This is a genomic window from Bradyrhizobium sp. BEA-2-5 (assembly GCF_032918025.1).
Taxonomy (GTDB): domain Bacteria; phylum Pseudomonadota; class Alphaproteobacteria; order Rhizobiales; family Xanthobacteraceae; genus Bradyrhizobium; species Bradyrhizobium pachyrhizi.
The window spans coordinates 115,221-575,012 of record NZ_CP136629.1 but is presented as its reverse complement, the minus strand read 5'-3'; the positions used below and the strand labels follow the sequence as shown (position 1 = coordinate 575,012).

The window sequence follows — 459,792 nt, the reverse complement described above, 5'->3', positions numbered from 1 at the left end:
AGCCGGAACGCCAGCCATCGCGGCATGGCCCGGATGCCCTCACGACCCGCGCGGGTTCAACCGCCCGCGCCAAGAAAAGCAAAAAATTCTGGTCAGGGAGAGCGCCTTTGGCGAAGCAGAACGGTAGCACCGCCGACAGCATTGTCGTGGTGCAGGCGAAGACCGACGGGCCGCGGGAAGCAGCCGCCGAGATCGCGCGCCAATTGGCGGGGGCTGATCTCGCGATGCTCGTGGTGTTCGTGTCGCCGGTCTACGAGCCGCAGACATTCATTGCCGAACTGTCCAACCGCATGCCCGCCGTTCCGATCTTCGGCTGCACCACGGCAGGCGAATTGTCGCCCGGCGGTTGGGACGAGGACAGCGTCGTCGCGATGGGCTTCAATGCGGCCGATTTCGTCATCGCGGCCCGGCCGCTGTTCGAGCTTTCGACATTTCGGGTCGACCACGGCCGCTCGATCTGCACCGAATTGCAGAACGAATTCGCGCAACGCACCGAGCATTGCGATCACACCCATGATTCCTTCGGGCTGCTCTTCATCGACGGCATGTGCCAGCGTGAGGAGACCATCATGTCGGCGATCTATGCATCGCTCGGCGATATCCCGGTGGTCGGCGGCTCCGCCGGCGACGGCCTGCGCTTCGAGAAGTCCTGGGTGTTTCATGGCGGCGAGGCTTTTACCGATGCCGCCGTCCTGATCCTGATCCGGACCCGGCTGCCGTTCCGCCTGTTCAAGTGCGATCACTTCGAACCGACCTCGACCAAGATGGTGGTGACCGAGGCCGACATCGAGCACCGCATCGTCAAGGAGTTGAATGCCGAGCCGGCCGCGATGGAATATTCCCGTGCCGTCGGCCTCAGCGACAGCAAGCTCGAATTGTTCTCGTTCGCCGCGCATCCTGTGCTGGTTCGTGTCGGCGGCGCCTATTACGCGCGGTCGATCCAGCGCACCAACTCGGACGGATCGCTGCAATTCTTCTGCGCCATCGACGAGGGCATGGTGCTGACGGTGGCGCGCGAGCGTGACCCGATCGATGTGACGAGCCGCCTGCTCAAGGAGCTGACCGAGGATCTCGGCGAGGTCGCGATGTTCATCGGCTTCGAATGCGTGCTGCGGCGGCTCGACGTCGAGCAGCGCCAGCTGTCGCGGGAGATGTCGGAGCTCTATCGCCGCAACAAAGTGATTGGCTTTCAAACCTATGGCGAGCAGTATCGCTCCATGCATGTCAACCAGACGCTGACCGGCATCGCCATCGGCAAGCGGGCACTCGCGCCGCAATGACGGATACCAAGACCACGCGAATTGCGGCGCTCGAACGCGAGGCCGAGAAGCTGCGCAAGATCAACGCGGCGCTGATGTCGCGCGTCGAGCGATCGACCGATCAGCAGCTCAACGCCTTCTCGCTGTTCGAGACCGCGATCGCGCTGGATCAGCAGGTGCGCGACCGCACCCAGCAGCTCAAGCAGGCGCTGCAATCACTGGAGAAAACCAATGGTCGCCTGCTGCAGGCCAAGCAGCAGGCCGAGGCGGCGAGCTCTTTGAAATCATCCGTGCTGGTGTCGGTGACGCACGATCTGTTGCAGCCGCTGAATGCGGCGCGGCTGACGCTGTCCGCGCTGACCGAGATGGCAACCGAGTCGAAGAGCGTCGCGCTGACCGATCAGATCGACCGTTCGCTGGCGACGCTCGAGGACATGCTGCGGACGCTGCTCGACATCTCCAAGCTCGAAGCGGGCGTGCTCAGGCCCGAATTCGGACCGGTCGCGATCGCCTCGCTGTTCGAGCCGCTGGAGCAGGAATTTGTCGCGACCGCCGCCAAGCGCAATCTCGGCTTCCGGATCATGCCGTCGTCTGCGGTGGTTCGCTCCGATCCGCTGATGCTGCGGCGGATCCTGCAAAACCTTGTCGCCAATGCGCTGCGCTACACCCAGCGCGGCAGCGTGCTGATGGGATGCCGGGCCAGGGGCGATGACATCTGCATCGAGGTGCACGACACCGGGCCGGGCATTCCGGAAGCGCAGCGCGAAGCCATCTTCGTCGAGTTTCAGCGCGGCGAGACCAGCGCCGGCGACAAGGCCGGCATCGGGCTAGGTCTTTCGATCGTGCGCCGGTTTGCCGACCTGCTCGGCCATGACATCAGGCTGAGCTCGCGCGCCGGCAAAGGCTCGGTGTTCTCGGTCACCGTGCCCCGCACGCAGGATCCGGTTGCGATCCCGGTGCGCGAGCAGGCCAGTGTCGACTATCGCTATGGCGGCATGGAGGGCGCCAAGATCCTGCTGATCGAGAACGACCTCTCGAGCGCCGAGGGGCTCGCCCATCTGCTGGAGAAATGGGGCTGCGACGTCGCGGTGACGATCTCCAAGACCGAGGCGCTCGAGCGCATCCACGCGCTGGACGGCATTCCCGACGCCATCATCGCCGATCTGCATCTCGACAATGGCGAAACCGGAATTCAGGCCGTCGATGTCATCCGCGGCGCGATCAACGCCAAGGTGCCGGCGATCATCGTGACCGCCGACTACTCGGCCAAGGCTGCCTCCGACGTATCGGCCTTCGGCCATGAGCTGTTGAAGAAGCCGATCAAGCCCGCCGAGATGCGCTCACTGCTGTCGTTCCTGCTGGCGGCGGAGCAGTCAGGTGCGCGGTTATGATTCCGCGCCATGCGACGACGGCGAGGCCGTCACCGGCGAGTGGTCGTGCTTGCCGAAGTCCAGCTTCGACAGTGCGATGATGGCCTCGGTCCGGCTGCGCACCCCGAGCTTGCGCAGGATCTCCGAGACATGCACCTTCACGGTGGTGACCGAGATATCGAGCTCATAGGCGATGTGCTTGTTCTGCAGGCCGCGGCAGATCATGTCGAGCACGCGAAGCTGCTGCGCGGTGAACTGGCCGAGCTGCTGCACCAGCTCGCGCGTCTCGGCCTGGGCCTTCCGCGCGGCGGCGGTATCGCGGAAGCGCGGCGGCAGGCACATCGCGCCTTCGAGGATGCCGCGCAACAGCCGCGCCAGCTCGAGCTTCGGCGTCGACTTCGGGATGTAGCCGGAGATGCCGAGCGAGATCGCGCCGCCGACGATCCGGGGATCGTCATGCGCCGACACGATCACGAGTGCGCTACGCGGCGCGGCGGCGCGCACCCGATAGGCGCCGAGCAGGCCGGTGGTCCCGGGCATCGACAGATCGAGCAGGATCAAATCAAGGCCGTCGCGCGCCGCGATCACATCCAGCGCACCGTCGATCGAGGTCGCCTGCAGCACCTCGGCATCGGGAAACTCGGCCCCGATCACGCCGATCAGGGCGGCACGGAACAGCGGGTGATCCTCGACGATCAGCAATCGAGGCGTACCCGCCTTGCCGAGTGGCGGCTCGTCCGCCAAAGGCGCGGTCGTGGTCAATGCTGCGCCGCCCTCTCTCGGATGCTCATGACAGCCATTGTGCGCACGACGTTATCTCAAAGCTCGGTGGCAGCCTATAGGCGGGATTTCCAATGCGCCCGCCTCGCAGTGCAGCACGGCTAGGGCGCCTTCTCCGCGTGCAGCACGGCTAGGGCGCCTTCTCCGCCTTTGCGCCCGAGCAGGCCTCCGGGACCGGAAGCGGAATCTTGCCGAGCTCGATGATCGCCTTGTTGCGGCTGAACAGCTTCAGCTTGCGCAGGATCTCGGTGACATGCGCCTTCACGGTGGATTCCGCAAGCTTGAGCTCGGCGGCGATCTCGCGGTTCTGCAGGCCGCGGATGATCAGATGGAGCACCCGAATTTGCTGCGGCGTCAGCTTCTGAATGCGTTCGCGCAGCGTCCGCGCCGTCTCGGACTGTTCCAGCGCACCGACCGCGACGAAATCCCGCGGCGCCGAGACCGACCCGCTCAGCACGCGCGCGATCGCCTGCGAGAGCTCGCCGAGCGAGGTCGACTTCGGCAGATAGCCGACCGCGCCCATCTCGAGCGCCTCGCGGATGGTATGCTTGTCCTCTTCGCTCGAGACGATGGCGATCGGCAGCCGCGGATAGCGATCCCTGATCTTCTGAAAGCCGGAGAAGCCGACCACGTCGGGCAGCAGCAGATCGAGCAGCGCCAGGTCGATATTCGGCTCGCTGGCGAGGATGCCAAGCGCCCCCTTGATCGAGGTGGCCTCATAGATCCGGGCATCGGGATGCGAGATGCGAATGGCGTTGCCAAGCGCCTCCCCGAACAGGGGGTGATCGTCGATGATCAGGAACCCCATCATGAGGACCCTCGCACTGCAATTTGCGAATCGCAGCTTCTAGTTCGATCCGCCGGTATCCTGCACGCTCTGCAGATAGACATATACGTTTCTGAGCTCGTCGTCGTTGAAGACGTCCTTCCAGGCCGGCATGCCCTTGGCTGGCCGCCCGTCATGGACCGTCTTCCAGAAAGTCGATTCCATATCGTCAGCATAGCGCTTCTTGAGCAGCCTGAGATCGATCTTTCGCTCGGCCTGCACCGCGTCCGGGCCGTGGCAATGCGCGCAGGTTCCATTAAAGACTTCGCGCCCGGCGGTGGCATCCCCTTTGGCATCGCCGGCGGTCGCGGCGGTCTGAACCGGTTTCTCGGCCGCGGCCGCCTGCCCGACCGTGACGGGCTCGCTGGCGCCGACGGATGACGTCGTCGCCCGGTCCGCCTCGCCGAACTTCACCGGTGCGCCGTTCGGCACGCCATATTTGGCAAACAGGGCGGAAATCTCCGGCTGCAGCGCCGGCAGCACGCCGTCGACTTCATCGCGCAGCGCGCCGGACGCCTTGGCGAAACCGATCGCGGTCGCCCAGAGCAGGCCGTCGCCCTCGGTCGACACGATCTGGTATTTGTCGCCGTAGCTGGTCTTGTTGAGCCAGCCGGCCACCGGTGCCCAGATGAAGGCGATGTCGACCTTGCCCTGTTCGAGCGCCGCCATGCCCTCCTCCGGGCTGAGCACGGTCACCTTCCGGATATCGTCGCGCAGCGCGAGCAGGTTCTGCGGCGTCGATTGATACTGCACCGCAACCCGCAATCCCCTGAGGTCGTCGATGCCGGCAAGCTTGCGGTCCTTGCTGCCGACCAGTGCGTAGCCCTCATGGGCGATCGGCTTCGAGAAGATCACCGCCGGGCCCATGAAATCGTCGATCAAGGGCAGGCCGACCATGGCGTCGCACTGCTTGCTGAGCAGCGTCTCCCGCACGGTGCGCTTGCCGAAATAGGACTTGTACCAATTGGTGCTCACCGTACGGCCGAGCTTCTGCGCCACCGCCTGGCCGATCTCGAGATAGAGGCCGGGCCTGCCCGGGTCGTCGCTCGAGAACGGCAGGTTGGTCGGGTCGGCGCAGAGCCGCAGCGGCGGTTTTGTCTCGTCGGCACCGGCCGCCAGGGCCGGCACCATGAGCAGGGCGGAGAGCAGCACGGTCCGGATTGCATGTTCCAACCGCGTGTTGCGCGAGGGGGTGCGCAGTTCGTTTCGGGCGATGCAAGACACGGACAATGCTGCCTCCTTGACGATCGTTACTGCAGGGCGAACACGAACAGCGAGCCACCTTCGGGCGCCGCGGCGACCATCTTCTTGCCGATGTCACCGAGGAAGGCCGGCAGCGCCGCGGTGCGTCCGACCACGATCGCGACATACTGCTTGCCGTCGACCGAATAGGTCACCGGACCTGCACCGATGCCGCTGCCGAGGTTCTTGCTCCACAGCACCTTGCCGTTCTTGGCATCGATGGCGCGGAAGTCGCCGTGCAGATTGCCGGAGAACACCAAATTGCCGCCGGTCGTCAGCGTGCCGCCGTTGAAGGGCAGGTCTTCCTTGATGCTCCACACCTTCTTGTTGGCGATCGGATCCCAGGCCACGAGTTCGCCGAGGAAGCCGCCGGGGCCCGGCTTGGTCGGGAATTCGGCGCCGAGATAGAACACGCCGCGCTTGTAGTTCACGTCAGAGACCGACCAGTCCATGCAGACATTGTTGCTCGGGATGTAGACGAGGCCGGTCTGCGGGTTGAACGACATCGGCTGCCAGTTCTTGCCGCCGATCAGGTTCGGGCAGATGTCCTTGGCGGGATGGCCCGGGCCCGGACGCTTGTCCGGATCCTCTTCCGCCCGCATCGTGTTGATGTCCCACTTCCTGGCCCAGTTGGCGAAGACGTATTTCTCCGCGGAGATCATCTTGCCGGTCTCGCGGTTGGCCACGAAGAAGAAGCCGTTGCGGTCCGCCTTCATCAGCACGGGCGTCTCGGTGCCCTTGATCTTGAGGTCGGCGAGCAGCAGCTCGTTGACGCCGTCATAGTCCCAGGCGTCGGCCGGCGTGCCCTGGATGTGCCACTTGATCTTGCCGGTGTTGGGATCGATCGCCAGCGTCGAGGCCGTGTAGAGGTTGGTCAGCTTGCCGAAATTGCCGTCGCCGGTGGAGCGCACCGCGGTATTCCACGGCCCAGGATTGCTGGTACCCCAGTAGACCGTATCGGACTTGGCATCGTAGGAGCCGACCAGCCAGGCGGCGCCGCCGCCGTGCAGCCCGGTGTCGCCCTTCCAGGTCTCGCTGCCGGGCTCGCCCGGCGCCGGCACCGTGTAGGTCTGCCAGAGCAGCTTGCCGTCCTTGAGCGAGAACGCCTGCAACGCGCCGCGGACGCCATATTCGCCGCCGCCGAAGCCGGTGATGACCTTGTCGCGGACGACGAGCGGCGGCGAGGTGATGACCGAGCCCTGCTTGTAGTCGACGACCGTCGAGGTCCAGAGTTCCTTGCCGGTCTCGGCGTCGAGCGCGGTCAGCTTGCCGTCGAGCCGGCCGACGAAGATCTTGCCGTCGGCATAGGACACGCCGCGATTGTTGACGTCGCAGCAGGCGTATTGGAGCACGTCATCCGGAATGTCCGGCTGCCAGGTCCATTTGCGCGCGCCGGTCGCGGCATCGATCGCATAGACGTATTTCGGACCCCACGAGGTCGACACATACAGGTTCTTGCCGATCACGACCGGCGACGACTCGTTGGAGCGAAGCGAAGCCAGCGACAGCGAATAGACCAGCTGCAGCTTGCCGGCGTTCTCGGAGTTGATCTGCTTCAACGGGCTGAAGCGCGTATTGCCGTAGTCGTGGCCGGCGATCGCCCATCCATTTGGATCGGACGCCGCCTTGACGACGGAATCATTCGCTTTCGACGCACCAATGCCTGCCAGCACCATGGCGACCAGCGACACGCCGGCAAAGAAAATCCCGCTCCTCAGCTTCATTGGCTTCCTCCAATATGGTTTTGTTGCCGCGATGGATGCATCGCGCGCGCGGATCGCTACCGAATTTCATGAACCAGCGATCTTCTGCCGCTGCGTCGGCGATGAAAATGACAGCAACGCCTTTGCGTCGTTATAGGCGGAAGGTAGTAGCGATCGCGGCGACGATTTTGGCGTGCGGCGAGCACCGTCAGCTTGCCGAAAACCGCTTGCGCTGCCGGGCAATTTCGTCGCGCCGGAGTGCGCCGCCGGCAGCTTGCAAATTGCCCATTGAACGGCTGCCTGCTAGGATCGCAGGCACTGCCCGGCGCCTTCATGACAGGGCCGCGACTACGACTTTGATCGCGGTTACGACCCACATGAAGCGTGGTCTACTGGGACCATAACGAAGCTATTGGGAGAAACGCGTGTCTAAAGTCAACCTGACAGTGAACGGCAAGGCCGTTGCTGTCGACGTCGAGGACCGCACGCTGCTGGTCCAGCTCCTGCGCGATCACCTCAACCTCACCGGGACCCATGTCGGCTGCGATACCAGCCAGTGCGGCGCCTGCGTCGTGCACATGGATGGCCGTGCTGTGAAATCCTGCACGATGCTGGCAGGGCAGGCCGATGGCGCCAGCATCACCACGATCGAGGGCATCGCCAAGGGCGACGAGCTGCACCCGATGCAGGCTGCCTTCCGCGACAATCACGGCCTCCAATGCGGCTATTGCACGCCGGGCATGATCATGTCCGCGATCGACATCGTGCAACGCCATGGTGGCCAGCTCGACGAGGCGACCGTCCGCCAGGAGCTCGAAGGCAACATCTGCCGCTGCACCGGCTACCACAACATCGTGAAAGCCGTGCTGGATGCGGCCGGACGCATGAAGGTCGCGCAGGCGGCCGAGTAGAGCGCCACGCACCGCGTACGATCAAGCTCACCACCGCCGGTCTCGATGGAAACGGCGGCAAATCGAATCTCCGGTCGGGAGGACTAGACAATGGGTGTTGAAGGAATTGGCGCACGTGTCGTGCGCAAGGAAGATCGCCGGTTCATCACCGGACAGGGACGTTACGTCGACGACGTCAAAATGGTCGGCATGAGCTACGCTCACTTCATCCGCAGCCCGCATGCGCATGCCAAGGTCAAGGGCATCGATTCAGCCGAGGCCATGAAGATGCCGGGCGTGGTCGCGGTGCTCACCGGCAAGGAGCTCGTCGACGACAAGGTCGGCAACCTCATCTGCGGCTGGGCCATCACCTCCAAGGACGGCAGCCCGATGAAGATGGGCGCATGGCCGGCAATGGCGCCCGAGACGGTGCGCTTCGTCGGCCAGGCCGTTGCCGTCGTGATCGCCGAGAGCAAGAACCAGGCCAGGGACGCCGCCGAAGCGGTCGTCGTCAACTACGAAGAGCTTCCCGCGGTACCCGACATCAAGGCCGCGATCAAGCCGGGCGCCGCGCAGCTTCATCCCGAAGCTCCCGGCAACATCGTGTATGACTGGCATCTCGGCGACGAAGCCGCGGTCAAGGATGCCTTCAGCAAGGCTGCCAATGTGGTGAAGCTCGACGTCACCAACAATCGTCTCGCTCCGAACGCGATGGAGCCGCGCGCGGCGATCGCCGATTACGACGCGGCGGAGGAGCACTTCACTCTATATACGACCTCGCAGAACCCGCACGTCGCCCGCCTCGTGCTGTCGGCGTTCTACAACATCGCGCCCGAGCACAAGCTGCGCGTGATCGCCCCCGACGTCGGCGGCGGCTTCGGCTCCAAGATCTTCATCTATCCCGAGGAGATGGTGGCGCTGTGGGCATCCAAGAAGGTCGAGCGTCCCGTGAAATGGACGGGTGATCGCACCGAAGCCTTCCTCACCGACGCGCATGGCCGCGACCATGTCTCGAAGGCGGAGTTGGCGTTCGACAAGGACAACAAGATTCTTGGCCTGCGGGTGAAGACCTACGCCAATTTCGGCGCCTACATGTCGCTGTTCTCGTCCTCGGTGCCGACCTACCTCTACGCGACGCTGCTGTCGGGCCAGTACAACATCCCGGCGATCCATGCCGAGGTGATCGGCGTCTACACCAACACCACGCCGGTCGACGCCTATCGCGGCGCGGGCCGCCCCGAGGCGAGCTATCTGATCGAGCGGCTGATGGAAACGGCGGCGCGGCAGTTGAAGGTGGACCCGGCGGAGCTGCGCCGGAGCAACTTCATCACCCAGTTCCCGCACCAGACGCCGGTGATCATGGCTTACGACACCGGCGACTTCAACGCTTCGCTCGATGCCGCGATGAAGGCGATCGACTATGCCGGCTTCCCCACCCGCAAGGCCAAGGCGAAGGCCGACGGCAAGCTGCGCGGCATCGGCGTGTCCTGCTACATCGAGGCGTGTGGCATCGCGCCGTCGAAGGCGGTCGGCAGCCTGGGCGCCGGCGTCGGTCTGTGGGAATCGGCCGAGGTGCGCGTCAACCCGGTCGGCACCATCGAGATCCTCACGGGATCGCACAGCCACGGCCAGGGTCACGAGACCACCTTCTGCCAGCTCGTCGCGGAACGGCTGGGCATTCCGATCAGCCAGGTCTCGATCGTCCATGGCGACACCGACAAGGTGCAGTTCGGCATGGGCACCTACGGCTCGCGCTCCCTCGCGGTCGGCGGTCTTACCGCGATCCTGAAGGCCATGGAGAAGATGGAGTCCAAGGCCAAGAAGATCGCGGCGCATGCGCTGGAAGCCTCGGAAGCCGACATCGTCATCGAGAACGGCGAGTTCAAGGTGACCGGCACCGACAAGGCGATCGCCCTGCCGATGGTCGCGCTCGCGGCCTACACCGCACACAATCTGCCTGACGGGATGGAGCCGGGCCTGAAGGAAAGCGCCTTCTACGACCCGACCAACTTCACCTTCCCGGCCGGCGCCTATATCTGCGAGCTCGAGGTCGATCCCGGCACCGGCAAGACCTCCTTCGTCAACTTCGTCGCGGCCGACGATTTCGGCCGGCTGATCAATCCGATGATCGTCGAGGGCCAGGTCCATGGCGGCCTGGCGCAAGGGATCGGTCAGGCGCTGCTCGAGGGCGTGGTCTATGACGGCACTGGTCAGCTCGTGACCGCGTCCTTCATGGACTATGCCATGCCGCGCGCCGACGATTTGCCCTCGTTCAACCTTTCCCACACCACGACGCTGTGTCCGGGCAATCCGCTCGGCATCAAGGGCTGCGGTGAGGCCGGCGCGATCGGGGCGTCAGCGGCCGTGATCAACGCGATCACGGATGCGATCGGCAAGAACACTCTGGAAATGCCGGCGACGCCCGATCGCGTCTGGCACGCCATTCACGGTTGAGGGAGGAAGAGCCATGTACGAGACAAATTATCACCGCGCTTCCTCGGTCGCTGACGCCGCCGCAACCTTCGCCAAAGGCGCGGAATCAAAATTCCTCGCCGGCGGCCAGACGCTGCTGCCGGTGATGAAGCAGCGTCTTGCCGCACCTACCGACGTGATCGACCTCTCCAAGGTGCAGGAGATGATCGGCATCGAGGTTTCGGGGGATACGGTCACCATCAAGGGCGCGACGCCGCATTACGATGTGGCGCAAAGTGATGCGGTTCAGAAGGCGATCCCGGCGCTCGCCAATCTGGCGTCGATGATGGGCGACCCCGCCGTGCGCTACCGCGGCACGATCGGCGGCTCGATCGCCAACAACGATCCTGCCGCGGATTTCCCGGCCGCGCTGCTCGCGCTCAGCGCCACCGTGAAGACCAACAAGCGGTCGATCTCGGCGGATGACTTCTTCAAGGGCCTGTTCACCACGGCGCTCGAAGACGGCGAGATCATCACCGCCGTGTCATTCCCGGTGCCGGCGAAGGCAGGCTACGAAAAGATGCGGCACCCGGCCTCGCGCTTTGCGCTGACCGGCGTGTTCGTCGCCAGGACCAAAGCCGGTGACGTCCGCGTCGCCGCGACCGGTGCTTCGCAGAGCGGCGTCATGCGGGTCGCGCCGATCGAGCAGGCGCTGAAGGCAAACTGGGCGGCCTCGGCGCTCGACAGCGTGACGATCCCGGCGAGCGGCCTGCTCGCCGACATCCACGGGTCGGCGGATTACCGCGCCAACCTCGTGAAGGTGATGGGACAGCGGGCGGTGACCGCGGCCGGTTAATCAAGCATGATCCGGAAAAGTGCGAGGCGGTTTTCCGGAAAGATCATGCTCAAACAAAGCGCTAAAGCGTGATGACGATTCTCATCGCGCTTTAGCGCCTAAACACAAGTCTGCGAACGGCGCGCCGCAATGCGCGCCGTTCGCGTTTTTACCGGCGGCACAGGACAAAAGGTGCTTGCCACATCCGGCTTTAGGCGAGACAATTTAGCTAATCAGCTAATTAAAAATACCGTCCCACGGACGGCTGGGAGAACGCATGAAGTTCGGCAACCAAGCCAGCCGCGACATCTCAGCCGCCTAGCGCCCCGCAACCAACGGAAGAACAACGTGCTCGATAAACCCGCCTCCCAGACCGCCGCTCGTACCTCCGGTCCGCTCTCGGGCTTCCGCATCGTCGAATTCGCCGGCATCGGTCCTGGTCCGTTCGCCTGCATGATGCTGGCCGACATGGGCGCCGACGTCGTCACGCTCGACCGGATCGGCGCCGGCAAGAATTTGAAGGCGGTTGCAACCCGCGGCCGCAAGGTCATTGAGCTCGATCTCAAGAACAAGGCGGCGGTTGCCGAAGTGCTCGACCTGCTCGGCCATGCCGACGCCCTGGTCGAGGGCTTCCGTCCCGGCGTGATGGAGCGGCTCGGCCTCGGGCCCGACGTGGTGCTCGCGCGCAATCCAAAGCTGGTCTATGGCCGCATGACCGGCTGGGGCCAGGAAGGCCCGCTCGCGAATGCCGCCGGCCACGACATCAACTACATCTCCATCACCGGCGCACTCGCCGCGATCGGTACCGCGGAAGCACCGGTGCCACCGCTCAACCTGGTCGGCGATTTCGGGGGCGGCGCGCTCTATCTCGTGGTTGGGGTGCTCGCAGCGCTCCTGGAGGCGCAGAAATCCGGCAAAGGCCAGGTCGTCGATGCCGCCATGTGCGACGGCGCGGCATCGCTGATGTCGTTCTTCTTCGACATGGCCGCGCAGGGCCGCTGGAGCGGCGGCCGCAACCAGAACTTCCTCGATGGCGGTGCGCATTTCTATGGCGTCTATGAATGCGCCTGTGGCCATTTCGTCTCGATCGGCTCGATCGAGCCGCAATTCTACGCGCTGCTGCGCGAGCATGCCGGGCTCACCGACGCCGATTTCGACGCGCAGATGGATCCCAAGGCCTGGCCCGCGCTGAAGGAAAAGCTCAAGACGGTGTTCAAGAGCAAGACGCGCGAGGACTGGTGCAAGATCATGGAAGGCACCGACATCTGCTTCGCGCCGGTGCTGACCATGGAGGAAGCGCCCAAGCATCCGCACATGGCCGCACGCCAGGTGTTCGTCGAACGCCACGGCGTGACCCAGCCCGCCCCCGCGCCGCGCTTCTCGCGCACACCGTCCGCGATCCGCGAGCCGGAGTTGGCGAATATTGGCGACGTGACCAGCGCGTGGAAGGCGGGGAAGTAAATCTCGCTGTCGTCCCGGCGAAGGCCGGGACCCATAACCACTGAACGGAGTTGTTGCGCACGCCCCTACCGAGGGACTACCACCCGACACACCCGATGGATTCCGCGGTATGGGTCCCGGCGTCCGCCGGGACGACAGCTATGGCTGAGCGCTGGCGTGGCGCACTATGCTGTGCTTACGCCGCATCCACCTTCAACACGCCGCGCCGGATCTGATCCTCCTCGATCGATTCGAACAGGGCCTTGAAATTGCCCTCGCCAAAGCCGTCGTCGCCCTTGCGCTGGATGAACTCGAAGAAGATCGGGCCGATCGCGTTGGCCGAGAAGATCTGCAGCAGCACCTTGGTCTGGCCGCCCTCGACCACGCCCTCGCCGTCGATCAGGATGCCGTTCTTCTTGAGCCGTGCGACGTCTTCCCCATGCTTGGGCAGGCGCGCATCGATCTTCTCGAAATAAGTGTCGGGCGGCGACGGCATGAACGGCAGGCCATCGGCGCGCAACCTCTCGACCGTCGCGTGGATGTCGCGCGCGCCGCAGGCGATGTGCTGGATGCCCTCGCCGCGATAGGTCTTCAGATATTCCTCGATCTGGCCAGAATCGCCGGCATCCTCGTTGATCGGAATCCTGATCTTGCCGTCCGGGCTCGTCAGCGCGCGCGAGAACAGGCCGGAGGCGCGGCCCTCGATGTCGAAGAAGCGAATCTGGCGGAAGTTGAACAGCTTCTCATAGAAGCCCGCCCAGACGTCCATGCGGCCGCGATGAACATTGTGGGTGAGATGGTCGACGTAATACAGGCCTGAGCCCGGGGGGCGCGGGTTGGCCGCGCCGAGCCATTCGAACTCGGCATCATAGGCCGAGCCATTGGCTCCGTAGCGGTCGACGAGATAAAGCAGGCTGCCGCCGATCCCCTTGATCGCGGGAACGTCGAGCGCCTTCGCTGCGGGCGCGACATCCGCCGGCTCGGCGCCGAGCGAAATCGCGCGGTCATAGGCCGCCTTCGCGTCGACGACGCGAAAGGCCATCGACGGCGCACAGGGGCCATGCGCGGCGACGAACTCATAGCCGTGGGTGCCGGGCTGCTCGTTGACGAGATAGTTGATGTCGCCCTGGCGATAGACCGTGATCTTCTTGGTCCTGTGGCGCGCGACGGGCGCATAGCCCATCAGCTTGAACAGTGCATGCAACTCTGCCGGATTGGGATGCGCATATTCGACGAACTCGAACCCGTCGGTGCCCATCGGATTGTCGGCGCTGATCGTGGCCGGCGGTGCATCGTGCGGAAACGGACCCATGGCGGCAACTCCCTGATTTGTCTGGAGATCAGTTTCCGTCACTTGCTGCGCAACGTGCGTGCAAAATGGATCCCATTTTGCTATCGTCGCGCACGATCCGTGCATGAAATGGATATTCCACGCATGCCTGAAGTGGACGCTTTCGACCTGAAAATGCTCGCCGCGCTCCAGGACGACGGCCGCCTCACCAACCAGGAGCTCGCCGACCTCGCGGGCCTCTCCGCCTCGCAATGCTCACGCCGGCGGATGCGGCTGGAGGAGGAGAAGGTGATCGCGGGCTATCATGCCGACCTCTCCAGCGAGGCGCTCGGCTTCGGCGTGATCGCCTTCATCCAGGTGGGGCTCGCGACCCACTCCCCGGACAATTCCAAGCGTTTTCGCGCGCTGGTGAACCGGATCGACGAGATCCAAGAGGCGTATTCGCTGACGGGCGATGCCGACTACGTGCTGAAAGCCGTGCTGCGCGACCTCAAGGGCCTCTCCAACCTCGTCAACGACGTCTTGATGCCGCACCAGAGCGTGGCGCATGTGCGCTCCTCGATCGTGCTCGACAGCCTGAAGGAGAGCACCAGGCTGCCGCTGAAGTCGCTACAGGCGTGATGGCTCGAATCGAGGGAAATCCGCCATTCGCTTTTGTGGCTTGGCTTGCGATCATTCCGGCAACGGCAAGAGAGACGAACCATGGCGCTCCAGCTTCGGCCGAACTGCGAATTTTGCGACCGCGACCTGCCGCCGAGCGCAACGGACGCGCGGATCTGTTCCTATGAATGCACGTTCTGCGCGGATTGCGTTGAGACCAAGCTGTTCAACGTCTGCCCGAATTGCGGCGGCGGCTTTGCCCCGCGCCCGATCCGCCCGGCCAAGCCGTGGCGGCCGGGTGTCTGCACGGTCAACCAGCCGCCGTCGGACAAGCGGGTGCATTTGAAGTACAGCCTCGAGGACGTCGCGGCGAATACGGCGCGGCTGAGGGATGTCAGGCCCGAGGAACGGTGAGGTTTGCACGCCTGTCGGGCACTCTCCCCCTGAAAGGGGGAAGGTGGGATGGGGGTCAGCCGCGAGCGCTGGCGTCTACGGAGAGACCAGATCCCCACCCGGTTTGCTGCGCAAACCGACCTCCCCTTTTCAAGGAGAGGTGAAGCCGCGGAATGCGCGGAGACTTACTTCGCCGCGATGATCGTCCCCTCGACCTCGCCGAAGCCGACGCGATAGCCGCTGCCCTCGCACCAGCCGCGCATCACGAGGCTGTCGCCGTCTTCCAGGAACGAGCGCTTGACGCCGCCGGGCAGCTCGACCGGCTCTGTGCCGTTCCAGCTGATCTCGAGCAAGCTGCCACGCTGGTCCTTCTCAGGACCGGAGATGGTGCCGCTGCCGAGGAGATCGCCGACATTCATGGCGCAGCCGCTGGAAGCGTGGTGCATGAGCTGCTGCACCGAAGACCAGTACATGTACTTGAAGTTGGTGCGGCAGATCGTCTTCGCCTCGTTCATCGCACCGGCGCGCAGCGCGACGTCGAGCTGCATGTCGTAATTGTTCGGCTGGGTCTGCTTGAGGTACGCCAGCGGCTCCGGCTGCTGCACCGGGCCCTGCATGCGGAACGGCTCCAGCGCCTCGCGCGTCACCACCCAGGGGCTGATCGAGGTCGCAAACGCCTTGGCAAGGAACGGCCCGAGCGGCACATATTCCCATTGCTGGATGTCGCGCGCGCTCCAGTCGTTGAGCAGCACGAAACCGAAGATCATGTCTTCGGCCTGCTTCTCCGTCAGCATCTCGCCCATCGGCGAGGCCTGGCCAACGACCACGCCCATCTCCAGCTCGAAATCGAGCCGCTTGCACGGCCCGAAGCTCGGCACATCTTCGGTGGCTTCAGTTGCCCGCGCGGCCGCTTCACCTTCGTGCCGGAGACCACGACGGTCGATGCGCGGCCGTTATAGGCGATGGGCATATGCAGCCAGTTCGGCTGCAGCGCATTGTCCTTGCCGCGGAACATCACGCCGACATTGGTGGCGTGCTCTTTCGAGGAGTAGAAGTCGGTGTAGCCGGAGACGGCAAACGGCATGTGCAGCCTGACGTCGGCCATCGGCACCAGCGCCCGCGCCCGCAATTCCCTGTTGTCGCGTAGCTCCGGATGATCCGAGCGGAGCAGCTCGCTGATCCGTGCCCGCGTCGCCGACCACACTTTCGGCCCGAGCGCCATGAAGGCGTTGAGCGACGGCTGCGAGAACACGCCGAGCGGACCGACATCGAGCCGGGAATCCTGCTCGAGCTCCCAGAGATCGAGCACGTAATTGCCGATCGCGACGCCGACGCGCGGGGTCGGATTGACCGCAGTCGAGAACACGCCGTAGGGCAGGTTCTGGATCGGGAAGTCGGAAGAAGGATCGACCTCGATGAAGGAGCGCAGGCTGGGGTCGTTGGGGTGGGGCATGGTGATCCCGGTGCAATCAGATGCGATGGCTGATGTTTATTCACCCTCCCCTGGAGGGGGGCGAGACGAGCGAAGCTCGCTCTTAGGTCGACGCGAATGAAATGAGCGGCGGGGTGGGGTGACGGTCTATCCGCGAAGCACACTGCCCGTGTTGAGAGATCACCCCACCCCGGTACGCATGTCGCGTTGCTCCATGCGTACCGAACCTCCCCCTCAAGGGGAGGGTGAAGACCTACGGCTTGCTCGGATCGAACTTCTTCTCCAGGCCCTTCCAGCAATCCGCATAGTCGTCCTGGAGCGTCGAGGCATTCGCCGCATGCGCGGTGACGCGCTGCGGGTAGCGGGTCTCGAACATGAAGGCCATGGTGCCCGTCAGCTTCACCGGCTTCAATTCGCCATTGCTGGCATGCTCGAAGGCATCGCGGTCCGGACCGTGCGGCAGCATGCAATTGTGCAAGCTCATGCCGCCCGGCACGAAGCCTTGCGGCTTGGCGTCGTAGACGCCGTAGATCAGGCCCATGAACTCGCTCATGATGTTCATGTGGTACCAGGGCGGACGGAAGGTGTTGTCTGCGACCATCCAGCGCTCGGGGAAGATCACGAAGTCGATGTTCGCGGTGCCCGCGGTCTCTGACGGTGAAGTCAGCACCGTGAAGATCGATGGATCGGGATGGTCGAAGCCGATCGCGCCGACGGGAGAGAAGGTGCGCAGATCATATTTGTACGGCGCGTAATTGCCGTGCCAGGCGACGACGTCGATCGGCGAATGGGGCAGCGTGGTCTTGAACAGCGAACCGCCCCACTTCACGAACAGTTCGGTCGGCGTGTCCTTGTCCTCGTAGTTCGCGACCGGGGTGAGGAAGTCGCGCGCGTTGGCGAGGCAGTTGGCGCCGATCGGCCCGCGCTCCGGCAGCGTGAAGGCGCCGCCGTAGTTTTCGCAGAGATAGCCGCGCGCCGGGCCATTCGGAATCTCGACGCGGAACTTGACGCCGCGCGGGATCACCACGATCTCGCCGGGCTCGGCGTCGATGCGGCCGAACTCCGTGACGAGGCGCAAGACGCCCTGCTGGAGCACGAACATCAGCTCGCCGTCGGCATTGTAGAAATGCTGGTCCACCATCGATTTGGTGATGAGGTAGACATGCGCGGCCATGCCGGCCTGGGTGTTCACGTCACCCGCCGTCGTCATGGTCTGCACGCCCTGAACGAAGGTGACATCCTCCTTGGGGAGCGGCGTCGGATCCCAGCGCAGCTGCGCGATCGGCAGCTCGTATTCATGGCACGGCGCCGAGCGCCACAGGCCGGCATCGACCTTCTCGAAGCGGCCGGAATGCTTCACCGAGGGCCGGATGCGGTACAGCCAGGAGCGCTCATTGGCGCCGCGCGGCGCGGTGAAAGGCGAGCCCGAGAGCTGCTCGGCATAGAGCCCGTAGGCGCAGCGCTGCGGCGAGTTGCGCCCGATCGGCAGCGCGCCCGGCAGTGCCTCGGTCTCGAAGCTATTGCCGAAGCCGGACATGTAACCCGGCGTCACCTGGGCCGAGCTGCGGATGATCTGGTCAGGCGAGGTATTGATGTTCATGACTATCCTCCTCCTTGCAAGGCAGCCCACATCTCCTGGTCGCGCTTGTCGGTCCAGATCACGGGGTCGTCGATCCCCGACGCCTCGTCATAGGCGCGCGACACGTTGAACGGCAGGCAGTGCTCGTAGATGGCGAAGCTGGAAAATTTCGGATCCATCACCTCACGGGTCGCCGCCATCGATTCCTTCAGCCTGCGGCCCTTGGCGACCGACGATTCGGCCGCGCCATAGAGCGAGGTGACGAAGTCGCGCGTCATCGCGATAGCCTCGCGCACCGTGGCTGTGCCCTTCAGCGCATCGCCGCGGCCCGGCGCGATCGCCTTGGGATTGAAGTTGCGGATCTCGTTCAACGTCATCGGCCATTCGCGCAAATGCGCATCGCCGCAATAGCAGGCCGAGTGATATTCGATCAGGTCGCCGGAGAACATCACCTCGGCGTCCGGCACCCAGGCGACGATGTCGCCCGAGGTGTGGCCGGCGCCAAGCTGCATCAGGCGAACCTCGCGCTTGCCGAGGTAGATCGTCATCTCGCCTTCGAAGGTCAGCGTCGGCCAGGTCAGGCCGGGGATGCTCTGCGCATCCTGGAACAGCCGCGGGAAGCGGCCGTATTCGGAATCCCAATCCTGCTTGCCGCGCTCCTCGATCAGCCGATAAGTCTCCTGCGAGGCGACGATGCCCTGCGCCTTGTAGGCAGAGGCGCCAAGCACGCGCACGGCGTGATAGTGCGACAGCACGACATATTTGATCGGCTTGTCGGTGACGGCACGCACGCGCTCGATCACCTTGTTCGCCATCGCGGGCGTCGCCTGCGCGTCGAACACGAGGCAGCCGTCGTCGCCGACGATGACGGCGGTGTTGGGATCGCCCTCGGCGGTGAAGGCATAGAGATCCGTACCGATCTCGGAGAAGGTGATCTTCTTCTCGGAGAGATCCGTGGTCGATGCGAAACCTTTGGCCATCAGTTCAATCCTGTCCGTTTGCTCAGTGCTATTGTTGTTGCTGCTGTTGCTGCTGGCTTGCATCAAGCATGCGGCGCTTCGCAAGCCCGATCGCCTCGCGCAGCACGTCGATATCGCCGATATGGTTGGCAAGGATCAGCACCAGCGCCGTGTCGAAATCGGCGCTCTGCTCATCAGTGAGACCGCGATGCGCCTCGACGATGGCGCGGAAGGCGTCGTCGGGCTTTGCGAAATTCGAACTGGTCGACAGCACCATGACTGCTCCTCAGTTCAGGCCGGCCGCGCGTGCCAGCGCCGCATCGAGCTCCGGCCGTGCCGCATTGCGGAAGCGTGCGGCGACATAACCGTCCGGCCGCAGCAGATAGGCGGTGCCGGGCTCGGCATCATAGCGTTTGCCGGCAAGGCCCTGCGCGTCGACCAGCCCACCCTCGCCGCCGACCCGGATGCTGCCGACGCCGTCCGGCACATCGACAGCAGCGCCATTGCCAAACTCCAGCAGCGTGAAGCGCGTTCCCTGCCTGATGAAAACGTCGGTCAGATAGGTGGAACCGCCGCCCTGCTGCGTCACCGGCGCATCTGGCATCGAGGCGCCGGGCCGCGGGCCGCCGCGCCAATCGTCGCGATCGCTGCTCGACAGCGGCGTGTCGTAGACCGACGGCACCGAAAGCCGGCCGCCATTGACCATGCGCTTGCCGAACTCGGTCTCCTTCGCCAGCGACAGCACCGCCTTCCGCAGCCGCGCCTCCTGATGTGAGTTCGGCGCCATGAAATCGGTCGAGCGGGTCGATTCGCGGATGTTCTCGTCGGCGGCGGCGCTACGCTCAATGTGATAGCTCTCCAGCAAGCCCTCCGGCGACAGCCGGCGCAGCACGCGATTGAGCTTCCAGGACAGGTTTTCGGCGTCTTCCAGCCCGGAATTGGCGCCGCGCGCGCCGAAAGGCGAGACCTGATGCGCGGAATCGCCGGCGAAGACCACGCGGCCATGGATGAAGCGGTCCATCCGCCGGCACTGGAATTTGTAGAGCGAGATCCACTCGAACGCGAACTTGTCGTGGCCGAGCATACGCGCGATCCGCGGCCGCACATTTTCGGGCTGCTTCTCGGCCACCGGATCGGCATCCGGGTTGAGCTGGAGATCGATGCGCCAGACATCGTCGGGCTGCCGGTGCAGCAGCGCCGAACGCCCGGCATGAAACGGCGGATCGAACCAGAACCAGCGCTCGGTCGGGAATTCCGCCGTCATCTTGACGTCGGCAATGAGGAACTGATCCTCGAACACCTGCCCGGCGAACTCGGCGCCGACCATCTGCCGCAACGAGGAGCGCGCGCCGTCGCAGGCGACGACGTAGGTCGCGTGCACCTGGTAGGGGCCGTCGGGAGTTGCGATGGTCAGCGCAACGCCATCGTTACGGCTCTCCAGCGCCGTCACCTTGTTGCGCCAGCGCAGGTCGATCTCAGGCAGATCGTCGATGCGATCGACCAGATAGGCCTCGGCGTAATATTGCTGGAGATTGATGAAGGCCGGCCGCTTGTGGCCGTTCTCCGGCAGGAGATTGAACTGGTAGAGTTGGGATTCGCCGTGGAAGATGCGGCCGACGCTCCACACCACGCCCTTGTCGACCATGCGGTCGCCGACGCCGAGCCGGTCCCAATATTCCAGCGAGCGCTTCGAGAAGCAGATCGCGCGGGAGCCCTCGCCGATACGATCGGCATCATCCAGAAGGACGACACGCTGGCCGCGCTGAGCAAGATCGATCGCCAGCGACAGTCCCACCGGCCCGCCGCCGACCACGACGACGGGATGCTCCGCGACATTGGCGCCCGAGCGCTCCTGGTCGGGGTGACGGCGATAGCCGAACTGGGTTTTGGCCTGTGCCGTGTTGGCGTGTGCCATTGCGTGACCCTGGATGTTTCCCTTGCGCCGCGGCCTCTGGCTGCGGTTCTGTGTGACCGGCTTGCGACCGGGACCTTGCGAGCCGGCCGCGACCTTGCTAAATTAGTCTCACTTGCAACTATCTTAAACCCCCAGTCGGGGCTGCCGTCAACTCAAATTGGAGAGATTTTTGGCACGGACCTCTGCAAGCCAGCCTCCAGCCCGCCCGCGCAGTGCCGTGGAAGCGGAGGTGCGCGACACTATCGCGCCGACCAAGAAGCGCCTCGATCTCTTCCATTTCATGCCGTTCCGCCTGAACCGGCTGGCGGCCGAGGTGTCCTCGGCGCTGTCGAGCGAATATCAGGCGCGCTACGGGCTCGACATTCCGGAGTGGCGCGTGCTCGCAACGCTCGGCTTCCGCAGCGATCCCTGCAGCGCGCAGTATATCGCGCACTGCACGCGCACCCATAAATCCACCATCAGTCGCGCGGTGTCGGCGCTGATGGAGCGCGAGATCGTCGAGCGCGTCGAGAACGCCGACGACCGCCGCGAATTCCGCCTGCGACTGACCAAAAATGGCCAGACGCTATACGAGGAGCTGATCCCGCGCCTGCTGCGCAAGGAGCAGGAGATATTGTCCTGTCTCTCCGCACAGGAGCGCCGCGACCTCGGCCGCCTGCTCGGCAAGGTCGAGAGCAGCCTTGAACTGGTGCAGACCAGCGAAGAGGCCGACGCGAAGGACGTGTATTAGGCCACAGCCATACCTCCGCTGTCGTCCTGGCGAAAGCCAGGACCCATACGCCGCGGCCTGTGTTGTGAACGGGACTCGTCATTCCAGCGAGCCCAACAAAGGACATTTGTGGTTATGGGTCCTGGCCTTCGCCAGGACGACGCCGGGGTTGGCATCGCGCCCAACTCAACCTAAGACCATGCGCGGCGACGCGCAGTCTCGAAGCCGGGATGACGTGGAGTGTGCCCTACGCCCGCTCGATATGCTTGGCGATCACCGGGAAGTAATTGTCCTTCGATCCCTTGTCGATCGCTTCCTGCAGCACCATGCCGATCAGCTCCGCGCCGCGGATCTTGATGCCCGCATCGGTAGCGAGCTCCAGCGCGTAGGACAGATCCTTCAGCGCATATTCGGTCGAGAATGCGCGCTCGGGAAACACGCCGGGCACGATCGCCTTCATGCCATGGTTGCGCAGCGCAAAGCTGTCGGCCGAGCCCTTCGACAGTGTCTCAAGCAAGAGCTTCGGATCGACGCCATTGTGCTTCGCCACCGCGACCGCCTCCGCCAGCGCATTGACGGTCTCGAACAGCACCATGTTGTTGAGGATCTTCGTGACCTGCCCGGCGCCGACGTCACCGCAATTGGTGACATCGGTGGCGAAGCAGCGGATCAAGGGCTCGATCGCGGCATACAGCGCGGGCGCCGCGCCGACCATGACGCTGAGCGTGCCGTCCTGCGCAGCCTGACGCGTACGCGCGATCGGCGCGTCGGCCCACGCCGCGCCCTTGGCCTGCAACTGCGCGGCGAAATCGCGGGTCTGGCTGACTGACGACGTGCCGAGATCGACCACGATCTGGCCGCTTCTCGCGTTCTTCAAAATGCCGTCGCCTTCGAACACCGCGCGCACGTGCCTGGCGCTCGGCAAGCAGAGGAACAGCACATCGCTCTGCTTGATGACGTCGGCGACCGACGCCGCAACCTCGGCACCGTCGGCGCGCAACCGCTGCAGCGGTTCGGCCGAGAGGTCGAACGCGACAACGCGTTTGCCGCTCTTCCTGACCAGGTTGCGGCAAATCGGCTCACCCATCACGCCGAGGCCGATGAACCCGAGAGTCCTGGTGTCAGTCGTCTTGGTGTCAGTCATATAGCTTCTTCTTTGACGTTTCTTGACGTGTTGCAGACGTGCCTCGCCGATCGGCGAGGCTATTCCGCGAACGATCGCGTCGGCGGCATATGCAGCGCCCAGGCGTCGACCTTCTCGCTGGCGCGCGGATAGATCTCCGTCACGATCGGATCATGTCCGGGAATGAAGCGATCCGGATGACCGGCAAGACGCTCGATCGTCTCCCAACCCTGCGCCATGTCGCCGACATTGTAGACGATCGGAAACGGGCTCCTGCGCTGCAGATTGGCGTAGTAGTGCGCGGCATCGGATGCCAGAACCACCGGACCGCGCGCAGTTTCGACCCTGACCACCTGCAAGCCGTCGGAATGGCCGCCGACGCGATGCACGGTCACGCCTGGAGCAACCTCGCCGTCACCCGAATAGAAGCTGACGCGCTCGCGATAGACGTGGCGCACCATCTGCGTGACGTGCTCGACCGAGAACGGATGTCGCAACAGTCCATTGCACATGCAGCGGCCGGTCGCGTAAGCCATCTCGCTCTCCTGGAGATGGAAGCGCGCATTCGGGAAGCGGTCGAGATTGCCGGCATGGTCGTAATGCAGATGCGTCACGATGACGTCCTTGATGCTGTCGGCGCTGACGCCGAAGCCGGCCAGCGCATCGACCGGGTTGAGCGTCAGCTTGCGCGCCCGCGCGCTCGCCTCCTCGGCATTGAAACCGGTGTCGACCAGAATGTCGCGGCCGTGCCCTCGGATCAGCCAGACGAAATAATCGAGGTCCTGCGCCGCACTGTCATGTGGATCGGGCGCCAGGAAGTTCATGCTGGGGGTGCGCGGCGACATCGTCGCGTAGCGCAGGGCGTAGATTTCGTAGACATTTCCCATGGGTTTCGCTCTTGTTTGCAAGGCCTGTTTTGACGGCTTGTTTTTGAATGGCCTGCCGTCCCGAACACAAAGCCATCGCCTCGCGCAAAGGTCAAACCGCGCAGAGTGCGACGAGCGCATGACAGGGTGGCGAGAGTGAGTGCGATCACATGATCGGCTCGTGGGAACCAGCACCGTGCCGTGATGGCGATGGCCGCCGTGACCGCATGCTGCTGCACTGCGGTCTGGCTGGTATCACCGCGATAAACGATGCTGCCGCAAGCCGTTGACGGGGATTTGGCCGTGGTTTGATAATGGATTTTCGCTAGAGTAAGGTTCCCGAGGCGCAGGCTGGAAGCGGCGCCATTTCACTGGAATGCCGCGATCTGGATTTGCTGCGATTATGAAAATCCGCCTTGCCTTGCTCGCCACGCTGATTTTTTCAATCGCGGCGCCCGCTTTGTCCTTTGCGGCCGGCGACCGTTTTGCGCTTGTCATCGGCAACGCCAAATATCCGGACGCGGATGCTCCGCTGAAGGAACCGATCAACGATGCGCGCGACGTCGCCGATGAGCTCAAGCGGGACGGCTTCTCGGTCGAGATCGGCGAGAACCTGACCGGCGACGCGATGCGCCGCGCCTTCGACAAACTCTACGGCAAGATCAAGCCGGGATCGGTGGCGCTGGTGTTCTTCAGCGGCTTCGGCATCCAGTCGGCGCGCCAGAGCTACTTGCTGCCGGTCGATGCGCAGATCTGGACGGAGTCCGACGTGCGCCGCGATGGTTTCAGCCTCGAGACCGTGCTCGGCGAGCTCAACAGCCGCGGCGCCGGCGTCAAGATCGCGCTGATCGATGCGTCCAGGCGCAATCCGTTCGAGCGCCGGTTCCGCAGCTTCTCGGCCGGCCTGACCCCGGTGATCGCCCCGAACGGTACATTGGTGATGTATTCGGCCGCGCTGTCGTCCGTCGTCTCCGACAATGGCAACGACCACAGCCTGTTCGTCCAGGAGTTGCTGAAGGAGATCCGCGTCCCCGACCTGATGGCCGAAGAGACGCTGAACCGCACCAAGATGGGCGTCACCCGCGCCTCGCGCGGCGAGCAGGTGCCATGGATTTCCTCGTCATTGGCCGAAGATTTCTCGTTCATTCCGGCCGGCACGGGCGGGCCGTCGAACGCCGCGCCGGCACCCGCCGCGTCGCCGTCACCCGAGGTGGCAGCGGCACCGCCGGTCGCACCTCCGCCGGCTCCGCCCGCAGCAACGCCGACACCGCCCGCGGCAACCCCGACGCCACTAGCGGCAACAGCGCCGACACCATCACCGGCGCCGCCGAAGCCTCCGGTCGCGGCAGCGCCGACCGCACCGTCACCCCAGCCCAAGGCGCCCGAGATCGCCCTGCCACCGCCCGCGGCTCCGCCGCCAGTGGTGATCCAGCCCACGCCGGCGCCGAGCAATTCGCCTGTGCTCGCCGATGATCCGACGATCAAGAGCCTGAGCGAAAAGCTGGACAAGAATCCCGATGACGCAGCCGCGCTGTACCGGCGCGGCCAGGTCTATGCCAGCAAGGGCGCCTACAACCTCGCGATCAAGGATTTCACCAATTCGCTGCGGCTGAACCCGAAGGATGTCGAGGCCTATAACAACCGCTGCTGGGTCCGTACCGTGGTCGGTGACCTCCAGGGCGCGCTGAAGGATTGCAACGAGGCATTGCGGCTTCGGCCGAACTTCGTCGATGCGCTGGACAGCCGGGGGCTGATGAACCTGAAGGGCGGGCAGAACAAGAACGCGATCGCCGATTTCGACGCCGCGCTGAAGATCAACCCGCGGCTGACCTCGTCGTTGTACGGACGCGGGCTCGCAAAGCAACGCAACGGCGCAGTCGCGGAGGGCGATCTCGACATCGCCAACGCCAAGGCGATGGACCCGAACATCGTCAAGGAATTCGCCGACTACGGCGTGCAGTGACAACGGACGAAGGTCTGCCCGCGGCTCGAACCGCTGACGGAATTGAGCGACTAATCAGAGGGTGCGTGCCGGGCCGCAATGCCGGCAATCAATCTGGATAGTCGTTGGAACCGCGCCAGCCTGCGCAGGAGGGACCGCAATGTTCAAGCCGTCGGCAAAGGCCGCCATCGTTTCAATCATGACCGTTGGCGCCGCGCTGTCGTTTTGCCTGGCGGCCGCCCGCGCCGGTGACGATGTCACCGAGGACCAGATCATCAGGGCGCTGACGCCCGACAAGAAGCCGCTGACCCGCGGCCTTTCGGCCGGCCCGCAGACCACCTCGCCGGAGCTGAACGCAGACCAGGCCAAATTCGTGCAGAGTGTCCGCGGCCGCTCGACGCGCTCGCTGTCGTCGACCGAACGCGAGGAAATCGCTTCAGTCGTCAAGGACAAGCCGAACATCGATCTCGAAATCACGTTCGACTACAACTCCGCCAATATCAGCGCCAAGTCGATGCCGTCGGTGCAGGCGCTCGGCCGGGCGCTGACCAGTCCCGACCTGAAGGGCTCGACCTTCGTGGTCGCCGGCCACACCGACGCCGCCGGCGGCGAAGCCTACAACCAGGACCTGTCGGAGCGTCGCGCCGATTCGATAAAGCGCTACCTCGTCGAGAAATACGGCCTCAACGGCACCGATCTCGTCACCGTCGGCTATGGCAAGAGCAAGCTGAAGGATCCGAGCCAGCCGCTGGCAGAGGTCAACCGCCGCGTGCAGGTCGTCAACATGGAAAACAAGACCACCGCCGCCAAGTGATGGGCGGTGGCGTGGCTCCTTTTTGAGGCTACAATGCGTCCCGCACCCCGGCGGGGCGCATTTGCTTTAGGGCCAATGCTGTTGGGCCGAGCCCCGACGCAGCCCACAGGTGACCCGCCTCACATGACGTCAGGGCATGATCCGGAACAATGGCACCGGTCTTCCGAATACCCAGGCAATACGATAGCGAGCGTGATGAGACTTCGACCAACACCCATGACGCGCCAAGCTCTGGATTGATCAGGCGATGAATTTTTCCCAATACCTCAAGCCTGCGCTCGGCACGGTGTTTTTCCTCGCCCTCGCGATCGCCTATTACGCGTTCGAGCACCGCTCGCATCCGGAGGAGAAGGAGACGCCGGGCGAGGCGCTCGTCATCGTGACGAAGTCGACCAACGCCTGCTTCTCCGACCTGGTGCGGGTGACCGGCTTCTTCGTGCCGCGCCGCGAGGCGCAGGTGAATGTCGACCAGGATGGCTCCAAGGTCACCGACGTGCTGGTCCGCGAGGGCGATACCGTGACCGAGAACCAGGAACTGGCGCGGCTGACCCCGCCGCCGCAGCAGGCCGCACAGGCCAATGCCAAGCCGCTTGTGCTGCGGGCGCCGGCCGCCGGCCTCGTCACCGAGGTGCGCACCGCGCCCGGCGCGCCGGCTTCGCCGCAGGCTCCCCCGATGTTCAAGATCTCGATCAACAACGAGATCGAGCTCGACGCCCAGGTGCCGGGCTTCCAGCTGCTGAAACTCAATCCCGGCGCCAATGTGCGGATCAGCCGCGACGATGCGCCCGACATGGTCGGCAAGGTCCGCCAGATCTCGCCGCAGATCGACCGCACCACCCAGCTCGGGCATGTCCGCATCACCATCAACAACAATCCGACGCTGAAGGTCGGCATGTTCGCGCGCGCCAATATCGACGCCAAGCGCTCCTGCGGCGTCGCGGTGCCGCGCACCGCGATCGACCGCCTGACCCTGCAGGTCGTCAAAGGCAACGTCGTCGAGACGCGCAAGGTGCGGGTCGGACTGTCATCCGACACCTCGACGGAAATCCTGGAAGGCCTCGAGGTCGGCGAAATCGTCGTGGCCGACGCCGGCTCTTCGCTCCATGATGGCGACCAGATCAAGACCATGTTCGCCGATGAACTCGATCGCACGCGATCACGGTAATTCGGGCACGCTAATGGCTTTGAACATCTCGGCATGGTCGATCCGGAACCCGCTTCCCTCGATCGTCTTCTCGATCATCCTGCTCGTGCTGGGCTGGGTCTCCTTCACCAAGCTCGCGGTGACACGGCTGCCGAGCGCCGACATCCCCGTGATCTCGGTTGCGGTCTCGCAGTTTGGCGCGGCGCCAGCCGAGCTCGAATCCCAGGTCACCAAGACGGTTGAAGACGCGGTCTCCGGCGTCGAGGGCGTCAGGCACATCACCTCCTCGATCACCGACGGCCTGTCGGTCACCACGATCCAGTTCGCGCTCGAGACCAACACCGACCGCGCGCTCAACGACGTCAAGGACGCGGTGACGCGCGTGCGCTCCAACCTGCCGCAGAACGTCACCGAGCCGCTGATCCAGCGCGTCGACGTCATCGGCCTGCCGATCGTCACCTATGCCGCGATCTCGCCCGGCAAGACGCCGGAGCAGCTCTCCTATTTCGTCGACGACGTGGTCAAGCGCGCGCTGCAGGGCGTGCGCGGCGTCGCGCAGGTCGAGCGCATCGGCGGTGTCGAGCGCGAGATCCTGGTCTCGCTCGATCCCGATCGCTTGCAGGCCATGGGCCTGACTGCCGTCAATGTCAGCCAGAGCCTGCGCGGCACCAATGTCGACGTCGCCGGCGGGCGCGCCGAGATCGGCAAGAACGACCAGGCGATCCGCACGCTCGCGGGCGCCAAGACGCTGGGCGATCTCGCCGGCACCATGATCCCGCTGTTCGGCGGCGGCGAGGTCCGGCTCGACGATCTCGGCACCGTCACCGACACCATCGCCGACCGCCGCACCTTCGCCCGCTTCAATGGCGAGCCGGTGGTCGCGCTCGGCATCAAGCGTTCCAAGGGCGCCAGCGACGTGAAGGTCGCCGAAGCCGTGCAGAAACGCATCGACGCGCTCAAGGCGGCCTATCCCGACGTCGATCTGAAGGTGATCGACACCTCGGTCGAATACACCAACGGCAATTACCACGCGGCGATCTCGACCCTGTTCGAAGGCGCCATCCTCGCCGTCGTCATCGTGCTGCTGTTCCTGCGCGACCTGCGCGCCACCATCATCGCCGCGATCTCGCTGCCGCTGTCGATCTTCCCGGCGTTCTGGGCGATGGACCTGCTCGGCTTCTCGCTGAACCTCGTCAGCTTTCTCGCCATCACGCTGTCGACCGGCATTCTCGTCGACGATGCCATCGTCGAGATCGAGAACATCGTCCGGCACATGAACATGGGCAAATCGCCCTACCGTGCCGCGTTGGAGGCCGCCGACGAGATCGGCCTCGCCGTCATCGCGATCTCGCTGACCATCATCGCGATCTTCGCACCGGCGAGCTTCATGTCGGGCATTGCCGGACAGTTCTTCAAGCAGTTCGGCATCACCGTCTCGGTGCAGGTGTTCTTCTCGCTGCTCGCGGCCCGCTTCGTCACCCCGGTTCTGGCGGCCTACTTCCTCAAGCACCATGACCACGACGATCCGCCGCCCGGCCCGATCCTGCGCGGCTATCACAGCCTCGTCACCTGGTCAGTGAAGCACTATTTCATCACGGTGCTGATCGGCCTCGGCGTCTTCGCCGCCTCGATCTGGAGCATCACGCTGCTGCCGCAGGGCTTCCTGCCGGCGCAGGACAGCGCCCGCTCGCTGCTGGCCCTCGAGCTGCCGCCGGGCACCCAGCTCGCCTACACCGAAAAGGTCACCGAGGACATCGTCGCGCGCCTGCGCAAGCGGCCCGAGGTACGAAGCGTGTTCGTCGACGGCGGCCGGGTGCCGCCGGGCCTCCAGGAGGTCCGCCGCGCCGCGCTGATCATCAACTACACGCCGAAGGCCGACCGCAAGATCACCCAGCGTGAGCTCGAGCTCTCGATCAGCCAGGAGCTGGAGAACGTTCCCGATATCCGCTTCTGGTTCCTGGACGAGAACGGCCTGCGCGCGATCTCGCTGGTGGTGACCGGTGTCGACCCCAACATCGTCAACAACGTCGCGAGCGAGCTTGCGACGCAGATGAAACGCATTCCCACCATCGCCAATGTGATCTCGGAGACCTCGCTGGAGCGTCCCGAGCTGCGTATCGAACCGCGCGCCGATCTCGCCGCACGGCTTGGCGTGTCCACCGAGAGCCTGTCGCAGACCATCCGCGTCGCCACCATCGGCGACGTCGGTCCAGCGCTGGCGAAGTTCGACGCCGGCGACCGCCAGGTGCCGATCCGCGTCCAGCTCGAGGACAATGCGCGCAGCGACCTGCAGATGCTTGAGCAGCTGCGGGTGCCGCTCGGCGAACGCGGCGAGAAGGGCGGCGTGCCGCTCTCGGTCATAGCCGATGTCAAGCTCGACCAGGGTCCGACCAGCATCAACCGCTACGACCGTGAGCGGCAGGCAACCGTCGCGGCCGACCTCGTCGGCTCCGCCGCGCTCGGCGATGCCACCAAGAAGATCTACGACCTGCCGGTCATGAAGACCCTGCCGAAGGGCGTGAAGGTCTCGCCCTCCGGCGACGCGGAAAGCCTGAACGAATTGTCGGACGGCTTCGCGACCGCGATCACGGCGGGACTGATGATGGTCTACGCGGTGCTGGTGCTGCTGTTCGGCACCTTCCTGCAGCCGATCACCATCCTGTTCTCGCTGCCGCTCTCGATCGGCGGCGCCATCGCGGCGCTGCTCGTCACCGGCAAGCAGCTCACCACGCCGGTGTGGATCGGCATCCTGATGCTGATGGGCATCGTCACCAAGAACGCGATCATGCTGGTGGAATTCGCGATCGAAGCCATTCGCGCCGGCAAGCCGCGCGAGGAAGCCATGATCGACGCCGGCATGAAGCGCGCCCGGCCGATCGTGATGACCACGATCGCGATGGCCGCCGGCATGATACCGAGCGCTCTCGCGGTCGGCGCCGGCGGCGAATTCCGCTCGCCGATGGCGCTCGCGGTGATCGGCGGCCTGATCTTCTCGACCATCCTGTCGCTGGTGTTCGTGCCCGCGATGTTCATGGTGATGGACGATTTCGGCGCCCTGATCTGGCGCTTCGCCAAGCGGCTCGTGGTCTCGCATGCCGACCACGAGCTGACCCCGAACGAGCACCAGTCCGACGACACCAAGCGGCCGCCCGGCCCGCCGAACATGATCTCGCCCGCCGCGGAATGAGCTGAGCTCGCGCCTCGCCCACGGCGCGATCCGCGCAAGATGACGTACTTAAAATATCGAAAACAACCCCATGCAAAGGAGCTGGCGGGCCGGCATTCGGCACGGCAACTTAACTCGTCGGGCAAATCAGCAGTATTCTTCCATTATACAGAAATCGTGCAGACGCCCCGCGGCTATGGCATATGGGAAAGCCCTGGGGCGTCGCTTCCCTGCGGCCATCCGTCGTGCCGTCCGCCGTTAACTCCGCGGCCCCTCCAACACGTCGTCCCTGCCCAATGCGCACGGGAGCAGGGACCCATACGCCGCGGCGGACCTTGTTGCAGGGACTCGTCGTTCCAGCATCGCCCAACGATTGGCAGTTGTGGTTATGGGTCCCTGCTTTCGCAGGGACGACGGTGAGGATGGTTCCCGATTGGTTTCAGCAGGTTCTAGTAGAGCCGCGTCCGATAGGCCTCTTCCATCGCCTTCTCAGCGACTTCGGGCTCGATGGCAGCGGTCTGCTCGGCGATGATCCGACCGAGTGTCGGGAAGTTGTTGCGCTCGACCTGTGTTGCCGGACTCCACAGCTTCGAGCGCATCAGCGCCTTGCCGCAGTGGAAGTAGGTCTCCTCGACAAGGACTTTGAGCCCAATGATCGGGACGACGTTCTGCACCGCGAGCGGCGCCAACAGCTTGGCGTCCTGCGAGATCTCCGCGCGACCGTTGACCCGCAGGGTCTCATTTATTCCGGGCACCATGAAGAGCAGGCCGATCCCCGGCGAGGCAATGATGTTGCCGAAAGTGTCCACGCGGTTATTGCCGCGCCGGTCGGGTATCAGCAGCGTCTTGTCGTCGAGCACCGCGACGAAGCCCGGCGCATCTCCGCGAGGGCTTGCATCGGCGTGGCCGTTGCAGTCGCTCGTCGCTAGGACGAGGAAGGGCGACAACGCGATGAAATCACGGCAGAATTTGTCGAGATGATGGAGAACCTTCTTCTCCGCGAGCGGGCTCACTTGCCCGAAATGGCTACGAAGATCCTCCTGCGATTTGACTGCTGGTTTGCCGACCGCGCCCTGGTTGTCCATGAGGAGCCTCTCTTTTCATTCCAGCATCGAAGTAGAGTGCTGGAACAGCATAGTCCAGACCGCGGAAGGCCGCATCCATCGGCGCCTTGGCCGCGATGTTCAAGCGCGAGCCCGGCGCCGGTCCAATCCCGAAATGATGTTGAAGTCGACAGATTCGCCTCGCGCCGCCGCCGAAATGCAAAACCCCTGCGGTCAACGGGAGAGACCGCAGGGGTTTGCAGGTGGATGGCGTGAGGCCAGCAAGGCTGGGTGTCACCCCAAGGACCGGCGGCCGGATCAAAGCGGTACCGGCCTCATCATGCAAGCACGTCTTTTAGGCAGGAGTGCGTCAACATCCGCAAGCGGCGCGCGCGAGAAAATCTCACCTTCGCGCGCGCGTTGTATGCGGTCCGGTTCAGTCGTTGCGGGCGACCGCCGTCAGCTTGGTCATGTTGTGCAGCATGATCCGGCCGCGTTGCAGGTCGACGATGCCGTCCCTGCGCCAGGTCTGCAGCTGCCGGTTGACGCTTTCGCGCGCGGCACCGACGAAGATGCCGAGCTGTTCCTGCGAGATGTGCACCTCGGAACCGAAATCCTCGGCGAGCGCGCAGAGCCGCCGCGCCAGGCGAACCGGCAGCGGCTGCAGCACGGACTCCTCCATGCGCTCGCTCTGCCAGCGGATGCGCTGGCACAGCAGTGCGATGATCTTGATCGCGACCTTTGGCTCGCGCTCGAGGAAGCCGAGGAAATCTTCGCGCCGCAGCACGAACAATTCGCTGGTCTCGCCCGCAGTGGCGTCCGCCGTGCGGCTCTGGCCATCCAGCACCGCGACCTCGCCGAACAGGTCGCCCGATCCCATGAAGTTGAGTGTGAGCCGGCTGCCGTCGGAAGCACCGGTCTCGATCCGAATCTGGCCGCGGCGGACCCCAAACAGGGCGTCCCCGGGATCGCCCTTCTGGAACAGCACCTCGCCGTTCCCCAGATGCTGGGTGTGACAGAGATTGGACAGTCGCTGGAGCTCGTCTGCGCCGAGATCGGCGAACATCGGGTTCATCTTCAGGATGACCGCAAATTCGGCCTGCTTGCTCATTGTACTGCCTTCCAAATCCAATCCGAGCAGTCCCCTGACGCCCGGTTAGCAAAAATCACCCTCATAAGAGTGTGGGAGAGGTCACATAAGTTCATGCGGTAACGGATTATTTTTCCGGTCATTGGAGCCAGCTCCCGCTTGCGGGATAAACTCGTGTGATCGGCCGTGACTTTCTGCAACGGAACCCCGCTTGCCCGGCCTGGAACAACGACATGAGAGCACTGAAATTCGCCGGGGCCGCCATTGCTGCCGTGATCGTGATCATCGCGTTGGTGGCTGTGATCGGGATCCCGTCCTCGTTCCTCACATCGACCATCACCGACCGGGTCGAGCGCGAGACCGGCTACAAGCTCACCATCAATGGCGGTGCCAAGATTGGCCTCTGGCCGAAGGTCAATCTGACGCTGCGCGACGTCGTGTTGCAGGACCCGCGCGGGCGCGACGTCAACAACCGGTTCGCGGCAAGCAGCGTCGAAGCCGAGATGACGCTGTCGAGCCTGTGGTCGGGCCGGACCGACATCACCGACCTCGCGATCGTCAAGCCGGTGATCAACCTGCCGCTGCAGCGCGAGCGCACCCGCGACCACAATCCGCCGGCGAAATCCTCCGCGCCCGATGGCGGCGGCATCACGATCCGGCATGTCAGCGTCAGCAGCGGCACCATCGTCTTCGCCAATGTGCGCGACCGGATCGAGAGCCGGATCGACACGCTCAACGCGGACGCGACCATCGGCGACGACCGCAAGATCATCGTGACCGGTGACGCACACGCCGGCGACAAGCCGCTGAAGTTCGAGATCCGCGCGACCGCGCCGCAAGCATCGCTGGAGCGCCAAAGCGTGCCGGCCGAATTCAGCATCGATGCGCCCGGCCTGTTGCCCGCCGCGATCAAGGCGAATGCGGACGCGCGGCTGAACGGCACGGTGGTGATGTTCAACGGCGTGTCCGGCACGCTCGGCGATGGCGGCTTCACCGGCTGGGCGTCGGTCGATTTCGCCAGCAACAAGCCGCTGGTGAAGCTCGATCTCGACTTCCAGCGCATTGCGATCGCGATGCCGCCGGGCCAGTCCGGCACCACGCAGCCGCCCGGCACCAATACCTGGAGCAACGCGTCGATCGATCTTGCCGGGCTCAACTATGTCGACGCGCAGGCGCGCATTTCGGCGGCGGAGCTCGTGATCGGCGACGGCCGCTTCGCGCAGGCGGCAATCGATGCGTCGATCGACAGCGGCGTGCTGAAGGGCCGGCTCGCCCATCTCGGCGCCTATGAGGGCACCGCCGATGGCGATGTCACCATCGACGCGCGAGCTACGAATCCAACCTACGCGCTGCGGCTCGACCTCGCCGGGGTGCGCGCGCTGCCGGTGCTGAAGAGCCTCGCCGAATTCGACAAGCTCGACGGCAGGATGCAGGCCAAGATCGCGCTGACCTCGCAAGGCGGCAGCGAGCGCGTCATCGTCGGCAATCTCGCGGGCACTGCCTTCGTCGTATTCCAGGATGGCAAGATCCTCGGCCTCAACGTGGCTCAGATGATCCGCAACCTCACCACCAGCACCCTGTCGGGGTGGCAGGAGAGCCAGGAATTGTCGACCGATCTCAGCCAGCTCTCGGCCTCGTTCAAGGTCGACAAGGGCCAGGCCGTCACCACGGATCTCAACCTGATCGGCCCGCTGGTGAAGATGACCGGGGTCGGCACGATCGACCTCAACACCCGCCAGATCGGATTCCGCGTCGAGCCGCAGCTCGTGATGACCACCGAAGGCCAGGGCCGCGCCGGCAATCCGGTCGGCCTCGGCATCCCCGTGATGCTCGAGGGACCCTGGGTGTAGCCGCGGATCTATCCTGATATGGCCGGCATGCTGGACAATCCGGATGCCGCCTATGCCAAGCTGCGCGAGATGGGCAAGGGCCTGTTCGGGGCGAACGGCCAAGGGCTGAGCGAGGGCCTCAACGGGCTGACCAATCTGCTCAACGGCGCGCAGGGCGGCACAGGCCAGCCACCGGACGGCGGCGCCGGCCAGGGCAATCCGCTCGGCGGGCAGCTTGGCGACACCATCGGCAATTTGCTGCAGCAGGGCCTCTCCACCCTCAACCGGAGCAACGCGTCGCGCTCGAGCCGCGACCTGAGCCGGCCGGCGCCGCCGGCCGCCGATCAGGCCCCGCCACCGCCCCCTCCGCCGGGCGAGACCGCCGAGCAGCACGACAGTCCCGCGATGAAGGACGTGCTGCGTCAGCTGTTCAATCGCTGATATTCCCGGATATCCCCCGCCGATATGAAGGGATAACCATGCGGCCCGAGGAGCCGCCCCGCCCAGCCGATCCGTGCTAAACAGCGGCGGATCATGCGGCGCACCCGATCAGGGGCCGGACGAGGCTGGATGAGCGCGGCTACGGACAAGGGCAAGAACTGGTTCCTGCGCGGGGGCCTGTTCGCCAAATACGTCGTCTCCCTCGTCGGCCTCGTCGTGTTCGTCCTCGCCGTCAACGGAGCGATGGAGACCTGGATCAGCTACCGCGGCATCAAGGGCACGCTGACGGACGCGATGAGCGAGAAGGCGGACGCCACCGCCAAGCGCATCGAGCAGGCGATTTCCGATCTCGAACGGCAGATCTCCTGGGTGACCCGCGCCTCCTCCAACACGATCGAGCTGCGCCGTGCCGACTACGCGCAGTTGCTCGGCCAGGTGCCGGCGGTGAGCCAGCTCACCCTGATCAGCGGCCAAGGCCGCGAAATGCTGCGGCTGTCGCGCCAGACCACCACGGTCAACTCCAACGCCGATTTCTCCCGCGATGTCAGATTCACCGAGACCATCGCCCGCGGCACTGCCTACGCGCCGGCGTATTTTCGCGACGGGCGGCCGTTCATGTCGATCGGCGAGCAGCATTCCGGCTTCAATGCCGGCGTCACCATGGCAGAGATCGACCTGCGCTTCCTCAATGACTATTTCGGCGATTCCCAGGTCGGCCGGCTCGCGCATGCGTATGTCGTCGATGCCAAGGGCCGGGTGCTCGCGAGTTCGTCGAAGGGGCCGGAGGTCGGCAAGGACCTCGCCGCGCTGCCCCAGGTCACCGCGGTGCTGTCGCAGAGTGGCAGGCCGATCGCCTCCGGCAAGGATGTCGACGGCAACGCGGTGCTGACGACAGCGACGGCCGCGCCGAACCTCGGCTGGCACGTGTTCTATGAGCAGCCGACCACGCAGGCCCTGATGCCGATCCGCGACCAGCTGGTGCGCATCGCGCTGCTGATCGGCATGGGCCTGATGGTCGCGATCCTCGCCGGCACGCTGCTGGCGCGCCGCATGATCATCCCGATCACGGCGCTGCGCACCGGCGCGCGGCGGCTCGGCGCCGGCGATTTCGGTCATCGCATCGAGGTGAAAACATCCGATGAGCTGGAAGAGCTCGCCGGTCAGTTCAACAGCATGGCCACCCAGCTTGCCGAGACCTATTCCGACCTCGAAGCCAAGGTCGAGGAGCGCACCCGCGACCTCGCGCAGTCGATCCACGAGCTCAAGGTGCTGGAGGAGGTCGGCCGCGCGGTGGCCTCCTCGCTCGATCTCAACGCTGTGCTTGCGACGATCGCGGCCCGTGCGATCGAGATCACCCACGCCGACGCGGTGCTGATCTACGGCTTTGACGTCGCGCAGCGCAGCTTCACCCTGACGCAATCGATCGGCATCGACAGCGGAGCCGAAGGCCATCATCGCGCGATCGATGCGGCAAACAGCCCGCTCGGCGAGGCCGCCGCGAAGGGCGAGCCGCTGGCGTTTCCCGATCTCGCGGCAAGTCCCGATTATCCGCCCGATCATCCGCTGCGCGATGTCGTGGTCGGCGCCGGCTTCCGCTCCGTGCTCGTGGTGCCGCTGGTCGACCAGCAGGGCGTGCTCGGCGCGCTGGTGGTGCTGCGCAAGGCGGCCGGCGATTTCCCCTCGAGCCTGATCGGCCTGGTGAAGACCTTCGCGCACCAGGCCGTGCTGGCGATGCGCAATGCGCGGCTGTTCAGCGAGGTCGACCACAACAGCCACGCGCTGGAGGCCGCGAACAAGACCGTGCGCGCCCAGGCGGACAAGCTGCGCGAGCAGACCGAGCAGCTCAAGGACTGGAACAAGTCGCTGGAGGCGCGCGTCAAGACCCAGCTCGGCGAGATCGAGCGCATCCGCAAGCTCGAGCGCTTCCTGGCGCCGCAGGTGGCGCAGCTGATCGCCTCCTCCGACAGCCCCGAGGGGCTGCTCACCAGCCAGCGCCGCGAGGTGACCGTGGTGTTCTGCGACCTGCGCGGCTTCACCGCGTTCACGGAAGCGACCGAGCCGGAAGAGGCGATGAACGTGCTGCGCGAATATCACGCCGCGCTCGGCCAGCTGATCTTCAAGTACGAGGGCACGCTCGACAAATATGCCGGCGACGGCGTGATGATCCTGTTCAACGCGCCGATCCAGTTCGAGGACCACACCAGGCGCGCGGTGAAGATGGCGGTGGAGATGCGCGACACCATCGGCCCGCTGACCGAGCGCTGGCGCAACCGCGGGCATAGCCTGGGGTTCGGCATCGGCATCGCGCTCGGCTATGCCACACTCGGCCAGGTCGGCTTCGAGCAGCGGCTGGAATATGCCGCGATCGGCAGCGTCACCAACCTCGCCTCCCGCCTCTGCGGCGAAGCCAAGCCCAACCAGATCGTGGTGAGCCGCCGCGTCTACGGCATGGTCGAGCCCTGGGTCGAGGCCCGCGCCCTCGACGATCTCGTGCTGAAGGGATTCAACCATCCGATTTTGGCTGCGGAGATCCTGCGCTGGAAGGGCGAGCCGTCAGCGGAGGCGGCGGCGGAGTAAGCGGCACACTCTCCCCTACGTCGTCCCGGCGAAGGCCGGGACCCATTACCACCGCTGTCATTTGTTAGAGTACGCTGCGGCCCCACCCTACCTCACAACCACCATGTGTGGTTATGGGTCCCGGCCTTCGCCGGGACGACACCAAATGTGGGCCCCGTTCCCGATTCAACTATCAAACAGCCAAGGGAGAAACACACGCCGGCAACCTCGCGATGCCGCCGCGCGCGAGTCATGCGATTAACCACCCTCACACAGGAGAGGGCGCAGGGAAGGCCGGGCGCCGACTGCCACGAACCTCAAAATCACCATCCAGTGAATCTGACTGCGCGCGCAATCACGATCACGGCCCCACCCACCCCCTCCCAGGAATAACCCCTCCCCCTCCTCGCTCGCGTCATGACGGGCGCGTGCGAACGCGCGGCCGGCGACAACAAGAACAAGCAGGATGGGTTTGATGACGGGTTTGGATGGGACGCACGCGGCGGCGTCGGTGGTGGCGTTGCATTGCTCGCTGGGGTCGGGACGGCAATGGACCAAGCTTGCGGCGGCGCTCGGCGGCGACCGGTTCATGGCACCGGATATTTCCGGCTATGGCGTTGCCGCCTGCGGGCGCGACTGGCCGCGGACGCTGGATGGCGAGATCGCGCGGCTTGAGCCCTGGCTCGCCAAGGCCGACGGGCCGATCCATCTGATCGGGCATTCCTATGGCGGGGCGATCGCGTTTCGGCTGGCGACCACCTCGCCTTATGCGCAGCACATTCGCAGCCTGACGCTGATCGAGCCGGTGTTACCCACGCTGCTTCGTGACACGCCCGCCGACGCGCGGCTGTACGATCGCTTCGCGCGGATCGCGCAGATCGTCTCAAAGGATATTCTCGACGGCGCCGTGATGGAGGCGGTCGAGGCGTTCACCGCGTTCTGGGCCGGCTCCGGGCCGCGCGAGCAGTTCTCGCCGAGCGGACGGCTGCGGATGATCGAGCAGGCTGACAAGCTGGCTTGCGATTTCGCCGCCGCGCTCGACCTCGACGGGGTGGCGGAAGCCGCGCGCGCGTTGCAGGTGCCGACACTGCTGCTGTCGGGCGGGCTGTCGCCCTATGTGACGCAGCGCATTGTCACCAAACTCGCCGCGCTGATCGATGGCGCCGAGCTGCGGCATCTGCCGGGTGCCGGCCACATGCTGCCGGCGACGCATGCCGATCGGGTCAACCCGGAAATCTTGCGGCATATCTGGCGCGCCCAGGAGCTGGCGAATTTGGAGCTGGCCAAGCTGGAGCTGGCGGCGGATGCGGGACCGGCCGACACAGCGCAGCCGGCTGGCTCGGCCAGGCGGCATCTGGTATTCAGGAGGCCCTCATTTTGGGAATAATTTGCCGATGATCTCGCGTGTGAATCGATTGATGGGTTTCGCGGAGTTTATCATCGGGCCGCGCGTTGCGCGGACCCGTTGGCTCTCCCCATCCTACGGACCGTCGATTGTCGTCGCGCTGCTTCTGCTCGCCGGCTCTCCCGCGCTCGCCGCAGGAGAGGCCGACGCGGTGCCGAAGGGCGCGGCGGTGACGGTGCTGAAGGCCTCGAAATTCTGCTTCGGCAATATCGTCGAGGTTTCAGGCATCGTGCTGCCGCGCGACGAGCAGCAGATCCGGCCCGATCGTTTCGGCTTGAAGGTGGCGGAGGTGATGGCCGATCCCGGCGACACCGTCACCGCAGGGCAAGTGCTGGCGAAGCTGACCGACGGCGCCAACCCGGTCAACGTCACGGCGCCAGTGGCGGGCACGATCTCGGGCTCGTCGGCGATCGTCGGCGCGCCGGCCTCGGGCAAGGACGCGCTGTTCTCGATCATCGCCAAGAGCGAGTACGATCTGGTCGGCATGGTGCCGACCCGCGACATCGCCAAGCTGAAGACCGAGCAGACGGCCCAGCTCAAAGTCCTCGGCGCCGGCGATCTCGACGGCAAGGTGCGGCGGATCGCGCCGACGGTCGAGCCGAACAGCCAGCTCGGCCAGGTGTTCATCGGCATTGGCGCCAACAAGCGGCTGCTGGTGAATTCGTCCGGGCGCGCGCTGATCAAGACCGGACAGAGCTGCAACGTCGCGGTGCCGCTGACCGCGATCCTCTATTCCACCGCCGGCACCGTGGTGCAGGTGGTGCGCGGCGGCCGCGTCGAGACGCGGCGGGTCGAGACCGGATTGATGTCGGCCGGACAGGTCGAGGTCCGCGACGGCCTCAATGAAGGCGATGTCGTCGTCGCCCGCGCCGGCGCATTGCTGCGCGAAGGCGATCCGGTGCGCCCGGTGATGGCGAGCGCGGAAGCGAAATAGGCGAAGCAGGCGCCGCCACATTCACAGTGTCGTCCCGGGCAAGCGAAGCGCGACCCGGGACCCACAACCACGAATGCGCGAATAGGATCGCGCTGGGGCCACAGCGCGCTTCAGCAACGCAGCCCTGTGGTTATGGGTCCCGGCTTTCGCCGGGACGACTTAGGGAAAGAGCTAGACTCTCAGCCGCCGAGCTTGATGTCTTCCAGCAGCGAGGACGACACGCTCGGCACCTGCTCGCCTTCCGACGCGCGCGAGATCGCGACGCGGGTCTTGTTGAAGGCGCTTTCGGCGCCGGCCTGGGCGTTGAGGTTGTTGAGCAGCTCGGAGACCAGCACGCTGTTCGGCGCCTTAGAGTCGTCGGCGACCTTGCCCGGCGTCGCCGAGCTCAGCACGATGGTGTTCTCCGGCGGGCTGATCGGGGCGAGACCGTGCGAGAACGCGCGGAAGCGGCGCTCGTAAGGATTACGGCGGGAGGCATCGACCACGACGAGCTTGGCCTTGGCACCCTGCTCCTTCATCATCTCGAGCACGGACTCGACGCTGACGCCGGTGCGCTTGACGTCGCTTTCCTTCCAGATCACGGCATCGACCGGCAGCATGTAGCTCTCGCGGCCGGCCTGCACGCCGAAGCCGCCAAAGAACAGCATGACGACGCTGTCGTGCTTGATCCGGGACTTCAGGCGGTTGACGGCGCGGACCATGTCGTCCTTGGTCGCGTCTTCCACCATGTCGACGTCAAAGCCCTCGCGGCGCAGCGCCGACGACAGGGTGCGGGCATCGTTGATCGGCTGGGCCAGCGGCGCCGCGGCGTCCGGGTAGTGGCCGTTGCCGATGATCAGCGCGAGGCGGGAAGTGCCTGCCGGAATGCTGCCGGTCAGCTCGGTCGGGGCGACCTTGTCGCCACCAGCAATGGTCTCCTTGGCGACATCGAGGGTGCGCTTGTTGAGCGCGGCATGGGCGCCAATCGCCAGCGACACCGTGCCGGCCACTGCCACGCAGACGGCGATGGTGCGGCGGGAAATGCGAAGCTGCCCAAGGTCCATAGCGTTCCTAAGTCCCAATTCTTATCCCGATGGCGCTCAAGCGAAGATCGCGCCAGTTAGTCGCGTCAAAGACGTTCAGGTTTAATGGGGTTGAGGTGTGTGTGCCGTTGAATTGAACTCAATTTGCGGCGCCGCAACAAACGCTCCTTTAACCCGGACGGCCGCCCGGGGCAACCCGAATTGCCGCATGCCGCCGCCCGGCAGAGGCCATTGACGCCGTTAAAATCCCGTTACGTGACCTCAGTCACATTTGTGTTTTGTAGCGATTCATGTAGCTTTCCAAAGGCTTGCGGGTTTGGGGCAGAGCGACAGGAAACACCGTCGGGCGGCGGCGTTAACCGGTCCTCGGGAAAGGGGATTCTTTGAGCTTCTTGGGCCTTCACGAGATCGCAGGCGCGGTGTGCCGGTCGCTGACCGCCCGAAAGGACGGCCCATCGCTGTACGACGTCTGCGACCCCGTGCTGCAGGCCTATCGCGGCGGCGATGCCCATCTCGGAAAATTCTACCGGACCGCGCTCGGCAATCCGCCGCTGCGCGCGCTGCTCCGCCGCACCGGCCTGCCCGCGCTCGACGATCCCGACCGCCTTGCCGGCCTGCGCGCGGCGCTCACCGCGGCGCGCGACGTCGCGACGCCGGACTGGGCCGCGATCGGCACGCCCGTCGCGGCATTGATGGACGGTATCGGCGTGCACCACCCGGCCCCGCCCGCCGCGACCGCACCTAGCCGCCCGCCGGAGGTCGCCGAGATCGACCGCGTGATCCGCCTGACCGGCGCGCATCTGTTGCGCTCGTTCGGCAGAAACGGCTTCCTGCCGACCTATGCCGCCTTCAACCTGATCGGCGATCCCGATTTCCGCGGACGCGAGCTGATCATGGCCCTGACGGGCCTCAACGCGCGCGGCTACAAGAACTCCTCGCTGCTGTTCAATCTCGCCCGCGTCTTCATCGCGCATTCGCCGGCGCGCGCGCTGATCAACCCGGCCTGGCGCGGCATTGCCGAACCGATGTGGGAGCCGGTGCAGATCCGCCACCGCTCGGCCTATTACGATGCGTTCTTCATCGAGGCGCTGCTGAGCTACGTCGAGACCGGGCTCGCCTCGCCGGATGAAGCTGCTACCGCGCGGCGCGCGATCGCCGACATGGTGGATTTCTGCGTCAACATCAGCGCCGAGGAGGTGCCGTCGCATGACGGCTCGACGGTGAAGGTCGTCACCGCGCTCGCGCCGGCGCCGCATCCACGCTTTTCCCGCTACTTCGCGCAGATCAAGCAGGATCTCGGCTTCGGCATCTACGTGCCGGATTGCGACACCACGGCGTGCTCGATCTCCGCGGCAACGCAGGCCGGCTGCGACGATCCGATCCTGCAGCAGCCGCTGCTCGACTTCTACCGCGGCTACCAGGTGCGCGCCGGCGTCAACGCGCCGCGCGTGACCGTGCCGCTCAACGACAATATCGACTATGAGGGCGGGGTTGCGACCTGGATCGACAATCTCGACGGCGAGCGCCCATACGGCAACGATCTCGATCCGACGCTCAATCTCGACATTCTCGAGGTCTCGTTCCGCAACCTTACCGGCTGGCAGATCATCGAGACGCCGCAGCGGCTGGAGACCGTGCATCGCATCATCGCCTTCCAGAAGAATCTGGTCGAAAGCGGCGCGTTCAAAAATCCGCGCTCGCACATCTATTACCTGCCGGAGCTCTACAGCGCCTATTTCGGCCGCTGCTATGCCGCTTTCCTGGCACTGCCGCTGGCGGCGCAGCGCATCATCGATCCCGGCAACGTGTTCGCGCTGATCCGCGCCCGCGTGCTCGACTATGTCACGCACGAGCTGATCGTCCATGAGATGAACCCGTTCGACGCCGCGCTGGCGCTGATGGCGCTGGCGCATCTCGGCGCCGAGGTCTCGACCTTCACGCCGGCGCTGCACTGCATCGTGCAGGGCCTCGGCGAGGGCGGCCGCAAGGGGCCCTACAGGGCCTATGAATGGAACAAGATGAAGACACCGACGCGGATTCTGGTCGGCGGTCCCGAGGTGACGTCGGCCTTCGTGCTGATGGCGCTGGCGCTGGCGAAGCGACGAATGGCCGCGGTGTTGTAGCCCGGACGGAGCGCAGCGAAATCCGGGGGCTGCCGACGCAGACGCACCTCCCCGGATTGCGCTTCGCTTCATCCGGGCTACGGATAAAGACCAACGCCTCGTTGATACCCGATGACGCTGCGCCCTACTTATCCGGGCTGCGAGACTTCACCCTCCCCTGGAGGGGGAGGGTCGTATCGCATCGCGCGAAGCAAGATGCGATATGGGGTGGGGTGATCTCTCAACACCGGCACTGCTCAAGTGGACAGACCTTCACCCCACCTCGGCTCGCATTGCGCTGCGCTTCATGCGACCCGATCCTCCCCCTCCAGGGGAGGATGGCGGACATCGGGATGACGCGAAGTTGAAACTGGCGGAAACGCAACAGCACTGGCACGGTTGCCCAATTGCCCGCACAATCGTTGGGCACTGACCACTGCACGCTAAAAGCCATTTGAACGATAAGAACCTGGCCGGGAACGCCGATGTTCAAGACGCTGCTCACCGCGGGCCTGCTGCTCTCGCTGCCGACGCTGGCTGTCGCCGCCGACATCACCGGCGTGCCGAAGATCCGCGACGGCGACCAGCTCATGATCGGCAGCGTCCGCATCCGGCTCGCAGGCATCGACGCGCCGTCGACGGACCAGCTCTGCCTCAACACCAAGACCGAGCGCTGGACCTGCGGCGTCGCCGCCCGCGACGAGCTGATCAAGCATGCCGGCAGCAAGACCTGGACCTGCCACGCCCGCTCGGTCGATCGTCGCGGCCGCACCATGGCGCGCTGCGAGGTCGGCGGCGAGGACATCCAGAAATGGCTGGTGCGCAACGGCTGGGCACTGGCCCACACCCGCATGTCCCACGACTATGAGGCGGATGAGAAGGCCGCGCGCGAGGCCAGGGCCGGGATGTGGCAGGGCGCCTTCATCGCACCCTGGGACTGGCGCGTGCGCAACAAGAAGACCACCGTGCTCGGCGCGGTGAAGCCGCCGGATGGCGCCAACGCGATCCTGCTCGCCTCGGCCTCGGGGCCGGTCGCGCCCTCGCCGGACTGCACCATCAAGGGCAATGTGAACAGCGCCGGCGAGTGCATCTATCACCAGCAGACCAGCCGCTGGTACACCCAGATCAAGATGAAGATCAGCAAGGGCACTCGCTGGTTCTGCTCGGTGGAGGAAGCCGAAGCGGCCGGGTGCCGGGAGACGCGGCGCTAGTCGGAAGTGCGATTGGGTTGTAGCCTCATCGGCACCGCTTGCGACGCTCTTTATGAGGAGTAAGTCCCCACCCGGATTGCATCTTCGATGCAATCCGGCCTCTCCCCGCAAGCGGGTGAGGACCACGGCATGACCGATGTCGAGATCAAGCCGCCTTCCGCGCGCCGGCGCAGCCGCCTCCGGCAAGCGCAGATACTATTGCTGCTCGTTCTGGCGATCTACCTGATCGCGGCCTATCTGCTGCTGCCGGCGTTGTGGACGCATTACGAGCACCAGAAGGGCCTCGCCAATCTGCCGATGGTGACGCGCACCGCGCAGGGCATTCCCGGCGATCCGATGAATGTCGGGCTGATCGGCGACAAGAGGGACGTGGTCTGCGCGATGCACGAGGCCGGCTGGTATCCGGCCGATCCGGTCACGCTGAAATCCTCGATCGAGATCGTCGGCAGCGTGCTGCTCGATCGTCCCTACAAGGATGCGCCGGTGAGCAACCTGTTCTATCTCGACCGCCGCGAGGATCTCGCCTTCGAGCGGCCGGTCGGATCGAGCGCGGACCGCCGCAACCATGTCCGGTTCTGGAAGGTGCTCGATCAGGGCGAGGAGAAGCGTCCGGTGTGGCTGGGTGCCGCGACGCTCGACCGCAGCGTCGGCGTCAGCCACTACACCGGCGCGGTAACCCATCACATCGCGGCCGACCTCGATGCCGAACGTGCGCTGCTCGCCACCGACCTCGAGTCGGCCGGCATGGCCACCGCGAAATATCAGGTGACCGGCATCGGCCCGACCTTCAACGGTCGCAATGGCGGCGGCGATCCCTATTACACCGACGGCGAAATCTGGGTACTGCGGCTGGTCGAGGCCTGCCGCAAGAACCACGGCACCGTCGAGCAGCTCCCGAGCCCCGCCGCGACCGAGTTCAAGGACCAGATCTGGCGCGCGGTCGTCGAATCGATCGGCAAATAGCATCGTGTCCCGCGGTTTTGGAAACGCTGGATTGCTTCGTCCTGCTCGCAATCGTAGCCGCGATGGAATAGTCTCCGCGCTTGACCCCTCACACGCATGATTTGCGCGCTTTATCCAAAAGGAACAGGACAATGACCGTTCGCGCGGGCCGGGAATTTCTGGCCATCCCCGGGCCCACCACGATGCCCGACGAGGTGCTGCGGGCGATGCATCGTCCGGCGATCGACATCTACTCCAAGGAGATGCTCGACCTGACCGAGAGCCTGCTCGGCGACATCTCGAAGCTGTTCGCGACCAAGGGCAAGTCCTACATCTACATCGCCAACGGTCACGGCGCCTGGGAAGCGGCGCTGAGCAACGTGCTGTCGCGCGGCGACAAGGTGCTGGTGCTGGAGAGCGGACGCTTTGCGATCGGCTGGGGCAATGCGGCGGCGCTGATGGGCGCCGAGGTCGAGGTGCTCAAGGGCGATTGGCGCCGCGCGGTGCGGCCGCACGAGGTCGAGGAGCGCCTGCGCCGCGACAAGGAGCACACGATCAAGGCGGTCGTCGTGGTCCAGGTCGACACCGCCTCGGGCGTGCAGAACGACATCGAGGCGATCGGCAAGGCGATCAAGGCCAGCGGCCATCCCGCGCTGTATATGGTCGACACCGTCGCCTCGCTCGGCTGCATGCCGTTCGAGATGGACAAATGGGGCATCGACGTCGCAATGTCCGGCTCGCAGAAGGGCCTGATGACGCCGCCCGGCCTTGGCTTCGTCGCTGCCAATGCGCGCCTGGGACGCCCACAAGAAGGCCGATCTGCGGACGCCCTATTGGAGCTGGAGCGAGCGCGAGGGCACCGAGAATTATCGTAAATATGCCGGCACCGCGCCGGTGCATCTGTTGTTCGCGCTGCGCCGGGCGATCGACCTGTTGCACGAGGAAGGCCTGGAGAATGCGCATCTGCGGCATCGGCTGCTCGGCGAAGCCGTGCGCCGCGCGGTCGCGGTCTGGGGTGAGGGACAGGTGCTCGGCTTCAACATCGCTGAGCCCGCCGAACGTTCCAACACCGTGACGACGGTGACCGTGAAGGGCGCCGATCCCGCCGCGATCCAGCGCTATGCCAAGGAGAAGTGCGGCGTCGTGCTCGGCACCGGCATCGGCGATTTGCAGGGTCAGGCCTTCCGCATCGCGCATATGGGCCACGTCAACGCCCCGATGATCCTCGGCACCCTCGGCGTCGTCGAGGTCGCGCTGACGGCGCTGAACATCCCCCACGGCAAGGCCGGCGCCGACGCCGCCATCCAGTGGCTCGGCGAGAACGTGAAGGCGTAGGCCGAGCGCAGGCAGCGACCCGTCATCCTGAGGTACGAACGAGGCCGCACGCTCCGCTGTCGTCCCGGCGAAAGCCGGGACCTATAATCGGCGGCGAATATTGTGGCAGCCTCGTCGTTCCGCCGGCGCACAACAATGACCATCGGTGGCTATGGGTCCCAGGCCCCCGTGCGCAATTGCGCACCAGGCCGGGACGACACTGAATGTTTGGCGTCGCTTGCGAATACGCCCACAAGGGTGACGGGAGGCAATGCATGCAACGCATTGCTAAGGCACGAGCACTTTTCGTCGTCATCATTTTCCGCTTTACTGCCGGCAACAGCCGGGCACGGATCCCTGCGACACAACAAAATGGAGGGACCGCTTGGCATCGGTGGAATTGCGCGGCCTGGTCAAGCGGTTTGGATCGTTTGTCGCGGTTGATGATGTTTCGCTCACGATCGATCATGGCCAGCTGGTCTGTCTGCTCGGGCCGTCCGGCTGCGGCAAGACCACGACGCTGCGGCTGATCGCCGGGTTCCTTGAACCATCCGACGGCGAGATCCGCGTCGGTGACCGCGTGGTGTCTTCGAAGACGCGCACGCTGCCGCCCGAGCAGCGCAACATGTCCATGATCTTCCAGAGCTACGCGCTGTGGCCGCATATGACGGTGGCGGAGAACATCGTCTACGGCCTGCGTTTGCGCAAAATGGATCGCGACACCATCGCCAAGAAGCTCGCCGCGATCCTGGCGACCACCAAGCTGGAACCACTGGCACAGCGTTATCCGGGAGAGCTCTCCGGCGGCCAGCAGCAGCGCGTCGCGCTGGCGCGCGCGCTGATCGTCGGTCCCGAGACGCTGCTGCTCGACGAGCCGCTGTCGAATCTGGACGCCAAGCTCCGTGAGGAGATGCAGTTCGAGATCCGCCGCCTACACGACGAATATCGCTACACCACGGTCTATGTCACCCACGACCAGTCCGAGGCGATGACGACCGCCGACCTGATCGCGGTGATGAATGCCGGCAAGATCGACCAGCTCGGCGCGCCTGAGGACATCTATGCGCGGCCGGAATCCGAATTCGTCGCGCGCTTCATCGGCGCCGCCAATGTGATCAAGGGCACCGCGCGCGATGCGAACCACGTGGAGTTCGCCGGCGCTACGCTCGAGGTGGTCGGCGCCACGCTGACGGCCGGCCAGAGTGCGCCGGTCGCGATCCGCCAGCATGAGATCCAGCTCGCGACGCGAGCCCCCGCCGCGCAGCAAAATACGCTCAAGGCCATCGTGACGCGTCAGGTCTATCTCGGCATGAATCGCGACTACATGGTGGAGACCGCTGACGGCACGGCGCTGCGGGTGACCACGCCGACCGATACCGCAGTCGAGAAGGGCAGCGAGGTCTGGCTGACCTTGCCGCCCGCGCGCTGCCGGGCGCTGAGCCGATAACAACAAGAAACGGAGCGACGCGATGCGGAAGCCGATTTCCAGACGCGATGTCCTGAAAGGCTCTGCGGCGCTTGCGGTCGGCACGGTGTTCGCGTCACCGGCACGCGCCGCCGCACCCGAGCCGGTCGCGATCACGCCCGATCTCGTCGCGGCCGCGACCAAGGAAGGCAAGCTCGTGTTCTATTCGTCGATGGACCTGCCGGTCGGCGAAAAGCTCGGCAAGGCGTTCGAGGCCGCCTATCCCGGCATCACCGTGCAGATCGAACGTTCCGGCTCGGAGCGGCTGTTCCAGCGCGTGGCGCAGGAATTCGATTCCAACATTCACGCCGCCGACGTCGTCAACAGCGCCGATGCCTCGCATTTCATCCCCTGGAAGAAGAGCGGCTGGCTGATGCCGTTCGTGCCCGAAGACGTCGCGAAACATTTTCCCGACAACTATCGCGACCCCGACGGCATGGCCGTGACCACTCGGCTGTGGCTGTCGTCGATTGCCTACAACACCAACCTGGTGAAGGCGGAGGACGCGCCGAAGAGCTTTGCCGATCTGCTCGACCCGAAATGGGTGGGCAAGATGGTGAAGGGCCATCCCGCCTATAGCGGCACGATCATGACCACGACGTTCCAGATCGTGCGCGAGCTCGGTTGGCCGTATCTGGAGAAACTCGCGAAACAGCGCGTGATGCAGGTGCAGTCCTCGACGGATCCACCCAAAAAGCTCTCGCTCGGCGAGCGCGCCGTGATGGCCGACGGCAATGAATATGGCATCGTGCTCTTGAAGGAAGCCGGACAACCGGTCGAGCCGGTCTATCCGACCGAAGGCACGCCGACGATCTCGGGTCCCACAGGCATCTTCGCCGGCGCGCCACATCCGAACGCCGCAAAGCTGTTCCAGGCCTGGCTGCACACCCGCGAGACCCAGCAATTCTTCGTCGACTTCACCGGCCAATATTCGCTGCACGCCCAGGTGCAGCCGAAGGCCGGCCGGCGCAAGCTTTCCGACATCAGGCTGATGAAAGAGGATCCGGCGGGCGTGGAAGCGATGACAGAAGAGATCAAGACGCGCTATGCGCGGCTGTTTCGGGTGTGAGCGATGGAGGTCGCCGTCACGCTTTCTTGCCTTGCCCCGCTCGCGGGGGGAGGCCGACGCGCATCGCAAGATGCGCGGCGGGTGAGGGGGACTCTCCGCACGCTGTGCTCGCCGAAGCAGCCCCTCACCCCAACCCTCCAAGAGCAAGCTTCGCTTGTCTCGACCCCGCAAGAGCGGGGCGAGGGAGCTGAGACAGTTCACCGCGGGTCAACATGACAACAACAACCACCTCCCCGGCCTCCCGCCCGCGCATCGACTGGACCCGACCCGTACTGTGGCTGTTCGCGGCGGTCCTCATCCTGCTGATCCTGCTGCCGCTGTCGTGGCTCGCGGTGTTTGCCTTCACCGACAAGGGCCGGCATCCGACGCTGCAAAACTTCGTCACGCTGTTCAGCAATCCCGATTTCCTCGATCCGCTGCTGACGACCGCGATCATCGCGACCACGTCGGCGCTGATCTGCTGCATCGTCGCGGCGCCGATCAGCTGGCTGGTGTCGCGCACCGACATGCCGGGGCGGCAGACCATCCGCGCGCTGGTGACGGCCTCGTTCGTGACGCCGCCGTTTCTCGGCGCGGTCGCCTGGGAATTGCTGGCGGCGCCGAATTCGGGACTGTTGAACCAGCTCTACCGGCTGTTCGCCGGCGAGGATGCCGACCCGCTGTTCAACATCTATTCGATGACCGGGATCATCTTCGTGATCTCCTGCTACACGTTCCCGTTCGTGTTCGTGCTGGTGGCCAATGCGCTCGACACCATGCCGGGCGAGTTGGAAGACGCCTCCGCGATCCTCGGCGGCAATGCCTGGACCACCGCGCGGCGGGTGACGATCCCGCTCGCACTGCCCGCGCTAGTCGCAGGCGCCCTGATCGCGTTCCTGCAGGCGATGACGCTGTTCGGCTCGCCGGCGATCCTGGCGCTACCGGCCGGCTTCCACACCATGACAACCAAGATCTGGAGCCTGTTCCAGTATCCCCCGAAGCTCGAGCTCGCGGCCGCCGCCGCGGTGCCGCTGCTGGTGCTGACCGTCCTGCTGCTGCAGGGCCAGAAGGCGCTGCTCGGCCGCCGCGGCTATTCGGTGATCGGCGGCAAATATGGCGCGCCGCGCCGGGTCGAGTTGCGCGGCTGGCGCTGGGCGGCGCTCGGCTTCTGCCTCCTGGTGCTGCTCAACCCGGTATTCCTGCCTTACCTCGCGCTGCTCAATGCCGCGTTCTCGCCGAACGCGACCACGCTGGTGACGCCGTCGACGGCGACGCTGCACAACATCGTCTTCGTGTTCACCGAGCTGTCTTCGACCCAGCTCGCGCTCAAGAACACCGTGATCCTGGGCACCGCGACCGCGACGATCGGCACCATCCTCGCGCTCGTCATCGCCTATGTCACGACGCGCAAGGTGATCGCGGGCCACCGCGTGCTCGGCTTCCTCGCCACTGCGCCGGTCGCGGTGCCCGGCATCGTGCTCGGCGTCGGCCTGTTCCTGAGCTACACGCGGCCGCCCTTCGTACTCTATGGCACGCTATGGATCCTGCTGCTGGCGTTCCTCACCATCAATTTGCCCTCGGCCTACCAGCAATTGCAGGCGGCGTTCGCGACGATCCATCCCGAGCTCGAGGAGGCGAGCCGCATCCTCGGCGCGACCCGGCTGCAGGCGCTGTGCCAGATCACCGCCCCCTTGCTGCGCACCGGCGTGATCGCGACCTGGTGCTTCATCTTCATCGGCGTGATGCGGGAACTGTCGGCGGCGATCGTGCTGTTCACCTCGCAGACCAAGGTGCTCTCGGTCCTGATCTACGACCTCAACGAAGGCGGCGACCTCGCCGCGATCGCGGTGCTCGGCATCGCGATGCTGGTGATCACCTTCGCCGTGGTGCTGGCGGTGAACCGGATTCCGATGTCCGGCGGGAATGCGGGGGCGAGGCTGCGGAACGGGTAGCTCGCTCTGTCCCCACGGTCGTTGCGAGCGAAGCGAAGCAATCCATCGGTCCGCATACGCGGAGCCACGGATTGCATCGTCGCTTCGCTGCTCGCAATGACGAGGATAGTGAGGACGTCCAATCACCCGCCCATCTGGCAATCGCCACATTCATCCCGATATAGAGCGGAACCCCGCACCATGAGGATCGTGTGACCCAATCCACCAAGACATCGCCCCCCGTCGCCCCGCGCCGGCCGCATTCCTTCACGCGCCACGGCATCACGGTGACCGATGACTATGCCTGGCTGAAGGACGCGAAATGGCAGGAGGTGCTGCGCGATCCCTCGATCCTCGATCCCGACATCCGGACCTATCTCGAAGCCGAGAACGGCTACACCGAGAGCCTGCTCGGCCATACCGACGCGTTGCAGAAGCGGCTGGTCAAGGAGATGCGCGGGCGGATCAAGGAGGACGATTCGAGCGTGCCGTCGCCCGACGGCCCCTTCGCCTATTTCCGCCGGTTTCGCGAAGGCGGGCAGCACGAGCTGTTCGGCCGCATGCCGCGCGATGGCGGCGAGGGCCATATCGTGCTCGACGGCGACGCGCTCGCCAAGGACCACAAATATTTCAAGTTCGGCGGCAGCCGGCACTCCCACGATCACAGGCTGCAGGCCTGGAGCGCGGACACCAAGGGCTCCGAGTATTTTTCCGTCCGCGTGCGCGACTGGGCGACCGGGGCGGATCTCGACGACCTCGTCGAGGAGACCGATGGCGGCGTGGTCTGGGCCGCGGACTGCAAGAGCTTCTTCTATGTGAAGCTCGACGACAATCACCGGCCGATGCAGGTGTGGCGACACAGGCTCGGCACCAGGCAGGCCGACGACACGCTGGTCTATGAAGAGCAGGATGCCGGCTGGTTCACGCATCTGCACGAGAGCACCAGTGGCCGCTTCTGCGTGATCGCGGGCGGCGACCACGAGACGAGCGAGCAGCGGCTGATCGATCTCGCCAATCCCGAGGCACCGCCGCGCCTGGTCGCCGCGCGCGAGGAAGGCGTGCAATATTCGCTGGCCGACCGCGGGGACGAGCTCTTCATTCTCACCAATGCCGACGACGCCATCGACTTCAAGATCGTCACGGCGCGGCTCACCGCGTCGGAACGCAGCAACTGGCGCGATCTGATCCCGTATCGCGAAGGCGTCTATGTGCTCGACCTCGATCTCTATGCCGGCCATCTGGTCCGGCTGGAGCGCGCCAACGCGCTGCCGTCGATCGTGATCCGCGATCTCAACAGCGGCGAGGAACACGCGATCGCGTTTGACGAAGCGGCCTATTCGCTGGACACGATGGGCTCCTACGAGTTCGAGACGACGAATCTGCGCTTTGCCTATTCGTCGATGACGACGCCGTCGGAGGTCTACGACTACGACATGGCGAAGCGCACACGCATCCTGCGCAAGCGCCAGGAGATTCCGTCCGGCCACAACGCGGCCGATTACGTCACCACGCGCATCATGGCGAAGGCGCATGACGGCGCCGAGGTGCCGGTCTCAATCCTGCATCGCCGCGGGCTCAAGCTCGACGGCGCGGCGCCGCTCCTGCTCTACGGCTACGGCTCCTACGGCATGGCGATGCCGGCTTCGTTCAGCGCCAATCGCCTGTCGCTGGTCGACCGCGGCTTCGTCTACGCCATCGCCCATATCCGCGGCGGCGCCGACAAGGGCTGGGGCTGGTATCTCGACGGCAAGCGCGAGAAGAAGACGAATTCGTTCGACGATTTCGCCGCCAGCGCCCGGGCGCTGATTGATGCGAAATACACCAGCGCCAAGCGCATCATCGGCCATGGCGGCTCAGCCGGCGGCATGCTGATGGGCGCGGTCGCCAATCGCGCCGGCGAATTGTTCGCCGGCATCGTCGCCGAAGTGCCGTTCGTCGACGTGCTCAACACCATGCTCGACGACACGCTGCCGCTGACGCCGCCGGAATGGCCGGAATGGGGCAATCCGATCGAGAGCGAGCAGGATTTCCGCACCATCCTGTCCTACTCGCCCTATGACAATGTCGCGGCAAAGGACTATCCGGCGATCCTGGCGATGGGCGGCCTGACCGATCCGCGCGTCACCTATTGGGAGCCCGCCAAATGGATCGCGCGCCTGCGCGCCACCATGACGGGCGGCGGCCCGGTCCTGCTCCGCACCAACATGGGCGCCGGCCACGGCGGCGCGTCGGGACGTTTCGACCGGCTCGACGAGGTCGCGATCGTGTATGCCTTCGCGCTGTGGGCGGCAGGGATGGCGGAGAAAGCGGAGATATAGGGCACCGTAGCCCGGATGAAGCGTAGCGAAATCCGGGAACGATCGCGCCGGCTGCGAGAACCCCGGATTGCGCTTCGCTCCATCCGGGCTACGGACCGGTTGGCTTGCGCTGTCCTTCCCCACCGTCGTCCCGGCGAAAGCCGGGACCCATACCGCGTGATCCATCGAGCAAGGAAGTCGCAGTCCCACGGCATTGCCGGTCTTCGCCAAACTCCTCCCTGTGGCTATGGGTCCCGGCCTTCGCCGGGACGACGGTGGAATGTATGGCGATCGCTTATCAAGCGGACGACGGCGGTGGTTGTGGTGGCTACCGCCCCTTCGCCTTCCGCCATTCCGCGAAATCGATCAGCGTCTGCGGGTCGGTGGCGGGATAGAGGCCGAAGATGCCGTGGCCCTTGCCGACTTCCTCGGTGACGAAGTCCTCGAACGCGGTCATCTCGAAGGTCTCGCTCGCGATCTCGTCCGCGAGGTTCGCCGGGATCACGATGACGCCGTCGGCATCGCCCAGGATGACGTCGCCGGGGAACACCGGAGCGTCACCGCAGCCGATGGGAACGTTGATCTCGATCGCCTGGTGCAGCGTGAGATTGGTCGGCGCGCTCGGACGATGATGAAAGGCCGGGAAGCCGAGCCGCGCGATCTCGGCGGAATCGCGAAAGCCGCCGTCGGTGACGACGCCGGCGACGCCGCGCTTCATCAATCGCGTGACCAGGATCGCACCTGCCGATGCCGCGCGCGCGTCCTTGCGGCTGTCCATCACCAGCACAGCGCCCGGAGGGCAATCTTCCACGGCCTTGCGCTGCGGATGCGAACGGTCCTTGAAGACGTCGATCGTGTTGAGATCCTCGCGCGCAGGCATGTAGCGCAGCGTAAAGGCTTCGCCGACCATGGTCGGCTGATCGGGACTTAAGGGATGCACATCCTGGATCATCTGGATGCGCAGGCCGCGCTTGAACAGGGCGGTGGCGACCGTGGCGGTGGAGACGGATTTGAGCTTGTTGCGGGTGGCGTCACTGAGTTTTGACATGATGCTTTGTCCCCGGCTGTCATTCCGGGCACGCGTAGCGTGAACCCGGAATCTCGAGGTTCCGGGTTCGCTTCGCGCCCCGGAACGACGTCAGTAAATCGACGGTTCGCCGATCGGCGCGCCGAAATCGGTCTCGAGGAAATCGAAGTCGCAACCGTCATTAGCTTGCTTGATGTGCCTGGTGAACATCCAGCCATAGCCGCGCTCGAAGCGGGGCTCGGGCTGCTTCCAGGCGGCGCGGCGCCTGTCGAGCTCGGCCTCGCTCACGTCGAGATTGATGGTGCGCGCGGCAACGTCCAGCGTGATGCGGTCGCCGTTCTGCACCAGCGCGAGCGGGCCGCCGACATAGGATTCCGGCGAAACGTGAAGGATGCAGGCGCCGTAGCTGGTGCCACTCATGCGCGCATCCGAGATGCGCACCATGTCGCGCACGCCCTGCTTCACGAGCTTGGTCGGGATCGGCAGCATGCCCCATTCCGGCATGCCCGGCCCGCCTTGCGGCCCCGCATTGCGCAGGATCAGGATGTGGTCCTCGGTGACGTCGAGGTTGAGATCGTCGACCGCCTTCTTCATCGAGGCATAGTCGTCGAACACCAGCGCCGGCCCCGTATGCTTGAGGAAGCGCGGCGCGCAGGCGCTCGGCTTGATGACGCAGCCGTCGGGGGCGAGATTGCCCTTGAGCACGGCGAGCGCGCCCTCCCTGTAGATGGGATTGTGGATGGAGCGGATCACGTCGGCATCGTGGACCTCGGCGCCCTCGATGTTCTCGCCCAGCGTCTTTCCGGTGACGGTGATGCAACCGAGATGCAGATGCGGCTTGATCTGGCCCATCAACGCTGGCAGCCCGCCGGCATAGAAGAAGTCCTCCATCAGATAGGTATCGCCGCTTGGACGGACATTGGCGATGACGGGCACCTTGCGGCTCGCGGTCTCGAAATCGTCCAGGCCAATGTCCTGGCCGGCGCGGCGGGCCTGAGCGATGAGGTGGATGATCGCATTGGTGGAGCAGCCCATTGCCATCGCCACCGCGATCGCGTTCTCGAACGCCTCGCGGGTCTGGATCACCTTCGGCGTCAGGTCCTCCCACACCATTTCGACGATGCGGCGGCCGCATTCGGAGGCCATGCGGATGTGGTTGGCGTCCGCTGCGGGAATCGAGGACGCGCCGGGCAACGCCATGCCGATCGCTTCCGCGATCGCCGTCATGGTCGAGGCCGTGCCCATAGTCATGCAGGTGCCGTAGCTGCGGGCGATGCCGGCTTCGATATCGAGCCAGTCCTTGTCGGAGATTTTCCCGGCGCGGCGCTCGTCCCAATATTTCCAGCCGTCGGAGCCGGAGCCGAGCGTCTTGCCCTTCCAGTTGCCGCGCAGCATCGGGCCCGCCGGCAAATAGATCGCCGGGATGTTCATCGAGGTCGCCCCCAGCAGCAGCGCCGGCGTGGTCTTGTCGCAACCGCCCATCAGCACCACGCCGTCGACAGGATGGCTGCGCAGCAATTCCTCGGCGTCCATCGCCAGCAGATTGCGATAGAGCATCGTGGTGGGCTTGAGCAGCGATTCCGACAGCGACAGCGCCGGCAGCTCCAGCGGCAGGCCACCGGCCATCAGAATACCGCGCTTGACGTCGTCGACACGCGACTTGAAGTGCATGTGACAGGGCTGCGCGTCCGACCAGGTGTTGAGGATCGCGATGACCGGCCGGTCGCGCCACTCTTCCGGCGCGTAACCCATCTGCATCGCCCGCGATCTGTGGCCGAAGGCGCGCAAATCGTCGGGCGCAAACCAGCGCGCGCTGCGCAATTGATCCGGGGTCTTGTTCTTCTTCGTCATCGCCATTGTCTCGATGTCATGGGTCTCGACATTGCTCGCACGCGCGCGGTTCGGGCGCGCCTGCCCTGCGTCAGGCATATACTCGATTTTCTGACGTGTCGTCCCGCGCCCGGCGCAGACGTGCCGTTCGCTCAACGTGCGCCGCACAGGCTCCGCAATGTGGCGATCGGAACGTAAACCGGCCGTGGCCTACTTTTGCTGCGCAGTCATCACGATGCGGATCAGATCGGCGGCATTGCGTGCGCCGAGCTTCTTCATGATGTTGGCGCGATGGTCCTCGATCGTGCGCGGGCTGATGCCGAGCGTGCGGCCGGCTTCCTTGTTGGATGCACCGGAGGCGAACTGCTCCAGCACCTCGCGCTCCCTGCGCGTCAACGGCTCGCGTCCGGGGAAATGCAGCGAGGCGATCCGCGACGCCGAGGTCTCGGCCTGGCGCCTGGTGTAGGCGTCGATCGCCTCGTTAAGACGGCCGACGATCTCGCTGCCGCGGAACGGCTTCTCGATGAAGTCGAGGGCGCCGCTCTTGATCGCGCCGACCGCCATCGCGATGTCGCCCTGACCGGAGATCATGAAGATCGGCGCCGGATAGTCCTCGCCTTGCAACTCCTTCAGGATGTCGAGACCCGACTTTCCGGGAATATGCACGTCGAGCAGAATCGCAGCCGGTGTGCGGCTTCGCGCGACCGAGAGCAGTGCTGCTCCGTCCGCAAAACAGATCACGTTGTAACCAGCGGTCGACAGGACCACTGAAAGCGTCTCGCGAACGGCGGGATCGTCGTCGACTACAAAAATTTCCCCGCGCGGAGCGCCATTCTCAACCATATGCATCGTCCATTAGTGGTGAAACGTGCTGCCCTGACCGCACAAGAACTAACTCGACCATCTCGATCAATGGACCCGTATTTGTACGGGACGTCCGCTTAACGCACAAGTAGCACCGCGTTCCCTAAAAGTGGGGGGCAGTGGAGAAACATGCATGGAAAATGCAGCGTCGGACCGCGTTGCGGCGCGCTTGGACGAGGGCAATGATCCCTGCGGTCTGATCGTGACGGACCTGGTCGCGCTGATTGGCCATGTCCAGGCGAGCCTGCGGCTGATCGAAGCGGCGATTGCGCGAGAGGCCTTGCTGGCCGCGCGGCAGGCCGACGCCGACCCCGTCGTTCTCGACGACGTTACCCCGCGCTACCTCACAGCATCCACCGCCCTGAAGGCATGCGATGCCGGCCTCGGCACGGCGCTCGACCGCCTGCGCGATTCCGGGGCAGCAGCGCGTCTGCTGAACTGACCCGCCGCCACGACAGGTTCGGCCCAACCACCTCGATTGTCCCGACGACGCCCAACCCATCAGGCGACGATCTGTTCCACGCATCGTCCGGATTGGCCGCGGGCCTTGCCCGCTTGGTCGGATCAGGTCGTCCTGACGTCAGGCCCTGGCCCGCTCTTCGTCCGCGGACGATCGCCGTTTGCTCGGCTTGCCCTTGAGAAAGCTGACGTCCATTTCGGTGCCGTTGACGCGGACCAGTTCGCAACGGCGATAGGCAAGTCCGGTCGAGGACAGCAGGAGGAAAAACTCCTTCAGGTTGAGCCCCTGAATGGAACCTTCGACGGTCAGCGAGGCATCAGTGTCGGAGATTGCGTTGAGCTTGCAGTCCCGCCGCCAGGTGCCGTCGATGGCCATGATGCAGACGTCGACACCCCGGCTGAAGGTGACCCGCTCAATGGATTTGCCGTCCTCGGTCATTGCTCAATATCCGACCGCCATGGCAGGCTTCGGCATGGCGAGCACGCCCCGCACCCCGCTCGGCCGGTAGAGGCCGCGCCGCTCCGGAATCGGTCTGAACGTATCGGTCAGTCCGACCACGGTCTCGGCGGCGCCCAGCACCAGGAAGCCGTCCGGCTCGATCTGGCGCGCCAGCCGGTTGAAGATGTTGATCTTGGTGTCCTGATCGAAATAGATCAGCACGTTGCGGCAGAAGATGACGTCGAACGTGCCGAGCTGGGCAAAGTCGTGCAGCAGGTTGAGCTGGCGATGCTGGATCATCGCCCGCAATTCGGGATTGATCTGCCAGGTCTCGCCGGTCTGCTTGAAATATTTGACCAGCATCTGGATCGGCAGGCCGCGCTGCACCTCGAACTGGCTGTAGATGCCGGCCTTCGACTTCTCCAGCACCTCCTGCGACAGGTCGGTCGCGATGATCTCGATGCGCCAGCCGGTGAGGGCCGCGCCCATCTCCTTCAGGCACATCGCCAGCGAATAGGGCTCCTGCCCGGTCGAGCCGGCGGCGCACCAGATCCGCACGCTGCGGCGGTTGGCCCGCGCCTTGATGATCTCGGGCATGATGTGGTCGCGAAAATGATCGAACGGGACCTTGTCGCGGAAGAAGAAGGTCTCGTTGGTGGTCATCGCCTCGACCACCTGGACGGTGTGCGCGGACGAGCCCGCCTTGATCTTGGCGACCAGTTCGGCGATGCCGGAGAGCCCGGTCTTGCGGGCGAGCGGCAGCAGGCGGCTCTCGATCAGATATTGCTTGTCTGCGGACAGGTCGAGACCGGAATGGTCCTTCAGGAGCTTACGCAGATACTCGTAGTCGGGGGGCGTCACGGGAGCCTCACAAGGGACTGAATGGTGAAACTGGGTGTCAGGCTTCGGCCGAAGCGTCGAGCGCCAGCAGACCGACTTCCTGGAATTTCGCCGTCACGATGTCCTTGTCGAACGGCTTCATAATGTACTCGTTGGCGCCGGCATGCAGGGCGCGCGCGATATGAGCGACGTCGTTCTCGGTGGTGCAGAACACCACCTTGGGCTGGTCGCCGCCGGGCATGCGGCGGAGATGGCCGAGGAACTCGAAGCCGTCCATGACGGGCATGTTCCAGTCGAGCAGCACGGCATCCGGCAGCGCGCGCTTGCAGGCGTCGAGCGCGACCGCGCCGTCCTCGGCCTCGATGACGGTGAACTCCATTCCTTCCAGGATGCGGCGCGCGATCTTTCGCACCACGCCGGAATCGTCGACGACGAGACATGTCTTCATGGGTTGGCCTCCTTGTGGAATCCACCGTCTCCGCGGTGGAGTGTTACGCTGCAGCAGCTGTTTTGGGCACCAGCTCGAGGACGCGATCGACGTCGAGGACGACCATGAGCTGGCCGTCGAGGCGGTGGACGCCGCCGGCGAGCTTGGCCATGCGGGGGTCGAGGTTGACGGGGTTCTCCTCCATGCCGGCCTCGGGCAGGCGCAGCACCTCGCCGATCTGGTCGATCAGCAGGCCATAGGATTCGCCGCGCAGGTCGACGCCGACCGCCATCGGCACCTTGCCGTCCTCGGCCTTGGGCAGGCCGAGACGGGCGCGCATGTCGACCACGGTGACGATGCGGCCGCGCAGGTTCAACACGCCCGCGATCTCGCGCGAGGACAGCGGAACGCGGGTGACGCGCTCGGGCATGAACACGTCCTGGACGCGGGAGATCGGCAGGCCGAACAGCTGGCCGCCGATCATCGCGGTGACGTATTCGACCATGGCGCCTTCGCTGGTGTCGGTCTTGCTGGTCATCGCTCTGTTTCCCTCCCGTCCCGTCACGCCGCTTTCCGGATCTCGGCGGTCTGCTCTTTCAGCGCCGCGATCAGCCCGGGACGATCGAACTTGGCGACATAGTCGTGGAAGCCGGCCTGACGGCCGCGCTCGATCGCCGCCGGCGACACCAGCGCCGACAGGCCGATGATCGGCAGTCCGATCAGATTGTGGTCGCTTCGGATGTTCTCGGCGAACTCGAACCCGTTCATGTCGGGCATCTCGATGTCGGTCAGCACCACGTCGAAGGCCTGTCCCGAACGCAGCGCGGCGAGCCCTTCCTGCGCGCCGCCCGCGGTCCTGACCTTGTAGCCGGCGGCCTTGAGCACCGGAGCCAGCATGTTGCGGAAGAAGGCACTGTCGTCGACCAGCAGCACCGACTGCGAGTGCATCGACGGCTTCATCTCCTTGCGGGTGAACCAGTCGGAGAACGCCATCGGCAGGAAGTGGCCGACGTCGATCACCTCGGTGGCCTGGCCCTTGATCACGGCCGAGCCCAGGATGCCCGAACTTGAACCGCCGACCTCGATGTTGAGCCGTTCCTCGACGATGTCGATGATCTCGTCGACGACGAGGCCCATGGAGCGGCCGTCGTCGGCGAACACCAGGATCGGCTGGACGCCCTGGCTGGCAATGGTGACGCCTTCCATGGCCACCAGCGGCATCAGCTGCTCGCGGTACTGCACCATGTAGCGGCCGTTGCTGAACTCGATCTTGTCGGTTGCGAGCTCTTCCAGGCGGGTGACGAGCCCGAGCGGGACCGCCTTGGGCTGGGACGAGCCGGCGCGGAACACCAGCAGCGAGGTCAGCTGCTCGCCGCTTGCCGCATGGGCGTTCGCATTGTCCTCGCCCATGTCATGGGCCGAGGAGCCGGCGGCGCCGAGCGCCTTCGCAATGCCGTTGGGATCGATGATCATGATCACCGCGCCATCGCCCAGAATGGTGTTGCCGGAGAACATGTCGATGTGGCGCAGCTTGGTCGACATCGGCTTGACCACGATCTCCTCGGTGTGGAACACGCCGTCGACCACGATGCCGAAGGTCTGGCTGCCGACCTGGGTCACCACGATGAAGCCGTTCTCGGGATCCGAGGCCGCGCCGTCGTCGATCTTCAAGAGCTTCTTCAGGTGGATCAGCGGCAGCAGCTTGTTGCGCAGGCGCAAGACCGCGGTGTCCTTGATGCGCTCGATGCGGTGCTCGGAGTTGGCGCGGGCACGCACCAGCTCGACCACCGAGAGCTGCGGGATGGCGAAGCGGTCGCCGGCGGCTTCCACGATCAGGGCGGAGACGATGGCGAGCGTCAGCGGGATCTTGATGGTGACCGAGGAGCCTTCGCCGGCCACGCTCTTGATGTCGATGGTGCCGCCGATCTGGTCGATATTGGTGCGCACCACGTCCATGCCGACGCCGCGCCCCGACACCGAGGTGATGGCGGCCGCGGTCGAGAAGCCCGGCGCGAAGATGAACTTGTGGATCTGGGCTTCGCTCATCTTCTCGAGCTCGGCCTCGGTGACGAGACCCGAGGAGATCGCCTTGGCCTTGATCTTCTCGGTGTTGAGGCCGCGCCCGTTGTCGGCGATGCAGATGATGATGTGGCCGCCCTCGTGATAGGCGGACAGGCGAATGGTGCCCTGCTCGCCCTTGCCGGCAGCCAGCCGCTCGGCGGGGGTCTCGAGGCCATGATCGGCGGAGTTGCGCACCATGTGCGTCAACGGATCCTTGATCAGATCGAGCACCTGGCGGTCGAGCTCGGTGTCGGCGCCGTGCATCTCCAGCTCGATCTGCTTGCCGAGTTCGCTCGACAGATCGCGGACGATGCGGGGCAGCTTCTGCCAGGCATTGCCGATCGGCTGCATGCGCGTCTTCATGACGCCTTCCTGCAGCTCGGCGGTGACGTTGGAGAGGCGCTGCAGCGGCACCTTGAACTCGGTGTCCTCGTTGCGCCTTGAGATCTCCAGCAGCTGGTTGCGGGTCAAGACCAGCTCGGAGACCATGGTCATCAGGTGCTCCAGCGTATCCACGTTGACGCGGATCGACTGGTTGGCGATCTTGTCGCCTTCCTGGACATCCTCACCGGCGGCCTTGCGGGCCGGCTTCTTCGCAGGCTCAGCCGGCTCGGCGGCGGGAGCCGCAGCGGCAGGCTTGGCGGCCGGCGCGGGCGCGGCGACTTCGGTCTCGGTCTCGCGGAAGGCGCGCTCGAGCTCGTCGAGCGAGACCTCGCCCGGACGCAACGGGCGCTCCAGCGTCTGCTCCACCAGCGTGCCTTCGGCCGCCTGCACGGACGGGGCTTCGACGACCGGCACGTCTTCTTCAGCAGCAACCGCCATCGCCGCCATGCCCTGCTCGACCATCGCTTCCAGCTTGTCGATGAGGTCGCGGTCGTTGCCCTCCGGCTCGGCTTCGGTCGCCTCCAGCCCGGCCAGGATCTCCTTGATGCGGTCGATCGAGGACAGGATCACCGTCACCGCCTGCCCGGTCACCGGCATGCCGTCACGGAACTTGCCCATCAAGGTCTCGCCGGCATGCGCCAGCGCTTCCAGCCGCGGCAGCCCGAGGAAGCCGCAGGTGCCCTTGATGGTGTGGACCAGGCGGAAGATGTTATCCAGGATCTTGGCGTTGTTCGGCTCCTGCTCGAACTTCACCAGCTGATTGTCGACCGTATCCAGGCTCTCGCTGCTCTCCGTCAGGAACTCGCGCAACAGATCGTCCATGGATAGGTCCCCTCAAGGTGCTACGGAACGCTCGCCTTGCATCGTTAACTTGGCCGGCTTCACGGCGACGTTAATTTTGCCGTCCGTGCAAATACGGACGATGAAGCCCTTCTGCAGTTCGACGACGCATCACGACAACACGGCCGGTCTCACAGGGACAGGCCTTACCACCCGGACGGGAAAGAGCCCGTTCCATCGGTCATCGCAATTTGAACTAATTGGAATTGAGGACCGCTAAGCCTTGCGAAACGTTCGCGACATGACGACCGCCAGCATCCGAACGCGATCGCTCATTGGTTGAACCCGGCGGGATGGCTAAGCGCAGCCAAAGAAAAGGCGGCGGAGTTTCCTCCGCCGCCTCGATAGTCGATGTCTGTCGCGGCTACGCTTAGCGGAGCAGCTGGAGCACGCTCTGCTGCGACTGGTTGGCCAGCGACAGCGCGGAGACCGCGATCGACTGGCGGGTCGACAGCGCCTGGCTGTTGGCCGCCTCGACGTTGGTGTCGGCCAGCGTCAGGTTGGACGAGCCGGTCTGCAGCACGTTGATCAGGTTCTTGTTGAAGTCCTGACGGATCTGCACCACCGAGAGGTTCGAACCGAGGCTCGAAGCCTGGGTGCGCAGCAGGCCGCTCGCGTTGTTCAGCGTCTTCAGCGTGGCGTTGGCCGAAGCGTTGTCCACGAAGTCCGTGCCGGCAGTCAGCTTGGTGAGGTTGAGGCCGGTAGCGTCGAAGGTCACGCCCTGGATCTTCAGCGTCGAGGAGCCCGTCTCGTTGAAGGCCAGCTTGAGCTGATCGCCGTTGAGCAGGTTGACACCGTTGAACGAGGAGTCCTGCGCGGTCGTGTCGATCTGGTTCAGGATGTTGTTGTACTGGTTGACCAGATTGGCACGGTTCGCCAGCGCAGTCGGGTCCTGCACCGGAGCGCTGCCCGTGAGGCCGTTGAACAGCTTGCCGGCGCCGGCCGCCGTGCCGCCGATCGTGCCGATGGTCGCCGAAGCGGCATCGTTGGTGGTGCTGATGGTGAGCGCACCGGCCGCACTGAGCGAGGCCTGCAGGTTGTTGGCCGCCAGCGCGGCGTTCAGGTCGTTGAGGGACTTCACCTTGCCGGCACCGGTGCCGAAGGTGATGTTGGTCGCAGTGCCGTTGCCGGTCGCGCCGATGGTCAGCGTGAGGGTGTCCAGCGGGCTCGCGCCGGCCGTGCCGTTTGCGGTCGCCGTCGCACCGGCCGGGAGGCCGAGCTGTGTCGCGTCGCCCGAGCTGAACGTACCGACCGTGAGCGAGTCCGCGGCGCCGGCGGTGTTGGTGCTGGTCAGGACCAGCTTGCCGGTGCCGTCGATCGAGGCGGCGACCTTGGCGCTGGCGCCGACCTGCGTGTTGATGGCGTCGCGAACCTGGGTGGCGGAGTAGTTCGTGCCCGAGTTCAAGGTCACAGTCTGGCTGTTGATCTGGAACGTCAGGTTCGCGCCGGCCGCGGTGAGGTCAATGCCGGTATAGGCGGCGGTGCTGGTGAGGGTCGCATTGGTCGGGGTCGCGGTGCCGAGAAGGTTGTCGGCGGTCGCGCCGGGGATCGCGGCGGTCGTCACCGACGACTTCGCGGAATAGCCGACGGTGGTCTGCAGCGCCTGGTTGGCGATCGACTTGGCGCTGTCGATCAGCTTCTGCAGCGAGGTGATGCCGGTGTTGGCAGCCTGCAGCACCTGCACGCCGTTGGCGATGCCGTCGAGCAGGTTGTTGATGTCGCTGGCGCGGTTGTCGAGCGACTGGGCGGTGAAGAAGTTGGTGGGATTGTCCAGAGCCGAGTTGACGCTCTTGCCGGTCGACAGACGGTTCTGCGTGGTGGCGAGAAGGTCAGCGGTGGACTGGAGGGAGAGCAGATTTTGACGGACCGATGCCGAAAGAACGATGCCGGACATACTGGATACCCTTCTGGATGAACACGATTGACGCGACGCCGTAAATTTCGCACGGCGACCCACGCCACACTGGTCCGTCGGCGCTACCCGTTCGTTAAAGGGCTGGTCCGTACAAATACCCAGGACGGCCTCGCCGGTGATTCGACGGGCGGCCGGCGCGATGGCTGGCCCCGGCAGCGCGCGGTCGGCGCCGGACCGACGTCATGGCCCTGGATTTCCTGCGCATGTGCAGGACTTGCGACATCCCGGCGCGGCCGGCCCGGCGCGTCGATAGCCGGCGTTGCAAGCCACCACGATGCCAAGTCCGGCGAGGAACAGAGTTAATGGAAATCAACAAATGAGAGACAAAGTCGCGCGCGTATCTCGCGCCGCGCGGATCGACGTCGATCACCGGTGCCGGCGGCGGCCACGCCGTCTGCCCTCTAGAGGGTATAGTTTCGACACCACAACCCTTGTGCAATTGGACAGGCAAGCTATGTTCGCAGTCCTTCCACACGCCAAGAGTAGGTGATGCGAGACCGTAGTGCTCCCGCCCTCGGCAGGAGCAGCAATGTCCGCGGTATCGCGTCCGCCCAATCGTCTGTTGCAAGCACTTCCCCCCACGGAGTACGCGCAACTCCATCCCCTTCTGGAAACCGTCGACCTGACCAAGGAAACGGCGCTCGCCGATGCCGGCGCGCCGGTGCAGCGGGTTTATTTTCCGCATAGCGGCGTGGTCTCGATGATGATCAATCTGTCCGACGGGCAATCTGTCGAGATCGCAACCGTCGGTCGCGACGGCGTCGTGGGCGCGTCTGCCGCCCTGCACGAGCGGCCGCTGCTTGCCGACGCGATTGTCGTGGTGCCAGGCTCAGCCTCGATGATGCGGGCGGAGGATTTCCGCGAGGCAGCAAATCGCAGCGCGGATTTCCGGACCCTGGTTGCGCTCTATGAGCAGGCGTTGATGGCGCAGACGCAACAATCCGTCGCCTGCAACGTTTCGCATCCGGTGGAGGCACGGCTGTCACGATGGCTGCTGCGCGCACGCGATCTGTGCGGCAGCGAGGCGTTGCCGCTAACCCAGGAAATGCTGGCGCAGATGATCGGCGTCCGGCGCAATGCGGTTTCGATTGTCGCACATGGGTTTCAGCAGGCCGGCATCCTGCGTTACAGCCGCGGTCATATCGAGATCACCGATATCGACGGGCTGCGGAAGGCGGCGTGTGAATGCTATACGACGGTCAAGGCGCACGCCGAACAATTGATCGGGCCGGAAGACTGACCGGCGCGCCGCCCAGCCCCAACTGTGACCGACCACACAACTTGAATGTGCGGCGATAGGTCTATTCCTATTGGAACCAAGACATGTTTCCATTGGAACCCTGACGTGCCAGAATAGGTTGCAAGGACGTCCAGCCGCACGTCAGCCCTGGGCCCAGAGACAAGCTTTGCCGGCAGGCTGGAGGTTGCTTTGGAAACGGTTCCTCGATCACCCAACGGATTCCTGGCGTCGCTCTCGGCGAGCGATTTCGAATTGATTCGGCCGCATCTGCGGACGGTCGACCTCGCGGCCGACTCGGTCCTGGTCGAGACCGACGAGATGCTCAAGCGGACATACATGCCGCACAAGGGCGTGATCTCGCTGGTGGTCAAGCTGGCAAGAGGCGAGCGCGTGCAGGTCGCGATGGTCGGCCGCGACAGCATCTATGGCGCATTCGCCCCGCTCGTCGAAGGGCCTGTCCTCAACAACGCCACGGTGCTGGTGCCCGGCACCGCCTCGACCGTGGAACTCGAGCCGTTGCGCGCAGCTGCCGGCCAGAGCCCGACGCTTCGGGCGAGATTGATGCGCCACGGGCTTGCGGTCTACGTCCAGGTGCAGCAGACCGCCGGCTGCAACGCCGCCCATCCCGTGGAGTCGCGGCTGTCGCGGTGCCTGTTGCACACGCGCGATCTCTCCGGCAGCAACAAGATCGTCCTGACGCAGGAGGCGATGGCACAGATGATCGGGGCGCGGCGCAACAGCGTGTCGCTGGTCGCCCACTCCTTGCAACAGGCCAATTTCATCCACTACAGCCGTGGACACATCCAGATCACCAACGCGGATGGGCTGATCAAGACCGCGTGCGAATGCTACGCCGCGGTCAAGGCGCAATATGCGGGACTGCTGAGTTGTCAGGAAGTCGGCCGTTAGAGCTGGTTTGTTTTGCCGCGTCTTCTTCGCGCGAGCCGGCACCCGCTTCGCTCAAAAGCGCTCTGACCGCTGTGCAAGCCGTACTTCTACGGCGTGCGATTTTCATCGTCGGATAACGCTGCATCGCCACAGTTGCGTGGACGCACGGGGGAGCCGATGTTCACGTACCAGACGACCGACCGGAAGGAAGCCCGGCGCTTCCGCATGGCCCAGTTCAACGGCCGGACCGCCACCGTACGGTCGGCCGGCGCGACCGTCACGGGACGCGTGCGCGCGATCGTCGAAAGCAGGTCTGGTGCGACGGCGGCGTGGCTGGTCACGATCGTTCCGGATGAACCGAAGGCATCCGCGCCGGCCGCGCGGCTCGCGCCGCGCCTGTGCTTCGCCGCGGAAGACGATTTCTGAGAACCGGGTTCTTACGAACCGAACACCGCTCAGAGCGTTCCGATGGAATGCTCTGGATTTCAGTTTTGACGCGTCTTCTTTACGCGAACCAGTTCGCTTGAAAACGCTCTATGCGGAATGCAACAGCGCCGCACGGACGAGATCCGCGGTGTTGCGCGCACCGAGCTTGCGCATCGCCTCGGCGCGATGGCTCTCGAAGGTGCGCGGACTGATCTGCATGCGAAGCGCGCCCTGCTTGTTCGAATAGCCTTCGCTGATCAGCCTCAGCACCTCGCGCTCGCGCTTGGTCAACGGCTTGCGGCCGGCTTCCGGCGCGAACATGACATCCGGCGACCGGGAGCCTGCCGGCTTGTCGTCGCCCGGCGGCTTGAGATCGGCGGCCGGGACCGCATTGGGATAGAGGTCGGAAATCTGCTTCAGCATCGCGGACACGCGCTCGGTCTGCTCGAGCGCGTTCTCGATCACCTGCCGCAGATAGACGCCATTGCCGGGCGCGTGCGCGAATTGCTGACTGTGCTGTTTCAGCTCGTTCATATAGAGCAGCAGCGCCGTCACCGGCCCATTGAACTGCCGGACGATCGCGGCACCGGCGTCCGCCTGCGGCCGCGGCGCTGCGGGTTCCTGAGTCTCAAGCGGCTGCGGCTCGAGCGTCGCGGTTCCACCCATCCATGCCGGAAGGCGCGCCTCGGCTCGGTTGTCATGTTGCGTCATAAGTATGGTTTACCAAAGGTGAACTTGTGGCCGCGTTAACACGGGACTCCGTAAAACTACGGGTGACGCAACTGTGACCTTGGGCCCCGACTTGCCAAGCAGGCGCAGATTACCGCTGATTTGGCAACGAATCTCGCATATTTGAGTCGAATTACAGTATTCTTACGGGACGGGTGGGCGAGGTCGTCGCCGACGGGATTCGCGGCCCGACGTTGACCTAAACGGTTCGGCCGGCGTTTCCCGGCTCGTTGGTTCCGGGTTGAACATGGCAGGGCTTCACGGCCCGGCATCGCCTCAGGGGCGCCGGAGCCGAAGGAATTTCTGCAGGAACCGCCCCGAAAGAACGAACCTGAACCACCAATACGCCATTCGCCGGGTCGTCATCGATCATCCCTTTCGGCATCGGGATGGCGTCGGCATACCGCACGCGGGCGCCCGCACATATGAGACGGTTCACATCAACCGAAGCATCGGGTGCGCATTGGGCAGGGATCGGATCAGGCGAATGTCAATTTACAGCCCCGACGGGCGTCGCGATGATCGCCGCCTCTCGATCAGCAATAAGGGCGCGGCCATGAAGCGAGGGCGGAACGGATCCTGGATTTCCATGATGACGATTGCGGCGCTCGCCGCAGCACTGCTGCTTGGCGGAGGCGCGCATGCGCAGACCGAGCCGACCAGCAGTGCCGCGCCGACGCCCGACACCGCGGTCATGCTCACCATCTTCTTCAAGCATGATCAGTCGCGACCGCTCGGCGAGCTCAACGCCCAGCTTGAGCGGCAGGGCTTCTACAAGGCGTTTCCGCCCGAGGGTGTCGAGGTCGTCAGCTGGTACGTGATGATGGGAATCGGCCAGGTGGTGACGCTGCGGCTGCCGGCATCGCGGCTGCGCGAGGTCAACCGCGTCATCGAGAACAGTGCCTGGGGCGCCTACCACACCGAGTTCTACCCGACCTACGACTACAAGGCGGTCGGGATCGGCAATCACGAAAAAGCAAAGCAGTAGCTGATCGCATCGAGACCGCTGCCGGGAGTCACGCCCGCGCGCCGGAATTGCCGGTTTGGTGGAAGACCGGGCTAGCGATTGGATCCGATCCACCGCCTATGCGTGGGCCCGCGAGCGCTGGCTCAATCGCTTTGCCAGCGTCCGCAGATCCTCGGCGCGCCCGCTGCAAAGCAGGCGGCTGAATTCGTCAGGATCTATGGAGGCAGGCGGAAAATCGGCTGGGTTGCGTGCGACACGGCGTAGCCAGATCAATCGGAAGAGACGCTTGAGCATCTTCATGGTTGTCAGCCCCGATGAGCGTCATTGTTAAATCGCGGCAATGAAATTTGGTTCCACACCTTGTGGTCGCCCGGCGCAAAATTTGGTTCAACGCCGTCAGGCGAACAGCGCCTTGCGCTTTTGCACGCGCGCAATGGATCGCCGCACCGCGGCCTGATCGAGTGATCCATCCTGCACCGCACTCGCGACCGCCGCGGCGATGCCGGCCATCTCCTGCTCCTGGTCGAACAGATTGTTGCCGATGCAGATCATGTCCATGCCGGCGGCGATCGACTGCAGGCTGGCCGCGCTTGTGCCGAGCGCCTTCTGCAGCCCCTGCATTTGCATGTCGTCGGTGATCAGCAGCGTCTCGGGCAGGCGACGGCGAAGCCGGCCGAGCCCGGCCAATGACAATGTCATCGGATGCTGCGCGTCCCACTGCCGGACAATGGCGTGGCTGACCAGTACCGCATCGCCATAGGTGCGCGGCGCCAACGCGTAGAACAGTTCCTCCTGCTCGGGACGCAGCGCATCGGAAATGTCCATGAACTCCAGATGCGAATCGACGCTTGCACCGCCGATGCCCGGAAAATGCTTCAGGCAGAGGCCTACTCCCGCCTGCCGCGCCGCAGCGTCGACCAGCCGGGCATTGGCCTCGACCTCACCGATATCGGGCGAATAGGACCGCTTGATCCTGCCGATGTTGGGATTGTCGGGATTGTAGTCGACGTCGATGACAGGCGCGAAATTGTAGCGGATGCCGAGCCGGTGCAACTCGCCGTAGCTTGCGGCCAGCACCGTCTGCTTTTCCGCGCGCGCGAGCAGATTGAACTCCTTCGCGCTCGGCAGCGGCTGAAAACCGCAGGTGTCCTTGAGCCGGCGCACCAGGCCGCCCTCCTGGTCGATGAAGACCAGCGGCCGCGACGGCAGCGCTGCGATCTCGGCGCAGAGCGACTGCACCTGCGCGGGCGAGGCGATGTTGTTGTCGTATTGCCGGGTCTGGCAGGAATAGTCGAACAGGATCACCCCGCCGAGCCCGAACTGCGCGGCAAATTCCTTCAGCCAAGGCGGAACGACCTTGCCGTAGAAGCCGAGAATGAAGAGTTCGCCGACGGACATGGCCGCTCGATTCGGTTGCCGCATGGAATCAGCCGCGCCCGATGGAATAGCACGCTGGGGCGGCGGTAAGAATATGACGCAGCTTGCTGCTCGACTGCGTTCCCCGCGCTTGCATCACTATGTTAAGACACGCCGGCGGGCCTCGATCGCCTGCCACGACACAAGGACTTTCGGAAACCGCCCATGACAGCAGCTTACGTCCCGCAAATGGCCCTTTACCGCCAATGGCTGAAGCAGACGCGCGGCCTTGAGTTTGCGGATTTCGAGGCGATGCGGCGCTGGTCGGTCACCGATATCGACGGCTTCTGGCAGAGCGTGTGGGATTATTTCGACCTGCGCTCGCCGACGCCGCATTCGGCGGTGCTGGCCGAGCGCAAGATGCCGGGCGCGGTGTGGTTTCCCGGCGCTTCGGTGAACTACGCGCGCCAGGTCTTCCGCCATGTCGCGCCGGCGCATGCCGCAGGCCTGCCGGCCCTGATCTCGAGCGGCGAGGACGGCAAGCTCTCGGAGACGAGCTGGCCCGAGCTGCAGCGCAAATCGGCCGCGCTGGCGCTGCATCTGAAGGACAAGGGCGTGCGCCCCGGCGACCGCGTCGCAGCCTATCTGCCGAACATCCCCGAGACCATCGTTGCGTTCCTGGCGACAGCCAGCATCGGTGCAATCTGGAGCGTCTGTGCGCCCGACATGGCGGCGCCCGCGGTGATCGACCGCTTCAAGCAGATCGAACCGAAGGTGCTGATCGCCTGCGACGCCGTGACTTATGCCGGACGCCGCCACGATCGGCAAGGTGTGATCGAGGAATTGCGGCGCGCGCTGCCGACCGTGCAGCATGTCATCCTGCACAGCGACGCCGCGCCGTCCGAGACGCGATTGTCATCGATCCTCGCGGGCCGGAGCGCGGCAATCGATGCCTTCGAGCCGATCTGGCTGCCGTTCGATCATCCGCTCTGGATCGTCTATTCCAGCGGCACGACCGGCCTGCCGAAGCCGATCGTACACGGCCATGGCGGCATCATCATGGTGGCGCTGCCGCTCTCGACGCTGCACAACGATATCGGCTGCAGCTATCAGCCAAACTCGTTCGGCGAACGCTTCCACTGGTACAGCTCGACCGGCTGGATCATGTGGAACAGCCAGGTCGGCGGCCTGCTCAGCGGGACCACGTGCTGCATCTTCGACGGCAGCCCGGCCGGCGCGAAGGACAAGCCGGACTGGACCACGCTGTGGCGCTTCGTCGCGCAATCGAAGTCGACCTTCTTCGGGGCAGGCGCGGCGTTCTTCGCGAACTGCGCCAAGGCCGAGATCGACCTTGCTGCCGCCGGCGATCTTTCGCAACTGCGTTGCCTCGGCTCGACCGGCTCGCCCCTCAGCGCCGACACGCAGGCCTGGTTCAACGCGCGCTTCGCTGCGTTGTCGAAGACGAACGGCAGCAAGGCGCAGGCCGACATCTGGTGGGCGAACATTTCCGGCGGGACCGATTTCGCCGGCGCCTTCATCGGCGGCAACCGCGAGCTGCCGCAGACGCCGGGCGCCATGCAGTGCCGGCTGCTGGGCGCGGCCGTGGAAGCCTTCAACGAACAGGGGCACGCCGTCATCGACGAGGTCGGCGAGCTCGTCTGTACTGAGCCGATGCCGTCGATGCCGCTGCGCTTCTGGAACGATCCCGGCAACGCGCGCTACCTTTCCAGCTATTTCGAGACCTACCCCGACAATTTCGACGGAAGTGGCCGCGGCCCGGTGTGGCGGCATGGCGACTGGCTCAAGATCAACCCCGACGGCTCCTGCGTGATCTACGGCCGCAGCGACGCCACCATCAACCGCCATGGCCTGCGGATGGGCACCAGCGAGCTCTATTCCGCGATCGAGGCGCTGCCGGAGGTGCTGGATTCGATGGTGGTCGACCTCGAATATCTTGGCCGCGACAGCTACATGCCGCTGTTCGTTGTGTTGCGCGACGGCATTGCGCTCGATGCGGCGATGCAGGCGAAGATCAACAAGGCGATCGAGTCCAGCCTGTCACGGCGCTTTCTGCCGAACGAGATTTTCGCCGTCGCCGAGATTCCGCGGACGCTGTCCGGCAAGAAGCAGGAGCTGCCGATCAAGAAGCTGCTGCTCGGCCAGTCCGTGGAGAAGGTCATCAACAGGGAGGCGATGGCCAATCCCGGCTGTCTGGATTGGTATCTCGATTTCGCAAAGAGCTATCTGAGCAAGCAGGCCGGCGCGGCGTAACGGCCGCCGAATGCCACTCGCGTTTGGGATCTCACGACATGTCTTCACCCAGCTACATCGACCCGCTCAACGGAAAGCTCTATCCGCTGGATATCCCGCGCTGGTGCTCCGACGAAGGCAAGCCGCTCCTGATAACGCCGCTGCCGGGAATCTCCCGCGACGACATCGATCGCGGGACGCGGTCGCTGTGGCGCTATCGGGCGGCGCTGCCGGTCGAGATCAGGCAGCCGATCACGATGGGCGAAGGCTACACGCCTGCCGTCGAGAAGGCGTGGGATGACCTGCGGCCGCATTTCAAGCTCGAATGGTTCAATCCGACGGCGAGCTTCAAGGATCGCGGCACCACGGTGATGCTGTCGTTCCTGCGCCAGCTCGGCGTCGATGCGGTGCTGGAGGACAGCTCCGGCAATGGCGGCGCGTCGGTTTCAGCCTATGGCGCGGCGGGCGGGATGCGGGTCAGGATCCTTGCGCCGGCCACGACGTCGCCGATGAAGGTGGCGCAGATGCACGCCTTCGGCGCCGAGGTGCAACTCGTCGAAGGCCCGCGCGAGGAGTCCGAGGCCGAGGCCATCCGCCAGTCGAGTCAGACGTTTTACGCCAGCCACAATTGGCAGCCGTTCTTCCTCGAAGGCACCAAGTCGCTCGCCTACGAGATCTGGGAGGATCTCGGCTTTCGGGCACCCGACAACGTCATCGTTCCCGTGGGCGCCGGCAGCAGCCTGCTCGGCTGCGCCTTCGGCTTCCGCGAGCTCTTGAAGGCCGGGCAGATATCGAAGCTGCCGCGCCTGTTCGCGGCGCAGCCGCTAAACTGCTCGCCGATCGATGCGAGCTTCGCCGCCGGCGTCGACACGCCGGTCGATCGCGCGGTCCGCAAGACCATCGCCGAGGGCACCGCGATCAAGCACCCGCTGCGGCTGAAGCAGATGATCGCGGCACTGAAGGAGAGCGGCGGCGGCACCGTCGCAATTCCCGAAGTCGGCATCGTCGCCGCGTTGAAGCGATTGGCGCAGACCGGCCTGTTCGTCGAGCCGACCTCGGCCTCGGCCGCCGCCGCGCTCGACGTCCTCAAGGCGCGCGGCGCGATCCGGCCGGCGGAGCGCACCGTCGTCATCATCAGCGGCACCGGGATCAAGGCGGCGGGGCTGATCACGGAGCTGCTCGGAGCGAGCTAGCTTTGGCGCGCTCCGATGAGCTGCGCCTAAAGCGCGATGCGATTAGGATGAATCGTCATCGCGCTTTAGGTTGTTGTTTAAGCATGATCTCCGCGCAAACGCGTCCCGCGTTTGTCGCGAGGGAAAACCGCTGCGCACTTTTCCGGATCATGCTTTAACCCGCCTTGCGCAGCCTCAGGGATTCGTAGAACGCCGTCTCGAAGCTCATGTAGCCGATGAACGACGTCGGATCGCCAAACGGGAGAATTTGGGTGGCCCAAAATCCGCCGAAGCCATTCTGCCGGTCGATCCAATAGAACAGGTTCGCAAGACCCGCCCAGCCCAGCGCGCCGGCCGGACGCCCGGTGGGAGCCTCCTCGTCGTTGATCATGAAGCTTAGCGCCCAGGACTTCGACTGACCGGGGAAGAACTCGGCGTCGTTGGCGAGCGATGTAATCACGCCGGTGATCGCCGTAACCTTCTTGTCGCCCAGATGGTTTTTTTCCGCCATCTGCACCGTCTCCGCCTTCAGTACGCGGCCGTACTCACCCGCTCCGTCGTTCAGCCACATCCGGATGAAGCGCATGTAATCGCCGACCGTGCCGTACAGGCCGTGACCGCCCATATGCACCTCGGGCTGGGCCGGAAGCTCGAAATCCATCGGCGTCAGCGAACCGTCGGCGCCGCGCGCGTGAATCCCGGCCAGTCTGCCGCGCATCGCTTCAGTGAGCTCGAATGTCATGTCCTTGATTCCAAGCGGCTCGAAAATCCGCGTCCTGAAGACCTCGCCGAGCCGCCGGCCGGTGACGGCCTCGACGATCTGACCGCACCAATCGAGGTTGGTCCCGTAGTCCCATCGTTCGCCCGGGTCGAACAGCAGCGGCGTCATCAGGCAGGCCTTACTTGCCGTGATCACGCTGGGCTGGCCCTGCTCCTGCGCGAGGCGGTTGTAAGTTTGGTTGATGAAGTCGTAGCTAAGCCCCGCCGTATGCGTCATCAGCATCCGCGTGGTGATGTCGCGCTTCGGGGCGCGCAGGATCGGATCGCCTGCAGCGTCGAAGCCCTCGATCACCTGGAGCTTGCCGATGTCAGGCGCGTAGCGCTTGGCCGGCGCGTCGAGATCGAGCTTGCCCTGCTCGACGAGCTGGAGCACGGCCGTACCGGTGATGGCCTTTGTGGTGGAGAAGATCGCGAACACACTGTCGGCCGTCATGTCGGCGGGCTGGTCGAGCCGGCGCTTGCCGGCGGCGCCTTCATAGATGTTACGATGACGATCGGTCACCATCGCAACGACGCCGGGAACGCGCGGGTTTGACGTCACGACGCCGTCTAGGATTGCATCCGCGGCCGCACTGAAATTCGCGCTCATTGTCGTCCTCCCATATTTGCTTTGTGACGTGATCTGCCTCGGGCGGGACGCCTGCATTCCACCGGCTGCTTCCCGCCCGATCTTCGCTTGCGTGACACTGCGTAGCCCGGATGAAGCGAAGCGAAATCCGGGACCAGTGTCACCGTTGCGACATATGTCCCGGATTGCGCTTCGCTCCATCCGGGCTACGAAATCAGCTCTACTGCGTGGCAAAACCGCTATAGCCGCTCGCCGCGACCTCATCGCATTTCTGGCGATAGGCACCGACGCCGCCGCAATAGGACAGAACGCGGCGCGGCTTGCCCGCGACGTTGGATCCCAAGTACCAGGAGTTGGTCTTCGCGATCAGCGTCGCATTGGCGATCTCGTCGTGGTGCGCCACCCACTGATCTTCGGTATCCCTGGTCGGCTCGATGACGTTCAGGTTCTTGCCGCGCAAATATCTGATGCAATCGGCGATCCATTCGACCTGCTGTTGGAGACAAGTCGTCATGTTGCAGAGCGCCGCCGATGGTGCAAGCGGCACGGCCGTCGTGAAGAGATTGGGATAACCATGGACCTGCAAGCCCATCATGGTGCGGATGTCCTTGCTCCACTCTTCCTTCAGCGATCGTCCATTGCAGCCCCTGATGTCGATGCGCGTCAAGGCGCCCGTGCCGGCGTCGAAGCCGGTCGCCAGGATGATGACGTCGAGTTCGTGTCGCGTGCCGTCAGCAGTCTGAATGCCTGTGGGCGTCACGCTTTCGATCGGATCGTTCTTGACGCTGACGATCTCGACATTGGGCCGATGGAAGGTCTCGAGGAAATTGCTCTCCAGCGGCACCCGGTGCGTGCCAAAACCGTAATCGGCGGGAATCAGCAGTTCGCACAGCTTGGGGTCCTTGAGCCGATCGCGCATCTTCTCGCGCACGAATTCGGATATCTCGGCATTGACGACCGGATCGAAGAAGAGTTCGCCGAAAGAAGAGATCCAGAGCTTCAGCGAGCCGTCGTTCCAGCAATCCTCGATCACCTGGCGACGCTGCTGTGGCGTCAGGTCGGCCCAGGCGTGCTCGAAGTCGAATTCGAATCCGGTGAACGTCTTCGGCAGCCGTTCGGTGAGGAACTTGAACTTCGACTTGTAGGCTTCGGCGTCCGCTGCATCCCATTTGGGATTCTTCATCGGGATGATGTATTGCGGCGTGCGGACGAACACCTTGAGATGACCGACCTCGCCGGCGATGGTCTGGATGACCTGGATGCCGGTCGCGCCGTTCCCGATGACGCCGACACGTTTGCCGGCAAGCTCGATCGGCCCCTTGGGCCAGCGCGCGGTGTGGAACAGCTTGCCCTTGAACGCCTCCTGTCCGGGGAAGGACACATACGGCGCCGATAGCATGCCGCAGCACGTCACCAGGAACTGGGCATCGATCGTTTCGCCTTGGTCGGTCATGACCAGCCAGCGCTGCGTCGCCTCATCGAAATGAGCGCTCTTGACGGCGGTGTCGAACTGGATGTCCCGGTGAAGCTCGAGGCGGTCGGCGACGTAGTTCAGCCAGCGTTCGATTTCCGGCTGGCCCGGGAATTTCTCGCTCCAGCTCCATCCCTTATAGAGCTCCTCTGAGAACAGGTATTGATAGATGTAGGCTTCCGAATCGAACCGCGCGCCGGGATAGCGATTCCAATACCAAGTGCCGCCGACGCTCGACCCGGCGTCGATCGCCTTCACACTCAGTCCCTGCTCACGCAGGCGGAACAATTGATAGAGACCGGCGACGCCGGCGCCGACGACCACGGCGTCGAGCTTGGTCGTTGCATGCGCACCATTGCTTCCATTCGACCTTGTGACGGCCTCAGTCATGATTTCCTCCTGTGTCTGGCTTCTCGCGCGCACCTTCCCACCCGCGGTGTCGCCGGATGATGGTGCGTTGCGTCAATTTGGGTCTCGGCCGCTCGCGCTATCGCCGAAACGCAGAGCAGGCTACGGGCCGTTCGGCCGCGCGGCTTGGATGAAACCGACAATCTCTGGAACGCTGCCGCTCAATTGCCCGACCGGCCAATGGTCTCCTTGGCAAATGGCGAAAGCGGCCTATTCTGCGCTCAGCCGTCCGGCCAAGAACAAGCGGTCAACCGCGCCACCAATCCCAGGGAGGAGGCTCGCGCGATGGGCCAGTTGATCACGGTCGAGGAGCTGCCGCGCTACGCTCCCGGCGAGATGAAGCTGGATAGTTTGTCAGTCGGGAGAAGCGATTTCCGGCTGCGAATTTTCCGCTATGCGCCGTCAGACATCTGGGTCCCGCCGTCCGCAAACTTCCTCCTGGTGCTCTATCGCGACGGCGTGACGTCGATGAACCGCCGCGTCACCGGCGCATGGAAGCAGGATCACGTCGGTCGCGGCGTCACGTCGCTCATGACGCGCGCGGAGCCGTCAAGCTGGCATTGGAACAACGACATTGAGGTCAGCCATTTCTACATCTCGCCTGCCCTCATGACGAAGACCGCGAGCGATGCCTTCGACCGCGACGCCGAAACGATCGAGATTCACGACCTGCTCAAGGTCGAAGACCCGATGCTGACCTGGATCAACGATCAAATGGTCCAGGAAGTCGCCGCGGGCGGTCCCGGTGGACGGCTCTGCTATGATGCGCTGGCGCTGCAGGCGAGCGTGCACATCCTGCGGAAATATGCGGCGATTGAGTTCAAGATGCCCTGCGCGCAAGGACGCTTTCGTCCGGCGCATGCACGGCTAATCGAAGAGTACATCGAGCAGAACATTTCCAGGAACATCACGCTCGAGGAGTTGGCGAATATCTGTAACTGCACGTCGGTTCAGTTCGCGCGCAAGTTCCACATGCATTACGGCATGAGGCCGCATGCCTATGTCCTGCGGCGCAAGGTGGAGCATGCGTGCCAGCATCTGCGCAAGGACCGCGTCGCGCTGAAGGAGATCGCGCTGCTCGCCGGCTTTGCCGATCAAAGCCACCTCAATCGCGTGTTCCGGCAGCACATGAACGTCACGCCGGCGGAATACCGCCGGCAGGTCTGCGAGCACACCGTCCAGGCGTGAGACAGGGTCTGCGACGGACTCACACGGGCGTCGGATTGAGGCGCGCAAAGCCTTCCTGGATTCGGTAGGGATAGTACGGATAGGCCGGCATCACCGCGCTCGCGCGATCGAGACGCGCGATCTGGTCCGGCGAGAGCGACCACCCGACCGCGCCGAGATTGTCGCGCAGCTGCGCCTCGTCACGCGCACCGATGATCACGGACGACACGCTCGGCCGCGTCAGCAACCAGGCAATCGCGATCTGCGGCACGCTGCGGCCGGCCTCTGTGGCGACCGCGTCCAGTGCGTCGACGATCGCGTAAAGCTTCTCGTCGTCGACTGGCGGACCGAACTGTGCGGTCGCGTGCAGGCGGCTGTTCGGCGGCAGCGGCTGGCCGCGCCGGATCTTTCCGGTAAGGCGGCCCCAGCCGAGCGGACTCCAGACCAGCGCCCCCACCCCCTGGTCGCGCGCGAGCGGCATCAGCTCCCACTCGTAGTCGCGGCCGAGCAGCGAATAGTAGACCTGATGCGCGACATAGCGCGGCCAGCCATGCCGGTCCGCGATGGCGAGCGACTTCATCAACTGCCAGCCGGCGAAATTGGAGACGCCGACATAGCGCAGCTTGCCCGCGCGCACGAGCATGTCGAGCGTCGACAGCACCTCCTCGATCGGGGTGAAGGCATCGAAAGCGTGAAGCTGGAGCAGGTCGATGTGGTCGGTGCCAAGCCGGCGCAGCGCCGCATCGACCGAGGCGACGAGGCGATATCGCGACGTGCCGGCATCGAGCGGACCATCGCCCATCGGCAGGCCGATCTTGGTCGAGATCAGAACCTTGTCGCGGCGGCCCTTGATCGCAGCGCCGAGAATCTCCTCGGACGCGCCGTTCGAGTAGACGTCGGCGCTGTCGAACAGATTGACGCCGGCATCGAGGCAGATGTCGATCAGCCTGCGCGCCTCGTCCGCATCGCTGCGGCCCCAGGCCGAGAACAGGGGGCCCTGACCGCCGAAGGTGCCGGTGCCGAAGCTGAGCACAGGGACCCTGAGTCCGGAGGCCCCGAGATTGCGGTATTCCATGATCATGCTCCCTTGATCCGGTTCATTCCGCCGGGCACTGCGCGGCGAGCGCGATCGGCCGATCGAGCCGAAGGCTCCACAGTGCCAGCGCGAGGCCGATCGCTGTGATGCCGGCCGCGACCAGCGGCAGCGCGGGAAGCCCGAATCCGCGGTCGATAGTGACGCCGCCGGCCCAGGCGCCGAGCGCGTTGCCGAGATTGAACGCGGCTATGTTGAGGCTGGAGGCGAGCGTGCGGCCTTCGACGCCGGCGGCTTCGAGCACGCGGAGCTGCAGCGGCGCGACGGTCGCGAACGCGGCGATGCCGAGAATGAACAGCAGCACGACGGCCAATGCCTTGATCGAGACGACCGCCGTCAGCGCGACGAGCACGGCGGCGAGGCCGCCGAGCGATACCAGCAGCGCCCGCGCAAGTCCCTTGTCGGCGAGCCGGCCGCCCGCGACATTGCCGATCGCAAGGCCGGCACCGAACACGAGCAGGATCGGCGACACCGCGGCGTCGGAGAAGCCGGTGAGCCGCGTCAGGATCGGCTGCACATAGGTGAAGACCGCGAACAGCCCGCCGAAGCCGAACACCGTCATGGCAAGTCCCAGCAGCACCTGCGGGCGGCTGAGCACGGCGAGCTCCTCGCGCAGCGGCGCAGGCCTGTCGTTGGCGCCGACATGGCCGGGGACCAGCACCGCCAGCACGATGAACGCGATCACGCCGATGACCGTCACGGCCCAGAACGCGGCGCGCCAGCCGAGCATCAGACCGAACCACGCGCCGAAAGGCACGCCCAGGAGCGTGGCGACCGTCAGACCGATGAACATGGTGGAGATCGCGGAGGCACGCTTGTCCTCAGCGACGAGGCTTGTCGCCACCACGGAGCCAACGCCGAAGAAGGTGCCGTGCGCCAGCGAGGTGAGAATGCGCGCCGCCATCAAAAGCCCGTAGCTCGGGGCCAGCGCGCAAGCCGCATTGCCCAGCGTGAAGATCGCCATCAGCGCGAGCAGCACTGTCTTCCGTGGCATCCGCCGCGTCGCCAGCGTCAGCACCGGCGCGCCGACGAACACACCGAGCGCATAGCCCGATATCAGCAGGCCGGCGACCGGCACGGAAACATGCATGTCGGCGGCGACCTGGAGCAAGAGGCCCATGATGATGAATTCGGTGGTGCCGATGCCGAAGGCACCGGCGGTCAAGGCAAGGACTGCAGCAGGCATGTGTCGCTCCGGACAGAAGGATTCCGCAAAGCGAGATAGCGGTCCGGGCGGGGAAGGATTAGAATGTCGGCAATCCAATCATTTATGACGTGAATTCAACATGGCCCGTTTCGACACCAACCGTTCCGCCGAGATGGAGGTTTTCGTCCGCGTGGTCGATCTCGGCGGCTTCACCCAGGCCGCGCGAAAGCTGCGCCTGACGCCGTCGGGCGTCAGCAAGCTGATGTCGCGCCTGGAGGCGCGGCTCGGCGCGCGACTCGTCAACCGCACCACGCGCAAGCTGACGCTGACCGAAGAGGGCCGGGCCTTCTACGAGCGGGCGGTGCGCATCCTCGCCGAAATGGAGGAGGCCGAGCGCGAGGCCGCCTCATGCGTGACGCGCGGCCATCTCACCGTGAACAGCAACATTCCCTTCGGCATGCTGCATGTGGTGCCGTTGATCCCGCGCTTCCTGGAACGGCATCCCGACGTCACGCTCGATCTCGTGCTGACCGACACGCTGATTGACCTGATGCAGGAGCGCGCCGACGTCGCCATCCGCGTCGGCCCGCTGCGGGCCTCGCGTCTCGTCGCGCGAAAGCTCGGCAGCAGCCGCATGGTCGTGGTCGGCGCGCCGGACTACCTCGCCCGTTGCGGCACGCCGAAGGCGCCGGCGGACCTCGCCGACCACCGCGGCATCGGCTGGACTTTTCCGCGCAGCATCCGCGGTTGGCCGTTTCGCCGCGCCGAGAAGATCGAGGAAGCGCTGCCGCCGCCGGTCGCCCGCGTCAGCGACGGCGAAGCCGCGCGTCAGCTCACGCTCGGCGGTATCGGGCTGGGCCGGCTGGCGCTGTTCCACATCGGCCCCGATATCGAGGCCGGGCGTCTGGTGCCGGTGCTGCAAAACCTCAATCCCGGCGACCGCGAGGACATCCACGCGGTCTATGTCGGTCACGCCGGCCCGCTGCCGGCGCGGGTCCGCGCTTTCATCGATTTTCTTGCGCAACACATCCGCGTCGGCGATCCCTCGCTGCAGCGCGGCGCTGATGGAAGATGGAAGGTCGTAGGCGACAAGTGAGTGTTCAATGACGCACGAGCCCCCGGCCTTCCAGTCCGTCACCGAGACGATCCGCATCGCCGCAGAGCCAGCGCATGTGTGGGACGCGATCATGGACCCCAAAGCGGGCGAGAGATGGCGCAACGCGCATTTCAGGACCGATTGGAGGATCGGCGCGCCGATCGAGATCGAGGCGGAGATCGGCGCAAAGCGCTATCGCGACAAGGGCCGCGTCCTCCAAATCGACCCGCCGATGCGGCTCGAATACTCCTATTGGTCGCAGGTCTCCGGCCTGCCGGATGTTCCGCAATCCTATGCGACGATCACGATGAAGCTCGTGTCCGACGGCGGCGAAACGGTACTGACCGTCACCCAGCAGGTGCCGCCTTCGCCGACCCGCCGCGGAAGCGGCTGGGAGATCGGGCCCGACTCAGGCGCCAAACATGTTGCCTTCTACTGGCGAATGACGCTGCCGCGCCTGAAGCAGGCGGTTGAACAAGGACGCGCCGCGCAATAGCGCGGTCTATGCCCGCTTCAGCAGGAAGAGCTGCGTGACATAAGGGAACACCACTTCGTCGGCGTCGCCGAGACCGGCCTCACGCAGGATGCTGCCGGTCTTGTCGCGCAGGATCGCCTTCTCCGCATCAGGCAAATTGGCGACATAGCTCGTCGATGCGATGCGCTCGAAGACGTCCTGTCGCTTCATCCGGTGCGGATGGTCCTGCACGATTTCCCTCTCAAGCACGAAGCGCGGGTCCTTCAGGATCCAGCGCCAGCGTCCGGTCCGCTGCCGGGGCGTGTCGCCCGCATAGCCCTCGATCATGACGGACAACGCCTCGACCCACGGCGTGCGATCGTCCCGGTTGTTCCAAACCAGCGCAAGCGTCCCGCCGCGATGCAGCAGTCGCGCGATCTCGGCGACCGACGCCTCGTTGTCGAACCAGTGAAACGCCTGGGCGCAGGTGACGAGGTCGACGCTGCCGGTTTCGAGATTGATCGCATCGGCGCGCGTGTTGATGACCTCCACCCCGGCTTCCCTGGACAGCCTGGCCGACATCTCGGCGACGGGCTCGACCGCGACCAGGCGCGCAGTCGCGGGCAAATGTTGCAGCAGCAGGCGGGTGAACTTGCCGGTTCCGGCACCGAGGTCGACGACGCAGCGCGCGGCCGCAAGCGGCAGCGCGGCGACAATCTCCGCAGGGTAGCTCGGTCGGCCCGCCTCATAGGCGGCGACCGCGACACGATAATTCTCGGCAGTGGGGTTCAGTGTCATTGTTGCTTCTCCTGCGTGCCAACCATCCGCGGAACGGTATAGAGCAGCGCCTGCACAGGACTGGAAGAGCGCGCCGATTCAAAATCCGCTGAAGACCTCTCACCTTTGCGTCAGCCCCGCAGCTCCACTGCCCCCTGTTGAAGGTGCGCGCATTTTGAATAATTTGCTTCGGCGGGTTTAGCATAGCAACCTTACGCGCTTGTGGTGCATCAACATCGCAGTTCCAAGGTTGCAAGTTGCGGTTGGCTGAACGACAGTCCGCGACGGCGGACGCGGTCTGTCGCGCTTGTGCGGGACAAGCCCGATCCCGCCCCGCACCGGAGCGACCATGCAGCGATCCAGGGCAGTCTTCATCACGGCTATCGTCTACGCCCTGATCGGCCTGGCCCTCGCCGGCGGCGGCATTTGGCTCGCCTCACTGGGTGGATCGCCCTTCTACATTGTCCTCGGCGTCGGCATTCTCGCCACGGCTGCGTTGTTGCTGGCGCGGCGCCATCAGGCGCTATGGCTGTTTGCGATCGTGCTGCTCGGCACGCTGGCGTGGGCCGTCTATGAGGTGCGGTTCGACTGGTGGCCGCTCGCGGCGCGTGGCGACATCATCTTCCCCATGGCACTCTGGTTGCTCACGCCGGTGATCGTTCGCGCCCTGAGACGAAGCGGGCCGGTGTCTTACATGCGCGCGACGGCGCCACTCTGGATCGGCGTCGTCGCTGGTGCGGCGGTGCTCATCGCCGGGCTGCTGTCCAGCTATCACGACATCAACGGCACGATCGCCGAGTCCGGCTCCGCCGTGCCGCAAAGCGAAGCCGACCCGCAGCCGGACGGCGACTGGCGCGCCTATGGACGCACACAATTCGGACAGCGCTATTCGCCGCTGAAGCAGATCACGCCTGACAATGTCGGCAACCTCAAGGTCGCCTGGACCTTCCGTACCGGCGACGTGAAGACACCAGACGATTCCGGGGAGACGACCTTCGAGGTCACCCCGATCAAGGTGCGCAATACGCTCTATCTCTGCTCGCAGCACCAGGTGCTGTTCGCGCTCGACGCCAAGACCGGCACGGAGCGCTGGCGCTACGACCCCAAGCTTGTGCACAACAAGACGTTCCAGCACATGACCTGCCGCGGGGTCTCCTACCATGAAACCGCGCAGGGCGCCGTCGACAGCAGCGGCAATCCGGCGCCGGCCGAATGCCCGCGGCGGATCTTCCTGCCGGTCAATGACGGACGCATGATCGCGCTCGATGCCGACAGCGGCAAGCTCTGCGATGGTTTCGCCGATCACGGCATCCTGGACCTGCAGCAGGGCATGGGGATCAAGACCGCCGGCTTCTTCGAGCCGACGTCGCCGCCGGTCGTCAGCGACAAGATCCTGGTCGTGGCCGCCGCGGTGATCGACAATTATGCGGTCGACGTGCCGTCGGGCGTGATCCGCGGCTTCGATGTCTATACCGGCAAGCTGGTCTGGGCCTGGGATTCCGGCGCGGCGGACGAGAACGCACTGCCGTCGCCGACGCGTCATTACACCAACGGGTCACCGAATTCCTGGATCACGGCCTCGTTCGATCCGAAACTGAATCTGGTCTACATCCCGACTGGCAACAACGGACCCGACATCTGGGGCGGCAATCGCGATGCGCTGGTCGAGCGCTATTCCAGCGCCATCGTCGCGCTTGACGTCGACACCGGCAAGCGCGCCTGGTCGTACCAGACCGTGCATCATGATCTCTGGGACATGGACGTTCCCTCGCAACCGAGCCTGGTCGATGTGACGACGGCCAAGGGCGTCGTTCCCGCGCTGATCCAACCGACCAAGGTGGGTAACATCTTCGTGCTCGATCGCAGGACCGGCGAGCTGATCGTGCCGGCGCCGGAACGCGCGGTGCCGCAAGGGCCCGCGCCCGGCGACCGCTCCGCACCGACGCAGCCGTTTTCCGAACTGACCTTCCGCCCGGAGGCGAAGCTGACCGGCGCCGACATGTGGGGCGGCACGATCTTCGATCAGCTGCTGTGCCGGATCATGTTTCACCGCTTGCGCTACGAAGGCACCTTCACGCCGCCGTCGTTGCAGGGCACGCTGGTCTTCCCGGGCAATCTCGGCATGTTCGAATGGGGCGGCATCGCGGTCGATCCTGTCAGGCAGATCGCCATCGCCAATCCGATGTCGTTGCCGTTCGCCTCCAGGCTCATTCCGCGCGGCCCGCTCGATCCTCCGGCGCCGACCGCCGAGAAACCGGTCGGCAGCGAGGTCGGGGTGCAGCCGATGTATGGCACGCCGTTCGGCGTCGGTATCTCGAGCTTCCTCTCGCCGTTCTCCGTGCCGTGCTACCGGCCGCCATGGGGCTCGATGGCCGCGATCGATCTGAAGACGATGAAGATCGTCTGGCAGCATCCCAACGGCACAATCCGCGACACCACGCCGCTGCCGCTTCCATTCAAGATGGGTGTGCCGATGCTGGGCGGGCCGATCACCACGGCCGGCGGCGTTGCGTTCTACACCGGGACCTATGAGTACACGATCCGCGCCTACGATGTGCGCAACGGCAAGGTGCTCTGGGAGGATCGCCTGCCGGCCGGCGCCCAATCGACGCCGATGAGCTACGAGGCTGGCGGCAAGCAATACGTCGTCACCGCGGCCGGCGGCCACGGCTCGTTCGGCACCAAACGCGGCGACTACGTCATCGCCTATGCATTGAAGGATTGAGCCGCGTCATCGAGGCCGTCATCTTCCTTCTCCTTCCCCCTGAAAGGGGAAGGTCGGGTTGGGGGCGGCCGCAGGCGATGCTCTCTGCGGAGGGCGCGGATTCCCACCCGCTTTGCTCTGGCGAGCAAAGCGACCGCCCCTTTCCAAGGGAAGGTGGAACTGGCCCAACTGACTAGCGCCCAGACGGGTTGGCAAACGCGGCCAAAGCCGCTAAAGGTCCGCCCCCTTTCACAGACAATCCGAGCATGACATGTCGAGCGCTTCGCCCGCCGTCTCGATTGGCGTCGATTTTGGCACCAGCAACACCGTGGTCGCGCTGTCCGACGGCGCCGGCCGCGTCGAGGCGATCCGTTTCGACCATGGCGGCCGCACGCATAGCGTCTATGTGTCCGCGCTGTGCTTCTGGGAGGAACGGCCCGGCGCCGGCCTGCATCCGCGCGCCGAGGGCGGCCCCTGGGCGATCGAGCAGTTCCTCGAGGGACGCACGATCCATCGCTTCATCCAGTCGTTCAAGACCTTTGCGGCAAGCGCGGCCTTCAACACCACCCAGATCTTCCGGCAACGCTACAAGTTCGAGGACCTGCTCGCGGCGTTCCTGCGCACGCTGACGCGCCATGCCGGCGAAGGATTCGACTTGGGCGCGCCGACCATCATGGTCGGTCGTCCGGTGAAATTTGCCGGCGGCAATCCCGACGAGGCGCTGGCGATGCAGCGCTACCGGGCCGCGTTCGAGCGGCTCGGCGCCGGTCACGCGCGCTATGTCTACGAGCCCGTCGGCGCGGCGTTCTCCTTCGCGCGCCGGCTGGAGCGGGATGCCACCGTGCTGGTTGCCGATTTCGGCGGCGGCACCAGCGATTTCTCCGTGATGCGTTTCTCGCGCGCGGGCGGCAGCCTTCGCGCCGAGCCGCTCGGCCATGCCGGCATCGGCATTGCCGGCGACACCTTCGACTATCGCATCGTCGACCACGTCGTCTCGCCGCGGCTCGGCAAAGGCTCCAGCTTTCGCTCGTTCGACAAGGTGCTGCCGGTTCCGAATCACTATTATTCGAGCCTTGCCCGCTGGCACCAGCTCGCGATGATGCGGGGCAATGGCGATTTGCGCGAGTTGCAGCAGCTCGCGCGCACCGCGCTCGATCCGGCGCCGCTGCACGATTTCATCACCATTGTCGATCTCGACCTCGGCTTTTCGCTCTACCGCGCCGTGTCCGACGCCAAGGTCGCGCTGTCGAGCCGCGACCGCGTCGAGTTCCGCTTCGCCCGCGAAGGCATCGATATCGGCGCGACCGTCACGCGCGACGATTTCGAATCCTGGATCGCCGACGACATCGAACGGCTGGGTACAACGGTGGACGAGGCGCTGGCAAAGTCGGGCATCACCGCGCGCGACGTCGAGAAGGTGTTCTTGACCGGCGGCACCTCGTTCGTGCCGGCCGTGCAGCGCCTGTTCGCCGAGCGCTTTGGCGCGGCGCGGCTGACCTCGGCGGATCAATTCGAATCGATCGCCTACGGCCTCGCTTTGATCGGCCACACGCCCGATCCCGACCGCTGGACCTTCGCCGAAGCGGCGTGACGATACGCTTCGCGCCTTGATCCGGGCTCAATAGACGACTACATCACGCCAATCATCAATCCCTGAGGATGCCGACGACCATGGATTTCACCCTGACAGCAACGCCCATCAGCCTTGCCCTCGGGGATATCCATGCTTGCATCGATCACGCTCTCTCATCTGACCCTGTCTGCGCCTGACGGCCGGGTTCTCCTTTCCAACATCGATCTGAACTTCGGACCCGAACGCACCGGCCTTGTCGGCAGGAACGGCGTCGGCAAGACGACGCTGCTCGGCCTGATCGCGAGGGTACGCACGCCGCAATCCGGCACGGTCTCGGTTCAGGGACGCGTCGGGATGCTGCATCAGACGGTTCAGCTGAAGCCGGATGAACGCGTCATCGACCTGTTCGACGCGCGCCGCGCACTGGCCGCGTTACGCCGCGCCGAACAGGGCGTTGCGAGCACTGAAGAGCTTGCGGATATCGACTGGACGCTCGACACCCGTATTGCGGCCGCGCTCGAACGCGTCGGACTGAGCGACTTGCTGGACGCGCCGCTGGCAGCGCTGTCCGGCGGACAGGCCACCCGGGCGCGCCTCGCCGCGCTGACCTTCGCGCAGCCCGACTTTCTGCTGCTGGACGAACCCACCAACAATCTCGACCGCGTGGGGCGCAAGGCGGTGATCGACCTGCTCGCCGACTGGCGGCATGGCGCCATCATCGTCAGCCACGACCGCGAATTGCTGGAGACGATGGATGCGATCGTCGAATTGACCTCGCTGGAAGCCAGGCGGTACGGCGGCAATTGGCGCCAGTACCGCGCACGCAAGGCCATCGAACTGTCGGCGGCACGACACGATCTGGCCGATGCCGAGAAGCGCGTCGCCGAGATCGACCGTAACGCCAGAGAAGCCAACGAACGGAAGGCGCGCAAGGACGGCGCAGGTGCAAGGAAGCGCGCCAAGGGCGATCTGCCGCGCATCGCCGCCGGGCTGCGCAAGGACCGCAGCGAAGACACCGGCGGCGAGAACGCCCGTCTCGCCGAACGACGGCGGACGCAAGCGCTCGAACTTGCCAGCGCGACGCGGCAACGCATCGAGGTGCTGCAACCGTTCTCGGTGCAGCTGCCCTCGACGCATCTGCCGGCGAGCAGGATGGTGCTGCGAATCGACGCGGCCGACGTCGGCTACGGCGCGGAAGCGCCGATCCTGCGCGATCTCACCTTCTCCATGTCAGGTCCGGAGCGCGTCGCGATCATCGGCCCCAACGGCGCCGGCAAGACGACGCTGCTCAAGCTCGTCAGCGGCGACCTGACCGCGGCGCGGGGCAGCGTCGAGGTGATGACCCGGTTCGCCATGTTCGATCAGGCGGTCAGCCTGCTCGATGCGTCGGCCTCCATCCTGGAGAATTTCCGGCGCATCAATCCGGATGCCGGCGAGAACGCCTGCCGCGCGGCGCTGGCGCGATTCATGTTCCGCGCCGATGCCGCGCTGCGGCCCGTTGCGAGCCTCTCCGGCGGCCAGTTGCTTCGCGCTGGACTTGCCTGTGTGCTGGGCGGCGCGAGGCCTCCGCCTTTCCTGATCCTCGACGAGCCGACCAATCACCTCGATATCGAATCCTTGGAAGCGGTCGAGGCCGGCTTGCGCGCCTATGACGGCGCGCTGCTGGTCGTGAGCCACGACGAGGCCTTCCTCGAGGCCATCGCGATCACGCGCAGACTGGATCTCGCGTCGTGGAGGTGACGCGGAGAGCGGAGCAGTTGCTTTTGCGCAATTGATGTTTCGAACGACGAAGATTGGTCGGGAATTGAACAGCCGAGCACGCGTCGCCTCGGGGTAGGTCGTAAGGCGCGGTGCTCGGCTGTCAGGCCGCGCGGCGGTGCGGCCATTCCGCCAGCCTCGCTTGTCCCCAAGCGCGAGGCCGTCGGAGCTGAATCTGGTCTGTTGCTAAATCCGCGCCGTCGAATGGAGCGCGTTTCTCCAAAGGGCAAATGCGACGAAGCCAGCGAGCAACAAAAAGCCGCCACCGGCCGCGATCAGGAAATGCGCGAGCGTCATCTTGGAACATCCCAATTGAAAGGCTTCATGCGGAGCGATATGCGCCGCAACCTGGCAATCAAAAGCACTTCAAAATTGATTTGCCCCGCCGGCCGCCGCCGGACAGCCCGAAAGGTGGCTGGCACTGCGCTCTGCCCACCCTTCGATTTCAGAGAGGTCGTCCAGCCACTCGGCTGTTGCCGCTCATCGTGCAGTTCGTCACACCGCTCAATGGCCACGAGGATAATCGATAAAACCTTATCGACAATCGAAAGGGAAAATTAAGGTTACCGGCGCGACCGCTCGAGGTTCGACCCCGGTGCCTATACCCGGTGACGATGGATGGGATTGTCGAGATCATCCTTCGGCAAGGGTCGATCGCGCCCGGTGGCCGCGGCTCCCACCAAAATATGGAAAACAACCCCATGCAAAGGAGCCGGCGGCCGCCGCTTCGGCCTGAGTGGCGGTCAATTGGAGTAATTTCCTCCGGACGAAAGTTCGCAGGGCATGTCACGGTTCGACGCGCTGCCTCGCTTGCGGCCATACGCGGCGTGAAGCGGAGGCCGTTCCTGATACGGCGAACCAGTCTCCAGCAAACAGATGGTGGAAACGGGATGGCGAGGGAGATTCACGCTTTCGTCAGAGCCACCCGCGGCGGAGAGCTGGATTTCGCTACCGCGTCGGCATGGAGCACCGTGAGTTCGTCAGGATCGAAGTCGGCGAAGGCCTCGCGCACAAAGCGCAAGAATGCCGCCACGCGCGGAATGCCGGTGCTGCCGCGACGGTACATCAGGTGGATGCCGAAGCTCGGCGGGCAAGACCATTCCGGCAGCAGTCGTGTGAGCCGGCCCGACGTCAGGATGGTCGGATCGAAGCAGGCCATGTAGATGACGCCCGCGCCAGCACAGGCCGCTACGATCAGGCCTTCGCGATCCGGCGTGACGAACGAAGGACGCACCCGTATCGTCTCGAGCTTCCCCTTGCGCTCGAATTTCCAATGGTCGAAGGGACCGGTCGACCAGGCTGGACGAAACAGCAGGCAGCGATGATTGACGAGATCGGCAGGGTGCTCCGGTGCACCGAAGCGACGCACATAGTCCGGCGAGGCATACGCTGCCGGCTTGCCCTGACCTAGCCGTTGCGCGACGAGCCGAGACGGAGGAGGTTCGCCGACGTACAGCAGAACGTCGAGGTTCTCAGACTGCATGTCGCGAGGGTCCTGCGTCAGACGCGTTTCAACGAGCAACTCGGGGTGCCGATCATTCAGACTGGCCAGCCTCGGCATCAGGACATAGCGGCTGAGCGGCGCCTGCACGCCTACTCGCACGATACCGCTGACTCGCCCGCGCCTGTTCGTGAAGCCATCGGTCAGCTCGGCAATTCGGGCGACGATGTCGACAGCCCTGCGATAGACGTCGGCCCCTTCCTGGGTGAGCTTGAGCTGGCGCGTCGTCCGGTTAAACAAGGGGACCTTGAGCTCGCGCTCCAGTTCGGCAATGCCGCGGCTGACCGCCGAGGGCGTCAAGTCCATGATCCGCGCCGCCGCAGCGAAGCTGCCGCTGTCGGCCGCGCTGATCAGCATCTCAAGGCGATGACCGCGATTCAAGACGAAATCCCCCATGTGCTAGCCGGCGCCCTATTCGTGATATTAACTCACGACTGAAATTCAGCCAAGCTGCTCGACGCGACGCGGCCTCCGTGCCTACGCTGCATCCGGAATTTGCTTGTCGGGGAAGCGTGATGCAGAAGCCTGCGTTTGCTGCGATCGCCGCATTGGCTGGCACGATGGTGACGTCGGCCAGCTTTGCCCAGACCACTGCAATGTGCGCAGGCCCGGCCGGCGCAGCGTCGTGGGCAGAAGACCGCGAAGCGGTGACCGCTGCACCAGGGAATCACAGGGTGATCTACGAAACGGCAGACCTGCGCGTGCTGGAGGTGACTGTTCTTCCGGGCGAGCGCGAAGCCTCGCATCATCATCGCTGGCCCAGCGTGATGGTGGTGGACTCGCGCCCACCCTACGTCAACTACGACAAGGATGGCAAAGTATTCCAATCGGTCGTGCAAGGGCAGCAATCGGTCGAGCTCCCGCTGATGGTCCGGCTGCCGGCTCAAGCCGAGCACGCGATCGAGAACACCGGCAACAAGCCTTTTCACGCCATCCGCATCGAATACAAGCGGCTATGTGAGCAGTGAATGCGAGCGAATTCTCACCCCGACCGCGCAAAGCGTCGCGTGCCATGCTCGGATACCCGCTGTTCGCCGCGTCATTCCTCGCTCTCGGTTTGTACATCCTTTGCATTTCCGGCCCCGCAATGCATGCAGCGGCGAGGGAGCGCCTTGCGCAGACCATCGCGGAGGAGGATCGCGGCTTCTGCGAGCAATTCGGTACACAGTCCGGAACAGCCGGGTTCGCTGCCTGTCGCCGAGAACTGGCAATGGTTCGGCAACGTCAGGCCGAGCGCGATAGCGCCGCAGCTCTGGCTCCTTAAGGGTTCATCTCAAAATCAAGGCAGATCGAACACAGGAGAGGGATGTGATCAAGCAGTCTGCGATAGCGTTTGCTTTTCTTGTGGCAATCGTTGGGTCGGCCACCGCCCAGGTGACACGCGTGGAGGTCTACCCCATTGCGTCGGTCACGCTCGCTGATTCCGATTTCCTGGCGGGGCGCAGCAACGGCCAACCGGTGACGATCGCGGGCGAGCTGCACATCCCGAAGGCCGGCGCTGACAGGTTGCCCGCCGTTATCCTGCTCCATGGCGCGGGAGGTATGGGCGGCGTGGGCGGCTCGATCGACGAGTGGTCGAGAGCCCTCAACCAACTCGGTATCGCGACATTTGCCATCGACAGCTTTTCAGGACGAGGAATTATTTCGACCATCCTCGACCAGGCGCGGCTTGGTCGTCTGAACATGGTTGCCGATGCCTATCGGGCCCTCGACCTGCTGGCCAAGCATCCGCGAATCGACCCGCATCGTATAGCCGTGATGGGCTTCTCCAGAGGTGGACAATCGGCATTGTACTCGGCGATGAACCGATTGTATGCGACACTCGGTCCGACCAACAAGCTGCGTTTCGCGGCGCACGTCGCCTTCTATCCCGATTGCACGACGACGTACCGGGATGACAGCGACGTCAGCGACAAGCCCATCCGCATCCTCCACGGCACCCCGGACAATTACAACCCCGTGGCACCCTGCCGCGCCTACGTGGAGCGACTGACGAGCGCGCACAAGGACGTCAAGCTGATCGAGTTTCCCGACGCCTATCACGTCTTCGACGCCCCGTCTCTCCGCACCCCGCTGACCTTGAAGGGAGCCGCGACGACGCGGCATTGCCGGCTCGTAGAAGCGGACGATCATCAGATCGTCAACCACGAGACGCAGAAGCCCTTCAGCTACGCCGATGCCTGCGTCGAAAAGGATCCGATGCTCGCCTACAACGAAGCTGCGAGCAATCAGGCTCACCTAATCGTTCGGGATTTCCTGACTGAGATTTTCCAGCTTAAGCCGTAGGAGCCCGCCGAAAGGCAATCGCAGCGACCCGATCTGCTTCAGTCCGAATCGTGTTGCCGCGCTCGCAATCGGGTTGAGCGCTCCTTCAACAGGATCAAACAGTATCGTCGGGTGGCGACGCGCGGCGAAAGCTTTGCCACCAACTCCCTTGCCTTCGTTCAACTTGCGTCAGTCGGGCTAGGGCTGCGCCTTGATTGGTCCGCGCCCCAGCATGCCGAAGCGGATCGCGGAAGCTGAATCCAAGGAAGCAGCCCGCAAAAGCCGGGCGTGTTTTTGAAGGATTCGCGCGTCCACGAACGGCTCAATGATGGCAAATTCACCGGTCGCGCGACCCACCGGGTCTGCACCGAGGTTCTCCACCGTCCGAAATCCGGTGGACCGAGAAACGCCCGGCTATATTGGGTTTTCGCACGTCGCGATCAAATGGCGGAGAGGGAGGGATTCGAACCCCCGATAGGCTTGCACCTATGCCGCATTTCGAGTGCGGTGCATTCAACCACTCTGCCACCTCTCCGATGGCCCGGGTGATTTGCGCCACCCGCGGTCGGGGCGTGTTCTAGGCGAGGATGGCGGGACAGACAAGGCGCTGCAATAATATTTCCGTCACCCGTGCCTCGCGCCACCGAAGCACCGGGATACGCCAAGAAAGCGCGCGGAAACAAAGCGCTAGCAGAACGGTTCTGGCTCGATCGGCGCGCGAGCGAACCAGCCGGAGCAGGAGCGGGCCATGGAGCATGTGACGATTCGAGCCAATGGCGCGGCGTTCCACGTCGCGCGGACCGGGAGCGGCAGGCCGCTGCTGCTGTTGCACGGCTGGCCGGAATTCTGGCTGACCTGGAAGCCGGTCATGGCGCGGCTCGCCGGCCGCTACACCCTGATCGCCCCCGACCTGCGCGGCTTCGGCGACAGCGACAAGCCGCACGGCGCGTATGGCCCCGATCAGCATACCGACGACATGCTGGCGCTGCTGGACGCGCTCGGCGTCGACAAGGCCGGCGTGGTCGGCCACGACGTCGGCGGTGCCGTGATGCAGCCCCTCGCCCGCAAGGTGCCCGAGCGCATCGCCGGACTATTTTTCTTCGATTTCGTCTATCCCGGCATCGGGCCGCGGATGGCCGCGCCCGACCGGCTGAACCACATCTGGTACCAGTCGTTCCACCAGATGGAGGTGGCGCCCGCGCTGGTCGGCGCCAGCAGAGACAGCTGCCGCACCTATATCGGCCATTTCCTGCACCACTGGTCGCACCGCAAGGCTGCGTTCGACGACGTGATCGACGACTTCGCCGACAATTTCTTCAAGCCCGGGAATCTCGCCGGCGGCTTTGCGCATTATCGCGCGTCACATGCGGCGCGCGTGAAGATGATGCAGGGCGCAGCCCCCGCGCTGCCGCCGATCACTGTGCCGACCTGCATCCGCTGGGCCGAACACGATCCGCTGTTTCCCTATGCCTGGACCGACCGGCTCGGGGAGACCTTCTCCAATCTGGATCTGAAGATGTTTCCCGATGTCGGGCATTTCCCGCATCGCGAGGACCCCGACCGCGCGGCCGCCGAGATCGTCGGCTTCTTCGAGCGGATCAATTGGAGGTAGAAAGTGGTGGGACCGCCAGGACGCGACAAAAACTGGCGGTCCCGTGCCGCTTCTTAATATTGCTGGCCGGGAAGTGCGGCTTCGCCGGTCGGCGGGAGCGACACGGGCCACGGTAGCGACCGACGTCGAAACGGCAACGCGAACCCGATCTTAACCTAACCGATCAACCTTACCGCGCGTAGTCCGGGGCCGCTGTAATCACGGATGAATTTGTCCCGGATTGCGCTGAGCCTGTCATCGGGCGCGCGTTCGCGCGACCCGTTGGCTTCATCCGGGCGCCGCACGTTCCAACCTCCCCTTGAAAAGGGGAGGTCGCTTTGCTCGCCAGAGCAAAGCGGGTGGGGATCTGCTCTCTCCGCAAACAGCATCGCTTGAGGCTGACCCCCATCCCGACCTTCCCCCTTTCAGGGGGAAGGAGAAGGCAGACCGTAGCCCGGATGGAGCGCGCGCGATCGCTGAATCCTGACGGCTCAAGCGTCGGCCTTCTTGGCTTTTTTGGACTTTTTCTCGCTCTTTTCGCTCTCGTCGTCCTTGTCTTTCTTCTCGGCCTTCTTCTCGTCCTTGCCGTTCTCCCGCTTGCGATTGGTGTAGCGGGCATTGCCAAGCCCGGTTCCGATCGTCAGCACGCCCCAGCGCCCGACATCCTGCATGAACGGCACTTCCGACAGGCCCTGAACGACGCCGTCATTGTGCATCAGGATCGCCGTGTCGTGCTCGCCGATGACGGGGATCGCCTCGATGAGGCTCGCCGGCAGGTTGAACTTGCTGCTCTCCCAATTGCCCGGCAGGTTCTGCGCGCCCTTCTCGATCGAGCCGTCCGCGTTGATCACCCCGGGGCAGGCGATGCCGATGAAAGGCGCGAGCTTGAGATTCTCCTTCTCGGCGGCGGCAATCAACTCCTTCAGCATCTTGGTGAGCCGCTTCACCGCGCCTTCGCGCGTCGGCTCGTCATCAGCGTGGCGCCACAGCTCCGATTTCCAGACCGCCGCCTTGGAGAGATCGGGCGCCTTCTTCCAGCTGGTCTCCACCAGGCCGCAGCGGATGTTGGTGCCGCCGATGTCGACGGCAAGAATGCTGTCATGGGCCTCGAAGATCCAGGACGGCGCCAGATGCAGCGCGCCGATCAGGCCGGCTTCGTCGGGATGATGGCGGATCGGCTGCAGGTCGATCTTGAAGTCCTCCGACTTCAGGATGATCTCGGCGCGGGCGATCACGAGCTCGCCGAGCCGGGAATCACGAAAGCCGCCGCCGACGACGATGCGCTCGGTCTTGGCCCAGGCCTTGGTCTTGAGGAAGCGGCGCGTGACATAGGCCAGCTCCTGGGAGAAATCCTCGATCGCGCTGTGCACCACGGCCGAGGCCTCGGTGTCGTCGCCGACCAGGAGGGCGTCCAGCGTCTTCTTGTTGATCTCCTCCGTCGGCACCTTGCCGAACGGGTCCTCCCCCGTCGGATTTGCGCAGCGGCTTGCGCCAGCGATCGAGAATATCCCGGAACGCGCCCTTGCTGGCGCGGTCGCCGAGAAAACCGTCCTCGTCCTTGATCTCGATGTTGAAGCTGTCGACATCCACCGACGGCAGCCGCTCGGCGCCGTGCTGGGCGATGCCCGTGGTCAATCCAGTGTCTTCGGCCATTTGCCCGTGCCTGCCCGCTTGAGGTTGGGTCGTTAACGGCGGGGAACCCGATTGGTTGCTTGCGCGCCGGCCCCATTCGATGGACGGAATTGCCGGCGAAACCGGCTCCACGGGTGCGGCGGACACCCTGGGCCAGCCCGTGCCAGACCATCCGTCGCCAGAGCGGACCGCGACCCGGGCGCAGGCTTGAGTCGCCAATCCGGGCCAAAACCATGCCAAACCCTTCATTTTTGGCCGGTTTTTGCCCTGCTTCACCTTGACTCTCGGTCGTTTGCGGCTATAAGTCCCCCATCCGGCGCGGGGATTTCTCGCGCCGATTGTTTTTGTGCGGACCATTTGGGAATTCATTCCCTTCGCACGAGACACGCAACCCATAGCGACTGAACAAAAAGCCGACCCGGGCGAACCGTCCGAGGCCGGGATTGAACACGAAGGAAAAAAACGATGTTCGCAGTCATCAAAACCGGCGGCAAGCAATACCGCGTCGTGCCGGATGATGTCCTGGAAGTAGGCAAGATCGAAGGCGAAGTCGGTTCGATCGTGCAGTTGAATGAAGTTCTGGTGGTCGGCGGCGACACGCCGGTGCTGGGAACGCCCACCGTGGCAGGCGCGTCCGTTGCGGCCGAAGTGCTGCAGCACAAGCGCGGTGACAAGGTGATCGCGTTCAAGAAGCGTCGCCGCAAGAATTCACGCCGCAAGCGCGGCTATCGGGATGAGCTCACGGTGCTTCGCATCACCGAGATCCTCGCCGATAACGCCAAGCCGACCGTCGGCCCGCGGCCGAAGAAGGAAAAGGTCGCAGCGCCCGCCGATGGCGAGGACGCCGCGCCGAAGGCGGCCAAGAAGAAGGCGCCCGCAAAGGCGCCGGCCGCCAAGAAGGCTCCGGCCAAGAAGGCCGCGGCCAAGGCTTAAGAAGAAGTGATCGTCGCGCTTTCAGATGTGAAGCGTGACAAAACGTGAAATGATTCCGTCAAGGAATTGACCTAGACATACGCAGGATTTCGGAGACGAGCCATGGCTCACAAAAAAGCAGGCGGTTCATCGCGTAACGGACGCGATTCCAAAGGCAAGCGCCTCGGTATCAAGGCGTTCGGCGGGGAGATCGTCACTCCCGGCAACATCATTGCGCGTCAGCGCGGCACGACCTGGCACCCCGGCCTTAATGTCGGCATGGGCACGGACCACACTCTGTTCGCCAAGATCGAGGGCCGCGTTGCGTTCCAGGCTAAAGCCAACGGCCGCACCTTCGTATCGGTACTCCCGATCGCCGAGGCGGCTGAATAGACGGTGGACACATACGAGTCCGCCGGGTCCTGTTGAACCGGCGGAGTCGCAAAGGGCTCCAAGGGGAGGCGGGATAACCGGCCTCCCCTTTTTGTTGCGCGCGTTCCACTTCGACCGCGCGTGACGTTCCAAGCGTTGCGTACCGATTTTTTCGCATCACAGGAGCTCGACATGTTGCAGGACATCCCGACGCCGACCTTGCGTGAGGCAAGAGCTTGCGTCCTCGAGACCGAACGGCTGACATTGCGCAAGCCGACGCTCGCGGACGTAAAAGCAATCGCACGCCTCGCCAATGACCGCCGCATCGCGGAGAACACCCGCCGCCTGCCGCATCCCTATACCCAGGACGACGCCATCGACTTCGTGCGCGCGCTCGGCGCCGGCGGACGCGAAACCGTTTTCCTGATCGAGAACAATCACACGCCGATCGGCATGGTCGGCATCGACTGGCGCGAGGAGACGTCGGCCGAACTGGGCTACTGGCTCGGCGTCGACTATTGGGGCCAGGGTTTCGGCACCGAGGCCGCACGCGCGGTGATCGATTACTTCTTCGAGGAGTTCGATCTCGACCAGCTGATCTCGGGCGCCCGCGTCGTCAATCCGTCGTCGCGCAATATCCTGGAGAAGTGCGGCTTCCAGTGGAGCGGCGTGCAGCTGCACCGCTTCCTGGCGCTGGGCTCCTCGACGCCCGTCGACTGCTTCCGCCTGTCGCGCGGCGTCTGGGCGTCGCTGAAGAGCTGGAGCAACTCGACCCGGCGGGAGAGCTGAGTCTTCTGATCTTCACCCTCCCCTGGAGGGGGAGGGTCGACGCGAATGCAATGAGCGGCGGGGTGGGGTGACGGTCTCTCCACTCGGGGGCTGCCCGTGTTGAGAGATCACCCCACCCCGTCTCACATGTCGCTCCGCTCAATGCGAGCCGACCCTCCCACCCTCCAGGGGAGGGTAAGAATCACGCCGCGGATTCACCGCGGAGTCCGTGCGTCCAAGCTGCTGTTCGCGCACGAAGATGTAGAGGCCGGCCGCGATGATAACAGCGGCACCGATGATGGTGGCCCAGGACGGCACGTCGCCGAACACGACGAAACCGAAGATCACGGCCCAGACGATCATCGAATATTGGTAGGGCACCACGACGCTCGCCGGCGCCAGCTTGAGCGAGCGGTTGACGCAGAACAGCGCCGCGACCGAGATGATGCCGGCGGTGAAGAACAGCACGAGGCTGCCGGCTGACGGCGTCACCCAGCCGAACGGCGAGAGCACGAGGCCCAGGATGAACGTGCCGATGAATTGCGAGGACGCCATCACGATGTCGGGCGTCTTGCGCAGGCTGCGCGTGATCAGCATCAGGGTCGCAAACGACAGGCTGCCGCCGAGCGCGATCAGCGCCGGCAGGCTGACGGTCTGCGCGGAGGGGCGCAGCGCGATCAGCACGCCGCAGAAGCCGATCAGGATCGCTGTCCAGCGCCGCCAGCCGACCTTTTCCCCCAGGAAGATCGCCGACATCGCGGTGACGAAGATCGGACCGGCCAGATAATAGGTGATGACGTCGGCAAGCGGCAGATAGACCGTCGCGAGGAAGAAGGCAGCCACCTCCAGCGTCGACAGCGTGACCCGCAGCAATTGCAGCCACGGCCGTTCCAGATGCAGAAAATCCGCGCGCCGCTGCCATACGATCGGCAGCAGCAAGAGCAGCGCCGCGCAGGCGCGCAGGAACAAGAGCTGCCCGACCGAATAGGTGCCGACCAGAAACTTGCCCATGGCGTCGCCGAACGAGAACATGAAGATCGACAGCACCATCAGCGCGATGCCGGCCAGCCGCGCCGAGCGGTCGTCATAGGCGGACAGCTTTGCGAACAGGCTCATGAAATCGACTTGCGCTTTCTTTTGTCGGGCCTGGCCAAGGACGGCGTCGCTTCCGCTCGCCTATGCCCGAGTCGTCCGGTTTTAAAGACGTGGATGCCCGGGACAAGCCCGGGCATGACGAATTGAACGGATTGCCGCACCTGCGCCGCTGCGATACCGGTAGCTCCATCCCGGTAACAAAAAGAGCAGGAAACGCCGCATGAGCGACTTCGACCCCGCCCAGCATCGCATGGTCCCCGCGCAGCGCTGGTTCGAGGATTTCGTGGTCGGCGAGCGTTTCGTGCTGCCGAGCCGCACCCAGACCTCGGCGGTGTTCGCCGCATTCCAGACCGCGAGCGGCGACACCCATCCGGTGCACTACGACCTGGAATATTGCCGCAGCCGTGGCATGCCGCATCTGCTCGCCCACGGCTTCCAGACCTTGATCCACACCGCGCCTGGCGCCGGCCTGTTTCCGTTCATGGTCGAGGATTCCCTGGTCGGCTTCCTCGAGCAGTCGAGCCGGTTCCTCAAGCCGGTCTATGCCGGCGATACCATCTACCCCGCGCTGGAGGTGATCGAGCTGTCACCGGGTAAGACCACCGGCGTCGTGACGCTGCGCTCGACCGTGCACAACCAGCGCCGCGAGCTGGTGCTGGAGGGGATGCAGAAATTCCTGGTCCGGCGCAGACCTGGCTAGGAGCGTGATCCGGAAAAGTGTGAAGCGGTTTTCCCCCGCGACGAACGCATAGCGTTTGCGCGGAGATCATGCTCAAACAAGGAGCTTGGGCCGTAAAAAGGCCCGAAAATTAAGGCTTTTCGCTGAAGTCAGGGCCTTTCCGGGTTGCCGCCGCGGCCACCCTGCCCTAACTAGTGAAAACCATGAAATTCCTCGACGAAGCAAAGGTCTATATCCGCTCCGGCGACGGCGGGAACGGCTGCGTGGCGTTCCGCCGCGAGAAGTTCATCGAGTTCGGCGGTCCCTCCGGCGGCAATGGCGGCCGCGGCGGCAATGTCATCATCGAAGTGGCCGACGGGCTCAACACGCTGATCGACTACCGCTACCAGCAGCACTTCAAGGCCCAGAAGGGCGAGAACGGCTCGGGTTCGGACCGCCACGGCGCCAACGGCAAGAACATCGTGCTCAAGGTGCCGGTCGGTACCCAGATCTTCGACGAGGATCGCGAGACGCTGATCCACGACTTCACCAAGGTGGGCGAGAAGTTCGTGCTGGCCGAGGGCGGCAATGGCGGCTTCGGCAACGCGCATTTCAAGTCGTCGACCAACCGCGCGCCGCGCAACGCCAATCCCGGCCAGCCCGGCGAGGAGCGCTGGATCTGGCTGCGTCTGAAGCTGATCGCGGACGCCGGCCTTGTCGGCATGCCCAATGCCGGCAAGTCGACGTTCCTGTCCAAGGTCAGCGCCGCAAAGCCGAAGATCGCCGATTATCCCTTCACCACGCTGCATCCGCAACTCGGCGTGGTGAACGCCGACGGCCGCGAATTCGTGCTGGCCGACATTCCCGGCCTGATCGAAGGCGCGCATGAAGGCACCGGCCTCGGCGACCGCTTCCTCGGCCATGTCGAGCGCTGCCGGGTGCTGCTGCATCTCGTCGACGCCACCTGCGAGCACGCCGGCAAGGTCTACAAGACCGTGCGCAAGGAGCTCGACGCCTATGGCGGCCAGCTCACCGACAAGATCGAAATCGTCGCGCTGAACAAGATCGACGCGGTCGAGCCGGACGAGCTCAAGAAGCAGAAGGACCGCCTCAAACGCGCGGCGAAGAAGACGCCGCTGCTGCTGTCAGGCGCGACCGGCGAAGGCGTGCAGGATGCGCTGCGCGCGCTGGTCGACGTGATCGGCGAGGCGCCGGTGTCCAACAAGGCCAAGGGTCAGGCGGAGCCGTGGGCGACGCCGGTGCCGCAGGGTTGAACGGCACACATCGATTTTCCGAGCCACCTCGTGGCGCCTCTTGCTTCCACCTCCCTGCCAGACCGAACCCATGAAACGCCCCGCGCTCAAGAACTTTCGCCGCATCGTCGTCAAGGTCGGCTCGTCGCTGCTGGTCGATTCGCAGGCCGGCGAGGTGCGCGCGTCCTGGCTCGCCGCGCTGGTCGAGGACATCGCGAAGCTCCACAAGCGAGGCTGCGAGGTCATGGTGGTGTCGTCGGGCTCGATCGCGCTCGGCCGCAGCCGCCTCAAGCTGCCGCGCGGCCCGCTGAAGCTGGAGGAGAGCCAGGCCGCCGCCGCGGTCGGCCAGATCGCGCTGGCGCGGATCTGGTCCGAGGTGCTGGGGGCGCACGGCATCGGCGCCGGCCAGATCCTGGTGACGCTGCAGGACACCGAAGAGCGCCGCCGCTATCTCAACGCCCGCTCCACCATCGGCAAGCTGCTGGAGTGGCGCGCGATCCCCGTGATCAACGAGAACGACACGGTGGCCACCAACGAGATCCGCTACGGCGACAATGACCGCCTCGCCGCGCGCGTCGCCACCATGGCGAGCGCCGACCTGCTCGTGCTGCTGTCCGACATCGACGGGCTCTACGCCGCGCCGCCCGCGCTCGATCCCGACGCCAGGCTGATCCCGGTGGTCGAGAGCATCTCCTCGGAGATCGAGGCGGTGGCGGGAGACGCCGAGTCCGAGCTGTCGCGCGGCGGCATGCGCACCAAGGTCGAGGCGGCCAAGATCGCCACGACGGGCGGCACCCACATGCTGATCGCCTCCGGCAAGATCGAGCACCCCCTGCAGGCGATCGCCAATGGCGGCCGCTGCACCTGGTTCCTGACGCCGGCCAACCCCATCACCTCGCGCAAGCGCTGGATCGCAGGCACGCTGGAGCCGAAGGGCACGCTGACGATCGATGCCGGCGCCGTGACGGCGCTGCGCGCCGGCGCCAGCCTGTTGCCGGCCGGCGTGATCAAGGTGGAGGGCCAGTTCGCCCGCGGCGATGCCGTCATCGTCCGCGGCCCCGATACCAGCGAGGTCGGCCGCGGCCTGATCGCCTATGACGCCGAGGTCGCCGAGCGGATCAAGGGCCGCTCCTCCCCGGACGTGATGAGCATCCTCGGCATCAGCGGCCGATCCGAGATGATCCATCGCGACGACCTCGTGATCGGCCCGGCCGGGGCGATCCCGCCCAAATAGGCCCAAATAACTTGCTGGGCCGAGCGGGCGGCCTGCCGCCCATCTGCCATGCCGGTTCCGTGCCTCGCCACCCTTCAATTGCCATGCTAGAACATGGCCTTAGTCCAAAGCTGGTAGTTTCATGAGCGCCCCCCTGAAGGCGATCGACGGCAACGCCGATCTCACCGCCCTGATGTCCGATCTCGCCGCCCGAGCCCGCGCTGCCGCGCGCGTGCTGGCGCTGGCGCCGCCGGAGCAGAAGAACCGGGCGCTCGAGGCCATGGAGCGGGCGATCCGCAGCAATGCTGCTGCGATTCTCGCCGCCAATGCCGAGGACGTCGCCGAGGCGCGCGCGAGCGGCATGAGCTCTGCCTTCGTCGACCGCCTGACCCTGACGCAGGCGCGCGTCGCCGGCATGGCCGATGGCGTTGCGACCGTACGCGAGATCACCGATCCCATCGGCGTCGTCACCGAGAGCTGGCAGCGGCCGAACGGCATGACCATCGAGCGCGTGCGCGTGCCGCTCGGCGTCGTCGGCGTGATTTTCGAGAGCCGTCCGAACGTTGCGGCGGACGCCGGCGTGCTGTGCCTGAAGTCCGGCAATGCCGTGATCCTGCGCGGCGGCTCCGACAGTTTTCGATCCTGCCGCGCCATTCATGAGTGCCTGGTGCAGGGCCTGCGCGAAGCGGGCCTTCCCGAAGCCGCGATCACGCTGGTGCCGACGCGCGACCGCGCCGCGGTCGGCATGATGCTGTCAGGCCTGAACGGTGCGATCGACGTGATCGTGCCGCGCGGGGGCAAGAGCCTGGTCGCTCGCGTCGAGGCGGAGGCACGCGTTCCGGTGTTCGCGCATCTTGAGGGCGTCAACCACATCTACGTCGATGCCAGCGCCAGGCTCGATATGGCCAAGGCGGTCGTGCTGAACGCCAAGATGCGCCGTCCCGGTGTCTGCGGCGCCGTCGAGACCCTGCTGGTCGATCGCAAGGCCGCCGGGACGCACCTGAAGCCGCTGGTCGAGATGCTGCTCGATGCCGGCTGCGAGGTGCGCGGCGACGACGCCGTGCAGAGCGTCGATGCCAGGGTGAAGCCCGCATCCGACGAGGACTGGGACACGGAATATGAGGACGCCATCATCTCGGCGAAGATCGTCGACGGTCTCGATGAAGCGATTGCGCATATTCAAGATCACGGCTCGCATCACACCGATGCGATCGTGACGGAGGATGCCGCGGCCGCGCAAAGATTTCTCAACGAGGTCGATTCCGCGATCGTGCTGCACAACGCCTCGACGCAGTTCGCCGACGGCGGCGAGTTCGGTTTCGGCGCCGAGATCGGGATTGCCACCGGCCGGTTCCACGCCCGCGGTCCGGTCGGTGCCGAGCAGTTGACGAGCTTCAAATATCGCGTTCACGGCACCGGGCAGACCCGGCCGTGATCATTGTCGCACGCGCACGGTAAGCCATTGCAGCAAGCATCGACCGTGTCGTTATCCGCAGCCCAGGCGCTTCCGTTCTATACCAACGGCATGCGCATCGGGCTGCTTGGCGGCTCGTTCAATCCGCCGCACGCCGCGCATCGCGCCATCAGTCTGTTCGCGCTCAAGCGCCTGCAGCTCGACCGCGTGTGGTGGCTGCTGACGCCGGGCAATCCGCTGAAGAACCATGACGGCCTGCACGCGCTTGCCGAGCGCGCCGAGGCCGCGCGCCGCGTTGCCGACGATCCGCGCATCGACATCAGCTGTCTCGAAGCTGTCATCGGCACCCGCTACACTGTGGACACGATCATCCACTTGCGCCGCCGTGTCTCCGGCGTGCACTTCGTCTGGATCATGGGCGCTGACAATCTCGCGCAATTTCATCGCTGGAAAGATTGGCGGCGCATCGCGTCCGATGTGCCGATTGCCGTGATCGACCGTCCGCCCCAGAGCTTCCGCGCCCTTGCCGCACCGGCGGCGCAGGCGCTCACGCGCTATCGCATGCCCGAAAATCAGGCGACACGGCTGGCCGTCCAGCAGGCGCCGGCCTGGGTGTTCCTGACAGGAATGAAATCCAATCTGTCTTCGACCGGCCTTCGGAACCCGGACGGGAGCTGGAGAACGGCATGAAGCGCAAAAGGGTTACTGGAATATTGAAACCATTAACCCCACATGCGTAGTATGGCGCGTGGGGCCGAGGATTCGGCACCCGCGATACAGTGAAAGGAATGGTCCCTGACCACATCTGTATTGTCCAAGTCAGCTTCGACGAAGCCTGTTTTACCCAAGGTTGCCAAGCCTACGCGTAAAACATCGACCAAAGCTGCGGTCTTGAAGGCGCAACCCGACGCCGACAAGACGCTGAGCCTGATCCTCTCCCGCCTCGAGGACATGAAGGCGGAAGAGACGGTCACCATCGACCTTCGCGGCAAATCGGCGTACTCCGACTACATGATCGTGACCACCGGCCGGGTGAACCGGCACGTCGGCGCGATCGCGGAAAACGTCACCAAGAGCCTCAAGGAAAACGGCATCAAGAACATCCATGTCGAGGGCTTGCCCAATTGCGACTGGGTGCTGATCGATTCCGGCGACGTGATCGTGCACGTGTTCAGACCCGAGGTCCGCGAGTTCTACAATCTCGAGAGATTGTGGACTCAGAACCCGGCGGTCGCGGCGGTCTAAGGGGTATCGAAGCCGATGCGAATCGGCTGCAGCGCAGCTAGTCTGCGTTGATGCGTCTCGTCGTGATCTGCATCGGTCGTCTGAAACAGGGCCCTGAACGGGAGCTCGCCGAGCGTTACCGCGAGCGCTTCGAGGATATCGGTCGCAAGCTCGGGTTTCGCGGCCTCGAGATCCACGAGATCGCGGAAAGCCGCGCGCGCGACGCGGGAGCGCGGATCGCCGAGGAGGCTGCGGCGATCTCCGCATTGCTGCCTGAGAAGCACGCGCTGGTCGCGCTCGACGAACGCGGCAAGAGCATCGACAGCGCGAGCTTTGCCCAGCAGCTCGGCCGCTGGCGCGACGAGGGAACAGCACATACTGTCTTCGTGATCGGCGGTGCGGACGGACTTTCGCCTGAATTGCAGCGCAAGGCTTTGTTGCGAATTGCATTCGGCTCTGCGACCTGGCCGCACCAAATGGTCCGCGTCATGCTTCTGGAACAGCTTTATCGGGCCGCCACCATCCTGGCCGGCCATCCCTATCACCGCGCGTGAGGCGTGGTGACGGACAGTCGAAACCACTGAACTCACGCGAATGCAGCACAAGCGGGACACAGCTTCGTATTTGGCTTCGCATGCCGGCACCGCGCGCCGCCGCCGGCTGCCGGCATCGCTGCCGCTGTCGATCGCGATATTCGCCGCATATCCGCTGGCCGCGGCGCACGCGCAGGCGACACCACCCGCACAACAGCCCGCGCCGCCCGCACAGCAGGCCGCAACCGCGGAGACATCTCCCGATGCAATCAAGCAACGCGAGCAGGAACTCGAGGCCGCGCGCGAGCAGCAGCGCAAGGCGACCGAACTGCAGGAGAAGCTGAAGGCCGACATCGCCGCGATCGGCCAGGACCGCAGCAAGCTCAATCAGCAGCTGATCGACATTGCCGGCCAGGTGCGCGGCGTCGAGACGCGGATCGCCGACGCCGAGGCACGCCTGCAGCCGCTCGACGGCCGTGAGCGCGAGATCCGCGCCTCGCTCGATTCACGCCGCTCCGAGGTGATCGAGGTGCTCGCGGCCTTGCAGCGCGCCGGCCGGCGCACACCTCCGGCGCTGCTGGTGCGGCCCGAAGATGCGCTGCAATCACTGCGCACGGCGATGCTGCTCGGCGCCGTCGTGCCGGAATTGCGCGGTCGCGCCGAGAAGATCGCGGCCGAGCTCGGCGAACTCGTCGCCTTGCGCAAGACCATCGCCACCGAGCGCGACGCGCTGGCGGCCGACCGCGACAAGCTGAGGGAAGACCAGACCCGGCTGGCGGCGCTGGTCGACGAACGCCAGCGGCAACAGAGCGCGGCCGAAAAGGACATGGAGGCCGAAGGCGCCCGCGCCATCGCGCTGTCTAAGCAGGCCGACAATCTGCAGACCCTGATCGCCAAGATGGAGCAGGACCTCAAGAGCGCGGCCAAGGCCGCCGCCACGGCCAGCCTCCAGGGGGCGCCGGCGACGATTAACGGCAAGCCGAATCTGGGGGCGCTCAAGGACCCGGCCCGCATGAGCCCGGCGGTCGCTTTCGCCTCGGCCAAAGGCCTGTTCCCCTATCCCGTAAATGGCACCAAGATTCGCGAATTTGGCGGTTCCGACGGCGCCGGGGGCGTACAAAAAGGCATTTCTTTGGCAGCCAAGCCGGGCTCCCAGGTCACGACGCCGTGTGACGGCTGGGTGGTCTATGCCGGGCCGTTCCGCAGCTATGGACAACTCTTGATCCTCAACGCCGGTGGCGGGTATCATGTCCTGATCGCCGGGATGGAGCGCATTTCGGTCAACATCGGACAGTTTGTGCTCACGGGGGAGCCGGTCGCGACCATGGGGTCGACCTCTCAAGTCGCCTCCATTCTCGCCACGAACGCGAGTCAACCTGTGCTGTATGTCGAGTTCCGTAAAGACGGCACTCCAATCGATCCAGGCCCATGGTGGGCCGCAAATGAAGGCGAGAAGGTTCGCGGATGATGCGCAAGACTTCAGTAATCCTCCTCAGCGCCGCCACCGGTGCAGCGCTGACGCTGTTCGTGACCCAGCCCCGCGCGGTGTTCATGGGCTCAAGCGCGCGAGCCGCCACCGCGGACACCTATCGCCAGCTCAATCTGTTCGGCGACGTCTTCGAGCGCGTGCGCTCCGACTATGTCGAGAAGCCCGATGACACCAAGCTGATCGAATCCGCCATCAGCGGCATGCTCACCGGCCTCGATCCGCATTCGAGCTACATGGACGCCAAGAGCTTCCGCGACATGCAGGTGCAGACCCGCGGCGAGTTCGGCGGCCTCGGCATCGAGGTCACGATGGAAGACGGCCTGATCAAGGTGGTCTCGCCGATCGACGACACGCCGGCCTCGCGCGCAGGCGTCATGGCCAACGACATCATCACCAATCTCGACGACGAGGCGGTGCAGGGCCTGACCCTGAACCAGGCGGTCGAGAAGATGCGCGGCCCGGTCAACACCAAGATCAAGCTCAAGATCATCCGCAAGGGCCAGGACAATCCGATCGACGTCACGCTTGTGCGCGACAACATCCGCGTCCGCTCCGTGCGCGCGCGCATCGAGCAGGACGACATCGCCTATATCCGCATCACCACCTTCAACGAGCAGACCACCGAAGGCCTCAAGCGGGAGATCGGCAACCTCACGAACCAGATCGGCGGCGACAAGCTCAAGGGCTTCATCATCGACCTCCGCAACAACCCGGGCGGCCTGCTCGAGGAGGCGGTCACCGTCTCCGACTCGTTCCTGGAGAAGGGCGAGATCGTGTCGACCCGCGGCCGCAATGCCGAGGAGACCCAGCGCCGCACCGCGCATGCGGGCGACCTGACCAAGGGCAAGCCGGTCATCGTGCTGGTCAATGGCGGCTCCGCCTCGGCTTCGGAAATCGTCGCCGGCGCGCTGCAGGACCACAAGCGCGCGACGATCGTCGGCACGCGCTCGTTCGGCAAGGGTTCGGTGCAGACCATCATTCCGCTCGGAAGCGGCAACGGCGCGCTGCGGTTGACCACCGCCCGCTACTACACGCCGTCGGGCAAGTCGATCCAGGCCAAGGGCATCGTGCCCGACATCGAGGTGCTGCAGGACGTGCCGGACGAGCTGAAGTCGCGCACCGACACCAAGGGCGAGGCTTCGCTGCGCGGCCATCTGAAGAACGACGGCGACGAGAAGACCGGCTCGCAGTCCTACGTCCCGCCGGATGCCAAGGACGACAAGGCGCTCAAGCTCGCCGGCGACCTGCTCCACGGTATCAAGTCGACCTCGAGCGCGCCGGCGGCGCCGGAGGCTGCGCGCGACAAGGCCGCGGTCGACAAGCCGGGCAACAAGGCCGCGAACTGATTTAATCCGATCGATTCGGCGAACAGGGCGGCCCGCGGGCCGCCCTTTCTGCTTTCGGTGTCCACCCGTAACCGTGCTTTGCCGGGGAGGCCGGCGCGCGGGAATGCACCGCATCGTGCTATCGTTCGCGCTGTTGATTCGGGGAGGGTCATGGCAGAAGCGGCCGACGAACTGAGCACGCCGCTTGGGCAGAATGCCGTGGGCAGGACGCGCCGGTTTCGCCTGCCATTCACGGCGATGCAGGCGTTCGCCGTGCTGCTCGGGCTCGTGCTGGTCGGCTTTGTCGGCATCGCGCTGTTCAACGACAACCCGCTCGGGGGCGAGCCGATCGCCCGTGTCACGCTCCGCAATCCCCCGCCCGCCGCCGCTGACGACAAGCACGCTCCAGCCGGCCAGGTGGCGGCCGAACCGGCTGCCAAATCCGCCACCAAGGCGCCGGCCACAGCCAGCGACGCAAGGACTGTCACCATCATCGACGGCTCCAGCGGCAAGCGTCAGGACGTGGTGATCGGCGCCGGCGATCCGGCCGACAAGGCCGATGGCGATACGCCGCCACTCGCGATGACCGGCATCGATCCGCGCCTGCTGGAAAAATCGCGCTACGGCATGATCCCGGTGGCCGCTGACGGGCTGAAGCCGTTCAACGTCTATGCGGCGGACGCCGACCGCGCCAAGGCCGCCAAGATGCCCGTGGTGGCGGTCGTGATCGGCGGCCTCGGCGTCGGCGCCGCCAAGACCACCGACGCGATCATGAAGCTGCCGGCGGCGGTGACGCTGGCCTTCACGCCCTATGGCGCCGACCCCGGCAAGCTCGCCGAGCGCGCCCGCGCGCAGCGCCACGAGATCTTCCTCCAGATCCCGATGGAGCCCTATGACTTCCCCGACAATGATCCGGGACCGCAGACGCTGCTGACCACGCTGAGCAGCGAGCAGAACATGGACCGTCTCTATTGGCACCTGAGCCGGATGCAGGGCTATGCCGGCCTCACCAATTTCATGGGAGGCCGGTTCGTTGCGGCCAATCCCGTGATGCAGCCCATCGTCCGCGAAGCGGCCAAGCGCGGCCTGAGCTATTTCGACGACGGTTCCACCCCGCGTAGCGTCGCGCAGACCCTCTCCGCGGGCCAGTCATTGCCGTTCGCCAAAGCCGATTTCGCCATCGACGCGGTGCCGACGTCGGCGGAAATCGACCGCGCGCTGGTCAAGCTGGAAACGATCGCCAAGGAACGCGGCACGGCGGTGGGCGTCGCCTCGGCGTTGCCGGTCTCGATCGAGCGGCTCGGCGCCTGGCTCAAGACACTGGACTCCAAGGGCATTATGCTTGTGCCATTGACAACCGCGATGCTGAAATCAAAATCTGGCTAAAGATCAATCCGTTGGTGCTGCTCGAGACCTTGCCGGGGGGGCCGGGTCGGGCGGCGCCCGAACTGTGCGAGGTAGCGGCAGCATGGCACGTTATGAAGATCTGCCCTACCGGACCTGCGTCGGTGTGATGCTGCTCAATCCAAAGGGACTGGTGTTCATCGGCCGCCGAGCCGGCGGCATCGAGCATGTCGACGACACCCATGTCTGGCAGATGCCGCAGGGCGGGGTCGACCCCGGCGAGGATACGTTTCAGGCCGCGCGGCGCGAGCTCTATGAGGAGACCAGCATCAAGTCGGTGGAGAAGCTTGGCGAGGTCTCGGACTGGCTGATCTATGATATCCCACGCACGGTTGCGGGGCGCGCCTGGAAGGGCCGCTACCGCGGCCAGCGCCAGAAATGGTACGCGGTGCGCTTCACCGGCAAGGACAGCGAGATCAACGTCGCCAATCCGGGCGGCGGCCACAAGGCCGAGTTCATCACCTGGCGCTGGGAGCCGATGAAGAATCTGCCGGGGCTGATTGTGCCGTTCAAGCGTCCGGTCTATGAGCGCGTCGTGAAGGAATTTGCCGGTCTGGCTGCCAGGTAGCCGGCCAGGTCAACGCGCGACGTACCCACCGAGATGTCATCAGAAAAGCCCTACCGCCCCAACGTGGGCATCGCCCTGTTCAACGCCGACGGGCGTGTGCTGATCGGCCACCGCTTCAAGGGCGACGGGCCGGAGATCATCCTGCCGGGGCTCGACTGGCAGATGCCGCAGGGCGGCGTCGACGAGGGCGAGGATCTGCGCGATGCGGCGATGCGCGAGCTCTGGGAGGAAACCAGTGTCGTGAGCGCCGACTTTCTCGGCGAGACCGACTGGTTCACCTACGAATTCCCGCCTTACGACGGGCCGCAGACGCACCGGCTGGCGAAATTCAGAGGCCAGCGCCAGAAATGGTTCGCGCTGCGCTTCACCGGCCGCGACGACGAGATCGATCCGCTGACACCGCGCAACGGCCAACCCGCCGAGTTCGACGCCTGGCGCTGGGAGCGCCTCGACCGTGTCGTCGATCTCGTGGTGCCGTTCCGCCGGGAGGTCTACCGCGCGGTGGCGCGACCCGGTTCGCGGAATTCGCCGGCTGATCCTGCGGCGGAATGCGCCGCGCGTCGCCCGGCGTCATGCCGTAGGTCGAGCGGAAGACGCGATAGAAGGTCGCGATGCTGTCGAAGCCGCACGAGAACGCGATCTCGTCGATGCTGCGCTCCCGCATGGCGTAGAGCGCGCGCCTCGCCGCCTTCAACCTTGCCGCGGTCAGCGTCCGCGCAAATGACAGGCCGGTCGGCTCGAACAGCGCATGCAATTGCCGCAGTGAGATGCCGAGCTCGGCGGCAACCGCGGCCGGCGTGAGCGAGGCGCGATGCAGGTCGCGGTACAGAATTTCGCGGGCGGCATGAAGGTAGCCGGCATGCAGCGCGGCACGGATTTCGTCCTGGCGTGGCCGCACGCGGCCGCGCGCGAGCAGCGCCAGGCGCACCATATGCGCAACGTCGCCGGCGAACTGCCCGGCTAGCGCGAGATCTCGCGTCATCGAGCGGAACATGGCGCCGACAAGGCGGGTCAGGCTCGCATCGCGCGCCAGCGCGACCGGCGGCGCGTCCTCGATTCGCGCGCCGAGCACGAGCTCGTCGGTGACCGGGATCTTGAGGCTGAAGAAGTCAAAGCCGTCGGTCCGTTCGGGTGTCGAGGCAAACGGAAGATTGGAGTGGCCGAACACCAGGTCGCCGTTGCGCACAAACTGGACGCGATCGCGACCGATATTCATGTGGCCGGGGCCGCGCACCTGCCAGGCGAGATGCAGGCTGTTGCTCGGAACGCGCGCGATGTCGGATGCGGTCCGGCTGACGCGGTAGGAGGAGGCCGACATTTGCGCCAGCACGGCACTGCCCACCGGCGTCGCGGCGAAGCGCCCGCTGAAATCGGCCCTCTTGTCGCGCTCGAGCTCGATCGTGACCCCGAACAGGCTCTTGCCGCGCACCTCGCACCAGTGCTCGAAACGGTCCTGCGGGCGGAGAGCATCGGTGGTGAAGGTCAGCACGGCAGCTTGTCCGTTATGTCAGGAATGAAATCGCGATGCGGTCGGGCCAAATCGTCGTCGCGCTGCAGCTTGTCATTTGTGCACGATCCCTGCTGTAAGCTGCTTCACATATTTGCAGGTCGTTCGTTCGGGCCGACCGCGAAGATGCGGACTTGTCGAGAAGAGGCGAGCCGCCGCAGCGGCTCTTCCTCATCGTCGGCAATCAACCGGCTCTGACTTGCAATATCGGCCGCGAGGATCGCTGCGACCTTGCGCTTCATGAGTACCAGCCCCCGAACCCAGATATGCCGGGGAGAATGCCGCCAGACAGTCTCGCGCGCAACAAGCATTGAACGCTCGCCAGGGCGTGGCGAGCGTTGAATTATTCAAGCCTGCTCAGGCGATGACTGGAAGAGTGTGAGCTATTCCACTAAGGGGGTCGGCTCACTCGACGCAAAGGCGCGATCGCCGGTCAGCAACCGCGGCTTAGTGCATAGCCGTGGAGCTGAGCTGCTGCTGGATGCTCTTGAAGTGGTCGAGCCGTTCGATGGCGTGATCGAGCTCGGAGCCCTCCTTCTCGGCGAGCTTCTCCTGCATCTCGTTGATCGTCTCGGCGAACTTCGCGCGATCGATGTCCGCAAGCGCGGTCGCGACGTCGGCGAGCACGGTCAGCCCCTTGTCGGAGACCTCGGCGATGCCGCCGAGCACGATGATCTTCTCGTGCCTGCCGCCGGTGGTGATGGTGAGAATGCCCGGACGGATCGCGGCCACGACCGGCGCATGTCCGGCCAGCACGCCGAAATCACCCTCGACGCCGGGGATGTCGACCTGATCGACCTCGCCCGAGAAGGCGAGCTTTTCCGGAGAGACGAGATCGAAGTGGAAGGTGGCCATGGTCTTTCCGTTCTTTGCGCTGTCACCCGCGGGCTCGACCGCGGGTCCATCAGTCAAAATACTTCTCGTGCGATGGATCGCCGGATCAAGTCCGGCGATGACGACATCATGAAGCTTAAGCCGCTTCAGCGGCGAGCTTCTTGCCCTTCTCGACGGCTTCTTCGATGGTGCCGACCATGTAGAAGGCGGCTTCCGGCAGGTGATCGTACTTGCCTTCGACCAGGCCCTTGAAGCCCTTGATGGTGTCGGCGAGCTCGACGAACTTGCCCGGCGATCCCGTGAAGATTTCGGCGACGTGGAACGGCTGCGACATGAAGCGCTCGACCTTGCGGGCGCGGGCCACCGTCAGCTTGTCCTCTTCCGAGAGTTCGTCCATGCCGAGAATGGCGATGATGTCCTGGAGCGCCTTGTAGCGCTGCAGCACCTGCTGGACCTGACGGGCGACCGCGTAGTGCTCCTCGCCGACGACCAGCGGGGAGAGCATGCGCGAGGTCGAGTCGAGCGGGTCCACCGCGGGGTAGATGCCCTTTTCGGCGATCGAGCGCGACAGCGTCGTGGTCGCGTCAAGATGCGCGAACGAGGTCGCGGGCGCCGGGTCGGTCAAGTCGTCGGCCGGAACGTAGATGGCCTGCACCGAGGTGATCGAGCCCTTCTGCGTGGTGGTGATGCGCTCCTGCAGCGCGCCCATGTCGGTGGCCAGCGTCGGCTGATAACCCACGGCGCTCGGGATACGGCCGAGCAGCGCCGACACTTCCGAGCCGGCCTGGGTGAAGCGGAAGATGTTGTCGACGAAGAACAGCACGTCCTGGCCCTTGTCGCGGAAGTCTTCCGCGATGGTCAGGCCGGTGAGCGCGACGCGGGCGCGGGCGCCCGGCGGCTCGTTCATCTGGCCGAACACCAGCGCGCACTTCGACTTCACGCTCGGATCCGGATTCTTCGGATCGGCGTTGACCTTGGACTCGATGAACTCGTGATAGAGGTCGTTGCCCTCGCGGGTGCGCTCGCCGACGCCGGCGAACACGGAGTAGCCGCCGTGCGCCTTCGCGACGTTGTTGATCAGCTCCTGAATCAGCACGGTCTTGCCGACGCCGGCGCCGCCGAACAGGCCGATCTTGCCGCCCTTGGCGTAGGGCGCGAGCAGGTCCACGACCTTGATGCCGGTGACGAGAATTTCGGCTTCGGTCGACTGGTCGGTGTAGCTCGGCGCTTCCTGGTGGATGGCGCGCAGGCCTTCCGACTTGACGGGACCCGCTTCGTCGATCGGCTCGCCGATGACGTTGATGATACGGCCGAGCGTGCCTTCACCGACGGGAACGCGGATCGGCGCGCCGGTGTCGGTCACTTCCTGGCCGCGGACCAGACCTTCGGTGGTGTCCATCGCGATCGTGCGCACGGTGGATTCGCCGAGATGCTGGGCGACTTCGAGCACCAGGCGGTTGCCGCCGTTCTTGGTCTCGAGCGAGTTGAGAATGGCCGGGAGGTGGCCTTCGAACTGCACGTCGACGACGGCGCCGATGACCTGGGTGACGCGACCGACCTGGTTGGCTGCTGTAGCCATGGACTGTTCTCCTTCGAAATCTGCCTTAGACGGCCTCGGCGCCCGAGATGATTTCGATCAGTTCCTTGGTGATCTGCGCCTGACGCGTGCGGTTGTAGACCAGCGTCTGCTTGCGGATCATTTCACCGGCGTTGCGCGTCGCGTTGTCCATCGCGCTCATCTGCGCACCGTAGAACGAGGCGTTGTTCTCGAGCAGCGCGCGGAAGATCTGGACCGCGAGATTTCGCGGCAACAGGCTGCCAAGGATCTGGTCTTCCTCGGGCTCATATTCGTAGGAGGTCGAGGGAGCCGCATTGGCCGCGGGTGCAGCCACCTCCAGCGGGATGACCTGCTGGGCGGTCGGGATCTGCGCGATCACCGACTTGAAGCGCGAATAGAACAGCGTGCAGACGTCGAACTCGCCGGCCTCGAAACGGGCCAGGACCTTCTTGGCAATGTCCTCGGCGTTGACGAAGCCGAGCTGGCGGACGCTGCGCAGATCGAGATGCTCGACGATCTGCTTGTCGAACTGGCGGCGCAGCTGCTCGTAGCCCTTGCGGCCGACGCAGAAGAACTTCACGTCCTTGCCCTGCGCCATCAGCGCGAGGGCGCGCTCGCGCGCCAGGCGCACGATCGAGGAATTGAAGGCGCCGGACAGGCCGCGCTCGCCGGTGCAGACCAGCAGCAGGTGAACCTGATCCCTGCCGGTGCCGGCCAGCAGAACCGGCGCGCCGGGCGAGCCCGCGGCGGCGCTGGCGATATTGGAGATCACCGCGCTCATCTTGTCGGCATAGGGACGCGCCGCTTCCGCGGCGGTCTGCGCACGGCGCAGCTTGGATGCTGCGACCATCTGCATGGCCTTGGTGATCTTTTGCGTCGCCTTGGTGGAGGCGATGCGGACGCGCATGTCTTTAAGTGACGCCATTCTTCGTTCACCCCGGCGATCCGACCACAACGGTCAGATCGCAAGCCTCCGTTCGTCACGCCCGGCGGCGAGCCGGGCGACGCCCCATTCGTTATGCAAACGTCTTGGCAAAACCCTCGACCACCGACTTCAGCTTGGCAGCGGTGTCGTCGGTGAGGTCGCGGGTGTCGCGGATCGAGTTGAGGATCTCGACGTGCTTGCCGCGCAGCAGCGAGAGCAGGCCGTCCTCGAACGCGCGCACCTTGTTGAGCGGGAGCGGATCGAGATAGCCGTTGGTGCCGGCCCAGATCACGCAGACCTGCTCTTCCATCTTCAGCGGCGAGAACTGCGGCTGCTTCAGCAGCTCTGTCAGGCGCGAACCGCGGTTGAGCAGACGCTGGGTCGAGGCGTCGAGGTCGGAGCCGAATTGCGCGAACGCCGCCATTTCGCGGTACTGCGCGAGCTCGCCCTTGATCTTGCCGGCGACCTTCTTGGTGGCCTTGGTCTGCGCCGACGAGCCGACGCGCGACACCGACAGACCGACGTTCACCGCGGGGCGGATACCCTGGAAGAACAGGTCGGTTTCCAGGAAGATCTGGCCGTCGGTGATCGAGATGACGTTGGTCGGGATGTAGGCCGACACGTCGTTGGCCTGGGTTTCGATGATCGGCAGCGCCGTCAGCGAGCCCGAGCCCTGGTCCTTGTTCAGCTTCGCCGCGCGCTCGAGCAGGCGGGAGTGCAGATAGAACACGTCGCCCGGATAGGCTTCGCGGCCCGGCGGACGGCGCAGCAGCAGCGACATCTGGCGGTAGGCGACGGCCTGCTTGGAGAGATCGTCATAGATGATGACCGCGTGCATGCCGTTGTCGCGGAAGTACTCGCCCATGGTGCAGCCGGTAAACGGCGCGATGTACTGCATCGGCGCCGGATCGGAGGCGGTGGCGGCGACGACGATCGAATATTCGAGCGCGCCCTGCTCTTCCAGCACCTTCACGAACTGGGCGACGGTCGAACGCTTCTGACCGACGGCGACGTAGACGCAGTACAGCTTGATGTTCTCGTCGGGCTGCGCGTTCAGCGGCTTCTGGTTCAGGATGGTGTCGAGCGCGATCGCGGTCTTGCCGGTCTGGCGGTCACCGATGATCAGCTCGCGCTGGCCGCGGCCGATCGGGATCAGGGCGTCGATCGCCTTGAGGCCGGTCGCCATCGGCTCGCTCACCGACTTGCGCGGAATGATGCCGGGCGCCTTGACGTCGACGCGCATGCGCTTCTCGGCCTGGATCGGACCCTTGCCGTCGATCGGGTTGCCGAGCGCGTCGACGACGCGGCCGAGCAGGCCCTTGCCGACGGGCGCGTCCACGATGGCGCGGGTACGCTTGACGGTCTGGCCTTCCTTGATCTCGCGGTCGGCACCGAAAATAACGACGCCGACGTTGTCGGTTTCGAGGTTCAGCGCCATGCCGCGGGTGCCGTTCTCGAACTCGACCATTTCACCGGCCTGGACGTTGTCCAGACCGTAGACGCGGGCGATACCGTCGCCGACGGACAGCACCTGTCCGACTTCGGAGACTTCAGCTTCCTGCCCGAAATTCTTGATCTGGTCCTTGAGGATCGCGGAAATTTCCGCGGCGCGGATGTCCATCAGCCTGCCTCTTTCATCGCGTGCTTGATCGAATTGAGTTTGGTGCGAAGCGAACCATCCACCATGCGGCTGCCCAGCTTGACGACGAGGCCACCGATGATCGAGGGATCGACTTTCACGTTCAGCGCGACGTCCTTGCCGGTCACCGACTTCAGGGCAACCTTGAGGGCATCGAGATTCTTGTCACTGAGCTGCTCGGCGACGGTGACTTCCGCAGTCGCCTCGCCCTTGAACTTGGCGACGAGGGCGCGGTAGCCGCGGATAACGTCGGCCACCACGAACAGGCGGCGGTTGGCGGTCAGCACCTTGAGGAGGTTGGCGGAGATGCCGGCGATGCCGGCCTTGGCCAGCACGGCCGAGAGAGCCTTCAGCTGGGCGTCGGCCGCGAACACCGGGCTGCGGACGAGGCGCTTGAGATCCGCGCTTTCGTTCAGCAAGGCATCGAATTTGTCGAGATCGGCCCGGACTTGATCGACGGATTGCTCGTCGCGCGCCAACTCAAACAAGGCCGTTGCATAACGACCGGACACACCTGAAACGGACGTATCTTCTGCAGCCACAGACGCGCTCTTTTTGCTGTCAAACTCGCAAGGGAAAAACCGTCGCCACGAAGCGGCGCCTAGCGATCCAAGCCCTTGGAATTCAAGCGGGACTTCGATTTTCGACCAGCACGGGAGGTGCCGGGCTCGTTAAAATCGCGGCTTTGCTAACATAGCAGGCGCGCAGTCGCAACATGACGGCATCGTGAGTGCCGCCTTGTCGCATGCGCTTTTTGCCGTTCGCGACCGGCGGCCAAACCGGAAAATTTGGCGCGCGGAAATCCGGCGCGCCGGACCCGATTCGCGCCGCCTCGATTTTGTTCCATCGAAATTTGCATAGGCCTATGGCCGAGCGCGCAGGGAACTCCGGACGAGCTGCGGTTTCATTTGGCGATTACTTACCGAAAACTTACTGTAGCCTCGATAATCAGTATTGGTAAGTATATTTGTTGTTAAAAATTGGTTAAATAGCAAGATTACGGAACCTCGATCGACTACCCCGAGTCGGTAACAAGATATTTCAGCACGAGACAATCGGGATTTACTGCCCAATTCGTGCCTCATTGGGAAACCAAACGGCCTTGGTCAACGAAGGGACGGGGGTTCCACTTGCCGCGTTAGCGGCAATACTGTCTGAGGGTCTTATCAATGCTGAATATCAAGAAGGCGGCGGGCAACGTAACCCGCTCGCGTACGGCGCTTGCGTTTGTAGCCGCAACTATTTTGGTCGGGGGCAGCGTGACCGAGGCGTCCGCAAAGTCCCGGCACCACCATCATCGCCACCACCATCATCACCACGCCCGCGCCGAAGGCTCGTCCTGGCGCGACGCCAATGCATCGATCCAGCCGTCCGGCGGCCACTCGTTCTCTGGGATGGCTTCCTTTTACGGCAACGAGTCCGGCAGCCGGACGGCGTCGGGCCAGCGCTTCAACCAGAACGCCATGACTGCGGCGCACCGTTCGCTGCCGTTCGGCACCAAGCTGCGTGTCACCCATCGCGGCCAGAGCGTGGTCGTCACCATCAATGACCGCGGTCCGTTCATTCGCGGCCGTGTCCTCGACCTCTCCACCGGTGCTGCCCGCGCCATCGGCCTCACGGGTGCCGGCGTCGGCCGCGTCACCGCGGAAGTCGTCTCCTAAGCGCCTTCAGTAAGCGTTGCGTTGCGTAACGGCCGCGAGGCCTGCTTCGCGCCCAAAAAAGGCCTGCCGTCGCAAATGACGGCAGGCTTTTGCTTTTGCGGGCTCAGTAGAGCGCGATGACTACTCTTCTATCCGTCATCCCGCTCTACTTCTTTGTCTTGCGCATGATCTTGTCGGAAAACCGCTCACACTTTTCCGGATCATGCTCTACAGGAAGCTCTGCGGATCGACGTCGACCTCGAGCTTCAGATTGCCCTTGGTCTTGGGACCTGCATCGAGCCACTCGCGCAGATATTGCGGCAGGTCGACATTGCGCAGCGACTTCACCAGGATGCGGAAGCGGTAGCGGCCCTTGATGACGGCGAGCGGCGCTTCAGCGGGGCCGAGCACCTGGATCCGCTCGTCGAGCGGCGCCACTGCGGCGAGCTTGCGGGCAAAGCCTTCCGCGGTCGGACGGTCGCCGGCGGAGACGATCAGGCTCGCCAGCCGGCCGAACGGTGGATAGCCGGTGCGCTCGCGCAGCTCGATCTCGCTGTCGTAGAAGGCCTCGCGGTCGCAGGCGATCAGCGCCTTCATCACGGGATGATCGGGCTGATGGGTCTGGAGGTAGCCGACGCCGCGGCCCTGCTCGCGTCCGGCGCGGCCGATCACCTGATTGAGCAATTGCCAGGTGCGCTCCGCTGCGCGCGGATCGCCGTTGCTGAGGCCAAGATCCGCATCGACCACGCCGACCAGATTGAGCCGCGGGAAATTGTGGCCCTTTGCCACGAGTTGCGTGCCGATGATGATGTCGACGCGGCCCTCCGCGATCTCGGCGAGCTCCGAGCGCATCGTCTCGATCGAGGTGATGAGGTCGCTGGACAGCACCATGGCGCGCGCTTCCGGGAACAGCGCGGCCGCCTCCTCCTGCAGGCGCTCGACGCCGGGACCGACCGCGACCAGCGATTCCTCGGCCGAACAGTTCGGGCAGATATGCGGGCGCGGCATCGAGAAACCGCAATGGTGACAGACGAGGCGCTGGCGGAAGCGATGATCGACCAGCCAGGCATCGCAGATGGTGCAGGCGAAGCGATGGCCGCAGGCACGGCACAAGGTCAGCGGTGCATAGCCGCGGCGGTTGAGGAACAGCAGCGCCTGCTCGCGCCGCTCGATCGCGATTCTGATCTCGCCGGCAAGCCGCGGCGAGATGAAGCGGCCGCGCGCGGGCGGCTCGCGCCGCAGATCGATCGCCTCGATATGCGGCATGTGCTGGCCGCCGAAGCGCGAGGGCAGCGCGATGCGCTGGTAGCGGTTCTTGCGCGCATTGACCTCGGACTCCACCGACGGCGTCGCGGAGGCCAGCACGACCGGAATCCTGGCGATGTGCGCGCGCACCACCGCCATGTCGCGGGCGTGGTAGTGCACGCCGTCGTCCTGCTTGTAGGCCTGGTCGTGCTCTTCATCGACCACGATGAGGCCGAGATCGGCATAGGGCAGAAACAGCGCCGAGCGCGCGCCGACCACGACCGGCGCGGTGCCAGCGGAGATCGCCGCCCAATTGCGTGCGCGGGTGCGCGGCGTCAATTCAGAATGCCATTCGATCGGCCGCACGCCAAAGCGCTGCGCGAAGCGATCGAGGAACTGGCCGGTCAGCGCGATCTCCGGCATCAGGATCAGCGACTGTTTTCCGCGACGGATGGTTTCCGCAACGGCCTCGAAATACACCTCGGTCTTGCCCGAGCCGGTGACGCCGTCGAGCAGCGCGACGTGGAAGGTGCCGTTCGCAGCCAGCGTCCGCATCACGTCGACGGCGCTGCGCTGCTCGCGTGAAAAATCCGGCTGCGCATAGGAGGGATCCGGAACGGGCGGCGGTGCCGGCGGCGGCATCGCCTCGACCTTGAGGGTGCCTTCGTCAACCAGGCCGTCGATCACGCCGGAACTGACGCCGGCCTCCCGCGCCGCCTCCGACTTGCCGTGCAGCAAGCGGTCCGACAGCACCTCGATCACCCGCTGGCGCGCCGGCGTCAGGCGCCGCGGCGGCTCGCCGACCAGCCGCACGCCGAGCCGCATCCGCTCCGGCCCGAGATTTTCGCCCATCCGCAGCGTCATCCGCAGCACCATGCCGCGTGCCGACAGGGTGTAATTGGAGACCCAGTCGACCAGCTGGCGCAGCTCCGGCTTCAGCGGCGGAACATCGAGCTTCTCGCTGACGTCCTTGAGCCGGTTGTGCAGCCGCGGATCCGGATTGGCATTCTCCGCCCACACCACCGCGACCACTTCGCGCGGCCCCAGCGGAACGCCGATCACGTCGCCGGGCGCAAGCTCCATGCCGCGCGGAACGCGGTAGGAATAGGTCTGGTTCAGCGCGACAGGCACCAGCACGTCGACGACACGAGTCGTCGATGCAGAGGCTGGGCCGGGGCGCGTGGTATGGTCCATTGAAGCAGAAACCCTGAATCCGAGCGGGCTAGAGATTTGGTTTCTGATTGAATCAGAACCAAATCTCCAGCTTCTCGTTTTGACGCGCTTTCTTCACGCGAACCGGCGTCCACTTCGCTCGAAAACGCTTTCCCACCGCTTCGCTCTCTTAGCGAACGGTAAACGAAGGCAGTGCGATATAATCAGGAGATGAGCAGCGCCAATAGCCCTTAAGACACGGACTTAAGACACGGACATGGCCCGAACCGATCAGCCCATCCAGCCGCTCGAGCTCGACTGCGCCGACGCATCCGTCACGCAGGAGATGGCACGCTGGCTGTCGCATCTCGGCGCCGAGCGACGGCTGTCGCCGAAGACGCTGGAGGCCTATGGCCGCGACTTGCGGCAGTGCCTCGCCTTCCTGGCCGGACACTGGGGCGCGCGGGTGACGCTCAAGGCATTTTCCGCGCTCGAGGCGAGCGACGTGCGCGCCTTCATGGCGATGCGCCGGACAGAGGAGATCGGCGGGCGATCGCTGATGCGCGCGCTGGCGGGCTTGCGCTCGTTCGGCCGCTTCCTCGAGCGCGAGGGCAAGGGCAAGGTCGGTGCATTGTCCGCAATCCGCGCGCCAAAGGTTGCGAAGAGCCTGCCGAAGCCGATTCACATGGAAGCAGCGAAACGCCTGGCCGACGCCGACGAGCGCGCCGGCGAGGACCGCGAGACCTGGATCCTGGCGCGCGACGCTGCGGTGATGGCGCTGCTGTATGGCTCGGGCCTGCGCATCTCCGAGGCGCTCGGCCTGAAGCGCCGCGAGGTGCCGCGTCCCGGCGAAGGCGACGTACTGGTCGTGACAGGCAAAGGCAACAAGACGCGCATGGTGCCGGTGCTGCAAAACGTGCTGCAATTGATCGCGGACTATGCCGCGATTTGCCCGCATCAACTCAGCCCCGAGGGGCCGATCTTCGTCGGCGCGCGCGGCGGGCCCTTGAGCCCGCGCATCATCCAGCTCGCGATGGAGCGGCTGCGCGGCGCGCTGGGCCTTCCCGACAGCGCCACGCCGCACGCGCTCCGCCATTCCTTCGCCACGCACCTGCTCTCGCGCGGCGGCGACTTGCGCGCCATCCAGGAATTGCTCGGCCATTCCTCGCTCTCGACCACGCAGGTCTACACCGGCATCGATTCCGAGCGGCTGCTGGAAGTCTATCGCTCCGCGCATCCCCGAGGTTGAACGTTCGGTTCTGAAAAAATAAAGCGCGGGCTTTGGCCCGCCGTCATGCGCCGTTCATCTTCAGACGGTTACCCAAAACCGTTCGGCCCTTGCCTTGTGCACCGCATTCGGCAATCGTGGCGCGGTCTCATCCGGAGGGGAATCATGAGCGCACACGAAAGCATGGAGCATGCCGAGCACGCCGAGCACGCGTCCGGCTCGAACAAGAAGATCGCGCTCCTGATCGCGGTGCTGGCGCTGTTCCTGGCTATCTCGGAGACGCTCGGCAAGGCCGCCCAGACCGAATCGATCAGCAAGAACGTCGAGGGTGCCAATCTCTGGGCATTCTTCCAGGCCAAGAGCATCCGCCGCACCGTGGTGATTACCGCGGCCGAGCAGGGCAAGCTGAACCTCGCGACAACCACCGACGAGGCGGCAAGGGCCGCGCTGCAGAAGCAGATCGACGATTGGCAGAAGACCGCGGCGCGCTATCGCTCGGAGCCGGAAACCGGCGAGGGTTCGGAGCAGCTCTCCGAACGCGCCAAGCACGCCGAGCATGCGCGCGACGAGGCGACCGCGAAATACCACCACTTCGAGCTGGCCTCGGCCGCGTTCCAGATCGGCATCGTGCTGGCCTCGGCCACCATCATCACCGGCATCATCGCGTTGGCCTGGGTCTCCGGCCTGGTGACGCTCGCCGGCATCGTGATGACGGCGCTCGGCTTATTCCAGCCGCACTTGCTGCATCTGCATTGAGACGCAAGGCTTTTGCTCCATCATCCCGAGGCGCGAGCGGAGCGTGCCCCGAAGGATGACGAAACGGAGAGTCCTGCTTAGAGAGGCTTGCTGGTCTGATGCACGCTTTTGCGGAAGCGCGCGATCACGCGCAGCGTGCGCGCCGCCCAGCCCTCGCCGTCGCCGCTGATCATCTCGCGAATGCGCCGCTTGATCGGCTCGACCAGCGCCGTGGCCTTGGCCCGCAGCGCCATCACGAAATTATAGAGCGCCTCGAACCAGGGCATCTCCAGCAGTTTCGGGCGCGTCACGTCGAACACGAAGGCGGTGACGCCGACGCCGACCAGCTTTGCGAACACGATCATGAAGACCGCGCTGGTCCAATATTCATGCGCGAGCAGCCAGAGGCCGACCAGCTTGAGCGGAAACAGCGGGATCACCGGCACGACGAAGACAATCAGCGTCATCGCCGGCGACAGCGAATCGACCCGGTCGGCAAGCCACTGCTTGAGCGCGCGGAGCGGAATCCACGCCACCACCCGCGCAACGATCGGCTCGAGATGGTCCCACAGCCAGGCTTCGATCAGGAAGATGATCGCAAGCAGGACCCAGACCGGTTGAAGGAGGCGGCGCAGCATCGCTATGATCTCGACCCGGCCTACGCCGGACTTTCGATCATCACATATGGATGGCCCGCTTGCCGACCGCAAGCGCGGCTTCCTTGACGGCCTCCGAGCGGGTCGGATGGGCGTGGCAGGTGCGCGCGAGATCCTCGGCACTGCCGCCGAATTCCATGAGAACACAGGCTTCATGGATCATTTCGCCGGCTTCGCGGCCGATGATGTGCACGCCGAGCACGCGATCAGTCTTCGCATCTGCGAGAATCTTCACAAAGCCGTCAGTGGTCTGGTTGACCTTGGAGCGGCCATTGGCGGTGAACGGAAACTTTCCGACGGTGTAACCGACGCCCGCCTGCTTCAGTTCCTCCTCGGTCTTGCCGACGGAGGACACTTCCGGCGTGGTATACACGACGCCCGGAATGACGTCGTAGTTCACGTGGCCGGCCTGTCCGGCGATGATCTCGGCGACTGCAACGCCTTCATCCTCGGCCTTGTGCGCGAGCATCGGGCCCGCGACGACGTCGCCGATGGCATAGATACCCTTCACGTTGGTCGAGAAGTGCGCGTCGATCTCGACGCGGCCGCGCGCGTCGAGCGCGACGCCGGCTTCCTTCAGGCCGAGACCGTCGGTGTAGGGCACGCGACCGATGCAGACGAGCACGACGTCGGCTTCCAGCGTCTCGGCAGCGCCGCCGGCGGCGGGCTCGATCGTCGCCTTCAGCGTCTTGCCGGAGGTGTCGACCGCGGTGACCTTGGCCCCCAATTTGAACGCGAAGCCCTGCTTCTCGAGGATGCGCTGGAATTGCTTGGCGATCTCGCCGTCCATGCCGGGCAGGATGCGATCGAGGAATTCGACGACCACGACTTCGGCGCCGAGGCGGTGCCAGACCGAGCCGAGCTCGAGGCCGATCACGCCGGCGCCGACGATCAGCAATTTCTCCGGCACCTTGTCGAGCGACAGCGCACCGGTGGACGACACGATGCGCTTCTCGTCGATCTCGATGCCCTTGAGACGCGCGATGTCGGAGCCGGTGGCGATGACGATGTTCTTCGTTTCGATGACTTGCGACTTGCCGTCGGCGGAGACCTCGACCTTGCCGGTCCCGAGGATCTTGCCGGTGCCCTTGAGCACGTCGATCTTGTTCTTCTTCATCAGGAAGTCGACGCCCTTGACGTTGCCGTCGATGCCCTGCTGCTTGAAGTTCATCATCGCGGGCAGATCGAGCTTCGGCGACGAGACCGCCACGCCCATCTTCGCAAAGGAATGGCCGGCTTCCTCGAACATTTCGGAGGCGTGGAGCAGCGCCTTCGACGGCATGCAGCCGACGTTCAGGCAGGTGCCGCCGAGCGTGGCGTTCTTTTCGACCACGGCGACTTTCATGCCGAGCTGGGCTGCGCGCACCGCGCAGACGTAACCGCCCGGTCCGGTGCCGATGACGACGAGATCGTAGGTAGCCATGAGAGAAAGTCCCGTAGCTAAGCTCTGTGACAATTACGCGGGCGCGATCGTGTCGGCAGACCGCCGCCCGCCCTTGATCGTGTGCTAGCGACCGCCCGACACGTCGAGGATCGCGCAGGTGACGTAGGAGGCCTCGTCCGACATCAGCCAGACGATGGCATTGGCGATTTCCTCGGCGGTGCCGACGCGCTTCATCGGCACCATATGGGCCAGGCGATGGGCGCGGTCGGGTTCGCCGCCGGCCGCGTGGATCTCGGTGTCGATCAGGCCGGGACGGATGGCGGCAACGCGGATGCCTTCCCCCGCGACCTCGTGGCCGAGGCCGACGGTGAAGGAATCCACCGCGCCCTTGGACGCGGCGTAATCGACATAGGTGTTGGGGGCGCCGAGCCTGGCAGCAACGGACGAAAGGTTGACGATGACGCCGCCCTCGCCGCCGTGCCTCGTCGACATCCGCTTGATGGCTTCGCGCGCGCAGAGGATGGAGCCGGTCACGTTCACCGCCATCACGCGCTGGATGCGCTCGGCCGACATTTCGTCCACGCGCACGCCGCTCTTGCCGACGATGCCGCCGTTGTTGACGAGCGCGCCAAGCGTGCCCAGCTCGTCGGCTTCCTTGAACAGGGCGAGGATGTCGCTTTCCTCGGCGACATCGCATTTCACCGCGATGGCCTTGCCGTTGGCGGCCTCGATCTGCGCGACGACCTCGTCGGCGGCCTTCTTGTTGCTGGCATAGCCGACCACGACGCGATAGCCGCGCGCGGCCGCCGCGATCGCGGTCGCCCGCCCGATGCCGCGGCTGCCGCCGGTGATGACAACGACCTTATCCGTCATTTTGATCCCCAAATGTGAGCACCCAACAGATCGCGGCGCCCGAGCCGATCGGGCGCCGCGCGCGATACGATCTCAGAGATCGAGCACCAGGCGCGCCGGATCTTCTAGGCTCTCCTTGACGCGGACCAGGAAGGTGACGGCTTCCTTGCCGTCGATGACGCGGTGATCGTAGGACAGCGCCAGGTACATCATCGGGCGAACCTCGATCTTGCCGCCGACGACCATCGGGCGCTCCTGGATCTTGTGCATGCCGAGGATGCCGGACTGCGGCGCGTTCAGGATCGGGGTCGACATCAGCGAGCCATAGATGCCGCCATTGGTGATGGTGAAGGTGCCGCCCTGCATCTCGTCGATCTTGAGCTGGCCGTCACGGGCGCGGCGGCCGAAATCGGCGATGCTCTTCTCGATATCGGAGATCGACTTGTGGTCGCAGTCGCGCACCACGGGCACGACGAGGCCCTTGTCGGTGCCGACGGCGACGCCGATGTGGTAGTAGTTCTTGTAGATCAGGTCGGTGCCGTCGATCTCGGCGTTGACCGCCGGGATGTCCTTCAGCGCCTGCACGACGGCCTTGGTGAAGAAGCCCATGAAGCCGAGCTTGGCGCCGTGCTTCTTCTCGAACGCGTCCTTGTAGTGGGCCCGCAGCGCCATGACGTTGGTCATGTCGACCTCGTTGAAGGTCGTGAGCATGGCCGCGGTGTTCTGCACGTCCTTGAGGCGGCGCGCGATGGTCTGGCGCAGGCGGGTCATCTTGACGCGCTCTTCGCGGGCGGCGTCATCGGCCGGCGACGGCGCGCGAACCTGAACCGCGGCGGCGGGCTGGTTGACCGGGGTCGGCGCCGAGGCGGCGCGCTCGATCGCAGCCAGCATGTCGCCCTTGGTGACACGGCCGTCCTTGCCGGAGCCCGGGACGGTCGAGGCGTCGATGCCGGTCTCGGCCGACAGCTTGCGCACGGACGGGGCGAGCGGCGCATCGGCCGGCGGCGCCTTCGGCGCGGCCGGGGCCGGGGCGGCAGAAGCCGCGGCAGCCGGTGCGGCCACCTTGGCGGGAGCTGCAGCAGCCGGCTTGGCGGCCGGGGCGGCGCCGTCATTGATCTGGCCGAGCAGCGCACCGACGGCGACGGTCGCGCCGTCGGCGGCGATGATCTCGCTCAGCGTGCCCGCGGAGGGCGCGGGGACTTCGATGGTGACCTTGTCGGTCTCGAGCTCCACCAGGGGCTCGTCGACGGCGACCGGGTCGCCGGCCTTCTTGAACCAGCGGCCGATGGTGGCCTCGGTGACGGATTCGCCGAGCGTCGGCACACGAATTTCAGTCATGGTCTTTTCCTCGATAACCCTGCGGTCGCAAAATTTGCGGTCGTGAAACTTGTCCGCCACCGCCCGCAAAGCGAGCGATCCGGTACTCCGTGACGACAGCACTTCTGCTGGATGACGCGGGATACCGGATGCCCCGCATTCGCGGGGCATGCTTCAATGAAAGTCGTTAGTTCAGTGCGTCGTCGAGCAGCGCCTTGAGCTGCGCCAGATGTTTCGACATCAAGCCGGTCGCGGTTGCCGCCGATGCCGGACGGCCCGCATAGCGCGGACGCTTGTTGGGTGCGTGGATCTGGTTCAGCACCCATTCCAGATAGGGCTCGATGAAGTGCCAAGCACCCATGTTGCGGGGCTCTTCCTGGCACCACACCACTTCGGCCTTCTTGAAGCGCGACAGCTCTGCGACCAGCGCCTTCAGCGGCACAGGATAGAGCTGCTCGATGCGCATCAGATAGATGTCGTCGATGCCGCGCTTCTCGCGCTCCTCGTAGAGGTCGTAATAGACCTTGCCGGAGCAGAGCACGATGCGGCGGATCTTCTCGTCCGGAATGAGCTTGATCGCCTCGCTCGGCAGCATCTGGACGTCATCGTACAGGATGCGGTGGAACGTGGCGTTCTTGCCGAGCTCCTCGAGCTGCGACACTGCCCGCTTGTGACGCAGCAGCGACTTCGGCGTCATCATGATCAGCGGCTTGCGGATCTCGCGGTGCAACTGGCGGCGCAGCGCGTGGAAGTAGTTCGCCGGCGTGGTCGGGTAGACCACCTGCATGTTGTCTTCTGCGCACATCTGCAGGAAACGTTCGAGGCGCGCCGAGGAGTGTTCCGGTCCCTGGCCCTCATAGCCGTGCGGCAGGAGGCAGACGAGACCGGACATGCGCAGCCATTTGCGCTCGCCCGAGGAGATGAACTGGTCGAACACGACCTGCGCGCCGTTGGCGAAGTCGCCGAACTGGGCTTCCCAGAGCGTCAGCGTGTTCGGCTCGGCGAGCGAATAGCCGTATTCGAAGCCGAGCACGGCCTCTTCCGACAGCAGCGAGTTGATGACCTCGTAATGGCCCTGCTGGCTGCCGAGATGGTTGAACGGCGTGTAGCGGCTCTCGTCCTCCTGGTCGATCAGGACCGAGTGGCGCTGCGAGAAGGTGCCGCGCTCCGAATCCTGTCCGGACAGGCGGACATGGTGGTTTTCCTGCAGCAGCGTGCAGAACGCCAGCGCCTCGCCGGTCGCCCAGTCGATGCCGGCACCGGTGTCGATCGCCTTGGCGCGGTTGTCGAGGAAGCGCTGGATGGTGCGGTGAACGCGAAAACCGTCCGGCACCTTGGTGATCTTGCGGCCGATGTCCTTCAGGATCGGAAGGTCGACCCCGGTGACGCCGCGACGCGCGTCCTCTTCCTGGTCGGCGATCTTGAAGCCGGACCACTTGCCGTCGAGCCAGTCGGCCTTGTTCGGCTTGTAGGAGGTGCCGGCCTCGAACTCGGCATCGAGCCGGGCGCGCCAGTCGGCCTTCAGCTTGTCGACCTCGCCCTCGGTGACCACGCCTTCGGCGATCAGGCGCTTGGAGTAGAGCTCCAGCGTCGAGGGGTGAGAAGCGATCTTCTTGTACATCACCGGCTGGGTGAAGGCCGGCTCGTCGCCCTCATTGTGGCCGTAGCGGCGATAGCACCACATGTCGATGACGACGGGCTTGTGGAACTTCTGCCGGAACTCGGTCGCGACCTTGGCCGCGAACACCACGGCTTCCGGATCGTCGCCGTTGACGTGGAAGATCGGCGCGTCGATCATCTTCGCCACGTCCGACGGATAGGGCGAGGAGCGCGAGTAGCGCGGATAGGTGGTGAAGCCGATCTGGTTGTTGACGATGAAGTGCACGGAGCCGCCGGTGCGGTAGCCCTTCAGGTCGGACAGGCCGAAGCACTCGGCGACCACGCCCTGGCCGGCGAACGCGGCGTCGCCGTGCATCAGCAGCGGCATCACGGAGATGCGCATGTCCGGCGGATCGCCGTGCTGGTCCTGCTTCGCGCGCACCTTGCCGAGCACGACGGGATCGACGATCTCGAGATGCGAGGGGTTTGCGGTCAGCGACAGATGGATCCGGTTGCCGTCGAACTCGCGGTCCGAGGAGGCGCCGAGGTGATATTTGACGTCGCCGGAGCCCTCGACCGCGTCGGGATTTGCAGAGCCGCCCTTGAATTCGTGGAACAGCGCGCGGTGTGCCTTGCCCATCACCTGGGTCAGCACGTTGAGGCGGCCGCGATGCGGCATGCCCAGCACGATCTCCTTCACGCCGAGATTGCCGCCGCGCTTGATGATCTGCTCCAGCGCAGGAATCAGCGCCTCGCCGCCGTCGAGGCCGAAGCGCTTGGTGCCGGTGAACTTGGTGTCGCAGAACTTCTCGAAGCCTTCGGCTTCGACCAGCTTCATCAGGATGGCCCTGCGGCCTTCGCGGGTGAACGAGATCTCCTTGTCGGGTCCCTCGATGCGCTCCTGAATCCAGGCCTTCTGCGCGGCATTGCTGATATGCATGAACTCGACGCCGAGCGTCTGACAGTAGGTGCGCTCGCAGATCGCGGTGATTTCACGCAGGCTGCCGTATTCGAGGCCGAGCACGTGATCGAGGAAGATCTTGCGATCGTAGTCGGCCTCGGTGAAGCCGTAGGTGCGCGGATCGAGCTCTTCGCGGTTGCGCGGCGCTTCGATGCCGAGCGGGTCGAGCTTGGCATGGAAGTGGCCACGCATGCGGTAGGAGCGGATCAGCATCAGGGCGCGGACGGAGTCGCGCGTGGCCTGATGGACGTCGGCATCGGACAGCTCGGCGCCCTTGGCCTGCGCCTTGGCGGCAATCTTGCCGCCGACCGTCTTCTCGACTTCGGCCCAGTTGCCGTCGAGCGCCGAGGTCAGATCGTCGCGCGGCGTCACCGGCCAGTTGTCGCGGCCCCACGAGGCGCCCTCGGCGTTCTTCTGGACGTCGGCCGGGGCGTCCTTCAGGCTTTTGAAGAAATCCTGCCACTCGGCCTCGACCGACGACGGGTCCTGCTCGTAGCGGGCGTAGAGGTCGTCGATGTAGGCGGCGTTGGTGCCCTGCAGGAATGATGAGAGTGCAAAAGCGGCGTTCGCGTCTTGGCGAGACATGGGCAGTCCTGGTGATTTTTTCGGTTCGCGCGTAGGAGACGGCGCTGATGCCGGTCTGGAAGTGCGCCGGCTGGGTTGATACCCTTTACCCTATCTAGGACAGATATTCCTGCCTAAAAGAACCAAGAAATGAATTTATTTTCATTTTTTATTGATCGGCATTCTGGCGACAAAGCGCAATAAGAGAGCGGGTTCCCCAAGGAGAACCCGCCCCAAATCACGTCAAATCTCGAAGGGAACTTCGCCGGACGGCGGTTACTTCAGCATCTCCGCGAGCGTCTGCCCGAGGCGCGCCGGCGACGGCGACACCCTGATGCCGGCGGCCTCCATTGCCGCGGTCTTGGAACCGGCATCGCCCTTGCCGCCCGAGATGATCGCACCGGCATGCCCCATGCGGCGGCCGGGAGGGGCGGTGACACCGGCGATGAAACCGACCATCGGCTTCTTGCGACCGCGCTTGGCCTCGTCCTTGAGGAACTGGGCGGCGTCCTCCTCGGCGGAACCGCCGATCTCACCGATCATGATGATCGATTCGGTCTTGGGGTCGGCGAGCAGCATCTCCAGCACGTCGATGAACTCGGTGCCCTTGACCGGGTCGCCGCCGATGCCGACCGCCGTGGTCTGGCCGAGGCCTTCCTGGGAGGTCTGGAACACGGCTTCGTAAGTGAGCGTGCCCGAGCGGGAGACGATGCCCACCGAGCCGGTCTTGAAGATGTTGGCCGGCATGATGCCGATCTTGCACTCGCCGGCGGTCATGACGCCGGGGCAGTTCGGCCCGATCAGGCGCGACTTGGAGCCGGCCAGCGAACGCTTCACCCGCACCATGTCGAGGACAGGAATGCCCTCGGTGATGCAGACGATCAGCGGGATCTCGGCGTCGATGGCTTCGCAGATCGCATCCGCTGCGCCGGGCGGCGGCACGTAGATCACCGACGCATCGGCGCCGGTCTTCTCACGCGCCTCGCGCACGGTGTCGAACACCGGCAGGCCAAGATGCGTCGAGCCGCCTTTGCCCGGCGAGGTGCCGCCGACCATCTTGGTGCCATAGGCGATCGCGGCCTCCGAATGGAAGGTGCCGTTCTTGCCGGTGAAGCCCTGGCAGATGACCTTGGTGTTCTTGTCGATCAGGATGGACATGGTTCGAGATGCTTTCGCGAGACGATCGGTGAAGGGACTCTATGATTTGAGCATGATCTTATCGGAAAACCGGAGACCACTTTTCCGGATCATGCTCAGTGAATGCGGCGGTAGACGCCGGTGAGCACGTCGGCCCAGCCTTCCGCGTCCGGCGAGAACTGGATCTTCAACGAATAGGAATCGTCGTCGATGATCTCGTAGACGTGGCGCGCATTGCCGCGGAGCGAGCCGCGCACCAGGATCAGCGACTTGCCCGCCCAGCCACCGGACGCCGGTGACGGCGGGTAGTAGCCGAGCGAGTCGTGCCAGAACAATTTGTAGGCCCGGTCGTCGCGGTCGTAGGTGAACACGCCGTGGGTTGCGAAGCTCTCCTTGCCGTCGCGGGTCTGCACGCTGTCCTGGATCAGGTAAAAGCCGTTGAGCGCGATGCGCGCAACGACATGCGAGGTGGCCGGACCGCCCGCGGTCCAGCGCGACGGATAGACCATCTCTTCGCCGCTCCACTCGCCCGCAAACGCCGCGAGCTTGCGGTGTTCGTCCAGCGGTGTCGGAGCGTCGAGATGATCGGCCATCGTTAGCCTCCCTTGACGGCTTTCACGATCTTCTGTGCAGCGTCATCGAGGTTGTCGGCGGGCAGGACGTTGAGGCCGCTCTCGCGGATGATCTTCTTGCCGAGTTCGACATTGGTGCCTTCGAGGCGAACCACCAGCGGCACGTTGAGGCCGACTTCACGAACCGCCGCCGTGACGCCCTCGGCGATCACGTCGCACTTCATGATGCCGCCGAAGATGTTGACCAGGATGCCCTTCACGTTGGGATCGGCGGTGATGATCTTGAAGGCGGCTGCGACCTTCTCCTTGCTGGCGCTGCCGCCGACATCGAGGAAGTTGGCCGGCGACATGCCGTAGAGCTTGATGATGTCCATCGTCGCCATGGCAAGACCGGCGCCGTTGACCATGCAGCCGATGTTGCCGTCGAGGGTGACGTAGTTCAGGTCGTATTTCGACGCCTCGATTTCCTTGGCGTCTTCCTCGGTCTCGTCGCGCAGCGCGAGCACCTCGGGGTGACGGAACAGCGAGTTGTCGTCGAACGACACCTTGGCGTCGAGCACGCGGAGCTGCCCCTGCTTGGTCACCACCAGCGGGTTGATCTCCAGCATCGACATGTCCTTGGCGACGAAGGCGGCGTAGAGCTGCGCGGTGAGCTTCTCGGCCTGCTTGGCGAGATCGCCGGAGAGCTTCAGTGCGTTGGCGACGGTGCGGCCGTGATGGCCCATGATGCCGGTGGCGGGATCGACCGAGAAGGTCACGATCTTCTCTGGCGTATTGTGCGCGACGTCCTCGATGTTGACGCCGCCTTCGGTCGACACGACGAACGAGACGCGCGAGGTCTCGCGGTCGACCAGGATGGAGAGGTAGAATTCCTTGTCGATGTCGGAGCCGTCCTCGATGTAGAGGCGGTTGACCTGCTTGCCGGCCGGGCCGGTCTGCACGGTCACAAGCGTCGCGCCCAGCATCTGCTTGGCGAATTCGGCGACCTCGGCGGCCGACTTGGCGATGCGGACACCGCCCTTGTCGCCGGCAGAGGCTTCCTTGAACTTGCCCTTGCCGCGGCCGCCGGCGTGGATCTGGCTCTTCACCACCCACACCGGACCGGGCAGCTGCTTGGCCGCCGCGTCGGCCTCTTCCGGCTTCAGCACCGGCACGCCGCGCGAGATCGGCACGCCGAATTCATGCAGCAAAGCCTTGGCCTGGTATTCATGGATATTCATGGAAAGACGCTCCCAAACCCTCGTGCGGCGACCTTTTACGTCAGCCTTGAGACTGGCATACCATATACCAAAGCTCGCGCAACTAAAAACCCACCGAAATTTCATTGCCTTGCACCCGACAGGCGATTGAAACCGCCTATCGGGCCATTGCCAATCGAGATTACTTGCCGAGAAGATCGGGGGCGATCTTCTTGCAGGCATCGACCAGGCCCTGCACGGCGCCGACCGACTTGTCGAAGGCCTCGCGGTCCTTGCCGGCGAGCTCGATCTCGACCACGCGCTCGACGCCCTTGGAGCCGATCACGACGGGGACGCCGACATACATGTCCTTCACGCTGTACTCGCCGTTGAGATAGGCGGCGCAGGGCAGCACGCGCTTCTTGTCCTTCAGATAGCTCTCGGCCATCGCGATCGCGGACGCGGCCGGGGCATAGAAGGCCGAGCCGGTCTTGAGCAGGTTGACGATCTCGGCGCCGCCATTGCGGGTGCGGTCGACGATCTCGTCGAGGCGCGCCTGCGAGGTCCAGCCCATCTTGACGAGGTCGGGCAGCGGGATGCCGGCGACGGTGGAGTACTTCACCAGCGGCACCATGGTGTCGCCATGGCCGCCGAGCACGAAGGCGGTGACGTCCTCGACCGAGACGTTGAACTCGTCCGCCAGGAAGTAGCGGAAGCGGGCCGAATCCAGCACGCCGGCCATGCCGACGACCTTCTTGTGCGGCAGGCCCGAGGCCTTCTGCAGCGCCCAGACCATGGCGTCGAGCGGGTTGGTGATGCAGATGACGAAAGCGTCGGGCGCGTACTTCTTGATGCCGGCGCCGACCTGCTCCATGACCTTGAGGTTGATGGAGAGGAGGTCGTCGCGGCTCATGCCCGGCTTGCGCGGCACGCCGGCGGTCACGATGCAGACCTTGGCGTTGTCGAGTGCCTCGTAGGAATTCGCGCCGCTGTAGTGCGCGTCGAAGCCATCGACCGGCGAGGACTGCGCGATGTCGAGCGCCTTGCCCTGCGGCACGCCCTCGGCGATGTCGAACATCACCACGTCGCCCAGCTCTTTCAGGCCGATGAGATGAGCCAGCGTTCCGCCGATCTGACCGGAGCCAATCAAAGCAATCTTGTCGCGCGCCATGTGAAATCAGTCCTTTGAACTGTGTACGGGAGGGAGGGAAGTCGGTTGCAAGGGTGGTTATCCCTTTCGAATGATCCATTCAAGTCGCGGCCTGCCCGATTGCGGGCCCTGCCTGGAATTCGATCAGGCATGCCAGCAACATCCGCCCCGGAGACACGAAAAGTTGCTCCGAACCAGACCGCGCGCAAGACGATATTTCGAGACGGAATTTCGAGGCTGAATTTCAGGTCTCGACCAAGCCGGTCGACGAGCCGCTGGCGGTGGAATCCTTGCGGCCGTGAGCCAGCGCCAGATAGGATTCCGAGCTCATTTCGATCAGGCGCGAGGCGGTCCGCTTGAACTCGTTGGCCTCGTTACCTTCGGCGGCGAGGTAGAGCGAGATCGGATTGGCGTCGGCCGAGGCCATCAGCTTCACCGCATTGTCATAGAGCGCGTCGATCAGCGTGATGAATCGCTTGGCAGCGTTGCGCTGGGAGAGGTCCATCACTGGAATATGGTCGACCAGGATGGTGTGATAGTCGTGCGCCAGCCTGAGGTAGTCGGATGCGGCAAGCGGCTTCTCGCAGATGTCCATGAAGCTGAAGCGCGCGACGCCGTGCGCCGAGCAGGGCACGTTCAGGATCCGTCCCTTGATCGGAATGAGGCGCGCCTTGCACGGCGCATTGCCGGTCATCTTGCGCCAGGCCGCGTTGAGCGCGGCATCGGCCGCGTCATCCGCCGGCACCAGCCACATCTTGACGCCGACGAGTTTCTCCAGCCGGAAGTCGGTGCGCGCGTCGAGCCGCGCGACGTCCATGTGGTCGGTGATCTGCTTGATGAAGGGCAGGAACAGCGAGCGGTTCAAGCCGCCTTTGTAGAGATCATCAGGCGCGACGTTGGAAGTCGCGACCACCACGGTGCCGAGATCGAACAGCTTGGCGAACAGGCGCCCCAGGATCATCGCGTCCGCGATGTCGGTGACGTGGAATTCGTCGAAGCAGAGCAGCCAGCTCTCCTCGAAGATCGCGTTCGCGGTCAGCGCGATGACGTCGCCGTCGGCGACATCGCCGCGCGCGATGCTCTGGCGAAAGTCGTAGATGCGCTCATGCACATCCGCCATGAATTCGTGGAAATGCGCGCGCCGCTTGTGCTCGACGGTACTGTGCTGGAAGAACAGGTCCATCAGCATGGTCTTGCCGCGGCCGACCTCGCCGTGGATGTAGAGCCCGCGCGGCGGCTTGTCGTCCTTATCGCCGCCGAACAGCCGCCCGAACAGGCCTTGCTTGCGCTGCGGCTTGTAGCTCGCGAGCCGCTCATCCAGCGCGCCGAACGCCTCGGCGGCGCGGGCCTGCGCCGGATCAGCCTCGATCGCGCCGGAGGCGACCAGGGACTTGTAGTGCTCGAGAAAGGAACTGGGCGAGGTGGACAACATGAGCCCACCTTACGGCCCTAGTGCGCGGCAAATTGCAAGCCGTGAATTGTGCCAGTGGGTATGCAGGCAGGTATGCAAGCGCGAACCCTTGCATGCCACGCCGGCCGCACGAGCCTTGCCGGGGCGCCTTAATGCGCGATCTGCAACACCTCACGCGCAGAGGTCGTAGGAATCCTCGACCACGTAAGGACCGCCACCGGTCGATGCGCGCGACGAGAACAGCACGAAGCGGTCCGCCATGAAGGTGCGGCTCGGGAAGTAGCCACGCACGGACAGATAATCCGCGACGTCCTGGCTCGAAGCGTCGTGCAAACGCGCGAGCGTGACATGTGGCGTGAATTTTCTGCCCTCCGGGTCGAGGCCGATCCGCTGCATCATCCGCTCGAGCTCGGCCTGCAATTCCATCAGCGGCTTGCTCGGCTCGACGGCGGCAACCACCGCGCTCGGCTTGCGGCCGCCAAAGCTCGTGAGGCCCTGCACCTTCACCTCGAACGGCTTGCGGTCGACGCGAAACAGCATCGAGGCGATCTCGTTCGCGGAGACGCCGTCGATGTCGCCGATGAAGCGCAAGGTGACGTGATAATTTTCGGGATCGATCCAGCGGGCGCCGGGGAGGCCGCCCCTCAAGTTGGAAAGTGACTGGCCGATCTCGGCCGGAATTTCCAGACCCGTGAACAAACGCGGCATCGTAATAATCCTCGATGCTTGGCGCGGGTTTTGGGAGCCCGCACCCTGTAACGGCCCGGCGACGAATCACCGATGCCTATTTGTACCCGAGATATGTGACTCTGCGAAGCATGACCCGTTAACAGCTCGTAAACCTACGGACACGACACGGCTCACTGCCTGCGCTTCAACTGCGTTGCCCTGATATTGCGCCGAGAAATGCCTCCACTGTGGGCAGGATATTTTTCACAACGATGTCCACACCTGCTGCCGTCGGATGCATGCCGTCGGCCTGGTTGAGCTTGGCATCGGCGGCAACGCCATCGAGGAAGAACGGATAGAGCGGCACGCCAAGTGTCTTCGAGAGATCCGGATAGATCGCGTTGAACTTCGCTGCATACTCACTGCCATAGTTCGGTGGCGCGAGCATACCGCACAAGAGCACGGCGATCTTGCGCGCCTGCAACTTTGTGATGATGTCGGTCAGCGCGGCGCGCGTCAGGTCGGGATCGATACCGCGCAACGCATCGTTGGCGCCGAGCTCGACGATGACGCCATCGGTTCCATCGGGCACCGACCAGTCGAGCCGGTCGCGGCCGCCGGAGGAGGTGTCGCCGGACACCCCGGCATTGATCATGTCGACCTTTATCCCCTTGGCTTCCAACGCCTTTTGCAGCCGGATCGGGAATGCCGCCGGGCCCGGGAGGCCGTACCCGGCGCTCAGGGAATCGCCCAGGACCACCATCTTGATCGGCTTCGCCGGGCCTTTCTCCAGCCTTGGCGTCTGCGCGCTGGCCGCCGTCATCAAGCCCATAAGCAACACGAGTATGTGCACGAAGATTCTCAACCGGCCCTCGACCGCAGCTGCGGAAGTGCCATATGACCGAACCATGGACAGTCTCATCGAATCCTCTTCACTGACCGACGTCGAGCCGGACACCATTGCCGTCAGGAACGTCAATCTCTCGCTCGGCGCGGGCGCGGCACGCGTTCACATCCTCAAGGATATCAGCCTGCGGGTCGCCGCGGGTGAGACGATCGGCCTGATCGGCCCGTCAGGCTCGGGCAAATCCACGCTGCTGATGGTGATGGCGGGGCTGGAGCGTCCTGATAGCGGAGAGGTGGTGGTCAATGGCACGCCTTTCAATGCCCTCGACGAGGACGCGCTGGCCCGCTTCCGCGGCCGCCAGGTCGGCATCGTCTTCCAGTCCTTCCACCTGATTCCGACCATGACGGCGCTGGAGAACGTCGCCGTGCCGCTCGAGCTTGCCGGCAATCCCGATGCCGCGCGGCGCGCGGCGCAGGAGCTGCAATCGGTCGGGCTCGGCGACCGCCTGCATCACTATCCGACGCAGCTCTCCGGCGGCGAGCAGCAGCGCGTTGCGCTCGCGCGCGCGCTGGCGCCCGATCCGGCGATCCTCGTCGCCGACGAGCCGACCGGCAATCTCGACGAGATAACCGGAAAGCAGATCGTCGATCTCCTGTTCAGCAAGCACGCCGAGCGCGGCATGACCCTGGTGCTGGTCACGCACGATTCCTCGCTCGCGCATCGCTGCGATCGCGTCATCCGCCTGCGCTCGGGGCGCATCGACGGACCATCCACGACATGAGCATCGCGTCCGAAGTCGCGGTGCAGGGCCGCGCGTCGTCGCTTGCCTTCCGTTACGCCCTGCGCGAATTGCGCGGGGGCCTGCGCGGCTTCTATGTCTTCATCGCCTGCATCGCGCTCGGGGTGATGGCGATCGCCGGCGTCGGCTCGGTGTCAGCGAGCCTCTCCGACGGCCTCGCGCGCGAAGGCCGCACGCTGCTCGGCGGCGACGCCTCCTTCGTGCTGTTCCAGCGCGAGGCCAAGCCCGAAGAGGTCGCTTATCTGCGCACGCGCGGCGAGGTTTCGATCGCGGCCACGCTGCGCGCGATGGCCCGCAGCAATGACGGCAAGCTGGCGCTGGTCGAGCTCAAGGCCGTCGACGGCAAATATCCGATGCTCGGCGAGCTGACGCTCGAGCCGAACATGTCGGTCGCCGATCTGCTCGCCGAACGCGACGGCATCTACGGCGCGGCCGCCGATTCGACGTTGCTGGCGCGGCTCGACCTGAAGCTCGGTGACCGCGTCACCATCGGCAGTGCGACCTATCAGATCCGAAGCGTGGTGGTGGCCGAGCCCGACAAGCTCGCCGGCGGCATCGGCTTCGGGCCACGCTTCCTGATCAGCGAGGCGGGCCTGCGCGCCACGGGCCTGATCCAGCCCGGCAGCCTGGTGCGCTGGGTCTACCGGGTCAAGCTGCCTGACGGCGCCAACGACGATCGCGCCACCACCGCGCTGATCGACGGTGCACGCAACGCCGCGCCGCAGGCCGGCTGGGAGATCCGCAGCCGCTCCAATGCCTCGCCGCAGCTCGAGCGCAACATCAGCCGCTTCACGCAGTTCCTGACCCTGGTCGGCCTCGCGGCGCTGCTGGTCGGCGGCGTCGGCGTCGCCAATGCCGTCAAGAGCCATATCGACCGCCGTCGCGACGTCATCGCCTCGTTCAAGGCGCTCGGCGCCACCGGCCGCGACGTCTTCACGATCTACTGCACGCAGGTGGTGGTGCTGGCCGGGATCGGCTCGGTGATCGGCCTCGTGCTCGGCGCCGCCATGCCCTTTGCGATCGTCGGCCTGTTCGGCAAGCTGCTCCCGCTGCCGGTGGTGCCGGCCGTGCATGCCGACGAGCTCGCGCTGTCCTTCGTCTACGGCCTTTTGACCGCGCTGGCCTTCGGCCTGTGGCCGCTTGGCCGCGTGCACGACGTGCCGGTCGCCGCGCTGTTCCGCGAGACCGTCGCCAGCGAGTGGCATCGCCCGCGCTGGAGCTATCTGGCGCTGATGGCCGTGGTGATCGCGCTGCTGATCGGCGTCGCGATCGGGCTTGCCTATGACAAGCGGGTCGCCGCCGTGTTCGTCGCCTCGTCGATCGCGGTGTTCCTGCTGCTGCGCGGAATTGCCGAGCTCCTGATGGCGGTGGCGCGGCGGTTGCCGCGCAGCCGCATGACGATGCTGCGCCTGGCGATCGCCAACATCCACCGGCCCGGCGCGCTGACGCCCTCGGTCGTGCTGTCGCTGGGGCTCGGGCTCGCCGTGCTCGTCACCATCACCCAGATCGACGGTAATCTGCGCCGGCAGTTCCTCGCAGCTCTGCCCGATCAGGCGCCATCCTTTTTCTTCATCGACATTCCCTCCACCGAAGCCGACCGCTTCAATGCCTTCCTGTCCAAGGTCGCCGCCGGCTCGACGGTCGAGGACGTGCCGATGCTGCGCGGGCGCATCGTCGCCGCGCGCGGCGTCCGCGCCGAGGAACTCAAGCCGACGACCGATTCCGAATGGGTGCTGCAGAGCGACCGCGGCCTGACCTACACCGGCGAGCTGCCGAAAGGTTCCAAGGTGGTCGAGGGCGAATGGTGGAGCGCCGATTATTCCGGGCCGCCGCTGGTCTCGATGGAGAAGAAGATCGCCGACGGACTCGGCCTCAAGCTCGGCGACGAGATCGTGGTCAACGTGCTCGGCCGCGACATCCCGGCGAGAATCGGCAATCTGCGCACCATCGACTGGCAAGGGCTCGGCATCAACTTCGTCCTGGTCTTCTCGCCGAATGCCTTCAAGGGCGCGCCGCACAGCCATGTCGCGACTCTGACGGAACCACACGCCGATTCCGCCGACGACGCGCGCATCATCAAGCAGGTGGCCGACGCCTATCCGATGGTGACGAGCGTGCGCGTGCGCGAGGTGATGGAGACGGTCGGCTCGGTGGTGACCAACCTGGCGCTGGCGATCCGCGGCGCCAGTGCCGTCACCCTGATCTCGGCGATCCTGGTGCTGGGCGGGGCACTGGCCGCCGGACACCGTCACCGCGTCTATGACGCCGTGATTCTCAAGACGCTCGGCGCCACGCGGGTGCGATTGCTCGGCGCTTACGCGCTAGAGTATCTGATGATCGGTTTTGCAACCGCGGTGTTCGGTGTGATCGCCGGCAGCATCGCGGCCTGGATGATCGTGACGCGGCTGATGACGCTGAGCTTCGTCTGGCAGGCCGGCAGCGCGGCGCTGGTCGTGGTCGCCGCGCTGGTCGTCACGGTCGGACTGGGGCTCGCCGGGACGCTGCTCGCGCTAAACCAGAAGCCGGCCTCAGTGTTGCGGAATTTGTGACAAAATGTAGCGGCGCGAGCGCCCGTTTTTGCCTATAACGCTAGGGTAGAGCGACATTCGGCCGCGCGTGGAAGCTTGCGTCGGATGTGTTAATTTCCCACATACCAATCGGGTCGGATAGTCGGTTTGAATGACACGGAATTAATGTTCCGCAAACCGAGCCATCTGAGATAGATTTACGACCGGCGCCGCAAATCCCTTGCGCTCCACCGGCCAACCACGGGATTTCGACCATGTCGGACCTAGACCGTAACTACGCTTCTCCTTTCGGCAGGGCCGCCGGGCGTGTTGACGCCGCGACGGTCGACGCCGGCCTGCGCGCCTATATGCTGCGCATCTACAACTACATGACCATTGGCCTGGCCATCACTGGCCTGGCCGCCCTCGGCGTCTACATGGGTGCGGTGACGACCGACCAGTCGGCCGCCGTCGCCAAGTTCGGCAACGCCTATCTGACGCCGTTCGGCTACGCCATGTTCGTCAGCCCCCTGAAGTGGCTGTTCATGCTCGCGCCGCTCGCGATGGTGTTCGTGATCTCGGCGGGCATCAACCGTCTCGCCCCCTCGACCGCCCAGATCCTGTTCTGGGTGTTCTCGGCGCTGATGGGCATCTCGCTGTCGTCGATCTTCCTGGTGTTCACGCACACCTCGATCGTGCGGGTGTTCTTCATCACCGCGGCCACCTTCGGTGCGCTGAGCCTGTACGGCTACACCACCAAGCGTGACCTCACCGGGATGGGCTCGTTCCTGTTCATGGGCCTGATCGGCATCGTCCTCGCCAGCCTGGTGAACCTGTTCCTGGCCAGCTCGATGCTGCAGTTCATCGTGTCGGTGGTCGGCGTGCTGGTGTTCTCGGGCCTCACCGCCTGGGACACCCAGCGGCTGAAGAACGACTACATCTACGGCTACGCCTCGGCCGGCGGTGACATCGCAGAGCGTGCGGCCATCACCGGCGCGCTGTCGCTGTACCTGAACTTCATCAACCTGTTCACGCTGCTGCTGCAGCTGCTCGGCCAGCGCGAGTAAGCGCCTCGAGCGAGCCGATCGATCAAACCTTGCAGTCCAAGCCCCGGCCACACGGCCGGGGCTTTTCTTTTGCGCGAGGCAAAATGCGGCGTAGCCCGGATGGAGCGTCCGGGTAAGTCTTTGGAGAGACCGGCCCCGGATTGCGTGCGCTTCATCCGCGCTACGGTTTCTTCTCCTCCCCGCTGAAAGGGGGAAGGTCGGGATGGGGGTCAGCCGCAGACGACGGCGTATGTGGAGGGAGAATATCCCCGCCCGCTTTGCTTTGGCGAGCAAAGCGACCTCCCCTTTTCAAGGGGAGGTTGGAACGTGAGTAGCCCGGATGGACCAACGGGTCGCGCGAACGCGCTTAAACCACCGCCAGCTTCCGATCGATCACCAGCAGCACCCGCTCGAGCTCATGGCCGCGGCGCAGGATCAGCCCGGTCGCCGAGATCACGCTGTACATGCCCTGCTTGCGCGCGAGCCGCGGGTCCTTCTCGATGCGATAGATCGGCACCTCCGAGGCGCGGCGATAGACCGAGAACACGGCGCGGTCCTTCAGGAAGTCGATGGCGTAGTCGCGCCATTCGCCGTCGGCAACCATGCGGCCGTAGAGATTGAGAATCCGGTGCAGCTCAAGTCGATTGAATGTCACGCGGTTGGGCTGAGGGGTCGCGGCGGCGGTGCGCGCCGCGGCACGACTCCCGCTCGGATCAGTGTCCTCCGAGATCAAACTCATCGAGCGCCTCCTGTCACCTCGGTGACGATCGGGTTCCGAAGGCCCCTGTTCGGGATCGTCACGAGAGTGACATGATCGCGCTAAGCGAGGGGGCCCGCAAGGGGCCAATCGCAATGCAACCGGGCCTTAACCACCGCCGCGCGCGGCGGATTGTCCGGAAAACCGCAGAGTCACGGGAACGTTAGCGGAATCATATTGCTGCCCCACTTCCGCCCATCGCCCGCCCCGCTGCCCTGCGAAAAGGAAACCCTGCGTTGACCCGGTCCTTTCGGTTCCGGATTCCTCAGCCCCCAGCCCCCCGGGGTCGTCGGGATCGGGCCTGTTCGCAGGGGAGTCAAATCCCAACACTGGGCCAACGAAAGTTGGTCCTTTTTGTTTTGGGGCCTGCGCAAGCGAGACGCGCGCAAAGCCCCGGCGCCTTCCTTTCGGCAAATCACTGAATGCAGGTTTGTCGCCATGCGCGGCTGACGACAACATGCGTGCGGCCAGCGACGCGACTGGCCGAAGCCAGCTTATCGCGCCTTATTGTGGCGAGGCGCTAGTGAAGCGAGGTGAAGGCAGCGCCGAGCATCGGGCCCGGCTTGTCGCGGTTGCCGTCCTGGACGTACACCGCAGCAGCATCGACACCGTCACGCGTGATGTTCTCCAGCGGCACGGTCCAGCTCCCGGACGAACCGGTCCAGTCGCCGACCTTGAGCAGGTTGCGCACCACGTTGTGATAGGTGACCTGCTGTCCGCGATTCTCGCCACGGGTGATCGCGATCGGCACCGACTTGGCGATCGAGCAGATCCAGACCTCGCCGTGCGAGACCGCGGGCGACTTCGATGCGGCGACCGACACATTGATCTGCTTGCCGGTCAGCGTCATCGTCACCGGCACCGACATCACGCTGCCGCCCTTCTCGGTGTCCTTGATCGCGCTCTCGATGCTGGCGCGGTCGCTGCCGATGACATGCGTGGAGCCGTTGACGACGGCCTGCGGCGTGTAGACCTCGCGGTCGCCGCGCATGCGCGAATAGGCACGCTGCCGTGCAGAGAAGCGCGAGTCCGCCAGCGTGTCTTTCCAGCCGAGATAGTCCCAATAGTCGATCGGCATGCTCAACGCGATGATCGAGGGGTCTTTCGAGAGATCGCCGATGATCTGGTCGGCGGGCGGGCAGGAGGAGCAGCCCTGCGAGGTAAACAATTCAACAACGGCGCGGGGATCAGCGTGCGCGGGACGGATGATCGCGACGATTGCGCAGATGCCAAGGGCGCTCGACCATCGCGAGATACAGGTATAGGCCATCATCGCTGTCATACTGCGAACCAGTCGTGATGATTTCCATCCGTAATTGTACGGAGCATGAAGTCTGTCCCTGAACTTGCGTGCCCCAAAACGCGAGAAAGCGGCCTTTTCATAGGCCGCCTTCTTTTTAGCCGCTACTCACTAAGCAGTGAGGCACCGATCACAAATCCGCGTTGGAGCATGGTCCGGAAAAGTGTGAAGTGGCTTTCCGGATAGACCATGCTCAAACAAGGGGCCCTTACGCCGCGAGCTTGCGCAGCACGTAGTGCAGGATGCCGCCGTTGCGGTAGTAGTCGAGCTCGTCCAGCGTATCGATGCGGCAGAGCAGCGGGACATCCTTTTTGCCGCCGTCAGCGGAGACGATTTCGGCCGTCAGCGTCTGGCGCGGCTTCAGATCGCCCTGCAGCCCGCGGATCGTGACCTTCTCGTCGCCCTTCAGGCCCAGCGACGACCACGAGGTGCCTTCCTCGAAGGTCAGCGGCAGCACGCCCATGCCGACCAGGTTGGAGCGGTGGATGCGCTCGAAGCTCTGGCAGATCACGGCGCGTACGCCGAGCAGACGCGTACCCTTCGCCGCCCAGTCGCGCGAGGAGCCGTTGCCGTATTCGGCGCCGGCGAACACCACCAGCGGCACCTGCTCCTGCTGGTACTTCATCGCGGCGTCGTAGATCGACATCTGCTCGCCGTCGGGCCAGTGCTTGGTCAGGCCGCCTTCCGGAATGTTGCCGTCGGCGCCCTTCAGCATGAAGTTCTTGATGCGGATGTTGGCGAAGGTGCCGCGCATCATCACTTCGTGGTTGCCGCGGCGCGTGCCGTACTGATTGAAGTCGGCCGGACGCACCTGGTGCTCGCTGAGATACTTGCCAGCGGGCGAGGTGAGCTTGATCGAACCGGCCGGCGAGATGTGGTCGGTGGTGATCTTGTCGCCGAACATGGCGAGGATGCGCGCCTCGACGATGTCGGTGACCGGCTCCGGCTCCTTCTTCATGCCGTCGAAATAGGGCGGGTTCTGCACGTAGGTCGAAGACATGTTCCAGCGATAGGTCTCGCTCTCGACCGTCTTGATCTTGCGCCAGTTGGTGTCGCCCTTGAACACGTCGGCATACTTCTTCTTGAAGATCGACGCGGTCACGAACTTCTTCATGAATGCGTTGATCTCTTTCGTCGTCGGCCAGATGTCCTTCAGGTACACCGGCTTGCCGTCCTTGCCCTCGCCGAGCGGCTCGGCGGCAAGGTTCTTGGTGACACTGCCGGCGAGAGCGTAGGCGACGACCAGCGGCGGCGAGGCCAGGTAGTTCGCCTGCACGTCCGGCGAGACGCGGCCTTCGAAGTTGCGGTTGCCGGAGAGCACGGCGGCCGCGACGATGCCGTTGTCGTTGATCGATTTCGAGATCTCCTCCGGCAGCGGGCCGGAATTGCCGATGCAGGTGGTGCAGCCGAAGCCGACCAGGTTGAAGCCGACCTTGTCGAGGTCAGTCTGAAGGCCGGAATTCGCGAGATATTCCGCAACCACCTGGCTGCCCGGCGCGAGCGAGGTCTTCACCCAAGGCTTGGCCTTCAGGCCCTTCTTCACCGCATTGCGGGCGAGCAGGCCGGCGCCGATCAGCACGCTCGGGTTCGAGGTGTTGGTGCAGGAGGTGATGGCGGCGATCACGACATCGCCATGACCGAGATCGAAGTCACGGCCCTCGACGGCATAACGCTTCTGCTCGCCCTCGGGCTTCTTGTATTCGCCGACCAGCGCGGTCGCGAAACCGGTCGACACCGCGGGCAGCGCGATGCGGCCTTCGGGCCGCTTCGGGCCCGCCATCGACGGCACGACGTCGCCGAGGTCGAGCGTCAGCGTCTCCGTGAACACCGGGTCGGGCGACTTGGCGGTGCGGAACAGGCCCTGCGCCTTGGCATAGGCCTGCACCAGCGCGACCCGCGCCGAGGCGCGGCCGGAGGTCTTGAGATAATCGAGCGCGGCGGCATCGACCGGGAAGAAGCCACAGGTCGCGCCATATTCGGGCGCCATGTTGGCGATGGTGGCCTTGTCGGCGACCGAGAGATGGTCGAGGCCCGGGCCGAAGAACTCGACGAACTTGCCGACCACGCCGAGCTTGCGCAGCATCTGCGTGACCGTGAGCACGAGGTCGGTCGCGGTGACGCCTTCCTTCAGCGCGCCCTTCAGCTTGAAGCCGACCACGTTGGGCAGCAGCATCGACAGCGGCTGGCCGAGCATGCAGGCTTCCGCCTCGATGCCGCCGACGCCCCAACCGAGCACGGCAAGACCGTTGACCATGGTGGTGTGCGAATCAGTGCCGACGAGCGAATCGGGATAGGCCACCTCGAAGGTGCCGGTCTTCTTGCCGACCGTCATCTTCTCCTTCCTGGTCCAGACCGTCTGGGCCAGATATTCGAGGTTGACCTGGTGGCAGATGCCGGTGCCGGGCGGCACGACGGAGAAGTTCGAGAACGCCTTCTGGCCCCACTTCAGGAACTCGTAGCGCTCCTGGTTCTGCTTGTATTCCTCGGTGACGTTCTTGCCGAAGGCCTTGTTGTCGCCGAAGAAGTTCACGATCACGGAGTGGTCGATGACGAGATCGACGGGAACCAGCGGGTTGATCTTCTCGGCATCGCCGCCGAGCTTCTGCATCGCGTTGCGCATCGCGGCGAGGTCGACCACCGCGGGCACGCCGGTGAAGTCCTGCATCAGGACGCGCGCGGGACGGAAGGCGATCTCATGCTCCAGCTGGCGCTTCTTCAGCCATTTCGACACCGCGACGATGTCTTCCTTCTTGACCGAGCGGCCGTCCTCGTTGCGCAGCAGGTTCTCGAGCAGGACCTTCATCGAATAGGGAAGTTTCGAAATTCCCTTCAGACCATTCTTCTCGGCCGTGGGCAGGCTGTAATACACATAGGTCTTGGCGCCGACCTTGAGGGTCTTTTTGCATTTGAAGCTGTCGAGCGAGGTCATGCGAGGAATCCCAATTCTCAGTTATACCCGGCAAGGGTAACTAAACACCGGCGGTCGACACTGGCCAAGGGATGGCCTGGGGTGGGTTGCGGCCGCCGATTGTGTGTGCTGCATCAAGTTCCGGGCTTATAGAACCTTTCTAGAAGCGCCGCCACACCGACAAGCGTGCGACAGCGTTGCGCGACCCAAAAATTCTCACGCGGTAGCGAAAGATTTCAGAGGGCTGTGACAAGACGAACCATGCGGCTCTCGGGACGAAATCTGAAATGCGTGCGCGGCGGGCGCGAGGTGTTTTCCGGCCTCGATCTGTCGGCCACGTCAGGCGAGGCGCTCGCCATCACCGGCCCCAATGGAGCCGGCAAGACCTCGCTGCTGCGCGTCCTCGCCGGGCTATTGGTCCCCGCCGAGGGTGTGGTCGCGCTCGAGGGCGGCGACGCCGAGCTCAGCCTGCCGGAGCAGGCCCACTATCTCGGCCACCGCGACGCCCTGAAGCCGGCGCTGAGCGTTGCGGAAAATCTGTCCTTCTGGCGGGAATTCCTCGGCGGCGAGACCAAGGATGCCGGCCGCTGCCTTGCCGCGGTGGCGCTCGACCACGCCGCGCATCTGCCGGCGGCCTACCTCTCCGCCGGGCAGCGCCGCCGCCTGTCGATCGCGCGCCTGCTCTCGGTGCGGCGGCCGGTGTGGCTGCTGGACGAGCCGACATCGGCGCTCGATGCGGCCGGACAGGCGCTGTTCGTCGACCTGATGCGCGACCATCTCGCCGGCGGCGGCCTGATCGTCGCGGCGACGCACCTTCCGCTCGGCATCGATGCGCGTGATCTGCGGATGGGAGGCGCGGCATGAGCGCGCTTGGCGCCTTGATTCGCCGGGACATCCGGATTGCGCTGCGCGTCGGCGGCGGGGCGCTGATCGGCGTGCTGTTCTTCCTGACTGTGGTGGTGCTGATGCCATTCGCGGTCGGGCCGGATCTGGCGCTGCTGTCGCGGCTGGGGCCGGCGATCCTGTGGCTCGGCGCGCTGCTGGCGAGCCTGCTCACCCTCGACCGGCTGTTCATGGCCGACCACGAGGACGGCTCGCTCGACCTGATCACGATGAGCCGGACGCCGCTGGAACTCGCCTGCGCCGCCAAGGCGCTGGCGCATTGGCTGGCCGCCGGCCTGCCGCTGATTGTCGCAACCCCCGTGCTCGGCCTGTTGCTCAACCTCGACATGGTCGCAACCGGCGCAGTGGCGCTGACGCTGCTGGCGGGAACGCCGGCCCTGACCTTCACCGGCATGATCGGCGCGGCACTGGCCGTGACGCTGCACCGCGGCGGGCTGCTGATGGCCGTGCTGGTGCTGCCGCTGTCGATTCCCGTGCTGATCTTCGGCGTTGCGGCCTCGCAGGCCGTGATATCGGGGCCTCTGCCGTTTGGAACGCCGTTCTCGATCCTCTGCGCGCTGTCGCTTGCCAGCCTCGTGATCGGCCCCTTTGCCGCCGCCGCGAGCCTGCGGCACGGGCTGGACTGAAATGAGCCCGATCAAATCTCGCCGGGAGGAAATCGGCCAATTGCCTGCGACACGCCGGACGATTATCAGGGTGCCATGACGCTGACCGACCTCGCCAATCCGACCAAGTTTCTGGCGCTGACCGCGCGCATCCTGCCGGGGCTTGCCGGCGTGACCGTCATCCTGCTCGCGATCGGCCTCTATCAATCCGCGCTCGCGCCCGACGACTACCAGCAGGGCGCGACCGTGAAGATCATGTTCATCCACGTGCCCAATGCCTGGCTGTCGATGTTCGTCTGGGGCGTGATGAGCATTGCCTCGCTGGGCACGCTGGTGTGGCGGCATCCGCTCGCCGATGTCGCCGCGAAAGCCGCAGCTCCGATCGGCGCCAGCTTCACCTTCCTTGCGCTGCTCACGGGCTCGCTGTGGGGCCGGCCGATGTGGGGCACCTATTGGGAATGGGATGCGCGGCTGACCTCGGTGCTGATCCTGTTCCTGATGTATCTCGGCCTGATGGCGCTGTGGCGCGCGGTCGACGATCCCTCGCGCGCGGCGCGTGCGGCTGCGGTGCTCACCCTGGTCGGTGCCATCAACCTGCCCATCATCAAGTTCTCGGTCGACTGGTGGAACACGCTGCACCAGCCGGCCTCGGTGATGCGCATGGGCGGCTCGGCGCTCGACAAGTCGTTCCTGATTCCGCTGCTGGTGATGGCGATCGCATTCACGCTGCTGTTCGTCACGCTGCACCTGGCTGCGATGCGCAACGAGATCCTGCGCCGCCGCGTCCGCTCGCTGCAGATGATGCAGGCGAGCCGCATCGCGTTCTCGAGCGAAACGGGCGGCGGTTCGCAAGCAACCGCGTCAAACGAAATTGGAGCGGCGTGACACGATGGCGCTTGGTCCCTACGCCTCCTTCATCGTGACGTCCTACGCGCTGGTCGCGGCGGTCGTGCTGCTGCTGATCGTCTGGATCATCGCCGACTATCGCCGGCAACAGGCGCGTCTCAGAGAGATCGAGGCCAGCGGCGTGACGCGCCGCTCCGGCCGCAGTGCGGCAGATACAAGATGAGCGATCAGGCGACCAACCGCCCGCCGCAAGCCCGCCGCCTGCTGGTGGTGCTGCCCCTGCTGATCTTTCTCGGCCTCGCCGGGCTGTTCCTGCTGCGGCTCTATGGCGGCGATCCCTCGAAAATCCCGTCGGCGCTGATCGGCCGGCCGGCGCCGCAGACCGCGCTGCCCGCGCTCGACGGCCTGGTGCGGGACGGCGCGCCGGTCCCCGGTCTCGATCCCGCCGCCTTCAAGGGCAAGGTCTCGGTCGTCAATGTCTGGGCGTCCTGGTGCGTGCCGTGCCATGACGAGGCGCCGCTCCTGACCGAGCTCGCCAAGGACAAGCGTTTCCAACTGGTCGGCATCAATTACAAGGACGCCTCCGACAATGCGCGCCGCTTCCTCGGCCGCTACGGCAACCCGTTCGGCCGCGTCGGCGTCGACGCGAACGGCCGCGCCTCGATCGAATGGGGCGTCTATGGCGTGCCGGAAACCTTCGTCGTCGGCCGCGAGGGCACCATCGTCTACAAGCTGGTGGGGCCGGTCACGCCGGACAACGTCAACCGCGTGCTCAAGGCCGAGATCGAGAAGGCGCTCGCGGCGGGCAGCTAGTGACAGCGGCTTACTGGCCTCCCTCTCCCCGTCCTTTACGGGGAGAGCTCGAAATTCGCGCGAAGCGGGAATTTCGGGTGAGGGGCTCTGGACGGTGTTTGTAATAGGCTCCGAGCCTGTCCGTGGAGAGACCCCTCACCCCAACCCTCTCCCCGCAAGCGCGGGGCGAGGAGCAGAGCGGTGATCACCCCTTCCGCACGTCCCCCGCCTCCGCCTCGCTGGTCTCCAGCGATACCGGCTCGAGGTGGTAGCGCTTGGTCAGCGGCATCTGGGCGATGGCGAAGATCATCGTGATGGGCGTCACGCCGAACACCTTGAAGTTCACCCAGAAGTCGGTGCTCTGGGTGCGCCAGACGATCTCGTTCAGCACGGCCATGCCGGCGAAGAACAGCGCCCAGCGCAGCGTGAGAATGCGCCAGCCCTGCGGCGTCAGGTTGAACATCTGGTCGAACATCACGGCGATGAAGGAGCGGCCGAACAACAGGCCGCCGCCGAGGATCGCGGCGAACAGGCCGTAGATGATGGTCGGCTTGACCTTGATGAAGGTCTCGTCGTGCAGCACCAGGGTCAGCGTGCCGAACACCAATACGATCACGCCCGTCACGATCGCCATGATCGGGATGTGGCGCGTCACCACATAGGAGGCGACCATCGCCACCACGATCGCGACCATGAATGCGCCGGTCGCGGCGAACAGATTGAACTTCGCATTGACGAAGAAGAACACGAGCAGCGGACCGAGCTCGGTCGCGAGCTTGAACAGCGGATGCGGCTGGGTCTTGTCCATTAATCGATTCCGGCAATTGCCTTGGCAAAATCCTTCGCGGTGAACGGCGCGAGATCGTCGACGCCTTCGCCGACGCCGATGAAATGCACCGGCAGTTTGAATTTCTCCGCAAGCGCCACCAGGATGCCGCCGCGCGCGGTGCCGTCGAGCTTTGTCATCACGAGGCCGGTGACGCCGGCGGTGCGATGGAAGGCCTCGACCTGCGACAGCGCGTTCTGGCCGACGGTCGCATCCAGCACCAGCAGCACCGCGTGCGGCGCGGTGGCATCCACCTTGCGGATCACGCGCACGACCTTTTCGAGCTCGTTCATCAGCTCGGCCTTGTTCTGCAGGCGGCCGGCGGTGTCGATCAGGAGCACGTCGATGTTCTGCTCCTTCGCCGCCGTCAGCGCGTTGAAGGCGAGGCTTGCCGAATCAGAGCCCTGCGCACCGGCGATGACAGGCGTCTTCGTCCGCTCGCCCCAGACCTTGAGCTGCTCGATCGCCGCTGCGCGAAAGGTGTCGCCGGCGGCCAGCATCACCTTGCGGCCCTCGGACGCGAATTTCTGCGAGAGCTTTCCGATCGTGGTGGTCTTGCCGGAGCCGTTGACGCCGACCACGAGGATGACGAACGGCTTCCTGGCCGCATCGATCTCAAGCGGCTTTGCCACCGGCGCCAGCACCTTCTCGACCTCGGTCGCGACGACGTCCTTGACCTCGTCGGCCGAGATCGCCTTGTCATACCGCCCCGTGCCGACCGCGTCCGCGATCCGGACCGCGACCTGGGTGCCGAGATCGGCGCGCAGCAGCACGTCCTCGATGTCGTCGAGCATGGCGCGGTCGAGCTTGCGCTTGGTGACGAGGTCGGCGACCGCGGTCCCGAGCGAACTCGAGGTCCGCTTCAGGCCGCCCTTCAGCCGCTGCCACCAGCTCTGTTTTGGAGTTCCCGCAGTGGTATCGTTCATGGCGCGGACGTGTTAGCCGTTTCGGCCCATAAACGAAAGTCTCGACGAATTGATCGATGTTCCCCAATTGACCGCGGAAGAAATCCTGGGCCGGGTGCTCCATCGCGACGGCTTGATGCTGGTCATCAACAAGCCGGCCGGCCTTCCCGTGCATCGCGGTCCCAAGGGCGGCGCCAATCTGGAGGATTCCTTCGACGCGCTCCGCTTCGGCCTGCCGCGGCCGCCGGTGCTGGCTCACCGGCTCGACAAGGACACTTCCGGCTGCCTCGTGCTCGGCCGCCATCGCAAGGCCACCGCTTCGCTGGGCCTGCTCTTCAAGCACGGCAAGATCGGCAAGACCTACTGGACCGTGGTCGAGGGCGGCCCCGCTGAAGACGAAGGCACCATCGACATGCCGCTCGGCCGGCTCAACGCCGAGCGCGGCTGGTGGCAGAAGCCGGACCCGGAGGGGCAGAAGGCCATCACCAACTGGAAGGTGATGGGCCGGGGCGAGGGCCTGACCTGGCTCGCCATGGAACCCGTCACCGGCCGGACCCATCAATTGCGGGTGCATTCGGCCGCGACCGGCTGGCCGATCTTCGGCGATAACATTTACGGCAACGGCCCGCGCTTCGGCGAGCCAAAGCTGCACCTGCATTCCCGCGAGATCGTGGTGCCGATCTCCCGGAACAAGGAGCCGGTCCGCGTCGTGGCGCCGGCCCCCGAACACATGCGGGAGCGGCTCAGGGCCTGCGGCTGGAACGGCGACTAAGCATGATCCGGAAAAGTGCGAAGCGGTTTTCCAGCCCCAACCTCATCGCGCTTTAGCCTCCGTGATTTTACGGACAATTATCCTTTACGGAACATTCAGGCCCATCGGATAGTCCTGCAGGCGGCTTAGAAAAAGCGCGCCGCGACGGCTCAGGACGAGCAATGCTGAATGATGGACAAGCTATTGTCGACGAGGTCGAGGCTGCGATACGCGCCGGCTCCGCCGATAAATGCCTGGCCACGGCAAGACGCGTCACCAGCCTCTTCCTCGCATCCGCCGGCAAGTTCAACAGCGAACAGATCGAGCTGTTCGACAACGTGCTCGAGCGTCTGGTGAAGACCATCGAGTTGCGCGCGCTCGCCGACATCAGCGCCCGGATGGCGCTCACCGACATCAGCGAGCAGCTCGCACCGGTCGCCCAGGCACCGCCCGCGATCATTCGTCGTCTCGCCAGCAATGACGAGATCAGGATCGCGCGGCCGATCCTGCAGGAATCGTCGCGGCTCAGCGCGGACGATTTGGTCGAGATCGCACGGACCAAGAGCGAGCAGCATCTGCTCGCCGTCGCCGGCCGCTGGTGGCTGAAGGAGGTCGTCACTGACGCGCTTCTGGCGCGTCGCTTTGCGAGCGTGAGCCACCGCTTGGTCACCAATCCCGGCGCCAAAGTATCGCCGGGCGGATTTGCCGTCATCCTCGCGCAGGCCGAACACGATCCGGTGCTTGCGGTCGAGACCGGCATTCGCGCGGACCTGCCGTCGGAGCTCCGCCTTCAGCTCCTGCGCCGCGCGACGGAAGAGGTTCGCGGCCGTCTGCTGGAACGCGCCCCGCCCTATCTGTTCGAAGAGATCCGGCACGCGATCGCCGCGGTCGCCGCCGGCGTCGAGCGCGACATGTCGCAGGTCCGCGACTTCACCGCGGCCAAGCACCACGTCGCGAAGCTGAAGGACGACGGCGAGCTCAACGAAGCCTCACTGCTCGGTTTCGCCAGGCAGCGAAAATATGAAGAGACCATCGTTGCGCTGGCGTATCTTGCGCAGTCGAACATCGAGGTGATCCGCTCCCTGATGCAAAGCCTGCGCAGTGAAGGCCTGCTGGTGCCGTGCCGGGCGGCAGGCCTGAGTTGGGATACCGCCGCCGCGGTGATGGAATGTCGCTATACCACCGGCTCCATGGGACCGGTCGAACTCGCCCATGCGAAGGGCCAGTTCACGAAATTGACCCGCGAAAACGCCGATCGCCTGCTGCGGTTCTGGCAGGTTCGCGCGTCGCAGCCGGCAAGGCTGGGCGGGCGCACGCACTGAGTGCGTCATGCACGATGCCCATGTAGAGATTCAACCTGTCAAATAGCTCGTTCAGTATCATCACCTGCGAAATACAGGTGATCCGCTGCTCCGGAGGCGCCATGCGCGGCTCCCCATATTCGTCGTCCTGGCGAAAGCCAGGACCCGTAACCACCGCATTCGGTGACCGTTCGAGATCGCGGCCCCAGCGTCGCGCAACAATTGAGATCTGGGGCAATGGGTCCCGGCCTGCGCCGGGACGACAATGGGAGCGAACTTTCTCAGCGGCCCGATGCAATGAGCCGCGCACCGTCATGGCCGCGGATAGTCATCGCGCGCACCATGCCCTGCACATCTCTCTCGATCGCGACCGGCAGGAAGTGCTCGGTGCGGCCCTGCGTGCCGCTCTCGATCAGCACCTCGCGCGTCGCGCCGACTTCCGCATCAAGCCGGCGCAGCAGCGCGGCTTCGCCTGCCGCGCGCAGCCGCCTGGCGCGCTCCTTGATCGCGCCGCCATCGACCTGCGGCATCCGCGCGGCCGGCGTGCCGGGCCGCGGCGAATAGGGAAAGACGTGGAGAAACGTCAGGCCGCATTCCTCGACGAGGTCGAGCGAGCGTGAGAACATCTCCTCCGTCTCGGTCGGAAAGCCCGCGATGATGTCGGCGCCGAAGGCGATGTCCGGGCGGAGACGGCGGACCTGGTCGCAGAACGCGATCGCATCCTGCCGCGAATGCCGCCGTTTCATGCGCTTCAGGATCATGTCGTCGCCCGATTGCAGCGACAGGTGCAGGTGCGGCATCAGTCGCGCGTCGCCGGCGATGGCATCGAGCAGATCGCTGTCGGCCTCGATCGAATCGATCGAGGAGATGCGCAGGCGCTTCAGCTCCGGCACATGCCGCAAGATCTGCCTGGTCAGCATGCCGAGTTTCGGCGCGCCCGGCAGATCGGCGCCATAGCCGGTGAGGTCGACGCCGGTCAGCACGATCTCGGCATGACCGCGCTCGACCAGTGTCCGCACCTGCTCCACCACGGCACCCATCGGCACCGAGCGCGAATTGCCGCGGCCGAACGGGATGATGCAGAAGGTGCAGCGATGGTCGCAGCCGTTCTGCACCTGCACGAAAACACGCGGCAGGCCGCGTTCGAAGCCGTCGAGCAGATGCGGCGCCATCTCGGTCACCGCCATGATGTCGGCGACCGCGACCTTCTCGCTCGCATCGATGCCGAACGGCGCCTCGAACGCAGTGCGCGTCGCCTGCCAGGCGTCGCCGTGCAGCTTGTCGTCATTGCCGACGACGCGATCGACCTCGGCCATGTCGGCGAACATCGCAGCTTGCGTCTGCGCGGCACAGCCGGTGACGACGATGCGCGCACCGGGCCGCTCGCGCTTCAATTTGCGGATCGATTGGCGCGCCTGCGCCACTGCCTCGTTGGTCACGGCGCAGCTGTTGATGACGATGGTGTCGGAAAGGCCTGCGCCCTCCGCCTTGCTGCGGATCACCTCGGCCTCGAAGGCATTGAGGCGGCAGCCGAAGGTGACGACCTCGACGCCCATCACGTGGCGAACAGCGCCGGATCGAAGGTGCCCTCATATTCGAAGGTCGCCGTGCCGGTCATCAGCATGTGGTCGTCGCGCTCGCGCCATTCGATGCCGAGCTTGCCGCCGGGCAGCGTGATCTCGACCTTGCGCTCGGCGCGCTTCAGCCGTGCCGCGGCGACGGCCGTGGCGCAAGCCGCCGACCCGCAGGCCCTGGTCAGGCCGGCACCGCGTTCCCAGGTGCGGATCGTGATGTGCTGGGGATCGACGATATGGGCGAGCGTGATGTTGGCGCGCTCGGGGAAGATCGGATGGTTTTCCAGCAGCGGACCGAAGCGTTCGAGGTCATAGGCGTTGACGTCCTCGACCCAGAACACCGCATGCGGATTGCCCATGCTCACCACGGAGGGCGAATGCAGGATCGGATTGTCGATCGGCCCGATCTGCAATTCGATGTAGCGGGTGTCGCGAAACTCTTCCGCCAGCGGAATGTCCTGCCAGCCGAACTTCGGCACACCCATGTCCACGGTGTAGAGATCGGCCGTTGGACCCTGCCAGGCATTGAGCAGGCCGGCGGCCGTCTCGAAGGTCGCGGCGGTCTGCCCGGTCTTCTCGAAGATGCGGCGCACGACGCAGCGCATGCCGTTGCCGCAGGCGCCGGCCTCCGAGCCGTCATTGTTGTAGATACGGATGAAGGCTTCGGTGCCGTCCAGCCGCGGCTTCTGCAGCACCATGAGCTGGTCATAGGGCACACCGGCCGGCGAAGCCACGGCGCGCGCCTCTGCCGCCGACACCTGTGCCCGACCTTGTGCCTCGGAATCGCGCATGTCGACAACAACGATCTCGTTGCCGATGCCGTTCATCTTGGCAAATGCGTGATTGGCCAGCGCGCTCATGGATTTTCCCAAATTCTGCCCGGTTATATGGCGAGTGGTGGGCCGTTAGCCAGCCTGAATGGCCCCATGACACATCTGTCATGGGACGAATGCAGAACCAGCGTGTTAGGAATATCGCATCTCGCGGACCGCGCGCCGGGACAGATCGAGCGGCCGTTCGAGGAAGGGGATGGAGAATACCAATGAACCGTATCAACACGCTCCGCGCGGCCCTGGTCGCGCTGCTGGCCTTGGCCGCGATCGCACTGGCAAGCCCGGCCCCCGCCCAGTCGCCGTCAGCCTCGCCCGCTCCCGCGGCGAGCCCGAGCCCGACCCCGGCGCCTGCACCATCGGCAACGCCGGTGCCCCCGCCGGCCGAGACCAAGTCGCCGGCCGACAGCCCGGCCGCAGCGCAGACCCCGGCGCCGGCGCCGGCAGCCCCGGTGCAGACCGCCGATCCCTTCGGCGAGCCGTTCACGCTGGAGCCGAAAAAGGTCGTGATGCTGAAGGGCACCGCCAATTGGGATTCCGCCTTCGACGCGCTGATCGAGGCGTTCAAGCAGCTTACCGCGCTGCTCGACAAGGACAGCGTCAAGGCATCGGGCAATGCGATGATCGTCTACACCTCGACCGACGACACCGGCTTCACCTTCCTTGCCGAGATCCCGGTCGACCAGGATCCGAAGAACCTGCCCAAGGACATGAGCATCGGCAAATCGCCGGAGGGCAAGGCGTTGAAATTCGTCCATCGCGGGTCTTACGACAATATGGACAACACCTATGAGGCGATCACCAACCATCTCGACGACAAGAAGCTGGAAGCCAAGGACACCTTCATCGAGGAGTACCTCACCGATCCCCTGAAGACGGCCGAGGACAAGCTCGTGATCAACGTTTTCGTGCCACTGAAGTGAGAATGACCCATCGCCTTCTCCTTGGCCTCCCCTTCGGCCTCCCCTTCGCCGCCACCCTGATCGCGACGACGCTGCTGGCTGCGCCCGCACTGGCCAATGACGACTTTCCGCCGGCGATTTCGGTCACCGGCGAGGCGACCGTGTCGGCGCCGCCCGACCAGGCGCAGCTTGACGCGGGCGTCACCACCGACGCAAAGACCGCACGCGAAGCCGCCGAAGCCAACAATGTGACGATGGGCAAGGTGCTGGCCGCGCTGAAGGGCGCCGGGATCGCGGAGAAGGACTTTCAGACCTCGCGGCTGTCGCTGCAGCCGCAATTCGCCAACCGTGGGCCGTCGTCGCCGAACGCCCCGCCCAGCATCGTCGGCTACCACGCGAGCAATCGCGTCACGATCAGGCTGCACGATGTGAGCAAGGTCGCCAGCGTCATCGACGTGCTGGTCGGCGCCGGCGCCAATGATATCGGCGGGCTCAATTTCTCGGTGTCGCAGGCATCGAAGCTGCTCGACGAGGCGCGCGAAAAGGCGATCGCCGACGCCCGCCGCAAGGCGGAGATCTACGCCAAGGCCGCCGGCGTCACGCTCGGCGCGCCCGTGAATATCGCGGAGGTCGGCTCGGCGCCGGTCCCGGTGTTCCGTCCCAAGATGGCGACGGCAGGCTTCGCCGCGCCGACGCCGGTGGCGCAAGGCGAGGAAACGCTGACGGTCAATGTCAGCGTCTCCTGGGCGATCAAGGAGAAGTAGCGATTGTCGTCCCGGCCTTCGCCGGGACGACAACTCAATCCCAAACAGCGTTCAAATCTCGAACACCTGCCCGGGCTTCAACGTCAGAAACTTCTCGCGCGGCACGCTCGCCGCGTCGAGCGCTTCGCCAAGCGCGATCGCGGGCGCGTCGATCGCCTCGTCGGTCAACTGGAATGTGCCGTGGTGATGCGCCAGCGCCTGCTCGGCGCCGCAGTCGAGCAGCGCCCTGACCGCATCTTCCGGGTTCATGTGCTGGTCGCGCATGAACCAGCGCGGCTCGTAGGCGCCGATCGGGAGGATCGCGAGGCGCAGTGGCCCGTGCTTGTCGGCGACGCGGCGGAAGTGCCAGCCGTCGCCATAGCCGGAATCGCAGACGACGTAGATCCGGCCTGCCGGCGTCTCCAGCACGAAGCTCGCCCACAGCGCCTTGTTGCGATCGAACAGGCCCCGCGCCGACCAGTGCCGCGTCGGAACCAGCGTCGCGGCAAGACCATTGCCGAGCTCGACGCGCTGATGCCAGTCGAACGCTTCGGCTTTGATCGCGGCATCGGATGCACGCATCGTGACGTCATTGCCGAGCGGCGTGATCACGCGAGGACCAAATGCGCCCGCAAGCTTCGACAGCGTCGCGATATCCAGATGATCGTAATGCCCGTGCGAGACCAGCACGACATCGATCTGCGGCAGCTTCTCGAAGGCGATGCCGGGATCGTTGTGCCGCTTCGGCCCGGCCCAGGCGACCGGCGAGACCCGCATCGACCAGACCGGATCGACCAGGATGTTGAGGCCGCCGGCCTGGATCAGCCAGCTGGCGTGGCCGACGAAGGAGAGCCGCACGTTGTCGCCCTCGACGCGCTCCGGCGGAATGTCGGCATGCGGGCTCGGCGCCCATTCCGGCCAGACCGCGCGCTTCCGGCCGCCCCCGAACTGCCAGCGCAGCACCTCACCAAGCGATTTCGGCGGCGAGCCGTCCGGATCAAAGAAGTGCAGGCCGTCGAAATGATCGGAGACGGGGCCGTCGTAGGTTTTCATCTTGGTCATCCAGATCGAGGGCACGCCGATCGCCGCGGCTCCGGTCAAGGTTGCGAGAAGGCGGCGGCGGGTGATCAGCACGCGGGTTCCGGAATAGGAGGCAGGCTCCGGTTATATGGGTGGCAGCAGCGAATTTCGGAACCAAGACGGCAAATCGACGTAATTTCAGTACCTTACTGTCCGAACTGAGCGGATTTCAGCGAAACTTTCCTTGACTTTGCCGCCCCGGCAGCGTTTAACGCGGCCACTTTCTCGGAAAGCTCCGTCTTTTCGACCCGCCGACTGGCCTTAGGGCCAGAGGTCAACGCCCGACAGCGCTGTGCGCCCTCGGGCGCAAAGGTGTTTGGATTTCCCTCGCCCCGCTTGCGGGGAGAGGGTCGGGGTGAGGGGCTCTCTCCGCGCACTGTGCGTGTGGATAGCCCTGTACCCCCTTCACCCGCCGCGCACGTGCGCGGCGACCTATCCCCGCAGGCGGGGAGAGGTAAAAGAGGACAACGGCATTGTTCGACAATCTGTCGGAACGGCTTGGCGGCATTCTCGATCGTCTGACGGGGCGCGGTGCGCTGACCGAAAAGGACGTCGACGCCGCGATGCGCGAGGTGCGCCGCGCGCTGCTGGAAGCCGACGTCGCGCTTGAGGTGGTACGCAGCTTCACCGAGCGCGTCCGCGAGCAGGCGATCGGCGCCACCGTGGTCAAGTCGGTCACACCCGGCCAGATGGTGGTCAAGATCGTCCATGACGAGCTGATCAACACGCTCGGCGCCGAAGGCCAGACCATCGACGTCAATTCCGTGCCGCCGGTGCCGATCATGATGGTCGGCCTGCAAGGCTCGGGTAAGACGACCACCACCGCAAAGCTCGCCCGCCGCCTGGTCCAGCGCGACAAGCGCAAGGTGCTGATGGCCTCGCTCGACGTCTACCGCCCGGCGGCGATGGAGCAGCTCGCCGTGCTCGGCCGCGACCTCGACATTCCGACCCTGCCGATCGTCGCCGGCCAGCAGCCGCCGCAGATCGCGAAGCGCGCGCTGGAGGCCGGCAAGCTCGGCGGCTACGACGTCGTGCTGCTCGACACTGCCGGCCGCACCACGCTCGACGAAGACATGATGGCGGAAGCAGCCGCGATCAAGGCCGCGGCCAATCCGCATGAAGTGCTGCTGGTCGCCGACAGTCTCACCGGCCAGGACGCCGTGAACCTCGCCCGCTCGTTCGACCAGCGCGTCGGCCTCACCGGCATCGTATTGACCCGCGTCGACGGCGACGGCCGCGGCGGCGCCGCGCTGTCGATGCGCGCTGTCACCGGCAAGCCGATCAAGCTGCTCGGCACCGGCGAAAAGACCGACGCGCTGGAAGATTTCCATCCCGACCGTATCGCCGGCCGCATCCTCGGCATGGGCGACGTGGTGTCGCTGGTCGAGCGCGCCGCCGCCAACATCGATGCCGAAAAGGCCGCGCGCACGGCCGAGCGCATGCGCAAGGGTCAGTTCGACCTCAACGACATGCGCGAGCAGCTGCTGCAGATGGCGAACATGGGCGGCATCAGCGGCCTGATGGGCATGATGCCCGGCATCTCCAAGATGAAGAACCAGATCGCGGCGGCGGGCATCGACGACAAGATCCTGAAGCGCCAGGTGGCGATCATCGATTCCATGACGCGCGACGAGCGCCGGCATCCGGACGTGTTGAAAGCCAGCCGCAAGAAGCGCATCGCCGCCGGCAGCGGCCAGAGCGTCGAGCAAGTGAACAAGCTGCTCAAGATGCACCGGAACATGGCCGACGTGATGAAGGCCATGGGCTCGGGCAAGCGCGGCCCGCTCGCCGGCATCGCGCAGGCCATGGGCTTCGGCGGCGGCATGAAGCCGCCCTCGGCCGAGGAGATGAAGGCGCTCGCCGAGAAGATGCAGGGCGGCGCCGGCGGCGGCCTGCCCAATCTGCCGAAGGATTTGCCGGCCGGGCTGCGCGGCGGCCTGCCGAACGTGCCGGGCCTGACCGGCCTTTCCGGCAAGCCGATGCTGCCGGGCCTCGGCGGTTTCCCGGGCAAGAAGAAATGAGGATTCGTCGCGACGGCTCGCATACGGCCGGCGCGACGCGGAATGCCAATCAATCGAACACATCGACCTTTGAAGGAGAACTGAATGTCCGTCGTTATCCGCCTCGCCCGCGCAGGCACCAAGAAGCGTCCCGTCTATCACGTCGTCGTTGCCGACTCGCGCTTTCCGCGCGACGGCCGCTTCATCGAGCGTCTGGGCTATTTCAATCCGCTGCTGCCGAAGGACAACGAGGCGCGCCTCAAGCTCGACCTGGAGAAGGTGAAGGCCTGGGTCGCCAAGGGCGCGCAGCCGTCGGACCGCGTGGCGCGTTTCCTCGACGCTGCCGGCGTCAAGAAGCGCGAAGCGCGCAACAACCCGGAGAAGGCCGTGCCGCGCAAGGAGCGCAAGGCGCAGGCCGAAGCCGCAGCGAAGGCTTAAGGCTGAACGGCGACCACGGTGGCTGCACCGGTCTGCGTCGCGCGGATCGGCGCCGCGCATGGTGTGCGCGGTGCGGTCAAGCTGTGGACCTTCACCGAAGATCCCTTCGCCGTCAGGCGCTACGGCCCGCTGCTGTCCAAGGACGGCAAGCGCCAGTTCGAGGTCACGCATGTGCGTGAGGCCAAGGACCATCTGGTGGTGACGCTGAAGGGCGTCGCCAGCCGCGATGATGCCGAACGGCTCAACGGTCTCGAGCTCTACGTTCCGCGCGACCGGCTGCCGGACACCGACGACGGTGAATACTACCACACCGATTTGATCGGGCTCGCCGCGGTGACCACGACGGATCAGCCGCTCGGCAAGGTGATCGCGATCCAGAATTTCGGCGCCGGCGACATCATCGAGATCGCCCCGCCCAAGGGGGCGACGCTGCTGCTGCCGTTCTCCAATGCGGTGGTGCCGGAAGTCGATCTCGCCGGCGGGCGCGTGGTGATCGCGCTGCCGCAGGAAATCGAGGGCGACGATCCGTCGGCGGCCTGATCAATATCTTCAACCCGTCATCCGGCCCTGCTGCTCGAGCCAGTCGCAGAACACCGCGCTGAGCGGATCGTTGCTGCGCCCCGCCGGGAAGTAAGCGAAGTAGCTCCGCGCCGGCAGGCTGACATCCGGAAACGGCGTCACCAGGCGCCCGGCCGCGAGATCGTCCGCGATCAGCGCGGTCGGTCCCATCGCGACGCCGAGACCATCGAGCGCGGCCTGGATCGTCAGATAGAAGTGATCGAAGGTCAGCGCGGCCGCCGGCTCCAGCGCGGATTGCCCGGCCTCGGTGAGCCAGTCGCGCCACAGCCGCGGCATCGACGTGACATGCAGCAGCGTGTGCCTGGAGAGATCCGCGATCTCATTGAGCGGCAGCTGCGCCAATAGCGACGGACTGCACACCGGCAATCTGCGCTCCGACACCAGGAAACGTGACGAGAAGCCGTGGAAGGTGTCGGGGCCACCGCGGATCACGACGTCGAATGATTCAGACAACGCATCCACCGGATCGTTCGACGTGCTCAGGCGCACCTCGATATCGGGATGCTCGGCGCGAAACCGGCTCATCCGCGGCAGCAGCCAACGCAGGCTGAAGGTCGCGAGCGCATTGACGCGCAACACCGCGACCGCCAGATCGCCGCGCCGCTCGCGATGCTGCTGCACGGCGGCGGAAATCCGGTCGAGCGCAGGTGCGAACTCTGCGAGCAATGCCGCGCCCGCCGGCGTCAGCACCACGCGCCGCACCGATCGCCGAAACAGCGATGGCGCGCCCAGCCATTCCTCGAGCAGGCGGATCTGCTGACTGACCGCGCCATGGGTCACGCTGAGCTCGGCGGCGGCTTCCTTGAAGCTGCCGAGCCGGGCGGCGGCCTCGAAGGCACGGACCGCATTGAGCGGCGGCAGGCTGCGGCGTGGGACGAACATGATCCCTCAATACAAGATTTTCTAACGCATGATCCGATCATTACTGATTTGTGACAAGCGCCTTGGCGGCGCATACTGCCATGCAAGCTCCTTGCATAGCTTTCTTTTCTGAGGTCCCCTTCTGATGCTCGCCCGCCCAAGCTTTAGATTTTCTTGCATTAGAGGGCGGCAATGAGCGTGTCGGCCGAAACCGGCACGACGCGGCCCGACCGTGCCCGGTCAACCCGCACCCTGACCGTGACCGGGCTCAACCACGCCCTCCACGACGGCTACACCGACGTCATCTACGTGCTGTTGCCGGTCTGGCAGGCCGAATTTGCGCTGAGCTACGGGCTGCTGGCGCTGCTGCGCGGGCTCTATGCCGGCGCCATGGCCGGGCTGCAGATTCCGGTCGGACGCATGGCAGAGCGGATCGACGGCAAGATCATCCTGATTGCGGGCACGGCGCTGTCGGCGCTCGGCTACGCGTTTGCTGGATTCTCCGGCGGTGTCATTGGCTTCGGCCTGGCGCTCGCGCTCTCCGGCGCGGGCTCGAGCACGCAGCATCCGATCGCATCCGCCGCGGTGTCGCGTGCCTATGGCGCGGCGGCGCGCGGGCCGCTCGGCATCTACAATTTCTCGGGCGATCTCGGCAAGGCGGCGATCCCGGCCCTGACCTCGATCCTGCTGGTGATCATGTCGTGGCGGCACACGCTGCTCGTGCTCGCTCTCGCAGGCTTGCTCGTCGCGATCTGCATTGCGCTCTGGATGCCGGCCGTCGGCAGGGGCGCCGAGCACAAGGCGACATCAGCATCGCGCGGCGCCAGCACAGGCCGCGGCTTTCATTGGCTGCTCGCGATCGGAATTCTCGACACCGCGGTCAGGATGGGCTTTCTCACCTTCCTGCCGTTCCTGCTGCGCGACAAGGGCGCCTCGCTGCCGACCAACGGCCTCGCGCTGGCGTTGGTCTTCATCGGCGGCGCCGCGGGAAAATTCACCTGCGGCTGGCTCGGCGCGCGGGTCGGCACGCTGCGCACCGTGCTGATCACCGAAGGCGGCACGGCGGCGCTGATCGTCGCGGTGCTGGCGTTGCCGCTCGCACCGGCCATCGTGCTGCTGCCGCTGCTCGGCGTGATGCTCAACGGCACGTCATCGGTGCTCTACGGCACCGTGCCCGAGCTCACCCCCGCGCATCAGACCGAGCGCGCCTTCGCGCTGTTCTATACCGGAACGATCGGATCGGGCGCGATCGCGCCTGTTATCTACGGCCTGCTTGGCGACGCGCTCGGCCCGAGGCTCGCGACCGCAGCAACCGCGCTCACGGCGCTGGCGATCTGTCCGCTTGCGGTCGTGCTGGCGCGGCATCTCGCGGATGATGCGACGAAGGCGTGACGCATAACATGCCTAAGTCCGCGCGACTGCCTGTCTTCTCCTTCCCCCTGAAAGGGGGAAGGTCGGGATGGGGTCAGCCGCGGGCGACGCTGCAAGCTGACAGAGCAGATCCCCACCCGCTTTGCTCTGACGAGCAAAGCGACCTCCCCTTTTCAAGGGGAGGTTGGCGCTGTGCCCGGATTGCGCTTCGCTCCATCCGGGTTACCTAAGCAATGGTGCCACGGAGGACAACAATGACAAGCACGCACAAGGCCTGGCGGCTGCACGCCCACAACGATCTGCGCTTCGAGGATGTTGCGACGCCGAGGCCTGCGCCCGACGGCGTCGTGGTGCGGATCGAGGCCGGCATGGTGCTGTCCTACACCAACAAGCTTCTGTCGGGCGCGCTGCCCTACAGCCTGCCGCCGATGCCGTTCGTGCCGGGCACCAACGCGATCGCGCGCGTCGTCGCCGCGGGCGAGAACGTCACGCATGTGCGGGGCGGCGACCGCGTGTTCCTCAGCCCGCATCTGCGCGGCGACGTGCCGGATCGCGATCCGCCGCAGATCCTGATCGGCCTCACCGCCACGGTGACGACGCCGGAGGCGTTCGCACTGCAGGCGCGCTGGCGCGACGGCGTGTTCGCCGAGATCGCGCACTGGCCGGCCGCCTGCGTCACGCCGCTTGCCAATCTCGACGACAAGCCGGCCGCCGAGCTGATCGGGCTCGCAAAACTGATCGTGCCGTTCGGCGGATTGCAGCGCTCTGGCCTGCGCGGCGGGCAGACCATCATCGTCAACGGCGCGACCGGCTATTTCGGTTCGGGCGGCGTGATGCTCGCGGTCGCGATGGGCGCGGGCCGCGTCGTCGCCGTCGGACGCAAGGAAGCCGCGCTCGAGCAGTTGCGCGACGCGTTCGGCCCGCGCGTCATTCCCGCCGTCGTCAGCGGCGATGCGGCAGCCGACCTTGCGGTCATCCGCCGCGCCGCCGGCGGCACCGCCGATGTTGCGCTCGATCTGCTCGGCGCCGCCAAGAGCACCTCGACCACACTGTCCTCTCTGCGCGCGCTCAGGCGTGGCGGCCGGATGGTGCTGATGGGTAGCGCCGAGGTGCCGCTCGAACTCTCGTTCCGGGAGATGCTGGCCAATGACTGGGAGGTGGTCGGGCAGTTCATGTACGACCGCACGGCACCAGGCCAGCTCGCCGGCCTTGCCGCCGAAGGCCTGCTGGACCTGCGCAAGATCAACGTCGCGACCTTCAAGCTCGCCGACTTCCGCCGCGCAGTGGATGCGGCCGCGATGATGCAGAGCCTCGACCTCACGGCCGTGGTGCCGTAACCAGAGGCCATGACATCGCAAGAGACACCGGCCCAGGCGACACCCTGGCGCGCGACCGTGCTGACGCTGTTTCCGGAGATGTTTCCGGGACCGCTCGGCGTGAGCCTGGCCGGCCGGGCGCTGGCATCCGGACTCTGGCAGCTTGAGGCGCGCGACATCCGCGCCTCCGCTACCGACCGCCATCGCAGCGTCGACGACACCCCGGCCGGCGGCGGCCCGGGCATGGTGCTGCGGGCCGATGTGCTGGCGGCGGCGATCGACGCCGCCGATATCGTGCCTGACCGTCCGCGCCTGTTGATGAGCCCGCGCGGTCGGCCATTGACCCAGACCCAGGTCGCGGAGCTGGCGGCCGGGCCCGGGCCCCTGATCGTCTGCGGGCGCTTTGAGGGGGTGGACCAGCGGGTGATCGACGGACGGGGCCTCGAAGAGGTCTCGATCGGCGACTACGTCCTGTCCGGTGGGGAGATCGCGGCCCTGGCCCTGATCGACGCCTGTGTGCGGCTCCTGCCCGGGGTGATGGGCAAGCAGGCCTCGGGAACCGAAGAAAGCTTTTCGGACGGGCTGCTCGAATACCCCCAATACACCCGCCCGCAGCTGTTCGAGGGGGTCCCGATCCCGGAAATCCTGATTTCCGGCGATCACGCTAAGGTCGCGGCATGGCGACTGGCCCAATCCGAGGCCCTGACGGCGGTCCGGCGGCCCGATCTCTGGGCCCGCAAGGCCGGCCAAAAAGCCGCTCCGCGCCGGACAAAAAACACGACAGACGGGTGACAAACCCTGCGCTTTGCCTTATACGGGCGGCCAAATCCGCACCCGCGCAGGATAGATGGACGTTTGCGCAGCCCGCGAAAGGCTGGGCGCGCCGCCGATGGAGATTTCAATGAACCTGATCAAGCAGCTCGAGCAAGAGCAATTCGACAAGCTGTCCGCCGGCAAGGACATTCCGGAATTCGGCCCCGGCGACACCGTGATCGTCAACGTGAAGGTCGTCGAAGGTGACCGCACCCGCGTGCAGGCCTATGAAGGCGTCTGCATCGGCCGTTCCGGCGGTGGCCTCAACGAGAGCTTCACCGTCCGCAAGATCTCCTATGGCGAGGGCGTCGAGCGCGTGTTCCCGGTGATGTCGCCGATGATCGACTCGATCAAGGTGGTGCGCCGCGGCAAGGTGCGTCGCGCCAAGCTCTATTACCTCCGCAATCTCCGCGGCAAGTCGGCCCGCATCGTCGAGAAGCAGGACCGCCAGACCGCCGTCGGCGAGTAACGTTTCCCTCAGGGGATGTGACCAAAAGCGCGGGGCCTGCCCCGCGCTTTTTTGTTGCGGCATATTTATCTGACTTGCAGGCCCGCGCATGGATCGATTGTCGCGGGCGCGAGCCCTGTGTTAGAAATTTAGAATGGTTCCGGATCAAGCAAGCCAGCCCTGCAAGCGCATCGTCATCGACGATCGCTCGCGGCTGCCTGGCCGGTTCTTCGGACGCTTCGCGACCTCGGCAACGTCAGAGCTTAGAAGCGCAGCGTAACGCTGCCTGGACGCTTTCGCCTGCTCGCGCGCTTAAGACGCGCTCATGCCATCCCACCACTGAATTTCTTCTGGAGCTTAAGCTCATGTCCAAGCCGACCACCCTGTACGACAAGATCTGGAACGACCATCTGGTGCACGAAGCCGACGACGGCACGTGCCTGCTCTACATCGACCGCCATCTGGTGCACGAGGTGACCTCGCCGCAGGCGTTCGAAGGCCTGCGCGCCACGGGACGCAAGGTTCATGCGCCCGAGAAGACGCTCGCCGTCGTCGACCACAACGTGCCGACCACCGACCGCAGCAAGCCGAATCCCGATCCTGAAAGCATCGAGCAGATTAAGGCGCTGGCCGAGAACGCCAAGGAATTCGGCGTCGAATATTACAACGAGTTCGACAGGCGCCAGGGCATCGTCCACGTCATCGGCCCCGAGCAGGGATTTACGCTGCCCGGCACCACCATCGTCTGCGGTGACAGCCACACCTCGACGCATGGCGCGTTCGGCGCGCTCGCGCACGGCATCGGCACGAGCGAGGTCGAGCACGTGCTGGCGACGCAGACGCTGATCCAGAAGAAGGCCAAGAACATGCGCGTCACCGTCGACGGCAAATTGCCCGACGGCGTGACGGGCAAGGACATCATCCTTGCCATCATCGGCGAGATCGGCACCGCGGGCGGCACCGGCTACGTGCTGGAATATGCCGGCGAGGCGATCCGTGCGCTCTCGATGGAAGGCCGCATGACGGTCTGCAACATGTCGATCGAAGGCGGCGCTCGCGCCGGCCTGGTGGCGCCGGACCAGAAGGCCTACGACTTCCTGCGCGACCGGCCGAAGGCACCGAAGGGCGCGGCGTGGGATGCGGCGATGCGCTACTGGGAGACACTGCGCTCCGACGAAGGCGCGCATTTCGACCACGAGCTGCGCCTCGATGCGGCAAAGCTGCCGCCGATCGTGACCTGGGGCACCTCGCCTGAAGACGTCATCTCCGTGACCGGCATCGTGCCCGATCCGGACAAGATCGCGGACGAGGCCAAGCGCATCTCCAAGCATCGTGCGCTCAAGTACATGGGCCTGACGGCGGGCACCAAGATCACCGACATCAAGCTCGATCGTGTCTTCATCGGCTCCTGCACCAACGGCCGCATCGAGGACCTGCGCGCGGCAGCGAAGATTGCCGAAGGCAAGACCGTTTCAGCGAACGTCAACGCCATGGTCGTGCCGGGCTCCGGCATCGTGAAGGAGCAGGCGGAAGCCGAGGGTCTGGACAAGATCTTCATCAAGGCCGGCTTCGAATGGCGCGAGCCGGGCTGCTCGATGTGCCTTGCCATGAACCCGGACAAGCTGAAGCCGGAAGAGCGCTGCGCCTCGACCTCGAACCGCAACTTCGAGGGCCGCCAGGGCTTCAAGGGCCGCACGCATCTGGTCTCGCCGGCGATGGCGGCGGCTGCGGCGATCGCAGGGCACTTCGTCGATGTCAGGGACTGGCGCTAGGGCAAGCGCCAGATTCTCTTTGCCGCGTTTTCTTCACGCGAACCGGGCCACTTCGCTCGAAAACGCTATTGCTTCGTCTCAAGCTCGAGCCGTTTCGGAAACGGCTCGTTAACGGGGCGCACGCACACTGCCTCCTTGCGAAAACCAGCCTTCGCAAGGAGCGCGTGCCGTGGCCGATAAACCCGAATTCGTCGACATGATCAGCGACGCGACGCGCCAGAAGCGCCGTCGTGCCGTGGCGCGCATCATCGATCCGCTTCCCGAGGGGAAGGAAACCTCGCGCCTCAGCCACTGGCCGCCGGAGCGCTGGACGCAATGGCGGATGGAAAACCTGACGCCGTGGAAGATAAAGTCCTGGAAGCTGAAGAACTGGGATTAACGCCCCTTTCTTGACGCGTTTTCTTCACGCGAACCGGCGCGCACTTTGCTCGAACACGCTCCAGCGCGCAAAGAGAGGGACCCAGCAAGACGGGCGCCGTGGGGCCCGCTGTCATTTCAAACTTTACCAATAGACCCGGTACGGCCGCCAGTAGTGGCGATGGTGCCACCACGGCCGGCAGATCCGGCGCGGACCGTAATAGGTCCAGACCACCCGGCAACGGCGGTGATGATAGTAGGCCGGGTAATAGTAGGACGATCCGTAGAAGAAGCGCCGGTGATAGAAGTGCCGGCGGTAATAGGGCCGATAGCCGTAGCGGTAACCGCCGCCGTAGAAGCGGTGGTAGCCACCATAATGGCGATGGAAGCCGCCATAGCGATAGCCGCCATGGAACGCCGGCGCGGCGCGGAAGCCGCCACCATGGAAGCTGCGGCCGTGAAATCCGCCGCCGTGGAATCCACCACCGCGGAAGCCGCCGCCATGAAAACCGCCGCTGCCATGGCCGCCACCGCCATGCCGGACTTGGGTCGTCATGGCATCGGCCGCAGACTTTGCCGCGGGCGCGGCGCCCGGGCTCACCAGCGACAGCGCTTCGGCGCGCTGCTGCGAAGCGACCGACAATGCGAAGACCGCGGCCGCCGCAACGCCGAGACGGCGCACCAATCCGCGCCGCAAATAGCTCTCCCTCATCTCTGAACCTCCCTGACAACGGCAATGAGCACCACGCTGCTCGGCAGCCGGTTTCATTGCGTTCATTGCAGTCGCTCCCGGCATGACGCTAGAAATGCCGACGTGAATGCGCCATGAACGCGCAAAACGCTGCGGCGAAACGTCCGGGAGAAACGTCAGTGACTGTCTATGTGATCGTGCAACTCAAGATGACCGATCGCGCCGCCTATGATCGGTATCAGGCGCGCTTCTTCGACGTGTTCAGGAAGTTCAACGGACGCCTGCTGTCGGCCGACGAACGGCCCGCGGTGCTCGAGGGCAGCTGGGATCGCGACAAGCTGGTGCTGATGTCATTCCCTGACGAAGCCGCATTCCGTGCATGGTCGGAATCGCCCGAATATGTCGAGATCTCGAGGGATCGCAAGGCGGGTGCGCAAGGCATTGTGCTGCTGGCGAAGGGCTTCGCGCCCTGAGACGGACGGAGCAGCTCCGATCGGAGCTGCTCTCTCGTTGCAGCGCTGGTGTCGCGCATTGCGCGACTGCACGCATCACCAGAACGGGCCGAACCCGAAGCCGAAAGTGAATGGCGCCGGCGCAGCATAGGGGTACGGCCGATAGTAATAAGGCCGCCCGTAATAATAGGAGCCGTACGGACGATAGTAGGAATAGGGCCGATAATACGGACGGTAATAGGGACGGTAGCCGCGGTGATAGTAGCGACGATGGTAGTGGTGATGATGGCGCTGCGCGCTGATATCAGTCGCCTTGCCCGCTTGCCGCTGTGGTGCCGCGGCCTGCGGCGTGGCTGATGCCGCGGCGGTTGCCGATGCCGGCGCCGTCAACGCGAATGCACACGCGACAGCCGCAACACCGATCCATCTCATCATGATCAACTCCTGCAGATTGCGATGGATATCATCTCGCGTGGCTGAATCTGCTGGTTTGATGGCTGAGAACGACAACAGGCCCGCTGCTCACGGGCCTGTGTCTCAACTGCGCTGATACGCCGCGCGATCAACGGCGCCAGTGGCGACGATGCCCCCAGCCCCAGCCGCGGTGATGTCCGCGATGCCAGCCACGATGCCAGCCGCGCCCGCCCCAGCGTACCTGCGTGGTCGCCTGGTTCGCGTCGTCCTGAACCGTTGCGGCTGTACCCGGCGTGGCGAGCGACATCGCGCTTGCACGCTCGGCCGGCGCCGCCAACACCAACACGGCACCGACAGCCGCGAGCCCCAGAACCTTCATCGCCTTCATGAATTGTCTCCTTGATCCCTTTAAGTCACGTCTTGCAACGACGACTCGAACCTCTGCTTGATGCGCTTTCCTCACGCGAACCGGTGTCCATCCCGCATCACACGCGGGACAGGCTCCGCTGGAAAACGCTCGAGCTTTCGAATCGACCCCGTTGCCGCGACGCAGATCGCTAGCAGAATGCAGACGACGTGAATGGGAAGTGAATGACTGCGCCACGAACATGAATGCTGCTGGCGCGATCAGGTTCCGGCACTCCGTGCGATTTTTCGCGTTCGTATGCAAACGACATAGACGATGGTCGTATCTGGCGTTCTGTCCGTTGCAGGAGATTGCCGCGACACAAACAAGCACACGGAGGTGGCTGCTTCGAACAGCCCTCGCGGCGCTGAGCGGTTCCATCATGCTCGCCGATGTCGCGCTCGCGACCGGGCGGCGGCATGGGGACCGCGAGCCATCTCATGCAGATGCTGATGGCGGCGGTGGTCTATGGAACGACAGGATTGATCGCGGCTGTTGCGATGATCGGCGCGACGCGCCGACGTATGCGCAACTAGCCCGGCCGCCAGAAGCAGTTCATGCGCGGCGTGATCACGGTACCGCTCGGCCGGTGCTCCTGCACATAGGTCGCGGTGCAGTCGCGCACGGCGTTCGGACCGGGGTTGTAGCGCGGGATGACATCGGGTTCCCAATGATCGGGCTGCGACCGGTAGATCGGCACCCGCTTCAGCCGGCGGCGCTCCACGACGCGCGCGCGCGCGACCGGTGCCGCCTCGCCGACGCGCGCCTCAGCCGCCGCGCTCTGAGCCTGCACCTCTGTCGCCGGGAGCGAGAGCCCGACTGCTACAGCCAACAGCGCTGCCGCCACGATTCGTTTCATTACGCCCACCCAAGCTCGATTCTTGAGCCCCATTCGTGGGCGGCACGGTCTCCCATTGCGCCGCCAAGGTCAACTGCGCTGGCGCCGCCGATAGCACTCGCGCTAAAGGAGTGTCATGTGGACCACAGAAAAAGCCCCCTCGCTCGCCGAGATGGAGGCCATGGCGCACGAGGTTTTCGAGCGCCTGCCCAAGACGTTCCGGGCCCTCTGCGAGGGCGTGATCGTCCGCGTCGACGACTTCCCGACCGAGGAGGTCCTGGACGAGATGGGGTGCGAGAGCGAGTTCGACCTGCTCGGGCTGTTCCAGGGCGTCGGCCTGCCCCAGCAGAGCTTTGGCGACGTGGCGCGGCTGCCGAACATGGTCTGGCTCTACCGCCGGCCGATCCTGGATTACTGGGCCGAGCACGACGAAAGCCTCGGCCACATCATCCGCCACGTCCTGATCCACGAGATCGGCCACCATTTCGGCCTCTCCGACGACGATATGGCGGCAATCGAGGCCGATGCGGACTAAAACGGAAAAGGGCTCCAGCCCTGCAGAAATGGCCCTTTTACCGCTGTCACATTCGCGATAAACATCCGGCCGATATCCGCTATTTTTTGCCCGGGAAGAGCACCCATGGACAAGTTCACCACGCTGGAAGGCGTCGCGGCGCCGCTGAAGATCATCAATGTCGATACCGACATGATCATTCCGAAGCAGTACCTCAAGACCATCAAGCGCACCGGCCTTGGCAAGGGGCTCTTCTCCGAGCAGCGCTACAAGGACGACGGCAGCGAGAACCCGGACTTCGTTCTCAACCAGCCCGCCTATCGCAACGCCAAGGTTCTGGTCGCCGGCGACAATTTCGGCTGCGGCTCGAGCCGCGAGCACGCGCCCTGGGCGCTGCTCGACTTCGGCATCCGCTGCGTGATCTCGACCTCGTTCGGCGACATCTTCTACAACAACTGCTTCAAGAACGGCATCCTGCCGATCCGCGTCTCGCAGGAAGACCTCGACAAGCTGTTCGACGATGCCGAGCGCGGCGCCAACGCGACGCTGACGATCGACCTGCCGAACCAGGAGATCCGCGGCCCCGACGGCGGCAAGGTCAAGTTCGAGATCGATCCGTTCCGCAAGCACTGCCTGATCAACGGCCTCGACGACATCGGTCTCACCATGGAGAAGAAGGCCTCGATCGACAGCTACGAGACCAAGCTTAGGGAACGCGCCTGGGCTTGAGGCTCAGCGCATCATCGTGCCCCGGTGCCGTCAGGCGCCGGGGCTTTTCTTTGCCAAATTCGCTCGCCGCAAACCCGCTGATAGCTAACGCGCATGCTGCCCGAGATCGTCACCTTCTGGCACGGCCCGATGGATGCGCTGCGCCGGACCTGTCTGCGCTCGCAGCTCGCTGCCGGTCACAAGATCACGGTCTACAGCTTCGACACCATTCCCGGCCTGCCCGACGGTATCGGCAATGCCGAAGCCGAAGCCGTGCTGCCGCACTCGTTCGCGGAGAAGCTGCGCCCGGCGCAGCCGGACGGCAGCTGGCGCGACTGGACCAAGCTGCAGTTCAGCGACTTCTTCCGCATGAAGCTGATGGCGAAGGGCCTCGGCCTCTGGCTCGATGCCGACGTGCTGCTCTTGAAGCCCATCGAGATCGATCCGGCAAAACCGTACTTCGCCTGGGAGCGGCCGCGCCAGCTCGGCAACTCCGTGATGTATCTGCCGCCCGACGATCCGATCGTGCGCGCGTTCGAGGCGCTGATGCAGCAGGACGAGCTGATCCCGGACTGGCTGGCGCTGCGCCACCGCCTGACCTTTGCGATGCGCCGGCTGCGCGGCAAATCCAACCGCCTCGCCGACATCCGTGTCGCGATCTACGGCCCGGCGGCGCTCACCGCGCTGGCGCGCCGCGCAGGCGAATTGCAGCACGCGCTGCCGAAGCGATCGTTCTACGCCGTGCATGCCGAGCCAAAGCTGTTCTTCGAGCCGTCGGATTTTTCGCGCTACCTGAACGATCCCGGGATCATCGGCCTGCACATCTCGCCGAAAGGACGCGGCAAGGAGGCGCCGATCCCGGGCAGTCTCTACGCGTGGGCGGCGGAGAGGTTTGGGGCGCGATAATCACCCTCACCTGGAGGGGGAGGGTCGACGCGAATGAAGTGAGCGGCGGGGTGGGTGACAGTCTCTCCACGCATACTCTGCTCGTGTTGAGAGATCACGCCACCCCGGCTCGCATTTCGCTACGCTCGACGCGATCCGACCCTCCCCCTCCAGGGGAGGGCAATCGCATATGGCCGTTTGAGGCAATCGGAGTTCCCACAAACTCGTCATGCCCGGGCCCGGGCATCCACGTCTTCGTTTCCACGCAAAGAAAAGACGTAGATGGCCGGGACAAGCCCGGCCATGACGGCGCGGAAGAATCGGTTCATTCAAATGCAATTGCCCTGCCCTCCAGGGGAGGGTGGAATTAATGCCCCATCGCCGCGATCGCGTCCGCGATCTCGATGGTGCGGCGGGCCATGTCGGCGTGCAGGCGCTCCACCATGGCGCCGTCGAGGCGGATCGCGCCGCGCGAGGCGTTCTCCGGCAGCTCGAACGCGGCGATGATCTTTCGGGCGCGCGCGACTTCCTCTTCGGGAGGCGTGAAGATCGCGTTGCAGGCGTCGATCTGCGAGGGGTGGATCAGCGTCTTGCCGTCGAAGCCGAGATCGCGGGCTTGCGCGCATTCGGTGGCGAAGCCGTCGGAATTGGCGATGTCGCTGTAGGGGCCGTCGAGGATCTCGAGGCCGTGGGCGCGCGTCGCCAGGATGCAGTGGGTGATCATCGGGATCATCGCGGCGCGTCCCGGCAGCATCCGGATCCGCGTCTCGCGCGAGATATCATTCGGGCCGAACACGAAGCCGGCGAGCCTGGTTTCGGAATCCTTCGATGCCGCGGCCAGCTTGTCGGCGTCGAGCACCGCGCGCGCGGTCTCGATCATGGCCCAGACCTGGATCGAGGCGGGCGCATTGATGTCGCTGAGGCGATCGGCGACGGCGTTGAGATCGTCGACGGTCGAAATCTTGGGAACCAGAATGCCATCCGGCTGCGCCTTGCCGGCCATGCCGATGTCGTCGACCCACCAGGGCGTGTCGAGCGCGTTGATGCGGATCAGGACCTCGCGCTTGCCAAAGCCCTTGGCCGCGACCGCCGTGGCGATCTGCTCGCGGGCTGTGGCCTTGGCGTCGGGGGCGACCGAATCCTCAAGGTCGAGGATAATGCCGTCAGCCGGCAGCGTCCGGGCCTTTTCCAGCGCCCGTGCATTCGATCCCGGCATGAACAACAGGCTGCGGCGCGGACGGGTCATCGACATTCTCCTGAGGGGCTCGGGCGCCGCCGGTGTCCATTGTTTGGGCATCGGGCGGGAACCATTCTTCAAGGCTGCCGTATCATCTCAGGCCACGCGCCGAAAGTCTTGTTCCCGTTACCCGCATGTGGTTAGCCAGAGGCCATGAAATTCTTTCCGAAACAATTGATCGACGGCTACCGGACGTTCGCGACCCAGCGACTACCGACCGAGCAGTCGCGCTACCGGGACCTCTCGGAGCGCGGCCAGTTTCCCGAGACCATGGTGATCGGCTGCTGCGACAGCCGCGTCTCGCCGGAGGTGATCTTCGACGTCGGCCCCGGCGAATTGTTCGTCGTCCGCAACATCGCCAACCTCGTGCCGGTGTATCAGCCCGACGGCACCGCCCACGGCGTCTCGGCGGCGCTGGAATATGCCGTGACGGTGCTGAAGGTGAAGCACATCGTGGTGCTTGGCCACGCGCAATGCGGCGGCATCCGCGCCTTCGTCGACAAGATCGAGCCGCTCACGCCGGGCGACTTCATCGGCAAATGGATGCAGATGTTCATCAAGCCGGGCGAAGTGGTCGAGCAGCGCGAGCACGAGAGCATGGCGCAGTTCGTCGAGCGCATCGAGAAGGCCGCCGTGTTCCGCAGTCTGGAAAACCTGATGACCTTCCCGTTCGTGCGCAAGGCGGTGGAGAGCGGCCAGATGCAGACGCATGGCGCCTATTTCGGCGTCTCGGAGGGCTCGCTGTTCGTGCTGGACCGGGTCGCGAAGGAATTCATCAGCGTCCGCGACGAGCTGAAATCGGGCGAGTAGATCTACTCGTTGCCGTGATGGCCGCTGCCCCAGCGGTCGGAGATCGCGAGCATGAAAGACGACACCACGAATACCAGGTGCACGCCGACCAGCCAGGCGAGCTTGCTGGGATCGAACGCGGTATCGAGGTTCATGAACGCCTTCAGCACCTGAATCGCCGAGATGGCGACGATCGAGGCGAGCAGTTTTTGCTTCAAGCCGCCGAAATCGACCTTGGTCATCCAGTCCGGCCAATCCGGATGCCCTTCCGGATCGATTTTCGAGACGAAGTTCTCGTAGCCCGAGAACACCACGATCAGGATCAGATTGCCGGTCAGCGAGATGTCGATCAGCGCCAGCACGCCGAGAATGATGTCGGATTCCTTGGCATCCGGCACATGCAGGATGAAGTGCCACAGCTCCATGCAGAACTTGAACAGCAACGCCGCGAGGCTGATGACGAGGCCGAAATAGAACGGCGCCATCAGCCAGCGGCTGTTGAACAGCAGGTTCTCGAAACGACGTTCAATCCGCTTCAGCGTCGGATTGGGCCGATAGGTCCCCGGTTGTTCCGCTTCCGCCATGCCACGCGCTTCCTGACACCGTATTCCCGCGGCAGCTTTTACGCCGCCTTCTTCTTCGCGCTGATCAGCTTGCGGTTGATCAGCACTTCGGCGATCTGGATCGCGTTGAGCGCTGCGCCCTTGCGCAGGTTGTCCGACACGCACCAGAGCACCAGACCGTTCTCCACGGTCGCGTCCTCACGGATGCGGCTGATATAGGTGGCATCCTCGCCGGCCGCCTCATAGGGCGTGGCGTAGCCGCCGGGCTCCTGCTTGTCGATGACGAGGCAACCCGGCGAGGTGCGCAGGATGTTGCGGGCCTCGTCCGCGCTGATCGGGTTCTCGAACTCGATGTTGACGGCCTCGGAATGACCGACGAACACCGGCACGCGCACGCAGGTGGCCGTAAGCTTGATCTTGGGATCAAGAATCTTCTTGGTCTCCGCCATCATCTTCCACTCTTCCTTGGTGTAGCCGTCCTCCATGAAGACGTCGATCTGGGGGATGACGTTGAAGGCGATGCGCGCAGGAAACTTCTTATTGACGATCTCGCTGTTGGTGTAGACGGCCTTGGTCTGCGAGAACAGCTCGTCCATCGCGTCCTTGCCGGCGCCCGACACCGATTGATAGGTCGAGACCACGACGCGCTTGATCGTGGCCTTGTCGTGCAGTGGCTTGAGCGCGACCACGAGTTGCGCGGTCGAGCAGTTCGGGTTGGCGATGATGTTCTTCTTCTTGAAGCCTTCCGTCGCAGCCGCGTTCACTTCCGGCACGATCAGCGGCACGTCCGGATCCATGCGCCAGGCCGAGGAGTTGTCGATCACCACGGTGCCGGCGGCGCCGATCTTCGGCGACCATTCCTTCGACACCGCACCGCCCGCCGACATCAGGCAGATGTCGACGTCGGAGAAATCGTAGTGCTCGAGCGCTTTGACCTTCAGGGTACGGTCGCCATAGGAGACCTCGACGCCGACGCTGCGGCGCGAGGCCAGGGCCACGACCTCGTCCGCGGGAAATTTGCGCTCATCCAGGATGTTGAGCATTTCCCGTCCGACATTGCCGGTCGCGCCGACCACTGCGACTTTGTAACCCATCGTTCACTCTCCGATGAAAAAGCCCGTTCCCCCGCCAGCTGCGGAAAGGGAAGAGGCAGCGCTTCTATGCGAGAAACCCTGTCAAGACAACGTTGCGTAGCTTTTGAGCGTTTTGATGCGTTTATTTCGGGCCGATCCGGCCGCGCCCCATCATACGAGAATTCCGTCAGCACTGACGAGCTTCGTCGACGAGGTGTACGCCACGCTCTCCCGGCTCTTCGCCTATGTCGCCGTGCTCGCGCTGTTCGTCGTCCTCGGCAACTATCTATGGAAGCAACTGCCCGACGCAACGGCGATGGCGGCCCCTGCCGCCGCAGGCTGGAGCCCGGCCGGCCGCACGGCGCCGGCCTTTGCCGTGAGCCGGATCGATCTTCGAGATAAAACAGAGACTTACGAGATCCTCCGGCACCCCGAGGGCGGCCGCAAGGACGTCTTCCGCTGGGCCGATGCCACCGGTGCAGCGGTCGCCGAGCTGGAAATCTATCGCCCCGGCGGCGAGGCCATGGGGCCCGCGGTCACCGAGATTGCCGGGCGGCTCGACCCGAGCGGCGTCCGCGAGCTCGAGGCTGCCGGCATCGTCGACAGCAAGTTCGGCAGCGTCACCCTGCTGCGCCCGGCGCGGCAGGACGGCGACCGCGCCTGCCTCAGCTTCCTCAAGCAGGCCGACGCGCCTGACCTCCGGATCTCCGGCTGGACCTGCCAGGGCGCCAGCCTGCCGGCCCGGCGCGCCGCGATCGTCTGCATGCTGAACCGCCTGACCCTGCTGGCCGCGGGCAACGATCCGCGGCTCGCCGCCCTGTTCGCGCATGCCGAGCTCAAGCGCACCGACTGCGTTACCTCCGGCGCGCCCGCCCTGTCGGCCGACTGGGTCATGGGCAGCGAGAACCCACGCCTGCGCGGCGCCCTTTGATGGCGAGACCGTGGCAAGGCACTGGTTTTCATGAAACTTTTGCGCTTGGACACGCATTATCTCAGCCGGTGTGGCGCAATTGACCTAGTGACGACCTCCCCACCATGGCTACAATGTGTTCCGAGTGATTTTGGCGGACGCGCCAGCCCCGATGGGGCCGTAATGACGAGGATGCGATGACCTTGAAATTCCCTGCCGCGAACAAGCTCGTGGTGTTGCTTGCCGCGGCTGCCGTCACCGCAACCGCGTTCGGCATGACCGCGGCCAGCGCGCAGAGCCCGGCCAAGCGCAAGCAGCAGGAGCAGTATGACCGCGACGGCCGCCGCTATTACGGCGCCCAAGGTCCGAACCGTGTCTATCAGCAGGGTCCGCGCACCCGCGTTTACGTCACCACGCGCTCCTGGCTCGACGCCGGCACCGAAGTGCTGCCGGGCGACCGCAAGTTCACCGACTACGCCTTCCCGCCGGCCGTCGGCTATCCGTCCTTCGCCCGCGAGAACCTGAACCGCCCGATCGATCGCCAGCCGCTCTCGCCGCCAGGCGATGTCGGCGGCTATCCGCAGAACTTCCCGCTGTACTGAGAATTTCGGCCAACAGCCGATACGAAAATGCCCGGCTCCGGCCGGGCATTTTTTTATTCGCTGTCATTCCGGGATGGTCCGAAGGACCAGACCATAGGTGCGCAATTGCGCATCTGAGAATCTCAAGATTCCGGGTTCGATGCTTTCGCATCGCCCCGGAATGACGGCAGAGCTGTTACGCGTGCAGCTTCTGCAATTCCTTCAGGATCGCTTCGCCCATCTGCGTGGTGGAAGCAGCCGTGGTGCCTTCCGACTTGATGTCGGCGGTGCGCAGGCCGCTGGCGAGCACCGCGGCGATCGCGGCATCGACCTTGTCGGCGAGATCGCCCATGTCGAAGGAATAGCGCAGCGCCATGCCGAAGGACGAGATCATCGCGATCGGATTGGCGAGGCCCTTGCCGGCGATGTCGGGCGCGGAGCCGTGCACGGGCTCGTACAGCGCCTTGCGCTTCTTGCTCTTGACGTCGATCTCGCCGAGCGAGGCCGAGGGCAGCATGCCGAGCGATCCCGTCAGCATCGCCGCGATGTCGGACAGCATGTCGCCGAACAGATTGTCGGTGACGATGACGTCGAACTGCTTCGGCCATTTCACCAGCATCATGCCGCCGGAATCGGCGAGCTGGTGCTCGAGCGTGACATCGGGGTATTCGCGCTTGTGAACCTGGGTCACGACCTCGTTCCAGAGCACGCCCGACTTCATGACGTTGCGCTTCTCCATCGACGTCACCTTGTTCTTGCGCTTCCTGGCAAGCTCGAAGGCGACGCGGGCGATGCGCTCGATCTCATAGGTGTCGTAGACCTGGGTATCGATGGCACGCTTCTGGCCGTTGCCGAGATCGGTGATGGTCTTGGGCTCGCCGAAATACACGCCGCCGGTGAGCTCGCGCACGATCATGATGTCGAGCCCCTCGACCGCCTCGCGCTTCAGGCTCGAGGCATCGGCCAGCGCCGGGTAGCACACGGCGGGACGCAGGTTGGCGAACAGAGCGAGATCCTTGCGCAGGCGGAGCAGGCCGGCTTCGGGACGCACCTCGTACGGAACAGCATCCCATTTCGGGCCGCCGACCGCGCCGAAGATCACGGCGTCGGCGCCTTTCGCCTTGGCCATGTCGCCCTCGGAGATCGAGACCTTGTGCGCGTCATAGGCGGAGCCGCCGACGAGGCCGCTGTCGGTCTCGAATTTGGCGATCCCGGCCGCATCGAGCCAGTCGATCAGCCGCTTCACCTCGCCCATCACCTCGGGGCCGATACCGTCGCCGGGGAGCAGCAGCAGTTTGTGGGTCGCCATGGTGTTACCTCGAGCTAATCGTTGTTGTCGTTGCCGGGCAAGAGCGCGAAGCGCGTCCTCGCACAGATGACCCGGCAATCCATCCCGCTTCGAAAGGTCTCTCTGAAGATGGATGGATGCCCGGGTCGAGCCCGGGCACGACGAGCGGGGGAAATCCGGCCGGAGTGCTAAAACGCCGGAGCCGGATTGGCAAGGCACCCCGGATCGGCCCAGAATGGTCCCAACGGGCAACCCGCGCCTTCAGAAGCCAACAAGACGGATCCCATGACCGCAGCCATCGTCTACGCCTTCGCCTCGGCCATTTTCCTCGGCGCCGGGGTGGTGCTGGCGCAGCTTGGCCTGCGCACCGTCGAGCCGCTGTCGGGCGCCGCGATCAGCGTACCCTCTTTCACCCTGCTATTCCTGGTGCTGTCGCCGCTGATCCTGCATGGCGAGCCGGTGGTCTGGCGCGCACTGCCGATCTTCATAGCGATCGGGCTGTTCTTCCCGGCCTCGCTGACGCTCCTGACCTTTGCGTCGAACCGGGCGCTGGGGCCGGTCATCACCTCGACGCTGGGCAATCTGGCACCGCTGTTTGCGGTCACCGCCGCCGTGGTGCTGCTGCACGAGCCCTTGCTGCCGCAGCAGCTCATCGGCCTCGTCGTCGCGGTCGCGGGCGCCGCCATCATCACCGTGACGAGGCCGCGCGGCCTCGGCCATTGGCGCAGCTGGGCGCTGCTGCTGCCGCTCGCGAGCGCGCTGGTGCGCGGCATCGTGCCGCCGATCGCCAAGCTCGGCCTTGCGATCTGGCCGAGCCCGCTATGGGCCTGCCTGGTCGGCTATGTCATGTCCTCGCTGGTGGTGCTGACCGTGCAACGGGTCCGCAAGGGCAGCTTCATGGTGCAGGCGCCGCGCGAGGGCCGATTCTGGTTCGCGCTGACCGGGATCAGCAACGGGCTCAGCGCGCTCAGCCTGTTCGCCGCGGTCCGCAACGGCCCGATCACGCTGGTGGCGCCGCTCGCCGCGATCTATCCGCTGGTCACCGTGGTGATGAGCGCGATGATGCTCAAGCATGTCGAGATCACGGCGCGGATCGTCGGCGGCACCCTGCTGACCGTGATCGGCGTTGCGCTGGTCCTGATCGCCTGATTGCCTGATACGCAAGACAGTGTTGCGGGCATCGGCGCTGGGCAGCGCCGCCGCGGCCTGTCACAATGGCCGCATTGCCGGAGTGAATTGTGAGAGCCCCCGCCCCGCCCAACCCGCATCTTGCGCGGCTGATCCTGACCCTGTCGCTGGCTGCGACGGTCGGGCTCGGCATCGGCCGCTTTGCCTATGCGCTGGTGCTGCCCGACATGCGGGAGGACCTCGGCTGGTCCTACTCGGCCGCAGGTTTCATGAACACGATCAACGCCGTCGGCTATCTCGTGGGCGCGCTGCTCGCCTCGCGCCTGATCGAACGCTTCGGACTTGCCGCATCGGTGCGCTGGTCGACGCTGGCCTGCGCGCTGTCGCTGGCGCTTTGCGCCCTCACGGGCAATTTCGTGGTGCTGAGCTTTGCCCGCCTGCTGGTCGGCTTCGCCGCCGCGATCGGCTTTGTCGGCGGCGGCGCGCTCGCGGCGACCATCGCGCAATCGCGACCCGAACGCGCGAATTTCCTGCTCAGCCTGTTCTATGCCGGACCGGGCGTCGGCATCCTCGCATCGGGCTTGATCGCGCCCTTCGTGCTGCAGGGTTTCGGCGCCGGCTCGTGGTGGATCGTGTGGTGGGCGATGACGCTGCTTTCCGCGATCATGACCGTGCCCCTGATGCTGGCGCCGCTCCACGCGAACAGCGCCGCCGGCGGCATCGTGCGGACCCAATTCGCTGTCATGCCGGTCCTGATCTACCTCGCTAGCTATTTCCTGTTCGGCGCCGGCTACATCGCCTACATGACCTTCATGATCGCCTATGTGCGCGACGGCGGCGGCGGGGCCGCGGCGCAGGCCGCGTTCTGGAGCCTGATCGGGCTGAGCGCCTTCGTCACGCCCTGGGCCTGGCGCGGCGTGCTGGCGCTGGACCGCGGCGGCCTCGCCACCGCAATCATCCTCGGTACCAACGCGCTGGGCGCGGCCCTGCCGATCCTCGGCCATTCGCCGGCATGGCTCGCGGTCTCCGCCGTCGTGTTCGGCGTCGCCTTCTTCGCCGTGGTCGGCTCGACCACGGCCTTCGTGCGCTTCAACTATCCATCCGAGGTGTGGCCGACCGCGATCGCCGCGATGACGATCTCGTTCGGCGTCGGCCAGACGCTGGGGCCGATCGTCGTCGGCGCGATCACCGACGCGGTCGGCAGCCTGTCATTTGCGTTGAACGTCTCGGCCGCGATGCTCGCGCTCGGCGCGCTGCTGTCGGCGTTTCAGAGGAAGGTCGGGCCGTAAGCCTGCGTCGTCCCGGCGAAGGCCGGGACCCATAACCACAGCTGGTTGTGATGGAAGGAAGCGTCTCCCCTCGTAGCTATTCCCTCGGCCGCGGAGTATGGGTCCCGGCTTTCGCCGGGACGACGGCTAACTCCCGCTGAACGAATTATACCCCTGGTCTTCCCAATAGCCGCCCTTGTAGTCGTTGGTGACTTCCATGGAGACCACGTATTTCGGGTTCTTGAAGCCGAGCTTCGTCGGCACGCGGATCTTCATCGGGAAGCCGTAGGCGCGCGGCAAGATCTCGCTCGCGTATTTGAACGTCATCTGGGTCTGCGGATGCAGCGCCGAGCGCATGTCGAGCGGCGAGTTGTAGCCGTCCTTGTCGGCGCACTGGAACCAGACATATTTGGCGCGGGTATCGGCGCCGATCAGCTTGAGGAAGTCGCGCATGGGCGTGCCGGTCCAGCTGCCGATCGCGCTCCAGCCCTCGACGCAGATGTGGCGCGTGATCTGCGTGACCTGCGGCAGCTTGTAGAGCTCGTCCAGCGTCCATGACTTCTTGTTGTCGACGAGACCGCGCACCTCGAGCTTCCAGTCGGCGCCGTCGATATCGGGCGCGTCGTCGAGATCGTAATAGGCGTTGAACGGAAACGGCTTGGTGATCGCGCTCTCGGGAAAGGTCGGCGCCAGCGCATCCGGATTGAACATCCAGGCCTGCACGGCGTCGTTGAACTTCGAGACCTTGGCGAGCATGGTTTCGGCCGAGGACGAATCGATCACGTCGCAGCCGGTGAGCAGCGTCAGCGCCCCGAGGCTGGTGCCCGTCGTGATGAAGCGACGGCGCGTCAGCTCCGGCATCGTCTTCACCGCATCGCGCACGAGCAGCTTCTTGTCGACACCGGGGATCAGGAGCTTGCGGAGACGACCCATGACAGACCTCCTACAGCATGATCCGGAAAAGTGCGAAGCGGTTTTCCGGAAAGATCATGCGTAAACAACAACAACCTAAAGCGCGATGACGATTCATCGCACTTTAGCGGCCGATGATCATGGCGCGCAGGCTCTTCGGCACGAGCAGCGCGAGCAGGACATGGATGACAAGGAATGCGACGATCAGCGCCATGCAGGTGAAATGAACATAGCGGGCGAAATCGTAGCCACCGAACAGCGACACCAGCCAATGCAGCTGCACCGGCTTCCACATCGACAGGCCGGACAGCACGATGACGACGCCGACCACGATGATGCCGGCATAGAGCAGCTTCTGCACCGAATTGTATTTGCTGAGATCGTCATGCGACAGCTTGAAGGTCAGCGCCGCCTTGGTATCGGCAATCACGCCGCCCGGGGTGATCGGCAGCAGCTTCTTGCGGAAGCGGCCGGTGGCGAAACCCAGCGCCAGATAGGCGAGGCCGTTGATCATCAGCAGCCACATCGCCGCGAAATGCCAGAGCAGGCCGCCGCCGAGCCAGCCGCCAAGCGTATATTCGCGCGGGAAGCTGAAGCCGAACAGCGGCGAGGCGTTGTAGATCTGCCAGCCCGACAGGATCATCAGGATCATGGCAAGCGCGTTGACCCAGTGCATGATCCGCACCCAGGCCGGCTGGATCGCCTTCGCGGGTGTCGCGGTCTCTGCCTGGTGGTCGCTGACGGCAAGGCTCGTCATGGGATATCTCTGCTCGTGGTCGTTACCGGGTTATACGCCCGGAACCGGCGTTCCGTTACGGGGGCAGGCATCATCAGTTTGATATAGGCTGCTTCACATGGTCACAAAAATGCGAGCCGGGGCGAGGCGCCGGCTCGCGGTTTCGTAAGGCGTTTGGGACCAAATCGGGCCGTCGGGTGTTACGTCGCCGGCATCAGCACGGTGTCGACCACATGGATCACGCCGTTCGACTGGTTGACGTTGGAGATCGTCACCATCGACGTGCCGCCCTTGGCATCGACGATCCAGACCTTGCCGTCCTGCTTCTTCACGGTGAGTTCCTCGCCCTCGGCGGTTTTCAGCTTCTTGCCGTCGGTGAGATCGGAGGCATCGAGCTTGCCGGGCACGACATGGTAGGTGAGGATCTTGGTCAGCGTCGCCTTGTTCTCGGGCTTGACCAGGTTGTCGACGGTGCCGGCCGGCAGCTTGCCGAAGGCGGCGTTGGTCGGCGCGAACACCGTGAACGGACCCTTGCTTTCCAGCGTCGGCACCAGGCCCGCCGCCTTCACCGCCGCCACCAGCGTGGTGTGGTCCTTCGAGTTGACCGCGTTCTGCACGATGTTCTTCGACGGGAACATCGCAGCGCCGCCGACCATGACGGTCTTCTCCTCGGCGCTGGCCGGCGCGACGACGGTCGCGGTGATGGCGAGGGCGCTGAAGGCGGCGGCAGCGAGATAGGCAATGCGCTTCGACATGGTTTCGTCTCCCGATGAGTAGGCCGACCGGCGAGGCTTCGCCGGCGTTGAAGGGGCAACAACGGCGCGTCCTGGTTGATGAGTGCGTCGTCGTTGGCCGAGCTACGGCAGGTTTTCCGGACGGTTTCCGGAAATAATTCTTTGTGATTGTTGAAACCGAGCGGCGCGCGCTGCGTACGCGCGACGCTTCGCGCAACCCGCCAGGCATTCCATTCAGCGGAATGGACGCGTGCGCTGCCGCGAGCAATTTGCTTGCCGCTGCTCTTCGATTGGTTCAGCTTGAGGTTGCGGCACGGCTTCGCAGAAAGCGGCCGCGGGGAGGCAGCATGAGCAGCATCACGGCTGACGACCACGCCGCACCTGCGGTGAACGATGCAAGCAGCGACGTCGGTCCGCTCGAGCAGAAGCACCTGCAATACGCCAACTACCGCGCGGTTGCGGACACGACCGAGATCACGAAAACGCATTGGCACATCGCCACCGCCAACGCGCTCGGCTGGGGCTTTGACGGCATGGACGGCGTGATCTTCGCGCTGATCTCGCCGATGGTGATCAAGGAATTTTCGCTGAGCCTGCCGGAATACCGCTCCGGCATGCAGATCGCGCTGTTCGTCGGCATCGCCGGGCTTTATTTCTGGCCGTGGCTCGCCGACCGCTACGGTCGCCGCACGCTGCTCGCCGTCAACATCGCGCTGTTCTCGCTTCTGATGCCGGTCGCGGCGATGTCGCCGACCTTCGCGGTGTTCGTGATCGCGCGCTCGCTGTTGTTCTTCGCGCTGAACGGCGAATGGTCGCTCGGCTCGATGCTGGTGGCGGAAACCTGGCCGGCCCGGCTCCGCGGCCGCGTCATCAGCATCACCCGCTCGGCCTGGTGTCTCGGCGCCACGCTCGCCGGTGCGATCACGGGCCTGGTGGCCGCCAATTTCGGCTGGCGCATCGCTGTCATGGTGCCCGGCGTGATCGCGCTGCTCGCGATCTATATCCGCTCCACCTGCCCGGAATCGCCCTATTGGGTGCGCGCGCAGGACCGCAAGCGGCGCATCTCGGAGAAGCTGGCGCGCGGCGGCACGGTCAGCGCCGAGGACAGCGCCTGGTTCAGCAAGGCCAAGTCAGTCGGCATCCGCCAGGTGTTCATGCCCGACGTGCTGCCCGCCACGCTTGTCGCGCTGTTCGTCGCCTGCGCCTCGACCTGCATCTACGGCACGGTCGGCGCCTGGATGCCGCTGTATCTGTCGACCGAGAAGCACTGGTCGACCGCCGAGTACAGCCTGTTCTACGTGTTCTACGGGCTCTGCGGCTTCCTTGGACTGTGCGTGGTGGGCTGGCTGATCGACAAGATCGGCCGCCGCCGCACCTTCATCATCACCCTGATCGAGGGTGCGATCTTCATGACGCTTTGGGTCTATTCCGAGGACCGCGTACTGCTATGGGCATTCGGGCTCGCCTGGTGTCTCGGCTTCCTCGGCTTCTGGGGACCGAGCACAACGCTGACCGCGGAGATCTTCCCGACCCGGATCCGCGGCGCCGCCAACGGCGTGGTCTGGGCGATCGCCTATTTCGTCGGCTTCGTGCTGTTCCCGTTCGTCTCGATCGCGCTCCAGCAGCACACCGGCTCGTTCGCGCTGTCGTTCCTGTGCATCCCCGTGCTGATGATCGCGATGGCGGTCGGCGTGTTCCTGTTCGTGCCGGAGCATACCGGGAAGGAACTGAACGAGATCATCGAGTGAGTCGTAGCGTAGTCGCCAATCCGGACTGCGGATTAATGGCACACTGTCGTCCCGGCCAAGCCAACGGGTCGGCGCGAAGCGCCTCCCGATGACAGGCTCCGCGCGAGCCGGGGATCCATAACCACGAACGGCCGTTATCGGGCGTCGCCGGAGCCACAGCGCGACCAACAATCCGACCCTGTGGTTATGGGTCCCAGCTTTCGCAGGGACGACCCGTTGAGAGAGCTTGGCCTAATCCCGGTTCGCCGGCGTCTGGATGAAGCCGCGATTATGCGTCGGGCTGATCAGCAGCTCGTTGATGCAGACGCGCGGCGGCATCGACGCGATGAACGCGATGGTGCGGCCGAGGTCCTCGGGCTGCAGCATCTTCGCCTGCTCCTCCTCGCTCGGCACCACCGGGCGCAGCTTCAGGATCGGCGTCGCCACCTCGCCCGGCATCAGGCAGCAGGCGCGCAGGCCGTTGACGCATTCGTCCATGTTGAAGGAATGGGTCAGCGCCAGCACCGCGTGCTTGGTCGTGGTGTAGGCCGGACCCGGCATCTTCGAGACGTGGCGGCCGGCCCAGGACGAGACGTTGATGATCGCGCCGTCCTGCTGCTTTCGCATCGTCGGCAGCACGGCGCGCATGCAATAGAGCACGCCGTTGAGATTGACCTGGACCAGCTTGTCCCAGCCTTCCAGTTCCATGTCCTTCCAGCTGCGCTTGGGGAGATTGATGCCGGCATTGTTGACGAGGAGGTCAATGCGGCCGTGCCTGCCGACGATCGCCTCGGCGGCCTTGTTGACGTCGGTCTTGTTGCTGACATCGAGCGGGATCGCCTCGGCCTTGCCGCCCTTTTTGGTGATGTTGGCCACCACGCGGTCGAGCTCTTCCTTGCGGCGGCCCGAGACCACCACCGTCCAGCCGTCGGCAGCCAACGCCTCGGCGCCGGCTTCCCCGATCCCGCTGCCGCCGCCCGTGACCCAGGCCACGCGTTTCCCGTTTTTTGACATGCAAACTGTCTCCGTTGCTTCTGCGGGGCGGTTTTTGCTAATCCAGCCGAAATCTTCCGGCCCTTCGCCCCTCGGGGAATGTTTGCATGAACACGACCACCAACGCCAACCTGTTTTCCCGCCTGTTCGATGGCCTGGACGATCCCAAGCGGCTCGCGATCGAGACGCATGACGGCGCCCATATCAGCTATGGCGATCTGATCGCGCGCGCGGGGCAGATGGCGAACGTGCTGGTTGAGCGCGGCGTCAAGCCCGGTGACCGCGTCGCGGCGCAGACCGAGAAGTCGGTTTCGGCCCTGGTGCTGTATCTCGCCACCGTGCGGGCCGGCGCGGTCTATCTGCCGCTCAACACCGCCTATACGCTCAACGAGCTCGACTACTTCATCGGCGATGCCGAACCGGCGCTCGTGGTCTGCGATCCCTCCAAGCAGGACGGCATCAAGGCGATCGCCGCCAAGGTGGGGGCCAAGGTCGAGACGCTCGGCCCCGACGGCAAGGGCTCGCTGACGGACGCCGCCGACAAGGCGAGCAGCGAATTCGCGACGGTGGCGCGCGAAAACGACGATCTCGCCGCGATCCTCTACACCTCGGGCACCACCGGCCGCTCCAAGGGCGCGATGCTCACGCACGACAATCTCGCGTCGAACTCGCTTAGCCTAGTGGATTACTGGCGCTTCACTGATAAGGACGTGCTGATCCACGCGCTTCCGATCTACCATACGCACGGCCTGTTCGTGGCGACCAACGTGACGCTGTTCGCACGCGCCTCGATGATCTTCCTGCCGAAGCTCGATCCGGATCTGATCATCAAGCTGATGGCGCGCGCGACGGTGCTGATGGGCGTGCCGACCTTCTACACGCGGCTCCTGCAGAATCCCGCGCTGTCGCACGAGACCACGCACATGCGGCTGTTCATCTCGGGCTCGGCGCCGCTGCTCGCCGACACCCACCGCGAATGGTCGGCGCGCACGGGACATGCGGTGCTCGAGCGCTACGGCATGACCGAAACCAACATGAACACGTCGAACCCCTACGATGGCGAGCGCGTGCCCGGCGCGGTCGGTTTTCCTCTTCCCGGCGTTTCGGTGCGCGTCACCGACCCCGAGAGCGGCAAGGAATTGCCGCGCGAGGAGATCGGCATGATCGAGGTGAAGGGCCCGAACGTGTTCAAGGGCTATTGGCGCATGCCGGAGAAGACCAAGGCCGAATTCCGGCCCGACGGATTCTTCATCACCGGCGATCTCGGCAAGATCGACGCCAAGGGCTACGTCCACATCCTCGGCCGCGGCAAGGATCTCGTGATCTCCGGCGGCTTCAATGTGTATCCGAAGGAGATCGAGAGCGAGATCGACGCCATGCCTGGTGTGGTCGAGTCCGCCGTGATCGGGGTGCCGCATGCCGATTTCGGCGAGGGTGTCACGGCGGTGCTGGTCTGCAACAAGGGCGCCGATGTCAGCGAAGCCTCGGTGCTCAAGGCGCTCGACGGTCGGCTCGCCAAGTTCAAGATGCCCAAGCGCGTCTTCGTCGTCGACGAGCTGCCGCGCAACACCATGGGCAAGGTGCAGAAGAACGTGCTGCGCGATACGTACAAGGATATCTACGCGAAGGGATGAAACCGCAAAAGCGTCGTGAGGGGATAGATGAAGCGGGAGCAGGCTATCCGGATTAACGATCAACTCGTCATCGCGCACGAGGCGATGAGGAAAGCTCGAATCGCAATTGCGGAGCTCGGAAAGAAGGAGCGGCTTGAATTAGACCGCCCGCTTTATGACCTCCTACTCGAGCTGGAATGGCAAGTGATGCTGCCACTCTACGAGCAGTTTCGCGACCTGATGAAGCTGGAGTTGCGCGAAGAACTACCTGCTCCGAGCTCCGAACTCACGTGGAGCGACGTGCGTCTTCCCCGCGACGCTACGGAAGCTGCGCTCGACGACATCATCATGTCGGCCCTGACATCGCAATGGCAAAAGGTCGCCAAGCTCATAGCTGTCGCGATGGAAGGTTGCGAGAAACTGAAATTGGCGATAGCTCCTGAAATGATCGGAGCACGCCTGCGATTCCTGTCTCACGCCGATCGGATCGAGGGCATCGGAGACCTCCGAAGGTGGGGTCACAGCGAAGTACGGCTGAAGGACGAGCCGATCAGTGCCCGCCCAGCAGGCTGATCACGAACCGTCCGCCAACGATGAAGAGATAGGCCCCGAACGCCACCTCCAGCGCCGGCTTCGATAGCGCGTGCGCGACCTTGACGCCGAGCGGCGCGGTGACGAGCGTGATCGGCATCACCAGCACGGCACCGATCAGCGAGACGTAGCCGAGCGCGAAGGGCAGTTGCAGCGCGGCGACCTCGGGAAAGCGCGCGGCGGCGGGCCAGCCAGCATAGATGTAGCCGAGCGCGCCGGGAATCGAGATCAGCACCGCGAGCGCCGACGAGGTCGCGACGGCCTGATGGATCGGACGACTATAAAAGGTCATCAGCAGGTTCGAGAACAGGCCGCCTCCGATGCCCATCAAGGTCGACAAGATGCCGACGCAGAAGCCGTAGACGCGCATCAATGGGCCCTTCGGCAGATCGTCGCCGAGCTTCCAGGTCTCGCGCGCCAGCAGCAGGCGCGCGGCCGCCGACCACGCCACCATCACGAACACGAACTTGAACAGCCGCTCCGGCGCGTAGCGCGCGATCACGCTGCCGGCGAGGACGCCGATCACGATCGGCAGCCACCAGACGCGCAGGATCGTCATGTCGACCGCCCCGCGCTTGTAATGCGCCTGGAACGAGCGGATCGAGGTCGGGATGATCACGGCGAGCGAGGTGCCGACACACAGCGGCATCCGCACCTCGAGCGGTACGCCGGCGATGCGGAAGCACTCATAGAACACCGGCACGAGGATCGCACCGCCGCCGATGCCGAACACGCCGGCCAGAAATCCCGAGAGCGCGCCGGTTGCGATCAGCAGCAGCGCGAGCTCGAGTAGCTCCTTGGGATCGAGGCCGGCCATCATGTCCTTCGCAGTATCGATGTAGGGCCACACCAGGTTCTCCGGCGCCGTCCCATGACTGTTCGCGGTGAGCAGTAGCCCCTTTTGGGATTCGGGAGTATCTATGCTCTTGAGCAGGCTCTCTTGCGAAATGCGGAAGGATCAGACTTGGACCAGCTTGCGGCGATGGCGGCCTTTGTCCGCGCGGTCGAGAGCGGCAGCCTGTCGGCGGCCGCGCGCTCGCTGCCGAGCTCGCTCACCTCGGTGAGCCGGCAGATCAGCGCGCTCGAGGAACATTTCGGCACCCGCCTGCTGTTGCGCACCACCCGCCAGCTCGCGCTGACCGACGACGGGCGCATTCTCTACGAGCGCGCGAAATCGATCCTCGGCGAGGTCAGGGAGATCGAGGCGGCGCTGGCGCGCGACCCGCATCAGCCATCAGGGCGGATCCGCGTCAGCTCGCCGAGTCTGATCGGTCGGCTCGTGATCGCGCCGCTGCTGGTCGAGTTTCTGCGCCGCTATCCGGCACTGTCCGTCGACCTTCTTCTGGTCGACCGCGCCGTCGACATGGTCGAGGAGGACATCCATCTGGCAATACGCATCGGCCGCTTGCGCGACTCGCAGCTGATCGCGCGGAAGCTCACCGATCTGCAGATGATCGTGTGCGCGTCGCCGGACTATCTGGCTCGGCGCGGCGCGCCGCGGACACCGGACGATCTTGCCGGGCATGACTGCCTGGTGTTTTCCGATTCGCCCGGCAGCGCGGAGTGGCGCTTTGCCGACGGCAGCAAGACGGGTCGCAAAATCCGCATATCCGGTCGGCTCTGGATGAATAGCCTCGACGCGCTGGTCAACGCGGCGCGGGACGGGGCCGGCATCGTCCGCGTGCCGTCCTGGCAGGTGCAGTCCGAGCTCGCCGACGGTCGCCTGGCACGCCTGCTGATCGACCACGAGCCGGCGCCGACGCCGCTGCATCTGATGCTTCAGCCGTCACGCCTCGCATCGCCTAAGATCAGGGCATTTGTCGATTATCTGGTGGAACAGTGGGGTAAAATCGATGCCTTGCGGAACCCGTTTTCGGACAGCTGAGCGCGCCGATCGATCCACGAAGATTTTGATTCACTACTTGGTTCGCCAGACCTTGCATCTGGTATACCACACTGCGGATCAACCAGAATTCGGCAACTCTAACAATGAACTTCGGTTCGACCGAAGGCTATTTGGCCGTTGCGCGGGGTGGTCCGACTCCGTAAATAGAACTCCTCTACCGCGTTCCCCGATGGGCCGGCCGCGGTCCCTCACAACATAAAGCCCGCCCATGACCGCACGGATCGAACGACCGCTTTCGCCGCACATCCAAACCTATCGCTGGACCCTGACGATGGCGCTGTCCATCGTTCACCGTGCCACCGGCATCGCTCTCTACGTCGGAACGCTGCTGCTGGCCTGGTGGCTGATCGCGGCAGCCTCCGGCCCGACCGCCTACGCCCACGTCCAGGCCTTCACCGGCAGCATCATCGGCCGCCTGATCGTGTTCGGCTACACCTGGGCGCTGATGCACCATATGCTGAGCGGCATCCGGCATTTCGTGTGGGACCTCGGCTACGGCTTCAAGGCCAACGAGCGCGAAGCCCTGACTTGGGGCGCGCTGATCGGCGGCATCGTGCTGACGGTGCTGATCTGGATCATCGCCTATGCGATCGGAGGCGGACGATGAGCGGCCCCTCCTCGATGCGCACGCCGCTGGAGCGCGTCCGCGGCCTCGGCTCCGCGCACACCGGCACGGCCGATTTCTGGCGCCAGCGCATCACCGGCGTCGCCATGACGCTGCTGATGATTCCGGTCGTGGTCATCGTGATGATGCTGCTCGGCCGCAACCAGGCCGGCGCTGCCCAGATCCTCGGCTCGCTGCCGATCGCGGTGATCCTGCTGCTCTTCATCTTCGCCAGCGCCTGGCACATGAAGATCGGGATGCAGGTGGTGATCGAGGACTACGTCCATAACGAGAAGCTGAAGATCGCCAGTGTGATGGCGAACAACTTCTTCTGCGTCGCGGTCGCATTGGCCTCGATCTACGCAATCCTCAAATTGTCGTCGGGAGTTTGATCCATGGCCGGTGAAGGAAACGGCAAGGCCACCAACGGTGGCCCCGCCACCAACGGCAAAGCCTATCCGATCGAAGACCACACCTACGACGTCGTCGTGGTCGGCGCCGGCGGCGCGGGCCTGCGCGCGGTGGTCGGCTGCAGCGAGGCCGGACTTCGCACCGCCTGCATCACAAAGGTGTTTCCGACCCGCTCGCACACGGTCGCGGCGCAGGGCGGCATCTCCGCCTCGCTCGGCAACATGCACAAGGACGACTGGCGCTGGCACATGTACGACACCGTGAAGGGGTCGGACTGGCTGGGCGACCAGGACGCGATCGAATACATGGTGCGCAACGCGCCCGAGGCGGTCTACGAACTCGAGCATTGGGGCGTGCCGTTCTCGCGCACCGAGGACGGCAAGATCTACCAGCGCCCGTTCGGCGGCATGACCCTGGACTACGGCAAGGGCCAGGCGCAGCGCACCTGCGCCGCCGCCGACCGCACCGGCCACGCGATGCTGCACACCATGTACGGCCAGTCGCTGCGCCATGCGGCCGAGTTCTTCATCGAATTCTTCGCCATCGACCTGATCATGGACGACCAGGGCACCTGCCGCGGCGTCATCGCGCTGAAGCTCGACGACGGCACGCTGCACCGCTTCCGCGCCCAGACCACCATTCTCGCAACAGGCGGCTACGGCCGCGCCTACGCCTCCTGCACCTCGGCCCATACCTGCACCGGCGACGGTGGCGGCATGGCGCTGCGCGCCGGCCTGCCGCTGCAGGACATGGAATTCGTGCAGTTCCACCCGACCGGCATCTACGGCGCGGGCTGTCTCGTCACCGAAGGCGCGCGCGGCGAAGGCGGCTATCTCGTCAATTCCGAAGGCGAGCGCTTCATGGAGCGCTATGCGCCGTCGGCCAAGGACCTCGCCTCGCGCGACGTCGTCTCGCGCGCGATGACCATCGAGATCCGCGAGGGACGCGGCGTCGGCAAGAAGAAGGACCACATCTTCCTGCATCTCGACCACCTCGATCCGAAGGTGCTGGCCGAGCGGCTGCCGGGCATCTCCGAATCCGCAAAGATCTTCGCCAACGTCGACGTGACCCGCGAGCCGATCCCGATCGTGCCGACCACGCACTACAACATGGGCGGCATCCCGACGAACTATCACGGCGAGGTGCTGACCAAGAAGGACGGTGACGACAATGCCGTGGTCCCCGGCCTGATGGCGCTGGGCGAGGCGGCCTGCGTTTCCGTGCACGGCGCCAACCGCCTCGGCTCCAACTCGCTGATCGACCTCGTCGTGTTTGGCCGCGCCGCGGCGCTGCGCTGCGCCGAGAAGCTGACGCCCAATGCCGAGCAGCCGGAGCTGCCGAAGGATTCCGCCGACCTCGCGCTCGGCCGGCTCGATCATTTCCGCCATGCTTCCGGCGGCACGCCGACCGCGAAGCTGCGCGAGGGCATGCAGCACGTCATGCAGAACAATTGCGCGGTGTTCCGCACCGGCGAGGTTTTGAGCGAAGGCCAGAACCTGATCGCCAAGGTCTATGGCGGCGTCGGCGACATCTCGGTGTCGGATCGCTCGCTGGTGTGGAATTCGGACCTGGTCGAGACGCTCGAGTTCGACAATCTGATCGCGCAGGCGGTGGTGACGATGAACTCGGCCGCCAACCGCACCGAGAGCCGCGGCGCCCATGCCCGCGAGGATTTCTCCGAGCGCGACGACAAGAACTGGATGAAGCACACGCTGGCCTGGCTGGACGATGCCGGCAAGGTCAGGATCGAGTACCGCCCGGTGCACGACTACACCATGACCAACGACGTGCAGTACATCCCGCCGAAGCCGCGCGTATATTGAGAACGAAGGCGAGCAAGCATGGTTGAATTCGCACTTCCGAAGAACTCCAAGATATCGGGCGGCAAGACCTGGCCGAAGCCCGCGGGCGCGACCGAGCTCCGCGAGTTCAAGGTCTATCGCTGGAATCCCGACGACGGCAAGAATCCGAGCGTCGACACCTATTACGTCGACACCAATGATTGCGGTCCGATGGTGCTGGACGGCCTGATCTGGATCAAGAACCACATCGACCCGTCGCTGACCTTCCGCCGCTCCTGCCGCGAAGGCGTCTGCGGCTCCTGCGCCATGAACATCGACGGCCAGAACACGCTGGCCTGCACCCGCTCGATGCACGACGTCAAGGACGGCGCGGTGAAGATCAATCCGCTGCCGCACCAGCCGGTGGTGAAGGACCTCGTCCCCGACCTCACCAACTTCTACGCCCAGTATGCGTCGATCGAGCCCTGGCTGAAGACGACCTCGCCGACGCCGCAGAAGGAATGGCGCCAGAGCCACGAGGACCGCGAGAAGCTCGACGGCCTCTACGAGTGCATCCTGTGCGCCTGCTGCTCGACCTCGTGCCCGAGCTATTGGTGGAACAGCGAGCGCTATCTCGGACCTGCCGCGCTGCTCCAGGCCAACCGCTGGGTCTCCGATTCCCGCGACGAGGCAACCGGCGAGCGGCTCGACAATCTCGAGGACCCGTTCCGCCTCTACCGCTGCCACACCATCATGAACTGCGCCAAGGCGTGCCCGAAGGGACTGAACCCGGCGGAAGCCATCGCCGAGCTCAAGCTCAAGATGGTCGAACGCCAGATCTGATTCGTTGCAACCGCGGCTGGCGCTGGTATCAGCGGCCAGCCGCAGCAGGCCGGATCAGGATATCGGCGCCGACCGCATCGACGCCGGATCGATCGAGGTCGAGTACGACATCGACGATGCTGTGATCGTCCGGATCCATCGTCACGGTGAAGCCGAGATCGCGGCACATCCCGATCATCGTGGTGTTCTCGGTCAGCACCTGGCCGGACAGGCGCTTCAAGCCCTCCGACCGCGCATAGTGGATCAGGAGCTGCATCAGCGCCCAGCCGAGCCCTTTGCCCTTGAGATCGGACTGCAGCAGGATCGCGTATTCGGCATTCTCGTACAGCGAATCCGAGTGCAGCCGGACCGCACCCATCATCTCGCCGGTGTTCGGATCGAGCGCCACAAAGGCCATCGCGCGCGCATAGTCGAGCTGGGTCAGGCGTGCGATGAATTCGTGGGTGAATTCCTTCATCGCATGGAAGAAGCGCAGCCTGAGGTCTTCGGCAGTGACGCGCGTGAAGAAATCGCTGACCATCGGCTCATCCTCCGGCCGCATCGGACGCACCGTGACACGCGAGCCGTCGCGCAGCGCGAGCTCGCCCTCCCATTGCGACGGATAGGGCCGCACGGCGAGCCGGGTGTGGCCGGCAAATAGCCGGGTGGGTTTGCGGATCGCGACCCGCGCATCGACCGCGGTCACGCCGGTTTCGTCCGCCAGCAGCGGATTGATGTCGAATTCGCGGATCTCGGGAATGTCGGCCGCCATCTGCGCCAGCTTGACCAGGGTGAGCGGCACCACATCGGCCGGGACCGCCGGCACATCGCCATAGCCGCCGAGCAGCCGCGAGACGCGGGTGCGCCCGATCAGCTCGTGGGCAAGATTCATGTCGAGCGGCGGGAGCGCCAGCGCCTTGTCGTTGATCACCTCGACCGCGGGGCCGCCACGCCCGAACACGATCACCGGACCGAAGGTCGGATCTTCGGCGATGCCGAGGATCAGTTCGCGCGCTGCGCGCCGCACGATCATCGGCTGGATCGTCACGCCTTGCAGGATGGCATCGGGCCGGGCACTTCGTGCCCGCGCCATGACCGTCCGTGCAGCTTCAACGACGCTGTCTTTGGTGCGCAGGTCGAGGATCACGCCGCCGACGTCGGAGGCGTGCCGGATGTCGCGCGAGAACACCCTGACCACGATCGCATGTCCTTCGGCGAGGAACGGTGCCGCCTTCTCGGCAGCGTCCTCGGGACTGTCGGCGACGAGCGTCGTCACGATCGGAATATGATAGGCCGCGAACAGCGCGACGATCTCGGCCGGATCGAGCCAGGCACGCCCCTCCGACAGCGCGTTCACGACGACGTGCCGCGCCGCCGCCGTCTCCGGCGTGAACACCGATGCGACGCCCGGCGGGGTTGCGGCGAGCGCAGTGGAGGCCTCGCGATAGCGCACCAGATACATGAAGGCGCGCACCGCATCGTCCTCGGTCGGGAAGTGCGGAATCCGCGCCGCCTCGAAGATCGCGCCGGTGCGTTCGTCGGCGCCGACCCAGGCCGCAAGCACCAGTGCGGCGACCGCACTCCGCTTCGTCCTGCGGTCGCGGACGCATTGCGCCACCGCCTCGGCAATCCCCTCGGCCGGAGCCACCGCGGTTTCCACATTCGCGACCAGCACCGCGTCGCTGTTCGCATCATCGAGCAGTGCGTTGAGCGCCACCACGTAGCGGTCGGCATCGGCATCGCCCGCGATGTCGACCGGATTGGCGCAGGACCAGCCCGGCGGCAGAACCTTGTCGAGCTGCGCGATGGTCTCCGCCGTCAAAGTCGCCGGAACGCCGCCGAGCTCGGCCAGCCGGTCGGTCGCGAGGATGCCGAGCCCGCCGCCATTGGTCAGGATCGCCAACCGGTTGCCGCGCGGAACGAAGCCGCGGCCGAGCAGCTCGGCGCAATCGAACAGCTGGCGCAGGTCGTAGACGCGCAGCATGCCGGCGCGGCGGAATGCGGCGTCGTAGACAGCGTCGGCGCCGGCGAGCGCACCGGTGTGCGTGGCAGCCGCCTTCGCGCCCTGCGCCATGCGGCCGGATTTCACCACGACGACGGGCTTCACGCGCGCGGCGGCGCGCGCCGCCGACATGAACTTGCGCGCGTCCTTGATGGCCTCGATGTAGAGCAGGATCGCGCGGGTGTGGTCGTCGAGCGCGAAATAATCCAGGAGGTCGGCGACGTCGACATCGAGCTGGTCGCCGATCGACGCTATGCCGGAGAAGCCGAGCCGCCGTTCCGCCGCCCATTCGATCATCGCCGACGCGACCGCGCCGGACTGCGAGATCAGGGCAATGTGCCCGTCGGACGGCTGATGCGAGGCGAAGCTCGCATTCAGCTTGGCGCGCGGCACCATGACGCCGAGGCAATTCGGCCCGATCAGGCGCATGCCATGCCGTCGCGCCGTCTGCCCCGCGGTCTCCGCGAGCGAGCCCGCGCCATGGCCAAGACCGGCCGACAGGATCGCTGCGCCGGCAACGCCGGCCGAAGCCGCCTCCGCGACGATCTCCGGAACCGCCGCCGGTGCGCTAATGACGACGAGATCCGGAACGAACGACAGCGACTTCAGGTCGGGAACGGTCGGCGCACCATCGACGTCGGCATAGTTCCGATTGACGACGCCGACGCGGCCGGTGAAGCCACTCGCTTTGATGTTCCTGAGCACCGCCGCGCCGAGCGACGACGGACGCGGGCTGCCGCCGACGATTGCGATGCTTCGAGGCGAAAATAGCCGCTCCAGGCCGTACGTCGACATTGCAGGGTCTCGCAGGGAACACGCGGAGGCGCCCGCTTCATGCGCCCTCGACCAACTCTACTGCTTCGCCCGGCTGCATGCACCTGTCGCAGTTTCGAATAGAGATGATGAAACTGCGTTGCCGATCAATGCAGGCCGAGCGCCTGCGCGAGATTGAAGGTCAGGAAGCTCGCGACATAGGCCAGCGCGAGCATGTAGATGAACGTCACCACCATCCACTTCGCGCCGCCGGTCTCGCGCCGGATCACGGCCAGCGTGGAGGCGCATTGCGGGGCGAAGATGTACCAGGCCAGCATCGACAGCGCGGTCGCGAGCGACCATTTCGTCGCCAGCACTTGGCCGATCTGCTCGGCCGCTTCCTTGCCGCCTTCGATCGCATAGACGGTGCCGAGGGCAGCGACCGCCACCTCGCGCGCCGCCATGCCGGGGATCAGGGCGACCGCGATCTGCCAGTTGAAGCCGACGGGGGCGAGCAGGGGCTCGAGCGCCTTGCCGATCATCGCAGCCAGGCTGAAATCGATGGCGGGCTCGGTCGCGCCCGCGGGCGGCTGCGGGAACGAGGCCAGGAACCAGATCAGCACCATCATCGAGAAGATCGTGGTGCCGGCGCGGTGCAGGAACATCTTGGCCCGGGTGTAGACCCCGATCGCGATCGATTTCAGCCGCGGCATCTTGTAGTCCGGCAGCTCCAGCATGAACGGCGCCGGCGCATGATCGCGCCACAGGAAGAATTTCGCGATCGCCGAGACCGTCAGCGCACTGATGATGCCGGCCGCATAGAGGCCGAACATCACGAGGCCCTGGAGGTTGATGAAGCCCCAGACGTCCCTGGCCGGAATGAAGGCCGAGATGATCAGCGTGTACACCGGAATGCGCGCCGAGCAGGTCATCAGCGGCGCGATCAGGATCGTGGTCAGCCGGTCGCGCTTGTTGTCGATGACGCGCGTCGCCATGATGCCGGGAATGGCGCAGGCAAAGCTCGACAGCAGCGGAATGAAGGCGCGGCCGTGCAGGCCGGCGCCGCCCATGATGCGGTCCATCAGGAAGGCGGCGCGCGCCATGTAGCCGAAATCTTCCAGCAGCAGGATGAACAGGAAGATGATGATGATCTGCGGCAGGAACACGATCACGCTGCCGACGCCCGAGATCACGCCGTTCTGGAGGAAGCTCTGGAGCAGGCTCCAGCTTTCGGGCAGCAAATTGTGGATCAGCTGCCCGAGCGCGGCGAAGCTGTCCGACAGAAATTCCATCGCCGGCTGCGCCCAGGCGAACACCGCCTGGAACATCACGAACAGGATCAGCGCCAGGATCACGAGACCCCAGACCGGATGCAGCACCACCGAATCGATCCGGTTGGTCAGCGTGTCGGGCTTGGTCGGCAGCGTCACCGCCGCGGCGATGATGCGGTCCGCCTCGCGCTGTGCCACCTTGAGGTCGGCGATTGTCGGCGTCGTCCACTCGCTGGCCGCCGCCTCATGCGACTTGGCCAGGAATTCGTCGGTCCGCTTCAGGAGCTCGTCGATGCCACCCTTGCGGACCGCGACCGACGTCACGATCGGCAGGCCGAGCTCCTGCGACATCCGATCGATGTCGATCGTGATGCCGCGGCGGCTCGCGATGTCGAACATGTTGAGCACGAGGATCATCGGCCGTCCCGTGCGCTTGAGCTCGAGCAGCAGGCGGATGGTCAGGCGCAGATTGGTGGAATCGGCGACGCAGAGCACGAGATCGGGCACCGTCTCGCCGCTGGCCTTGCCGAGCACGAAGTCGCGGGTGATCTCCTCGTCCGGGCTGCGGCCGCGCAGCGAATAGGTGCCGGGCAGGTCGAGCACGGTCACGCTGCGGCCCTCCGGCGTGACGAAGCCGCCGGATTTGCGCTCGACCGTGACGCCGGGATAGTTCGCAACCTTCTGCCGGCTGCCGGTCAGGGCGTTGAACAGCGAGGTCTTGCCGCTGTTCGGCGTGCCGACCAGGGCGAGGCGCAGGGATGCAGTGGTCATTCGACGATCACAGCCATGGCTTCGCTCCGGCGTAGCGCGATCGTGATGTTGTCGACGCGCACCGCGATCGGGTCCTTTCGGATCGTGCCTTCATGCAGGATTTCCACGCGCGCGCCCTCGACAAATCCCATCTCGACCAGGCGCTGCTCCAGCTCCTGCGGAGACAGCGATGAGCCCGTCACGAGCGCATCGAGCCTGATGATCTTTCCGACAAAACCGCGATCCGCATGTCCGAGCCGGACGTCCTGCAAATTATCCCGGGAGCTGTTTGGATCGCCTGTCATGCGGCCTGTTTTTCAGCAGGTAGTCACAGGGTCAAGCGTTTGCCCGTGAGAGGTTTTAGAACTCCTAAAAACAGCGCCCGGAAGCGCCATCCAGGCCGATTTTCCGCTTGACTGCCGGCGAGCGGCTAACGAGGTCGTGATACCGCCGCGCCGCAGCCGCCCGTGCTGCCCCGGACGCGAGCCGGCTGCGAATTGATCGATCCGGGTTGGCCTCCGGTAACCTTGACAGGTCGCGGAATGGCGAATGAGCGTCCGCGCCGCGCCCGGCGGCGCCGTTTCGCTTCCTCCCGCGCAACGGTTTGCGTTATGGTCCGCGCGGAGCCGGAGCGCCCGTGCAGACCGCACAACGCAATTCGCTGAGACTGCTGCAATGGATGATGGCCGCCGCGCTGGCCCTTCCGCTGGCGCTGTTCGTTTTTGCCTCCGCAATGTCCTGGATATCGACCAGCGAGGTCGCCGACCGTGAGATCGAGCGCACGGTCGACGTCGCTCATGAGCACGCGCTCAAGGTGTTCGAGACCATCGACCGCAGCCTCGCCGAGCTCAACGAGGTCGTGCGAGGCATGGGCGATGCCGATATCGTCGCGCGCGAGAAGAGCCTGCACCAGCGGCTGCGGCAGGTCGCCATGGCGCTTCCCCAGGTGAAATCGGTCTGGGTGTTCGATGCCAACGGCCGTGCCCTCGTCAACAGCCTGGTGCAGCCGGCCCCCGACGTCGACTTCTCGGACCGGGATTACTTCCGGATCCATGCCCAGGGCGACATCGGCACCTATATCGGCGAGGTGCTGACGCCGCGACCGCCTTATCTGGGCTCGCGGTTCTTCAGCGTCGGCCGGCGCCGCAACGGCGACGACGGCAGCTTTGCCGGCGTGATCCAGGCCTCCGTGCTTCCGGAATATTTCGAGAATTTCTACGCCAGGATCGGCCGCGAGCCCGGCAGCTTCCTGGCGCTGATCCGGACTGACGGCGCCGTGCTGGCGCACTTCCCTGCCGTTGACCACGATGTCCGGTTCGAGCCGAGCGGCCCGCTCGGGCGGCAGATCGTCGCCAATCCCGAAGCCGGGACGATGACGATCCAATCCCCGGCCGACGGCATCGAGCGGCGCATGCGCTACCAGCGGCTGGCTGGATATCCGATCTATGTCAGCGCCGGGCTCGAGACCTCGGCGATCCAGTCGCGCTGGAGGTCGACCATGGCCCAGCACCTGATCTTCGGGATCCCGGCCACCGCCCTGCTGTTCGGCCTGCTCGCACTCGCCTTCCGGCGAACCCAGCGCCTGCAGGAGGAGGCCAACCGGCGCATCGAGGCCGAGGAGGCATTGCAGCACAGCCAGCGCCTGGAGGCGCTCGGGCAGCTCACCGGCGGCGTCGCGCACGACTTCAACAACCTCCTGACCGTGATCCGCGCGTCGGTCGACATGCTGCGGCGGCCGGACCTGCCGGAGCCGCGGCGGCAGCGCTACATCGATGCGATCTCCAACACCGTGAACCGTGCCGCCAAGCTGACCAACCAGCTGCTTGCATTCGCGCGGCGGCAAACCCTCAAGCCCGAGGTGTTCGACGCCTGCCAGAATGTCCGCACCCTGAGCGAGATGATCGCAACCCTGATCGGCGCGCGCATCGAGATAATAGCGCAAGTGCCGGACGAGACCTGTCTCGTCAACGCCGATGCCGGCCAGTTCGAGACCGCCATCATCAACATGGCGGTCAACGCGCGCGACGCCATGGACGGCGTCGGCCGGCTCACGATCGCGGTCCGCGCCGTGGACAGACTGCCGTCCGCGACCAGCACGCCGCCGAACTCGCCCGGCCATGTCGCGGTGTCGGTGACCGACACCGGCGTCGGAATTCCGCAGGAGCTGTTCGGGCGCATCTTCGAGCCGTTCTTCACCACCAAGCAGATCGGCCACGGCACCGGTCTCGGCCTGTCCCAGGTGTTCGGCTTCGCCCGGCAGTCCGGCGGTGAAGTGACTGTCACGAGCGAGGTCGGCAAGGGCGCGACATTCACGCTGTATCTGCCGCGCGTCGTCGGCGGGCATGGCGCGCGAGCGCAGCGCACCGACGACGCGCCCTCGGTCTATCGGACCGGCGCATCGGTCCTGATCGTCGAGGACAATGCCGAGGTCGGAAAGTTTGCCGCCGACACGCTGACCCAGCTCGGCTGCACCTGCGTGCTGGTGGACAACGCCACCCACGCGCTGGAGGAGCTGGCCGTCGACGCCGACCGGTTCGACCTGGTGTTCACTGATGTCGTGATGCCCGGCATGAGCGGCATCGAGCTTGCGGAAGAGATCCGCCGGCAGCGCCTCGATCTTCCGATCGTGCTCGCCTCCGGTTACAGCCAAGTGCTGTCGCAACAGGGCAGCGGCGGCTTCGATCTGCTGCAGAAGCCCTATTCGGCCGAGCAGCTTGCGCGCGTGCTGCACAAGGCAACGCGCTCGCGCCGGCTGAGGCGCGATCAGGCGCCGGCGGAGTGAGGTAGTTGCGCGGCACATCTCAAGCACGCTGTCGTCCTGGCGAAAGCCAGGACCCATAACCACCGCAGTTGATTGGGAACGGGATCGCGGCTCCAGCGTCGCGCAACAATTGGCATTCCGGGTAATGGGTCCCCTGAGTTCGCAAACGAAGTGCAACACTTCCTTGAGGAGGTGTTGCCATGGGGCGGACTTACAAGCAGCTCTCTCTGGACGACCGATGCGAGATTGCCTGCCTATCGGCCAATGGCAGCTCGGTCCGGCAAATCGCGGCAGCTCTGGATCGCTCGCCATCAACGGTCTCTCGGGAACTGAGGCGCAATCGGGGGAGCCAGGTCGGCTACAAGCCAAACTATGCCCAGCACCAGATGCGAGCGCGGCGCTGGACGGGCGGACGCCTCGAACGGGAGCCCGGCCTGCGCCGCGCGGTGTTGGAACGCCTTCGCCGGGGCTGGTCGCCCGAGCAGGTCGCCGGCCGGCTGGCCCGCGAGTCCGGGCGCAAGGTGATCTCGCACGAGACCATCTACCGCTTCATCTATGCCCAACTCAGGCGCACCACGGATTTCAACTGGCGGCGCTATCTGCCGCGCGCCAAGAGCAAGCGCGGCCGCCGCGGCAAGAGGGGCGGCAGCCCCGCAAGCTTCATCGAAGGCCGTGTTTCCTTGGCAAATCGGCCGATCGAAGTGGCCGACCGCAGCGTGCCCGGACACTGGGAGGCCGACCTGATGATGTTCTCGAAATACGGTCAGGCCGTGCTGACCGTGCACGAGCGCACCTCGCGTCTGCTGCTCGGCATCCGCCTTGCCAGCAAGGTCGCGCGCGGTGTCGCCCGCCATCTCGTGGGCTTCTTCGCGACCCTGCCACAGGAGCTGCGCCAGACCGTGACCTTCGACAACGGCACCGAGTTCGCCGGTCACCTGGCGCTGCACCGCCTCTCGATCGAGACCTTCTTCTGCGATCCCCACGCCCCCTGGCAGAAGGGCGGCATCGAGAACGCTATCGGCAGGATGCGCCGCTTTATTCCCCGCAAGACCGATCTCGTAACCCTCTCGACCGCCAGATTCCGCCAGTTCATCGCCGCCTACAACAACACCCCGCGCAAATGCCTTGACTACCGCACGCCTGCCGAGGCCTTTGCTCAAGTGTTGCACTTCGAATGTGAATCTACCTCCCGGCTTTCGCCAGGACGACGATGAGGATGGTTCTCGATTCAAGATACCAAACAACGCGGTGTCATCACCCGAGCAGCACGCGAGTGACCGCCGGAGGCGGAACCGGGTAATTTGCCTGGCGTTATCGTGCCATGGGCAAAGCCGAGGCAAAATCCAAATCGTCGGACGGGCCGTCGTCGGCCAGGACTGCATCGCCTCGGAAAGCGAGCGCAAAGGCGGCCGATCAAGAGCGTAAGGATCCCGCGCCAAGCGAAGCGGACGAGAAGTCGGAATTTGTCGAGGTTATCGCCGAAGGCGGCGACCATGTCGAACCGCCGCCGCCGGAAATCGTCGAACCCGATCCCGAATTGTCGGCCGAAGAGGCCGAGCAGGCGCGCAAGGACTATTTGCTGACGCGGTTCTGGATCAGCGCGCGCGGCTATTGGGGCCGAAGCGGCGACCGGCTGGCGTGGCTGTTCACGATCGGCCTGCTGCTGCTGATCGTCAGCAATGTTGCCGTTCAGTACGGCATCAATGTCTGGAATCGCGCGATCTTCGATGCGATCGAAAAGCGCGACGCGGCCAGTGTCTTCCACCTGACGGCCATCTTCTTTCCGCTGGCGATCGGCAGCGTGCTGCTGGGGGTCGCGCAGGTGTTCGGCCGCATGGGCATCCAGCGGCGCTGGCGTGCCTGGCTGACCAACGCCGTCGTGTCGCGCTGGCTGACAAACGGCCGCTACTACCAGCTCAACCTCGTCGACGGCGATCACAAGAATCCGGAGTACCGGATCGCGGAGGATCTGCGGATCGCGACCGATTCTCCGGTCGACTTCATCGCCGGCGTGACGTCGGCGCTGCTCTCGGCCGTCACCTTCATCGTCGTGCTCTGGACCATCGGCGGCGCGCTGACGGTGACGCTGGGCGGCTCGTCGATCAGCATCCCGGGCTTCCTGGTCATTGCCGCGATCATCTATGCGGCGATCGCGTCGGGCTCGATCGCGGCAATCGGCCGCAGCTTCGTGCAGATCTCCGAGGACAAAAACCAGGCGGAAGCGGAATTCCGCTACATCCTGACCCGCGTGCGCGAGAATGGCGAAAGCATCGCGCTGCTCGGCGGCGAAACTGAGGAGCGCGACGGCATCGACAAGACGTTCTCGAACGTGTTGCGGCAATGGGCGCGGCTCGCCGGGCAACACATGCGCACGACGCTGGTGTCGCAGGGATCGAATCTCATTGCGCCGGTGGTACCCTTGCTGCTGTGTGCGCCAAAATTTCTCGACGGCAGCATGTCGCTCGGTCAGGTGATGCAGGCGGCCTCGGCCTTCACCATCGTGCAGACCGCGTTCGGCTGGCTGGTCGACAACTATCCGCGACTCGCCGACTGGAACGCCTGCGCACGGCGCATCGCTTCGCTGATGTTGTCGCTTGACGGGCTGGAACGCGCCGAGACCGGCGACGGCTTCGGCCGCATCGAGCGCGGCGAGACCGAGGGCGAGGCCATGCTGAGCCTCAACGATCTCTCCGTCACGCTGGACGACGGCACCGCCGTGGTCGGCGAGACCGAAGTGGTGATCGAACCGGGCGAGCGGCTTTTGGTCGCCGGCGAATCCGGCACCGGCAAGAGCACGCTGGTGCGCGCCATCGCCGGCCTGTGGCCGTGGGGCGGCGGCAGTGTCGGCCTGCACGCAGACCGCCGCCTGTTCATGCTGCCGCAAAAGCCCTACGTGCCCTCCGGCACGCTGCGACGCGCGGTGGCCTATCCCGGCGCGGCGGAGGACTGGAGCGTCGATGAGATCAGCCGTGCCCTGCACAAGGTCGGCCTCGACCATCTCAAGGACAAGATCGAGGAGGACGCGCCGTGGGACCAGACCCTGTCCGGCGGCGAGAAGCAGCGGCTCGCCTTTGCCCGCCTGCTGCTGCACGCCCCCGACATCGTCGTGCTCGACGAGGCGACGTCCGCGCTCGACGAGAAGAGCCAGGACAAGATGATGGAGACGGTGACGACGGAACTGCCGAAGGCGACCATCGTCAGCGTCGCGCACCGCGTCGAGCTCGAAGCGTTCCATAGCCGCAAGATCGTGCTGGAGCGCCGCAAGGGCGGCGCCAAACTGGTCAGCGACGTCGACCTGATCCCGCGCAAGGGCAAACGAAGGCTGCTCGGCCGCTTCCTGCGGCAACGGCAGGCAGCGGGCAAGGCGGCGTAACGGGCGTTGGCGCTGCCGTCAAAACCGGCTATGCATGCCGCGCTTTTGACGAGGCCATGCGTGATCCCGAGCAACGACATATCGCCGGCGCCGTTCGGCGCCTTCGCGCCCAATGCGGCGCAGGCCGCCATCATCCGCCTGGCGCATGGCTCAGGATTGAAGCGCGGCGCATTCCGGCCCTGGCTCTCGCGGCTCGTCAATCTGTTCGGCGCGGGGCCGCTCGACGTGACCTATCAGGGCGCATCGTTCCGCTTCTATCATCAGGCGAGCGCGACCGAGCGCGGCGCGCTGTTCAATCCCGATTACAACCTTGAAGAACTCACCTTCCTGCGGGCTCATGTCGGCGCGGATGGCACCTTCGTCGATCTCGGCGCCAATGTCGGCACCTTTGCGCTGGCGCTGGCGCGCGATGTCGGGCCCGGTGGCAAGGTGATCGCGATCGAGCCGCATCCGGTGACGCATGCGCGGCTCAAGTTCAACACCCAGGCCTCCGGCTTTCCGCAGGTGCGCCTGGTTGCGGCGGCCGCCGGCCCGACCGATGGCGAACTGATGATCGAGACCGACGGCGACAATCTCGGCGCCAGCCACATCGTCACCGGCACGCCGACAGGCAAGGCGTTCAAGGTGCCGTCGCTGCGGCTGCAACGCATCCTCGACGAGGCCGGCGCGAGCAAGGTCGATTCGCTCAAGATCGACGTCGAGGGTTTTGAGGACCGCGCGCTGATCGGCTTCTTCCGCGAGGCGCCGCAGGCACTGTGGCCGCGCGCGGTGGTGATCGAGCATCTGTCGAAGGACGAATGGACTGACGACTGCATCGCGGACATGCATGCACGCGGTTACGTCGAGCAGGGCCGGACGCGGAGCAACACGCTGCTGGTGCGGAGCTGAGATGTCTGCGGCTGAGATCGGCCGCGCCAGTCGATGCTTGTCTTCTTCTTCCCCCTGAAAGGGGAAGGTCGGGATGGGGGTCAACCGCAGATGACACTGTCTGCGAAGAGAGCAGATCCCCACCCGCTTTGCTCTTGCGAGCAAAGCGACCTCCCCTTTGCAAGGGGAGGTAAAACAACGCGGATGCAAGTGCATCACAACAAGGGAGGCTCGCGATGATCGACCATATCGGCTTTTCCGTCTCCGACTATGAACGCGCGAAAGCGTTCTACACGACGGCGCTGGCGCCGCTCGGTTACGGCCTGGTCATGGAGGTCACGGCAGAGCAGACCGGCCACGCTTCCGCCGCAGGCTTCGGCGCCGAGGGCAAGCCCGATTTCTGGATCGGCGGCGAAGGCGCCATGAACAAGCCGGTGCATGTCGCCATTCGCGCCAAGGACCGTGCCACGGTCGACGCCTTCTACAAGGCCGCAATCGCGGCCGGCGGCCGCGACAACGGTTCGCCCGGCATCCGCCCGCATTACCATCTGAACTACTACGGCGCGTTCGTGCTCGACCCTGACGGCCACAATATCGAGGCCGTCTGCCACACGCCCGGGTGAAACATCGGAACGCCGCGGCGCGCGATCCGTTGTCGCTGCGAACTTCGATGGAGCGATCAATGCGCGCGACGCGATCTGCCATCGGCAGCAGCCGCAGGGCCTCGATATGATGCCGATCGAGCCTCCCGAGATTCCGCCGACGACGCCGGGCACACCGAGCGAACCGCCGCCGGGAATTCCGCCCGGCAGTCCACGCCCCGAGGTTCCGGAGCCGGTGCGCGAACCCGGCGAGCCGCCGCGACCGGACGAGTTGCCCGGCAAGACACCCGACGAATCACCGGTGCGCGGACCGCCTGGACCGTCCGGCCCGCCGCCTGCGACAGATCGGCTCGCCGGCCGGTGCGTCGCTCTTGCGCCCAAGTTCCACGTCGATTGCAAATGTGTCGGCGCGTTTCTTCTGAACGCGCGGTGAACAACCACACATGCAACCCGTTATAATGTCGAAATAAACTTCGCCGATGATTCGTGGCTCGCCACAATCCGGCCTAACGGCTGGCGGTTCATCGTCCTGCCGAATTGTTCGGTTCTCACTTTGCTTTCCTGCCCAGACTTTCCGCCGGGGACTCCTAGACAATGACAAAGCTTCGTCTCGTGCTGCTTGCCACGACTGCGCTGACGGTGATGCAGTTCGCCACCTCAGCGTCGCACGCCCAAACTTCGCCGCTGGTCGTCGCACAGGCGCAGCAGAAGGAAGAAACCGGACCTGACGGAAAGCCGAAGGCGCGGCCAGCGCCGGGCGCGCCGGGTGCTCCTGCACGTCCCGCACCGCCGGCCGCAGCACCGCATCCGCAGGCGCCACCTCCCGCTGCGGCACCCGCGCATCCTGCTCCGCCGGCCGCAGCGCCCGCGAAGCCGACCCCGCCTGCGGCACCTGCCCGGCCCGAGCCGCCCGCGGCCGCACCGGCAAAGCCGACGCCGCCTCCGGCAGCCGCACCACATCCGGCACCGCCGCCGGCTCCCGCACGGCCCGAGCCGCCTGCGGCGCGCCCGACGACGCCTCCGCCGTCGGCTGCTCCCGCACATCCCACACCGCCTCCGCCCGCGGCTGCCCCCGCGAAACCCGCGCCGGCACCGGCACGGCCGGAGCCGCCCGCAGCGGCGCCTGCGAAGCCAACCCCGCCACCGCCGACGGCTGCCCCCGCACATCCCACGCCGACGCCACCGCCGCCGGCCGCAGCACCGCAGCGACCCGGCACGCCGTTGCCTGGCGCGGGACCCGCGCACACGCCGCCGACGCCGGCGCCCGGCGCCACGCCGAATGCCGCGCCGGCAGCACGTCCCGGCACGCCGCCCGCGGCGGCAACGCCGACACCGACTCCCGCAACGCCGGGAGCTCCGACAACGGCTCCGGCCGAACGCCGCCCTGGCGATCGTCCGGGTGGCGAACGCGGTGAGCGTCCTAGCGGCGCCAAGCAACCGCCGGGCACGCCGCCCGCGGCGACGTCAACGCCCGCGCCTTCGGCAACGACGACGCCTCCGGCAGCAGGGGCACGACCGGGCACGCCGCCCGCCGCGACAGCTCCCGGTGCGACACCGACGCCTCCGGCAGCCGGCGCACAGCCCGCACGTCCAGGCACCCCGCCTGCCGCAACAACGCCTCCGGCACCCGGCGCGACGCCGACGCCACCGGCGCCAGGTCAGCAGGGACGTCCGGCGACACCGCCCGGAACGCCTGCGACCCCGGGCGCGGCAATGGGCACGCCTGGCGCGACCCCGGCTCCGGGTCAACCGGCACGACCGGGCGTTGCGCCCGGCGTGTCGCCAGCCCAGGGAGCTGCCATGGGCGCGCCGGCGCCGTCGGTCGTTCCCGGCTCGCCCGCCGCAACGCCACCGCCCGGCCGCGCGCAATACGCGCCGCCGACGGTTGCGCCGGCCTTCCGCGCCGCGCCAGCGGTCGCAGCGCCGCTGCCGCCGCCTCCGCGGCATGACAACATCAAGCCGCTCGCGATCGGTGCCGCGGTCGGCGCCGGCGTGGTGGCCGGCGCCATCATCGGCGGAAGCATCGCCGACCTGCACAGCCAGCGGCAGGAGGTCGTCGAAGGCGGCCGCACCGTCTACACCGAGCCGGACCGCATCATCGTCCGCGATCCGGGCGGGCAGGCCTATGTCCGCGGCAACGATCTCTATCGCTTCCGCTATGGGGCCCGCGACATCCGCACCGACACCGTCGGCGGCGAAACCCGCACCGTCGTGATCCGTCCCGACGGCAGCGAGATCATCACGGTGGTCGGAACCGACGGCCGGCTGATGCGGCGCATCCGCAGGGACCCCGCCGGGCGCGAGGTGATCATCATCGACAACACCTACCGCGATCCGCGGTCGGTCGGCGGCTTCTATGTCGACGCACCGCCGCCGGTCGTCAACATGCCCTATGATCGCTACATCGTCGATGCCCAGGAGGCGTCGCCGGACTTGATCTACGAGACCATGGAGGCACCACCGGTGCAGCGGATCGATCGGCGCTACTCGCTCGACGAGATCCGTTACAGCCCCAATGTTCGCATGCAGATGCCGAGCATCGACGTCAACACGATCAACTTCGAGACGGGATCGTGGACCATCCCACCGGACCAGGCGGCCCGGTTGCAAGCGATCGCCGACGGCCTCAACCGTGCGATCCAGCGCAACCCGCGCGAGGTGTTCCTGATCGAGGGGCACACCGACGCGGTCGGCAACGAGGTCGACAATCTGTCACTGTCGGACCGTCGTGCGCAGTCCGCGGCCGAACTGCTGACGCAGCAGTTCGGTGTCCCGGCGGAGAACCTGACGTCGCAAGGCTACGGCGAGCAGTATTTGAAGGAACAGACGCAAGGACCGAGCGTGATCAACCGGCGCGTCACGGTCCGCCGCATCACGCCGCTGCTCAATGGCGGCACTGCCTCCGCCGCGCCGCCGCGCTGAGCCGCGACATCACGTTACGAAATGGCCGGGAGCGACCCCGGCCATTTTTGTTTGTTCTCCTTCGCCCTGAAAGGGGGGAAGGTCGGGATGGGGTCAGCCGCAGGTGACGGTGGCTGCGGAGAGAGCAGATCCCCACCCGCTTTGCACTCGCGAGCAAAGCGACCTCCCCTCTTTAAGGGGAAGTTGGAGAAGCCTCGATGCTCACACTAACCCTCCAACAGCAAACCTTGTTCATCTCGACCCCGCAAGCGGGAGAGGTACAGCGGGCATGCCTCGTCTCAATCTCATCATGCGTTACTTCCCCGCGCCCAGCCCCAGCGCCTCGACCATCACGCGGAACACTTCGGTATTGTCCATCGAGCCGTGCACGCGCTCGCTGCCCGGCCCGGTCGCGGTCAAGATGACGTCCTCGCCCGAATGCACGCTGGCGCCGATCATCGCCGAGAGATTGCCGGGGCGTAGGACGGCGCCCGGGACGTCCTTGTATTTGTCGTTGGCCTTGAAGGTCCCGTCGGCGCCGGCCTTGACGGTCGGCTCGTTGGGATTGTCCAGCTTCGGACGGAACGTCTCGTAGTGATCGGGCAGACTGGCGGAGAAGATGGCCAGCCGGCGGCTCACGTCGATGCGTGCCGGATAACCTTCCGCATCCGGCGCCGGATAATTGGGGAATCCAGCCCGATCGTAGACGCCGACGCGCTCACGCAGCGGCACGTTAGGTGTCGCCGCCATGTCGTCGTTGATGGTGCCGACCAAGCTGTTCGGATGGTTGTGGTCGGCTACGACCAGGATCAGCGTGTCGTCGTTGCGCGCTTTGGCCCAGTCCTTCGCCAGCCGCACCGCATTGTCGAGCATGATCGTGTCGTAGACGGCGCGCTCCATGTCGAGCAGATGAGCATATTTGTCGATCATTCCGGATTCGACCATCAGGAAGAAGCCGGCCTCATTCCGCGACAGCAGCTGCAGCGCCGCCTGCACCTGCTCGGTCAGGTCGGGCTGCTCGGGGAATTTCTTGACGCCGCCTCCCTTGAGGAATTTGCGGTCGAGCGCGCCGTCCATGTTGCCGGCGGCGAACAGGCCGAGCAATTGGCAGGTATCAGCTTTGGCCGCGAGCGTGGCGAGTTCGCCTGCGGTCGTCGCGACCGCATAGCCGGCATCGCGGAAGCGCGCGAGATAATCGATATCGTCCTTGCGTTTCGATCCGGACGTGGATTTCGGCAGGAAATTCGCGCTGCCGCCGCCCATCAGGACGTCCGGCTTCGCCGCAAAGAACTGCTCGACGATCTCGTCGTAGGCGGCACGGCGGCGCGTGTGCGCAACCATCGCCGCCGGCGTCGCGTCTTCGATCTCGGTGTTGGTGACGACGCCGACGGCGAGGCCCGCCCGGCGCTTGGCGAGGCTCGCGATGGTCTCGACCCTGGGATCGTCGAGCGGATCGGGCGTGCGATCGGCGTAGACGCCGAGCGCGTTGACGGCGCTCTTGTGCCCGGTCGCATAGGCGCTCGCCGCGTTCGCGGAATCGGTGATGATCGAATCCGAGCCTGCGGTTGCCACCAGCGCCATGTGAGGCATGTCGTCGATGGCCATCTTGCCGCGGCTCTTGCCCTCCGAAATCCCCTTGGACAGGATTCGGGCTGCGACACGGTGCGCCGGCGACATGCCATCGCCGATGAACAGGATGACGTTCTTCGCCTTGCGCGGCCCCGTATCGTAGACCGTCCAGGTCACCTTTCGGCTCTGCGTGCCGTCGCTGACTTCGACGGCGACCTGCCCGGGCCTGGCGAGCGAGACATCGCGCAGCAACAGTGCCGACTGGTCTTTTCCAGCCTCCCGCTCGGTGAATGTTCCGGACTGGCCGAACGCGGTCGCGTAATCCGCGCCGTTCACCGTCACCTTCAACTTGGCGGGATCGACCGGCCCGGGAAGCTCGACCTTGAAGTCGAATTTGGCTCCGGCCAGGATCTCGGCACGATCGATCGGATAGATCGTCTGGGCGAACGCCGGCGCTGCCGACAACGCCAGCGTGACGGCCACGCCGGCAACTCGCTTGATCATGATCGATGCTCCGCCCCTTGCGCATCATGCGCATCGGGGCGGAGGCTAGTGGCGGCGGATGACGGCGTAATGAGGCGCCGCCGGGGCGTATTGCCGCAAGGGCCGGCGTGATTTCAGCGCGCCATCTGCTGCGGATCGTAGAAGAAGCGCTCCTCGACCAGTTCCTCGCCGCGCCAGGTCTGCCAGGCGACCTCCTCCATGCTGCGGACCTTGCCGTCCTTAGCCGTGAATTCGAAGCGCCAGCAGATCGCCGAATGATCGCCGTCGAGCAAAAGCGGCCCGAGCCGCGTGGTCTTGACGCCGGCGACCGCGGCCAGCACCGCCGCCTCGCGCGCCGCCAGCGCCTCGCGGCCGACGCGCCACTCGCCGTCATTCTCCTGGGTGCGGGCATCGACTGAATAGAAATTCCTGATCGCGCCGACATGATCGTTGGATTCCACCGTGTCAGCGAAGGCTTGCAACGTCCTAAGCGAGGGCATCAGCACTCTCCATTTACCGACGGACAGTCGGTATTTATCGACCAAGAGTCGGTAAGTCAACTGGCGCCGCTACGGAACCTGGGCTAGAGATGGACGATGGCAACCCAGGCCGAACGGCGCGAGAAAACCAGAGCCGCCATCGTCAAGGCGGCGCGGCGCATCTTTGGCGAGCGCGGCTTCGCCGCTGCGACGATGGACGGCATCGCCGCCGGCGCGCGCGTCGCCAAGGGCGCGGTCTATCATCACTTCGCGACCAAGGAGGCGGTGTTCGAGGCGGTGTTCGAGCAGGTGTCGCTCGACCTCGTCGCCGATCTCGACCGCATCTCGCGCGCCGAGAACGATCCGCTGGCGGCGATGGCGGCGGGCACGCAGGGCTATTTCGCGGCGTGCTCGAAGGGCCCGACCGGCCAGATCATTTTGCGCGACGGTCCCGCCGTGCTCGGCTGGGAGCGCTGGCGCGAGATCGACGCCAGGCATTTCGGCGGCAAGCTGCCGCGCGCGATTGCGGCGGCCATGGAGGCCGGCCTGATCGCCCGCCAGCCGGTCGAGCCGTTGGCGCGGCTGCTGCTCGGCGCAGTCACGGAAGCCGCGGTTGCGGTCTCCGCGGGGCCGGACATCAGCAAGACCGGCACCGATTACGCGCGCGCGTTCCGCTCGCTGCTGGATGCGCTCAGGGTGAAGTAGCCGAACGCTCTCTCCACGTCGTCCCGGCGAAGGCCGGGACCCATAACCACAGGAAGGGATCGTGGAAGCGCGCTGGAGCACCAGCGTGCTTCATAAACCACGGCCGGTGGTTATGGGTCCCGGGTCGCGCTTCGCTTGCCCGGGACGACGAGGCGAGAGAGCACCGCCTCAGTCCTTGTCGTTCTCAAGCTGGAAGATCTGCGAGCCTTCGCCGCTCGAGATGAGGCCGGTCTTGTTGTAGAGGCCGAGCTTGGTGCGGGTGTCGGCGATATCGAGGTTGCGCATGGTGAGCTGCCCGATGCGGTCGGCCGGCGTGAAGGCGGCGTCCTCCACCTTCTCCATGCTGAGCCGCTCCGGCGCATAGGTGAGGTTGGGGCTCTCGGTGTTGAGGATCGAATAGTCGTTGCCGCGGCGCAGCTCCAGCGTGACCTCGCCGGTCACGGCGCGCGCGACCCAGCGCTGCGCGGTCTCGCGCAGCATGAGGGCCTGCGAGTCGAACCAGCGGCCCTGATAGAGCAGCCGGCCGAGGCGCATGCCGCTGATGCGGTACTGCTCGATGGTGTCCTCGTTGTGGATGCCGGTGACGAGGCGCTCATAGGCGATGTGGAGGAGCGCCATGCCGGGCGCTTCGTAGATGCCGCGGCTCTTGGCCTCGATGATACGGTTCTCGATCTGGTCGCTCATGCCGAGGCCGTGGCGGCCGCCGATGGCGTTGGCTTCGAGGAACAGCGCGACGGGATCGGAGAAGGTCTGGCCGTTCAGCGCCGTGGGCTGGCCTTCCTCGAAACGCACCACGACCTTCTCGGCCTTGACGTTGCAGTCGTCGCGCCAGAACGGCACGCCCATGATCGGGTTGACGATCTTGATGCCGCTGTCGAGGCTCTCGAGATCCTTGGCCTCGTGCGTGGCGCCGAGCAGGTTGCTGTCGGTCGAATACGCCTTCTCGGCGCTCATCTTGTAGGCAAAGCCCTGGGCGGTCATGAACGCCGACATCTCGGCGCGGCCGCCGAGCTCGTCGATGAACTGCTGGTCGAGCCAGGGCTTGTAGATCTTCAGGCCGGGATTGGTGAGCAGGCCGTAGCGGTAGAAGCGCTCGATGTCGTTGCCCTTGAAGGTCGAGCCGTCGCCCCAGATGTTGACGCCGTCCTCCTTCATCGCCGCAACCAGCATGGTGCCGGTCACCGCGCGCCCCAGAGGCGTGGTGTTGAAATAGGTGATGCCGCCGGTGGAGATGTGGAAGGCGCCGGACTGGATCGCGGCGATGCCTTCGTGCACCAGCTGCGTGCGGCAATCGACCAGGCGCGCCTTCTCGGCGCCGAACTCCATCGCCTTGCGCGGGATCTCGTTGTAGTCGGCCTCGTCAGGCTGGCCGAGATTGGCGGTGTAGGCGTAGACGCGCCCTTCTGCTTCATCCAGAGCAGCGCCGCGCTGGTGTCGAGGCCGCCCGAAAACGCGATGCCGACTTTCTCGCCCTTGGGCAGGCTTTTCAGGATCGTGGTCATGGGACGGTCCAATCGGTCGAAATCAATGATGTTTCTGCTCTGAGCATGATCTTTCGGAAAACCGGCTTCCACTTTTCCGGATCATGCTCTGCGGCGAATATCAAATTTCCGCTGGCGGGGCACGCCTTTAATCAGACCCAAATCAGGCCTCGGGCTGGCTGGACGCCGCCTTGCCGCCCCGGCGCCAGCGCTGCATCCACCGGTAGCCGGGCATCGCAAGGCGCGTCAGCGCGGCATCGACCTGGGCGTCGGTCAGCCGGGTCGCTGCCCAGCGGTAGATCAGCGCGTAGAACAGCCAGACCGTGAAGAACGACACCAGGCCTGCGATCGCCACATCGGTGAAGAAATGGCCGCCAAAGGCCATGCGAAGCCCGCTGGTGACGATGCCGAACACGGTGGCCCCGGCGAAGGCCAGCGGCCGCCAGACAGGCGGCGTCAGCGCCGCCGGCGCATAGGTCCAGAACGCGGTGGCGCCCTCGCCGGAGAAGAACGAGCAGTTGCGCGCGCAGCCGCCGCGCGGATCCCACCACGGCACGAATTGCTGGTCGCCGGCAAACTCGGTCACCACCACCGGGCGTGGCCGGCCCCAATAGGTCTTGAAGGTGAGGTTGGTGAGGATGCCGGCCGAGAGCAGCATCGTGGTGAGCAGGAACACCGCGGCGCGGCCGGACATCAGCATCGGCCGGTCCGGGCGGATGAATTTCCAGACGATGGTCACGATCGCCGGCAGCACCAGCGCCCAGGCGATCCACATCGCCGCATCGCGCGCGAACGACGCCACCGCGTCGAGCTTCATCGGAAAGGTCTTCTGCGCGGCATCGTAGAACATGGCCGCGAGCTTCAGGTCGAGCTCGGGATAGATCCCGAACAGGATTCCGACGATGAGCGACAGCGCCAGGGCGATGAAAAGTCCAGTCCGGTTCATGGCGCGCGGTTTAGCGGAGGCGGATGAGCATGAAAAGTGCGCGGTCATTCTTTACCCTCCCCCTCCAGGGGAGGGTGAGAGCTGTCATCACGGCCGCGGCGATTGCGACGGCAAGGGCGGGGGCGGCGGCAACGGTCGCGACGGGTCGCGCCACGCGCCGGCATTGCGGCCGGCAATCAGCCAATAGACCATGCCGGCAACGATCCCTGCGCCGGTCATGATCTCCAGGTGCCGCCGCACGATGCCTTCGAATTGCATCATATCGGGATCGAACGGAACCAGGCCGAGATAGCAGGCCGCGCCGACGATGGCGCCGCCGACGGCGTAGGCCAGCACGCTCCGGATGAAGAACGCCTCGGTGATCAGCACCACGATCAGCGCCGGCAGCAGTGCAAAGCCCGAGATGAAGATGAAACCGAAGCCGAGCACGACGTTGATCGCGCTTTGGTCGATCTGCCCGCCGAAATCGCTGATCTCGGGATACAGCACCGCGACGACCACGATGATCCCTGCCACGAAGCAGGCCATCAGGAAGCCGAAGGCGACGACGAACAGGCGGCCGATCAAGGCCATGAGGTCATCCCATCATTGGACAACGCTGACACGAGATCCTCCGCCGTCATGGCCGGGCTTGTCCCGGCCATCCACGTCTTACCTTTGTCTCGGCGAGAGAAGACGTGGATGCCCGGGTCAAGCCCGGGCATGACGACGGAGTATGTGGACACGTCTCAATCCGTCATCGCCATGGCGCGGAGCGCCTGACGTTCGCGTGCACTGAGCTTCTCGGTCTCCGACTTGAGCTGGCCGCAGGCGGCGAGGATGTCGCGGCCGCGCGGGGTGCGCACGGGAGAGGAATAGCCGGCGTTGAAGATGTATTCGGAGAACTTCTCGATCTGGTCCCAGTCCGAGCATTCATAGGCGGTGCCGGGCCAGGGATTGAACGGGATCAGGTTGATCTTGGCCGGGATGCCCTTGAGCATCTTCACCAGCAGCTTCGCATCGTCCAGCGAATCGTTGACGCCCTTGAGCATCACATATTCGAAGGTGATGCGGCGCGCGTTCGAGGCACCGGGATAATCGCGGCAGGCCTGCAGCAGCTCCTTGATCGGATATTTGCGGTTGAGCGGCACCAGCTCGTTGCGCAGCTCGTCGCGCACCGCGTGCAGCGAGATCGCGAGCATGACGCCGATCTCCTCGCCCGCACGCACGATATTCGGCACCACGCCCGAGGTGGACAGCGTGATGCGGCGGCGGGAGATGCCGATGCCTTCATTGTCGCCGACGATCAGCAGCGCATCGCGCACCGCGTCGAAATTGTAGAGCGGCTCGCCCATGCCCATCATCACGATGTTGGTGACGCGGCGCGTGCCGTCCTCGCGATCGGCCCAGTCGTTGAGGCGATCGCGCGCGACCATCACCTGCCCGACGATTTCGCCGGCGGTGAGGTTGCGCACCAGGCGCTGCGTGCCGGTGTGACAGAACGAGCAATTCAAGGTGCAGCCGACCTGCGAGGAGACGCACAGCGTGCCGCGATCGGTCTCGGGGATGTAGACGCACTCGACTTCATGCGCCTTCTGAACATTGTCGCCGCTCGGCAAACGGAGCAGCCATTTGCGGGTGCCGTCGTTGGAGATCTGCTCGGCCACGACCTCGGGACGGTCGACCGTGAAATGCTGCGCGAGCTCGGCACGGATGCCCTTCGAGATCGAGGTCATCTCGTCAAAACTCTGGGCGCCGCGGAAATAGATCCAGTGCCACAGCTGCTGGGTGCGCATCTTGCGCTGGCCGGCCTGCACCCCGATCTCGCCCAGGCGATCGGCGATCTCGGCGCGCGACAGCCCGATCAGCGACGGCTTGGCCGGCGGCACATAGGTCTCGAGCGGAACCTTCTCGACCAGCGCGCTGGCGCCGGAGACGGCATGGGTGGTCACGGTGTTGGTCATGAAACCTCAAATAGGCCTTCCAGCCTGTGCTGGAAAGCCACCAAATACCTCGATTTCAGGCCTTAAGTCGCTTCTCTAGCGCCGGCAGTCCTGCCCGAGCCGGTCGAGCGCCTGCGCCAGGCCCTTCAGCGAAAAGGTGTCCGTCGTCTCGGTGCCCTTGGCCGAGACGGCTTTTACCGTCAGTTCGGCCGATTTGCGCATGGATTCCACCATCCGCTCCTCTTCGGCCGCATTCTTGATCCAGAGGCCGTCACCCTGCGTGTACATCGCATAGGTCCCGCCGCCGACCTCGACGGTCGATTCCGAGCCCGGCTTCAGCGCGTAGCCGATCATGACCGAGACTTCGTTGTTGACCTTCTCCGCCGGCCGGGTCGAGACGAACGCATAGGCGGGATCACGCGGCCGGTTCGGCGGGCTGGTCTTCGACGACGAAGGCTTGGCCAGCGCGAAGCAGACCTTCTTGCCATTGGGCGTGGCCGCATAGGCCCCCCAGGTGCCGAACTGCCCGATCAAGGTCGGCTCGGCGCCCCCGGCCGCAGCCGCGGCCGCCGAAGGCGCCGGCTTGGCTGCTTCCTTGGCCGTATCCTTCTTGGGCGCAGCCTGCGCCGGCGCGAGGGTGATGAACCCGCACAGGATACAAGCAACCAGTGATGTCAGAATCTGCCGCACGGCCAACTGGTTCCCCCATCATTGTGACTGCAAGATGGCCCGGCGATTCCCCTCCGCCGGCTCGGATGGATAACCGGGAAACGCTTTTTTGGGAAGGCAGTTAGGCCGAAAGACGAACGCCGCTCACCGTCGCGCGCGTAATCGCGACGCGTTATCACCTGGCGCGCGCAGCGCGCTGCTTCTCCCATTGCGCATCGGTCCATTGCAGCAGGTCCTCGGCACCGGAACTGCGCAAGTGCGCGCCGCCATCCTGCACCACCATCTCGCCGTTGATGTAGCCGCCCTGATCCGAGATCAGGAAGGTCGCGAGATTGGCGAGCTCCGCATGCTCGCCGGCGCGGCCGAGCGGATTGCGATGCGCCCAGCTCTCGCCGCGCCCTTCGGGGCGCAACTGTCCGGTCGCACCGGCGGTCGGAAACGGACCGGGCGCGATCGCGACGGTGCGGATGCCCTTCGGGCCCCACTCCACCGCAAGACTCTTGGTCATCGCCAGCAGGGCGGACTTCGCCATCGCCGACGGAACCGTGAAGGCGCGACCGGTGATGGTGGAGGTCGAGAGGATCGACAGCACGACGCCGCCATGCGTGCCGTCGATCCAGCGCCTGCCGGCGGCGAGCGTGCAATACATCGCGCCATGCAGCGTCGGCGCCAGGATCGCATCCGCGGCGCGGAAGGAGAGATGCTCGCTCTGTGCGATGAAGGTCGCGGCAGCATTGTTGACGAGGATGTCGAGCGGCGCCTCGCGCCAGACCTGATCCATCATGCTGTCGACGGCCGCGCCGTCGCGAATATCGCAGCGCGCGATGGAAACCTTGGCGCCAAGCTCGCTGCGGAATTTTGCTGCGGTTTCCTCCAGCAGCCCCTCGCGCCGCCCGCAGATGATCAGTTCGGCGCCGAGTTCAGCAAAGCGGTAGCCCATCGCAGCGCCAAGGCCGGAGCCGCCGCCGGTGATCAGGATGCGCTTTTTCGCTAGCAGGCCTTTTTCAAACATAGTTTGATCCCTCCGCACTGTATTGTCGCTCCGCCGCAAATCCGGCATGAAGCTTTCAGCTCTTTTGCGTCCGAAACTCAGGTGCCGCCATGAAAGCCATCCTCTGCTCGCAATATTGCCAGCCCGACGATCTCGTTCTGGCCGAGGTGCCGGATCCGGTGGCCGGTCCCGGCGAAGCCGTGATCGCGATCAAGGCGGCGGCGCTGAACTTCTTCGACATCCTGATGATTCAGGGCAAGTACCAGATCAAGCCGCCGTTCCCGTTCTCGCCGGCAGCGGAAGTCGCCGGCGTCATCGAGAGCATCGGCCCCGGCGTGACCGATCTGAAAGTCGGCGACCGCGTCGTCGCATCCTGCGGCCACAACGGCGCGCGCGAGAAGATCGCGCTGCCGGCGGCATCGATCGTGAAGATCCCCGACAATCTCGACTACGACCGCGCGGCCGGCATCATCATCATCTACGGCACCGCGCTGCATGCGCTGGAGGACCGCGCGAGCCCGAAGCCCGGCGAAACGCTCGCAGTGCTCGGCGCAGCCGGCGGCACCGGCCTCGCAGCCTGCGAGCTCGGCAAGCTGATGGGCCTGAAGGTGATCGCCTGCGCCTCGTCGGACGAGAAGCTCGAATTCGCGAAAGCGCATGGCGCCGAGCTGACGCTGAACTACGGCAAGGAGGATCTGAAGGAAGGCCTGCGCAAGCTCACCGGCGGCAAGGGCGTCGACATCATCTTCGATCCGGTTGGTGGCGCTTACGCCGAGCAGGCGCTGCGCTCGATCGCCTGGGAGGGCCGCTTCCTCGTCATCGGCTTTGCCGCCGGCGACATTCCCAAGATGCCGCTGAACCTCGCGCTGCTGAAGGGCTGCGACATCCGCGGCGTGTTCTGGGGCGCCTGGACCCGGCTCAACCCGGCCAAGAACCGCGCCAATTTGGAAAAGCTCGTGAAGTGGACGGCGGAGGGCAAGATCTCATCGCATGTCGATCGCACGTTCCCGCTGTCGCAAACCGCGGAAGCCCTGAAGGTGCTCGCCGGCCGCAAGGCGATGGGCAAGGTGATCCTGCACCCGGGAAGCTGAAGAATTCCGCAGCCCGGATGGAGCAAAGCGAACCCGGGTTACGCCTTAACCTCCCCTTGAAAAGGGGAGGTCGCTTTGCTCATCAGAGCAAAGCGGGTGGGGATCGGCTCTCTCCACATACAGCGGCGCCCGCCGCTGACCCCCATCCCGACCTTCCCCCTTTCAGGGGGAAGGGGAAGAGCCTCCATTCACGCCACGCTCATTTCTCTTCCGGCACCCCGCGCTTCAGCGCGGCGCGGGCGGCCTCGCGATGCTCGTTCGTGATGTGGCTGGCGACCATGCGGATGGCAGTGGCGAGCACGGCGGCGTCATCGGCGAAGCCGAGCATCGGCATCACGTCCGTGACGAAGTCGAACGGCAGGATGAAGTAGGCGATCGCCCCGAGCAGCGAGGCCTGGACGTGGCGCGGCGTCTGCCGGTCGAACGCGCAGTAATAGGCGGCAAGCAGGTCTTCCGCGAACGGCAGGCTCGCCACCACCTTCTTGAACTTGATCCAGAAACGGCGGCGCACGCTTTCGGGGTCCTGCGCCAGCCGGTCGGCAGGCCCAAATCCCACGCCGTGTTCGCTCGATGTCATCGCAAGGTTCCTCGACGCCGCGCCAGTTCGGCGGCGGACGAAGCGAATCTGGGGATATCGGCGGACCCGTGCAAGGTTCCACGCGCGGGGTCAACTGACCCCAAGCTGCCTTGCGATGGCGTTCATCGCCTTGGCCAGCGCGATGTCGCGCGTGGTGACGCCGCCGGCGTCATGGGTCGACAGCACCACCTCCACCGTCTTGTAGACGTTGCGCCATTCGGGGTGGTGATCCATCTTCTCGGCCACCAGCGCAGCGCGGGCCATGAAGCCGAACGCCTCGTTGAAATCCCTGAAGACGAAAGTCTTGGCGATCGCCTCGCGGCCGGACGTCTCCGACCAGCCGGCCAGTTCCCAAAGGGCGGCCTTCCTCGCCTCCGCTGACAGCCGTTCGACCATGGTAACCCTCCCGTTTAGCGCCGACTTTAGCCTAACAACCGGCCTCCGGGATGGGATCCACGCCCAAATTAAGGCCGAAATCGCGTCCTATCGCCGCTGGTAACCATGACGGAGTTGTAACATCTGTCCATTCAGTAATTTGCTACACATAGAGGATGTATGCGCGTTGGTAGTTTTGCGAGATTGAGCCCCGACGATTGTTTGCGAGATCGATGACAGAAGGCTCCGCCAGCATGTCGCCCAAGCCGCTGCGTTCGGCAAAGCGGCGGCTGATGTTCGTTTTGATCGCGGGCGCGCTGGCCATCATCGGCACGTTGCTGGCCGGCTATTATTTCGCGATGCGTCCGGTGACGCTCAAGATCGCGGTCGGTCCTGCCAACAGCGATGACATCAAGGTCGTGCAGGCGCTGACGCAGGCCTTCACCAACCAGCAGAACACCCAGGTCAAGCTGAGGCCGGTGCAGACCGAGGGCGCTACCGCCAGCGCCCAGACGCTGGCCGAAGGCAAGGTCGATCTCGCCATCGTGCGCGGCGACGTCGACGTGCCCAAGAACGCGCAAGCGGTCGCGACCCTGCGCAAGAACGTCGTGGTGCTGTGGGTTCCGCCCGCCAAGGGCAAGGTTCGGAAATCCGCGCGGATCACCAAGATCGCACAGCTCGCCGGCCGCAAGATCGGCGTCGTCGGCCGCACCCCGGCCAATGTCAATTTGCTGAAGCTGATCCTGACGCAATACGGCGTCGACCCGATGAAGGTCGAGATCGTTCAATTCCCGGCCAATGAGGCGGCGGAAGCGATCAAGAATCTCAAGGCCGACGCCTATCTCGCCGTCGGCCCGGCCAACAGCAAGATCACGATCGATGCGATCACGGCGTCGGTCCGCGACGGCGGCGAGCCCAGCTTCCTTGCGATCGACGCCTCCGAGGCGATCGCGCAGAACCATCCGGCCTATGAGGCCGCGGAAATCCCCGCGGGCTCGCTCGGCTCCGCCGACCGGCCCGACGACGAGGTGAAGACGATCAGCTTCTCGCACCACATCGTTGCGCGGAAGGGCCTGTCGGACTCGACGGTCGCGGCATTCACGCGGCAATTGTTCGCGATCCGGCAGTCGCTCAAGACCGATTTTCCGCTCGCGGCGAAGATCGAAACGCCTGATACCGACAAGGATGCGGTGATCCCGGTGCATCCGGGTGCGGCCGCCTTCGTCGACGGCGAGGAAAAGACCTTCCTCGACAAATACAGCGACTACATCTGGTGGAGCCTGATGGCGCTTTCCGCCATGGGCTCGATCGGCGCCTGGTTCGCCGGATACCTGAAGAAGGACGAGCGCGACAGCAACACCTCGCAGCGCGAACGCCTGCTGGAGATGCTGAAGACCGCACGGCAAAGCGATTCGATCGAGGAACTCGACCAGATGCAGGCGGAGGCCGACGACATCCTGCGCCACACGCTGGACTGCTTCGAGCACGGCGCCATCGAGGAAGGCACGCTGACCGCGTTCAACATCGCGCTCGAGCAGCTTCATAACGCCGTCGCCGACCGCAAGGCGCTGCTGTTCAGCATGCCGCAGAATTTGCAACGAGCTGCGACGCAGTTCCGGGCGGCGGGCACGGCGTAGACGGCGCCCCCATTCTCTATCCGCAAACTCCCCTTGCCGCTCCCGCTTGCGGGGGAGGGAGCCTGAGAGGCGTGCACACCTTACGATCTGGGCAGTTGCCCAGTCTCCCGCTCCCGCGCTTCCCTGTAATCTCTCCGTCATGGAATTTTTCTAGGTCTTGGCGCGCCTGCGGCGCATTGTCGCTGTGACCTGAGGAGGCTCCCCATGACGATCCGGTTCTCGCGAAATCTCACCCGCCGACGCTTTCTCTCCACGGCGGCTGCGGCCGGCGCTGGCGTGATCGCGATGCCCTATCTGTCGCGCGCCGCCGACCGCCCCGTGATCACCCATGGCGTGCAGTCCGGCGATGTCGGCGTCGATGGCGGCGTGGTCTGGGCGCGTACCGACCGGCCGGCACAGATGCTGGTCGAGGTGGCGACGACTGATACGTTCAGGGATGCCCGTGCGCTGCCGCCGATCGCCGCGCTGCCCGAGAGCGACTTCACGGCAAAAATGCTGCTGGAGAATCTGCCGGGCGGCCAGGACATCTTTTACCGCGTCCGCTTCCGCGATCTCTCCCATATCGACATCGAGGGCGAGGCGGTGGTCGGCCGCTTCCGCACCGCGCCGGCCGACCGCCGCGACGTCAGCTTCGTCTGGGGCGGCGACGTCGCCGGCCAGGGCTGGGGCATCAATCCCGATGACGGCGGCATGTTCACCTTTTCGGCGATGCGCAAGCACCGGCCGGATTTCTTCCTGCATTCCGGTGACACGATCTATGCCGACGGTCCCATCCAGTCCGAGGTGAAGCTCGCCGACGGCAAGATCTGGAAGAACGTCACGATCCCGGAGAAGGCCAAGGTCGCGGAGACGCTGGACGAGTACCGCGCCGCGCACAAATACAATCTCACCGACGAGAACCTCCGAGCCTTCAATGCCGAAGTGCCGATCTTCGTGCAGTGGGACGACCACGAGGTGACCAACAACTGGTCGCTGTCGAAGGAGCTGCCGGCCGCCTACAAGGTGCGGGACATCTCGCTGCTCGCGGCCCGCGCGGGGCCTTCCACGAGATGTACCCAATGCGGGAAAGCATCGTGGAGCCCGGCCGGGTCTATCGCCAGATCGCCTACGGCCCACATCTCGACGTGTTCGTGCTCGACGAGCGCAGCTATCGCGGCCCGAACGGCCCGAACCTGCAGGAGCAATACGGCCCCGACGCCTATTTCATCGGCCCGGACCAGATGGCCTGGCTCAAGCGCGCGCTGCTCAACTCGCGCGCCACCTGGAAGGTGATCGCCTCCGACATGCCGCTCTCGCTGATCGTCTATGACGATGCGGCCAACAAGAAGGGCTCGGAAGCCATCGCACAGGGCGACGGTCCGGTGCGTGGTCGCGAGTTCGAGATCGCCGACATCCTCCGCTTCATCAAGATGGCGCCGATCACCAACACGGTGTGGCTGACCGCGGACGTGCATTACGCCGCCGCGCATTATTACGATCCGAACAAGGCGCAGTTCCAGGAGTTCGAGCCGTTCTGGGAATTCGTGTCGGGTCCGCTGCACGCCGGTACGTTCGGTCCGAACGCGCTCGACAACACCTTTGGCCCCGAGGTTCGCTTCGTCAAGGCACCGGGCAAGGACAGCCAGAACCTGCCGCCGTCAGCGGGCATGCAGTTCTTCGGTCACATCAAGATCGACGGCAAGAGCGGGCAGATGATGGTGAGCCTACGCGACCGCGTCGACGTCGAGCTGTGGGCGATCACGCTCGACCCGAAGCCGGTCTAGTTCGGTCACAGCCACGGCGGAACCGGTCTCTTTGTCTTGACGGCCTTGCCTCCAAGGCGAGGCAACGCGATTGCCGGGGATGGACCTTCCCGGCCTCTTCCGGTACCGATGTCAGAGCCGTTATGCTGGGGGCCCGGAGGGGCGGAGCATGAGGCGCTGCGAATTCTTTCGCGTGCTCGGTGGTATCGTCGCGAGGTTTCGGCCTCGCCGCTTTTTGGTCGTCGCGATCGCAGTGTTCGCGCTGCTGCCGATCGAAGCCAGCGATGCCGGCTGGCTGCCCGATCTCTTCAGGAGCTCACCCAAGCATGCCAAGTCGCCGAAGCGCGCGAAGGCGACAAGGGCTGGCAAATTGGCAAGGCACCGCGCTCCGCCCAGGCACCGCGCCATGCGGCTGGCCGCCCTTGGGCCAGTCACCCTGCCGCTTTCAGCTCTCAAGCCGGCCGCTGCCAAATGCGATCCCGCGACGTTCCGGATCGTGCTGGATGTCGGACATACCGCGCAATCGGAAGGCGCGATCAGTGCGCGGAATGTTGCCGAGTTCACCTTCAACCTGCGCCTTGCGAAGCTGATCGAGGAGAGGTTGAAAGCCGAAGGCTTCGCCGAAACCAGGCTGCTGCTGACCGAAGGCAAAGCGAGACCGAGCCTCTTCAAGCGGGTCGCCGCCGCCAACAATCTGCACGCGGATCTGCTGATGTCGATCCACCATGACTCCGTGCCCAACAAGATGCTCGAGGACTGGGAGTTCGAGGGCAAGAAAAGCCACTTCAGCGACCGCTTCAGCGGCTACTCCGTGTTCGTCTCCCGGGACAATCCGGACTTCAAGACCAGCCTCCGGTTCGCCGAACTGGTCGCCGGCGAAATGAAGGCCCAGGGCCTGCATTATGCCGAGCAATACAGCCAGGCTATCATGGGTCGTTACCAGCACCCGTTGCTGAACAAGGATACCGGCGTCTACAGCAATGATGAACTCATCGTGCTGAGAAAGACCGCGATGCCCGCGATCCTGCTGGAGGCGGGCTCGATCATCAACCGGGACGAGGAACGCGAGATGAACTCGCCCGAGCGCCAAAACCTCATCAGCAGCAGCGTCGCTTCCGCCGTGAAGGAATTCTGCGAGCCGCGATGGGCGCTGCTCGGTCCACCCTGACGGCCGAGCGATCAACTCCTCCTCAGCCCGGCTTGCCCGACTTGATCTGCTTGAACTTGGCAAGCGCCTGCTCGAACTTGGCGTTGAACAGCCACATCGCATCGAGGATCTCGCGGAAGGTCGCGGATGTTCTTGCCCGGTCGGCCCGACCGAACGCGAAGACGCTGTTGTTGCGCAGATATCGCATGATCCTGGGATCGGAAATTCTGTAGCCGACGAGGTTGCCCGATTTGAGCGCTGCCCTGGTCGGCGTGGGAATGATCTGGATCAGCTCAAAGACCTTCATCTGATCGATCGGGTCCGGCAGGGCTTTCTGGATCGCCGCGACCTGCGGGAAAAGTTCGGCGTGCGCGTTCATGAGGCCGTCCCGCACGGCGGTCCAGTGATTGAACCTGTGGTCGAGGTTGCCGACCCGTGCCTCTTCCCGGTCGTCGCGACGGCTCAGCGCAGGATCGAGCGTCGCGATCGACCCCTTGATGGCGGCCCACTTCCTTCGGCCGTCGCGATCCTCGGACGGGCCGGTCTGCAGGCTTCCTTTATAGGTGTTCGATCGTGCATTGCCCGCATTCTGCTTGCCGTTCGTTTCGGCAAAGAAGAGGCCGAGGCTGATACGGCCCGCGACCGCGGCGTCGGCGGCGTCAAGACCCTTGGCCCGCGCGATCACCGTCGCCAGATCGACCACGTCCTTGAATGGCGTATCGGATGTTTGCGCACCGGCGGGCGGCGCCTCCATGACGTCGAAGAGCTTCCTGTAGTCATCGAGCAGCGGCTCATTGTCGGCGTTGAAGTAGGCCGGGGGGATTCCGAATCTGTTGGGTCTTCCAATCCTGGACGGAAGCGCATCGGTGAGGTCCTTGTAGGCGCTCATCATCTCGACACGGGCCAGATAGATCGCCTGGCCCGGCAAGTCGGGCAGCGGCTGCTTCGAATCGATCTGCGCGCGGCGCTGGCGCAGGATGGCCTCGAAATTCCGCAGGGCATTGTCGTAGGTTTCGCGGGCAGCCGACTGCGCGCTCGTCAGCGCGGCCGGCTCGGCGATCGCCGGCGACACGAAACCGGCGATCGGATGCATTGCACCCGGCGCGAGGAACAGCCCAAGAGAGAGCACTGCTGCGGGCACAGCAGCAGATGTCCTGTTCGCCATGACGGCTTCCCGATTCGTCACCGAATCCGACGCACCGGATCGTAGACGACGAACGCGGCGGCGGCGAGGGCCGAAGCCCCGCAATCCGTCACTGTCGCCTTCGCAGCGCCGCCTCCAGCGCCTCGCTCGAGCACGGCTTGGTCAGCCGCGGCTTGTCGGCGAGCGATGCCGGCAGCCGGATGTCCGCACCATAACCCGTGACGAACGCGAACGGCACCTTGAGCGCATCCAGCCGCTCGGCGATCGCGAAGGTCTTCTCGCCCCTGACGAGGCCGACGTCGAGCAGCGCGAAATCCGGCGCGCGTTCGGCGATCAGCTCGAGCGCGCGGGCGACGTTCGCAGCGGTGCGCACCGTGCGGGCGCCGAAGCCGAGGATGGTGTCCTCGAAATAGAGCGAGATGATCGGATCGTCCTCGACCACGAGGACATCGCCGGGCATGCCGGCATTGGGGGCGAAGTCCATGGGCGTGCCAGTTTCCGTTTGCTAGAGCTTTTTGTCTTGATGCATTTTCTTGACGCGAACCGATGTCCACTTCGCTCGAAAACGCACCAAGGCATGGATGAGAGACCGGATCGCTCCGGCCGAATGGCCCGCGACCGGCGCCTGAGAGCACGCCGGCTGTTCCCGAGGTGAAACCATCACATCGCGGGCCGCGCCGTCTGTTCACTAGTGAACATAAATCCGGGAACCTTTCGATTATTGTCGGGTTGGGTTTTCAGGAATTTCCCATGATCGCGAAACGGACCGAGTTGGCCGGGACGAGTGACCGGCCGTTCAACAATCTTTTGCGCCGGCTGAACGACGCCGATTACCAGTTGATCGCACCGCATCTGGGGCTGATCGACACGCAGGCCAATGACCTGCTCTACAGCCCCGGCGATGATGTTCAGACCGTGCATTTCCCGTGTGGGCCGAGCCTCGTCTCGTACATGGTGCCCAATGAGGACGGCCGCGACGTCGAAACCATTCTTGTCGGCCGCGAAGGCGCGGTGGGCGGCATCGTCAGCGAGGGATTCCTGCCGGCCTATACCCGGATCTGCGTGAAGTTCGGCGGGCCGTTTGCGCGGCTGCCGATCAGCAAGCTCGACGCCGCCAAGCTGAAGTCGATCTCCGTGCGCAACATCTTTGCCCGCTATGCCGATTGCTTGCTGGCCCAGATCTTCCAGTCGACCGCCTGCAACGCGATCCATTCGATAGAGCAGCGCACCGCCAAATGGATCATCTCGGCGATGGAGCGCACCAATGGCAACGGCATGGTGCCGCTTACCCATGAACAGCTCTCGACTTTGCTCGGCGTCGGCCGCAGCTACACCAGCCGCGTGATCCAGAACTTCAAGGCGGAAGGCGTGCTGGAAACGCGCCGCGGCGCGATCGTGATCCGCGACGCGGACAAGCTGCGGCAGCGCTCCTGCCTGTGCAACGACGCCGTCAAGGATCATTTCGAGGAAGTGCTGCGCGGCGTGTATCCAAGCGAGGACAACCCGGCGAACTAGGGTGTGTACTTATAATTCATCGCATCCGCCATGCTTCCGGAAGCCCGCTAAACCCGACATCGCCGTAGGGGTCGTCCTATCGCCCCAAGCCCGCGCGCTTAATGAGCGCTTAACGCTTTTGCGCAACAGATAGGATCACCAGCGCGGAATTAGTCCTAGTTATGAGTGCGAGCCGAGCTCCCGAGGAGGGGAATCGGATGGGACTGCTTTTTGTCGGAGCGCTGGCAGGAATCCTGGTCGGCTTTGGCTGGTTCGCGCCTTCCCGAGGGTATTTCCTTGGGTGTGGGTCAAGACCCTGTTTGGACAAGGTTGCAGTCGCCCGACCCACAGAGCCAATGCCGGCGGCGTTAGCGCCAGCGCCTGCGATCGTGAAATCGAATTCTGCAACCCTGGCAAAATCCGGCAGGAGACCATCATCGAAGAAACACGGACCGCCCGACCTCGCCAAGGCGGCGTCCCCGCGGACGAGGATCAACGTCCCGACACCCGAACACGCCGCGGACGCAGCAGATCCTGTCCTCACCAAAGCGAAGGTCACGATTGCAGCGCAGATAGAGGATCCGGGATCGGCCGAATTCAGCGACATGAAGCGCGCCATGCGAAAGAACACGTTCGGACGCGCCGTGGATACGATTTGCGGGCGCGTGAAAGGAAGAAGTGCGTCGGGCGGAGAGACTGGAGGGAGGCCGTTTCTGTATCTTGTGAAGGAGGATGAAGCGTATGTCGTCGACGGCAAGTCGGGGTCGGCGGCGTCAACGGCGTATCGAAATATCTGCAAATAGGGGATGCGTCGACCGCGCCACGGCGCGCGTTCAAATGATTTGATCGGAAAGAATTTCCACCGAGGCGCCAGGCTATCCCGCAATGGATGCGATCCTGATGTCGGGGCTGCGCGTGATGATGCATTCAGGATGAATGCCGCAACGGTAAATGCGCAATACGGATCGATGGAACTGTCGCAGAAATTCTTTTCATTCCGAGGAAATCATGGACGACATAACGGACTCCTCAAAACGGCTCAATGGAGCGCTTCACGTACCGGTTCTGGTGATCATCGAGCCGCACCTGTTGCCGCGCACATGTATTCTCAACGTCCTCAGACGGGAATTGGCCGACTTCGAGATCCTCGACATGGCAACGGTCCGAGGCCTGGACTGCATGTCAGCCCGCGACATTCGTCTGGTGCTGCTGAGTATCGCGGACAAGCCCATCGGCGATCCCTCGGTCGAGGACGATCTCGCCTTCGTGGCCGAGTACTGTCCCAATGCTGCCGTCGCAATCCTGTCAAACCATGACGACGAGCCGACCGCACAAGCCGCGATGCAGCGGGGTGTTCGCGGCTTTCTTCCCACCTCGCTACCAATCGAGGTCGTCATAGCCGGCCTGCGCCTTGTTCTTGTCGGCGGCGTCTACAGGCCGTTGCCGGTCGCCGAAATGAACAGGATGCCGGGTTTCGATCCGCCGGACGCGCGCGGGCTTGCGTCCGCATATCTGATGAACGAGGCAGCCAGGGCGGTCATCGACAGGAGCGATCTCACCCCTCGAGAGCAGCACGTTCTGGCGGAATTGGAGCTCGGCCTGCCCAACAAGCTGATCGCAGCCAAATTGAAGCTCTCGGAAAGCACCGTCAAAATGCACATTCAGCATATCATGAGGAAATGTGCCGCTCACAATCGCACGGAAGCGGTCCTCCGCTGGCGCGGCCGGTCGCTCGCGCAGAATCGCGATCACGACCCGGGTACAATGCCGGAGACCTAGTCACCGTGAGCGGGATCAATCCTCTCTGAATGCACCGCGGAAGCTGTCGAGCAGGGGCCTGAGCGCGTAAAGTGCGACGGTACCGCGCCCCGTGGTGATGAACACTTGAACCGGCATACCGGGGACGATCTGGAAGTCGTTTGCGGCGATCTGCGCGTCGTCGATCCGGATCTTGGTCGCGTAGTATGGCTGGTCGGTACGCTTGTCGAGTAGCCGGTCTGCCGATACGTGCACAACGATGCCCTTCAGGCGCGGTACGCGACGCTGATTGTACGGCACGAGATGCACCTCGGCATTCAGGCCGGGATGAACCACATCAATGTCCTCCGGCCTCAGGCGGGCGGTCACGATGAGGCGGTCTTGCCGGGGCACCAGCTCCATGAGCGGAGCACCCGCCCCGATGACGCCGCCCGCTGTATGAATCCGCAAGTCGGTTATCACGCCGTCCTCGGGCGCCTTCACCTCCGTTCGCGATAGCTGGTCCCTGGCCGCAAGCAACCGCTCGCGGAGCTGGAATATCTGGTTCTGTGCTTCACGAAGCGACTGTGCGATCTCGTTCTGCCTATCGCTCTCGAGCTTGAACAATGTGGCCTGCTGCTCGCTGATGACCTGCCCGGCGCGCGAAATCTGCGCGGTGATCTCGCCGCGGCGACCCTCAACGTCGGCCAGTTCACGTTGCAGGTTCAGAAGCCGCGGCCGCCGTTCGAGTCCCTTGTTCACGAGCGTCGTGACCATATCCAGTTCCTCCCGGACGATGTCGACCCGCTGCCCGGTGGCGCTCTGCTGAGCCTTGAGACCTTCGATCTCCCTCTCGACTTGAAGCCTCCGTTCGCGAATGACCGCAAGCTGCGACTCATGCACCTGCCGGCGCGCCTGAAAAATGAACTGCTGCGCCGATACCGCGGCGGCGGCCACACCATTTCGCTTGCTGTCCTGTTCCAGCGCGCTCGGGATTGCGATGCTCCCAAAGTTCTGCTGCTCGGCCTGAAGCCGTGCGGCACGAGCAATTGCATCCCACAACTGGCCTTGAAGGCTTTGCACCTCCGAACCGGGCCGGGTGTCGTCCAGCGCGATCAGCGTCTGTCCGCTTCGCACGATGTCGCCGTCCGAAACCAGGATCTTCCTGACGATCCCGCCTTCCAGGTGCTGAATCGTCTTGCGGCTCGATTCTGATTCCACGACGCCGGAAGCGATCGCTGCGCTCTCGAGAGGCGCGAGGCACGCCCATGTGCCGAGCCCCAGCATGAAGCAGAGCACCAGCAGGTTGCCCGCCAGGGTGATACCGCGAAGCCGTCTACGCGGAGAGATGGGTGTCGGGGTCGCACACCATGGATATTCGAGGGGCTCGAAATCGTCGATCGCGGTAACCACGACTCCGAGCCGTCCGGCGAGCGGGGGGCTTGCCGGCGTTCGCACGAGCTGGTCCCAGATCGTGGGAAGCTTCCAGATGGTGAGAGGATTCCGGATCATGGCGCAATCCGCGATGTAACCTGGGGTCGGTTCAGGTGCCGCTCAAAGATTTCCTCGCTGTCGCCGAAAGCGACGACCGCCCCCTCTTCCATAATGGCAATCTTGTCTGTGGCTGCGAGGAGACCCATACGATGAGTGACGACGACCAGGATGACACCGGCGAGCTTCATGCGCTCGATGGCGTCCAGCAGCATTCGCTCGCCGCCGTAATCGAGACTGGCATTCGGTTCGTCGAGAACGATCAGGCGTGGACCGCCGAAAAAGGCCCGGGCAAGACCGAGGCGCTGCCGATATCCGCGCGAGAAGGATTTTTCACGGTGAATCACCGTGTCGTACCCGTTCGGCAGGCGCATGATCGCCTCATGAATTCCGACCAGCTTGGCCGCTTCCACGACCTTCCGCCGATCGGCATCATCAAGCCGTGCGATGATATCGCTTATCGTATCGCCGAGCAGGTCGATGTCCTGGGGGAGATAACCGAGACGGTGACCGTTTAGGCCCTCGCGAAGCAGCGAGACGTCGGTATTGTCGAGCAGGACACAGCCATGAGTTGGCGTCGACAGCCCGGCAATCACCCGGCCAAGCAGGGACTTGCCTGACCCGGACGCACCGATAATGCCAAGGCATTCTCCGCTCGCGAGCGTGAGCGAGACACCGTTCAGCAAAAGGTGGTTGGTCCCCGATAGCCTCACGCTGACGTTGTCGACAATGAGGCCGCTCGACGCTTGCCGCTGCGAAACCTCCGGATCCTGCTGTCCGGCGGCCGGGGACGCGGCGAGAACCGCGCCGAGCCGCTGACAGGCACTCACGGCCGTCCTGAGTGACTTCCAGCCTGCGATCGCACTTTCGACCGGCGCGAGCGCGCGGCTGAACATCAGTGTCGAAGCAAAAATGATCGCCGGACTCTTTCCGTGATCGAGGACAAGCCACGCGGCAGCCCCCATTATCAACACCTGCGACAGAGCGCGGACCGGCTTGGTGACCAGCATCACGATCTCGCTTCGCCGGACTGCCACATCGTGCTCTCTGCGTGCCTCCTGCGCGTCATGGTAGATCGTGCGCGCAGCGCTATCGAGCATTCCCATGGCGCGGATCATGTGGATGTTGCCTGCGGCGGCCTGGAGGCGACCGTAGCTTCTGGACAGCGCGGCGCCGGATCTGAGCAGAACGTCCTCGGTAACCAGATCTCCGGCAACCGTGAGAGCGAAGAGGAAAGCCACACAGCAGGCGCCCACCACGCCAAGCAGGGGATGGATGAGAAAGAGGACCAGGAGGAACAGGGGCGCCCAGAGTGCGTCGAACAGCATCGGACATGCGCCGGAATCGATGAACTGGCGCAGCACGGTGAGATCCCGATATGCGTCCGACGCCCGCGTCCAATCGCTGCGAAGCGCGGATTCGAGGCTGGCCGAAAGCACGCAAGGACGGAGCCGATCGTCGAGCCAGGCGCCAAGGCGACCCAAGACAGCGCGCCGCAAGGCATCGAACACGCCGCCGACCACGACCGTGATCGCGACAATGAGCGTGAGCAGGAGCAGCGTGTCGCCGCTCCGGCTCGACAACACCCTGTCGTAGATCTGAAGAAGGTAGATGGAGGGCGCAAACAAAAGCAGGTTGTAGCTGCAGCTATACGCGAATACGAGACCAAGCGGTCCCGCACAGGACCAAAGGGCCGCGTGCAGTGGCGTCGAGATCTGCGGCAGGACAGGCAACCGAATGGGCGGCATCAGCATGATCGTCACCGCCTGAAATCGAAGTCCGGCGCACTTGCCCGACGGCCAACGCGATCTGCCAAGAAAGGCATCGGCGGGGCATCGGCTTGAACTGCGGGACCGGCAGCAATGGCCGCCGGTCCCGCCACGGTCGGACGAGCCGATGGTCAGAATGTATCGAGGTGGAAGCTCACTTCTCCACCCAGCGCGGCGTTGCCGTCTCCGCCATTGCCGCCGATGCCAGCCAGGACATCCTGGTGCTGGTCCACCGCGAGCTTGTTGATCTGAGTGGCATCCGTATGGGCATATACCTTGGAGGTATCGTGGCCGCTGTAGGATTTCTGGCTTCCGTTCGACTCGGCGCTTCCGCCGTGGGCCTTCGCAAACACCGAGGCCGTCGCGTTTGCGCCGCCGGCGTCCCAATCTGCCGTCTGAGTGACGTGGTCGCCGGTGTTCACATGCACATCGGCGCCTTCTGCCTTGTTGGTTGGATCGAAGTTGAGGGTCGGCTTGCTGATGATAGCTCCCTTGAAGGTACCGTCGCCGCCATTTCCGACACTTTGACCACCGGTGTTGATCGATTTGAATTCGATCGAATCCGAGATGCTGATCGCCTTGGGCAACATTTGAGCCTCCGTCCTTGTGTTGGCTGTCGTGCGTCATCCATCCCGATCAGGCGGACGCACACGGGCGAGTCTGATCCGGCGATGCGCGCTGCCGATAGATGTCAAATCGGACACCATCCGGGTTGGTCGACCTACGTACGAAAGTATGACATTCGTCGCGCAACATCGGAGCTCGAAACATCGGGGAGGACGACTCTGCGCGAGATTTGCATGCGCAGGGAGTCCGCTACCTTGCGACCGGCCTGCGCGAGCGGTGCGATGTTCCGCTATGCCAACAGGTGAAGATCCGACAGAAGATGGGCGGAAAGATCGCCACCCAGCGCGAGATTGCCGTAGCCGCCGTCCCCACCAAGTCCGGCAATCTGGACCGCACTCTGGTCGATGTGCACGTTGTTGACCTGATCGGCCACGGCCGTCGAATGGGGCCCCGCGATTGCGATATTGATGGGTGCATAGATCGCGACGCTGACATCGATCAGGCTGCCGGCAAAATAGCCGTTGCCGCCGTTGCCTGCGCCGTTCGAGCCGGTCGCAATCGCGTCGGAGCCGCCCCACAAGCCGTGGGAAGGAAGGCTTGCATGGCCGCCCGTCGCGGCGTTGCCATTGCCGCCGTGCCCGCCCATGCCGGCGATCTGAATTACGGATTGATCCACGTCGGCGTCATTCGTCTGGACTGAATGAACGTTGGAGCCATAGCCCGCGACTGCGATGTTGATCGGGTCGTAAACTAAGATCGAGGAATGCACGAGACTCCCGTAGAACGCGCCGTCGCCGCCATTGCCGGCCTGACTCCCGCCCGTTTGAACGTCCCAGACGCTTCCTCCGTTGCTTGATCCCCAACTGGGGTCGAGCGTGATGATACTGCCGCCGAAGGCCACATTGCCATTTCCGCCACTTCCGCCGACGCCCGCGATCTGCGTAGCCGATTGATCGATGTCGACTGTGTTCGATTGACTTGCATAGGCCGTGCCGCCTGAACTCGCCACCGCAATATTGATCGGATGATAGATCACCACGGGAGCGTCCACCAACGCACCCGAGAAATAGCCGCTGCCGCCGTTTCCGGCGCCGTTGTCGCCGCTCCCGATCACGCCGGAGCCCAGGGAAGCACTGATGCTGCCTCCCGATGCAAGGTTGTCATTCCCACCATGTCCGCCGACGCCGGCCATCTGAAAGGCGGATTGATCGACACTCAAATCGTTGGACTGGTTGGCCACGGCGACCGAGCCGTATCCCAAATTCACCGAAATGTTGATCGGTTCATAGATCAACAGGGATGCGTGAATGATACCTCCGTAAAAGTAACCGTCTCCGCCGTTCCCGGCGGTGTTCGCCCCGCTCTCGATCGAAGCGATGCCTGTCGCGGAATGGGATGCGCCGGCAGCAGGCTTCGTTGCCGAAGCATCCAGGCTCGCCGCAGTGTGGTTGCCGACGTGGCCGCCGGTGCCGTCCCCCGACGCGGTGGGATGGTCGGATTGGCCTGGGCCAGAGTCATGAGGCGGGGAATTCGGGGTCGCGGGATGCGCATCGAGCCCTGCAAACGGGCTGCTCGGTGCCGGACCCGGCTCGTCGTCACCATCGTGCCCATCGTGCCCATCGTGGCGATGAGAGGCGTGATGCAGCCGGATCCCATCCGACATCCGCGAAAAATCCATCGTAGCCTTCCTCATCGCAATCGCTCCGCGCAATCGGGACGGGTTCTGCACTGCGGACAGAATGTCATCCTGGGAAGGTCGAAAGCCCAGCCGTCAGTTCGGATATAGCGCTTCGGATGGACGCCGTAACATCGGCTATATCCGTTCTGGCGCGGTTACAGCCTTGGTAGCTTTGCGCGGGCCGGCGTGGTCCATCAGCTCGCCGCTCCCAGGCGGACGGGTTGATAACCTCGCTCCGCCATTGCAATCGGGAAGTCGCTATCACGGACCGCGAAAATCACGCTACACTCGCCTCATGAGTGGGGCTGAACTTCACGCCGTCTTCGACGTTGCAGCATGGGGTGCGGCCGCGCTCGCCATGTGGTGGCTGTCGCACCGGCGCGGGCTGCAATTCCCCCGGCAATCCTTCGAGCTGCCCTATATCGCCGCGCTGGTGTTCGGCGCCGGAATTGGCGCCTACATCTTCGGCACGCTGAACCTGTGGTTCTCGGGCATGGCGGGCGTCGCACGCTCGGTCGAGGGCGCGCTGGCCGGCGGCATCGTCGCGATCGAGCTCTACAAATGGTCCGCAGGGATCGCGCGGTGCGAACCGGCGCCCGGTTTGCGCTGCCGCTGGCGCTCGGCATCGCGATCGGCCGCCTTGGATGCTACTTCGCGGGCCTCGACGACTTCACCTACGGCACGCCGACGGCGCTGCCTTTCGGCCATGATTTCGGCGACGGCGTCCTTCGCCATCCTGTCCAGCTCTACGAGAGCCTGGCGATGGCGGGGTTCGCGGCATTCTATGTCTGGGCCGTATTGAACCGAAATGCCGCCGTCATCACCAACGGATTCTACCTCGTGCTGTTCTACTACGGGCTGCAGCGCTTCCTATGGGAATTCCTCAAGCCCTACGGCACGCTGATCGGTCCTTTCACGCTGTTTCACCTGCTGTCGCTGTTTGTCATGATTTACGCCGCCGTCATGCTGGCGACGGCGCCGAATGTGAGCTTGAAGCATGAACGCGCCGTCGCGTAAGTCGCGTCCCTACATCTTCTGGGGCCAGACCCAATCCCTTTGCGAGACCTGTCTGAAGCTGGCGCCGACCAAGATCCAGATTTTTGGCAACGAGGTCTGGTACGAAAAGCGCTGCAAGGAGCACGGCGTTCAGTCGACGCTGGTGTCGACGGACGCGGCCTATTGGCGGCTGTGCAAGGACTTCATCAAGCCGGGCGACCGGCCGCTGCAATTCCAGCACCGCACGGAATTCGGCTGCCCCTATGATTGCGGCCTCTGTCCCGACCACGAGCAGCATTCCTGCCTGGCGCTGATCGAGATCACCGAGCACTGCAATTTGACTTGCCCGGTGTGCTTTGCGGATTCCTCGCCGGCGCGCACCGGCTTCACGCCGCTGGCGAAGATGGAGAGGATGCTCGACGCGCTGGTGGCGAGCGAAGGCGAGCCCGACCTGGTGCAGATTTCCGGCGGCGAGCCGACGTTGCATCCGGATTTCTTCGAGATCCTGGACGCGGTGCGCGCCCGACCGATCCGCCACGTCATGATCAACACCAACGGCCTGCGCATCGCCCGCGACAAGGACTTTGTGGCGCGGCTCGCCGAGAACAGGCGCGGGCTGGAGGTCTATCTCCAGTTCGATTCGCTTCAGCGCGATGCGCTGATCGATCTGCGCGGCGCGGATTTGCGAAAAATCCGCCAGCAGGCGCTGGAAAATCTCGAGCATTATGGCGTGTCGACCACGCTGGTCGCGACCATCAAGCGCGGCGTCAACGACGCCGAGATCGGCGACATCGTCCGCCATGCCCTGACCTGGAAATGCGTGCGCGGCGTCACGCTGCAGCCAGTGCAGGACGCCGGACGCAACGAGAATTTCGACAAGACCACCGACCGCATCATGCTGTCGGAGATCCGCAAGCGCGTGATCGAGACCGGCGTGTTCGGCGACAAGGACATGATCCCGCTGCCCTGCAATCCCGAGAGCATCTCGATCGGCTACGGCCTGCGCAACGGCGAGAAGGTATTGCCGCTGACCTCGCTGCTACAGCAGGAGCAGCTCGTTGCAGTGATGCCCAACACCATCAGCCCGGAAAAATATCCGATGCTGCGGGAGAAATTCCAGGAGAAGTTCTTGGACCTGTTCTCGCTGTCCTCGGGGCCGCTGAACACGAGCGAGCGCGTCTGCGAACTCTTGTGCTGCCTGCCGAGCTTCGAGGTGCCGCAGGGCCTCACTTACGAGAATGTTTTCCGCGTCACCATCGTGCAGTTTCTCGATCGCTTCAATTTCTGCGTCGGCAACGTCAAGCGCAGCTGCATCCATTTCGTGACGGAGCAGGGCGCGATCATTCCGTTCGACACCTACAATTTGTTCTATCGGAACGGACAGATCGACGGCATCCGCGCCGGGTTGGCGGGCCAGACCTACCGTGAAGCCCGGCAAAGCGAGGAGGTGCCGCGATGAGCGAGACCAATCCACCGCCCATCCCGCCTGCACCACCGGAGCCACCCTCCCAATACGTCCCGCCGCCACCGTCGCCACGCAGCGGCTGCGCGACGGCGTTCATGGTGCTGTTCGGGCTGGTCCTGCTGCTGCCCGGGCTCTGCGCCCTCCTGTTCGGGTTCGGCGTCCTGAGCGAGTCGAAAACCGATCCCTCCATTCTCTTCCTGATCCTGCTCGGGCTCGCGGTCTGCTTTGCCGGCGTGATGCTGATCCGCGCCGCGATCACGGGAAGGCGCTGACGGACCATTCGACGACGCATGTCCGACACACCACCGCCATACAGGCCTCCGGAACCCGGGCAGCGCAACGGCTGCCTGACCGCGCTCATGCTGGTGGTGGGGGTGATCCTGCTGATCCCGGGGGTCCTGTGCGCTATTCTCAACGCCAAGATGGGTGCCGGGGCCGGCGGCGACCCCATCACCATGTTCGTGATGTTGGTGGCGCTGGGCGGGCTTGGCCTGATCGTGTTCGCGATTACCCGGAAGTAAGACCTGAAAGCCCCTCAAAACCCGCCTTTGGAGCGAAAATCAGCCCTCCAAACAGCCAATAAATCATTGTTTTTTGGCGTTTTCTGACTATATTGCGCCGCAACGCGCAAGGTGCCCGGTCCTCTGACCGGGCTTCCTTTTTGGGGTGATGCGTCCCCGTCAAATTTCTTGGGTATGAGCGTGATCCGGGCCCGAATGGGCCACGCGAGCGAGCGGCCGGCCAAACTGGTCCGGCGAGATCGCGCATCTGACCATTGCACGACCAGAAGAAGAGCCATGAACCTCCGTAACGTCGCCATCATCGCCCACGTCGACCACGGCAAGACGACCCTGGTCGACAAGCTCCTCCAGCAGTCCGGCACGTTCCGCGAGAACCAGAAGGTGACCGATCGTGCCATGGACTCCAACGACCTGGAGCGCGAGCGCGGCATCACCATTCTGGCCAAGGCGGCCTCGGTGCAGTGGAAGGACACCCGCATCAACATCGTCGACACCCCCGGCCACGCCGATTTCGGCGGCGAGGTCGAGCGCATCCTGAACATGGTGGACGGCGCGCTGGTCCTGGTCGACGCCGCGGAAGGCCCGCTGCCGCAGACCAAGTTCGTGGTGTCCAAGGCGCTCAAGGTCGGCCTGAAGCCGATCGTCGTCATCAACAAGGTCGATCGTCCCGATGCACGGCCGACCGAGGTCATCAACGAGGTGTTCGACCTGTTCGCGGCGCTCGATGCCAGCGAGGAGCAGCTCGACTTCCCGATCCTCTACGGATCGGCGAAGCAGGGCTGGATGGCCGATAGCCCGGAGGGTCCGAAGGACAAGGGCATGGAGCCGCTGTTCGACCTGATCCTGCGCCACGTCGCGCCGCCGAAGGTCGAGGAAGGTCCTTTCCGGATGATCGGCACCATCCTCGAAGCCAATCCCTATCTCGGCCGCATCATCACCGGTCGCATCTCGTCCGGCGTGCTCAAGCCGAACCAGCAGGTCAAGGTGCTGAACGCCGAGGGCAAGCTGGTCGAGTCCGGACGCATCACCAAGATCCTGGCATTCCGTGGCCTCGAGCGCACCCCGCTCGATGAAGCCGAAGCCGGCGACATCGTCGCCATCGCGGGCCTCACCAAGGGCACCGTCGCCGACACCTTCTGCGATCCGACCGTCGAAGTGCCGCTGCCGGCGCAGCCGATCGATCCGCCGACCGTCTCGATGTCGTTCATCGTCAACAACTCCCCGCTCGCCGGCACCGAAGGCGACAAGGTGACGAGCCGCATGATCCGCGACCGTCTGCTGCGCGAAGCCGAGGGCAACGTCGCGCTGCGTGTGGTCGAAGCCGCCGACAAGGACGCGATGGAAGTCTCGGGCCGCGGCGAATTGCAGCTCGCGATCCTGATCGAGACCATGCGCCGCGAGGGCTTCGAGCTTTCGGTGTCGCGCCCGCGCGTGGTGTTCCAGAAGGACGAGGCCACCGGCGCCTGGCAGGAGCCGATCGAGGAGGTCGTGATCGACGTCGACGAGGAGCATTCCGGCGTCGTCGTGCAGAAGATGAGCGAGCGCAAGGCCGAGCTGATCGAGATGAAGCCGTCCGGCGGCAACCGCCTGCGTCTGGTGTTCTACGCGCCGACCCGCGGCCTGATCGGCTACCAGGGCGAGCTGCTCACCGACACCCGCGGCACCGCGATCATGAACCGCCTGTTCCACGGTTACGCCCCCTACAAGGGCGAGATCCAGGGCCGCCGCAACGGCGTCCTGATCTCGAACGACCAGGGCGAGGCGGTGGCTTACGCCATGTTCAAGCTGGAAGACCGCGGCCCGATGATGATCGAGCCGGGCTGGAAGGTTTACAAAGGCATGATCGTCGGCGAGCACACCCGCGACAACGATCTCGAGATCAACGTGCTCAAGGGCAAGCAGCTCACCAACATCCGCACGACCTCGAAGGACGAAGCGGTGCGCCTGACCCCACCGATCCGCATGACGCTCGAAAAGGCGCTCGCCTATATCGAGGACGACGAGCTCGTCGAGGTGACCCCGAAGTCGATCCGCCTGCGCAAGAAGCACCTCGACCCCAACGAGCGCAAGCGCGCGGAAAAGGCCAAGGAAGCGGTGGCGTAAGCCCGTCTGTCATGCCCCGGCACCGGGTCGGCGCAAAGCGCCGCCCGATCACTAACACCTCCGGGGCATACAGCACGCCGCGGCCCGCCTTCGCCGGCGATGACAGTCATGCATGTGGCGGCTTCAGGCCCGGCGGCGAACGTGCTAGAGCCGGGCTATGAGTTCCCTTCCCTCCACGATCGATGTTGCCATCATCGGCGCCGGCGCCGCGGGCCTTGGTGCCGCGAATGCGCTGAAGGACTCCGGCCTCTCCACCATCGTGCTGGAGGCCCGCGACCGCCTCGGCGGCCGCGCGCATACGATCCAGGCCGCGCCTGACGTGGCGTTCGACGTCGGCTGCGGCTGGCTGCATTCGGCGGACAAGAACTCCTTCGTGCCGATCGCACGACAACTCGATTTCGAGGTCAACAAGGACCTGCCGCCCTGGCGCGAGCGCGCCTTCGGCAATGCCTTTCCGCAGGCCGAGCGCGACGACTTCATGCACGCGATCGACCAATTCTACGACCGCATCGAGCAGGCGGCGCAGCACGGCAAGGACAGCCCGGCCAGCCTGTACCTCGAGCCCGGCAACCGCTGGAACCCGATGATCGATGCGATCTCGACCTATGTGAACGGCAGCGAGCTCGACCAGGTTTCGATCCTCGATGTCGACGCCTATGAAGACACCGACATCAATTGGCGGGTTCGGCGCGGCTATGGCACGCTGGTCGCGGCCTATGGCGCGCAGGTGCCGGTCGCGCTGAACTGCGAGGTCACGCTGATCGACCATTCCGACAAGCGCATCCGCATCGAGACGTCGCGGGGCACGCTGACCGCGGCCAAGGCGATCGTCACCGTTCCGACCAATCTGATCGCCGATCAGGCGATCCGCTTCTCGCCGCCGCTCCCCGCCAAGGTCGATGCCGCGGCCGGTCTGCCGCTGGGCGTCGACGACAAGGTGACGCTGGCGCTCGACGACGCCGAAGCCTTTCCGAAGGAGGCCAATCTGCGCGGCGCCACCATGCGCACGGACATGGGCACCTACCACATCCGCCCGTTCGGCCAGCCCTGCATCGAGGGCTTCTTCGGCGGCAGCTTTGCGCGCGAGCTGGAAGATGCCGGCGACGGCGCCATCGCCGCGCAGAGCATCGACGAGATCGCCGGCTTCCTCGGCAACAATATCAGGCGCAAGCTGAGGCCGCTCTGCGAATCCCGCTGGGCGCATGATCCGTTCGCGAGAGGCTCCTATTCGCATGCGCTGCCGGGGCACGCGGACAAGCGCGCCGTGCTGGCCGCGCCGGTCGACGGCCGGCTGTTCTTCGCCGGCGAAGCGACTTCGCCGGAGTTTTTCTCGACCGCGCACGGCGCGCGGGACTCGGGAGAGCGGGCGGCGAGGGAAATGGTGGGTGCGGCTGGCTCGAAGACCTGACGAAGACTGGACGCAGATAGAGGATTAGTCCATTTTTCGCGCATGGCAGCAGGGGAGCGAAAAGATTGGACAGACGACGAGCTCGACCTCATCGTCGCCGACTACTTCTCGATGCTGAACGACGAAATGCGTCGTGCACCTTACGACAAGACCCAGCACCGACGGGTGTTGGTGGGTCAGATCGGCCGAAGCAACAGCTCCATCGAATTCAAACACCATAACATTTCGGCAGTCCTTCAGCTGCTCGAAATCCCTTGGATTAACGGATACAAGCCCAGGGCTCATTTTCAGAAATCAATTGTGGGCGCAGTCGAACGATACATTACCAATCATCCCGCCGCCCTTCATCCAGAGCTGCTGCTGTCGAACGAGATCGGCGAGCGACCACAGCTCTTCCTGGAGCCGCCGCCTGACCTCGCGAAAAAGGCGCCCCGTCCTAACGCGGCTCAACGCCTTATCCGAAAGTTCAATCCCGCCGAACGTGATTTTTTGAATCGCAAGTTAGGGCATGACGGCGAGCAAATTGTCTTTCATTTTGAACGACAGCGGCTCCGGGCGCTCGACCGAGCTGACCTTGCTAAAAAGGTGAGGTGGGTTTCGATGGAGGATGGCGATGGTGCCGGCTACGATGTCTTGTCGTTCGATGCTCAAGGCAAGGAGAGATTTCTGGAGGTAAAGACTACTGTCGGTTCGCAGACCGCGCCTTTCTATATGACCCGCAACGAGCTTTCGTTCTCAAGGGAACGACCGAAAGAGTTTCGGATTTGCCGCTTGTATGACTTCTTGAAGGCCCCAAGAATGTTCGAGTTGGTGCCTCCGCTGGAGAAACTAGTTTCGCTCGAACCTCTGTCGTATGAGGCTTCGTTCAATAGCTGCGATTGAACGCATTTACTCCAGCACCCGCGCCCGCATATCCGCGTCGGGCACAAAACACGTCTCGTATTTCCCGAAGGTCTTGTACCGGTTGCGGGCGATGAGGCTGTAGACGGCGTCGCGCAGCGGCTTGGGGACCGCGAACAGTGTGCGGGTCCAGCGCCAGCCGGGCAGATGGCTCAGCACCGTCAGCGCCGCATCGGATTTCATGTAGGCGATGCCGCCATGGACGACGGCGTTGGTGTCGGGGTCGTCAGGGTCGATGCCGAAGGTCTTCGCCAGCCGCGTGCCGTAGCCGGACTGGATCGGCGTGAAGCGAAAGCGGCGTGCCGTGTCGCGGGCGATGACGAAGCGGACCCAGCGCGAGCAGAAGATGCAGACACCGTCGAACAGGATCACGTCATCGTCGGGCCACTTGCTCATCAGCGATTGTCCAGCATGAGCAGCGCGACGAGCATCAGCACGATTGCCGGTCCCGTCTTCACCAGCGCGCCGAGCGGCTCGATCCAGAGGTGGGGAGTGAGGATCGCCGCGCCAACCATGTAGCCGAGCGAGGCGACGATGCCCGCGACCAGCCCGATCGCCGCGGTCCGGCGGAAGGCGATCAATACGCCGATGCCCATATCCATCAGGCTGGTCAGCACTGTCACCGGCCCGACCAAAGCGGGCGGGAAATGGTGCGCGCTCAGGATGCCGGCGGCGGCGTCATAGGAGATCACCAGCGCGATGAAGCCGGATGCGACCCAGAACAGCACGAGGCTCGCGAAGATCAGCGCCTTGACCAGGAACAGCCGCGCGAACCATTTGTCCTGGATGGTGGCGGGGCGCCCGCCAATCGCTTGAATAATCGTCTTCGGCACGATGCCGGTCGCCTGCATCCAGCCTGCGGGATCGCCGGTGACGCCGCGGCGCAGCTCGGCGATGGCCGTGGAACGCATCGGCGGCATCCAGCCGAGCCGGCTCGCGAGATCGCCGAGGCGAGCGCCGAGATCGATCAAGAACGGCGGCGTCGCGATCCGGACATGCTTTGCCGTGCCGAACGACCGGCGGAACTGGGCGATGACGCCGCCGAGCGAAATCGGCTGCTCCTGCATCAGGTCCCATGTCACCGATCGCACCGCTTCATCGGCGACATCGCGCGCCGCAAGCCAGGCGATGGTGGCGGCGATATCCTCGACTGCGACCGGCTGGAACGGCGTCGCCGCCTCGTCGGCCGGCAGGTCGACCGGCAGCGCCGCAAGCGCGCGGAGCATGGCGCTGCCGCCATAGGCTGACGGTGCAACCACGAAGCCGGGCCGCAGGAGGGCATGGGGAATGCCGGAGGCCGCGATCAGGCGCTCGGCCTCGCGCTTGGTCGTGGCGAAGGCGGTGCGATCCGCATCGGCCGTACCGGGAATCGAGATGTGGACGAGACGGATGGCGCGGTGGCTGTCGCCGATCGCCTGAAGCAGGCGCGCGACGAAATCGCGATGCACCGCGCTCGTGCTGCTGCCGGGACCATCCTGGAGCACGCCGAGGCAGTTCACCACGACATCGACCTCATGCGTGCGAAGCAGCTGCGTCAGCGCCGCGGCATCCATCGACATGATGGGCAGCTCAAGATCGGCCGCGCTCATTTTCCGCGCCGGCGTGAAGTGCCGCGCGACCCCGATCACGTGAAAGCCGCGCGCCCTCAGATCGTCGGTGATGGCGCGCCCGATCAGGCCTGACGCGCCGAACACGAGGATGTTGTGTGATGCGTCGTCACTCATGGAAGTCGGATCATGCGCTAAAATGGTTTCGCGATCATCAGCCAGAGGATGATCATCACGGAACCGAAACCGGGAATACCGAACAGGAACCAGCGGCGAAACAGCGCAAAATAACGCGGCGGCAGCGGAAGACCTTTTTCGACGGCCGCCTGCGCGAGGTCGCGCATCTCGATCTGCATGAAAACGACGGGGATCCAGAACAGGCCGGCGATAGCGTAGAGCGCCAGCGAAACCACCAGCCAGCGCTCGGTGATGCTCGTTGCCGACACGAGCATCAGCAGTCCGCCGCTCACCGGCTGCAGCAGCACGGCGCTCAACGTGAAGATCATGTCCGCGATCACCACGGTCGCCGCCGTGCGCGCGATGAACGCCGCATCCTGCGTACGATGCGCCATCAGCATGAAGAAGGCGATGCCGGTTCCTGTGCCGAGGATGACGATGGCGCCGAGCACATGCAGATATTTGATCAGAAAGTAGAGCGTCATCGCAGTCCGCTCATGATCAGGCCAACGTCGGCGCGCACAGATGCCGCCGCTGCCATAGGCCGGTCGGGCGCGAAAATCCACCGCGGCGAGGGATCAACGCACCCGCGCTGCGGCCGGATTCGCTCGTAAAATTCCGGCCGCGAATCAGCTGCGGCCAGCCTTTTTCTGAACTGCGGCATTGTCATCCGGCGCCCGCGATCCGGGCTTTGCACAGCGCCCGATCCGCGATCGGTCGCTCGAGCCCGGCGAGTGTCCTCTTTCGGTACAAGTTTTCATCATACTGATGCAGAAAGTCCACAGGTTAACCGATAATTAACGATAGACCTTGAAGGCGGCCCGCCGACTTGCTTTGATTACAGGCATGAGCACAACCCTGATCGAGGTCCGGCCGGCCAAAGCTGCAGATGCAACTGCGGTGGCGTCCACTCATGACGAAGCCTGGCGCTCGGCCTATCAGGGCATCATTCCCGGCGCCGAGCTGGAAAAGCTGATCAACCGCCGCGGTCCGCAGTGGTGGGACAGTGCGATCCGCAAGGGCAGCCGCGTCAGCGTGCTCGTGTTCGGTGACAAGATCGCGGGCTATGCCAATTACGGCCGCAACCGCGCCCGCAGCCTGCATTTCGACGGCGAGATCTACGAGCTTTACCTGCGACCGGAATTCCAGGGTCTCGGCTTCGGCCGCCGCCTGTTCGCTGCCGCCCGCCGCGACCTCATGCAGAGCGGGCTGAAGAGCATGGTGGTGTGGGCGCTCTCCGACAACGAGCCGGCGACCGAGTTTTACCGTGCGCTGGGCGGCCGGATGGTGGCGCGTTCCTCGGAGCGGTTTGGCCCCAAGTCGCTCGACAAGGTCGCTTTCGCCTGGGCCAACTGAAAATCCTGCTTCTCTCGCAGCTGCAGCAAGGCTAAACCAGCCTCCAGCGCTGCACGCGTCGGCCAGCCCGGCCTCAAGGCCGGGCCGGGAGCCGTTTCGCGGCCCGGCGGCGCCAACCAAAAAATCACATCGTTCTCAACTTCCAGAGGCCACGCGGAGCAATCCATGCGTATCGACGCCATATCGATCGGAAAAAATCCGCCCCACGACGTCAATGTCATCATCGAGGTCCCCGTGGGCGGCGAACCGATCAAGTACGAGATGGACAAGGAGGCCGGCACGCTGGTGGTCGACCGCTTCCTCTACACGCCGATGCGTTACCCCGGTAACTACGGCTTCATCCCGCACACGCTGTCGGATGACGGCGATCCCTGCGACGTCCTGATCATCAACACCCGCGCCATCATTCCCGGCGCCGTCATGAGCGTCCGTCCGGTCGGCGTGCTGTTCATGGAAGACGAAGCCGGCGGCGACGAGAAGATCCTGGCGGTGCCGTCGTCCAAGCTCACGCAGCGCTATGACAAGGTGAAGAGCTATTCCGACTTGCCGGACATCACGCTGCAGCAGATCCAGCACTTCTTCGAGCACTACAAGGATCTCGAGAAGGGCAAATGGGTGAAGATCCTGCGCTGGGGCGGCGCAGAGGAAGCGCACAAGCTGATCCTCGAAGGCATCGAGCGCGAGAAGAAAAAATAGGCACGCTGCCTGGGCTCCCTCACCCCGCTCTTGCGGGGAGAGGGTTGGGGTGAGGGGTTTCCCTCCACGAGTTGCGAACGTCGAGAGACTTGTACCCCCTCACCCGGATTGCATCTGACGATGCAATCCGACCTCTCCCCGCAAGCGGGGCGAGGTAAGAGCTACACCGCCGGCGCCGGCAGCCCTGCGATCGCACAGGCTGCGCGCAGCGTGTTCACCAGCAGGCACGCCACCGTCATCTGGCCGACGCCGCCCGGGACCGGTGTGATCGCGCCGGCGACATTGAGGGCTTCCTGGAACGCGACATCGCCGACCAGTTTCGGCTTGCCGCCGGGCATCGGGATGCGGTTGATGCCGACGTCGATCACGGTCGCGCCCGGCTTCAGCCAATCCCCGCGCACCATCTCGGGCCGGCCGACCGCGGCATAGACGAGGTCGGCGCGCCTTACGAGACCCGGCAGATCGCGCGAGCGCGAATGCGCGATCGTGACCGTGGCATTTTCATTCAACAGCAGCTGCACCAGCGGGCGGCCGACCAGGTTGGAGCGGCCAATGACGATGGCGTTCATGCCCTCGAGCGAAGCATGCACGCTCTTCGTCAGGATGATGCAGCCGAGCGGCGTGCAGGGCGACAGCGCCTCGAAGCCGCCGGCGAGCCGGCCGGCATTGTTCGGATGCAAGCCATCGACATCCTTTGCGGGATCGATGGCGTTGATGACGGTCTCGGTGTGCAGCGACTTCGGCAACGGCAGCTGCACCAGTATCCCATGCACCATGGGATCGCGGTTGAGCCGAGCGATCAGCGCCAGCAGATCGGCCTGCGACACATCCTCCGGCAGCTTGTGCTCGAACGAGGCCATGCCGGCGGCCTGGGTCTGGGTGTGCTTGCTGCGGACATAGACCTCGCTCGCGGGATCATGGCCGACCAGCACGACAGCGAGCCCCGGCGTGAGTTGGTGGTCGCGCTTGACGCGGGCGACCTCGTCGGCGACGCGGGCGCGAAGCTCGGCGGCGATGGCTTTTCCGTCGATGATGCGGGCAGTCATGTCAGTCCCTTGTCTGCTGGTTCGGCTTGGCCGCGGTCAGCTTCCTCAATGTATCGCCGAGCCCTTTCGGATCGCCGTCCACCGCGACCTGCTTGAGCCGCGAGGTGGCGCCGGACAACAGCTTCACCCTGGCTTTCGGCACGCCGAGCGCCTTGGCCAGCAGCTCAGTCACCGCACGGTTGGCCTCGCCGCCATCGGCAATGGCGCGCACCCGCACCTTGAGCACCGTACGCCCGTCCGAGAGTTGCTCGATCCCGTCGATGTCGTCGCGGCCGCCGCGCGGCGTCACCCGCAACGCGATGCTGATGCCCTCGGTGGAATAGCGCCACGGATCCATCAAGGCCCCGTCGAGAAAGGGTCAGATCACGTTCGGGTAGATGTAGTACAGGATCACCCGCTCGATGAACATGATGATCAGGATCAGGATGATCGGCGAGATGTCGAGGCCGCCGAGACTGGGCAGGAAATTGCGAATCGGCGCCAGGACCGGCTCGGTGATCCGGTACAGGAACTCCGCCACCGCCGACACGAACTGGTTGCGGGTGTTCACCACGTTGAAGGCGATCAGCCAGGACAGGATCGCGGAAGCGATCAGCAGCCAGACGTAGAGGTCGAGCACGATGATGACGATGTCGAGAACGGCACGCATGGGAGGGGGGCTCGCGGGTAAGACAACCGATTGAAGCGCAACGAGACCGGACGGAGCCGCCATCGCGCTTCTTGTTTGAGCAGGATCGTTTCGGAAAACCGCTATGCACTGGGCGCTCGGGCGGTCCGCCGGGTCGGGATCACGCCCTAGATATCGGTTCATCCCCCCGCAAACAAGGGAAGTTCCCGGCGGGACGGGCTGAAAACCGCGCTTTCACCGTTCTTGACTTGACCTTGGACGGGACTGTAAATGGCGCCCGACTGACGGCCGGGATACTCAGCAACACCCGGCCGCGAAGGGGCCATAGCTCAGCTGGGAGAGCGCGTCGTTCGCAATGACGAGGTCGGCGGTTCGATCCCGCCTGGCTCCACCACGCTTCGCCCATCGGGCTACGCGTGGCGTAGCCGCGCAGGGGCCTGGAGGGCGAAGCGTGGTGTCCGGCGAAGCCCAAGGGGCGGAGACAGACTTTATCCGTTAGCCCCCTCCCTATCACGTCCCGGTAAACCTTGGCGGCCGCTTCTCGACGAAACTCGCGACGCCTTCCCTGAAATCACTCCCGTTCAGCGCCACCATCATCTCCCGGTTGGCCTCGATCGTCGCCTCGGCAAGCGTCTGGAACGGGACCTCGTAGAGCTGACGCTTGATGACGGCCATGGCGCTCGGCGAGACGAAATCGGCGAGGTCGCGCGCATAGGCGTAGGTCTCCTCGCGCAGCTTCTCCGGCGAAGAGAGCCGGTTGACCAGCCCGATCCGCAACGCCTCCTCGCTCGATACGCGCCGCGCCGAGAGCAACAGGTCCAGCGCATTGGCGTGGCCGACGATCCGCGGCAGCATCCAGCTGATGCCGTGCTCGGCAATCAGACCGCGCCGCGCGAAGGCGGTCGTGAACACGGTGTTGTCGGCAGCAAAACGCAGGTCGCAATAGAGTGCGTGCACGAGTCCGATGCCGGCCGTGGCGCCATTGAGCATGGCGATCACCGGCTTCTTGATTGCGGGGTAGTAGGCGTAGCGCGTCTGCCAGTCGGCGCGACGGTTCATGTCGAACGGGATGTTCTCGCCGCGCCTGACCTCGTTGGGATCGATCCCCTTCAGCGCGTCCATGTCAGCGCCCGCGCAGAAGCCGCGGCCCGCGCCGGTGAGCACGATGACGCGGACATTGTCATCGGCACTTGACGCTTCCATCGCGTGACGCACGTCGCGTTCCATGATCGGCGTCCACGCATTCATGCGGTCGGGGCGGTTCAGCGTGATGGTCGCGATCCTGTCGCTCACCTCGTAGAGAATGTGTTCGTAGGCCACGGCGCTCTCCCTGTGCCTTGTTGTTATTGATACGCGCGGCGATGCGGCCTGCGCGCGGCGGCCGACAGTAACACATTCACGAGAATGAAAAGCCGACGCGAAATTCCGCGTGGCGGCTATTCCGCGGCCTGCAGCAGCTGCCGCTGGGGCACGCGCGCGATCCAGCCGTCGATGAAATGCTTCAGCCACGCGCGCTCGGCGGCATCGTGGACGGCACGCTCGGCGAAGTGCAGATGGCCCGGTTGTGCGCCCGGCGAATCCATCCGTGCGCAACCTCGCGTGGTCCAGCGATGCATCATTGCGTAGGTCACATCGGGGTGGAACTGCACGCCGAAAGCATTGCCGGTACGGAACGCCTGCACCGGAAAATCATCGCCTGCCGCGAGCAGGTCGGCGCCGGCGGGCAATTGAAATCCCTCGCCGTGCCAGTGATAGACCCGCGCCGGCCAGTTGGGGCAGAGCGCGCGGCCCGCCTCGGTCGGCCTGACCGGATAATAACCGACCTCGACACGGCCTTGCGGATGCGGCGCGACCTTGGCGCCGAGCTGCCGCGCCAGCATCTGCGCGCCGAGGCAGATGCCCAGGAACGGGCGCTGCTCGCGCAGCGGAACGGCGATCCAGTCGATCTCGCGCCGCACGTAGTCGTCGCCATCATTGGCGCTCATCGGACCGCCGAAGATCACCGCGCCGGCATGCGCGTCGAGCGTTTCGGGCAGCGCGTCGCCGAAGCGCGGGCGGCGGATGTCGAGACGGTAGCCCAGCGCGCGCAGGGCGTTGCCGATCCGGCCGGGAGTCGACGTCTCCTGATGCAGCACGATCAGCACCGGCCGCAGCGACACCTGATCCAAAATCTGATCCTTGGGCGTGACCGCGGCCGGCCTTCGGCTGGCGAAGGGCACCACGACACGGCTCTGGTCAGACCGGAACGACATTGCCTCTGCTTAAAGTTTCGGCACGTAAGGCGCGATCATAGCTAAGTGGTCGTTAACATCGTGTGAGTTTGCGCACACCCAGGCGAAGCAAATCGCGGGCCAGAAACAGTCTTAGCGGCGACGAGTGGGGCTTTTCAGGGACAGCTAGCGCTTGCGGAGCTGAAATCCGCCGACCGCCGTCAGGATAAAGGAGCGCGGAAACAGCCGGAGCAGGAACGGCACCAGCTTGATGAAGGCGCCAGGCAGCACCGCGCGCTTGTTGGCCATCAACCCGCTATAGGCCTGGCGGGCCACCTCTTCCGGCGAAACGTTGAGGATGGCGGAATCGAATCCAGGGGCAAACCCGGCGCGATCCTGAAACTCCGACGGTACCGGGCCCGGGCAAACCACGGTGACACGCACGCCCTGCGGCGCCAGCTCACAGCGCAACGCCTCGGTAAACGACAGCACATAAGCCTTGCTGGCGTAGTACACGGCCATGCCGGGACCGGGCAGAAAGCCGGCGACGGAGCCGACATTGAGAAGACCGCCCTTGTTCCTGATCAGCTGATCGGCAAAGCGCAGCGACAGATCCGTCAGGGCCCGGATGTTGACATCGACGATGCCGAGCTGCTCGACGCGATCGCGCTCGATGGCATCGCCGAACACGCCGAAGCCGGCATTATTGACGAGAAACTCGACCTCGACCCCGGCGTCGGTCAGGGCCTGCGCGATCCGGTCGCCCGCATCGGCGTGCTGGAGATCACAGGGGATCACAATCGGCGCTGCGCCGCCCTTGGCCCCGAGCTCGTCGGCGAGCGCCTTCAGGCGGTCGGCGCGACGCGCCACCAGCGCCACACGGTGACCATTCGATGCAAACACGCGCGCCAGTTCGGTGCCTATGCCCGCCGATGCCCCGGTTATCAGCGTCACACGCTCGGTCACGTTTCAAACTCTTACTGCAAATTCTAGTGAGGTCCCCAACAAGGCGACGAGAGCATAGGCATGCGGTGGGACGCAAGCCGTGTGTAAGCTTGTGGACAGTCGCGAGGCACTGGTTTTGTGATGAAACGCCAGATTTTCAGTCGGATCGCCCACAATCGCGGCGGACATTAAAATTTCGTCATCCCTGATACCGGTGACGATGCCTCCGCCGGCGCGGGCAATCGCGTCAGATTGCGGCGTCCGCGGTGCCCCAGGGGCCCTTTGGTAGCGCCGCCTGCTTCTCGGCGACCCGATGCTTCAGCTCGATCCGGTCGCGCTGGGAAATCCCGAGCAGGTCGGAAGCACGCCAGACGACATTGTCTTCGAACTCGCTGACTTGGCCGTCGGCATAGACCAGCTCCCACATCATCCGGACGATGCGCTTGCGGCCCTCTTCGTCGAGCGAGCGCATGATGACGCTGGTGAAGTGATAGAGGTCCACCGCCTCGCCCTCGACACGCATGGCAGAGGCGATCAACTTGTCGGCCGCGCCGCGGTCGAGCTGGAAACGGCTCTCGATCAGGCCGTGCAGCTTGCGCGTCTCGGCCGGCGTCGGCTCGCCGTCCAGCGAGACGACATGCACCAGCAGCGCGGTCGCCGCCAGGCGATAGTCGCCGTCATCGAAGGTGCGGTCGGCCTGGGCGTCGGGGGAAACGATATCGGCAATGAATTGGCGAAGTCCGTCGAGCATCGTTCTCTCTGTGGAATGAAGCCTGCCTGATTTGAGCGTGATCTTTCCGGCTACACGCATGTCCGGATCATGCTCCGTTGAAATCTATATGGCGTGGAAACAGAACCGGTGCAATCCGCGCAGGTTCCCGCTGCGACATTACGTTTCGGCAAGCATTACGTTTCAGCAATATGACTACGGTATCTCGTACACCACGAGCTTGTCGGCAATGCCACGCAGTGCCGCTTCCTTCTGGATCGGCTTGATCGCGGCGCGATCGAGGATGCCCGCGACCTCAGCCGATTCCATCACCGGCTGGGTCAAATGGATCTCCTGCGCGGTCGACAGGCTCTGCACGCGCGCGGCGATGTTGACGGTCTGGCCGAAATAATCCTGCCGCTCGTTGAGCATGACCGCGAGGCAGGGACCTTCATGGATGCCGATCTTGACGATCAGATCTTCCTTGCCGCGCTCGGTGTTGAGCTGCTTCATCGCCGCCCGCATGCGCAGGCCCGCCGACAATGCATGCTCGGGCCTGACGAAGGTCGCCATCACGGCATCGCCGATCGTCTTCACGACCGCCCCCTTCTCGGCGGCGATGATCTCCAGCAGCGCGCGAAAGTGCGCCCGCACGAGATCGAAGGCGTTGAGGTCGCCGACCCGCTCATACAGCGCTGTCGAGCCCTTCAGGTCGGTGAACAGGAACGTCAGGGACGTGATCTTCAGCCGCTGGTCGACATTGAGGTTGTCGGCCTTGAAGACGTCGCGGAACGTTTGGTTGGACAGCATCCGCTTGGCCGTCAGGATCGGCTTGCGCTTGCCGATCATCTCGTGCAGCGCATCGGCCGCTACCCAAACAGCGGGCAGCACGCGGGTGTCGGTCTGGTTGTCCAGCGACAGCCGCAGCGGCCCCGGCCGCAGCACCGTGGTGCCGGTCGGCGCCTGCAGCTTGTTGAACACGATCGAGAACTGCTGGCGCTCGGTGGTCGGCTCGCCCTGCACGTCGAAGAAATGCGCCGAGTGCGTCACCGGCTCGAACACGATCAGGAACTGCTTCGGCAATTGCAGCGACAGCAGCGCCTTTTCGCCGGCGGGCAATTCCAGCGATTCCAGCGTCACCTCCTTGAGCAGGCGCTCCAGCGAATCTTCGTTGATGTCGACGCCTGAGCTCCAGAACATCTGCCGCACATATTCCCAGATCGGCAACGTGTCGGGGTCATGAGCACCGATGCGGCGGACCCGCGGACTGACGGTGAAGGCCACCTCGACCATCTCGTCTACCGAGGCCTCGTATCCGGCGGCGCAGAGCGCGCAATTGTAGTCGTCATGACGCAACGATTTCAGCGTCGAATGCGCATCGAGCACACCTCCGCAGCCGGGACACAGCACGTTCCAGCTCATGTCGAACAGGCCGAGCCGCGAAGCGTGCAGGAAGCCGGAAATGACCTTCTCCTGGTCGAGCCCGGTACGGTTGGCAAAATCCAGCGCATTGATCCGGTTGAGATCGCGATCGTGACCGTTGGCGATCAGCTGCTGCATGGCATCGACCACGGCCGGATCGGTCGTCTGCCTGAGGACTGCGAAATGGGCCTGCGTATCGCTCATGGTGAGCCCCTAGATGAGCATTGGGACACCGCCGCGCAAGATCAGCGCGGCTTGATCGTAAACACCGGGGAACGGTTCGGCTGTGTCGTCACCACGCCGACCGGCAGCACCGGATCCTTGTCCGCCAGCGCGACGCGGAACGCGCCGATGATCTTCGCAAGCGCGAGCGTCGCCTCGACCAGCGCAAAATGCGCACCGATGCAGACCCGCGCGCCGACGCCGAACGGCAGATAGGCGAACCGATCGGGCGGCGTTCCCGTCATGAAACGCGACGGCACGAACGCGTTCGGATCGCGCCACAGCTTCTCGTGCCGGTGCAACAGCCACGGCGCGATCAGGATTACGTCACGCTTCCTGACCGGACGGCCCGCGATGGTATCGGGACCGCCCGCCGCACGCGCAATCAGGAACGCCGGCGGATAAAGCCGCATGGTTTCGTCGATCACCGCGCGGGTGAATTTCAGCCGCTCGATGTCGAGCGCGCCAGACGTCGCCGCGCTCGTGACTTCTGCCGCCAGCTGTTCCTGAGTTAGGGGATCGAGCGCGAGCAGATAGAGCGCCCAGAACAGCGCCGTCGCCGTGGTCTCGTGACCGGCGAGGATCATGGTCGCGACCTCGTCGACGAGCTGGGCATCGGTGAAGGCCTCGCCGGTTTCAGGATCACGCGCGGCGCCCATCAGGTCGAACAGGTCGCGGGCCGGCGCGTTGTCATCCTTGCCGGCCGCACGTCGCTCGGCCATCAGCATGCCGACGAACGCGGTCCAGCGCTTGCGGAAACGGGCGCGGCGGAAATCCTGCGGCGTCGGCCAGTTCAACGGCAGCACCAGATCGAGCATGTGCGGCCGCGCCAGCGTATCGCCATACTCCATCACGAAATCGCGCAGCGCGGCGCCGTGGCGATCCATGCCGAACGAGAACATGGTGCGGCCGGCGATCTCCAGCGTCATCCGCTGCATCGCCTCGCGCAGATCGACCGGGCCGCCACTCGCCGACTTCAGCTTGGCGATGGTCTCGTCGACCGCCGCAATCATGTAAGGCACCAGCGTCGTCACGGCGCGCGGCGTGAACGCCGGCGCCAGCGTGCGGCGCTGGTGTTTCCACGCACGCCCTTCGGCGATCAATAGCCCCTCGCCCAGCATCGGACGCAGCACGCGAAGGCCGGCCGGCGTGCGGGTGTAGTTCTCGTAATTGTCGACCAGCACGTGGCGGATCGCATCCGGCGTGTTGAGGATGAAGCTCGAGTGGTTGAGGAAGCGGCCCTGGACGATGTCGTCCTCATAGGCGCGCTGGCCCCAGGTCTCGATCGGCGAGTTGCGCATCACCCGCATCCGCTGGAACGCGCCCATGTCGGCGGGCGCGCGCGGCGGCGCCGGCGGGACCAGGGGACGTCGCGTGACCGTGATATCGTAGACTTCGGCTATGCTCATGGTCCTCGCTTCCTGCCTCACGCAACGGCCGATCCGGCCATGCGATCCCGGCGCCAAGACGGCGCGCGGACCCTCCACCAGACCTAATAAGTCAGCTCGGCGACCGCAATCCGATTTTCCGATGCCGGCCAGGCCCGCATCATCATGCGTTCCCCGTTGAAGATCGCGGCGACCGGACGGCCGAGATCGGCCGCGGCCAGCCGCAGCGTCGTCACCGAATCCGTCGGCACGCCGGGTTTTACATCGGCCGGCTCCTTGCCGTCGAACAGCACGATATCGCGCGGCAGGCCGAAATAGCCGCGCGGCCGCGACATCAGCACGACCGCGCCTGCGCCGGCATCGGCCGGCCCCAGCGGCCGCGCCGCGCGCAGATGCACGATCTCGGACGAGCGCACAAACGGCGAGCGATAGATGTGCGTCGTCGCCGCACCAGGCGCCGTCAGCACGAATTCGAGCGGCCACGACGGGTCGACCTGCGCCGGACCCCAGCGGCCGTCGGCGCCGGTCTGCGAGCTGTGCAGCGGGCCACCAATGCGCTCGCCGGTCTCCGCCGCGACACGATAGATGTCGACCGTAGCCCCCGGCACCGGTCGATTGGTCGGCACGCCGCCGGGCGTGCCCGTGACGAGGCCGCTCAGCCTCACCGCCGTCTCCGGCACGATCTCGATCCGCGACGGCTCGTGCCTTGCGATGAATTTGTAGATCTCGCGAAAGGCGCGCGGATGAAAGGCGGTCTCGCGATGATCGACCGCGCCGAGCACCAGATTGGTCGCGCCCTTCAGCGCCGGGCCTTCCGTCGTGACGTTGGTCGGCGTGCCCGGCTTGCCGACGAAGCGCCCGTCGGCTTGCGCATATTTGTCGAGGCCGTCGCTGCGCAGCGTCAAGAACAGGGTGCCAGCGGTCACTTCGCTGTCGCCATCGTTCAGCCCGCGCAGGAACGGACCGCGCCCGTTGAACTCGTTGCCGAGCCCGTCATCCCACGCATACACACCGTGATTGGGCGTGCCGCACAGCACTGCGTGGCTGATGTCGCCGCCGCCATTCTTGATGTAATTGCGGATCGCATAGCCGCCGCGCGAGCTGCCGACCAGGGCCACCCGCGCCGCACCGGTCCGGCGCTTCAGATCCGCGATGGCAGCGGCGAGCTCGCGGCGCTGGTCCTCGGTCGAGGAGCGGCTCGCCTGCTCGACCTTGTCATCGCTGCGCGCCAGGGGATCGGTGAAATTGATCGCCATCATGCGCTCGCGGGCGATGCCGTTTGATTCCATCCGCCACAAGGTCGTCATCCAGAGCGCGTCGTAATCGCCATTGCCGTGAACGAACAGGATCGGCGGGGTGTCGCCGGCGAGCGCCGGCTGAGCAGACTGCGCCAAGGCCGGGGCGAGGCGGCCGGCCAGCAGGGACAGGGCGCCCGCCCCTTGCAAAACTCTCCGCCGCGACAGCGCCATTGGTCCCCCTCCCCGAGCCTTCCCCAAGCCTACTCCGAAGCCTTCCTGAGGTCTTTCAGAGCTTTAGCTGTGTCCTATCGCCGCCAAGAATGCCGTAATCGCTGGACAGGACACGCGTTTCGCGGGCATCAGTTGGTGCAGCCGGAATCGTCCAACACGCCATAGCAGGCCAACCGGAACAGGATATGACCGAACCGCGTGATCGCTCCGACAGTATCACTGCACCGTTGCGGCATTCAATCTTCCGGCGCATCTGGCTCGCCAGCCTGCTCTCCAATCTCGGCCTCCTGATCCAGGGCGTAGGCGCGGCCTGGGCGATGACGCAGATGGCCGCCTCGGCCGACAAGGTGGCGCTGGTGCAGACCGCACTGATGCTCCCGATCATGTTGATCTCGATGCCCGCCGGCGCCATCGCCGACATGTATGACCGCCGCATCGTCACCCTGGTCTCGCTGTCGATTGCGCTGACCGGCGCCACCATCCTGACCGTGCTGGCCTGGCTCAATCTGGTAACGCCGAACATCCTGCTCGCGCTGTGCTTCGTCGTCGGCAGCGGCAATGCGCTGTTCGGCCCGGCCTGGCAGTCCTCGGTCAGCGAACAGGTGCCGCCCGAGGCATTGGCGTCCGCGGTGGCGCTCAACGGCATCAGCTACAACATCGCGCGCAGCTTCGGTCCTGCGGTCGGCGGCATCGTGGTGGCGTCCGCGGGCGCCGTGGCCGCCTTCGCCGCCAATGCCGTACTGTATCTGCCGCTGCTCGTCGTACTGTTCCTGTGGAATCGCGTCAGCGAGCCGTCGCGGCTGCCGCGCGAGCGGCTCAACCGCGCCATGGTCTCGGGCGTGCGCTACATCACCAATTCGCCGCCGATCAAGATCGTGCTGTTGCGCACGCTGGTGATGGGCCTGATCGGCGGCGCCGTGATGGCGCTGATGCCGCTGGTCGCGCGCGACCTCCTGCATGGCGGCGCGCAGACCTACGGCATCATGCTGGGCGCCTTCGGCATGGGCGCGGTGATCGGCGCACTCAACATCAGCGAGATTCGCAGCCGGCTCAGCGGCGAAGCCGCCATACGGGTCTGTGCGTTGACGATGGGCGCGGCGATCGCCGCGGTTGCCGTGAGCAAGCAGCCGGTGATCACCGCCGCCGCGCTGGTGCTGGCCGGAGCGGTCTGGATGGCTGCGATCGCGCTGTTCAACATCGGCGTGCAGCTGTCGGCGCCGCGCTGGGTCGCGGGCCGCTCGCTCGCGGCGTTCCAGGCCTCGATTTCCGGCGGCATCGCGATCGGCGCCTGGGGCTGGGGCCGCATCACGGACGTCGGCGGCGTCGAGATGGCGCTGCTGATCTCCGCTGGTCTGATGCTGATCTCGCCGTTGCTCGGCATCTGGCTCACGATGCCGCGCGTCGGCGCGCGCAACGAGGATGCGGACGTGCTGGCCGATCCCGAGGTGAAGCTCTCGCTGACCGGACGCAGCGGACCGCTGGTGGTCGAGATCGAATACCGGGTCGCCCAGGAGAACGCGCGCGCGTTCCACAACGTGATGCAGGACGTGCAGCTCTCGCGACAGCGCAACGGCGCCTATGGCTGGTCGATCGCGCGCGACATTGCCGATCCCGAATTATGGACCGAGCGCTATCACTGCCCGACCTGGTTCGATTACCTGCGCCAGCGCAACCGCTCGACCCAGTCCGAACGCGCGCTGCATCAGCAGGCGATCGATTTCCACATCGGCTCCGAGCCGGTGCGTATCCGCCGCATGCTCGAGCGCCCGTTCGGTTCGGTGCGCTGGAAGGACGAGACGCCGGACCGCGCCGCCAAGGAGGTGATCCCGGTGGTCGCGACCGCGGCGGGGAGCAGTACGTAGGCCGTGTCGTCATTCCGGGGCATGCGAAGCATGAACCCGGAATGACGACGATTGAATTTACTGCCCGTGATCGGCGAGCGTCTGCTGGCAGGCCTTGCTGAGGCGGCTGCGATGCTCCTTCAGACACGCCAGCACGACCTGATCGCCCTCGCTGAGATGGGCGCGGCAGAACCGCGAGGCATCGCGCGAGCAGGCATCGCGCCCCTGCTGCTGTGCCGAGGCGGCCGACGTCAACAAAACAAGCGGCACGACGGCAAACAGAAATCGGGTCATCTCTCAAAGCCTCTCTAGCGTTTCCGCGAAGGGGTGCCGGTTCGCGTGAAGAAAACGCGTCAAATAGGGAATCCGGAGCCGCGTTCCGATTTCATCGCAGCGGAAACGGCTCCAGGGAATGCGACGCCGGTTCTATAGCGTTTCCATGCCGCGAAGAAGCTTGAAACCGACTGTGACGGTCATCACGCATGGGTAAGACCCGCTTTTTCTTGTCCTTCCGGCGCCTTGTTGGGATCGCGTTAAGACCTTGTTGGCATTAATCGCTCGTTACGGCTGTGGCGTATCCTTAAGTTCCGAGAGAGTGTGTAGCGATGCGTAATGCGTTGGGCCTGATGCTGGCCAGTGTAGTTGCGGCGGTCGTGATCGCCGCCGTGTGGTTCTGGACCTCCTCGCCGCGTGCCGACGCGGCTCCTCCGCAAACCACGGCTGCGGCCAAGGCCGTTCCGCTGCCTGCGGCGGCAAAACAGGCCGCCAAGGACGATGTCGAGACGACCGCCGCGCTGTCGAAGCGCGCCGATGCTACCCAGGCCGCGGCACCGGCCGCCACGCCTGCTCCGGCTCCGATGCCGGCCCCCGTCGCGGCCGCGCCCAAATGCGCCAACCCCGATGCGCTCGGCATCAGCCGCACCGTCGTGGTCGACACCAATGGCGGCCCGGGCTTCGGTTTCCTGCAGTACAAGCAGTATGACTTCCTCACCGACAAGGAGGTCGTGCTGACCTTCGACGACGGCCCGTGGCCGGTCAACACGCCCGCCGTGCTGAAGGCGCTCGCCGATGAATGCACCAAGGCGGTGTTCTTCCCGATCGGCCTGCACACCACCTATCACCCGGACATCCTGCGCCAGGTCGCCGCCGCCGGCCACACCATCGGCGCCCATACCTGGTCGCATGCGCATCTCGCCAGCAAGAAGCTGACCGAGCAGCAGGCCAAGGACGAGATCGAGAAGGGTTTCAGTGCGGTAAAGCTGGCGCTGGGCAGTAATCCCGCGCCGTTCTTCCGCTTCCCGGCGCTGGCGCACACCCCGGCGACGACGGCCTATCTCGGCACCCGCAACATCGCGATGTTCTCGGTCGACGTCGACTCCAACGACTTCAAGTCCAAGAGCGCGGACGAGGTGATCAACAATGTGATGACCAAGCTCGACAAGGAGCACAAGGGCATCATCCTGATGCACGACCTCCAGAAGCACACCGCACAGGCGCTGCCGACGCTGCTCCGCAAGCTGAAGGCCGGCGGCTACAAGGTGGTCTGGATGAAGGCCAAGACCCAGCTCGAGACGCTGCCCGAATACGACGCGATGATGGCGAAGACCGAGAAGCCGATCGCAACGGGCCGGCCGATCGGCAACGTCGTGCAGACGGTCGCCGAGTAACGCAGCGAACGCACTCTCAACGCAAAGCGCCCCTGGATCAGATCCAGGGGCGCTTTCGCTTTCTGACCGCAACCACCTTCCGCTGGCCCGACACGGCCGGACGACGTTGAACGCCTGTGCCCCTTCGAGAGTGGCACCATCGCGCCCGGCGGCTGCGGCCCACCAAAATATCGAAAACAACCCCATGCAAAGGAGCCGGCGGCCGCCGTCTCCGGGCTGACCGCTTGAGGGCTGGTGCGCCGCGCCGGGTGAAGATGAGAACTATCTCTACTCAATAGCCCTCTGGAGCCCCCCCTTTGCAGGACGGCGAAGGCTTGAGCCCCCGACGCAGCATCTACCGGCTTGTTTCCATTCGTGGTTCGGATCCGGAGCATCGGGACGTTGACCGAGTCGTTCGATTGTGCCGGCGAGGCGCATGCTCCCCTCTCCCCGGCGCGGGCGTAGCGGGCGTTCGGATCGGCCGAGACGAATTGTCCCGTCTTACGCTCGCATCACATGAAATCTCCAACCATCTTCGAAAAACGCGATGCGATCGGATAGAGCTCAGATCGAGCCAGCCGGCGCGACGGCGGGAAAATCCTGCTCGGGATCGAACACGTTGTTGAAAAAGTTCGTCAGGGAGTACATGGCCACTAACGCGACGATCTCCATGATGTTCGCATCCGTGTAGCCGGCGTCCCGGACGGCTTTCATATCGGCGTCACCGACCTTGCCGCGGGTCGTGATGACTTTGCGCGCAAACTGGAGAGCGGCGTCCCGCTTCGGATCACTGGCATGACCCTTCCGAGCGAGAATGATTTCATTAGCCGGCAGCTTGGCCATATGCTCGGCCGTAAAGCTGTGAACCGTCAGGCAGTCGTTGCACCCATTCACTTCGGAGACAGCGAGGCCGATGCTGTCACGCGTCTTCACGTCAAGCGCCTTGCTCAAAGAGCTGAGCAGGGTGGCCCATGCGTTGAACGCGATCGGGCTCAGCGCGAAGGTCGCCATCATATTCGGAGTGAATCCGATGTTCCTGGTGAACCCATCGAGAGTCGGTTTCGAATCTGCCGGCATCTGAGCCGGCGTTGGCAATGCAGTTCGAGCCATCAGCAATCTCCGTAAATAGCTGATTTCACTAACGTTATACGAGGTGCAGCACATCGGTCACCGGGCGGCGCGGCTTCTGCGCCCAGTTTCCCGGACGCTCCGGCCGCACGGCCAACAGCAGGACCGGCACTTCGTCCCTGGCCAAGCCGAACTCGCGGTGCACCGGTTCGGCATCGAAACCGATCATCGGCGTCGAACCCAGGCCTAGCGAGCGGGCCGCATAGATGATCGCCGCCGCGCCGAAAGAGGCGGTTCGTACCGCTTCATCGCGCCGGCGCTGTGGGTACTCCATGTACAGATTGCGCGCGGGAATCTCCCATTCCGGCACCATCTTCGCCGGCATGACGCCCGATTCCACCAGCGGCGCCAGCCGCTCTGGTATTACGCTGGAATCGGCCAGCTTGCCGCAGACGATGAAGGTAACGGCTGCGTCGGTGATCGCGGGTTGATTCCAAGCGATCGGACTCAGCCGAGCTTTGGCTTCAGGCGTGCGCACGGCGATGAAGCGCCAGTTCTGCACGTGGAAGGATGTCGGTGCGGCGGTGCCGATTCGCACGAGCTCTCGGATTTGGTCGTCGCTCAGGGTGGCGGCAGGGTCGTAATACTTCGTAGAGCTGCGGCTCAGGATACATTCGATAACAGCGTTGGTCATGGTTGGTCCTATGAGTGACGTGATAGGTTGAGGCACGAGAGTGCTTTCGCTCTCTTTGAGAGCCGGCCGGCCGCATTCATCGATAGGCGCGCTCCGCTCACGGACGAACGCGGATGATTGTCTTCCCGCTGATCCGCTTGGTCGGATTGAAGGCGGCAACGGCATCGTCGAGGGCAGCCACGCTGCCGATGTTTGTCCGCACACGTCCGTCACGCGCCCGCCGGACAATCTCATTCAGTTGGGCGCGATCGGGTTCGACGACGAAGTCTACCGTCCGGCCGTCAGCGGGCCGTGCGTCAGTCGGGCCGGCGATGGTCACTAGCGTTCCTCCGGCTCTAATCAGGCCTGCGGACCGCTTCGCGATGTCGCCGCCGAAGACATCGAAAACCAGATCGACAGGGCCGACGTCTTCTATGGCGTCGTTCTCGAGGGCAACGAACTCCTGCGCGCCGAAGTCGAGCGCCGTCTGACGGCCGGCAGCCCGTCCGATGCCGATGACGTAAGCACCGGCCTCACGTGCGAGCTGGGTTGCCATCGAACCGACGACGCCGGCGGCACCGTGCACAAGGATGCTCTGCCCCGCCCGAAGCCGCCCGTGATCGAACAGCCCCTGCCACGCGGTAAGGCCTGGCATCACGAGGGCCGCGCCCACCGTGAAGTCTACATCGCCCGGCAGCGGCGCGAGGTTGCGTGCCTCGACCGCCACATACTCCGCCAGGGTGCCGTCGCGATACCAGTCCGCGAGGCCGAACACCCGCTGTCCCACCGACAGCCCCCTCGTGCCATAGCCGAGGGCGGTGACCACTCCGGCCAGCTCGTGCCCCGGGATCGACGGTGTTCGGTCGCGGCCGAGGCGATCGGTCCAGGTCGAGGGCCACGTCAGCTCATCCCAGGTAAATCCCGACGCATGAACCTGAACGACGACGTCGTTTATCGCTGCCTGCGGCTCGGGCTGATCCATAAGCTTCATCCCCGCCGTTCCCGCGGCCTGGTCCGCTACCACGATTGCCTTCATCGTGCACCTGCCTGAGTGCGGCAGCTCATCATCTTCCGAACTCCTTTTCAGACGAGCGAAAACCGGAAGGCGAAACTCGATGGCTCGAATGACCTTGGATATTGAATCGATGCCATCGACGCGGCGCATTTCCTGAAGCCACGTTGCCACTGGTCCCGGCGCGATGAAACACGCGTCGGGCGTTCCTGGACGCGCGGACACGCATTCTGGACTCCGGAGCTGGCCAACGCCGAGGATCGGTGCGCCGAGTGTGCGCGAATCTGGCTAAAGCGCGATGAGATTGGGATGAATCGTCATCGCGCTTTAGGTCTTTGTTCAAGCATGATTTTTTCGGAAACCCGCTACACACTTTTCCGAATCATGCTCTAGGGAACGGAAAAGAGCCCGGTTGAGGCGCAGCGTCGGGCAAGCACGAGCCGACGCGGCTTGCTTTCGGCCTTTGCCGTTTCCAGTTTTTTCTTCGATCAGGCAGCGAGCTCAGCCAACGCCGATAGCCCGACGAACAGTTTCAATAGATGAGCGGATGTCGCTATCGGCACGCCCATTCAAAATCGCTCGCTTGCCGGGAGAGCTGCCTCGGAGGCGGTATTTGGCTCAAGCGCCCGTACCACTCGCACCGTGCTTCACGCGCAGCCGGTACTCGCTCGGATCAACGTTGTAGGCTTTGCGGAATGCTCGCACGAAACTTGACCGGCTTTCGTAGCCGGCGTTGTAGGCCACAACATCGACTGGGGCTGACGTCGTCGTGAGATCGAGCGCCGCCTGCCGCATCCTGAGATCCCGAAGGATGGCCATCGGCGAACGGCCAAAGATCTCCGAGAACTTCGCCATGAATGCCGACCGGCTCAGACCCGCGCTATGCGCAAGGCTCTGAATCGTATGAGCGGCCCCCGGACGCGCCACCATATCGGCGAATGCACGCGTGATCTGCCGATCCGCGAGAATCGAAAACCGATCAGTCCAGCTGCAGGAGGACTTCATCGACCGCCTCACCAGGGCGATGATGACCTGCTTTAGCAGGGACGCCGTCATGGCGCCCATACCGATTTCCTGCACGCAAAGCTCCTCGACCGCTTCGCGAAGCTTCAGGTCGATCTTGTCCGTCGGCTCGAATTTCTCGACCACGGGCTCGCGCAATTCGCGAAACAACCCGACGGATTGTCCGAAGGATGCGTTGAAGAAGCCGCAGATCTGGATGATCTCGAGCTGCTCGGTCGGTGTTGCGATACGCAACACGCTGTCATGCTGCTTCCAGCAATCGCGGGAGATGAGCTTCTTCGGGCCGCTGGTTCCGTCGACTTCGATTACGAACGGGGTACTCGGAGGCTTGATGATGAGGAGATGGGGTTCGAGCGACATCCAAGGCCCATCGCCGATCGAAATTCGTCCCCTGCCACTAATGGTGTAATGGACCGCCGGCGCATCGATCGTCCCCATCTCGGCGCGATGGCCTGATGGAATCAGCATTTCGGTGAGCGCGACGACATCGATCTCAAGTGCCCGCATGAGGTTGTTGAGATCGGCGGTGGCGAGCTTCGAGGCAGAGACGGCGATCCGCGAATCTGGCCGCTCGCCCTGTCCGCTTCCGGCCCGCGATTTGGCCGTGCTTTGCATAGCAACCTGCTTACAAGATCAACCCGTGAATCCGCTAGGCGAATCTGCCTTCACCCTTGAACTTGATTTTGTGGCACGCCGAAAGGAACCTTGGCATGGTCCAGTCGGATTGTTGGAACTTGGTCCTATCGGTGGGACCGTATCGCTGTAGGTTATGGCCTTGAGACATGGTCTCGGCGCAACGCCGTCGCCCGTGCACGCCAGCGTCTAGCACAAGCTCGCCTTCCGCAGCTCCGATGATGCCTTGGGAATAGACTCGTCGGTTTGGCCTTCTCCTTCACGACGCCCGAACTCCGGAGAAACTCAGTGAGTGCATTCGAACAAGGCCGCGTACGGCCCGCCGACAATGGCTTGGCGAATACGGCCGCCGAAAAGCTCCGCTGGCTGATCCCGGCAGCTGGAGCGATGGCCTATCCGTTCCTGCTCGATGCATTTCATCTCGCGGTCTCTCCCGCTGCTGGTCCGATGTCGTTCGGGCGACTGGTCCTGGCGGCGCTTTGCCTGTTGGCCACGACCGCCGCGCCCTTGCTGGGTCTTGCCTGCGCGTACTGGATGACCAAGGCCGAGCCTTCGTCGTTCGAGCTGCGCGCCCGCCGTCTCGCCTATGCCAGCACCGCTACGCCGCCCTTGTTCGTGCTGACCGGCGTCGGTCTTGGCCTGCTGCACATCCCCGTCAGCGACGAGCTTGTCTGGGTCGCGGGCTGGTTGGCCGCGTGCCTCTATGTGCTGCTCGGCAGCGAGCAAGTGCGCCCGGCAGAATCAGCCGCGATTACCCCATCCATCGCCAAATGGCGCGTGACGCACGGCGTCGCCGCAGCGATCATCCTGCTCTACGTCGCGTTTCACCTCACCAACCATCTGCTGGGTTGGCTCGGACCTGAGGTTCATGCCGCCATGATGAAGATGGGGCGCTCAGTCTATCGATCGTCCGTCGTCGAACCCATCCTCGTCGGCCTGATGCTGTTCCAGGTCGCCATCGGGATGCGGCTCGCCTGGCGCTGGAGCGCGCAGCCGGCGGATGCCTACCGCGTGTTTCAGATCGGCTCCGGCATTTATCTCGCGGCATTCATCCTCACCCATCTGAACTCCGCATTGATCTCGGCGCGGGCCGTCCACCACATCGACACCAACTGGGCCTGGGCGTCGGGCGCACCGACCGGCCTGATCCACGACGCCTGGAGCATTCGCCTGGTGCCGCACTACGCGCTCGGCGTCTTCTTCGTGCTCGCGCATCTCGCGTCGGGATTGCGCGGCATCCTGATCGCGCATGGCGTGGCCACCACAGCTGCCAACCGGATCTGGGCGACCGGGCTTGCAGCCGGCGGCCTGATCGCGATTGCGATCATGAGCGGATTGTGCGGAGCGCGGATCTAGGCTTCAGGCGGGCGGCAAGAGCGAGCCCGGTCGAGAAAAGCATCGATGTCGTCAAGCTGAGGTTGACTTGCTGCGGTCACGCCAAAGCGCAAAGATTGCCGTTGCGAGCTTGTTCGGCCGATCAGGCCTCGCATAGCTGACCACCGGCTTGCTGGAATGATTTTCCATCAGCTCCCCTAGTATCTCGTAGTCGAGTTCGAGACCGAACTTTTCGTACGGTATGGATTCGGACTCAGCTCCCCCCGCAACATAAAAGATATCGACTCGCGCCATCTCTTTCGCGATCGCCGCGGCTTCCGGCAAGGTGCCGCAGCCGTACGATTTGTATTCCCAGGAAGGATCGCTGAAGTGAAGTATCTTGCGGGTGCTTTCATCGAGCTTGCCGCGCTCTTCTTCAGAGAGCCCGATGATGATCACGTGGGCGATTTTCGGAAGCATCTGCCCAACCCCTTGAAATAGCGCCTCTAGAACTTGGTCTACCGGCGCGTGCGAGGGGTTCGACGCTCTGAGCAAATCGCATCCAGGCGCCTTAATGCGCGCTGGGAGCAAGCTTCACTTCTGGCTGAGAAATGGTGCCGCAAGAGGGATTCGAACCCCCGACCCCGTCATTACGAATGACGTGCTCTACCGACTGAGCTATTGCGGCGAACCGTTCGGCAACGGCCGGATCACGCGGCCACCTGATATCGGGCATGACCCCGATTGGCAAGGAAAACGCGGTTATCGAACCACACAGCGGTTATCTAACCGCGAATTAGCTTCCCAAACGTGACAGAAATCCGCGCCAACCGCCCACCTGGGCCTTGGGCGGGCCGATTTGTTCCGCAAATTCGTCCACCGGGCCGTCCTCGTCGACCCCGGGGTCGTCGGGAGCCCGGATGATCGGGATCACGGCCGGAATCGGCGCCGGTGCGGCTTTGGGCAGGTCGGTCCGGGACCGGAACAGGGGGGCCGGTGCCGGGGATGCCGATTCGGCGGCCGGAGGGGGAGCCGGTTCCAGCGCGGCGGGTTCGGGCGGGGCCGGGGCGGGCTCGGCCTCGATGGCCGCCGGGAGCGGGGCGTTATCCTGCGCCGTCGGCGCGGCCGGCTCCAAGGGCTTGACCTCGACCGGCTTGACCTCGACTGGCTTCACCTCGGCCGGCTTGGCCACTTCAGGCTCGCTGGCGACTTCCCTTGGCGGCTCGACCCGGCGCGGCGCCAGCATCGCCTCCTCGAAGGGCGACGACTCGATCGCATGGCCCTTGTCGGACGGCAGCGCCGCCACCGGTGTCTGCCACTGGAACGCATCGAGGCGGCCGGTGACCGGGGAGACCGGACGCCAGCGGTCCGACACATAGCCGTCGGCGGCCCAGACCGGATCGTGCAGGGCGCGCACCGCGCGCAAGGTCCAGGCGCGGGCGCGGCCGCCGTCACCATGCTCGGTGCGCTCGAGCTCGGCCATCAGCAGCGCGACGCGCTGCGTCGGCGCCGCGATAAACGGCTCCAGCGCCGCACGCGCCCTGGCGAACTCGGCGGCGTCGATCGCGGCGCGCGCGATCGCCAGCGCGCCCTCGATATGTCCAGGCGTTTTCGCCGCCAGCGTCTCGACCCGCACCAGGCGCTGGCGCGCGGTATCGCCGAGCTTCACATGCGCATAGGCGTCCGCGAGATCGGGATGCGGATTGGCGAGCCAGGCGGCCTCCACCAGCTTCATGGCGCGGCGCACCTGATGCGCCTCGCTCTCGAATTTCGCCGCGAGCACCGCCGCCGGCACCAGGGTCGGTGCGAGCTTGACCGCTTCCATCGCGCTCGAGCGCGACAGATCGCGATCGACGGTCTCGAACTCCAGCGCCCGCGCCGTCAGCAGCACGCCGCGCTGCCGCCGATAGGTCGCCTTGTCGATCAATCCGGCGCTCTGGTTGTTGTCGATGATCGACAGCGCGCCGGCCCAATCGCCCTTGGCGCAACGGAAGCCGAGCACCGCATGCGAAGCCCAGGTCGAGGACGGCGACAGCTTGATCGCCTCCTCCGCGATCATCACCGCGCCGACCGCATCGTCGGCACGCTGCGCCTCGATGAACAGGCCGCGCAGGCCGAGCAGCCGCGTGTCCTCGCGCTCGGCCATGACGCGGAAGACGCGCTGCGCCTCGTCGCGATTGCCTTCGAGCTGGGCCGACTGCGCGTGCAGCAGCAGAGCGAGCGGATCGTTCGGCGTGGCGCCGCGCCACTTCGGCATGCGCGCGCGCCGCCGAGGAGTCGCCATGCCCGATCGCAAGCAAGCCTTGCGTGATGGCGTGGCGGCCGCGGGCGTGACGCCGCTCGCGCCGGCCGCGACGGATGTGCGAGGGGATCTTCCAGAGCCCGCGCAGGATCACGCCGGCGATCATCGCGACGACGACGACGAGGCCGAGCAGATACATCGGCTGCTTGGACGTCAGCCGCAAGCCGCCCCAATTCAGCACGAGATCGCCGGGCTGATCGGCAACCCAGGCCGCGCCTGCTGCAGCGAGCGCGATCAGCAGCAGGAACAGAATGATCCGGATCATCGAGAACCTATTGCAAAGACTTACTGGTTGACCGTGGCGAGCGCCGCCATGGCGTTGTCGGCAAATTTACGCGACGCGTCGAGCGCGGCGCGGCGCGCGTCCACCTTGGCGAGCCAGGCTTGCGCCGCCGTGCGATCCGCCGGCGGCAGCGATTTCAATTCACGCTCGGTCAATGCGAGGTCATTATGCAGGGCGGCCGATGTCACGCGCGCGACGATGCTGCCGCGATCGGTCCCCGTGCCGTCGGTCCGCTCGATGCGGATCAGCGTGGAGGCACCGGCCTTCAGACGATCGACCAGCCCGGCATTCGCCGCCGCAGCTTCCGCCGCCGGCGGCGCGAGCCGCGGCACGATTTCCACCAGCTCGCGGCACAGCGCGTTCGGGCTCGGCACGCCTGAGGTCGCAAACGTCTCGAGCGGCTTCAGCACCTCGGCGTCATCCGACAGCGCTTTCGCAGCCTCGAGCGCGGAGGCATAGGGATCGCCGTGACGCACCGCGACGTCGAGCAGCGATGCCGCAACGACGCGGCGCAGCGGCACGTCGTCGGCCTTCGCCTCGGCCTTGGTGTCCGCAATCTTGCTGTCCTGCCTGGCGATCGCGGCGCCCTGCGCCTTCACCGCGCCTTCGATCTTGTCGATGCGCGCCGTGATGCCGGAGATATCAGCCGCAGCCGCGCCATCGCGCGGCGCGGCTTTCGCGTCATTGACAGCCGCCGCAAGCTTGTCGGATTGCGCCCGCGTCGCGGCGAGCTCGGTGCGCAGTGCGGCGATCGATTTGTCGAGCGCCTCCAGCCGCGCCGTCGCCGCGGGATCGGCGGCCGCCGCGACCGGCCTGCCGGCTTTCGATTCCAGCGCACTCAGGCGCGTGCCGAGTTCGTCGATGGCGGCATTGGGTTGCGGCGCCGGGACCGGCTGCACGACGGGCCAGCCAAGCAGCCAGCCGACCCCGATCACCAGCGCCGCCGCGACGGCGCCGGATATCGGCGCCACCACCCAGGGCGACACCGGCCGCGCCGGTTCGGCGTCCGGCGCCGCGGAGGCGGTCTCGGGCTGCGGCTCCGCTTGCGGTGCGGCGTCGCCTTGGGGCTCGGCCTCAGGCGTCGCCGCGTCCGCAGACGCCTTGCCGGCATCCTGGTCAGCCTCCCTGGCGGCTTCCTCGGCCCCCTCCGCCTTCGACGGTTCGCTGGAGATTTCGGTCGCCTGAAGATCGATGGTCGGCGGCGCGCGCTTGGGCCGGGAATCCGGCGAAGAGCCTGGGTCGTCTGGCCTTTCTTCAGCCATCGCGGGGGTCCTCAAAACTACTGGCCGCACACTCTACCAGAATCGGCCCAGGTTCTTAGAGCACGATCCGAATAACCGAGCATTGCCTAACATCATGGTCAGACGAAAGAATTATTCCGGCCTCGGCCGCAGGGTGCGGCTGAGCGCCTCCAGCAGGGCATTTTCGTCCGGCCGCGCCGCCACCACCACCTTGGTCGCGCCGGCGTCATGGAGCACCGCGGCGACGGCCGCCGAGATGCAGCATTGCGGCAAGGCGAGCGCCGAAATCTCGATCCCGTCGGCGCGTACCGTGTCCAGAAAGGCCTGCGCGCTGCGGCGGGAATAGTGCAGCACCGCGGTGATCCGGTTCGCCATGAAGGCGTCGCTGACCTCCCTCGGGAAGGCGGCCACCGGCGCCATCCGGTAGGTGGTGTGGGTGACGACGCTGAGCCCGCGCTCGCCGAGCTCGCCGGCGAGATCGCGCGACAGGTCGGCGCCGGCGAGATAGAGCAGCGTCGCCGATGCGTCGAGTTCGCCGGCCTTGACCCGTGCAAGCACGAGATTGCGCAGCGAGACCGCATCGCCCTTCGCCACGATCACCTTGTCGAAGCCTGCGGCGCGCGCCGCATCGGCGGTATGCGCCCCGACCGCAAACAACGGCAGCCGCAACAAGCGACTGGTCGCGAGGTCGACCGCGCGCAGCGCATTGGCGCTGGTCAGGATGACGGCATCATAATCCGCATCGTCGTCGCCACGGAACGGCACCGGCTCGAAGCGCAGCACCGGCGCCGACAGGGCGTCAAAGCCGCGTTGGCGCAGCGTCGCGAGCGTCGCGTCATTGTCCGGATGCGGTCGTGTGACAAGGATTGTCAGGGTTTCAGGCCTCCAGCCGTATAAATTGGACGTTGGCGACCGATTGCACTTTAAGACCTCGCAATGCTACCCCGGAGCGGACGTTTTGATGAGCATCATCTTGCCGGAAACCGGTTCCGGCCCGTCCGGATCATGCTCGTAGCACAAGGACCGAAATTGGGACACGAACCACCAATGCTGGTGCTGGGCATAGAGACCACCTGCGACGAGACCGCCGCAGCCGTGATCGAGCGCGCGCCTGACGGCAGCGGCAGGATCCTGTCCAACATCGTGCGGTCGCAGATCGAGGAACATGCCCGCTTCGGCGGCGTGGTGCCGGAGATCGCCGCGCGCGCGCATGTCGATCTGCTCGACGGCATCATCGCCTCCGCCATGAAGGAGGCCGGCGTCGGCTACCGACAATTGTCGGCCGTCGCGGCCGCCGCGGGGCCGGGCCTGATCGGCGGCGTCATCGTCGGGCTTACCACCGCGAAGGCGATCGCGATGGTGCACGATACGCCGCTGGTCGCGGTGAACCATCTCGAAGCGCATGCGCTGACGCCGCGCCTCACCGACGGAATCGATTTTCCCTATTGCCTGTTCCTCGCCTCCGGCGGCCACACCCAGATCGTCGCAGTCACCGGCGTCGGCCAATATGTACGGCTCGGCACCACGGTCGACGATGCGATCGGCGAGGCCTTCGACAAGGTCGCGAAGATGCTGTCGCTGCCCTATCCCGGCGGACCGGAGGTCGAGCGCGCGGCCGCCGGCGGCGACCCGACGCGGTTTGACTTTCCACGCCCGATGCTCGGCCGTCCCGATGCCAATTTCTCGCTGTCGGGATTGAAGACGGCGGTGCGCACCGAAGCGAGCCGGCTGGCTGAGCTCACACCGCAGGACATCAGCGATCTCTGCGCGAGCTTTCAGGCCGCCGTGCTCGAATCGACGGCCGACCGGCTGAGCGTCGGCCTCAGGCTTTTCCGCGAAAGGTTCGGCGCGCCGCGCGCCCTGGTCGCGGCCGGCGGCGTCGCCGCCAATCAGGCGATCCGCGGCGCGCTGCAGGAGGTTGCAGCGAAGGCGCAGACCACGCTGATCATACCGCCTCCCGCGCTCTGCACCGACAACGGCGCGATGATCGCCTGGGCCGGCGCCGAACGCCTCGCGCTCGGCCTGACCGACACGATGGAGGCGCAGCCGCGCGCGCGGTGGCTGCTCGACGCCAACGCGACGGCGCCCGCAGGCTACGGCAACAGCCGCGCCGGATATTGAACAATGTACGACGGAGTGCGCATCAGGCACCGTCGCACCTCGCCCTGCTTGCGGGGAGAGGTCGGATTGCGCAGCAATCCGGGTGAGGGGCTACAGGTCTCAACACTCGGCTCGCTCGCGGATAAAGCCCCTCACCCCAACCCTCTCCCCGCAAGAGCGGGGAGATGGAGCGAAGACAGGCCCGCCTGATGCCCGCGCATATGTCAGTCAGCGTGATCGGAGCCGGCGCCTGGGGCACGGCATTGGCCGATGTCGCGGCGCGCGCCGGGCGCAAGGTGACGCTGTTTGCGCGCAATGCCGAGCATGCCGCGCAGATCCAGGCGACGCGGGTCAATCCAAGGCTGGCTGGCGTCCAGCTTCATCCCGGTATCGCCGTGACGTCGGACATCGCCGCCGCAGCGCACGCCGACATCATCCTGGCCGTGACACCGGCGCAGCATTTGCGCGCCGCGGTTGGGCATCTTGCGTCGTATCTCAAACCCGACACGCCTGTCATCGCCTGCGCCAAGGGCATCGAGCACGGCACCCATAAGTTCATGACCGACGTGATCGCCGAGGCCGCGCCGCACGCGCAGCCGGCGATCCTGTCGGGCCCGAGCTTTGCCGACGACGTCGCGCGCGGCCTGCCGACCGCCGTCACGCTGGCCACCAGGGACGAAGCGCTCGCACGCGCGCTCGTGCAGGCGCTGGGCTCGCCGACGTTCCGGCCCTATCACTCCACGGACATCCGGGGCGTCGAGATCGGCGGTGCGGCCAAGAACGTGCTGGCGATCGCAGTCGGCATCGCGGTCGGGCGCAAGCTCGGCGCCTCCGCGCTCGCCGCGCTGACCACGCGCGGCTTCAGCGAGCTCGCAAGATTGGGCCGCGCCTGCGGCGCCCGCACCGAAACCCTCTCGGGCCTGTCGGGATTGGGTGATCTCCTGCTCAGCTGCTCGACCGCGCAATCGCGCAATTTCGCACTCGGCCTCGCGCTCGGACGCGGCGAAGCCGCACCGGTCGGGAAGCTCGCCGAAGGCGCGTTCACCGCGCCGGTGCTGTGCGAGCTCGCCGCTGCGCAGAAGGTCGACATGCCGGTGTCAAACGCGGTCGCCGCGATCCTGGGCGACCGGCTGACCGTTGACGCCGCAATCGAAGGCCTGCTGACGCGGCCGTTCAAGGCGGAGTAACGCACGTCACGGTCGCGCGTGGCGGAGCTTCACGATACGTGCGCGCCGTACTAGCGTGGCGGCGAACCGTCGGATCCCGGTCCAACAAATCGAAAAGCGGATCCCAAGGGAAAACCCATGCGTCAACCGCATCGCGCCATCCTTTCGATCAGCCTCGCCGTCGCCCTCACCGCCTCATCCGCCATAGCCCACGCCCAAACGGCCGCCACCTACGACGACCTTGCCAAGAGCGAGGCCGCCGCCAATGCCGACAACGGCAAGCGGGTTGCGCCGCTCAAATCGATCGGCAATCCAACAGCCGACGTGTCTTCCGAGATGCAGGCAATGATCGGCGCGCCCTATCCGCCGCATTTCAACGCCGATCCCAAAACCCCGGCGCAATGGAAGGAGTTGATCGATCGCCGCGCCAAGCTTCTGATCGCGGGCATTCCGGCGCTGAAGGCGAAGCTCGGCGTCAAGGTCGAGGAGACCAAACTCGCCGGCGTGCACTGCTACATCGTGACCCCGAACAAGATCGCGCTCGAGAACAGGCGGCGCCTGCTGATCCACGTCCACGGCGGCGGCTATGTGTTCGGCCCCGGCGAAGCCGCGCTGCCGGAAGCCATCATGATGGCCGGCTTCGGCGGCTTCAAGGTCATCTCGATCGACTACCGGATGCCGCCGGACTTCCCTTATCCCGCGGCGTTGGACGATGCGATGGCGGTCTGGAAGGAAGTTCTGAAAGCGCACGAGCACCGCCGGCTTGCGATCTTCGGCACGTCGACCGGCGGGGCGATGACGCTTGCGATGGTGTTGCGGGCGAAGGATGAGAAGCTGCCGCTGCCCGCAGCCATCGCACCGGGCACGCCATGGTCCGATATCGACAAGATCGGCGACAGCTACGCGAGCAATGAATGGGTCGACAATGTGCTGGTGACCTGGGACGGCTGGCTCGGCCGCGCGGCCAAGCTTTATGCAAACGGCACCAGCCTGAAGAACCCCTACATTTCGCCGATCTATGGTGACTTCAAGGGCTTTCCGCCGACCATCCTGACATCGGGCACGCGCGATCTGTTCCTCAGCAACACGGTTCGCACGCATCGCAAATTGCGCCGCGCCGGCGTGATCGCCGATCTCAATGTCTATGAGGGTCAGTCGCACGCCCAACACCAGTTCAACGTCGACGCGCCCGAGACGAAGGAGGCGTTCACCGATATCGCCAAGTTCTTCGATCGATATTTGAAACAGTAGGTGCCGCGCTGCGCTTCTCCATTTGATGCGTTTTCTTCACGCGAACCGGCACCCACTTCGCTTGAAAACGCTCTGGATCGGATGCCCGCGCTTGTCGCGGGCATCCACGTCGCTGTAGATTGCGGCGCAATCGAATGGGGTGAGTTGTCATGAACTACTGGCTCGTGAAATCCGAACCGTCGGTGTGGTCCTGGGACCAGCAGGTCGCGAAGGGCGCCAAGGGCGAGGCCTGGACCGGCGTGCGCAATTTCACCGCGCGCCAGAACCTCGTGAACATGAAGAAGGGCGACAAGGCGTTCTTCTATCATTCCAACGAGGGCAAGGAGATCGTCGGGATCGCGGAGATCATCAAGGAAGCCTATCCCGACCCGACCGACAAGACCGGCAAATTCGTCTGCGTCGACATCAAGGCCGACAAGCCCCTGAAGACGCCGGTGACGATGGCCGCGGTCAAGGCCGAGAAGAAGCTCGCCGACATGGCCCTGGTGAAATATTCGCGCCTGTCGGTGCAGCCGGTGACGGCGGAGGAGTGGAAGCTCGTCTGCAAGATGGGCGGGCTGTAAGCAAACTCTATCGTCGTCCCGGCGAAAGCCGGGACCCATAACCACAGCCTTGCATTGTTGAAGCACGCTGGGGCCCCAGCTCACTCGATCTCGTGCTTTGGTGGTTTTGGGTCCCGGCTCGCGCTTCGCTTGGCCGGGACGACATAGAATTTGCGGCCCTTACGCCCCGGCCGCCATCACCACCTGCGCCAGCAATTGCTCGCGCTTGCTTTGGGTGCGGTAGCCTCCCATGGTCGCGGCGAAGCGCTCGAGGATGCCCTCCTCGAACGCAGTGACGATGGTATCGTGGACGTAGCTCTTGCGGCAGATCGCCGGCGTGTTGGAGAGCTTGTCCGCGGCGGCGCGGATTGCGTCCAGCACCTGCTTCTTGCGGCCGCGCTGGCTCGTCGCCGGCGTGATCCGCGACAGCGATTCCACGACGACGGCGGACGCCATCAGTGTCCGAAAATCCTTCAGCGATATCTTGATTCCGGCGATCTCGCGCAAAAACGCATTCACCGCCGTGGTCGAGGCGGCCCGCACCACGCCGGAGCGGTCGTAATACTGAAACATGCGCTTGCCCGGGACGCCCTGCAGGATGCCGATGGCGCGCACCAGCTTGGCGGCGTCGCACTCCTTCCGCACCGCCTTGCCGCCCTTTGCCTTGAAGGTCAGCACGAAGCAGTCGTCTTCGAGCGTGACGTTGGACTTCAGCAGCGTGGTGGCGCCGCGGGTGCCGTTGAGGCGGGCATAGGACTCGTTGCCGGGGCGGATCGCAGTGCGCGCGATCAGCTCGATCACGGCCGAGAGCGCGAACTCGCGCGTCGGCTCGTCGCCCGACAGGAACGCCGAGACCTTGCGCCGGATTTTTGGCAGTGCGCCGACGAGCTTCTCCAGGCGATGCGCCTTGCGGTGCTCGCGGACCTTCTCCCAATCGGCGTGATAGCGATATTGCAGCCGGCCCGCGGCATCGCGGCCCACCGCCTGGAGGTGCGAGTTGGGATCGGCGGAGTAACGCACCTCGCGATAGGCCGGCGGCACCGCCATCGCGTGCAGCCGGCGGATGGTGCGAGCGTCGCGGATATGCGCGCCGTTGGGACGGACGAAGGAGTAGCCCTTGCCGCGCTTGATGCGCCGGATGGTGAGCTCGTTCTGGTCGCCGAGCCGCAGGCCCAGATCGCGCGCCAGTTCTTCAACCGTCGTTCTGATGGCAGCGGACGCGTCGAGCTTGAGCGTCGATGGCGATCGCAGCTTTGCGCGTGGCGTCTGCTTCGGCCACTGGCCCAGTGCCTTTGCCAAGGCGACAGCGGGATCGGCGGAAACGGGCCGCACAGCCGCGATATTCTGCTGATCCATCATTATTCTCGCAAGACGCCTTGTTCCGCTGTTCTCCCGGTAATGCCGTTGCTTCGGGCTTCGTTCCGGTGGGCCGTCTGGCCTCGGTTTGGCGATTTAGGGCGTCGGGGCCGACATTGCGAGTCGCGAATCAGTTATTGAAGGTGTCGAATTACCTTTCATGGGTGCCATTCGCCCGCTAACGTTGATTTTGGGCTGCCCGGGATCGGACAAAATGACGCGAGCGCGGTACCGGAAACCGGCGTTTGAACGCCGCTGTCGGACCACCGCGATCCCCAGATCAGGTCAGCGACCTTGCCCTTTCGCACGCCGCTCTCGCCGGGGCGCGGCTCGAGTTCGGCAGCCACGGGCCGGTCCAACCGCTAGCCGCAATCAAGGATTATGCGGTCACGAACGTGTTGACACAGCTCATCGCGGCGGCGTCCGACAATCCGTTCAATTATCCTGAAGCCGTCCATCAAATTCAGCGTCAGCACATCGTCATCGCACGCGGCACTGCTGCGGTGGCGGCGAACGTCGCAGAGAACGACACCACTACGACCAAGAGACCAGTGACCCCGAGCAGGCGATGGCGCATAGGTTTCTCTCGTCGATGCGTTGCGGTAAGCCGTCCTATCACAAGCGGAAGCCGGCGGACTATCCGGCGGCTTCAACGCGACGAAAGTGACAGTCCTTTTTCCTTGCCGGGCCGGAATGCGGCAACGCATAATCGCGGCAATGATCAAGACGGCTTGCCGTCGCGTCGTTCGCGATCGGCAATGAGTGGAGGAAAATGATGTCCGAGAAGATCTATGACGTGTCGGCCGACTGGGCCAAGCGCGCCTATATCGATGACGCCAAATATCGCGAGATGTACGCGCACTCGGTCAAGGACCCGAACGGCTTCTGGGCAGAGCAGGCCAAGCGCATCGACTGGATGAAGGCGCCGACGAAAATCGAGAACGTCTCGTTCGCGCCCGGCAACATCTCGATCAAATGGTTCGAGGACGGCGTCCTCAACGTCGCCCACAATTGCATCGACCGGCATCTTCACACGCGCGCCAGCCAGACCGCGATCATCTGGGAAGGCGACGATCCCTCGCAGTCAAAGCACATCACCTATCAGGAGCTGCACGACGAGGTCTGCCGGATGGCCAACATCCTGCGCACCCGCAACGTCAAGAAGGGCGACCGCGTCACCATCTACCTGCCGATGATTCCCGAAGCCGCCTATGCGATGCTGGCCTGCGCACGCATCGGCGCGATCCACTCGGTCGTGTTCGCGGGCTTCTCGCCGGACAGCCTCGCCCAGCGCATCAACGACTGCCAATCCAAGGTCATCATCACCGCGGACGAAGGCCTGCGCGGCGGCAAGAAGGTGCCGCTGAAGGCCAATGTCGACGCGGCGCTCGCCAAGGCCGACGGCGTCGACTGGGTCGTGGTGGTCAAGCGCACCGGCGGCAAGGTCGACATGAACCCGACGCGCGACCTCTGGTACCACGAGGCGGCGGCAATGGTGACGACGGAATGCCCGGTCGAGCACATGCATGCTGAGGACCCGCTGTTCATCCTCTACACCTCAGGCTCGACCGGCCAGCCCAAGGGCGTGCTGCACACCACGGGCGGCTATCTCGTGTTCGCCTCGATGACGCATCAATACGTCTTCGACTATCACGACGGCGACATCTACTGGTGCACCGCCGACGTCGGCTGGGTCACCGGCCACAGCTACATCCTCTACGGGCCGCTGGCGAACGGGGCGACCACGCTGATGTTCGAAGGCGTGCCGAATTACCCTGACAATTCCCGCTTCTGGAACGTCATCGACAAGCACAAGGTCAACATCTTCTACACCGCGCCGACTGCGATCCGCGCGCTGATGCAATCGGGCGACGAGCCCGTGAAGAAGACCTCGCGCGCGAGCTTGCGCCTGCTCGGCTCGGTCGGCGAGCCCATCAATCCCGAAGCCTGGGAGTGGTATCACCGCGTCGTCGGCGACGACCGCTGCCCGATCGTCGACACCTGGTGGCAGACCGAGACCGGCGGCATCCTGATCACGCCGCTGCCGGGCGCAACCAAGCTCAAGCCGGGCTCGGCGACGCAGCCGTTCTTCGGCGTGGTGCCTGAGATCGTCGACGCCGATGGCAAGGTGCTGGAAGGCGAGACCACCGGCAATCTCTGCCTGACGCGGTCCTGGCCCGGCCAGATGCGCACGGTCTACGGCGATCACGCCCGCTTCGAGCAGACCTATTTCTCGACCTACAAGGGCAAGTACTTCACCGGCGACGGCTGCCGGCGTGACGCCGACGGCTATTACTGGATCACCGGCCGCGTCGACGACGTCATCAACGTCTCCGGCCATCGCATGGGCACCGCGGAAGTCGAGAGCGCACTGGTCGCGCACGAGAAGGTTTCGGAGGCGGCGGTGGTCGGCTTCCCGCACGACATCAAGGGCCAGGGCATCTACGCCTATGTCACCCTGATGGCGGGCGTCCAGCCGACCGAGGATCTGCGCAAGGAGCTCGTCACCTGGGTGCGCAAGGAGATCGGCCCGATCGCTTCGCCCGACCAGATCCAGTTCGCACCGGGCCTGCCCAAGACCCGCTCCGGCAAGATCATGCGCCGCATCCTGCGCAAGATCGCCGAGGACGAGCCCGGCAGCCTCGGCGACACCTCGACCCTGGCAGATCCCGCTGTCGTCGACGACCTCGTCAAGAACCGGCAGAACCAGAAGGGCGCGCCGGCGTAAGGCCAGCAGCAGCAAGGATCAGAAGACCAAAGAAGGGCCGCGCGCGATCACCGCCGCGGCCCTTCCCGTTTCCTGCAACGGGCGCTTCACGGGATTGTCAGAGGCAAGGCGCGATTGAGGCGCGTTTGTGGCCAAGTGTTGTTTCCAGGTCATTTACTTTAATCCGAACTTTTCATTCTCTCCCGCCATCAGGACGTGTCTCGCGGCCGGTGTGAAACCACCCGGTTAACACACGCGGTTAATGTTGCGTGCGTGAGACCGGCAGGCCCGGTTTTTCAAGGGCTCTGCATCTTCGTTTTTGGCTTCCTCGCGGGAGCTGTTGGGAAGTGGAGAGGTTGATGTCGATGAAGTTTGCGGTGGCGCTGGCTGCCACGGCTGCTGTTACCCTTGGCGCGGTTGTTTTGACGTCGCAGGCGGCCGAAGCCCGGCCGGAAATGGTGGGAATGCACGGGGACACTTATTCGCCGGGCACCATCGTAGTGAAGACCAACGAACGGCGGCTCTATCTCATCCTCGATAACGGCCACGCCGTGCGCTATCCGGTCGGCGTCGGCAAGGCCGGCAAGCAATGGTCCGGCACGACGAAGATCGAGGGCAAGTATCTCAACCCGGCCTGGGCGCCGCCCGCCGAGGTGAAGCGCGACAAGCCTGATATCCCCGACGTCATTCCCGGCGGCTCGCCGCGCAACCCGATGGGCGTCGCGGCGATGACGCTGACCGGCGGCGAATACGCCATCCACGGCACCAACGTGCCGGGCTCGATCGGCGGCTTCGTCTCCTATGGCTGCATCCGCATGCTCAACGACGACATCACGGATCTCTACTCGCGCGTCGAGGTCGGCACGACCGTTGTCGTCACCCGCTGATCAGGCACAGCGTCTCGTCCAAGGAGAAGCCGCGCGGATGCGCGGCTTTTTGTTTGCCCGACCCGGTTTGACGCTGTCGCCTAGCGCGCGATGAGTTTTGGTGGAATCGGCTTGGCGCGGTCTCGGTTCACCTCTCCCCGACGGGGAGAGGTCGGATTGCGCCTGGCGATGCGCAGCATCGTCCAGCGCAATCCGGGTGAGGGCTCTTGCTCTCTCGATAGACCGTGACCCCTCACCCGATTTGCTGGCGCAAATCGACCTCTCCCGATGGGAGAGGTGATCTTTCGATGCCGTTCCAGCTCAACCTAACCTCATCAGGCTCTAGCGCGCAAAATATCCGCACCAACCGAACCGGTGTCCGCCATTGTAGGCGCGGGCATGGCCGGCGGCGAGCAGAGCGGCCGAAACATTGTCGGTCTTCCTGGTCGCGACGTCGGCGACGACACGTCCCTGGTATTTGTCGGGACCGACATTGTAGATCGCGACATCGCCCTGGCCCAGCAGGTCGCGCAGCGCCACCGTCGCTGCTTGCGCCATTTGCAGTTCGCGCGCACAAGACGCCTTCAGTTCCGGCGCATCGATGCCGCGCAGCCGGACACGCGTGTACAGATCCGGGCCCGGCGGGAAATGCACCCGCGCCTCGAACGTGTCGCCGTCGATCGTCCTGATCACATCAACGTTGTGCCTGATGTCGGGCGCGCCGGTCCGCTGCCAGATGATATCGGTGTCGCGAGACCTGCCGAGCGACCAGGTCGGCGGCAAATGCACCCATTGGCGGATCGGCAATGTGCTGCCCACGGCGATGCCGAGAACGAACACCCATGGCAGCGCCGCCGAGACGCGCCGGCCCCAAGGGGTCCGGCGGAAGGGCGGACGCCCCGTCCCACGATAAGGATTTATTCTCTCGTGAGGGGACATATTCCCAATTATATACTTAAGCAGATGGCGCTCAAATTTCTTCGTTGGCGTCGTCGTCAGAAATGAAAGGGAAGTTTGCCTGCCGAGGTGCTGGGATGAAATCTAAGACTTCGGCAATCTTGTATTCATTCTTGTAGTTTCCGGCGGATGTTCGCTTCTCCGTCACCAACATTCTAACTCGCCAAGTGTCCGCAAGGCCTAGCACGCCGCGCGCCCTGACCTGTTGGGCAATGTCGGTATCACCGATATCAACCGATATCGTTTTGTCCCCATAACGAAAACGCCAAACATGAGCCTTTGGCTCAAAGTCAGGTCGACTAATTTGTAAGTGCGCGACGATTGGCTGCGGCTCAAATGTTTCCTCTTCGGCCTCTTTCAACTCAGAGCGACCGGAAATGATGGACTCAGCATCTGCCTTCGTAATTAAGGCACCTTTTGCGGGTGTCTCTGGATTGAATTGCAGCGTATCAATACCCTCTCGTTTTAGCGGCGAGACAACTTTCGCAGCATAGTCTCGAATAACCGGGTCTTCTCCGAGCATGTAGACATTCTGATTCACGATTATCGTATGCCCGTCGCCGTCACCCTTGAACTTAACGGCGACCGTCCCTTGAGAATCGGAAGTCGAAATTGTCGTCTGATCAGACAAAACAGCATTGACCGGCGTGACACTCTCAATCTCCTTTCCCTTGCGTTTGGCAAGGTACGCAAAGAGACCTACAACGGTTGTTGGCACACCGATAAGACCGAGCCACCCGGCAATTGTCTGGGCATTCTTTAGCGCGTGCTCATCTGTCAAAAATGAACTAATCGTCTTCAGAATCGACTGAACCAATTCCAAATTTACCTGGAAACACTTGTGCTCAAAATCAGATTGGACAATCAGGTTTACTTTTGAAGCATCGCCATTGACGGCGAAGTTTGCGCGCTTGATCAGATCACCGAGAGCCAAAAGCGCCGGCGCAAGATCAGCGACATCCATCCCATGCTCTGAGAGCGCAGGTCCGTCGTACCGCAATTGAAATGCTACTTTTGACATTTGCCAGCCCCGGCTCAATCTTTGATCATCAAAGCAGCCAGCGTACAACTAGTCTTTGGTGCTGGTTTTGCGCTCGGTCTTGGCGATCTTCTTGGCTTTGGGCTTGTGCATGCGCTTCAAGACATAATCGCGGGCAGGCGAATCAAGGCCGACTCACCGGAAGGACTCCGTTTCGGAATTCTCGCAACCTGTTTTTTATGTGGGGTAGAATGGGTTACCTGTTGCGAAACAGCGCCAAACACAAGCATACCGGAAATGCTAGCGGCGCGGGTTGGTTCGCCCTGAACAAGTAAACCAACCCCGCCTTACCTAGCTGGCGATCTCGGCAGTTCTTTTCGAACTGCCCGGGACCAGCAAACGGCTCGTTGGGGAAACCCTGCGGGCCGTTTGTCTTTGAATAGGACAAATCCTATTCGCATCGGAATTTGTTGCATCTTGCGCAACTGCGCCGCAAGGGACTTGATCCAAATAATTTGGAATTTCCCACCACGACCATCGCAACGAATCTCGCAATGACCATCAAGGTAACACCAGAATAGGAATTAATGTGCTGGTTTTGGTGCGTCATCTCTATAAGTAGGGACATATTCCCAGATCGGCCTAGTCGGGCCGTCAAGCAAGGCGCTCCAAGAGACTCTCAGAAGTCCGAGGCGATGCCCTTGGTCTCCCAATCGCCGTAACGCGTCGGTTCCGGCCCCTTCGGACCCTGGAACTCCTTCGGCCGCGCCGCCACGTTCTGCGCGGCCGCCTCCTCGGCAGCCTTGCGCCGCGCCGCGGCCTCGGCGAGCGCGCGTTGCGCGGCCGGCGTCAGCGGCTTGCGCGGCGCCGCCTCCGGCGGCGATGACAATGGCGATTTATCAGACATGACAAAACTTTCTGCCTGCGGATTCCGTATCTCTGTGCTGGCTCAGTGACGACATCACGATCACGAAATCCCGCAAGGCGATTCTTACATTTGGCATATTCGCATGCCAGAGGTGGTATGGAGTTGATGGGCATGAGCCGAATGTAACTCAGCACCTTCGAGATATCTCCGCTTCATGCCTCCTTCAAGATTTGCAGTACCTGCCGAAGTGCCCGGTCTTGCGGCACGGCGGATTGCCGCCGACATCGTCGACGGCGTGCTGCACAAGCACCGCACGCTCGACGACCAGCTCGACGGCAGCGGCGCCCACCCCGGACTGAAGACGCTGGCCGACCGCGACCGCGCGCTGATGCGCCGGCTGGTGTCGACCATCTTGCGCCGGCTCGGCACGCTCGGCCATGTGCTGTCCCGCCTGCTCGACAAGGGAATTCCCTCCGATGCGCCCCGCGCGCAGAGCGCGCTCCTGATCGGCGCGGCGCAGATCCTCTGGATGGACGTGCCGGATCACGCCGCGGTCGACCTCTCCGTTCGCCTCGTGCAATCCGACCGCCGCGCCGCGCGCTATGCCGGCCTCGTCAACGCCGTTCTGCGCCGCTGCGCGCGCGAGGGCCAGGGCCTGATCGACGAGATCAGCATGCAGACGCTGGACCTGCCGCCATGGATGCTGGCGCGCTGGAACGCGCATTACGGCGAAGCCACCGCGCGCGACATGGCGCTTGCGCTCGGCCACGAGCCGTCGCTCGATCTGACGGTGAAGTCCGATCCCGCGCAATGGGCGAGCCGCCTGCATGGCGAGACACTGCCGACGGGAACGGTGCGGATGCTGCTGCACGGTTCGGTGACCATGCTGCCCGGCTTCGCCGAAGGACAATGGTGGGTGCAGGACGCCGCTGCCGCCTTGCCCGCCCGGCTGTTCGGCGACGTCAAGGGCAAGTCCATTGCCGATCTCTGCGCCGCCCCCGGTGGCAAGACCGCGCAGCTGGCGCATGCCGGCGCGCACGTCACCGCGGTCGATCGCTCGCCGGCGCGCGTGGCGCGGCTGCGCGACAATCTCACGCGTCTGGCCTTGCAGGCCGAGACCGTCGTTGCCGACGCCGCCGAATGGCCCGCCGAGGCCGCAACCTTCGACGGTATTCTGATCGACGCGCCCTGTACCTCGACCGGCACGATCCGCCGCCATCCCGACGTGGCATGGCTGCGGCAGGAGTCCGACATCGCCGCCCTGGTGACGCTGCAGCAGCGGCTGCTGCGAAAATCGGTGTCGCTGCTCAAGCCCGGCGGCACGCTGGTCTATTGCACCTGTTCGCTGGAACCGGAGGAAGGCGAGCACGCGATCGCCGCGCTGCTGGCGAGCGAATCAGACCTGCGCCGTGCGCCGGTCGAGAAGAGCGAGGTCACCGGCCTCGACGACATCATCACCGCCGACGGCGATCTGCGCACTTTGCCGAGCCATTTGCCCAATGCCGACCCGCGGCTCGGCGGGCTGGATGGATTTTACGCGGCCCGGCTGGTTAAATCCTGATTTTAAACTTCAGTCCTCTAAGCTCGAAGTGATTCGTGCGGTATCAAGAGGGTGTCTGGGCAGGTTTCTTGGCAAGTTTCTTGGCAGGTGTCTTGGCAGGTGTCTTGGCCGCGTTTCCGGATTAAATAAGGATTCGTTGAAAATTCCCTCCCCGCAAGGTTAGGCGTGTCGGTCGCTCAAAGCAGACGCATCTCGACGCTGATTGCTGGCCGCTTTGCCCGCAGCATGCTCGCACGCGCCAGCGGGAGCACGGTTGCGCTGTCGCGGGTCTGGCCCGGCCGCACCGACCGGCTGATCATCGCACCGCACGACCTGCGCACCGCGGACGCGACCCGCGCCGCCGAAATCTATGCCGGCCGGTTCGTCTTCGCCGGCAAGATCGTCAATTGCCACGGCCGCTCGATCTTCGATCTCGAGCCGCCGTCGGAGGATTGGGAAGTTGCGCTGCTCGGCTTCGGCTGGTTGCGCCATTTGCGCGCAGCCGACACTGCGCTGACGCGAGCCAACGCCCGCTCGCTGGTCGACGACTGGATCTCCAACCAGGCCCGCAAGCGGCCGCTGGAGCGCCGCGCCGATGTGCGCGCGCGGCGGGTGATCTCGCTGCTGTCGCAGGCACCCCTGGTGCTCGGCGACACCGACGGAAAATTCTACCGCAAATATCTGCGCGGGCTGGCGCGCGAGATCCGCTATCTGCGCCACGCGACGCTCGACAATGACGGCGTTCCGCGCCTGCAGGTCTTGATCGCGCTGTGCTACGCCTCGCTCTGTCTCGCCAACCAGGCGGGCAACATCAAATCGGCGACGCGCAGGCTCTCGGACGAATTGCAGCGGCAGATCCTGCCCGACGGTGGACACATCTCCCGCAACCCGGGCGCGCTGATCGAACTCCTGATCGACCTACTGCCACTGCGGCAGACCTTTGCGGCGCGCAACATCGCGCCGCCGCCGGCGCTGCTCAACGCGATCGATCGCATGATGCCGATGCTGCGCTTCTTCCGGCACGGCGACGGCAATTTCGCGCTGTTCAACGGCATGAGCGCGACCTCTTCGGACCTGCTCGCCACGCTGCTCGCCTATGACGACACCCACGGCGTGCCGATGGCGAACATGCCGCATACCGGCTTCCAGCGCCTCGATGCCGGCCAGACCACGCTGATCATCGACACCGGCCCGCCGCCGCCGGCCGGCGTCAGCCACGACGCTCACGCCGGCTGCCTGTCGTTCGAACTGTCGTCCGGCATCAGCCGCATCGTCACCAATTGCGGCATGCCGACCACGGGCCGCGACAATTGGCGGCCGTTCGCACGCAGCACGGCGGCGCATTCGACGCTGACCTATCACGAGACCTCGTCATGCCAGTTCGTCGAGATGTCGGCGATGAAGCGGCTCCTGCACGGCGCGCCCATCACCAGCGGTCCCGAGCAATGTCGAGAGCTACCGCGAAGCCGTTCCCGACGGCGACGTGCTGACCGCCTCGCATGACGGCTATCTCTCGCGCTTCGGCGTGATCCACCGCCGCGTGCTGATGGTCTCGCAGGACGGCACGCGGCTCGAGGGCGAAGATTCGTTGTCGCCGGCGCCGGGCGGCCGCATCAAGGGCAGCGATGCCGATTTCGCGCTGCGCTTCCATCTGCATCCGGCGGTGAAGGCGAGCCGGCTCTCGGATGCCCGCGGCGTGATGCTGGTGCTGCCGAACCGCGACGTCTGGACCTTCGAGGCGCTCGACGACAAGGTCGACCTCGAGGACAGCGTGTTCCTGGCCGGCAATGACGGCCCGCGCCGCACCGCCCAGATCGTGATCCGTCAGGACGCGCGGCAGGCGTCCTCGATCCGCTGGAGCTTTGTCCGCTCCACCGCATCGCCGGCCGTCACCAATGCCCGCCGCAACGCTCGCCGCGAGCCGGAACTTCCGCTGTAAATTTGTGGCCAAACCGGCCCTTCACGGTTCCGAACCCTGCCAAACCATGCTACCCGGCTGCCTTAACAGCCAGGGATTTTCCGATATGACCGAGCAGCTTCGCCGCGTCACCCGCGCTCTCCTTTCCGTTTCCGACAAGACCGGCCTGGTCGAATTCGCAAAGGCGCTTGCCGCGCACGATGTCGAGCTGGTCTCGACCGGCGGCACCGCCAAGGCCATAGCCGCCGCCGGCCTCGAGGTGAGGGACGTGTCCGAGCTGACCGGCTTCCCCGAGATGATGGACGGCCGCGTCAAGACGCTGCATCCGAAGGTGCATGGCGGCCTGCTCGCGATCCGCGACAACAAGGAGCATGCCGACGCGATGAAGACGCATGGCATCGCGCCGATCGATCTCCTCGTCGTCAATCTCTATCCGTTCGAGGCGACCGTCGACAAAGGCGCGGGCTTCGAAGACTGCATCGAGAACATCGACATCGGCGGGCCCGCGATGATCCGCGCCGCCGCCAAGAACCATGACGACGTCGCCGTCGTGGTCGAGGCGCAGGACTATCAGGCCGTGCTCGACGAACTCGCCGCCAACAAGGGCGCGACCACGCTGAAGCTGCGCCGGCGCCTTGCCGCGAAGGCCTATGCCCGCACCGCGGCGTATGATGCCGCGATCTCGAACTGGTTCAACCGTCAGCTCGAGATCGACGCGCCCGACTTCCGCGCTTTCGGCGGCCGGCTGATCCAGTCGCTGCGCTATGGCGAGAACCCGCATCAGACCGCGGCGTTCTACGCCACGCCGGACAAGCGCCCGGGCGTCTCCACCGCACGGCAGCTCCAGGGCAAGGAGCTCTCCTACAACAACATCAACGACACCGATGCGGCCTATGAATGCATCGGCGAGTTCGACGCCGGGCGCACCGCGGCCTGCGTCATCGTCAAGCATGCCAATCCCTGCGGCGTCGCCGAGGGCCCCGATCTCGCCACCGCCTATGCCCGCGCGCTGGCCTGCGACTCCACCTCGGCCTATGGCGGCATCATCGCGGTCAACCGCACGCTCGATGCGGACGCGGCCCGCGCCATCATCGGCATCTTCACCGAAGTGATCATCGCGCCCGATGCGACCGAGGAAGCGATCTCGATCATCGCCGGCCGGCGCAATCTGCGCCTGCTGCTCGCCGGCGGCCTGCCGAACGCGCGCGCGGTCGGCCTCACCGCCAAGACCGTCGCCGGCGGCCTGCTCGTGCAGAGCCGCGACAACGCCGTGGTCGACGACATGACCTTCAAGGTCGTGACCAAGCGGGCGCCAACCGATGCCGAGATGCGCGATCTCAAGTTCGCGTTCCGCGTGGCCAAGCACGTCAAGTCCAACACCATCATCTACGCCAGGGATCTCGCCACCGTCGGCATCGGCGCGGGCCAGATGAGCCGGGTGGATTCAGCCCGCATTGCCGCGCGCAAGGCGCAGGATGCCGCAGCTGAGCTCAAGCTCGCCGAGCCGCTCACCAAGGGCTCGGTGGTGGCATCGGATGCGTTCTTCCCGTTCGCCGACGGCATGCTCGCCTGCATCGAGGCCGGCGCCACCGCCGTGGTGCAGCCCGGCGGCTCGATGCGCGACGACGAGGTGATCAAGGCCGCCGACGAGCACGGCATCGCCATGGTGTTCACGGGAACACGGCACTTCAGGCATTAAACTCTCAGCACGGTCGTCCCGGCGAAAGCCGGGACCCATAACCACCGGCTTTGGTTAGTGAGCAACAACCAGCCCCAGCGCGCCTTTGATAGATCACGCGGTATGGGTCCCGGCCTTCGCCGGGACGACGGCGATGAGTTATCCGCGCACCTTCGCCAATAGCCCCAGTCCTGCAACGAAGAACACCACCAGCACGGCCATGCCGGCCTTCTGGCTAGCGGTCACGGCGGTGATCATGCCGATCAGGAGCGGGCCGATGAAGGATGTCACCTTCCCGGTCAATGCGAACAGGCCGAAATACTGCGCGATGCGATCCTTCGGTGCGAGGCGGATCAGCAGTGTGCGGGAGGCGGCCTGGAGCGGGCCGCCGGCTGCACCGATCAGGCAGCCCAGCACGAGATAGGCGCGCTCCGCCGCGCCCGCGAACAACGCATCGCCAGGCACCGGCGGCGCGACCGGTATGAACAGGATGGAATCCTTGTTCACGGTGAGGATCACGACGATCGCAAACAGCAGAATCAACAGGCTGGCCGTGATCACGCGCTTCGGTCCGAATGCATCGTCGAGCTTGCCGCCGAACCATGCGCCGAACGCGCCGGCGATCGCGAGCATGATGCCGAAGGTGCCGATCTGGATCGTATGCCAGCCGAACGTACCGGCGGCATAGATGCCGCCAAACGCGAACAGCGACACCAGACCATCGGTGTAGATCATGTTGGCGAGCAGGAATGCCGCAAGCGACTTCTGCCTGGGCAGGCTCGACAACGATTCCCTGAGCTCGCGCAGGCCTTCGCGGAGCGCCTCGCGCAACCGGCGCTTCGCCGGATAATCCGGCGTGAACAGGAACATCGGCGTCACGAAGATGATAAACCAGAGCGCGGTCAACGGCCCGGCAGCACGGTCGCCCTGATGGGTCGCGGGATCGAGCCCGAACAACGGCGTGAAGCCGAGCAAAGTGCGGCCGGTCTCGGGATTTGCGGCGAGAAAGCCGAGCACGATGATCAGGCTGACGATGCCGCCGACGTAGCCGATAGCCCAGCCGGTGCCGGAGAGCCGGCCGATGCGCTCCGGCGGCACCAGGGTCGGCATCATCGCATTGTTGAAGACGGTGGCGAACTCGACGCCGACGCTTGCGATCGCATAGGCGAGCAGCAGCGCCGGGATGATGTCGGGATTGCCGGGCTTACCGATCCACATTGCGCTGGCGCCGATCACGAGCAGCGCACCGAAGCCCGCGATCCACGGCTTGCGCCGGCCGCTGGCATCGGCGATTGCACCTAACACCGGCGACAGCAGCGCGATCGCAAGGCCCGCGGCGGCCATTGCAAAACCCCACAGCGACTGCCCGGTGGCGGGATTTGGCGCAACGCTTGTGGCGAAATAGGGGGCGAACACGAAGGTCGTGATCAGCGTGAAATAGGGCTGCACGGCCCAATCGAATAAGATCCAGCTGACGACGGCGGCGCGGCCAGGATAGACCTTGGTGGTGGCCTTCGCGTCACCGGCGCCCGTCTGCATTGTTGCCGTCATCGCGAAAGATATTCCCCAACTCGAACCACAGGCAGGCTTTTGCCGCTCCAATCCGCTCCCATATAGCATGGGCCGGTTGGACTGATACGGCGATGAACAGGGCAGGACATTTCGATGGCGCTGACGGCAACGATGTCGCGACGGCTGTTTGCCGCTCTCCTGGTGATTGGTATCGCGACGCCTGCCCTCGGCCAGGTCCAGCGCCGCTTCTATGAACCTTCAGCCGCAGACACGATTCGCAGCATTCGCGCCGAAAACGGCATGGTGGTGGCGCAGGAGAGGTTGTCTGCGCAGGTCGGCGCCGACATCCTGCGGCGCGGCGGCAATGCGGTCGACGCTGCGGTCGCGACCGGCTTTGCGATGGCCGTCACCTACCCACGCGCCGGCAATATCGGCGGCGGCGGCTTCATGGTGATCCATTCCGCCGATCGCAACGAAGACATCACGATCGACTATCGCGAGACCGCACCGCAGGCCGCCAGCCGCGACATGTTCCTGAACGCCGACGGCAAGCCCGATCCCGACAAGTCGCGTAACTCCGCGCTCGCGATCGGCGTGCCCGGCACGGTCGCGGGCCTTTCGCTGGCGCTGGAGAAATACGGCTCCGGCAAGTTTACGCTGGCGCAGATCCTCAAGCCGGCGATCGACCTCGCGCGCGACGGCTTCATCGTCACCGACGACACATCGGACACGCTGAACGACATGTATCGCCGCATGTCGCGCTGGCCGAATTCGGCCAGGACGTTCTCGCACGCCGACGGCACGCCGCTGCGCGAGGGCGACCGGCTGATCCAGGGCGATCTCGCCGGCGTACTGACCGCGATAGCCGAACAAGGCCCGCGCGGTTTCTACGAGGGTGCGGTCGCCGAGAAGCTCGTCGGCGGCATCAAGAACGCCGGCGGCATCTTCACGCTCGAGGATCTGAAATCCTATCAGCCGGTCATCCGCGCGCCGGTGCGCGGCACCTATCGCGGCTACGACATCGTGTCGATGCCGCTGCCTTCGTCCGGCGGGGTGGTGCTGCTGGAGACGCTCAACATCCTCGAAGGCTTTCAGCTTGCCGATCTGAAGCAGGGATCGGCGGCATCGCTGCATCTGCTGATCGAAGCCATGAAGCGCGCCTATGCCGATCGCGCGCGCTATCTCGGCGATCCCGCCTTCGTCAACGCGCCGACGCAATTGCTGATCGACAAGGACTATGCCGCCAAACAGCGCGCGACCATCGATCCTGCCCGCGCCACGCCCTGGACCGATGTGCGCAACGCCAAGCAACCGCACGAGGGCGACAACACGACGCATTTTTCCGTCGTCGACGGTCGCGGCAACGCCGTCAGCAACACTTATACGCTGAACTTCAGCTATGGCGTCGGCCTCGTGGCCGACGGCACCGGCGTGCTGCTCAACAACGAGCTCGACGATTTCACCGCGGCAGTCGGCGCTTCCAATGCCTATGGCCTCGTCGGCTTCGAGGCAAACCTGCCGGGCCCCGGCAAGCGGCCGCTCTCGTCGATGTCGCCGACGATCGTGCTGAAGGACGGCAAGCCGGTGCTGGTGACGGGTTCGCCCGGCGGCAGCCGCATCATCTCGGCCGTGACGCAGATCATCGTCGACGTGATCGACTACAGGATGGACATCGCGGCCGCGGTCGCCGCGCCCCGCATGCACCATCAATGGCTGCCCGACGAGGTCCGGATCGAGCGCGGTTTTCCCGACGCGGTGCTGGGCGATCTGCGCGCCAAGGGCCACAGACTGGTCGAGCCGCTCGGCTACTCCTCCGCGAACTCGATCCTCGTCACGACCAACGGTCTGCTCGGCGCGCCGGATCCCCGCACGCGCGGCTCGGAGGCCGCGGGATACTAAAGGATGATCCGCGCCTAAGGCGTGCAAACGCGGCTTTGCCCAACCTGCAACATCGCGATAGATTGGCGGTCCGCGCACCTCCGGCCGCGGATCGCAAAGAGCCGGTGAAAGATTTCTCCGGGGAACGCGCATGAGCACAGCCGAATCCAAATCGATGGAAGTTGCAGAGATCGAGGACACCAGCCTGCTCGCCTTCTATCGCGACATGAACACGCCCGAGCGGCGGACGTTCTGGGCCTGCGCTGCGGGCTGGGCGCTCGACGGCATGGACTTCATGATCTACCCGCTGGTGATCGGTACCATCATCGCCCTGTGGAAGGTCGATGCGGCCTCGGCCGGCCTTGCCGGCACGGTGACGCTGCTCGCCTCCGCCATCGGCGGCTGGCTCGGCGGCTATCTCTCCGATCATATCGGGCGTGTCAGGACGCTCCAGATCACCATCATCTGGTTCTCGTTCTTCTCTCTGGTCTGCGCTGTCGTGCAGAATTTCGATCAGCTCCTGATCGCTCGTGCCGTGCTCGGTCTCGGCTTCGGCGGCGAATGGGCGGCGGGCGCCGTGCTGATGGGGGAGGCGATCCGGCCGCAATATCGTGGGCGCGCGGTGGGCTCGGTCCAGTCGGGCTGGGCGGTCGGCTGGGGCCTGGCCGTGCTGTCGCAGGCGATCCTGTTCTCGCTTCTGCCGGCGGAGACGGCTTGGCGCTGGATGTTCGTGATCGGTGCGCTGCCGGCACTTCTGGTGTTCTACATCCGCCGCTCTGTCACCGAACCGGAAATCTCCGCCGCGACCATGGCGCAGGCGCAGGCCTCCGGCAGCGGCCCCGCGGCGTTGTGGGAGATCTTCCACGGACCGATCCTGAAGACCACGCTGCTGGCGTCGCTGGTCGGCACCGGCATGCAGGGCGGCTATTACGCCATCACCTTCTGGGTGCCGCGCTTCCTCACCACCGAGCGCAAGCTCTCTGTCGTCGGATCGACCGGCTATCTCGCGACGCTGATCATCGGCTCCTTCATCGGCTATCTCGTGGGCGCGTGGCTCGCGGACCGGATCGGGCGGCGCAATCTGTTCCTGATCTTCTCGCTCGGAGCCATGGCGGTGGTGCTTCTCTACACGCAGCTGCCGCTGACCAACGAGATCCTCTGGATACTCGGTTTCCCGCTCGGCTTCTTCGCCTCGGGCTATTTCTCCGGGATCGGCGCGTTCCTGACCGAGCTCTATCCGACGCGGCTGCGCGGCTCGGGCCAGGGCTTCTGCTACAATTTCGGCCGCGGCATCGGCGCGCTGTTTCCATTCCTGGTCGGCGCGCTGTCGGCGACGACGTCGCTCGGCAATGCGATCGCGATCTTCGCGGTGGCGGCTTACGCGGTGTTCTTCATCGCCGCCTTCGCGCTGCCGGAGACACGCGGGCGCGTGCTGTACGCGGATTAGTAGCCTAATGAGGTAGCGTAATGAGGTTGCCGCTTGCTTCGCTTCGCCTCTCCCACAAGGGGAGAGGAAGCCTGACATGGTGCGTCCCTAACTGTGGAGGAGCCAGCAGATGACATCGCTCAAAGGCAAGACGCTGTTCATCTCGGGCGCGAGCCGCGGCATCGGGCTGGCGATCGCGCTGCGCGCCGCGCGTGACGGCGCCAATGTCGCGATCGCGGCGAAGACCGCCGAGCCGCATCCGAAGCTGAAGGGCACGATCTACACCGCCGCCGACGAGGTCCGCGCCGCCGGCGGCAAGGCACTGCCGGTGCTCTGCGACATCAGGGACGAGGCCCAGGTGCTGGCGGCGATCGAGCAGACCGTCGCCGAGTTCGGCGGCATCGACGTCTGCGTCAACAATGCCAGCGCCATCAGCCTGACCAATTCGCAGGCGACCGACATGAAGCGGTTCGACTTGATGATGGGGATTAACACCCGCGGCACCTTCATGGTGTCGAAATACTGCATCCCGCATCTGAAGAAGGCGGAGAACCCGCACATCCTGATGCTGTCGCCGCCGCTCGACATGAAGACGAAATGGTTCGAGCACTCGACCGCCTACACCATGGCGAAGTTCGGCATGAGCATGTGCGTGCTCGGCCTCGCGGGCGAATTGAAATCGGCCGGCATTGCCGTCAACGCGCTGTGGCCGCGCACCACGATCGCGACCGCCGCGGTCGGCAACCTGCTCGGCGGCGATGCGATGATACGCGCGAGCCGCACGCCCGAGATCATGGGCGATGCGGCCTACGCGATCATCACCCGGCCGTCGCGCGAATTCACCGGGCATTTCTGCATCGACGACAAGGTGCTCTATGCCAATGGCGTGCGCGACTTCGAGCGCTACCGCGTCGATCCCTCGGTGCCGCTGATGTCGGACTTTTTTGTGCCCGACGACGACGTGCCGCCGCCCGGCGTCACCGTGCAGCCGCTGCCGTCACACTAGGCTACACCGCGAACGCATCCAGCGCCGCGCGCCAATGCTGCACGCGCTCCTTCAGCAGCGTGTCGCGCACATAGGCGAGCTCCTCGTCCTCGATCCGCTCCAGCGTTTCGAGTGAGAGATGATCCGCGCCGTGGGCCGTCCAGGCGCGCTGCAGCTCCGCGTTACGATGGCTGCCCATCCGCAGCGTGAACCAGATGCGGTTCTCGATCTTGTCGAGATCGAGCGCCTGCCCGACCCAGACCTCGCCGGTCGCGCGGCAGCGGATCGCGAACACGCCGGCGACAGCAGCGCGCTTCTTGTAGTCGGCGATGGCGAGCTTGCGGTCCTCGGTCTTCATGGCGGCTCCAGTGGTCTAGGCACGCCATTTATACCCGGGCATTATTGACAAGGCGATATTACCCGGATAAAAAAGACGGCATCGAAGCCCGAGCCGCTGTTATGACCGCGAAACTATCGGCCGACCTGATACGGCCCGCCCTTTTCCAGCGCGCGCGCATAGGCCGGCCGCGCGTGGATGCGCTCCAGGAACGCCATCGCCCTGGGATGGCCCTGCTCGAGCCCGCCGCGCGCCTGGGCCGCTTCCAGCGGAAAGCTCATCTGGATGTCGGCCGCGGTGAACTCGCTGCCGGCGAACCACTCGCTCTTGGCAAGCTCGCCTTCCCAATAGTCCATGTGCTGCTTGAGCTGCGGATTGACCAACGCGGTCAGCGCCTGGTTGCAGACCTTGCGCACCAGCGGGCGCAGCAGCGCCGGCGCGCGCTTGGGCATCAGCGTGAACAGCAGCTTGAGCAGCAATGGCTGCATCGCGGATCCTTCCGCATAGTGCAGCCAATAGGTGTAGCGCAGCCGCTCCGGCGTGTTCGGCGGCGGGATCAGCCGGCCGTTGCCGTAGGTCGCGACGAGATATTCGATGATCGCGCCCGACTCGGCGATGGTGTTGCCGTTGTCGGTGATGACCGGCGACTTGCCGAGCGGATGGATGGCGCGCAGCTCCTTCGGCGCGTGCATGTCCGGCTGGCGCTGATAGCGCACGATCTCGTAGGGCACGCCCAACTCCTCGAGCAGCCACAGCACGCGCTGCGAGCGGGAATTGTTGAGGTGGTGAACGGTCAGCATGGGCATCCTCTGAAAGGTCAGCGCAATCGGGCGGCGTTTGGTGCCAGCGGGAAACCAGAAAGTCGAGATCCACGCGCCGCGATTGCCAAGAATTATCCGGGCGGTATGTCGCGCAATCTGAGAGGTCTACCATGAATCCTGCCTATGTCGCCTTCGAAGGCGAGCACCGCATCGGGGCCGGCGACCTCCCGGAGGTTGCGCGCGCCGCCAAGCAACACCTCGACCAGCGCAAGGACGCCGCGATCCTGGTGTTCAACGGCCGCACCTCGGCGCTGGTCGATATCGATTTCCGCGGCTCGGTCGATGACGTGCTGGGCCGGCTGCCGAAGCTCGCGCCTGCGCGCGACGAGGAGCCGGCCGCGCCAACCGCGCCGCGCGGCCCGGGACGTCCAAAGCTCGGCGTCGTCGCGCGCGAGATCACGCTGCTGCCACGGCATTGGGACTGGCTCGCGCAGCAGAAGGGCGGCGCGTCGGTCGCGATCCGCAAGCTGATCGACGAGGCGCGGCGCTCCAGCGGCGACAAGGACCGCACGCGCAGCGCGCAGGAAGCCACCTATCGCTTCATGACGACCATGGCCGGCAACCGGCCGAACTATGAAGATGCGATCCGCGCGCTGTTCGCCCACGACCGGCGCCGCTTTGCGACGCTGATCGCAGACTGGCCCGCCGATATCCGCGATCACGCGATCCGGCTCGCCCATAGCGATCAAGCGGACTAGCGCGTTTTGAATAATGTGGACGAGTAACCTCAAACGGGATGTCGTCCCTGCGAAAGCAGGGACCCATAACCACCGAAGAGCATTGCAGCGCGTCGAACTAGCCGCGTGCCCATAGCAAAGGCGGCGGAGTATGGGTCCCTGCTTTCGCAGGGACGACAGCGGTATTTGCTGCCTGATCTACTCACCAAGCTCCACAAGCTCGGTATCATTCCTGGAATTTGAACGTGTCCAAGCCTGCCTCCTTACGAAAAGCCTTCCTCGCCTTCCTCGCGCCGATGCTGAGCAACGCGCTGCAATCGCTGTTCGGCACCGTCAGCAATGTCTATCTCGGCCAGATGATCGGCGTCGATGCGCTCGCCGCGGTCTCGGTGTTCTTCCCGGTGATGTTCTTCCTCATTTCCTTCGTGATCGGTCTCAGCGCCGGCGCCTCGGTCATGATCGGCCAGGCCTGGGGAGCCGGCAAGCCCGACCGGGTGAAGGCGGTCGCCGGCACCACCATGACCGTGACGCTGCTGCTCGCGCTGGCGATCGCGGTCCTCGGCGGCCTGTTCGCCCGCCCGCTCTTGATCGCGCTCGCGACGCCATCTGACGTCCTCGACGCCGCGGTGGCTTATGCGCGGATCATGATGATCACGATGCCCATAACCTTCGCTTTCCTGCTGCTGACCGCGATGATGCGCGGCGTCGGCGACACCGTGACGCCGCTGGTTGCGCTGACGGTCTCGACCGCCATCGGCCTGGTGGTGACGCCGGCGCTGATCCGCGGCTGGCTCGGCCTGCCGATGCTCGGCGTCGCCAGCGCTGCCATCGCCTCCGCGGTCTCGGGCGTGGTCACGCTGCTGTGGCTGCATGTCCATATGCTGCGGCACCGCCATGCACTTGCCTTCGACGCCGCGTTCCTGCGCGCGATGCGGCCGAACGGCGCGCTGCTGCGCATCGTGCTGCGGCTCGGCATTCCGACCGCGATCGGCATGGTGGTGGTCTCGCTTGCCGAGCTGGTGCTGCTCGGCCTCGTCAACGGCTACGGGTCCGACGCCACGGCCGCGTACGGCGCGGTCAACCAGGTGATGGGCTATGTGCAGTTTCCGGCGATCTCGATCGCGATATCGGTGTCGATCTTCGGCGCTCAGGCGATCGGCCGCGGCGATTCCGCCCGGGTCGGCGCCATCGTCCGGACCGGGATCGAGTTGAACTTGGTATTGACCGGCGGGCTGGTCGTGCTTGGCTATCTCTTCGCGCGGCCGCTGATGGGCTTCTTCATCGTCGACAGTGCCGTGCTTGGGCTGGCGCAGCAGCTTCTGTACATCGTGCTGTGGAGCATGGTGCTGTTCGGCATGGCGACGGTGTTTTCGGGCGCGATGCGCGCCGGCGGCACGGTGTGGATGCCGCTGTTGCTCTCGACCCTGGCGATCGCGGCGGTCGAGGTGCCGGTCGCGATCCTGCTCAGCCGCGCCATCGGCGTCAGCGGCATCTGGATCGCCTATCCCGTCACCTTTGCAACCATGTTCGTGCTGCAGATGGCCTATTACGCCCTGGTATGGCGCAAGCAGACCATCAAGCGGCTGATTTGACATCGCGCGCCGCGGCTCACATGATGATTATCATATTCTACTGATGGCGCCTGCGACAGCAGGTCCATGCTAGACAAGCCCAAACGAGACGAGCCGAGGGAGAGACCGCCGTGAGCCAAAATCCGCAATTCCTGTTCGACTTCGGCAGCCCCAACGCCTATCTCAGCCATCTGGCGATTCCGGCGATCGAGCAGCGGATCGGCGTCAAGTTCGAATATGTGCCGATCCTGCTCGGCGGCATCTTCAAGTCGACCAACAACAAGTCGCCGGCGGAGACCCTGGCCGGCATCAAGAACAAGCCGGAGTTTCAGAAGATCGAGACGGAACGCTTTCTCAAGCGCTTCAACGTCAAGCCCTACACCTGGAATCCGCATTTCCCCGTCAACACGCTGAACCTGATGCGCGCGGCGATCGCGGCGCAGCTCGAGGGCGTGTTCGAGAAATATGTCGAGGCCGCCTTCCACCACATGTGGCGCGAGCCGAAGAAGATGGACGATCCTGAAGTCGCCGGCAAAGCCATCGCCTCCTCCGGCCTTGACGCCGCAAAACTGTTCGCCCGCGCGCAGGACGCGGATGTGAAGGCCAAGCTGATCGAATATACCTCATCCGCCGTCGAGCGCGGCGCGTTCGGCTCGCCGACCTTTTTCGTCGGCAACGAGATCTTCTTCGGCAAGGAGCAGCTGCGCGAAGTCGAGGAAATGGTATCGGGAAAGTGAGATGAGCGAATGCCCAATAGCGAGTAGCGAATAGTCGAGCAGTATCCTTATCTATTCGCTACTCCCTATTCGCTCGCCTCCTCGGGCAACAACAAAGAAGGACAAATTCCCATGCGCATTCTCGTGGTCGGCGCCGGCGCCATTGGCGGCTATTTCGGTGGCAGGCTGTTGCAGGCCGGCCGCGACGTCACCTTCCTGGTCCGGCCACGGCGCGCCGGCGAGCTCGCGAGCGCCGGCCTCGTCATCAAGAGCCCGAATGGCGACGTGACCTTGAAAAATCCACCGACCGTGCAGGCGGACGCGCTCAAGGACAAATTCGACGTCGTGCTCCTGAGCTGCAAGGCGTTCGACCTCGACGACGCCATCAAGTCGTTTGCGCCCGCCGTCGGCGACAAGACCGCGATCATCCCGCTGCTCAACGGCATGCTGCATCTCGATGCGCTCGACAAGAGGTTCGGCCCTCAGCATGTGCTCGGCGGTCTGTGCGCGATCGCGGCGACGCTGAACGAGAAACGCGAGGTGGTGCAGTTGCAGCCGATGCAGTCGCTCGGCTTCGGCGAGCGCGCCGGCGGCCTGTCGGACCGGGTACGCGCGATCGCTGAAACCTTCTCGGCGATCAACGGCGCCAACGCCAGCGAGCATGTGATGCAGGACATGTGGGAGAAGTGGGTGTTCCTCTCCTCGCTCGCGGCATCCACCAGCCTGATGCGCGCCTCGGTCGGTGATATCCTGGCGGCTCCGGGCGGCCGGGACTTCCTGCTCGGCATGCTGGACGAATGCAGCGCGATCGCCGCCGACGCGGGCCATGGCCCGGGCGGCCCGTTCTTCCAGCGCACCCGCGGGCTCCTCACCGCCGAAGGCTCGCCGATGACCGCCTCGATGTTCCGCGACATCAAGGCAGGCCTGCCGGTCGAGGCCGATCACGTCATCGGCGACCTCATCGCGCGCGCCGACGCCGCCAAGGTGCCGGTGCCGAAGCTGCGTATCGCGTACACGCATCTGAAGGCGTATGAGAAGCAGCGCGCGGGGTGATCTTGCAGCCCGGATGGAGCGGAGCGAAATCCGGGAATCATCTCGCGGCAGATAGAGCGGCCCCCGGATTGCGCTTCGCTTCATCCGGGCTACGCATCCTTACAGCTACAAATGCGCCAGATAATGCGCGAGTGCCGTGATCTCCTCGTCGCTCATGTGATAGGCGACATCGGCCATCGCGGCGACGCCGCCGCCGACGCGCTGGCCGGCCTTGTAGTCATGCAACGCCTTGACGAGATATTCCTCGCGCTGCCCCGCGAGCCGCGCGACCGCCTTGGTGCCGGCATAGCTGTCGCCATGGCATGAGGCGCAGCGGCGGCCGGCGGCGGCCTGCTTGCCCTTTTCGGACAAGTCCGGATTGTCGTCCTTGCCGCCCTTGAACGGCGTCAGCGACGCGAAATAGGCGCCGAGATTGCGGATGTCCTCGTTGGTGATCTCCTCGACGATCGGCTGCATCTGCTCGTTCTTGCGCGAGCCGGCGCGGAAGAACACCAGCTGCCATTGCAGGAATTGATCGGGCTGGCCGGCGAGCGAAGGGATGTTCTCGGTCTGCGAGATGCCGTTCTCGCCGTGGCAAGCGGCGCAGAGTTCGGCCTTCGCCTTGCCGGCGGCGACATCGGCAGCGTTGGCGGACGACGCAACTGCGATAGCCGCCGCGAACAGGATTGCAAGGGACGCAACACGCATTGCCAGTTTTCTCCACGGGTCATTGCCGGGCCTGGCCCGGCAATCCATCTGGCTTGCAGAAGGGTTTTTGTTTGGATGGATGCCCGGATCAAGTCCGGGCATGACGAGTCTGTTCCGTCGTTGGGCTTTGCCGAACCACGTAAACGGGGCTGCGGCTGCCTGATCGGCCACCGCAGCCCCGCATTGTTTCAACCGCTACTTCTTGCTGTAGCTGATGCGGTAGATCGCGCCGGCCCAATCGTCGGCGACTAGGATCGACCCGTCCTTGGCGAGGATGATGTCGTTGGGACGGCCGAGATAGCCCTGGTCGCCCTCGAGCCAGCCGGAGGCGAAGATCTCCCGCTTGGGATTCTTGCCGTCGGGGCTCGCGGTGATCTTCACGATGCGCGCGCCCTGGTACTTGTGGCGATTCCAGGAGCCATGCTCGGCGATCAGGATGTTGTTCTTGTACTCGGCGGGGAATTGGTCGCCGGTATAGAACTTCATGCCGAGCGGAGCGACATGGGCGCCGAGATTCAGCACGGGCGGTGTGAACTCGGAGCATTTGTGGCCCATCGCGAACTTGTCGTCAGGCAGATTGCCCTGATGGCAATAGGGATAGCCGAAATGCTCGCCGATCCTGTTGATCATGTTCAGCTTGTCCGAAGGCAGGTCATCGCTGATCCAGTCGCGGGCATTCTCGGTGAACCAGAGCTTGCCGGTGCGTGGATCGACGTCGCCGCCGACCGAGTTGCGAACGCCGAGCGCCCAGATTTCGGCGTTGCCGGTCTTGGGATCGACTCGGCGGATCTGCGAGACGCTGGTCGGCGGGATACCGATGTTGAAGGGCGGTCCGAACGGCAGGAAGAACCAGCCTTCCTTGTCGACCGCGATGTATTTCCAGCCATGCGCGGCATAGGAGGGCATGTCGTCATAGACGACCTTGCCTTGCCCGAGATTATCGAGACTGGCTTCGGCGTTGTCGTAGCGGATCAGCTTGTCGACGGCGATGACGTAGAGCGCGCCGTCCCTGAAGGCGAGACCGGTGGGCATGTTCAGGCCCTTGAGGACGGTCTTGACCTCCTTCTTTCCGTTGTTGTCCTTGATGGCGTAGACGTTGCCGAGGCCGAACGAACCGACGAACAGCGTGCCTTTGTCACCCCAGGCCATCTGCCGCGCGGCCAGCACGCCCGAGGCGTAGACCTCGATCTTGAAGCCCGGCGGCAGCTTGATCTTCTTGACGATGTTGGCGAGCTCGGCGTCGGAGGCGCCGGTCGGCGGGCCCGAGGGCGGCGCGAGGCCCTTCTGCGCCTCGGTCTCGTCGCCGAGGAACCAGTCGTCCGGCGGATGGGTCCAGAACTCCTTGGTGCCGGATTCGTATTTCTTCAGCGCACGATTCTTGTCTGTCTGTTGCTGCGCACTGGCGAAGGTCGTCCCCGCCAGCAGCGCGATCGCCGCGAACGCAAGTATTGATCGATTGAAAGCGGATTTCATCGCGTCACTCCCCTACGCAAGCCGTTGCAGCTTGCCTGTTATTGATTTTGAACGCCCTGAGAGATGATGGTGGCGGTCTGTGAGGTAGGTCAGACGGCAAAATGGTAGCACATCCATCGACGCTGAAAAGCGCGTCCGCCGGTGTGCGCTGCGTCAAAACTAGTTGAGACGATATTTGAGACGAAATTTTCCTGAGCAGCCTGCCTGATAACAAGGCATTCTGCACCGCAGCGTGATATTCGAATGAAGCTAGCGCTCGTGATCGTCTCTATCGCGACGACAGGCGCGCCAGACCGAGCGCCTGCGCCTTGGCCTTCGACAGCGGCCTGAACAACACGCTGCGCCGCTGCCCGCTCGTGATCGCCGCGATCTTGAAGCCGTCATCGGCGGCGATGATGTCGCCGGTCCGAAGCGTCATGTCGTCCTCGATCGCAATCGGCGACAGGCCGGTAGACGCGCCGGCGCTGCACGAGCATTGCGGCACCATCTCGCGCTGGAAGCGGAATGCATTGGCGAGCGTCTTGTAGGTCTCGCCCGCTTCGGTTCTGGCGCTGTCGATATCGGAGCCGGAGTACAGCTTCACCTCGGCGGCGGGACAGGCCGCCTCGCATGCCTTGACGTCTGCCGTCTCGCTCACGCGCGGCAGCGGAAAGAAGCGGCCGTCGCAGGTCCTGACGCAGAAGTTTTGCTGGCCGCCCCGGTGCGACCGCGTCGTGATGTAGACCCGCGCTCGCGGCCGTTCGGCCGGCTCGAGGTCAGGCGCCGGCCCAAAGCCAGGCATGGGAGAGAAGCTGGGCGCCGGGGCATACGCCGAGTCGCTCGGCAATTGCTGCGCTGATGCGCCCGAACATGTCCAGACGCCGACGAGCACGACCAGCGCAGCGACGTTTGCGCGAGCCAAGCGGCGATTTAACCCGGGGGTAGCGCGCACGCATTACATTCAGGTGCCATCCTTGTTGGATGTCTCCGTAACGATTCTTGGTGTTAATCACTTTGAAGAAATGAAAAAGCGGAAATATGAATGACAGCCGCGGTAAATCGCTTCTACAATGGGATCAAGAATGCGCGCGATTTGAAGCCGACGGACTTGGTCGGATATTTTGCCTATTTCCTGACTGCGGAAGAGGACGGTGCGGCCGCTAGCACTGCAGCAATTGAGGATTGCTTCAGCGCGTGCGATCTCACCGCGCCAGGAAACACTTCCGCATACCTTTCTAGATCTCTAGGCGGGAAAGGTGCGAAATTCGTCAAAGTGCCGGGCGGCTATCGTCTCCAGCGAGGCTATCGTGACGAGATCGCGGCAAGTCTAGGGGCCTCATCAAATATCGTCCAAACAAGTGCGGAGCTACGAAAACTGGAATCCAGGTTTCCGTCGGGGGCCGAAAAGGGATTTCTTACCGAGCTCATAAACTGCTTCGAGATGGGCGCTGGCCGCGCCGCGATCGTGATGTGCTGGATTCTCGTGATCGATCACCTTTACGCGTATGTTTTGACGCACCATCTGTCGGCGTTTAACGCCGCACTCGCCAAAAATACCGATAAGCGTGTACGCGTCAGCGTGATCCAAGGCCGTGACGACTTCAGCGATATTCCGGAAGGCAAGTTCATTGAGTTCCTGCGCTCCGCAAACATTGTGTCAAGCGACGTTCGAAAAATCCTCGACGCTAAGCTCGGAATTAGAAACACATCCGCTCATCCGTCTTCCGTCGCAATAAAGCCTTCCAAGGTAGTCGAGTTTGTGGACGATCTGATCGAGAACGTTATTCTCAAGTATTCGATTTGAGCCGGCAGAAAGTCTTATTGGAGAAAGGCCGCTACCGCGGAATGCTTGAAACGCTGCCGCGCGGCGACAAACTGGCCGTGGGTTGATCGTAGCCTTGCGGCTTGTTTCCGCAGGTCCCTGATGCAGACGAAGGCCGACACTCCGAGCCTCACGCCTTTCACATGCGAAGCTTAGAATACCGGCGCCGGACAGCAAAAAGCCCGCGCCGATGGGCGGGCCTTCATCAGACTGTCAGCTCGGTCAGCGAGAAATTTTGGAGCGGGCGAAGGGGCTCGAACCCTCGACCCCGACCTTGGCAAGGTCGTGCTCTACCACTGAGCTACACCCGCATCCTAAATGGCGGCGATCGCTCGCCGGCAACGGCAGACCTATGCCAAAAGCCGTCTGTGATTGCAACACAAGAGCGCGGTCCGAACCTCACGAAATCGCACGGTTTCTCTAAAAATTGACCCCGAATCGGCCGAAATCGGCTGCGCCGCCGATTTCTTTTCAGATTTCCGCCGGAACCGGCCTCAGGGCCATCTCGTCCCGGAGCGATTCGAGCCAGATCTCGAACCAGCCGGTCAGCGTCTGCGTCAGCTCGACGCGGCGGGGCGGGTCGCAATCGAACTCGGCCCACCATTCGATAAAGGCCCGGTTGCCGTCGATCACCGGGGTTACCTGCACCGTCGCGCTGAAATCCGTCACCGGCAAGGTCGGGGTGTCGACAAATTCGTAGGTCTGGAAGCGTTCGACGTCGGACTGCGCGAGCAGCCGCTGCCGGATCCGCCGCTCCCGGTACAGCACATTGCGCACGGCCCCGACGGTATCGCCGGATTTGCCGTCCTCGATCTCGCTCGCCCCCGCGCCATGGACCCAGACCGGGTAATTGTTGAAATCGCGGATGATTTTCCAGACTTCGCCGACCGGCTGCTCGAACACCGTGCTGTAATAGGCCTTTGCCACGGGCGCTCCCCTGCTGTCATGAAGGATCGCCATCATCGGCCGTTCCGCGGTACCAACCCACCCGATCTCCGATGGAACGGGACTGACGGCCAAGCGATTGAATTTTGCTGGCTGACTGCCATTTACGGAGCATGATCCCGGAAACCGGTTCCCACTTTTCCGGGATCATGCTCTAGCTGACAGAACGGCTGAACGTGCCGTTCCGGGCGTGCTAGAACGCCCCCGGATTTCCGACCTCAGAAGCAGGCGAGGACAACGTGACGATAATGGAGCAGGGCGGCCCCACGCCCGAGGCAGCGCCCGATCTGATCAAGGAGACGACGACCCAGACCTTCGTCAAGGACGTCATCGAGGAATCGCGCCGTCAGCCGGTCATGATCGACTTCTGGGCGCCGTGGTGCGGTCCATGCCGCCAGCTCACGCCGATCCTGGAAAAGGCGGTTCGCAACGCCAAGGGCAAGGTCAAGCTGGTCAAGATGAACATCGACCAGCATCCGGCGATCCCGGGCCAGATGGGCATCCAGTCGATCCCGGCCGTGATCGCTTTCGTCAACGGCCAGCCGGCCGACGGCTTCATGGGCGCGGTGCCGGAGAGCCAGGTCAATGCCTTCATCGAGAAGATCACCAAGGGCGTGCCGGCCGCCGGCGAGCCTAATCTCGCCGAGATCCTGGCCGAGGCCGACGCCGTGCTTGCCGAGGGCGACGCCGCCCAGGCCGCGCAGATCTATGCCGAGGTGCTGGCGCACGACGCCACCAACATCGCGGCCCTCGCCGGCCTCGCCAAGTGCTACGTCACGTCGGGCGCGATGGAGCAGGCCAAGCAGACGCTGGCCATGGTGCCGGAATCCAAGCGCAACGACCCGGCCGTGAAGGCCGTGCAGACCGCGATCGATCTCGCCGAGCAGGCGAAATCGCTTGGACCGGTCGCCGAGCTGGAACAGAAAGTCGCCGCAAACCCGCTCGATCATCAGGCCCGATTCGACCTCGCTACCGCGCTCAACGCACAAGGCAATCGCGCGGCGGCGACCGAGCAGCTGCTCGAGATCATCAAGCGCGACCGCAAGTGGAACGACGACGGCGCCCGCAAGCAGCTGGTGCAGTTCTTCGAGGCCTGGGGCGGCACGGATGATGCAACCGTCGAGGGACGCAAGCGTTTGTCGACGATCCTGTTTTCGTAAAGCACGCCCGTCACAGCAGCGGGACCGCAGATGCCGATCAACATCGAATATCGCGGGCCCGCCGACCTCCCGGAGATCATTCCGGTGTTTCCGCTGCCGGGCGCGCTGCTGCTGCCCCGCGGCCAGATGCCGCTCAACATCTTCGAGCCGCGCTACCTCGCGATGGTCGACGATTCCTTCCGTGACGGGCATCGCCTGATCGGCATGATCCAGCCCGACGTGGCGCATTCGCCGAAGAATTCCGACAAGCCGGCGCTGTTCCGCGTCGGCTGCGTCGGCCGTATCACCCAGCTCGCCGAATCCGGCGACGGCCGCTACATCCTCGAGCTCACCGGCGTCGCGCGCTTCAAGGTTGTCGAGGAGCTCGAAGTGCTGACCGCCTACCGGCAGTGCAAGGTGGACTTCTTCGCTTTCGTCGACGACTTCACCGCGCGCATGGGCGAGGAGGAGGTCGATCGCGAGGCGCTGCTGACGGTGCTGGCCGACTTCCTGAAGGCCAACAATCTCAAGGTCGACTGGGAAGGCGTCGAGAGCGCGCCCAACGAGGCGCTCGTCAACGCGCTGGCGATGATGTCGCCCTACGGCCCCGCGGAGAAGCAGGCGATGTTGGAAGCGCCCGACCTGAAGACCCGCGCCGAGATCCTGATCGCAGTCACCGAGATGGATCTCGCCAAGAGGCGCACCTCGGGCGACCCGCCGGTGCAGTAAGGCGCTTCGAGTGAAGCGGCTACCGGCTCGCGTGAAGAAAACGCGTCAAACCAAAAAGCTTCCCGCCCATCAGCGATTGCGCAGCTGCTTGCGGCCGGTGAACATCGCACGCACCAGGTTCTGACGCTGCAGCAAGCCGACCACGACGACGCCGAGCACGTGCAGCCCGACCAGCACCATGACCGCATCCGAGGCATAGGCGTGGGTGTCTTCGACCCACCACACGCCGAAGAAGGTGACTGTCACCGACATCGCGCCGGTGATCGTCGAGACGGCGAGCGAGGCCAGCAGCGCGACCAGCATCAAGCTGCCGGCGGGATTGAGCCCGATATAGCGGCCGGTCATGCCGCGCCGGAGATTCCAGATGTAGCGCGGCGCCGCGCGCAGGCGAACGCCGAGCCTGCCGAAACGCGCGTAGCGCGTGCCGGCAAAGCCCCAGATCAGCCGGAATGCCAGCAGGGCGATCACCGAATACCCCGCCACCCGGTGCACTCGGTCATAGGTGCTGGGCGTCACCCAGGCGACCAGGACGAGGATGGCGAGCGCCCAGTGCCACAGCCGCAGCGGCAGGTCCCAGACCTGCACGCTGGTCGCGCCGCGGGCGCCCGGCGCCGCCTCCGTCATCGCGCCTGCTTCACTTGGCGATCGTGTGCTTGAGGCTGAGATCTTCGGGGCTGTAGAACAGCTCGTAGAGCTTGCCTTCCTTGACGCCGTAGACCTCGTAGCACGAGCCCTCGACCTTGGAGCGACGCACCTCGTAGCCCGCCGCCTTGGCCTTGGCTTCGGCTTCGCTGGCCGGCTTCCACGACGCCTTGTCGAGCTTGGTGCAGTTCTTGAAACCGTCGGCCATGGCCGCCGATCCCGTCAGTCCAAGAACGCTCCCAAATACGCATGCTGCAAGCGCAGCGCTCAAAATCACTCTCACGCGCATATCCCCTCCGTTGACAATCATACCCACAACGCCTTCGCGCAGGGCACATGCGTGAAGAATGCTGAGGCGATTGCCAAGTCAAGGAAGCGCCGCGACGGCTGGCTTTAGAGGAATTCTAACGGTCGCGAAAACCGCTTTGCGCTCCACGCGCAGTTTGGTTTTGGCGGCGTGCTGCGGCCTTACGCCTCATGCGTATCGGGGCCGCCCGGCGCAGCCCATCGATCAGGATGCGGCACCCGCCATGGCGAAACGAACCGCAGGCCATTCGGCCGCTGCCGGGGTTCGCCCGCCGATCATCTGCGCGACCTTCTCGCTCTGCACCGGCGGGCTGAAGTGGAAGCCCTGCACTTCCACGCAGGCATCGGCGCGGAGGATGTCGAGCTGCTCCCTGGTTTCAACGCCTTCGGCCGTCGTGGTCTTGCCGAGGCTGACGGCAAAGCGCACGATCGCGCGCGCGATCCGGCGCGACTCGTCGGTCGCGCCCGAGAGCTCGGACACGAAGCTGCGGTCGATCTTGACCTTGTCGAACGGAAACTTCTGCAGAAAGCTCAGCGACGAGTAGCCGGTGCCGAAGTCGTCGAGCGCGATCCGCACCCCGAGATCGTGCAGTTGGCTAAGCGCGGTAAACACCGCTTCGCTGTCCTGAATGATGGCCGTTTCGGTGACCTCGAGCTCGAGGCGCCCCGGCGAAATTCCGGCGCTCGCCAGCGCGTGCACGATCACCGGGACCAACTCCGGACTCCTGAACTGCACAGGCGACAGGTTGATCGCGATCTTGAGGTCGCCCGGCCATTTGGCGGCCTCCGCACACGCGGTGCGCAGCACCCATTCCCCCAGCGGCACGATCAGGCCGGTCTCTTCCGCCAGCGGAATGAACTGCGCCGGAGATACCATGCCGCGGTGCGGATGGTGCCAGCGGAGCAACGCCTCGAAGCCGCAGGTCTCCCCGCTCGCGACATGGATGAACGGCTGATAGTGCAGCTCGAACTCGCCATTGGCGAACGCACGACGCAGGTCGAGCTCGAGGCCGCGCCGGGCCTGCAGCAGCCGATCGAGCTCCGGCTCGAAGAAGCGGAACGAGCCGCGCCCGCCGCTCTTGGCCGAGTAAAGCGCGAGATCGGCGCTGCGCAGCACCTCGTCCGAATCGGTGCCGTCGCGCGGTGCGATCGCAATGCCGATGCTGGTCGTGGTGGTCACCCGATGATCGCCGAGATCGATCGGCTCGCTGAGCGCCTTTCTGATCTTCTCGGCGAGCAGGCCCGCTTCCGTGACCGGATCGCCGACATAGTCGATCACCGCGAACTCGTCGCCGCCGAGCCGCGCGATCAGCGTCGTATCGCTGACGGATCTGCGCAAGCGCGCGGCCACCGACTTCAGCAGCGCGTCGCCCGCCGGATGCCCGAGCGTGTCGTTGACGTCCTTGAAGCGGTCGAGATCGAGCATCAACACCGCAAGGCTCGGTCCGCCGCACCGGGCACCGGACAGCGCGCGCTCCATCCATTCCTTGAGCAGCACGCGGTTCGGCAGATCGGTCAGCGCGTCGTGCTGCGCCATATAGGTGATCTTGGCCTCGGAGCGCCGCTGCTCGGTGACGTCGCGATGCGTCGCCACCCAGCCGCCGCCGGGCATCGGCTGCCGCGTCACGCAGATCAAGCGGCCGTCGGCGAGCTCGTCGACCCGGCTGCTGATCTCGCCGGCCGGGAGCGCGTTCAATGTCGCGAGCACCTGCGTGGCGGCGCTGTCGCTGGTCTCGCCCTTGAGAATGCCGTTGGCGATCCGATGCCTGATGATCTCGCGATGGGACGTGCCGGGCAGCAGCAATTCCGGCGGCAGCCGGTACATCTTGGCGTAGCGATCGTTGCAGACGACGAGGCGCTTCTCCGCATCGAACATGCAGAGGCCCTCACCCATGTGGTTGATCGCGGTATCCAGCCGGAACCTCTGCTCCTCCAGCTCCTTCTGCGACGCCTCGACCTGCTGTCGCGCCGACGAAAGCTGGCTGATGATCTCCTCGAAGCGGCGGGTGCGAAGCGCCAGCCGGCGATCCGCGAGCACGCCGACCAGGCTCATGCCGAGCACCGAGAGCGCCACACCGGCGATCACGATAGCGAGGAAGGCCGGCGAGAGCGACAGGGCCGCCGGAGCCAGCAACGGATCCGGAACGATCTCGACCGCGCCCATCGCGGTGAAATGATGCGACACGATCGCAAGCGTCAGCAGCAGCGCCGCGGCGAGCGACATCCAGCGATCCTGATGGCGCACCGCGATCGCCAGCGCGGCGTAACCGAACAGCATGCCGAGCACGACGGAGGCCGCCACGAGATCGAGCGACCAGACCACGTGACCCGGTACTTCCAGCGCCCACATCCCGAGATAGTGCATGCTGGCGATGCCGGCTCCGATCACGGCGCCGCCGACCGGCGCGCGCCAGCGGCTGGAGTCGCTGGCGGCAAGGCCGAGGCCGCCGGAGGTCAGCATCATCGCCGCGGCGAGCGACAGCCCGGTGAGGACGATACCGTAGCCGGTGGGGATTCCCGGCTCATAGGCCAGCATGGCGATGAAATGCGTTGCCCAGATGCCGTAGCCGATCGCGGCGCCCGCGATCGCAATCCAGATCAGCCGTGTCCTCGCCTGCGATGCAATTGCGCGATGAAAAATATTGACCGCCACAATACTGGCGACGAAGCAGACCAGCCCGGCGAGCAGAACGAGCCGCCAGTCATGCTCACCTGAAAGGCACGTAAGAACACGAAACATGCGTCGGTCCATGGTTGTCCGTACGCACAGGCTAGGCTGATTGAATTGTCTTCTCGATAATATTCTGCAACTTTCAGTAGCATGGTTATCCGCGCGTAAGCCGATTCCGCACCGAAATTGATGGCTCCATAAATTTCACAGCGATGCGCGATCCGCGCGGCTCAGCCTGCCAGCGGAACGAGCACGGTTTCACCGGTTGCAACCAGCGAGGTTTCACCTTGCTCGTTCTCCGCAAAAAGTTCCGCGCGCGCGAAGACCTGCCTGCGCCCCGCACGCAATGTGGTTCCTTTGGCGATGAAGCAGCGGCCCAGCGCGGGCTTCAGGCAGTTCATCGAGAAATGGGATGCGGTGACGGAACCTGCGATCGACGCCGCGGCAAAGCCGCAGGCGGTGTCGAGCAGCGCCGCGATCATCCCGGCGTGCAGGTGTCCCGCATATTGGGTGAGATCGTCGCGCCAGGGCATCCGTAGTTCCACCGTGCCGGTGCCGGCGGTGACGACCTCGAAGCCGGCAAGCCGGTTGAAGGCGGCCGACGCATTGGTCGCAACGAGACGTTCGAGATCGAAGCCCGGGCCAGTCGTCATGTAAAACTCCATTGCGGGGGCCACCGTTCGAGATTCGCCCTGACGGCCTCGATGTGATTGGGCGAGCCGAGCAGAAGCGCCTGTTCGGCCGTTTCGGCCGCAAGTCCGGTCGCCGCATCGCGATCGGCTGCAAGATTGAGCAGCCGCTTGGCGGCGCGGATCGCATCCGGGCTGCGGTCCGCGATTGCGCGCGCCGTCTCCAGCGCGGCCTCGCGCGGCTGTTCGACGATCCGGGTGACGAAGCCATGACCAAGCGCCTCGTCCGCGGAAAAGACGCGCGCGGTGTAGGTGAGTTCACGGACCACATCCTCGCGCGCAAGATGGCGCATCAGCTGCGTGCCGGCCATGTCGGGCACCAACCCCCATTTGCCTTCGATGATCGCAAGGCGCGTGCCGGGTGCGAGATATCTGATGTCGGCACCGAGCATCAGCTGAAAGCCGCCGCCGAAGGCTATGCCGTGGACGGCGGCGATGACCGGCACCGGCAGCTCGCGCCAGAGCCACACCAGATGCTGCGCAAAGTTGGCAATGCCGTGGGTCCGACGGCCGAGATCAGCGAAGGGCAGGATGGATTCGCCCTCCGTCGTTGCGACCAGACGCTCCATGTCGAGGCCTGCGCAGAAGGCCTGCCCTTCGCCCGAGAGCACCACGGCGCGGAGCTTGCGGTTGTCCGCGAGCTGCGCACCGATTTCGGCGATCGCGGCGAACATCGCCGGATCGAGCGCATTGAGCTTGTCAGGGCGGTTGAGCCTGACGTCCGCGACGCCATCGGCGATGCTGAGGCTGGCGCGATCGGCCGTCATGATCGCCCTCGCTAGTAGCCGGCGGCGGCGAGCGCCACGACGACGCTCATCGCCATCCAGCCGAAGTGGCGGAAGCGGGTCGCCACCGCGTTGGCGAGTGCCGCTACGCCGAACACGACACCGAGCGTCGCCACGATCCAGTGCCGCGCGGCATCGGAGGCCATCAGGGGCGCGGCGATCAGCAGCACGCCGCCGCCGATCCAGGCGACGGTGCCGGCCTGATAGACCAGGCGAAGCAAGAGCCGCAGGCGCGGCGGCTCGACGGTGGCGCGCGCGAATATCCTGGTCTCGCCGAGCACGCCATGGATCAGGCTGACCAGAATGGCGACGACGCCGGCGCCCTGCAGCAGAAGATCACGCATAGCGATGCCTCCATACACTACTGTATGGATATGATACCGGCCGCTGGCGCCTGTCAATACACTTGTGTATGGTGGGCCGCGCGGACGGGGAACCATGACGGAACAGCTCTCGGTCAAGGACTGGCTCGATCAGGGTCTGAAGACGCTGGCGCGACGTGGCTTCACGGCGCTGAAAGCCGATCCGCTGGCCAAGGCCATGGGCGTCTCGCGCGGCAGCTTTTATTGGCATTTCGCCGACCTCGGCGCCTACCGCGCGGCGATCCTCACCCATTGGCGCGAGGTCGCGGCCGAGCAGGTGATCGCCGAGCTCGAGACCATTCCGCAAGGCGGCGACGCGCTGGCGCTGTTGCTACGCCGTGCCTTCTCGGCGCGGCTGGCGCTGGAACGCGCGGTGCGCAGCTGGGCCACCGCGGACGCCGAAGCGCGCGCCGCCGTGCTCGAGGTCGACCAGCGCCGGATCGGCTATATCGAAACCCTGCTGCGGCAAGCCGGATTCCCGGACGAGGTGGCGCGCGGCCGCGCGCAGATCTTCTATTGGGCCTTCATCGGCTACGCGCTGTCCGAGCATGCGCTGCCGAAGCCGCGCCAGCAGGCCGCGATCGACGAGCTGCTGCGGATGGCCAGGCGCTGACAGCTGACATTTGGATGTGCTACATCACGGCCAGTTTATTCTGACGCGTTTTCTTTACGCGAACCGGCCACCACTTCGCTCGAAAACGCTCCAGTCGGAGACCGCAATGAATTCCACGACCGACCATCTCGAGAGCACCGCCGACCCAAAACTGCTCGAAATCCTGGTGTGCCCGATCACCAAGGGGCCGCTGGAATTCGACGCAGCGCGGCAGGAGCTGATTTCGCGCTCGGCAAAGCTCGCCTATCCGATCCGCGACGGCATCCCGATCATGCTGCCGGAAGAGGCGCGCAAGATCGATTGATGTAAGCGTAGCCCGGATGAAGCGCAGCGCAATCCGGAAAAGTCTCACCGCCGATAGTCTGCTCCGGATTTCGCTTCGCTTCATCCGGGCTACGGGACCTACGCAAGTCCTAAAGCGCCTCGCCCTTCAACAGCCGCGGCACCTCGCCGGTGAGCCCCGCGGCCTGGCGGATGAAGAGGTTCTTCAGCGGCGGGGCGCGGTCGACGAGGCCGAGGCCGATGTCGCGCACCGTGCGCAGCAGCGTCGACTGGTTGGAGAACAGGAAGTTCAGCGAGTTGGTGGCAACGCCCATCGCCATGGTGTCGAAGCGGCGCCAGCGCTGGTAGCGTTCGAGCACGTCGGCGCCGCCGATATCCATGCCGAGCCGTGCGGCATCGACGACCACTTCCGCCAGCGCGGCGACATCCTTCAGGCCCATATTGAGCCCCTGCCCCGCGATCGGGTGGATGACGTGGGCGGCATCGCCGACCAGCGCCAAGCGCTCGGCAATGAAGGACCGCGCAACGAAATAAGACAGCGGAAACGCGCGCGGCTTGTCGAGTGCCTTCACCTCGCCGAGATGCAGGCCGAAACGCTGCTCGAGCTCGGCTTGGAATTGCTCTTCGTTCAAGGCGACGATGCGCGCGGCATCGTTGCGCGTCTCGGTCCACACCAGCGACGAGCGTTTGCCCGACAACGGCAGGATTGCGAAGGGTCCTGCGGGCAGGAAATGCTCTTCGGCGCGGCCCTCATGATCGCGCTCATGGCCGACGGTGACGACGATGCCGGACTGGTCGTATTCCCAGCCATGGGTGGCGATGCCGGCGCGCTCGCGCAGCTTCGACCTCGCGCCATCGGCGGCGACCAGCAGGCTCGCCGCGATCACGGTGCCGCCGGCCAGCGTAACGCTGACGCCGTCGGGCCGCGACGCGAAGCTCGACACCGCGGCGGCGCGCAGTTCGACGCCCTCGGCTTCGGCACGGCTCGCGAGCGCATCGATCAAATAGCGGTTCTCGACCATATGGGCGAACGGCTCGCCGGGCGCGACATTGCCGGCGAAGGTCAGGAACACCGGGCGCGTCGCGTCCTCCAGCTTGGAGTCGGTCACGACCATATCCGTGATCGGCTGCGCCGTCGGCGCCACCTGGCCCCAGGCGCCGATCGTCTCGAACAGGCGGCGGCAGGCGGCCACGATCGCCGTGGCGCGGGGGTCGCGGCTCGGCCGCGCGCCGAGCGCGGGATCGGCGACGATGACGGGGATCTCGGGCCCGAGCCCCTGGCGCAGCGCCAAGGCCAGCGCAAGCCCTGCAAACGCACCCCCGCAGATGACAATACTTCGCTGTGCCGGCATGCGATCCTTACTCGATTACGCCATCAAAGGAGACTTGCTACCTGATATTAGCTGGGCGAAACAGAGTTTAGAAACAAGGGCGGCTAACAGCCCCAATCGTCATTCCGGGGCCTATCCATGTCCAAAAGCCTGATCGACCTCATTTCGATCCTCGACCTCGAGCAGCTCGAGGTGAATCTGTTCCGCGGCAACAGCCCAAAGACAAGCTGGCAGCGGGTGTTCGGCGGCCAGGTGATCGGGCAGGCGATGGTTGCCGCGTGCCGCACCGTCGAGGGCCGGCTGCCGCATTCGCTGCATTGCTATTTCATCCTGCCGGGCGATCCGCAGATCCCGATCATCTACCAGGTCGAGCGCCTGCGCGACGGCAAGAGCTATTCGACCCGCCGCGTCACCGCGATCCAGCACGGCAACGCGATCTTCTCGATCATGGTGTCGTTCCACGCCGAGGAGGAAAGCGCGTTCGACCATCAGGACAAGATGCCCGACGTGCCGCCGCCGGAGAAGCTCACGGCGGAGGAGGTCGCGAAGCAGCCGATGTTCAAGGAGATGCCGGAGTTCATCCGCCGCTACTATGAATCCGACCGCCCGATCGAGCTGCGCCCGGTCGAGCTCGGCCGATATTTCGGCCAGAAGATCGACGACGGCCGCATTCACGTCTGGATCAAGACCGCGGCGAAGCTGGCCGACGATCCGGCGCTGCATATGTGCGCGCTCGCCTATGCCTCGGATTTCTCGCTGCTCGATGCGATCATGGCGCGCTATGGCCGCACGCTGTTCGACAAGCGCATGATGCCGGCGAGCCTCGACCACGCGATGTGGTTTCACCGCCCCTTCCGCGCCGACGAATGGCTGCTCTACGCGCAGGATTCGCCGAGCGCACAAGGCGGCCGCGGCCTGACCCGCGGCTCGATCTTCAAGCCCGACGGCACGCTGGTCGCCTCCGTCGCGCAGGAAGGCTCCGTGCGCGAGCGGAAGGCATAGAGCTCACGCTCGAACAGAGCCGGTCGGCACGATGCGATCGCGCTTACTGGCCGGCGTAGGCGCCGCGCTCGGTCAGCGCGAATTGCGAGACGAACCAGTTGCCGTACCAGCGCAGCACCCACGGAATCGGGATCAGGAAGCCGCAGGCGATCGTGAACACGATGGTTCGCCACAGCACCTCGATGCCGGACCCATTGAAGCTGACCTCGCGGCGCGTGCCGTCGATGTTGCGGCAGATCCAGCGCATCCAGGCGGTCAGCACCCAGGCCCAGCCGATGATGGTGATGGCCGAGACCACCATCGCCACGTACCAGCCGACATAGGCGACCGGGCTGCCCCTGAACGAGATCGGCAGATCCTGGCCGCTCGAGCTGAGATGGCCGATGATCCAGCGCACGATCATCCAGCTCAGGAAGCCCTGTAACAGCAGCGAGAGCAGCGTCACGATGTTGCTGTTGGCCGCGCCGGCATAGGTCAGAAGGCCGAGCACGATGAAGACCCACCAGATGTCGAGCGGCTGCCCGGTGAAGGCGAAATGCGGGCGGCCCGGCACGCGGATATAGGGGATCGCAAAGCGGTACAGGCCGGTCGCGGTCCACGGCGCCGGGATGACGAGAATCTGGCCGATGAACATCAAGAGGCTGCGGCCGAACAGGCCCCAGATCGGGAAGTCGGCGGACAGCGCGCCGCCGCTATAGCTTCCGGACGCCACCACCGGCGGCGGTCCGCCGGCCTGCGGAAATGCCGGCGGCGCGCCGGCGCTCGGGACGAGGCCCGGAATCTCCCCGGCCTTTTGCCAGCCGGCCATGCCCTCGGTCCACACCAGGGTGTCGGCCCCCACCATGCCCCGGGTGATCAGGTCGCGGAGCTGGGTTTCAGGCAAGGGGCCCTTTTGCTGGCCTTCGGATGCATAAAACCAGTTTCGGTTCGACATTCCTTGTTTCCTCGGGCGCGCGCAGGGACGCGCGATAGGCGAAACGAACCAGCAAGAGCGCTGGCCGGGGCGGGAAAGCCACATTGTGGCCGAGCGTTTCCATTCCGTACAGTGAGGGAGCGCACGCGCTGCGCATGTTTTCCGCTTCAATCTGCAACTTTTTTATGCCATTTGCCCGAAAAGATGCCAGATTTGGCGGACGCGAAGTGCCGCTCGGGGATGGCAAATTGCCGCTCCGGGAGGCAGCAGGTGCCGGCTCACGGGACGGCAAGTGCCGCTCCGGGACGGGCGCACACGGAAAACCTCAAGGGAATAGGCCTGAACCATGAAACTCGTCGTCGCGATCATCAAACCCTTCAAGCTCGATGAGGTCCGGCAGGCCCTGACCGCGATCGGCGTCCACGGCATGACCGTGACCGAGGTGAAGGGTTACGGTCGGCAGAAGGGCCACACCGAGATCTATCGCGGCGCCGAATATGTCGTGAACTTCCTGCCCAAGCTGCGCATCGAGATCGCGGTCGCTTCCGACGTTGCCGACAAGGCGGTCAGCGTGATCACCGCGACCGCCCGCACCGGGCAGATCGGCGACGGCAAGATCTTCGTCACGCCGATCGACCATGCGCTGCGCATCCGCACCGGCGAAACCGACAGCGACGCGCTCTGAACCCTGGAGCATGATCCCTCGCGACAAACGCGGAAAGCGTTTGCGCGGAGATCATGCCCAAACAAAACGATCGAGATCATCGCCGGCAACGACGCCGGCGCACGCCACAACCGCACACCAAGAAACCACGACCGCCGGGGAATGATGATGGGGGCACGAGCTCTTCGTGCAGCGATATCAGCTGCGCCGATCACTGCTGCAATCCTGTTCGCGCAAGCCACGCCGGCCTTCGCGCAAGACTCGGCATCCAGCGCCGGGATCAACACCGCCGACACGGCCTGGATGATCGTCGCCACCGCGCTGGTGCTGATGATGACGATCCCGGGGCTCGCGCTGTTCTATTCCGGCATGGTGCGCAAGAAGAACGTGCTCGCCACCATGGCGCAGAGCCTGGCCGCGGTGACGATGATCTCCATTCTCTGGGTGGCCTTCGGCTATTCGCTCTGCTTCGTCGGCGACGGGCCGTGGATCGGCACGCTCGACCGCTGGTTTCTCGCCGGCATGACCATGGACAGCGTCAATCCTGCGGCGAAGACCATCCCGGAATCGCTGTTCATGCTGTACCAGATGACGTTTGCGATCATCACGGTCGCCCTGGTCGCGGGCTCGGTCGCCGACCGCATGCGGTTCTCCGCCTATCTCCTGTTCTCCGTCGCCTGGTTCATCTTCGTCTACATCCCGCTGGCGCATTGGGTGTGGGGCGGCGGCTTCCTCGCCAGCATGGGCGTGCTGGATTTCGCCGGCGGCCTCGTGGTGCACCTGTCGGCCGGCACCGGCGGCCTCGTTGCGGCCAAGGTGATGGGGCGACGTCACGGCTACGGCACCGAGAATCTCTCGCCGTTCGATCTGTCGCTCGCGGTGATGGGCACCGGCCTGCTGTGGGTCGGCTGGTTCGGCTTCAATGGCGGCTCGGCGCTTTCGGCGAATTCACGCGCGGTGATGGCGATCATCGCGACCCATCTTGCCGCCTGCGCCGGCGCGCTGACATGGGGCGCGATCGAATGGTCGACGCGGCGCAAACCCTCCGTGCTCGGCATGGTCTCCGGCGCGGTGGCCGGCCTCGGCACCATCACGCCGGCATCCGGCTTCGTCGCGCCGTGGCACGGCGTCGTCATCGGCATCATTGCCGGCCTGGTCTGCTTCTGGGCCTGCACCTGGCTGAAGCATCGCTTCAAGTACGACGACTCGCTCGACGTGTTCGGCGTGCACGGCATCGGCGGCCTGACCGGCACGCTGCTTGCCGGCGTGTTCGCGGCCTCGGCGATCGGCGGCACGTCCGGCCTGCTCGAGGGCAATCCGAGGCAGCTGCTGATCCAGCTCTACGGCGTCGCGGCTACCTTTGTCTGGTGCGGCGGCGTCACCTTCGTGCTGCTCAAGCTGGTCAGCGCCTTCGTCCCGCTGCGCGTTTCGATGCAGCAGGAGCTCGAAGGTCTCGACATCTCCCAGCACGGCGAGGCGCTGCAGTAAGCCGTCCGGCTCGCCCCGTTCCGAACGTCGAGCCAGTTCCGGCTTGCGCGACACATAAGTGTATGCTTATGTGTCGTCATGGTCGACACCGATATCTTCAAGGCTCTGGCCGATCCGACCCGCCGCAAGGTCTTTGAGAAGCTGGCCGGCGGCAGCCTGAACGCCAGCGCCTTGCGCGACGGACTAGAGATCAGCCAGCCGGCGATGTCGCAGCATCTGGCGGTGCTGCGCGCGGCAGGGCTGGTGCGCGAGCAGCGGCAGGGCCGCTTCGTGAATTATGAGGTCGACCCGGACGGCATCGCCAGCATCGGGACCTGGCTCGCCCGCTACCGCGCCTATTGGCCGAAGCGCATCGAAGCGCTCTCCGATCTGCTGAAGGACATGGATCAATGAGCGACGCAGTTGAGCCTGATCATGCCGACGCCGACCTGGTGCTCGAATACGAGCTCGATGCACCGCCTGAAAAAGTGTGGCGCGCGGTGACCATTCCGGCCCTGCGCGAACGCTGGCTCCCGGATTGCGATCTCGCGGACGCTGAACCCCTCTCATCGATCGCTGGCGAAGAGGTGCGCTTCCGGCTGCGCGAGTCCGAGCCGCCGTTTCGCGAAAGCCATGTCACCTTCCGGATCGAGCCGAACGAGGCCGGCGGCACCCGCTTTCGCATCATCCAGCAAGCCTGCGACATCAGGGGAAAGCAGCCGCAACCGGCCAACAGCAACAACCGCTGCCTGATGCGCGCGGCCTGATCACAAACCTCGTCACCCGCTGAAACTTCATCACCTGCAGCAATGGAGGTCGCCGATGCGCGACATGATGCAACTCGTCCCTATGGTCGTCGAACAGTCGAGCCGCGGCGAACGTTCCTTCGACATCTATTCCAGGCTCCTGCGCGAGCGCATCATCTTCCTGAACGGCGAGGTCAATGATGCGATGTCCGGACTGGTCTGCGCCCAGCTGCTGTTCCTCGAGGCGGAGAATCCGCACAAGCCGATCAACCTCTACATCAACTCCTATGGCGGCGTGATCACCAGCGGGCTTGCGATGTACGACACCATGCAGTTCATCAAGGCACCGGTGCACACGCTGTGCATGGGCACGGCGCGCTCGATGGGGTCGTTCCTTTTGATGGCCGGCGAGCCCGGTCACCGCGCCGCGCTGCCGAATGCGAGCCTCCACGTGCATCAGCCGCTCGGCGGCTTCCAGGGTCAGGCGTCGGACATCCTGATCCATGCCACCGAGATGCAGGAGACCAAGCGGCGCATCATCCGGCTCTATGCGCAGCACTGCGGGCGCACCGAAGCCGACGTGGAACGGACCCTGGATCGCGATCACTTCATGTCCGCGCAGCAGGCGCTCGAATGGGGATTGATCGACAAGGTCTTCGCCGAACGCGACGCCGCCGAAAAGCATGATCCGGCGCCGCGCTGATCTTCGTCGCTGGAGCGGCCAAACCGTTTCATGACAGCGCCATCGATTTAGGCTTCACCTCGGCATGCTGCGCCGTGACCCGCACAGCATCGGGACGGCTCGATCCTCCGCGCCTGCCGCCGCCGCGGTGGTCGATCAGGCGCGCGACGACAGCGCGCCGCGCATGACGAGGCGTCAGCGAATGGTCGGCGTTCGGCAGCGTCAACCGCGTCACTCCAGGGATGCTTGTGAGCCGTTTGCCGTCCTGACCAAAATGCCGTGCGATCTCCTGCAGGCTGAGATCGCCGTCCGAGGTGACCATGAGGACGCGCACGCCGCGGCTGCAAAGCTCGCGCATCCAGCGCTCGACACGGTTACGACCAAGCAATGCGGACGGATGCATCGCCGACAGCGTCGACTTGACGGCTTCCAATCCGCGCCGCACCAGCCGCCTGGCGCTACCTGACACTGGCAGCTTCCAGGCGGACTTGGTCGTCATCGCAGACCCCTCCGCCGCACCGATCTGCTGCTGGCTTCCGCGATTCGCCTTGGAGGCTTCGTATGCTTTCCAGGCCGTAAGCTCCAGCGCGTAGGAACTGTTCCAGGCAAAGCAGAGCGGGTTGATCATGGTCAGGGCGCGGACGCGGCGGTCCGCGCGCGCCGTGTGAAGAGCCTGGAAGGCGCCCGAGCATGTGCCCACAAGCTCGACTTTGGCAAAGCCCGCCCGCTGCATCCAGTCAATCGCCGCGCCGACGTCGAAGCGGGTGCGGGAATCGTAGAGGAACAGACGATTGCTCCCGGGATCGTCGCTCAGGCCGAGGCCCGGCAGGTCAATGCGTAGCGACGCCACGCCGGCGGCGGCAAGCTCGCGCGCCGCCTCGACCGTGCCGCGCGCCCAACCGACATGCGGCACGCCGCCGGAGTTGAGGAAGATGACCGGATCGGCCGCAGCATGGCTGTCACGTGGCCGGGTCAGCACGCCACAGATCAATGGCGCCTGCCTGATCACAACCGGTTCCTCCGTGTAGTGCGATCCCTCCAATAGCTCGCGGCCGGTCAAGGATACGACGCCCTGAGCTACGCCGGCGACGGCCCGGTCGGACAACCAATCCGCCCAGCAATCGACAACGTCGGCCGGGATCCGGTTCGCGGTCGGGTCGCACATGAGCAGGTGATAGTCCTTGAACTCCGCGATTGTCGCGCCTTCGAAAGAAGTTTGACCGTCGCGGATGTCAGAGCCTGCCAACGGCTTTCCGTTCGCGATCAAAAGCATCGGCAGGGGCGGAAGGGCCGCGACGGCCCGCCGCCAATCCAGCCTCGACAGATCGGCGAGCGTCTCATGCGAAAGCCGGAAGCCGACGGCCTCGCGTCCCTCGGCGAACGTCGCGTCGCTTGCGGCGCTCTTCGCGAGCGACCCATCGATCACGCGCGACATCGCGGTGATTTCGCGCACATAGGTCTTGCCGGAACTCGGTGGCGCGAGCAGCGCGAGGCCTGCCACGTCGTCCCGCCCCGCCGCAGCGAGCGGGGCCAGCAGCGCGCCGAGACGGAAGCCGGCGAGGACGACATCCTCCACGCCGCAATCCCGCTTCAACCGGTCGATCGCCGCGCCGATGCTTGCGGTCCAGGCCATCACCCGGCCCGGCGCCGAATGGTCGCCGGCGGCGTTGCCGCAGCCGGGATAGTCAAACAGCAGGACAGGAAGGCCCGCCGCGGCCGCCTTGTCGGACAACAGCTTCAGGAATCGGCGACTGCACAGATCCTCATGACCATGCGCGCCGGCGATGACAACGCCCCGCCGCCCCTTCGCTCCGTTCAGCCAGCCGATGGTATCGGCAAAGACAACTGGTTTCATGTCATGCTCCCGGCGGAATCCTTTGTCCGCACGACTTCCAATTCTTCCGCTCTCGGCACCTCGTAGCTCGCGTCGCGATCGGCATTGAGCGCCGTCACCGCGCCGCCAGGTATGGCCAGGGGCGAACCGTCAAGGCCGACCTCCCGCTCGATGCCCGGCATCAGGTGAAAATTGTTCTCCGTTGGAACGAACCGATCGTCCTGGATGGAGACGTGGTAGGCCGCGCGTTTGCAGGCCAGCCGCAGTCGCCACGCGTCCTTCCGACGCACCAAACTCACAGTCAGGCCCACGTCGCGCCGCGCGGTCATGACATCCGGCAGCACATGGAAGGCCTCAGCAAAGACCTTCCCGTCGTCGCCTTCCAGCCTTGCAACGGTGACTTCATGTCCGGGCGGCCCGAAGCGATAGGCGTAGGAAATATCGAAAAAGGCGCCGAGCACCGAGAAGGCCGAAAGCGACAGGCCGCCGTGCGCCGGCACGCTGATCGGTTGGCGCGCTGACACCACCGGCGTGACGCCGTCCCGCAGACAGGTCAGCGATAATGTCGCTTGAACGATCTTCGCCGTATCGTTGACGGCATGGACGGTCAGCCCGTTGACGCCCTCGTCGCTCAGGATCAGCCGTAGCGGGGCAAATGCGCGCCTGAGCCCGTGCCAGACGGGCTTCGGCCGGCCGGTCGAATCGACCACGCCCCAACCCGCGCCCGGCCGCAAGTCCTTCCAGAAGAACAGCAGCGCTCCTGCCGTCGGCGAACAGGGCCTGCGCCATTCGTCGATGGTGCGCTCCACCACCTCGGTCGTCACCGCACGGGAGAGCTCGAGATAGCGTCTGGTATCTTCGATGCGCAGCCGGCGCGCGTCGACGGAAAAAAGCGTTTCCAGATAATGCTCGCGCACATCCTCGAAGTCCCACGACGCGCCGACGTCGCGCGGCACGCCCGCCTTCCAGCGCGGATCGTGCACCGGCGGCACCGGCAGATGCGCATCCAGCGTTGCCTGGTCAGGCACATTGGCAAAGGCAAGGCATTCGCTCGCGAAGCGCACTTCGGCCCGGCGCGCGTCATCCAGCGGGCGGCAATAGGCGCCGACCCCGTAATAATGCATCGGCCCGCCATCAGCCGTGAAAGGCAGGTTGCCGCCGGATGGCGATGACGTCACAAGCACCAGGTCGGGACGCTTCGCTTCGGCGATGGGGCGCACCACCTTGTCGAACCAGGGCGTCGGGTCCATCGACATCGGCAAGCCCATCATCGCCGCCTGCTGCGCCACCTCGCTGCCGCCGCACAGGACGGCGAGTGACGGCGAATGCCTGAGCCGCCCGAGCAAATTCCCGACCTCGCGCGAGAGCGACGCCTGCCAGGCTTCGTCCTTCGCCGGATAGTCGAAATTGGCGAGCATCAGGTCCTGCCAGACCAGGATGCCCATCTCGTCGCAAAGCTCGTGAAATGCGTCGCCCTCGTAGACGAACGTGCCGCCGACCCTGAGCATGTTGACGCCCGCCCGTCGTGCAAGATCGAGGTCGCGCGCGATCTCTTCGCGTGAGGACGGCAGCCGCACCAGGTCGGACGGCGTCCACACCGAGCCGCGACAAAAGACGGATACGCCGTTGACGACCAGCCGAAAGCCGCGTCCGTCGGTGCCGCGATCGATCTCGATATGCCGGAAGCCGACGCGGCCGAGCGCTACTCGCATCGAGCCGAGCGTGACGACAACCTCGTGCAACGCCGGATCGCCATGGCTGCTCGGCCACCATGGCGCAACGTTCGCAATATCCAGTTTCGCCGTCAGCCGCGTCGCTGTCTCTGAGATCAGTGCGGCGACAGCGCCCGCACAGGCGACCGTGGCCGGCGCGTCATCAAACGGCTCGACCAGCGTGATCGCGATGGAAAGATGCCCTGTTGTGCCGGCGAGGTCGGCCTGCATTTGCACATCGCGCACGCCTTGCCGGTTGGTATCGCGGATCAGCTTGATCGGTCGCCATGGTCCGACGATGTCGAAGCCAGGGGACCAACCCGGCATATGGCCGATCAGCGTGGTCCGTACGAGCCTCAACCGCTGATCGTCGATCATGCGCGGCCGCCAGCGCGCACGCGGACCAGTCAGGGTTTCCAGATGGCGGTCGAGGCTGCGGAATGCGATGGCCAGTTGCTCGCCGCCGGCAAGCGTCAGGGCGACATCATGGCGCTCGAACATCGAGGTCGAGGACAGCACGAGGCGATCGTCGAGCCAGACCTCTGCAACCGTCGCCAAGCCGTCAAATACGAGACGGGCCGGGCCGGTGACATCGAGCCGGCGACGATACCAGACGTCCTGGTCGTGCAGCGGAGTGGGATGGTTGCGGTCCCAGCGGCCAAGCCGTTCCAGCGCAGCAGCGGCCGTGCCGGGGCACGCCGCCTCCAGCCATTCGGCGCTGCCGTCGATCGCCGCCGGAGACGCCCACGCGCCGGCCGGCGAGACGACCATGCACCAGCCGCTGTCCAGAGGCTCGGCCGTGTCGGTCGTCGACACCAAAGCGTCCATACACATGCATTCCCATGACCGGCAGGCCGGTCCTACGCTGCCTTGCTGGCGAGATCCGCCATGCGACCGTCCAGAGCGTTCATCACCGTTTGCCAGGCCTTGGCCATCGGCCCGATGGCGTCCGCGAGGCCATCGAACCGATGCCGGGCCATGGCGCGGGCGAGCTTGAATTGCATGACCTTGGCGCCCTCGGCGATTGCCGCGGCGGCTTCGATCGCCTCGGCCAGACCGGTCTCGCCGTGCCGTCCCAGCCATTCCAGATGACTGGAGAGGAGTTCGAAATTGGCGCCCACCTGCCGCAACGTGTTGAAGGCGTAGACGTGAAAATACTCCGGTGATCGGGCGGCCAGTGCCTCGGCATGGCCGCCGAACACGGCCGCATAGGCATCGAGCGGATTGCGCTTCGGCCTCCGCCGCAGATGCTGCGCGAGGATTTCCGTGGCCGCACTGACCGGCTCGCGCGAGGGGCGCGTGGCGTTGAACTTGACGAACTCGGCATAGGGAAACAGCGGCAGGCCGCCGGCCGGCGCGCCGTTGCGCTGCTCGAAAATGCCGTCATAGTCCTCGCCGTCCAGGGCGAAGTAGCCGTCGTTGTGGAAGTAGGCCATGTGGCGGCGCCCGGGAACGAGCACGTTGACGCCGATCGTCGTCTTGGAATGGCCACTGCGATAGGTGATGCCCTTCGTGTCGGGCAGGTAGAAAGCATCGACCTCGACCAGCGGCAGCCGCCCGCGCTCGATCTGATTGAGAACGTGCGCCTCCAGACGATCGAACACGGACAGTTCCTGGATATCCAGGCCGGCCAATCGCTGCAGGTCGGCCGTCGGGAACTTGAAGAACGTGAACTGGTCGCCTTCGAAATCCTGCGCCACGGTGAAGCCGAGCGCAGCGACCGGGTCATTCCCGTTCGCATGCATGACCTCGATCAGAAGATCGACATAGCAGTTGGTTTGCGGCCATCGCCGCTCCGCGTCGTGGAGCAGGTGCGGTTTGTAGTCGGCCGGATCGAGCCCGGCGATGGCACTCTGCATTTCAGTTGCCCCAAAGCGTGTCGCGCACGGAAGCCGGCCATGCCTCGACCTCAGGCCCGTGGTGGCGGAACAGCGCGAGCGCCACGCGCTCCAGCCCGAAGCCGACGCAGGCCGAGTGGCACAGGCTGCCATCCGCGAATTTGAGGCCCCAGGTCTGGCCAAAATGGTCGCGATGATAATTGAAGGACAAGCAGGCCGTCGGTTTCTCGATACTGGTTACCGGGATCAGCAGCTCGAACTTGAGTCCCTCGTCGCGCTGATTGTTGGCCATCATCTTGCCGCCCCGACCGAAGAACGGATCGTTGGCGAGATCAACCTCGCAGGGCAGGTCGAGGGATTCGATCATCGCCTTGCCGCGCTCCAGCCAGCTTTCGCGGAAGGCGCACACCTGCTCGGCCGTCCCGATGCGGACGAATTCGCGCATGCGGAACAGCTGCATGCGCGCGGGATCCTTGGAAGGCTCATGACGGAAGCAATAAGAGGAAAGCTCGAACAGCACACCGTCATCGGGCACCGGACCGCGCGCGGCAACGGTCGGATAGAGCGGATAGCAGGCGGCTGGCGTCAGCACGACGTTCGTCGCCTGCTGCAGTTCGGTCCAGTCCTCCCCCGCAGCCATCATGCCGAGAAGCTGCGCGTGCTCGCGCTCGCCGCCCATGAAGGAATGCACGCAGCCTGCAAGCTGCGGGAAGCTTTTCATATAGCCACTGCCTTCAAGCGTGGCGCGACTCATGCCCGGCGGGAAGTGGATGCGGGTTGCCTTGTCTGGCGCTCCGATGCTGGTCACGAGCCGCTCAAAGCGCTCGATCACGTCTTCGAAAACGCCGGAGCGGCCATAAAGCCCGTCTACTCCGGTCTTGAACAGGATGCTCTTGTCGAACAGTGTGTCGAGCAGGCTCTTGGCATCGAACGTCTTGGCGTCCATCTCAACCTCTCAGGCTGGTGTCAAAGCGGCTCATCAGCAGGAGCGTCGCGGTGTTGGAAAGAATACGGTCGTTCGAAATCATCAGCGGCGCTGAGCTCACATCGCGCAGGTGTCTGCCGACGCTGAACGGCGTGCCGTTCTTGTAGCCGACGATGCCGTTGACCAGCATGGCGAGCCGCACGATCGCCCCGGCCTTCTCGCTCGCAGCAACCTTCAACGCGTTGATCTCGGCGGTAAAGCCAATCGAGGAGAGCGCGTCGTCATTGCCCTTGGCCGCATCGAAGCGGTCAATCGCGGCCGTGAGATGACCCTTCATCTCCTGAAGCAGGGCGGCCGCCTCGGCGAGCCGAAGCGCGCCCGGCGGCAGATTTCCGTCCGCCTGCTTGCGCGCCGCTGCCTTGACGAATGCTTGCGCGCGATTGAAGGCGTCGGTGGCGATACCGAACCAGGTCGCCGCCCAGAAGATATGCGAGCTCGCCAGCATCGACTGTGCCGCGATCTCCGAGAACGGCTTGGGGAAGATCTGCGCCGCGTCGCCATGCGCGACGAGATGGAAACCGTCCGAACAGGTGCCGCGCATTCCGAGCGTATCCCATACGGAGGTGCGCTCCAGCGTGCGGTTCAGGTCCGCGGGAATGACAACCATCACCTGATCGGAGCTTGCCGCGTCGGGAGCGCGCCGCGCCGTGGCAAGAATCGCGTCGGCGTGGCGGCCGTAGGAAATAACGGTTGCTTCCTTTGTCAGCGAGAAGCGGCCGTCTGCCACTTCGACCGCACAGATCGAATTGCGCAAATTGCCGCCGATGCCGGCTTCCGTGGTCGCCGAGGCCATCAGCAACTGCTCCGCCGCAATGCGGCGCATATAGGCCAGATGCCAGTCGCTGGCGCCGCCATGGCTGACGAAGCTCGACGTCTTGATCTGGTGCATGGCGTAGATCATGGCGCTCGAGCCGCACGCCTGGGCGAGCTGAACGATCAGCTCCGCGATCTCCATCGTGCCCAATTCCTCCCCGCCATGCTCGACGGGAATCGCGACGCCGAGCAGGCGCTCGCGCTTCAATGCTTCGATGGTATCGGCCGGGAAGCGGCCCTCGCGGTCTACCGCATCGACCTGCTGCGCCGCGACCTTGGCGACCCGACGCATGCGCTCGGCCGGCGTGGCGGCAGAGGCCGGCACGGGCTCTATCTTTCTCACCACGCTCATGGTTTTACGCCGCCCGCTGTGTCAGCCGTGAAACGGCGTCCGCGACGTTGGCGAGCGACGAGAAGGTCCGTCGCGTGAGCATCGCTTCGGGAAATTCGATGTTGAACTCTTCCTCAAGCGCCAGCATTACCTGCACCGTGGCGAACGATGTCAGCCCTGCGTCATAGAGATTCGTGTCGTCGGTGATTGTGTTGAAATCCACCGAAATCATCGGCTGCTGCTCGAGCAGCGCGCGGATACGATCAATCATTGGTTGCCCCACCTGTCATTGAAGTTCTTATGCGGCGGCAATAGCGCAACGACGGCAACGGCGGCGTTAACGCCGGAACGACAATGCTACAGACAGCTAACGATCCGTAACGAGCGTCCGCAAAAGTCCGGCATTTGCCATCCTGGCGGGCGTACCTGATGCGAGCCCTTGTCCGCTTCGCGCAGAACGACGCGGCGAGGTGCCCGCAAATGTCTTCGCGCCGGTCCTGTTTCGGGTGGGAACCCAAACAAGCCGATGAAACCCAACATCAAATTCCCATCGCGCAACCGTCCGGCAGACGCGAATGGCGACATGATCGAGAGAGTGGTCGCGGACCGCGGGGCGGGCCCGGAAGCCCTCGCCGGATACCGCGTACTGCACCGCGGCTGAGCAGAATTGTGTCCGGAGTTAGCCCTGCCTGCGTTCTAGACAGGCCTGACCATATTTTAGGCGCGGCGGAATAGCGCAGGGGCAACCCCCTCCCGCAAAGCGGGAAAAGGTCCGGATTCATAATCCATTAGCGAACTCCGGCCGTCTGGCACGGCATTTGATTCTAGGGGTCCGGCTGTGCCCGCGTAGTGGATGTCCTCCGCGTGGTGAACCTCAGTCGAAACTCCCGGTGTTGATTCGCACCGGGCCCAAGCGGGGATAGGACCCATGAAAATTGTTATGGCGATTATTAAGCCATTCAAGCTGGAAGAAGTCCGTGACGCCCTGACCGCCATCGGCGTTCACGGTCTCACGGTGACGGAAGTCAAGGGGTATGGCCGCCAGAAGGGTCATACGGAAATCTATCGCGGCGCCGAATATGCCGTGAGCTTCCTGCCCAAGATCAAGATCGAGGTCGCTGTCGCCTCCGATCAGGTCGACAAGACCATCGACGCCATCACGTCCGCGGCGAAAACCGGACAGATCGGCGACGGCAAGATCTTCGTCATCAACCTCGACCATGCGGTGCGCATCCGCACCGGCGAGGCCGATGCCGCGGCCCTCTGATTTCGCGCTCAACCTTATCCAATCAGGAGTAAATAATATGACGTTCAAGCGTCCCTATGGCGCGGGATTGGCGGCTCTCGCAGTCGGCCTGTTCGCTGCGACCGCAGCCTACGCCGAGCCAACGGTCAACAAGGGAGACAACGCCTGGATGATGACATCGACAGTGCTGGTGCTGTTGATGACGATCCCCGGCCTCGCGCTGTTCTACGGCGGTCTCGTCCGTTCCAAGAACATGCTCTCCGTCCTGATGCAGGTGTTCTACACCGTCTGCGTCGTCACCGTGATCTATGCCGTGTACGGCTACAGCCTCACCTTCACCGGCGGCTCCGACTTCATCGGCGGCTTCTCCAAGGCCTTCATGATGGGCGTCACCACCGATACGAAGGCAGCGACCTTCTCGGTCGACGCCAACATCTCGGAGCTCATCTACATGTGCTTCCAGATGACCTTCGCGGCGATCACGCCCGCCCTCATCGTCGGCGCCTTTGCCGAGCGCATGAAGTTCTCGGCGCTCGCTCTGTTCGTCCCGCTCTGGGTGACGCTGATCTACTTCCCGATCGCGCACATGGTCTGGTACTGGCCCGGTCCGGACCTGATCCAGGACGCGGCCAAGGCTCTCGCTGCGGCAGGTGACGCGGCGGCGAAGACCGCGGCGCAGGCCAAGCTCGACGAGGTCAACGCCGACGCCGGCTGGATCTTCAAGATGGGTGCGATCGACTTCGCGGGCGGCACCGTGGTGCACATCAACGCCGGCATCGCAGGTCTCGTCGGCGCTCTCCTGATCGGCAAGCGTGTCGGTTACGGCAAGGAGCTGATGGCCCCGCACTCGCTGACCATGTCGATGATCGGCGCCTCGCTGCTCTGGGTCGGCTGGTTCGGCTTCAACGCCGGCTCCAACCTGGAAGCCAGCGGCGGCGCTGCGCTTGCCATGACCAACTCCTTCGTCGCCACCGCGGCCGCCGCGCTGTCGTGGATGTTCGCGGAGTGGATCATCAAGGGTCACCCCTCGGTGCTCGGCGTCATCTCCGGCGCCGTCGCGGGCCTCGTGGCCGTCACCCCTGCCGCCGGCTTCTCCGGCATCCCATGGGCGCGATCGTTCTCGGCCTGGTCGTCGGCGTGGTCTGCCTGTTCTTCTGCACCGTGGTGAAGAACGCGCTCGGCTACGATGACTCCCTCGACGTGTTCGGCGTGCACTGCATCGGCGGCATCGTCGGCGCCATCGGCACCGGCATCCTGGTCAACCCCGCTCTCGGCGGCGCCGGCATCGTCGACTACACGGCCATCCCGCCGAAGGTTGCCGATTACGACTTCGCCACGCAGATGCTCGCCCAGATCAAGGCCGTCTGCACCACGCTGGTGTGGTCGGGCGTCGGTTCGGCGATCCTCTACAAGGTCGTCGACGTGATCGTTGGCCTCCGCGCCAATGTCGAGAGCGAGCGTGAAGGCCTCGATATCACCGAGCACACCGAGCGCGCCTACAACATGTAAAGTTAACGGCCCTTGAAGGCCGTTAATTTGGGTTCTCCCGGGGCGCGACCTCCCCAAGCGGTCGTTCCCACAACTCCGGTTCGGGCACATACCCGGCAATGCCCTGACCGTTGAGGGGCTCCAGCGCAAGCTGGAGCCCCTTTTTTTTTTCCGCGGCTTGAGAAAATATTGTCGGAATTGCCTGCCATTGTGGAATGACAGGCTACAAACAACGAAAACGGGAGGACGTCATGAAGGTGCAAGGCAGGTGCTATTGCGGCAACGTGCGCTATGAGGCCGAGGGCGAGCCGATGATGGCGGCGCAGTGCCTGTGCCGGGAATGCCAGTACATCACGGGCGGCGGACCGAACATGTTCATGGCGATGCCCGCCACCGGCTTCAAATACACCGCCAGCGAGCCCAAGCAGTTCACCCGCAAGGATCTCGACCGCGCCGTGACGCGCGAGTTCTGCCCGGAATGCGGCACGCATCTCGTGACCAAGGTGCCGGGCCTGCCCGCCACGATCCTGAAGGTCGGCACCTTCGACGACCCCTCGGTGTTCACCCCGCAGATGACGATCTACACCTGCGACAAGCAGACCTTCCACCACCTGCCCGAGGGCAAGCCGTCGTTCGAGAAGCTGCCGGCGCGGTAGACATCGAGGCCGAAGCACAGATCGAGCTGACGGATACCGCTTCTCCTTCCCCCTGAAACGGGGAAGGTCGGGATGGGGGTCAGCCGCAGGCGACGCTGCAAGCGGAGAGAGCAGATCCCCACCCGCTTTGCTCCCGCGAGCAAAGCGACCTCCCCTTTTCAAGGGGAGGTTAAGATAGTCGAGCGTCAGTCGATCAGGACCTCCTCATCCGGCAGCTCGCTCGGTACGCCGTCGCGCAAATAGCGCTCGAGGATGTCGGCAAGCGACAGCGGCGTCAGGCGCTCCCGCGCGCTGGATAGATCGGCGATCGGCCACCAGCGGAAGCAATCGAGCACGCGCGCCTCGGCCTCGTCGGCCATCACGGGCGCGAAGCGATCGGCGTGCACGATCCGGTATTCCTCTTTCTGGGAAATCCGCCGGCCGCCCCAGTTGAAGGTGTGGTGACGCCGCCAGATTGCGGGCCCGGGCTCGAAATCGATCAGCCCCAATTCCTCGGCCAGTTCCCGCTGCAGCGTCGCTTCCGCCGTCTCGTCACACTCGACGCCGCCGCCCGGCGCGATCCAGAAGCGGTCGCCGCCGTGCGGCGGGCGAATCCGCATCAGCAGGACTTCGCGCTCGCCGGTGATGATGAGCGCCCGGACGGCGCGGCGGTGGATCATGTCTCGAAGCAAGTTCGATGCGGTTTTCTGGCGTCAGCGCTGATATCACGCGACGGCCGATCGTGCCGCACCGCCGATGGTTAATCGCGTCTTAACCTCGCCCTATCTATGGTGACTTGATCGGTTTACGGTCGGCGCCCTTACCCTCCGACCGCAGTGAAAGTGCTGGCATTTCAATCATGGCAATGACCGCCTCATCCGGCTTGGCGCAGGGCGCCGGCGATGTCGCATCCGCCGGCCAGGCCGAGCGTTCCCCGTTCCTGCGTACCACCGAGCTGCTGGCGCCCTATCAGCCTGCCAAACCCTTGATTACGCTGTCATTAGGCGAGCCGCAGCACCCGGTGCCCGATTTCGTAGGCCCGGTGCTGGCAAGGCATACCGCCGAATTCGGCCGCTACCCGATCGCCAAGGGCATCGAACCGTTCCGCCGCGCCGTGGCGAGCTGGCTCGGAAGCCGGTTCCAATTGCCGCGGCCGGTCGATCCCGAGAGCGAGGTGATGGTGCTGAACGGCAGCCGCGAGGGGCTGTTCTTTGCCGCGATATCAGCCTCGCGCTACGTCGCGCCGCGCAAGGGCCGGCCGGCGATCCTGATGCCGAACCCGTTTTATCCGGTCTATGGCGCCGGCACCCGCGCCGCGGCGTGCGAGCCGGTCTATCTGCCGACCACGGTCGAGAACGGCTTCCTGCCCGATCTCGATGCCATCGACGAGGCTACGCTGGCGCGCACGGTGGCGTTCTATCTGGCTTCGCCGGCCAACCCACAGGGCTCGGTCGCCTCGCCCGATTATTTCAAACGATTGAAGCAGCTCGCCGACCGCTACGGCTTCGTGATCCTCAGCGACGAGTGCTATTCCGAGATCTACACCCGCGAGGCTCCTGGCAGCGTTCTGGAATGCGCCGGCCCCGACTTCACCCGCGTGGTCGCGTTCCAGTCGCTGTCGAAGCGTTCCAACCTGCCGGGCATGCGCGTCGGCTTCGCCGCCGGCGATAGAAAGTTTCTGGCCGCATTCCACGAGCTGCGCAACGTTGCCGCGCCCCAGGTGCCGGTGCCGCTCCAGCATGTCGCGACCGTCGCCTATGGCGACGAAGCGCATGTCGAGGAGAACCGCAGGCTCTACCGCATCAAGTTCGATCTCGCCGACCAGATCATCGGCAATCGCTACGGCTACAAGCGTCCCGCCGGCGGCTTCTGCGTCTGGCTCGACGTCTCCGAGCGCGGCGGCGACGAGGCCGCGGCGGTCCGGCTCTATCGCGACGCCGGCGTGCGCGTGATTCCCGGCAGCTATCTGGCGCGCCAGCAGAACGACGGTTCCAATCCGGGCGCGGGCTATATCCGCCTTGCGCTCGTCTCCGACAGTGAATCGACGGCCGAGGCGATGCATCGCCTGGTCGAAACCCTGGGTTAATCGCGAAGCGCGAAGATTGAGTATGCCAGCAATCGAACGTGTCATTCCGCTGGTCGGCCATCTGCCGCCATCGATCCGCGAGGGTCTGGCGCGGCGCATGCGCGAGCTCACCGGCCTCGGCCTGATCGCGCTGGCGGGCGTCGCCTCGGCCGCGCTGATGACGTGGTCGGTGCAGGATCCCAGCCTCAGCCACGCCACCTCGCGGCCGATCCGCAACATCCTCGGCTATGCCGGCGCGATCGGTGCAGACCTCGCAATGCAGATCCTCGGGCTCGGCGCGATCATGCTGGTCCTGACGGTTGCGGTCTGGGGCTGGCGCATGATGACCCATCGCCCGTTCGACCGCGAAGCGCTGCGGCTCGGCTCCTGGATTCTCTGCACGGTGATCGCGGCGGGCTTCGTCAGCTGCTGGCCGCATGGCGGCGCATGGCCGCTGCCGACCGGCCTCGGCGGCGTGGTCGGCGACGCGCTGGTGCGCGCGCCGGCCGTCGTGTTCGGCCCGCCCGGCTTCATCTATCGTGTCGTGCTCGGCCTGATCCTGTTCGTCGCGATGGCGGCAAGCTTCCTGTTCGCCTGCGGCTGGGGCGCCAAGGAGCAGGACGACGAGCTGACGCCGATCTCCGACGATGACGAGCCTTTCGTCGAGGACGAAGACAACGATCGCGGCTCGGTGTCGCTGGGCTGGCTGTTCCACGCGCTGATGAGCACCAAGGCGCGGCTCGGCTGGCTGCTGACCACCGCCTACAAATCGCTGGTCTCGAGCGGAGCCCAGGGTCGCAGCGCTGCGTTCGAGCGCCAGGAGCCGAATATCGGCGGCGGCCGCTCGGCGCCCTCGATCGCGCCCGCGCATGAAGACCATGATGAGGACGAGGCGGAAGCCTTCGACGACGATGAGGAAGAGGAGGACGAGGAGGAAGAAGCTCCCGCCGCCCGCGCCCCGCGCAAGAAGGCCGAGCCGAAGCCGAAGAAGAAGAATTCCGACAAGTTCGAGCTGCCCTCGGTCTCCGTGCTCAGTGCGCCGAAGGCCAGCGATCGCCAGCCGCTGAGCAAGGCCGAGCTGGAGACCAATTCCCGTTCGCTCGAGGGCGTGCTGCAGGATTTCGGCGTGCGCGGCGAGATCGTGAAGGCCAATCCGGGTCCCGTCGTTACGCTCTACGAATTGGAGCCGGCGCCCGGCATCAAGTCCTCGCGCGTGATCGGGCTTGCCGACGACATCGCCCGCTCGATGAGCGCGCTGTCGGCGCGCGTCGCGGTCGTGCCCGGCCGCAACGCGATCGGCATCGAGCTGCCGAACGCGCATCGCGAGAAGGTCTATTTGCGCGAATTGCTGGTGGCGAAGGAGGCGACCGACACGGTGGCAAAGCTGCCGCTGTGCCTCGGCAAGACCATCGGCGGCGATCCCGTCATCATCGATCTCGCCCGCACGCCGCACATGCTGATCGCCGGTACCACCGGCTCGGGCAAATCGGTCGCGATCAACACCATGATCCTCAGCCTGGTCTACCGGCTGCGCCCGGACCAGTGCCGGCTGATCATGGTCGATCCGAAGATGCTCGAACTCTCCGTCTATGACGGCATTCCCCATCTGCTCACGCCCGTCGTGACCGATCCGAAGAAGGCGGTGGTCGCGCTGAAATGGGCCGTGCGCGAGATGGAAGAGCGCTACAAGAACATGGCCAAGCTCGGCGTTCGCAACATCGACGGCTACAACACCCGCCTGCTCGAACTGAAGGCCAAGGGCGAGGAGCCGACGCGCACGGTGCATACCGGCTTCGACAAGGAGACCGGCAAGGCGATCTACGAGGAAGAGAAGCTCTCGCTCGACCCGCTGCCCTACATCGTCATCATCGTCGACGAAATGGCCGACCTGATGATGGTCGCCGGCAAGGACATCGAAGGCGCGGTGCAGCGTCTCGCGCAGATGGCGCGCGCCGCCGGCCTGCACGTGATCCTGGCCACGCAGCGTCCGTCGGTCGACGTCATCACCGGCACCATCAAGGCGAACTTCCCGACCCGCATCGCCTTCCAGGTCACCTCCAAGATCGACAGCCGCACCATTCTCGGCGAGATGGGCGCCGAGCAGCTGCTCGGCCAGGGCGACATGCTCTACATGGCCGGCGGCGGCCGCATCAGCCGCGTGCACGGACCTTTCGCCTCCGACGAGGAAGTCGAGAAGGTGGTGCGTCACCTCAAGACGCAGGGACAGCCGGAATATCTCGAAGCCGTTACCGCCGAGGAGCCGGCCGAGGACGAGGACGGCGCCGTGTTCGACGCGACCGGCATGGGCGGGGATGGCGGCGGCGATCTATTCCAGCAGGCGGTTGCCATCGTCAAACGCGATCGCAAAGCCTCGACCTCCTACATTCAGCGCCGGCTGCAGATCGGCTATAACCGCGCGGCCTCGCTGATGGAGCGGATGGAACTTGAGGGCATCGTCGGTCCGGCGAATCACGCCGGAAAGCGCGAAATCCTGGTCGGGGAGGAAGAAGGCCAGTTCTGATCGGGGGCGATCATCACGGAAAAACCATATCTCCCTCGGAAGAGGCGGGATAAAATCCGGCGCAGCGGGACGAGCGTCGAACAGAGACCTGACATATCTGATGGCAAAACACCTCATTGACCGCGGCACGCGCACCGCGCTGGCTCTTCTCGTCACCGCCGCGATCGCCGGCTCGGCGACTGCGCAGAATGCGCCGCCCCCGAAGCCCGCGCCCAACGCCGGATCCAAGGCTGCGCCAAAGAAGGACGCCGGCGCGCAGACCAATGCGGACAAGGGCCCGACGACGACCGGCGCCACCCAGGCACCGCCGAACCCGGTGATTCCCGATCCGCGGCGCAACGTGCCGACCAGCATCTTCCAGACCTTCGATGCCAACCAGAAAGCGCAGGCGGCCAAGGTCAGCGCCTATCTGTCGTCGCTTCAGACATTGGTTGGTAATTTCGTCCAGGTCGGCCCCGACGGCAGCAAGACACAGGGCGATTTCTATATCCAGAAGCCCGGCAAGGTGCGCTTCGAATATGACGCACCGAGTCCGATCGACATCGTCGCCGACGGATCCTCGCTGGTGGTGCGCGACCGCAAGCTCGCGACCCAGGACATCTATCCGCTGTCGCAGACGCCGCTGCGTTTCCTGCTGTCCGACCGCATCGACCTGATGAAGGACACCAACGTCGTCAACGTCTCGGCCGACGACGTCTTCGTCAGCGTCACCATCGAGGAGAAGCAGGCGCTGGTCGGCACCAGCCGGCTGCTCCTGATGTTCGGCGCCAAGGACGGACAGCTCAAGCAGTGGACCGTCACCGACCCGCAGGGCTACGACACCACCGTTGCGGTCTACAATCTCGACGCGACGCAGAAGCCCGATCCGGCACTGTTCAAGATCGACTTCACGACCTATCCCGGCACCTCGCCGGGGTAGGCGCGCTGCGTAGTTGCGTGGGATGGGTAGAGCGCAGCGAAGCCCATCGCGATCACGGCGCGCCGCGTCAATGACGGGTTTCGCTTCGCTCTACCCATCCCACAAGCGCTTGCTTGTGGACAAAGCGCCAACCCGCACCGAGAACCATGCTAAGACGCGGTCCTCATGCGGTTCTCCGTCACAACCTGGAACATCAATTCGGTGCGACTGCGCATCGACCTGGTCGCGAAATTCTTGAAGAGCGCGCGGCCGGAGGTGCTGTGCCTGCAGGAGACCAAGTGCATCGACGACGCCTTTCCGCTGAAGCGCTTCAAGCGGCTCGGCTATGAGCACGTCGCGCTGAACGGGCAGAAGGGCTATCACGGCGTCGCCATCGTCTCGCGCCTGCCGTTCGAGACGACCGACATCAGGACGTTCTGCGACAAGGTGGATTCGCGCCACATCTCGGTATCGTTCGGCGAGAGGGCGGGCATCGCAAAGCCTTTGGTGCTGCATAATTTCTACGTGCCCGCCGGCGGCGACATCCCCGATCCGGCGCTGAACGAGAAGTTCGATCACAAGCTTCGCTTCCTCGACGAGATGAAGGCGTGCGAGCCGCTGCATCCGCGCGGCGATGACCGCCACATCCTGGTCGGCGACCTCAACGTTGCCCCGCACGAGAACGACGTGTGGTCGCACAAGCAGCTTCTGAAAGTCGTCTCGCACACACCCGTCGAGACCGAGAAGCTGAAGGCGGCGCTCGCCGCTGGCGAATGGATCGACGTCGCGCGCGAGCGCATCCCGATGTCGGAGAAGGTCTATACGTGGTGGAGCTATCGTTCCGCCGACTGGACCGTCGGCGATCGCGGCCGCAGGCTCGATCACATCTGGGTCTCGCGCGCGCTGAAGGACGCGGTCAGCGATTTCAGGATCCTGCGCGACGCGCGGAGCTGGGAGCGTCCATCGGACCACGTGCCCGTGACGGCGGTGATGGAGGTTTAGGGTTGTCGTCCCTGCGAAAGCAGGGACCTGGCAAAGCCGTCGGCCCGTGTGCCCAAGGATGGGCCGCAGCGTATGGGCCCCGGATCGCGCTCGCGACGCTCGCTTGTCCGGGACGACGAGGTACTACGTAGTCAGCTTCGCGCCGGCCATCAATATATCGCTGGCGATCTGGCTGGAGCGCACCGCGAATTCGTCGCGCAGGCGCACGGCGGCGGCGGGGTCGCTCTCCAGCACGCGCTGGAACAGGCTGCGTGCGACGCGGATGACGGAGCCGCGCTCCAGCGCGGTGGCGGTCGACGGCCGCTTCATGGCGACGATCAAGGCGAGCTCGCCGATCAGCGCGCCGGGCCCGGCGATGATCTCAGCGCCGCCTTCCTCGACGCGGAAGGTGCCGCGCTGCACGACATAGCCGGCGTCCGCAGCGTCGCCGGCCTTGAACAGCACGTCGCCTGCGTTGAAGTCACGCTGCTCGGAACCGATCGCCAGCATGCGCAACGAGGCGTCTCCCAACAGGCGCAGTGTCGGGACACGCTCGAGAAGCGCTACGTCGTCGTCGATTGACATTCCGGTCCGGTAACCGCGGTGCGCCTCGATTTCACGAATCGTTGAGCGCAAAACGTATCACGGCACCAGCTTGTAGCCACCGGCTTCGGTAACCAGGATCTCGGGGTTGGCGGCGTCCTTCTCGATCTTCTGGCGAAGCCGATAGATGTGGGTTTCCAGCGTGTGGGTGGTGACGCCGGAATTGTAGCCCCAGACCTCCTGGAGCAGGGTCTCGCGCGACACCGGCATCTGGCCGGCCCGGTAGAGGAAGCGGAGAATCGCCGTTTCCTTCTCGGTGAGGCGGACCTTGCGCGCATTGGCCGCGGTCAGCATCTTCGAGCCGGGACGGAAGGAGTAGGGGCCGACCGAGAACACCGCATCCTCGCTGGCCTCGTGCTGGCGGAGCTGGGCACGGATGCGGGCCAGCAGAACGGCGAAGCGGAAGGGCTTTGCGACATAGTCGTTGGCGCCGGATTCCAGCCCCAGGATCGTGTCGGAATCGGTGTCGTGCCCGGTCAGCATGATGATCGGGGCCTTGAATCCTCCCTTGCGCAAGGAACGGACGACTTCGCGGCCGTCGGTATCGGGCAGGCCGACATCCATCAGGACGAGATCGGGAGAATTCGCCTTTGCGGCGCTCGCGCCCTTGGCGCCGGTGTCGACCGCGGAGGCTTCGAATTCTTCGTGCAGCGATAATTGCTCCACCAACGTATCGCGCAGATCGGTATCGTCATCCACGATCAGGATCTTGCGGGCATTGGCCATAGGTACAATCCTTCGGGGGCGGGGCGGTCAGAAGCGGAGGACGCTTATGGCCGTAACATCGGCTAGATATGTGCTCAGGTAGGCGATTGTTACCGATTCACAAGGCAACGCAGTCTACCTCAAATCCGGCGGGGCAGGACGTGAATGTCCTGTAATGCCGGGAGATAGGATGTTCTGAACCTCCAAGGCAAGCTCAGTTTGGAACGATTCTTAAGGGAATGTCAGCTATTTCAATCACTTATATGACAGTTAAACGTGATCGCCCGCTCTCCATCATCGAGGTCCGAGCAGCCGCCGGCGACCCGCGCCGGGGCTGGCTGTCGGCCGACGGCTGGACCGTGCCGGTGGCGCTCGGACGCGGCGGAATCATCGCCAACAAGCGCGAGGGCGACGGCGGCACGCCGCGCGGCGTCTTCCATCCGCGCCAGCTCTGGTGGCGCGCCGACCGGCACCAGCGTCCGACGACTTTCCTGCCGACCCGGCCGATCCGCCGCGAGGACGCCTGGTGCGAGGACCCCGCCGACCGTCACTACAACCAGCCGATCCGGCTCGATCGCGCGCAGGGCGGCGACCGCCTGACTCGCGAGGACCACCTCTATGACTTCATCATCGAGATCGACCACAACACCAGACCGCGCATCGCCGGCCGCGGCAGCGCGGTGTTCCTGCACCTGGCCCGCGACAATTTCGGCCCGACCGCGGGCTGCGTCTCCATGACGAAGGCGTCGATGCTGCGGCTGTTGCGGCGGATGTCGCCGCAGACCAGGATCATCATCGGCTAGAGTTGTCGAATGGCTGAACATCGCTTTTCCCACGCGACAGACGCGACGCGTTTGTGCTGAGATCGTGCACAGAAGAGAATAATTCCCGCGGGGAGCGAAACAGCATGCTCGACAACAACCGGATCGCCGCCGCCTCGAAGGTCCTGCACGATCACTGGCACGCCGGCACCAAGCTCACAGCGCTCGATGGCGCAATTCGGCCGCGCGATCGCGCCGAGGGCTATGCGGTGCAGGCCGAGCTGGAAAAGACGTCGCGCGAAAAGCTGTTCGGCTGGAAGATCGCGGCGACCAGCGCGGCCGGCCAGAAGCACATCAATGTCACCGGACCGCTCGCCGGGCGCATCCTTGCCGAGACGGTGATACCGGATGGCGGCACTGCGCCGATGAAGGGCAACGAGATGCGCGTCGGCGAGCCGGAATTCGCCTTTCGGATGGGGCGCGACCTCGCGCCGCGCACGACGCCTTACAGCGTGCAGGAGGTGTTGGAGGCCGTCGGGACGCTGCATCCGGCGATCGAGATTCCGGATTCGCGTTTCGCCGATTTCGTCGCCGCCGGCGAGGCGCAGCTGATCGCCGACAATGCCTGCGCGCATCTGTTCGTGCTGGGCGCGGCGACGTCGGCGGACTGGCGCGCGATGGATCTCGTCGCGGAACGCCCGCAGATCACGCTGCGCGGCGAGCGCTATGTCGGCCACGGCAGGAACGTGCTCGGCGATCCCCGCGTTGCGCTCGCCTGGCTTGCCAACGAGCTGCGCGCGCTGGGGCTGACCTTGCGGGCAGGCGAGGTCGTCACCACAGGCACCTGCCACCCACCGCTGCCGATTGCCGCCGGCGATGAATTCGCGGCCGATTTCGGCGCGATCGGAAATGTGTCGGTGAAGTTCGCGTAGGCTGCGCACCCGCCACATGCACCAATGTCGTCCTGGCGAAGGCCAGGACCCATACACCGCGGCCTCAGAAAAGGGCGCGCGGCGAGACACTCATCCTGCAAGCGACAACGGTGGTTATGGGTCCTGGCATTCGCCAGGACGACAGTCAGTTATGCGGCACCGTCCGCGTGCCAAAGATCGCCGACCCGACCCGCACATGGGTGGCGCCCAGCATGATCGCGGTGGCGAAATCGGCGCTCATCCCCATCGAGAGGTTCTTCAATCCATTGCGCGCGGCGATCTTGGCGGTGAGGGCAAAATGCGCGGCCGGCGGTTCGTCGACCGGCGGGATGCACATCAGTCCGGAGATCGTGAGCCCATAGGTGTCGCGGCATGCCGCGATGAAGGTATCCGCATCCTGCGGCGCGACGCCGGCCTTCTGCGGTTCCTCGCCGGTATTGATCTGGACGAAGAGCTGCGGGTGCTTGTTCTGGGATTCGATTTCCTTGGCTAATGCCTGGCAAATGCTCGGGCGATCGACCGAATGGATCGCGTCGAACAGCGCGACCGCCTCTTTCGCCTTGTTCGATTGCAGCGGCCCGATCAGATGCAGCTGCAGTCTCGGATGAGCCTGGGTTAGCGCCGGCCACTTGCCCTTGGCCTCCTGCACGCGATTTTCGCCAAATACGCGCTGTCCGGCGCCGATAATCGGCAAAATTGCGTCGGCCGCGAACGTCTTCGACACCGCGATCAAGGTCACCGACGCACGATCGCGCCGCGCTTCCTTGCAGGCATGCGCGATCTCGCGTTCGACGGCGGCTAGGCCATGTGGTGAATCGGCCGGTAACGGCGTGGTCGGGCTTTGCGTCATGCTTGTGCCGTTCTCTGACAGGTGCGGGGGGTTGGCTCGAATTTTACCAAATTCGGGAAAGGCTTTTTGAAGCCCTGCATTCTACCTTGCGCACGGGCAAGGGAACAGAATGTCGGGCGTAACTTTCAACCGCAACCGGGTCAGGCTCAAGAAGGTTCTGGGAATTCGTGCCCGGCTGGCCTTGCTTGCGCTGATGCTGGTCGCGCCCCTGATGCTGGACCGCGTCCGCACGCTGGAGGATTCCCGCAGCAAGCAGATCGCGCAAGCCGCGGCCGGCTATGCCAGCCTCACCGCGCATGCCGCGGAAACCCAGCGCGAGGTGGTCTCCTCGGTCGAGACCATGCTGAAGTCCGCAGCCTACATCCGCGCTTCCGGCGGCATCGCGCAGAGCTGCGAGGTGCTGCGCGCCAGCCTGCCGACGGTGCTGCCCTGGATCCGCAGCATCATGTTCGTCTCCAGGGACGGGCTGGTGCAGTGCTCGACCCTCAACGTCCAGGTCGGCCTCAATGTCGGCGACCGCGAATATTTCAAGAAGGCGCAGGACAACCGCGGCTTCGTGTTCAGTGACTATCTGCGTGGCAGGACCAACGGCCGCCCGATGATGATGGCCGCCTATCCGGTGGCCGCGATCAATCCGGAGCAGGATGCCGTCGTGGTCGCCGGCATCAATATCGACTGGCTGTCGCAGATCATGGCCAATCTCGGCGGCCAGCCCGGCATGTCGGCCGTGCTGGTTGACTCTACCGGCGTCGTGATCGCCGCGCCCGCCGACCATGCGAGCCTGATCGGCCGTTCGCTCGACACCATCCCGCTGATGGCGGCGATCGCCGAGAAGGCGCTGAGCTATGACGAGCCGTCCGGCTCGGTGTCGTTCACCGCGTCCGACGGCGCACAGCGCACGCTGAGCTTCGCGCGCATCGCCGGCACGCAGTCCCGGCTGATCGTGAGCATGGACGAGGCCAAGGTGACGGCGGCGATCAACCGCGAGATCCGCACCGCCTATCTGCAGCTCGGATTCGTCTGCCTTTTCGTTTTGCTGGGTGCGCTGGTCGGCGCCGAGCGGCTCGTCATCCATCCGATCGAGCTGATGACCGGCATGGCGCGGCGGTTCGGCGAGGGCGACTGGTCGGCGCGCGTCGCCAAGCACAAGCTGCCGGCCGAATTCGTTCCGCTGGCCCGCGCCCTCAACGCGATGGCTGCGCAGCTGAGCCAGCGCGAGCGCGAGCTGATTGCGAGCAACGACCGGCTGACGGTGATGGCCTCGATCGACATGCTGTCGGGGCTCGCCAACCGCCGCGGTTTCCAGAGCCGGCTCGATTTCGAATGGATGCGCGCGCAGCAATATGAATGCGAGCTGTCGCTGCTGATGATCGACGTCGACCATTTCAAGCTGTTCAACGACACTTACGGCCATCTCGAAGGCGATTCCTGCCTGACCCGGCTCGGCGAGTCGCTGTCCGGCATCGCCGCCGACACGATGGGCTTTGCGGCGCGCTATGGCGGCGAGGAATTCTGCCTCTTGCTGCCGAATACCGACGCCGCGCATGCGCTCGCGATCGGCGAGACCGTGCGCACCGCCGTGCTCGGCCTCGCCGTGCCGCATGCATCCTCGAGCCATTGCGTCGTCACCGTCAGCGTCGGCGTCGCGACGACCAGGCCGAACGAGACCCAGCGCCCCGGCGACCTGATCGAAGCCGCGGATGCCGCCCTCTACGCCGCCAAGCGCCGCGGCAGGAATGCCGTGATCGAGCACGGCTTCCTGCAGACGCTGGACGAAGCCGGGATGGCGCTGGCAAGCTGAGATCGTGCCTGGTCGAGCGGCGCGATGAGCGCGGAACCATGACCATCGGCGACGCAGCATATTCAGCGTCGTCCTGGCGAAGGCCAGGACGACGAGGAGGCTGCAGACGGAGCCCCTGCGACAGCGGCAGGGCGGCTGCGCGAGGGGATGGGGCGTTTGGAGGCCCCAAGCCGTTGACCGCGCAGGCGCTTTTGTGGCCTAGTCCGCCGTCCCCGGACGGGACCCGAAAACCACCCAAAGCCACCCAAAATCCTTGCGATTCCATGACCTCCGAACGCTATAACGCCCGCGACGCCGAACCGCGCTGGCAACGCCTCTGGGACGAGCAGGCGATCTTCGTCTCCAGGAACGACGATCCGCGGCCGAAATACTATGTGCTCGAGATGTTCCCCTACCCTTCCGGGCGCATCCATATCGGCCATGTCCGGAATTACACCCTGGGTGACGTACTGGCCCGCTTCATGCGCGCCAAGGGCTTCAACGTGCTGCATCCGATGGGCTGGGATGCCTTCGGCCTGCCGGCCGAGAACGCCGCGATCGAGCGCAATGTCGCCCCGAAGGCCTGGACCTACGACAACATCGCCGCGATGAAGAAGCAGCTCCGCTCGATCGGGCTGTCGCTGGACTGGAGCCGCGAGATCGCAACCTGCGATCCCTCCTATTACAAGCACCAGCAGAAGATGTTCCTGGACTTCCTGCGCGAAGGTCTCGCCGAGCGCGAGAAGCGCAAGGTGAACTGGGACCCCGTCGACATGACCGTGCTCGCCAACGAGCAGGTCATCGACGGCCGCGGCTGGCGTTCTGGCGCGGTCGTCGAGCAGCGCGAGATGAATCAGTGGGTCTTCAAGATCACGAAGTACTCGCAGGAGCTCTTGAGCGCGCTGGACGGGCTGGACCGCTGGCCCGACAAGGTGCGGCTGATGCAGCGCAACTGGATCGGCCGCTCAGAGGGCCTGCTGGTCCGCTTCGCGCTGGATCCGGCGACGACGCCGGCCGGCGAGAGCGAGCTGAAGATCTTCACGACGCGCCCGGACACGCTGTTCGGCGCGAAATTCATGGCGATCTCGGCGGATCATCCGCTGGCGCAGGCTGCCGCTGCGAAGAACCCTAGGCTTGCGGAGTTCATCGCAGAGATCAAGAAGATGGGTACCGCGCAGGAGATCATCGACACCGCGGAGAAGCAGGGCTTCGACACCGGCATCCGCGCGGTGCACCCGTTCGACCCGTCCTGGAAGCTGCCGGTCTATGTCGCGAACTTCGTGCTGATGGAATACGGCACCGGCGCCATCTTCGGCTGCCCGGCGCACGACCAGCGCGACCTCGACTTCGTCAACAAGTACAGTCTCGGCAACACGCCTGTGGTGTGTCCGGAGGGCCAGGACCCGAAGTCGTTCGTCATCACCGACACCGCCTATGACGGTGACGGCCGCATGATCAATTCGCGCTTCCTCGACGGCATGACCATCGAGCAGGCCAAGGAAGAGGTTGCGAAGCGTCTCGAGACGGAGCTGCGCGGCAACGCGCCGATCGGCGAGCGGCAAGTGAATTTCCGCCTGCGCGACTGGGGCATTTCGCGCCAGCGCTATTGGGGCTGCCCGATTCCAGTCATCCATTGCCCCAAGTGCGATGTGGTGCCGGTGCCGGACGACCAGCTGCCGGTGACGCTGCCGGAGGATGTCACCTTCGACAGACCGGGTAACGCGCTGGATCATCATCCGACCTGGAAGCACGTCACCTGCCCGCAATGCGGCGGCAAGGCCCAGCGCGAAACCGACACCATGGACACCTTCGTGGATTCATCCTGGTACTTTGCGCGCTTCACCGATCCCTGGAACGAGAACGCGCCGACGACCCCTGCGGTCGCCAACCGGATGCTGCCGGTCGACCAGTATATCGGCGGCGTCGAGCACGCGATCCTGCATCTGCTCTACAGCCGCTTCTTCACCCGCGCGATGAAGGCGACCGGGCACATTACGCTGGACGAGCCGTTCGCCGGCATGTTCACGCAAGGCATGGTGGTTCACGAGACCTACCAGAAGGCCGACGGCACCTATGTGCAGCCGGCCGAGGTGAAGATCGAGGTCGGTGGCAACGGGCGCCGCGCAACGTTGCTCGCCACCGGCGAGGACATCCAGATCGGCCCGATCGAGAAGATGTCGAAGTCGAAGAAGAACACGGTCGACCCCGACGACATCATCGAGACCTATGGCGCCGACGTGGCCCGCTGGTTCATGCTCTCGGACTCCCCGCCCGACCGCGACGTGATCTGGAGCGACGAGCGCGTCCAGGGCGCCTCGCGCTTCGTGCAGCGGCTGTGGCGGCTGGTGAACGATTCGGCCGAGATCGCCAAGACAGCGCCGGCGGCCCGGCCGGCCACGTTCGGGCCCGAGGCGCTGGCGTTGCGCAAGGCCGCCCATGGCGCGCTCGACAAGGTGTCGTCCGGGATCGAGCGGCTGCATTTCAACGTGTGTCTCGCCCATATCCGCGAGTTCGCCAATGCGCTGTCCGAGGTGCTGGCGAAAGGCGACAAGCCGGCGCCGGACCTGGCTTGGGCCGTCAAGGAAGCGGCGACCATCCTGGTGCAGCTGTTCTCTCCGATGATGCCGCATCTGGCCGAGGAGTGCTGGCGGGTTCTGGGCCAGAAGGGGCTGGTTTCGGAAGCCGATTGGCCCCAAATCGAACGCGATTTGCTGGTCGAAGACAGCGTGACCCTGGTGGTCCAGGTCAACGGCAAGAAGCGGGGTGAGGTCACAGTTGCAACAGCGGCCCAGAATCCGGAAATCGAGGCTGCCGTTTTGGCCCTCGATGCGGTAAAGCTGGCCCTGGACGGCAAGCCCGTTCGCAAGGTGATCATCGTTCCCAAGAGGATCGTGAATGTTGTCGGCTAGGATCCGTATCGCAGCCCGCTTGCTGGCAGTCGCTGCATTGGCGGCGCTGACGGCAGGCTGCTTCCAGCCGATGTATGCCGAGCGCACCGACGGCCAGTCGTCCGCCCTGCGCGAAAAGCTGATGGCCGTCGAGGTTCCGCCGGTCGACAAGCCGAACGCCTCGCGCGAGGCCCGGGTCGGCGTCGAGGTCCGCAACGCCCTCGCCTTCAAGCTCTACGGCACCGCCACCGGCGTGGCGCCGACGCATCGGCTGGTGCTGCGGTTCACCACCAGCCGCTCCTCGCTGATGATCGACCAGGCCACGGCGCTGCCGACCAGCGAAAACTACGGCATCGACGCCCAGTTCAACCTGGTCGAGATCGCGTCGAACAAGTCTGTCATGACAGGCTCGACATTCTCACGCGTGTCCTATGACATGCCGGGATCCTATCAGCGCTTCTCGCGCACCCGCGCCGTGCGCGATGCCGAGGATCGTGCCGCCAACGAGATCGCCGAGAACATCTCCACCCGGCTCGCCTCCTTCTTCTCCACCGGAACTTGATGCGTTGGCGTCATTCCGGGGCGCGCCAGCGGCGCGAACCCGGAATCTCGATCCATCATTTACAGATTCCGGGTTCGCCACTGACGAGGCGCCCCGGAATGACGAGTATCAGGCAACATGGTCGCGCTGCGCGGAAAAGAGATCGACGCTTTCCTCGCCCGCCCTGATGCGGGCCGTCCGATCATCCTGCTCTACGGTCCCGATGCCGGCCTCGTGCGCGAGCGCGCCGATGCGCTGATCGCATCCAGCGTCGACGATCCCAACGATCCGTTCTCGCTGGTCAAGCTCGACGGCGACGAGCTCTCCGCCGAGCCCTCGCGCCTCGTCGACGAGGCCATGACGGTGCCGCTGTTCGGCGGCCGCCGCGCCATCCGCGTTCGCGCCGGCTCGCGCAGCTTCGCCAGCGGCATCGAGACGCTGGCCGAGATGAACGTGAGGGATTGCCGCATCGTGATCGAGGCCGGCGAGCTTCGCCCGGAATCGCCGCTGCGCAAGACTTGCGAGCGCGCCAAGACGGCCGTGGCGATCGGCTGCTATCCCGACACTGAGCGCGATCTGGCCAGGCTGATGGAGGACGAGCTGCGCGTATCGAACCTGCGGCTCGCACAAGATGCGCGCGCCGTGCTGATGTCGCTTCTCGGCGGTGACCGCCAGGCCTCGCGCAACGAGCTGCGCAAGCTGACCCTCTACGCCCACGGCAAGGGCGAGGTCACGCTGGATGACGTCATGGCCGTGGTCGCCGATGCGTCGGAGCTGAAGCTCGATCCGATCGTCGACGGCGCCTTTGCCGGCAATGCCGCGCTGGTCGAGAGCGAGTTCACGAAAGCCATGATCGCCGGCACCTATCCCGGCGTGATCATCTCCGCCGCGCAGCGGCAGGCTGCGTGGCTGCACAAATCCGCGCTCGCCATCGCCGACGGCACGCCGGCCTCCGCCGTGCTCGACGGCGGCTTTCCGCGCCTGCATTTTTCGCGAAAGCCCGCGGTCGAGATCGCGCTGCGCAACTTCACGCCGCCGCGGCTGGTGAACGTGATCGACCAGCTCGCCACCGCAGCGCTCGACATGCGCAAGCAGGCCTCGCTCGCCGCCGTGATCGCGCAGCGCGCGCTGCTCTCGATCGCGGCGAATGCGAAGCGGCGGGGGTGAGACGCAATGGTCGTACAGCCGTCATTGCGAAGAGCCCGCGACAAAATTGCAAAGCAATTTTGCGCTGAAGCGACGAAGCAATCCATCGCTCCACAGGAGCGGAGAAATGGATTGCTTCGCTTCGCTCGCAATGACGTGGAGAGATGCCGGAAGTTCTAACCGCCCTCCAGCCGCCGCACCACCTCGTCGAGCTGCTCGAGATTGCGGTAGCTGATCTGGACGGTGCCGCCGGGATCGCGATGGCTGACGGTGACGGCAAGGCCTAGCGCATCGCTGACGCGTTTCTCCAGCGCGAGCGTGTCGGCATCCTTGTCGACCTTGGCCGCGCTGCCGCTGCGCGCCTTCTGCGGCTTTCGCTCGGGCACGCCTTCCTCGTGCGCCAGAGCCTCGGCCTGACGGACGTTGAGCCCCTCCTCGACGATGCGCTTGGCGGCGGCGAGCGGATCCGGCACGCCGATCAGCGCGCGGGCGTGGCCCGCCGTCAATTCGCCGGTCGCGATGTAGGCCTGCACCTCTGCCGGCAGCTTCGTCAGCCGCATCATGTTGGCGACGTGGCTGCGGCTCTTGCCGACGACCTTCGCGATGTCGTCCTGGCTGCGTTTGAACTCGTTGGCGAGCGCGTGATAGCCCTGCGCCTCTTCCATCGGATTGAGGTCTTCGCGCTGCACGTTCTCGATGATCGCGAACTCCAGCGCGTCGCTGTCGCTGATATCGACCGGAACGATCGGCACGTCATGCAGGCCGGCGAGCTGCGAGGCGCGCCAGCGCCGCTCGCCCGCGATGATCTCGTAGCGATCCTGCGCGCCCTTCACCGGACGCACCACGATCGGCTGGATCACGCCGTGCTGCCTGATGGAGTCGGAGAGCTCCTTGAGCTCGGTCTCCGAGAAGGTGCGGCGCGGATTGCGCGGGTTGGGCTTGATGAATTCGATCGGCACCTTGCGCTGGTTGCGCGGCCGCTCGACATGCGCGGCCGCCTCGCCGCCGACATCTCCGATCAGGCTTGCCAGCCCGCGCCCCAGTCGCGAACGCGCTTCATCGGCCATTGTTGCGAGCTCCCTTGGATTCACACGCAGTACTCCGGACTTGAATTTCAGAAGAAACGTAGGATGGGTAGAGCGAAGCGAAACCCATCGCGGCTCGCAATGAGAGTGATGGGTTTCGCTTCGCTCTACCCATCCTACGCAACATCAATGCGTGCGCAGCTCGCGCTCGCGCTGGATCACTTCGGTGGCGAGCCGCAGGTAGGCTTCGCTGCCGACGCATTTGAGATCGTAGACCAGCACCGGCTTGCCGTAGGACGGCGCTTCGGAGATGCGCACGTTGCGCGGGATCATGGTCTTGTAGACCTTCTCGCCCATGAACTGGCGGACGTCGGCGACGACCTGGTTCGAGAGGTTGTTGCGCGAGTCGAACATGGTCAGAACGATGCCGTGGATCGACAGGTTCGGATTGAGCGTCGAGCGCACCTGCTCCACCGTCTGCAGCAATTGCGACAGACCCTCGAGCGCGAAGAACTCGCATTGCAGCGGCACCAGGATCGCGTCGGAGGCCGCCATCGCGTTCACCGTGAGCAGGTTCAGCGAGGGCGGGCAGTCGATCAGCACATAGGTGTAGTCGGCGTCCGGCGAGACGTTGTTGTTGAGCGCGGCGATGGCGTCGCGCAGCTTGAAGGCGCGGCCGGGCGTGGTGCCGAGCTCGAGCTCGAGGCCGGAGAGGTCCATGGTCGAGGGCGCGATGTGCAGCCGCGGCACCGCGGTCGAGACCACCGCCTCGCGCAACGCGGCTTCGCCGATCAGCACGTCGTAGGTCGAGCAGGAGCGGTTGCGGCGATCGATGCCGAGGCCGGTCGAGGCGTTGCCCTGCGGATCGAGATCGACGATCAGGACACGCTCGCCGATCGCCGCGAGCGCTGTGCCGAGGTTGATCGCTGTGGTTGTCTTCCCCACACCGCCCTTCTGGTTCGCCAGCGCCAGGATGCGCGGGTGGCCATGCGGCTGGGACGCCTTATCCTCTTGATAAACCTCGTCCATCACAGTCATACCAAAATACCATTTGCTCTCGCGGAGTCCCCTAGCGCCGCTCGATTGACCCGAGTTCGACGATCCAGCCCTGTCCGCCGGTCCGGCTGGCGTGTAGCTTTGGCTGAATATTCCAATATTTAGCGGCTTCGGTCAATTCAGCATCTATATCTTGACCCTTCGGAAATAGCGCCTTTGCGCCTTGGCGCATCAGCGGCTCCGCAAAGCCGATGAGTTGATGTAGCGGAGCCAGTGCGCGTGCGGTGACGCAATCGACGGGGCCGGTGATTCTATCCACATTATCCCCGATCTCAGTGAGATGCACCGTCCCCGGGGACGCCGTCACCCGTATCGCCTCGCGCAAGAATGCCGCCTTCTTGGCGATTCGCTCAACCAAATGAATCGACGCGCCCGGGGTCTCGGCCAGCGCGCAGGCCAGCACGACACCGGGGAAGCCGCCGCCGCTGCCGAGATCAACCCACGACTTCGCCGTCGGCACCAGACTCAGGAGCTGCAGCGAATCGGAGACGTGGCGGGTCCAGAGGGTCGGCAGCGTCGATGGCGCGACGAGATTGGTCTTGGCCTGCCACGCCAGGAGGAGGGCGACGTAGCGGTCGAGCCGCGCCTCTGTTTCACGTGAAACAGGCGTTAGCGCGAGCGCCGCGGCCTTGTCCTTGGTGGAGATGCTGAGTTCGGCGGATTGCGAAATTGAAGCCATTCTCTGGAATGCCGATCGAGCTCGTCACTGCGAGCGAAGCGAAGCAATCCATAGTGCCACCTGAGGAAGCGATGGATTGCTTCGTCGCTTCCGCTCCTCGCAATGATGGACCGCCTCCCGTTTCACGTGAAACGTTAGGCAGAGGCCTTCGCAGTCTTCCCTCGCGCCTCACGCCGGAGATAGGCCGCCAGAATACCCAGCGCCGCCGGCGTCATGCCGTCAATCCGACCCGCCTGCCCGACCGTCCGCGGCTGCGCCTTCTGCAACTTGGCGCGCGCTTCGTTCGAAAGACCGGGGACATCGGCATAGTCGATGTCGGTCAGAACCAGACCCTCGTCACGCCGGAAAGCGTCAACATCGGCGGCCTGACGCTTCAGATAGACATCGTATTTGGCATCGATCTCGAGATGCACCGCGATCGCGGGGTCAATGGCCGACAACTCCGGCCAGATCGCTTGGACTGCGGGCCATTCGAGCTCGGGGTAAGCCAGCAGCTCGAAGGCCGACCGGCGATTGCCGTCGCGATTAAGCGCGAGTCCGTGCTTAGCGGCTTCATTCGGTGTGATCGCGAGCGACTTCGCCAGCCGCTTGGCCGCCTCCAGCGCCGCCATCTTGGTCCGATGGCGCTCGGCGCGCGCCGTTCCGACGCATCCGAGCGCAATGCCCTTGTCGGTCAGGCGCTGGTCGGCGTTGTCGGCCCGCAACGTCAGCCGGTATTCAGCGCGCGAGGTGAACATGCGATACGGCTCGGTGATCCCACGGGTCACGAGATCGTCGATCATCACGCCGAGATAGCCGTCGGCGCGGTCGAACACGATCGGATCGGCACCGCCGGCAGCGAGCGCGGCATTGAGTCCGGCGACAACACCCTGCCCGGCGGCCTCTTCATATCCGGTGGTGCCGTTGATCTGTCCGGCCAGGAACAGCCCGCGCAGGCGCTTGGTCTGCAGGGTCGGATCGAGCTCGCGGGGATCGATGTGGTCGTATTCGATGGCATAGCCCGGCCGCACCATCTTCACCCGCTCCAGGCCCGGAATGCTGGCGAGGATCGCAAGCTGGACCTCCTCCGGCAGCGAGGTCGAGATGCCGTTGGGATAGACAGTCGTATCATCCAGCCCTTCCGGCTCCAGAAAGATCTGATGGCCGTCACGGTCGCCGAAGCGGACGATCTTGTCCTCGATCGAGGGGCAATAGCGCGGACCGGAGCTCTTGATCTGGCCGGAGTACATCGGAGAGCGATGGACATTGGCCCGGATCACCTCGTGGGTCGCGGCGGTGGTCCGGGTGATCCCGCACTGGATCTGAGGAGTTGTGATCCGCTCGGTCAGGACCGAGAACGGCTCCGGCGGCTCGTCCCCGGGCTGCATCTCGACAGCGGACCAGTCGATCGTCGTGCCGTCGAGGCGCGGCGGTGTCCCGGTCTTGAGCCGCCCGAGCACAAACCCTGCCCGCTCGAACGAGGCAGACAGGCCCATGGCGGGCGCCTCGCCGGCCCGGCCCGCCGGCCAGTTCCTCTCGCCGAGATGAATCAGGCCACGCAGGAAGGTGCCGGTCGTAATGACAACCGCCCCCGCCGACAGCTGACGGCCATCGCCCAGGCAAATGCCGGTCACGCGACCATCGACGACGCCCAGTTCATCCGCCTCGCCTTCGATGACGCTGAGGTTCGCGGTCTCGGTGATCGCCGCCTGCATCGCCGCGGCATAGAGCTTCCGGTCCGCCTGGGCGCGGGGACCACGGACGGCTGGCCCCTTCCGCCGATTGAGAACACGAAACTGGATGCCACCGGCGTCGCCGACGCGACCCATCAGACCATCGAGAGCATCGATTTCGCGGACCAGATGGCCCTTGCCGAGACCACCGATGGCCGGATTGCAGGACATCGCGCCGACAGTCGAGAAATGGTGCGTCACCAGGGCGGTCGCCGCACCCATCCGCGCAGCAGCAGCCGCGGCCTCACAGCCGGCGTGGCCGCCGCCAATCACGATGACGTCAAATGAGTCTGCCCTGGAAATCATGGCGGGACTTCTATCGTGGAGTCATGAAAGCCGGAAGAACGAAGTTGGGATTGCCGCTTTGAGACCGAAACCCGAGGCAAATATGGACTGCTTCGCGTCGCTCGCAATGATAGACGGAGCTGTTTCACGTGAAACAGTGCGCCTTCTGACCGGCAATTGTTTCACGTGAAACAGGGCGAGGGTTCCTTAACCGGATCGAAACCATGTTTCACGTGAAACAGATGGGCGCCTGCTACTTCCCGACGCAGAATTCGCGGAAGATGACATCGAGGATGTCTTCAACGTCCACCCGGCCGAGCAGGCGACCGAGTGAGTAGGCGGCCCGGCGGAGTTCCTCCGCCGCCAGTTCTTCGCCCTGCCCGACCACGTCGATGCTGCGCTGGAGAGATTCGATGGTCTCCTGCAGCAAACCGCGCTGCCGCATCCGACTGATCAAGCCGCCTTCGCTGGTTCCAAAATAGTCCTGAGCGAACCCGACCAACGCCGCGATGAGCTCTGACAACCCGTCGCCGCGAGCAGCCGAGATCCTGAATTCAGGGTAACTGCCGCCCTCACCCGCCGTGGTCCTGACAAGGTCGATCTTGTTCCGCACCAGCCAGGTCGGCGTCGTGCCGCCATGTCCCGTCTTTGCATTGCCGCTGTCGGCCAGCCACAGCACCAGGTCGGCCTCGGCGGCGCGGGCGCGGGCGCGACGCACGCCCTCCTGCTCCACGGGATCATCGGTCTCGCGAATGCCGGCGGTGTCGATGACAGTGACGGGGTAGCCGTCGAGATCGAGCTGCACCTCGATCACGTCGCGCGTGGTGCCGGCATGAGGCGAGACGATCGCGACCTCGCGCCGCGCGAGCTGGTTGATCAAGGTCGACTTGCCGACGTTCGGCTCGCCTGCGATCGCAACCACCAGGCCGTCACGCAGACGCTCGCTTTGCCCCTGCCCTGCAAGGACTTGCTTGATCTCCTCATGCAGCGCCCGGATCTTATCGAGCGCCGGTGCGATCAGCTCGGCCGGCACGTCGCCTTCGTCGGAAAAATCGATGCCCGCCTCGATCAGCGCGGATGCCTCGATGATGCGTTCGCGCCAGTCGCGCGCGTGATCACCGAGGAGACCTTGCAACTGGCGCAGCGCCTGGCGCCGTTGCCGGTCGGTGTCGGCGTGGATGAGATCGTCGAGACCCTCGGCCTCGGTGAGGTCGAGCTTGCCGTTCTCGAACGCGCGCCGCGTGAACTCTCCAGGCTCAGCCGGCCGCACGTTGTCGAATGCCGCGATCGCATCGAACATCGCCGACAGCACCGCGCGTCCGCCATGGACGTGAAACTCGGCGACATCCTCGCCGGTCGCGCTGGCCGGTCCTGGAAACCAGAGCACCACCGCATCGTCGATCGGCTGATGGTTCGAATCGTGGAGCAGCGCGCGGGTTGCCAGCCGCGGCACCGGTGTTTTGCCCGCCAGTCCTGCAATGACCGACTCGGCCATTGGGCCAGACAGCCTGACGATGGCAATCGCACTCGGTGGACGCCCCGAGGATAACGCGAAGATGGTCTGGTCACGCGGATGCATCGCCTATTTCTTCCAGCAAATCGGGAAAGGCAATGCCGCTCCGATTGCGCGCCCCATACCGCAAAATGCTGCGATGCAGCATCGTCTGACTTCACCGCAGCAGCCGCGCATCAATTTGCTGCGGTGTCGTCAGCTAGATCACAAGGCTACGATATAAATATAAATAAATTCAGATAGTTAAATGAAAACGCCAGTGCGGTGGGCCGCTCCTTTTATGCTGCACGTCGCTGCAGCAAATCCGCAGCATGAAAAAAGGCGCCCCATTTTTGCGGAGCGCCCTGTTCTTTTCGGCCGTGGCCTCAGGTATTCATCGACTCGAAGAACTCCGAGTTGCTCTTGGTCGAGCGGAGCTTGTCGAGCAGGAAGTCGATCGCGTCCATCGTGCCCATCGGATTGAGGATGCGGCGGAGCACGTACATCTTCTTGAGCACCTGCGGATCGGTGATGAGCTCCTCCTTGCGGGTGCCGGAGCGCGAGATGTCGATCGCCGGGAAGGTGCGCTTGTCCGACACCTTGCGGTCCAGGATCAGTTCCGAGTTACCGGTGCCCTTGAACTCTTCGAAGATGACTTCGTCCATGCGGCTGCCGGTATCGACCAGCGCGGTCGCAATGATGGTCAGCGAGCCGCCCTCCTCGATGTTGCGGGCGGCGCCGAAGAACCGCTTCGGGCGCTGGAGCGCGTTGGCATCGACACCGCCGGTCAGCACCTTGCCGGATGACGGCACCACGGTGTTGTAGGCGCGGCCAAGGCGGGTGATCGAATCGAGCAGGATCACGACGTCGCGGCCGTGCTCGACCAGGCGCTTGGCCTTCTCGATCACCATCTCGGCGACCTGGACGTGACGCACCGCCGGCTCGTCGAAGGTCGAGGAGACGACCTCGCCCTTGACCGAGCGCTGCATGTCCGTGACTTCTTCCGGACGCTCGTCGATCAGCAGCACGATCAGATAGCATTCGGGATGATTGTGCGTGATCGAATGCGCGATGTTCTGCATCAGCACGGTCTTACCGGTGCGCGGCGGCGCGACGATCAATGCGCGCTGGCCCTTGCCGATCGGCGCGACGATGTCGATCACGCGTGCAGACAGGTCCTTTCGCGTGGGATCGTCGATTTCCATGCGGAAGCGCTGATTCGGAAACAGCGGCGTGAGGTTGTCGAAATTGACCTTGTGCTTGGACTTTTCCGGGTCCTCGAAATTGAGCGTGTTGACCTTCAGCAGCGCGAAATAGCGCTCGCCCTCCTTCGGACTGCGGATATGGCCTTCGATGGTGTCGCCGGTACGCAGGCCAAAACGGCGGATCTGCGAGGGCGACACGTAGATGTCGTCGGGGCCCGGCAGATAATTCGCATCGGGCGAGCGGAGAAAGCCGAAGCCGTCGGAGAGCACTTCGACGACGCCTTCGCCGACGATGTCGGTCTCGGCGAGCGAGAGCTGCTTGAGGATGGCGAACAGCAGCTCCTGCTTGCGCATGGTGCTTGCGTTCTCGACCCCGTTCTCTTCCGCGAACGAGACGAGCTCGGCCGGGGTTTTCGACTTGAGGTCCTGGAGTTTAATTTCCCGCATTGGGGTGGTCCTGTGGGGTAGTAAGTAGGGAAGGGGTGCGAGGTGGCTTTGGAAAAAGCGGACGCCAAAGGAAGGTCCGCAGGTCTCAGCCAGGAAAGTGCCGTTTGGGCTTTCAAACCTGATGCGGCGCCGGTCCGAAAAGAACCGGAACGCGACCACATCCGCCTGCGTGGGGTGGGATAAATCCTATATAGAAAATCGATTCGTCCTTCGCAAGAAGGACTGAAGCATGCGTCTTGAACATCGTGATGTCTAGAACGGCTTCACCACCACCATGATCACGATCAGGATCATCAGAACCGTCGGCACCTCATTGATAATACGATAGAATTTCTGTGTTCGCTGATTCCGGTCGGCGGCGAAATCCTTCACCCAACGGGAAAAAAAGCCGTGGATACCCGACATGGCGAGCACCAGCGCAAATTTGACGTGAAACCAGCCGGATAGGTACCAGTGTCCGGCCCAGACCAGGAAAAGACCGGCCAGCCAGGTCACGATCATGGCCGGGTTGATGATCGCCTTGAGCAACCGGCGTTCCATGACCTTGAACGTTTCCGACTGCTTCGAGCCGATCTCCGCCTCGCAATGATAAACGAACAGCCGCGGCAGATAGAGCATGCCGGCCATCCAGGAGATGACGGCGACGATGTGCAGGGCCTTGACCCAGGCATAGATCGGCAGGGCGTTGATCCAGTCGAACATCGCAGTGATGCCTTTCGGGGAACAGTTCGGGAGGACTCAGCGTTGCGCGCAAGGCTTTGCCGGCGAGGGACGGATACATATCCGCACACACAGCTCTCCTAAACCTAATTAATTTTAGAATCTAAGGTTTGAGTCTTAATGGCAGTGAATTTGACTCATGCAAGGCGGTCCAGCGGTTGCTGCGCGCTTGTTCACATCTCTCAACATTCTGGTCGGCAGCGGCGGATATCCGGAATCTGTCGCAGGACTCAATTGGTTGCGCGCCTCTGTGGCCAGCTTATGAAGAGACAAATCCACATTGCTTCACTATCATCTTCGCCATGACGTCGACTTATCCTTTTGCGACGTGCTGTGAAGAAGGGGGCGAGATATACAGGGGCCTGGCCCTGGACCCTGATTCTTCTCCTCGACCTCCACAGGGATTCACAGGATAGACAGGGGCTCTGGTGCCGACGACCTCCAACTATTTCCATCTGCATCTGGTCTCGGACTCCACGGGTGAGACGCTCATCACCGTGGCGCGCGCGGTCGCGGCCCAATACGCCAACGTGACGCCGGTCGAGCACGTCTATCCGCTGGTGCGCAGCCAAAAGCAGTTGGACCGCGTGCTCGATGAGATCGAGGAGGCGCCGGGAATCGTGCTGTTCACGTTGCTCGAAAAGGATCTGGTCGCCAGGCTCGAGGACAAGTGCAAGCAGATCAATGTTCCGAGCCTGTCGATCATCGGCCCGGTGATGCAGCTGTTCGAAGCCTATCTCGGCGCTGCGACCACCGGACGCGTCGGCGCGCAGCACGTCCTCAACGCGGAATATTTCAAGCGCATCGACGCGTTGAACTACACGATGATTCATGACGATGGTCAGCACGTCGAAGGTCTCGACGAGGCCGACGTGGTCCTGGTCGGCGTGTCCCGGACGTCGAAGACGCCGACCTCGATCTATCTCGCCAATCGCGGCATCCGCACCGCCAACGTGCCGCTGGTTCCAGGCATTCCGGTGCCGCATCAGCTCGAGACCCTGAAGAAGCCGCTGGTCGTCAGCCTGCATGCGACGCCGGAACGCCTGATCCAGATCCGGCAGAATCGCCTGCTCACCATGGGCGACCGCGACAATGACACTTACATCGACAAGCAGTCGGTAGCCGACGAGGTCGCCTTTGCCCGGCGCCTCAGCGCGAAATTCAACTGGGCGCTGCTCGACGTCACACGGCGTTCGATCGAGGAGACCGCGGCCGCGGTGATGAAACTCTTCAACGACCGCCAGCGTTCTCGGCCGTCGGAATGATTCTCACGTCATGAGCATCTGGTGTGGCCCACAGAAGCTGATCCTCGCGTCGCAGAGCCGCGCGCGAAAGATGCTGCTTGAAAATGCCGGCCTCAATTTCGAGGCGCTGCCGGCTGACATCGACGAACGCGCGGTGCAGAAGAATTCCGGCCTTTCGGCGCCGGGCGAGATCGCATCGCTCCTGGCGCGCGAGAAGGCGTTGTTCGTCTCCAGGCAGAGGCCCGGTCAATACGTCGTCGGCGCCGACCAGACGCTGGCGCTGGGGCAACGGATGTTCAGCAAGCCCGCCGGCCGCACGCAGGCCGCCGAGCAGCTCGGCCTGCTCGCCGGACGGACCCATGAGCTGCATTCCGCCGTCTCGGTCGCGCGCGATGGAAAGGTCCTGTTCAGTGATGTGAGCGTGGCCCGCATGACGATGCGGCGGCTCGCCGCCGGCGAGATCGAGAGCTATCTCGACGCCGCCGGCGACGCCGTCACGACCAGCGTCGGCGCCTATCAGCTCGAAGGCCTCGGCATCCATCTGTTCGAGCGGATCGAGGGCGATCATTTCACCATTCTCGGCCTGCCGCTGCTGCCGCTGCTTGCGTTCCTGCGCCGCGAGAAGCTGCTCGTGGTGTGAGGCGCGGAGGCGTGGCGACGGGAGAGATGCTGAACCGATGTTGATGCGATGCGGATCCTCGGACTGACCGGCTCGATCGGGATGGGCAAATCCACCACCGCGAAACTGTTCGCGGAGGCCGGTGTGCCCGTCTACGATGCGGATGCCGCCGTGCATCAGCTCTATGAAGGCGAAGCGGCTCCCGCGATCGAGGCTGCGTTCCCCGGCACCACCGTCAACGGCAAGGTCGACCGCACAAAACTGTCGGCGCGCGTCGTGCACGATCCTGCCGCGATCAAGCAGCTCGAGCAGATCGTTCATCCGATGCTGGGCGCCTCCCGGCAGAGATTCTTCGCCGATGCGGAAGCCGCAGGTAGCCCGATCGTCGTTGTCGACGTGCCGTTGCTGTTCGAAACCGGCGGCGAGAAGCGTGTCGATGCCGTCGTTGTCGTCACCACGTCGCCCGAACTCCAGCGCCAGCGGGTGCTGGCGCGCGGCACCATGGACGAAGCCAAGCTCGACGCCATCATCGCCAAGCAGACGCCGGATGCCGAAAAGCGCCGGCGCGCCGATTTCGTGGTGGATACGTCACACGGACTTGAGCCGGTGCGGGCGCAAATCGCGCACATTCTGGCCGAGGTCGTTAAGATGCCGCAGCGGCGAGCCTGATTCGCCCGCCATTTCGGATTCTTTCACGACATGCGCGAAATCGTCCTCGACACCGAAACGACCGGCCTCGATCCGCTCCGCGGCGACCGACTCGTCGAAATCGGCTGCGTCGAGATCCTCAACCGCATGCCGACGGGGCAGACTTTTCACGTCTACATCAACCCTGAACGGGACATGCCGGCGGAAGCGTTCGCGGTGCACGGATTGTCGTCCGAATTCCTGGCCTCCAAGCCGCTGTTCACTGAAGTGGTCGACGAGTTTCTGGAGTTCATCGGCGACGCCCCGCTGGTGATCCACAACGCCTCGTTCGACATCGGCTTCATCAATGCCGAGCTTGACCGCATCAAGCGCGCCGCGATCCCGCGCGAGCGGCTGGTGGACACGCTGCTGCTGGCGCGCCGCAAGCATCCCGGCGTGTCGAACCGGCTCGACGATCTCTGCTCGCGCTATGCGATCGACAATTCACGCCGCACCAAGCACGGCGCGCTGCTGGACGCCGAGCTGCTGGCCGAAGTCTATGTCGATCTGGTCGGGGCGCGACAGTCGCAGCTGCTGCTGGCTTCGGACACGTCGGATGCGCGTGCGGGCGGCCATAGTGGTGATACGCCGCGGCGGCAGCGCGAGACCCCGCTACTCGCGCGGGTCAGTGACGCCGATCGGGAGGCCCACAGGGCCTTCATTGCCACGCTCGGCGACAAGCCGATCTGGAACGATTACCTGCCGCCGCCAGCGCCTGCGGCAGCACCGGCGGCTTGAGCCCCTATTGGACTCTATCCCCATCATCTTGATGGGGCGAGCCTCGAAAGATGCGCGGCCACCGTCGGGCCGTTGATCCTTCGAGACGGCCGCGTTGCGGCCACCTCAGGATAACGGGTTAGGCTTCGGTATTCTCTGACTCAAATCAGCTCGGCTTGACGCCGGGAGCAGCCTGGGCGGCCGCCTGCCGCTCCATGTTCTGGCGATACAGACCGACGAAGTCGACCGGATCCAGCATCAGGGGCGGGAACCCGCCGTCGCGTACCGCGGTCGCGATGATCTCGCGGGCAAACGGGAACAACAGGCGCGGGCACTCGATCATGACCAGCGGATGCAGGTTCTCCTTGGGCACGTTGACGATCCGGAACACGCCGGCATAGGCGAGCTCGAACGAGAACATCACCTTGCCTGCGGTCTCGGCCTTGCCCTCGACCGAGAGGATCACCTCGTACTCGTTCTCCGACAGGTTGTTGGCGGAGACGTTGATCTGGATGTTGATCGCCGGCTGCTGTTGCTGCTGGCCGAGCGAGGCTGGCGCATTCGGGTTCTCGAACGACAGGTCCTTGGTGTACTGCGCCAGTACGTTGAGCTGGGGAGCGGGTTGTTCGACGGGGGCGCCGTTGCCATTGGTCATGAAAATGTCTCCTGGAGCAGCGCTCGATGGACAGAATGTCCGACGGCACGCGTTAAGGTGTTGAGAATGCCGATGCCGGGCGAGTGGCTATCATAGGCCCGGCTCGGTCCACAAGGACGACGAAAGGGCGGGCCGGCGGCAAGTTCTCCCGGCAAAGGGCAGCGCGCGCGAGCCTGCCCAATCTCTTAACAGCTTCCTAAATTATTGAAGATGCGCGATTTCCTGAAAAGGAACGGTTTCCCCCGGGGGTCAAAACGCGCTACACTTGCCCGTGCCAAAAAGCGCCATTGGCCGGGCATAGTTTCGTGCCTACATCTGCGGACTCTATCGGTGATGTAATCTCTGCTGTTCCCGACCGGGAACGCTTTGACGGCCGGCCCGTTGCCGGCAGAGACCAGAAAGCGAATTCGACGTGGATATCTACACCATCATCTTCCTGGCGCTGGCCGTGTTTATCTTCCTGCGCCTGCGCAGCGTTCTCGGACAGCGCACGGGAAGCGAGCGGCCGCCTTATGATCGCGCCGCGCCCAACGTCGTGCAGCGCGGTCAGGACAACAACGTCGTTCCGATCCCTGGATCGGTGATCGACCAGCCGGCCTCGGCGGCGCCCGCCGAGCCGGTCGAGCCCACGGAACGCTGGAAGGGCATCGCCGAGCCCGGCACGGCGCTGGCGCAGGGTCTCGACGCGGTGGCCGTCCAGGATTCCACGTTCGACCCGCGCCATTTCATCTCGGGCGCCCGCGGCGCCTACGAGATGATCGTGCTGGCCTTCGCCAATGGCGACCGCCGTGCGCTGCGCGACCTGTTGTCGTCGGACGTCTATGACAGTTTCGATGCCGCGATCAAGGAACGCGAGAAGAACGAGCAGAAGACGGAGACGCGCTTCGTCTCGATCGACAAGGCCGAGCTCGTCGGCGCCGAGATGCGCGACCGCACCGCCCAGCTCACTGTGCGCTTCGTTTCGCAGATGATCTCGGCCACCCGCGACAAGGCCGGCAACATCGTCGACGGCAGCGCCGACACGGTCGCCGACATCACCGATATCTGGACATTCGCCCGCGACTCGACTTCCCGCGATCCGAATTGGAAGCTGGTTGGCACTGGAAGCGCTCACTAAGCATCTCAGCTACGGGCGGCTCGCGGTCGCGTGCTGCGCGCTCGCGGTGCTGTGCTCCACCGCAGCGATCGCTGCGCGCTACAGATCAAGCCGGCACCCTCCGCCGCGACACGAGCATAGCCACCCGATCCCCTATCCCAATCTGGAAATGCCGCTGCAAGTCAGCGGCAGCCAGTACGAGCCGCTCGCCTGGCCCAACGTCGCCGGCTGGCGCGACGACGATCATCTGGCAGCCTACAAGGCGTTCCGCACCAGCTGCAAGCCGATCGCGGCCCAGCAGGGTGCGCCTGCCGATTCGAAAGCGCTCGGGAGCTCGCTGCGCGATCCCTGCCGGATCGCCAAGGGACTCGCGCTGAGCGACGGCGTCAGGGCGAAGGACTTCTTCGAGCAGAATTTCGTGCCACTGCGCATCTCGCGGCTCGGCGAGGACGCCGGCTTCGTCACCGGTTACTACGAGCCGGTGCTCGATGGATCGCGGACCCAGACCGACGTCTATAACGTGCCGGTCTATCGACGTCCGTCCAACCTGTTCGTGCGCGGCAAGACGCAGAATTCGGTCGGCCTGCCCAATGGCGGTGCGGTGTATCGCAAGATCGGCCGGCGCAAGCTCGTGCCCTATTACGACCGCGGCCAGATCGAGGACGGCGCGATCGCCGGCCGCGGGCTCGAGATCTGCTGGCTGAAGAGCCAGACCGATCTCCTGTTCGCGCAGATCCAGGGCTCGGCGCGCATCAAGCTCGAGGACGGCACCACGCTGCGCATCAATTACGATGCGCATAATGGTTATCCCTACACGGCCGTCGGCCGCATCCTGATCGAGCGCGGCATCATCCCGAAAGAGGAGATGTCGATGCAGAAGATCAGGGAGTGGATGGCGCAGAACCCCGACGGCGCCAAGGAGCTGCGCCGCGCGAACCGTGCCTACATCTTCTTCCGCGAGGTCAACCTCTCCGACAAGGACGAGGCGGTGGGCGCGCAAGGCATTCCGCTGACCGCCGGCCGCTCGATCGCAGTCGACAAATCGCTGCATGTCTACGGCACGCCGTTCTTCATCGAGGGCGAGCTGCCGATCGAATCCGAACGCGCCAAGACGCCGTTTCACCGGCTGATGATCGCGCAGGACACCGGTTCGGCCATCATCGGCCCCGCACGCGCCGATCTGTTTTTCGGCGCCGGCGCGGAAGCCGGAAAGGTCTCGGGCCGGCTGCGGCACAATATGCAGTTCGTCATGCTGGTGCCGAGGGGTCTCGACCCCGTCGCGCGCGGCCACAAGCTGCCGGTTCCGGATGAGCGGCCCTCGGCCAAGATCGCAAAGCTGTTTCCGCAGACCGAGCCGCCGAAGGACAAGCCGGCGGCGAAGGCCGCGGATGTGCCGACCGCCGGCATCGCCAAAAGCGCGGCGAAAGACTCTGGCAATAGCGCCGCCAGGAACCCGGCCGCGAAGGATGTCGCGCCCGCAGCGCCGGCAGCAACAACCCCTGTCGCGCAGGCCGCACCTGTGGCAGAACCGGTGCCGCTGCCGGTCGCCCGGCCCGATATTCCGCAACCGGAGAAGCGGCGCTTCCGGCGCTATCGCCATCACCGCGAGCAATGAAACGACCCGCGCCGATCCCCGATCTGTCCGCTCCGTTGCGGCGCAAGCGCGCGCTGAGCGAAGAGGAGCGTGCGCTCTGGGAAAGCGTGGCAAAGCAAGTCAAGCCACTGCGCAAGCGGCCGGTCGCCGCGAAGGCACGCGCCGTCGCCTCCGATCCGGCCACCCATCACGCGATTGCCAAACCCATCCCGGTCAAGCCGGCGACAGCGGTCAAGGCTGCGCCGGCGCAACGCCCGCACGTGCCGCCGCTGGCGCCGATCGGCCGTCGCGAACGTACAAAACTCTCGCGCGGCCGCAGCGAGATCGAGGCGCGGCTCGATCTGCACGGCATGACCCAGACGCGCGCCCATCGCGCGCTGACCGGTTTCCTGCACCGCGCCCATCAGGATGGCCTGACCTTCGTGCTCGTCATCACCGGCAAGGGCCGCAGCGGCGGCGAAAGCGGCGTGCTCCGCCGTCAGGTGCCGGAATGGCTCAGCCTGCCGGAATTCCGCACCTTCGTCGTCGGCTTCGAGACCGCGCATATCGGCCACGGCGGCGAGGGCGCGCTGTATGTGCGGGTCCGGCGCGCGCGCTGAGCGTGCTCAACGAAAATGTTAGAACGGCCTGACGATCCCGACGCGCGGGATCAGCGTCACGATCCAGCCCGATATCGTCGTCTTGCGGTCGTCCGCCGGGATCAGCGGGACGTCCTTCGACGCCGGCAGCATCCTGGTGGCATGCAGGATCAGGAACATGCAGACCGCCCAGCTCGAGATCCAGCGCGAATAGTCGAACACCATCGCGAACATCACGACATAGGCGGCGCTGATCATGACGAGCGCGCCGAGCACGATCCGGCGATGCAGTTCACTCGCGAGCGCGCCAATCAGCCGCGCGAAATAGCGCCATAGTGGCGTATGCAGCCAGATCAGCAGCGCAAACACCGGAACGCCCAGGATGTTCGAGGGCATGCGCCCCCAGGTGTCGGCAACCTCCTTCGCCAGCGGCTGGTACCAGATGTAGGCAAATTGCAGCAGGTCGGTCCGCGCGGGATCGGCCATCCGGCTCTGCAGATGACGGATGAATTCGTCATAGGGCACGTCGACCGTGCCAGCGAATTGCGCGACCAGGAACAGGATGCCGACCCCTGCGAGGGCCGCGATGCCGAAGACGGCGTTCCTCGGCGTCACGCCCTGCACCAGATAGAAGCGCAGCACCACGATCGCCGTGATGGTCGGCACATACATCAGGACGAAGATATGATGGACCAGGATCAGCAGGATCGAGAACAGCGCGGCAATCAGCACATACGCCATTGAGCGCGCCGGGCATCAGCAGCAGGATGATTGCCAGCGCGCAGCCATAGATGTCGAAATGGCCGAGCGTGTGCATGAAGTTCTTCAGGAAGAACGGCGAGCCCGCGGTGAGGACGAAGAGCGGCCAATGCGCATCGTTGAAGCCGAATGTGCGGCGGAACAGTTTGATGAACAGCCCGAGCGTCACCAGCCAGATCGCGCCGGCCAGCGCGAACACCAGCCATACGGGCACCTTGTCGGTGAACAGCGACACGATCGCCCCGACCAGCGCGCGCTTGGTGAAGCCGTAATGATAGTCGACCAGCAGATGGATGTAGGGAACGAAGGGCGGCAGCGCGATCTTGTGCAGGAACACGCCGACCAGTACCGCCGCATTGACGGCCAGCATCAGGCGCCAGGGGTTTTGCCACACCCGCAGATTCATCGATCGCCCACTCTCGTCGTCCCGGGCAAGCGAAGCGCGACCCGGGACCCATAACCACCGAAGGTAGTTCTAGAAGGAATGTCGGCCCGAGTCTTTGTCACCGCAGACTGTCGGGGTTATGGGTCCCGGCTTTCGCCGGGACGACTATGGTGGCCGCCTACAAAATAAACCGGCTCAGGTCGGCGTTCTTGGCGAGGTCGCCGACATGCTTGGTGACGTAGTCGGCGTCGACCTTGATCGTCTCGCCGCTGCGGTCGGGGGCGGTGAACGAGATCTCGTCCAGCACCCGCTCCATCACGGTCTGGAGCCGCCGCGCGCCGATGTTCTCGACCGTGGAGTTGACGGCCACCGCGACGTCGGCGAGCGCGTCGATCGCGTCGTCAGTGATGTCGAGCGTCACGCCCTCGGTCTGCATCAGCGCGATATATTGCTTGATCAGCGAGGCCTCGGGCTCGGTCAGGATGCGGCGCATGTCGTCGCGGGTCAGCGCCTGCAGCTCGACGCGAATCGGCAGGCGGCCCTGCAATTCCGGCAGCAGGTCGGACGGCTTGGCGACGTGGAACGCGCCCGAGGCGATGAACAGGATGTGGTCGGTCTTGACCGCGCCGTGCTTGGTCGAGACCGTGGTGCCTTCGATCAGCGGCAGGAGATCGCGCTGCACGCCCTCGCGCGAGACGTCGCCGCCGACGCGGCCGTCGCGCGCGCAGATCTTGTCGATCTCGTCCAGGAACACGATGCCGTTGTTCTCGACCGCGCTGATCGCCTCCAGCGTCAGCTGCTCGGTGTCCAGCAGCTTGTCGGATTCCTCGTTGACGAGGATCTCGTGCGAGCTCTCCACCGTGAGCCGCCGCGTCTTGCTGCGGCCCCCCAACTTGCCGAAAATGTCGCCGAGCGAGATCGCGCCCATCTGCGCGCCCGGCATGCCCGGGATCTCGAACATCGGCATGCCGCCGCCGGACGATTGCGTCTCGATCTCGATCTCCTTGTCGTTGAGCTCGCCGGCGCGCAGCTTCTTGCGGAAGGATTCGCGCGTCGCCGAGCTCGATCCCGCGCCGACCAAGGCATCGAGCACGCGCTCCTCGGCGGCGAGCTGGGCACGCGCCTGCACGTCCTTGCGCTTGCGCTCGCGCACCTGGGCGATCGCGACCTCGACGAGATCGCGCACGATCTGCTCGACGTCGCGGCCGACATAGCCGACCTCGGTGAATTTCGTCGCTTCCACCTTCAGGAACGGCGCGTTCGCGAGCCTGGCGAGCCGTCGCGCGATTTCCGTCTTGCCGACGCCGGTGGGGCCGATCATCAGGATGTTCTTCGGCAGAACCTCCTCCCGCAAGGAGCCGGAGAGCTGCTGCCGCCGCCAGCGGTTGCGCAGCGCGATCGAGACGGCGCGCTTGGCGTCGCCCTGGCCGACGATGAAACGGTCGAGTTCGGAAACGATTTCGCGGGGAGAGAAGTCTGTCATTGGCTCTAGCTAGGTTGGAATCGCGGTCTCGGCAAGCGGCAGTCCTCCAAGGCATCGTCCTCTAAAGAATCGGCGGCCCGGCCTGCCACTGCCGGATTGTCTCGAACGGGTGGATCAGCATGATGATGTTCAGTGTCAGATTGTCGCGAATGTGAAGCAGCAGCACGGTTTCGAACAAAACGCCGAGCGCGACGGTCGCGGCGATCGGCAGCTTGCGCGCCAGCAGGAAGCCGACAACCATCGCGAGCGTGTCCGAGACCGAATTGACGATGCTGTCGCCGTAATAATCCAGCGAGATCGTGCCGGCGCGATAGCGCTCGATGATCCAGTTGGAGTTTTCGACGAGCTCCCAGCTGCCTTCGATCAGCATCGCGACAATCAGCCGCCCGGGCCAGGCGAGGCGCGGCAGCAGGAGGAAGGTCAGACTGTAGAACAGCAGGCCATGCAGCACATGCGACAGCGTGTACCAATCGGCGATGTGCTGCGAATTCTCCGAGCTCATAACCGAGCCGTGCCATAGCTTGACATAGCCGCAGGCACAGATCGGCAGACGACCCATCGCATAAAGCAGCGCCGCCTGCAGCACGAGCAGCGCTGCCGCGATCGCCAGCCAATGCCACGCTGAAACGCCGACGGGCTTGTGCGCGATCGTCATGCGTCGCGCGCCATCAGCAGCGCCGGCCCGTCCGGCGTATCGACCATACCCATCTTCCGAAAACCCGCCTTCTCATAGGCGCGGATCGCGCGCGCATTGGCCGGATCGGGATCGGTGACGATGCGTGGCGCGCCCTGCGCCAGCCGGTCGTCGACAAAGGCGCGGATCAGCGCCGAGCCGTGGCCACCTGCCATCATGCTGGGCTCGCCGATGAAGAGGTCGATCCCGCGCGTGCCCTCCGGCTGGGCCCCGAAGCCGGAATTCCACGCCGTCAGGTCGTAGCACTGGATATAGCCGAGGTCGCCGCCATCGGCCGCGACGATGAACTGGTCCATGGCCGGCTCATCGAGGTCGCTGCTGACCAGTTCATATTGCTCGGCCGGATCGCCCCACCATTGGCGGACATGCGGCAACGCCAGCCACCGCTTGACCAGCGGCAGGTCGGCCGGCGTCATCGGGCGGAAATGATAGGGGCCGGCCATGCTCAGCCGCCGATCGTCTCGATCGTCACATTCCGGTTGGTGTAGACGCAGATGTCGGCGGCGATGTCGAGGGAGCGGCGGACGATGGTCTCGGCGTCCTTGTCGGTGTCGAGCAGGGCCCGTGCCGCCGCAAGGGCATAGTTGCCGCCGGAGCCGATCGCCATCACGCCGGCCTCGGGCTCGAGCACGTCGCCGGTGCCCGTCAGCACCAGGGAGACGTCCTTGTCGGCGACGATCATCATGGCCTCCAGCCGCCGCAGATAGCGGTCGGTGCGCCAGTCCTTGGCGAGCTCGACCGCGGCCCGGGTCAGCTGCCCCGGATATTGCTCGAGCTTGGCTTCCAGCCGCTCGAAGAGCGTGAAGGCGTCGGCGGTCGCGCCGGCGAAGCCCCCGATCACGTCGCCCTTGCCGAGCTTGCGGACCTTCCTGGCATTGGACTTGATCACGGTCTGGCCGATCGAGACCTGGCCGTCACCGCCGATCACCACCTTGTCGCCCTTGCGGACCGTCAAGATCGTGGTGCCGTGCCAGACCGGCGAGCTCATTTGGGGATGCTTGCATAGGTTACCTCTCTTCCGGGCAGATTTAGGCGGTCGGGCAGGGGGTTACAATCGGGACGAAATCGGAGCGTTTTCAGGCGAGGTGGCGCCGGCTCGCGTGAAGAAAACGCGGCAGAACCAGATCGACAACGAATTCCGGTCACCATGGCCGGAAGTTGGGGCGTTTCGAGGTCATCCCGCAGTAGCGAAGGTGACATCAGCCTGTTAAAAGACCGGCGTTTTCGGCACGGGAAAGCTCAATTTTCATGCGCACCGCGACGATCAAGCGCAAGACCAAGGAAACCGACATCGAGGTCTCCGTGAACCTCGATGGATCAGGCGTGTCCAATATCGCGACCGGCATCGGCTTTTTCGACCATATGCTCGATCTCCTCGCCCGCCATTCCCGCATCGACCTCACGGTCAAGGCGGTGGGCGATCTGCACATTGATCATCACCATACCACCGAAGACACCGGCATCGCGCTCGGCCAGGCGGTCAGGCAGGCGCTCGGCAACATGGCGGGCATCACCCGCTATGCCGGCGTACACATGCCCATGGACGAGACGCTCTCGCGCGTGGTCATCGACATCTCGGGCCGCCCGTTCCTGGTGTTCAAGGTCGATTTCCCCCGCGACAAGATCGGCGAGTTCGACACCGAGCTGGTGCGCGAGTGGTTCCAGGCCTTCGCCATCAACGCAGGCGTGACTCTCCACGTCGAGACCCTATATGGCGATAACAGCCACCATATCGCCGAGTCCTGCTTCAAGGGTCTGGCGCGGGCGCTGCGGGCGGCGGTCGCGATCGATCCGCGTGCCCAGGGCGAAGTGCCCTCGACCAAGGGTCAGCTCGGCGGCTGATCTCTGGAGCATGATCCGGAAGAGTGGATGCCGGTTTTCCGAAAGATCATGCTTTAAATAAGAGTCCATCCTCGGCGGAGCGTTCGATGCCGGTCTATACAGTGCATGCCCCCGTGGCCAACGGCGCCGATCTCGCGGCGACCGACAAGTTCGTCTTCGTGCGCGATGGCTTCCATTTCTGGGCGGCGGTTGCGGGCGTGATCTGGCTGGCCTGGCATCGGCTCTGGCTGGCGCTGATCGGCTGGTTCGTTCTTACTTTCGTGATCGATTACGCGCTGGCCAAGCTTGGCGTCGGCCGTAGCGCGATCTTCTTCGTCGACCTGGTGCTGATGGTGTTGCTCGGCCTCGAGGCTGCGACCCTGCAACGCTGGACGCTGTCGCGGCGCAGATGGCGCCAGATCGACATCGTCGTGGGTGACGATGTGGAGGCCGCAGAGCGCCGTTTCTTCGCGCGCTGGACCGCGCGGCATCGCGGCGCCGTCAACGACCAGCGGTCCGTCGACCGCGGTGGACCGCCACCGACCCGCGACGTTCCGGGTCAGTCGTTCTCAAAACCCGCGCCGATGCCGCAGGGCGGCATCATCGGATTGTTTCCAGAGCCAGGAGGATCGCGATGACCGTTGCAATCATCGATTACGGCTCCGGCAATCTGCATTCGGCGGCCAAGGCCTTTGAGCGCGCCGCACGCAGCATGGAGGATCCGCAAGCCATCAAGGTGACGCGCGATCCCGACGCAGTGTATCGCGCCGATTGCATCGTGCTGCCGGGCGTCGGCGCCTTCGCCGATTGCCGGCGCGGCCTTGATGCCGTCAACGGCATGGTCGAGGCGATCACCGAGGCGGTGCGGGTCAAGGCGCGGCCCTTTTTCGGCATCTGCGTCGGCATGCAGCTGATGGCGAGCCGCGGCAAGGAACATGTCATCACCGAAGGCCTGAACTGGATCGGCGGTGACGTCGAGAAGATCACGCCACGCGATGAAAGCCTGAAGATCCCGCACATGGGCTGGAATACGCTCGAGGTGCTCAGGGAGCATCCGGTGCTGAACAAGCTGCCGCTCGGCCCGAAGGGCCAGCACGCTTATTTCGTGCACTCCTATCACCTCAACCCCGCCAGCGAGGCGGACGTGCTCGCGCGCGCCGATTACGGCGGGCCCGTCACCGCGATCGTGGCGAAGGACACCGCAATCGGTACGCAATTCCACCCCGAGAAGAGCCAGCGTTTCGGGCTCGCTTTGATCGCCAATTTCTTGAAATGGAAGCCGTGATTCTCTTTCCCGCGATCGACCTCAAGAACGGCCAGTGCGTGCGCCTCGAGCAAGGCGACATGGCGCGCGCGACCGTGTTCAACCTCAATCCGGCCGCGCAGGCGCAGAGCTTTGCCGATCAGGGCTTCGAATATCTCCACGTCGTCGACCTCGACGGCGCCTTCGCCGGCAAGCCCGTGAACGCGCAGGCCGTCGAGGCGATGCTGAAGACGATCAAGATCCCGGTGCAGCTCGGCGGCGGTATTCGCGATCTCAAGACCGTCGAAGCCTGGCTCGACAAGGGCATCACCCGCGTCATCATCGGCACCGCCGCGGTGCGCGACCCTGAACTGGTGAAGTCCGCGGCGAAGAAGTTTCCCGGCCGCGTCGCCGTGGGCCTCGATGCCCGTGACGGCAAGGTCGCGGTCGAAGGCTGGGCCGAGACCTCGCAGGTCACGGTGCTCGAGATCGCGCGGCGTTTCGAGGATGCCGGCGTCGCCGCCATCATCTTCACCGACATCGCGCGCGACGGCTTGCTCAAGGGATTGAATCTCGACGCGACCATCGCGCTCGCCGAGGCCATCTCCATTCCCGTAATCGCCTCCGGCGGTCTCGCCTCGATCGAGGACGTCAAGGCGATGCTGACGCCGCGCGCCAAAAAGCTCGCCGGTGCGATCGTCGGCCGCGCGCTCTATGACGGACGGCTCGATCCGGCCGCTGCCCTTCAGCTGATCCGCGGCGCGTAGGAGGAGATCATGTTCAAAGTGCGCGTGATCCCCTGCCTCGACGTCAAGGACGGCCGCGTCGTCAAGGGCGTCAACTTCGTCGATCTGCGCGATGCCGGCGATCCCGTCGAAGCCGCGATCGCCTATGACGCCGCCGGCGCCGACGAGCTCACCTTCCTCGACATCACCGCGACCCATGAGAACCGCGGCATCATGCTGGACGTTGTCCGGCGCACGGCGGAAGCCTGCTTCATGCCCGTGACCGTCGGCGGCGGCGTGCGTGAGGTCAACGACATCAAGACGCTGCTGCGCGCCGGTGCCGACAAGGTCTCGATCAACAGCGCCGCCGTGGCGCGGCGCGAGTTCGTCAAGGAAGCCGCCGAGAAATTCGGCGAGCAGTGCGTGGTGGTCGCGATCGACGCCAAGCGCGTCAAGCGTCCCGGCGGCGACCGCTGGGAGATTTTTACCCATGGCGGGCGCAACTCGACCGGCATCGATGCCATCGAATACGCCCAGGAAGTGGTCTCGCTCGGGGCCGGTGAAATCCTGCTCACCTCGATGGATCGGGACGGCACCAGGCAGGGGTTCGACATTCCGCTGACCCGTGCGATCGCCGACAGTATTCCCGTTCCCGTGATCGCCTCGGGCGGCGTCGGCAATCTCGACCATCTCGTCGACGGTATCCGCGACGGGCACGCCACGGCCGTGCTGGCCGCCTCGATCTTCCATTTCGGGGAATTCACCATCCGCGAAGCCAAGGAGCACATGGCGCGCGCCGGCCTGCCGATGCGGCTCGATCCCTAGCGTGAGCGTGGTCCGGAAAAGTGGAAACCGGTTTTCCGAAAAGACCACGCTCAAACGGAGTGGTTGAGGACTCCTTGTCACAAAAATGCTAAGTCCCCACCTAAGGGATGGCACCCGTGCGGTGCCGCTGTGCATGCTTGAGTTGAGTTGATGTCGCGTTTCACGGTCCACGATCTGGCCGCCACCATCGATGCCCGCGCTGCAACGGGCGGTGAGGCGTCCTACACCCGCAAGCTGCTCGACAAGGGCGCGGAGCATTGCGCCAAGAAATTGGGCGAGGAAGCGGTCGAGACCGTGATCGCCGCGGTCGAGAATGACCGCGATCACCTCATCGCGGAAAGTGCCGATCTCGTGTTTCACCTGCTGGTTCTGTTGAAATCCCGCGGCGTGAGGCTGGAGGATGTCGAGGCCGCGCTGGAGAAGCGCACCTCGATGTCGGGACTGGAAGAGAAGGCGTCGCGCAAGCGCGACTAGCGCAAATGATCGAGCGCATCGAGAGGGGCGGCCTCATGGACATCCGGGCACCAGATCAACAGTACAACCCCTACCGCATCTTCACGCGCCAGCAATGGTCGCATCTGCGCGACGATACGCCGATGACGCTGGAGCCGGGTGAATTCGACCGGCTGCGCTCACTGCACGACCGCCTTGATCTCCAGGAAGTCGAGGACATTTATCTTCCGCTGTCGCGCCTGTTGTCGATCTATGTCGACGCCATGCAGCGCCTGTATTACGCAGAGCGCCAGTTCCTCAACATCAGGGATCGCAAGGTCCCCTACATCATCGGCGTCGCAGGCTCGGTTGCGGTCGGGAAATCCACCACGGCACGCGTTCTTCAGGCCCTGCTGGCGCGCTGGTCGCCGCGGCCGAAGGTCGAGCTGATCACCACCGACGGATTCCTCTATCCCAACGCGGTGCTCGAGCGGCACGGCATGATGCAGAAGAAGGGTTTTCCGGAGAGCTACGATCTGCCCCTGCTGCTCAGCTTCCTCTCCGACATCAAGGCCGGCCGCCGCCACGTGCGCGCGCCGATCTATTCGCATCTGACCTACGACATCGTGCCGAACCAGTGGGCCGAGATCGACCAGCCCGACATCCTGATCGTCGAGGGCGTCAACGTGCTGCAAACCGGCAAGCTGCCGCGTGACGGCAAGGCGGTGCCTGTCGTCTCCGACTTCTTCGATTTCTCGGTCTATATCGACGCCGACGAGGCGGCACTGCGGCAATGGTACATCAAGCGCTTCCTGGCGCTGCGCGACACCGCATTCACCAATCCAAAATCCTACTTCAACCGCTACGCGCTGCTGTCGGACGAGGAAGCCACCGCGACCGCGATCGCGATCTGGGAACGCACCAACCTCGCCAATCTCGAGGACAACATCCTGCCGACCCGTCCCCGGGCGACGCTGATCCTGAAGAAGGGCGCCGATCACACGGTGCAGTCGGTCGCGCTGCGCCGGCTGTAAGGTTTGATCCGCCAAAGCTGACCACATCAACGGCGTCGTCCCGGCGTAGGCCGGGACCCATACTCTGCGGCCCCTGCAAAAGGCACGCGGCGAGACGGTCGCTCACCAATTGGCATTCTTGGTTATGGGTCCCGGCCTTCGCCGGGACGACGCGGGGTTAGTGGCTGCTACGCCGCAATGTGCCGCGATGCGGCCAGCCCGGCCAGCGCCTCGTCCAGCTTCTCCCGGTCGAGCGGCTTGATCAGAAATCCGTTCATGCCCGCCTCGAAGCAGGCGTGGCGATCCTCCACCAGCGTGTTGGCGGTAAGCGCCAGGATCGGAGTCCGGCGGACGGATTGCGCGGCTTCATGGGCGCGGATCTGCTTGGTGGTCTCGATGCCGTCGAGCTGCGGCATCTGGATGTCCATCAGCACGAGATCGTAGGGCGTGCCGGCTGAGGTCGCCGACAGCCAGGATTCCATTGCCTGCTCGCCGTTGGTGGTGATGACCACGTTATGGCCGAGCTTGGTCAGCAGCGAGCGCATCAACAATGCGTTGATCTCGTTGTCTTCGGCGACGAGGATCGACAGCCCCTTGTCCGGCAACGCGGATGCGGGCGCAGTGGGTGCGGACCCGGCGGCCGCCTCGATCGCGAGGCTCGGCGCCGCGATTTCCGGCGATGCGGTCAGGCGCGCGGCGAGCGACGACGCGCGCAATGGCTTCACCAGGTAGCCGGTGAACATGGCTGACTCGGAAGCCGAAAGGTCCTGCCGCGTCGCCGGCGTGAACATCACGATGCGATGGGTTGCATGGAGCCGGGCGGCGTCGGCAAATGCCTCCATCGCCGGGGTGCCGAGCGTGTGGTCGATCAGGGCCGCGTGCCAGCTCCGCTCCGGCAGCAGCGCCTCGGCGACGTTGGCATCCGACACGATGCAGGTCCGCGCGCCCCAGCGCTGCAACCGCCGCGAGATCAGCGAGACCTCGATGCTGTGCGGCGCCACCAGCATGATCGACTGTCCCGTCAAGTCGGGCGCGGCGAAGCCGCTGGCCTCGCCGGTATCGGCGGCGACGAGCGGGATCGACACCTCGAAGGTCGAGCCCCTGCCCGGCTCGCTCGTGAGCGTGATCCGGCCGCCCATGCGCTTGACGATGCGTTCGCTGATGGCAAGGCCGAGCCCGGTGCCGCCATAGGTGCGGGCAACGCGCTGGTCGGCCTGCTCGAACTCGCGGAAGATGCGCTGCTGGGCTTCGGCGGCGATGCCGATGCCGGTATCGCGGACCAGGAAGCTGATCTCGTTCGGCCAGATGCCGGGCTCGACGATCAGCGCAACGCCGCCGCCCGCGGTGAACTTGATGGCGTTGCCGGCGAGGTTGAGCAGCACCTGGCGCAGCCGCGCGGCGTCGCCGACCACCTCAAGCGGCAGGCGCTCGTCGACATAGGCGGCGATCTCAAGCGCCTTCGCCTGCGCGCGCGGCGCGAGCAGCTCGGTGATCTCCTCGACCAGGGTCGAGAGCGCGAAGGGACGTTGATCGAGGTCGAGCTTGCCGGCCTCGATCTTGGAATAGTCCAGCAATTCCTCGATCAGCGCCATCAAAGCTTCGCCCGAGGTCTTCACCGCCCTGGCATAGGTCGCCTGCTCCGGCGTCAGCTGCGTATCCATCAGCAATCCGCCCATGCCGATGATGCCGTTGAGCGGGGTGCGGATCTCGTGCGAAGCCATCGCCAGGAAGCGCGACTTGGCGCGGTTGGCGGCATCGGCCTGGTCGCGGGCATCGGACAGCGCGCGTTCGGTCTCGGTGCGGTCGGTGACGTCGCGACCCACGCTCTGCATCTCCGCGGGCGCGCCGGCATCGTTGCGCACGAGGCCCTCACGCCAGGCGATCCAGCGTGGCCCGAGCGGTCCCTCGATCTTCTGGTCGTAGACCCGCGTGCCGTTGGATTCGAGCGCGGTGTCGCCTTGCTCGAGCACCTTCAGCGTGGCGGTGCTGCCGATCAATTCGCTGCGGGGCCTCTGCGCCAGCTCGCAATAGGCATCGTTGGCATAGGTGATGAGCCCGTCGAGGTCGCGCAGCACGATCAGATCGTCCTGCGCCTCGAACAGGGTAGAGGCGCGCTGCTCGGCCTCCTGCAGTTCCCAGTTGCGGTCGGCCATCGCTTCATTGTGCATGGCGATGGTGCGCAGCCGCTTGCGCATCAGCCGCAGGCGGATGCCGAGCGTCACGATCCAGAGGCAGGCGAGCGCGAACAGGAAGCTGACCCCAATCGCGAATGCATTGGGATCGTAGCCGCTCTGTTGCGAGAGCGCGCCCGAAATGAACCCGAAGGCGCTGCCGAACGCGACGGAGAAGATCGTGAACGAGCGGACGATCGTCGCGACCCAGGAATGGCGCCGGAGGAAGCGGCGAAGGCGCAACTTGATCCGGAAGAAACGCCCCATCAATGGTGACCCTGAGACAGCTTGATCTGGCGCTGACGATGCGTCGGCCAGCTTGCAAAGTGCTTGAAGTTGGTGGCCATTTCGCGCTGCCCTCAGAACAAGGTTAGCGGGGGGTTAATTCCGCCATGACCCGGTTCGGGACGCGCGTGTCAGGTGCGGGCGATGCGGCTTCAAGGCGGCGGTGTCCGCCCCGGGCGCTGACGATCAGGGCCGCGGCATCGCGCACAGAGAACGTCTTCGACTGCACGAAGACACGGTAGTCGGACGGACCGTCATCATGCGTCAGATAGATGACGGAGCCGGTTGCCGAGGCATCGCTGGAAATCCCGATCAGCTGCGCCGCCGCGCTGCTCTCGCAGGCGCCGGCCTCGGCATCGTCGATGTCGTCGATCACGGTGAAGTCGGCGGCGTCGGCGCTGTCGGCGATCTGGACCCGGACGGTGGCTTGGCCGGGGTCGTCAGTGAAGCTGACGTGAAGTTGCGCCAGCCAGGGGACCGATGCGATCTGCATCGTGGCGCCGCCCACCTCGATGCAGGGCCGGGGGCCCGGCAGGAATTCGACGCGGGCAAGGACCGCGGCCACGGCAAGGGGGACCACCGAGGTCAAAATCTTCAAACGCAACATGACACAACTCGCTCGACCCAAGCTTGCCGCCGATCGCGGTGCTTATGGTTTGCGGAGCGTAAACAAAACTCGTTACCGCCGCGTTGACGCGGGGCATTGCGGCACGAATCGGGACGGGGCTGCGCTTCGGATCACGCGGCGCGGCGCACATCGTCGGCCAATGCACGGTAGGACAGCGCTTCGGCCAGATGCAGCCGGCCGATCTTGTCCGCGTTGTCGAGGTCCGCCAGCGTGCGCGCCACCCGCAGCACGCGGTGATAGCCGCGCGCGGTGAGGTGCATGTTGTCGGCGGCCTCGCGCAGCAGCTTCTGCCCATGCGCGTCGGGCTGCGCGATGGTCTCGAGCAGCGAGCTCGGCGCCTCGGCATTGGTGCGGACCTTTGGCAGGCCGGCATCCGCATAGCGCGCGAGCTGGATGTCGCGCGCCGCCGCCACGCGTGCGGCGACCTCGGCCGATCCCTCCGCCGCCGGGGGCAGGATCAGGTCCGCCGCGGTCACGGCCGGCACCTCGATGCGCAGATCGATGCGGTCCATGAGGGGACCGGAGATGCGCATCTGGTAGTCGGCGGTGCAGCGGTCGACAGGTGCGCGCTTGCAGGCATAGCCGGGCTCGAACGCATTGCCGCAGCGGCAGGGATTCATCGCCGCGACCAGCATGAAGCGGGCAGGGTAGGTGACGCGGTGATTGGCCCGCGACACCGCGACTTCGCCGTTCTCCAGCGGTTGGCGCAGCGAATCCAGCACGCGCGGATCGAACTCCGGCAGCTCGTCGAGGAACAGCACGCCCTGATGCGCCAGCGAGATCTCGCCGGGCTTGGCGCGCATGCCGCCGCCGGTGAGCGCGGCCATGCTGGCGGAATGATGCGGCGCGCGGAACGGGCGCCGCGCCGTCAGCGCGCCGCCTTCGATCTCGCCGGCGACGGAGGCGATCATCGAGACCTCGAGCAGCTCGCCCGGCGACAGTGGCGGCAGGATCGAGGGCAGGCGCGCCGCCAGCATCGATTTGCCGGCGCCGGGCGCGCCGATCATCAACAGATGATGACCGCCGGCGGCCGCGATCTCCAGCGCGCGCTTGGCGCTTTCCTGGCCCTTGATGTCGCGCAGGTCGAGCGTGGAGGCGGGCGCCTCGTGCACCTTCGGCGAGGGCCGCGACAGCACCTGGGTGCCCTTGAAATGGTTGGCGATCTGGATCAGCGAACTCGCCGCGATGATCTGGATGTCCGGGCTCGCCCAGGCCGCTTCGGAGCCGCAGGCCGCCGGGCAGATCAAGCCTTCCTCGCGCGCATTGGCGCCGATCGCGGCTGGCAAGACACCGGCCACCGGCGCAATCGAGCCGTCGAGGCCGAGCTCGCCGAGAACGGTGAAGCCGGTCAGCGCATCGGGCGGGATCGCGCCGATCGCCGCCATCAGCCCGAGCGCGATCGGCAGGTCGTAATGGCTGCCTTCCTTCGGCAGGTCGGCCGGTGCCAGATTGACGATGATCCGCCGCGCCGGCAGCGCCAGCCCCGAGGCGATCAGCGCCGAGCGCACCCGCTCGCGCGCCTCCGACACCGCCTTGTCCGGCAGGCCGACGATGGCGAAGGCCGGCAGGCCAGGGGCGACCTGCACCTGCACGTCGACCGCGCGGGCCTCGATCCCCTCAAAGGCGACGGTGGAAACCCGCTGAACCATGCTGCCCCTATTCTTCCGCAATCGAAGGTAGCGGAACCGGGCGGCAAGTGCAAGAACATTACAAGAACGTTCGCGGCGCCGAGGGCTGGTCGCCCGGTGCCAATTCACCGCGCGGCGCATTCGCTTCCGGCCGGCGCGGAAGCGTCAGGCGTCGCTCGCGATGACGCGCGCCTCGCGCGATCGAACACAACTCGCGTCGTCGACAACTGCAGGAATCATTTTCAAGAATCATTCCAGCACGACGGGCATCGCGCGCTTATTGTCGCAGCGTGTCGTCGATTTGCTTGCTGTTTCAGTGATCGCACACTGATCGCGCGCGCAGTCTCGATCTATTCCAACTGCCGAGGTCTGTACTCGCGAGCCCCGCGCTGTAGAGCCGGATCACAAATCCATCCAGGCTGACATCAGGGGCGCCTTCGCGTGATCGATCGACTTGCTTCGCATTCCACCCGTCAACATCCAGCGCTGCGAACGATCGGTCTGTGTACCGCTGCCGTCCTTGCCGCAGGTGTCACGACCGAACGCGCCGACGCGCAATCGGAACTGCCGCCGGTGAGCGTGGACGCGCCTCAGCAGCGCTCGATCACTGCGAATGCAAAACCGGTTCGTCGTCCGGTGACCGCACGCGCGAGCCGCGCCAATCGTGTGGCTCGATCCCAGCAGGCGACGCCGCCAGCGGCGGCACGTTCCGGTGCCGGCGCCGGTGAGCGAGCCGGCGGTCCGGTGGTTGGGTTCGTTGCCATGCGTTCGGGCTCGGCGACCAAGACCGACACGCCGCTGATCGAAATCCCGCAATCGATCTCGGTCGTCACGACGGACCAGATCAGGAACCAGGGTGCGGAATCGGTGGGCGCGGCACTGCGCTACACCGCCGGCGTGAGCGGCGACGTCAATGGCGGCTCGGACACCCGATTCGGCGGCCTCCAGATCCGCGGCTTCGACATGACCATGCCGGGCCTCTACGTCGACGGCCTGCGGATTCCGTCCAGCAACTACGTGCATTTCAACGGCCTCGATCCCTATGGTGCCGAGCGCATCGAGGTGCTCAAGGGGCCGTCCTCCGCGATGTATGGCGGCAGCGGCACCGGCGGCATCCTCAACTATGTGACCAAGCTGCCGACTGCGCAGCAATTCGGCGAAGTCTCGATTTCCGGCGGCAGCTTCAACCGCTATCAGGGCCAGTTTGATATGGGCGGCCCCGCCAACAAGGAGGGGACCGTGCTATGGCGCCTGACCGGCGTGGTTCGCGACGGCGAGACCCAGGTCGACTTCAGCAAGGACAATCGCGTCTTCATCGCGCCTGCCGTCACCTTCAAGCCGAACGAGGATACGACCATCACGATCCTCGCCAACTACCAGAAGGAACGCACCGGCTGGGGCCTGCAATTCCTGCCGCCGTCCGGCACCGTCTGGGCCAATAACGGCCGCTACATTCCGAATACGCGCTTCGTCGGCGAGCCCGGCTTCAACCAGTTCGACACCGAACAATCCTCGGTCGGCTACATGCTGTCGCACGACATCAACGACGCGCTGACCTTCCGCCAGAACCTGCGCTATTCGTGGATGCACAACGAGCAGAAGAGCTTCTACGGCACCGGCTATGCATCGGCGGCCGACGAGGCCGCGGGCCTGCTGTCGCGCGGCGGCGCCGGCGGCAGCTCGACGATCGATTCCTTCGCGGTCGACAACCAGCTGCAGGGCAAGTTCGTCACCGGCATGCTGAGCCACACGACGCTGTTCGGCGTCGATTACCGCAACACGTCGTTCCGCGACATGGCCTCGAGCTACAGCACCGGCAAGCTCAACGTCTTCGCGCCGGTCTATACCAACAGCTGGACCAACAACGGACCGTATGACGATACCGGCGTCAAGCAGTCGCAGGTCGGCCTCTATGCGCAGGATCAGATCAAGCTCGGCCGGCTGTCGTTCCAGCTCGGCGGCCGTCAGGACTTCGTGACCACGGACCTCGACAACAATCTCGCGAGGACGTCGACCTCGACCGATGCCTCGGCATTCACCGGTCGCGCTGCCGTGATGTACAATTTCGACAACGGCATCGCGCCCTATTTCAGCTACTCGGAATCGTTCCTGCCGGTGCTGAGCGTCAATGCCGCCGGCGAGCTGCTGAAGCCGGAAAGCGGCGTCCAGTACGAAGTCGGCGTCAAGTACCAGCCGATCGGCATCAATGCGCTGATCACGCTGGCCGCCTTCGACCTGACCCGATCCAACGTCGTCACCTACGCTCCGCCGTTCTATTTCGCGGAGCAGACCGGCGAGGTCAGGTCGCGCGGCGTCGAGCTCGAAGGCACCGCGACGCTTGTCGAGGGCGTCAATATCCGCGGCCTATGCCTATGTCGATGCCGTGGTCACGCAGGATCCGGTCAATGTCGGCAAGGCGCCGGTCACCGTGCCGCTCAATCGCGCCTCGCTGTGGAGCGATTACACCGTTCAGGGCGGCCCGCTCGCCGGCGTCCAGTTCGGGGGCGGCGTCCGCTATGTCGGATCGACGTTCGGTGACGACGCCAACACCTTCAAGGTACCGGCGTCGACGGTCGTCGATGCGCTCGTCGCCTATACCAGGGACAATTATCGCCTTTCGCTCAACGTCACCAACCTCGCCGATACGCGCTACGTGGCAGCCTGCTACGGCAACACCAGCTGCTTCTACGCGGAGGGCCGCAAGGCGATCGCGAAGCTGACCTATCGCTGGTGATCAGCCAAATGACATGCTGAAATGCACATGAGATCCATCTTCGGACGACTGCATCGTTGGGCGGGACTGCTCACGGCCGGGTTCCTGTTCTTCTCCGGCATCACCGGCGCGATCATCTCCTGGGATCACGAGCTCGACGACGTCCTGAACAGGAAGCTGTTCGAGGTGATGAGCTCCGGACCCGCGATCCCGTCGGTCGAGCTCGTCCGGCTGATCGAGCAGCGCGATCATCGCGCCCGCGTCGTCCACATGTTCATGACGGCGGAGAGAGGCGACTCGCTGTGGTTCTTCGTCATGCCGCGGATCGATCCCGCGACCGGCAAGCGTTACCCGCTCGACTACAACCAGGTCTTCCTCGATCCCAACACCGGTGCGGAGCTTGGCCGCCGCTATTGGGGCGCGGTCTGGCCGGTGACGCGGGAGAACTTCGTCTCGTTCCTCTACAAGCTGCACTACACGATGCACATCCCGGAATTCTGGGGCAGCGACCGCTGGGGCATGCGCGTGCTCGGCGTGATCGCCATCGTCTGGACCATCGATTGCTTCGTCGGCTTCTATCTGACGCTGCCCTCGCGGCGGCGTGCAAAGGCGGAACGGGCGTCGGTGATATCAGGCCGGCGCGGCAAGGGTTTCTGGACGCGCTGGGCGCCGGCCTGGACCATCAAGACGTCGGGCAGCGCCTATCGGATCAATTTCGACATCCACCGGGCCTTCAGCCTCTGGACCTGGGGTGTGCTGTTCGTCATCGCCTTCACGGCGTTCTCGCTGAACCTCTATTTCGAGGTGTTCTCGCCGCTGATGAAGATGGTGTCGAACTACACGCCGACGCCCTACGAGCAGCGGCCCTATCGCAATCTCGACGATCCGATCGAGCCAAGAATGACCTACGCGGAGATCGCCACGCGGGCCGCGGCCGACGGCAAGGCGCGCGGATGGACGACCCCGGTCGGCTCGATCAATTACGGCCCGGCCCATGGCGTCTATGCCGCCGCCTTCTTCCACCCCGGCGACGACCACGGCGCAGGCGGCGTCGGCCCGGCGCAACTCTACTACGACAGCGAGGACGGCCGCCCCATCGGCGAGCGACTGCCCTGGGTCGGCACCGCCGCCGACATCTTCGTGCAGGCGCAATTTCCGCTGCATTCGGGCCGCATCGTCGGGCTGTTCGGCCGCATCCTGATCTCGGTGATGGGATTGGTGGTCGCGGCGTTGTCGGTGACGGGCGTCGTGATCTGGTGGCGCAAACGTCGTGCGCGGATTGGCGCGCGAGAGACGATGCGCACACGCCCCGGGAGCCGCCTTGCGCCGGCGGAATAGGCCGGGCGCCCCGTGGGCTCCTTACACCGGGCGACAAATGCATTCGGGAGCGGCGGCGACCGCTCCCGAGGCAGTCCGCAATCAGCCCGTCACAGGTTCATCTTCATCGGTTCCGGATAGTAGTGGAATCCCTCACCGGCCTTGGCGACATGACCGTAGCCCGGCCAGGCGAAGTGATAGGACATCACCGGCGTCTTGTTCGCCGCGAGCATCGTGAGCAACTTTACACGCGATTCCGCGGCCTGCTTCGGATCGGTGTCGTAGGAGAACTCCATCCGCGGCCGCTCCAGCAGCAGCACCGAATGGTGCGAGAGGTCGCCGAGGAAGGCGAACGATTTCCCCGCCGACGAGACCATGAAGATGGTGTGGCCGACGGTGTGGCCCGGTGCCGCGATCGCCTGCACGCCGGGCAGGAATTCCTGGCCGTCCTTGAAGAACACGATGCGGTCGCGAACCGGCAGCAGGTTCTTGCGGGCGTGGACGACGAAGTCCTTGGCCGGGCTGCCGAGCTTGGCCTCGTCGGTCCAGAAGTCGAAATCGGTCTGCGAGATGTAGACCTGCGCGTTCGGGAACAGCGGCTTGTCGTCGGCGCCGACAATGCCGCCGATATGATCGATATGCGCGTGCGACAGCACGACGGCGTCGATGTCCTCCGGCTTGATGCCGGCTTCCTTCATGCTCTTCTGCTGCCGGCCGGTGGTCGGACCGAAGGCCTTCGAGCTGCCCATGCCGGTATCGAACAGGATCAGCTTGTCGCCGGTGTTCACGATCGGCGAGTTCTGTTCGAGCACGACGTTGTCCGGCGACAGGAAATTGTCGGCGAGCATCTTCTTGACCTCTTCCTTGGGAACGCCGGTGAAGGTCCCCGAGGGATCGCCGAGCGGCAGCGGCCCGTCGGATACGACGGTCACCTCGGCATCGCCGAGAATGAATCGGTGCCAGTAGGGCGTCTGCGTGCCGAGCTTCGGCGCGCGTGCCTGTGCGGTGCCCCCGAGCAGGGTGCTGGCGCCGAGACCGGCACCGAGCGCGAGCAAGGATCGTCGTGAGACATTGAGCGTCATAACGTCTTCCTCCACAATTTTTATGATATTTTCGCGTTGTTGCCCGCGCGTTGACCCGCTGCTTGACCTGACGCAGGCAAGAGGATGCTGCCCTCGCCCGCGCAAGCTGGCAAGAAGAATAAGGAGAACGCATGCGTGGTCGAACGCCGACTGGATTTCAGCCGGCCGTGCGGCGCACAAGGGAGGGTTATCTGGCGGCGCGCTTCTTCTCGATGGTATCCCAGATCATCGCCGCGACGTCGGGGCCATTGAGCCGCTGGATGGCGCGGATGCCGGTCGGCGAGGTGACGTTGATCTCGGTGAGGTTGCCGTTGATGACGTCGATGCCGACGAACAGGAGGCCGCGCTGGCGCAGCGCCGGGCCGACGGTGGCGCAGATCTCGCGCTCGCGCGGGGTGAGCTCGGTTTCCTGCGCCGCGCCGCCGCGCACCATGTTGGAGCGGAGATCGTCGGCGGCCGGCACACGGTTCACCGCGCCGGCGAACTCGCCGTCGACCAGGATGATGCGCTTGTCGCCGTGCTTCACCTCGGGGATGAACTGCTGGATCACCCAGGGCTCCCTGAACGTCACCGAGAACATGTCGAACAGCGAGCCGAAATTCATGTCCTGCGGCATCACGCGAAACACCGCCGCGCCGCCATGGCCGTGCAGCGGCTTCATGACGACGGCGCCGTGCTTGTCGCGAAACGCGTTGATCTCATCGAGGTCGCGCGAGATCAGCGTCGGCGGCATCAGCTGCGGAAAATTCATCACGAACAGCTTCTCCGGCGCGTTGCGCACGGAGGCGGGATCGTTGACGACCAGCGTCTTCGGATGGATGCGCTCCAGGAAATGTGTCGAGGTGATGTAGGCGAGGTCGAACGGCGGGTCCTGGCGGAGCAGCACCACGTCAAAGCCGTTCAGCGCTTCGCGCCTGGGCTCGCCCAGGGTGAAGTGGTCGCCGGGCTCGTCGCGCACGGTCAGAGGCTGCACCGGCGCTACCAGCTCCTCGCCGCGCAGCGAGAGCTTGTCGGGCGTGTAATAGGACAGGCCATGGCCGCGCTTCTGCGCTTCCAGAAGCAGCGCAAAGGTGGAATCGCCCTTGATGTTGATGCGGGCGATGGGATCCATCTGGACGGCGATCTTCAATTTCATAGGCATGTTCCGCGAGGTCTGAGGATAACGTTAAGGGCTGGCATCGAATGCCGCTAACAGATGGCGCGGCAGGCTCTTCGGCGCAATCAGCATCGCGTCGAATCGCAATTCGAATTCGGCATGCTCGGGATGCGCTACGAGCCAGCCTTGCGCGGCGTCGATGATGCGCTGCTGCTGGCGCGGCGTCACGGCGAAAGCGGCGTCGTCGAGGCTCGCCCGCGCCTTGACCTCGACGAAGGCCAGCAAATTGCGCCGGCGCACCACCAGGTCGATCTCCCCAAAGGGGGTACGGAAGCGTCGTGCAAGGATGCGATAGCCCTTGGCGATCAGAAGGGCTGCGGCGCGGCTCTCCGCCGAGATGCCGGTCCGGAACGCCGCGACGCGCCCGGGCGAGGCGCTGTCAGTCTTCGCCATTGCCGTCCCCGATGGTCTTCGCAAGCTCGAGGGCACGGGCATAGACCTCGCGGCGCGGCCGGCCCGACAGTGCGACCGCATGCGCCACGGCATCCTTGACGCTGCCGCGGCCGAGCTGCGCCCGCAGCAGATCGTCGAGCGTATCCTGGTCCATCACCCCGGCATCATCGGCCGGAGGTCCGATGACAAGCACGAACTCGCCGCGTGTTTCGAGCGCGTCCGCGCTTGCCGCCAGCTCGGCGACCGGCGCGCGCGTGATCTCCTCGTGCAGCTTGGTCAGCTCGCGGCAGATCGCGGCATCGCGACCGGCCATGATCGCAGCGAGATCGCGCAGCGTGTCCTGTACGCGATTGCCTGATTCGAACATCACGAGCGTCGAATCGATCCTCGCCAGCTCGTTGAGCCGGGCGCGACGCGCGTGCTCCTTCGCGGGCAAAAATCCCTCGAAGAAAAACCGGTCGGTCGGCAATGCAGCGACCGACAGCGCCGTCAGCACCGATGATGGCCCCGGCACCGCGATGACGGCGTGCCCGGCGGCGCAGACCTCGCGCACCAGCTTGAAGCCGGGATCGGAGATCAGGGGCGTACCGGCGTCCGACACCAGCGCCACCGAGCCGCCTTGCGCCAGGCGCTCCAGGATCTTGGGGCGGGCCTGGGCCGCATTGTGCTCGTGGTAGAGCGCGAGCTCGGCGGCGATCGCATAACGCTCGGTCAGCCGGCGGGTGATCCTCGTGTCCTCGCACGCGATGACGTCGACACCGGCCAGCGTTTCCAGCGCGCGCAGGGTGATGTCGGCAAGATTTCCGATCGGGGTCGCGACCAGATGGAGCCCGGGTGCGGCCCTCGGCGCGGCCAATTGCTGGCCGCCGATCGAAAAGGTTCTGGCCGCAGCGCCTGTCGTGGCATCCGAACTGTGGAGGGAACTGGCTTTTGCGCGCATAATGCCAATCTAGAGGGATGGCAGCGCTTGCGCCACATCCGCAAACGGCGGTGACGGAACGCTGCCTGACGGGGGAAATGGAGGCCGCGGCAAGGGCGCCGCGGGGCCATAATCCTTTTGTTTTAGTTAACTATTCGCCGAGAATATGCCTGAATCCACCCGCCTCATCAGAGCTGGATGGAGTCCTGGCTGATCACGGTCGGCCAAGAGAAGAGAGACGATGGAAGGCCCGCATCACCGCAAGTCCCCGCCGTCGGGCACCACCCGGCGGACCGCGCTCGGCCTCATCGTGGGCGCGCCGTTGCTGACGGCGTGTTCCGGCGTGCAGCAGAGCTTGAGCCAGTTTTCCACTCCGTTCGGCGGCAACCAGGAAGGCGGTCCCGCCGGACCGCAGCAGCAACCGCAGGCGGTCGGCACCGGGCAGGTCAAGATCGGGCTGATCCTGCCGCTGTCGGCTTCCGGCAATGCCGGCCTCGCGGCGCAATCCATGCGCAACGCCGCCGAGATGGCGCTGGCCGAGTTCCAGAACCCGAACATCCAGCTCCTGATCAAGGACGATGGCGGCAGCCCGCAGGGCGCATCGCAGGGTGCCCAGCAGGCACTGTCCGAAGGCGCCGAGATCATTCTGGGACCGCTGTTCGCAGGCTCGGTGCCGGCCGTCGCGCAACTGACGCGGCCGCGCGGAACCTCGGTGATCGCATTCTCCACCGATTCGAGCGTGGCCGGGCGCGGCGTCTATCTGCTGAGCTTCCTGCCGGAGTCCGATATCAACCGCATCGTCGACTACTCGGCGGGGATCGGAAAGCGCTCGTTCGCCGCGATGGTGCCGGACAATGCCTATGGCAACGTGGTCGAGGCCGCGTTCAAGCAGGCGGTCGGCCGCAAGAACGGCCGCGTCGTCGCATTCGAGAAATATGGCGCCGATCGCGCGACGCCGGCGCGAACCGTGGCGCAGGCGCTCGGCCAGGCCGATGCGCTGCTGATCGCCGACGATGGTGATTCGGTCGTCGCGACCGCCGATGCCTTGACCGCGGCGGGCGCGAACCTGCGCAACATCCAGCTGCTCGGCACCGGCCTGTGGGACAATCCGCGCGTCTATGCCAGCGCCGCGCTTCAGGGCGGCCTCTATGCCGCGCCCGACCCGGCCGGCTTCCGCGCCTTCTCCGGCCGCTATCGCACCAAATATGGCGGCGAGCCGGTGCGCACGGCGACGCTTGCCTATGATGCCGTGGCGCTGATGGCGGCGCTCGCGCGCACGCAAGGGGCGCAACGCTTTGCGCCGGAGACGTTGACCAATCCGTCCGGCTTTGCCGGTATCGACGGTCTGTTCCGCTTCCGCTCCGACGGCACCAATGAGCGCGGCCTTGCGGTCATGAAGGTGGCCTCAGGCGGCAGCACGCCGGTCGCAGGCTCGCCGAAGAGCTTCGGCGCTTAATTTTCGTCGGGCGGTCAAGCTGCCTTGTCGAGCGCCGGCACCCGCCGGCTCCTTTGCATGGGGTTGTTTTCGATATTTTGGCAGCGTGCACCTAAAGCATGATCCGGAAAAGTGTGCAGCGGTTTTCCGAAAAGATCATGCTTAAACAACAACCTAAGGCGCGATGACGATTCATCCTAATCGTATCGCGCTTTAGGCGGCGAGATCCGCAACGACCGCGTCGAGCACCGGGAATCCCGACTTGGTCACGCGGAGCCGCCCGTCGCATCGACGGTGATCGCGCCTTCCTCGCGCAGCAGCGCGATGCGGCGGGGGTCGAGCGGGCGGCCGGAGAGGGCGGTGTAGCGCTCGGGGTCGATGCCCTCGGCAAGGCGCAGTCCCATCAGCAGGAATTCGTCGGCGCGCTCTTCGCTGTTGAGGCGCTCGTCGGTGACGACGCCGTGGCCGCGCTCCTCGACGCGCAACAGCCAGGCCTCGGGACGCTTCTCCGTGGCGGTGGCGTGGCGCACGCCGTCGATGTCGAGGCGGCCGTGCGCGCCGGGGCCGATGCCGGCATATTCCTCGCCGCGCCAGTACACCAGATTGTGCCGGCACTCGGCGCCGCGCCGGGCGTGATTTGAGATCTCGTAGGCGGGCAGACCCAGCCTGTCGCAGGTCTCCTGCGTGACGTCGTAGAGCGCGCGCGCGACCGCTTCATCCGGCGTCTTCAATTTGCCGGCCTGGTGCAGGCCGAAGAACGGCGTGCCTTCCTCGATCGTCAATTGATAGAGCGACAGATGCTCGGCCGCTTCATCGATTGCGAGACGCAGTTCGTCGGCCCACATCGCCGGCGTCTGGTCGGGACGGGCGTAGATCAGGTCGAACGAATAGCGGTCGAAGGAGCGGCGTGCGATGGCGACGGCATCGAGCGCCTCGCGCGCGCTGTGCATGCGGCCGAGCGCCTTCAGCGAGGCATCGTCGAGCGCCTGCACGCCGAGCGAGACGCGGTTGACGCCGGCGGTGCGATAGCCGGCGAAGCGCGTGGCTTCGACGCTGGTCGGGTTCGCTTCCAGCGTGACCTCGACATCGCCTGCGACGGTCCAGTGCTTGCCGATCGCATCGAGCACGGCGCCGACCGTTGCGGGCTGCATCAGGGACGGCGTGCCGCCACCGAGGAAGATCGAGGACACCTGACGCCCCGGCACGCGCGCGGCGGTCGTCTCGATCTCGCGGGCGAACGCGCGCACGAAACGCGCCTCGTCGACGGGCGCATGCCGCACGTGGCTGTTGAAGTCGCAATAGGGGCACTTCGACAGGCAGAACGGCCAGTGCACGTAGACGCCAAAGGCTTCTCGGTCAGCGCGGCTCAAGGCAGATCTCCGCCAGTTTCACGAAGGCGCGGGCGCGGTGCGACAGGCCGAGCCCCAGCGGCGGCAGGCCGTGCTTCTCGATGCTCTCCATCTCGCCGAAGGTGCGGTTGTGGCCGTCGGGCAGGAACATCGGGTCGTAGCCGAAGCCGGCAGTCCCGCGCGGCGGCCAGACCAGCGTGCCGTCGACGCGCGCCTCGACCTGTTCGAGATGATCGTCGGGCCAGGCGACGCACAGCGCGGAGACGAAATGCGCCTTGCGCTTGTCCGGCGTGGTGGCGCCGCGCTCCTGCAACAGGCGCTCGATCTGCGCCATCGCCGCGTTGAAATCCTTGGAGGGGCCGGCCCAGCGCGCGCTGTAGATGCCGGGCGCGCCGTCGAGCGCGTCGACGACGATGCCGGAATCATCGGCGAAGGCGGGCAGTCCGGTCGCCTTCGCCGCCGCGATCGCCTTGATCGCCGCGTTAGCGCGAAAATTGTCGCCGGTCTCGTCCGGCTCGGACAGGCCGAGCTCTCCCGCCGACACCGCCTCGATGCCGTACGGCGCAAGCAGCTCCCGCATCTCGGCGAGTTTGCCGGGATTGTGGGTGGCGATGACCAGCTTGTCCGTGATTCGGCGGTGCATGGCCTATTGACTACGCCACAGCCAGTTTCTGCAAGTCCACCAGACGCGCGACGCCCTTGCGGGCCAGCGCCATCAGCGCCAGGAATTCGCCTTCCGAGAAAGGCGTCTTCTCGGCGGTGCCCTGCACCTCGATGATGCGGCCATCGCCGGTCATGACGAAATTGGCGTCGGTCTCGGCCTCGGAATCCTCGGCATAGTCGAGGTCGAGCACCGGCGTGCCGTTGTAGATGCCGCAGGAGATCGCGGCGACGTTGTCGCGCAGCACGTTGGCCTTGACCATGTTGCGCGCCTTCATCCAGTTGACGCAATCGGCGAGCGCGACCCAGGCGCCGGTGATCGAGGCCGTGCGCGTGCCGCCGTCGGCCTGAAGCACGTCGCAATCGACCGTGATCTGGCGCTCGCCGAGGGCTTCGAGATTGATGATGGTGCGGAGCGAGCGGCCGATCAGGCGCTGGATCTCGACGGTGCGGCCGCTCTGCTTGCCGGCGGAGGCCTCGCGGCGGGTTCGTTCCGAGGTCGCGCGCGGCAGCATGCCGTATTCGGCGGTGACCCAGCCGCGGCCCTGGCCCTTCAGCCACGGCGGCAGGCGGTCCTCCAGCGTGGCGGTGACCAGCACATGGGTATCGCCGAATTTCACCAGGCACGAACCTTCCGCATATTTCACCACGCCGCGCTCCAGCGTCACGGGGCGCAATTCGTCGGGCGCACGGCGGCTTGGCCGCATGGGAAATCCTCCAAAAATCCGAGAAAATTGGCTGGCCGTGCTTGTAGGAGCGGGAAGGGGCAGCGGCAAGGGTTTTCGGCCCCGGTATGGTCCGGTACGAGGGGGCCGAATGCATGCTTGTCATCGGCCTCCCGGATCGACAAATTATGCAGTAATTGTGAGGGACTGGAGTGTGACTCACCACGATCCGATTGGCCTGATCGCGCCGCATGCCGGGCTTGCCCAGCTCAACGAGCGGTCCCGCGACATCTTTCGTCAAATTGTCGAAAGCTATCTCGCGACCGGCGAGCCTGTCGGCTCGCGCAACATTTCCCGCCTGATCGCCATGCCGCTGTCGCCGGCCTCGGTCCGTAACGTCATGGCGGATCTGGAACAACTCGGCCTGATCTATGCCCCGCACACCTCCGCCGGGCGGTTGCCGACGGAACTCGGCCTGCGCTTCTTCGTCGATGCCCTGATGCAGGTCGGCGACCTCAACGAGGCCGAGCGGCAGTCGATCCAGAGCCAGCTTGCTGCCGTCGGACGCGCGCAATCCGTCGAGGCCGCGCTTGGCGAAGCCTTGACGCGCCTGTCGGGACTGACCCGCGCCGCGGCGGTCGTGTTGACGCCAAAATCCAATGCGCGGCTGAAGCACATCGAATTCGTCCGCCTGGAACCGGAGAAAGCGCTGGTGATCCTCGTCGGCGAGGACGGCCAGGTGGAAAACCGCGTGCTGACGCTGCCGCCCGGGGTTCCCTCCTCGGCGCTCACCGAAGCAACCAATTTCCTCAATGCGCGCATCCGCGGCCGCACGCTGGCCGAGGCGCGGCTCGAGCTCGAAACGGCCCTTGCGGAGGCCCGTGCCGAGCTCGATCAGCTGACGCAGAAGGTGATCTCGGCCGGCATCGCCAGCTGGTCCGGCGGCGAGAACGAGGACCGCCAGCTCATCGTTCGCGGCCATGCCAATCTGCTCGAAGATCTGCATGCGCTGGAGGATCTGGAGCGGGTGCGCTGTTCGACGACCTCGAGACCAAGCGCGGCGTGATCGACCTGCTTGGCCGCGCCGAGACCGCCGAGGGCGTGCGCATCTTCATCGGCAGCGAGAACAAGCTGTTCTCGCTGTCAGGGTCCTCCACCATCATCTCGCCCTACGGCGACGCTCAGGGGCGGATCGTGGGCGTCCTCGGCGTGATCGGACCGACGCGGCTGAACTATGCGCGGGTGATCCCGACCGTCGATTATGCCGCGCGCATCGTCAGCAAGATGCTGGGCGGCTGACCGGAGGGCGATTTCGCTTTCATTTGACGGGTTTTCTTCACCCAAGCCGGAGATCCCAGTTCCCGAGACCGGTATGTTGCGCTTGATTTTCGCCGCCCAAAGCACGATATCCCGGCAAGCAATCCCCAAGATTTGAACCGACGCGAGTTTTCGAGAAGGCAAGCCATGACCGATCCGAACCGGGCCAATGACAACACCGAGAATTCGGCGCCGACGGGCGAGCCCGTGGTGTCAAAGCCCTACATCATGCCTGACGATCCCGAGCCCGGCTCGGTCGAGTCGTTGCAGAAGGAAGCCGCCGAGGCGCGCGACCGCATGCTGCGGACGCTGGCCGAGATGGAGAATCTCCGTCAGCGCACCCGCCGCGAGGTCGCCGATGCCAAGACTTACGGCATCACCGGCTTTGCCCGCGACGTGCTCGATATCGCCGACAATCTTCAGCGCGCGCTCGATGCCGTTCCGGCCGAAGCGCGTGCCGCGGCCGATCCCGGCCTGACCTCGCTGATCGAAGGCGTCGAGCTCACCGAGCGCTCGCTGCTCAACGCGCTGGAGAAGCACGGCGTGAAGAAATTCGATCCGCTGGGCCAGAAGTTCGACCCGAACTTCCAGCAGGCGATGTTCGAAGTGCCCGATGCGTCGGTGCCATCAGGCACCGTGGTGCAGGTCGTGCAGGCCGGCTACACCATCGGCGAGCGCGTGCTGCGCCCGGCGCTGGTCGGTGTCGCCAAGGGCGGTGCGAAGGCAGCCCCCGCCGCCAACATCACCGCCTGATCCGTCCCGATCCCGGCTGCCCGTTTGTGAGCTCGCGGATTGCGCGGGCTCACGGTCGCGGCTTCTCGTGTGCCTTCGGCCAATAGGTGCCGAAGCTCCAGAGATTGCCTTCCGGATCGCGACAGGCGAAGTCGCGGCTGCCATAGTCGGTGTCTCGCAGTTCCATCTCGATCTTGGCGCCGGCAGCCTTGACCTTCGCGTGCAGCGCGTCGGGATCGTCGACGGCGATATAGATCGAGTCGGTGCGGCGGTGGTCGAGGTCGCCGACCAGCCTGCCATATGCGCCGTCACGGCTCTGGCCCAGCATCAGCATCGAGGAACCGTAAGCGAGCTCGGCGTGATGGATCACGCCGCCGTCGCGGTAGACGACGTGTTCGCTGAACCCAAGCACCGTCGTGAGCCAATTGGTCATCGCCTCGGCGTCCTTGCAGCGCAGGGTCGGGTAGATGCGGGGCGGTTCGATGTCGTGCGTCATGGTCGCTCACCTCCTTGGCTGACGGCGCCATCCTGCACGAGGCAACGCGGCGTTGGCTTGAAGGTTTGTTACCAGTCTGCCAGCCCATCGCCGGCGTGAACCAGCCGGCGGTCGGTCAGCGCCTGGCGGCGCGCCCAGGCGGTCGGCGGTTCGCCTGCGAATTCGACGAACTCGCGGGCGAGATGGGCCTGGTCGGCATAGCCGCTTTCCGCCGCGATCCCCGCCCAGCCGAGCGCTGCGCCGCTTTGTGCCAGCCGGCTCGCCCGGTGAAACCGCATCATGCGCGCCAGCGATTTGGGGGCGAGGCCGAGTTCGGACCGAAACCGGCCGGCCAGATGCTTGCGGCTCCAGCCGATCTCGTCGGCCAATGCTGTGATGCTGATAGTGCCGGCCGAACGCGCCAGTCTTCGATAGGCGAACGCGACTTCGGGAGACGGCATGTGGCCGGCGCGGCGCAGCACGAACGCCTCGATCAGGTCGAAGCGGCGCTGCCAGCACGTCACGGCGCCGAGTTGCTCGCGCAGACGACGGCCATCATGGCCGAGCACATCGTCGATATCGACCATGCGCCCGACCAGGTCGGTCACGGCGGCGCCGAAGAAGCCGTAGGCGCCGAGCGGAGTGAAATCGACCTGCACGCAGGCGGCGTGGCCGTCGGACTCGATGTAGACAGGCCCGGCATGCAGGCCGGCGGCGAAGCTGAGCTGACGATCGGCCGCGCCGGGCTCGCGCGACAGCGCGATCAGGAACGGCGAGCCGAAACTGATGATCAGCGGGACGATCAGCGGCGCGGTCTGTCGTTGTGCGAACCGGCCGGTTGCGGTCTCGCGATAACCGGTGATCCGGACGATCAGGCCCGCCAGGCGCGGCGATGGCAGGCGCTGCGCGAGATCGAATGCAAGGGGTGACGCAGACTCGGCCATGCGGATCTCGCGAGGCAGCGTCCTACGCGATATCCGAGGACTGGATGCGCTTGACGCCGGCCTTGGCCATGTCGTCCCAGGCCTTGGCGAGCGATCCCTGCGTGTCGATGCCGCGGCAGGCATCTTCCACCACATAGGTCTCGAAGCCCGCCTTGCGCGCATCGAGCGCGGTCCATGCCACGCAGAAATCGGTGGCGAGCCCGGCCACGAAAACCCGCTCGACGTTGCGCGCCTTCAGATAGGCGGCGAGCCCGGTGGTGGTCTTGCCGTCGGCCTCGGTGAAGGCGGAGTAGCTGTCGACGTCCTTGTGAAACCCCTTGCGGATGATCAGCTCGGCCTGCGGGATCGCGAGTTCCTTCGACAGCGAAGCGCCGTCGGTGCCCTGCACGCAGTGGTCGGGCCACAGCACCTGCTTGCCATAGGCAAGGTCGACGGTCTCGAACGGCTTCTTGCCGGAATGGGTCGAGGCAAAGGAGATGTGTCCGGGCGTGTGCCAGTCCTGCGTCATCACCACATTGGCAAAGCTCTTGGCGATCCGGTTGATCACCGGCACCACCTGCTCGCCGTCCTTCACCGCGAGGCTGCCGCCGGGCAGGAAGCAGTTCTGGACGTCGATCACGAGCAGCGCGGCGCCGTCGTCGGGCTTGATCGCAGCCGCCCAGAGATGTTTTGGAACCAGCGCGGCAAGCGCCAGCGTACCGAGCCCTGCAACAACCTGTCGTCGATCCAACATCGCGCCCCTCCTCGCTCTGATAACCGTGCGAGAAGGCTAATTCCGTTCGTGGAGCTGCGAAAGTCCGATTTTTCGGCGGGCCTGTCAGCCGCGCGGCTGGATGCCGTCGCGCACCGCGCGGAAGCGCGGGAAGGCCTTCTCCCAATCGGTGCGCGGGGAGCTGCCGATGATGCGCATCGATGTTTGCGCGCCGAACCGCAGCCACTGCACGATGGTCACCGGGGTATTGTCCTTGCCGCTGACGGCGTCGATGCGCGTCTCGAAGCCGGGCTGGCCGTCGATCCGGATCGGTTCGGACATGGTGATCCGCCCGTCGCGCACGCCGGGGATCGTGGTGGCGATCTGCTGGGCGAAGCCGCCGCGATCATCCGGTGTGGCCGGGGCCGAGCCGATGATGCCAAGCAGCATGAAGGGCTTGGTCTCAAGGCCCTTGTCGTCGCCGTCGGCCATCAGCAGCGCGGCGCCCGGCGCCAGCATGCGGACATTCTTGAAGCTGCCGAGCTCGGTGACCTTGAAGGGCATCATGCCGAGCTGTTCGTCGACCGGCACCTCGTTGCGGATCTGGGCGGTGGCGAACATCTGCCGCACGGCGTCGTCGGTGTAGATCTTGCTGGCGTTCTCCGGCACCTGGACCGCGACATAGCCGGAGAAGGTCGGTCCCGGCAGGATCATGGAATAGCGCCGCACATTGGTGGTGCCGTCACGCGCGCTCTCCACGGTGTAATAGGCGAGGCCCGCCGGCGTCTCGAGGCTCTCCGGCTTGATGTTTCCGCTACCGGCCGGGTTGGCCTTGAAGGCGCTCACGACCTCGTTGTAGGCGTCCGCGGGCAGATCGGCGATCAAGACCTTCACGCCCTGGTCCTCGGTCTCGAAGCCGATGAACGACCTGGCGCGGTTGAGGCCCACCAGCGGCTTCATCCCGACATGCGCGCCCGGCGGAAACACCACGTCGGCGGCAAAGCCACGACAGGTGGCAGCAAGCAGCAAGGCAACCGCAACGAGAAGTCGAAAAGGCGTCATGGGGGATCTACCGGTTTTGCTTGGTGGCCGCGCAACGGGGCCGGTGCAGGGCTGGATGGCCTCTTTCAGTCGGACCGCTTTTAGCGGTTTTGATGACCCTGCAACAGGCCGCCAAAGCCGCGCTCCGGGCCTGCAGGCCCGATTCCATGGGCTTTTCGTCCCGATTGGCTGGCACTTTCCAGTTTCCCGACGTTTCCGACGATCGGCCACCAGCGGCCAAACAGCGCGCCCTCGGCCTGTGCGCCGCTCTCGCATACGACGTTTGTGAGTGTTCACTCAACAGCGCGGACGTCGCGCGGCCGATGTTCGCGGTCGACGGCGGGCGGCATCATTGCCGATTTGTTAACTTGGATCGGGCTTGAACCGGCGCTGCAGCCGGGCTGACACAATCTTTCAAACGTCAGTCTTTTCAGGCCTCAACGTTGCGTCCAGTCCTTGCGGGCAGGACCCTCTCTCCTATATCAGGCTCACCGTCGCAATATCGCGAGTATGTGAACGTCTGGGGGTTCGGTACGGAGCGCCGTCAGGGCCCAACCAACCTGCCGTAGCAAAGAGGATATGAAAACCATGGGAAAGGTCATTGGGATCGACCTCGGCACCACGAATTCGTGCGTCGCCGTGATGGATGGCAAGAACGCGAAAGTCATCGAGAATTCCGAAGGCATGCGCACGACGCCTTCGATCGTCGCCGTGACGGACGACGGTGAGCGCCTCGTCGGCCAGCCGGCCAAGCGCCAGGCCGTCACCAATCCCGAGCGCACCTTCTTCGCAGTGAAGCGCCTCATCGGCCGCCGCTACGACGACCCGATGGTCGAGAAGGACAAGAAGCTCGTCCCGTACAAGATCGTGAAAGCCTCCAACGGCGACGCCTGGGTCGAGGCCGACGGCCAGACCTACTCGCCCTCGCAGGTCTCGGCGTTCATCTTGCAGAAGATGAAGGAGACCGCGGAAGCCCATCTCGGTCAGAAGGTCGATCAGGCCGTCATCACCGTTCCCGCCTACTTCAACGACGCCCAGCGCCAGGCGACCAAGGACGCCGGCAAGATCGCGGGCCTCGAAGTGCTGCGCATCATCAACGAGCCGACCGCGGCCGCGCTCGCCTACGGCCTCGACAAGACCAAGGCCGGCACCATCGCCGTGTACGACCTCGGCGGCGGCACCTTCGATATCTCCATTCTCGAAATCGGCGACGGCGTGTTCGAGGTGAAGTCGACCAACGGCGACACCTTCCTCGGCGGCGAAGATTTCGACATGCGCCTCGTGGGCTATCTAGCCGACGAGTTCCAGAAGGAGCAGGGCATCAACCTGCGCAACGACAAGCTTGCGTTGCAGCGCCTGAAGGAAGCCGCTGAGAAGGCCAAGATCGAGCTGTCCTCGACGACGCAGACCGAGATCAACCTGCCCTTCATCACGGCGGACCAGACCGGCCCGAAGCATCTGACGATGAAGCTCACCCGCGCCAAGTTCGAGGCGCTGGTCGACGACCTCATCCAGAAGACGGTCGAGCCCTGCCGCAAGGCGCTGAAGGATGCCGGCGTCACCGCCGGTGAGATCGGCGAAGTCGTGCTGGTCGGCGGCATGTCGCGCATGCCGAAGGTCCAGGAAGTCGTGAAGCAGCTGTTCGGCAAGGAGCCGCACAAGGGCGTCAACCCGGACGAAGTCGTGGCGATCGGTGCCGCGATCCAGGCCGGCGTGCTCCAGGGCGACGTCAAGGACGTGCTGCTGCTCGACGTGACCCCGCTGTCGCTGGGCATCGAGACGCTGGGCGGTGTGTTCACCCGCATCATCGACCGCAACACCACGATCCCGACCAAGAAGAGCCAGGTGTTCTCGACGGCTGAAGACAGTCAGAATGCCGTCACCATCCGGGTCTTCCAGGGCGAGCGTGAAATGGCGGCCGACAACAAGATGCTCGGCCAGTTCGACCTGATGGGCATCCCGCCGGCTCCGCGCGGCATGCCGCAGATCGAGGTGACCTTCGACATCGACGCGAATGGCATCGTCAACGTCTCGGCCAAGGACAAGGCCACGGGCAAGGAGCAGCAGATCCGCATCCAGGCCTCGGGTGGTCTGTCGGAAGCCGACATCGAGAAGATGGTCAAGGACGCCGAGGCCAATGCCGAGGCGGACAAGAAGCGCCGCGAGGCCGTGACCGCCAAGAACGAGGCCGACGGCCTGGTGCATTCGACCGAGAAGGCGCTGGCCGAGCACGGTTCGAAGGTCGCCGAGAGCGAGCGCCGCGCCATCGAGGATGCCGTCAGCGACCTCAAGGAAGCGCTGAAGGGCGACGATGCCGAGGCGATCAAGGCCAAGACGCAGACGCTGGCGCAGGCTTCGATGAAGCTCGGCGAGGCCATGTACAAGCAGCAGGCCGAGGCCGACGCCAAGAAGGATGCGGCCAAGGACGACGTCGTCGATGCGGAGTTCACCGAAGTCGACGACGACAAGAACAACAAGAAGTCTGCTTAAGCGCGGGCTTGCGATCATGGCCCTCACACCAAAGAGCACGCGCCGCGTCTCGGAGGAGTGGGGGGCATTTTTCTTTAAGGCGATCACTGCATCTTCCAGACAGGCGCAATCCTTGGCGATGGCGACGAACTTCGGACGGAATTGAAGGACGTCCACCAAGCGCTGCTATTACGAGACCCTCGAAGTTGAGCGGAACGCGGACGAGACCAAGCTGAAATCGGCTTTCCGCAAGCTCGCGATGAAATGGCATCCGGACAAGAATCCGGGCGACGCCACCAGCGAAGTCCGGTTCAAGGAAATCAACGAAGCCTATGAGGTGCTGAAGGACGGCGACAAGCGCGCCGCTTATGACCGTTACGGCCACGCCGCCTTCGAGCAGGGCGGCGGCGGCGGCGCCGGCTTCGGCGCGGGCTTCGCCTCCTCCTTCTCGGACATTTTTGAAGACCTGTTCGGCATGGCCGGACAGCGCGGCCGCGGCGGCCGCGAGCGCGGCGCCGACCTGCGCTACAACATGGAAATCACCCTCGAGGAAGCTTTCGGCGGCAAGACCGCCCAGATCGAGATTCCGGTCTCGGTCACCTGCGAGGCCTGTTCGGGTATCGGCGCCAAGGCCGGCACCAAGCCGAAGACTTGCTCGACCTGCGGCGGCGCCGGCCGCGTGCGGCAGTCGCAGGGCTTCTTCACGCTGGAGCGAACCTGTCCCGGCTGCCAGGGCCGCGGCCAGATGATCGAGGACGCCTGCCCGTCCTGCGCGGGCCAGGGCCGGGTCACCCGCGAGCGCACGCTGTCGGTCAACATTCCGCCGGGCGTCGAGGACGGCACGCGGATCAGGCTCGCCGGCGAGGGCGAGGCTGGCGTCCGCGGCGGTCCGCCCGGCGACCTCTACATCTTCCTGTCGCTGGCCCAGCACCAGTTCTTCCAACGCGACGGCGCCGATCTGCATTGCCGCGTGCCGATCTCGATGGTGACGGCCGCGCTCGGCGGTGAATTCGAGGTGCCGACGATCGAGAAGGCCAAGACCAAGGTGAAGGTGCCCGCCGGAACCCAATCGGGCCGCCGATTCCGCATTGCATCAAAGGGTATGCCGGTGCTGCGCTCGCGCCAGATGGGCGACATGTATGTCCAGGTCGTGGTCGAGACCCCGCAGAATCTCACCAAGAAGCAGCAGGAATTGCTGGCCGAGTTCGACAAGCTCTCCTCCGGCAACACCCAGCCGGAATCCGAGGGTTTCTTCGCCAAGGTCAAGGACTTCTTCGGTAATCGCTCCGTCTAGCCGCAGTCGTTATGCTTGACCGTAACGACTTCGACCTATACGTCTTTGTGACTGTTTTCTGACAACCGCTCGATTGTGCGGTCCCCGCCTGGTAGCGACATGCCTTTGCAATCGTCCGTGCGTGCGTCGAAGAAGCCCCTCCGTCTCGACGACGAGGTTCGATTTCTCCGTTCATGGATGGAGAAGCCGCTGCATATGGGCGCGGTGATGCCGTCCGGACGGCTGCTCGCCCGCACCATGGCGCAATATGTCGATCCCGACGCCGAGGGACCGGTGGTCGAGCTCGGACCCGGCACCGGCGCCATCACCTCCGCGCTGATCGAGCGCGGTGTCGACCAGAAGCGTCTCGTCCTCGTCGAATACAATCCCGGCTTCTGCGCGCTGCTGCGCGACCGCTATCCGCACGCCAGGGTCGTCCAGGGGGACGCCTATAGGCTGCGCGATACGCTGTGGGAGGTGCTGAAATCTCCCGCCTCGGCCGTGGTCTCCGGTCTGCCGCTCGTCACCAAGCCGATGCTGACCCGCCTGAGGCTGATCCGCGACGCCTTCACGGCGCTCGCGCCCGGCGCGCCCTTCATCCAGTTCACCTATGCGGTGGTGCCGCCGATCCCGAAATCGCTGCACGGCGTGTCCACAGAGGCTTCGGAACGGATCTGGATGAACCTTCCGCCGGCCCGCGTCTGGGTGTATCGCAAGGGCTGACCACCCGGCGCCGTCGCGCCGGGCGTGCGCCTTACCTGCGATTTCAAAATGTCCGCGCTGAAAATCCTCGTGATCCCCGGATCGCTTCGGTCAGGCTCGCTCAATGCGAAGCTGGCGGCCGTGCTGGCGCACGAACTGGCGCAATCCGGCGTCGACGTCACCCGCATCTCGCTGGCCGATTTTCCGCTGCCGATCTATGACGGCGATCTCCAGGCCAAATCCGGCGTGCCCAAGCACGCCATCAATCTCAAGCGCATGATCGGCGCCCATCACGGCATCCTCATCGTCTCGCCCGAATACAACGCCTCGGTGCCGGCGTTGGTGAAGAACACGATCGACTGGGTGAGCCGCGTGCAGGATCCGCATGAGGTGCGAGGTCAGGTGTTCCACGGCCGCGCGTTCGCGATTTCAGCCGCATCCGGCAACCGGCTCGGCGGCACGCGCGCGCTGGCTGCGCTGCGCCTGATCCTGACGGCGTGCCACGCCACCGTGATCCCGAACCAGCTCGCGCTGTCATTCGCCGAGCAGGCCTACGACGATATGGATCATCTGAAGCACCAGGCCGACATCGACGCGATGCAGGCGCTGGTGCGGCAGCTGATCGACCAATCCCAACGCATGATGTGAGGTGACATGCAGCCAGCCAGGATCGCTCCAAGAGACCGGTTGATCGTGGCGCTCGATCTGCCGTCCGTCGCCAGCGCCGAGGCGATGATCGACCGGCTCGGCGATGCCGTCACCTTTTACAAGATCGGCTATCAGCTCGGTTATGCCGGCGGCCTCATCCTGGCGAAGCAGCTTGCAGGCAGCGGCAAGAAGGTCTTCCCCGATCTCAAGATGCACGACATCGGCAACACCGTGATGCGCGGTGTCGAGAGTGTCGCCAGGCTGGGGGCGACCTTCCTCACCGTCCACGCCTATCCGCAGACCATGAAGGCGGCGGTCGAAGGGCGTGGCGGATCGAGCTTGAAGATTCTCGCGGTCACGGTGCTGACCTCATACGATGACGACGACCTGCACGCGGCCGGATATCGGCTTGGCGTCTCCGATCTGGTCGAAGCGCGCGCCAGGCAGGCGCAGGCGCTTGGTGTTGACGGCCTCGTCAGCTCGCCCGAGGAGGCCGCCGCCTTGCGCAAGATCGTCGGCCATCAGATGAGCCTCGTCACGCCCGGCATCCGTCCGGCGGGCGCACCGACCGGCGACCAGAAGCGCGTCATGACGCCGGGTCGTGCGATCGCGGCGGGCGCCGACTATCTCGTCGTCGGACGGCCGGTGATGGAAGCCGCCGATCCAAAGGCTTCAGCCGAAGCCATTCACGCCGAAATCGCCCAGGCGCTCGCCTGAACAACAAGAGGGAGAACAGAGATGGCGAATGGATACTGGATTGGACGCGTCGACGTTCACAATGACGAAGGCTACAAGCCCTACGCGGTGGCCAACCTTGCGATCTTCAAGAAGTTCGGCGGCCGTTACGTGGTACGCGGCGGCCAGCTCAACTGCGTCGAGGGAGAGAGCCGCACCCGCAACGTCGTGATCGAATTCCCGGACTACGAGACCGCGCTCGCCTGTTACAACTCGCCGGAATACCAGGCCAACATCAAGGTGCGCCAGCCGCACTCGGTTGCCGACCTCATCATCATCGAGGGCTATGACGGCCCGCAGCCGTGATCGCGGGTAGCCGGTTCGGTTGCCGGAACAGCCTTGGCTCGCTATATCGCGTGGAGAGGTGAGCCATGTCCGACATGCGCTTGATTGTTGCAGGAGCCGGCGGCCGGATGGGCCGGGCGCTGACGCGGGCGATAGCCGAGAGCAAGGGCGCCGTGCTGGCGGGCGCACTGGAAGCGCCGGGTTCGGAAATGCTCGGCAAGGATGCCGGCGTGCTCGCAGGCCTGCCGGCCAACGGCATCAAGCTGTCCGCCGATCTCTGGGCGATGTCGAGGGATGCCGACGGCATCCTCGATTTCACCGTCCCGGCGGCGACCATCGCCAATGTCGCGATCGCCGCCGAGCGCGGCATCGTCCACGTCATCGGCACGACCGGGATGTCGCCGTCCGACGATGCGGTGATACGCAGCGTCACCAATCGCGCCGTCGTGGTGCAGTCAGGCAATATGAGCCTCGGCGTCAACCTGCTCGCCGCCGTGGTCAAGCGTGTCGCCAAGGCGCTCGACCAGAGCTTCGACATCGAAATTCTCGAGATGCACCACAAGTCCAAGATCGATGCGCCGTCGGGCACCGCCTTGATGCTCGGTGAAGCCGCTGCTGCCGGCCGCAAGATCGCACTCGATCAGCATTCGGCGCGCGGGCGCGATGGCATCACCGGCGCGCGCCGGCCGGGCAATATCGGCTTCGCCTCGTTGCGCGGCGGCACCGTCGCCGGCGACCACAGCGTCAGCTTCCTCGGCCCGTTCGAGCGCCTGACGCTGTCGCATCAGGCCGAGGACCGCATGCTGTTCGCCCATGGCGCGCTGAAGGCGGCGCTGTGGGCGCACGGCAAGAAGCCGGGGCATTACTCGATGGCCGACGTACTCGGTTTGAGCGACTGACACCGCTCGACGGAATGAAATCCAGCTAAGCGAAAACGGAATCTGAAATGAGCGAACGTCTTCTCGTGCTCGTGCGTCACGGCCAGAGCGAATGGAATCTGAAGAACCTGTTCACCGGCTGGAAGGACCCCGATCTCACCGAGCTCGGTGTGAAGGAAGCCACGGAAGCCGGCCGCAAGCTGAAGGCACAGGGCCTCGTGTTCGACGTCGCCTTCACCTCCGACCTCACCCGTGCGCAGCACACGCTGAAGCTGATGCTGGAGCAGATCGGTCAGACCGGTCTGCCGACCTCGAAGAACCTCGCGTTGAACGAGCGCGATTACGGCGATCTCTCCGGCCTCAACAAGGACGATGCGCGCAAGAAATGGGGCGAGGAGCAGGTGCTGATCTGGCGCCGCTCCTACGACGTGCCGCCGCCCGGCGGCGAAAGCCTGAAGGACACGCTCGCGCGCGCGCTGCCCTATTACGTGCAGGAGATCCTGCCCGGCGTGCTCAACGGCAAGCGTACCCTGGTTGCCGCCCACGGCAATTCGCTGCGCGCGCTGATCATGGTGCTGGAGAAGCTCTCGCCCGAGCAGATCCTCAAACGCGAACTCGCGACCGGCGCGCCGGTGGTCTATCTGCTCAATGCCGATTCCACCGTTGCTTCAAAGGTCGATCTCGCGGGGTAGGCCCGCAGGATGGGTAGAGCGAAGCGAAACCCATCAATCACGCAATGAGGATAAGGACGATGGGTTTCGCTTCGCGCTACCCATCCTGCAATTGAGCTAGTGCAATCCGACCTGCCCCGCTTCCCAGCCCAGCATCGCCTGCTTGCGGGTGATGCCCCAGTGATAGCCGGTGAGCGTGCCGCTCTTGCCGAGCGCGCGGTGGCAGGGCACGACGAAGGAGACCGGGTTCTTGCCGACGGCGGCGCCGACGGCGCGCGAGGCCTTGGGGCTGTTGATGTTGCAGGCGATGTCGGAATAGGACACCGCGCGTCCCATCGGAATCTTCAGCAGCGTCTCCCACACCCGCACCTCGAAATCGGTGCCGATCAGGACCACGCGCAGCGGCTGATCCGGACGCCACAACCGTGTATCGAACACGCGCTGTGCCAGTGCGGTGGTGCCGTCGGTGTCCTCGACATATGTGGCGTTCGGCCAGCGCCGCGTCATGTCGGCGAGTGCGATCTTCTCCTCGCCGTGATCGGCGAAGGCAAGTCCTGACAGGCCGCGATCGGTGGCGATCACGATCGCGGTGCCGAACGGCGAGGAATGGAAGCCGTAGCGCAGGATGAGGCCGGCACCGCCGTTCTTCCATTCGCCCGGCGACATCGCCTCGTGAGTGACGAAGAGATCGTGCAGCCGGCCGGGGCCCGACAGGCCGGAGTCGAGCGCCGCGTCGAGGATGCTGGCGGAATCCCTGAGCAGGTTCTTGGCGTGGTCGAGGGTGAGCGCCTGCATGAAGGCCTTCGGTGTGATCGAAGCCCAGCGGCGGAACAGATGGTGCAGCTCGTCCGGCGTGACGCCGGCGGCATCCGCCATCGCCTCGATGGTCGGCTGCGCGCGCCAGTTCGCCGAGATGAAGGCGATCGCCCGGCGCACCGAATCATAGTCGCGCAACGCGGCGTTGTGGGGGCCCGGCTTGGCCAGGCGCTGGTCGTGGATCGCGAGGGTCATCATGGCGTCTGATTTAGGAGCCATGGCGCGTCCAAACCACCCGATTTCTGACAAGCATGATCCGGAAAAGTGGAGACCGGTTTTCCGAAAAGATCATGCTCAAATAAGACCTAGTGGATGGGGTTGTAAGTCGGGCCGCGTTTCGCGGCGTTGAGCGCCGCCGTCAAGGCCTTGGAGAAGCTGGCCTTTTCGTCCGGACCCAGGAAGCTGCCGACGCTGACCCGGCGGCCCCGGGAGACCAGATAAAGCCGCTCGATGCCGAACTCCTCATGCGAGATCTGTTCGAACCGTACCCAGAGCGGATTGAGCACCCATTCCGCCACATGCCCGCGATGGCTGATCCTGCGCACCCGCAGTTCCGACGCCGTGACGGTGATCTCCTCGCTCGCCTTGGCGGTGCGGAAATTGACCTTGAACGCCCAATAGATCACCAGCGCGTCGAGGCCGAAGAAGCCGAAGATCGGCCAGGCGCCGAGCCACCAGAACACCGCGCCGGCAATGAAGCTGACCACGGTGACGAACGACATCAGCACGATAAAGCCGGTGCGATTCAGCGAGCGGTGCGGCGTCAGCAATGCCGAGAACAGTTTGGGCTCGGCCTCAGCGGCATCAGCCGCGAGGTCATTGGCCCTGAGGTCTTCGCCCGGATCAAAGTCGTTGCCTGCGGTCATGACGTATCAGTATATCCGGTTCATGGCCAAAATCATCCGCTCTCAACGCGCCAGCACATCAAGCGTTCGGTCTGCACCGAAGAAGAAGCCTGCGAAAGCGGCAAGGCTGCTGCCCAAACGCGGGGCAAAGAAGGCGGCCAAGAAGGCCGCCAAGCGAACCGTAAAGCCGAAGCCATGGACATCGGAGGAGGTCTACGAGGCTTTCGACCGTTTCCGCAAGGCCAATCCGGAGCCGAAGGGCGAGCTCGAGCACGTCAATCCGTTCACGCTGCTGGTTGCCGTGGTGCTATCGGCGCAAGCGACCGACGCCGGCGTCAACAAGGCGACGCGCGCATTGTTCGAGGTCGCCGACACCCCGCAGAAGATGCTCGACCTCGGCGAGGAGCGCCTGCGCGAGTACATCAAGACAATCGGCCTCTACCGCACCAAGGCGAAGAACGTGATCGCGCTGTCGGCGAAGCTGCTCAGCGAATTCGGCGGCCAGGTGCCGCGCACGCGTGCCGAGATCGAGTCGTTGCCCGGCGCCGGGCGCAAGACCGCGAACGTCGTGCTCAACATGGCCTTCGGCGAGCACACCATGGCGGTCGACACGCATGTCTTCCGCGTCGGCAACCGCACCGGACTTGCGCCGGGCAAGACGCCGCTCGAGGTCGAGCTCGGTCTCGAAAAGGTCATCCCGGCAGAATTCATGCTGCATGCCCATCATTGGCTGATCCTGCACGGGCGCTATACTTGCCTCGCGCGCAAGCCGCGCTGCGAGGTGTGCCTGATCAACGATCTCTGCCGGTGGCCGGAGAAGACGGTGTGAGGCATGATCGTCGTCATGTGCTATCAGAGCATTTTCGAGCGAAGTGGATGCCGGTTCGCGCGATAGGTTTGTCGGTTGTTCCGGTGCGTGATTGAGGGAGTGCGGTGTGGCAGAGCAGGTTGAAGATGGTCCGTCACCCGCCAGCCAGACCGCGCCTGCTGCGGCGCCCGCCAAGCCGCAATCTTCAGCAAGCGGCTTCTGGAGCCGCTTCGCGATTCCGCTGTTTGCCGTGCTCGTCGCGCTGGTGTTCGTCGCGGTGGCGACCAGTCGCTGGGATGCCTGGGTCGGCAGCGCCACGATCCAGACCACCAACGACGCCTATGTGCGCGCCGAGCTGACGCGGCTGTCGAGCCGCGTCTCGGGTGAAGTGCTCAGCGTGGGGGTCACCGATTTCCAGCGCGTCAAGGCCGGCGACCTCCTGATCCAGATCGATCCCGCCGATTACGAGGCGCAAGTCGCGCAGGCCGAGGCCGGCGTGGTCGGTGCCCAGGCCGTGCTGGATAACCTCAACAACCAGATCGAGCTGCAATATGCGACGATCGCGCAGGCGCAGGCCGCGCGGCTGTCTGCGGAGGCGCAGCAGACCCTGGCACGTCAGGAGGAAGAGCGTCAGCAGTCGCTGTCGCAAACCGACGCCGGCACGCGGCAGCGGCTCGAGCAGGCGACCGCATCTTATGCCAAGGCGGAGGCCGACGTACGCGCCAGCCGCGCTGTGATCGCGGCGCAGCGCCATCAGCTCGAGGTTCTGCAAGGAACCAAGAAGCAGCGTGCCGCCGACCTTGACGCCGCGAAGGCGCTGCTGGCATCGGCGAAGCTCAAGCTTGGTTACACGAAGATCACCGCGCCGTTCGACGGCGTTGTCGGCGAGCGCCAGGTGCAGCCCGGCGATTACGTCAATATCGGCACCAACCTCATCAACGTGGTGCCGCTGCCCAAGGTCTATGTGATCGCGAACTACAAGGAGACCCAGCTCACGCACGTGACACCGGGCCAGCCGGTCGAGATCACCGTGGATACGTTCGCGGGCCAGAAGCTGCGCGGCGTCGTCGAGCGCATCGCACCGGCGAGCGGATCGCAATTCGCACTGCTGCCGCCCGACAACGCCACAGGCAATTTCACCAAGGTGGTGCAGCGCATCCCGGTGCGCATTCAGTTCGATGACGGCCAGCCGCTGCTGGCGCGGCTGGTGCCGGGCATGTCGGTGGTCACCAGCATCGATACCGGCGAGGCGGCCGCCAATGGCGGAAAGTGACGACCGCGACCGTGGTCCGGTCTCGCGCGGCGACGTCGCGCGCTATCCGCTGTTCGCGGTCGTCGCGGTGCTGCTCGGCTCGTTCCTTGCCAATTTCGACAGCCGGCTGACCACGGTCGGCCTGCCGGACCTGCGCGGCGCATTCTCGCTCGGCTTCGACGAGGGCGCCTGGCTCTCGACCGCCGGCATCGGCTCGCAGATCTTCATCGCGCCTGCGGTGGCCTGGCTTGCCACGGTGTTCGGCCTGCGCCGCGTGCTCGGCATCCCCAGCCTCGTCTATGCGGTGGTCTCGCTGACTATCCCGTTCGTGCGCGACTACACGACGCTGATCGCGCTCAGCATCGCCCACGGCATGCTGCTCGGGACCTTCGTGCCGGCGACGCTGATGATCGTGTTCCGCAATCTGCCGATCCGCTGGTGGCTGCCGGCGATCTCAATCTATTCGATCCGCGTCGGCTTCGCGTTGGACACCTCGACCTCGCTGGTCGGCTTCTATGTCGACCATCTCGGCTGGCAATGGCTGTACTGGCAGGGCGTGGTGATCGCGCCCTTGATGGGCCTGATGGTCTATCTCGGCACGCCGAACGAGCCGGTGAACCGCGCGCTGCTGCGCGAGGCCGATTGGGGCGGCATGCTGCTGCTCGGCGCCTCGGTGTCGATGATCTATGCGGGACTTGACCAGGGCAACCGGCTGGACTGGCTCGGTTCCGGCACGGTGATGGCGCTCTTGATCGGCGGCGCGCTGTTGATCGTCGCCTTCATGATCAACGAAATGGTCGCGCGCCGGCCCTGGGCGCATGTCAACGTGCTGTTCTCGCGCAACATCGGCTTCGGGCTGCTCCTGATCCTGCTCTACACGCTGACCAGCCTGTCCAATGCGTCGCTGGTGCCGAACTTCCTCGCCACCATCGCGCTGCTCAGGCCGGAGCAGAGCGGCATGCTGCTGCTGACCTATGGCGCCTTGCCGATGTTCGTGCTGGTGCCGGTCTCGATCTGGCTGCTGCGCCACCTCGATCCGCGCATCGTCGTGGTGCTCGGCTTCTCGGCGTTCGCCGCGGCCAATCTCTGGGGCACGCAACTCACCCACGTCTGGGCGCGCGAGGACTTCGCCGGCATCGTCCTGCTCCAGGCGATCGGGCAGTCGTTCACGCTGCTGCCGATCATCATCATGGCACTGTCGAATTCCGATCCCTCGCGGGCGACGGCGTTCGCCGCCTATATCCAGATCATGCGGCTCGGCGGCGCCGAGATCGGCGTGGCGCTGATGGGCACCTGGCTGCGCGTGCGCGAGCAGGTCCATTCCTTCTATCTCGGACAGCACGTGCAGAACGGCAATATCGACGTCGTGAACCTGCTCCAGCGGCTGGCAGGTGAATTTTCCGGCCATGGCATCGGGACAGCTACGGGGCGCGCGGTCGGCACGCTGGCGGGCATCGTCCAGCGCGAGGCCAATGTGCTCGCCTATATCGACGGCTTCTGGCTGTGCTTCTGGCTCGCGATCCTGGCGCTGGTCCTGGTCGCCTTCATCACGCGCGCGCCGCAGGGCCCGTTGTCGCCGGCGCCGCTCGGCTTGGTGAAGAGCGTGATGCGCAGGCTGGGCGCCACCGCTTCCTGATTTGCGAAGAGGCGGCGCGGATATTGGCGCCGGGTCAATTTATAGTGAATACCGCGCTCGCGCTATGTCGCAGGCGTGTTGAAATATTTTGCTCATCGCGCGGTTCCAAGAGCGGGGGAAATGGAGCCACGATGATCGAGATAAAGCAGACGGCCGCGCTTGTTTCCCTGGCGACGGCGGTTCCACCGCATCTATTCCATCAGGGACAGGTCCTGCAGGCCGCGCGCAATCTCCTCGCCGACCGCTATGCCGAGTTCGAGACGCTCTCCAGCCTGTTCGCCAACACCGGCATTCAGCATCGCTACGGCGTCAAGCCGATCGAATGGTATCTCGAACGGCGCGGCTGGCCGGAGCGAACGCTGGCGTTCCTCGAGGGCGCGGAGACGCTGTACGTCGACGTGGCGCGCAAGGCGATTGCGCGCGCCGACCTGACCGGCAGTGACATCGATATCGTGGTCACGGTGTGCTCGACGGGCATAGCCACGCCGACGCTGGAGGCGCGCGTCGCCGGCAAGCTCGGACTGCGGACGGATGTGTCGCGCGTGCCGGTGTTCGGCCTCGGCTGCGCGGGCGGTGTGTCCGGCCTGTCGATCGCGGCGCGGCTGGCCGAAGCACGGCCGGGGGCGAACGTGCTGCTGGTTGCGCTCGAACTCTGCACGCTCGCGGTCCGGCACGACGAGCTCACCAAGGCAAATATCGTTGCGGCCAGCCTGTTCGGCGATGGCGCGGCCGCGATCGTGCTGCGCGCCGGCGACGGTGGTGCGACGCGGATCGAGGCGACGGGCGAAAAGCTGTGGCCGGATACGCTCGACATCATGGGCTGGACGGTCGATCCGGAAGGATTCGGCGTGGTCTTTCAGCGAACCATTCCGGATTTCGTCCGCGACCATGTTGGGCCGGCCGTTGCCGAAATCCTCGCGCGGATGCAGCTGACGGCCGATGACGTCGACCGCTACCTCTGCCATCCCGGCGGCGCCAAGGTCATCGCCGCGCTGGAGCGGGCACTCGCGCTCGATCAGGGCACGCTCGATCACGAACGCGACGTCATCGCGGCTTGCGGCAACATGTCGGGCCCGACGGTTCTCTTTGTTCTCGAACGAGCCTGCGCCAAGGGATTGCCGCCGCGCTCGCTGCTCACGGCGCTCGGGCCGGGCTTCACGCTCAGCTGCGTTGCGCTCAGGCACGCGGCATGAGCTTCGCGTCGGTCATCCTCGCTCTGGTCACGCTGCAGCGTCTCGGCGAGCTCGTGCTGTCACGTCGCAACACCGAGCGGCTTCTCGCGCGAGGCGCGGTCGAGGTCGGCGCCAATCACTACCCGCTCATTGTCCTGGTTCACGCCGGCTGGCTGACCGCGCTGTGGATCTGGGGCCGCGACCAGGACGTCAACCTGGCCGCGCTGGCGGGTTTTCTGGTGCTGCAAGGCCTGCGGATATGGATCCTCGTCGCGCTCGGGCCGCGATGGACCACGCGAATCGTCGTGCTGCCGGGCGCGCCGCTGGTGGCATCCGGGCCGTACCGATATCTCCCGCATCCAAACTACGCCGTCGTGGTCGGTGAAATCGCGCTTCTGCCCCTCACGCTCCACCTGCCGCGATTGGCGCTGATGTTCACCCTCCTCAATCTCGCGGTGCTTGCGGTCCGGATTCGGATCGAGAACCGCGCGCTATCCGTTTCCGATTGGCCACGTACAAGCACGCCATGAGCAAGGCGGATCACCGAACCGACAGCCCATCGGTTGCGACCTGGGCCGGCTTCCTCCTGATGTGCTTCGGCATGTTCATGGCGATTCTCGACATCCAGGTCGTCGCAACCTCGTTGCCGACGATCCAGCGCGCGCTTGCGATCTCGCCGGCGGCGATGAGCTGGATCCAGACCGCCTATCTGATCGCGGAGGTGATCGCGATCCCACTGACCGGCCTGTTCACGCATGCGCTGTCGTTGCGATGGCTGTTCGCGCTTGCCGTGAGCCTGTTCACCGTCGCGTCGGTCGGCTGCGCCCTCAGCGGCGGCTTTGCCGCGCTGCTGGCATTCCGGGTGCTGCAGGGATTTTCCGGCGGCGTCCTGATTCCCGCAGTGTTCTCCGCCGTGTTCACGCTGTTCCCGGCGCGGCTTCACCCGGTGGCCACCACGATCGGCGGCGTCGTCGCGGTGCTCGCGCCGACCGTTGGACCCGTCGTCGGCGGCTGGATCACGCAGACCTGGTCCTGGCCGTGGCTGTTCCTGATCAATCTGGTTCCGGGAACGGTGGCAGCCTCGGTCACGCCGTCGCTGCTTCCGAAGGAAGGCGTGCAGCTTCGGGCGTTCTCCAGACTGGATAAATGGTCGCTTGTCCTGCTCGCGGCGACGCTCGCAAGCTTCATGATCGGTCTGAAGGAAGCGCCGCAACGCGGTTGGGCCTCGATGCCTTGCCTCGGCCTGCTGATCGGAAGCATCGCGGGGTTGATGCTACTGATCCGGCGCACGCTCCGCGCGGCCTATCCGATCGCGCAATTGACGCTTTTCAGGCGGCGTCCGTTCGCGATCGGTTGCGCACTGAGCTTTTGCCTCGGCGTTGGCCTGTACGGATCGACCTATCTGATGCCGGTATTCCTCGGTTTCGTCCGCCGCCACGACGCCTTCGAGATCGGCACGATCATGCTGGTCACGGGGGTTGCGCAGCTCGTCGCCGCGCCGCTCGCGGCGGTCCTCGAAAGCCGCGTCGGCGCGCGGCAGTTGACCGGCGCGGGCTTCGCCTTGTTCGCGCTCGGCCTCGGTTGGAGCGCCATTCAGCCGCGCACGGCGGATTTTGGCGAGATGTTCTGGCCGCAGGTCGTCCGCGGCGTCGCGATCATGTTCTGCCTCCTGCCGCCGACGCGCATTGCGCTGGGCGCCCTGCCGGAGGCGGACATCGCCGACGCCAGCGGACTGTTCAATCTGATGCGCAATCTGGGCGGCGCGATCGGGATCGCCCTGATCGATACCATCCTCTATGGGCGAAGCCCGATCTATGGCGAGGATTTCCGCGTGCGGCTGCTGGCGGGGGATGTCACCGCGGCGCAGGCGATCGGGCTCGATCCGAAGTTGCTGATCGACCGCCCGCCGGGTCTGCCGGACGACGCCACGGTGGCGTTCATCCGGCCGTTGGTCGAACGGGCGTCGCTCGCACTCACCGTCAACGAGGCATGGGCGATGCTCGCCTGCGTGGCGATCGTCGGACTGCTGCTCGTGCCATTCGCAAGCGATCGGGTACCGGCATCGCTGCCCGTGCTTCCGGATACCACCTAGACCGAGGACACGTTGGTTTGCCGCGCCGGCTCGATCAGCTCGGGCCGCGGGCCTGACAGGCGCTTGTGCATGTGGACCATGAAGGCCATGGCGAAGATCGGCGTCGCCAGATTGATGATCGGGATCGAGACGAAGGCGGCGATGAAGAGCCCGGCGGTGAAGATGGTGGCGGCGTTGTCACGCCGCATCGCCTTGGCTTCCTCCGGCGGGCGGAAGCGCATCGCCGCGAGCTCGAAATATTCGCGGCCAAGCAGCCAGGCCGCGGCGAGGAAGAAGATCAGGAATCCGGCGCCGGCGAAAAGCACCAGAGGCAACGCGACCAGATAGACCACGATCGTCAGCAGCGCGGTCTTGCCGCCCTCGAGGATCGCCTGGCCGAGCGGCAGCGCCACGCCGGGCCGCTCGGCCGGATAATGCTCGCGCTCGACGATGTCGGCGACGTCGTCGACGAACAGGCTCGCCACCAGCGAGGTGATCGCGGGCATCAGGAAGATGCCGCCGAACACGACGCCCAGGCCCGCCGCGATCGAGACGATCCACGACAGCACGTGCAGCGTGGAATGGAAGTTGGGGCCGAGCATGCCTTCGGCCCAGACCTCGCCATTGGTCGCAAACCAGCTGAGCAGCCGCTGCAGGCCGATCGCCAGCACGGTGATCAGCACGAGCGCCAAGCCGACCGATCGCCACAGGATCGAGCGCATCGGCGGCGAGATCATTTGCGACAGCGCCTTGATGGCGGCGGCTAACATGACTGGGCTACCTCTGCACAAATGACCCGCGAGAGGTAGACACCCAATATGGCTTCGGCAAGTGCCGTTTGTGCCGCGGTGAGAGCGTTTTCGAGCGAATTGCTCTAGGCGTCGAGCGGCCTGCCGCGGACGTTCGGCCCCCAGACACCGATAGCAATGATCACGATGACCATCGCCGCGGTGATCAGGCCGAACACGCCGCCGACGCCGGCCTCCTTCAGCATGAACGCCACGATGAAGCCGGAGAAGGTCGCGCTGAGCCGGCTCATCGAATAGACGAGGCCCGCGGCGCGCGCCCGGATCGCGGTCGGGAACACCTCGGTCTGGTAGGCGTGATAGGCGTAGGACAGCGTCATGTTGGCTCCCGTCACCAGCACGCCGCTGGCGATCAGCAGCACCGGCTCGGTGAGCTGCGAGAAGGCGAGGCCGAACACCGAGATCGCCGCGGCCGCGCCGCAGATGATCCATTTGCGCTCGAAGCGGTCGGCGAAGGTTGCGGCCAGGAGCGGCGCGAGCGGATAGGCGAAGGCGATGATGAAGGAATATTGCAGGCTCTTGGTGACGTTGATGCCCTTCTGCACCAAGAGCGCCGGAACCCAGTTGGAGAAGCCGTAGACGCCGAACGCCTGGCAGAGGTTGAAGATCATGAACAGCACCACCAGCGAGACGTAGGGCGGCCTGAACAGGTCGGCATAGCCGGTCTCGGCCGGCGCACGTGCCGGTATCATCGCGGCCGTGGCGGTCGGGCGCGGCGCCGCCGTCGGCGATGCGGCCTCGAGCGTCCGCATGATCGTCTCGGCCTCGGCAGCGCGGCCATGGCGGGCCAGCCAGAGCGGGCTTTCCGGAACGTAGAGTCGCAATACCCAGATGATCATGCTGGCGGCGGCGCCGATCAGTACGACCCAGCGCCAGCCGTCGATGCCGTGCGGCGAGAGCGGCACCAGCCACCACGCAAGTGCGGCGACGATCGGCACTGCCGACAGCATCACCGCCTGGTTGATCGCAAACGCGCGGCCGCGCATCCAGCTCGGCACCAGCTCGGTGATATAGGCGTCGATGGTGATGACCTCGATGCCGATCCCGATCCCGGCGATGAAGCGCCACAGCAGCAGGCCGCCAGGTGTGGTCTGGCACGCCATGATCACCGATGCGGCGCTGTAGAACAGCAGCGACCAGGTGAAGACCGCCTTGCGCCCGAAGCGATCGGCGAGGAAGCCGAGGCAGAAGGTGCCGATGAACAGGCCGGCGAAGGTCGCCGCGACGAAGGCGCCGATCCCGGAGAAGCCGAAGAACGCCTGCGTCGTCGTGGTCATCAATCCGCTCCGGGCAAGGCCCGGCGCGATATAGCCGGTAAAGAACAGGTCGTAGATTTCGAAGCAGCCGCCGAGCGAGAGCAGGATCACCAGCCGCCAGACGTAGTCGGATGTGGGCAGCGCCTCGAGCCGTCGCGAAATCTCGTCGGGTCCGCTTGTCGTGGTGGCGAGATCGGCGACCGAGCCGAGTTCGACGGCGCTCATGATGATCCTCCCCGAATGGTGCAACGGCCGCCCTTCTTGCGAAGGCGTACCGGTCGCGCATGTTTGGCAGCCGGAAGCCAGAAATCCAGACGAACATATCGAAGGAATCGTTCGATATTTTCGATGGCGCAGTTTCTGACGCGCCTGCTTCACGCGAACGGTGCCTACTTCGCTTGAAAGCGCCTTAGATCAGAAGCGTCGCCTCCCAGGCGCCGCGGCCCACCTGGTCTGCGATCAGGGCGCGGATCAGGCGGCACATCTCCTCCATGACGTAGGTCATCGGGCGGTTGCGCAAGCGGCAAAGATAGAGGGTGCGGGTCAGTTTTGGTTCGATGACTTCGCGCGCGACCAGCAGTCGGGCCTTCAACGGCTCGCTGACGAAATGGGTCGTCGCGATCGTGCAGCCCAAACCCGCGGTCAGCGCGCCGATCATGCCGCTGGTCGAGTTGAGATGCATGATCGCGTTGGCCTCGAGACGCTTCAGCAGCACGGGGTCATCCAGCAGCGCGCGCGCCGATAGTCCGTATCGCAACAGGATCAGGGGCAGCCGCGTCACTTCTTCAAAGGGAATTGGCGTTTTCTTGCCGATCAGCTTCTCGGTGCCGACGCAGAACATCTGTTCCTCCAGCACCGGCTCGGCGATCAGGTCCTTGTCCGAAGGCGGATTGTAGACCAGCGCGAGGTCGACCTCGGAGCTCAGCAGATGCAGCAGCGTCGCGCCGGAGAGACTCTCGGTCAGCGACAGCTTCAGGTTCGGATATTTCGTCAGCACGGTCCGCATCAGCGGCACGCCGATCGCCTTCATCCCGGAATTGGCCATGCCGATCGAGATGTCGCCGGCGATGACGCTGGCGCCTTCCTTGATTTCGCGCTCGGCCGCCGCCATCGCGCGCAGGATGATGCGGGCATGCTCATAGAGCCGCTCGCCCGCCGCGGTCGGTTCCATGCCGCGAGGCTTGCGCTCGAACAGCGGCGTGGCGAATTCCGCCTCGAGATTGGCGATGTGATGGCTGAGCGCGGATTGCGCGACGTTGGCCTGGTCCGCCGCCCGCGACAGGTTGCGCTGCTCGTAAACCGCGATGAAATAGCGAAGCTGGCGCGAATCCATGAGGGTTCAGCGTTCTAGAACCACGAATACACTATTCGACAGATTATATTTTTCAGATAGCGTGCGGAAGCCTAACCTGCGCCGATCACAATGCGTTTTCGAGCGAAGTGGCTACCGGTTCGCGTGGAGAAACGCGTCAGAACAAGAGCGCAACGAGCACGGAGAAACCGATGACCGGCAACGGACTGCCGCTGGAAGGCGTGAGGGTCGTCGAGATGACCCACATGGTGATGGGGCCGACCTGCGGCATGATCCTGGCGCAACTCGGCGCCGAGGTGATCAAGGTCGAACCGCCCGCCGGCGACAAGACCCGTTCGCTCGGCGGCATGGGGGTCTCGTTCTTCCCGCTGTTCAACCGCGGCAAGCGCAGCGTCGTGCTCGACTTCGCCAAGCCCGAGGACCGCGACACCATGCACCGGCTGCTTGCCAGCGCCGACGTGTTCCTGGAGAATTTTCGCGACGGTCAGCTCGACAAGCAGGGGCTTGGCGCCGAGGAGCTTCGCCAAAAATATCCGCAGCTGATCATCGCCGGCCACAAGGGCTTTCTGTCCGGTCCCTATGATCATCGGCCGGCGCTCGACGAAGTCGTGCAGATGATGTCGGGGCTCGCGGCGATGACCGGCACGCGCGAAAAGCCGCAGCGCGTCGGGTCCTCCGCCAACGACATCATGGGCGGCATGTTCGGGGTGATCTCGATCCTCGCCGCGCTCTATCAGAAGCGCGGCGGCAAGGCTGATGGCGCCGACATCCGCATCGGCCTGTTCGAGAACTGCCTGTTCCTGGTCGCCCAGCACATGGTCGAGTACGAGATGACCGGCCGCAAGCCGCGCTCGATGCCGGAACGCGAGCATGCCTGGCCGATCTACGACATCTTCGATGCCGCCGGCGGCGATCGCATCTTCATCGGCGTCGTCACCGAAGGTCATTGGCAGAGCTTCTGCCGCGAGTTCGGCCTCACGGAATTCGCCGACGATCCGACGCTGCGCTCGACCACGGACCGCATCATGGCGCGCGACCGGATCATTCCGCGCGTCGCCGAGGTGATCAAGGGCTGGAACGTGGCGGACCTTTCGGCGCGGCTCGATGCGCTCAATATCTGCTTCTCGCCGATCAACCGGCCGGAGGATCTGCTGCAGGATCCGCATGTGCTGCGTCCCGGCGGGCTGGTCAACAATTTGAACGCCGACGGCAAGCCGTTCCGTGTTCCCGCGCTGCCGCTCGAATGGAACGGCCGCAATATCGGCGAAGGCCTGAAGGTGCCGGTGCTTGGCGCCGATACCGAGGCGGTGCGCGCCGAGCTCGCACAACAGAAGATTTCATCAACCGGAAACGCTGCGTGAGGCTGACATGACCCGCGTCCACGATATCTATCCGAGCGACAAGGTGACCCTGCGCGAAGTCGGCCTGCGCGACGGGCTGCAGCTCGTGAAGACGTTCCCGTCGACCGCGGCGAAACAGCGCTGGGTGCGCGACGAATACGCCGCCGGCGTCCGGCATTTCGAGGTCGGCTCGTTCCTGCCGGCCAAGACCTTCCCGCAATTCGTCGATGTCCGCGACGTGGTCGCCACCATTGCCGCGCTGCCCGGCGCGCACGGGGTCGCGCTGGCGCTGAACGAGCGCGGCGTCAACGAGGCGCTGGCCACCGGCGTCGCCGAGATCGCCTCGGTGGTATCGGCGACCGAGGAGCACAGCCAGGCCAATGCCAACCGCTCGCGCGAATCGGCGATCGAGAACATCAGGCGGCTCTGCGAGTTGCGCGACGCCAGCCCGCACAAGCCGCTGGTCAATGCCGCGATCTCGATGGCACTGGGCTGCTCGATCGTCGGCGCCGTCGATCCGAACGAGGTGCTGCGCCTTACCGAGAAGCTCTACGAGGTCGGCGTCGACATGGTCGCGATTGCCGACACGGTGGGTTATGCCGGGCCGAAGCAGGTCGGCGAGCTGACGCGGGGCGCGGTGAAGATCGCCGGATCGAAGCCGGTCTGCGTCCACCTGCACGACACCCGCGGCATGGGCATCGCGAATGCGTCCGCCGCGCTCGACGAGGGCGCCCGCGTGCTCGACGGCTCGCTCGGCGGCCTCGGCGGCTGCCCGTTCGCGCCCGGCGCCACCGGCAATGTCGTGTTCGAGGACCTCGTCTTCCTCTGCGAGAGCAAGGGATTTCCGACCGGCATCGATCTCGATCGCCTGGTCGAGGTGCGCGCGATCCTGAAATCGGAGATGCCGAACGAGGCGCTCTATGGCGGCCTCGCCCGCGCCGGCCTGCCGCGTGGCACCAAGGCGAAGGCGGCGTAGCGTATTCGTTTGGTAGCCCGGATGGAGCGAAGCGCAATCCGGGACACTTCGTTCGCGGCACCAGGGCCCCGGATTGCGCTGCGCTTCATCCGGGCTACGAAACCTCAATCGTGCCCATGCCCCCGCTTGCGCGGCTTCTTGTCCGGCGCGGTCGGAATCATCACCACGCGGCCGTAGCGCACGCCGCGTTCGGCGATGATGTGGTCGGCGAAGTGCCTGACTTCGGAGGCGTTGCCGCGCACCCTTCAGCGCCGTCATCTCCATGCAATTGTCGTCGTCGAGATGGACGTGCAGCGTCGCCAGCGCGAGGTCGTGATGGCCGTGGAATTCCTGTACCAAGCGCTTTGAGAGATCGCGCGCGGCGTGGTCGTAGACATAGACGAGCGCCGCGACGCATTGCCCTGACGGCGCGTTTTCCGCGCTCTGTTGCAGGCCGGCGCGGGCGAGATCGCGGATGATCTCGGAGCGGTTCTGGTAGCCGCGCGCCTCCGCTGCTGCGTCGATCTCCGCCAGGAGATCGTCCTCGATCGTGATCGTGATGCGTTGCATGGCTTATCCGTGGTGGCTCGATTGCCCGGCGGTATGACATTTTTCTTGTAACGTCATACTGCGCTTGCTAGCGTCGCTTTGCCGGGTTGGTTGGACTGGTGCGGTCGTCGCGTGACTGTAACAGGTATCATGCGAGGGCATGGGCGTTGCGTCGTACTGCATGGCGGATATTTTCCGCCGCCGCATCCATTGCAGCATTCGCGCCGGTCGCCGAAGCGCAGACCGTCGCCGCCACGACCGAGCAGTTGCCGCCGGTCATGGTGACGTCGCCCGACCAGGCCTCGCCCAAACACGCCAAGCCGTCGCAACGTCCGCGCCATGCCGCCACCGGCCGCAAGCCGGTAGCACCGCAACCGCGCCAATCCACCGCTGCGACCAGCGGCATTACCGGCGGCTCGGCGACCGTACCTGCGTCCACTCTGCAGCCGACCGCGGCCAGCGCGCTGCAGATCAGCGGCGACGAAGTGAACGCGCGGCCGATCTCGCGCGTCGGCGAAGTTCTCGAAGCCGTCCCGGGTCTGATCGTGACGCAGCATTCCGGCGAGGGCAAAGCCAACCAGTATTTCCTGCGCGGCTATAATCTCGACCACGGCACGGATCTTGCGATCACGGTCGACGGCGTCCCCGTCAACATGCGCACCCACGCGCACGGCCAGGGCTATGCCGATCTCAACTGGCTGATCCCGGAACTCATCCAATCGATGGATGTCCGCAAGGGCCCGTACTATGCGGACAAGGGCGATTTCGCCTCCGCTGGTGCCGTCGACATCAACTATCTCGACAGGCTTTCGAAGAACATCGTGGAACTGACCGCCGGCAGCTTCGGCTATCAGCGCGCGCTGGCCGCGGGCTCGACGCGCGTCGGCGACGGAACGCTGCTCGCTGCCTTCGAGGCCAACAAATACAACGGCCCGTGGGACGTACCCGACGATATCCGCAAGCTCAACGGCGTGCTGCGCTACAGTCAGGGCACCGCGACCGACGGTTTCTCGCTGACCGCGATGGCCTATTCCAATGGTTGGAATTCGACCGACCAGGTCGCGCAGCGTGCGATCGACCAGGGCCTGATCGGCCGTTATGGCACGCTCAATCCGACCGATGGCGGCACCGCCGGCCGCTTCAGCCTGTCGAGCAATTGGGCGCAGTCGAGCGACTACGGGCAGACCAAGCTCAACGCCTATGTGATCCGCTCGTCGCTGCAGCTCTACAACGATTTCACCTATTTCCTCGATGACCCCGTCAATGGCGACCAGTTCAGCCAGACCGACAGGCGTACCGTCTACGGCCTTGATGCCAGCCACGCCGTCGATGTCCGCGTCGCCGGCATCGATACCCAGACGCGGGTCGGCGTGCAGACCCGCTACGACGACATCAATGTCAGCCTGTTCAAGACCGTGCAGCGCGAGATCCTGTCCACGGTGCGCAATGATCAGGTCCAGGAAGGCAGTGTCGCGCTGTGGGCCGACAGCACCGCACGCTGGACCGACTGGCTGCGCACCACGGTCGGCATTCGCGAGGATTATTTCGCCGGCCACGTGCTGAGCGACACGCCGCAGAATTCCGGCAACGCGCAGGCGGCGCTGACGAGCCCGAAGGCCGGCATCGTGCTTGGCCCATGGTACAAGACCGAGTTCTACGGCAATGCCGGCTTCGGCCTGCATTCCAACGACATCAGGGGTGCGACCATCACCGTCGATCCCAATGACAAGGTGACGCCGCTCGATCGCGTGCCGCTGCTGGTGCGCTCGAAGGGCGCCGAGCTCGGTATCCGCACCAGGGTGATCGACGGTCTCACCTCGTCGCTCGCCGTGTTCGTGCTCGACTTCGATTCCGAACTGCTGTTCGTCGGCGATGCCGGCACCACGGAGCCGAGCCGGCCGAGCCGGCGGGTCGGCGTCGAGTGGACCAACCAGTACAAGCTCTTGCCGTGGATGAGCCTCGATTTCGATCTCGCCTATACCCGCGGCCGCTTCACGGATGTCGATCCGGCCGGCGATTTCATTCCGGGTGCGCCGGCGTGGGTTGCCAGTGGCGGCGTCACCTTCGGCCGCGACACCGGCTGGTTCGGCAGCCTGCGCGCCCGCTATTTCGGCCCGCGCCCGCTGATCGAGGACGACAGCGTGCGCTCGCTATCGTCATTCATCGTCAACGCCCGCGCCGGCTATAAATTCGACAACGGGATGCGGCTGCAGCTCGACGTCCTCAATCTCTTCAACGCGCAAACCAACCAGATCGAATACTACTATCTGTCGCGGCTGCCGGGCGAACCGGTCGATGGCGTCGCCGACCGCCATGTGCATCCTGCCGAGCCGCTTGCCGTTCGGCTGACGCTTGCGGCAACATTCTGATCGTCACACCGGCGCGTGACCTTCGGCGGTCATTTCCGCAGCCGGAACCGGCGCCTCTTCGTCAATCGCTTCAGGAACGAGCGGCGGCGCCAGGACCGTTTCTGGAAACACACTGAATGAGCCCGCTACCTCCTCGAGCGGCTTCTGCTTGTCGGCCCAGTGCAGGGCTGTGTAGTCGAACCCGTGCACGATGGTGGGTTTGACGACTTCGAAATAGGGCGAGATGTCGAAGTCGCGGGGCATGTAGAGCGAGGAATCGCGGATGTGCAGGATCTCGCGGCGCGCGGCACGGCTGCCGGCCTTGGTGATCTTCGGCAGGATCGGATAGCGCACGGCGTCGAAGGCCTGCGCGATCAGCGCCGAGCAGATGATCTTGGTCGGATCGCCGGAGCCGATCGCGATCATGCGCCGGCGCCAGCGCTGCGGTATCGGCATCGGGAACAGGTAACGCATCAAGTCGACGATGTTCTTGGTGTCGTAGCCGAAGCCGATGCGGTTGATGGCGTAGCGGCAGACCGTGGTGCGGTCCTCATAGGACAGTCCGACCGGGCGGCACACGCGGGTGTGATAGGGGAAATATTTCGACAGCGGCGCCGAGGTGACGCCCTCGCCGATATTGGCCTCGATCAGCACATGCGGCTCGCCGTCGGGCTCCTCCGCACCCGCGACCGGGCCGACATAGAGCGCGGCATGCGACCAGGTCGACTGCGTCAGATATTTGATGATGCCGGAGATGCGGTTGTTGCCCTCGACCAGCAGCACGTCGCCGGGCTCGATGATGCCGCGCAGGTGCTCCGGGTCGCTCGGCGTGAACGGCTCGTAACCGGGGACTTCCTTCTGCAGGTACCCCGCGATCCATTTACCGACGGTATCGAGCATTAGGCCCATGGATTCCCCCCCCCCAGCGGTTCTGTGACCGCTTGTGTTTCACTTAATCATGGTCGCAAGCTGTTGCAATTTAGTTCATGCCATCGGCGGATCAATCATGATTGATTTACCATGATGGTTGCTGCGGTCGGTGAGATGCGGCACAGTTCGCGAAGCGTTCCCGTTCTCCGCAAGTCCCCGGAAACCATGCCAGAAGCTATGTCATGACAGTGACCCGCCGCGATTTCCTGTCGGCGTCCGCGGCTTTCGCGCTGGCGCCCGCGCTGGGCGGCCGGGTGCTTGCGGCGCCGCCGCCGCGCGAGGCCGATATCGTCGTGATCGGTGCAGGGGCCGCAGGTATCGCTGCGGCGCGCCGGATCGTTGCCGCCAACCGCAAGGTGATCGTGGTGGAGGCGGCGGGCCAGGTCGGCGGTCGCTGCCAGACCGACGCGTCGACATTCGGCGTGCCGTTCGACCGCGGCGCGCGCTGGATGTACAATCCCGACACCAATCCGATGATCCGGCTGGCGCGCTCCGCGGGTCTCGACATCGTCACGGCGCCTGCGGGGCAGAAGATGCGCATCGGCCGCCGCAACGCGCGCGCGGGCGAGACCGAGCAGTTCCTGGCGGCGCTGGTGCGCGCCAACCGGGCCATCGACGAGGCCGCGCGCAAGGCCGATATCGCCTGCGCCGCGGCGATGCCGAAGGACCTCGGCGATTGGGCCGGCACCGCGGAATTCCTGCTCGGGCCCAATTTCTGCGGCAAGGACCTGAAGGAGCTGTCCGCGATCGACAAGGGACGCGCGCAGGACCGCAACGCGGCGATCGCCTGCCGCCAGGGCCTCGGCACTCTGATCACCAAGCTCGGCGAGCAGGTGCCGCTGGCGCTGTCGACGCCGGCGAGCCGTATCCTGTGGAGCAATCGCGACGTCATGGTCGAGACGCCCTCCGGCAAGATCACCGCGCGCGCCGCCATCGTCACCGTGTCGAGCAACGTGCTTGCGAGCGGCAACATCAAGTTCGCACCGGAGCTTCCGAAGCGCACGCTCGATGCCGCCGCGAAGCTCAGCCTGGGCAGCTACGATCGCATCGTGTTGCAACTGCCGGGCAATCCGCTCGGCCTGTCGCGCGACGATATCCTCATCGAGCAGAGCAATTCGACCAAGACGGCGCTACTCTACGGCAATATCGCGGGCTCCTCGCTGTGCACGATCGACGTCGCGGGCTCGTTCGGCCGCGACCTGTCGGCGCAGGGCGAGCAGGCGATGTCGGCTTTCGCGGCGGAATGGCTGACCAAGCTCTATGGCAGCGAGGTCGGCGCCGCCGTGAAGAAGACCAGCGCGACGCGCTGGAATGCACAGCCCTTCATTATGGGCGCGATGTCGGCCGCTGCACCCGGCGCACAATTCTCGCGCCGGATCCTGGCCGAGCCGATCGGCGCGATGTATCTCGCGGGCGAGGCCACCCACGAAACGCTGTGGGGCACGATCGACGGCGCCTGGGACAGCGGCGAGCGCGCCGCCGACGCCGCGCTGCGCAGGATCGGCGGGGCGAAGGAAGCGACACCGGCGCCCGCAGCGCCCGCCGCAAAACACAAGCGCCGCACGTCGCCTCGCTCCGGGGCGATGAATTGATGATCGTGAGAGGAGACGGTTGAGCGTGGTCGGCCTACCGTGGTGTGTGCGGTGATTTGGTGGCGAGTGCTGCCGCACAACAGGTGTCGTCCCTGCGAAAGCAGGGACCCATACGCCGCAGCAGATGTTGTGATCGGGACTCGTCGTTCCACCATCGTTCAGCAATAACTATTCGTGGTTATGGGTCCCTGCGTTCGCTGGGACGACACCGAAGACGTTGTGCGGCCGGTGGTCACACATCCGCATTCTCGTGACATGATTTGTCCGATCACACCGGCAGCTTCAGCTCCATCAGATCCTTGGCCACCACGATGCGGCCGGAATAGTTCTTCTTCACGTCCCTCGTCCAGTCATCATCGGTGACCTGCCGATCGTCGCCGGGGACGAAGTGACTGAGCACCAGCGTCTTCACGCCGGCGGCGGCTGCGATGCGGCCGACATCCTCGGTCGAGGTGTGGCTGTCGAGCAGATGCTTCTTCAACGTGGCGCCGTTCTTGGTCGTGGCAACCAGACGATCGACCGCGGGGACGTAAAGACATTCGTGCACCAGTACGTCGACGCCCTTGGCAAACTCGGCGAGCTTCGGGTTGTAGGCGGTGTCGCTGGAGAACACGATGGTGCCGTCCGGGGTCTCGAACTTGTAGGCGAAGTTATCCGTGATCGGCGGGTGCGGCGTGCGGAACGCGGTGACGGTGACATCCGATGTCTTCAGCACCACGCCGTCGTCGCTGATGTCTTTCGCGATCAGCAGCTTGCGCGGGTCCGGGCGGCCTTCGTCCTCGATCCGGGTCTCGACGTCGAACTTGTTCAGCTCCCAATATTCTTTGGTCATCGCCTCGATGCCCTTGGGGCCGAACGAATGGATCGGCGTCGAGAGGCCGGCCGCCCAGGCGTTGTAGAACAGATTGCCGTATTCCAGATTGTGATCGGAATGATGGTGGCTGATGAAGATGTACTTGACCTGCGGGATCGGCACGCCCGCGCGCACAAGCTGGCGGCTGACGCCCATGCCGCAATCGATCACGAACGGGGTGTCGTTGACGACGACGAGATTGGCGGGGTTCGAAGCGCGGCGCGTGGCCCGCCCTTGGTGCCGAGGAACACGATGCGGGTCCGCGCCTTGTCGGTTTGCGCGCGCACGTGAGGCGCCGCGAGCACGGCGGCGCTGCAGAGCGCCAGTTTCAATGCATTGCGGCGATCGATCATCGGTGTCTCCCTGGTCTCTTTTGGGTGCTGCGACCCTAGCCGCCGCGCAAGATGCCATCAAGCGCCGGCAGGCCGACGATGACGGCCGCGGCGATCAGCGCGTAGCAGATCGCGCGAAACACCTTTTCGCTCGCCTTGCCGAACAGCGCGGCGCCGAACCAGACGCCGATGCCGTAGATCGGGCCGACGATCAGCGAGAACTTGACCGATTCGATCGTGATCAAGCCGGTGAACCAGTAGCTGACCAGCGAGAAGAAGTCCGAGGCGCCGAAGAACAGCACGATATTGGCGCGCGAGATCACCGACGAGATCGGGCGGCCGAGCCAGTAGCCGACGATCGGCGGGCCGCCGGTTTGCGCGAGGCCGCTACAGAAGCCCGAGAGGCTGCCGATGCCGACCGAGAGCCAGGCGTGGTCCTTGCCGCGATAGCGCCAGCCCGACAGCAGCAGGAGCAGGAGGGCGGCGACGAAGCAGGAGATGATCCATCGCGTGGTGACGGGCTCCAGCACGCTCAGGAAATAGGTGCCGACGGGCACGCCGATCAGCGCGCCCGCGACCATGACCGCGGTCGCCTTGCGGTCGGCATGGGTCCAGGCGTTCGGCAGCAGCGGCGCGGCCGCGACGAAATCGATGACGAGCAGCAGGGCGGCAACGAGCCGCGGCGCTGCGATGCTGCTCGCCAGCGGCATGAAGATCAGCGCCGAGCCGAAGCCGGAGAAGCCGCGTGCGGTGCCCGAAACGAAAGCGACCGCACAGATCGCGAGCGCGATGCTGGTCGAGATGTCGGAGGGGATCAGGCTGAAGGAGGTCATGGGAGGGCGTGCGCGGGGTGATCCGTGTTTCTCACCTCTCCCCGCTTGCGGGGAGAGGTCGGAAATCAAGCACAGCTTGATTTCAGGGTGAGGGGGAGCCTCCGCGAGCTCCGTGTTCACCGTGTTTGCGGGACGAGCCCCTCACCCCAACCCTCTAAGAGCGAGCTACGCTCGTCTCGACCCCGTAAGAACGGGGAGAGGGAGAGGAGCATCACCCGCGCAGCGTGCCGCCGGTCTGCTTGGTCACCTCGGCGACGATCTTGGCACCGACGGCCTCGATCTCCTGGTCGGTCAGGGTCTTCTCGCGCGGCTGGATGGTCACCGCGATCGCGATCGACTTCTTGCCGTCATCGATGCCCTTGCCCTCGTAGACGTCGAAAACGTTCACGCCGGTAATCAGCTTCTTGTCGACGGCTTGCGCGGCGCGGACGATGTCGCCGGCCTTCACGGCGCGGTCGACGATGAAGGCGAAGTCGCGCGACACCGGCTGGAAGGCGGAGAGCTCGATCAGCGGCTTGGCGCGCGTCGGCTTCTTCTTCGCCTCAGGGATGCGGTCGAGGATGACCTCGAACACCATCAAGGGACCGTCGACACCGAGCGCCTCGAGCGCGCGCGGATGCATCTCGCCGAAATGGCCGAGCACGTTCTGCGGGCCGATCTGGATCGTGGCGGAACGTCCCGGATGCAGCCAGCCAGGACCACCCGCCACGACCTGAAGCGCCTGCATCGGCGCACCGGCGGCCGCCAGCACGGCGAAAGCGTCGGCCTTGGCATCCATCGCATCCGCCGCCGCCGAGCCGGTCCAGTGCCGTCCGATCCCCTTCGACGAGGCGAAGCCATGACGCACGCCGGAGGCGGCGACCAGCTGGTCCTCCGGACGGTCGCCGCGGAACACCTGGCCGACCTCGAACAGCGCCACGTCAGGATAGCCGCGGTTGATGTTGGCCTGAACCGCCGCGACGAGGCCGGGCAGCAGGCTCGGCCGCATGTCGGAGAGATCGGCCGCGATCGGGTTGGCGAGCACGAGCTCGCTCTGGCCGCCGCCGAACAGTTTTGCCGCGTCATTGGTGATGAACGACCAGGTCACGGCTTCCACCATGCCGCGCACGCCGAGCGCGCGTTTGGCGCGGCGGGTGCGCAGCTGCATCGGCGTCAGCACCGGCTTGCGCGGCTCCTCGCCGCGTTCGAACGGCGTCATCGGCACCTTGTCGACGCCGAAGATGCGGACGACCTCCTCGACGATGTCGGCCTTGCCGTGCACGTCCGTGCGCCAGGACGGGATTGCGATCTTCACCACGGGCCCGTTGCCGGCCAGCATGAAGCCGAGCCGGGTAAGGATCAGCTTCACCTCGACCAGCGGCACCTCGATGCCGGCAAGACGCTTCACTTCGCTGAGCGGGAAGTCGATGACGCGATCCTCGCCGAACTGCTTGCCGACCACGACAGTCTCGGACGGCGTGCCGCCGCACATCTCCATCACGAGCCTGGTCGCGAGCTCCAGTCCCGGCACCATGAAGGCCGGATCGACGCCGCGCTCGAAGCGGTAGCGCGCATCCGAATTGATGCCGAGCTTGCGGCCGGTCTGGGCGATGTTGATCTCGTTCCACAGCGCCGATTCGATCAGCACGTCGGTGGTATCATCGTCGCAGCCGGAGGCCTCGCCGCCCATGATGCCCGCGAGCGATTCGACGCCGTGCTCGTCCGCGATGACGCAAATCGCGGGATCGAGATTGTAGGTACGGCCGTCGAGCGCGAGCAGCGTCTCGCCGTCGCGGGCGCGGCGCACGACGAGATTGCCCTTGACCTTCTTGGCGTCGAACACGTGCAGCGGCCGCGCCCGGTCGAAGGTCATGAAATTGGTGATGTCGACCAGCGCGTTGATCGGGCGCAGTCCGATCGCGGTCAGCCGCTTCTGCAGCCATTCCGGCGACGGTCCGTTCTTGACGCCGCGCACGAGGCGGAGCGCGAAGCCGGGACACAGCGAGGAATCCTCGACCGTGACCTTCACCGGGCACGGGAATTCGCCCTTGATGGGCTTGATGGCCGGGTCCTTGAACTTGCCCATGTCGGCGGCGGCGAGGTCGCGCGCGATGCCGTGCACGCCGGTGCAGTCCTGCCGGTTCGGCGTCAGATTGATCTCGACCACGGGATCGCCGAGCCCGGCCCATTCGGCGTAACCCTTGCCGAGCGGCGCGTCCGCCGGCAATTCCATGATGCCGTCATGGTCGTTGGAGATCTGCAATTCGGCCGCCGAGCACAGCATGCCGCGGCTCTCGACGCCGCGGATGGTGCCGATGCCGAGCGTGATGTCCTTGCCGGGAATGTATGTGCCGGGCGGCGAGAACACGCTGACGAGGCCCGCACGCGCATTCGGCGCGCCGCACACGACCTGCACCGGCGCGCCGCCGTCACCGGTGTCGACCATGCAGACGCGCAAGCGATCCGCATTCGGATGCTGCTCGGCCGAGATCACCTTCGCAATGGTGAACGGCTTGAGCGCCTTCGCCTTGTCCTCGATGTTCTCGACCTCGAGCCCGATCATGGTGAGCTTGTCGGCGAGCTTGTCGAGCGGCTCGTCGGTCTCGAGATGATCCTTCAGCCAGGAGAGGGTGAATTTCATGGCTGCTTGCCTCGGTTCTTGTTGGTGTTGACTAGGTTATCTTGATCGCTCGCTCCGCAACGTCGCGTAGACGTTACGTGCTCAGCCCGCCCGCGATCGACGGGATGTCCAGCGGCTTGAAGCCGTAGTGGGACAGCCAGCGGACGTCGCTGTCGAACAGCTGGCGCAGGTCGGCGATGCCGTATTTCAGCATGGCGATGCGGTCGATGCCCATGCCCCAGGCGAAGCCCTGGTACTCGTCGGGATCGATGCCGCAGGCGCGCAGCACGTTCGGATGCACCATGCCGCAGCCGAGAATCTCGAGCCAGTCCTCGCCCTCGCCGAAGCGGATCTCGCCCTTGTCGCGGCGGCACTGGATGTCGACTTCCAGCGACGGCTCGGTGAACGGGAAGAACGAGGGACGGAAGCGCATGTTGATGTGGTCGACCTCGAAGAACGCCTTGCAGAACTCGTGCAGGATCCATTTGAGATGGCCGAGATGCGAGGTCTTGTCGATGACGAGGCCTTCGACCTGGTGGAATTGCGGCGTATGGGTCGCGTCCGAATCGATGCGGTAGGTGCGGCCCGGGCAGATCACGCGGATCGGCGGCTTCTGGCTCAGCATCGTGCGCACCTGCACCGGCGAGGTGTGGGTTCGCAGCAGCATGCGCGAGCCGTCCTCCTTCGGATGGAAGAAGAAGGTGTCGTGCATCTCGCGCGCGGGATGGCCTTCCGGGAAATTCAGCTTGGTGAAGTTGTAGTCGTCGGTCTCGATGTCGGGACCCTCGGCGACCGAGAATCCCATGTCGGCGAAGATCGTGGTCAGCTCGTCCCAGACCTGGCTCAGCGGATGGATGCGGCCGGCCTCGACCGGTGCGTCGCGCAGCGGCAGGGTGACGTCGATGGTCTCGGACGCCAGCCGCGCATCGAGCGCCGCCGACTTCAGCACGTCGCGCCTTGCTGCGAGCGCCCGCGTCACAGCATCCTTGGTGAGGTTGATCTTGGCGCCCTCGGTCTTGCGCTCGTCGGGCGACATCTTGCCGAGCGTGGCGAGCAGCGCCGAGATCGAGCCCTTCTTGCCGAGGGCTGCGACGCGCACCGCTTCGAGCGCGGCTTCATCGCCGGCGGCGGCGATCTGGTCGAGGATGGATGTTTCGAGCGTTGCGAGGTCGGACACAGTCAAATCCTGCGCTTGAGCGGAGCATGATCCGGTGGGAAGAACCGCTACCCGAACCGGTACCATGCGCCAAAATTCGGCTGGGTTGTCGCCGCCGGAAGGGCGTAACGTCAAGCGAAAAGCCGGTGTTTTCGGGCTGATGGCCGGCAGCATTGAACCCCGCGCGGAGGCCGGGCTACCCAAGGGGAGTTCAAGGAGGCCCACGCGATGTTGCTGCGATCTTGCCTGGCCATGCCGGCGCTGCTGTTGATGCTCACCACGGCGCATGCCGCGACCGAGGAATGTCCCGCCAAATCGACCCAGATGGACGACATCATCGTGGAGCTTCAGAAGGCGCCGAGCTGCAACCGCGCGATGAAGATCTTCGAGGCGTGCGAATACGGCGCCAGCGGAGACGTCCAGTTCGGCGCCGTGGTCGAGAAGAGGTGCGAGGGGGACTTCCTGTCCAGCCTCGGAGCGTCGCAGAAGAAGGCCTATGCCGGCCAGCTCAAGCGCTGCGACCACAAATACGACAACGAAAGCGGCACCATGTACCGCTCGTTCACGGCGTTCTGCCGGGCGATCGTCGCCCAGCGCTATTCGCAGAAGGCGCTGAAGGCGGGCCCCAAATCGCGTTAGGGCCGCCCGCTAGGATCAGGCCGCCAGCGCGGCCTTGGCCTTCTCGGCGATGGCCTGGAACGCGGCGGGCTCGCTGATCGCGAGATCCGACAGCACCTTGCGGTCCACGGTGATCCCGGACTTGGCCATGCCGTCGATAAATCGGCTGTAGGTCAGGCCGAACGGACGGACGGCGGCGTTGATGCGCTGGATCCAGAGCGCGCGGAACGTCCGCTTCTTGCGCTTGCGATCGCGGAAGGCGTATTGCATCGCCTTCTCGACCGCCGGCTTGGCGGCGCGGATGGTGTTCTTGCGGCGGCCGTAGAAGCCCTTGGCGGCCTTGTAGACTTTCTTGTGCTTGGCGTGGGCGGTCACACCGCGTTTGACGCGAGACATGACGAAATCCTTGATCTGGAAGAGGTGACGGGGCGCCGCGCAGTCGCGGCGAGGGTTCAAGCGATCGGTGCGATCAGGCGTTCGGCAAGAAGTACTTCTTGACGTTGTCGCCGTCGGTCTTGAACAGCACGCGGGTGCCGCGGAGCTGACGGATCTGCTTCTTCGTCCGCTTGATCATGCCGTGACGCTTGCCGCGCTGGGCGTGCATCACTTTGCCGGTGGCAGTCACCTTGAAGCGCTTTTTAGCGCCCGATTTGGTCTTCAGCTTGGGCATTTGGCTCTCCTGTCGCACAGCACGAAAATCGCCCCGAGAGGCGTCCGGCCGGCTAAAATGCTCGTTAGAGCGTTGAAAGTGCTAGGGTTTTTTCCGAATTGAAAGAACCTGCACGAACCGTCGCCACGGCAGCCCTTGATCAGCCGGGCGGCGAAGGCCCGGCTTATGACAGAGGATCGGCGGTTTTGCAACGTTTCAGGCGGGGAATCGGGGCGGATCGGTCTTCCCCTTCCCCCTGAAAGGGGGGGCCGGGATGGGGGGCGGCCGTCGGCGCCGCTGCTCGTGGAGAGAGTAGATCCCCACCCGCTTTGCTCTGGCGAGCAAATCGACCTCCCCTTTTCAAGGGGAGGTTGGCACCACCGGGCCATGAGCGGTGCCCAAAATACGAAACAGCCCGCCAGATCGCCTCACGGGCCATTTCATTTCAACAAAGCGACAAATTCGAACTAGTGTCCCGAATCCGAAGTTCGCATCGTTTGCCGCACCTTCGGAGCGAACTTCGGATTCGATAAGGGCACTAGCAAACTTATGATTCTAGTGTGCTTTATGAATGCGAAGTTCGTGAAAGTGGCTGCCGCGAAATCGCACGAACTTCGCATTCAGCACACTAGCGCGGCGCCAGCACCATGACGACCTGGCGACCTTCGAACCGCGCGTCCTGCTCGACCTTGGCGAGCTCGGCGACGTCGGTCTTGATCTTGTCCAGCAGCTTGGTGCCGATCTCCTGGTGCGCCATTTCGCGGCCACGATAGCGCAACGTGATCTTGACCTTGTCGCCCTCTTCGAAGAACCGCTGCATCGCGCGCATCTTCACGTCGTAATCATGGTCGTCGATCATCGGGCGGAGCTTGATCTCCTTGATCTCGACGGTCTTCTGCCGCTTGCGGGCTTCCGCGGCTTTCTTCTGAGCGGAATACTTGTACTTCCCGTAGTCCATGATCTTGCAGACGGGAGGGCTGGCATTCGGCGAAATCTCGACCAGATCCATGCCGGCTTCCATGGCCATCTTGATGGCCACCATGGTTTCGACGGTGCCCTGATTGACACCATCCGCGTCGATCAGCTGGATCTGCGCATTGCGGATATCATCATTGATGCGCGGCCCGTCTTTGCTGGCAGCGGGCGGAGCTTTATTAGGACGGCGAATGGGTGGCTCTCCAAAGTTGTGAAAGGGAAGGCCGATATTTTGAAGCAAGATGCTGCAACGGGCAAGCGAACTCGCTTCTTTAAGCGGCAAAACCGCCAATTGCGAGGCATTTTGGCCACGCCCGGCACATATAGCGGGCGCGTCTGGTCCGCAAGACGGGACTCGCGGCCGTTGACCGGTGCCGCGCGACAATTGAAAAGCAGATGTCTGACACCCGAGTGACCGAACCATGAGCCAAACCGCCGCATCGGAACAGGAACCGGCCTTCATCGAGGTCGGCGAGGGCAGTCAGGCGCGCCGGATCGCGGTGCGCGCCCGTGCCGGCAGCAGCCCCGGACTGATATGGCTCGGCGGTTTCAAGTCCGACATGTCCGGCACCAAGGCGCTCGCGCTCGATGCATGGGCGGCCGAGCATGGTCGCGGCTGCGTCCGGTTCGACTATTCCGGCCACGGCGAGTCCGGCGGCGACTTCACTGACGGAACCATCGGACGCTGGCTGGAGGAGAGCGTCGCGGTATTCTCGCAGTTCTGCAGCGGGCCGCAGGTCGTGATCGGGTCCTCGATGGGCGGCTGGATGGCGCTGCTGCTTGCGCGTGAGATCGCCAGGCGCGGGAACGGGAAGGCACAGCTCGCCGGCCTCGTGCTGATCGCGCCGGCACCCGACTTCACCGAGGAATTGATGTGGAAGGCCTTCTCGCCGGAGATCCGCGCAGAGATCGAGACCAAGGGCGTCTGGATGCGGCCGTCGGATTACGGCGACGGCTCACCCTATCCAATCACGCGGAACCTGATCGAGGAGGGCCGCAATCATTTGCTGCTCGGAAGCAAGATCGATCTCGGCTGTCCCGTCCGCATCCTGCAAGGCGCGAAAGATCCCGACGTGCCATGGCAGCACGCGTTCGCGCTGACGCACCGCCTGCCGGCAGATGACGTCGTGCTGACCATGATCCAGGACGGCGATCACCGCCTCTCCCGCCCGCAGGACATCGCCCGGATCATCGCCGCGGTGGCGGAGATCGGCTAAGCTCTCCGTAGAGGGGGAAGCGCCAATGGACACCACGACCATGCTGCGCGCCTTCTGCGACGCGGTCGAGCAGCGCAACGGCAAGGCCTTTGCGAGCCTTTTCACCGACGACGGCGTCTATCACGACGTGTTTTACGGTGCCTTCAAGGGCCACGGCAAGATCGCCGACATGATCGACGACTGGTTCTATCGCACGGCAACCGATTTCCGCTGGGACATGCACGACCCCGTCTCCGACGGCACCACGCTCTATGCGCGCTATACGTTCAGCTAACGCTCGACCTTGCCGGAAGCCAAGGGGGCGCGGGCGATGTTCGAGGGCGTCGCGATCATGACGCTGCGGGATGAAAAGATCGCGAGCTATCACGAGGTCGCCAACACCGCGCCGGCGTTCGTCGATCTGAAGTTCGCGCCGGAGCGCATTGCGAAGATCGTTGCCAGGCAGGGCGCCGAGTTGAAGGCGCGGCCGGAGATGCAGCGGCATATCACCTGACCGTCATTCCGGGGCGCGCGAAGCGCGAACCCGGAATCCATTTCTCCGTTGGTCTCTGCGGCCCGATGGATTCCGGGCTCGATGCTGCGCATCGCCCCGGAATGACAGTCATGGCGGCGGCGGATTCGCCATCGGCTTGCGCTGCGCCAGCGCGGCGACCGTGGCGGTGCCGATCGGGCCCTGCTCGTCATAGAGCCAGCATTCGCCGATCGCGACGCCGTCGGTGGCGTGGTGGTTCACGACTTCGAAGCCGATCCATTCCGTGACCGGCAGGCGGTGCAGATAGATCGTGACGTCGCTGTTGATGTAGCCGAGCCCCTTGTCGCCGGCATTGGCAAACGGGCTGGCGAAATCGGCGCCGGTTGCGACATGCACGAACGGCGTCATCGGCACGCCCGCAACGAGCTCGCGCACCTCGCTCATCCAGAGCCGGCGCGGCCCGAGCGATCCCATCTGGCCGACGATCGGCCGCGTCGTCCATTTGCCGTTCATGCCGAGCCGGGGATCGGTCGGCTTCGGAATCTCCGCCGGTGCCGGCACCTGCCAGTTCGGCGGCGACCACACATTGCCGGGGGCGTTTTCCGTCCGGCGCAACAATTGGCAGGAGGCGCGCGCCATGCTCGTGCCGCCGGAGAAAAACTCGGCCTCGATCATCTTGATCCGCATGCCGTCGCGCACGAGCTTCGTCGTCACCTCGATCGGCGTCGTGATGTTGGGCAGCCGGAACATGTCGACTGTCAACCGCGCGGGGACGAAACCGTCGGAGCCGTGGCGCTCCTCGATGACGAAGGCGAGCAGGCCGATCACGACGCGGCCGTGCAGGGATTCCGGACTCCACGGTCCGTTCGCAACGGATGTCGGCATGAAGCCGTCGCCGTGCCTGGTGAAGAAGGGCTGGTTTGTCATGGCGTGCGACCATGACGGGAATGGCGCGATGAAATCAAGAGGCCGCCGCGGCGCGCCACTCCTGCTGCACCGTGACGTCGGGCTCGCCGTCGGCGCGCGATGCCAGCGCCGCGAACGCATCGCGGGCGATCAGTTGCGACAGCGCCCACACCGCGGCGCCGCGCACCAGCGGGCTCGCATCGTCGAGCAAACGCCGCGCTTCGCCGGCAAGGCTTGCCTCGCCCGAGTTGCCGATCGCAATCAGCACGTTCCTCAAGAAGCGGTCGCGGCCGATGCGCTTGACCGGCGACTTCGTGAACAGCGCGCGAAACGCCGCGTCGTCGAGCCGTGTCAATTCGGCGAGCGCAGGCGCGCGCAGCGCATCGCGCGCGGCGAGCTTCTGCTCGCGCCCCGCTTGCGCGAACTTGTTCCACGGACACACCGCAAGACAATCGTCGCAGCCATAGATGCGATTGCCGATGGCTTTGCGAAATTCGCGCGGGATCGGTCCCTTGTTCTCGATGGTGAGGTACGAGATGCAGCGTCGCGCATCGAGCTTGTAGGGCGCGGGGAACGCCGCGGTCGGGCAGATGTCGAGACAGGCCCGGCACGAGCCGCAATGATCGAGCTCGGCGGCATCGCGCGGCAGCTCCAGCGTGGTGTAGATCGCGCCGAGAAAAAGCCACGAGCCGAACTCGCGCGAGACGAGGTTGGTGTGCTTGCCCTGCCAGCCCAGATGCGCCGCCTGCGCCAGCGGCTTCTCCATCACCGCCGCGGTGTCGACGAACACCTTCACCTCATCGCCGGTGATCGCGACCAGCCAGCGCGCCAGCGACTTCAGGCGCTTCTTGATCAGATCGTGATAGTCGTCGCCCTGCGCATAGACCGAGATCGCGCCACGCGACCGGCGCGCAAGGATGTCGAGCGGGTCGTCGTCGGGCCCGTAATTGACGCCGAGCATGATCACGCTGCGCACGTCGGGCCACAGCCCGCGCGGATCGACGCGGCGCTCAGGGCTTGCGGCGAGCCAGTCCATGTCGCCATGGCCGCCCGATGCGATGAATTCGAGGAAGTGTTTTCCGGCCTCGCTGGTCGCATCAGGCGTGGTGAAGCCGATGGCATCGAAGCCGAGCGCATGCGCCTCGCGCTGCAGCGCTGCCTTGAGATCGGAAGGGGAGAGCCTGACCGGCGGGTTCAGAAATCCAGGTCCACGTAGGTCCGCGACGCCGGCACGCCGGCCAGCCATTCGCTGAGCAGCGGACGGAACGACGGGCGGGATTTCACCCGCGCGTACCACGCCTTTGCTGCGTCGTCCTCGCTCCATGGCACGTCGCCCAGATAGTCGATCGCCGAGAGATGCGCCGCGGCGGCGAGATCCGCGTAGGTGAGCCGGTCGCCGGCGAGGAAATTGCGCGTCTGCGCCAGCCAGCCGATATAGGCCAGATGATAGCGCACATTGGCCTTCGCCGCGCGCATCACGTCGGCCGAAGGCGGGCCGCCGCCGTTCTCCTCGCTCATGAAGCGCTTGTAGATGCGCTCGGTGACGAGCGGGTGCGAGACTTCCTCGAAGAACTTTTCGTTGAACCAGGACATCAGCCGGCGGACCTCGACGCGCTCGGCCGTCGACGTCGGCAACAGCCGCCGGTCGCCGGCATCGAGGCCGTGCGCCTCGTCGACATATTCGGCGATCACAGGCGCACCCGGAATCGGCGGAAAGCCTTCGGCGATCAGCACCGGCGTGGTGGCCGCCGGATTGAGCGCCAGGAACGCCTCGCGCCGTTCCCACACCCGTTCCTCCACAAGGCGCAAATCGAGCCCATACTCGCCGAGCACGAGCCGAATGAAGCGCGAATGCGGACAGAACGGATGGTGATACAGCGTATACATGAAGCCCTTGGTAGTTTCGCGGCGCTTAAGAAATCATCAACCTGTGCGGCCTGGACCAGTGCTTTGGCCAGACCAGTTCCGGTCGTCTCTATGTCGCGTCAGCACGCAAACCGGTAGCCATCCCCGCAGATGGTGCGGGTCACAAAAACGCTATAGCTCAGCAAATCGGTCGGGTAACCCATTGTTTGACGATTTTTTGCGATTGCGGCCAATGTACGAATAAGCGAGAAGAATCCCGTTTTCCACACAGGGCAGGCCACAACATGATGACGGATATGCTGCGGGCGGTGATTCTCGGCATCGTCGAGGGCGTCACGGAGTTCCTGCCGGTCTCCTCGACAGGCCACCTGCTGCTTGCGGAGCGCTTCTTCAATCTGGGCGAAGGCAATTTCTGGAAGAGCTTTGCGATCCTGATTCAGCTCGGCGCGATCCTCGCGATCCTCGCGCTCTATTTCGTCAAATTGTGGCGCGTGGCGCTTGGCATGTTCACCAATCCCGACGACCGGCGCTTCGTGATCGGCGTGCTGGTGGCGTTCCTGCCGGCCGTGATCGTCGGCCTCGTCGCCGGCAAGTACATCAAGAGCCTGCTGTTCAATCCCTGGGTCATCTGCTTCACGCTGATCGTCGGCGGCGCCATCCTGCTCTGGGTCGACAAGCTCGATCTCAAAGTGTACGAGGACGATGCGACGCGCTTCCCGCTGCTGATGTATCTCTATATCGGCATCGCGCAGTGCGTGGCGATGATCCCCGGCGTGTCGCGCTCCGGCGCCAGCATCGTCGCGGCGATGCTGCTCGGGGCCGACAAGCGCGCGGCGGCGGAGTTCTCGTTCTTCCTCGCTATTCCCACCATGATCGGTGCGTTCGCCTACGACTTCTACAAGAGCCGCGCCGACTTCACCTCCGACAACCTCAGCGTGATCGCGATCGGCTTCGTGGTGTCGTTCATCACCGCCATCATCGTGGTGAAGACGTTCCTGACCTACGTCACCCGGCACGGCTTCGTGGTGTTCGCCTGGTGGCGCGTCATCGTCGGCACGCTCGGCCTGATCGCGCTGGCGATGGGAAGGTAAGGCACTCTGTCGTCCCTGCGAAAGCAGGGACCCATAACCACGGCTATTGCGGTCGCGAATAGCCGTGGCCCCAGCGTTCCACACCTCGGACATCGGTGGCTATGGGTCCCGGCCTTCGCCGGGACGACAAGTGGAGAAGCTGCCTACGCGCTCTTCTTCTGGAACTGACCGGCGGCGCGGAAGCGCCAGAGATATTGCGGGGCGATCGCTTCCAGCGAATCGGGGGTGATGCCGAGGCCTTCCAGCGTCAGGCCGGCCGCCTTGGCGGCGTCGGACACCACATTGTCCGAACGCAGCATCGCGACCTGGTCCGGCGTCAGCGTGAACGGCCCCGGCGCGAACTGCAGAAAGTACGACTGGAACTTGGCAAGGCCGAACGGCAGCGGCGCCAGCATGCGATCGCGCTGGGTGATCTTGAGGATGATCTGCATCATCTCGCGCATGGTCAGCACTTCCGGCCCGCCGAGCTCGTAGGCTGCGCCCTGCTCCGCCTTGCCGTCCACGGCATGGGCCACGGCGTTCGCGACGTCGCCGACATAGACCGGCTGCATCTTTGTGTCGCCGCCGATCAGCGGCAGCACCGGCGACATCCGGGCCAGCGCGGCAAAGCGGTTGGTGAACTGGTCCTCGGGGCCGAACAGCAGCGACGGCCGCATGATGGTGGCCGACGGCAAGGCGGCCAGGACCGCGGCTTCGCCCACCGCCTTGGCCCTGGCATAGCGCGAGGGCGATTCCGCGTCGGCGCCGATCGCCGAGACATGCACCACGCCGGCATCGGCCGCGGCCGCCGCCTTGGCGACGGTTTCGGCGCCCCTGGCCTGGACGGCGTCAAAGGTCTGCGCGCCGCCCTCGGTGAGGACGCCGACGAGGTTGATCGCGACATGCGAATCACGCAGCGCCGCCTCGACCGAGGCCGGATAGCGCAGATTCGCCTGCACGGTGTGGATCTGCCCGACCCGGCCGAGCGGCTGCAGATGGCCGGCCAGTTCAGGTCGCCGCACCGCGACTCGGATGCGGTAATCGCGCTTGCAGAGTGCCCGGACCACGTTCCGCCCCAGAAAACCCGATCCGCCGAAGACCGTGACCAGCGTGTCCAGGTTCGATGCCATGGGGTGATTCCTGTGGGATTCGAGAGCGATTGACGTAGGTTAACCGTCTGGCGATACGCCATCGGCCTTATCCTGTACAGGGTATTTGAATTTCCAATCGCGAATTTGACAAGCGCGCAACCGATCCTTACTAAGCCGCTCCACATGCCCAGGTGGTGGAATTGGTAGACGCGCTGGCTTCAGGTGCCAGTGGCTTAACGGCCGTGAAGGTTCGAGTCCTTTCCTGGGCACCACCCCCTTTATAAGCGGTTGAAATCGCTTGCATTCGTAGGGTCGGTGCGGCGTAGCCGTAATCGGCCGAGGCGGACGCAGTTTCGTTAGACGATCCGCCGTCCCGCACGCCGCGCGATCGGCTTCTGCACAAAGTACATCGCGATCATCGAAATCATCGAGCTCGCCACGACGACATAGCCGATCCGGTCGAAATGCAGCAGCGAGCCGTCCGGATTCTCGGCGACGATCGCGGCTGCAGCCACCGATCCCAGCCCGCCCGACAGCTGCTGCACGGACGCGGAGACCGCGCTGAAGGAGCCGCGCTGGCTCGCGTCGGGGATCGCCGACATCAGCGCCTGCGACGGGATCATCCGCGAGAAGATGCCGACGAACATCAGGACGTTGACGAGGATCGCGGTCGCCAGCGAGACGTGGCCGAGATTTGTGTAGATCAGCACCATGGCCACCGTCATCACGCAGCCGAACACGAAGGTCGGATATTTGCCGAACGCATCGCTGGCACGTCCGACCAGCGGCCCCGTGACGATGCTGAACAGGCCGGAGACGAGATAGATCGTCGGCAGATGCGTGATGTCGATGCCGAGATTGTGCACGGTGAAGGCGCTGGAGAACGGCATCAGCATGTAACCGCCGGTCGCGAGCAACGTGGTCACCAGGAAGGCCAACGTGTAGCGCGGCTGCCCCACGGTTGCGATCAGATGGCGGAACGGATTGCTGTCGTGCTGCAGTTTGAGATGGGCGTCGACCGGATGCATCGCGATTGCAATCGCCGCGATCGCGACAATCGACAGGCCGACGATGGCAACGAAGCAGATGTGCCAGTTAAAGTGATTGGCGAGAAACAGCCCTGCGGGAATGCCGAGCACCTGGCTCGCGGCGAACGCCGTCTGGAGGAAGCCCATGACGCGGCCGCGCAGGTGCAGCGGAAACAGGTCGGTGACGATGGCGAGCACGACCGCGCCGATCACGCCGCCGAACAATCCGGTCACGATCCGGCCGAGCAGCAGCACATGGTAGGTCTGCGCGGCCGCGCAGAGCGCAGTGCCGAGCGTGAAGCCGACATAGAAGAACAGCAGCAGCCGCTTGCGATCGAAGCGATCGGCGAAGCCGGCGGCGAGGATTCCCGAAATGCCCGCACTGAATGCGTAGGCCGACACCGCGACGCCGAACTGCCCGGCCGTGATGCCGAGCGAGGGCATCAGGATGGCGCCGAGCGGCGACATGATGATGAAATCGAGAATGATCGTGAACTGCGTGAACGTCAGCAGCGCGATGAGGAGCGCCTGGTAGCGCGAGAAGCCGCGCTGGCGTTTCCCTTGGTCGTCGATCGGCGCGGCGAGCGTCTGGTCGGACATAAGGCTCGTTTCATTGCAAGGCGGGTTCGGGCCGGCAACAGATAGGGTGGGCGCGGGACGATTTCACGGGGCGCGGGGGCAACAGTTCCATCGAAATCGAAAGTGCGCGGGCGATGGCTGGTCGTGCGAACCACGTCGAGGTTGGCGGGGAAAGGGACCGGCCGGATGCCCGACGCGCGAAGGCAATTGTTTCCGGTTGTATCGAATGAGGGCTGCAACGGGTGAATGCTGTACTCCACAACCCTGGAAGCGTACACACGTCAAGGATGTGAATCATGTTGATGCATCTCATGGTTCCGTCTGTGGCAGTCGTGCAACACCGTCGCTGCAAATCGTTTCAAGCTTGAACGGAGCGGATCAGCTGAGTTGAGAGCGGGGCGGGGGTAGCAGGTGGCGCGAGGCCGTGGGCTCGGATTCGCGCGGGCGTTGGAGATGGACATGGTTTCATCGCGGCTCGCGGCGATCCTGTCGTGCACGGCTTTAAGTGGCGGTTGCCTGTTGTCCGCTTCGCCGGCGTTGGCCGCCTGCGACAGCCTCGCGCCAGCAAGCGGGCAGACGGTAACCTGCTCGATCGCAGCGCCGAATCCCTCGCCGGCTGGCGTGCAGGCCGCTGCCGGCAGCTCGAACGTCACCGTGAACGTGCTGCAGGGCGCCGGCATCGCGCCGGGCGGCGGAGCGACCGCGATCGGTCTGGTCTCCAGCAGCACCGCCACCAACAACGGCACGTTGACCGTCAGCGGCGGCGGGACCGGCATCTTCGGCAGCGGCGACGGCAATGTCTTCACCAACGGCGCGTCGGGTGTGATCGCGACCTCGGGCGCCGGCAGCAATGCGATTGCCGCCAGCAGTAACGGCAACACGCTGATCAACAACGGCGCGATCACCACGCAGAACGGCACCTCGCGCGGCCTTGCCATCACCGGGCTCACGCAGCACAACAACAACACGCTGATCAATACCGGGACGATCACCACCCAGGGCCCGCAGTCGCACGGCCTTTTTGTGCAAACCGGCGACAGCAACACCTTCACCAATAGCGGTACCATCACCACGGCCGGCGCAGGCGCGCGTGCGATCTTCTCCGCCGGCCAGTTCGCGAGCATCACCAATACCGGCACGCTGCTGACGACCGGCGGCGATGCGGGCGGCACCGCCAACAACACCGTGTTCATGCAAGGCAATGCGGGCGTGCTGCGCAACAGCGGCACGATCGAGGCGCGCGGCGTCAATGCCGACGGCGTGTTCTCCAACACCGCGGGTTCGTCATTCACCGCCCGCATCGAGAATCTCGCCGGCGGCAAGATCATCAGCCAGGCCGGGCCCGCGATCCGCACGCTCAACGGCGCCACCACCATCGTCAATGCCGGCCTGATCGCCGGCAACAGCGGCACGGCGCTCGCGGGCGGCGGCGGCGCCGTGACGATGATCCTGCAAACCGGCTCGCAGATCGTCGGCCTTGCCGATGGCGGCGGCGGCAACAATCAGGTGCGGCTGCAAGGCAGCGGCACGGCCAACAATGCGTTCGCGCGATTCCAGACGCTGACGATGGAGGGCAGTGACTGGACCTGGGCCGGCACCGGCACCTTCGCCAACACCTTCGTCAACAGCGGCTCGCTGACGCTGCAGACGTCGCTGACCGGCAATGTGTCGATTGCGGCCGGCACCAGCCTGCTGGCGGGCAACGGCGCCAATCCGTCGATCACGCCGTTTCCGGGCGGCCCGCCGATCACCGTCACCAATGCCGGCGTCATCAACCTGACCAATGGCGGCGCCACCGCGGCGAACAGCCTGACCATTGCCGGCAACTACGTCGGCAATGGCGGCGGGCTCTATCTGCGCACCGTGCTCGGCGGCGATGGTTCGCCATCGGATCGCCTCGTCATCTCCGGTGGCAATGCGTCGGGCTCGACCGCGGTGACCGTCACCAATGCCGGTGGCGCGGGCGCATTGACCACCGCCGACGGCATCATGGTGGTGCAGGCCGTCAACGGCGGCACCACGGCTGCGGGCGCATTCGGCCTTTCCAACGCGGTCGTGGCGGGCGCGCACGAATACCTGCTGTTCCGCGGCGGCGTCTCCGCCGGCAGCGCCGACAACTGGTATCTGCGCTCGACATTGTTGCCCGGCACGGCGTCGCCCGCGCCCCCGGCTGCGCCCGCACCGGCGCCGCCGTCATCGCCTGGCGTGGTGCCGCCGCCCGCGGGGCTGCCTGCAGAGGACCTGTCGTCGCTGACGCCGCCGCCGGCAGGCGCCGCGCCGGTCCAGCTCTACCGTGAGGAAGTCGCGGTCTATTCGGCGCTGCCGCAGGTGGCGCAAAAGCTCGGGCTGGCAACGCTCGGCACCTTCCACCAGCGCCAGGGCGATCAGGCGTTGCTGACCAGCAGCGGCGAACAGCCGGCGGCGTGGGCGCGTGCCTATGGCTCGCACAGCTCGCAGAGCTGGGCCGGCACGGTCAGTCCCGCCTTCGACGGCATCATGGCCGGCGTGCAGGTCGGCGTCGATATTCTGCGCTTCCAGTCCGCGCCCGAACATCATGATCGCGCCGGCTTCTTCTATGCCCATGGCTGGGCCAGCGGCACCATCAACGGCTTCGCGCTCGGCAGGAACGACGTCCGCACCGGCACGCTCTCGATCGAGAGCCAGAATATCGGCGGCTACTGGACCCATATCGGCCCCTCGGGCTGGTATGTCGACGCCGTGCTGATGGGCAGCTTCTACGGCGCAAGTCCGCAGTCGGATCGCCAGGTCGGCGCGCGCTTGTCGGGCACCGGCGTCGCGGCATCGCTGGAAGCCGGCGTGCCGATCCCGTTGAACCGCTTCCTCGCGATCGAGCCGCAGGCGCAACTGATCTGGCAACGCCAGTCGTTCGACAGCTTCAACGATATCTTCTCCAGCGTCGCGCCCGGCAGCGCCGATACGCTGACCGGCCGGCTGGGCGTGCGCGTCCCTGCGACCTTCATCGCCGGCACCTCCGAACTGCGTCCCTACCTCGAGGCCAATCTCTGGCACACGGCCGCGAACGACCGCAGCATCGCCTTCGCTGCGACCGATTTGATCGGTGTGCAGAGCCGCGGCACCGCGGTCGAGATCGGGGCCGGCTTCGCCGCGCAGCTCAATCACGCGGTCAGCGCCTATGCGAGCATGGGCTACACAACCTCGGTGGACAGCACCCATCGCGAGGACGTCACCGGCCGGCTCGGCCTTCGCGTCAGCTGGCAATAATGGCGCAGGTGTGGGGCGGTGGGCCACCCAAGCCATTGTCTCCGCAGCACAATAGCGCTACACCCTGAGCTATCCGTGCCAGCGGAACAAGCGGCGGCGTTCGGCCCGTTTCGGGCCTGATGCCGGCACGCAACCCGAAGCTTGAGGCACGCTCGCCTGTCGGGGAATTGGACGATAGCCTGTCCCGAGAGCGATTCGACGAGGTTTTTGACAGCATGACCATCCGTCTGCACCGCGGCGACTTGCCCGACCTGTCCCGCTATACCGGAGCGGTGGCGATCGACACCGAGACCATGGGGCTGAATCCGCACCGCGACAGGCTCTGCGTGGTGCAGCTCTCGCCCGGCGACGGCAGCGCCGACGTGGTGCAGATCCCCAGGGGGCACACCGACGCGCCGAACCTGAAGGCGCTTCTGGCCAATCCCAAGATCACCAAAATCTTCCACTTCGCGCGGTTCGACATCGCGGTGCTGTACCAGACCTTCGGCGTCATGACCGGGCCGATCTATTGCACCAAGATCGCCTCCCGCCTGACCCGCACCTATACCGACCGCCATGGCCTCAAGGACCTCGTGCGCGAGGTGCTCAACATCGACCTCTCGAAGCAGCAGCAGTCGAGCGACTGGGGTTCCGACAGCCTGACCGAGCCGCAGCTCGCCTACGCCGCCTCCGACGTGCTGCATCTGCACGGCCTGCGCGACAAGCTGAATGTCATGCTCGCGCGCGAGGGACGGACCGATCTCGCCCAGGCCTGCTTCGACTTCCTTCCCGCCCGCGCCAGGCTCGATCTCGACGGCTGGGAGGCCGAGGACATTTTCGCCCATTCATGATGAGCGCCGAATTCGTCGCGGCCGGGGCAGTTCCGCCCCGTTTCGGCCAAACTGTTCACGCGTGGTCCGGTGCAGGGGCGCGAGGTGAGGTCCGGGCTGCATATTTGGGCGGCTCCGGCTAGAATAGGGGCAGTTTCGCGCCTCTGGAGCTCAGGTGAATTCGGTTCAGAATCCAGCCTATGTCACGGGCCTCGAGGCGCGCTTTGCTGCCGCCGCGCGGCACAGCCGCATGGTGCGGGTCCTGCGCGTAGCGGTTCCCGCGATGGTCGGGCTGGCGATGGCAGTGATCATCTACATCGCGCTGTTCAATCCGTTCCACGACCTGATTCCCAAGCTGCCGCTCGAGATGGATAACCTCGTCGTGTCCGGCACCAAGATCACGATGGAAGCGCCGCATATCGCAGGCTTCTCCAACGACGGACGACCCTATGAAATGTGGGCCAAGGCCGCAATCCAGGACGTCACCGATCCTGACCATGTCGAGCTGAAGACAATCCGCGCCAAGGTGGCGCAGCAGGATCAGTCGACGGTGACGATGGATGCGCGCACCGGCTTCTTCGACAACAAGAAGCAGCTGCTCGACTTGCGCCAGGACATCTTCTTGCAGTCGTCCACCGGCTATGAGGCCAGGCTGACGCAGGCCTTCGTCGACATCAACAAGGGCAATGTGTCGTCGGACGAGCATGTCGACGTCAAGCTGCTCGACGGCACCCTGACCGCCGACAGGCTCCGGATCTACAACAGCGGCGAGCTGGTGCGGTTCGAAGGCAATGTCGTGATGAATCTCGACAAGCTCGGCGACAACAATGCTGCCCCGCCGGCCGAGCCCGCTCCACCGCCGCCGCCGCCGAAGCCGCGCAAATCCGCCAACACGAAATGATTTTGATGATGAGACGTTTTCCGCACGGCATGGCAATTGCGGCATTCCTGCTCGCGATTTTCGCCGCGAGCGCTGCGTTCGCGCAGGGCTCGATGAGCGGCGTGCCCAACGCGATGCAGGGTTTTTCGCAGAACCGTGATCAGCCGATCCAGATCGAGGCCGCCTCCTTGGAGATGCGCGACAAGAAGAAGGAGGCGACCTTCGCCGGCAACGTGAAGGTCGTGCAGGGCGACACCACCATGACCTCGAAGACGCTGGTTGTGTTTTATGAGGATAAATCGACCCAGGCGCCGGCGCCCGCCCCGGCCGGCACCAAGGGGGCAGCCGCCAAGGGCGCCGCGCCGATGCAGACGGCAACCCCCGGCCCCGGCGGCGCTTCCTCGATCAAGCGGCTGGAGGCGAAGGGTAACGTCGTCGTGACCCAGAAGGATCAGGTCGTCACCGGCGAGACCGCGATCTTCGACACCAAGACCAATTTGATCACGATGCTTGGCGGCGGCGGCAGCCAGGTGGTGCTGACCCAGTGCCAGAATGTGCTGCGCGGCGACCGCCTTTTGGTCGACATGACCACCGGCGTCTCGCGCGTCGAAGCCGACAATGGCAAGGTGCAGGGCCTGTTCATCCAGTCGCCGGGCGGACAGAGCGGCAAGTGCGGCACGCCGGCCGCCCCCGGCTCAGCCCCGGCCCCATCGCCGCTGCAGCTGCTTCCGGGCGGCAAGTCCAAGTAAGCCTCACGTAAGGTCAAGCAGAATCAATCAGTTAGATAATATTCTGCGGCCGCGTGGTTGAAGCCGGCGGGGCGAGACTGTATCTACTGCAGCGGCCCGGCCGAACAATGCGCCTCGAGGGGAATTATGTCGGCCGGGACAGGGGCATCCATTCATTCAAGGCGCGGGTGATCGCGCTTTGCCGTGTTGTTCGAGCATGATCTCCGCGCAAACGCGTCCGCTTTTGTCGCGCGGGAAGGCCGGTATTCAGATTTCCGGCTCATGCTTGCGGCTTCGCACGCGAATCGATCGATGCGCAGGCGAGGTCGCGGGATCACCGTGAAAGGCTGAAGCGAAGCGGGGATGGTGGATTTTCTCGGCATGTTCCGGCGGCGCTCTGCGAAACGCAGTACCGGATTTGCGCGCTCGCATGACGACATCACGGCGCTCGGGGATCAGTTCGGCGAGATGCTGACGTCTCCGGTGCGTGATGCGCCGCCGATGGCGCGCGCCGCGTCGGCTCCCGGCGTCGAGCTGCCGCGATCCCAACCGGCAGCAGCGCCCGCGCCGGTGCGTGCGAGGCCGGCCAGGAACAGCGCGCCTGCCGCGCCGCAGCTGATCAAGCGGCCGGGTTATCTGGCTGTGCATAGCGTGGAAAAGAGTTTCGGCAGCCGCCAAGTGGTGCGCGGCGTCAGCATCTATGTGCGCCGGGGCGAAGCGGTCGGCCTGCTCGGGCCGAACGGCGCCGGCAAGACCACCGTATTCTATATGATCACCGGCCTGATCAAGGCCGACCGCGGCGCGATCGAGCTCGACGGCCACGACGTCACCAAGCTCCCGATGTATCAGCGCGCGCGGCTCGGCATCGGCTATCTGCCGCAGGAAGCCTCGATCTTCCGCGGCCTCACCGTCGAGCAGAACATCCGCGCCGTGCTCGAAGTGGTCGAGCCCTCGCGCAAGAAGCGCGAGCAGCAGCTCGATTCGCTGCTCGACGAATTCAACATCACGCGCCTCAGAAAATCGCCGTCGATCGCGCTGTCCGGCGGCGAGCGCCGTCGCGTCGAGATCGCGCGCGCGCTGGCGACGCGGCCGAACTACATGCTGCTCGACGAGCCCTTCGCCGGCATCGACCCGATCGCGGTCGGCGACATCCAGGACCTCGTCCGCCATCTCACCAATCGCGGCATCGGCGTGCTCATCACCGACCACAATGTCCGCGAGACGCTCGGCCTCACCGATCGCGCCTATATCGTCTATGCCGGGGAAATCTTGACCGAGGGAACTCCGGATGAGATCGTTGCCGATCCGGATGTGCGCCGCCTTTACCTTGGCGAGGAATTCCGCCTCTAGCGCATGATCCGCCAAAGTGTGAAGCGGTTTGGCGATAAGATCATGCGCTAATTAAAGAATTTGACGCGCGATCGGACGCAAAACCTGGGCGTCCACTTTTGCTGATCGCGCTTATCGCTATTTTCCAATCCGTCAAGCCGTGTACAAGGGCTTCGGACTAATATAAGCAAGAATCGAGCCAACTTTCAGGACCGTTCTTGCCTCCATGGCGCTCACGCAGAGACTAGAGTTCCGGCAGTCGCAGTCGCTGGTCATGACGCCGCAGCTGATGCAGGCGATCAAGCTGCTGCAATTGTCGAACCTGGACCTGTCGGCCTTTGTCGAGGAAGAGCTGGAGCGCAATCCGCTGCTGGAGCGGGCCGCCGACGGACCGGAGCCGCCGGTGGCGGGCGAGCCGGCCATGGAGCGGCCGGACTACGGCGATTCCGACGGTTCCGGCAGCTATGGGGACGATGGCGACGCCTCCGACATGGCCGCAGGCCCGGGCGGCGAGGCCGCCTTCGAGCCTGGCCAGGAGGAATGGCTGAACCGCGATCTCGGCACCCGCGCCGAGATCGAGCAGACCCTCGATACGGGCCTGGACAACGTCTTCTCCGAGGAGCCGGCGGAAGCGGCGGCGCGCGCCGCGCAGGATGCACCGCCATCGGTCTACACCGAATGGGGCGGCGGCGCCTCCAGCGACGACGAGTACAATCTCGAAGCGTTCGTGGCCGCCGAGCTGACGCTTGCCGACCACCTCGCCGAACAACTCGCGGTGGCGTTCTCGGCGCCGGCGCAGCGCATGATCGGCCAGTACCTGATCGACCTCGTCGACGAGGCCGGCTATCTGCCGGCCGATCTCGGCCAAGCCGCCGAGCGCCTCGGCGCATCGCAAGCCGACGTCGAAGGCGTCGCCGTGCTGCAGAAATTCGATCCGCCCGGCGTCTGCGCGCGCAATTTGAGCGAGTGCCTGGCGATCCAGCTCCGCGAGCTCGATCGCTACGATCCCGCGATGCAGGCCCTGGTCGAGCATCTCGACCTGCTTGCCAAGCGCGACATCGTCGCCTTGCGCAAGATCTGCGGCGTCGACGACGAGGACATCGCCGACATGATCGGCGAGATCCGCCGCCTCAATCCCAAGCCCGGCATGAAGTTCGGCTCGGCGCGCCTGCAGACCATGGTGCCCGATGTCTATGTCCGTCCGGGTCCCGACGGCGGCTGGCATGTCGAGCTCAACAGCGACACCTTGCCGCGTGTGCTGGTCAACCAGACCTATTATTCCGAGCTGTCGAAGAAGGTCGGCAAGGACGGCGACAAGTCCTATTTCACCGACGCGCTTCAGAACGCGACCTGGCTCGTGCGCGCGCTCGACCAGCGCGCCCGCACCATCCTGAAAGTTGCAACCGAGATCGTGCGCCAGCAGGACGGCTTCTTCACACATGGCGTGGCGCACCTGCGGCCGCTCAATCTGAAGGCCGTCGCCGATGCCATCCAGATGCATGAATCCACGGTGTCGCGCGTCACCGCCAACAAGTACATGGCGACCAATCGCGGCACGTTCGAGCTGAAATATTTCTTCACGGCCTCGATCGCCTCGGCCGACGGCGGCGAGGCGCATTCGGCCGAAGCCGTGCGTCACCACATCAAGCAGCTGATCGATTCGGAGGAGCCCTCCGCGATCCTGTCGGATGACACCATCGTGGAACGCTTGCGCGCTTCGGGCATTGATATTGCCCGCCGCACGGTCGCGAAGTACCGCGAGGCGATGCGGATACCATCCTCGGTGCAGCGCCGCCGTGACAAACAGAGCATGCTCGGTAATGCCCTTTCGGCTCCTGCCTCCTCGTCCGACCGGTCGCGCGATACAGCCTCCGTTTAGGTTACTTCTTGAGCGTGACCCCGTTCGGGTACGGACCGGGCCATGCGCTCGTTGCGTTCGCGCCAAATCGGGATAGTCTCAATCTTTCCAGGCCGAGCGCCGTCCAGAAAGGGAGGTAACCGGAAGCCCAGCAAGCATCATGCTCCTGCAAGAGTGATCGAGGCATCCAGCAATTGAGGCATCAAATGACCCTTCGGATTTCGGGAAAGAGCATCAGCGTCGGCGAGGCCCTGCGCGGCCGCGTCGCCGACCGCACCGACGAGGTGCTGCGCAAGTATTTCGACGGTAACTATTCCGGCCACATCACGCTGAGCAAGGACGGTTTCGGTTTTCGTACCGATTGCGCCCTGCATCTCGATTCGGGAATCACGCTGGAGGCCGATTCGAACGCACCGGATGCCTATGCCAGCGCCGACCAGGCGCTGCTGATGATCGAGAAGCGCCTGCGCCGCTACAAGAGCAGGCTCAAGGATCGCTCCGCCCGCAAGACCTATGCCGCGACTGCCGCGCTTGCCGAACTGAACGGCGTCGGGCTCGACGCGCCGAGCTACGTCATCGAGGCGCCCGAGAACGAGGACGAGGTCACCGAATACAGTCCGGTGATCATTGCCGAGGCAACCACCGCGCTGAAGCGGCTGTCGGTCAGCGAAGCCGTGATGGAGCTCGATTTGACCGGCGCCTCCTGCCTGGTGTTCCAGCATGGCGGCAGCGGCCGGTTGAACATCATTTACCGCCGTACGGACGGCAATGTCGGCTGGGTCGATCCGCCGGCGGTGAGCCCCTGAGGATAGTTGGCAGATGGCATTGACGTCCGAAGCCGGCCCTGCTTATGGTCCGCCGCCTCCAGGAACAAGGGGGGCGGAACAGGGTTCGCAGGTGTTGGCACCGCCGATACGTTGGAGTAGAAGCCCTGCCAACCGGACCCGGGCTAAGCCCGCATCCCACCTCATCTTCTTGACGCCGCCGCTGTAAAGCCTATTTCGCAACCTGACGGCTTAATTCACCTCGGAAACCCTCCCAATGCCGATTACCGATCTGGTCGCACCCGAGGCGATTCTCCCGGCATTGAAGGTCAACAGCAAGAAGCAGGCCTTGCAGGAGCTCGCAGCCAGGGCCGCCGAGCTGACCGGGCAGAACGAGCGCTCGGTGTTCGAGGTGCTGCTGCAGCGGGAGAAGCTCGGCACCACCGCAGTCGGCTACGGCGTCGCCATTCCGCACGGCAAGCTGCCCAAGCTGGAAAAGATCTTCGGCCTGTTCGCGCGCCTCGACCGCCCGATCGATTTCGAGGCGATGGACGGCCAGCCGGTCGATCTCGTCTTCCTGCTGCTCGCCCCCGAAGGCGCCGGTGCCGATCACCTCAAGGCGCTCGCCCGCATCGCCCGCCTGCTCCGCGACCAGGACATCGCCAAGAAGCTTCGCGCCTCGCGCGATGCCGAGGCGATCTACTCGGTGCTCGCGCTGCCGCCGGCGAGCGCGGCGTAAACGTTCGCATTCGCGAATTCGTTCGCCCAACTTGTTATCAAGACATAGACTGCGCGCCACGCGGTGGCGCACGTCAATGCGCGATCGTTTCAATCTCCGTAGCCCGGATGGAGCGAAGCGCAATCCGGGGAAATCTTGCAACTGGCGAGAATCCCGGATTTCGCTGCGCTCCATCCGGGCTACGAAGCTTCATCGGGGCTACGAAGCTGCGTACTTCGCAATTCCCTCAGCAGATCGTCGGCAGCAGACGGCGGACTTCGTCGAGCAGATCGGGGATAGCCTTTTCGTCATTGGCGAGATGCCGGAGCAGCGCGCTCTGGAACAGGCCGTCGAACAGCGCGTACAGCGCGGCCGGAGACGATGCCGGCCGCTTGTTGCCGAGCTCGGCGTAGCGCGTGGCGATGCGCCAGATCATCGCTTCCAGGCTCTTGTCGATCTCGAGCACGTCCTTGCGGAACGCCGGCTCGAACATCGCCTGCGAGCGCAGATCGTACCAGAGCCGATGCATGCGCGCTTCGTTCTCGAGCGTTGCCGCGAGCTTGGCGAGGAAGCCTTCGGTCAATTCGTCGCGGCTGCGTGCTGTCGTCACCACCTCGTCATAGCGCGTCACGCATTTCGCCTTGTAGTGGCGGACGCAACAGCAGATCAGGTCGAGCTTGTCGCTGAAGTAGTAGTGAAACACGCCGTGCGTGAATGCGGAGTTTTGCGCGATCTCGCGCAGGCTGGTCCGCGCGAAGCCGAGCTCGCCAAGCGTCTCCAGCGCGGCCTCCGCGAGCTCGACGCGCCGCGCGTTGAACTTCTCGTCGCGCAGCGCCTCGGCCGCTACAGCCACGCGTTGGGCCGCTCCTGTCGCTTGCCGCGCCATTCCGTGCCTTTCCTCTGCTTCTTCCCTCTAGCAACTATACCGCGACGACCGCGGCGCGCTCCATCTCTTCACAACCATCCTCTTTGACACTTGTCAAATTCAACCTTGACAAGTGTCAAGTTCCTGGACGAGGGTTGGCGAAATAATTTGGACAACCGTCAAGACGGCTGACCAATCGACGAACCAGGAGGAAATGCACCGCCGGGGCGCGCCAACGCCGCGCCCTGCCGACGTCGGCCGCGATCACCATTGCGCTCCAAATGCGCAGGCCCCGGCCCGCGCTGCCTCTGTCAGCACCACCATCAATCGGCAAGCAAAGGGAGGACTACGTCATGAGTGGGAAGAGCCTTGAAGGCAGGAAAGCCCTGGTCACCGGCGGCGCCCGGGGCATTGGCGCGGCGATCGCGCAGGCATTGGCGCGGTCCGGCGCCGCGGTCATGATCGGTGACATTCTGGATGACGCCGGCAAGGCCAGTGCGGCCGAGATCGCCAAGTCGGGGGTGAAGACCGGCTTCGCCAGGCTCGACGTCACCGACGATGCGCAATGGGAGCGCGCCGCCGCCGCGACGGTCGAAACCCTCGGCGGCTTCGACATCCTGATCAACAATGCCGGCATCGAGATCACCTCGCTGGTCGCCGACATCAAGGCCGAGGACGCGCGCCGCATGTGCGACGTCAACATCGTCGGCACCGTGCTCGGCATGAAGCACGCCTTCCGCGCGATGCGGCCGGGCGGCGCCGCGGGCAAGGGCGGCGCGGTCGTCAACATCGCTTCGGTCGCGGCGACGATCGCCTTCCCGAGCATCGCGGTCTATTCCGGCACCAAGTCCGCAGTCGACCGTATGACGCGCGTCGGCGCGATGGAAGCCGGCAAGCTCGGCTATGGCGTGCGCGTCAACTGCATCTATCCCGGCCTGATCCCGACCGACATGGGCCTGCAGCTTGCCAATGACATCGTGAAGATCGGTCTCGCGCCCGACGTCAACGCCGCCGTCGGTTCGGTGGTGGAGCAGACGCCGCTCGGCAAGCTCGCGGAGGTCTCCGACATCGCCGACGCCGCCGTGTTCCTGTGCTCGAACGATGCGCGCTTCATCACCGGCATCGGCCTGCCGGTCGATGGCGGCATGGGCATGTAGCAACAAAGCCGACAACAAGCATTTCGGAGGATCGCAATGAGCGAGAAGAAGCCCGTCATCGTCTATGGCGCTTCCGGCTATACCGGCCGGCTGGTCTGCGAATATCTGCGCGAGTACAACATCCCCTTCATCGCCGCCGGCCGCAGCGCCGAGAAGCTCAACGCCGCGATGAAGTCGAACGTGGCCGGCATCGAGACCGCCGACTACGAAGTCGTGTCGGTGCCGCACACCGTGGCCGCGCTGACCGAATTGTTCAAGGGCGCCTCCGTGGTGCTCAACACCGTGGGCCCCTTCGCCAAGTTCGGCGGCGAGGTGGTACAGGCCTGCCTGGCTGCCAAGTGCCACTATACGGATACGACCGGCGAGCAGGACTGGCTGATCACGCTCGAACATGAGTTTGGCACGAGGTTCGCCAATGCCGGCCTGCTGCTGGCGCCGGGCATCGCGCAGATGTACACCACCGGCGAGATCGCCGCGCAGCTGTGCCTGGAAACGCCCGGCCTCGACACGCTCGACATCGCCGTGTTCTGGGGCGGCAGCCCGACCATCGCCTCGACGCAGACCATCCTGGTCAACGCCGCGATGGCCAAGGCCTACTACCTGGAGCAGAACAAGTACGTCGAGCATCAGCCCGATGCCGGCCTCTACAACCTCGCCATCCCCGGCCAGCACGAGCTGGCGCTGGCGCTGCCGTGGGGCGGCACCTCGCACCCGGTGTGGTTCAAGCAGGATCCGCGCGTGGCCAACGTCAAGGTGCTGGGCGGCGTGTTCAATCGCGCGCTGATGCTGGGCGTACCGCAGATCGTCGCTGCGGCGCTGGAGGCGACCAAGGACATGAAGCCCGACGAGCGCTACGCCGCGTTGGCGCAGACCGCTGCCGGCGTGATGAACACCATGCCGCCGCGCGAGAACCCGCGCGTCAACAAGTCGCTGGATTCGGTGTATGCCTCCGGCCCGCTGGGGCGCGCGCACTGCGTCATCTACGGCAACAGCAACTACAAGCAGACCGGCATGCTGCAGGCCTATTCTGCCGCGCACCTGCTGCAGCAGCCGCCCAAGCGCGTAGGCTTCGCCTCCGGCTGTCAGGCGTTCGGCCATCGCGAGCTGCTCGGGCAATTGCGCAGTTTTGGGCTCGTCGGCAAGCCGGTCCTGACCGTGCATGATTGAGCTTGAGCCCCGATCGGATCGGGGCTCAACACTCCGTTCCCTGAAGCGTTTTCGTTTTGCTCGAAAACGCACCTTCGCGGGTGACGCACTAGCGCGTCACCCGCCTCTTGCGCGAGACCTGCCATGCGCTTCATCGATTATCTCGACAAGGGTGCCTCGCTCGGCGCTGACGCGCCATGCCTCACCATGGACGGGCACGACCTCAGCTACGGCGAGGTGCAGCGGTTGAGCTACCGGATCGCGCGCGGGCTCGACCGGTCGGGCATCGCTCCCGGCGAGAAGGTCGCGATCCTGTCCGGCAACGATCCGCTCGCTTTCGCCTGCGTGTTCGGCATCTCGCGCGCGGCTGCCGTGTGGTGTCCGATCAATCCGCGCAACGAGGCCGCCGAGAACAAGTTTATCCTCGATCAGTTCGATTGCAGCCTGCTGCTGTTTCATTCGACCTTCGCGCCGATGGTCGAGGCGGTCCGGCAGGACCTGCCCAAGCTGCGCGCGCTGGTCTGTCTCGACGCCGAGCTGCCGTTCGCGCCGTCATTCGACCGCTGGCTCGGCGGGCTCGCCGACGATGTCTATCAGCGCGCCACGATCGACGATCTCGCGATGATCCCGGGCACCGGCGGCACCACCGGCAAGCCGAAGGGCGTGATGCTGTCGGGACGCAACATCGAGGCGATGACCGCGCTGACCCTGATGGGCTATCCGTTCAAGGGCCGTCCGATTTATCTCGCGCTGGCGCCGCTGACGCATGCCGCCGGCGTGCTCTGTTTCCCCATCATGACGCTGGGCGGCCGCGTCGTGATCATGCACCACCCTGACATCGGCGAGTTCCTGGTGCTGATCGAGCGCTACCGCGTCACCCACACCTTCCTGCCGCCGACCGTGATCTACATGCTGCTCGATCATCCCGGGCTCGACGCGGCCGATCGCAGCTCGCTGCAATGTTTCTGGTACGGCGCGGCACCGATCTCGGCGACGCGGCTCGCCGAAGCCCTGAAGCGGATCGGGCCGATGGCGCAGCTGTTCGGCCAGACCGAGGCGCCGATGATGATCTCGATGATGCCGCCCGCCGATCACTACAATCCGGACGGCACCATCGCGATGGAGCGACTCTCGTCGGCTGGGCGGATAGGCCCGCTGGTGCAGGCCGGCATCATGGATGGCGACGGCAAGCTTTTGCCGGCAGGATCGCGCGGCGAGATCGTCGTGCGCGGATCGCTTGTCATGGAAGGCTACTACAAGAACCCCGAGGCCACGCGCGAGGCTTCGGCGCATGGCTGGCACCACACCGGCGATATCGGCTACATCGACGGCGACGGCTACCTGTACATCGTCGATCGCGCCAAGGACATGATCATCACCGGCGGCTTCAACGTGTACTCGATCGAGGTCGAGAACGCGTTGCGTGCCCATGAGGCGGTGCAGGATTGCGCCGTCATCGGATTGCCCGACGACAAATGGGGCGAGCGGATCGTCGCCGTGGTGCAGCCGCGCGCCGGCCACACCGTCGATGCGTCCGCGCTGGCCGCCTTCGTCAAGCAGCAGATCGGCAGCATCAAGACGCCGAAGCAGATCGAGGTCTGGGACGATCTCCCGCGTTCCAAGGTCGGCAAGGTGCTGAAGCCGGACATCCGCGCGCGGCTGGTGCAACGCTAAAGCATGATCCGGAAAAGTGCGAAGCGGTTTTCCGAAAAGGTCATGCTTAAACAACAACCTAAAGCGCGGTGAGGATTCATCCTGATCGCATCGCGCTTTAGCCGTGCGATCCGGTGTCTACCTCTTGCCGTACTCGGTGAAGACGTAGTCGCGATTCTGTACCACCGTGTGGCACGCATAGCCGCACTTCGCGTCATTTTCCTGGGGCGGATTGTCCGCCCTGGTGGCGGGCCTGAATACATCCGACGCCGCGTCATACTCGAACGCGCCGTATCCCCATCCGCCGCTGTCCGCGAACCTCTTGCTGTCCTTGACCATGAAGTCGACGTCGTGCTGCGCGCCCGGCACCGTCGGCTGACCGGGATACGCCTCCTGCTTCTTCGGGATCCAATGGATCTTCGCCATCTTGGCGCCGTCCGGGAACGGCTTGCCATTGCCGGGTATGCCTTCCCGGAAGGCGCCGATCATCGCCGGATTGCCCAGGATCGCGGCGATGACGCCTTCGTTCTCGCTGATCGCGATCACGGGCCAGTCCTCGTATCCCCTGAACTCGGAGAACGCGAGACCATTGGGCACTTGCAGGCTGTATTTGTCCTGCGCGGAAATCGCGACGCCGGTCGCGAGGACGGAAATCGACACTGAAGCAACGAGATTGATCAGCGAGCTCTTCTGCATGGTCGCATCTCCTTCAATCGATTTGGCGGCGAATAATTCTTGCTGGAAATTCCCCTGTCGCAGTGCTTCTCGCGGGAACTTATCACAGCACGGAAATGCACAGAGCGAAATCGAGCCGCGGCCATGGTCCGCTGCCCAAGGCTGCGCAATGAATTGCTCAAGTTGAGCGAGCTTTCGCTTGGCGGTCGAAGACACGAGCACTTATTGACAACCAGCCGATGACGCCGGAAGACGGACGCGCGCAACATTGCGTGTGCGAACCAGGGATGACTGATGTCCCGCGATTTTCGCCTTGATAGCGTTCCCGTCGACGTTCTCGCTTACGAGCTCTCCGAGGAGAGGGCGAGTGCGCTCGGCCGCATGGGTCGCGCGCTGGAACAGGAGCTCGCCAAGCTGCGCGAGTTCGATGCCGCCCATCCGCGCGATGAAGCATCGACGTCAACACGACAGGCACGGCGCCTCCTGGTGCGGGAGGCAGGCCATGCGCTCTGGATGTTCGTGGTGCAGCGGGAGGCCTGCGGGCTGCGCAACAACCGCATGCTGATGCGCGACTACAACGTCCCCGGCGAGGTGCAGCTCAGCATGGGCCCGATGCTCGCCACATCGACGCAATCGCCATAAAAAATGCGCGGGCCGCCTCGGTGTCGAGGCCTGCCCGCGCATTGAATTCGCGGATGCTAATTCAACCCTGCGTCAGTGCACGCTGACCGCTTGCAGCTCGTTGCTCCAGGCGTTGGCGACGGCGGCTTCGCGGCTGTCGGTCAGCATGATCGGCGTGCCGTCGGCGGCGTGGAGCGCGAACAGCTTGAGGCCCGGCGCGATTTTCGGCGCCTCGGGAAACAGGTCCGGCACGTCCTCGGAACGGATCTGCTTCACATAGGCGATATGGCCTTCGCCCAGATGGGCCAGCGCTTCCGGCGTGACGCTCTCGGATTCGATGGTGGTGGTACTCAGTTCACTCATGGTCTCGACTCCTCTGGAACACTAAGCGGTCGAGTCCGCTACTCGTTCCATTATTCGTGCTCATTGATAGCGATTGTCTTAACGATCCTCTCCGGTTCTGGCCGGGCCAGATCGATCGACAACAGCCCGTTCTTCAGATCCGCACCCAGCACCAGCATCCCCTCCGCCAGCACGAAGGTGCGCTGGAAGTGGCGCGCGGCGATGCCGCGATGGATGTATTGCCGGGTCTTGTCGTCCTGCTGCCGCCCGCGGATCACGAGCTGGTTTTCCTCAATGGTTACATCGAGTTGGTCGCGCGTGAATCCGGCAACCGCCAGCGTGATGCGCAAGCGCTCGGGCTGGCCGTCCGATCCGCCGCACCTCTCGATATTGTAGGGAGGGTAGCCGTCGGCGCCTTTGACGACGCGGTCGAGCACGCGCTCGATCTCGTCGAAGCCCAAAAGGAACGGACTGGACAACGATGGAACACGAGACATTACAAAGTCCTCTCGAAGCGACTTTGAGGGGCCCTTGCGGCGCCCCATGCAACCGGCGGGCCGTCCGGCCTCCGGTCAGTGAGGGATATGGGGGCGATCTGGATAGCGTTCAAGCAGCCCCGAAACCAGCCTAAACGCCCGCAACATGGGGGTAAATTCTTCCCGATCGGTTACTCCCCGACGCGCTTGCGGCCGTCGGCGGTATAAAGATGCAGCTTGTCACGGGGGGCGACGGCCCGGATCCGCTCGCCGATGGCTGGACCCGAGACGCCGGGAACCCGGACGATCACCTCGCCCGGCGGCAGCTCGCCCGGATTGGCGGCAACGCCCTGCTCCTCGCGCTGGCGGCTGCCATAGACGAAGGTTTCGGCGCCGACGCGCTCGATCGCCTCGACCGTGAGCGGCAAGGCGACGCCGCCGGATCCGGTCTCGCTCGAGATCACGAAATCCTCCGGCCGGATCCCGACAATGCCGGCGCCGTCGGCGCCCGTGATCTGGGACTTCAGCTCGTCCGCGCGCAGCGGCATCAGATTCATCGGCGGCGCGCCGATGAAGGAGGCGACGAAAGTCGTCGCCGGCTTCTCGTAGATCGCGAGGGGATTGCCGACCTGCTCGACCTGGCCGCCGTTCATCACGACGAGAATGTCGGCGAGCGTCATCGCCTCGAGCTGGTCGTGGGTGACGTAGATCGACGTGGTGTTGAGCCGGCGCTGCAATTTGCGGATCTCGACGCGCATCGCGATGCGCAGCTTGGCGTCGAGATTGGAGAGCGGCTCGTCGAACAGAAACACCTTGGGCTGGCGCACGATGGCGCGGCCCATGGCGACGCGCTGGCGCTGGCCGCCCGAGAGCTGGCGCGGCTTGCGCTCCAGCATCGATGTGAGCTCGAGGATGCGCGCGGCTTCGTCGACGCGGGTCCTGATCTCCGCCTCCGCCATGCCGCGGTTGCGCAGGCCGTAGGCCATGTTGTTGTAGACGCTCATATGCGGATAGAGCGCGTAGTTCTGGAACACCATCGCGATGTCGCGATCGGCGGGCTCGATCTGGTTGACGATTCGGCCGCCGATGTCGATCTCGCCGCCGGTGACCGTTTCGAGTCCCGCGACCATGCGCAGCAGCGTGGACTTGCCGCAGCCGGAGGGGCCGACCAGCACGCAGAACTGTCCGTCGCCGACATCGACGTCGACGCCCTTGATGGCCTCGAAGCCGCCGGGATAGGTCTTGCGGACGTTGCGCAGGGTGACGTTAGCCATGACTTTTCCGTCTCGACCAGTCCGCGCACGAACAGCTTCTGCATGACGACGACGACGAACACCGGCGGCAGCATGGCCAGCACGGCGGTCGCCATCACGATCGGCCATTCGGTCAGCGCGTCGGTGGTGGTGATCATCTTGCGGATGCCGATCTGGATGGTCTGCATGTCGTCGCGCGTGGTGATCAGCAGCGGCCAGAGATATTGGTTCCAGCCGAGGATGAACAGGATCACGAACAGCGCCGCCATGTTGGTGCGCGACAGCGGCAGCAGCGTATCCCAGAAGAAGCGGAAGGGACCTGCGCCGTCGATGCGTGAGGCCTCCAGCAGCTCATCCGGCACCGTCATGAAGAACTGGCGAAACAGCAGCGTCGCGGTCGCCGAGGCGATCAGCGGCAGCGACAGGCCGGCATAGCTGTCGAGCATGTGCAGATCGGCGACGATCTTGTAGGTCGGATAGATGCGGACCTCGACCGGCAGCATCAGGGTGATGAAGATCAGCCAGAAGATCGGCATCCGGAACGGAAAGCGGAAATAGACGATCGCATAGGCCGAGATTATCGAGATCGCGATCTTGCCGACGGCGATCAGCAGCGCCATCACCAGCGAGTTCAGCATCATGTTGCCGACCGGCTCGCGGGTCGAGCCGCTCGTGCCGACGAAGATCGTCTGGTAGTAGGTCTCGAGGAAATGGCCGCCCGGCAGCAGCGACATCTGGCCGTTGGCGATCACCGCGTTGTCCTGGGTGGAGGCGATGAAGGCGAGATAGACCGGGAAGGCGACAATCGCGATCCCGATCCACAGGATGATGTGGGCGACGTAGCGCCGGAAGCCCTCTTCCTCGACCATCAGTAGGTCACCTTGCGTTCGACGAAGCGGAACTGGATGCCCGTCAGCACGATGACCATGATCATCAGGATCACCGACTGTGCCGCCGAGCTGCCGAGATTTCCGCCGAGCAGGCCGTCGGTATAGACCTTGTAGACCAGCGTCTCGGTCGACTTGCCGGGGCCGCCACGGGTCATGGTGTCGATGATGCCGAACGTGTCGAAGAAGGCGTAGACGATGTTGACGACCAGGAGGAAGAAGATGGTCGGCGACAGCAGCGGGAAGGTCACGGTCCAGAACCGCCGCATCGGCCGCGCGCCGTCGATCGCGGCGGCCTCGAGCACGCTTCTGGGGATGCTCTGGAGGCCGGCGAGGAAGAACAGGAAATTGTAGGAGATCTGCTTCCAGGCGGCGGCGAGGATGATCAGCGCCGCGGCCTGGTCGCCGTCGAGCAGCGGATTCCAGTCGATGCCGAGGGCCCGCAGATAGCGCGAGAGCACGCCCAGTGAGGGATGCAGCATGAAGATCCAGAGCACGCCGACGACCGGCGGCGCCACCGCATAGGGCCAGATCAGCAGCGTGCGGTAGAGCATCGAGCCGCGCAGCGGCTTGTCCGCCATCACCGCGAGCAGCAGCGCAAACGACAGCGACGACACCGCGATCGCGAACGAGAAGAAGAAGGTGCGCAGGATCGCCTCGAAATAGGCGGGCTCCCTAAACAGGTCGATATAGTTCTCGAACCAGACGAAGCTGGTCGAGAGGCCGAACGCGTCCTGGAGCAGGAAGGACTGGATCACCGCCTGCAAGGCCGGCCAGTAGAAGAAAATCAGGACGATCGCGAGCTGCGGCGCAACCAGCGCGTAGGGCAACAGCTTCGATTGGAAAATCGCTTGCTTTTGCATGGGTTCGGAAGAAGGGCGGGCCGCGGATGCGGCCTGCCGGTTGATGGCCCTAAAGCGCGATGAGATGAGGTTGGATCGTCATCGCGCCTTAGCTTGTCGTCTGGGCATGATCTTTTCGGAAAACCGCTTCGCACCTTTTTGGATCAAGCCCGAAGGCATCATGTCAGCGGACGGCGGTCTTTTCGAACTGCCGCAGCATGGTGTTGCCGCGCTCGACGGCCGCATCCAGCGCCTGCTTGGCGGTCTTCTTGCCGGCCAGCGCCTGCTCGATCTCTTCCGCCCAGACGTCGCGGAGCTGCACCATGTTGCCAAGGCGCAGGCCGCGGGAGTTCTCGGTCGGCTCCTTGTTGGTCAGCTCGAGCAGCGGGGTCTCGAGATAGGGCTGGTCCTTGTAGAAGCCCTCGGCCTTGGCCTTCTCATAGGCCGCCTTGGTGATCGGCAGATAGCCCGACGATTTGTGGATGTAGACCTGACGATCGGTGTCCGAGAGGAAGGTCAGGAATTTCGCGATGCCCTTGTATTCGTCGGCCGACTTGCCGCCCATGATCCAGAGCGAGGCGCCGCCGATGATCGAGTTCTGCGGCGCGCCCTTCACGTCGGGATAATAGGGCATCGGCACCGCGGTGAAGGCGAACTTGGCCTGCGCCTTGACGTTGCCGAAGAACGCCGACGAAGTCAGGTAGAGCGGGCATTCGCCCGAGGTGAAGCGGCCTTCGCCGGTGTTGGTGCGGCCGGCGTAGTCGTAGGTCTTGTCCTTCTGGAGCTCGACCAGATTCTCGAGATGCTTGACCTGCAGCGGTCCGTTGAAGGAGAGCACGGTGTCGAAGCCGTCGAGGCCGTTGGCCTTGGTCGCCAGCGGCACGTTGTGCCAGGCGGAGAGCTGTTCGAGATTGACCCAGGTGACCCAGGAGTTCGAGAAGCCGCAGGTCGCGTGGCCGGCCGCCTTCAGCTTCTTGGCGGCGTCGAACACTTCGGGCCAAGTCTTCGGGATCTCGACATTCGCTTTCTTCAGCTCGTCGAGGTTGACCCACATCACGGTCGACGACGAGTTGAAGGGGAAGGACAGCATCTCGCCCTTCGAGGTCGAATAGTAGCCGGTGATCGCGGGCAGATAGGCCTTCGGATCGAACTTCTCGCCGGTCTCGGCCATCAGCTTGTAGACCGGCTTCACGGCGCCGGTCGCGGCCATCATGGTGGCGGTGCCGACCTCGAACACCTGCATGATGTGTGGCGCGTTGCCGGCGCGGAACGCCGCGATGCCGGCGTTCATCGTGTCGGCGTAGTTGCCCTTGTAGGTCGGGATCACCTTGTAGTCGCTCTGCGCGGCGTTGAAGTCGCTGGCGAGCTTGACGATGACGTCGTTGTTGGCACCGGTCATCGCGTGCCACCACTGGATTTCGGTCACAGCGAACGCGGGCGACGCGAATGCGAGCGTGGCAGCGGCTGCCGCGGCAGCGCCTAGTCGTCGAAAGAACATCAAAACCCCTCCCAATTGGAACGTCGTCTTTCGTTGCGCGCGTTATCAGCGCCGGATGACGTTCAAATGACCGTATAAACGAAAGTCATGGTAGGGGGGAAGCCGAAGCGAAGGGAAGCGGTAAAAAAGGCGAAGACCGCAGCCGCATCCGTGCGGTGCAACGCCGGCCGCGACGTTGCACCGCAGTGTTGATGCGTCGGCCGGTTCGATACGGGCCGACGCTCCGGCTTTGTTCTGACGCGAACCGGTGCCCATCCCGCATCACGTGCGGGACAGGCTCGAAAACGCCTTTAGCGCTTACGCTGAGGACCGCAGACCACGCCCTTTTCAACCAGGCCGTCGATCTCGGCCTTGGAGTAGCCGAACTCGCCGAGCACCTCCGCCGCGTGCTGGCTGAATTTCGGCGGCAGGCGGCGCAGGCTCGGCTTTGAGCGATCGAGCCGGATCGGTGAGGCGACGCCCTTGTACCAGTCCTTCTCGATAATATCGCCGCGCGCGATCGTGTGCGGGTTGGTCAACGCCTGGTCGATCTTCTGCACGGGGCCGGCGGGCAGGCCCGCGGCGAGCAGGCGATTGCACAGCGGCTCGGCCTCGTGCTGGCTGAACACGGCGGCAAGCTCGGCACGCAGCGCCTCGCGATTGGCGATACGGTCCTTGTTGCGGGCAAAGCGCGGGTCGGTGCCGAGCTCGGGCTTGCCGATCTCCTTGGCGAGCTTGCGGAAGGTGCCGTCATTGCCGACGCCGATGAAGATGTTGTCGGTCTTGGTCGGGAAGATTGCGTAGGGCACGAGGTTCGGGTGCTCGTTGCCGGTGAGGCTCGGCGGCTTGCCATGCATGAAATAGTTCGCGGTGTGCGGATGCATGATGGCAAGGCCGGTCTCGTATAGCGTCGTCTCCAGGAATTGGCCCTTGCCGGAGCGCTGCCGCTCCGAAAGCGCCATCAGGATGCCGATCGCCGCATAAAGGCCGGTGGTGATGTCGACCAGCGGCACGCCGATCCGCATCGGCCCGCTCTCGGGCGAGCCGGTCGCCGCGATCATGCCGGTCATGGCCTGGATGATGGCGTCATAGCCGGGGTTGCCGCCGCGCGGGCCGTCGGCGCCGAAGCCGCAGATCCGGCAATGCACGAGGCGCGGGAATTTTTCGCGCAAGGTCTCGTTGCCGATGCCCCATTTCTCCAGCGTGCCCGGCTTGAAATTCTCGATCAGGACGTCGGCCGTCTCCAGCATCTTGAGCAGCACCGCGCGGCCGCCCTCGGAGCCGAGGTCGAGGCCGATCGAGCGCTTGTTGCGGTTGATGCCGACGAAATAGGCCGCGTCCTCCTCGTGGAAGGGAGGGCCCCATTCGCGGACCTCGTCACCCGCGGGCGGCTCGACCTTGATCACGTCGGCGCCATGGTCGGCGAGGATCTGGGTGCAGTAGGGACCGCCGAGCACGCGCGTGAGATCGATGACGCGCAGTCCGCTCATCGCGCCCGTAGCCGCTGGGGTATTCATGGGAGCAACCTTCGCTCAGTTGGGATCAGATAACGAGGGTCCCAGAGCTAACGGTCTTCAGCCGGCCCAGCAATGCTTCCGTCGGCGCAGGCCCATGCAGCAGGCGGCGCATGCGTTCGCCAAGCGAACCAGCCGCTGAAAGAGCATGGTCCGCCACGCGTCGCGGCGGACCATTGCGTGGTGTGGAATTAGACGACGCTCAGCTTGACGTCGACATTGCCGCGCGTGGCATTGGAGTAGGGGCACACCTG

General features: G+C 65.0%; 402 protein-coding genes, 5 tRNA genes and 22 pseudogenes (1 of these 429 cut by a window edge). 222 read left to right on the top strand and 207 right to left on the bottom strand.

The window, feature by feature from the left end; translation table 11 throughout:
- The first annotated feature begins 107 nt into the window (after window positions 1–107).
- Both RX327_RS02645 and RX327_RS02640 read left to right on the top strand, forming a co-directional pair.
- Window positions 108–1,280, top strand: coding sequence for an FIST N-terminal domain-containing protein (locus RX327_RS02645; protein ID WP_317249395.1), 1,173 nt, complete (start codon window positions 108–110; stop codon window positions 1,278–1,280).
- Window positions 1,277–2,650 (top strand): hybrid sensor histidine kinase/response regulator, encoded by a 1,374-nt coding sequence (locus RX327_RS02640; protein ID WP_050384050.1) that lies wholly within the window; start codon window positions 1,277–1,279, stop codon window positions 2,648–2,650. Before RX327_RS02645 ends, RX327_RS02640 begins: the two co-directional genes overlap by 4 nt.
- Here RX327_RS02640 and RX327_RS02635 read toward each other — a convergent pair.
- The 4 genes from RX327_RS02635 to RX327_RS02620 all read right to left on the bottom strand — a co-directional run bounded on the left by RX327_RS02635 (window position 2,645) and on the right by RX327_RS02620 (window position 7,201).
- A complete protein-coding gene (locus tag RX327_RS02635; RefSeq protein WP_317249394.1) occupies window positions 2,645–3,391 on the bottom strand; it encodes a response regulator transcription factor in 747 nt (248 codons plus the stop codon). The two genes, RX327_RS02640 and RX327_RS02635, sit on opposite strands and share 6 nt — an antisense overlap.
- 148 nt (window positions 3,392–3,539) lie before the next feature.
- On the bottom strand, window positions 3,540–4,220 hold the full coding sequence (locus RX327_RS02630; protein WP_016843264.1) for a response regulator: 681 nt from the start codon (window positions 4,218–4,220) through the stop codon (window positions 3,540–3,542).
- A 36-nt stretch (window positions 4,221–4,256) separates the two neighbouring features.
- Entirely contained in the window at window positions 4,257–5,459 is a 1,203-nt protein-coding gene (locus RX327_RS02625; protein WP_317251442.1) for a c-type cytochrome, read from the bottom strand.
- A 26-nt stretch (window positions 5,460–5,485) separates the two neighbouring features.
- Window positions 5,486–7,201: a PQQ-dependent dehydrogenase, methanol/ethanol family gene (locus RX327_RS02620; protein WP_317249393.1), complete on the bottom strand. Its 1,716-nt coding sequence runs from the start codon at window positions 7,199–7,201 to the stop codon at window positions 5,486–5,488.
- 404 nt (window positions 7,202–7,605) lie between these two features.
- On the opposite strand from RX327_RS02620, the gene RX327_RS02615 reads away from it, so the two are divergent.
- The 4 genes from RX327_RS02615 (at window position 7,606) to RX327_RS02600 (ending at window position 12,778) form a co-directional block, all read left to right on the top strand.
- Window positions 7,606–8,091: a (2Fe-2S)-binding protein gene (locus RX327_RS02615; protein ID WP_028181083.1), complete on the top strand. Its 486-nt coding sequence runs from the start codon at window positions 7,606–7,608 to the stop codon at window positions 8,089–8,091.
- A 90-nt stretch (window positions 8,092–8,181) separates the two neighbouring features.
- Entirely contained in the window at window positions 8,182–10,524 is a 2,343-nt protein-coding gene (locus RX327_RS02610; RefSeq protein WP_317249392.1) for a xanthine dehydrogenase family protein molybdopterin-binding subunit, read from the top strand.
- 13 nt (window positions 10,525–10,537) lie between these two features.
- A complete protein-coding gene (locus RX327_RS02605) occupies window positions 10,538–11,338 on the top strand; it encodes a xanthine dehydrogenase family protein subunit M (RefSeq protein ID WP_317249391.1) in 801 nt (266 codons plus the stop codon).
- Between the two features lie 327 nt (window positions 11,339–11,665).
- Window positions 11,666–12,778: a CaiB/BaiF CoA-transferase family protein gene (locus RX327_RS02600; protein WP_317249390.1), complete on the top strand. Its 1,113-nt coding sequence runs from the start codon at window positions 11,666–11,668 to the stop codon at window positions 12,776–12,778.
- 175 nt (window positions 12,779–12,953) lie between these two features.
- On the opposite strand, the gene hppD is transcribed toward RX327_RS02600, so the two are convergent.
- Window positions 12,954–14,069 carry a 4-hydroxyphenylpyruvate dioxygenase gene (hppD, locus tag RX327_RS02595; protein ID WP_317249389.1) on the bottom strand — a complete coding sequence of 372 codons (1,116 nt, stop codon included), beginning with the start codon at window positions 14,067–14,069 and terminating at the stop codon, window positions 12,954–12,956.
- A gap of 123 nt (window positions 14,070–14,192) precedes the next feature.
- On the opposite strand from hppD, the gene RX327_RS02590 reads away from it, so the two are divergent.
- Both RX327_RS02590 and RX327_RS02585 read left to right on the top strand, forming a co-directional pair.
- A complete protein-coding gene (locus RX327_RS02590) occupies window positions 14,193–14,669 on the top strand; it encodes an Lrp/AsnC family transcriptional regulator (RefSeq protein ID WP_317249388.1) in 477 nt (158 codons plus the stop codon).
- 81 nt (window positions 14,670–14,750) lie between these two features.
- The gene (locus tag RX327_RS02585; RefSeq protein ID WP_317249387.1) at window positions 14,751–15,062 is read left to right on the top strand and encodes a DUF1272 domain-containing protein; all 312 of its coding nucleotides are present in this window, start codon (window positions 14,751–14,753) and stop codon (window positions 15,060–15,062) included.
- Window positions 15,063–15,226: 164 nt separating this feature from the next.
- Here RX327_RS02585 and fahA read toward each other — a convergent pair.
- From fahA to RX327_RS02560, 5 genes and pseudogenes are all read right to left on the bottom strand, one after another.
- Window positions 15,227–16,494 (bottom strand): annotated as a pseudogene (gene fahA / locus RX327_RS02580) (fumarylacetoacetase).
- A 232-nt stretch (window positions 16,495–16,726) separates the two neighbouring features.
- On the bottom strand, window positions 16,727–18,073 hold the full coding sequence (gene hmgA / locus RX327_RS02575; RefSeq protein WP_317249386.1) for a homogentisate 1,2-dioxygenase: 1,347 nt from the start codon (window positions 18,071–18,073) through the stop codon (window positions 16,727–16,729).
- Between the two features lie 2 nt (window positions 18,074–18,075).
- Window positions 18,076–19,032 (bottom strand): MBL fold metallo-hydrolase, encoded by a 957-nt coding sequence (locus RX327_RS02570; RefSeq protein WP_317249385.1) that lies wholly within the window; start codon window positions 19,030–19,032, stop codon window positions 18,076–18,078.
- A gap of 28 nt (window positions 19,033–19,060) precedes the next feature.
- Window positions 19,061–19,288, bottom strand: coding sequence for a DUF2783 domain-containing protein (locus tag RX327_RS02565; RefSeq protein ID WP_317249384.1), 228 nt, complete (start codon window positions 19,286–19,288; stop codon window positions 19,061–19,063).
- Window positions 19,289–19,297: 9 nt separating this feature from the next.
- Complete coding sequence (locus RX327_RS02560; RefSeq protein ID WP_317249383.1) at window positions 19,298–20,926, bottom strand: FAD-dependent oxidoreductase; 1,629 nt, start codon at window positions 20,924–20,926, stop codon at window positions 19,298–19,300.
- 169 nt (window positions 20,927–21,095) lie between these two features.
- On the opposite strand from RX327_RS02560, the gene RX327_RS02555 reads away from it, so the two are divergent.
- Entirely contained in the window at window positions 21,096–21,656 is a 561-nt protein-coding gene (locus RX327_RS02555; protein WP_028335197.1) for a MarR family transcriptional regulator, read from the top strand.
- A 226-nt stretch (window positions 21,657–21,882) separates the two neighbouring features.
- Here RX327_RS02555 and RX327_RS02550 read toward each other — a convergent pair whose 3' ends face one another.
- On the bottom strand, window positions 21,883–22,779 hold the full coding sequence (locus tag RX327_RS02550; protein ID WP_317249382.1) for an NAD(P)-dependent oxidoreductase: 897 nt from the start codon (window positions 22,777–22,779) through the stop codon (window positions 21,883–21,885).
- Between the two features lie 59 nt (window positions 22,780–22,838).
- Entirely contained in the window at window positions 22,839–23,645 is an 807-nt protein-coding gene (locus RX327_RS02545; protein WP_317249381.1) for an N-acyl homoserine lactonase family protein, read from the bottom strand.
- 382 nt (window positions 23,646–24,027) lie between these two features.
- On the opposite strand from RX327_RS02545, the gene RX327_RS02540 reads away from it, so the two are divergent.
- The 4 genes from RX327_RS02540 (at window position 24,028) to RX327_RS02525 (ending at window position 30,711) form a co-directional block, all read left to right on the top strand.
- Entirely contained in the window at window positions 24,028–25,587 is a 1,560-nt protein-coding gene (locus RX327_RS02540) for a caspase family protein (protein WP_317249380.1), read from the top strand.
- A 139-nt stretch (window positions 25,588–25,726) separates the two neighbouring features.
- Window positions 25,727–26,380: an OmpA family protein gene (locus RX327_RS02535; RefSeq protein ID WP_317249379.1), complete on the top strand. Its 654-nt coding sequence runs from the start codon at window positions 25,727–25,729 to the stop codon at window positions 26,378–26,380.
- A gap of 247 nt (window positions 26,381–26,627) precedes the next feature.
- Entirely contained in the window at window positions 26,628–27,545 is a 918-nt protein-coding gene (locus RX327_RS02530; RefSeq protein ID WP_317249378.1) for an efflux RND transporter periplasmic adaptor subunit, read from the top strand.
- Window positions 27,546–27,558: 13 nt separating this feature from the next.
- Window positions 27,559–30,711 (top strand): efflux RND transporter permease subunit, encoded by a 3,153-nt coding sequence (locus RX327_RS02525; RefSeq protein WP_317249377.1) that lies wholly within the window; start codon window positions 27,559–27,561, stop codon window positions 30,709–30,711.
- Window positions 30,712–31,139: 428 nt separating this feature from the next.
- On the opposite strand, the gene RX327_RS02520 is transcribed toward RX327_RS02525, so the two are convergent.
- Together RX327_RS02520 and RX327_RS02515 are read right to left on the bottom strand one after the other, a co-directional pair.
- Window positions 31,140–31,775, bottom strand: a complete 636-nt coding sequence (locus RX327_RS02520; protein ID WP_317249376.1) for a pyridoxamine 5'-phosphate oxidase family protein — start codon at window positions 31,773–31,775, stop codon at window positions 31,140–31,142.
- 394 nt (window positions 31,776–32,169) lie between these two features.
- Entirely contained in the window at window positions 32,170–32,844 is a 675-nt protein-coding gene (locus RX327_RS02515; protein ID WP_317249375.1) for a Crp/Fnr family transcriptional regulator, read from the bottom strand.
- Window positions 32,845–33,056: 212 nt separating this feature from the next.
- On the opposite strand from RX327_RS02515, the pseudogene RX327_RS02510 reads away from it, so the two are divergent.
- The 4 genes and pseudogenes from RX327_RS02510 (at window position 33,057) to RX327_RS02495 (ending at window position 39,988) form a co-directional block, all read left to right on the top strand.
- Window positions 33,057–35,093: pseudogene (locus RX327_RS02510) on the top strand (AsmA family protein).
- A 129-nt stretch (window positions 35,094–35,222) separates the two neighbouring features.
- The gene (locus tag RX327_RS02505; RefSeq protein ID WP_317249374.1) at window positions 35,223–37,670 is read left to right on the top strand and encodes an adenylate/guanylate cyclase domain-containing protein; all 2,448 of its coding nucleotides are present in this window, start codon (window positions 35,223–35,225) and stop codon (window positions 37,668–37,670) included.
- A 454-nt stretch (window positions 37,671–38,124) separates the two neighbouring features.
- Window positions 38,125–39,036 (top strand): alpha/beta fold hydrolase, encoded by a 912-nt coding sequence (locus RX327_RS02500; protein WP_160321713.1) that lies wholly within the window; start codon window positions 38,125–38,127, stop codon window positions 39,034–39,036.
- 31 nt (window positions 39,037–39,067) lie between these two features.
- Window positions 39,068–39,988 (top strand): efflux RND transporter periplasmic adaptor subunit, encoded by a 921-nt coding sequence (locus RX327_RS02495; protein ID WP_317249373.1) that lies wholly within the window; start codon window positions 39,068–39,070, stop codon window positions 39,986–39,988.
- Between the two features lie 179 nt (window positions 39,989–40,167).
- On the opposite strand, the gene RX327_RS02490 is transcribed toward RX327_RS02495, so the two are convergent.
- Window positions 40,168–41,031 carry a caspase family protein gene (locus RX327_RS02490; RefSeq protein ID WP_317249372.1) on the bottom strand — a complete coding sequence of 288 codons (864 nt, stop codon included), beginning with the start codon at window positions 41,029–41,031 and terminating at the stop codon, window positions 40,168–40,170.
- A 371-nt stretch (window positions 41,032–41,402) separates the two neighbouring features.
- On the opposite strand from RX327_RS02490, the gene RX327_RS02485 reads away from it, so the two are divergent.
- From RX327_RS02485 to RX327_RS02450, 8 genes and pseudogenes are all read left to right on the top strand, one after another.
- A complete protein-coding gene (locus RX327_RS02485) occupies window positions 41,403–43,133 on the top strand; it encodes a hypothetical protein (protein ID WP_317251441.1) in 1,731 nt (576 codons plus the stop codon).
- Between the two features lie 464 nt (window positions 43,134–43,597).
- Complete coding sequence (locus tag RX327_RS02480) at window positions 43,598–44,323, top strand: thermonuclease family protein (protein WP_317249371.1); 726 nt, start codon at window positions 43,598–43,600, stop codon at window positions 44,321–44,323.
- Between the two features lie 129 nt (window positions 44,324–44,452).
- Window positions 44,453–45,286 carry an LssY C-terminal domain-containing protein gene (locus RX327_RS02475; protein ID WP_050383636.1) on the top strand — a complete coding sequence of 278 codons (834 nt, stop codon included), beginning with the start codon at window positions 44,453–44,455 and terminating at the stop codon, window positions 45,284–45,286.
- Between the two features lie 131 nt (window positions 45,287–45,417).
- Window positions 45,418–46,600, top strand: a pseudogene (locus tag RX327_RS02470) (pyridoxal-phosphate-dependent aminotransferase family protein).
- Between the two features lie 373 nt (window positions 46,601–46,973).
- A complete protein-coding gene (locus RX327_RS02465) occupies window positions 46,974–48,026 on the top strand; it encodes an ABC transporter ATP-binding protein (protein ID WP_317251440.1) in 1,053 nt (350 codons plus the stop codon).
- A gap of 22 nt (window positions 48,027–48,048) precedes the next feature.
- Complete coding sequence (locus RX327_RS02460) at window positions 48,049–49,113, top strand: substrate-binding domain-containing protein (protein ID WP_050383634.1); 1,065 nt, start codon at window positions 48,049–48,051, stop codon at window positions 49,111–49,113.
- A gap of 212 nt (window positions 49,114–49,325) precedes the next feature.
- Entirely contained in the window at window positions 49,326–51,044 is a 1,719-nt protein-coding gene (locus RX327_RS02455; protein ID WP_050383633.1) for an ABC transporter permease, read from the top strand.
- A gap of 191 nt (window positions 51,045–51,235) precedes the next feature.
- Window positions 51,236–53,341 carry a S9 family peptidase gene (locus tag RX327_RS02450; protein ID WP_317249370.1) on the top strand — a complete coding sequence of 702 codons (2,106 nt, stop codon included), beginning with the start codon at window positions 51,236–51,238 and terminating at the stop codon, window positions 53,339–53,341.
- Window positions 53,342–53,648: 307 nt separating this feature from the next.
- On the opposite strand, the gene RX327_RS02445 is transcribed toward RX327_RS02450, so the two are convergent.
- The 3 genes from RX327_RS02445 to RX327_RS02435 form a co-directional block, all read right to left on the bottom strand.
- On the bottom strand, window positions 53,649–54,368 hold the full coding sequence (locus RX327_RS02445) for a ribonuclease activity regulator RraA (RefSeq protein ID WP_317249369.1): 720 nt from the start codon (window positions 54,366–54,368) through the stop codon (window positions 53,649–53,651).
- A 90-nt stretch (window positions 54,369–54,458) separates the two neighbouring features.
- Window positions 54,459–56,198, bottom strand: coding sequence for an L-arabinonate dehydratase (araD, locus tag RX327_RS02440; protein ID WP_317251439.1), 1,740 nt, complete (start codon window positions 56,196–56,198; stop codon window positions 54,459–54,461).
- 189 nt (window positions 56,199–56,387) lie between these two features.
- Complete coding sequence (locus tag RX327_RS02435) at window positions 56,388–57,020, bottom strand: response regulator transcription factor (RefSeq protein WP_317249368.1); 633 nt, start codon at window positions 57,018–57,020, stop codon at window positions 56,388–56,390.
- Between the two features lie 154 nt (window positions 57,021–57,174).
- Between RX327_RS02435 and RX327_RS02430 the strand changes: the two genes are divergently transcribed.
- Window positions 57,175–57,483, top strand: coding sequence for a hypothetical protein (locus RX327_RS02430; RefSeq protein ID WP_050383630.1), 309 nt, complete (start codon window positions 57,175–57,177; stop codon window positions 57,481–57,483).
- A gap of 138 nt (window positions 57,484–57,621) precedes the next feature.
- Here the strand turns inward: RX327_RS02430 and RX327_RS02425 are convergent, their stop codons facing one another.
- The 6 genes from RX327_RS02425 to RX327_RS02400 all read right to left on the bottom strand — a co-directional run bounded on the left by RX327_RS02425 (window position 57,622) and on the right by RX327_RS02400 (window position 64,385).
- Window positions 57,622–57,939: a PilZ domain-containing protein gene (locus RX327_RS02425; RefSeq protein WP_317249367.1), complete on the bottom strand. Its 318-nt coding sequence runs from the start codon at window positions 57,937–57,939 to the stop codon at window positions 57,622–57,624.
- 3 nt (window positions 57,940–57,942) lie between these two features.
- Entirely contained in the window at window positions 57,943–58,800 is an 858-nt protein-coding gene (locus RX327_RS02420; protein WP_317249366.1) for a protein-glutamate O-methyltransferase CheR, read from the bottom strand.
- Window positions 58,801–58,837: 37 nt separating this feature from the next.
- Complete coding sequence (locus RX327_RS02415; protein ID WP_317249365.1) at window positions 58,838–59,227, bottom strand: PleD family two-component system response regulator; 390 nt, start codon at window positions 59,225–59,227, stop codon at window positions 58,838–58,840.
- A 43-nt stretch (window positions 59,228–59,270) separates the two neighbouring features.
- Complete coding sequence (locus RX327_RS02410; RefSeq protein WP_317249364.1) at window positions 59,271–59,744, bottom strand: chemotaxis protein CheW; 474 nt, start codon at window positions 59,742–59,744, stop codon at window positions 59,271–59,273.
- Between the two features lie 23 nt (window positions 59,745–59,767).
- Window positions 59,768–62,473: a hybrid sensor histidine kinase/response regulator gene (locus RX327_RS02405; RefSeq protein WP_317249363.1), complete on the bottom strand. Its 2,706-nt coding sequence runs from the start codon at window positions 62,471–62,473 to the stop codon at window positions 59,768–59,770.
- Between the two features lie 388 nt (window positions 62,474–62,861).
- Window positions 62,862–64,385: a flagellin gene (locus RX327_RS02400; RefSeq protein ID WP_317249362.1), complete on the bottom strand. Its 1,524-nt coding sequence runs from the start codon at window positions 64,383–64,385 to the stop codon at window positions 62,862–62,864.
- A gap of 583 nt (window positions 64,386–64,968) precedes the next feature.
- Here RX327_RS02400 and RX327_RS02395 point away from each other — a divergent pair.
- The 3 genes from RX327_RS02395 (at window position 64,969) to RX327_RS02385 (ending at window position 66,960) form a co-directional block, all read left to right on the top strand.
- Window positions 64,969–65,646: a Crp/Fnr family transcriptional regulator gene (locus RX327_RS02395; RefSeq protein ID WP_050386402.1), complete on the top strand. Its 678-nt coding sequence runs from the start codon at window positions 64,969–64,971 to the stop codon at window positions 65,644–65,646.
- A 189-nt stretch (window positions 65,647–65,835) separates the two neighbouring features.
- The gene (locus RX327_RS02390; RefSeq protein WP_317249361.1) at window positions 65,836–66,555 is read left to right on the top strand and encodes a Crp/Fnr family transcriptional regulator; all 720 of its coding nucleotides are present in this window, start codon (window positions 65,836–65,838) and stop codon (window positions 66,553–66,555) included.
- 156 nt (window positions 66,556–66,711) lie between these two features.
- Entirely contained in the window at window positions 66,712–66,960 is a 249-nt protein-coding gene (locus tag RX327_RS02385) for a hypothetical protein (protein ID WP_050386404.1), read from the top strand.
- A 108-nt stretch (window positions 66,961–67,068) separates the two neighbouring features.
- Here RX327_RS02385 and RX327_RS02380 read toward each other — a convergent pair whose 3' ends face one another.
- Window positions 67,069–67,626, bottom strand: a complete 558-nt coding sequence (locus tag RX327_RS02380; protein ID WP_317249360.1) for a helix-turn-helix domain-containing protein — start codon at window positions 67,624–67,626, stop codon at window positions 67,069–67,071.
- A 655-nt stretch (window positions 67,627–68,281) separates the two neighbouring features.
- Here RX327_RS02380 and RX327_RS02375 point away from each other — a divergent pair.
- Window positions 68,282–68,677 (top strand): hypothetical protein, encoded by a 396-nt coding sequence (locus RX327_RS02375; RefSeq protein ID WP_244482474.1) that lies wholly within the window; start codon window positions 68,282–68,284, stop codon window positions 68,675–68,677.
- A 375-nt stretch (window positions 68,678–69,052) separates the two neighbouring features.
- On the opposite strand, the gene RX327_RS02370 is transcribed toward RX327_RS02375, so the two are convergent.
- Window positions 69,053–70,054 (bottom strand): glycoside hydrolase family 3 N-terminal domain-containing protein, encoded by a 1,002-nt coding sequence (locus tag RX327_RS02370; protein ID WP_317249359.1) that lies wholly within the window; start codon window positions 70,052–70,054, stop codon window positions 69,053–69,055.
- A gap of 183 nt (window positions 70,055–70,237) precedes the next feature.
- Between RX327_RS02370 and RX327_RS02365 the strand changes: the two genes are divergently transcribed.
- Window positions 70,238–72,283 (top strand): acetoacetate--CoA ligase, encoded by a 2,046-nt coding sequence (locus tag RX327_RS02365; protein WP_317249358.1) that lies wholly within the window; start codon window positions 70,238–70,240, stop codon window positions 72,281–72,283.
- Window positions 72,284–72,321: 38 nt separating this feature from the next.
- On the top strand, window positions 72,322–73,455 hold the full coding sequence (locus RX327_RS02360; protein ID WP_317249357.1) for a threonine synthase: 1,134 nt from the start codon (window positions 72,322–72,324) through the stop codon (window positions 73,453–73,455).
- Between the two features lie 154 nt (window positions 73,456–73,609).
- Here the strand turns inward: RX327_RS02360 and RX327_RS02355 are convergent, their stop codons facing one another.
- On the bottom strand, window positions 73,610–74,803 hold the full coding sequence (locus RX327_RS02355; protein ID WP_317249356.1) for a serine hydrolase domain-containing protein: 1,194 nt from the start codon (window positions 74,801–74,803) through the stop codon (window positions 73,610–73,612).
- A gap of 199 nt (window positions 74,804–75,002) precedes the next feature.
- Window positions 75,003–76,643 (bottom strand): NAD(P)/FAD-dependent oxidoreductase, encoded by a 1,641-nt coding sequence (locus tag RX327_RS02350; protein ID WP_317249355.1) that lies wholly within the window; start codon window positions 76,641–76,643, stop codon window positions 75,003–75,005.
- A 303-nt stretch (window positions 76,644–76,946) separates the two neighbouring features.
- Here RX327_RS02350 and RX327_RS02345 point away from each other — a divergent pair, with 303 nt between their 5' ends.
- Complete coding sequence (locus RX327_RS02345) at window positions 76,947–77,849, top strand: AraC family transcriptional regulator (protein ID WP_317249354.1); 903 nt, start codon at window positions 76,947–76,949, stop codon at window positions 77,847–77,849.
- Window positions 77,850–77,868: 19 nt separating this feature from the next.
- On the opposite strand, the gene RX327_RS02340 is transcribed toward RX327_RS02345, so the two are convergent.
- Both RX327_RS02340 and RX327_RS02335 read right to left on the bottom strand, forming a co-directional pair.
- Window positions 77,869–78,903, bottom strand: coding sequence for an aldo/keto reductase (locus RX327_RS02340; RefSeq protein ID WP_317249353.1), 1,035 nt, complete (start codon window positions 78,901–78,903; stop codon window positions 77,869–77,871).
- Window positions 78,904–78,925: 22 nt separating this feature from the next.
- Window positions 78,926–80,107 (bottom strand): MFS transporter, encoded by a 1,182-nt coding sequence (locus tag RX327_RS02335; protein ID WP_317249352.1) that lies wholly within the window; start codon window positions 80,105–80,107, stop codon window positions 78,926–78,928.
- Window positions 80,108–80,207: 100 nt separating this feature from the next.
- Between RX327_RS02335 and RX327_RS02330 the strand changes: the two genes are divergently transcribed.
- Entirely contained in the window at window positions 80,208–81,164 is a 957-nt protein-coding gene (locus RX327_RS02330; protein ID WP_317249351.1) for a LysR family transcriptional regulator, read from the top strand.
- 7 nt (window positions 81,165–81,171) lie between these two features.
- On the top strand, window positions 81,172–81,660 hold the full coding sequence (locus tag RX327_RS02325) for an SRPBCC domain-containing protein (protein ID WP_050386431.1): 489 nt from the start codon (window positions 81,172–81,174) through the stop codon (window positions 81,658–81,660).
- A gap of 6 nt (window positions 81,661–81,666) precedes the next feature.
- On the opposite strand, the gene RX327_RS02320 is transcribed toward RX327_RS02325, so the two are convergent.
- On the bottom strand, window positions 81,667–82,416 hold the full coding sequence (locus RX327_RS02320; protein ID WP_050386432.1) for a class I SAM-dependent methyltransferase: 750 nt from the start codon (window positions 82,414–82,416) through the stop codon (window positions 81,667–81,669).
- A 328-nt stretch (window positions 82,417–82,744) separates the two neighbouring features.
- Between RX327_RS02320 and RX327_RS02315 the strand changes: the two genes are divergently transcribed.
- The 3 genes from RX327_RS02315 to RX327_RS02305 all read left to right on the top strand — a co-directional run bounded on the left by RX327_RS02315 (window position 82,745) and on the right by RX327_RS02305 (window position 88,412).
- On the top strand, window positions 82,745–85,120 hold the full coding sequence (locus RX327_RS02315) for a glucose/quinate/shikimate family membrane-bound PQQ-dependent dehydrogenase (protein WP_317249350.1): 2,376 nt from the start codon (window positions 82,745–82,747) through the stop codon (window positions 85,118–85,120).
- A 250-nt stretch (window positions 85,121–85,370) separates the two neighbouring features.
- Window positions 85,371–86,690: an Hsp70 family protein gene (locus RX327_RS02310; protein WP_317249349.1), complete on the top strand. Its 1,320-nt coding sequence runs from the start codon at window positions 85,371–85,373 to the stop codon at window positions 86,688–86,690.
- A gap of 132 nt (window positions 86,691–86,822) precedes the next feature.
- Entirely contained in the window at window positions 86,823–88,412 is a 1,590-nt protein-coding gene (locus RX327_RS02305; RefSeq protein ID WP_050386434.1) for an ABC-F family ATP-binding cassette domain-containing protein, read from the top strand.
- A 922-nt stretch (window positions 88,413–89,334) separates the two neighbouring features.
- Here the strand turns inward: RX327_RS02305 and RX327_RS02300 are convergent.
- A complete protein-coding gene (locus RX327_RS02300) occupies window positions 89,335–90,327 on the bottom strand; it encodes a LysR family transcriptional regulator (protein WP_050386435.1) in 993 nt (330 codons plus the stop codon).
- A 119-nt stretch (window positions 90,328–90,446) separates the two neighbouring features.
- Here RX327_RS02300 and RX327_RS02295 point away from each other — a divergent pair, with 119 nt between their 5' ends.
- From RX327_RS02295 to RX327_RS02285, 3 genes and pseudogenes are all read left to right on the top strand, one after another.
- Complete coding sequence (locus RX327_RS02295) at window positions 90,447–90,899, top strand: hypothetical protein (protein WP_028336342.1); 453 nt, start codon at window positions 90,447–90,449, stop codon at window positions 90,897–90,899.
- 340 nt (window positions 90,900–91,239) lie between these two features.
- Window positions 91,240–92,217 carry a dienelactone hydrolase family protein gene (locus RX327_RS02290; RefSeq protein ID WP_063779962.1) on the top strand — a complete coding sequence of 326 codons (978 nt, stop codon included), beginning with the start codon at window positions 91,240–91,242 and terminating at the stop codon, window positions 92,215–92,217.
- A gap of 4 nt (window positions 92,218–92,221) precedes the next feature.
- Window positions 92,222–92,454, top strand: a pseudogene (locus RX327_RS02285) (hypothetical protein); the annotation flags it as partial.
- On the opposite strand, the gene RX327_RS02280 reads toward RX327_RS02285, so the two are convergent.
- Both RX327_RS02280 and RX327_RS02275 read right to left on the bottom strand, forming a co-directional pair.
- On the bottom strand, window positions 92,395–92,577 hold the full coding sequence (locus RX327_RS02280; protein ID WP_050386437.1) for a hypothetical protein: 183 nt from the start codon (window positions 92,575–92,577) through the stop codon (window positions 92,395–92,397). The pseudogene RX327_RS02285 and the gene RX327_RS02280 overlap by 60 nt on opposite strands.
- 64 nt (window positions 92,578–92,641) lie before the next feature.
- Window positions 92,642–92,731: transfer RNA gene (locus RX327_RS02275), tRNA-Ser, on the bottom strand.
- A gap of 213 nt (window positions 92,732–92,944) precedes the next feature.
- Between RX327_RS02275 and RX327_RS02270 the strand changes: the two genes are divergently transcribed.
- A complete protein-coding gene (locus RX327_RS02270) occupies window positions 92,945–93,808 on the top strand; it encodes an alpha/beta hydrolase (RefSeq protein WP_317249348.1) in 864 nt (287 codons plus the stop codon).
- A 470-nt stretch (window positions 93,809–94,278) separates the two neighbouring features.
- Here the strand turns inward: RX327_RS02270 and RX327_RS02265 are convergent.
- Window positions 94,279–95,440 (bottom strand): annotated as a pseudogene (locus RX327_RS02265) (ROK family protein).
- A 444-nt stretch (window positions 95,441–95,884) separates the two neighbouring features.
- Here RX327_RS02265 and rplU point away from each other — a divergent pair.
- The 3 genes from rplU (at window position 95,885) to RX327_RS02250 (ending at window position 97,492) form a co-directional block, all read left to right on the top strand.
- The gene (rplU, locus tag RX327_RS02260) at window positions 95,885–96,352 is read left to right on the top strand and encodes a 50S ribosomal protein L21 (RefSeq protein ID WP_317249347.1); all 468 of its coding nucleotides are present in this window, start codon (window positions 95,885–95,887) and stop codon (window positions 96,350–96,352) included.
- A gap of 102 nt (window positions 96,353–96,454) precedes the next feature.
- Entirely contained in the window at window positions 96,455–96,724 is a 270-nt protein-coding gene (gene rpmA / locus RX327_RS02255) for a 50S ribosomal protein L27 (protein ID WP_008538809.1), read from the top strand.
- Between the two features lie 171 nt (window positions 96,725–96,895).
- Window positions 96,896–97,492: a GNAT family N-acetyltransferase gene (locus RX327_RS02250; RefSeq protein WP_317249346.1), complete on the top strand. Its 597-nt coding sequence runs from the start codon at window positions 96,896–96,898 to the stop codon at window positions 97,490–97,492.
- 138 nt (window positions 97,493–97,630) lie between these two features.
- Here RX327_RS02250 and RX327_RS02245 read toward each other — a convergent pair whose 3' ends face one another.
- Window positions 97,631–98,587, bottom strand: a complete 957-nt coding sequence (locus RX327_RS02245) for a DMT family transporter (protein WP_317249345.1) — start codon at window positions 98,585–98,587, stop codon at window positions 97,631–97,633.
- A gap of 199 nt (window positions 98,588–98,786) precedes the next feature.
- Between RX327_RS02245 and RX327_RS02240 the strand changes: the two genes are divergently transcribed.
- The 12 genes and pseudogenes from RX327_RS02240 to RX327_RS02185 all read left to right on the top strand — a co-directional run bounded on the left by RX327_RS02240 (window position 98,787) and on the right by RX327_RS02185 (window position 110,183).
- Window positions 98,787–99,266 carry a MaoC family dehydratase gene (locus RX327_RS02240; RefSeq protein WP_317249344.1) on the top strand — a complete coding sequence of 160 codons (480 nt, stop codon included), beginning with the start codon at window positions 98,787–98,789 and terminating at the stop codon, window positions 99,264–99,266.
- Between the two features lie 182 nt (window positions 99,267–99,448).
- Complete coding sequence (gene obgE / locus RX327_RS02235) at window positions 99,449–100,498, top strand: GTPase ObgE (RefSeq protein ID WP_317249343.1); 1,050 nt, start codon at window positions 99,449–99,451, stop codon at window positions 100,496–100,498.
- A 70-nt stretch (window positions 100,499–100,568) separates the two neighbouring features.
- Window positions 100,569–101,711 (top strand): glutamate 5-kinase, encoded by a 1,143-nt coding sequence (gene proB / locus RX327_RS02230; RefSeq protein ID WP_317249342.1) that lies wholly within the window; start codon window positions 100,569–100,571, stop codon window positions 101,709–101,711.
- A gap of 121 nt (window positions 101,712–101,832) precedes the next feature.
- A complete protein-coding gene (locus RX327_RS02225) occupies window positions 101,833–103,125 on the top strand; it encodes a glutamate-5-semialdehyde dehydrogenase (protein ID WP_317249341.1) in 1,293 nt (430 codons plus the stop codon).
- A 90-nt stretch (window positions 103,126–103,215) separates the two neighbouring features.
- Window positions 103,216–103,794 carry a nicotinate-nucleotide adenylyltransferase gene (locus RX327_RS02220; protein WP_244482476.1) on the top strand — a complete coding sequence of 193 codons (579 nt, stop codon included), beginning with the start codon at window positions 103,216–103,218 and terminating at the stop codon, window positions 103,792–103,794.
- 201 nt (window positions 103,795–103,995) lie between these two features.
- Window positions 103,996–104,349 carry a ribosome silencing factor gene (rsfS, locus tag RX327_RS02215; protein WP_317249340.1) on the top strand — a complete coding sequence of 118 codons (354 nt, stop codon included), beginning with the start codon at window positions 103,996–103,998 and terminating at the stop codon, window positions 104,347–104,349.
- A 50-nt stretch (window positions 104,350–104,399) separates the two neighbouring features.
- On the top strand, window positions 104,400–104,882 hold the full coding sequence (gene rlmH, locus RX327_RS02210; protein ID WP_317251438.1) for a 23S rRNA (pseudouridine(1915)-N(3))-methyltransferase RlmH: 483 nt from the start codon (window positions 104,400–104,402) through the stop codon (window positions 104,880–104,882).
- Between the two features lie 40 nt (window positions 104,883–104,922).
- Window positions 104,923–106,329: a murein hydrolase activator EnvC family protein gene (locus RX327_RS02205; RefSeq protein WP_317249339.1), complete on the top strand. Its 1,407-nt coding sequence runs from the start codon at window positions 104,923–104,925 to the stop codon at window positions 106,327–106,329.
- The gene (locus RX327_RS02200; RefSeq protein WP_317249338.1) at window positions 106,326–107,696 is read left to right on the top strand and encodes a S41 family peptidase; all 1,371 of its coding nucleotides are present in this window, start codon (window positions 106,326–106,328) and stop codon (window positions 107,694–107,696) included. The genes RX327_RS02205 and RX327_RS02200 overlap by 4 nt, the downstream gene beginning before the upstream one ends.
- Window positions 107,697–107,846: 150 nt before the next feature.
- On the top strand, window positions 107,847–109,061 hold the full coding sequence (locus RX327_RS02195; RefSeq protein WP_317249337.1) for a divergent polysaccharide deacetylase family protein: 1,215 nt from the start codon (window positions 107,847–107,849) through the stop codon (window positions 109,059–109,061).
- Between the two features lie 82 nt (window positions 109,062–109,143).
- The gene (locus RX327_RS02190) at window positions 109,144–109,647 is read left to right on the top strand and encodes an RNA pyrophosphohydrolase (RefSeq protein ID WP_317249336.1); all 504 of its coding nucleotides are present in this window, start codon (window positions 109,144–109,146) and stop codon (window positions 109,645–109,647) included.
- A 33-nt stretch (window positions 109,648–109,680) separates the two neighbouring features.
- Window positions 109,681–110,183, top strand: a pseudogene (locus RX327_RS02185) (RNA pyrophosphohydrolase).
- 65 nt (window positions 110,184–110,248) lie between these two features.
- Here the strand turns inward: RX327_RS02185 and RX327_RS02180 are convergent.
- The 7 genes and pseudogenes from RX327_RS02180 to RX327_RS02150 all read right to left on the bottom strand — a co-directional run.
- A pseudogene (locus RX327_RS02180) lies at window positions 110,249–110,578 on the bottom strand (helix-turn-helix domain-containing protein); the annotation flags it as partial.
- Between the two features lie 662 nt (window positions 110,579–111,240).
- Complete coding sequence (locus tag RX327_RS02175; protein ID WP_244482478.1) at window positions 111,241–111,396, bottom strand: hypothetical protein; 156 nt, start codon at window positions 111,394–111,396, stop codon at window positions 111,241–111,243.
- 205 nt (window positions 111,397–111,601) lie between these two features.
- Entirely contained in the window at window positions 111,602–112,009 is a 408-nt protein-coding gene (locus RX327_RS02170) for a F0F1 ATP synthase subunit epsilon (protein WP_317251437.1), read from the bottom strand.
- Window positions 112,010–112,124: 115 nt separating this feature from the next.
- Window positions 112,125–113,567: a F0F1 ATP synthase subunit beta gene (gene atpD / locus RX327_RS02165; protein WP_317249335.1), complete on the bottom strand. Its 1,443-nt coding sequence runs from the start codon at window positions 113,565–113,567 to the stop codon at window positions 112,125–112,127.
- Between the two features lie 25 nt (window positions 113,568–113,592).
- Window positions 113,593–114,471 (bottom strand): F0F1 ATP synthase subunit gamma, encoded by an 879-nt coding sequence (locus RX327_RS02160; RefSeq protein WP_317249334.1) that lies wholly within the window; start codon window positions 114,469–114,471, stop codon window positions 113,593–113,595.
- A 91-nt stretch (window positions 114,472–114,562) separates the two neighbouring features.
- On the bottom strand, window positions 114,563–116,092 hold the full coding sequence (gene atpA / locus RX327_RS02155; protein WP_317249333.1) for a F0F1 ATP synthase subunit alpha: 1,530 nt from the start codon (window positions 116,090–116,092) through the stop codon (window positions 114,563–114,565).
- Window positions 116,092–116,652, bottom strand: a complete 561-nt coding sequence (locus RX327_RS02150; protein ID WP_317249332.1) for a F0F1 ATP synthase subunit delta — start codon at window positions 116,650–116,652, stop codon at window positions 116,092–116,094. The genes atpA and RX327_RS02150 overlap by 1 nt, the downstream gene beginning before the upstream one ends.
- A 627-nt stretch (window positions 116,653–117,279) precedes the next feature.
- On the opposite strand from RX327_RS02150, the gene RX327_RS02145 reads away from it, so the two are divergent.
- The gene (locus RX327_RS02145) at window positions 117,280–117,771 is read left to right on the top strand and encodes a septal ring lytic transglycosylase RlpA family protein (protein WP_317249331.1); all 492 of its coding nucleotides are present in this window, start codon (window positions 117,280–117,282) and stop codon (window positions 117,769–117,771) included.
- 207 nt (window positions 117,772–117,978) lie between these two features.
- Here RX327_RS02145 and RX327_RS02140 read toward each other — a convergent pair whose 3' ends face one another.
- Window positions 117,979–120,189, bottom strand: a complete 2,211-nt coding sequence (locus RX327_RS02140) for a primosomal protein N' (RefSeq protein WP_317249330.1) — start codon at window positions 120,187–120,189, stop codon at window positions 117,979–117,981.
- Window positions 120,190–120,424: 235 nt separating this feature from the next.
- Here RX327_RS02140 and RX327_RS02135 point away from each other — a divergent pair, with 235 nt between their 5' ends.
- Together RX327_RS02135 and RX327_RS02130 are read left to right on the top strand one after the other, a co-directional pair.
- Window positions 120,425–121,396 carry a tyrosine recombinase XerC gene (locus RX327_RS02135; protein ID WP_317249329.1) on the top strand — a complete coding sequence of 324 codons (972 nt, stop codon included), beginning with the start codon at window positions 120,425–120,427 and terminating at the stop codon, window positions 121,394–121,396.
- A 144-nt stretch (window positions 121,397–121,540) separates the two neighbouring features.
- Window positions 121,541–122,131 (top strand): DUF4337 domain-containing protein, encoded by a 591-nt coding sequence (locus RX327_RS02130; protein WP_317249328.1) that lies wholly within the window; start codon window positions 121,541–121,543, stop codon window positions 122,129–122,131.
- Between the two features lie 77 nt (window positions 122,132–122,208).
- On the opposite strand, the gene RX327_RS02125 is transcribed toward RX327_RS02130, so the two are convergent.
- From RX327_RS02125 to RX327_RS02070, 12 genes are all read right to left on the bottom strand, one after another.
- Entirely contained in the window at window positions 122,209–122,748 is a 540-nt protein-coding gene (locus tag RX327_RS02125) for a hypothetical protein (RefSeq protein WP_317249327.1), read from the bottom strand.
- A 40-nt stretch (window positions 122,749–122,788) separates the two neighbouring features.
- Entirely contained in the window at window positions 122,789–124,189 is a 1,401-nt protein-coding gene (lpdA, locus tag RX327_RS02120) for a dihydrolipoyl dehydrogenase (RefSeq protein ID WP_317249326.1), read from the bottom strand.
- An 84-nt stretch (window positions 124,190–124,273) separates the two neighbouring features.
- Window positions 124,274–125,023, bottom strand: coding sequence for an SDR family oxidoreductase (locus RX327_RS02115; protein WP_317249325.1), 750 nt, complete (start codon window positions 125,021–125,023; stop codon window positions 124,274–124,276).
- 72 nt (window positions 125,024–125,095) lie between these two features.
- Entirely contained in the window at window positions 125,096–126,340 is a 1,245-nt protein-coding gene (gene odhB / locus RX327_RS02110) for a 2-oxoglutarate dehydrogenase complex dihydrolipoyllysine-residue succinyltransferase (RefSeq protein WP_317249324.1), read from the bottom strand.
- A gap of 166 nt (window positions 126,341–126,506) precedes the next feature.
- Window positions 126,507–129,464, bottom strand: coding sequence for a 2-oxoglutarate dehydrogenase E1 component (locus tag RX327_RS02105; RefSeq protein ID WP_317249323.1), 2,958 nt, complete (start codon window positions 129,462–129,464; stop codon window positions 126,507–126,509).
- A 255-nt stretch (window positions 129,465–129,719) separates the two neighbouring features.
- Window positions 129,720–130,601, bottom strand: a complete 882-nt coding sequence (gene sucD / locus RX327_RS02100; protein WP_317249322.1) for a succinate--CoA ligase subunit alpha — start codon at window positions 130,599–130,601, stop codon at window positions 129,720–129,722.
- 95 nt (window positions 130,602–130,696) lie between these two features.
- The gene (locus tag RX327_RS02095) at window positions 130,697–131,173 is read right to left on the bottom strand and encodes a DUF1579 family protein (protein WP_317249321.1); all 477 of its coding nucleotides are present in this window, start codon (window positions 131,171–131,173) and stop codon (window positions 130,697–130,699) included.
- Between the two features lie 2 nt (window positions 131,174–131,175).
- Entirely contained in the window at window positions 131,176–132,372 is a 1,197-nt protein-coding gene (gene sucC, locus RX327_RS02090) for an ADP-forming succinate--CoA ligase subunit beta (protein ID WP_317249320.1), read from the bottom strand.
- Between the two features lie 160 nt (window positions 132,373–132,532).
- Complete coding sequence (gene mdh, locus RX327_RS02085; protein WP_317249319.1) at window positions 132,533–133,501, bottom strand: malate dehydrogenase; 969 nt, start codon at window positions 133,499–133,501, stop codon at window positions 132,533–132,535.
- A gap of 223 nt (window positions 133,502–133,724) precedes the next feature.
- The gene (gene zapE, locus RX327_RS02080; RefSeq protein WP_317249318.1) at window positions 133,725–134,912 is read right to left on the bottom strand and encodes a cell division protein ZapE; all 1,188 of its coding nucleotides are present in this window, start codon (window positions 134,910–134,912) and stop codon (window positions 133,725–133,727) included.
- Window positions 134,913–135,062: 150 nt separating this feature from the next.
- Complete coding sequence (gene thpR / locus RX327_RS02075; protein WP_317249317.1) at window positions 135,063–135,599, bottom strand: RNA 2',3'-cyclic phosphodiesterase; 537 nt, start codon at window positions 135,597–135,599, stop codon at window positions 135,063–135,065.
- Between the two features lie 166 nt (window positions 135,600–135,765).
- Window positions 135,766–136,413, bottom strand: a complete 648-nt coding sequence (locus tag RX327_RS02070) for an arylesterase (RefSeq protein ID WP_317251436.1) — start codon at window positions 136,411–136,413, stop codon at window positions 135,766–135,768.
- 55 nt (window positions 136,414–136,468) lie between these two features.
- Between RX327_RS02070 and RX327_RS02065 the strand changes: the two genes are divergently transcribed.
- The 3 genes from RX327_RS02065 (at window position 136,469) to RX327_RS02055 (ending at window position 140,780) form a co-directional block, all read left to right on the top strand.
- Window positions 136,469–137,188: an ABC transporter ATP-binding protein gene (locus RX327_RS02065; RefSeq protein ID WP_317249316.1), complete on the top strand. Its 720-nt coding sequence runs from the start codon at window positions 136,469–136,471 to the stop codon at window positions 137,186–137,188.
- Window positions 137,185–139,755, top strand: coding sequence for an ABC transporter permease (locus tag RX327_RS02060; RefSeq protein WP_317249315.1), 2,571 nt, complete (start codon window positions 137,185–137,187; stop codon window positions 139,753–139,755). Before RX327_RS02065 ends, RX327_RS02060 begins: the two co-directional genes overlap by 4 nt.
- A 233-nt stretch (window positions 139,756–139,988) precedes the next feature.
- Window positions 139,989–140,780 carry a Bax inhibitor-1/YccA family protein gene (locus tag RX327_RS02055; protein WP_317249314.1) on the top strand — a complete coding sequence of 264 codons (792 nt, stop codon included), beginning with the start codon at window positions 139,989–139,991 and terminating at the stop codon, window positions 140,778–140,780.
- Window positions 140,781–141,126: 346 nt separating this feature from the next.
- Here RX327_RS02055 and RX327_RS02050 read toward each other — a convergent pair whose 3' ends face one another.
- From RX327_RS02050 to acnA, 3 genes are all read right to left on the bottom strand, one after another.
- Window positions 141,127–141,498 (bottom strand): DUF2794 domain-containing protein, encoded by a 372-nt coding sequence (locus tag RX327_RS02050; protein WP_317249313.1) that lies wholly within the window; start codon window positions 141,496–141,498, stop codon window positions 141,127–141,129.
- A 538-nt stretch (window positions 141,499–142,036) separates the two neighbouring features.
- Window positions 142,037–142,798 (bottom strand): DUF1223 domain-containing protein, encoded by a 762-nt coding sequence (locus RX327_RS02045; protein WP_317249312.1) that lies wholly within the window; start codon window positions 142,796–142,798, stop codon window positions 142,037–142,039.
- A gap of 226 nt (window positions 142,799–143,024) precedes the next feature.
- The gene (gene acnA, locus RX327_RS02040; RefSeq protein ID WP_317249311.1) at window positions 143,025–145,745 is read right to left on the bottom strand and encodes an aconitate hydratase AcnA; all 2,721 of its coding nucleotides are present in this window, start codon (window positions 145,743–145,745) and stop codon (window positions 143,025–143,027) included.
- A 240-nt stretch (window positions 145,746–145,985) separates the two neighbouring features.
- Here acnA and ccmA point away from each other — a divergent pair, with 240 nt between their 5' ends.
- The 5 genes from ccmA to RX327_RS02015 all read left to right on the top strand — a co-directional run bounded on the left by ccmA (window position 145,986) and on the right by RX327_RS02015 (window position 148,891).
- Complete coding sequence (gene ccmA, locus RX327_RS02035) at window positions 145,986–146,588, top strand: heme ABC exporter ATP-binding protein CcmA (RefSeq protein WP_050386462.1); 603 nt, start codon at window positions 145,986–145,988, stop codon at window positions 146,586–146,588.
- Complete coding sequence (ccmB, locus tag RX327_RS02030) at window positions 146,585–147,253, top strand: heme exporter protein CcmB (protein WP_317249310.1); 669 nt, start codon at window positions 146,585–146,587, stop codon at window positions 147,251–147,253. The genes ccmA and ccmB overlap by 4 nt, the downstream gene beginning before the upstream one ends.
- Window positions 147,254–147,328: 75 nt before the next feature.
- Entirely contained in the window at window positions 147,329–148,117 is a 789-nt protein-coding gene (locus tag RX327_RS02025; protein WP_317249309.1) for a heme ABC transporter permease, read from the top strand.
- Between the two features lie 4 nt (window positions 148,118–148,121).
- Complete coding sequence (gene ccmD, locus RX327_RS02020; RefSeq protein ID WP_028336294.1) at window positions 148,122–148,301, top strand: heme exporter protein CcmD; 180 nt, start codon at window positions 148,122–148,124, stop codon at window positions 148,299–148,301.
- Window positions 148,298–148,891, top strand: a complete 594-nt coding sequence (locus RX327_RS02015) for a DsbE family thiol:disulfide interchange protein (protein ID WP_317249308.1) — start codon at window positions 148,298–148,300, stop codon at window positions 148,889–148,891. The genes ccmD and RX327_RS02015 overlap by 4 nt, the downstream gene beginning before the upstream one ends.
- Window positions 148,892–149,075: 184 nt before the next feature.
- On the opposite strand, the gene RX327_RS02010 is transcribed toward RX327_RS02015, so the two are convergent.
- Both RX327_RS02010 and ftsY read right to left on the bottom strand, forming a co-directional pair.
- Window positions 149,076–149,678, bottom strand: a complete 603-nt coding sequence (locus RX327_RS02010) for a septation protein A (RefSeq protein ID WP_317249307.1) — start codon at window positions 149,676–149,678, stop codon at window positions 149,076–149,078.
- Entirely contained in the window at window positions 149,678–150,622 is a 945-nt protein-coding gene (gene ftsY / locus RX327_RS02005; RefSeq protein WP_317249306.1) for a signal recognition particle-docking protein FtsY, read from the bottom strand. Before ftsY ends, RX327_RS02010 begins: the two co-directional genes overlap by 1 nt.
- Window positions 150,623–150,671: 49 nt before the next feature.
- On the opposite strand from ftsY, the gene RX327_RS02000 reads away from it, so the two are divergent.
- Together RX327_RS02000 and RX327_RS01995 are read left to right on the top strand one after the other, a co-directional pair.
- Window positions 150,672–151,373 (top strand): RNA pseudouridine synthase, encoded by a 702-nt coding sequence (locus RX327_RS02000; protein WP_317249305.1) that lies wholly within the window; start codon window positions 150,672–150,674, stop codon window positions 151,371–151,373.
- A 161-nt stretch (window positions 151,374–151,534) separates the two neighbouring features.
- On the top strand, window positions 151,535–152,674 hold the full coding sequence (locus tag RX327_RS01995; protein ID WP_028336289.1) for a DUF2336 domain-containing protein: 1,140 nt from the start codon (window positions 151,535–151,537) through the stop codon (window positions 152,672–152,674).
- A 260-nt stretch (window positions 152,675–152,934) separates the two neighbouring features.
- Here RX327_RS01995 and mtaB read toward each other — a convergent pair whose 3' ends face one another.
- Both mtaB and dapF read right to left on the bottom strand, forming a co-directional pair.
- Entirely contained in the window at window positions 152,935–154,209 is a 1,275-nt protein-coding gene (gene mtaB / locus RX327_RS01990) for a tRNA (N(6)-L-threonylcarbamoyladenosine(37)-C(2))-methylthiotransferase MtaB (protein WP_317251435.1), read from the bottom strand.
- The gene (gene dapF, locus RX327_RS01985) at window positions 154,209–155,087 is read right to left on the bottom strand and encodes a diaminopimelate epimerase (protein WP_317249304.1); all 879 of its coding nucleotides are present in this window, start codon (window positions 155,085–155,087) and stop codon (window positions 154,209–154,211) included. Before dapF ends, mtaB begins: the two co-directional genes overlap by 1 nt.
- A gap of 182 nt (window positions 155,088–155,269) precedes the next feature.
- On the opposite strand from dapF, the gene RX327_RS01980 reads away from it, so the two are divergent.
- Entirely contained in the window at window positions 155,270–155,980 is a 711-nt protein-coding gene (locus RX327_RS01980) for a GyrI-like domain-containing protein (protein WP_317249303.1), read from the top strand.
- Window positions 155,981–155,982: 2 nt separating this feature from the next.
- The gene (locus RX327_RS01975) at window positions 155,983–156,723 is read left to right on the top strand and encodes an SIMPL domain-containing protein (RefSeq protein WP_050386470.1); all 741 of its coding nucleotides are present in this window, start codon (window positions 155,983–155,985) and stop codon (window positions 156,721–156,723) included.
- 51 nt (window positions 156,724–156,774) lie between these two features.
- Here RX327_RS01975 and RX327_RS01970 read toward each other — a convergent pair whose 3' ends face one another.
- Window positions 156,775–157,836, bottom strand: a complete 1,062-nt coding sequence (locus tag RX327_RS01970; RefSeq protein ID WP_317249302.1) for an MBL fold metallo-hydrolase — start codon at window positions 157,834–157,836, stop codon at window positions 156,775–156,777.
- Window positions 157,837–158,255: 419 nt separating this feature from the next.
- On the opposite strand from RX327_RS01970, the gene ffh reads away from it, so the two are divergent.
- The 3 genes from ffh to rimM all read left to right on the top strand — a co-directional run bounded on the left by ffh (window position 158,256) and on the right by rimM (window position 160,760).
- Window positions 158,256–159,803, top strand: coding sequence for a signal recognition particle protein (ffh, locus tag RX327_RS01965; protein WP_317249301.1), 1,548 nt, complete (start codon window positions 158,256–158,258; stop codon window positions 159,801–159,803).
- 84 nt (window positions 159,804–159,887) lie between these two features.
- On the top strand, window positions 159,888–160,220 hold the full coding sequence (gene rpsP / locus RX327_RS01960; RefSeq protein WP_317249300.1) for a 30S ribosomal protein S16: 333 nt from the start codon (window positions 159,888–159,890) through the stop codon (window positions 160,218–160,220).
- 18 nt (window positions 160,221–160,238) lie between these two features.
- Complete coding sequence (rimM, locus tag RX327_RS01955; RefSeq protein WP_317249299.1) at window positions 160,239–160,760, top strand: ribosome maturation factor RimM; 522 nt, start codon at window positions 160,239–160,241, stop codon at window positions 160,758–160,760.
- A 9-nt stretch (window positions 160,761–160,769) separates the two neighbouring features.
- Here rimM and gcvA read toward each other — a convergent pair whose 3' ends face one another.
- Complete coding sequence (gcvA, locus tag RX327_RS01950; protein ID WP_050386472.1) at window positions 160,770–161,681, bottom strand: transcriptional regulator GcvA; 912 nt, start codon at window positions 161,679–161,681, stop codon at window positions 160,770–160,772.
- 171 nt (window positions 161,682–161,852) lie between these two features.
- Between gcvA and RX327_RS01945 the strand changes: the two genes are divergently transcribed.
- From RX327_RS01945 to RX327_RS01920, 6 genes are all read left to right on the top strand, one after another.
- Window positions 161,853–163,052 carry an MFS transporter gene (locus RX327_RS01945; protein WP_050386473.1) on the top strand — a complete coding sequence of 400 codons (1,200 nt, stop codon included), beginning with the start codon at window positions 161,853–161,855 and terminating at the stop codon, window positions 163,050–163,052.
- A 233-nt stretch (window positions 163,053–163,285) separates the two neighbouring features.
- Complete coding sequence (locus RX327_RS01940) at window positions 163,286–164,368, top strand: zinc-binding alcohol dehydrogenase family protein (RefSeq protein WP_050386474.1); 1,083 nt, start codon at window positions 163,286–163,288, stop codon at window positions 164,366–164,368.
- A 9-nt stretch (window positions 164,369–164,377) separates the two neighbouring features.
- Window positions 164,378–165,139: a tRNA (guanosine(37)-N1)-methyltransferase TrmD gene (trmD, locus tag RX327_RS01935; protein ID WP_317249298.1), complete on the top strand. Its 762-nt coding sequence runs from the start codon at window positions 164,378–164,380 to the stop codon at window positions 165,137–165,139.
- A gap of 109 nt (window positions 165,140–165,248) precedes the next feature.
- Window positions 165,249–165,629, top strand: coding sequence for a 50S ribosomal protein L19 (gene rplS / locus RX327_RS01930; RefSeq protein WP_018318903.1), 381 nt, complete (start codon window positions 165,249–165,251; stop codon window positions 165,627–165,629).
- A 344-nt stretch (window positions 165,630–165,973) separates the two neighbouring features.
- Complete coding sequence (gene leuC, locus RX327_RS01925; protein WP_317249297.1) at window positions 165,974–167,380, top strand: 3-isopropylmalate dehydratase large subunit; 1,407 nt, start codon at window positions 165,974–165,976, stop codon at window positions 167,378–167,380.
- A gap of 169 nt (window positions 167,381–167,549) precedes the next feature.
- Window positions 167,550–167,759 carry a hypothetical protein gene (locus tag RX327_RS01920; protein ID WP_028336275.1) on the top strand — a complete coding sequence of 70 codons (210 nt, stop codon included), beginning with the start codon at window positions 167,550–167,552 and terminating at the stop codon, window positions 167,757–167,759.
- 123 nt (window positions 167,760–167,882) lie between these two features.
- Here the strand turns inward: RX327_RS01920 and RX327_RS01915 are convergent, their stop codons facing one another.
- Window positions 167,883–168,449, bottom strand: a complete 567-nt coding sequence (locus tag RX327_RS01915) for a hypothetical protein (protein ID WP_050386476.1) — start codon at window positions 168,447–168,449, stop codon at window positions 167,883–167,885.
- Between the two features lie 158 nt (window positions 168,450–168,607).
- Here RX327_RS01915 and RX327_RS01910 point away from each other — a divergent pair, with 158 nt between their 5' ends.
- Window positions 168,608–168,901: a DUF1330 domain-containing protein gene (locus tag RX327_RS01910; RefSeq protein WP_028336273.1), complete on the top strand. Its 294-nt coding sequence runs from the start codon at window positions 168,608–168,610 to the stop codon at window positions 168,899–168,901.
- 75 nt (window positions 168,902–168,976) lie between these two features.
- On the opposite strand, the gene RX327_RS01905 is transcribed toward RX327_RS01910, so the two are convergent.
- The 3 genes from RX327_RS01905 to RX327_RS01895 form a co-directional block, all read right to left on the bottom strand.
- Entirely contained in the window at window positions 168,977–169,315 is a 339-nt protein-coding gene (locus RX327_RS01905) for a hypothetical protein (protein WP_028352299.1), read from the bottom strand.
- 127 nt (window positions 169,316–169,442) lie between these two features.
- The gene (locus RX327_RS01900) at window positions 169,443–169,682 is read right to left on the bottom strand and encodes a hypothetical protein (RefSeq protein WP_028336272.1); all 240 of its coding nucleotides are present in this window, start codon (window positions 169,680–169,682) and stop codon (window positions 169,443–169,445) included.
- A 550-nt stretch (window positions 169,683–170,232) separates the two neighbouring features.
- The gene (locus RX327_RS01895) at window positions 170,233–170,559 is read right to left on the bottom strand and encodes a hypothetical protein (protein ID WP_050386478.1); all 327 of its coding nucleotides are present in this window, start codon (window positions 170,557–170,559) and stop codon (window positions 170,233–170,235) included.
- A gap of 115 nt (window positions 170,560–170,674) precedes the next feature.
- Here RX327_RS01895 and RX327_RS01890 point away from each other — a divergent pair, with 115 nt between their 5' ends.
- The 3 genes from RX327_RS01890 (at window position 170,675) to RX327_RS01880 (ending at window position 172,666) form a co-directional block, all read left to right on the top strand.
- On the top strand, window positions 170,675–171,073 hold the full coding sequence (locus RX327_RS01890) for a metallopeptidase family protein (RefSeq protein ID WP_317249296.1): 399 nt from the start codon (window positions 170,675–170,677) through the stop codon (window positions 171,071–171,073).
- Window positions 171,074–171,178: 105 nt separating this feature from the next.
- Window positions 171,179–171,781 carry a 3-isopropylmalate dehydratase small subunit gene (gene leuD / locus RX327_RS01885; RefSeq protein ID WP_317249295.1) on the top strand — a complete coding sequence of 201 codons (603 nt, stop codon included), beginning with the start codon at window positions 171,179–171,181 and terminating at the stop codon, window positions 171,779–171,781.
- A gap of 93 nt (window positions 171,782–171,874) precedes the next feature.
- Window positions 171,875–172,666 (top strand): hypothetical protein, encoded by a 792-nt coding sequence (locus RX327_RS01880; protein ID WP_317249294.1) that lies wholly within the window; start codon window positions 171,875–171,877, stop codon window positions 172,664–172,666.
- A 346-nt stretch (window positions 172,667–173,012) separates the two neighbouring features.
- Here the strand turns inward: RX327_RS01880 and RX327_RS01875 are convergent, their stop codons facing one another.
- The gene (locus tag RX327_RS01875) at window positions 173,013–173,891 is read right to left on the bottom strand and encodes a CoA ester lyase (RefSeq protein WP_317249293.1); all 879 of its coding nucleotides are present in this window, start codon (window positions 173,889–173,891) and stop codon (window positions 173,013–173,015) included.
- Window positions 173,892–174,035: 144 nt separating this feature from the next.
- Here RX327_RS01875 and RX327_RS01870 point away from each other — a divergent pair, with 144 nt between their 5' ends.
- Window positions 174,036–174,692: a carbonic anhydrase gene (locus tag RX327_RS01870; protein ID WP_317249292.1), complete on the top strand. Its 657-nt coding sequence runs from the start codon at window positions 174,036–174,038 to the stop codon at window positions 174,690–174,692.
- A gap of 2 nt (window positions 174,693–174,694) precedes the next feature.
- On the opposite strand, the gene RX327_RS01865 is transcribed toward RX327_RS01870, so the two are convergent.
- Both RX327_RS01865 and RX327_RS01860 read right to left on the bottom strand, forming a co-directional pair.
- A complete protein-coding gene (locus tag RX327_RS01865; protein WP_028337876.1) occupies window positions 174,695–175,255 on the bottom strand; it encodes a TIGR00645 family protein in 561 nt (186 codons plus the stop codon).
- 38 nt (window positions 175,256–175,293) lie between these two features.
- Window positions 175,294–176,328, bottom strand: coding sequence for an aspartate-semialdehyde dehydrogenase (locus RX327_RS01860; protein WP_317249291.1), 1,035 nt, complete (start codon window positions 176,326–176,328; stop codon window positions 175,294–175,296).
- A gap of 115 nt (window positions 176,329–176,443) precedes the next feature.
- Between RX327_RS01860 and RX327_RS01855 the strand changes: the two genes are divergently transcribed.
- Together RX327_RS01855 and RX327_RS01850 are read left to right on the top strand one after the other, a co-directional pair.
- Entirely contained in the window at window positions 176,444–177,238 is a 795-nt protein-coding gene (locus RX327_RS01855; protein ID WP_050386482.1) for a hypothetical protein, read from the top strand.
- Between the two features lie 176 nt (window positions 177,239–177,414).
- Entirely contained in the window at window positions 177,415–177,819 is a 405-nt protein-coding gene (locus RX327_RS01850; protein ID WP_317249290.1) for a hypothetical protein, read from the top strand.
- Window positions 177,820–177,994: 175 nt separating this feature from the next.
- On the opposite strand, the gene leuB is transcribed toward RX327_RS01850, so the two are convergent.
- Window positions 177,995–179,107 (bottom strand): 3-isopropylmalate dehydrogenase, encoded by a 1,113-nt coding sequence (leuB, locus tag RX327_RS01845; RefSeq protein ID WP_317249289.1) that lies wholly within the window; start codon window positions 179,105–179,107, stop codon window positions 177,995–177,997.
- A gap of 264 nt (window positions 179,108–179,371) precedes the next feature.
- Between leuB and RX327_RS01840 the strand changes: the two genes are divergently transcribed.
- Both RX327_RS01840 and RX327_RS01835 read left to right on the top strand, forming a co-directional pair.
- The gene (locus RX327_RS01840; protein ID WP_028337881.1) at window positions 179,372–180,235 is read left to right on the top strand and encodes an EamA family transporter; all 864 of its coding nucleotides are present in this window, start codon (window positions 179,372–179,374) and stop codon (window positions 180,233–180,235) included.
- Between the two features lie 89 nt (window positions 180,236–180,324).
- Window positions 180,325–181,503: a YbfB/YjiJ family MFS transporter gene (locus RX327_RS01835; RefSeq protein WP_317249288.1), complete on the top strand. Its 1,179-nt coding sequence runs from the start codon at window positions 180,325–180,327 to the stop codon at window positions 181,501–181,503.
- A 126-nt stretch (window positions 181,504–181,629) separates the two neighbouring features.
- Here RX327_RS01835 and RX327_RS01830 read toward each other — a convergent pair whose 3' ends face one another.
- The 3 genes from RX327_RS01830 to RX327_RS01820 all read right to left on the bottom strand — a co-directional run bounded on the left by RX327_RS01830 (window position 181,630) and on the right by RX327_RS01820 (window position 183,885).
- The gene (locus tag RX327_RS01830; RefSeq protein WP_317249287.1) at window positions 181,630–182,415 is read right to left on the bottom strand and encodes a molybdopterin-binding protein; all 786 of its coding nucleotides are present in this window, start codon (window positions 182,413–182,415) and stop codon (window positions 181,630–181,632) included.
- 103 nt (window positions 182,416–182,518) lie between these two features.
- Entirely contained in the window at window positions 182,519–183,151 is a 633-nt protein-coding gene (locus RX327_RS01825) for a cytochrome b/b6 domain-containing protein (RefSeq protein WP_317249286.1), read from the bottom strand.
- Window positions 183,152–183,330: 179 nt separating this feature from the next.
- The gene (locus tag RX327_RS01820; protein WP_239628840.1) at window positions 183,331–183,885 is read right to left on the bottom strand and encodes a fasciclin domain-containing protein; all 555 of its coding nucleotides are present in this window, start codon (window positions 183,883–183,885) and stop codon (window positions 183,331–183,333) included.
- A 326-nt stretch (window positions 183,886–184,211) separates the two neighbouring features.
- Between RX327_RS01820 and RX327_RS01815 the strand changes: the two genes are divergently transcribed.
- On the top strand, window positions 184,212–185,612 hold the full coding sequence (locus RX327_RS01815; RefSeq protein ID WP_317249285.1) for an MFS transporter: 1,401 nt from the start codon (window positions 184,212–184,214) through the stop codon (window positions 185,610–185,612).
- A gap of 231 nt (window positions 185,613–185,843) precedes the next feature.
- Here RX327_RS01815 and RX327_RS01810 read toward each other — a convergent pair whose 3' ends face one another.
- Window positions 185,844–186,605, bottom strand: coding sequence for an SDR family oxidoreductase (locus RX327_RS01810; RefSeq protein ID WP_317249284.1), 762 nt, complete (start codon window positions 186,603–186,605; stop codon window positions 185,844–185,846).
- An 86-nt stretch (window positions 186,606–186,691) separates the two neighbouring features.
- Here RX327_RS01810 and RX327_RS01805 point away from each other — a divergent pair, with 86 nt between their 5' ends.
- Both RX327_RS01805 and RX327_RS01800 read left to right on the top strand, forming a co-directional pair.
- The gene (locus RX327_RS01805; RefSeq protein WP_317249283.1) at window positions 186,692–188,218 is read left to right on the top strand and encodes a malonyl-CoA synthase; all 1,527 of its coding nucleotides are present in this window, start codon (window positions 186,692–186,694) and stop codon (window positions 188,216–188,218) included.
- Between the two features lie 27 nt (window positions 188,219–188,245).
- Complete coding sequence (locus RX327_RS01800; RefSeq protein ID WP_050386489.1) at window positions 188,246–188,770, top strand: DUF3658 domain-containing protein; 525 nt, start codon at window positions 188,246–188,248, stop codon at window positions 188,768–188,770.
- Here the strand turns inward: RX327_RS01800 and RX327_RS01795 are convergent.
- Window positions 188,748–189,608 (bottom strand): sulfite exporter TauE/SafE family protein, encoded by an 861-nt coding sequence (locus tag RX327_RS01795; protein ID WP_317251434.1) that lies wholly within the window; start codon window positions 189,606–189,608, stop codon window positions 188,748–188,750. The two genes, RX327_RS01800 and RX327_RS01795, sit on opposite strands and share 23 nt — an antisense overlap.
- Window positions 189,609–189,770: 162 nt before the next feature.
- On the opposite strand from RX327_RS01795, the gene RX327_RS01790 reads away from it, so the two are divergent.
- The 5 genes from RX327_RS01790 to RX327_RS01770 all read left to right on the top strand — a co-directional run bounded on the left by RX327_RS01790 (window position 189,771) and on the right by RX327_RS01770 (window position 194,333).
- Window positions 189,771–190,673: a LysR family transcriptional regulator gene (locus RX327_RS01790; protein WP_244482477.1), complete on the top strand. Its 903-nt coding sequence runs from the start codon at window positions 189,771–189,773 to the stop codon at window positions 190,671–190,673.
- A 229-nt stretch (window positions 190,674–190,902) separates the two neighbouring features.
- A complete protein-coding gene (sdhC, locus tag RX327_RS01785) occupies window positions 190,903–191,301 on the top strand; it encodes a succinate dehydrogenase, cytochrome b556 subunit (RefSeq protein WP_061880145.1) in 399 nt (132 codons plus the stop codon).
- Window positions 191,302–191,315: 14 nt separating this feature from the next.
- Entirely contained in the window at window positions 191,316–191,690 is a 375-nt protein-coding gene (gene sdhD, locus RX327_RS01780; RefSeq protein WP_317251433.1) for a succinate dehydrogenase, hydrophobic membrane anchor protein, read from the top strand.
- A 3-nt stretch (window positions 191,691–191,693) separates the two neighbouring features.
- Window positions 191,694–193,532 carry a succinate dehydrogenase flavoprotein subunit gene (gene sdhA / locus RX327_RS01775; protein ID WP_317249282.1) on the top strand — a complete coding sequence of 613 codons (1,839 nt, stop codon included), beginning with the start codon at window positions 191,694–191,696 and terminating at the stop codon, window positions 193,530–193,532.
- A gap of 18 nt (window positions 193,533–193,550) precedes the next feature.
- Complete coding sequence (locus RX327_RS01770; RefSeq protein ID WP_028179640.1) at window positions 193,551–194,333, top strand: succinate dehydrogenase iron-sulfur subunit; 783 nt, start codon at window positions 193,551–193,553, stop codon at window positions 194,331–194,333.
- Window positions 194,334–194,361: 28 nt separating this feature from the next.
- Here RX327_RS01770 and RX327_RS01765 read toward each other — a convergent pair whose 3' ends face one another.
- The 3 genes from RX327_RS01765 to RX327_RS01755 form a co-directional block, all read right to left on the bottom strand.
- Complete coding sequence (locus RX327_RS01765) at window positions 194,362–197,109, bottom strand: bifunctional acetate--CoA ligase family protein/GNAT family N-acetyltransferase (protein WP_317249281.1); 2,748 nt, start codon at window positions 197,107–197,109, stop codon at window positions 194,362–194,364.
- Between the two features lie 125 nt (window positions 197,110–197,234).
- The gene (gene feoB / locus RX327_RS01760) at window positions 197,235–199,109 is read right to left on the bottom strand and encodes a ferrous iron transporter B (RefSeq protein WP_317249280.1); all 1,875 of its coding nucleotides are present in this window, start codon (window positions 199,107–199,109) and stop codon (window positions 197,235–197,237) included.
- The gene (locus RX327_RS01755) at window positions 199,106–199,393 is read right to left on the bottom strand and encodes a ferrous iron transport protein A (protein WP_026192088.1); all 288 of its coding nucleotides are present in this window, start codon (window positions 199,391–199,393) and stop codon (window positions 199,106–199,108) included. Before RX327_RS01755 ends, feoB begins: the two co-directional genes overlap by 4 nt.
- A gap of 332 nt (window positions 199,394–199,725) precedes the next feature.
- Between RX327_RS01755 and RX327_RS01750 the strand changes: the two genes are divergently transcribed.
- The 7 genes and pseudogenes from RX327_RS01750 to RX327_RS01720 all read left to right on the top strand — a co-directional run bounded on the left by RX327_RS01750 (window position 199,726) and on the right by RX327_RS01720 (window position 209,613).
- On the top strand, window positions 199,726–201,870 hold the full coding sequence (locus tag RX327_RS01750) for a hybrid sensor histidine kinase/response regulator (protein ID WP_317249278.1): 2,145 nt from the start codon (window positions 199,726–199,728) through the stop codon (window positions 201,868–201,870).
- 179 nt (window positions 201,871–202,049) lie between these two features.
- The gene (locus RX327_RS01745; RefSeq protein ID WP_317249277.1) at window positions 202,050–203,063 is read left to right on the top strand and encodes an IS30 family transposase; all 1,014 of its coding nucleotides are present in this window, start codon (window positions 202,050–202,052) and stop codon (window positions 203,061–203,063) included.
- A gap of 107 nt (window positions 203,064–203,170) precedes the next feature.
- Complete coding sequence (locus tag RX327_RS01740) at window positions 203,171–205,222, top strand: ABC transporter ATP-binding protein/permease (RefSeq protein ID WP_082190490.1); 2,052 nt, start codon at window positions 203,171–203,173, stop codon at window positions 205,220–205,222.
- 30 nt (window positions 205,223–205,252) lie between these two features.
- The gene (locus RX327_RS01735) at window positions 205,253–206,110 is read left to right on the top strand and encodes an FkbM family methyltransferase (protein WP_317249276.1); all 858 of its coding nucleotides are present in this window, start codon (window positions 205,253–205,255) and stop codon (window positions 206,108–206,110) included.
- Window positions 206,111–206,325: 215 nt separating this feature from the next.
- Entirely contained in the window at window positions 206,326–206,712 is a 387-nt protein-coding gene (locus tag RX327_RS01730; protein ID WP_317249275.1) for a VOC family protein, read from the top strand.
- A gap of 109 nt (window positions 206,713–206,821) precedes the next feature.
- Window positions 206,822–207,037, top strand: a pseudogene (locus RX327_RS01725) (hypothetical protein); the annotation flags it as partial.
- A 248-nt stretch (window positions 207,038–207,285) separates the two neighbouring features.
- Window positions 207,286–209,613, top strand: coding sequence for an OmpA family protein (locus RX327_RS01720; protein ID WP_317249274.1), 2,328 nt, complete (start codon window positions 207,286–207,288; stop codon window positions 209,611–209,613).
- Window positions 209,614–209,907: 294 nt separating this feature from the next.
- Here RX327_RS01720 and RX327_RS01715 read toward each other — a convergent pair whose 3' ends face one another.
- Both RX327_RS01715 and RX327_RS01710 read right to left on the bottom strand, forming a co-directional pair.
- Window positions 209,908–211,665 (bottom strand): alkaline phosphatase, encoded by a 1,758-nt coding sequence (locus tag RX327_RS01715; RefSeq protein ID WP_317249273.1) that lies wholly within the window; start codon window positions 211,663–211,665, stop codon window positions 209,908–209,910.
- 113 nt (window positions 211,666–211,778) lie between these two features.
- Window positions 211,779–212,144: a hypothetical protein gene (locus tag RX327_RS01710; protein WP_050383592.1), complete on the bottom strand. Its 366-nt coding sequence runs from the start codon at window positions 212,142–212,144 to the stop codon at window positions 211,779–211,781.
- A 96-nt stretch (window positions 212,145–212,240) separates the two neighbouring features.
- On the opposite strand from RX327_RS01710, the gene RX327_RS01705 reads away from it, so the two are divergent.
- Window positions 212,241–212,828 (top strand): TetR/AcrR family transcriptional regulator, encoded by a 588-nt coding sequence (locus RX327_RS01705; RefSeq protein WP_317249272.1) that lies wholly within the window; start codon window positions 212,241–212,243, stop codon window positions 212,826–212,828.
- Between the two features lie 168 nt (window positions 212,829–212,996).
- Here RX327_RS01705 and argG read toward each other — a convergent pair.
- The 6 genes and pseudogenes from argG to RX327_RS01675 all read right to left on the bottom strand — a co-directional run bounded on the left by argG (window position 212,997) and on the right by RX327_RS01675 (window position 218,858).
- Window positions 212,997–214,330, bottom strand: a pseudogene (gene argG, locus RX327_RS01700) (argininosuccinate synthase).
- A gap of 142 nt (window positions 214,331–214,472) precedes the next feature.
- On the bottom strand, window positions 214,473–215,255 hold the full coding sequence (locus RX327_RS01695; RefSeq protein ID WP_317249271.1) for a phosphatase PAP2 family protein: 783 nt from the start codon (window positions 215,253–215,255) through the stop codon (window positions 214,473–214,475).
- A gap of 87 nt (window positions 215,256–215,342) precedes the next feature.
- Complete coding sequence (locus tag RX327_RS01690) at window positions 215,343–215,828, bottom strand: hypothetical protein (RefSeq protein WP_317249270.1); 486 nt, start codon at window positions 215,826–215,828, stop codon at window positions 215,343–215,345.
- A gap of 155 nt (window positions 215,829–215,983) precedes the next feature.
- On the bottom strand, window positions 215,984–217,198 hold the full coding sequence (gene rlmN / locus RX327_RS01685) for a 23S rRNA (adenine(2503)-C(2))-methyltransferase RlmN (RefSeq protein WP_317249269.1): 1,215 nt from the start codon (window positions 217,196–217,198) through the stop codon (window positions 215,984–215,986).
- A gap of 75 nt (window positions 217,199–217,273) precedes the next feature.
- Window positions 217,274–217,867, bottom strand: a complete 594-nt coding sequence (locus RX327_RS01680; protein WP_317249268.1) for an invasion associated locus B family protein — start codon at window positions 217,865–217,867, stop codon at window positions 217,274–217,276.
- A 154-nt stretch (window positions 217,868–218,021) separates the two neighbouring features.
- Complete coding sequence (locus RX327_RS01675) at window positions 218,022–218,858, bottom strand: SDR family oxidoreductase (RefSeq protein WP_317249267.1); 837 nt, start codon at window positions 218,856–218,858, stop codon at window positions 218,022–218,024.
- Between the two features lie 89 nt (window positions 218,859–218,947).
- On the opposite strand from RX327_RS01675, the gene RX327_RS01670 reads away from it, so the two are divergent.
- A complete protein-coding gene (locus RX327_RS01670; protein ID WP_317249266.1) occupies window positions 218,948–219,928 on the top strand; it encodes an NADPH:quinone oxidoreductase family protein in 981 nt (326 codons plus the stop codon).
- 199 nt (window positions 219,929–220,127) lie between these two features.
- On the opposite strand, the gene RX327_RS01665 is transcribed toward RX327_RS01670, so the two are convergent.
- Both RX327_RS01665 and RX327_RS01660 read right to left on the bottom strand, forming a co-directional pair.
- Window positions 220,128–220,505 (bottom strand): YkvA family protein, encoded by a 378-nt coding sequence (locus tag RX327_RS01665; protein ID WP_317249265.1) that lies wholly within the window; start codon window positions 220,503–220,505, stop codon window positions 220,128–220,130.
- 90 nt (window positions 220,506–220,595) lie between these two features.
- Window positions 220,596–220,958 carry a 4a-hydroxytetrahydrobiopterin dehydratase gene (locus tag RX327_RS01660; RefSeq protein WP_317251432.1) on the bottom strand — a complete coding sequence of 121 codons (363 nt, stop codon included), beginning with the start codon at window positions 220,956–220,958 and terminating at the stop codon, window positions 220,596–220,598.
- 155 nt (window positions 220,959–221,113) lie between these two features.
- On the opposite strand from RX327_RS01660, the gene RX327_RS01655 reads away from it, so the two are divergent.
- The 3 genes and pseudogenes from RX327_RS01655 to RX327_RS01645 all read left to right on the top strand — a co-directional run bounded on the left by RX327_RS01655 (window position 221,114) and on the right by RX327_RS01645 (window position 225,427).
- Window positions 221,114–222,517 carry a TAXI family TRAP transporter solute-binding subunit gene (locus tag RX327_RS01655; protein WP_317249264.1) on the top strand — a complete coding sequence of 468 codons (1,404 nt, stop codon included), beginning with the start codon at window positions 221,114–221,116 and terminating at the stop codon, window positions 222,515–222,517.
- Between the two features lie 204 nt (window positions 222,518–222,721).
- A pseudogene (locus RX327_RS01650) lies at window positions 222,722–224,280 on the top strand (alkaline phosphatase D family protein).
- A 385-nt stretch (window positions 224,281–224,665) separates the two neighbouring features.
- A complete protein-coding gene (locus RX327_RS01645) occupies window positions 224,666–225,427 on the top strand; it encodes an N-acetylmuramoyl-L-alanine amidase family protein (RefSeq protein WP_410712229.1) in 762 nt (253 codons plus the stop codon).
- Window positions 225,428–225,449: 22 nt separating this feature from the next.
- On the opposite strand, the gene RX327_RS01640 is transcribed toward RX327_RS01645, so the two are convergent.
- Together RX327_RS01640 and RX327_RS01635 are read right to left on the bottom strand one after the other, a co-directional pair.
- Window positions 225,450–226,571: a hypothetical protein gene (locus RX327_RS01640; protein ID WP_050383582.1), complete on the bottom strand. Its 1,122-nt coding sequence runs from the start codon at window positions 226,569–226,571 to the stop codon at window positions 225,450–225,452.
- 88 nt (window positions 226,572–226,659) lie between these two features.
- The gene (locus tag RX327_RS01635; protein ID WP_050383581.1) at window positions 226,660–227,034 is read right to left on the bottom strand and encodes a response regulator; all 375 of its coding nucleotides are present in this window, start codon (window positions 227,032–227,034) and stop codon (window positions 226,660–226,662) included.
- 266 nt (window positions 227,035–227,300) lie between these two features.
- Here RX327_RS01635 and RX327_RS01630 point away from each other — a divergent pair, with 266 nt between their 5' ends.
- The 3 genes from RX327_RS01630 to RX327_RS01620 all read left to right on the top strand — a co-directional run bounded on the left by RX327_RS01630 (window position 227,301) and on the right by RX327_RS01620 (window position 229,823).
- Entirely contained in the window at window positions 227,301–228,065 is a 765-nt protein-coding gene (locus tag RX327_RS01630; protein WP_317249263.1) for a Crp/Fnr family transcriptional regulator, read from the top strand.
- A 197-nt stretch (window positions 228,066–228,262) separates the two neighbouring features.
- Window positions 228,263–228,847: a hypothetical protein gene (locus tag RX327_RS01625; protein ID WP_244481791.1), complete on the top strand. Its 585-nt coding sequence runs from the start codon at window positions 228,263–228,265 to the stop codon at window positions 228,845–228,847.
- A 205-nt stretch (window positions 228,848–229,052) separates the two neighbouring features.
- Window positions 229,053–229,823, top strand: coding sequence for a response regulator transcription factor (locus tag RX327_RS01620; protein ID WP_050383580.1), 771 nt, complete (start codon window positions 229,053–229,055; stop codon window positions 229,821–229,823).
- A gap of 15 nt (window positions 229,824–229,838) precedes the next feature.
- On the opposite strand, the gene RX327_RS01615 is transcribed toward RX327_RS01620, so the two are convergent.
- The 4 genes from RX327_RS01615 to RX327_RS01600 all read right to left on the bottom strand — a co-directional run bounded on the left by RX327_RS01615 (window position 229,839) and on the right by RX327_RS01600 (window position 235,286).
- A complete protein-coding gene (locus tag RX327_RS01615) occupies window positions 229,839–231,293 on the bottom strand; it encodes an HlyD family type I secretion periplasmic adaptor subunit (RefSeq protein ID WP_050383579.1) in 1,455 nt (484 codons plus the stop codon).
- Window positions 231,290–233,026: a type I secretion system permease/ATPase gene (locus RX327_RS01610; protein WP_050383623.1), complete on the bottom strand. Its 1,737-nt coding sequence runs from the start codon at window positions 233,024–233,026 to the stop codon at window positions 231,290–231,292. Before RX327_RS01610 ends, RX327_RS01615 begins: the two co-directional genes overlap by 4 nt.
- A gap of 146 nt (window positions 233,027–233,172) precedes the next feature.
- Window positions 233,173–233,631, bottom strand: coding sequence for a hypothetical protein (locus tag RX327_RS01605; protein WP_028337372.1), 459 nt, complete (start codon window positions 233,629–233,631; stop codon window positions 233,173–233,175).
- A gap of 266 nt (window positions 233,632–233,897) precedes the next feature.
- Window positions 233,898–235,286: a hypothetical protein gene (locus RX327_RS01600; RefSeq protein ID WP_244481789.1), complete on the bottom strand. Its 1,389-nt coding sequence runs from the start codon at window positions 235,284–235,286 to the stop codon at window positions 233,898–233,900.
- Window positions 235,287–235,581: 295 nt separating this feature from the next.
- Between RX327_RS01600 and RX327_RS01595 the strand changes: the two are divergent.
- From RX327_RS01595 to RX327_RS01565, 7 genes and pseudogenes are all read left to right on the top strand, one after another.
- Window positions 235,582–236,303: pseudogene (locus RX327_RS01595) on the top strand (prolipoprotein diacylglyceryl transferase).
- Window positions 236,284–237,741 carry a radical SAM protein gene (locus tag RX327_RS01590; RefSeq protein WP_317249262.1) on the top strand — a complete coding sequence of 486 codons (1,458 nt, stop codon included), beginning with the start codon at window positions 236,284–236,286 and terminating at the stop codon, window positions 237,739–237,741. Before RX327_RS01595 ends, RX327_RS01590 begins: the two are co-directional and overlap by 20 nt.
- Window positions 237,738–238,019, top strand: coding sequence for a hypothetical protein (locus RX327_RS01585; protein ID WP_050383576.1), 282 nt, complete (start codon window positions 237,738–237,740; stop codon window positions 238,017–238,019). The genes RX327_RS01590 and RX327_RS01585 overlap by 4 nt, the downstream gene beginning before the upstream one ends.
- An 18-nt stretch (window positions 238,020–238,037) precedes the next feature.
- Window positions 238,038–238,268 carry a hypothetical protein gene (locus RX327_RS01580; RefSeq protein ID WP_050383575.1) on the top strand — a complete coding sequence of 77 codons (231 nt, stop codon included), beginning with the start codon at window positions 238,038–238,040 and terminating at the stop codon, window positions 238,266–238,268.
- Window positions 238,269–238,544: 276 nt separating this feature from the next.
- Window positions 238,545–240,371 carry a translational GTPase TypA gene (typA, locus tag RX327_RS01575; RefSeq protein ID WP_317249261.1) on the top strand — a complete coding sequence of 609 codons (1,827 nt, stop codon included), beginning with the start codon at window positions 238,545–238,547 and terminating at the stop codon, window positions 240,369–240,371.
- 157 nt (window positions 240,372–240,528) lie between these two features.
- Window positions 240,529–241,779, top strand: coding sequence for an NAD(P)/FAD-dependent oxidoreductase (locus RX327_RS01570; RefSeq protein ID WP_317249260.1), 1,251 nt, complete (start codon window positions 240,529–240,531; stop codon window positions 241,777–241,779).
- 42 nt (window positions 241,780–241,821) lie between these two features.
- Window positions 241,822–242,661, top strand: a complete 840-nt coding sequence (locus tag RX327_RS01565; RefSeq protein ID WP_050383573.1) for a DUF3883 domain-containing protein — start codon at window positions 241,822–241,824, stop codon at window positions 242,659–242,661.
- A 6-nt stretch (window positions 242,662–242,667) separates the two neighbouring features.
- Here the strand turns inward: RX327_RS01565 and RX327_RS01560 are convergent, their stop codons facing one another.
- The 3 genes from RX327_RS01560 to RX327_RS01550 are packed head-to-tail and all read right to left on the bottom strand — an operon-like array spanning window position 242,668 to window position 244,888.
- Window positions 242,668–243,075, bottom strand: a complete 408-nt coding sequence (locus RX327_RS01560; RefSeq protein WP_317249259.1) for a thiol-disulfide oxidoreductase DCC family protein — start codon at window positions 243,073–243,075, stop codon at window positions 242,668–242,670.
- Window positions 243,075–244,403 carry an SDR family oxidoreductase gene (locus RX327_RS01555; RefSeq protein ID WP_317249258.1) on the bottom strand — a complete coding sequence of 443 codons (1,329 nt, stop codon included), beginning with the start codon at window positions 244,401–244,403 and terminating at the stop codon, window positions 243,075–243,077. Before RX327_RS01555 ends, RX327_RS01560 begins: the two co-directional genes overlap by 1 nt.
- 17 nt (window positions 244,404–244,420) lie before the next feature.
- Window positions 244,421–244,888 (bottom strand): DUF2269 domain-containing protein, encoded by a 468-nt coding sequence (locus RX327_RS01550; RefSeq protein WP_317249257.1) that lies wholly within the window; start codon window positions 244,886–244,888, stop codon window positions 244,421–244,423.
- Between the two features lie 361 nt (window positions 244,889–245,249).
- On the opposite strand from RX327_RS01550, the gene RX327_RS01545 reads away from it, so the two are divergent.
- Together RX327_RS01545 and ppa are read left to right on the top strand one after the other, a co-directional pair.
- The gene (locus RX327_RS01545) at window positions 245,250–245,759 is read left to right on the top strand and encodes a GNAT family N-acetyltransferase (protein ID WP_317249256.1); all 510 of its coding nucleotides are present in this window, start codon (window positions 245,250–245,252) and stop codon (window positions 245,757–245,759) included.
- 165 nt (window positions 245,760–245,924) lie between these two features.
- Complete coding sequence (ppa, locus tag RX327_RS01540) at window positions 245,925–246,455, top strand: inorganic diphosphatase (RefSeq protein WP_317249255.1); 531 nt, start codon at window positions 245,925–245,927, stop codon at window positions 246,453–246,455.
- A 161-nt stretch (window positions 246,456–246,616) separates the two neighbouring features.
- Here ppa and folD read toward each other — a convergent pair whose 3' ends face one another.
- Genes folD through RX327_RS01525 form a run of 3 tightly spaced genes read right to left on the bottom strand, consistent with a single transcriptional unit; the run spans window position 246,617 to window position 248,150 of the window.
- Complete coding sequence (folD, locus tag RX327_RS01535; RefSeq protein ID WP_317249254.1) at window positions 246,617–247,501, bottom strand: bifunctional methylenetetrahydrofolate dehydrogenase/methenyltetrahydrofolate cyclohydrolase FolD; 885 nt, start codon at window positions 247,499–247,501, stop codon at window positions 246,617–246,619.
- Between the two features lies 1 nt (window position 247,502).
- The gene (locus RX327_RS01530; protein ID WP_317249253.1) at window positions 247,503–247,838 is read right to left on the bottom strand and encodes a DUF167 domain-containing protein; all 336 of its coding nucleotides are present in this window, start codon (window positions 247,836–247,838) and stop codon (window positions 247,503–247,505) included.
- A gap of 21 nt (window positions 247,839–247,859) precedes the next feature.
- Entirely contained in the window at window positions 247,860–248,150 is a 291-nt protein-coding gene (locus tag RX327_RS01525; RefSeq protein ID WP_018318966.1) for a YggT family protein, read from the bottom strand.
- Window positions 248,151–248,447: 297 nt separating this feature from the next.
- Between RX327_RS01525 and RX327_RS01520 the strand changes: the two genes are divergently transcribed.
- Window positions 248,448–248,523: transfer RNA gene (locus RX327_RS01520), tRNA-Ala, on the top strand.
- A gap of 116 nt (window positions 248,524–248,639) precedes the next feature.
- Here RX327_RS01520 and RX327_RS01515 read toward each other — a convergent pair.
- The 7 genes from RX327_RS01515 to RX327_RS01485 form a co-directional block, all read right to left on the bottom strand.
- On the bottom strand, window positions 248,640–249,449 hold the full coding sequence (locus RX327_RS01515; protein WP_317249252.1) for an enoyl-CoA hydratase: 810 nt from the start codon (window positions 249,447–249,449) through the stop codon (window positions 248,640–248,642).
- A gap of 116 nt (window positions 249,450–249,565) precedes the next feature.
- The gene (locus RX327_RS01510) at window positions 249,566–250,381 is read right to left on the bottom strand and encodes a glutamine amidotransferase (RefSeq protein WP_317249251.1); all 816 of its coding nucleotides are present in this window, start codon (window positions 250,379–250,381) and stop codon (window positions 249,566–249,568) included.
- Window positions 250,382–250,525: 144 nt separating this feature from the next.
- A complete protein-coding gene (locus RX327_RS01505; RefSeq protein WP_317249250.1) occupies window positions 250,526–251,305 on the bottom strand; it encodes an SDR family oxidoreductase in 780 nt (259 codons plus the stop codon).
- A gap of 226 nt (window positions 251,306–251,531) precedes the next feature.
- The gene (locus RX327_RS01500; RefSeq protein ID WP_317249249.1) at window positions 251,532–252,035 is read right to left on the bottom strand and encodes a TerB family tellurite resistance protein; all 504 of its coding nucleotides are present in this window, start codon (window positions 252,033–252,035) and stop codon (window positions 251,532–251,534) included.
- Window positions 252,036–252,209: 174 nt separating this feature from the next.
- Window positions 252,210–253,619: an adenylate/guanylate cyclase domain-containing protein gene (locus tag RX327_RS01495; protein WP_317249248.1), complete on the bottom strand. Its 1,410-nt coding sequence runs from the start codon at window positions 253,617–253,619 to the stop codon at window positions 252,210–252,212.
- A 41-nt stretch (window positions 253,620–253,660) separates the two neighbouring features.
- Window positions 253,661–255,046, bottom strand: a complete 1,386-nt coding sequence (locus tag RX327_RS01490) for a cytochrome P450 (protein WP_317249247.1) — start codon at window positions 255,044–255,046, stop codon at window positions 253,661–253,663.
- An 83-nt stretch (window positions 255,047–255,129) separates the two neighbouring features.
- Window positions 255,130–256,494, bottom strand: a complete 1,365-nt coding sequence (locus RX327_RS01485; protein WP_317249246.1) for a hydrolase — start codon at window positions 256,492–256,494, stop codon at window positions 255,130–255,132.
- A gap of 185 nt (window positions 256,495–256,679) precedes the next feature.
- Between RX327_RS01485 and RX327_RS01480 the strand changes: the two genes are divergently transcribed.
- On the top strand, window positions 256,680–258,356 hold the full coding sequence (locus RX327_RS01480; RefSeq protein WP_317249245.1) for an MFS transporter: 1,677 nt from the start codon (window positions 256,680–256,682) through the stop codon (window positions 258,354–258,356).
- A gap of 57 nt (window positions 258,357–258,413) precedes the next feature.
- Here RX327_RS01480 and RX327_RS01475 read toward each other — a convergent pair whose 3' ends face one another.
- A complete protein-coding gene (locus RX327_RS01475) occupies window positions 258,414–258,629 on the bottom strand; it encodes a cysteine rich repeat-containing protein (RefSeq protein WP_016842076.1) in 216 nt (71 codons plus the stop codon).
- 311 nt (window positions 258,630–258,940) lie between these two features.
- Between RX327_RS01475 and RX327_RS01470 the strand changes: the two genes are divergently transcribed.
- The gene (locus tag RX327_RS01470) at window positions 258,941–260,002 is read left to right on the top strand and encodes a polysaccharide deacetylase family protein (RefSeq protein ID WP_317249244.1); all 1,062 of its coding nucleotides are present in this window, start codon (window positions 258,941–258,943) and stop codon (window positions 260,000–260,002) included.
- Between the two features lie 543 nt (window positions 260,003–260,545).
- On the opposite strand, the gene RX327_RS01465 is transcribed toward RX327_RS01470, so the two are convergent.
- From RX327_RS01465 to RX327_RS01450, 4 genes are all read right to left on the bottom strand, one after another.
- Window positions 260,546–261,091: a carboxymuconolactone decarboxylase family protein gene (locus RX327_RS01465; RefSeq protein WP_050383562.1), complete on the bottom strand. Its 546-nt coding sequence runs from the start codon at window positions 261,089–261,091 to the stop codon at window positions 260,546–260,548.
- Between the two features lie 34 nt (window positions 261,092–261,125).
- Window positions 261,126–261,743: a nitroreductase family protein gene (locus RX327_RS01460; RefSeq protein ID WP_317249243.1), complete on the bottom strand. Its 618-nt coding sequence runs from the start codon at window positions 261,741–261,743 to the stop codon at window positions 261,126–261,128.
- 97 nt (window positions 261,744–261,840) lie between these two features.
- Complete coding sequence (locus tag RX327_RS01455) at window positions 261,841–262,758, bottom strand: NADP-dependent oxidoreductase (RefSeq protein ID WP_317251431.1); 918 nt, start codon at window positions 262,756–262,758, stop codon at window positions 261,841–261,843.
- Between the two features lie 594 nt (window positions 262,759–263,352).
- The gene (locus RX327_RS01450; RefSeq protein ID WP_050383560.1) at window positions 263,353–264,372 is read right to left on the bottom strand and encodes a helix-turn-helix transcriptional regulator; all 1,020 of its coding nucleotides are present in this window, start codon (window positions 264,370–264,372) and stop codon (window positions 263,353–263,355) included.
- A 306-nt stretch (window positions 264,373–264,678) separates the two neighbouring features.
- Here RX327_RS01450 and RX327_RS01445 point away from each other — a divergent pair, with 306 nt between their 5' ends.
- Window positions 264,679–265,746, top strand: a complete 1,068-nt coding sequence (locus RX327_RS01445; RefSeq protein WP_152977452.1) for a hypothetical protein — start codon at window positions 264,679–264,681, stop codon at window positions 265,744–265,746.
- Window positions 265,747–265,797: 51 nt separating this feature from the next.
- Here RX327_RS01445 and RX327_RS01440 read toward each other — a convergent pair whose 3' ends face one another.
- The 5 genes and pseudogenes from RX327_RS01440 to RX327_RS01420 all read right to left on the bottom strand — a co-directional run bounded on the left by RX327_RS01440 (window position 265,798) and on the right by RX327_RS01420 (window position 270,403).
- Window positions 265,798–266,184: a hypothetical protein gene (locus tag RX327_RS01440; protein ID WP_050383558.1), complete on the bottom strand. Its 387-nt coding sequence runs from the start codon at window positions 266,182–266,184 to the stop codon at window positions 265,798–265,800.
- A gap of 132 nt (window positions 266,185–266,316) precedes the next feature.
- Window positions 266,317–266,392: transfer RNA gene (locus RX327_RS01435), tRNA-Thr, on the bottom strand.
- A 108-nt stretch (window positions 266,393–266,500) separates the two neighbouring features.
- Window positions 266,501–268,271, bottom strand: a pseudogene (locus RX327_RS01430) (heme biosynthesis protein HemY).
- 20 nt (window positions 268,272–268,291) lie between these two features.
- Entirely contained in the window at window positions 268,292–269,551 is a 1,260-nt protein-coding gene (locus tag RX327_RS01425) for a COG4223 family protein (RefSeq protein WP_283089024.1), read from the bottom strand.
- A gap of 111 nt (window positions 269,552–269,662) precedes the next feature.
- The gene (locus tag RX327_RS01420) at window positions 269,663–270,403 is read right to left on the bottom strand and encodes a uroporphyrinogen-III synthase (protein WP_050383555.1); all 741 of its coding nucleotides are present in this window, start codon (window positions 270,401–270,403) and stop codon (window positions 269,663–269,665) included.
- Between the two features lie 174 nt (window positions 270,404–270,577).
- Here RX327_RS01420 and tsaD point away from each other — a divergent pair, with 174 nt between their 5' ends.
- The 4 genes from tsaD to RX327_RS01400 all read left to right on the top strand — a co-directional run bounded on the left by tsaD (window position 270,578) and on the right by RX327_RS01400 (window position 274,610).
- Window positions 270,578–271,651, top strand: a complete 1,074-nt coding sequence (gene tsaD / locus RX327_RS01415) for a tRNA (adenosine(37)-N6)-threonylcarbamoyltransferase complex transferase subunit TsaD (protein ID WP_317249242.1) — start codon at window positions 270,578–270,580, stop codon at window positions 271,649–271,651.
- A gap of 188 nt (window positions 271,652–271,839) precedes the next feature.
- Complete coding sequence (locus tag RX327_RS01410; protein WP_317251430.1) at window positions 271,840–272,817, top strand: NAD(P)H-dependent glycerol-3-phosphate dehydrogenase; 978 nt, start codon at window positions 271,840–271,842, stop codon at window positions 272,815–272,817.
- Window positions 272,818–272,934: 117 nt separating this feature from the next.
- Complete coding sequence (locus RX327_RS01405) at window positions 272,935–274,047, top strand: alpha/beta hydrolase (RefSeq protein ID WP_050383553.1); 1,113 nt, start codon at window positions 272,935–272,937, stop codon at window positions 274,045–274,047.
- Window positions 274,048–274,196: 149 nt separating this feature from the next.
- Entirely contained in the window at window positions 274,197–274,610 is a 414-nt protein-coding gene (locus RX327_RS01400; RefSeq protein ID WP_317249241.1) for an EVE domain-containing protein, read from the top strand.
- Between the two features lie 159 nt (window positions 274,611–274,769).
- Here the strand turns inward: RX327_RS01400 and RX327_RS01395 are convergent, their stop codons facing one another.
- Window positions 274,770–275,948, bottom strand: a complete 1,179-nt coding sequence (locus RX327_RS01395) for a DNA topoisomerase IB (protein WP_317249240.1) — start codon at window positions 275,946–275,948, stop codon at window positions 274,770–274,772.
- A gap of 772 nt (window positions 275,949–276,720) precedes the next feature.
- Here RX327_RS01395 and acs point away from each other — a divergent pair.
- Both acs and RX327_RS01385 read left to right on the top strand, forming a co-directional pair.
- Window positions 276,721–278,673 carry an acetate--CoA ligase gene (gene acs, locus RX327_RS01390; protein WP_317249239.1) on the top strand — a complete coding sequence of 651 codons (1,953 nt, stop codon included), beginning with the start codon at window positions 276,721–276,723 and terminating at the stop codon, window positions 278,671–278,673.
- A gap of 338 nt (window positions 278,674–279,011) precedes the next feature.
- Window positions 279,012–279,539 carry a L,D-transpeptidase gene (locus RX327_RS01385; protein WP_317249238.1) on the top strand — a complete coding sequence of 176 codons (528 nt, stop codon included), beginning with the start codon at window positions 279,012–279,014 and terminating at the stop codon, window positions 279,537–279,539.
- A gap of 321 nt (window positions 279,540–279,860) precedes the next feature.
- Here RX327_RS01385 and RX327_RS01380 read toward each other — a convergent pair whose 3' ends face one another.
- The 3 genes from RX327_RS01380 to RX327_RS01370 form a co-directional block, all read right to left on the bottom strand.
- Window positions 279,861–280,358 (bottom strand): thermonuclease family protein, encoded by a 498-nt coding sequence (locus RX327_RS01380; RefSeq protein WP_050383550.1) that lies wholly within the window; start codon window positions 280,356–280,358, stop codon window positions 279,861–279,863.
- A 130-nt stretch (window positions 280,359–280,488) separates the two neighbouring features.
- The gene (locus tag RX327_RS01375) at window positions 280,489–281,439 is read right to left on the bottom strand and encodes a hypothetical protein (protein ID WP_317249237.1); all 951 of its coding nucleotides are present in this window, start codon (window positions 281,437–281,439) and stop codon (window positions 280,489–280,491) included.
- 694 nt (window positions 281,440–282,133) lie between these two features.
- Window positions 282,134–282,361, bottom strand: a complete 228-nt coding sequence (locus RX327_RS01370; RefSeq protein WP_050383549.1) for a DUF1674 domain-containing protein — start codon at window positions 282,359–282,361, stop codon at window positions 282,134–282,136.
- Between the two features lie 175 nt (window positions 282,362–282,536).
- Between RX327_RS01370 and RX327_RS01365 the strand changes: the two genes are divergently transcribed.
- The 3 genes and pseudogenes from RX327_RS01365 (at window position 282,537) to purH (ending at window position 287,479) form a co-directional block, all read left to right on the top strand.
- Entirely contained in the window at window positions 282,537–283,883 is a 1,347-nt protein-coding gene (locus RX327_RS01365; protein WP_317249236.1) for an RsmB/NOP family class I SAM-dependent RNA methyltransferase, read from the top strand.
- Window positions 283,884–284,108: 225 nt separating this feature from the next.
- Window positions 284,109–285,801, top strand: a pseudogene (locus RX327_RS01360) (heparinase II/III family protein).
- 85 nt (window positions 285,802–285,886) lie between these two features.
- A complete protein-coding gene (purH, locus tag RX327_RS01355; protein ID WP_317249235.1) occupies window positions 285,887–287,479 on the top strand; it encodes a bifunctional phosphoribosylaminoimidazolecarboxamide formyltransferase/IMP cyclohydrolase in 1,593 nt (530 codons plus the stop codon).
- A 138-nt stretch (window positions 287,480–287,617) separates the two neighbouring features.
- On the opposite strand, the gene RX327_RS01350 is transcribed toward purH, so the two are convergent.
- On the bottom strand, window positions 287,618–288,997 hold the full coding sequence (locus tag RX327_RS01350; protein ID WP_317249234.1) for an MFS transporter: 1,380 nt from the start codon (window positions 288,995–288,997) through the stop codon (window positions 287,618–287,620).
- A 126-nt stretch (window positions 288,998–289,123) separates the two neighbouring features.
- Between RX327_RS01350 and ggt the strand changes: the two genes are divergently transcribed.
- The 3 genes from ggt to RX327_RS01335 all read left to right on the top strand — a co-directional run bounded on the left by ggt (window position 289,124) and on the right by RX327_RS01335 (window position 293,280).
- A complete protein-coding gene (gene ggt, locus RX327_RS01345; RefSeq protein WP_317249233.1) occupies window positions 289,124–290,869 on the top strand; it encodes a gamma-glutamyltransferase in 1,746 nt (581 codons plus the stop codon).
- Window positions 290,870–290,999: 130 nt separating this feature from the next.
- A complete protein-coding gene (locus tag RX327_RS01340; RefSeq protein WP_317249232.1) occupies window positions 291,000–292,295 on the top strand; it encodes an MFS transporter in 1,296 nt (431 codons plus the stop codon).
- A gap of 109 nt (window positions 292,296–292,404) precedes the next feature.
- Window positions 292,405–293,280, top strand: coding sequence for an SDR family oxidoreductase (locus tag RX327_RS01335; RefSeq protein WP_050383543.1), 876 nt, complete (start codon window positions 292,405–292,407; stop codon window positions 293,278–293,280).
- Window position 293,281: 1 nt separating this feature from the next.
- On the opposite strand, the gene RX327_RS01330 is transcribed toward RX327_RS01335, so the two are convergent.
- Window positions 293,282–293,617, bottom strand: a complete 336-nt coding sequence (locus RX327_RS01330; RefSeq protein ID WP_050383542.1) for a GIY-YIG nuclease family protein — start codon at window positions 293,615–293,617, stop codon at window positions 293,282–293,284.
- A 113-nt stretch (window positions 293,618–293,730) separates the two neighbouring features.
- Complete coding sequence (locus RX327_RS01325) at window positions 293,731–294,396, bottom strand: glutathione S-transferase (RefSeq protein WP_317249231.1); 666 nt, start codon at window positions 294,394–294,396, stop codon at window positions 293,731–293,733.
- A gap of 131 nt (window positions 294,397–294,527) precedes the next feature.
- Between RX327_RS01325 and RX327_RS01320 the strand changes: the two genes are divergently transcribed.
- The 4 genes from RX327_RS01320 (at window position 294,528) to panE (ending at window position 298,434) form a co-directional block, all read left to right on the top strand.
- Window positions 294,528–295,115 (top strand): DUF2239 family protein, encoded by a 588-nt coding sequence (locus RX327_RS01320; protein WP_050383540.1) that lies wholly within the window; start codon window positions 294,528–294,530, stop codon window positions 295,113–295,115.
- A gap of 275 nt (window positions 295,116–295,390) precedes the next feature.
- Window positions 295,391–296,686 (top strand): MATE family efflux transporter, encoded by a 1,296-nt coding sequence (locus tag RX327_RS01315; protein ID WP_410712228.1) that lies wholly within the window; start codon window positions 295,391–295,393, stop codon window positions 296,684–296,686.
- Window positions 296,687–296,796: 110 nt separating this feature from the next.
- Window positions 296,797–297,402: a 2-hydroxychromene-2-carboxylate isomerase gene (locus tag RX327_RS01310; protein ID WP_317249229.1), complete on the top strand. Its 606-nt coding sequence runs from the start codon at window positions 296,797–296,799 to the stop codon at window positions 297,400–297,402.
- 111 nt (window positions 297,403–297,513) lie between these two features.
- Entirely contained in the window at window positions 297,514–298,434 is a 921-nt protein-coding gene (gene panE / locus RX327_RS01305) for a 2-dehydropantoate 2-reductase (RefSeq protein ID WP_317249228.1), read from the top strand.
- Window positions 298,435–298,539: 105 nt separating this feature from the next.
- Here the strand turns inward: panE and RX327_RS01300 are convergent, their stop codons facing one another.
- The 3 genes from RX327_RS01300 to RX327_RS01290 all read right to left on the bottom strand — a co-directional run bounded on the left by RX327_RS01300 (window position 298,540) and on the right by RX327_RS01290 (window position 301,375).
- A complete protein-coding gene (locus RX327_RS01300; RefSeq protein ID WP_317249227.1) occupies window positions 298,540–299,121 on the bottom strand; it encodes a c-type cytochrome in 582 nt (193 codons plus the stop codon).
- Window positions 299,122–299,316: 195 nt separating this feature from the next.
- Window positions 299,317–300,594 (bottom strand): PQQ-dependent sugar dehydrogenase, encoded by a 1,278-nt coding sequence (locus RX327_RS01295; protein WP_317249226.1) that lies wholly within the window; start codon window positions 300,592–300,594, stop codon window positions 299,317–299,319.
- Window positions 300,595–300,862: 268 nt separating this feature from the next.
- Window positions 300,863–301,375: a DUF2865 domain-containing protein gene (locus RX327_RS01290; protein ID WP_244481786.1), complete on the bottom strand. Its 513-nt coding sequence runs from the start codon at window positions 301,373–301,375 to the stop codon at window positions 300,863–300,865.
- Here RX327_RS01290 and RX327_RS01285 point away from each other — a divergent pair.
- Window positions 301,374–301,619, top strand: coding sequence for a hypothetical protein (locus RX327_RS01285; RefSeq protein WP_244481784.1), 246 nt, complete (start codon window positions 301,374–301,376; stop codon window positions 301,617–301,619). The genes RX327_RS01290 and RX327_RS01285 overlap by 2 nt on opposite strands.
- Window positions 301,616–302,377 carry a hypothetical protein gene (locus RX327_RS01280; RefSeq protein WP_202814535.1) on the top strand — a complete coding sequence of 254 codons (762 nt, stop codon included), beginning with the start codon at window positions 301,616–301,618 and terminating at the stop codon, window positions 302,375–302,377. The genes RX327_RS01285 and RX327_RS01280 overlap by 4 nt, the downstream gene beginning before the upstream one ends.
- Window positions 302,378–302,631: 254 nt before the next feature.
- Here RX327_RS01280 and RX327_RS01275 read toward each other — a convergent pair.
- Both RX327_RS01275 and RX327_RS01270 read right to left on the bottom strand, forming a co-directional pair.
- A tRNA-Gly gene (locus RX327_RS01275) sits at window positions 302,632–302,706 on the bottom strand.
- A gap of 160 nt (window positions 302,707–302,866) precedes the next feature.
- Window positions 302,867–303,358 carry an SRPBCC family protein gene (locus tag RX327_RS01270; protein WP_050383535.1) on the bottom strand — a complete coding sequence of 164 codons (492 nt, stop codon included), beginning with the start codon at window positions 303,356–303,358 and terminating at the stop codon, window positions 302,867–302,869.
- Window positions 303,359–303,579: 221 nt separating this feature from the next.
- Between RX327_RS01270 and trxA the strand changes: the two genes are divergently transcribed.
- Both trxA and RX327_RS01260 read left to right on the top strand, forming a co-directional pair.
- Window positions 303,580–304,500 carry a thioredoxin gene (gene trxA, locus RX327_RS01265; RefSeq protein ID WP_410712134.1) on the top strand — a complete coding sequence of 307 codons (921 nt, stop codon included), beginning with the start codon at window positions 303,580–303,582 and terminating at the stop codon, window positions 304,498–304,500.
- A 30-nt stretch (window positions 304,501–304,530) separates the two neighbouring features.
- Window positions 304,531–305,208 (top strand): LON peptidase substrate-binding domain-containing protein, encoded by a 678-nt coding sequence (locus tag RX327_RS01260; protein WP_317249225.1) that lies wholly within the window; start codon window positions 304,531–304,533, stop codon window positions 305,206–305,208.
- Between the two features lie 69 nt (window positions 305,209–305,277).
- Here the strand turns inward: RX327_RS01260 and RX327_RS01255 are convergent, their stop codons facing one another.
- From RX327_RS01255 to RX327_RS01230, 6 genes are all read right to left on the bottom strand, one after another.
- The gene (locus RX327_RS01255) at window positions 305,278–305,832 is read right to left on the bottom strand and encodes a cytochrome b/b6 domain-containing protein (RefSeq protein ID WP_317249224.1); all 555 of its coding nucleotides are present in this window, start codon (window positions 305,830–305,832) and stop codon (window positions 305,278–305,280) included.
- Window positions 305,833–305,842: 10 nt separating this feature from the next.
- Window positions 305,843–306,058: a PepSY domain-containing protein gene (locus RX327_RS01250; RefSeq protein ID WP_410712133.1), complete on the bottom strand. Its 216-nt coding sequence runs from the start codon at window positions 306,056–306,058 to the stop codon at window positions 305,843–305,845.
- 303 nt (window positions 306,059–306,361) lie between these two features.
- The gene (locus RX327_RS01245; RefSeq protein ID WP_317249222.1) at window positions 306,362–308,896 is read right to left on the bottom strand and encodes an EAL domain-containing protein; all 2,535 of its coding nucleotides are present in this window, start codon (window positions 308,894–308,896) and stop codon (window positions 306,362–306,364) included.
- A gap of 161 nt (window positions 308,897–309,057) precedes the next feature.
- A complete protein-coding gene (locus RX327_RS01240; protein ID WP_050383532.1) occupies window positions 309,058–309,480 on the bottom strand; it encodes a PaaI family thioesterase in 423 nt (140 codons plus the stop codon).
- A complete protein-coding gene (locus RX327_RS01235) occupies window positions 309,477–310,283 on the bottom strand; it encodes a crotonase/enoyl-CoA hydratase family protein (RefSeq protein ID WP_050383531.1) in 807 nt (268 codons plus the stop codon). Before RX327_RS01235 ends, RX327_RS01240 begins: the two co-directional genes overlap by 4 nt.
- An 11-nt stretch (window positions 310,284–310,294) precedes the next feature.
- A complete protein-coding gene (locus RX327_RS01230) occupies window positions 310,295–310,645 on the bottom strand; it encodes a hypothetical protein (protein ID WP_050383530.1) in 351 nt (116 codons plus the stop codon).
- Between the two features lie 94 nt (window positions 310,646–310,739).
- Here RX327_RS01230 and RX327_RS01225 point away from each other — a divergent pair, with 94 nt between their 5' ends.
- On the top strand, window positions 310,740–311,276 hold the full coding sequence (locus tag RX327_RS01225) for a TetR/AcrR family transcriptional regulator (RefSeq protein ID WP_317249221.1): 537 nt from the start codon (window positions 310,740–310,742) through the stop codon (window positions 311,274–311,276).
- A gap of 106 nt (window positions 311,277–311,382) precedes the next feature.
- Window positions 311,383–311,580 (top strand): Trm112 family protein, encoded by a 198-nt coding sequence (locus tag RX327_RS01220; protein WP_018269337.1) that lies wholly within the window; start codon window positions 311,383–311,385, stop codon window positions 311,578–311,580.
- A gap of 109 nt (window positions 311,581–311,689) precedes the next feature.
- Here the strand turns inward: RX327_RS01220 and RX327_RS01215 are convergent, their stop codons facing one another.
- Complete coding sequence (locus RX327_RS01215) at window positions 311,690–312,910, bottom strand: ubiquinone biosynthesis hydroxylase (protein ID WP_317249220.1); 1,221 nt, start codon at window positions 312,908–312,910, stop codon at window positions 311,690–311,692.
- Between the two features lie 117 nt (window positions 312,911–313,027).
- Between RX327_RS01215 and tesB the strand changes: the two genes are divergently transcribed.
- Window positions 313,028–313,891, top strand: a complete 864-nt coding sequence (gene tesB, locus RX327_RS01210) for an acyl-CoA thioesterase II (RefSeq protein WP_239628697.1) — start codon at window positions 313,028–313,030, stop codon at window positions 313,889–313,891.
- A gap of 43 nt (window positions 313,892–313,934) precedes the next feature.
- On the opposite strand, the gene RX327_RS01205 is transcribed toward tesB, so the two are convergent.
- On the bottom strand, window positions 313,935–314,825 hold the full coding sequence (locus RX327_RS01205) for a DUF4339 domain-containing protein (protein ID WP_050383527.1): 891 nt from the start codon (window positions 314,823–314,825) through the stop codon (window positions 313,935–313,937).
- 325 nt (window positions 314,826–315,150) lie between these two features.
- On the opposite strand from RX327_RS01205, the gene RX327_RS01200 reads away from it, so the two are divergent.
- From RX327_RS01200 to RX327_RS01180, 5 genes are all read left to right on the top strand, one after another.
- Window positions 315,151–315,489, top strand: coding sequence for a P-II family nitrogen regulator (locus RX327_RS01200; RefSeq protein WP_028176997.1), 339 nt, complete (start codon window positions 315,151–315,153; stop codon window positions 315,487–315,489).
- Window positions 315,490–315,636: 147 nt separating this feature from the next.
- Window positions 315,637–316,956, top strand: a complete 1,320-nt coding sequence (locus tag RX327_RS01195) for an ammonium transporter (protein WP_317249219.1) — start codon at window positions 315,637–315,639, stop codon at window positions 316,954–316,956.
- Between the two features lie 78 nt (window positions 316,957–317,034).
- Window positions 317,035–317,349 (top strand): ArsR/SmtB family transcription factor, encoded by a 315-nt coding sequence (locus tag RX327_RS01190; protein WP_016841428.1) that lies wholly within the window; start codon window positions 317,035–317,037, stop codon window positions 317,347–317,349.
- Window positions 317,346–317,702 carry an SRPBCC domain-containing protein gene (locus RX327_RS01185; protein ID WP_028335834.1) on the top strand — a complete coding sequence of 119 codons (357 nt, stop codon included), beginning with the start codon at window positions 317,346–317,348 and terminating at the stop codon, window positions 317,700–317,702. The genes RX327_RS01190 and RX327_RS01185 overlap by 4 nt, the downstream gene beginning before the upstream one ends.
- Before the next feature lie 55 nt (window positions 317,703–317,757).
- On the top strand, window positions 317,758–318,384 hold the full coding sequence (locus RX327_RS01180) for an ATP-dependent Clp protease proteolytic subunit (RefSeq protein WP_050383525.1): 627 nt from the start codon (window positions 317,758–317,760) through the stop codon (window positions 318,382–318,384).
- A 28-nt stretch (window positions 318,385–318,412) separates the two neighbouring features.
- Here RX327_RS01180 and RX327_RS01175 read toward each other — a convergent pair whose 3' ends face one another.
- From RX327_RS01175 to RX327_RS01150, 6 genes are read right to left on the bottom strand one after another with little or no spacing between them, the layout of a single operon-like run.
- Entirely contained in the window at window positions 318,413–320,218 is a 1,806-nt protein-coding gene (locus RX327_RS01175) for an alpha/beta hydrolase (protein WP_050383524.1), read from the bottom strand.
- Window positions 320,215–322,725: a glycoside hydrolase family 2 protein gene (locus tag RX327_RS01170; protein ID WP_193395188.1), complete on the bottom strand. Its 2,511-nt coding sequence runs from the start codon at window positions 322,723–322,725 to the stop codon at window positions 320,215–320,217. Before RX327_RS01170 ends, RX327_RS01175 begins: the two co-directional genes overlap by 4 nt.
- 44 nt (window positions 322,726–322,769) lie before the next feature.
- Window positions 322,770–323,768 carry a DUF1839 family protein gene (locus RX327_RS01165; protein ID WP_050383523.1) on the bottom strand — a complete coding sequence of 333 codons (999 nt, stop codon included), beginning with the start codon at window positions 323,766–323,768 and terminating at the stop codon, window positions 322,770–322,772.
- Between the two features lies 1 nt (window position 323,769).
- Window positions 323,770–324,693 (bottom strand): amino acid--[acyl-carrier-protein] ligase, encoded by a 924-nt coding sequence (locus RX327_RS01160; protein ID WP_028335830.1) that lies wholly within the window; start codon window positions 324,691–324,693, stop codon window positions 323,770–323,772.
- Window position 324,694: 1 nt separating this feature from the next.
- Window positions 324,695–325,897 carry an acyl-CoA dehydrogenase family protein gene (locus RX327_RS01155; protein ID WP_050383522.1) on the bottom strand — a complete coding sequence of 401 codons (1,203 nt, stop codon included), beginning with the start codon at window positions 325,895–325,897 and terminating at the stop codon, window positions 324,695–324,697.
- A gap of 4 nt (window positions 325,898–325,901) precedes the next feature.
- Window positions 325,902–326,147 carry an acyl carrier protein gene (locus RX327_RS01150; protein WP_050383521.1) on the bottom strand — a complete coding sequence of 82 codons (246 nt, stop codon included), beginning with the start codon at window positions 326,145–326,147 and terminating at the stop codon, window positions 325,902–325,904.
- Between the two features lie 657 nt (window positions 326,148–326,804).
- On the opposite strand from RX327_RS01150, the gene RX327_RS01145 reads away from it, so the two are divergent.
- From RX327_RS01145 to RX327_RS01135, 3 genes and pseudogenes are all read left to right on the top strand, one after another.
- Entirely contained in the window at window positions 326,805–327,143 is a 339-nt protein-coding gene (locus RX327_RS01145; RefSeq protein WP_008142813.1) for a P-II family nitrogen regulator, read from the top strand.
- A gap of 37 nt (window positions 327,144–327,180) precedes the next feature.
- A pseudogene (locus tag RX327_RS01140) lies at window positions 327,181–328,631 on the top strand (ammonium transporter).
- Window positions 328,632–328,861: 230 nt separating this feature from the next.
- Window positions 328,862–329,266, top strand: coding sequence for a GFA family protein (locus RX327_RS01135; protein WP_050383520.1), 405 nt, complete (start codon window positions 328,862–328,864; stop codon window positions 329,264–329,266).
- Window positions 329,267–329,451: 185 nt separating this feature from the next.
- On the opposite strand, the gene RX327_RS01130 is transcribed toward RX327_RS01135, so the two are convergent.
- Entirely contained in the window at window positions 329,452–329,925 is a 474-nt protein-coding gene (locus tag RX327_RS01130; protein WP_050383519.1) for an NUDIX domain-containing protein, read from the bottom strand.
- Window positions 329,926–330,104: 179 nt separating this feature from the next.
- Here RX327_RS01130 and RX327_RS01125 point away from each other — a divergent pair, with 179 nt between their 5' ends.
- The 4 genes from RX327_RS01125 to RX327_RS01110 all read left to right on the top strand — a co-directional run bounded on the left by RX327_RS01125 (window position 330,105) and on the right by RX327_RS01110 (window position 335,731).
- On the top strand, window positions 330,105–331,331 hold the full coding sequence (locus RX327_RS01125) for an aminotransferase class I/II-fold pyridoxal phosphate-dependent enzyme (protein ID WP_317249218.1): 1,227 nt from the start codon (window positions 330,105–330,107) through the stop codon (window positions 331,329–331,331).
- A 16-nt stretch (window positions 331,332–331,347) separates the two neighbouring features.
- On the top strand, window positions 331,348–333,831 hold the full coding sequence (locus RX327_RS01120) for a DNA translocase FtsK (RefSeq protein ID WP_317249217.1): 2,484 nt from the start codon (window positions 331,348–331,350) through the stop codon (window positions 333,829–333,831).
- Window positions 333,832–333,931: 100 nt separating this feature from the next.
- Window positions 333,932–334,750, top strand: coding sequence for an outer membrane lipoprotein carrier protein LolA (locus RX327_RS01115; RefSeq protein ID WP_317249216.1), 819 nt, complete (start codon window positions 333,932–333,934; stop codon window positions 334,748–334,750).
- A 165-nt stretch (window positions 334,751–334,915) separates the two neighbouring features.
- Window positions 334,916–335,731 (top strand): exodeoxyribonuclease III, encoded by an 816-nt coding sequence (locus RX327_RS01110; protein WP_317249215.1) that lies wholly within the window; start codon window positions 334,916–334,918, stop codon window positions 335,729–335,731.
- Window positions 335,732–335,854: 123 nt separating this feature from the next.
- Here RX327_RS01110 and RX327_RS01105 read toward each other — a convergent pair whose 3' ends face one another.
- Together RX327_RS01105 and RX327_RS01100 are read right to left on the bottom strand one after the other, a co-directional pair.
- Complete coding sequence (locus RX327_RS01105; protein WP_317249214.1) at window positions 335,855–336,295, bottom strand: cyclic nucleotide-binding domain-containing protein; 441 nt, start codon at window positions 336,293–336,295, stop codon at window positions 335,855–335,857.
- A gap of 57 nt (window positions 336,296–336,352) precedes the next feature.
- On the bottom strand, window positions 336,353–337,039 hold the full coding sequence (locus tag RX327_RS01100) for a response regulator transcription factor (protein ID WP_008142830.1): 687 nt from the start codon (window positions 337,037–337,039) through the stop codon (window positions 336,353–336,355).
- A 242-nt stretch (window positions 337,040–337,281) separates the two neighbouring features.
- On the opposite strand from RX327_RS01100, the gene RX327_RS01095 reads away from it, so the two are divergent.
- Together RX327_RS01095 and RX327_RS01090 are read left to right on the top strand one after the other, a co-directional pair.
- Window positions 337,282–337,821, top strand: a complete 540-nt coding sequence (locus RX327_RS01095; protein WP_317249213.1) for a L,D-transpeptidase — start codon at window positions 337,282–337,284, stop codon at window positions 337,819–337,821.
- A gap of 104 nt (window positions 337,822–337,925) precedes the next feature.
- Entirely contained in the window at window positions 337,926–338,711 is a 786-nt protein-coding gene (locus tag RX327_RS01090; protein ID WP_317249212.1) for a 2-keto-4-pentenoate hydratase, read from the top strand.
- Between the two features lie 145 nt (window positions 338,712–338,856).
- Here RX327_RS01090 and RX327_RS01085 read toward each other — a convergent pair whose 3' ends face one another.
- On the bottom strand, window positions 338,857–339,561 hold the full coding sequence (locus tag RX327_RS01085) for a YggS family pyridoxal phosphate-dependent enzyme (protein ID WP_317249211.1): 705 nt from the start codon (window positions 339,559–339,561) through the stop codon (window positions 338,857–338,859).
- A 109-nt stretch (window positions 339,562–339,670) separates the two neighbouring features.
- Here RX327_RS01085 and RX327_RS01080 point away from each other — a divergent pair, with 109 nt between their 5' ends.
- The 4 genes from RX327_RS01080 to holA all read left to right on the top strand — a co-directional run bounded on the left by RX327_RS01080 (window position 339,671) and on the right by holA (window position 345,937).
- Window positions 339,671–341,362 carry a diguanylate cyclase domain-containing protein gene (locus RX327_RS01080; protein WP_317249210.1) on the top strand — a complete coding sequence of 564 codons (1,692 nt, stop codon included), beginning with the start codon at window positions 339,671–339,673 and terminating at the stop codon, window positions 341,360–341,362.
- 263 nt (window positions 341,363–341,625) lie between these two features.
- Window positions 341,626–344,250 (top strand): leucine--tRNA ligase, encoded by a 2,625-nt coding sequence (gene leuS, locus RX327_RS01075; protein ID WP_317249209.1) that lies wholly within the window; start codon window positions 341,626–341,628, stop codon window positions 344,248–344,250.
- The gene (gene lptE / locus RX327_RS01070; protein ID WP_317249208.1) at window positions 344,237–344,791 is read left to right on the top strand and encodes an LPS assembly lipoprotein LptE; all 555 of its coding nucleotides are present in this window, start codon (window positions 344,237–344,239) and stop codon (window positions 344,789–344,791) included. Before leuS ends, lptE begins: the two co-directional genes overlap by 14 nt.
- Window positions 344,792–344,908: 117 nt before the next feature.
- The gene (gene holA, locus RX327_RS01065; RefSeq protein WP_317249207.1) at window positions 344,909–345,937 is read left to right on the top strand and encodes a DNA polymerase III subunit delta; all 1,029 of its coding nucleotides are present in this window, start codon (window positions 344,909–344,911) and stop codon (window positions 345,935–345,937) included.
- A 155-nt stretch (window positions 345,938–346,092) separates the two neighbouring features.
- Here holA and RX327_RS01060 read toward each other — a convergent pair whose 3' ends face one another.
- The 7 genes from RX327_RS01060 to hemJ all read right to left on the bottom strand — a co-directional run bounded on the left by RX327_RS01060 (window position 346,093) and on the right by hemJ (window position 354,492).
- Window positions 346,093–346,983 carry a ParB/RepB/Spo0J family partition protein gene (locus RX327_RS01060; RefSeq protein ID WP_317249206.1) on the bottom strand — a complete coding sequence of 297 codons (891 nt, stop codon included), beginning with the start codon at window positions 346,981–346,983 and terminating at the stop codon, window positions 346,093–346,095.
- Window positions 346,984–347,127: 144 nt separating this feature from the next.
- Window positions 347,128–347,979, bottom strand: coding sequence for a ParA family protein (locus RX327_RS01055; RefSeq protein WP_317249205.1), 852 nt, complete (start codon window positions 347,977–347,979; stop codon window positions 347,128–347,130).
- Window positions 347,980–348,010: 31 nt separating this feature from the next.
- Window positions 348,011–348,676, bottom strand: coding sequence for a 16S rRNA (guanine(527)-N(7))-methyltransferase RsmG (rsmG, locus tag RX327_RS01050; protein ID WP_317249204.1), 666 nt, complete (start codon window positions 348,674–348,676; stop codon window positions 348,011–348,013).
- A 134-nt stretch (window positions 348,677–348,810) separates the two neighbouring features.
- Complete coding sequence (gene mnmG / locus RX327_RS01045; protein ID WP_317249203.1) at window positions 348,811–350,694, bottom strand: tRNA uridine-5-carboxymethylaminomethyl(34) synthesis enzyme MnmG; 1,884 nt, start codon at window positions 350,692–350,694, stop codon at window positions 348,811–348,813.
- A gap of 232 nt (window positions 350,695–350,926) precedes the next feature.
- Window positions 350,927–352,252 carry a tRNA uridine-5-carboxymethylaminomethyl(34) synthesis GTPase MnmE gene (gene mnmE, locus RX327_RS01040; RefSeq protein WP_317249202.1) on the bottom strand — a complete coding sequence of 442 codons (1,326 nt, stop codon included), beginning with the start codon at window positions 352,250–352,252 and terminating at the stop codon, window positions 350,927–350,929.
- 299 nt (window positions 352,253–352,551) lie between these two features.
- Window positions 352,552–353,817 carry a transcription termination factor Rho gene (gene rho, locus RX327_RS01035; RefSeq protein ID WP_239628649.1) on the bottom strand — a complete coding sequence of 422 codons (1,266 nt, stop codon included), beginning with the start codon at window positions 353,815–353,817 and terminating at the stop codon, window positions 352,552–352,554.
- 252 nt (window positions 353,818–354,069) lie between these two features.
- On the bottom strand, window positions 354,070–354,492 hold the full coding sequence (gene hemJ / locus RX327_RS01030; protein ID WP_317251428.1) for a protoporphyrinogen oxidase HemJ: 423 nt from the start codon (window positions 354,490–354,492) through the stop codon (window positions 354,070–354,072).
- A gap of 473 nt (window positions 354,493–354,965) precedes the next feature.
- Between hemJ and RX327_RS01025 the strand changes: the two genes are divergently transcribed.
- Genes RX327_RS01025 through dnaQ form a run of 4 tightly spaced genes read left to right on the top strand, consistent with a single transcriptional unit; the run spans window position 354,966 to window position 357,825 of the window.
- Window positions 354,966–355,802, top strand: coding sequence for a pyruvate, water dikinase regulatory protein (locus RX327_RS01025; RefSeq protein ID WP_317249201.1), 837 nt, complete (start codon window positions 354,966–354,968; stop codon window positions 355,800–355,802).
- A 10-nt stretch (window positions 355,803–355,812) separates the two neighbouring features.
- Complete coding sequence (locus RX327_RS01020) at window positions 355,813–356,421, top strand: Maf family protein (RefSeq protein ID WP_317249200.1); 609 nt, start codon at window positions 355,813–355,815, stop codon at window positions 356,419–356,421.
- Window positions 356,422–356,469: 48 nt separating this feature from the next.
- Window positions 356,470–357,069: a dephospho-CoA kinase gene (gene coaE, locus RX327_RS01015; protein WP_317249199.1), complete on the top strand. Its 600-nt coding sequence runs from the start codon at window positions 356,470–356,472 to the stop codon at window positions 357,067–357,069.
- A gap of 30 nt (window positions 357,070–357,099) precedes the next feature.
- Window positions 357,100–357,825 (top strand): DNA polymerase III subunit epsilon, encoded by a 726-nt coding sequence (dnaQ, locus tag RX327_RS01010; protein ID WP_317249198.1) that lies wholly within the window; start codon window positions 357,100–357,102, stop codon window positions 357,823–357,825.
- Between the two features lie 145 nt (window positions 357,826–357,970).
- On the opposite strand, the gene secB is transcribed toward dnaQ, so the two are convergent.
- Complete coding sequence (gene secB, locus RX327_RS01005; RefSeq protein WP_317249197.1) at window positions 357,971–358,459, bottom strand: protein-export chaperone SecB; 489 nt, start codon at window positions 358,457–358,459, stop codon at window positions 357,971–357,973.
- Between the two features lie 412 nt (window positions 358,460–358,871).
- Between secB and RX327_RS01000 the strand changes: the two genes are divergently transcribed.
- The 3 genes from RX327_RS01000 to RX327_RS00990 are packed head-to-tail and all read left to right on the top strand — an operon-like array spanning window position 358,872 to window position 361,748.
- On the top strand, window positions 358,872–359,576 hold the full coding sequence (locus RX327_RS01000) for a Tim44/TimA family putative adaptor protein (RefSeq protein WP_317249196.1): 705 nt from the start codon (window positions 358,872–358,874) through the stop codon (window positions 359,574–359,576).
- Window positions 359,554–361,170, top strand: a complete 1,617-nt coding sequence (locus RX327_RS00995) for a murein transglycosylase A (protein ID WP_317249195.1) — start codon at window positions 359,554–359,556, stop codon at window positions 361,168–361,170. Before RX327_RS01000 ends, RX327_RS00995 begins: the two co-directional genes overlap by 23 nt.
- Window positions 361,167–361,748, top strand: coding sequence for a Smr/MutS family protein (locus RX327_RS00990; RefSeq protein ID WP_317249194.1), 582 nt, complete (start codon window positions 361,167–361,169; stop codon window positions 361,746–361,748). Before RX327_RS00995 ends, RX327_RS00990 begins: the two co-directional genes overlap by 4 nt.
- An 18-nt stretch (window positions 361,749–361,766) precedes the next feature.
- Here the strand turns inward: RX327_RS00990 and RX327_RS00985 are convergent.
- The 5 genes and pseudogenes from RX327_RS00985 to hslV form a co-directional block, all read right to left on the bottom strand.
- Window positions 361,767–362,892, bottom strand: a pseudogene (locus RX327_RS00985) (hypothetical protein).
- A 157-nt stretch (window positions 362,893–363,049) separates the two neighbouring features.
- Window positions 363,050–364,354, bottom strand: a complete 1,305-nt coding sequence (gene hslU, locus RX327_RS00980; protein ID WP_317249193.1) for an ATP-dependent protease ATPase subunit HslU — start codon at window positions 364,352–364,354, stop codon at window positions 363,050–363,052.
- 61 nt (window positions 364,355–364,415) lie between these two features.
- Window positions 364,416–365,009 carry a DUF2585 domain-containing protein gene (locus RX327_RS00975; RefSeq protein ID WP_317249192.1) on the bottom strand — a complete coding sequence of 198 codons (594 nt, stop codon included), beginning with the start codon at window positions 365,007–365,009 and terminating at the stop codon, window positions 364,416–364,418.
- Complete coding sequence (locus RX327_RS00970; protein WP_028335799.1) at window positions 365,006–365,491, bottom strand: GNAT family N-acetyltransferase; 486 nt, start codon at window positions 365,489–365,491, stop codon at window positions 365,006–365,008. Before RX327_RS00970 ends, RX327_RS00975 begins: the two co-directional genes overlap by 4 nt.
- 2 nt (window positions 365,492–365,493) lie before the next feature.
- A complete protein-coding gene (hslV, locus tag RX327_RS00965) occupies window positions 365,494–366,036 on the bottom strand; it encodes an ATP-dependent protease subunit HslV (RefSeq protein WP_317249191.1) in 543 nt (180 codons plus the stop codon).
- Between the two features lie 260 nt (window positions 366,037–366,296).
- Here hslV and hisB point away from each other — a divergent pair, with 260 nt between their 5' ends.
- The 7 genes from hisB to coaA all read left to right on the top strand — a co-directional run bounded on the left by hisB (window position 366,297) and on the right by coaA (window position 371,128).
- Window positions 366,297–366,890 carry an imidazoleglycerol-phosphate dehydratase HisB gene (gene hisB / locus RX327_RS00960; protein ID WP_317249190.1) on the top strand — a complete coding sequence of 198 codons (594 nt, stop codon included), beginning with the start codon at window positions 366,297–366,299 and terminating at the stop codon, window positions 366,888–366,890.
- Between the two features lie 86 nt (window positions 366,891–366,976).
- Window positions 366,977–367,507 carry a DUF2628 domain-containing protein gene (locus RX327_RS00955; protein ID WP_317249189.1) on the top strand — a complete coding sequence of 177 codons (531 nt, stop codon included), beginning with the start codon at window positions 366,977–366,979 and terminating at the stop codon, window positions 367,505–367,507.
- Window positions 367,504–368,154, top strand: a complete 651-nt coding sequence (hisH, locus tag RX327_RS00950; RefSeq protein ID WP_317249188.1) for an imidazole glycerol phosphate synthase subunit HisH — start codon at window positions 367,504–367,506, stop codon at window positions 368,152–368,154. The genes RX327_RS00955 and hisH overlap by 4 nt, the downstream gene beginning before the upstream one ends.
- A complete protein-coding gene (gene hisA, locus RX327_RS00945) occupies window positions 368,151–368,879 on the top strand; it encodes a 1-(5-phosphoribosyl)-5-[(5-phosphoribosylamino)methylideneamino]imidazole-4-carboxamide isomerase (protein ID WP_317249187.1) in 729 nt (242 codons plus the stop codon). Before hisH ends, hisA begins: the two co-directional genes overlap by 4 nt.
- Window positions 368,880–368,888: 9 nt before the next feature.
- Entirely contained in the window at window positions 368,889–369,662 is a 774-nt protein-coding gene (gene hisF, locus RX327_RS00940) for an imidazole glycerol phosphate synthase subunit HisF (RefSeq protein WP_317249186.1), read from the top strand.
- Window positions 369,663–369,812: 150 nt separating this feature from the next.
- Entirely contained in the window at window positions 369,813–370,136 is a 324-nt protein-coding gene (locus RX327_RS00935; RefSeq protein ID WP_028335793.1) for a phosphoribosyl-ATP diphosphatase, read from the top strand.
- 35 nt (window positions 370,137–370,171) lie between these two features.
- Entirely contained in the window at window positions 370,172–371,128 is a 957-nt protein-coding gene (gene coaA / locus RX327_RS00930; protein ID WP_317251427.1) for a type I pantothenate kinase, read from the top strand.
- Window positions 371,129–371,295: 167 nt separating this feature from the next.
- Here coaA and RX327_RS00925 read toward each other — a convergent pair whose 3' ends face one another.
- The 3 genes from RX327_RS00925 to RX327_RS00915 form a co-directional block, all read right to left on the bottom strand.
- Window positions 371,296–373,545 (bottom strand): PAS domain-containing hybrid sensor histidine kinase/response regulator, encoded by a 2,250-nt coding sequence (locus RX327_RS00925; RefSeq protein ID WP_317249185.1) that lies wholly within the window; start codon window positions 373,543–373,545, stop codon window positions 371,296–371,298.
- 103 nt (window positions 373,546–373,648) lie between these two features.
- Window positions 373,649–374,170 carry a hypothetical protein gene (locus tag RX327_RS00920; protein WP_050383502.1) on the bottom strand — a complete coding sequence of 174 codons (522 nt, stop codon included), beginning with the start codon at window positions 374,168–374,170 and terminating at the stop codon, window positions 373,649–373,651.
- Window positions 374,171–374,301: 131 nt separating this feature from the next.
- Complete coding sequence (locus RX327_RS00915; protein ID WP_317249184.1) at window positions 374,302–375,840, bottom strand: YifB family Mg chelatase-like AAA ATPase; 1,539 nt, start codon at window positions 375,838–375,840, stop codon at window positions 374,302–374,304.
- A 723-nt stretch (window positions 375,841–376,563) separates the two neighbouring features.
- On the opposite strand from RX327_RS00915, the pseudogene RX327_RS00910 reads away from it, so the two are divergent.
- Window positions 376,564–378,553 (top strand): annotated as a pseudogene (locus tag RX327_RS00910) (TonB-dependent siderophore receptor).
- 27 nt (window positions 378,554–378,580) lie between these two features.
- Window positions 378,581–379,870: a siderophore utilization protein FsrB gene (gene fsrB, locus RX327_RS00905; RefSeq protein ID WP_317249183.1), complete on the top strand. Its 1,290-nt coding sequence runs from the start codon at window positions 378,581–378,583 to the stop codon at window positions 379,868–379,870.
- Window positions 379,871–379,959: 89 nt separating this feature from the next.
- Here the strand turns inward: fsrB and RX327_RS00900 are convergent, their stop codons facing one another.
- From RX327_RS00900 to rsmI, 4 genes are all read right to left on the bottom strand, one after another.
- Complete coding sequence (locus tag RX327_RS00900; protein ID WP_317249182.1) at window positions 379,960–380,931, bottom strand: MBL fold metallo-hydrolase; 972 nt, start codon at window positions 380,929–380,931, stop codon at window positions 379,960–379,962.
- A 187-nt stretch (window positions 380,932–381,118) separates the two neighbouring features.
- Complete coding sequence (gshB, locus tag RX327_RS00895; protein ID WP_317249181.1) at window positions 381,119–382,066, bottom strand: glutathione synthase; 948 nt, start codon at window positions 382,064–382,066, stop codon at window positions 381,119–381,121.
- Between the two features lie 30 nt (window positions 382,067–382,096).
- Window positions 382,097–382,480, bottom strand: a complete 384-nt coding sequence (locus RX327_RS00890; protein ID WP_317249180.1) for a YraN family protein — start codon at window positions 382,478–382,480, stop codon at window positions 382,097–382,099.
- The gene (gene rsmI, locus RX327_RS00885) at window positions 382,467–383,420 is read right to left on the bottom strand and encodes a 16S rRNA (cytidine(1402)-2'-O)-methyltransferase (RefSeq protein ID WP_317249179.1); all 954 of its coding nucleotides are present in this window, start codon (window positions 383,418–383,420) and stop codon (window positions 382,467–382,469) included. The genes RX327_RS00890 and rsmI overlap by 14 nt, the downstream gene beginning before the upstream one ends.
- A gap of 220 nt (window positions 383,421–383,640) precedes the next feature.
- On the opposite strand from rsmI, the gene RX327_RS00880 reads away from it, so the two are divergent.
- Window positions 383,641–384,855, top strand: coding sequence for a penicillin-binding protein activator (locus tag RX327_RS00880; RefSeq protein ID WP_317249178.1), 1,215 nt, complete (start codon window positions 383,641–383,643; stop codon window positions 384,853–384,855).
- Window positions 384,856–385,047: 192 nt separating this feature from the next.
- On the opposite strand, the pseudogene hemW reads toward RX327_RS00880, so the two are convergent.
- From hemW to rph, 3 genes and pseudogenes are all read right to left on the bottom strand, one after another.
- A pseudogene (hemW, locus tag RX327_RS00875) lies at window positions 385,048–386,204 on the bottom strand (radical SAM family heme chaperone HemW).
- Entirely contained in the window at window positions 386,191–386,826 is a 636-nt protein-coding gene (gene rdgB / locus RX327_RS00870; protein WP_317249177.1) for an RdgB/HAM1 family non-canonical purine NTP pyrophosphatase, read from the bottom strand. The pseudogene hemW and the gene rdgB overlap by 14 nt, the downstream one beginning before the upstream one ends.
- 10 nt (window positions 386,827–386,836) lie before the next feature.
- A complete protein-coding gene (rph, locus tag RX327_RS00865) occupies window positions 386,837–387,550 on the bottom strand; it encodes a ribonuclease PH (protein WP_317249176.1) in 714 nt (237 codons plus the stop codon).
- A 172-nt stretch (window positions 387,551–387,722) separates the two neighbouring features.
- Here rph and hrcA point away from each other — a divergent pair.
- Window positions 387,723–388,807 (top strand): annotated as a pseudogene (hrcA, locus tag RX327_RS00860) (heat-inducible transcriptional repressor HrcA).
- A 165-nt stretch (window positions 388,808–388,972) separates the two neighbouring features.
- Window positions 388,973–389,578 carry a nucleotide exchange factor GrpE gene (gene grpE / locus RX327_RS00855; RefSeq protein ID WP_317249175.1) on the top strand — a complete coding sequence of 202 codons (606 nt, stop codon included), beginning with the start codon at window positions 388,973–388,975 and terminating at the stop codon, window positions 389,576–389,578.
- A gap of 49 nt (window positions 389,579–389,627) precedes the next feature.
- Here grpE and RX327_RS00850 read toward each other — a convergent pair whose 3' ends face one another.
- From RX327_RS00850 to RX327_RS00835, 4 genes are all read right to left on the bottom strand, one after another.
- Window positions 389,628–390,053, bottom strand: a complete 426-nt coding sequence (locus RX327_RS00850) for a VOC family protein (RefSeq protein ID WP_050383495.1) — start codon at window positions 390,051–390,053, stop codon at window positions 389,628–389,630.
- Between the two features lie 68 nt (window positions 390,054–390,121).
- Window positions 390,122–390,976 (bottom strand): AraC family transcriptional regulator, encoded by an 855-nt coding sequence (locus RX327_RS00845; RefSeq protein ID WP_050383494.1) that lies wholly within the window; start codon window positions 390,974–390,976, stop codon window positions 390,122–390,124.
- Between the two features lie 22 nt (window positions 390,977–390,998).
- Window positions 390,999–391,709 carry a bifunctional nicotinamidase/pyrazinamidase gene (pncA, locus tag RX327_RS00840; RefSeq protein WP_028335773.1) on the bottom strand — a complete coding sequence of 237 codons (711 nt, stop codon included), beginning with the start codon at window positions 391,707–391,709 and terminating at the stop codon, window positions 390,999–391,001.
- Window positions 391,710–391,793: 84 nt separating this feature from the next.
- Window positions 391,794–392,729: a hypothetical protein gene (locus tag RX327_RS00835; protein ID WP_317249174.1), complete on the bottom strand. Its 936-nt coding sequence runs from the start codon at window positions 392,727–392,729 to the stop codon at window positions 391,794–391,796.
- Window positions 392,730–392,821: 92 nt separating this feature from the next.
- Between RX327_RS00835 and RX327_RS00830 the strand changes: the two genes are divergently transcribed.
- From RX327_RS00830 to RX327_RS00790, 9 genes and pseudogenes are all read left to right on the top strand, one after another.
- Window positions 392,822–393,091 (top strand): hypothetical protein, encoded by a 270-nt coding sequence (locus tag RX327_RS00830; protein ID WP_050383492.1) that lies wholly within the window; start codon window positions 392,822–392,824, stop codon window positions 393,089–393,091.
- 205 nt (window positions 393,092–393,296) lie between these two features.
- Window positions 393,297–395,198 carry a molecular chaperone DnaK gene (dnaK, locus tag RX327_RS00825; protein ID WP_194390643.1) on the top strand — a complete coding sequence of 634 codons (1,902 nt, stop codon included), beginning with the start codon at window positions 393,297–393,299 and terminating at the stop codon, window positions 395,196–395,198.
- A 148-nt stretch (window positions 395,199–395,346) separates the two neighbouring features.
- Window positions 395,347–396,471, top strand: a pseudogene (gene dnaJ, locus RX327_RS00820) (molecular chaperone DnaJ); the annotation flags it as partial.
- 99 nt (window positions 396,472–396,570) lie between these two features.
- A complete protein-coding gene (locus tag RX327_RS00815) occupies window positions 396,571–397,173 on the top strand; it encodes a class I SAM-dependent methyltransferase (RefSeq protein WP_317249173.1) in 603 nt (200 codons plus the stop codon).
- A gap of 48 nt (window positions 397,174–397,221) precedes the next feature.
- The gene (locus RX327_RS00810; protein ID WP_317249172.1) at window positions 397,222–397,800 is read left to right on the top strand and encodes an NAD(P)H-dependent oxidoreductase; all 579 of its coding nucleotides are present in this window, start codon (window positions 397,222–397,224) and stop codon (window positions 397,798–397,800) included.
- Between the two features lie 6 nt (window positions 397,801–397,806).
- On the top strand, window positions 397,807–398,517 hold the full coding sequence (pyrF, locus tag RX327_RS00805) for an orotidine-5'-phosphate decarboxylase (protein ID WP_317249171.1): 711 nt from the start codon (window positions 397,807–397,809) through the stop codon (window positions 398,515–398,517).
- Between the two features lie 21 nt (window positions 398,518–398,538).
- The gene (locus tag RX327_RS00800) at window positions 398,539–398,841 is read left to right on the top strand and encodes a DUF1330 domain-containing protein (RefSeq protein ID WP_317249170.1); all 303 of its coding nucleotides are present in this window, start codon (window positions 398,539–398,541) and stop codon (window positions 398,839–398,841) included.
- Between the two features lie 65 nt (window positions 398,842–398,906).
- Window positions 398,907–399,719 carry a 4-hydroxy-tetrahydrodipicolinate reductase gene (gene dapB / locus RX327_RS00795; RefSeq protein WP_317249169.1) on the top strand — a complete coding sequence of 271 codons (813 nt, stop codon included), beginning with the start codon at window positions 398,907–398,909 and terminating at the stop codon, window positions 399,717–399,719.
- Window positions 399,720–399,766: 47 nt separating this feature from the next.
- A complete protein-coding gene (locus RX327_RS00790; protein WP_317249168.1) occupies window positions 399,767–400,390 on the top strand; it encodes a 2,3-bisphosphoglycerate-dependent phosphoglycerate mutase in 624 nt (207 codons plus the stop codon).
- Between the two features lie 96 nt (window positions 400,391–400,486).
- Here RX327_RS00790 and RX327_RS00785 read toward each other — a convergent pair whose 3' ends face one another.
- Together RX327_RS00785 and RX327_RS00780 are read right to left on the bottom strand one after the other, a co-directional pair.
- Complete coding sequence (locus RX327_RS00785) at window positions 400,487–401,383, bottom strand: bifunctional helix-turn-helix domain-containing protein/methylated-DNA--[protein]-cysteine S-methyltransferase (RefSeq protein WP_317251426.1); 897 nt, start codon at window positions 401,381–401,383, stop codon at window positions 400,487–400,489.
- 107 nt (window positions 401,384–401,490) lie between these two features.
- The gene (locus RX327_RS00780; protein ID WP_028335762.1) at window positions 401,491–402,051 is read right to left on the bottom strand and encodes a DUF2244 domain-containing protein; all 561 of its coding nucleotides are present in this window, start codon (window positions 402,049–402,051) and stop codon (window positions 401,491–401,493) included.
- Between the two features lie 22 nt (window positions 402,052–402,073).
- On the opposite strand from RX327_RS00780, the gene nth reads away from it, so the two are divergent.
- From nth to RX327_RS00750, 6 genes are all read left to right on the top strand, one after another.
- Entirely contained in the window at window positions 402,074–402,859 is a 786-nt protein-coding gene (gene nth / locus RX327_RS00775) for an endonuclease III (RefSeq protein ID WP_317249167.1), read from the top strand.
- Window positions 402,860–402,965: 106 nt separating this feature from the next.
- Window positions 402,966–404,111 carry an HlyD family secretion protein gene (locus tag RX327_RS00770; protein ID WP_317249166.1) on the top strand — a complete coding sequence of 382 codons (1,146 nt, stop codon included), beginning with the start codon at window positions 402,966–402,968 and terminating at the stop codon, window positions 404,109–404,111.
- On the top strand, window positions 404,098–405,726 hold the full coding sequence (locus RX327_RS00765; protein ID WP_317249165.1) for an MFS transporter: 1,629 nt from the start codon (window positions 404,098–404,100) through the stop codon (window positions 405,724–405,726). The genes RX327_RS00770 and RX327_RS00765 overlap by 14 nt, the downstream gene beginning before the upstream one ends.
- A 140-nt stretch (window positions 405,727–405,866) precedes the next feature.
- Window positions 405,867–406,919, top strand: coding sequence for a type III polyketide synthase (locus tag RX327_RS00760; protein ID WP_152977460.1), 1,053 nt, complete (start codon window positions 405,867–405,869; stop codon window positions 406,917–406,919).
- Window positions 406,916–407,428 carry an isoprenylcysteine carboxyl methyltransferase family protein gene (locus RX327_RS00755; RefSeq protein ID WP_050383485.1) on the top strand — a complete coding sequence of 171 codons (513 nt, stop codon included), beginning with the start codon at window positions 406,916–406,918 and terminating at the stop codon, window positions 407,426–407,428. The genes RX327_RS00760 and RX327_RS00755 overlap by 4 nt, the downstream gene beginning before the upstream one ends.
- Window positions 407,429–407,487: 59 nt before the next feature.
- A complete protein-coding gene (locus RX327_RS00750) occupies window positions 407,488–408,990 on the top strand; it encodes a DHA2 family efflux MFS transporter permease subunit (RefSeq protein WP_050383612.1) in 1,503 nt (500 codons plus the stop codon).
- Here the strand turns inward: RX327_RS00750 and RX327_RS00745 are convergent.
- From RX327_RS00745 to RX327_RS00735, 3 genes are all read right to left on the bottom strand, one after another.
- Entirely contained in the window at window positions 408,987–409,739 is a 753-nt protein-coding gene (locus RX327_RS00745; RefSeq protein ID WP_317249164.1) for a sulfate transporter family protein, read from the bottom strand. The genes RX327_RS00750 and RX327_RS00745 overlap by 4 nt on opposite strands.
- A 104-nt stretch (window positions 409,740–409,843) precedes the next feature.
- Window positions 409,844–411,256 carry an MFS transporter gene (locus RX327_RS00740; RefSeq protein ID WP_028335754.1) on the bottom strand — a complete coding sequence of 471 codons (1,413 nt, stop codon included), beginning with the start codon at window positions 411,254–411,256 and terminating at the stop codon, window positions 409,844–409,846.
- Between the two features lie 184 nt (window positions 411,257–411,440).
- Entirely contained in the window at window positions 411,441–412,364 is a 924-nt protein-coding gene (locus tag RX327_RS00735; RefSeq protein ID WP_028335753.1) for a LysR family transcriptional regulator, read from the bottom strand.
- Between the two features lie 170 nt (window positions 412,365–412,534).
- Here RX327_RS00735 and RX327_RS00730 point away from each other — a divergent pair, with 170 nt between their 5' ends.
- Window positions 412,535–413,704: a CaiB/BaiF CoA transferase family protein gene (locus RX327_RS00730; protein ID WP_050383484.1), complete on the top strand. Its 1,170-nt coding sequence runs from the start codon at window positions 412,535–412,537 to the stop codon at window positions 413,702–413,704.
- 7 nt (window positions 413,705–413,711) lie between these two features.
- Window positions 413,712–414,659: a hydroxymethylglutaryl-CoA lyase gene (locus RX327_RS00725; protein ID WP_050383483.1), complete on the top strand. Its 948-nt coding sequence runs from the start codon at window positions 413,712–413,714 to the stop codon at window positions 414,657–414,659.
- A 104-nt stretch (window positions 414,660–414,763) separates the two neighbouring features.
- Here the strand turns inward: RX327_RS00725 and nikR are convergent.
- Window positions 414,764–415,208 (bottom strand): annotated as a pseudogene (nikR, locus tag RX327_RS00720) (nickel-responsive transcriptional regulator NikR).
- A gap of 257 nt (window positions 415,209–415,465) precedes the next feature.
- Between nikR and RX327_RS00715 the strand changes: the two are divergent.
- Window positions 415,466–417,556 (top strand): TonB-dependent receptor, encoded by a 2,091-nt coding sequence (locus RX327_RS00715; RefSeq protein WP_317251425.1) that lies wholly within the window; start codon window positions 415,466–415,468, stop codon window positions 417,554–417,556.
- A gap of 3 nt (window positions 417,557–417,559) precedes the next feature.
- On the opposite strand, the gene RX327_RS00710 is transcribed toward RX327_RS00715, so the two are convergent.
- Window positions 417,560–418,444 (bottom strand): YiiX/YebB-like N1pC/P60 family cysteine hydrolase, encoded by an 885-nt coding sequence (locus RX327_RS00710; protein ID WP_317249163.1) that lies wholly within the window; start codon window positions 418,442–418,444, stop codon window positions 417,560–417,562.
- Window positions 418,445–418,647: 203 nt separating this feature from the next.
- Here RX327_RS00710 and RX327_RS00705 point away from each other — a divergent pair, with 203 nt between their 5' ends.
- Entirely contained in the window at window positions 418,648–420,057 is a 1,410-nt protein-coding gene (locus RX327_RS00705) for an NAD(P)/FAD-dependent oxidoreductase (protein ID WP_317249162.1), read from the top strand.
- Window positions 420,058–420,325: 268 nt separating this feature from the next.
- Here RX327_RS00705 and RX327_RS00700 read toward each other — a convergent pair whose 3' ends face one another.
- The 5 genes from RX327_RS00700 to pheS form a co-directional block, all read right to left on the bottom strand.
- A complete protein-coding gene (locus RX327_RS00700) occupies window positions 420,326–421,066 on the bottom strand; it encodes an MBL fold metallo-hydrolase (protein ID WP_317249161.1) in 741 nt (246 codons plus the stop codon).
- Between the two features lie 11 nt (window positions 421,067–421,077).
- Window positions 421,078–421,263 carry a hypothetical protein gene (locus tag RX327_RS00695; RefSeq protein ID WP_317249160.1) on the bottom strand — a complete coding sequence of 62 codons (186 nt, stop codon included), beginning with the start codon at window positions 421,261–421,263 and terminating at the stop codon, window positions 421,078–421,080.
- Between the two features lie 35 nt (window positions 421,264–421,298).
- Entirely contained in the window at window positions 421,299–422,075 is a 777-nt protein-coding gene (locus RX327_RS00690; protein WP_317249159.1) for a sulfite exporter TauE/SafE family protein, read from the bottom strand.
- A gap of 211 nt (window positions 422,076–422,286) precedes the next feature.
- The gene (gene pheT, locus RX327_RS00685) at window positions 422,287–424,695 is read right to left on the bottom strand and encodes a phenylalanine--tRNA ligase subunit beta (protein WP_317249158.1); all 2,409 of its coding nucleotides are present in this window, start codon (window positions 424,693–424,695) and stop codon (window positions 422,287–422,289) included.
- 73 nt (window positions 424,696–424,768) lie between these two features.
- Window positions 424,769–425,851 carry a phenylalanine--tRNA ligase subunit alpha gene (gene pheS, locus RX327_RS00680; protein ID WP_317249156.1) on the bottom strand — a complete coding sequence of 361 codons (1,083 nt, stop codon included), beginning with the start codon at window positions 425,849–425,851 and terminating at the stop codon, window positions 424,769–424,771.
- Between the two features lie 207 nt (window positions 425,852–426,058).
- Here pheS and RX327_RS00675 point away from each other — a divergent pair, with 207 nt between their 5' ends.
- Window positions 426,059–426,469 carry a hypothetical protein gene (locus tag RX327_RS00675; RefSeq protein ID WP_050383475.1) on the top strand — a complete coding sequence of 137 codons (411 nt, stop codon included), beginning with the start codon at window positions 426,059–426,061 and terminating at the stop codon, window positions 426,467–426,469.
- A 15-nt stretch (window positions 426,470–426,484) separates the two neighbouring features.
- Here the strand turns inward: RX327_RS00675 and rplT are convergent, their stop codons facing one another.
- The 3 genes from rplT to infC all read right to left on the bottom strand — a co-directional run bounded on the left by rplT (window position 426,485) and on the right by infC (window position 428,265).
- Window positions 426,485–426,844, bottom strand: a complete 360-nt coding sequence (gene rplT / locus RX327_RS00670) for a 50S ribosomal protein L20 (RefSeq protein ID WP_028179126.1) — start codon at window positions 426,842–426,844, stop codon at window positions 426,485–426,487.
- Window positions 426,845–426,917: 73 nt separating this feature from the next.
- Window positions 426,918–427,118, bottom strand: coding sequence for a 50S ribosomal protein L35 (gene rpmI, locus RX327_RS00665; RefSeq protein WP_008539890.1), 201 nt, complete (start codon window positions 427,116–427,118; stop codon window positions 426,918–426,920).
- 607 nt (window positions 427,119–427,725) lie between these two features.
- The gene (infC, locus tag RX327_RS00660) at window positions 427,726–428,265 is read right to left on the bottom strand and encodes a translation initiation factor IF-3 (RefSeq protein ID WP_317251424.1); all 540 of its coding nucleotides are present in this window, start codon (window positions 428,263–428,265) and stop codon (window positions 427,726–427,728) included.
- 229 nt (window positions 428,266–428,494) lie between these two features.
- Between infC and RX327_RS00655 the strand changes: the two genes are divergently transcribed.
- Both RX327_RS00655 and RX327_RS00650 read left to right on the top strand, forming a co-directional pair.
- On the top strand, window positions 428,495–429,289 hold the full coding sequence (locus tag RX327_RS00655) for an alpha/beta hydrolase (protein WP_317249155.1): 795 nt from the start codon (window positions 428,495–428,497) through the stop codon (window positions 429,287–429,289).
- Window positions 429,290–429,314: 25 nt separating this feature from the next.
- Window positions 429,315–429,782 (top strand): annotated as a pseudogene (locus RX327_RS00650) (nuclear transport factor 2 family protein).
- Window positions 429,783–429,890: 108 nt separating this feature from the next.
- On the opposite strand, the gene RX327_RS00645 reads toward RX327_RS00650, so the two are convergent.
- From RX327_RS00645 to RX327_RS00635, 3 genes are read right to left on the bottom strand one after another with little or no spacing between them, the layout of a single operon-like run.
- Window positions 429,891–430,688, bottom strand: a complete 798-nt coding sequence (locus tag RX327_RS00645) for an acyl-CoA thioesterase domain-containing protein (protein ID WP_317249154.1) — start codon at window positions 430,686–430,688, stop codon at window positions 429,891–429,893.
- 34 nt (window positions 430,689–430,722) lie between these two features.
- A complete protein-coding gene (gene queG / locus RX327_RS00640) occupies window positions 430,723–431,913 on the bottom strand; it encodes a tRNA epoxyqueuosine(34) reductase QueG (protein ID WP_317249153.1) in 1,191 nt (396 codons plus the stop codon).
- On the bottom strand, window positions 431,862–432,554 hold the full coding sequence (locus RX327_RS00635) for a glutathione S-transferase family protein (protein ID WP_317249152.1): 693 nt from the start codon (window positions 432,552–432,554) through the stop codon (window positions 431,862–431,864). The genes queG and RX327_RS00635 overlap by 52 nt, the downstream gene beginning before the upstream one ends.
- 263 nt (window positions 432,555–432,817) lie before the next feature.
- On the opposite strand from RX327_RS00635, the gene RX327_RS00630 reads away from it, so the two are divergent.
- Window positions 432,818–433,624, top strand: a complete 807-nt coding sequence (locus RX327_RS00630; protein WP_317249151.1) for an undecaprenyl-diphosphate phosphatase — start codon at window positions 432,818–432,820, stop codon at window positions 433,622–433,624.
- Between the two features lie 143 nt (window positions 433,625–433,767).
- Here the strand turns inward: RX327_RS00630 and RX327_RS00625 are convergent, their stop codons facing one another.
- Window positions 433,768–434,733, bottom strand: a complete 966-nt coding sequence (locus RX327_RS00625; protein WP_317249150.1) for a complex I NDUFA9 subunit family protein — start codon at window positions 434,731–434,733, stop codon at window positions 433,768–433,770.
- 146 nt (window positions 434,734–434,879) lie between these two features.
- On the opposite strand from RX327_RS00625, the gene RX327_RS00620 reads away from it, so the two are divergent.
- Window positions 434,880–434,966 (top strand) — tRNA-Leu (locus RX327_RS00620).
- 84 nt (window positions 434,967–435,050) lie between these two features.
- Here the strand turns inward: RX327_RS00620 and RX327_RS00615 are convergent.
- Window positions 435,051–436,322, bottom strand: a complete 1,272-nt coding sequence (locus RX327_RS00615; protein ID WP_317249149.1) for an MFS transporter — start codon at window positions 436,320–436,322, stop codon at window positions 435,051–435,053.
- Window positions 436,323–436,760: 438 nt separating this feature from the next.
- Here RX327_RS00615 and RX327_RS00610 point away from each other — a divergent pair, with 438 nt between their 5' ends.
- The 8 genes from RX327_RS00610 (at window position 436,761) to ptsN (ending at window position 446,651) form a co-directional block, all read left to right on the top strand.
- Window positions 436,761–439,544 (top strand): autotransporter outer membrane beta-barrel domain-containing protein, encoded by a 2,784-nt coding sequence (locus tag RX327_RS00610; protein WP_160321712.1) that lies wholly within the window; start codon window positions 436,761–436,763, stop codon window positions 439,542–439,544.
- A 215-nt stretch (window positions 439,545–439,759) separates the two neighbouring features.
- Window positions 439,760–440,374, top strand: coding sequence for a ribonuclease D (locus RX327_RS00605; RefSeq protein WP_317249148.1), 615 nt, complete (start codon window positions 439,760–439,762; stop codon window positions 440,372–440,374).
- Window positions 440,375–440,528: 154 nt separating this feature from the next.
- The gene (lptC, locus tag RX327_RS00600) at window positions 440,529–441,254 is read left to right on the top strand and encodes an LPS export ABC transporter periplasmic protein LptC (protein WP_028337943.1); all 726 of its coding nucleotides are present in this window, start codon (window positions 440,529–440,531) and stop codon (window positions 441,252–441,254) included.
- A 5-nt stretch (window positions 441,255–441,259) separates the two neighbouring features.
- Window positions 441,260–441,982, top strand: coding sequence for an LptA/OstA family protein (locus tag RX327_RS00595; protein WP_244481776.1), 723 nt, complete (start codon window positions 441,260–441,262; stop codon window positions 441,980–441,982).
- Window positions 441,983–442,324: 342 nt separating this feature from the next.
- Window positions 442,325–443,311, top strand: coding sequence for an LPS export ABC transporter ATP-binding protein (gene lptB / locus RX327_RS00590; protein ID WP_317249147.1), 987 nt, complete (start codon window positions 442,325–442,327; stop codon window positions 443,309–443,311).
- Window positions 443,312–443,516: 205 nt separating this feature from the next.
- The gene (gene rpoN, locus RX327_RS00585; protein ID WP_317249146.1) at window positions 443,517–445,169 is read left to right on the top strand and encodes an RNA polymerase factor sigma-54; all 1,653 of its coding nucleotides are present in this window, start codon (window positions 443,517–443,519) and stop codon (window positions 445,167–445,169) included.
- Window positions 445,170–445,354: 185 nt separating this feature from the next.
- Window positions 445,355–445,954, top strand: coding sequence for a ribosome hibernation-promoting factor, HPF/YfiA family (hpf, locus tag RX327_RS00580; RefSeq protein ID WP_317249145.1), 600 nt, complete (start codon window positions 445,355–445,357; stop codon window positions 445,952–445,954).
- Between the two features lie 235 nt (window positions 445,955–446,189).
- The gene (ptsN, locus tag RX327_RS00575; RefSeq protein WP_317249144.1) at window positions 446,190–446,651 is read left to right on the top strand and encodes a PTS IIA-like nitrogen regulatory protein PtsN; all 462 of its coding nucleotides are present in this window, start codon (window positions 446,190–446,192) and stop codon (window positions 446,649–446,651) included.
- 226 nt (window positions 446,652–446,877) lie between these two features.
- On the opposite strand, the gene RX327_RS00570 is transcribed toward ptsN, so the two are convergent.
- Entirely contained in the window at window positions 446,878–447,483 is a 606-nt protein-coding gene (locus RX327_RS00570; protein WP_026192040.1) for a TetR/AcrR family transcriptional regulator, read from the bottom strand.
- Between the two features lie 365 nt (window positions 447,484–447,848).
- Between RX327_RS00570 and RX327_RS00565 the strand changes: the two genes are divergently transcribed.
- The 3 genes from RX327_RS00565 (at window position 447,849) to RX327_RS00555 (ending at window position 451,472) form a co-directional block, all read left to right on the top strand.
- A complete protein-coding gene (locus RX327_RS00565) occupies window positions 447,849–448,652 on the top strand; it encodes an SDR family NAD(P)-dependent oxidoreductase (RefSeq protein ID WP_050383464.1) in 804 nt (267 codons plus the stop codon).
- 36 nt (window positions 448,653–448,688) lie between these two features.
- Complete coding sequence (locus tag RX327_RS00560) at window positions 448,689–449,819, top strand: DUF5938 domain-containing protein (protein WP_050383463.1); 1,131 nt, start codon at window positions 448,689–448,691, stop codon at window positions 449,817–449,819.
- A gap of 123 nt (window positions 449,820–449,942) precedes the next feature.
- Entirely contained in the window at window positions 449,943–451,472 is a 1,530-nt protein-coding gene (locus RX327_RS00555) for an AMP-binding protein (protein WP_050383462.1), read from the top strand.
- A 117-nt stretch (window positions 451,473–451,589) separates the two neighbouring features.
- Here the strand turns inward: RX327_RS00555 and RX327_RS00550 are convergent, their stop codons facing one another.
- Window positions 451,590–452,147, bottom strand: coding sequence for a cytochrome P460 family protein (locus RX327_RS00550; RefSeq protein WP_050383461.1), 558 nt, complete (start codon window positions 452,145–452,147; stop codon window positions 451,590–451,592).
- 273 nt (window positions 452,148–452,420) lie between these two features.
- On the opposite strand from RX327_RS00550, the gene RX327_RS00545 reads away from it, so the two are divergent.
- On the top strand, window positions 452,421–452,768 hold the full coding sequence (locus tag RX327_RS00545; RefSeq protein ID WP_050383460.1) for a DUF6665 family protein: 348 nt from the start codon (window positions 452,421–452,423) through the stop codon (window positions 452,766–452,768).
- A gap of 72 nt (window positions 452,769–452,840) precedes the next feature.
- Here the strand turns inward: RX327_RS00545 and RX327_RS00540 are convergent, their stop codons facing one another.
- The 8 genes and pseudogenes from RX327_RS00540 to RX327_RS00505 form a co-directional block, all read right to left on the bottom strand.
- Window positions 452,841–453,110: a DUF1150 domain-containing protein gene (locus RX327_RS00540; RefSeq protein ID WP_317249143.1), complete on the bottom strand. Its 270-nt coding sequence runs from the start codon at window positions 453,108–453,110 to the stop codon at window positions 452,841–452,843.
- 50 nt (window positions 453,111–453,160) lie between these two features.
- Window positions 453,161–453,586, bottom strand: coding sequence for an Hsp20 family protein (locus tag RX327_RS00535; protein ID WP_317251423.1), 426 nt, complete (start codon window positions 453,584–453,586; stop codon window positions 453,161–453,163).
- A 170-nt stretch (window positions 453,587–453,756) separates the two neighbouring features.
- Complete coding sequence (locus RX327_RS00530; protein ID WP_317251422.1) at window positions 453,757–454,839, bottom strand: sn-glycerol-3-phosphate import ATP-binding protein UgpC; 1,083 nt, start codon at window positions 454,837–454,839, stop codon at window positions 453,757–453,759.
- A 2-nt stretch (window positions 454,840–454,841) separates the two neighbouring features.
- A pseudogene (gene ugpE, locus RX327_RS00525) lies at window positions 454,842–455,687 on the bottom strand (sn-glycerol-3-phosphate ABC transporter permease UgpE); the annotation flags it as partial.
- Complete coding sequence (ugpA, locus tag RX327_RS00520; RefSeq protein ID WP_317249142.1) at window positions 455,687–456,568, bottom strand: sn-glycerol-3-phosphate ABC transporter permease UgpA; 882 nt, start codon at window positions 456,566–456,568, stop codon at window positions 455,687–455,689. The gene ugpA and the pseudogene ugpE, both read right to left, overlap by 1 nt.
- A 163-nt stretch (window positions 456,569–456,731) precedes the next feature.
- Window positions 456,732–458,045, bottom strand: coding sequence for a sn-glycerol-3-phosphate ABC transporter substrate-binding protein UgpB (gene ugpB / locus RX327_RS00515; protein WP_317249141.1), 1,314 nt, complete (start codon window positions 458,043–458,045; stop codon window positions 456,732–456,734).
- Between the two features lie 290 nt (window positions 458,046–458,335).
- Entirely contained in the window at window positions 458,336–459,541 is a 1,206-nt protein-coding gene (locus RX327_RS00510; RefSeq protein ID WP_317249140.1) for a CaiB/BaiF CoA-transferase family protein, read from the bottom strand.
- Between the two features lie 188 nt (window positions 459,542–459,729).
- Window positions 459,730–459,792, bottom strand: the 3' portion of a protein-coding gene (locus tag RX327_RS00505; protein WP_317249139.1) for an organic hydroperoxide resistance protein. 363 nt of this gene lie beyond the right edge of the window; the window shows 63 of its 426 coding nt (coding positions 364–426); its start codon lies beyond the right edge, outside the window — the gene reads right to left on this strand; the stop codon is at window positions 459,730–459,732.

Coding starts and splice junctions, on each gene's coding strand:
- RX327_RS02640 (WP_050384050.1), top strand. CDS start 1,277: ATGACGGATACCAAGACCACGCGAATTGCGGCGCTCGAACGCGAGGCC.
- RX327_RS02630 (WP_016843264.1), bottom strand. CDS start 4,220: ATGATGGGGTTCCTGATCATCGACGATCACCCCCTGTTCGGGGAGGCG.
- RX327_RS02620 (WP_317249393.1), bottom strand. CDS start 7,201: ATGAAGCTGAGGAGCGGGATTTTCTTTGCCGGCGTGTCGCTGGTCGCC.
- RX327_RS02610 (WP_317249392.1), top strand. CDS start 8,182: ATGGGTGTTGAAGGAATTGGCGCACGTGTCGTGCGCAAGGAAGATCGC.
- RX327_RS02605 (WP_317249391.1), top strand. CDS start 10,538: ATGTACGAGACAAATTATCACCGCGCTTCCTCGGTCGCTGACGCCGCC.
- hppD (WP_317249389.1), bottom strand. CDS start 14,069: ATGGGTCCGTTTCCGCACGATGCACCGCCGGCCACGATCAGCGCCGAC.
- RX327_RS02590 (WP_317249388.1), top strand. CDS start 14,193: ATGCCTGAAGTGGACGCTTTCGACCTGAAAATGCTCGCCGCGCTCCAG.
- RX327_RS02585 (WP_317249387.1), top strand. CDS start 14,751: ATGGCGCTCCAGCTTCGGCCGAACTGCGAATTTTGCGACCGCGACCTG.
- hmgA (WP_317249386.1), bottom strand. CDS start 18,073: ATGAACATCAATACCTCGCCTGACCAGATCATCCGCAGCTCGGCCCAG.
- RX327_RS02570 (WP_317249385.1), bottom strand. CDS start 19,032: ATGGCCAAAGGTTTCGCATCGACCACGGATCTCTCCGAGAAGAAGATC.
- RX327_RS02565 (WP_317249384.1), bottom strand. CDS start 19,288: ATGGTGCTGTCGACCAGTTCGAATTTCGCAAAGCCCGACGACGCCTTC.
- RX327_RS02560 (WP_317249383.1), bottom strand. CDS start 20,926: ATGGCACACGCCAACACGGCACAGGCCAAAACCCAGTTCGGCTATCGC.
- RX327_RS02550 (WP_317249382.1), bottom strand. CDS start 22,779: ATGACTGACACCAAGACGACTGACACCAGGACTCTCGGGTTCATCGGC.
- RX327_RS02545 (WP_317249381.1), bottom strand. CDS start 23,645: ATGGGAAATGTCTACGAAATCTACGCCCTGCGCTACGCGACGATGTCG.
- RX327_RS02540 (WP_317249380.1), top strand. CDS start 24,028: ATGAAAATCCGCCTTGCCTTGCTCGCCACGCTGATTTTTTCAATCGCG.
- RX327_RS02535 (WP_317249379.1), top strand. CDS start 25,727: ATGTTCAAGCCGTCGGCAAAGGCCGCCATCGTTTCAATCATGACCGTT.
- RX327_RS02530 (WP_317249378.1), top strand. CDS start 26,628: ATGAATTTTTCCCAATACCTCAAGCCTGCGCTCGGCACGGTGTTTTTC.
- RX327_RS02525 (WP_317249377.1), top strand. CDS start 27,559: ATGGCTTTGAACATCTCGGCATGGTCGATCCGGAACCCGCTTCCCTCG.
- RX327_RS02520 (WP_317249376.1), bottom strand. CDS start 31,775: ATGGACAACCAGGGCGCGGTCGGCAAACCAGCAGTCAAATCGCAGGAG.
- RX327_RS02515 (WP_317249375.1), bottom strand. CDS start 32,844: ATGAGCAAGCAGGCCGAATTTGCGGTCATCCTGAAGATGAACCCGATG.
- RX327_RS02505 (WP_317249374.1), top strand. CDS start 35,223: ATGAGCGCGGCTACGGACAAGGGCAAGAACTGGTTCCTGCGCGGGGGC.
- RX327_RS02500 (WP_160321713.1), top strand. CDS start 38,125: ATGACGGGTTTGGATGGGACGCACGCGGCGGCGTCGGTGGTGGCGTTG.
- RX327_RS02495 (WP_317249373.1), top strand. CDS start 39,068: ATGGGTTTCGCGGAGTTTATCATCGGGCCGCGCGTTGCGCGGACCCGT.
- RX327_RS02490 (WP_317249372.1), bottom strand. CDS start 41,031: ATGGACCTTGGGCAGCTTCGCATTTCCCGCCGCACCATCGCCGTCTGC.
- RX327_RS02480 (WP_317249371.1), top strand. CDS start 43,598: ATGTTCAAGACGCTGCTCACCGCGGGCCTGCTGCTCTCGCTGCCGACG.
- RX327_RS02475 (WP_050383636.1), top strand. CDS start 44,453: ATGACCGATGTCGAGATCAAGCCGCCTTCCGCGCGCCGGCGCAGCCGC.
- RX327_RS02460 (WP_050383634.1), top strand. CDS start 48,049: ATGCGGAAGCCGATTTCCAGACGCGATGTCCTGAAAGGCTCTGCGGCG.
- RX327_RS02455 (WP_050383633.1), top strand. CDS start 49,326: ATGACAACAACAACCACCTCCCCGGCCTCCCGCCCGCGCATCGACTGG.
- RX327_RS02445 (WP_317249369.1), bottom strand. CDS start 54,368: ATGTCAAAACTCAGTGACGCCACCCGCAACAAGCTCAAATCCGTCTCC.
- araD (WP_317251439.1), bottom strand. CDS start 56,198: ATGACGAAGAAGAACAAGACCCCGGATCAATTGCGCAGCGCGCGCTGG.
- RX327_RS02435 (WP_317249368.1), bottom strand. CDS start 57,020: ATGGTTGAGAATGGCGCTCCGCGCGGGGAAATTTTTGTAGTCGACGAC.
- RX327_RS02430 (WP_050383630.1), top strand. CDS start 57,175: ATGGAAAATGCAGCGTCGGACCGCGTTGCGGCGCGCTTGGACGAGGGC.
- RX327_RS02425 (WP_317249367.1), bottom strand. CDS start 57,939: ATGACCGAGGACGGCAAATCCATTGAGCGGGTCACCTTCAGCCGGGGT.
- RX327_RS02415 (WP_317249365.1), bottom strand. CDS start 59,227: ATGAAGACATGTCTCGTCGTCGACGATTCCGGCGTGGTGCGAAAGATC.
- RX327_RS02410 (WP_317249364.1), bottom strand. CDS start 59,744: ATGACCAGCAAGACCGACACCAGCGAAGGCGCCATGGTCGAATACGTC.
- RX327_RS02405 (WP_317249363.1), bottom strand. CDS start 62,473: ATGGACGATCTGTTGCGCGAGTTCCTGACGGAGAGCAGCGAGAGCCTG.
- RX327_RS02400 (WP_317249362.1), bottom strand. CDS start 64,385: ATGTCCGGCATCGTTCTTTCGGCATCGGTCCGTCAAAATCTGCTCTCC.
- RX327_RS02385 (WP_050386404.1), top strand. CDS start 66,712: ATGTTCACGTACCAGACGACCGACCGGAAGGAAGCCCGGCGCTTCCGC.
- RX327_RS02380 (WP_317249360.1), bottom strand. CDS start 67,626: ATGGGTGGAACCGCGACGCTCGAGCCGCAGCCGCTTGAGACTCAGGAA.
- RX327_RS02375 (WP_244482474.1), top strand. CDS start 68,282: ATGACGATTGCGGCGCTCGCCGCAGCACTGCTGCTTGGCGGAGGCGCG.
- RX327_RS02370 (WP_317249359.1), bottom strand. CDS start 70,054: ATGTCCGTCGGCGAACTCTTCATTCTCGGCTTCTACGGCAAGGTCGTT.
- RX327_RS02365 (WP_317249358.1), top strand. CDS start 70,238: ATGACAGCAGCTTACGTCCCGCAAATGGCCCTTTACCGCCAATGGCTG.
- RX327_RS02360 (WP_317249357.1), top strand. CDS start 72,322: ATGTCTTCACCCAGCTACATCGACCCGCTCAACGGAAAGCTCTATCCG.
- RX327_RS02355 (WP_317249356.1), bottom strand. CDS start 74,803: ATGAGCGCGAATTTCAGTGCGGCCGCGGATGCAATCCTAGACGGCGTC.
- RX327_RS02350 (WP_317249355.1), bottom strand. CDS start 76,643: ATGACTGAGGCCGTCACAAGGTCGAATGGAAGCAATGGTGCGCATGCA.
- RX327_RS02345 (WP_317249354.1), top strand. CDS start 76,947: ATGGGCCAGTTGATCACGGTCGAGGAGCTGCCGCGCTACGCTCCCGGC.
- RX327_RS02340 (WP_317249353.1), bottom strand. CDS start 78,903: ATGGAATACCGCAATCTCGGGGCCTCCGGACTCAGGGTCCCTGTGCTC.
- RX327_RS02335 (WP_317249352.1), bottom strand. CDS start 80,107: ATGCCTGCTGCAGTCCTTGCCTTGACCGCCGGTGCCTTCGGCATCGGC.
- RX327_RS02330 (WP_317249351.1), top strand. CDS start 80,208: ATGGCCCGTTTCGACACCAACCGTTCCGCCGAGATGGAGGTTTTCGTC.
- RX327_RS02325 (WP_050386431.1), top strand. CDS start 81,172: ATGACGCACGAGCCCCCGGCCTTCCAGTCCGTCACCGAGACGATCCGC.
- RX327_RS02320 (WP_050386432.1), bottom strand. CDS start 82,416: ATGACACTGAACCCCACTGCCGAGAATTATCGTGTCGCGGTCGCCGCC.
- RX327_RS02315 (WP_317249350.1), top strand. CDS start 82,745: ATGCAGCGATCCAGGGCAGTCTTCATCACGGCTATCGTCTACGCCCTG.
- RX327_RS02310 (WP_317249349.1), top strand. CDS start 85,371: ATGTCGAGCGCTTCGCCCGCCGTCTCGATTGGCGTCGATTTTGGCACC.
- RX327_RS02305 (WP_050386434.1), top strand. CDS start 86,823: ATGCTTGCATCGATCACGCTCTCTCATCTGACCCTGTCTGCGCCTGAC.
- RX327_RS02300 (WP_050386435.1), bottom strand. CDS start 90,327: ATGGGGGATTTCGTCTTGAATCGCGGTCATCGCCTTGAGATGCTGATC.
- RX327_RS02295 (WP_028336342.1), top strand. CDS start 90,447: ATGCAGAAGCCTGCGTTTGCTGCGATCGCCGCATTGGCTGGCACGATG.
- RX327_RS02270 (WP_317249348.1), top strand. CDS start 92,945: ATGGAGCATGTGACGATTCGAGCCAATGGCGCGGCGTTCCACGTCGCG.
- rplU (WP_317249347.1), top strand. CDS start 95,885: ATGTTCGCAGTCATCAAAACCGGCGGCAAGCAATACCGCGTCGTGCCG.
- rpmA (WP_008538809.1), top strand. CDS start 96,455: ATGGCTCACAAAAAAGCAGGCGGTTCATCGCGTAACGGACGCGATTCC.
- RX327_RS02250 (WP_317249346.1), top strand. CDS start 96,896: ATGTTGCAGGACATCCCGACGCCGACCTTGCGTGAGGCAAGAGCTTGC.
- RX327_RS02245 (WP_317249345.1), bottom strand. CDS start 98,587: ATGAGCCTGTTCGCAAAGCTGTCCGCCTATGACGACCGCTCGGCGCGG.
- RX327_RS02240 (WP_317249344.1), top strand. CDS start 98,787: ATGAGCGACTTCGACCCCGCCCAGCATCGCATGGTCCCCGCGCAGCGC.
- obgE (WP_317249343.1), top strand. CDS start 99,449: ATGAAATTCCTCGACGAAGCAAAGGTCTATATCCGCTCCGGCGACGGC.
- proB (WP_317249342.1), top strand. CDS start 100,569: ATGAAACGCCCCGCGCTCAAGAACTTTCGCCGCATCGTCGTCAAGGTC.
- RX327_RS02225 (WP_317249341.1), top strand. CDS start 101,833: ATGAGCGCCCCCCTGAAGGCGATCGACGGCAACGCCGATCTCACCGCC.
- RX327_RS02220 (WP_244482476.1), top strand. CDS start 103,216: ATGCGCATCGGGCTGCTTGGCGGCTCGTTCAATCCGCCGCACGCCGCG.
- rlmH (WP_317251438.1), top strand. CDS start 104,400: ATGCGTCTCGTCGTGATCTGCATCGGTCGTCTGAAACAGGGCCCTGAA.
- RX327_RS02205 (WP_317249339.1), top strand. CDS start 104,923: ATGCAGCACAAGCGGGACACAGCTTCGTATTTGGCTTCGCATGCCGGC.
- RX327_RS02200 (WP_317249338.1), top strand. CDS start 106,326: ATGATGCGCAAGACTTCAGTAATCCTCCTCAGCGCCGCCACCGGTGCA.
- RX327_RS02195 (WP_317249337.1), top strand. CDS start 107,847: ATGGCAGAAGCGGCCGACGAACTGAGCACGCCGCTTGGGCAGAATGCC.
- RX327_RS02190 (WP_317249336.1), top strand. CDS start 109,144: ATGGCACGTTATGAAGATCTGCCCTACCGGACCTGCGTCGGTGTGATG.
- RX327_RS02175 (WP_244482478.1), bottom strand. CDS start 111,396: ATGAAGCGCAAGGTCGCAGCGATCCTCGCGGCCGATATTGCAAGTCAG.
- RX327_RS02170 (WP_317251437.1), bottom strand. CDS start 112,009: ATGGCCACCTTCCACTTCGATCTCGTCTCTCCGGAAAAGCTCGCCTTC.
- atpD (WP_317249335.1), bottom strand. CDS start 113,567: ATGGCTACAGCAGCCAACCAGGTCGGTCGCGTCACCCAGGTCATCGGC.
- RX327_RS02160 (WP_317249334.1), bottom strand. CDS start 114,471: ATGGCGTCACTTAAAGACATGCGCGTCCGCATCGCCTCCACCAAGGCG.
- atpA (WP_317249333.1), bottom strand. CDS start 116,092: ATGGACATCCGCGCCGCGGAAATTTCCGCGATCCTCAAGGACCAGATC.
- RX327_RS02145 (WP_317249331.1), top strand. CDS start 117,280: ATGCTGAATATCAAGAAGGCGGCGGGCAACGTAACCCGCTCGCGTACG.
- RX327_RS02140 (WP_317249330.1), bottom strand. CDS start 120,189: ATGGACCATACCACGCGCCCCGGCCCAGCCTCTGCATCGACGACTCGT.
- RX327_RS02135 (WP_317249329.1), top strand. CDS start 120,425: ATGGCCCGAACCGATCAGCCCATCCAGCCGCTCGAGCTCGACTGCGCC.
- RX327_RS02130 (WP_317249328.1), top strand. CDS start 121,541: ATGAGCGCACACGAAAGCATGGAGCATGCCGAGCACGCCGAGCACGCG.
- RX327_RS02125 (WP_317249327.1), bottom strand. CDS start 122,748: ATGCTGCGCCGCCTCCTTCAACCGGTCTGGGTCCTGCTTGCGATCATC.
- lpdA (WP_317249326.1), bottom strand. CDS start 124,189: ATGGCTACCTACGATCTCGTCGTCATCGGCACCGGACCGGGCGGTTAC.
- RX327_RS02115 (WP_317249325.1), bottom strand. CDS start 125,023: ATGACGGATAAGGTCGTTGTCATCACCGGCGGCAGCCGCGGCATCGGG.
- odhB (WP_317249324.1), bottom strand. CDS start 126,340: ATGACTGAAATTCGTGTGCCGACGCTCGGCGAATCCGTCACCGAGGCC.
- RX327_RS02105 (WP_317249323.1), bottom strand. CDS start 129,464: ATGTCTCGCCAAGACGCGAACGCCGCTTTTGCACTCTCATCATTCCTG.
- sucD (WP_317249322.1), bottom strand. CDS start 130,601: ATGTCCATCCTGATCGACAAGAACACCAAGGTCATCTGCCAGGGCTTC.
- RX327_RS02095 (WP_317249321.1), bottom strand. CDS start 131,173: ATGGCCGATCATCTCGACGCTCCGACACCGCTGGACGAACACCGCAAG.
- sucC (WP_317249320.1), bottom strand. CDS start 132,372: ATGAATATCCATGAATACCAGGCCAAGGCTTTGCTGCATGAATTCGGC.
- mdh (WP_317249319.1), bottom strand. CDS start 133,501: ATGGCGCGCGACAAGATTGCTTTGATTGGCTCCGGTCAGATCGGCGGA.
- zapE (WP_317249318.1), bottom strand. CDS start 134,912: ATGTTGTCCACCTCGCCCAGTTCCTTTCTCGAGCACTACAAGTCCCTG.
- thpR (WP_317249317.1), bottom strand. CDS start 135,599: ATGCCGCGTTTGTTCACGGGTCTGGAAATTCCGGCCGAGATCGGCCAG.
- RX327_RS02065 (WP_317249316.1), top strand. CDS start 136,469: ATGGACAGTCTCATCGAATCCTCTTCACTGACCGACGTCGAGCCGGAC.
- RX327_RS02060 (WP_317249315.1), top strand. CDS start 137,185: ATGAGCATCGCGTCCGAAGTCGCGGTGCAGGGCCGCGCGTCGTCGCTT.
- RX327_RS02055 (WP_317249314.1), top strand. CDS start 139,989: ATGTCGGACCTAGACCGTAACTACGCTTCTCCTTTCGGCAGGGCCGCC.
- RX327_RS02050 (WP_317249313.1), bottom strand. CDS start 141,498: ATGAGTTTGATCTCGGAGGACACTGATCCGAGCGGGAGTCGTGCCGCG.
- RX327_RS02045 (WP_317249312.1), bottom strand. CDS start 142,798: ATGACAGCGATGATGGCCTATACCTGTATCTCGCGATGGTCGAGCGCC.
- acnA (WP_317249311.1), bottom strand. CDS start 145,745: ATGACCTCGCTCGACAGCTTCAAATGCAAAAAGACCCTCAAGGTCGGC.
- ccmA (WP_050386462.1), top strand. CDS start 145,986: ATGCGGCTCTCGGGACGAAATCTGAAATGCGTGCGCGGCGGGCGCGAG.
- ccmB (WP_317249310.1), top strand. CDS start 146,585: ATGAGCGCGCTTGGCGCCTTGATTCGCCGGGACATCCGGATTGCGCTG.
- RX327_RS02025 (WP_317249309.1), top strand. CDS start 147,329: ATGACGCTGACCGACCTCGCCAATCCGACCAAGTTTCTGGCGCTGACC.
- ccmD (WP_028336294.1), top strand. CDS start 148,122: ATGGCGCTTGGTCCCTACGCCTCCTTCATCGTGACGTCCTACGCGCTG.
- RX327_RS02015 (WP_317249308.1), top strand. CDS start 148,298: ATGAGCGATCAGGCGACCAACCGCCCGCCGCAAGCCCGCCGCCTGCTG.
- RX327_RS02010 (WP_317249307.1), bottom strand. CDS start 149,678: ATGGACAAGACCCAGCCGCATCCGCTGTTCAAGCTCGCGACCGAGCTC.
- ftsY (WP_317249306.1), bottom strand. CDS start 150,622: ATGAACGATACCACTGCGGGAACTCCAAAACAGAGCTGGTGGCAGCGG.
- RX327_RS01995 (WP_028336289.1), top strand. CDS start 151,535: ATGCTGAATGATGGACAAGCTATTGTCGACGAGGTCGAGGCTGCGATA.
- mtaB (WP_317251435.1), bottom strand. CDS start 154,209: ATGGGCGTCGAGGTCGTCACCTTCGGCTGCCGCCTCAATGCCTTCGAG.
- dapF (WP_317249304.1), bottom strand. CDS start 155,087: ATGAGCGCGCTGGCCAATCACGCATTTGCCAAGATGAACGGCATCGGC.
- RX327_RS01980 (WP_317249303.1), top strand. CDS start 155,270: ATGAACCGTATCAACACGCTCCGCGCGGCCCTGGTCGCGCTGCTGGCC.
- RX327_RS01975 (WP_050386470.1), top strand. CDS start 155,983: ATGACCCATCGCCTTCTCCTTGGCCTCCCCTTCGGCCTCCCCTTCGCC.
- rpsP (WP_317249300.1), top strand. CDS start 159,888: ATGTCCGTCGTTATCCGCCTCGCCCGCGCAGGCACCAAGAAGCGTCCC.
- gcvA (WP_050386472.1), bottom strand. CDS start 161,681: ATGTTCGTCCCACGCCGCAGCCTGCCGCCGCTCAATGCGGTCCGTGCC.
- RX327_RS01945 (WP_050386473.1), top strand. CDS start 161,853: ATGAGCGTGTCGGCCGAAACCGGCACGACGCGGCCCGACCGTGCCCGG.
- RX327_RS01940 (WP_050386474.1), top strand. CDS start 163,286: ATGACAAGCACGCACAAGGCCTGGCGGCTGCACGCCCACAACGATCTG.
- trmD (WP_317249298.1), top strand. CDS start 164,378: ATGACATCGCAAGAGACACCGGCCCAGGCGACACCCTGGCGCGCGACC.
- rplS (WP_018318903.1), top strand. CDS start 165,249: ATGAACCTGATCAAGCAGCTCGAGCAAGAGCAATTCGACAAGCTGTCC.
- leuC (WP_317249297.1), top strand. CDS start 165,974: ATGTCCAAGCCGACCACCCTGTACGACAAGATCTGGAACGACCATCTG.
- RX327_RS01915 (WP_050386476.1), bottom strand. CDS start 168,449: ATGAGGGAGAGCTATTTGCGGCGCGGATTGGTGCGCCGTCTCGGCGTT.
- RX327_RS01905 (WP_028352299.1), bottom strand. CDS start 169,315: ATGATGAGATGGATCGGTGTTGCGGCTGTCGCGTGTGCATTCGCGTTG.
- RX327_RS01900 (WP_028336272.1), bottom strand. CDS start 169,682: ATGAAGGCGATGAAGGTTCTGGGGCTCGCGGCTGTCGGTGCCGTGTTG.
- RX327_RS01895 (WP_050386478.1), bottom strand. CDS start 170,559: ATGAAACGAATCGTGGCGGCAGCGCTGTTGGCTGTAGCAGTCGGGCTC.
- RX327_RS01890 (WP_317249296.1), top strand. CDS start 170,675: ATGTGGACCACAGAAAAAGCCCCCTCGCTCGCCGAGATGGAGGCCATG.
- leuD (WP_317249295.1), top strand. CDS start 171,179: ATGGACAAGTTCACCACGCTGGAAGGCGTCGCGGCGCCGCTGAAGATC.
- RX327_RS01880 (WP_317249294.1), top strand. CDS start 171,875: ATGCTGCCCGAGATCGTCACCTTCTGGCACGGCCCGATGGATGCGCTG.
- RX327_RS01875 (WP_317249293.1), bottom strand. CDS start 173,891: ATGACCCGTCCGCGCCGCAGCCTGTTGTTCATGCCGGGATCGAATGCA.
- RX327_RS01870 (WP_317249292.1), top strand. CDS start 174,036: ATGAAATTCTTTCCGAAACAATTGATCGACGGCTACCGGACGTTCGCG.
- RX327_RS01865 (WP_028337876.1), bottom strand. CDS start 175,255: ATGGCGGAAGCGGAACAACCGGGGACCTATCGGCCCAATCCGACGCTG.
- RX327_RS01860 (WP_317249291.1), bottom strand. CDS start 176,328: ATGGGTTACAAAGTCGCAGTGGTCGGCGCGACCGGCAATGTCGGACGG.
- RX327_RS01855 (WP_050386482.1), top strand. CDS start 176,444: ATGCGTTTATTTCGGGCCGATCCGGCCGCGCCCCATCATACGAGAATT.
- RX327_RS01850 (WP_317249290.1), top strand. CDS start 177,415: ATGACCTTGAAATTCCCTGCCGCGAACAAGCTCGTGGTGTTGCTTGCC.
- leuB (WP_317249289.1), bottom strand. CDS start 179,107: ATGGCGACCCACAAACTGCTGCTGCTCCCCGGCGACGGTATCGGCCCC.
- RX327_RS01840 (WP_028337881.1), top strand. CDS start 179,372: ATGACCGCAGCCATCGTCTACGCCTTCGCCTCGGCCATTTTCCTCGGC.
- RX327_RS01830 (WP_317249287.1), bottom strand. CDS start 182,415: ATGGGTCGTCTCCGCAAGCTCCTGATCCCCGGTGTCGACAAGAAGCTG.
- RX327_RS01825 (WP_317249286.1), bottom strand. CDS start 183,151: ATGACGAGCCTTGCCGTCAGCGACCACCAGGCAGAGACCGCGACACCC.
- RX327_RS01820 (WP_239628840.1), bottom strand. CDS start 183,885: ATGTCGAAGCGCATTGCCTATCTCGCTGCCGCCGCCTTCAGCGCCCTC.
- RX327_RS01815 (WP_317249285.1), top strand. CDS start 184,212: ATGAGCAGCATCACGGCTGACGACCACGCCGCACCTGCGGTGAACGAT.
- RX327_RS01810 (WP_317249284.1), bottom strand. CDS start 186,605: ATGTCAAAAAACGGGAAACGCGTGGCCTGGGTCACGGGCGGCGGCAGC.
- RX327_RS01805 (WP_317249283.1), top strand. CDS start 186,692: ATGAACACGACCACCAACGCCAACCTGTTTTCCCGCCTGTTCGATGGC.
- RX327_RS01800 (WP_050386489.1), top strand. CDS start 188,246: ATGAAGCGGGAGCAGGCTATCCGGATTAACGATCAACTCGTCATCGCG.
- RX327_RS01795 (WP_317251434.1), bottom strand. CDS start 189,608: ATGATGGCCGGCCTCGATCCCAAGGAGCTACTCGAGCTCGCGCTGCTG.
- RX327_RS01790 (WP_244482477.1), top strand. CDS start 189,771: ATGGCGGCCTTTGTCCGCGCGGTCGAGAGCGGCAGCCTGTCGGCGGCC.
- sdhC (WP_061880145.1), top strand. CDS start 190,903: ATGACCGCACGGATCGAACGACCGCTTTCGCCGCACATCCAAACCTAT.
- sdhD (WP_317251433.1), top strand. CDS start 191,316: ATGCGCACGCCGCTGGAGCGCGTCCGCGGCCTCGGCTCCGCGCACACC.
- sdhA (WP_317249282.1), top strand. CDS start 191,694: ATGGCCGGTGAAGGAAACGGCAAGGCCACCAACGGTGGCCCCGCCACC.
- RX327_RS01770 (WP_028179640.1), top strand. CDS start 193,551: ATGGTTGAATTCGCACTTCCGAAGAACTCCAAGATATCGGGCGGCAAG.
- RX327_RS01765 (WP_317249281.1), bottom strand. CDS start 197,109: ATGTCGACGTACGGCCTGGAGCGGCTATTTTCGCCTCGAAGCATCGCA.
- feoB (WP_317249280.1), bottom strand. CDS start 199,109: ATGACCACTGCATCCCTGCGCCTCGCCCTGGTCGGCACGCCGAACAGC.
- RX327_RS01755 (WP_026192088.1), bottom strand. CDS start 199,393: ATGACAGGCGATCCAAACAGCTCCCGGGATAATTTGCAGGACGTCCGG.
- RX327_RS01745 (WP_317249277.1), top strand. CDS start 202,050: ATGGGGCGGACTTACAAGCAGCTCTCTCTGGACGACCGATGCGAGATT.
- RX327_RS01740 (WP_082190490.1), top strand. CDS start 203,171: ATGGGCAAAGCCGAGGCAAAATCCAAATCGTCGGACGGGCCGTCGTCG.
- RX327_RS01735 (WP_317249276.1), top strand. CDS start 205,253: ATGCATGCCGCGCTTTTGACGAGGCCATGCGTGATCCCGAGCAACGAC.
- RX327_RS01730 (WP_317249275.1), top strand. CDS start 206,326: ATGATCGACCATATCGGCTTTTCCGTCTCCGACTATGAACGCGCGAAA.
- RX327_RS01720 (WP_317249274.1), top strand. CDS start 207,286: ATGACAAAGCTTCGTCTCGTGCTGCTTGCCACGACTGCGCTGACGGTG.
- RX327_RS01715 (WP_317249273.1), bottom strand. CDS start 211,665: ATGATCAAGCGAGTTGCCGGCGTGGCCGTCACGCTGGCGTTGTCGGCA.
- RX327_RS01710 (WP_050383592.1), bottom strand. CDS start 212,144: ATGCCCTCGCTTAGGACGTTGCAAGCCTTCGCTGACACGGTGGAATCC.
- RX327_RS01705 (WP_317249272.1), top strand. CDS start 212,241: ATGGCAACCCAGGCCGAACGGCGCGAGAAAACCAGAGCCGCCATCGTC.
- RX327_RS01695 (WP_317249271.1), bottom strand. CDS start 215,255: ATGAACCGGACTGGACTTTTCATCGCCCTGGCGCTGTCGCTCATCGTC.
- RX327_RS01690 (WP_317249270.1), bottom strand. CDS start 215,828: ATGGCCTTGATCGGCCGCCTGTTCGTCGTCGCCTTCGGCTTCCTGATG.
- rlmN (WP_317249269.1), bottom strand. CDS start 217,198: ATGACCAACACCGTGACCACCCATGCCGTCTCCGGCGCCAGCGCGCTG.
- RX327_RS01675 (WP_317249267.1), bottom strand. CDS start 218,858: ATGTTTGAAAAAGGCCTGCTAGCGAAAAAGCGCATCCTGATCACCGGC.
- RX327_RS01670 (WP_317249266.1), top strand. CDS start 218,948: ATGAAAGCCATCCTCTGCTCGCAATATTGCCAGCCCGACGATCTCGTT.
- RX327_RS01665 (WP_317249265.1), bottom strand. CDS start 220,505: ATGACATCGAGCGAACACGGCGTGGGATTTGGGCCTGCCGACCGGCTG.
- RX327_RS01655 (WP_317249264.1), top strand. CDS start 221,114: ATGACAGAAGGCTCCGCCAGCATGTCGCCCAAGCCGCTGCGTTCGGCA.
- RX327_RS01645 (WP_410712229.1), top strand. CDS start 224,666: ATGCGGCTGGCCGCCCTTGGGCCAGTCACCCTGCCGCTTTCAGCTCTC.
- RX327_RS01640 (WP_050383582.1), bottom strand. CDS start 226,571: ATGGCGAACAGGACATCTGCTGCTGTGCCCGCAGCAGTGCTCTCTCTT.
- RX327_RS01635 (WP_050383581.1), bottom strand. CDS start 227,034: ATGGACTTCGCCCCCAATGCCGGCATGCCCGGCGATGTCCTCGTGGTC.
- RX327_RS01630 (WP_317249263.1), top strand. CDS start 227,301: ATGATCGCGAAACGGACCGAGTTGGCCGGGACGAGTGACCGGCCGTTC.
- RX327_RS01625 (WP_244481791.1), top strand. CDS start 228,263: ATGGGACTGCTTTTTGTCGGAGCGCTGGCAGGAATCCTGGTCGGCTTT.
- RX327_RS01620 (WP_050383580.1), top strand. CDS start 229,053: ATGGACGACATAACGGACTCCTCAAAACGGCTCAATGGAGCGCTTCAC.
- RX327_RS01615 (WP_050383579.1), bottom strand. CDS start 231,293: ATGATCCGGAATCCTCTCACCATCTGGAAGCTTCCCACGATCTGGGAC.
- RX327_RS01610 (WP_050383623.1), bottom strand. CDS start 233,026: ATGCTGATGCCGCCCATTCGGTTGCCTGTCCTGCCGCAGATCTCGACG.
- RX327_RS01605 (WP_028337372.1), bottom strand. CDS start 233,631: ATGTTGCCCAAGGCGATCAGCATCTCGGATTCGATCGAATTCAAATCG.
- RX327_RS01600 (WP_244481789.1), bottom strand. CDS start 235,286: ATGGATTTTTCGCGGATGTCGGATGGGATCCGGCTGCATCACGCCTCT.
- RX327_RS01590 (WP_317249262.1), top strand. CDS start 236,284: ATGAACGCGCCGTCGCGTAAGTCGCGTCCCTACATCTTCTGGGGCCAG.
- RX327_RS01585 (WP_050383576.1), top strand. CDS start 237,738: ATGAGCGAGACCAATCCACCGCCCATCCCGCCTGCACCACCGGAGCCA.
- RX327_RS01580 (WP_050383575.1), top strand. CDS start 238,038: ATGTCCGACACACCACCGCCATACAGGCCTCCGGAACCCGGGCAGCGC.
- typA (WP_317249261.1), top strand. CDS start 238,545: ATGAACCTCCGTAACGTCGCCATCATCGCCCACGTCGACCACGGCAAG.
- RX327_RS01570 (WP_317249260.1), top strand. CDS start 240,529: ATGAGTTCCCTTCCCTCCACGATCGATGTTGCCATCATCGGCGCCGGC.
- RX327_RS01565 (WP_050383573.1), top strand. CDS start 241,822: ATGGCAGCAGGGGAGCGAAAAGATTGGACAGACGACGAGCTCGACCTC.
- RX327_RS01560 (WP_317249259.1), bottom strand. CDS start 243,075: ATGAGCAAGTGGCCCGACGATGACGTGATCCTGTTCGACGGTGTCTGC.
- RX327_RS01555 (WP_317249258.1), bottom strand. CDS start 244,403: ATGAGTGACGACGCATCACACAACATCCTCGTGTTCGGCGCGTCAGGC.
- RX327_RS01550 (WP_317249257.1), bottom strand. CDS start 244,888: ATGACGCTCTACTTTCTGATCAAATATCTGCATGTGCTCGGCGCCATC.
- RX327_RS01545 (WP_317249256.1), top strand. CDS start 245,250: ATGAGCACAACCCTGATCGAGGTCCGGCCGGCCAAAGCTGCAGATGCA.
- ppa (WP_317249255.1), top strand. CDS start 245,925: ATGCGTATCGACGCCATATCGATCGGAAAAAATCCGCCCCACGACGTC.
- folD (WP_317249254.1), bottom strand. CDS start 247,501: ATGACTGCCCGCATCATCGACGGAAAAGCCATCGCCGCCGAGCTTCGC.
- RX327_RS01530 (WP_317249253.1), bottom strand. CDS start 247,838: ATGGATCCGTGGCGCTATTCCACCGAGGGCATCAGCATCGCGTTGCGG.
- RX327_RS01525 (WP_018318966.1), bottom strand. CDS start 248,150: ATGCGTGCCGTTCTCGACATCGTCATCATCGTGCTCGACCTCTACGTC.
- RX327_RS01510 (WP_317249251.1), bottom strand. CDS start 250,381: ATGTCGTTCCGGTCTGACCAGAGCCGTGTCGTGGTGCCCTTCGCCAGC.
- RX327_RS01500 (WP_317249249.1), bottom strand. CDS start 252,035: ATGCTCGACGGACTTCGCCAATTCATTGCCGATATCGTTTCCCCCGAC.
- RX327_RS01495 (WP_317249248.1), bottom strand. CDS start 253,619: ATGAGCGATACGCAGGCCCATTTCGCAGTCCTCAGGCAGACGACCGAT.
- RX327_RS01490 (WP_317249247.1), bottom strand. CDS start 255,046: ATGAGCATAGCCGAAGTCTACGATATCACGGTCACGCGACGTCCCCTG.
- RX327_RS01485 (WP_317249246.1), bottom strand. CDS start 256,494: ATGGCGCTGTCGCGGCGGAGAGTTTTGCAAGGGGCGGGCGCCCTGTCC.
- RX327_RS01480 (WP_317249245.1), top strand. CDS start 256,680: ATGACCGAACCGCGTGATCGCTCCGACAGTATCACTGCACCGTTGCGG.
- RX327_RS01475 (WP_016842076.1), bottom strand. CDS start 258,629: ATGACCCGATTTCTGTTTGCCGTCGTGCCGCTTGTTTTGTTGACGTCG.
- RX327_RS01470 (WP_317249244.1), top strand. CDS start 258,941: ATGCGTAATGCGTTGGGCCTGATGCTGGCCAGTGTAGTTGCGGCGGTC.
- RX327_RS01465 (WP_050383562.1), bottom strand. CDS start 261,091: ATGGCTCGAACTGCATTGCCAACGCCGGCTCAGATGCCGGCAGATTCG.
- RX327_RS01460 (WP_317249243.1), bottom strand. CDS start 261,743: ATGACCAACGCTGTTATCGAATGTATCCTGAGCCGCAGCTCTACGAAG.
- RX327_RS01455 (WP_317251431.1), bottom strand. CDS start 262,758: ATGAAGGCAATCGTGGTAGCGGACCAGGCCGCGGGAACGGCGGGGATG.
- RX327_RS01450 (WP_050383560.1), bottom strand. CDS start 264,372: ATGCAAAGCACGGCCAAATCGCGGGCCGGAAGCGGACAGGGCGAGCGG.
- RX327_RS01440 (WP_050383558.1), bottom strand. CDS start 266,184: ATGCTTCCGAAAATCGCCCACGTGATCATCATCGGGCTCTCTGAAGAA.
- RX327_RS01425 (WP_283089024.1), bottom strand. CDS start 269,551: ATGGCTGAAGAAAGGCCAGACGACCCAGGCTCTTCGCCGGATTCCCGG.
- tsaD (WP_317249242.1), top strand. CDS start 270,578: ATGCTGGTGCTGGGCATAGAGACCACCTGCGACGAGACCGCCGCAGCC.
- RX327_RS01410 (WP_317251430.1), top strand. CDS start 271,840: ATGCCCGCGCATATGTCAGTCAGCGTGATCGGAGCCGGCGCCTGGGGC.
- RX327_RS01405 (WP_050383553.1), top strand. CDS start 272,935: ATGCGTCAACCGCATCGCGCCATCCTTTCGATCAGCCTCGCCGTCGCC.
- RX327_RS01400 (WP_317249241.1), top strand. CDS start 274,197: ATGAACTACTGGCTCGTGAAATCCGAACCGTCGGTGTGGTCCTGGGAC.
- RX327_RS01395 (WP_317249240.1), bottom strand. CDS start 275,948: ATGATGGATCAGCAGAATATCGCGGCTGTGCGGCCCGTTTCCGCCGAT.
- acs (WP_317249239.1), top strand. CDS start 276,721: ATGTCCGAGAAGATCTATGACGTGTCGGCCGACTGGGCCAAGCGCGCC.
- RX327_RS01385 (WP_317249238.1), top strand. CDS start 279,012: ATGTCGATGAAGTTTGCGGTGGCGCTGGCTGCCACGGCTGCTGTTACC.
- RX327_RS01375 (WP_317249237.1), bottom strand. CDS start 281,439: ATGGATGTCGCTGATCTTGCGCCGGCGCTTTTGGCTCTCGGTGATCTG.
- RX327_RS01370 (WP_050383549.1), bottom strand. CDS start 282,361: ATGTCTGATAAATCGCCATTGTCATCGCCGCCGGAGGCGGCGCCGCGC.
- RX327_RS01365 (WP_317249236.1), top strand. CDS start 282,537: ATGCCTCCTTCAAGATTTGCAGTACCTGCCGAAGTGCCCGGTCTTGCG.
- purH (WP_317249235.1), top strand. CDS start 285,887: ATGACCGAGCAGCTTCGCCGCGTCACCCGCGCTCTCCTTTCCGTTTCC.
- RX327_RS01350 (WP_317249234.1), bottom strand. CDS start 288,997: ATGCAGACGGGCGCCGGTGACGCGAAGGCCACCACCAAGGTCTATCCT.
- ggt (WP_317249233.1), top strand. CDS start 289,124: ATGGCGCTGACGGCAACGATGTCGCGACGGCTGTTTGCCGCTCTCCTG.
- RX327_RS01340 (WP_317249232.1), top strand. CDS start 291,000: ATGAGCACAGCCGAATCCAAATCGATGGAAGTTGCAGAGATCGAGGAC.
- RX327_RS01335 (WP_050383543.1), top strand. CDS start 292,405: ATGACATCGCTCAAAGGCAAGACGCTGTTCATCTCGGGCGCGAGCCGC.
- RX327_RS01330 (WP_050383542.1), bottom strand. CDS start 293,617: ATGAAGACCGAGGACCGCAAGCTCGCCATCGCCGACTACAAGAAGCGC.
- RX327_RS01325 (WP_317249231.1), bottom strand. CDS start 294,396: ATGCTGACCGTTCACCACCTCAACAATTCCCGCTCGCAGCGCGTGCTG.
- RX327_RS01320 (WP_050383540.1), top strand. CDS start 294,528: ATGAATCCTGCCTATGTCGCCTTCGAAGGCGAGCACCGCATCGGGGCC.
- RX327_RS01315 (WP_410712228.1), top strand. CDS start 295,391: ATGCTGAGCAACGCGCTGCAATCGCTGTTCGGCACCGTCAGCAATGTC.
- panE (WP_317249228.1), top strand. CDS start 297,514: ATGCGCATTCTCGTGGTCGGCGCCGGCGCCATTGGCGGCTATTTCGGT.
- RX327_RS01300 (WP_317249227.1), bottom strand. CDS start 299,121: ATGCGTGTTGCGTCCCTTGCAATCCTGTTCGCGGCGGCTATCGCAGTT.
- RX327_RS01295 (WP_317249226.1), bottom strand. CDS start 300,594: ATGAAATCCGCTTTCAATCGATCAATACTTGCGTTCGCGGCGATCGCG.
- RX327_RS01285 (WP_244481784.1), top strand. CDS start 301,374: ATGGGAGAGAAGCTGGGCGCCGGGGCATACGCCGAGTCGCTCGGCAAT.
- RX327_RS01290 (WP_244481786.1), bottom strand. CDS start 301,375: ATGCCTGGCTTTGGGCCGGCGCCTGACCTCGAGCCGGCCGAACGGCCG.
- RX327_RS01280 (WP_202814535.1), top strand. CDS start 301,616: ATGACAGCCGCGGTAAATCGCTTCTACAATGGGATCAAGAATGCGCGC.
- RX327_RS01270 (WP_050383535.1), bottom strand. CDS start 303,358: ATGATGGCGATCCTTCATGACAGCAGGGGAGCGCCCGTGGCAAAGGCC.
- RX327_RS01260 (WP_317249225.1), top strand. CDS start 304,531: ATGCCGATCAACATCGAATATCGCGGGCCCGCCGACCTCCCGGAGATC.
- RX327_RS01255 (WP_317249224.1), bottom strand. CDS start 305,832: ATGACGGAGGCGGCGCCGGGCGCCCGCGGCGCGACCAGCGTGCAGGTC.
- RX327_RS01250 (WP_410712133.1), bottom strand. CDS start 306,058: ATGGCCGACGGTTTCAAGAACTGCACCAAGCTCGACAAGGCGTCGTGG.
- RX327_RS01245 (WP_317249222.1), bottom strand. CDS start 308,896: ATGTTTCGTGTTCTTACGTGCCTTTCAGGTGAGCATGACTGGCGGCTC.
- RX327_RS01240 (WP_050383532.1), bottom strand. CDS start 309,480: ATGACGACTGGCCCGGGCTTCGATCTCGAACGTCTCGTTGCGACCAAT.
- RX327_RS01235 (WP_050383531.1), bottom strand. CDS start 310,283: ATGACGGCCGATCGCGCCAGCCTCAGCATCGCCGATGGCGTCGCGGAC.
- RX327_RS01230 (WP_050383530.1), bottom strand. CDS start 310,645: ATGCGTGATCTTCTGCTGCAGGGCGCCGGCGTCGTCGCCATTCTGGTC.
- RX327_RS01225 (WP_317249221.1), top strand. CDS start 310,740: ATGACGGAACAGCTCTCGGTCAAGGACTGGCTCGATCAGGGTCTGAAG.
- RX327_RS01220 (WP_018269337.1), top strand. CDS start 311,383: ATGAATTCCACGACCGACCATCTCGAGAGCACCGCCGACCCAAAACTG.
- RX327_RS01215 (WP_317249220.1), bottom strand. CDS start 312,910: ATGCCGGCACAGCGAAGTATTGTCATCTGCGGGGGTGCGTTTGCAGGG.
- tesB (WP_239628697.1), top strand. CDS start 313,028: ATGTCCAAAAGCCTGATCGACCTCATTTCGATCCTCGACCTCGAGCAG.
- RX327_RS01205 (WP_050383527.1), bottom strand. CDS start 314,825: ATGTCGAACCGAAACTGGTTTTATGCATCCGAAGGCCAGCAAAAGGGC.
- RX327_RS01200 (WP_028176997.1), top strand. CDS start 315,151: ATGAAACTCGTCGTCGCGATCATCAAACCCTTCAAGCTCGATGAGGTC.
- RX327_RS01195 (WP_317249219.1), top strand. CDS start 315,637: ATGGGGGCACGAGCTCTTCGTGCAGCGATATCAGCTGCGCCGATCACT.
- RX327_RS01190 (WP_016841428.1), top strand. CDS start 317,035: ATGGTCGACACCGATATCTTCAAGGCTCTGGCCGATCCGACCCGCCGC.
- RX327_RS01185 (WP_028335834.1), top strand. CDS start 317,346: ATGAGCGACGCAGTTGAGCCTGATCATGCCGACGCCGACCTGGTGCTC.
- RX327_RS01180 (WP_050383525.1), top strand. CDS start 317,758: ATGCGCGACATGATGCAACTCGTCCCTATGGTCGTCGAACAGTCGAGC.
- RX327_RS01175 (WP_050383524.1), bottom strand. CDS start 320,218: ATGAAACCAGTTGTCTTTGCCGATACCATCGGCTGGCTGAACGGAGCG.
- RX327_RS01165 (WP_050383523.1), bottom strand. CDS start 323,768: ATGCAGAGTGCCATCGCCGGGCTCGATCCGGCCGACTACAAACCGCAC.
- RX327_RS01160 (WP_028335830.1), bottom strand. CDS start 324,693: ATGGACGCCAAGACGTTCGATGCCAAGAGCCTGCTCGACACACTGTTC.
- RX327_RS01155 (WP_050383522.1), bottom strand. CDS start 325,897: ATGAGCGTGGTGAGAAAGATAGAGCCCGTGCCGGCCTCTGCCGCCACG.
- RX327_RS01150 (WP_050383521.1), bottom strand. CDS start 326,147: ATGATTGATCGTATCCGCGCGCTGCTCGAGCAGCAGCCGATGATTTCG.
- RX327_RS01145 (WP_008142813.1), top strand. CDS start 326,805: ATGAAAATTGTTATGGCGATTATTAAGCCATTCAAGCTGGAAGAAGTC.
- RX327_RS01135 (WP_050383520.1), top strand. CDS start 328,862: ATGAAGGTGCAAGGCAGGTGCTATTGCGGCAACGTGCGCTATGAGGCC.
- RX327_RS01130 (WP_050383519.1), bottom strand. CDS start 329,925: ATGATCCACCGCCGCGCCGTCCGGGCGCTCATCATCACCGGCGAGCGC.
- RX327_RS01125 (WP_317249218.1), top strand. CDS start 330,105: ATGGCAATGACCGCCTCATCCGGCTTGGCGCAGGGCGCCGGCGATGTC.
- RX327_RS01115 (WP_317249216.1), top strand. CDS start 333,932: ATGGCAAAACACCTCATTGACCGCGGCACGCGCACCGCGCTGGCTCTT.
- RX327_RS01110 (WP_317249215.1), top strand. CDS start 334,916: ATGCGGTTCTCCGTCACAACCTGGAACATCAATTCGGTGCGACTGCGC.
- RX327_RS01105 (WP_317249214.1), bottom strand. CDS start 336,295: ATGTCAATCGACGACGACGTAGCGCTTCTCGAGCGTGTCCCGACACTG.
- RX327_RS01100 (WP_008142830.1), bottom strand. CDS start 337,039: ATGGCCAATGCCCGCAAGATCCTGATCGTGGATGACGATACCGATCTG.
- RX327_RS01095 (WP_317249213.1), top strand. CDS start 337,282: ATGACAGTTAAACGTGATCGCCCGCTCTCCATCATCGAGGTCCGAGCA.
- RX327_RS01090 (WP_317249212.1), top strand. CDS start 337,926: ATGCTCGACAACAACCGGATCGCCGCCGCCTCGAAGGTCCTGCACGAT.
- RX327_RS01085 (WP_317249211.1), bottom strand. CDS start 339,561: ATGACGCAAAGCCCGACCACGCCGTTACCGGCCGATTCACCACATGGC.
- RX327_RS01080 (WP_317249210.1), top strand. CDS start 339,671: ATGTCGGGCGTAACTTTCAACCGCAACCGGGTCAGGCTCAAGAAGGTT.
- leuS (WP_317249209.1), top strand. CDS start 341,626: ATGACCTCCGAACGCTATAACGCCCGCGACGCCGAACCGCGCTGGCAA.
- lptE (WP_317249208.1), top strand. CDS start 344,237: ATGTTGTCGGCTAGGATCCGTATCGCAGCCCGCTTGCTGGCAGTCGCT.
- holA (WP_317249207.1), top strand. CDS start 344,909: ATGGTCGCGCTGCGCGGAAAAGAGATCGACGCTTTCCTCGCCCGCCCT.
- RX327_RS01060 (WP_317249206.1), bottom strand. CDS start 346,983: ATGGCCGATGAAGCGCGTTCGCGACTGGGGCGCGGGCTGGCAAGCCTG.
- RX327_RS01055 (WP_317249205.1), bottom strand. CDS start 347,979: ATGACTGTGATGGACGAGGTTTATCAAGAGGATAAGGCGTCCCAGCCG.
- rsmG (WP_317249204.1), bottom strand. CDS start 348,676: ATGGCTTCAATTTCGCAATCCGCCGAACTCAGCATCTCCACCAAGGAC.
- mnmG (WP_317249203.1), bottom strand. CDS start 350,694: ATGATTTCCAGGGCAGACTCATTTGACGTCATCGTGATTGGCGGCGGC.
- mnmE (WP_317249202.1), bottom strand. CDS start 352,252: ATGCATCCGCGTGACCAGACCATCTTCGCGTTATCCTCGGGGCGTCCA.
- rho (WP_239628649.1), bottom strand. CDS start 353,817: ATGCGGGAAATTAAACTCCAGGACCTCAAGTCGAAAACCCCGGCCGAG.
- RX327_RS01020 (WP_317249200.1), top strand. CDS start 355,813: ATGAGCATCTGGTGTGGCCCACAGAAGCTGATCCTCGCGTCGCAGAGC.
- coaE (WP_317249199.1), top strand. CDS start 356,470: ATGCGGATCCTCGGACTGACCGGCTCGATCGGGATGGGCAAATCCACC.
- dnaQ (WP_317249198.1), top strand. CDS start 357,100: ATGCGCGAAATCGTCCTCGACACCGAAACGACCGGCCTCGATCCGCTC.
- secB (WP_317249197.1), bottom strand. CDS start 358,459: ATGACCAATGGCAACGGCGCCCCCGTCGAACAACCCGCTCCCCAGCTC.
- RX327_RS00990 (WP_317249194.1), top strand. CDS start 361,167: ATGAAACGACCCGCGCCGATCCCCGATCTGTCCGCTCCGTTGCGGCGC.
- hslU (WP_317249193.1), bottom strand. CDS start 364,354: ATGACAGACTTCTCTCCCCGCGAAATCGTTTCCGAACTCGACCGTTTC.
- RX327_RS00975 (WP_317249192.1), bottom strand. CDS start 365,009: ATGACGATCGCGCACAAGCCCGTCGGCGTTTCAGCGTGGCATTGGCTG.
- RX327_RS00970 (WP_028335799.1), bottom strand. CDS start 365,491: ATGGCCGGCCCCTATCATTTCCGCCCGATGACGCCGGCCGACCTGCCG.
- hslV (WP_317249191.1), bottom strand. CDS start 366,036: ATGAGCTCGCCGGTCTGGCACGGCACCACGATCTTGACGGTCCGCAAG.
- hisB (WP_317249190.1), top strand. CDS start 366,297: ATGCGCACCGCGACGATCAAGCGCAAGACCAAGGAAACCGACATCGAG.
- RX327_RS00955 (WP_317249189.1), top strand. CDS start 366,977: ATGCCGGTCTATACAGTGCATGCCCCCGTGGCCAACGGCGCCGATCTC.
- hisH (WP_317249188.1), top strand. CDS start 367,504: ATGACCGTTGCAATCATCGATTACGGCTCCGGCAATCTGCATTCGGCG.
- hisF (WP_317249186.1), top strand. CDS start 368,889: ATGTTCAAAGTGCGCGTGATCCCCTGCCTCGACGTCAAGGACGGCCGC.
- RX327_RS00935 (WP_028335793.1), top strand. CDS start 369,813: ATGTCGCGTTTCACGGTCCACGATCTGGCCGCCACCATCGATGCCCGC.
- coaA (WP_317251427.1), top strand. CDS start 370,172: ATGGACATCCGGGCACCAGATCAACAGTACAACCCCTACCGCATCTTC.
- RX327_RS00925 (WP_317249185.1), bottom strand. CDS start 373,545: ATGGGGCGTTTCTTCCGGATCAAGTTGCGCCTTCGCCGCTTCCTCCGG.
- RX327_RS00920 (WP_050383502.1), bottom strand. CDS start 374,170: ATGTTGCGTTTGAAGATTTTGACCTCGGTGGTCCCCCTTGCCGTGGCC.
- RX327_RS00915 (WP_317249184.1), bottom strand. CDS start 375,840: ATGGTTCAGCGGGTTTCCACCGTCGCCTTTGAGGGGATCGAGGCCCGC.
- fsrB (WP_317249183.1), top strand. CDS start 378,581: ATGAGATCCATCTTCGGACGACTGCATCGTTGGGCGGGACTGCTCACG.
- RX327_RS00900 (WP_317249182.1), bottom strand. CDS start 380,931: ATGACGCTCAATGTCTCACGACGATCCTTGCTCGCGCTCGGTGCCGGT.
- gshB (WP_317249181.1), bottom strand. CDS start 382,066: ATGAAATTGAAGATCGCCGTCCAGATGGATCCCATCGCCCGCATCAAC.
- RX327_RS00890 (WP_317249180.1), bottom strand. CDS start 382,480: ATGGCGAAGACTGACAGCGCCTCGCCCGGGCGCGTCGCGGCGTTCCGG.
- rsmI (WP_317249179.1), bottom strand. CDS start 383,420: ATGCGCGCAAAAGCCAGTTCCCTCCACAGTTCGGATGCCACGACAGGC.
- RX327_RS00880 (WP_317249178.1), top strand. CDS start 383,641: ATGGAAGGCCCGCATCACCGCAAGTCCCCGCCGTCGGGCACCACCCGG.
- rdgB (WP_317249177.1), bottom strand. CDS start 386,826: ATGCACCGCCGAATCACGGACAAGCTGGTCATCGCCACCCACAATCCC.
- rph (WP_317249176.1), bottom strand. CDS start 387,550: ATGCGGCCAAGCCGCCGTGCGCCCGACGAATTGCGCCCCGTGACGCTG.
- grpE (WP_317249175.1), top strand. CDS start 388,973: ATGACCGATCCGAACCGGGCCAATGACAACACCGAGAATTCGGCGCCG.
- RX327_RS00850 (WP_050383495.1), bottom strand. CDS start 390,053: ATGACGCACGACATCGAACCGCCCCGCATCTACCCGACCCTGCGCTGC.
- RX327_RS00845 (WP_050383494.1), bottom strand. CDS start 390,976: ATGGCCGAGTCTGCGTCACCCCTTGCATTCGATCTCGCGCAGCGCCTG.
- pncA (WP_028335773.1), bottom strand. CDS start 391,709: ATGTTGGATCGACGACAGGTTGTTGCAGGGCTCGGTACGCTGGCGCTT.
- RX327_RS00835 (WP_317249174.1), bottom strand. CDS start 392,729: ATGACGCCTTTTCGACTTCTCGTTGCGGTTGCCTTGCTGCTTGCTGCC.
- RX327_RS00830 (WP_050383492.1), top strand. CDS start 392,822: ATGACCCTGCAACAGGCCGCCAAAGCCGCGCTCCGGGCCTGCAGGCCC.
- dnaK (WP_194390643.1), top strand. CDS start 393,297: ATGGGAAAGGTCATTGGGATCGACCTCGGCACCACGAATTCGTGCGTC.
- RX327_RS00815 (WP_317249173.1), top strand. CDS start 396,571: ATGCCTTTGCAATCGTCCGTGCGTGCGTCGAAGAAGCCCCTCCGTCTC.
- RX327_RS00810 (WP_317249172.1), top strand. CDS start 397,222: ATGTCCGCGCTGAAAATCCTCGTGATCCCCGGATCGCTTCGGTCAGGC.
- pyrF (WP_317249171.1), top strand. CDS start 397,807: ATGCAGCCAGCCAGGATCGCTCCAAGAGACCGGTTGATCGTGGCGCTC.
- RX327_RS00800 (WP_317249170.1), top strand. CDS start 398,539: ATGGCGAATGGATACTGGATTGGACGCGTCGACGTTCACAATGACGAA.
- dapB (WP_317249169.1), top strand. CDS start 398,907: ATGTCCGACATGCGCTTGATTGTTGCAGGAGCCGGCGGCCGGATGGGC.
- RX327_RS00790 (WP_317249168.1), top strand. CDS start 399,767: ATGAGCGAACGTCTTCTCGTGCTCGTGCGTCACGGCCAGAGCGAATGG.
- RX327_RS00785 (WP_317251426.1), bottom strand. CDS start 401,383: ATGATGACCCTCGCGATCCACGACCAGCGCCTGGCCAAGCCGGGCCCC.
- RX327_RS00780 (WP_028335762.1), bottom strand. CDS start 402,051: ATGACCGCAGGCAACGACTTTGATCCGGGCGAAGACCTCAGGGCCAAT.
- nth (WP_317249167.1), top strand. CDS start 402,074: ATGGCCAAAATCATCCGCTCTCAACGCGCCAGCACATCAAGCGTTCGG.
- RX327_RS00765 (WP_317249165.1), top strand. CDS start 404,098: ATGGCGGAAAGTGACGACCGCGACCGTGGTCCGGTCTCGCGCGGCGAC.
- RX327_RS00755 (WP_050383485.1), top strand. CDS start 406,916: ATGAGCTTCGCGTCGGTCATCCTCGCTCTGGTCACGCTGCAGCGTCTC.
- RX327_RS00750 (WP_050383612.1), top strand. CDS start 407,488: ATGTGCTTCGGCATGTTCATGGCGATTCTCGACATCCAGGTCGTCGCA.
- RX327_RS00745 (WP_317249164.1), bottom strand. CDS start 409,739: ATGTTAGCCGCCGCCATCAAGGCGCTGTCGCAAATGATCTCGCCGCCG.
- RX327_RS00740 (WP_028335754.1), bottom strand. CDS start 411,256: ATGAGCGCCGTCGAACTCGGCTCGGTCGCCGATCTCGCCACCACGACA.
- RX327_RS00735 (WP_028335753.1), bottom strand. CDS start 412,364: ATGGATTCGCGCCAGCTTCGCTATTTCATCGCGGTTTACGAGCAGCGC.
- RX327_RS00730 (WP_050383484.1), top strand. CDS start 412,535: ATGACCGGCAACGGACTGCCGCTGGAAGGCGTGAGGGTCGTCGAGATG.
- RX327_RS00725 (WP_050383483.1), top strand. CDS start 413,712: ATGACCCGCGTCCACGATATCTATCCGAGCGACAAGGTGACCCTGCGC.
- RX327_RS00715 (WP_317251425.1), top strand. CDS start 415,466: ATGGTGACGTCGCCCGACCAGGCCTCGCCCAAACACGCCAAGCCGTCG.
- RX327_RS00710 (WP_317249163.1), bottom strand. CDS start 418,444: ATGGGCCTAATGCTCGATACCGTCGGTAAATGGATCGCGGGGTACCTG.
- RX327_RS00705 (WP_317249162.1), top strand. CDS start 418,648: ATGACAGTGACCCGCCGCGATTTCCTGTCGGCGTCCGCGGCTTTCGCG.
- RX327_RS00700 (WP_317249161.1), bottom strand. CDS start 421,066: ATGGGCGTCAGCCGCCAGCTTGTGCGCGCGGGCGTGCCGATCCCGCAG.
- RX327_RS00695 (WP_317249160.1), bottom strand. CDS start 421,263: ATGATCGATCGCCGCAATGCATTGAAACTGGCGCTCTGCAGCGCCGCC.
- RX327_RS00690 (WP_317249159.1), bottom strand. CDS start 422,075: ATGACCTCCTTCAGCCTGATCCCCTCCGACATCTCGACCAGCATCGCG.
- pheT (WP_317249158.1), bottom strand. CDS start 424,695: ATGAAATTCACCCTCTCCTGGCTGAAGGATCATCTCGAGACCGACGAG.
- RX327_RS00675 (WP_050383475.1), top strand. CDS start 426,059: ATGTTGCTGCGATCTTGCCTGGCCATGCCGGCGCTGCTGTTGATGCTC.
- rplT (WP_028179126.1), bottom strand. CDS start 426,844: ATGTCTCGCGTCAAACGCGGTGTGACCGCCCACGCCAAGCACAAGAAA.
- rpmI (WP_008539890.1), bottom strand. CDS start 427,118: ATGCCCAAGCTGAAGACCAAATCGGGCGCTAAAAAGCGCTTCAAGGTG.
- RX327_RS00655 (WP_317249155.1), top strand. CDS start 428,495: ATGAGCCAAACCGCCGCATCGGAACAGGAACCGGCCTTCATCGAGGTC.
- RX327_RS00645 (WP_317249154.1), bottom strand. CDS start 430,688: ATGACAAACCAGCCCTTCTTCACCAGGCACGGCGACGGCTTCATGCCG.
- queG (WP_317249153.1), bottom strand. CDS start 431,913: ATGGCTGGCCGGCGTGCCGGCGTCGCGGACCTACGTGGACCTGGATTT.
- RX327_RS00635 (WP_317249152.1), bottom strand. CDS start 432,554: ATGTATACGCTGTATCACCATCCGTTCTGTCCGCATTCGCGCTTCATT.
- RX327_RS00630 (WP_317249151.1), top strand. CDS start 432,818: ATGATGACGGATATGCTGCGGGCGGTGATTCTCGGCATCGTCGAGGGC.
- RX327_RS00625 (WP_317249150.1), bottom strand. CDS start 434,733: ATGGCATCGAACCTGGACACGCTGGTCACGGTCTTCGGCGGATCGGGT.
- RX327_RS00615 (WP_317249149.1), bottom strand. CDS start 436,322: ATGTCCGACCAGACGCTCGCCGCGCCGATCGACGACCAAGGGAAACGC.
- RX327_RS00610 (WP_160321712.1), top strand. CDS start 436,761: ATGGTTTCATCGCGGCTCGCGGCGATCCTGTCGTGCACGGCTTTAAGT.
- RX327_RS00605 (WP_317249148.1), top strand. CDS start 439,760: ATGACCATCCGTCTGCACCGCGGCGACTTGCCCGACCTGTCCCGCTAT.
- RX327_RS00595 (WP_244481776.1), top strand. CDS start 441,260: ATGATGAGACGTTTTCCGCACGGCATGGCAATTGCGGCATTCCTGCTC.
- lptB (WP_317249147.1), top strand. CDS start 442,325: ATGGTGGATTTTCTCGGCATGTTCCGGCGGCGCTCTGCGAAACGCAGT.
- rpoN (WP_317249146.1), top strand. CDS start 443,517: ATGGCGCTCACGCAGAGACTAGAGTTCCGGCAGTCGCAGTCGCTGGTC.
- hpf (WP_317249145.1), top strand. CDS start 445,355: ATGACCCTTCGGATTTCGGGAAAGAGCATCAGCGTCGGCGAGGCCCTG.
- ptsN (WP_317249144.1), top strand. CDS start 446,190: ATGCCGATTACCGATCTGGTCGCACCCGAGGCGATTCTCCCGGCATTG.
- RX327_RS00565 (WP_050383464.1), top strand. CDS start 447,849: ATGAGTGGGAAGAGCCTTGAAGGCAGGAAAGCCCTGGTCACCGGCGGC.
- RX327_RS00560 (WP_050383463.1), top strand. CDS start 448,689: ATGAGCGAGAAGAAGCCCGTCATCGTCTATGGCGCTTCCGGCTATACC.
- RX327_RS00555 (WP_050383462.1), top strand. CDS start 449,943: ATGCGCTTCATCGATTATCTCGACAAGGGTGCCTCGCTCGGCGCTGAC.
- RX327_RS00550 (WP_050383461.1), bottom strand. CDS start 452,147: ATGCAGAAGAGCTCGCTGATCAATCTCGTTGCTTCAGTGTCGATTTCC.
- RX327_RS00545 (WP_050383460.1), top strand. CDS start 452,421: ATGTCCCGCGATTTTCGCCTTGATAGCGTTCCCGTCGACGTTCTCGCT.
- RX327_RS00540 (WP_317249143.1), bottom strand. CDS start 453,110: ATGAGTGAACTGAGTACCACCACCATCGAATCCGAGAGCGTCACGCCG.
- RX327_RS00535 (WP_317251423.1), bottom strand. CDS start 453,586: ATGTCTCGTGTTCCATCGTTGTCCAGTCCGTTCCTTTTGGGCTTCGAC.
- RX327_RS00530 (WP_317251422.1), bottom strand. CDS start 454,839: ATGGCTAACGTCACCCTGCGCAACGTCCGCAAGACCTATCCCGGCGGC.
- ugpA (WP_317249142.1), bottom strand. CDS start 456,568: ATGCAAAAGCAAGCGATTTTCCAATCGAAGCTGTTGCCCTACGCGCTG.
- ugpB (WP_317249141.1), bottom strand. CDS start 458,045: ATGTTCTTTCGACGACTAGGCGCTGCCGCGGCAGCCGCTGCCACGCTC.
- RX327_RS00510 (WP_317249140.1), bottom strand. CDS start 459,541: ATGAATACCCCAGCGGCTACGGGCGCGATGAGCGGACTGCGCGTCATC.